The 461,373-nt window shown below is 68.9% G+C and carries 402 protein-coding genes, 9 tRNA genes, 1 other RNA gene and 17 pseudogenes (1 of these 429 cut by a window edge); 294 read left to right on the top strand and 135 right to left on the bottom strand.

What is annotated here, in order from left to right; translation table 11 throughout:
* The first annotated feature begins 331 nt into the window (after window positions 1-331).
* The 3 genes from AX769_RS14870 to AX769_RS14855 all read left to right on the top strand — a co-directional run bounded on the left by AX769_RS14870 (window position 332) and on the right by AX769_RS14855 (window position 3,060).
* Window positions 332-1,081: a hypothetical protein gene (locus AX769_RS14870; RefSeq protein WP_066280855.1), complete on the top strand. Its 750-nt coding sequence runs from the start codon at window positions 332-334 to the stop codon at window positions 1,079-1,081.
* Between the two features lie 774 nt (window positions 1,082-1,855).
* Window positions 1,856-2,560, top strand: a complete 705-nt coding sequence (locus AX769_RS14860; RefSeq protein ID WP_066280850.1) for a phosphotransferase — start codon at window positions 1,856-1,858, stop codon at window positions 2,558-2,560.
* 89 nt (window positions 2,561-2,649) lie between these two features.
* Window positions 2,650-3,060 (top strand): ester cyclase, encoded by a 411-nt coding sequence (locus AX769_RS14855; RefSeq protein ID WP_066280847.1) that lies wholly within the window; start codon window positions 2,650-2,652, stop codon window positions 3,058-3,060.
* 280 nt (window positions 3,061-3,340) lie between these two features.
* On the opposite strand, the gene AX769_RS14850 is transcribed toward AX769_RS14855, so the two are convergent.
* From AX769_RS14850 to AX769_RS14800, 11 genes and pseudogenes are all read right to left on the bottom strand, one after another.
* Window positions 3,341-3,805, bottom strand: a complete 465-nt coding sequence (locus tag AX769_RS14850; protein ID WP_066280844.1) for a hypothetical protein — start codon at window positions 3,803-3,805, stop codon at window positions 3,341-3,343.
* 81 nt (window positions 3,806-3,886) lie between these two features.
* Window positions 3,887-4,513 carry a molybdenum cofactor biosysynthesis protein gene (locus AX769_RS14845; RefSeq protein WP_239451807.1) on the bottom strand — a complete coding sequence of 209 codons (627 nt, stop codon included), beginning with the start codon at window positions 4,511-4,513 and terminating at the stop codon, window positions 3,887-3,889.
* Between the two features lie 46 nt (window positions 4,514-4,559).
* Window positions 4,560-5,345, bottom strand: coding sequence for an ABC transporter ATP-binding protein (locus AX769_RS14840; protein WP_066280840.1), 786 nt, complete (start codon window positions 5,343-5,345; stop codon window positions 4,560-4,562).
* Window positions 5,345-6,430, bottom strand: a complete 1,086-nt coding sequence (locus tag AX769_RS14835; protein ID WP_082763842.1) for an iron chelate uptake ABC transporter family permease subunit — start codon at window positions 6,428-6,430, stop codon at window positions 5,345-5,347. Before AX769_RS14835 ends, AX769_RS14840 begins: the two co-directional genes overlap by 1 nt.
* Entirely contained in the window at window positions 6,427-7,509 is a 1,083-nt protein-coding gene (locus tag AX769_RS14830) for an iron ABC transporter permease (protein ID WP_082763841.1), read from the bottom strand. Before AX769_RS14830 ends, AX769_RS14835 begins: the two co-directional genes overlap by 4 nt.
* Window positions 7,502-7,831 carry a hypothetical protein gene (locus tag AX769_RS14825; RefSeq protein ID WP_066280835.1) on the bottom strand — a complete coding sequence of 110 codons (330 nt, stop codon included), beginning with the start codon at window positions 7,829-7,831 and terminating at the stop codon, window positions 7,502-7,504. Before AX769_RS14825 ends, AX769_RS14830 begins: the two co-directional genes overlap by 8 nt.
* Window positions 7,828-8,553 carry an ABC transporter substrate-binding protein gene (locus AX769_RS14820; RefSeq protein ID WP_066280832.1) on the bottom strand — a complete coding sequence of 242 codons (726 nt, stop codon included), beginning with the start codon at window positions 8,551-8,553 and terminating at the stop codon, window positions 7,828-7,830. The genes AX769_RS14825 and AX769_RS14820 overlap by 4 nt, the downstream gene beginning before the upstream one ends.
* A gap of 72 nt (window positions 8,554-8,625) precedes the next feature.
* The gene (locus AX769_RS14815; RefSeq protein ID WP_066280829.1) at window positions 8,626-9,597 is read right to left on the bottom strand and encodes a siderophore-interacting protein; all 972 of its coding nucleotides are present in this window, start codon (window positions 9,595-9,597) and stop codon (window positions 8,626-8,628) included.
* 96 nt (window positions 9,598-9,693) lie between these two features.
* Complete coding sequence (locus AX769_RS14810) at window positions 9,694-10,521, bottom strand: SDR family NAD(P)-dependent oxidoreductase (RefSeq protein ID WP_066280826.1); 828 nt, start codon at window positions 10,519-10,521, stop codon at window positions 9,694-9,696.
* Window positions 10,518-10,874: a Fe-S oxidoreductase gene (locus AX769_RS14805; protein ID WP_066280823.1), complete on the bottom strand. Its 357-nt coding sequence runs from the start codon at window positions 10,872-10,874 to the stop codon at window positions 10,518-10,520. The genes AX769_RS14810 and AX769_RS14805 overlap by 4 nt, the downstream gene beginning before the upstream one ends.
* 10 nt (window positions 10,875-10,884) lie before the next feature.
* Window positions 10,885-12,287, bottom strand: a pseudogene (locus tag AX769_RS14800) (NAD(P)/FAD-dependent oxidoreductase).
* A gap of 151 nt (window positions 12,288-12,438) precedes the next feature.
* Between AX769_RS14800 and AX769_RS14795 the strand changes: the two are divergent.
* Window positions 12,439-12,612 (top strand): CsbD family protein, encoded by a 174-nt coding sequence (locus tag AX769_RS14795; protein ID WP_066280821.1) that lies wholly within the window; start codon window positions 12,439-12,441, stop codon window positions 12,610-12,612.
* 90 nt (window positions 12,613-12,702) lie between these two features.
* On the opposite strand, the gene AX769_RS14790 is transcribed toward AX769_RS14795, so the two are convergent.
* From AX769_RS14790 to AX769_RS24750, 4 genes are all read right to left on the bottom strand, one after another.
* A complete protein-coding gene (locus AX769_RS14790; RefSeq protein WP_066280819.1) occupies window positions 12,703-13,530 on the bottom strand; it encodes a crotonase/enoyl-CoA hydratase family protein in 828 nt (275 codons plus the stop codon).
* A 16-nt stretch (window positions 13,531-13,546) separates the two neighbouring features.
* On the bottom strand, window positions 13,547-14,320 hold the full coding sequence (locus AX769_RS14785; RefSeq protein WP_066280817.1) for an arginase family protein: 774 nt from the start codon (window positions 14,318-14,320) through the stop codon (window positions 13,547-13,549).
* A 72-nt stretch (window positions 14,321-14,392) separates the two neighbouring features.
* A complete protein-coding gene (locus tag AX769_RS14780) occupies window positions 14,393-15,148 on the bottom strand; it encodes a PspA/IM30 family protein (protein ID WP_066280816.1) in 756 nt (251 codons plus the stop codon).
* 109 nt (window positions 15,149-15,257) lie between these two features.
* Window positions 15,258-17,288 carry a TPM domain-containing protein gene (locus AX769_RS24750; RefSeq protein ID WP_066280811.1) on the bottom strand — a complete coding sequence of 677 codons (2,031 nt, stop codon included), beginning with the start codon at window positions 17,286-17,288 and terminating at the stop codon, window positions 15,258-15,260.
* Between the two features lie 118 nt (window positions 17,289-17,406).
* Here AX769_RS24750 and AX769_RS14770 point away from each other — a divergent pair, with 118 nt between their 5' ends.
* The 3 genes from AX769_RS14770 to AX769_RS24080 all read left to right on the top strand — a co-directional run bounded on the left by AX769_RS14770 (window position 17,407) and on the right by AX769_RS24080 (window position 18,635).
* Entirely contained in the window at window positions 17,407-18,012 is a 606-nt protein-coding gene (locus AX769_RS14770; protein WP_239451805.1) for a DMT family transporter, read from the top strand.
* The gene (locus AX769_RS25330; protein ID WP_239451804.1) at window positions 17,934-18,278 is read left to right on the top strand and encodes an EamA family transporter; all 345 of its coding nucleotides are present in this window, start codon (window positions 17,934-17,936) and stop codon (window positions 18,276-18,278) included. The genes AX769_RS14770 and AX769_RS25330 overlap by 79 nt, the downstream gene beginning before the upstream one ends.
* A 141-nt stretch (window positions 18,279-18,419) precedes the next feature.
* Complete coding sequence (locus AX769_RS24080) at window positions 18,420-18,635, top strand: hypothetical protein (RefSeq protein WP_157887648.1); 216 nt, start codon at window positions 18,420-18,422, stop codon at window positions 18,633-18,635.
* A gap of 197 nt (window positions 18,636-18,832) precedes the next feature.
* Here AX769_RS24080 and AX769_RS14765 read toward each other — a convergent pair.
* Window positions 18,833-18,904, bottom strand: a tRNA-Arg gene (locus AX769_RS14765).
* A 173-nt stretch (window positions 18,905-19,077) separates the two neighbouring features.
* Between AX769_RS14765 and AX769_RS14760 the strand changes: the two genes are divergently transcribed.
* Entirely contained in the window at window positions 19,078-19,746 is a 669-nt protein-coding gene (locus tag AX769_RS14760) for a pyridoxal 5'-phosphate synthase (protein WP_066283759.1), read from the top strand.
* A gap of 55 nt (window positions 19,747-19,801) precedes the next feature.
* Here the strand turns inward: AX769_RS14760 and AX769_RS14755 are convergent, their stop codons facing one another.
* The gene (locus AX769_RS14755; protein ID WP_157887647.1) at window positions 19,802-20,464 is read right to left on the bottom strand and encodes a hypothetical protein; all 663 of its coding nucleotides are present in this window, start codon (window positions 20,462-20,464) and stop codon (window positions 19,802-19,804) included.
* A 124-nt stretch (window positions 20,465-20,588) separates the two neighbouring features.
* Here AX769_RS14755 and argS point away from each other — a divergent pair, with 124 nt between their 5' ends.
* The 21 genes and pseudogenes from argS (at window position 20,589) to AX769_RS14650 (ending at window position 43,066) form a co-directional block, all read left to right on the top strand.
* Window positions 20,589-22,265 (top strand): arginine--tRNA ligase, encoded by a 1,677-nt coding sequence (gene argS, locus AX769_RS14750; protein WP_066280807.1) that lies wholly within the window; start codon window positions 20,589-20,591, stop codon window positions 22,263-22,265.
* Window positions 22,266-22,267: 2 nt separating this feature from the next.
* Entirely contained in the window at window positions 22,268-23,056 is a 789-nt protein-coding gene (locus tag AX769_RS14745) for a DUF2993 domain-containing protein (protein ID WP_066280802.1), read from the top strand.
* Window positions 23,056-24,470, top strand: a pseudogene (lysA, locus tag AX769_RS14740) (diaminopimelate decarboxylase). Before AX769_RS14745 ends, lysA begins: the two are co-directional and overlap by 1 nt.
* On the top strand, window positions 24,467-25,786 hold the full coding sequence (locus AX769_RS14735; RefSeq protein ID WP_066280800.1) for a homoserine dehydrogenase: 1,320 nt from the start codon (window positions 24,467-24,469) through the stop codon (window positions 25,784-25,786). Before lysA ends, AX769_RS14735 begins: the two are co-directional and overlap by 4 nt.
* Window positions 25,786-26,868: a threonine synthase gene (gene thrC, locus AX769_RS14730; protein ID WP_066280798.1), complete on the top strand. Its 1,083-nt coding sequence runs from the start codon at window positions 25,786-25,788 to the stop codon at window positions 26,866-26,868. The genes AX769_RS14735 and thrC overlap by 1 nt, the downstream gene beginning before the upstream one ends.
* 5 nt (window positions 26,869-26,873) lie before the next feature.
* Window positions 26,874-27,889, top strand: a pseudogene (gene thrB, locus AX769_RS14725) (homoserine kinase).
* Window positions 27,890-28,069: 180 nt separating this feature from the next.
* The gene (gene rho, locus AX769_RS14720; RefSeq protein WP_066280795.1) at window positions 28,070-30,481 is read left to right on the top strand and encodes a transcription termination factor Rho; all 2,412 of its coding nucleotides are present in this window, start codon (window positions 28,070-28,072) and stop codon (window positions 30,479-30,481) included.
* 2 nt (window positions 30,482-30,483) lie between these two features.
* Complete coding sequence (gene prfA, locus AX769_RS14715) at window positions 30,484-31,563, top strand: peptide chain release factor 1 (RefSeq protein ID WP_066280793.1); 1,080 nt, start codon at window positions 30,484-30,486, stop codon at window positions 31,561-31,563.
* A complete protein-coding gene (gene prmC / locus AX769_RS14710) occupies window positions 31,563-32,441 on the top strand; it encodes a peptide chain release factor N(5)-glutamine methyltransferase (RefSeq protein WP_066280790.1) in 879 nt (292 codons plus the stop codon). Before prfA ends, prmC begins: the two co-directional genes overlap by 1 nt.
* A gap of 59 nt (window positions 32,442-32,500) precedes the next feature.
* Window positions 32,501-33,178, top strand: a complete 678-nt coding sequence (locus tag AX769_RS14705) for an L-threonylcarbamoyladenylate synthase (RefSeq protein ID WP_066280787.1) — start codon at window positions 32,501-32,503, stop codon at window positions 33,176-33,178.
* Between the two features lie 25 nt (window positions 33,179-33,203).
* On the top strand, window positions 33,204-34,589 hold the full coding sequence (locus tag AX769_RS14700) for an MraY family glycosyltransferase (protein WP_082763838.1): 1,386 nt from the start codon (window positions 33,204-33,206) through the stop codon (window positions 34,587-34,589).
* Window positions 34,586-35,062, top strand: a complete 477-nt coding sequence (locus tag AX769_RS14695) for a hypothetical protein (protein WP_066280784.1) — start codon at window positions 34,586-34,588, stop codon at window positions 35,060-35,062. The genes AX769_RS14700 and AX769_RS14695 overlap by 4 nt, the downstream gene beginning before the upstream one ends.
* 269 nt (window positions 35,063-35,331) lie before the next feature.
* Window positions 35,332-36,132: a F0F1 ATP synthase subunit A gene (gene atpB / locus AX769_RS14690; protein WP_369824104.1), complete on the top strand. Its 801-nt coding sequence runs from the start codon at window positions 35,332-35,334 to the stop codon at window positions 36,130-36,132.
* A gap of 48 nt (window positions 36,133-36,180) precedes the next feature.
* Window positions 36,181-36,417, top strand: a complete 237-nt coding sequence (atpE, locus tag AX769_RS14685) for an ATP synthase F0 subunit C (RefSeq protein WP_066280781.1) — start codon at window positions 36,181-36,183, stop codon at window positions 36,415-36,417.
* 9 nt (window positions 36,418-36,426) lie between these two features.
* Window positions 36,427-36,981 carry a F0F1 ATP synthase subunit B gene (locus AX769_RS14680; protein ID WP_066280778.1) on the top strand — a complete coding sequence of 185 codons (555 nt, stop codon included), beginning with the start codon at window positions 36,427-36,429 and terminating at the stop codon, window positions 36,979-36,981.
* A 2-nt stretch (window positions 36,982-36,983) separates the two neighbouring features.
* Window positions 36,984-37,778: a F0F1 ATP synthase subunit delta gene (locus AX769_RS14675; protein WP_066280776.1), complete on the top strand. Its 795-nt coding sequence runs from the start codon at window positions 36,984-36,986 to the stop codon at window positions 37,776-37,778.
* Window positions 37,779-37,849: 71 nt separating this feature from the next.
* Entirely contained in the window at window positions 37,850-39,487 is a 1,638-nt protein-coding gene (atpA, locus tag AX769_RS14670) for a F0F1 ATP synthase subunit alpha (protein WP_066280774.1), read from the top strand.
* A 72-nt stretch (window positions 39,488-39,559) separates the two neighbouring features.
* Window positions 39,560-40,465: a F0F1 ATP synthase subunit gamma gene (locus AX769_RS14665; protein WP_066280769.1), complete on the top strand. Its 906-nt coding sequence runs from the start codon at window positions 39,560-39,562 to the stop codon at window positions 40,463-40,465.
* A 19-nt stretch (window positions 40,466-40,484) separates the two neighbouring features.
* On the top strand, window positions 40,485-41,945 hold the full coding sequence (atpD, locus tag AX769_RS14660; RefSeq protein ID WP_066280765.1) for a F0F1 ATP synthase subunit beta: 1,461 nt from the start codon (window positions 40,485-40,487) through the stop codon (window positions 41,943-41,945).
* A 2-nt stretch (window positions 41,946-41,947) separates the two neighbouring features.
* A complete protein-coding gene (locus AX769_RS14655; protein WP_066280759.1) occupies window positions 41,948-42,208 on the top strand; it encodes a F0F1 ATP synthase subunit epsilon in 261 nt (86 codons plus the stop codon).
* A 105-nt stretch (window positions 42,209-42,313) separates the two neighbouring features.
* The gene (locus AX769_RS14650; protein WP_066280751.1) at window positions 42,314-43,066 is read left to right on the top strand and encodes a YaaA family protein; all 753 of its coding nucleotides are present in this window, start codon (window positions 42,314-42,316) and stop codon (window positions 43,064-43,066) included.
* Here the strand turns inward: AX769_RS14650 and AX769_RS23155 are convergent.
* Window positions 42,947-43,729, bottom strand: coding sequence for a methylated-DNA--[protein]-cysteine S-methyltransferase (locus AX769_RS23155; protein ID WP_157887646.1), 783 nt, complete (start codon window positions 43,727-43,729; stop codon window positions 42,947-42,949). The two genes, AX769_RS14650 and AX769_RS23155, sit on opposite strands and share 120 nt — an antisense overlap.
* 125 nt (window positions 43,730-43,854) lie before the next feature.
* On the opposite strand from AX769_RS23155, the gene AX769_RS14645 reads away from it, so the two are divergent.
* The 11 genes from AX769_RS14645 to AX769_RS14605 all read left to right on the top strand — a co-directional run bounded on the left by AX769_RS14645 (window position 43,855) and on the right by AX769_RS14605 (window position 60,192).
* On the top strand, window positions 43,855-44,244 hold the full coding sequence (locus AX769_RS14645; protein ID WP_066280749.1) for an FHA domain-containing protein: 390 nt from the start codon (window positions 43,855-43,857) through the stop codon (window positions 44,242-44,244).
* Window positions 44,241-45,071, top strand: a complete 831-nt coding sequence (locus tag AX769_RS14640) for a PP2C family serine/threonine-protein phosphatase (RefSeq protein ID WP_066280747.1) — start codon at window positions 44,241-44,243, stop codon at window positions 45,069-45,071. Before AX769_RS14645 ends, AX769_RS14640 begins: the two co-directional genes overlap by 4 nt.
* 187 nt (window positions 45,072-45,258) lie before the next feature.
* Window positions 45,259-45,690, top strand: a complete 432-nt coding sequence (locus AX769_RS25725) for a protein kinase (protein ID WP_255359401.1) — start codon at window positions 45,259-45,261, stop codon at window positions 45,688-45,690.
* Window positions 45,588-45,899 carry a protein kinase gene (locus AX769_RS25720; protein WP_255359400.1) on the top strand — a complete coding sequence of 104 codons (312 nt, stop codon included), beginning with the start codon at window positions 45,588-45,590 and terminating at the stop codon, window positions 45,897-45,899. The genes AX769_RS25725 and AX769_RS25720 overlap by 103 nt, the downstream gene beginning before the upstream one ends.
* Window positions 45,896-46,741: a GPI anchored serine-threonine rich family protein gene (locus AX769_RS25320; protein ID WP_239451802.1), complete on the top strand. Its 846-nt coding sequence runs from the start codon at window positions 45,896-45,898 to the stop codon at window positions 46,739-46,741. The genes AX769_RS25720 and AX769_RS25320 overlap by 4 nt, the downstream gene beginning before the upstream one ends.
* Window positions 46,742-46,776: 35 nt before the next feature.
* Window positions 46,777-52,605, top strand: a complete 5,829-nt coding sequence (locus AX769_RS14630; protein ID WP_157887645.1) for an Ig-like domain-containing protein — start codon at window positions 46,777-46,779, stop codon at window positions 52,603-52,605.
* A 70-nt stretch (window positions 52,606-52,675) separates the two neighbouring features.
* The gene (locus AX769_RS14625; RefSeq protein ID WP_066280741.1) at window positions 52,676-53,647 is read left to right on the top strand and encodes a MoxR family ATPase; all 972 of its coding nucleotides are present in this window, start codon (window positions 52,676-52,678) and stop codon (window positions 53,645-53,647) included.
* 25 nt (window positions 53,648-53,672) lie between these two features.
* A complete protein-coding gene (locus AX769_RS14620) occupies window positions 53,673-55,064 on the top strand; it encodes a DUF58 domain-containing protein (RefSeq protein WP_066280739.1) in 1,392 nt (463 codons plus the stop codon).
* 89 nt (window positions 55,065-55,153) lie between these two features.
* Window positions 55,154-57,466, top strand: a complete 2,313-nt coding sequence (locus AX769_RS14615; RefSeq protein WP_157887644.1) for a transglutaminase domain-containing protein — start codon at window positions 55,154-55,156, stop codon at window positions 57,464-57,466.
* 16 nt (window positions 57,467-57,482) lie between these two features.
* Window positions 57,483-59,495: a zinc-ribbon domain-containing protein gene (locus AX769_RS14610; RefSeq protein WP_157887643.1), complete on the top strand. Its 2,013-nt coding sequence runs from the start codon at window positions 57,483-57,485 to the stop codon at window positions 59,493-59,495.
* Between the two features lie 109 nt (window positions 59,496-59,604).
* On the top strand, window positions 59,605-60,192 hold the full coding sequence (locus AX769_RS14605) for a hypothetical protein (protein WP_066280730.1): 588 nt from the start codon (window positions 59,605-59,607) through the stop codon (window positions 60,190-60,192).
* A gap of 126 nt (window positions 60,193-60,318) precedes the next feature.
* On the opposite strand, the gene AX769_RS14600 is transcribed toward AX769_RS14605, so the two are convergent.
* A complete protein-coding gene (locus AX769_RS14600; protein WP_082763837.1) occupies window positions 60,319-61,398 on the bottom strand; it encodes an asparaginase in 1,080 nt (359 codons plus the stop codon).
* Between the two features lie 43 nt (window positions 61,399-61,441).
* On the opposite strand from AX769_RS14600, the gene AX769_RS14595 reads away from it, so the two are divergent.
* The 6 genes from AX769_RS14595 to AX769_RS14570 all read left to right on the top strand — a co-directional run bounded on the left by AX769_RS14595 (window position 61,442) and on the right by AX769_RS14570 (window position 67,683).
* Window positions 61,442-61,933: an OsmC family protein gene (locus AX769_RS14595; RefSeq protein ID WP_066280728.1), complete on the top strand. Its 492-nt coding sequence runs from the start codon at window positions 61,442-61,444 to the stop codon at window positions 61,931-61,933.
* Window positions 61,934-61,983: 50 nt separating this feature from the next.
* Entirely contained in the window at window positions 61,984-62,967 is a 984-nt protein-coding gene (locus tag AX769_RS14590; RefSeq protein WP_066280726.1) for an FKBP-type peptidyl-prolyl cis-trans isomerase, read from the top strand.
* Between the two features lie 140 nt (window positions 62,968-63,107).
* Window positions 63,108-64,184, top strand: a complete 1,077-nt coding sequence (locus AX769_RS14585; protein ID WP_066280723.1) for a 1-deoxy-D-xylulose-5-phosphate reductoisomerase — start codon at window positions 63,108-63,110, stop codon at window positions 64,182-64,184.
* Between the two features lie 131 nt (window positions 64,185-64,315).
* Window positions 64,316-64,981 (top strand): nicotinamide riboside transporter PnuC, encoded by a 666-nt coding sequence (gene pnuC, locus AX769_RS14580; protein ID WP_082763836.1) that lies wholly within the window; start codon window positions 64,316-64,318, stop codon window positions 64,979-64,981.
* Complete coding sequence (locus AX769_RS14575) at window positions 64,974-66,098, top strand: AAA family ATPase (RefSeq protein WP_082763835.1); 1,125 nt, start codon at window positions 64,974-64,976, stop codon at window positions 66,096-66,098. Before pnuC ends, AX769_RS14575 begins: the two co-directional genes overlap by 8 nt.
* Window positions 66,099-66,108: 10 nt before the next feature.
* A complete protein-coding gene (locus AX769_RS14570) occupies window positions 66,109-67,683 on the top strand; it encodes a MoxR family ATPase (protein WP_066283748.1) in 1,575 nt (524 codons plus the stop codon).
* On the opposite strand, the gene AX769_RS14565 is transcribed toward AX769_RS14570, so the two are convergent.
* Window positions 67,650-68,288, bottom strand: coding sequence for a hypothetical protein (locus tag AX769_RS14565; protein WP_066280721.1), 639 nt, complete (start codon window positions 68,286-68,288; stop codon window positions 67,650-67,652). The two genes, AX769_RS14570 and AX769_RS14565, sit on opposite strands and share 34 nt — an antisense overlap.
* 52 nt (window positions 68,289-68,340) lie before the next feature.
* Here AX769_RS14565 and AX769_RS14560 point away from each other — a divergent pair, with 52 nt between their 5' ends.
* From AX769_RS14560 to rbfA, 17 genes and pseudogenes are all read left to right on the top strand, one after another.
* Window positions 68,341-70,194: a hypothetical protein gene (locus AX769_RS14560; RefSeq protein WP_066280716.1), complete on the top strand. Its 1,854-nt coding sequence runs from the start codon at window positions 68,341-68,343 to the stop codon at window positions 70,192-70,194.
* Entirely contained in the window at window positions 70,187-70,909 is a 723-nt protein-coding gene (locus tag AX769_RS14555; protein WP_066280714.1) for a hypothetical protein, read from the top strand. The genes AX769_RS14560 and AX769_RS14555 overlap by 8 nt, the downstream gene beginning before the upstream one ends.
* An 18-nt stretch (window positions 70,910-70,927) precedes the next feature.
* A complete protein-coding gene (locus AX769_RS25315) occupies window positions 70,928-71,365 on the top strand; it encodes a hypothetical protein (protein WP_239451801.1) in 438 nt (145 codons plus the stop codon).
* On the top strand, window positions 71,335-72,351 hold the full coding sequence (locus AX769_RS14550; protein ID WP_239451800.1) for an AMP-binding protein: 1,017 nt from the start codon (window positions 71,335-71,337) through the stop codon (window positions 72,349-72,351). The genes AX769_RS25315 and AX769_RS14550 overlap by 31 nt, the downstream gene beginning before the upstream one ends.
* Before the next feature lie 31 nt (window positions 72,352-72,382).
* Window positions 72,383-73,756, top strand: a complete 1,374-nt coding sequence (locus AX769_RS14545; protein WP_066280713.1) for an RIP metalloprotease — start codon at window positions 72,383-72,385, stop codon at window positions 73,754-73,756.
* 60 nt (window positions 73,757-73,816) lie between these two features.
* Window positions 73,817-74,965, top strand: coding sequence for a flavodoxin-dependent (E)-4-hydroxy-3-methylbut-2-enyl-diphosphate synthase (gene ispG, locus AX769_RS14540; protein WP_204249219.1), 1,149 nt, complete (start codon window positions 73,817-73,819; stop codon window positions 74,963-74,965).
* A 113-nt stretch (window positions 74,966-75,078) separates the two neighbouring features.
* A complete protein-coding gene (locus tag AX769_RS14535; RefSeq protein ID WP_204249218.1) occupies window positions 75,079-76,122 on the top strand; it encodes a MoxR family ATPase in 1,044 nt (347 codons plus the stop codon).
* A 5-nt stretch (window positions 76,123-76,127) separates the two neighbouring features.
* Window positions 76,128-77,015 carry a DUF58 domain-containing protein gene (locus AX769_RS14530; protein ID WP_066280708.1) on the top strand — a complete coding sequence of 296 codons (888 nt, stop codon included), beginning with the start codon at window positions 76,128-76,130 and terminating at the stop codon, window positions 77,013-77,015.
* Window positions 77,002-77,478, top strand: coding sequence for a hypothetical protein (locus AX769_RS14525; RefSeq protein WP_066280705.1), 477 nt, complete (start codon window positions 77,002-77,004; stop codon window positions 77,476-77,478). Before AX769_RS14530 ends, AX769_RS14525 begins: the two co-directional genes overlap by 14 nt.
* Window positions 77,469-78,470 (top strand): VWA domain-containing protein, encoded by a 1,002-nt coding sequence (locus AX769_RS14520; protein ID WP_066280702.1) that lies wholly within the window; start codon window positions 77,469-77,471, stop codon window positions 78,468-78,470. The genes AX769_RS14525 and AX769_RS14520 overlap by 10 nt, the downstream gene beginning before the upstream one ends.
* A gap of 49 nt (window positions 78,471-78,519) precedes the next feature.
* Window positions 78,520-79,560 (top strand): vWA domain-containing protein, encoded by a 1,041-nt coding sequence (locus tag AX769_RS14515; protein ID WP_066280699.1) that lies wholly within the window; start codon window positions 78,520-78,522, stop codon window positions 79,558-79,560.
* Window positions 79,557-80,510 (top strand): hypothetical protein, encoded by a 954-nt coding sequence (locus AX769_RS14510; protein ID WP_066280696.1) that lies wholly within the window; start codon window positions 79,557-79,559, stop codon window positions 80,508-80,510. The genes AX769_RS14515 and AX769_RS14510 overlap by 4 nt, the downstream gene beginning before the upstream one ends.
* Window positions 80,511-80,557: 47 nt before the next feature.
* Window positions 80,558-82,303, top strand: coding sequence for a proline--tRNA ligase (locus AX769_RS14505; protein ID WP_066280695.1), 1,746 nt, complete (start codon window positions 80,558-80,560; stop codon window positions 82,301-82,303).
* 74 nt (window positions 82,304-82,377) lie between these two features.
* A pseudogene (gene nusA, locus AX769_RS14500) lies at window positions 82,378-83,369 on the top strand (transcription termination factor NusA).
* Between the two features lie 61 nt (window positions 83,370-83,430).
* On the top strand, window positions 83,431-83,739 hold the full coding sequence (locus AX769_RS14495; protein WP_369824103.1) for a YlxR family protein: 309 nt from the start codon (window positions 83,431-83,433) through the stop codon (window positions 83,737-83,739).
* A 99-nt stretch (window positions 83,740-83,838) separates the two neighbouring features.
* A complete protein-coding gene (gene infB, locus AX769_RS14490; protein ID WP_066280691.1) occupies window positions 83,839-86,619 on the top strand; it encodes a translation initiation factor IF-2 in 2,781 nt (926 codons plus the stop codon).
* Between the two features lie 71 nt (window positions 86,620-86,690).
* Window positions 86,691-87,221 carry a 30S ribosome-binding factor RbfA gene (gene rbfA, locus AX769_RS14485; RefSeq protein WP_066280688.1) on the top strand — a complete coding sequence of 177 codons (531 nt, stop codon included), beginning with the start codon at window positions 86,691-86,693 and terminating at the stop codon, window positions 87,219-87,221.
* Between the two features lie 96 nt (window positions 87,222-87,317).
* On the opposite strand, the gene AX769_RS14480 is transcribed toward rbfA, so the two are convergent.
* Window positions 87,318-88,202, bottom strand: coding sequence for an A/G-specific adenine glycosylase (locus tag AX769_RS14480; RefSeq protein ID WP_239451799.1), 885 nt, complete (start codon window positions 88,200-88,202; stop codon window positions 87,318-87,320).
* 23 nt (window positions 88,203-88,225) lie between these two features.
* On the opposite strand from AX769_RS14480, the gene AX769_RS14475 reads away from it, so the two are divergent.
* From AX769_RS14475 to AX769_RS14435, 9 genes and pseudogenes are all read left to right on the top strand, one after another.
* On the top strand, window positions 88,226-88,732 hold the full coding sequence (locus tag AX769_RS14475) for a hypothetical protein (RefSeq protein ID WP_066280686.1): 507 nt from the start codon (window positions 88,226-88,228) through the stop codon (window positions 88,730-88,732).
* Window positions 88,733-88,740: 8 nt separating this feature from the next.
* A complete protein-coding gene (gene truB, locus AX769_RS14470) occupies window positions 88,741-89,670 on the top strand; it encodes a tRNA pseudouridine(55) synthase TruB (RefSeq protein ID WP_066280684.1) in 930 nt (309 codons plus the stop codon).
* Window positions 89,667-90,032 (top strand): hypothetical protein, encoded by a 366-nt coding sequence (locus AX769_RS14465; protein ID WP_066280681.1) that lies wholly within the window; start codon window positions 89,667-89,669, stop codon window positions 90,030-90,032. The genes truB and AX769_RS14465 overlap by 4 nt, the downstream gene beginning before the upstream one ends.
* Before the next feature lie 37 nt (window positions 90,033-90,069).
* Window positions 90,070-90,537 (top strand): hypothetical protein, encoded by a 468-nt coding sequence (locus AX769_RS14460; protein WP_369824030.1) that lies wholly within the window; start codon window positions 90,070-90,072, stop codon window positions 90,535-90,537.
* 3 nt (window positions 90,538-90,540) lie between these two features.
* Complete coding sequence (locus AX769_RS14455) at window positions 90,541-91,497, top strand: bifunctional riboflavin kinase/FAD synthetase (RefSeq protein ID WP_066280679.1); 957 nt, start codon at window positions 90,541-90,543, stop codon at window positions 91,495-91,497.
* Between the two features lie 49 nt (window positions 91,498-91,546).
* Window positions 91,547-93,102 (top strand): annotated as a pseudogene (locus tag AX769_RS14450) (SDR family oxidoreductase).
* Window positions 93,103-93,124: 22 nt separating this feature from the next.
* Entirely contained in the window at window positions 93,125-93,697 is a 573-nt protein-coding gene (locus tag AX769_RS14445) for a GDSL-type esterase/lipase family protein (RefSeq protein WP_066280678.1), read from the top strand.
* 64 nt (window positions 93,698-93,761) lie between these two features.
* Window positions 93,762-94,139 (top strand): DUF6804 family protein, encoded by a 378-nt coding sequence (locus AX769_RS14440; protein ID WP_066280676.1) that lies wholly within the window; start codon window positions 93,762-93,764, stop codon window positions 94,137-94,139.
* 186 nt (window positions 94,140-94,325) lie between these two features.
* Window positions 94,326-95,783, top strand: a complete 1,458-nt coding sequence (locus AX769_RS14435) for a stealth conserved region 3 domain-containing protein (RefSeq protein ID WP_082763834.1) — start codon at window positions 94,326-94,328, stop codon at window positions 95,781-95,783.
* Window positions 95,784-95,862: 79 nt separating this feature from the next.
* On the opposite strand, the gene AX769_RS14430 is transcribed toward AX769_RS14435, so the two are convergent.
* From AX769_RS14430 to rplU, 3 genes are all read right to left on the bottom strand, one after another.
* Window positions 95,863-96,825 carry a phosphodiesterase gene (locus AX769_RS14430; protein WP_157887642.1) on the bottom strand — a complete coding sequence of 321 codons (963 nt, stop codon included), beginning with the start codon at window positions 96,823-96,825 and terminating at the stop codon, window positions 95,863-95,865.
* 310 nt (window positions 96,826-97,135) lie between these two features.
* The gene (gene rpmA / locus AX769_RS14425; protein WP_066278845.1) at window positions 97,136-97,402 is read right to left on the bottom strand and encodes a 50S ribosomal protein L27; all 267 of its coding nucleotides are present in this window, start codon (window positions 97,400-97,402) and stop codon (window positions 97,136-97,138) included.
* Between the two features lie 13 nt (window positions 97,403-97,415).
* Window positions 97,416-97,727, bottom strand: coding sequence for a 50S ribosomal protein L21 (gene rplU, locus AX769_RS14420; protein WP_066278842.1), 312 nt, complete (start codon window positions 97,725-97,727; stop codon window positions 97,416-97,418).
* Between the two features lie 65 nt (window positions 97,728-97,792).
* Between rplU and AX769_RS14415 the strand changes: the two genes are divergently transcribed.
* Window positions 97,793-98,422: a hypothetical protein gene (locus AX769_RS14415; protein ID WP_066280674.1), complete on the top strand. Its 630-nt coding sequence runs from the start codon at window positions 97,793-97,795 to the stop codon at window positions 98,420-98,422.
* Here AX769_RS14415 and AX769_RS14410 read toward each other — a convergent pair.
* The 6 genes from AX769_RS14410 to AX769_RS14385 all read right to left on the bottom strand — a co-directional run bounded on the left by AX769_RS14410 (window position 98,419) and on the right by AX769_RS14385 (window position 107,040).
* Window positions 98,419-98,859, bottom strand: coding sequence for a DUF779 domain-containing protein (locus tag AX769_RS14410; protein ID WP_066280668.1), 441 nt, complete (start codon window positions 98,857-98,859; stop codon window positions 98,419-98,421). The two genes, AX769_RS14415 and AX769_RS14410, sit on opposite strands and share 4 nt — an antisense overlap.
* Window positions 98,859-100,400 (bottom strand): aldehyde dehydrogenase family protein, encoded by a 1,542-nt coding sequence (locus AX769_RS14405; protein ID WP_066280665.1) that lies wholly within the window; start codon window positions 100,398-100,400, stop codon window positions 98,859-98,861. The genes AX769_RS14410 and AX769_RS14405 overlap by 1 nt, the downstream gene beginning before the upstream one ends.
* A 138-nt stretch (window positions 100,401-100,538) precedes the next feature.
* Window positions 100,539-101,810, bottom strand: a complete 1,272-nt coding sequence (locus tag AX769_RS14400) for a GAF domain-containing protein (protein ID WP_066280662.1) — start codon at window positions 101,808-101,810, stop codon at window positions 100,539-100,541.
* Window positions 101,811-102,052: 242 nt separating this feature from the next.
* The gene (locus AX769_RS14395; protein ID WP_066280660.1) at window positions 102,053-102,418 is read right to left on the bottom strand and encodes a TraR/DksA C4-type zinc finger protein; all 366 of its coding nucleotides are present in this window, start codon (window positions 102,416-102,418) and stop codon (window positions 102,053-102,055) included.
* 5 nt (window positions 102,419-102,423) lie between these two features.
* The gene (locus AX769_RS14390; RefSeq protein ID WP_066280658.1) at window positions 102,424-103,467 is read right to left on the bottom strand and encodes a glutathione S-transferase family protein; all 1,044 of its coding nucleotides are present in this window, start codon (window positions 103,465-103,467) and stop codon (window positions 102,424-102,426) included.
* Window positions 103,468-103,587: 120 nt separating this feature from the next.
* The gene (locus AX769_RS14385) at window positions 103,588-107,040 is read right to left on the bottom strand and encodes a DNA polymerase III subunit alpha (RefSeq protein WP_066280655.1); all 3,453 of its coding nucleotides are present in this window, start codon (window positions 107,038-107,040) and stop codon (window positions 103,588-103,590) included.
* 218 nt (window positions 107,041-107,258) lie between these two features.
* On the opposite strand from AX769_RS14385, the gene AX769_RS14380 reads away from it, so the two are divergent.
* Entirely contained in the window at window positions 107,259-108,635 is a 1,377-nt protein-coding gene (locus tag AX769_RS14380) for a glucose-6-phosphate dehydrogenase (protein ID WP_066280652.1), read from the top strand.
* 344 nt (window positions 108,636-108,979) lie between these two features.
* On the opposite strand, the gene AX769_RS14375 is transcribed toward AX769_RS14380, so the two are convergent.
* Together AX769_RS14375 and AX769_RS14370 are read right to left on the bottom strand one after the other, a co-directional pair.
* Window positions 108,980-111,049, bottom strand: coding sequence for a glycoside hydrolase family 15 protein (locus AX769_RS14375; RefSeq protein ID WP_082764081.1), 2,070 nt, complete (start codon window positions 111,047-111,049; stop codon window positions 108,980-108,982).
* 70 nt (window positions 111,050-111,119) lie between these two features.
* Window positions 111,120-111,446: a DUF6504 family protein gene (locus AX769_RS14370; protein ID WP_066280650.1), complete on the bottom strand. Its 327-nt coding sequence runs from the start codon at window positions 111,444-111,446 to the stop codon at window positions 111,120-111,122.
* Window positions 111,447-111,606: 160 nt separating this feature from the next.
* Here AX769_RS14370 and AX769_RS14365 point away from each other — a divergent pair, with 160 nt between their 5' ends.
* Both AX769_RS14365 and AX769_RS14360 read left to right on the top strand, forming a co-directional pair.
* Complete coding sequence (locus AX769_RS14365; protein WP_066280648.1) at window positions 111,607-112,380, top strand: SDR family oxidoreductase; 774 nt, start codon at window positions 111,607-111,609, stop codon at window positions 112,378-112,380.
* 92 nt (window positions 112,381-112,472) lie between these two features.
* On the top strand, window positions 112,473-113,429 hold the full coding sequence (locus AX769_RS14360; RefSeq protein WP_066280646.1) for a hypothetical protein: 957 nt from the start codon (window positions 112,473-112,475) through the stop codon (window positions 113,427-113,429).
* A 59-nt stretch (window positions 113,430-113,488) separates the two neighbouring features.
* On the opposite strand, the gene AX769_RS14355 is transcribed toward AX769_RS14360, so the two are convergent.
* The 4 genes from AX769_RS14355 to AX769_RS14340 form a co-directional block, all read right to left on the bottom strand.
* A complete protein-coding gene (locus AX769_RS14355) occupies window positions 113,489-114,781 on the bottom strand; it encodes a type II toxin-antitoxin system HipA family toxin (RefSeq protein WP_066280644.1) in 1,293 nt (430 codons plus the stop codon).
* On the bottom strand, window positions 114,781-115,104 hold the full coding sequence (locus AX769_RS14350; protein ID WP_082763832.1) for a helix-turn-helix domain-containing protein: 324 nt from the start codon (window positions 115,102-115,104) through the stop codon (window positions 114,781-114,783). Before AX769_RS14350 ends, AX769_RS14355 begins: the two co-directional genes overlap by 1 nt.
* Window positions 115,105-115,166: 62 nt before the next feature.
* A complete protein-coding gene (locus AX769_RS14345; protein ID WP_066280638.1) occupies window positions 115,167-116,240 on the bottom strand; it encodes an App1 family protein in 1,074 nt (357 codons plus the stop codon).
* 4 nt (window positions 116,241-116,244) lie between these two features.
* Window positions 116,245-116,937 (bottom strand): SOS response-associated peptidase, encoded by a 693-nt coding sequence (locus AX769_RS14340; protein WP_157887641.1) that lies wholly within the window; start codon window positions 116,935-116,937, stop codon window positions 116,245-116,247.
* Window positions 116,938-117,016: 79 nt separating this feature from the next.
* Here AX769_RS14340 and AX769_RS14335 point away from each other — a divergent pair, with 79 nt between their 5' ends.
* The 10 genes from AX769_RS14335 (at window position 117,017) to AX769_RS14290 (ending at window position 127,800) form a co-directional block, all read left to right on the top strand.
* Window positions 117,017-117,667 (top strand): TetR/AcrR family transcriptional regulator, encoded by a 651-nt coding sequence (locus AX769_RS14335; RefSeq protein WP_066283734.1) that lies wholly within the window; start codon window positions 117,017-117,019, stop codon window positions 117,665-117,667.
* A 128-nt stretch (window positions 117,668-117,795) separates the two neighbouring features.
* Window positions 117,796-118,653, top strand: a complete 858-nt coding sequence (locus AX769_RS14330; protein ID WP_066280634.1) for an ABC transporter ATP-binding protein — start codon at window positions 117,796-117,798, stop codon at window positions 118,651-118,653.
* Entirely contained in the window at window positions 118,650-119,330 is a 681-nt protein-coding gene (locus tag AX769_RS14325; RefSeq protein WP_066280631.1) for an ABC transporter permease, read from the top strand. Before AX769_RS14330 ends, AX769_RS14325 begins: the two co-directional genes overlap by 4 nt.
* Window positions 119,267-120,076 carry an ABC transporter permease gene (locus AX769_RS14320; protein ID WP_239451798.1) on the top strand — a complete coding sequence of 270 codons (810 nt, stop codon included), beginning with the start codon at window positions 119,267-119,269 and terminating at the stop codon, window positions 120,074-120,076. Before AX769_RS14325 ends, AX769_RS14320 begins: the two co-directional genes overlap by 64 nt.
* The gene (locus AX769_RS14315; protein ID WP_066280628.1) at window positions 120,073-120,987 is read left to right on the top strand and encodes an ABC transporter substrate-binding protein; all 915 of its coding nucleotides are present in this window, start codon (window positions 120,073-120,075) and stop codon (window positions 120,985-120,987) included. The genes AX769_RS14320 and AX769_RS14315 overlap by 4 nt, the downstream gene beginning before the upstream one ends.
* A gap of 208 nt (window positions 120,988-121,195) precedes the next feature.
* Window positions 121,196-122,608, top strand: a complete 1,413-nt coding sequence (locus AX769_RS14310) for a cytochrome ubiquinol oxidase subunit I (RefSeq protein ID WP_066280626.1) — start codon at window positions 121,196-121,198, stop codon at window positions 122,606-122,608.
* A gap of 1 nt (window position 122,609) precedes the next feature.
* Window positions 122,610-123,614 carry a cytochrome d ubiquinol oxidase subunit II gene (cydB, locus tag AX769_RS14305; RefSeq protein ID WP_066280623.1) on the top strand — a complete coding sequence of 335 codons (1,005 nt, stop codon included), beginning with the start codon at window positions 122,610-122,612 and terminating at the stop codon, window positions 123,612-123,614.
* 1 nt (window position 123,615) lies between these two features.
* Window positions 123,616-125,301, top strand: a complete 1,686-nt coding sequence (cydD, locus tag AX769_RS14300) for a thiol reductant ABC exporter subunit CydD (protein WP_066280616.1) — start codon at window positions 123,616-123,618, stop codon at window positions 125,299-125,301.
* Window positions 125,298-127,049: a thiol reductant ABC exporter subunit CydC gene (cydC, locus tag AX769_RS14295; RefSeq protein WP_239451797.1), complete on the top strand. Its 1,752-nt coding sequence runs from the start codon at window positions 125,298-125,300 to the stop codon at window positions 127,047-127,049. The genes cydD and cydC overlap by 4 nt, the downstream gene beginning before the upstream one ends.
* A gap of 100 nt (window positions 127,050-127,149) precedes the next feature.
* On the top strand, window positions 127,150-127,800 hold the full coding sequence (locus tag AX769_RS14290) for a YdcF family protein (RefSeq protein ID WP_082763831.1): 651 nt from the start codon (window positions 127,150-127,152) through the stop codon (window positions 127,798-127,800).
* Here the strand turns inward: AX769_RS14290 and AX769_RS14285 are convergent.
* Genes AX769_RS14285 through AX769_RS24075 form a run of 3 tightly spaced genes read right to left on the bottom strand, consistent with a single transcriptional unit; the run spans window position 127,785 to window position 129,523 of the window.
* Complete coding sequence (locus AX769_RS14285) at window positions 127,785-128,678, bottom strand: GAF domain-containing protein (RefSeq protein ID WP_066280611.1); 894 nt, start codon at window positions 128,676-128,678, stop codon at window positions 127,785-127,787. The genes AX769_RS14290 and AX769_RS14285 overlap by 16 nt on opposite strands.
* 9 nt (window positions 128,679-128,687) lie before the next feature.
* On the bottom strand, window positions 128,688-129,155 hold the full coding sequence (locus tag AX769_RS14280; RefSeq protein ID WP_066280609.1) for an aminotransferase class IV: 468 nt from the start codon (window positions 129,153-129,155) through the stop codon (window positions 128,688-128,690).
* Window positions 129,152-129,523 (bottom strand): hypothetical protein, encoded by a 372-nt coding sequence (locus AX769_RS24075; RefSeq protein WP_066280600.1) that lies wholly within the window; start codon window positions 129,521-129,523, stop codon window positions 129,152-129,154. Before AX769_RS24075 ends, AX769_RS14280 begins: the two co-directional genes overlap by 4 nt.
* Before the next feature lie 12 nt (window positions 129,524-129,535).
* Here AX769_RS24075 and AX769_RS14270 point away from each other — a divergent pair, with 12 nt between their 5' ends.
* The 5 genes and pseudogenes from AX769_RS14270 (at window position 129,536) to holA (ending at window position 137,946) form a co-directional block, all read left to right on the top strand.
* Window positions 129,536-130,981: an anthranilate synthase component I family protein gene (locus tag AX769_RS14270; RefSeq protein WP_066280598.1), complete on the top strand. Its 1,446-nt coding sequence runs from the start codon at window positions 129,536-129,538 to the stop codon at window positions 130,979-130,981.
* A gap of 76 nt (window positions 130,982-131,057) precedes the next feature.
* Window positions 131,058-133,646, top strand: a complete 2,589-nt coding sequence (gene leuS, locus AX769_RS14265; RefSeq protein ID WP_066280596.1) for a leucine--tRNA ligase — start codon at window positions 131,058-131,060, stop codon at window positions 133,644-133,646.
* Between the two features lie 119 nt (window positions 133,647-133,765).
* Window positions 133,766-134,497, top strand: a complete 732-nt coding sequence (locus tag AX769_RS14260; RefSeq protein WP_066280594.1) for a helix-hairpin-helix domain-containing protein — start codon at window positions 133,766-133,768, stop codon at window positions 134,495-134,497.
* A 401-nt stretch (window positions 134,498-134,898) separates the two neighbouring features.
* Window positions 134,899-136,220: pseudogene (locus AX769_RS26060) on the top strand (ComEC/Rec2 family competence protein); the annotation flags it as partial.
* A 691-nt stretch (window positions 136,221-136,911) separates the two neighbouring features.
* Window positions 136,912-137,946: a DNA polymerase III subunit delta gene (holA, locus tag AX769_RS14240; RefSeq protein WP_066280581.1), complete on the top strand. Its 1,035-nt coding sequence runs from the start codon at window positions 136,912-136,914 to the stop codon at window positions 137,944-137,946.
* Window positions 137,947-138,152: 206 nt separating this feature from the next.
* Here the strand turns inward: holA and rpsT are convergent, their stop codons facing one another.
* Window positions 138,153-138,413 (bottom strand): 30S ribosomal protein S20, encoded by a 261-nt coding sequence (rpsT, locus tag AX769_RS14235; RefSeq protein ID WP_066280579.1) that lies wholly within the window; start codon window positions 138,411-138,413, stop codon window positions 138,153-138,155.
* Between the two features lie 238 nt (window positions 138,414-138,651).
* On the opposite strand from rpsT, the gene AX769_RS14230 reads away from it, so the two are divergent.
* The 5 genes from AX769_RS14230 to hemW all read left to right on the top strand — a co-directional run bounded on the left by AX769_RS14230 (window position 138,652) and on the right by hemW (window position 143,980).
* Window positions 138,652-139,809: a pyridoxal phosphate-dependent aminotransferase gene (locus AX769_RS14230; RefSeq protein ID WP_066280576.1), complete on the top strand. Its 1,158-nt coding sequence runs from the start codon at window positions 138,652-138,654 to the stop codon at window positions 139,807-139,809.
* 49 nt (window positions 139,810-139,858) lie between these two features.
* A complete protein-coding gene (lepA, locus tag AX769_RS14225; RefSeq protein ID WP_066280574.1) occupies window positions 139,859-141,712 on the top strand; it encodes a translation elongation factor 4 in 1,854 nt (617 codons plus the stop codon).
* A 67-nt stretch (window positions 141,713-141,779) separates the two neighbouring features.
* Window positions 141,780-141,938, top strand: a complete 159-nt coding sequence (locus AX769_RS24745) for a hypothetical protein (RefSeq protein WP_204249217.1) — start codon at window positions 141,780-141,782, stop codon at window positions 141,936-141,938.
* A gap of 161 nt (window positions 141,939-142,099) precedes the next feature.
* Window positions 142,100-142,750 (top strand): DUF1990 family protein, encoded by a 651-nt coding sequence (locus AX769_RS14220; protein ID WP_066280572.1) that lies wholly within the window; start codon window positions 142,100-142,102, stop codon window positions 142,748-142,750.
* Window positions 142,751-142,753: 3 nt separating this feature from the next.
* A complete protein-coding gene (gene hemW, locus AX769_RS14215) occupies window positions 142,754-143,980 on the top strand; it encodes a radical SAM family heme chaperone HemW (RefSeq protein ID WP_066280570.1) in 1,227 nt (408 codons plus the stop codon).
* 167 nt (window positions 143,981-144,147) lie between these two features.
* Here the strand turns inward: hemW and AX769_RS14210 are convergent, their stop codons facing one another.
* A complete protein-coding gene (locus tag AX769_RS14210) occupies window positions 144,148-144,504 on the bottom strand; it encodes a DUF4870 domain-containing protein (protein ID WP_066280567.1) in 357 nt (118 codons plus the stop codon).
* A gap of 98 nt (window positions 144,505-144,602) precedes the next feature.
* Here AX769_RS14210 and hrcA point away from each other — a divergent pair, with 98 nt between their 5' ends.
* The 13 genes from hrcA (at window position 144,603) to leuA (ending at window position 159,896) form a co-directional block, all read left to right on the top strand.
* Complete coding sequence (hrcA, locus tag AX769_RS14205; protein WP_066283728.1) at window positions 144,603-145,622, top strand: heat-inducible transcriptional repressor HrcA; 1,020 nt, start codon at window positions 144,603-144,605, stop codon at window positions 145,620-145,622.
* 91 nt (window positions 145,623-145,713) lie between these two features.
* Entirely contained in the window at window positions 145,714-146,829 is a 1,116-nt protein-coding gene (gene dnaJ, locus AX769_RS14200; RefSeq protein ID WP_066280564.1) for a molecular chaperone DnaJ, read from the top strand.
* A 2-nt stretch (window positions 146,830-146,831) separates the two neighbouring features.
* The gene (locus tag AX769_RS14195) at window positions 146,832-147,563 is read left to right on the top strand and encodes a 16S rRNA (uracil(1498)-N(3))-methyltransferase (protein WP_066280561.1); all 732 of its coding nucleotides are present in this window, start codon (window positions 146,832-146,834) and stop codon (window positions 147,561-147,563) included.
* 49 nt (window positions 147,564-147,612) lie between these two features.
* A complete protein-coding gene (locus tag AX769_RS14190; RefSeq protein WP_066280559.1) occupies window positions 147,613-147,993 on the top strand; it encodes an HIT domain-containing protein in 381 nt (126 codons plus the stop codon).
* A gap of 85 nt (window positions 147,994-148,078) precedes the next feature.
* Window positions 148,079-149,068, top strand: a complete 990-nt coding sequence (locus tag AX769_RS14185) for a PhoH family protein (RefSeq protein ID WP_239452047.1) — start codon at window positions 148,079-148,081, stop codon at window positions 149,066-149,068.
* Window positions 149,065-149,526: an rRNA maturation RNase YbeY gene (ybeY, locus tag AX769_RS14180; RefSeq protein ID WP_066280556.1), complete on the top strand. Its 462-nt coding sequence runs from the start codon at window positions 149,065-149,067 to the stop codon at window positions 149,524-149,526. Before AX769_RS14185 ends, ybeY begins: the two co-directional genes overlap by 4 nt.
* 9 nt (window positions 149,527-149,535) lie before the next feature.
* The gene (locus AX769_RS14175) at window positions 149,536-150,900 is read left to right on the top strand and encodes a hemolysin family protein (RefSeq protein ID WP_066280553.1); all 1,365 of its coding nucleotides are present in this window, start codon (window positions 149,536-149,538) and stop codon (window positions 150,898-150,900) included.
* The gene (era, locus tag AX769_RS14170; protein WP_066280550.1) at window positions 150,897-151,802 is read left to right on the top strand and encodes a GTPase Era; all 906 of its coding nucleotides are present in this window, start codon (window positions 150,897-150,899) and stop codon (window positions 151,800-151,802) included. The genes AX769_RS14175 and era overlap by 4 nt, the downstream gene beginning before the upstream one ends.
* Before the next feature lie 158 nt (window positions 151,803-151,960).
* Window positions 151,961-153,268: a sensor histidine kinase gene (locus AX769_RS14165; RefSeq protein WP_066280546.1), complete on the top strand. Its 1,308-nt coding sequence runs from the start codon at window positions 151,961-151,963 to the stop codon at window positions 153,266-153,268.
* On the top strand, window positions 153,265-153,972 hold the full coding sequence (locus AX769_RS14160) for a response regulator transcription factor (RefSeq protein WP_066280543.1): 708 nt from the start codon (window positions 153,265-153,267) through the stop codon (window positions 153,970-153,972). The genes AX769_RS14165 and AX769_RS14160 overlap by 4 nt, the downstream gene beginning before the upstream one ends.
* An 11-nt stretch (window positions 153,973-153,983) precedes the next feature.
* Complete coding sequence (locus tag AX769_RS14155) at window positions 153,984-155,324, top strand: esterase family protein (protein WP_157887638.1); 1,341 nt, start codon at window positions 153,984-153,986, stop codon at window positions 155,322-155,324.
* Entirely contained in the window at window positions 155,321-157,957 is a 2,637-nt protein-coding gene (locus tag AX769_RS14150; RefSeq protein ID WP_066280538.1) for a phosphatidylglycerol lysyltransferase domain-containing protein, read from the top strand. The genes AX769_RS14155 and AX769_RS14150 overlap by 4 nt, the downstream gene beginning before the upstream one ends.
* A gap of 178 nt (window positions 157,958-158,135) precedes the next feature.
* Complete coding sequence (gene leuA / locus AX769_RS14145; RefSeq protein ID WP_066280536.1) at window positions 158,136-159,896, top strand: 2-isopropylmalate synthase; 1,761 nt, start codon at window positions 158,136-158,138, stop codon at window positions 159,894-159,896.
* Window positions 159,897-160,070: 174 nt separating this feature from the next.
* On the opposite strand, the gene AX769_RS14140 is transcribed toward leuA, so the two are convergent.
* Entirely contained in the window at window positions 160,071-160,733 is a 663-nt protein-coding gene (locus tag AX769_RS14140) for a trimeric intracellular cation channel family protein (protein WP_066280535.1), read from the bottom strand.
* 34 nt (window positions 160,734-160,767) lie between these two features.
* On the opposite strand from AX769_RS14140, the gene recO reads away from it, so the two are divergent.
* Complete coding sequence (gene recO, locus AX769_RS14135; RefSeq protein WP_082763826.1) at window positions 160,768-161,565, top strand: DNA repair protein RecO; 798 nt, start codon at window positions 160,768-160,770, stop codon at window positions 161,563-161,565.
* Between the two features lie 71 nt (window positions 161,566-161,636).
* Window positions 161,637-162,428: an isoprenyl transferase gene (locus AX769_RS14130; RefSeq protein WP_066283724.1), complete on the top strand. Its 792-nt coding sequence runs from the start codon at window positions 161,637-161,639 to the stop codon at window positions 162,426-162,428.
* Between the two features lie 80 nt (window positions 162,429-162,508).
* Here AX769_RS14130 and AX769_RS14125 read toward each other — a convergent pair whose 3' ends face one another.
* The gene (locus AX769_RS14125) at window positions 162,509-163,186 is read right to left on the bottom strand and encodes a hypothetical protein (protein WP_066280533.1); all 678 of its coding nucleotides are present in this window, start codon (window positions 163,184-163,186) and stop codon (window positions 162,509-162,511) included.
* Window positions 163,187-163,195: 9 nt separating this feature from the next.
* The gene (locus AX769_RS14120; protein WP_082763825.1) at window positions 163,196-164,179 is read right to left on the bottom strand and encodes a LysR family transcriptional regulator; all 984 of its coding nucleotides are present in this window, start codon (window positions 164,177-164,179) and stop codon (window positions 163,196-163,198) included.
* Window positions 164,180-164,263: 84 nt separating this feature from the next.
* On the opposite strand from AX769_RS14120, the gene AX769_RS14115 reads away from it, so the two are divergent.
* The 5 genes from AX769_RS14115 to AX769_RS14095 all read left to right on the top strand — a co-directional run bounded on the left by AX769_RS14115 (window position 164,264) and on the right by AX769_RS14095 (window position 168,816).
* Complete coding sequence (locus tag AX769_RS14115; protein ID WP_066280530.1) at window positions 164,264-165,316, top strand: aminotransferase class V-fold PLP-dependent enzyme; 1,053 nt, start codon at window positions 164,264-164,266, stop codon at window positions 165,314-165,316.
* A gap of 59 nt (window positions 165,317-165,375) precedes the next feature.
* Window positions 165,376-166,761, top strand: coding sequence for a glycine--tRNA ligase (locus AX769_RS14110; RefSeq protein WP_066280523.1), 1,386 nt, complete (start codon window positions 165,376-165,378; stop codon window positions 166,759-166,761).
* Window positions 166,762-166,924: 163 nt separating this feature from the next.
* Complete coding sequence (locus AX769_RS14105) at window positions 166,925-167,833, top strand: hypothetical protein (protein ID WP_157887637.1); 909 nt, start codon at window positions 166,925-166,927, stop codon at window positions 167,831-167,833.
* Window positions 167,834-167,899: 66 nt separating this feature from the next.
* Window positions 167,900-168,607 (top strand): DsbA family protein, encoded by a 708-nt coding sequence (locus AX769_RS14100; protein ID WP_066280512.1) that lies wholly within the window; start codon window positions 167,900-167,902, stop codon window positions 168,605-168,607.
* Window positions 168,604-168,816, top strand: a complete 213-nt coding sequence (locus AX769_RS14095; RefSeq protein ID WP_066280509.1) for a hypothetical protein — start codon at window positions 168,604-168,606, stop codon at window positions 168,814-168,816. The genes AX769_RS14100 and AX769_RS14095 overlap by 4 nt, the downstream gene beginning before the upstream one ends.
* 15 nt (window positions 168,817-168,831) lie before the next feature.
* On the opposite strand, the gene AX769_RS14090 is transcribed toward AX769_RS14095, so the two are convergent.
* Window positions 168,832-169,317, bottom strand: coding sequence for an aminoacyl-tRNA deacylase (locus AX769_RS14090; RefSeq protein WP_082763824.1), 486 nt, complete (start codon window positions 169,315-169,317; stop codon window positions 168,832-168,834).
* A gap of 124 nt (window positions 169,318-169,441) precedes the next feature.
* On the opposite strand from AX769_RS14090, the gene dusB reads away from it, so the two are divergent.
* The 5 genes from dusB (at window position 169,442) to AX769_RS14065 (ending at window position 175,885) form a co-directional block, all read left to right on the top strand.
* A complete protein-coding gene (gene dusB, locus AX769_RS14085; RefSeq protein ID WP_066280507.1) occupies window positions 169,442-170,608 on the top strand; it encodes a tRNA dihydrouridine synthase DusB in 1,167 nt (388 codons plus the stop codon).
* Between the two features lie 88 nt (window positions 170,609-170,696).
* Window positions 170,697-171,977: a deoxyguanosinetriphosphate triphosphohydrolase gene (locus AX769_RS14080; RefSeq protein WP_066283723.1), complete on the top strand. Its 1,281-nt coding sequence runs from the start codon at window positions 170,697-170,699 to the stop codon at window positions 171,975-171,977.
* Between the two features lie 31 nt (window positions 171,978-172,008).
* Window positions 172,009-173,916 (top strand): DNA primase, encoded by a 1,908-nt coding sequence (gene dnaG / locus AX769_RS14075; protein ID WP_066283719.1) that lies wholly within the window; start codon window positions 172,009-172,011, stop codon window positions 173,914-173,916.
* 18 nt (window positions 173,917-173,934) lie between these two features.
* Window positions 173,935-174,852 carry an ATP-binding cassette domain-containing protein gene (locus tag AX769_RS14070; protein ID WP_066280505.1) on the top strand — a complete coding sequence of 306 codons (918 nt, stop codon included), beginning with the start codon at window positions 173,935-173,937 and terminating at the stop codon, window positions 174,850-174,852.
* Window positions 174,853-174,862: 10 nt separating this feature from the next.
* Entirely contained in the window at window positions 174,863-175,885 is a 1,023-nt protein-coding gene (locus AX769_RS14065) for a D-isomer specific 2-hydroxyacid dehydrogenase family protein (protein ID WP_157887636.1), read from the top strand.
* Here AX769_RS14065 and AX769_RS14060 read toward each other — a convergent pair.
* From AX769_RS14060 to def, 5 genes are all read right to left on the bottom strand, one after another.
* Window positions 175,882-176,283 (bottom strand): SHOCT domain-containing protein, encoded by a 402-nt coding sequence (locus AX769_RS14060; RefSeq protein WP_239451795.1) that lies wholly within the window; start codon window positions 176,281-176,283, stop codon window positions 175,882-175,884. The genes AX769_RS14065 and AX769_RS14060 overlap by 4 nt on opposite strands.
* 172 nt (window positions 176,284-176,455) lie before the next feature.
* Window positions 176,456-177,118 (bottom strand): response regulator transcription factor, encoded by a 663-nt coding sequence (locus AX769_RS14055; RefSeq protein ID WP_066280500.1) that lies wholly within the window; start codon window positions 177,116-177,118, stop codon window positions 176,456-176,458.
* Window positions 177,115-178,308, bottom strand: coding sequence for a sensor histidine kinase (locus tag AX769_RS14050; RefSeq protein ID WP_066280497.1), 1,194 nt, complete (start codon window positions 178,306-178,308; stop codon window positions 177,115-177,117). The genes AX769_RS14055 and AX769_RS14050 overlap by 4 nt, the downstream gene beginning before the upstream one ends.
* 229 nt (window positions 178,309-178,537) lie before the next feature.
* Window positions 178,538-178,610: transfer RNA gene (locus tag AX769_RS14045), tRNA-Asn, on the bottom strand.
* 75 nt (window positions 178,611-178,685) lie between these two features.
* A complete protein-coding gene (def, locus tag AX769_RS14040) occupies window positions 178,686-179,252 on the bottom strand; it encodes a peptide deformylase (protein WP_066280495.1) in 567 nt (188 codons plus the stop codon).
* 43 nt (window positions 179,253-179,295) lie between these two features.
* Between def and AX769_RS14035 the strand changes: the two genes are divergently transcribed.
* The 13 genes from AX769_RS14035 (at window position 179,296) to AX769_RS13975 (ending at window position 197,150) form a co-directional block, all read left to right on the top strand.
* Entirely contained in the window at window positions 179,296-180,210 is a 915-nt protein-coding gene (locus AX769_RS14035) for a DMT family transporter (RefSeq protein ID WP_066280493.1), read from the top strand.
* Window positions 180,211-180,263: 53 nt separating this feature from the next.
* Window positions 180,264-181,517: a glycosyltransferase gene (locus AX769_RS14030; protein ID WP_066280486.1), complete on the top strand. Its 1,254-nt coding sequence runs from the start codon at window positions 180,264-180,266 to the stop codon at window positions 181,515-181,517.
* A tRNA-Ile gene (locus AX769_RS14025) sits at window positions 181,508-181,581 on the top strand. The genes AX769_RS14030 and AX769_RS14025 overlap by 10 nt, the downstream gene beginning before the upstream one ends.
* 139 nt (window positions 181,582-181,720) lie before the next feature.
* Window positions 181,721-181,900, top strand: a complete 180-nt coding sequence (locus tag AX769_RS14020) for a hypothetical protein (protein WP_066280484.1) — start codon at window positions 181,721-181,723, stop codon at window positions 181,898-181,900.
* 253 nt (window positions 181,901-182,153) lie between these two features.
* Entirely contained in the window at window positions 182,154-183,542 is a 1,389-nt protein-coding gene (locus AX769_RS14015) for an MFS transporter (RefSeq protein ID WP_066280482.1), read from the top strand.
* 234 nt (window positions 183,543-183,776) lie between these two features.
* Window positions 183,777-184,769, top strand: coding sequence for an FHA domain-containing protein (locus AX769_RS14010; RefSeq protein WP_157887635.1), 993 nt, complete (start codon window positions 183,777-183,779; stop codon window positions 184,767-184,769).
* Window positions 184,759-186,270 (top strand): serine/threonine-protein kinase, encoded by a 1,512-nt coding sequence (locus AX769_RS14005; protein WP_082763823.1) that lies wholly within the window; start codon window positions 184,759-184,761, stop codon window positions 186,268-186,270. The genes AX769_RS14010 and AX769_RS14005 overlap by 11 nt, the downstream gene beginning before the upstream one ends.
* Window positions 186,271-186,272: 2 nt before the next feature.
* The gene (locus tag AX769_RS14000) at window positions 186,273-191,933 is read left to right on the top strand and encodes an Ig-like domain-containing protein (protein WP_157887634.1); all 5,661 of its coding nucleotides are present in this window, start codon (window positions 186,273-186,275) and stop codon (window positions 191,931-191,933) included.
* A gap of 67 nt (window positions 191,934-192,000) precedes the next feature.
* Window positions 192,001-193,008: a MoxR family ATPase gene (locus AX769_RS13995; RefSeq protein WP_066280469.1), complete on the top strand. Its 1,008-nt coding sequence runs from the start codon at window positions 192,001-192,003 to the stop codon at window positions 193,006-193,008.
* The gene (locus AX769_RS13990; protein WP_066280465.1) at window positions 193,005-194,432 is read left to right on the top strand and encodes a DUF58 domain-containing protein; all 1,428 of its coding nucleotides are present in this window, start codon (window positions 193,005-193,007) and stop codon (window positions 194,430-194,432) included. The genes AX769_RS13995 and AX769_RS13990 overlap by 4 nt, the downstream gene beginning before the upstream one ends.
* Window positions 194,429-195,340, top strand: coding sequence for a hypothetical protein (locus AX769_RS13985; RefSeq protein WP_066280461.1), 912 nt, complete (start codon window positions 194,429-194,431; stop codon window positions 195,338-195,340). The genes AX769_RS13990 and AX769_RS13985 overlap by 4 nt, the downstream gene beginning before the upstream one ends.
* Window positions 195,232-196,794: a transglutaminase-like domain-containing protein gene (locus AX769_RS13980; RefSeq protein WP_066280459.1), complete on the top strand. Its 1,563-nt coding sequence runs from the start codon at window positions 195,232-195,234 to the stop codon at window positions 196,792-196,794. The genes AX769_RS13985 and AX769_RS13980 overlap by 109 nt, the downstream gene beginning before the upstream one ends.
* Window positions 196,791-197,150 (top strand): FHA domain-containing protein, encoded by a 360-nt coding sequence (locus tag AX769_RS13975; protein WP_066280457.1) that lies wholly within the window; start codon window positions 196,791-196,793, stop codon window positions 197,148-197,150. The genes AX769_RS13980 and AX769_RS13975 overlap by 4 nt, the downstream gene beginning before the upstream one ends.
* A gap of 223 nt (window positions 197,151-197,373) precedes the next feature.
* On the opposite strand, the gene AX769_RS13970 is transcribed toward AX769_RS13975, so the two are convergent.
* From AX769_RS13970 to AX769_RS13960, 3 genes are all read right to left on the bottom strand, one after another.
* On the bottom strand, window positions 197,374-197,760 hold the full coding sequence (locus AX769_RS13970) for a hypothetical protein (RefSeq protein ID WP_157887632.1): 387 nt from the start codon (window positions 197,758-197,760) through the stop codon (window positions 197,374-197,376).
* Between the two features lie 486 nt (window positions 197,761-198,246).
* Complete coding sequence (locus tag AX769_RS13965; protein ID WP_066280452.1) at window positions 198,247-198,684, bottom strand: hypothetical protein; 438 nt, start codon at window positions 198,682-198,684, stop codon at window positions 198,247-198,249.
* 359 nt (window positions 198,685-199,043) lie between these two features.
* Entirely contained in the window at window positions 199,044-199,616 is a 573-nt protein-coding gene (locus tag AX769_RS13960; protein ID WP_066280449.1) for a recombinase family protein, read from the bottom strand.
* 107 nt (window positions 199,617-199,723) lie between these two features.
* Between AX769_RS13960 and AX769_RS24070 the strand changes: the two genes are divergently transcribed.
* Entirely contained in the window at window positions 199,724-200,149 is a 426-nt protein-coding gene (locus tag AX769_RS24070; protein WP_157887631.1) for a hypothetical protein, read from the top strand.
* A gap of 136 nt (window positions 200,150-200,285) precedes the next feature.
* Window positions 200,286-200,825 carry a GNAT family N-acetyltransferase gene (locus AX769_RS13955; RefSeq protein ID WP_066280446.1) on the top strand — a complete coding sequence of 180 codons (540 nt, stop codon included), beginning with the start codon at window positions 200,286-200,288 and terminating at the stop codon, window positions 200,823-200,825.
* A 499-nt stretch (window positions 200,826-201,324) separates the two neighbouring features.
* Here the strand turns inward: AX769_RS13955 and AX769_RS13945 are convergent, their stop codons facing one another.
* Window positions 201,325-201,567, bottom strand: coding sequence for a DUF4190 domain-containing protein (locus AX769_RS13945; protein ID WP_066280440.1), 243 nt, complete (start codon window positions 201,565-201,567; stop codon window positions 201,325-201,327).
* A gap of 250 nt (window positions 201,568-201,817) precedes the next feature.
* Between AX769_RS13945 and AX769_RS24065 the strand changes: the two genes are divergently transcribed.
* A complete protein-coding gene (locus AX769_RS24065) occupies window positions 201,818-202,252 on the top strand; it encodes a hypothetical protein (protein ID WP_157887630.1) in 435 nt (144 codons plus the stop codon).
* A 132-nt stretch (window positions 202,253-202,384) separates the two neighbouring features.
* Window positions 202,385-202,834, top strand: coding sequence for a hypothetical protein (locus AX769_RS13935; RefSeq protein ID WP_066280435.1), 450 nt, complete (start codon window positions 202,385-202,387; stop codon window positions 202,832-202,834).
* Window positions 202,835-203,398: 564 nt separating this feature from the next.
* Here the strand turns inward: AX769_RS13935 and AX769_RS13925 are convergent.
* The gene (locus tag AX769_RS13925; RefSeq protein WP_066280429.1) at window positions 203,399-203,821 is read right to left on the bottom strand and encodes a hypothetical protein; all 423 of its coding nucleotides are present in this window, start codon (window positions 203,819-203,821) and stop codon (window positions 203,399-203,401) included.
* A 265-nt stretch (window positions 203,822-204,086) separates the two neighbouring features.
* Between AX769_RS13925 and AX769_RS13920 the strand changes: the two genes are divergently transcribed.
* Window positions 204,087-204,575 carry an META domain-containing protein gene (locus tag AX769_RS13920; RefSeq protein ID WP_082763822.1) on the top strand — a complete coding sequence of 163 codons (489 nt, stop codon included), beginning with the start codon at window positions 204,087-204,089 and terminating at the stop codon, window positions 204,573-204,575.
* Window positions 204,576-204,734: 159 nt separating this feature from the next.
* Here the strand turns inward: AX769_RS13920 and AX769_RS24060 are convergent, their stop codons facing one another.
* Window positions 204,735-205,214: a hypothetical protein gene (locus AX769_RS24060; RefSeq protein ID WP_157887629.1), complete on the bottom strand. Its 480-nt coding sequence runs from the start codon at window positions 205,212-205,214 to the stop codon at window positions 204,735-204,737.
* Window positions 205,215-205,355: 141 nt separating this feature from the next.
* On the bottom strand, window positions 205,356-205,694 hold the full coding sequence (locus tag AX769_RS26055; RefSeq protein WP_369824102.1) for a GNAT family N-acetyltransferase: 339 nt from the start codon (window positions 205,692-205,694) through the stop codon (window positions 205,356-205,358).
* Between AX769_RS26055 and AX769_RS25300 the strand changes: the two genes are divergently transcribed.
* Together AX769_RS25300 and AX769_RS13905 are read left to right on the top strand one after the other, a co-directional pair.
* Window positions 205,587-205,838 (top strand): hypothetical protein, encoded by a 252-nt coding sequence (locus AX769_RS25300; protein WP_239451794.1) that lies wholly within the window; start codon window positions 205,587-205,589, stop codon window positions 205,836-205,838. The genes AX769_RS26055 and AX769_RS25300 overlap by 108 nt on opposite strands.
* Before the next feature lie 556 nt (window positions 205,839-206,394).
* The gene (locus tag AX769_RS13905; protein WP_066280419.1) at window positions 206,395-206,946 is read left to right on the top strand and encodes a hypothetical protein; all 552 of its coding nucleotides are present in this window, start codon (window positions 206,395-206,397) and stop codon (window positions 206,944-206,946) included.
* A 285-nt stretch (window positions 206,947-207,231) separates the two neighbouring features.
* Here the strand turns inward: AX769_RS13905 and AX769_RS13900 are convergent, their stop codons facing one another.
* Window positions 207,232-208,368 (bottom strand): hypothetical protein, encoded by a 1,137-nt coding sequence (locus tag AX769_RS13900; protein WP_066280417.1) that lies wholly within the window; start codon window positions 208,366-208,368, stop codon window positions 207,232-207,234.
* Window positions 208,369-208,753: 385 nt separating this feature from the next.
* Here AX769_RS13900 and AX769_RS24055 point away from each other — a divergent pair, with 385 nt between their 5' ends.
* Both AX769_RS24055 and AX769_RS24050 read left to right on the top strand, forming a co-directional pair.
* Window positions 208,754-208,927, top strand: a complete 174-nt coding sequence (locus tag AX769_RS24055; RefSeq protein WP_157887628.1) for a hypothetical protein — start codon at window positions 208,754-208,756, stop codon at window positions 208,925-208,927.
* 267 nt (window positions 208,928-209,194) lie between these two features.
* Window positions 209,195-209,575, top strand: a complete 381-nt coding sequence (locus tag AX769_RS24050) for a hypothetical protein (RefSeq protein ID WP_157887627.1) — start codon at window positions 209,195-209,197, stop codon at window positions 209,573-209,575.
* A 30-nt stretch (window positions 209,576-209,605) separates the two neighbouring features.
* Here AX769_RS24050 and AX769_RS13895 read toward each other — a convergent pair whose 3' ends face one another.
* Entirely contained in the window at window positions 209,606-210,145 is a 540-nt protein-coding gene (locus tag AX769_RS13895) for a GNAT family N-acetyltransferase (protein WP_066280415.1), read from the bottom strand.
* Between the two features lie 238 nt (window positions 210,146-210,383).
* On the opposite strand from AX769_RS13895, the gene AX769_RS13890 reads away from it, so the two are divergent.
* The gene (locus AX769_RS13890; protein ID WP_066280413.1) at window positions 210,384-211,355 is read left to right on the top strand and encodes a GlxA family transcriptional regulator; all 972 of its coding nucleotides are present in this window, start codon (window positions 210,384-210,386) and stop codon (window positions 211,353-211,355) included.
* 64 nt (window positions 211,356-211,419) lie between these two features.
* Window positions 211,420-211,968 carry a carbonic anhydrase gene (locus tag AX769_RS13885; RefSeq protein WP_066280407.1) on the top strand — a complete coding sequence of 183 codons (549 nt, stop codon included), beginning with the start codon at window positions 211,420-211,422 and terminating at the stop codon, window positions 211,966-211,968.
* 758 nt (window positions 211,969-212,726) lie between these two features.
* Here AX769_RS13885 and AX769_RS13880 read toward each other — a convergent pair.
* Complete coding sequence (locus AX769_RS13880) at window positions 212,727-214,112, bottom strand: IS1380 family transposase (RefSeq protein WP_066280405.1); 1,386 nt, start codon at window positions 214,110-214,112, stop codon at window positions 212,727-212,729.
* Between the two features lie 138 nt (window positions 214,113-214,250).
* On the opposite strand from AX769_RS13880, the gene AX769_RS24045 reads away from it, so the two are divergent.
* The 6 genes and pseudogenes from AX769_RS24045 (at window position 214,251) to AX769_RS24035 (ending at window position 220,383) form a co-directional block, all read left to right on the top strand.
* Complete coding sequence (locus tag AX769_RS24045; RefSeq protein ID WP_157887626.1) at window positions 214,251-214,793, top strand: hypothetical protein; 543 nt, start codon at window positions 214,251-214,253, stop codon at window positions 214,791-214,793.
* A gap of 1,649 nt (window positions 214,794-216,442) precedes the next feature.
* Window positions 216,443-216,622 (top strand): DUF4304 domain-containing protein, encoded by a 180-nt coding sequence (locus tag AX769_RS24040; protein ID WP_157887625.1) that lies wholly within the window; start codon window positions 216,443-216,445, stop codon window positions 216,620-216,622.
* Window positions 216,623-216,666: 44 nt separating this feature from the next.
* A pseudogene (locus AX769_RS13855) lies at window positions 216,667-217,858 on the top strand (IS3 family transposase).
* 301 nt (window positions 217,859-218,159) lie between these two features.
* Complete coding sequence (locus tag AX769_RS23135; protein ID WP_082763820.1) at window positions 218,160-218,789, top strand: DUF4232 domain-containing protein; 630 nt, start codon at window positions 218,160-218,162, stop codon at window positions 218,787-218,789.
* A gap of 287 nt (window positions 218,790-219,076) precedes the next feature.
* A complete protein-coding gene (locus AX769_RS13845) occupies window positions 219,077-219,673 on the top strand; it encodes an RNA polymerase sigma factor (RefSeq protein ID WP_239451793.1) in 597 nt (198 codons plus the stop codon).
* Between the two features lie 329 nt (window positions 219,674-220,002).
* Window positions 220,003-220,383, top strand: coding sequence for a DUF4232 domain-containing protein (locus tag AX769_RS24035; protein ID WP_157887624.1), 381 nt, complete (start codon window positions 220,003-220,005; stop codon window positions 220,381-220,383).
* 329 nt (window positions 220,384-220,712) lie between these two features.
* On the opposite strand, the gene AX769_RS13840 is transcribed toward AX769_RS24035, so the two are convergent.
* Genes AX769_RS13840 through AX769_RS13830 form a run of 3 tightly spaced genes read right to left on the bottom strand, consistent with a single transcriptional unit; the run spans window position 220,713 to window position 227,800 of the window.
* The gene (locus tag AX769_RS13840) at window positions 220,713-221,474 is read right to left on the bottom strand and encodes a carbohydrate ABC transporter permease (RefSeq protein ID WP_066280389.1); all 762 of its coding nucleotides are present in this window, start codon (window positions 221,472-221,474) and stop codon (window positions 220,713-220,715) included.
* Between the two features lie 13 nt (window positions 221,475-221,487).
* Window positions 221,488-226,686: a signal peptidase I gene (lepB, locus tag AX769_RS13835; protein WP_066280386.1), complete on the bottom strand. Its 5,199-nt coding sequence runs from the start codon at window positions 226,684-226,686 to the stop codon at window positions 221,488-221,490.
* Window positions 226,687-226,741: 55 nt separating this feature from the next.
* Complete coding sequence (locus tag AX769_RS13830) at window positions 226,742-227,800, bottom strand: Ig-like domain-containing protein (RefSeq protein WP_066280380.1); 1,059 nt, start codon at window positions 227,798-227,800, stop codon at window positions 226,742-226,744.
* A gap of 78 nt (window positions 227,801-227,878) precedes the next feature.
* Between AX769_RS13830 and AX769_RS13825 the strand changes: the two genes are divergently transcribed.
* A complete protein-coding gene (locus AX769_RS13825) occupies window positions 227,879-228,754 on the top strand; it encodes a hypothetical protein (protein ID WP_066280379.1) in 876 nt (291 codons plus the stop codon).
* Between the two features lie 4 nt (window positions 228,755-228,758).
* On the opposite strand, the gene AX769_RS13820 is transcribed toward AX769_RS13825, so the two are convergent.
* The 3 genes from AX769_RS13820 to AX769_RS13810 all read right to left on the bottom strand — a co-directional run bounded on the left by AX769_RS13820 (window position 228,759) and on the right by AX769_RS13810 (window position 232,019).
* Window positions 228,759-229,664 (bottom strand): alpha/beta fold hydrolase, encoded by a 906-nt coding sequence (locus tag AX769_RS13820; protein WP_066280378.1) that lies wholly within the window; start codon window positions 229,662-229,664, stop codon window positions 228,759-228,761.
* Between the two features lie 88 nt (window positions 229,665-229,752).
* Window positions 229,753-230,232, bottom strand: a complete 480-nt coding sequence (locus AX769_RS13815; protein WP_082763818.1) for a MarR family winged helix-turn-helix transcriptional regulator — start codon at window positions 230,230-230,232, stop codon at window positions 229,753-229,755.
* A complete protein-coding gene (locus AX769_RS13810; RefSeq protein WP_239451792.1) occupies window positions 230,232-232,019 on the bottom strand; it encodes an MFS transporter in 1,788 nt (595 codons plus the stop codon). The genes AX769_RS13815 and AX769_RS13810 overlap by 1 nt, the downstream gene beginning before the upstream one ends.
* Window positions 232,020-232,164: 145 nt before the next feature.
* On the opposite strand from AX769_RS13810, the gene AX769_RS13805 reads away from it, so the two are divergent.
* The 3 genes from AX769_RS13805 to AX769_RS13795 all read left to right on the top strand — a co-directional run bounded on the left by AX769_RS13805 (window position 232,165) and on the right by AX769_RS13795 (window position 236,099).
* On the top strand, window positions 232,165-235,299 hold the full coding sequence (locus AX769_RS13805; protein ID WP_066280375.1) for an Ig-like domain-containing protein: 3,135 nt from the start codon (window positions 232,165-232,167) through the stop codon (window positions 235,297-235,299).
* Between the two features lie 84 nt (window positions 235,300-235,383).
* Window positions 235,384-235,710 carry a hypothetical protein gene (locus AX769_RS13800; protein ID WP_066280372.1) on the top strand — a complete coding sequence of 109 codons (327 nt, stop codon included), beginning with the start codon at window positions 235,384-235,386 and terminating at the stop codon, window positions 235,708-235,710.
* Between the two features lie 74 nt (window positions 235,711-235,784).
* Window positions 235,785-236,099, top strand: a complete 315-nt coding sequence (locus AX769_RS13795; RefSeq protein ID WP_066280363.1) for an excalibur calcium-binding domain-containing protein — start codon at window positions 235,785-235,787, stop codon at window positions 236,097-236,099.
* Between the two features lie 12 nt (window positions 236,100-236,111).
* Here AX769_RS13795 and AX769_RS13790 read toward each other — a convergent pair whose 3' ends face one another.
* Complete coding sequence (locus tag AX769_RS13790) at window positions 236,112-236,954, bottom strand: substrate-binding domain-containing protein (protein ID WP_239451791.1); 843 nt, start codon at window positions 236,952-236,954, stop codon at window positions 236,112-236,114.
* Between the two features lie 96 nt (window positions 236,955-237,050).
* A pseudogene (locus AX769_RS26050) lies at window positions 237,051-237,143 on the bottom strand (hypothetical protein); the annotation flags it as partial.
* 167 nt (window positions 237,144-237,310) lie between these two features.
* Between AX769_RS26050 and AX769_RS13785 the strand changes: the two are divergent.
* From AX769_RS13785 to AX769_RS13750, 8 genes are all read left to right on the top strand, one after another.
* A complete protein-coding gene (locus AX769_RS13785) occupies window positions 237,311-238,618 on the top strand; it encodes an ABC transporter substrate-binding protein (protein ID WP_066280354.1) in 1,308 nt (435 codons plus the stop codon).
* Between the two features lie 107 nt (window positions 238,619-238,725).
* Entirely contained in the window at window positions 238,726-239,862 is a 1,137-nt protein-coding gene (locus AX769_RS13780; RefSeq protein WP_066280348.1) for an LLM class flavin-dependent oxidoreductase, read from the top strand.
* Entirely contained in the window at window positions 239,859-240,473 is a 615-nt protein-coding gene (locus AX769_RS13775; protein ID WP_066280345.1) for an FMN reductase, read from the top strand. The genes AX769_RS13780 and AX769_RS13775 overlap by 4 nt, the downstream gene beginning before the upstream one ends.
* 119 nt (window positions 240,474-240,592) lie before the next feature.
* Complete coding sequence (locus AX769_RS13770; protein ID WP_082763817.1) at window positions 240,593-241,474, top strand: DUF1684 domain-containing protein; 882 nt, start codon at window positions 240,593-240,595, stop codon at window positions 241,472-241,474.
* Window positions 241,475-241,497: 23 nt separating this feature from the next.
* Window positions 241,498-243,126: a bifunctional 3'-5' exonuclease/DNA polymerase gene (locus tag AX769_RS13765; RefSeq protein WP_066280343.1), complete on the top strand. Its 1,629-nt coding sequence runs from the start codon at window positions 241,498-241,500 to the stop codon at window positions 243,124-243,126.
* 77 nt (window positions 243,127-243,203) lie between these two features.
* A complete protein-coding gene (locus tag AX769_RS24740; protein ID WP_066274926.1) occupies window positions 243,204-243,674 on the top strand; it encodes a helix-turn-helix domain-containing protein in 471 nt (156 codons plus the stop codon).
* Entirely contained in the window at window positions 243,563-244,345 is a 783-nt protein-coding gene (locus tag AX769_RS24030; protein WP_204249216.1) for an IS630 family transposase, read from the top strand. The genes AX769_RS24740 and AX769_RS24030 overlap by 112 nt, the downstream gene beginning before the upstream one ends.
* Window positions 244,346-244,538: 193 nt before the next feature.
* Window positions 244,539-245,075 carry a DUF3145 domain-containing protein gene (locus tag AX769_RS13750; RefSeq protein ID WP_066283710.1) on the top strand — a complete coding sequence of 179 codons (537 nt, stop codon included), beginning with the start codon at window positions 244,539-244,541 and terminating at the stop codon, window positions 245,073-245,075.
* A 183-nt stretch (window positions 245,076-245,258) separates the two neighbouring features.
* Here AX769_RS13750 and AX769_RS13745 read toward each other — a convergent pair whose 3' ends face one another.
* The 6 genes from AX769_RS13745 to aceE all read right to left on the bottom strand — a co-directional run bounded on the left by AX769_RS13745 (window position 245,259) and on the right by aceE (window position 253,000).
* A complete protein-coding gene (locus AX769_RS13745) occupies window positions 245,259-246,494 on the bottom strand; it encodes a beta-ketoacyl synthase (RefSeq protein WP_066280336.1) in 1,236 nt (411 codons plus the stop codon).
* Between the two features lie 69 nt (window positions 246,495-246,563).
* Window positions 246,564-246,812, bottom strand: a complete 249-nt coding sequence (locus AX769_RS13740; RefSeq protein WP_066280333.1) for an acyl carrier protein — start codon at window positions 246,810-246,812, stop codon at window positions 246,564-246,566.
* Window positions 246,813-246,948: 136 nt separating this feature from the next.
* Entirely contained in the window at window positions 246,949-247,953 is a 1,005-nt protein-coding gene (locus tag AX769_RS13735; protein WP_066280328.1) for a beta-ketoacyl-ACP synthase III, read from the bottom strand.
* A complete protein-coding gene (locus tag AX769_RS13730) occupies window positions 247,950-248,900 on the bottom strand; it encodes an ACP S-malonyltransferase (protein ID WP_066280325.1) in 951 nt (316 codons plus the stop codon). Before AX769_RS13730 ends, AX769_RS13735 begins: the two co-directional genes overlap by 4 nt.
* A gap of 88 nt (window positions 248,901-248,988) precedes the next feature.
* Window positions 248,989-250,248 carry a CdaR family transcriptional regulator gene (locus tag AX769_RS13725; protein WP_066280323.1) on the bottom strand — a complete coding sequence of 420 codons (1,260 nt, stop codon included), beginning with the start codon at window positions 250,246-250,248 and terminating at the stop codon, window positions 248,989-248,991.
* A 7-nt stretch (window positions 250,249-250,255) separates the two neighbouring features.
* On the bottom strand, window positions 250,256-253,000 hold the full coding sequence (gene aceE, locus AX769_RS13720; protein ID WP_066280321.1) for a pyruvate dehydrogenase (acetyl-transferring), homodimeric type: 2,745 nt from the start codon (window positions 252,998-253,000) through the stop codon (window positions 250,256-250,258).
* 313 nt (window positions 253,001-253,313) lie between these two features.
* Here aceE and AX769_RS13715 point away from each other — a divergent pair, with 313 nt between their 5' ends.
* On the top strand, window positions 253,314-253,787 hold the full coding sequence (locus AX769_RS13715; RefSeq protein WP_066280319.1) for a peroxiredoxin: 474 nt from the start codon (window positions 253,314-253,316) through the stop codon (window positions 253,785-253,787).
* Window positions 253,788-253,863: 76 nt separating this feature from the next.
* Here the strand turns inward: AX769_RS13715 and AX769_RS13710 are convergent, their stop codons facing one another.
* Window positions 253,864-255,210 (bottom strand): acyltransferase, encoded by a 1,347-nt coding sequence (locus AX769_RS13710; protein WP_066280316.1) that lies wholly within the window; start codon window positions 255,208-255,210, stop codon window positions 253,864-253,866.
* Window positions 255,211-255,425: 215 nt separating this feature from the next.
* On the opposite strand from AX769_RS13710, the gene AX769_RS13705 reads away from it, so the two are divergent.
* Window positions 255,426-255,498, top strand: a tRNA-Val gene (locus AX769_RS13705).
* A 192-nt stretch (window positions 255,499-255,690) separates the two neighbouring features.
* Here AX769_RS13705 and AX769_RS13700 read toward each other — a convergent pair.
* The gene (locus AX769_RS13700) at window positions 255,691-257,928 is read right to left on the bottom strand and encodes an NADP-dependent isocitrate dehydrogenase (RefSeq protein ID WP_066280312.1); all 2,238 of its coding nucleotides are present in this window, start codon (window positions 257,926-257,928) and stop codon (window positions 255,691-255,693) included.
* A 466-nt stretch (window positions 257,929-258,394) separates the two neighbouring features.
* A complete protein-coding gene (locus AX769_RS13695) occupies window positions 258,395-258,844 on the bottom strand; it encodes a DUF1003 domain-containing protein (RefSeq protein ID WP_369824029.1) in 450 nt (149 codons plus the stop codon).
* 151 nt (window positions 258,845-258,995) lie between these two features.
* On the opposite strand from AX769_RS13695, the gene AX769_RS13690 reads away from it, so the two are divergent.
* Window positions 258,996-259,508 carry a universal stress protein gene (locus AX769_RS13690; RefSeq protein WP_066280309.1) on the top strand — a complete coding sequence of 171 codons (513 nt, stop codon included), beginning with the start codon at window positions 258,996-258,998 and terminating at the stop codon, window positions 259,506-259,508.
* Between the two features lie 171 nt (window positions 259,509-259,679).
* Here the strand turns inward: AX769_RS13690 and adhP are convergent, their stop codons facing one another.
* The gene (adhP, locus tag AX769_RS13685; protein ID WP_066280306.1) at window positions 259,680-260,714 is read right to left on the bottom strand and encodes an alcohol dehydrogenase AdhP; all 1,035 of its coding nucleotides are present in this window, start codon (window positions 260,712-260,714) and stop codon (window positions 259,680-259,682) included.
* A gap of 182 nt (window positions 260,715-260,896) precedes the next feature.
* Here adhP and AX769_RS13680 point away from each other — a divergent pair, with 182 nt between their 5' ends.
* From AX769_RS13680 to AX769_RS13650, 8 genes are all read left to right on the top strand, one after another.
* On the top strand, window positions 260,897-262,075 hold the full coding sequence (locus AX769_RS13680) for an NAD(P) transhydrogenase subunit alpha (protein WP_066280304.1): 1,179 nt from the start codon (window positions 260,897-260,899) through the stop codon (window positions 262,073-262,075).
* Complete coding sequence (locus AX769_RS13675) at window positions 262,072-262,401, top strand: NAD(P) transhydrogenase subunit alpha (RefSeq protein ID WP_066280302.1); 330 nt, start codon at window positions 262,072-262,074, stop codon at window positions 262,399-262,401. The genes AX769_RS13680 and AX769_RS13675 overlap by 4 nt, the downstream gene beginning before the upstream one ends.
* A complete protein-coding gene (locus AX769_RS13670; RefSeq protein WP_066280299.1) occupies window positions 262,398-263,822 on the top strand; it encodes an NAD(P)(+) transhydrogenase (Re/Si-specific) subunit beta in 1,425 nt (474 codons plus the stop codon). Before AX769_RS13675 ends, AX769_RS13670 begins: the two co-directional genes overlap by 4 nt.
* 116 nt (window positions 263,823-263,938) lie before the next feature.
* Window positions 263,939-266,398: a phosphoketolase gene (locus tag AX769_RS13665; protein ID WP_066280297.1), complete on the top strand. Its 2,460-nt coding sequence runs from the start codon at window positions 263,939-263,941 to the stop codon at window positions 266,396-266,398.
* A gap of 127 nt (window positions 266,399-266,525) precedes the next feature.
* Complete coding sequence (locus AX769_RS24025; RefSeq protein WP_157887621.1) at window positions 266,526-266,693, top strand: hypothetical protein; 168 nt, start codon at window positions 266,526-266,528, stop codon at window positions 266,691-266,693.
* Window positions 266,694-266,695: 2 nt separating this feature from the next.
* Complete coding sequence (locus tag AX769_RS13660; RefSeq protein WP_066280291.1) at window positions 266,696-267,109, top strand: pyridoxamine 5'-phosphate oxidase family protein; 414 nt, start codon at window positions 266,696-266,698, stop codon at window positions 267,107-267,109.
* Window positions 267,110-267,201: 92 nt separating this feature from the next.
* Window positions 267,202-267,729, top strand: coding sequence for a universal stress protein (locus AX769_RS13655; RefSeq protein ID WP_082763815.1), 528 nt, complete (start codon window positions 267,202-267,204; stop codon window positions 267,727-267,729).
* The gene (locus AX769_RS13650; RefSeq protein WP_066280287.1) at window positions 267,726-268,628 is read left to right on the top strand and encodes a slipin family protein; all 903 of its coding nucleotides are present in this window, start codon (window positions 267,726-267,728) and stop codon (window positions 268,626-268,628) included. The genes AX769_RS13655 and AX769_RS13650 overlap by 4 nt, the downstream gene beginning before the upstream one ends.
* An 88-nt stretch (window positions 268,629-268,716) precedes the next feature.
* Here the strand turns inward: AX769_RS13650 and AX769_RS24515 are convergent, their stop codons facing one another.
* Both AX769_RS24515 and mgtA read right to left on the bottom strand, forming a co-directional pair.
* Window positions 268,717-269,046, bottom strand: a complete 330-nt coding sequence (locus tag AX769_RS24515; protein WP_162269017.1) for a hypothetical protein — start codon at window positions 269,044-269,046, stop codon at window positions 268,717-268,719.
* 659 nt (window positions 269,047-269,705) lie between these two features.
* Window positions 269,706-272,198, bottom strand: coding sequence for a magnesium-translocating P-type ATPase (gene mgtA / locus AX769_RS13640; protein ID WP_157887619.1), 2,493 nt, complete (start codon window positions 272,196-272,198; stop codon window positions 269,706-269,708).
* A gap of 120 nt (window positions 272,199-272,318) precedes the next feature.
* Here mgtA and AX769_RS13635 point away from each other — a divergent pair, with 120 nt between their 5' ends.
* On the top strand, window positions 272,319-273,425 hold the full coding sequence (locus AX769_RS13635) for a lysylphosphatidylglycerol synthase transmembrane domain-containing protein (RefSeq protein ID WP_082763813.1): 1,107 nt from the start codon (window positions 272,319-272,321) through the stop codon (window positions 273,423-273,425).
* A 213-nt stretch (window positions 273,426-273,638) separates the two neighbouring features.
* Here AX769_RS13635 and AX769_RS25295 read toward each other — a convergent pair whose 3' ends face one another.
* The 12 genes from AX769_RS25295 to AX769_RS13595 all read right to left on the bottom strand — a co-directional run bounded on the left by AX769_RS25295 (window position 273,639) and on the right by AX769_RS13595 (window position 282,560).
* A complete protein-coding gene (locus AX769_RS25295) occupies window positions 273,639-273,920 on the bottom strand; it encodes a hypothetical protein (protein WP_369824101.1) in 282 nt (93 codons plus the stop codon).
* Window positions 273,917-274,336: a hypothetical protein gene (locus AX769_RS25290; RefSeq protein ID WP_239451790.1), complete on the bottom strand. Its 420-nt coding sequence runs from the start codon at window positions 274,334-274,336 to the stop codon at window positions 273,917-273,919. The genes AX769_RS25295 and AX769_RS25290 overlap by 4 nt, the downstream gene beginning before the upstream one ends.
* Window positions 274,337-274,378: 42 nt before the next feature.
* On the bottom strand, window positions 274,379-274,564 hold the full coding sequence (locus AX769_RS25285; protein WP_239451789.1) for a hypothetical protein: 186 nt from the start codon (window positions 274,562-274,564) through the stop codon (window positions 274,379-274,381).
* Entirely contained in the window at window positions 274,561-275,607 is a 1,047-nt protein-coding gene (gene argF / locus AX769_RS13625; protein WP_066280276.1) for an ornithine carbamoyltransferase, read from the bottom strand. The genes AX769_RS25285 and argF overlap by 4 nt, the downstream gene beginning before the upstream one ends.
* Window positions 275,604-276,878, bottom strand: coding sequence for an arginine deiminase (locus AX769_RS13620; RefSeq protein ID WP_066280273.1), 1,275 nt, complete (start codon window positions 276,876-276,878; stop codon window positions 275,604-275,606). The genes argF and AX769_RS13620 overlap by 4 nt, the downstream gene beginning before the upstream one ends.
* A complete protein-coding gene (locus AX769_RS13615) occupies window positions 276,875-278,272 on the bottom strand; it encodes an amino acid permease (RefSeq protein WP_082763812.1) in 1,398 nt (465 codons plus the stop codon). Before AX769_RS13615 ends, AX769_RS13620 begins: the two co-directional genes overlap by 4 nt.
* A 202-nt stretch (window positions 278,273-278,474) precedes the next feature.
* Window positions 278,475-278,684: a three-helix bundle dimerization domain-containing protein gene (locus tag AX769_RS13610; RefSeq protein WP_066280270.1), complete on the bottom strand. Its 210-nt coding sequence runs from the start codon at window positions 278,682-278,684 to the stop codon at window positions 278,475-278,477.
* Complete coding sequence (locus AX769_RS26045) at window positions 278,665-278,823, bottom strand: hypothetical protein (protein ID WP_369824028.1); 159 nt, start codon at window positions 278,821-278,823, stop codon at window positions 278,665-278,667. The genes AX769_RS13610 and AX769_RS26045 overlap by 20 nt, the downstream gene beginning before the upstream one ends.
* Before the next feature lie 19 nt (window positions 278,824-278,842).
* Entirely contained in the window at window positions 278,843-278,962 is a 120-nt protein-coding gene (locus AX769_RS26040; RefSeq protein WP_204249215.1) for an oleate hydratase, read from the bottom strand.
* 39 nt (window positions 278,963-279,001) lie between these two features.
* Window positions 279,002-280,630, bottom strand: a complete 1,629-nt coding sequence (locus tag AX769_RS13605; RefSeq protein ID WP_204249214.1) for an amino acid permease — start codon at window positions 280,628-280,630, stop codon at window positions 279,002-279,004.
* The gene (locus AX769_RS13600) at window positions 280,627-282,057 is read right to left on the bottom strand and encodes a glutamate decarboxylase (protein WP_066280267.1); all 1,431 of its coding nucleotides are present in this window, start codon (window positions 282,055-282,057) and stop codon (window positions 280,627-280,629) included. The genes AX769_RS13605 and AX769_RS13600 overlap by 4 nt, the downstream gene beginning before the upstream one ends.
* The gene (locus AX769_RS13595; protein WP_157887618.1) at window positions 282,054-282,560 is read right to left on the bottom strand and encodes a hypothetical protein; all 507 of its coding nucleotides are present in this window, start codon (window positions 282,558-282,560) and stop codon (window positions 282,054-282,056) included. Before AX769_RS13595 ends, AX769_RS13600 begins: the two co-directional genes overlap by 4 nt.
* 216 nt (window positions 282,561-282,776) lie before the next feature.
* On the opposite strand from AX769_RS13595, the gene AX769_RS13590 reads away from it, so the two are divergent.
* Entirely contained in the window at window positions 282,777-283,364 is a 588-nt protein-coding gene (locus tag AX769_RS13590; protein WP_066280261.1) for a DoxX family protein, read from the top strand.
* A gap of 25 nt (window positions 283,365-283,389) precedes the next feature.
* Here the strand turns inward: AX769_RS13590 and AX769_RS13585 are convergent, their stop codons facing one another.
* The 3 genes from AX769_RS13585 to AX769_RS13575 form a co-directional block, all read right to left on the bottom strand.
* Window positions 283,390-284,553 carry an SLC13 family permease gene (locus tag AX769_RS13585; RefSeq protein WP_066283705.1) on the bottom strand — a complete coding sequence of 388 codons (1,164 nt, stop codon included), beginning with the start codon at window positions 284,551-284,553 and terminating at the stop codon, window positions 283,390-283,392.
* A 340-nt stretch (window positions 284,554-284,893) separates the two neighbouring features.
* Entirely contained in the window at window positions 284,894-286,285 is a 1,392-nt protein-coding gene (locus AX769_RS13580; RefSeq protein WP_066280259.1) for an NAD-dependent succinate-semialdehyde dehydrogenase, read from the bottom strand.
* 314 nt (window positions 286,286-286,599) lie between these two features.
* Window positions 286,600-288,903 carry an alpha-L-rhamnosidase C-terminal domain-containing protein gene (locus tag AX769_RS13575; protein WP_066280255.1) on the bottom strand — a complete coding sequence of 768 codons (2,304 nt, stop codon included), beginning with the start codon at window positions 288,901-288,903 and terminating at the stop codon, window positions 286,600-286,602.
* 239 nt (window positions 288,904-289,142) lie between these two features.
* On the opposite strand from AX769_RS13575, the gene AX769_RS13570 reads away from it, so the two are divergent.
* A complete protein-coding gene (locus AX769_RS13570) occupies window positions 289,143-290,831 on the top strand; it encodes an ABC-F family ATP-binding cassette domain-containing protein (protein WP_066280253.1) in 1,689 nt (562 codons plus the stop codon).
* 21 nt (window positions 290,832-290,852) lie between these two features.
* Here AX769_RS13570 and proS read toward each other — a convergent pair whose 3' ends face one another.
* Window positions 290,853-292,277 (bottom strand): proline--tRNA ligase, encoded by a 1,425-nt coding sequence (gene proS / locus AX769_RS13565; protein ID WP_066280250.1) that lies wholly within the window; start codon window positions 292,275-292,277, stop codon window positions 290,853-290,855.
* Between the two features lie 113 nt (window positions 292,278-292,390).
* Window positions 292,391-292,972: a GNAT family N-acetyltransferase gene (locus AX769_RS13560; RefSeq protein ID WP_066280247.1), complete on the bottom strand. Its 582-nt coding sequence runs from the start codon at window positions 292,970-292,972 to the stop codon at window positions 292,391-292,393.
* Window positions 292,973-293,036: 64 nt separating this feature from the next.
* Here AX769_RS13560 and AX769_RS13555 point away from each other — a divergent pair, with 64 nt between their 5' ends.
* Entirely contained in the window at window positions 293,037-293,441 is a 405-nt protein-coding gene (locus AX769_RS13555) for a hypothetical protein (RefSeq protein WP_066280240.1), read from the top strand.
* A 21-nt stretch (window positions 293,442-293,462) separates the two neighbouring features.
* Window positions 293,463-294,005 (top strand): GrpB family protein, encoded by a 543-nt coding sequence (locus AX769_RS13550; RefSeq protein WP_066280238.1) that lies wholly within the window; start codon window positions 293,463-293,465, stop codon window positions 294,003-294,005.
* A gap of 4 nt (window positions 294,006-294,009) precedes the next feature.
* On the opposite strand, the gene AX769_RS13545 is transcribed toward AX769_RS13550, so the two are convergent.
* A complete protein-coding gene (locus AX769_RS13545; protein ID WP_066280235.1) occupies window positions 294,010-295,263 on the bottom strand; it encodes an MFS transporter in 1,254 nt (417 codons plus the stop codon).
* 91 nt (window positions 295,264-295,354) lie between these two features.
* Here AX769_RS13545 and AX769_RS13540 point away from each other — a divergent pair, with 91 nt between their 5' ends.
* Window positions 295,355-296,647: an FAD-binding protein gene (locus AX769_RS13540; RefSeq protein WP_066283702.1), complete on the top strand. Its 1,293-nt coding sequence runs from the start codon at window positions 295,355-295,357 to the stop codon at window positions 296,645-296,647.
* On the opposite strand, the gene AX769_RS13535 is transcribed toward AX769_RS13540, so the two are convergent.
* Window positions 296,644-297,180 carry a GNAT family N-acetyltransferase gene (locus AX769_RS13535; protein ID WP_066280232.1) on the bottom strand — a complete coding sequence of 179 codons (537 nt, stop codon included), beginning with the start codon at window positions 297,178-297,180 and terminating at the stop codon, window positions 296,644-296,646. The two genes, AX769_RS13540 and AX769_RS13535, sit on opposite strands and share 4 nt — an antisense overlap.
* Window positions 297,181-297,230: 50 nt before the next feature.
* Between AX769_RS13535 and AX769_RS13530 the strand changes: the two genes are divergently transcribed.
* The gene (locus tag AX769_RS13530) at window positions 297,231-299,078 is read left to right on the top strand and encodes a phospholipid carrier-dependent glycosyltransferase (RefSeq protein ID WP_157887616.1); all 1,848 of its coding nucleotides are present in this window, start codon (window positions 297,231-297,233) and stop codon (window positions 299,076-299,078) included.
* Window positions 299,079-299,081: 3 nt separating this feature from the next.
* Here the strand turns inward: AX769_RS13530 and AX769_RS13525 are convergent, their stop codons facing one another.
* Both AX769_RS13525 and AX769_RS13520 read right to left on the bottom strand, forming a co-directional pair.
* Window positions 299,082-299,336, bottom strand: coding sequence for a hypothetical protein (locus AX769_RS13525; RefSeq protein ID WP_066280225.1), 255 nt, complete (start codon window positions 299,334-299,336; stop codon window positions 299,082-299,084).
* 53 nt (window positions 299,337-299,389) lie between these two features.
* Window positions 299,390-300,991 (bottom strand): GH25 family lysozyme, encoded by a 1,602-nt coding sequence (locus AX769_RS13520; RefSeq protein ID WP_066280222.1) that lies wholly within the window; start codon window positions 300,989-300,991, stop codon window positions 299,390-299,392.
* Between the two features lie 130 nt (window positions 300,992-301,121).
* Between AX769_RS13520 and AX769_RS25275 the strand changes: the two genes are divergently transcribed.
* From AX769_RS25275 to rnpB, 4 genes are all read left to right on the top strand, one after another.
* A complete protein-coding gene (locus AX769_RS25275) occupies window positions 301,122-302,180 on the top strand; it encodes a hypothetical protein (protein WP_066280220.1) in 1,059 nt (352 codons plus the stop codon).
* Between the two features lie 31 nt (window positions 302,181-302,211).
* Window positions 302,212-303,036 carry a Nif3-like dinuclear metal center hexameric protein gene (locus tag AX769_RS13510; protein WP_066280217.1) on the top strand — a complete coding sequence of 275 codons (825 nt, stop codon included), beginning with the start codon at window positions 302,212-302,214 and terminating at the stop codon, window positions 303,034-303,036.
* Between the two features lie 41 nt (window positions 303,037-303,077).
* Window positions 303,078-303,818, top strand: coding sequence for a zinc ribbon domain-containing protein (locus tag AX769_RS13505; RefSeq protein ID WP_239451787.1), 741 nt, complete (start codon window positions 303,078-303,080; stop codon window positions 303,816-303,818).
* A 41-nt stretch (window positions 303,819-303,859) separates the two neighbouring features.
* An RNA gene (rnpB, locus tag AX769_RS13500) (RNase P RNA component class A) lies at window positions 303,860-304,235 on the top strand.
* A gap of 190 nt (window positions 304,236-304,425) precedes the next feature.
* Here rnpB and AX769_RS13495 read toward each other — a convergent pair.
* On the bottom strand, window positions 304,426-305,328 hold the full coding sequence (locus AX769_RS13495; RefSeq protein WP_082763809.1) for a L,D-transpeptidase: 903 nt from the start codon (window positions 305,326-305,328) through the stop codon (window positions 304,426-304,428).
* A gap of 114 nt (window positions 305,329-305,442) precedes the next feature.
* Between AX769_RS13495 and map the strand changes: the two genes are divergently transcribed.
* From map to AX769_RS13480, 3 genes are read left to right on the top strand one after another with little or no spacing between them, the layout of a single operon-like run.
* Window positions 305,443-306,306 (top strand): type I methionyl aminopeptidase, encoded by an 864-nt coding sequence (gene map / locus AX769_RS13490; RefSeq protein WP_066280212.1) that lies wholly within the window; start codon window positions 305,443-305,445, stop codon window positions 306,304-306,306.
* Between the two features lie 35 nt (window positions 306,307-306,341).
* Window positions 306,342-307,103: a polyphosphate--glucose phosphotransferase gene (gene ppgK, locus AX769_RS13485; RefSeq protein WP_066280209.1), complete on the top strand. Its 762-nt coding sequence runs from the start codon at window positions 306,342-306,344 to the stop codon at window positions 307,101-307,103.
* A gap of 51 nt (window positions 307,104-307,154) precedes the next feature.
* On the top strand, window positions 307,155-307,337 hold the full coding sequence (locus tag AX769_RS13480) for an SPOR domain-containing protein (protein WP_066280206.1): 183 nt from the start codon (window positions 307,155-307,157) through the stop codon (window positions 307,335-307,337).
* Window positions 307,338-307,427: 90 nt separating this feature from the next.
* Here AX769_RS13480 and AX769_RS13475 read toward each other — a convergent pair whose 3' ends face one another.
* Entirely contained in the window at window positions 307,428-309,164 is a 1,737-nt protein-coding gene (locus AX769_RS13475) for an NAD+ synthase (protein WP_066283700.1), read from the bottom strand.
* A 35-nt stretch (window positions 309,165-309,199) separates the two neighbouring features.
* Between AX769_RS13475 and AX769_RS13470 the strand changes: the two genes are divergently transcribed.
* The 5 genes and pseudogenes from AX769_RS13470 (at window position 309,200) to AX769_RS13450 (ending at window position 318,662) form a co-directional block, all read left to right on the top strand.
* Window positions 309,200-310,540: a glutamine synthetase family protein gene (locus tag AX769_RS13470; RefSeq protein WP_066280205.1), complete on the top strand. Its 1,341-nt coding sequence runs from the start codon at window positions 309,200-309,202 to the stop codon at window positions 310,538-310,540.
* Between the two features lie 41 nt (window positions 310,541-310,581).
* A pseudogene (locus tag AX769_RS13465) lies at window positions 310,582-313,565 on the top strand (bifunctional [glutamine synthetase] adenylyltransferase/[glutamine synthetase]-adenylyl-L-tyrosine phosphorylase).
* 489 nt (window positions 313,566-314,054) lie between these two features.
* Window positions 314,055-315,632, top strand: coding sequence for a glycosyltransferase (locus AX769_RS13460; RefSeq protein WP_066280203.1), 1,578 nt, complete (start codon window positions 314,055-314,057; stop codon window positions 315,630-315,632).
* Entirely contained in the window at window positions 315,625-317,166 is a 1,542-nt protein-coding gene (locus AX769_RS13455) for a glycosyl hydrolase (protein WP_082763808.1), read from the top strand. Before AX769_RS13460 ends, AX769_RS13455 begins: the two co-directional genes overlap by 8 nt.
* A gap of 53 nt (window positions 317,167-317,219) precedes the next feature.
* Window positions 317,220-318,662, top strand: a complete 1,443-nt coding sequence (locus AX769_RS13450; protein WP_066280200.1) for a UDP-glucose/GDP-mannose dehydrogenase family protein — start codon at window positions 317,220-317,222, stop codon at window positions 318,660-318,662.
* A 178-nt stretch (window positions 318,663-318,840) separates the two neighbouring features.
* Here the strand turns inward: AX769_RS13450 and AX769_RS13445 are convergent, their stop codons facing one another.
* The gene (locus tag AX769_RS13445; protein WP_066280198.1) at window positions 318,841-319,581 is read right to left on the bottom strand and encodes an SDR family oxidoreductase; all 741 of its coding nucleotides are present in this window, start codon (window positions 319,579-319,581) and stop codon (window positions 318,841-318,843) included.
* Window positions 319,582-319,673: 92 nt separating this feature from the next.
* Here AX769_RS13445 and AX769_RS13440 point away from each other — a divergent pair, with 92 nt between their 5' ends.
* Window positions 319,674-320,228, top strand: coding sequence for a TetR family transcriptional regulator (locus AX769_RS13440; RefSeq protein ID WP_066280195.1), 555 nt, complete (start codon window positions 319,674-319,676; stop codon window positions 320,226-320,228).
* 473 nt (window positions 320,229-320,701) lie between these two features.
* On the opposite strand, the pseudogene glnA reads toward AX769_RS13440, so the two are convergent.
* Window positions 320,702-322,125: pseudogene (glnA, locus tag AX769_RS13435) on the bottom strand (type I glutamate--ammonia ligase).
* A 161-nt stretch (window positions 322,126-322,286) separates the two neighbouring features.
* Between glnA and AX769_RS13430 the strand changes: the two are divergent.
* On the top strand, window positions 322,287-322,715 hold the full coding sequence (locus tag AX769_RS13430; protein ID WP_066280192.1) for an RDD family protein: 429 nt from the start codon (window positions 322,287-322,289) through the stop codon (window positions 322,713-322,715).
* An 85-nt stretch (window positions 322,716-322,800) separates the two neighbouring features.
* Here AX769_RS13430 and AX769_RS13425 read toward each other — a convergent pair whose 3' ends face one another.
* A complete protein-coding gene (locus tag AX769_RS13425) occupies window positions 322,801-323,529 on the bottom strand; it encodes a DUF4191 domain-containing protein (protein WP_066280190.1) in 729 nt (242 codons plus the stop codon).
* 124 nt (window positions 323,530-323,653) lie between these two features.
* Between AX769_RS13425 and AX769_RS13420 the strand changes: the two genes are divergently transcribed.
* Window positions 323,654-325,090, top strand: a complete 1,437-nt coding sequence (locus AX769_RS13420; protein ID WP_066280187.1) for a hypothetical protein — start codon at window positions 323,654-323,656, stop codon at window positions 325,088-325,090.
* Between the two features lie 5 nt (window positions 325,091-325,095).
* Here the strand turns inward: AX769_RS13420 and sucB are convergent, their stop codons facing one another.
* The 3 genes from sucB to AX769_RS13405 all read right to left on the bottom strand — a co-directional run bounded on the left by sucB (window position 325,096) and on the right by AX769_RS13405 (window position 329,657).
* Window positions 325,096-326,628 carry a 2-oxoglutarate dehydrogenase, E2 component, dihydrolipoamide succinyltransferase gene (gene sucB / locus AX769_RS13415; RefSeq protein WP_066280186.1) on the bottom strand — a complete coding sequence of 511 codons (1,533 nt, stop codon included), beginning with the start codon at window positions 326,626-326,628 and terminating at the stop codon, window positions 325,096-325,098.
* 53 nt (window positions 326,629-326,681) lie between these two features.
* Complete coding sequence (gene lpdA, locus AX769_RS13410; RefSeq protein ID WP_066280185.1) at window positions 326,682-328,055, bottom strand: dihydrolipoyl dehydrogenase; 1,374 nt, start codon at window positions 328,053-328,055, stop codon at window positions 326,682-326,684.
* A 105-nt stretch (window positions 328,056-328,160) separates the two neighbouring features.
* On the bottom strand, window positions 328,161-329,657 hold the full coding sequence (locus AX769_RS13405; RefSeq protein WP_066280183.1) for a leucyl aminopeptidase: 1,497 nt from the start codon (window positions 329,655-329,657) through the stop codon (window positions 328,161-328,163).
* A gap of 105 nt (window positions 329,658-329,762) precedes the next feature.
* Between AX769_RS13405 and AX769_RS13400 the strand changes: the two genes are divergently transcribed.
* The 4 genes from AX769_RS13400 (at window position 329,763) to AX769_RS13385 (ending at window position 334,389) form a co-directional block, all read left to right on the top strand.
* On the top strand, window positions 329,763-330,689 hold the full coding sequence (locus AX769_RS13400; protein ID WP_066280182.1) for a proteasome assembly chaperone family protein: 927 nt from the start codon (window positions 329,763-329,765) through the stop codon (window positions 330,687-330,689).
* A gap of 281 nt (window positions 330,690-330,970) precedes the next feature.
* On the top strand, window positions 330,971-332,281 hold the full coding sequence (locus tag AX769_RS13395; protein WP_066280180.1) for an RNA polymerase sigma factor: 1,311 nt from the start codon (window positions 330,971-330,973) through the stop codon (window positions 332,279-332,281).
* 45 nt (window positions 332,282-332,326) lie between these two features.
* The gene (locus AX769_RS13390; protein ID WP_066280178.1) at window positions 332,327-333,634 is read left to right on the top strand and encodes a Mur ligase family protein; all 1,308 of its coding nucleotides are present in this window, start codon (window positions 332,327-332,329) and stop codon (window positions 333,632-333,634) included.
* Window positions 333,634-334,389, top strand: coding sequence for a type 1 glutamine amidotransferase (locus AX769_RS13385; protein ID WP_066280177.1), 756 nt, complete (start codon window positions 333,634-333,636; stop codon window positions 334,387-334,389). Before AX769_RS13390 ends, AX769_RS13385 begins: the two co-directional genes overlap by 1 nt.
* 89 nt (window positions 334,390-334,478) lie before the next feature.
* Here the strand turns inward: AX769_RS13385 and AX769_RS13380 are convergent, their stop codons facing one another.
* Window positions 334,479-334,706, bottom strand: a complete 228-nt coding sequence (locus tag AX769_RS13380) for a hypothetical protein (protein ID WP_066280174.1) — start codon at window positions 334,704-334,706, stop codon at window positions 334,479-334,481.
* A 241-nt stretch (window positions 334,707-334,947) separates the two neighbouring features.
* On the opposite strand from AX769_RS13380, the gene AX769_RS13375 reads away from it, so the two are divergent.
* The gene (locus AX769_RS13375) at window positions 334,948-337,068 is read left to right on the top strand and encodes a type IIA DNA topoisomerase subunit B (protein WP_066280171.1); all 2,121 of its coding nucleotides are present in this window, start codon (window positions 334,948-334,950) and stop codon (window positions 337,066-337,068) included.
* Between the two features lie 120 nt (window positions 337,069-337,188).
* Window positions 337,189-338,325: an acyl-CoA dehydrogenase family protein gene (locus AX769_RS13370; protein ID WP_066280168.1), complete on the top strand. Its 1,137-nt coding sequence runs from the start codon at window positions 337,189-337,191 to the stop codon at window positions 338,323-338,325.
* A gap of 82 nt (window positions 338,326-338,407) precedes the next feature.
* Here AX769_RS13370 and AX769_RS13365 read toward each other — a convergent pair whose 3' ends face one another.
* The gene (locus AX769_RS13365) at window positions 338,408-340,870 is read right to left on the bottom strand and encodes a DNA topoisomerase (ATP-hydrolyzing) subunit A (RefSeq protein ID WP_066280158.1); all 2,463 of its coding nucleotides are present in this window, start codon (window positions 340,868-340,870) and stop codon (window positions 338,408-338,410) included.
* A gap of 113 nt (window positions 340,871-340,983) precedes the next feature.
* Between AX769_RS13365 and AX769_RS13360 the strand changes: the two genes are divergently transcribed.
* Window positions 340,984-342,132: an alkaline phosphatase family protein gene (locus AX769_RS13360; protein ID WP_239451786.1), complete on the top strand. Its 1,149-nt coding sequence runs from the start codon at window positions 340,984-340,986 to the stop codon at window positions 342,130-342,132.
* A gap of 97 nt (window positions 342,133-342,229) precedes the next feature.
* Here AX769_RS13360 and sepH read toward each other — a convergent pair whose 3' ends face one another.
* Window positions 342,230-343,495: a septation protein SepH gene (sepH, locus tag AX769_RS13355; protein WP_066280155.1), complete on the bottom strand. Its 1,266-nt coding sequence runs from the start codon at window positions 343,493-343,495 to the stop codon at window positions 342,230-342,232.
* Between the two features lie 236 nt (window positions 343,496-343,731).
* Between sepH and AX769_RS13350 the strand changes: the two genes are divergently transcribed.
* Window positions 343,732-344,025, top strand: a complete 294-nt coding sequence (locus AX769_RS13350; RefSeq protein ID WP_066283692.1) for a DUF4193 domain-containing protein — start codon at window positions 343,732-343,734, stop codon at window positions 344,023-344,025.
* On the opposite strand, the gene AX769_RS13345 is transcribed toward AX769_RS13350, so the two are convergent.
* Window positions 344,000-344,455, bottom strand: coding sequence for a DUF3093 domain-containing protein (locus tag AX769_RS13345; protein ID WP_066280154.1), 456 nt, complete (start codon window positions 344,453-344,455; stop codon window positions 344,000-344,002). The two genes, AX769_RS13350 and AX769_RS13345, sit on opposite strands and share 26 nt — an antisense overlap.
* A gap of 38 nt (window positions 344,456-344,493) precedes the next feature.
* Between AX769_RS13345 and dut the strand changes: the two genes are divergently transcribed.
* From dut to AX769_RS13330, 3 genes are all read left to right on the top strand, one after another.
* On the top strand, window positions 344,494-344,967 hold the full coding sequence (gene dut / locus AX769_RS13340; RefSeq protein WP_066280152.1) for a dUTP diphosphatase: 474 nt from the start codon (window positions 344,494-344,496) through the stop codon (window positions 344,965-344,967).
* A 116-nt stretch (window positions 344,968-345,083) separates the two neighbouring features.
* Complete coding sequence (locus AX769_RS13335; RefSeq protein WP_239452042.1) at window positions 345,084-345,722, top strand: DUF3710 domain-containing protein; 639 nt, start codon at window positions 345,084-345,086, stop codon at window positions 345,720-345,722.
* A gap of 7 nt (window positions 345,723-345,729) precedes the next feature.
* On the top strand, window positions 345,730-346,458 hold the full coding sequence (locus tag AX769_RS13330) for a DUF3159 domain-containing protein (RefSeq protein WP_066280150.1): 729 nt from the start codon (window positions 345,730-345,732) through the stop codon (window positions 346,456-346,458).
* A 147-nt stretch (window positions 346,459-346,605) separates the two neighbouring features.
* On the opposite strand, the pseudogene AX769_RS25845 reads toward AX769_RS13330, so the two are convergent.
* Window positions 346,606-346,722 (bottom strand): annotated as a pseudogene (locus AX769_RS25845) (hypothetical protein); the annotation flags it as partial.
* Window positions 346,723-346,965: 243 nt separating this feature from the next.
* Here AX769_RS25845 and acnA point away from each other — a divergent pair.
* The 3 genes and pseudogenes from acnA to AX769_RS26035 all read left to right on the top strand — a co-directional run bounded on the left by acnA (window position 346,966) and on the right by AX769_RS26035 (window position 351,845).
* Window positions 346,966-349,788: an aconitate hydratase AcnA gene (gene acnA, locus AX769_RS13325; protein WP_066280146.1), complete on the top strand. Its 2,823-nt coding sequence runs from the start codon at window positions 346,966-346,968 to the stop codon at window positions 349,786-349,788.
* Between the two features lie 117 nt (window positions 349,789-349,905).
* Window positions 349,906-351,284, top strand: a pseudogene (locus AX769_RS13320) (1-deoxy-D-xylulose-5-phosphate synthase N-terminal domain-containing protein); the annotation flags it as partial.
* Window positions 351,285-351,341: 57 nt separating this feature from the next.
* Entirely contained in the window at window positions 351,342-351,845 is a 504-nt protein-coding gene (locus AX769_RS26035; protein WP_369824100.1) for a transketolase C-terminal domain-containing protein, read from the top strand.
* Window positions 351,846-351,943: 98 nt separating this feature from the next.
* Here AX769_RS26035 and AX769_RS13315 read toward each other — a convergent pair.
* The 4 genes and pseudogenes from AX769_RS13315 to AX769_RS13300 form a co-directional block, all read right to left on the bottom strand.
* Window positions 351,944-354,066: pseudogene (locus tag AX769_RS13315) on the bottom strand (3-hydroxyacyl-CoA dehydrogenase NAD-binding domain-containing protein).
* A pseudogene (locus AX769_RS13310) lies at window positions 354,063-355,264 on the bottom strand (acetyl-CoA C-acyltransferase). Before AX769_RS13310 ends, AX769_RS13315 begins: the two co-directional pseudogenes overlap by 4 nt.
* Window positions 355,265-355,341: 77 nt before the next feature.
* Window positions 355,342-356,562, bottom strand: a complete 1,221-nt coding sequence (locus tag AX769_RS13305; protein WP_066283687.1) for an HRDC domain-containing protein — start codon at window positions 356,560-356,562, stop codon at window positions 355,342-355,344.
* A gap of 58 nt (window positions 356,563-356,620) precedes the next feature.
* A complete protein-coding gene (locus AX769_RS13300; RefSeq protein ID WP_066280144.1) occupies window positions 356,621-357,229 on the bottom strand; it encodes a DUF3000 domain-containing protein in 609 nt (202 codons plus the stop codon).
* A gap of 107 nt (window positions 357,230-357,336) precedes the next feature.
* Here AX769_RS13300 and AX769_RS13295 point away from each other — a divergent pair, with 107 nt between their 5' ends.
* Entirely contained in the window at window positions 357,337-358,596 is a 1,260-nt protein-coding gene (locus AX769_RS13295) for a S9 family peptidase (protein WP_082763806.1), read from the top strand.
* Here AX769_RS13295 and AX769_RS13290 read toward each other — a convergent pair.
* The 3 genes from AX769_RS13290 to AX769_RS13280 are packed head-to-tail and all read right to left on the bottom strand — an operon-like array spanning window position 358,520 to window position 360,728.
* Entirely contained in the window at window positions 358,520-359,296 is a 777-nt protein-coding gene (locus AX769_RS13290; protein WP_066280142.1) for a dihydrofolate reductase family protein, read from the bottom strand. The two genes, AX769_RS13295 and AX769_RS13290, sit on opposite strands and share 77 nt — an antisense overlap.
* Window positions 359,296-359,805 carry a SufE family protein gene (locus AX769_RS13285; protein WP_066280140.1) on the bottom strand — a complete coding sequence of 170 codons (510 nt, stop codon included), beginning with the start codon at window positions 359,803-359,805 and terminating at the stop codon, window positions 359,296-359,298. Before AX769_RS13285 ends, AX769_RS13290 begins: the two co-directional genes overlap by 1 nt.
* Window positions 359,802-360,728: a sulfurtransferase gene (locus AX769_RS13280; RefSeq protein ID WP_066283684.1), complete on the bottom strand. Its 927-nt coding sequence runs from the start codon at window positions 360,726-360,728 to the stop codon at window positions 359,802-359,804. Before AX769_RS13280 ends, AX769_RS13285 begins: the two co-directional genes overlap by 4 nt.
* A gap of 188 nt (window positions 360,729-360,916) precedes the next feature.
* Here AX769_RS13280 and zapE point away from each other — a divergent pair, with 188 nt between their 5' ends.
* Window positions 360,917-361,924, top strand: a complete 1,008-nt coding sequence (zapE, locus tag AX769_RS13275) for a cell division protein ZapE (RefSeq protein WP_066280138.1) — start codon at window positions 360,917-360,919, stop codon at window positions 361,922-361,924.
* Window positions 361,925-362,164: 240 nt separating this feature from the next.
* Window positions 362,165-363,457, top strand: a complete 1,293-nt coding sequence (locus AX769_RS13270; protein WP_066280135.1) for an ammonium transporter — start codon at window positions 362,165-362,167, stop codon at window positions 363,455-363,457.
* 880 nt (window positions 363,458-364,337) lie between these two features.
* Here the strand turns inward: AX769_RS13270 and AX769_RS13265 are convergent.
* The 3 genes from AX769_RS13265 to AX769_RS13255 all read right to left on the bottom strand — a co-directional run bounded on the left by AX769_RS13265 (window position 364,338) and on the right by AX769_RS13255 (window position 364,620).
* Window positions 364,338-364,412, bottom strand: a tRNA-Val gene (locus AX769_RS13265).
* A 38-nt stretch (window positions 364,413-364,450) separates the two neighbouring features.
* Window positions 364,451-364,524: transfer RNA gene (locus AX769_RS13260), tRNA-Cys, on the bottom strand.
* Between the two features lie 24 nt (window positions 364,525-364,548).
* Window positions 364,549-364,620: transfer RNA gene (locus tag AX769_RS13255), tRNA-Gly, on the bottom strand.
* A 151-nt stretch (window positions 364,621-364,771) separates the two neighbouring features.
* On the opposite strand from AX769_RS13255, the gene AX769_RS13250 reads away from it, so the two are divergent.
* Window positions 364,772-364,844: transfer RNA gene (locus AX769_RS13250), tRNA-Val, on the top strand.
* A gap of 583 nt (window positions 364,845-365,427) precedes the next feature.
* Window positions 365,428-365,934 (top strand): helix-turn-helix transcriptional regulator, encoded by a 507-nt coding sequence (locus tag AX769_RS26030; protein ID WP_082763805.1) that lies wholly within the window; start codon window positions 365,428-365,430, stop codon window positions 365,932-365,934.
* Here AX769_RS26030 and AX769_RS13240 read toward each other — a convergent pair.
* Together AX769_RS13240 and AX769_RS13235 are read right to left on the bottom strand one after the other, a co-directional pair.
* A complete protein-coding gene (locus tag AX769_RS13240) occupies window positions 365,916-366,578 on the bottom strand; it encodes a ClpP family protease (protein WP_239451785.1) in 663 nt (220 codons plus the stop codon). The two genes, AX769_RS26030 and AX769_RS13240, sit on opposite strands and share 19 nt — an antisense overlap.
* On the bottom strand, window positions 366,575-367,189 hold the full coding sequence (locus tag AX769_RS13235; protein WP_066283683.1) for a ClpP family protease: 615 nt from the start codon (window positions 367,187-367,189) through the stop codon (window positions 366,575-366,577). Before AX769_RS13235 ends, AX769_RS13240 begins: the two co-directional genes overlap by 4 nt.
* Before the next feature lie 176 nt (window positions 367,190-367,365).
* Between AX769_RS13235 and AX769_RS13230 the strand changes: the two genes are divergently transcribed.
* Window positions 367,366-368,376, top strand: coding sequence for an ATP-binding cassette domain-containing protein (locus AX769_RS13230; protein ID WP_066280128.1), 1,011 nt, complete (start codon window positions 367,366-367,368; stop codon window positions 368,374-368,376).
* Window positions 368,373-369,185: an ABC transporter permease gene (locus tag AX769_RS13225; protein WP_066280126.1), complete on the top strand. Its 813-nt coding sequence runs from the start codon at window positions 368,373-368,375 to the stop codon at window positions 369,183-369,185. Before AX769_RS13230 ends, AX769_RS13225 begins: the two co-directional genes overlap by 4 nt.
* 89 nt (window positions 369,186-369,274) lie before the next feature.
* Here the strand turns inward: AX769_RS13225 and AX769_RS13220 are convergent, their stop codons facing one another.
* From AX769_RS13220 to AX769_RS13210, 3 genes are read right to left on the bottom strand one after another with little or no spacing between them, the layout of a single operon-like run.
* Window positions 369,275-372,643: a BTAD domain-containing putative transcriptional regulator gene (locus AX769_RS13220; protein ID WP_082763804.1), complete on the bottom strand. Its 3,369-nt coding sequence runs from the start codon at window positions 372,641-372,643 to the stop codon at window positions 369,275-369,277.
* Between the two features lie 54 nt (window positions 372,644-372,697).
* Window positions 372,698-372,982: a hypothetical protein gene (locus tag AX769_RS13215; RefSeq protein WP_066280122.1), complete on the bottom strand. Its 285-nt coding sequence runs from the start codon at window positions 372,980-372,982 to the stop codon at window positions 372,698-372,700.
* Window positions 372,983-373,022: 40 nt separating this feature from the next.
* Complete coding sequence (locus tag AX769_RS13210) at window positions 373,023-373,682, bottom strand: NAD(P)H-binding protein (protein ID WP_066280118.1); 660 nt, start codon at window positions 373,680-373,682, stop codon at window positions 373,023-373,025.
* Between the two features lie 62 nt (window positions 373,683-373,744).
* On the opposite strand from AX769_RS13210, the gene AX769_RS13205 reads away from it, so the two are divergent.
* The 14 genes from AX769_RS13205 (at window position 373,745) to AX769_RS13140 (ending at window position 388,084) form a co-directional block, all read left to right on the top strand.
* On the top strand, window positions 373,745-374,698 hold the full coding sequence (locus AX769_RS13205; protein WP_066280116.1) for an NADP-dependent oxidoreductase: 954 nt from the start codon (window positions 373,745-373,747) through the stop codon (window positions 374,696-374,698).
* 57 nt (window positions 374,699-374,755) lie between these two features.
* Window positions 374,756-376,789 (top strand): threonine--tRNA ligase, encoded by a 2,034-nt coding sequence (thrS, locus tag AX769_RS13200; protein WP_066280115.1) that lies wholly within the window; start codon window positions 374,756-374,758, stop codon window positions 376,787-376,789.
* A 2-nt stretch (window positions 376,790-376,791) separates the two neighbouring features.
* Window positions 376,792-377,382, top strand: coding sequence for an HIT domain-containing protein (locus AX769_RS13195; RefSeq protein WP_066280114.1), 591 nt, complete (start codon window positions 376,792-376,794; stop codon window positions 377,380-377,382).
* Between the two features lie 11 nt (window positions 377,383-377,393).
* Window positions 377,394-378,317, top strand: a complete 924-nt coding sequence (gene pdxS / locus AX769_RS24735) for a pyridoxal 5'-phosphate synthase lyase subunit PdxS (RefSeq protein ID WP_066280110.1) — start codon at window positions 377,394-377,396, stop codon at window positions 378,315-378,317.
* 65 nt (window positions 378,318-378,382) lie between these two features.
* On the top strand, window positions 378,383-378,916 hold the full coding sequence (gene pdxT / locus AX769_RS25260) for a pyridoxal 5'-phosphate synthase glutaminase subunit PdxT (protein WP_239452040.1): 534 nt from the start codon (window positions 378,383-378,385) through the stop codon (window positions 378,914-378,916).
* A 55-nt stretch (window positions 378,917-378,971) separates the two neighbouring features.
* Window positions 378,972-379,736 carry a YebC/PmpR family DNA-binding transcriptional regulator gene (locus AX769_RS13180; RefSeq protein WP_066280108.1) on the top strand — a complete coding sequence of 255 codons (765 nt, stop codon included), beginning with the start codon at window positions 378,972-378,974 and terminating at the stop codon, window positions 379,734-379,736.
* Between the two features lie 26 nt (window positions 379,737-379,762).
* Window positions 379,763-380,341, top strand: a complete 579-nt coding sequence (ruvC, locus tag AX769_RS13175; RefSeq protein ID WP_066280106.1) for a crossover junction endodeoxyribonuclease RuvC — start codon at window positions 379,763-379,765, stop codon at window positions 380,339-380,341.
* Window positions 380,338-380,943 carry a Holliday junction branch migration protein RuvA gene (gene ruvA, locus AX769_RS13170; RefSeq protein ID WP_066280104.1) on the top strand — a complete coding sequence of 202 codons (606 nt, stop codon included), beginning with the start codon at window positions 380,338-380,340 and terminating at the stop codon, window positions 380,941-380,943. Before ruvC ends, ruvA begins: the two co-directional genes overlap by 4 nt.
* A gap of 16 nt (window positions 380,944-380,959) precedes the next feature.
* A complete protein-coding gene (ruvB, locus tag AX769_RS13165) occupies window positions 380,960-381,991 on the top strand; it encodes a Holliday junction branch migration DNA helicase RuvB (RefSeq protein ID WP_066280101.1) in 1,032 nt (343 codons plus the stop codon).
* Window positions 381,992-382,070: 79 nt separating this feature from the next.
* Complete coding sequence (yajC, locus tag AX769_RS13160) at window positions 382,071-382,502, top strand: preprotein translocase subunit YajC (RefSeq protein WP_066280096.1); 432 nt, start codon at window positions 382,071-382,073, stop codon at window positions 382,500-382,502.
* A gap of 91 nt (window positions 382,503-382,593) precedes the next feature.
* A complete protein-coding gene (secD, locus tag AX769_RS13155) occupies window positions 382,594-384,417 on the top strand; it encodes a protein translocase subunit SecD (RefSeq protein WP_082763803.1) in 1,824 nt (607 codons plus the stop codon).
* A complete protein-coding gene (gene secF / locus AX769_RS13150; protein WP_066280093.1) occupies window positions 384,417-385,397 on the top strand; it encodes a protein translocase subunit SecF in 981 nt (326 codons plus the stop codon). Before secD ends, secF begins: the two co-directional genes overlap by 1 nt.
* A complete protein-coding gene (locus tag AX769_RS13145; RefSeq protein ID WP_066280089.1) occupies window positions 385,394-385,735 on the top strand; it encodes a rhodanese-like domain-containing protein in 342 nt (113 codons plus the stop codon). The genes secF and AX769_RS13145 overlap by 4 nt, the downstream gene beginning before the upstream one ends.
* Before the next feature lie 48 nt (window positions 385,736-385,783).
* Complete coding sequence (locus AX769_RS13140) at window positions 385,784-388,084, top strand: bifunctional (p)ppGpp synthetase/guanosine-3',5'-bis(diphosphate) 3'-pyrophosphohydrolase (protein WP_082763802.1); 2,301 nt, start codon at window positions 385,784-385,786, stop codon at window positions 388,082-388,084.
* A gap of 217 nt (window positions 388,085-388,301) precedes the next feature.
* On the opposite strand, the gene AX769_RS13135 is transcribed toward AX769_RS13140, so the two are convergent.
* From AX769_RS13135 to AX769_RS13125, 3 genes are all read right to left on the bottom strand, one after another.
* On the bottom strand, window positions 388,302-388,880 hold the full coding sequence (locus AX769_RS13135; protein ID WP_066280083.1) for a type IV toxin-antitoxin system AbiEi family antitoxin: 579 nt from the start codon (window positions 388,878-388,880) through the stop codon (window positions 388,302-388,304).
* Window positions 388,881-389,000: 120 nt separating this feature from the next.
* The gene (locus AX769_RS13130; RefSeq protein ID WP_066280081.1) at window positions 389,001-390,233 is read right to left on the bottom strand and encodes a DUF349 domain-containing protein; all 1,233 of its coding nucleotides are present in this window, start codon (window positions 390,231-390,233) and stop codon (window positions 389,001-389,003) included.
* 100 nt (window positions 390,234-390,333) lie between these two features.
* On the bottom strand, window positions 390,334-391,182 hold the full coding sequence (locus AX769_RS13125; protein ID WP_066280079.1) for a peptidylprolyl isomerase: 849 nt from the start codon (window positions 391,180-391,182) through the stop codon (window positions 390,334-390,336).
* A 124-nt stretch (window positions 391,183-391,306) separates the two neighbouring features.
* On the opposite strand from AX769_RS13125, the gene AX769_RS13120 reads away from it, so the two are divergent.
* The 11 genes from AX769_RS13120 to AX769_RS13070 all read left to right on the top strand — a co-directional run bounded on the left by AX769_RS13120 (window position 391,307) and on the right by AX769_RS13070 (window position 402,087).
* On the top strand, window positions 391,307-392,749 hold the full coding sequence (locus AX769_RS13120; protein WP_082763801.1) for a replication-associated recombination protein A: 1,443 nt from the start codon (window positions 391,307-391,309) through the stop codon (window positions 392,747-392,749).
* A 147-nt stretch (window positions 392,750-392,896) separates the two neighbouring features.
* On the top strand, window positions 392,897-393,526 hold the full coding sequence (gene rpsD, locus AX769_RS13115) for a 30S ribosomal protein S4 (protein WP_066280076.1): 630 nt from the start codon (window positions 392,897-392,899) through the stop codon (window positions 393,524-393,526).
* Window positions 393,527-393,642: 116 nt separating this feature from the next.
* The gene (locus AX769_RS13110) at window positions 393,643-393,825 is read left to right on the top strand and encodes a hypothetical protein (protein ID WP_066280074.1); all 183 of its coding nucleotides are present in this window, start codon (window positions 393,643-393,645) and stop codon (window positions 393,823-393,825) included.
* Window positions 393,826-393,878: 53 nt separating this feature from the next.
* Complete coding sequence (gene alaS / locus AX769_RS13105) at window positions 393,879-396,539, top strand: alanine--tRNA ligase (RefSeq protein ID WP_066280072.1); 2,661 nt, start codon at window positions 393,879-393,881, stop codon at window positions 396,537-396,539.
* Between the two features lie 50 nt (window positions 396,540-396,589).
* Window positions 396,590-397,057 (top strand): Holliday junction resolvase RuvX, encoded by a 468-nt coding sequence (gene ruvX / locus AX769_RS13100; protein ID WP_239451784.1) that lies wholly within the window; start codon window positions 396,590-396,592, stop codon window positions 397,055-397,057.
* Window positions 397,058-397,060: 3 nt separating this feature from the next.
* Window positions 397,061-397,606: a hypothetical protein gene (locus AX769_RS13095; RefSeq protein WP_066280067.1), complete on the top strand. Its 546-nt coding sequence runs from the start codon at window positions 397,061-397,063 to the stop codon at window positions 397,604-397,606.
* An 11-nt stretch (window positions 397,607-397,617) separates the two neighbouring features.
* Window positions 397,618-398,649, top strand: a complete 1,032-nt coding sequence (gene mltG / locus AX769_RS13090; protein WP_157887615.1) for an endolytic transglycosylase MltG — start codon at window positions 397,618-397,620, stop codon at window positions 398,647-398,649.
* Between the two features lie 54 nt (window positions 398,650-398,703).
* Entirely contained in the window at window positions 398,704-399,939 is a 1,236-nt protein-coding gene (aroC, locus tag AX769_RS13085; protein ID WP_066280065.1) for a chorismate synthase, read from the top strand.
* Window positions 399,939-400,457: a shikimate kinase gene (locus AX769_RS13080; RefSeq protein WP_066280060.1), complete on the top strand. Its 519-nt coding sequence runs from the start codon at window positions 399,939-399,941 to the stop codon at window positions 400,455-400,457. The genes aroC and AX769_RS13080 overlap by 1 nt, the downstream gene beginning before the upstream one ends.
* Window positions 400,454-401,584, top strand: coding sequence for a 3-dehydroquinate synthase (gene aroB, locus AX769_RS13075; protein WP_082763800.1), 1,131 nt, complete (start codon window positions 400,454-400,456; stop codon window positions 401,582-401,584). Before AX769_RS13080 ends, aroB begins: the two co-directional genes overlap by 4 nt.
* Window positions 401,581-402,087 carry a type II 3-dehydroquinate dehydratase gene (locus tag AX769_RS13070; protein WP_066280056.1) on the top strand — a complete coding sequence of 169 codons (507 nt, stop codon included), beginning with the start codon at window positions 401,581-401,583 and terminating at the stop codon, window positions 402,085-402,087. Before aroB ends, AX769_RS13070 begins: the two co-directional genes overlap by 4 nt.
* 140 nt (window positions 402,088-402,227) lie before the next feature.
* Here AX769_RS13070 and AX769_RS13065 read toward each other — a convergent pair whose 3' ends face one another.
* Window positions 402,228-402,713, bottom strand: coding sequence for a hypothetical protein (locus AX769_RS13065; protein ID WP_157887614.1), 486 nt, complete (start codon window positions 402,711-402,713; stop codon window positions 402,228-402,230).
* Between AX769_RS13065 and AX769_RS13060 the strand changes: the two genes are divergently transcribed.
* The 41 genes and pseudogenes from AX769_RS13060 (at window position 402,712) to AX769_RS12860 (ending at window position 445,825) form a co-directional block, all read left to right on the top strand.
* The gene (locus tag AX769_RS13060) at window positions 402,712-402,972 is read left to right on the top strand and encodes a hypothetical protein (RefSeq protein WP_157887613.1); all 261 of its coding nucleotides are present in this window, start codon (window positions 402,712-402,714) and stop codon (window positions 402,970-402,972) included. The two genes, AX769_RS13065 and AX769_RS13060, sit on opposite strands and share 2 nt — an antisense overlap.
* A 40-nt stretch (window positions 402,973-403,012) precedes the next feature.
* The gene (locus AX769_RS13055; RefSeq protein ID WP_066280045.1) at window positions 403,013-403,825 is read left to right on the top strand and encodes a dienelactone hydrolase family protein; all 813 of its coding nucleotides are present in this window, start codon (window positions 403,013-403,015) and stop codon (window positions 403,823-403,825) included.
* On the top strand, window positions 403,822-404,556 hold the full coding sequence (locus AX769_RS13050) for an SDR family oxidoreductase (protein WP_066280044.1): 735 nt from the start codon (window positions 403,822-403,824) through the stop codon (window positions 404,554-404,556). The genes AX769_RS13055 and AX769_RS13050 overlap by 4 nt, the downstream gene beginning before the upstream one ends.
* 80 nt (window positions 404,557-404,636) lie before the next feature.
* Window positions 404,637-405,527 carry an SURF1 family protein gene (locus AX769_RS13045; RefSeq protein WP_066280042.1) on the top strand — a complete coding sequence of 297 codons (891 nt, stop codon included), beginning with the start codon at window positions 404,637-404,639 and terminating at the stop codon, window positions 405,525-405,527.
* Window positions 405,528-405,615: 88 nt separating this feature from the next.
* Complete coding sequence (locus AX769_RS13040; RefSeq protein ID WP_066280036.1) at window positions 405,616-406,002, top strand: PadR family transcriptional regulator; 387 nt, start codon at window positions 405,616-405,618, stop codon at window positions 406,000-406,002.
* Window positions 405,999-406,823: a hypothetical protein gene (locus AX769_RS13035; RefSeq protein ID WP_066280033.1), complete on the top strand. Its 825-nt coding sequence runs from the start codon at window positions 405,999-406,001 to the stop codon at window positions 406,821-406,823. Before AX769_RS13040 ends, AX769_RS13035 begins: the two co-directional genes overlap by 4 nt.
* A gap of 4 nt (window positions 406,824-406,827) precedes the next feature.
* Window positions 406,828-407,916 carry a hypothetical protein gene (locus AX769_RS13030; protein WP_157887612.1) on the top strand — a complete coding sequence of 363 codons (1,089 nt, stop codon included), beginning with the start codon at window positions 406,828-406,830 and terminating at the stop codon, window positions 407,914-407,916.
* 192 nt (window positions 407,917-408,108) lie between these two features.
* On the top strand, window positions 408,109-408,672 hold the full coding sequence (gene efp / locus AX769_RS13025) for an elongation factor P (RefSeq protein WP_066280030.1): 564 nt from the start codon (window positions 408,109-408,111) through the stop codon (window positions 408,670-408,672).
* 15 nt (window positions 408,673-408,687) lie between these two features.
* The gene (gene nusB, locus AX769_RS13020; protein WP_066280028.1) at window positions 408,688-409,107 is read left to right on the top strand and encodes a transcription antitermination factor NusB; all 420 of its coding nucleotides are present in this window, start codon (window positions 408,688-408,690) and stop codon (window positions 409,105-409,107) included.
* Between the two features lie 81 nt (window positions 409,108-409,188).
* Window positions 409,189-409,956 carry a glucose 1-dehydrogenase gene (locus AX769_RS13015; protein ID WP_066280021.1) on the top strand — a complete coding sequence of 256 codons (768 nt, stop codon included), beginning with the start codon at window positions 409,189-409,191 and terminating at the stop codon, window positions 409,954-409,956.
* Window positions 409,957-410,087: 131 nt separating this feature from the next.
* On the top strand, window positions 410,088-410,531 hold the full coding sequence (locus AX769_RS25840; protein WP_066283668.1) for a MarR family winged helix-turn-helix transcriptional regulator: 444 nt from the start codon (window positions 410,088-410,090) through the stop codon (window positions 410,529-410,531).
* A 44-nt stretch (window positions 410,532-410,575) separates the two neighbouring features.
* Window positions 410,576-411,019, top strand: coding sequence for an OsmC family peroxiredoxin (locus AX769_RS13005; protein WP_066280019.1), 444 nt, complete (start codon window positions 410,576-410,578; stop codon window positions 411,017-411,019).
* Window positions 411,020-411,176: 157 nt separating this feature from the next.
* Window positions 411,177-411,743 (top strand): bifunctional pyr operon transcriptional regulator/uracil phosphoribosyltransferase PyrR, encoded by a 567-nt coding sequence (pyrR, locus tag AX769_RS13000; protein WP_066280017.1) that lies wholly within the window; start codon window positions 411,177-411,179, stop codon window positions 411,741-411,743.
* The gene (locus tag AX769_RS12995; RefSeq protein ID WP_066280015.1) at window positions 411,740-412,732 is read left to right on the top strand and encodes an aspartate carbamoyltransferase catalytic subunit; all 993 of its coding nucleotides are present in this window, start codon (window positions 411,740-411,742) and stop codon (window positions 412,730-412,732) included. The genes pyrR and AX769_RS12995 overlap by 4 nt, the downstream gene beginning before the upstream one ends.
* Window positions 412,729-414,072, top strand: a complete 1,344-nt coding sequence (locus AX769_RS12990; protein ID WP_066280013.1) for a dihydroorotase — start codon at window positions 412,729-412,731, stop codon at window positions 414,070-414,072. The genes AX769_RS12995 and AX769_RS12990 overlap by 4 nt, the downstream gene beginning before the upstream one ends.
* A complete protein-coding gene (locus AX769_RS12985) occupies window positions 414,069-414,620 on the top strand; it encodes a hypothetical protein (protein WP_066280011.1) in 552 nt (183 codons plus the stop codon). Before AX769_RS12990 ends, AX769_RS12985 begins: the two co-directional genes overlap by 4 nt.
* Entirely contained in the window at window positions 414,617-415,768 is a 1,152-nt protein-coding gene (carA, locus tag AX769_RS12980; RefSeq protein WP_239451783.1) for a glutamine-hydrolyzing carbamoyl-phosphate synthase small subunit, read from the top strand. Before AX769_RS12985 ends, carA begins: the two co-directional genes overlap by 4 nt.
* Window positions 415,768-419,127 (top strand): carbamoyl-phosphate synthase large subunit, encoded by a 3,360-nt coding sequence (gene carB / locus AX769_RS12975; RefSeq protein ID WP_082763798.1) that lies wholly within the window; start codon window positions 415,768-415,770, stop codon window positions 419,125-419,127. The genes carA and carB overlap by 1 nt, the downstream gene beginning before the upstream one ends.
* A complete protein-coding gene (gene pyrF, locus AX769_RS12970; RefSeq protein ID WP_066280008.1) occupies window positions 419,124-420,026 on the top strand; it encodes an orotidine-5'-phosphate decarboxylase in 903 nt (300 codons plus the stop codon). Before carB ends, pyrF begins: the two co-directional genes overlap by 4 nt.
* On the top strand, window positions 420,023-420,943 hold the full coding sequence (gene gmk, locus AX769_RS12965; protein WP_066280006.1) for a guanylate kinase: 921 nt from the start codon (window positions 420,023-420,025) through the stop codon (window positions 420,941-420,943). Before pyrF ends, gmk begins: the two co-directional genes overlap by 4 nt.
* 8 nt (window positions 420,944-420,951) lie before the next feature.
* The gene (gene rpoZ, locus AX769_RS12960; protein ID WP_066280005.1) at window positions 420,952-421,218 is read left to right on the top strand and encodes a DNA-directed RNA polymerase subunit omega; all 267 of its coding nucleotides are present in this window, start codon (window positions 420,952-420,954) and stop codon (window positions 421,216-421,218) included.
* Window positions 421,219-421,700: 482 nt separating this feature from the next.
* Window positions 421,701-422,906 (top strand): methionine adenosyltransferase, encoded by a 1,206-nt coding sequence (metK, locus tag AX769_RS12955; protein WP_066280002.1) that lies wholly within the window; start codon window positions 421,701-421,703, stop codon window positions 422,904-422,906.
* Between the two features lie 13 nt (window positions 422,907-422,919).
* A complete protein-coding gene (locus AX769_RS12950; protein WP_239451782.1) occupies window positions 422,920-425,076 on the top strand; it encodes a primosomal protein N' in 2,157 nt (718 codons plus the stop codon).
* Window positions 425,077-425,099: 23 nt separating this feature from the next.
* Window positions 425,100-426,082, top strand: a pseudogene (fmt, locus tag AX769_RS12945) (methionyl-tRNA formyltransferase).
* Window positions 426,079-427,460, top strand: a pseudogene (locus AX769_RS12940) (RsmB/NOP family class I SAM-dependent RNA methyltransferase). The pseudogenes fmt and AX769_RS12940 overlap by 4 nt, the downstream one beginning before the upstream one ends.
* A 139-nt stretch (window positions 427,461-427,599) precedes the next feature.
* Complete coding sequence (gene rpe, locus AX769_RS12935; protein WP_066279997.1) at window positions 427,600-428,265, top strand: ribulose-phosphate 3-epimerase; 666 nt, start codon at window positions 427,600-427,602, stop codon at window positions 428,263-428,265.
* 5 nt (window positions 428,266-428,270) lie between these two features.
* Window positions 428,271-428,534: a phosphoribosyl-ATP diphosphatase gene (locus AX769_RS12930; protein ID WP_066279993.1), complete on the top strand. Its 264-nt coding sequence runs from the start codon at window positions 428,271-428,273 to the stop codon at window positions 428,532-428,534.
* A gap of 52 nt (window positions 428,535-428,586) precedes the next feature.
* Entirely contained in the window at window positions 428,587-429,465 is an 879-nt protein-coding gene (gene hisG / locus AX769_RS12925) for an ATP phosphoribosyltransferase (RefSeq protein ID WP_066279990.1), read from the top strand.
* Window positions 429,466-429,467: 2 nt separating this feature from the next.
* Window positions 429,468-430,274 carry an imidazole glycerol phosphate synthase subunit HisF gene (hisF, locus tag AX769_RS12920; RefSeq protein ID WP_239451781.1) on the top strand — a complete coding sequence of 269 codons (807 nt, stop codon included), beginning with the start codon at window positions 429,468-429,470 and terminating at the stop codon, window positions 430,272-430,274.
* 28 nt (window positions 430,275-430,302) lie between these two features.
* Window positions 430,303-430,713: a phosphoribosyl-AMP cyclohydrolase gene (gene hisI / locus AX769_RS12915; protein ID WP_066283659.1), complete on the top strand. Its 411-nt coding sequence runs from the start codon at window positions 430,303-430,305 to the stop codon at window positions 430,711-430,713.
* Window positions 430,706-432,274, top strand: coding sequence for an anthranilate synthase component I (locus AX769_RS12910; RefSeq protein WP_066279988.1), 1,569 nt, complete (start codon window positions 430,706-430,708; stop codon window positions 432,272-432,274). The genes hisI and AX769_RS12910 overlap by 8 nt, the downstream gene beginning before the upstream one ends.
* The gene (locus tag AX769_RS12905; RefSeq protein ID WP_066279985.1) at window positions 432,274-432,951 is read left to right on the top strand and encodes a Trp biosynthesis-associated membrane protein; all 678 of its coding nucleotides are present in this window, start codon (window positions 432,274-432,276) and stop codon (window positions 432,949-432,951) included. The genes AX769_RS12910 and AX769_RS12905 overlap by 1 nt, the downstream gene beginning before the upstream one ends.
* A gap of 125 nt (window positions 432,952-433,076) precedes the next feature.
* Entirely contained in the window at window positions 433,077-433,271 is a 195-nt protein-coding gene (locus tag AX769_RS12900) for a DUF6704 family protein (RefSeq protein ID WP_066283657.1), read from the top strand.
* The gene (gene trpC / locus AX769_RS12895) at window positions 433,272-434,045 is read left to right on the top strand and encodes an indole-3-glycerol phosphate synthase TrpC (protein WP_066279983.1); all 774 of its coding nucleotides are present in this window, start codon (window positions 433,272-433,274) and stop codon (window positions 434,043-434,045) included.
* Window positions 434,045-435,259, top strand: coding sequence for a tryptophan synthase subunit beta (trpB, locus tag AX769_RS12890; RefSeq protein ID WP_066279980.1), 1,215 nt, complete (start codon window positions 434,045-434,047; stop codon window positions 435,257-435,259). Before trpC ends, trpB begins: the two co-directional genes overlap by 1 nt.
* On the top strand, window positions 435,256-436,071 hold the full coding sequence (gene trpA / locus AX769_RS12885; protein WP_066279975.1) for a tryptophan synthase subunit alpha: 816 nt from the start codon (window positions 435,256-435,258) through the stop codon (window positions 436,069-436,071). The genes trpB and trpA overlap by 4 nt, the downstream gene beginning before the upstream one ends.
* Before the next feature lie 54 nt (window positions 436,072-436,125).
* The gene (gene lgt, locus AX769_RS12880; RefSeq protein ID WP_369824027.1) at window positions 436,126-437,139 is read left to right on the top strand and encodes a prolipoprotein diacylglyceryl transferase; all 1,014 of its coding nucleotides are present in this window, start codon (window positions 436,126-436,128) and stop codon (window positions 437,137-437,139) included.
* 224 nt (window positions 437,140-437,363) lie between these two features.
* Window positions 437,364-441,928, top strand: a pseudogene (gene gltB / locus AX769_RS12875) (glutamate synthase large subunit).
* The gene (locus tag AX769_RS12870; protein WP_066279969.1) at window positions 441,921-443,378 is read left to right on the top strand and encodes a glutamate synthase subunit beta; all 1,458 of its coding nucleotides are present in this window, start codon (window positions 441,921-441,923) and stop codon (window positions 443,376-443,378) included. Before gltB ends, AX769_RS12870 begins: the two are co-directional and overlap by 8 nt.
* 207 nt (window positions 443,379-443,585) lie before the next feature.
* Entirely contained in the window at window positions 443,586-445,031 is a 1,446-nt protein-coding gene (gene pyk, locus AX769_RS12865; RefSeq protein WP_066279967.1) for a pyruvate kinase, read from the top strand.
* Between the two features lie 167 nt (window positions 445,032-445,198).
* Window positions 445,199-445,825, top strand: coding sequence for a hypothetical protein (locus AX769_RS12860; protein WP_066279962.1), 627 nt, complete (start codon window positions 445,199-445,201; stop codon window positions 445,823-445,825).
* A gap of 69 nt (window positions 445,826-445,894) precedes the next feature.
* On the opposite strand, the gene AX769_RS12855 is transcribed toward AX769_RS12860, so the two are convergent.
* Window positions 445,895-446,098 (bottom strand): cold-shock protein, encoded by a 204-nt coding sequence (locus AX769_RS12855; protein WP_056054766.1) that lies wholly within the window; start codon window positions 446,096-446,098, stop codon window positions 445,895-445,897.
* A gap of 254 nt (window positions 446,099-446,352) precedes the next feature.
* Between AX769_RS12855 and AX769_RS12850 the strand changes: the two genes are divergently transcribed.
* Window positions 446,353-446,434: transfer RNA gene (locus AX769_RS12850), tRNA-Leu, on the top strand.
* 70 nt (window positions 446,435-446,504) lie between these two features.
* Entirely contained in the window at window positions 446,505-447,110 is a 606-nt protein-coding gene (locus AX769_RS12845; RefSeq protein ID WP_066279960.1) for an ANTAR domain-containing response regulator, read from the top strand.
* Between the two features lie 50 nt (window positions 447,111-447,160).
* On the opposite strand, the gene AX769_RS12840 is transcribed toward AX769_RS12845, so the two are convergent.
* Entirely contained in the window at window positions 447,161-447,508 is a 348-nt protein-coding gene (locus tag AX769_RS12840) for a PaaI family thioesterase (RefSeq protein WP_082764066.1), read from the bottom strand.
* Window positions 447,509-447,678: 170 nt separating this feature from the next.
* On the opposite strand from AX769_RS12840, the gene polA reads away from it, so the two are divergent.
* The 9 genes from polA to uvrC all read left to right on the top strand — a co-directional run.
* Window positions 447,679-450,348, top strand: a complete 2,670-nt coding sequence (gene polA, locus AX769_RS12835; protein ID WP_066279954.1) for a DNA polymerase I — start codon at window positions 447,679-447,681, stop codon at window positions 450,346-450,348.
* Window positions 450,349-450,441: 93 nt separating this feature from the next.
* Window positions 450,442-450,753, top strand: coding sequence for a PTS lactose transporter subunit IIB (locus AX769_RS12830; RefSeq protein WP_066279952.1), 312 nt, complete (start codon window positions 450,442-450,444; stop codon window positions 450,751-450,753).
* Between the two features lie 43 nt (window positions 450,754-450,796).
* The gene (locus AX769_RS12825; RefSeq protein ID WP_082763797.1) at window positions 450,797-452,506 is read left to right on the top strand and encodes a DUF885 domain-containing protein; all 1,710 of its coding nucleotides are present in this window, start codon (window positions 450,797-450,799) and stop codon (window positions 452,504-452,506) included.
* Between the two features lie 158 nt (window positions 452,507-452,664).
* Window positions 452,665-454,116 carry a 30S ribosomal protein S1 gene (gene rpsA / locus AX769_RS12820; protein ID WP_066283647.1) on the top strand — a complete coding sequence of 484 codons (1,452 nt, stop codon included), beginning with the start codon at window positions 452,665-452,667 and terminating at the stop codon, window positions 454,114-454,116.
* A 113-nt stretch (window positions 454,117-454,229) separates the two neighbouring features.
* Window positions 454,230-454,853: a dephospho-CoA kinase gene (coaE, locus tag AX769_RS12815; protein WP_066279950.1), complete on the top strand. Its 624-nt coding sequence runs from the start codon at window positions 454,230-454,232 to the stop codon at window positions 454,851-454,853.
* Window positions 454,854-454,920: 67 nt separating this feature from the next.
* The gene (gene uvrB / locus AX769_RS12810) at window positions 454,921-456,987 is read left to right on the top strand and encodes an excinuclease ABC subunit UvrB (protein WP_066279948.1); all 2,067 of its coding nucleotides are present in this window, start codon (window positions 454,921-454,923) and stop codon (window positions 456,985-456,987) included.
* A complete protein-coding gene (locus tag AX769_RS12805) occupies window positions 456,977-457,906 on the top strand; it encodes an SDR family NAD(P)-dependent oxidoreductase (RefSeq protein ID WP_066279946.1) in 930 nt (309 codons plus the stop codon). Before uvrB ends, AX769_RS12805 begins: the two co-directional genes overlap by 11 nt.
* A gap of 51 nt (window positions 457,907-457,957) precedes the next feature.
* Window positions 457,958-461,008: an excinuclease ABC subunit UvrA gene (uvrA, locus tag AX769_RS12800; RefSeq protein WP_082763796.1), complete on the top strand. Its 3,051-nt coding sequence runs from the start codon at window positions 457,958-457,960 to the stop codon at window positions 461,006-461,008.
* A gap of 11 nt (window positions 461,009-461,019) precedes the next feature.
* A protein-coding gene (gene uvrC / locus AX769_RS12795; protein WP_066279944.1) for an excinuclease ABC subunit UvrC crosses the window boundary here: on the top strand, window positions 461,020-461,373 show its 5' portion. 1,575 nt of this gene lie beyond the right edge of the window; 354 of the gene's 1,929 nt are visible here — the first part of the coding sequence; its start codon is at window positions 461,020-461,022; its stop codon lies beyond the right edge, outside the window.

Raw genomic sequence — 461,373 nt, 5'->3', positions numbered from 1 at the left:
GCCGTCGGGCTCCTCCTGCAGCAGCTGATCGATCGATGCGCCCGAGACCCGGCAGCGCACGATCACGAGGATGACCGCGACGAGAAGCGTCCGGGCGAACCGCCGCCAGCCGTTGGAGAGCGTCGGCACCGAGCAGGAGAGTGTTTGCGAAAAGCTTGATCGGCTCTGGACGCAATCGACGTTTTCGAGAACACACTTCCCCGCCGTCACCTCGCCGGACGCGGCAGGAGACCGGGCGGGGCACGCGGCACCCGCACTGGGGGAGGCGGTGTGGGCCGGGGATGGCCTACACCTGGAGGTGCGCTCGGGACAGCGCGAAAGGGGCAACAGCATGGGATCGTTCGTCAACCCGGTCGTGAGGCCGATGATGCAGGGCAAGGCGCGTGCGATCCTGCGATCCGGATTTCCTGTCAGCCCCCTCCATTCGACCGAGGGCTCCGCGACGGTCAGCACCCCCGGGCACAACCCCGACCGCGTGCTGCTCGTCGGCAACGGCGCGCTGAGCGGCTGGGGCGTTGCCAGCCAGGACGACGCCATCCCCGGCCACCTTGCGCGGGAGCTCTCGTATCGCACCGCGCGCGCCGTCGAAGTCGACCTCGTCGTCGATCTTGCAGCACGCCTCGCCACGGCCGAAAGCCTTCTCGAGGGCATCGACCTGCACGCCTACGACGCGGTCGTGGTGGTCGTCGGCGTGAGCGACGCACTGCAGCTGCTGCCGGCGCGCGAGTGGGCCGCGGCCTTCAGCGCTTTCACCCGCGCCCTCGTCGCCGGTGTGTCGTCGGTCGTCGACGTCGTCTTCATGGGGATCCAGCCGCCGAGCACTGTGCCGTTCTTGAACCTTCCGATCGGGGGTCGCGTCGATCACGTCGCGAAGGATCTGAACGCGGTGACGCGGTCGCTCTGCAGCGATCGGGTGCGCTACCTCGAGCCTCCGCGGCTGGAGCGCATCGGCCCGTCGGCTCCTGGGCCCGCCGACCCCGCCGAGATGGAGCGTGTCTCGGCCGGCTACATGAGTTGGGCCGTCGCCCAGGCCGACCTACTCGCGCGCCTCCGCGCCGAGAACGTGGCCTGGTCGCGCTGAGCCTGCGCCGTGGGGCTCGCGACAGAGGGCTGGTGCGGGCGGCAGAACGTGCGCTACCGTGGTGCTCCCGCTCGGCACTCCGCTCGAGCCTGGTGATGGCCTGCGTCCGCCGCGAAGGGCGCCACACATGAATCGCAGTCAGCGCTTCGGCGCCTCGTCCACATCCGACTTCGACAGCAAGGGCGGCTCGACGCCCGTTCGATGAATCGCGCCCGGGCCACCCGGCCTCGGCCCGCTATCTGGTCTCCGACGGGCTGCGATCCGCTTCCTGAACCGGACGCGTGCGAAAGACGTGGGTCGGGGCCTCAGCCGCATCTCGCCGCGCAGGCGATCCACGAGGCGTGCAGGCGTCCACTCGGCACGATCATCGTTCACACGGTCGCAGAACGGCTTGCGGCCTTCACCGGACCGCAGGATCTCGACGACTTGCTTGCCGAAGTCCGCATCGAGTCTCCCATCGGTCGGCTCAGGCTGCATGAACTCGGACAATGGCTGTTCCGTTACGGCACGTGCCTCAGCCAGGTGCAAGCCGGTCTGGCACTACTCGACGGCGACCCGATCAGTCTCCAGCCGGTCTTTCGGTAGGGTCGCGGGATGACTGACGATCCTCTCGCAGGCGGCGCCGTGCCTTCCGTCCGCCTTGCAGGCGGCGCCGTGCCTTCCGTCCGCCTTGCAGGCGGCGCTGTGCCTTCCGTCCGCCTTGCAGGCGGCGCTGTGCCTTCCGTCCGCCTTGCAGGCGGCGCTGTGCCTTCCGTCCGCCTTGCAGGCGGCAACATGAACGAAGTGCGGCGCGAGGGCGACACGGTCGTGCGCGTCGCCGGGCCGTGGACGCCGACGGTGCACCGCTACCTGCGCTATCTCGAGATGGCCGGCATCGACTGGGCGCCGAAGCCGCTGGCGGTGGAGGGCGAGCACGAACGCCTCACCTTCCTCGACGCCGACGTGCCCGTGTATCCCCTGCCCGAGTACGTGTGGGCCGAGGGTGTGCTCGACGACGGCGCCCGGATGCTACGGCAGCTGCACGACGCCAGCATCGGCTTCGGGCTCGACGACTCCGTGTGGCAGTCACGCACCAAGGTGCCCGCCGAGGTGATCTGTCACAACGACTTCTCGCCGCACAACCTCGGATTCCGCGACGGCCGGATCGTAGGGGCGATCGACTTCGACATGTGCTCACCCGGGCCCCGGCTGTGGGATCTCGCCTACTTCGCGACGCGAGTCGTGCCGCTCGGGGCCGACACACCCGCGGGCGCGCCGACTATGGCCGAGGCGAGAGGTCGCACCGAGAGGATCCTGCGGTCGTACGGCTCGGACGCGACCTGGGACGACGTGCTGCGTGTCGCGATCATCCGGCTGTGGGACCTCGCCGACCTCTCACGCGACAAGGCCGTCGAGCTCGGCAAACCCGAGCTGGTGGAGAACGCCCAGATGTACGAGCGCGACGCCGGGTACCTGGCGGAAGTCCGCCGCGCCGGCTGACGCGCTTGGCTGCGGCACAGGCGCTGCGGCGTAGACCGGTCGGAGGTCGCGCACCCGAGTGCGACCCACGACGAGAGGACGGACGCGACATGGCGACCGAGATCACCGAAGGCGGCCAGGCGACACTCGAGGCACGCGACCGGATGCGCGACACCGACCTGCCGCTGAATGAACGCTTCACCGACGACTTCACCGACCACGACCCGGCCGAGGGCCAACCGGCCGACGGATCGGGGATCGCCTGGTTCTGGGAGCAGTTCGGCAAGTCGTTCTCGGATCTCGACCGTGACGTCATCGAGACGATCGCCACCCCGACCAAGATCATCACCGTGATGAACCTCAGCGGCACGCACACCGGCGACTTCATGGGGCACGCGCCGACCGGCAAGCGCTTCACCGTGCGCAACGTGCAGGTCATCGGCTACCGCGACGGCAAGGCCAGCGACCGCTGGGGCTCCACCGACCAGGTCGGCATCCTGCAGCAGCTCGGCCTTATCTGACGTTCGCATTGTCGGCGAGACAAGATGCTCGTCGCTAGGCTCGGCGGATGAGCTTCACGTGCTAGCAATGCCGTCGGCAGCAGCCGGGCGAGCCGCATCGCACGGCGACACGGGGCCTGCGACGACTGCTTCCGCGCGTTCCAGAGTGCAGCTGCTGGGGTGATCGCCGGAGGGGGCGCGCCCGCGGGGCCTGAGCCTCCAACCGGACAATTTCGGGGTCGAAACGTGTCCGGTCGGAGGTTCAGGTCAGGGCCGGGGCCGGAGACAGGCCGACAGTGCGCTATGCGGCGAGGAGTGCGCGCCACTGCGCCTGCGCGTCGGCGATGTCGGTCTGGCGGTGGAGGGCCACCCCGTCGAACTCGAACAGCTCGAGGTCGAGGTCGAGCGGCTCGGTGCCCGGCTCGGAGATCGACAGGCGGAGCAGCGGCACGAACGGCTGCGCTTCGATGACCGGTTCGGTGGCGCTGCCGACGCCGACCACCTGCGCCGTCGGGATGGAGGCGGCCAGCCACACCGGGTCCTCGTCCGCGTAGAACAGGATCGATCCGCCGGCCACCACGACGGTCAGGTACGAGTCGCCGACGACCGGAAGCTTCTTCTCGCCCGTCTCCTGCTTCTCGACGGCGCGCAGCACTATGCGGGCGGGGAAGGTGGCGCGGACGTGGTGGCGGGCGACATCGGGGTGGAGGGCCGCGACCTCGGCGTCGCGGGCGGTGGCTTTCTCGTCATGGGTCGTCGTAGGCATTGGTCGACCGTACCCCCGGCTCTCTGCCCCGGCCCGCTCGCTCGTTCCCGCGCGTCTCCCCGGGCCTCGAGGCACCACCGATCAGACCGGATTCATGTCGCAGGGGGCTGATTCCCGTCGGATCGGTGGTGCCTCAGCGATGCTGCGCGGCGCGCGGAAAACGGAGGCCGACGAGCGCAGCACGGCGGGGCCGAGCGAGAGCCGCCCGGAGGTCATTGGCTCGCACCGCATCCCGCCGCGCCCGCGCATGGCCGTGAATGCCCCGGGTGCCAGCTCACGGTCCATCCACGCACACGGGTTCGCCGGTCGGTTGCCCTGCAGCACGACCGGCCCGTCGCCCGTGTCGAGGCTGAAGACCACGTCGCGCAGGGCGTCGGCGTCGAGGCCGCGCAGCACGATGTTGCGCCGAGTGGCCGCAGGATCCAGATGGCTCACTCCGACGAGACGGCCCACCTCGTCGAGTGCCTCGCCCGCCATCACGGTGACCGAGGCATGCCGATGCGCGGGCTTCGCGTAATAGCGGTCACCGACGATCCCGAGCCCGGCGCGCAGCTCGATGCTCGACGGGGTCTCGTCGCCGTCGGCGGGAGCCGCGCCGTCGGCGGGCCGGCCGTCGTAGCGATGCGTGGGGCTGGCCAGCAGCAGCTCGATGTGCACCGCCGCCTCGAACGGCAGCGCCGGCAGCAGCCCGCCCACGTCAGAGGTCACGCCGCCAACCCTACGCACGCCCCTCGCACCGACAAAGCCCCATCGCTCACGCGACGAGCCGCGCCAGCGGTACCACCATCGGCGTGTGCGCCTGCGGGTCGTCGACGATCTGGCAGGGGAGGCCGAAGACCTCTTCGACGAGCGACGCGGTGACGATGGCTGCGGGGCGACCCTCGGCGATGATCCTGCCGTCTTTCATCACCACGAGGTGGGTGGCGTAGCGCGCGGCCTGGTTGAGGTCGTGCAGCACCGCCACGAGGGTGCGGCCCTCGCGGTGGAGGCGGGCGCAGAGCTCGAGCACTTCGTACTGGTGGGCGATGTCGAGGTAGGTGGTGGGCTCGTCGAGCAGCAGCAGCTCGGTCTCCTGCGCCAGCGCCATCGCGATCCACGCGCGCTGTCGCTGACCGCCCGACAGCTCGGACACGTGGCGCGAGGCCAACGACGCGACGCCGGTCGCTTCGAGAGCCTCGGCCACGGCCGCCTCGTCGGCGGCCGACCACTGCCGCAGGAGGCCCTGGTGGGGGAAGCGCCCCCGCCCGACGAGGTCGCGCACGACGATGCCCTCGGGGGCGATCGGGCTCTGCGGCAGCATGCCGATGCGCTTGGCTACGTCTTTGCTGCGGTACGACGAGATCGGCCGGCCGTCGAGCAGCACCTGCCCGGCCTGCGGCTTGAGGGTGCGGGCCAGGGCTTTCAGCAGTGTCGACTTGCCGCAGGCGTTCGGGCCGATGACGACGGTGAGCTCGCCGTCGGGCACCTCGAACGAGAGGTCGTCGGCGACGACCCGATCGTCGTAGCCGAGACGCAGGGAGCGTGCACTGAGCGTGGCCATCAGACCGTGCCTTTCTTCCATTCCCGCACGAGCAGGTAGCCGAGGTAGACGCCGCCGACGCAGGCGGTGAGGAGGCCGACGGGCAGTTGCACGCCGAAGAGACCCAACTGCACGACGTAGTCGGAGAGCACCATCATGCAGGCGCCGACCACCGCCGACAGGATCAGGCCGGCGCCGGGCGCACGAGCGAGCCGCTTCGCCACCTGCGGCGCGGTGAGCGCGACGAACGAGATCGGCCCGGCCGCGGCGACGGCCGCGGTCGCGAGCCCGAGCGCGATGAGCACGACGAGCGTGCGGGTGAGCCCGGTGCGAGCACCGAGCGCGTCTGCGATCTCGTCGCCCATCTCGACGAGATCGAGGCGGCGGGCCAGCAGCACGGCACACGGCACCAAGATCACGACGGCGAGCCAGATCACCGAGGCGTCGCTCCACGATCGGTCGGCCAGAGTGCCGCTGATGTACGCGGCGAGCTGCACGGCATCCTGCGAGCCGACCCGCGTGAGGGCGAACTGCACGAAGGCGAGCGCCATCGCCGAGACCCCGATGCCGACGAGGATCATGCGGCTCGGCGAAGTGAACCCTCGACCCGTGCCGACCCAGACCAGCCCGATCGCGACGACCGAGCCGACGAGGGCGCCCAGAGGGACGGACAGGATTCCGGGGATCAGCAACCCGAACGTCGCCGCCCCCGCGCTGGCGCCCGACGAGAGCCCGATGACGTCGGGGCTGCCCAGCGGATTGCGCGTCACGGTCTGGAAGAGTGCGCCTGCGACGCCGAACGCCGCCCCGACGCCGATGGCGGTGACGAGTCGGGGCCCGCGGTAGATGTTCAGGATGAAAGCGGCGCGCGCATCCTGCTCTCCGAAGATCGACGCGAGAAGGCGGGGCACGGGGATGCCGAGCGACCCGGTGCTGAGGGTGGCCACGCTGAGGGCCAGCAGCACGAGAGCCGACACGGCACCGACGACGAGGGCCCGAGGAGAGTAGGGAAGGCTCAGCCAGGATCCGACGCGTATGACGGGGCGCGGAACAAGGGTCGCGGCGTCGCCCGAGGCCGCCGACGCAGCCGAGACGGTGCTGGTCATTCGCGCCCCCGCATCCGTCGCACGGCGAACAGGAGCACGGGAGCGCCGAGGAAGGCGGTGATGACGCCGACCTGCACCTCCTGAGGGCTGGCGATGACGCGCCCGAGCACGTCGGCGAGCAGCAGAAGGGTCGGGCCCACGAGGGCAGCGAACGGCAGGAGCCAGCGGTGGTCGGCGCCGGTGAAGGTGCGGACGATGTGGGGCACCGCGAGCCCGATGAACGAGATGGGCCCGACGGCGGCCGTCGAACCCGCGCAGAGCAGGGCGGCCGCGATGCCGCCGATGATGCGCGTGCGACCCACCTTCGCGCCGAGCGCCGTCGCGGTGTCGTCGCCGAGCGCCAGCGCGTTGAGTGACCCCGGCAGCAGGGCTGCGAGCACGAAGCCGAGCCCGAGGTAGGGCAGCACCTGGGCGACGAGCGACGAGTCGCGGCCCGCGAGCGAGCCGATCACCCAGAAGCGGTAGTCGCTGAAGACCGACGGGTTGCTGAGGGTGAGAGCCTGGATGTAGGCGCCGACGACCGCGGTGATGACCGCCCCGGCCAGCACCAGCCGGACGGGTGTCGCCCCGCGGCGGCCCGACCCGAGCAGGAAGACCGCGGCGGTGGCGGCGAGGGCACCGGGCAGGGCGAGCCAGACGCGCTCCTGACCCGTGCCCGAGCTGAAGAAGACCATCCCGGTGACGATGGTGGCGGCGGCGCCGACGTTGACGCCGAGGAGGCCCGGGTCGCCGAGCGGGTTGCGGGTGAGCCCCTGGACGATCACGCCCGCCACCGAGAGGGCGGCGCCGCAGAGGAGGCCGAGCAGGGTGCGCGGGATCCTGCTCTGCACGACCGTGTCGTCGTACGCGTGACCGGGGTGGACGAGAGCCTGCCAGACCGTGGCGAGCGGCACGGCCTGCGTGCCGACGGCGAGGCTCAGGAAGACCGCGAGCACCAGGATCCCGGCGGCGAGGGCGAGCGCCGGTGCCAGCGTGCGCGCCCGTGGTCGACGCGCCCCGCGGCCGCGACCAGGCGCGCCCGACGGGCCGGGCGACGTGCGCCCGGCCCGCGGGAGTGCTGGTGACGCGGTGTCAGCCAACCCTCGAGGCGGCCTTCTTGATCATCGCGGTGTAGCGCGGCAGGGCGTATGGCACGCTGAGCGGCGTGATGAAGGTCGACGCCATTGCGAGCTTCTGGTCGACGTTCGGCACGTACGAGCCGCGCTTCACGGCCGGGATCTGCGCGAACAGCGGCTGTGCCTCGATCTGCTTCTGGTTGGCCGTGTCGTTGAACCACGTGAACAGGATGTCGGTTTTGTCGAGCAGGTTGGCCTTCTCGAGGCCGATGTCCGACGTGAACGTGTCTTTCGAGGCGGGGAGGGCCGCGATGTTCTTCGTCTCGGTGAGGCCGAGCGCCTTCACGACCTCGACGCGGGGTCGCCCTGCTGGTAGATCGACAGCGAGCCGGGCTCGGCCGAGTAGACGTAGGCGAAGGTGAGGCCCTTGAACTCGGGGTTCTTCGTCGAGTAGTTCGCCAGAGTCGTCTTGAGGTCGCCGATCTGCTTGTCGACGAGAGTCGTCTTGCCGAGGGCCTTGCCGATGATGCGCATCTGGGTGTCCCAGGTGGTCTGCCACGGCTTGCCGGGGTAGGCGACGGTCGGGGCCAGCGCGCTCAGCGTCTTGTACTGCGCCGCCGTGATGCCCGACTGGGGCGCCAGGATCACGTCGGGGTCGAGCGAGGCGATCTTGGCCACGTCGATGTCGGGGTAGACGTCGAACGTCTGGGGGATGGCGCCGCCCATCTTCTTGATCGCCGCGGTGTCCCACGGGTAGTCGCCGGTGGAGTCGTTGCCGAAGCTCTGCTTCTCGATGCCGACGGGGTCGACGCCGAGCGAGACGACGGTGTCGGTCGTGCCCCAGCCGATCGTGACGACGCGCTTCGGCTGGGACTTGATGGTCGCCGTGCCGAGCGCCGACTTGATGCTGACGGGGAAGGCGCCCTTGTCGACGCCGGACGTCGACGAGGAGGCCTTCGTGTCGGACGACGACCCGGAGGACGACGGGGTGCTGCAGGCCGCGATGCCGATCACGAGACCGGCGGCGACGGCGACCGTCGCGATGCGGCGGAGGAGTGGTGTGGACACAGGAAGGGGGGTTCCTTTCGTGGGGTGAGCGCGCCGAAGGCAGGGGTGCCTCAGGAGGACAGCGCCAGGGAGCTAGTTCTCGGACTTGCCGTGCCGCCAGTAGCCCATGAAGGCGACCTGCGAGCGATCGATGCCGACCTCGCTGACGAGGAAGCGGCGGAGGGTCTTGATGGCGGATGCCTCGCCGGCGAGCCACGCATAGAGGTCGCCGCCGGCCGCGGAGCCCTCGGGAACCTCCCAGAGGATCTCGTGGTCGACGTCGATGTCGCCCGGGGTGACCTGGTCGCCCGGCCTGCCATGGTGCTGAGCCGTCACGAAGCGGCTCGTCCAGTCGCGGACGGCGGCGATGAGGGGTTCGCCGTACGGCGGGGCGCTGTCGTCGGATGCGTGGCGAGGGAGCCAGTGCACGTCGACGCCGTCGGGGTGGAGCAGAGGGAGGATGTCGGAAGCGTGCGGAACCTCGAGGAAGACGCACCCCGTCGCATCCTCTGCCAGCTGCTCGAGGATCGCCGTGATGGCCGGCACCGCGGTCTCGTCACCGACGAGCAGCAGCGTGCGCGCCGTGCCGGGGTGCCACTCGATGCCGCCCGGCGCCTGCCCGCCGCGGGCATCGGGCCCGACGATGATGATCTCGTCGCCGATCACGGCCGACTCGGCCCAGGCAGATGCCGGCCCGCCGTCGCCGTGGCTGACGAAGTCGACGTCGACTTCGGCCTCGTCACGGCGGATGGCCCGGGCGGTGTACGTGCGGAGCGGGTTGCGCCGGTGGTCGGGCAGTTCGCGCCAGAGCTGCCACCACGACCAGGCGTCGTCGCCGGTGGGACCGTGTTCGGTGGGACCGTGTTCGGTCGGGAAGTGGTCGAAGCCGGAGCCCGGCAGCGGGAGGACGAGCTTGATGCGCTGGTCGAGACCGGTGTCCAAGAAGTGCACGAGCTCGGAGCCACCGAACGTGATGCGCACGAAGCTCGGGCTGAGTCGGCTGACGCGGCGCACGGTGACCCGGTAGGGGCTCTGCGTCGGTCGGGTCGGCGTCGAAGTAAGCACAGCCTAACTATGGCATGCCTTACCTAACCATCCGGAGCGCGGTCTCTCGATGTCCAGCGAACTGTGACGTGAGGCGGTCGCGTCGAGGGGACGACGTCACAGTTCGATCGGCAGCCCCACCATGTCCGACGTCTTCTCCCAGACGACTTCAGCCAAGGCGGTGTTCTTCGCCTGAGGAGACTGCATCCCGTTCGGCTTCAGCTGGTCGAAGTAGGTGCCGCTCGGCACGCCCACCGTGGTCGGCCCGGCGAGCTGGATGAGGGGCACGGCGCCCGCGTCGGCGCTGATGCCGTAGTTGCCCTGCGTCACGAAGTTCAGCACCCGCATCGCACCCGAGTCGGTGCCGAAGCTGGTCGACACGAAGCCGGGGTGGAAGGCGTACGCCTGGATCGGCGCCCGGGAGGCGAGCTGGCTGATGAACATGTTGGTCAGCAGCTTGCTCGTGCCATAGGCGAGCCAACCGCCCGCCCACGGCCGCTTCGCCCAGTTGAGGTCGTCGAGCCTGACCCGCCCCATGACGTTGGCCGTGCTCGACGTCGAGACGACACGCCCTTCGCTCTCGATGATGCGCGGCAGCAGCAGGCGAGTGAGCAGGAAGGGGGCGAGGTGGTTCGACTGGAGGCTGCGCTCGAAGCCGTCGGCCGTGATGGCGCGGTGGCTGACGAGCCCGCCGGCGTTGTTCGCGAGCACGTCGATGCGCGGATGGTTCTCGAGCAGCGTGCCGGCCAGGGCTCGGACCTGCTCGAGGCGATCGAAGTCGCAGACGTGGAAGGCGCCGCCGATCTGCTCGGCGACGGCTCGCGTGCGGTCGGCGTTGCGGCCCACCACGACGACCTCCGCCCCGCCCTCTGCCAGGGCGATCGCCGCCTTCTTGCCGATGCCGCTCGAGGCGCCGGTCAGGATCACAGTGCGCTCACCGGTCATCGGTAGCCGCCCTTCTCGAGGCCCGCCTCGATTTCGAATCGGTTGGTCGAGGCGTCACGCCCCGCGATCGCATACAGGATCGGCATCAGCATGCCGTACTTCTGCCACTGCTCGACGTGCACCGACTCGTGGTCGAGCACGTCGTCGCCGTCGTTGTCGCGGGTGAGGTACACGCGCCCGATGCAGGTGCCGCCGCGACCGAAGGCCCACCGCGGCAGGCCGGAACACACGATGAGGTCGCCGCGCGTGCGGATCCTGCCCGTCGACAGCCGCACACCGAGCAGGAGGCCGACGCCGGTGGCGACGGCGCATCCCGCCCGGGAGACCGCGGAGTCGAGCAGGGGGTTCTTCACGGCACGCGGATCAGGAGGGGCGGCCGTAGGTGTCGAGGAGGCGTAGCCACACCTCGGTGACTGTGGGGTAGGAGGGGACGGCGTGCCAGAGGCGATCGATCGGCACCTCGGCGACGACGGCGACCGTCGCTGCGTGGAGCAGATCGGAGACCTCGGGGCCGACGAACGTCGCACCCACGATCACCTTGCGGCTCTCGTCGACGACGAGCCGGGCTTGTCCCTTGTAGGTGTCCGACTTGAGCGACGACCCGGCCACGGCCGCGAGGTCGTAGTCGACCACCTTGACGTCGATGCCCTGCTTCGTCGCTGCGTCGGCCGTCAACCCGACGCTCGCGATCTCGGGCGTGGTGAAGGTGACCTGGGGCACCGCGGCGTGATCGGCGGTCGCGACGTGCGCGCCCCACGGCTCGGCGTGGACGGGCGTGCCGAGGGCACGAGCCGCGATGACCTCGCCGGCCGCGCGCGCCTGGTACTTGCCCTGATGGGTGAGCAGTGCTCGGTGGTTGACGTCGCCGACGGCGTACAGCCAATCGGTGCCCTCGACGAGCAGCGTGTCGTCAGTCGTCAGCCAGTCGCCGGGGTGAGGCCGACGTTCTCGAGGCCGAGGTCGTTGGTGCGTGGCACGCGACCGGTAGCGACCAGGATCTCGTCGGTCACGACGCTGGTGCCGTCCGAGAGGGTGGTCGTCACGAGGCCGTGCTCATCGCGATCGACGCGGGTCGGCTCGGTGTGGAGGCGGATGTCGACGCCGAGCTCTTTCAGCGAGTCGCCGACGAACTCGCCGGCGAAGGGCTCGTTGGTGGTGAGGAGGCCGCCCCGCGCCACGAGCGTGACCTTCGCGCCGAGCTGCTGGTAGGCCGTGGCCATCTCGGCTGCGACGACGCCGCCGCCGATCACCATCAGGCTCGACGGGATGCTCTGCGCGCTGGTCGCCTCGCGGTTGGACCACGGCTTGGCGTCGAGGAGGCCGGGCACGTCGGGCATGAGGGCGTTCGAGCCCGTGACCGCGGCGACGGCGTACTTCGCGGTGTGGACCTCGCCGTCGACGGTGACCTCGCGGACACCCGTGATGGTCGCGTGGCCGCGGATCAGCTCGATGCCGGCGCCCGAGACCCAGCCGGCCTGGGACGAGTCGTCCCAGTTGCTCGTGAAGGAGTTTCGGCGATTCAGCACCGCCTGCACATCGAGATCGCCGGTCACGGCTTCGCGGGCACCGCCCACGGCCTTCGCGCCGTCCAGGACGGTGGAGCTCATCAACAGAGCCTTGGAGGGCATGCACGCCCAGTACGAGCATTCGCCGCCGACGAGCTCGGCTTCGACGAGAGCCACCTTCAGGCCGTTGCGGGTCGCATAGTCTGCGACGTTCTCTCCCACTGCTCCGGCGCCGATCACGATGAGGTCATAAGTCGTCATGGGTCGACCGTATCGCCCGCGCGCTGAGGAAGCCCATCTGGCCGCAGAACGAGTGGTTGAGCGTTCGCTGTGAGCGTCCCCCGCCCTGTCCGCGTAGCGTCCAGGACATCGACGCGACCGCGCCGACTTCTCTCGAGCAAGGAGGTCTCTCATGGGACTCAGCGACAAGATCCAGAACGCCGCCCAGGACGTCGCCGGTAAGGCGAAGGAGGCCGTCGGCAAGGCCACCGACAACGACAAGCTCGAAGCCGAGGGTCACAAAGACCAGGCCTCTGCGTCCGTGAAGAAGACCGGCGAAGACGTGAAAGACGTCTTCAAGTCGTAAGACCACCGGTCAGCCGCGTTCGAAGGCCCGCTTCCCCTCGCAGGGAAGCGGGCCTTCTGGCGTCTGTTCGTCCCCAAGCCGGTCCTGTGCTCATTTCCCTCTGAAGACCGCGTCGCCGCGCTGCTGGAACGACTGCATCCCGAGCCGCGAATCCTCGGTCTGCATCAGACGCACGAGCTCTGACTGAAGCGCCTTCTCGGCCTCGCCCTCGCCGTCCCGCACGGCGAGGCGCGCGTTGGCCAGGGTGGCCTGGACGGCCAGCGGGGCCTGCTCGGCGATCCTGTGGGCCAGGTCGTACGCGCGGTTGTAGACCTGGTCGTTGAAGACCACCTCCTGTACCAGGCCGATGCGCAGAGCCTCGCGGGCGTCGAACGTCTCGCCGGTCAGCATCCAACGCATCGCATTGCCCCAGCCGACTCGCGCGGGGAATCGGGTCGTGGCGCCTCCGAACGGCAGAATGCCACGGCGCACCTCCATCTGGCCGAACCGGGTCGTCTTCGCCGAGATCACGATGTCGCTCACCAGGGCGAGCTCCACCCCGAGGGTGAGGCAGGTGCCTTGGACAGCCATCACGACGGGCTTCGACAGCTGCTGCCCGTCGACCTGCCACGGGTTGATGCCGCCCTCGGGCACGATGTCGAGGCCCTCGGCGGTGACGGCCTTCGCCACGTCGCCGAGGTCGAGCCCGGCGGTGAAGTGCTCGCCCCGAGCGAAGAGCAGGCCGCACCACAGGTCGGGGTCGCTCTCGAGACGCCCATAGGCGAGAGCCAGCTCGTTCAGCATGCGGAGGTCGGCGGCGTTGCGCTTCTCTTCGCGGTCGAGGCCGATGATCAGCACGTGGCCGTCTTTCTCGACGGTGACGCGGGGCCGATCGGGGTCGAGGTCGAGGAGCTTCTTCGCCTTGGTGCTCGGAGTCATGCCCCGATGCTACGGCTTACCTCGCCAGCGAACCGACGATGCGCAGGATCGTGCCGAGGTCGTCGCCCGCGGCCTCGGCCGTGGCCGGTGCGAACGAGCAGATGCCGGCACCGACGAGAGGAAAGCGCTCGCGGAGAGCCGTGATCGTCTCGACGAGGTTCGCGGGCTCGAGCCCGAACGGCTGCGGGTCGAGTAAACCGTCGAACGAGGCCGGGTCGAGAACGTCCAGGTCGATGTGGATGTAGACACTGTCCGCGCCGGTTGCCGCCACGGCCTCGACGACCTCGTGGGCTTCGAGCTCGAACGCCGAGACGCTCGTCATGCCCGACGACTCGACGTAGGCATCTTCGGCGTCGTCGAACGACCGCGTGCCCGCCAAGACAACTCGGTCGGGGCTGAGGCGCGAGCCGATCGGCAGTCCGGCTGAACCGAGCTCATCGTCGGCGCGGCCGAGCAGGGCGCCCAGCACCATGCCGCTGAAGGCGCCGCTCTCGCTCGACTCGGGGGAGTGGATGTCGGGGTGGGCGTCGAACCAGACCACGCAGGTGTCTTCGCGGAGGGCGTGCCGCACGGCGGCGTACTCGACGCCGCAATCGCCGCCGACGACGAGGGCGACCTCGTCGGAAGCCTCGAGCGCATCGGTCAGCCCCTGCGTCACCGCAGCAACGGCCGACAATCGGTGGATGGTCGTGCCGAGGGCGTCACCCGCCCCCACCGGCACCTCGACCATGGTGCTGGACCGCGCCGGGAGATCGCCCAGGATCGCGTTGGCGCCCTCGGACAGTCTCATGGCGCGTGACGACGGCGAACCCTGCCACTGCGGAACTGCAACGAACCTCACCCGGTCAGTCTGGCACGACCGTCACGAACCGAGCGGCTTCGACTCCCACTCTTCGACGGGCTTCGACCCGCCGCCGAGCTTCAGCTGCGCGAGGCGCGCCTCCACCTCGGTCTGAGCGTCGAGGTCGTCGAGGCTCTCGAACTGCGCGTCGAGGCTCGACGACTGCAGCTCCTGCTGGCCCATCACCTTCGCCTCTTCGCGCCGGATCTTGTCTTCGAAGCGGCCGAGGTCGCTCGTCGGGTCCAGCACGTTGATGCTGCCGATGGCGTCGTTGACCTTGCCCTGAGCCTCGGCCATCTTCGAGCGCGCGACGAGTTCGTTGCGCTTGTTGCTGAGATCCTGGAGCTTCTGCTCCATCTGGGTGAGGCCCTTCTTCAGCTTGTCGACGACCTCGGTCTGCTGAGCGATGGTCGGCTCGGCGTCTTTGGCCTCCTTCTCGCTCGAGAGCTGGCGGCCGATGGCGACCTTGGCGAGGTTGTCGAACTTGTCGGCCTCGACCGGGTTGCCGGCGCGCAGCTCGTCGGCCTTCTTGCTCGCGGCGAGGGCCTTGGTGCCCCAGTCGGCGGCCGCGTCGACGTCTTCTTTGTGGTCCTGCTCGAGGAGGCGCAGGTTGCCGATGGTCTCGGCGACGGCACTCTTGGCGTCGGCGATCGAGTTGGTGTAGTCGCGGACCAGCTGATCGAGCATCAGCTTGGGGTCTTCGGCCTGGTCGATGAGGTTGTTGACATTGGCCTTCGTGAGCTGCGCGATGCGCCCGAAGATCGTCTGCTTTGCCATGCGCTTTTCCCTTCGTTGTGGATTGTGTGAGGTGTCACCGTGACGCTTCGTGCAGCGACCCAGGATGCGCTTTTTGCGCGGAGTGGGTTGCCGCACGAAGCAAATAAGCTCAGAACCTGCCGCCGCTGTCGTCGCGACCTCCGCCGCCGCCTCCGCCGCCTCCTCCGCCGAAGCCGCCTCCTCCGCCGAAGCCGCCGCCTCCGCCGAAGCCGCCGCCGAAGCCTCCGCCACCGCCGTTAAGCAGGCCGCCGATGATGACGCCCGTCAGGATCCCGCCGAGGCCTGCCCCTCCGGCGCCGCGGCCACCGAGGCCGCCGCCGCCGAAGCCGGGCTGCTGCTGGTACATGCCGACCTCGTCGTTGGCGTCGTTCGCGGCCGCGCTAGCCATGGCGGCGGCCTGCTGGGCCTCAGCCACGGCGTTCGCCGGGTCGGTCGTGGCGAGACTCACCGCGGTCGAGAGGTGACGTTCGGCCTCGGAGAGCCGCGTTCGCGGCCCGGCTGAGATCGCGCCGCGACGCGTCTCGATGAAGTCGCGGGCGGCGCTGATCTGGCTGCGCGCGTTGAGCAGCGCCTGGTCGAGCGTGGCCTGGACGCGCTGGCGAGCAACCTCGGCGTCGCGGACGGCTGCCATGGCGGTGTCGATGCGCGTGTTCGCGCTCGTGAGCCGGTCGAGCACGGCCAGCGGGTCGTCGCGGTTGCCGTCGGCGAACCCGAGCGCCTGCTGCACCTCACCGACGGCCTGCTGCAGTTCGGCCTCCGGCGCGGACCCTGCGGGCATCTTCTGGGCCGCCACGAGGTCGGAGCGGAGGTCTGCCGAGGCCGCGTCGATCGACGACTGCGCCGACCCGAGGGCATCCTGCGCCTTGTCGATCGCGTCGAGCAACTGCGTCACCTGAACCAGCGCCTGCTGGCCCTGCTGCACGCTGCCGACTGCCTCGCCCTTCTTCTCAGCGGCGATCTGCGCCTCGGCCTCGCTAGCCGTCTCGGTCACGAACTGCAGCAGGCGGTCGGCCTGGTCGGGGTTCTGCGCGATGCTCGACACGGCCTTCGCCGAATACGTCGCCGTCAGCGTGGTCAGGGTCCTGTCGGCGGCGTTGGCACGATCGGCGAGCGAGGCGGCCGATGTGCGCAGCCGCGCAGTGTCGTCGACGACGGTCGCCTCGGACGCTCGCAGCTTGTCGTAGGCCTCCGACTGCGCCTCGATGTCGGAGTGCGCGCCTTCGCAGAGCGCGATGATCTGCTCGGTCCACGCCCTTTTCTGCTCGGGCGTGTCGGGGATCTCGTCGTCGAGCTTCTGCCGCAGTTCGAACGCCTGCCGCGCCTTGTCCTTGGCGCTGCGCAAGGCTTCGGCGAACGGCTTCGCCGCCTGCTCGCCGAACTGTGCCATCGCGAAGCCGACCTCCTGCGAGGCCTGCGTGATCTGATCGTCGATCCCGACGAGCAGCCCTGCGGCTTTGCGGTCGAGCTCGGCCTGCGACGCCTGCGACTTCTGCAGGGCGACCGCTCTGCTCCGTCGGCGGCGAATCACCACGAAGACGATGATGGCCAGGATCACGACGACCACGATGATCAGCACGACCGGCACCCACGAGAGATCGGCCGGCCCTGCGGCCCTGTCGATGCCGGCGGCGGTCGCGGTCGCGGCTGCCGCCCACTTCGAGTCGCGCAGCTGGGGCACGAGATCCTTGGTCTCGATCGAGGCGAGCTGCGAGGTGGTGAGCTTCGAGCCGGAGTCCTTCGAGACGTCGTACTGGCGATCCTGCACCGCGATCGAGAGCAGGACGTCGTTCGTGCCGAGGTTGTTGAGGTCGGCGGTCTTCGCGCCCCACGAAGCACGGTCGGCAGGATTTGAGAAGTTCGGCACGTAGACGACGAGCAGGTTGATGCCGGTGTCCTTGTTGAGCTTGTTGAGCGATGCCGTGATCGAGGTCGTGTCGGACTTGCTCAGAACGTTGGCTTCGTCGAGGACGTACGCGCCCTTCAGGTCGACGGGCGACGTGGCATGCGATGCCTGAGCCGGCGCGAAGACGAGTGCTGCGACCGCGGCCACCAGCACCCCGAAGGTTGCGAGGCGCACCCGCGCCGCGGCCTCCCGGCGAGGGTTCCGGTGCGAAGCCTGCGCCTGATCGGTGCCGTTCACGTTGCTCCCCAGAATGATGAATGCCTGTCGTGCTGATCCCGTCGGCCCCCGTCGTGGGGGCACGCCGATGGCCGGAGTCTATCCACGTCGCGTGGCGAGGGTATGGGTTAATTGACAGGTGCCCCGCGTTCCCGCCCCCCTGCTCACCGTGGCGGCGATCTTCTCGGTGCAGTTCGGCAGCGCGATCGCGCGTCTCCACTTCGACGAGGTCGGGCCGACCGGGGCCGCGACGCTGCGCCTCGTCTTCGCCGCGGTGATCCTGGTGATCGCGGTGCGCCCCAAGGTGCGCCACTGGACGCGGCAGCAGTGGCTGGCGGCGGTGGTGCTCGGTTTCGCCCTCGCCGGGATGAACTCGCTCATCTACCTGGCAGTGAATCTGATCCCACTCGGCGGCGCCGTGACGCTCGAGTTCATGGGGCCGCTGGTCGTCGCCCTGGCCCAGACGCGACGCTGGCGAGACGCCCTGTGGGCCGTGGTCGCGTTGGCCGGGGTGCTGCTGCTCGGGTTCGGGTCGTCGGGCTCGATCGCCCTCGGGGGAGTCGTGCTGGCCTTCGGGGCGGCGGCGTTCTGGGCCGGGTACATTCTCGCCAGCTCGACCGCGGGCCGCCTGATCGAGGGATCGACGGGCTGGTGGTGGCGATCGTGGTGGCGGCCATCGTCGTCGCGCCGTTCGGGGCGGGCCGGGCGGCGACGGCCATCGCCCTCGATCCTGGGCTCGCCCTGATCTTCGTGCTGGTCGCGCTGTTGACCTCCGTGCTGCCCTATGCGTTCGAGATGATCGCGCTGCGCCGACTGCCGACGCGCGTCTTCGGAGTGCTGTCGAGCCTCGGCCCGGCGGTCGCCGCGCTGGCCGGTCTCGTGGTGATCCACCAGGGCCTCGCCCTGCGCGAGATCGTCGCGCTCGTGCTCGTGTCGGCGGCCAGCGTCGGCGTCACGCTGACGAGCCGGAAGCCGGCCGAGCCAAAGTCTCACGATGTCATCGCCACCTGAATCGTTGTAACCCGAAACAAGTCGATTCCACAGGCATTTCCCAAGAGTTCGGGGGTGCTTTGTCCCCCGCTCGGAGGGTACAGTTCTGTCTAACGGTTGCTGGTGCTCCAGCGACGGACAACGTTGTTGAGGGAGGACACCATGGGAGCTGTTCTAGAGCGCACGTCGCGGGCAGAGGTCGTCCCTCTGGGGGACGGCTGCAGTCGGGTTTCGACGCCGACGGCGGGCGTGATCGGTTTCGTTCGCGAGAACGAGGGCCGGTTCGAAGTGCTTCGTGGTCGCGTGCGCAGCGCGACTCGTGCCGAGGGGGCCTACGGCTCGCTCGACGTGGCGATCATCGCCCTCACGTACAGCTGATCGCGGCTGTCTCTTCACTTCTTGCGGCTCGGCGCTTCGGCGTCGGGCCGTTCTTCTTTGGGCGCGGTGTAACGCCAGCGGATGGCGGCGAGCGAAGCGAGCAAGCCGGCGCGCGTGGTGGAACGACACGCGGCAACAGGCACGGCACGAGATCGCGGGGAAGCGGCCATGCCGCGAACATGCAAGCCCGATCGAAGTGCCCCCAGACAGATTCGAACTGTCGCCCCTGCCTCCGGAGGGCAGTGCTCTATCCCCTGAGCTATGGGGGCTCAGGCGGTGTCTAGGTTAGCAGCCCTCCGCCCAGCGCTCCGACCAGCGGATCCCCACCCGCCGACGCACCTCCGATCAGACGAAGTGAACGGCGTGTCGGGCGCGCGGGCGTCCGATCGGTGGTGTCTCGACGCGGCGGGCACCACCGCGCAGGGTGGGCCAGGCTGGAGCGATGAGCCCCAGCGACAGCGACCGATCCGTGCGCCACCTCTTGCGGCAGGCGAAGGTCTTCCCCGTCGACATGCCGTTGTTCGACACGGATGCGGCGCCCGACGAGCCGATCGCGCTCTTCCTCGAGTGGCTGACGGCCGCCGTCGAGGGCGGGGTCGCGCAGCCGCACGCCATGACCCTCTCGACCGCCGACCGGGCGGGTGAGGTGACGGCCCGCACGCTTCTCTTGAAAGACGTCGACGACGCGTTCTGGTTCGCCAGCTCGTCGGCGAGCCCGAAGGGGCGTCAGTTGCGCATCAACCCGCGCGTGGCGCTGACGCTGTTCTGGCGCGAGCAGGGGCGGCAGGTCCGGATCCTGGGCGAGGCCGGCCATGGCCCACGTGACGTCAGCGTGCGCGATTTCACGGCCCGGCACCCCGACTCCCGCGCGGTCGCGATCGCCGTGCGGCAGAGCGACCCCGTCGACGACGCGCAGGATGCCAGGGCTCGCCTCGCCGCCGCGAAAGAGCTGGTCGAGCGTGACGACTCGTTCGCCCCCGACGACTGGACGGCCTACCGGGTCGCGCCCACCTCGGTGGAGTTCTGGCAGGCGACCACCGGCCGTGACCAGGTTCGGCTGCGATACGACCGCCAGGGCGCGGCCTGGGCGAAGAACCTGCTCTGGCCGTGACCGAACGGGCGACACAGCGGCCGTCAGCGGCCACCCTCCAGACGCCCGGTGTGTCCTAGCCGCGGGCCTTGAGAGCCGCGAGGGCCGCGTCGACGATGGGCTCGGCCCCGCCGGGCTCGAAGAAGACCGGCGAGTCGGAAATCGCGACGACCCAGTAGTCGCCGGTGAACGCCTCGGCCGTGCCGGTCTTGCCGCTGAGAGAGAAGTAGCCCTCACCCGAGAACGTCGGAACGGGCTGGCTCGCCGTCACGAGGGCGTTCTCGAGGCGCGTGACGCTGTTCGCCGAGTACTTGCCGACGGCGAGGGTCAGAGTGGCGCCGCTGGAGGAGTCCTTCCAGGTGCAGGCCGTGCCCTTGTCGGCGGCGATGACCGCCGCGTCGGTGTTCGCGGGCACGACGGGCGTGCTGTCGGCGACCATTCCCGAATACGTCGCCTGCATGACGGCGCTGGGCGCGAGCGTGGCGCACGAGACGTGCAGCGGGCTGGAGTCGAGGTTCGTCGCCCCGGCCTTCGAGGTCGAGGTGCCCGTGGGTGTCGCCGCAGCGGGAGCGGAGCCCGCGGTCGTCGGCGACGGCTTGGCCGAGGTCGACGTGCACGCCGTCAGGGCCGCCGCGGCGAGCAGGGCGAGAGCGGCCGCGGCGGTCGCTCGAGAGGCGAGGCGCCGTGCCTGCGGGATGTTGTGGGCACGGACGGGCAGGGTTCGGGAGGCCGTGGGCATGGAGACCATCATCGTGCCTCCGCCAGGGCAAGTCATCCGAGCGAGGCCGGCGACGGAGCAGCGAGGCCACGCCGGGCGTCGGCACCGGCGGACTGCCCGGCGCGCCCCGGTAGGATTGTCGACCGTGACTCCCGCCGAACTCGCAGCCTCACTGCTCGCCATCGTCCAGGGCATCGTGGAGCGCCGACGCGCCGCCGACTCCGCCCTCGCGCCGGTCGAGGTCACGACCGCCGACGTGGTGCTCGAGCGGCCGAAGAACCGCGATCACGGCGACTGGGCGTCCAACGTCGCGATGAAGTTCGCCAAGCGCCTCGGCACGAACCCGCGCGCCCTCGCCGACGACATCGCCGGCGACCTCGCCGAGATCGACGGCGTCGCCACGGTCGACGTCGCGGGCCCCGGATTCATCAACATCAGCCTCGATGCGGCTGCAGCCGGTGCCCTGGCCAAGACGATCGTCGAGAGCGGCGCCGACTACGGCACGGGCGACTACTACCAGGGCGTGAAGATCGACCTCGAGTTCGTCTCGGCGAACCCGACCGGCCCGATGCACATCGGGGGCGCCCGCTGGGCGGCCGTCGGCGACAGCCTCGCTCGTGTCTTCGAGGCCGAGGGCGGCCTCGTCACCCGCGAGTACTACTTCAACGACCACGGCGTGCAGATCGACCGCTTCGCGCGCAGCCTTCTCGCCAGCGCCCTCGGCGAGCCGACCCCGGAAGACGGCTACGGCGGCACCTACATCTCCGAGATCGCCGCGCGTGTGATCGAGACCTACGACGAGGACATCGCCGATCTGCCCCGCGACGAGGCCCAAGAGCTGTTCCGAGCCGTAGGCGTCGACTTCATGTTCGCCGACATCAAGAACTCGATGCACGAGTTCGGCGTGGACTTCGACGTCTTCTTCCACGAGAACGAGCTGTTCGAGACGAAGGCCGTCGACCGCGCCCTCGACCGCCTCCGCGACCTCGGCCACGTCTACGAGGCCGACGGTGCGACCTGGATCCGCACGACGGAGTTCGGCGACGACCGCGACCGGGTCGTCATCAAGAGCGACGGCGAGGCCGCCTACATCGCCGGCGACATGGCGTACTACCTCAACAAGAGAGAGCGCGGCTTCGAGCGCAACCTCATTCTGCTGGGGGCCGACCACCACGGCTACATCGGCCGACTGATGGCGCTGACGGCGGCATTCGGCGACGAGCCGGGCAAGAACCTCGAGATCCTGATCGGACAGCTCGTCAACCTGATCCGCGATGGTGAGCCCCTGCGCATGTCGAAGCGCGCCGGCACCGTCGTCACGATGGAGGATCTCGTCGAGGTCGTCGGCGTCGATGCGGCCCGCTACTCACTGGTGCGTTCGTCCATGGACTCGATGATCGACATCGACCTCGACCTGCTCACCAAGCGCAGCAACGAGAACCCCGTCTTCTACGTGCAGTACGCGCACGCTCGCACCTGCGCCGTCGACCGCAACGCGGCAGCATCAGGCGTCGACCGCAGCGCTTTCGATGCGTCGCTGCTGACCGACCCGACAGAGGCGTCTCTGCTCGGCGCGCTCTCCGAGTTGCCCCGCGTCGTCACGCAGGCCGCCGAGCTTCGCGAGCCCCACCGGGTCGCCCGCTACGTCGAAGAGGTCGCCGGCACCTACCACCGCTGGTACGACGCCTGCCGCGTGACCCCGCTCGGCGACGAGGAGGTCACCGACCTCCACCGCACCCGCCTCTGGCTGAACGACGCGGCGGGGCAGGTGATCCGCAACGGTCTCGGCCTCCTCGGCGTCTCGGCCCCCGAGCGGATGTAGGCATGGTCGACGCCTCGAACGGCACCACCCTGCCCGGCGCCGCACCGCGCCGCCGCCGCACGGGCACTCGCGTGTTCGTCGCGGTGGTCGTGGTGATCGTCGTGCTCGCGATCCTGGCGGTCATCGCCGAGCTCGTCGTGCGGAGAGTCGCCGACGCGGATGCCGAGAAGCGCATCGACTCGTCGCTGCCCGCGGGCACGACCGGGTCGGTCGACGTGTCGATCCACGGGTTCTCGGTGATCCTGCAGCTGCTCCACGGCAGCCTCGACGACGTGTCGCTGACGTCGCACGACCTCGTGGTGCAGAAGGTGCCGGTGACGTTCTCGGCCACCGCCGACGACGTTCCGTTGGCCGAGGGCAAGACGACGGGGCCGATCACGGCGAAGCTCACGGTCGACCAGAACGGCCTCAACGAGTCGAAACTGCTGCAGAAGGCCAGCGGCAGCATCGCGCTCGGAACCGGGTCGTTCTCGTACGACAGCTCGATCTCGATCCTGGGCCTGAAGCTCCAATACAAAGTCACCGCCACACCGACGATCGCCTCCGGTGGCAAGGCCATCACGCTCACCCCGACGAATGCCGCCATCCGGTCGTCGAACTCGTCGATCGACGTCAGCTCGCTGCTGTCGTTCTTGAAGACGCAGCCGCCGACGATCTGCATCGCATCGTCGCTGCCGACGAGCGCCCGCCTGACCGGGCTCGAGGTGGCGCCCGGCACGGCGACGTTCGATCTGCGCTCGACCGGGCTGCCGCTCGACGACAGCGCCCTCTCGAAGACGGGAACCTGCTGATGGCCGCCGCGAACCCGCTCGCCCCGTCGTGGCTGACCGTGCCCCACGACGCCAACGACCTCCCGCTCGAGGTCTGGCCCGCGACGACCCGGCGCGACGCCGAGGGGAGGCTCACCATCGGCGGCGTGTCCGCCGATGAGCTGGCGGCCACTTACGGCACCCCTCTCTACGTGGTCGACGAGGCAGATTTCCGCGCGCGCGCGACGGCCGCGGTCACCGCCTTCCGCGACGAGATCGGCCGCATCGGCTCGTCCGCGAACGTCTACTACGCCGGCAAGGCCTTCCTCTCGGCCGAGGTGGCCCGCTGGGTCACGGCTGCCGGGCTGGGCGTCGACGTCTGCACGGGCGGTGAGCTCGCCGTAGCCCTGGCCGCGGGCGTCGACCCGGCCCGCATCGGCTTCCACGGCAACAACAAGTCGCGCCGCGAAATCGATCGGGCGGTCGACGCCGGCGTCGGTGCCATCGTCATCGACTCCCTGGTCGAGATCGGCAGGATCGCCGAGGCGGCGTCCCGTCACGATCGCCGTCAGAGCGTCCGTCTGCGTGTCAATTCCGGCGTGCACGCCTCCACCCACGAGTACCTCGCCACCGCTCGCGAAGACCAGAAGTTCGGCATCGCCCTGGCCGACTCCGCCGCGGCCGTGGCCGAGATCCGGTCGCACCCCGAGTTGCGCTTCCTCGGCCTGCACTCGCACATCGGCTCGCAGATCTTCGGCACCGAGGGCTTCGGCGAGGCGGCCTCGCGTCTCCTGGGCCTCCACGCAGACCTGCTCGCCGGCGGCCCCGTGCCCGAGCTGAACCTCGGCGGCGGTTTCGGAGTCAACTACACCCGCGCCGACAGCGCGGCCCCGATCGCTGACCTGGCGCGCGGCATCGCCGACGTCGTCGCCGCCGAGTGCGGGCGCCTGGGCATCGACGTCCCCGTCATCGCCGTCGAGCCGGGCCGCGTCATCGCGGGCCCCGCCGGCGCGACGCTCTACACGGTCGGCACGATCAAAGACATGCAGGTGTCCGTCGACGACCTGACCACCGCCGTGCGCCGCTACGTGAGTGTGGACGGCGGGATGAGCGACAACGCGCGCACGGCGCTGTACCGGGCCGACTACTCGGTGCGCATCGCGAATCGGGTGAGCCATCAGGATCCTGCGCTCGTCAGGATCGCGGGCAAGCACTGCGAGTCGGGCGATCTCGTCGTGCTCGCCGACTACCTGCCCGGCGACGTCGAGCCCGACGACCTCGTCGCCGTGCCGGTCACCGGCGCGTACTGCTGGAGCCTCGCCAGCAATTACAACCACGTCGGCCGCCCCCGGTGGTCGCCGTCCTGGACGGGCGCTCGCGCGTCATCGTCCGCGGCGAGAGCGAAGACGACCTGCTGGCGCGCGACGCCGGCCTCGACACGGAAAGCACCACATGATCGAATACCGCAATGTCCGAGTGGCGCTGCTCGGCGCCGGCTCCGTCGGCAGCCAGGTGGCCCGCCTCCTGCTGGAGCACGGTGACGAGTTGGCCGGCCGCGCCGGAGCAGGCCTCGAGCTCACCGGCATCGCCGTCCGCGACCTCGAAGCCGAGCGCGACGTCGACCTTCCCCGCGAGCTGTTCACGACCGATGCCCGCTCGCTGATCCTGGGGGCCGACATCGTCGTCGAGCTCATCGGCGGCATCGAGCCTGCGCGCACGCTCGTGCTCGAAGCTCTGGGCTCGGGCGCCGACGTGATCACCGGCAACAAGGCCCTTCTGGCGAGCCACGGGCCCGAGCTCTTCGAGGCCGCCGAGCAGGTCGGCGCCCAGCTCTACTACGAGGCCGCCGTCGCCGGGGCGATCCCCATCATCAGGCCGCTGCGCGAGAGCCTCGCGGGCGACCGCATCGTGCGCGTGATGGGCATCGTCAACGGCACGACCAACTTCATCCTCGATCGAATGGACACCCTCGGCGAGTCGCTCGACGACGCCCTGGCCATCGCGACCGAGCTCGGCTACGCCGAGGCCGACCCGACGGCCGACGTCGAGGGGTACGACGCCGCTCAGAAGGCGACGATCCTCGCCAGCCTGGCATTCCACACGACGGTGCCCCTCATGGCGGTGCACCGCGAGGGCATCACCCAGGTCACTCATGAGCAGGTCGAGGCGGCGCGCAAGGCGGGCTACGTGCTGAAGCTGCTCGCGATCTGCGAGCGACTCGTCGACGACGACGGCACCGACGGTGTGAGCGCGCGCGTCCACCCGGCGCTCGTGCCGCTCGGCCACCCGCTGGCCGCGGTGCACGGCGCGAAGAACGCCGTCTTCGTCGAGGCCGAGGCCGCGGGCGACCTCATGTTCTACGGCGCCGGCGCCGGGGGAGTGGAGACCGCCTCGGCGGTGCTCGGCGACCTCGTCTCGGCAGCCCGACGCCACGTCATCGGCGGCCCGGGCCTCGCCGAGTCGAACCACGCGGGTCTCCGAGTCCTGCCCATGGGCAACGTCTCGACGAGCTACCAGATCACCCTCGACGTCGCCGACCAGCCCGGCGTGCTCGCCACCGTGGCCGGCATCCTGGCCGAGCACGACGTGAGCGTCCAGACAGTCGAGCAGACATCGGGCGTCACAGCGCAGGGCGCGAAATCCGCCACCGCTACGCTGATCATCGGGACGCACCGTGCCCGCGAGTCTTCGCTCGCCGCCACGGTCGCCTCTCTCACCACCGCAGCCGTCGTGAACTCCGTCACGAGCGTGCTCAGAGTCGAAGGAGCCTGATGGCCCACCAGTGGCAGGGTGTCCTGCGCGAATACGCCGACCGTCTCGACGTCACCGACCGGACCCCGATCGTCACGCTCGGCGAGGGCGGGACGCCCCTCATCCCGGCGCGCGCACTGAGCGAGCGCACCGGCGCCGAGGTCTGGGTGAAGTACGAGGGCATCAACCCGACCGGCTCGTTCAAAGACCGCGGCATGACGATGGCGATCTCGAAGGCCGTCGAGCACGGTGCGAAGGCCGTCATCTGCGCCTCGACCGGCAACACGTCCGCGTCGGCCGCCGCCTACGCCGCTCACGCCGGCATCACGGCCGCCGTGCTGGTGCCCGAGGGCAAGATCGCCATGGGCAAGCTCAGCCAGGCCGTGGCGCACAACGGCCAGCTGCTGCAGATCCAGGGCAATTTCGACGACTGCCTCGACATCGCTCGGGACCTCGCCGCGAACTACCCGGTGCACCTCGTCAACTCGGTCAACAACGACCGCATCGAGGGCCAGAAGACCGCTGCCTTCGAGATCGTCGACGTGCTGGGCGACGCGCCCGACTTCCACTACCTCCCGGTCGGCAACGCCGGCAACTACACCGCCTACACGCGGGGCTACCGCGAAGACCTCGAGGCCGGTCGCGCCTCGAAGCTGCCCCGCATGTTCGGGTTCCAGGCCTCAGGCAGCGCCCCGATCGTCGAGGGCTCGGTCGTCAAGCACCCCGAGACCATCGCCAGCGCCATCCGCATCGGCAACCCGGCCTCCTGGCAGTTGGCTCTCGAGGCGCGCGAGCTCACCGACGGCTACTTCGGCGCGATCACCGACGCGAAGATCCTCGAGGCGCACCGCATCCTCTCGCGCGAGGTCGGCGTCTTCGTCGAGCCGGCGTCGGCGATCAGCGTCGCGGGCCTTCTCGAGCGGGCCGAGGCCGGCCAGGTCCCGGCAGGATCGAGAGTGGTGCTGACGGTCACCGGCCACGGGCTCAAAGACCCGCAGTGGGCCCTCAAGACCGAAGACGGCGGCGAGGTCAGGCCGACCGTGGTCGGCGTCGACACGGCCGCGGTCGCCGATGTGCTCGGACTGGTACGAGCCACGACATGAGTGACATGCCCGAGGGGGCATCTCCTGCGCCGTCGACTGCCGGCGGCGCGACGGGAGCCTCCGTTCGCAGCCGCTTCGTCGACCTCACGGGCCGCAGTGTGCTCGTGCGGGTCCCCGCGACGTCGGCGAACCTGGGCCCGGGATTCGACACGCTCGGCCTGGCACTGGCGTTCTACGACGAGCTGACGGTGACCGCGCGCCGAGAGCCCGGCGTCGTCGTGAACGTCACCGGGTCGGTGCCGGCGAGGTGCCGATTGACGAGACCAACCTGGTCGCCGTCGCCATCGCGCACGCGTTCGCGAAGCTGGGCCAGCCCCTGCCGGGTCTCGTGCTCGAGGCGCACAATCAAATCCCGCATGGTCGCGGCCTGGGGTCGTCGGCCGCGGCGATCGTGTCGGGCATCATGGCGGCAAAGGGGCTGCTCGAGGGCGTCGTCGATGTCTCCGCCCGTCAACTGCTCGGCCTGGCGACCGACCTCGAGGGGCACCCCGACAACGTCGCACCGGCCCTCTTCGGCGGTCTCACCATCGCCTGGACCACCTCCGACGGCCCTTCCTACAAGCGCCTCCTGGTGCACCGCGGCGTGTCTCCCGTTCTGTTCGTGCCCGAGTCGACCCTCTCGACGAAACTGGCCCGTTCGCTCCAGCCCGCGTCCGTGCCGCACGAGGATGCCACGTTCAACGTCTCCCGATCGGCCCTGCTCGTCGCCGCGCTCATCCAGAGCCCCGAGCTGCTGCTCGCCGCGACCGAAGACCGCCTGCACCAGAGCTATCGGGCGAGTGCGATGCCCGAGACCGACGCGCTGATCCGCATGCTGCGCGACGCGGGTCTCGCCGCGGTCGTGTCGGGAGCCGGCCCCTCGATCCTGGTGCTCGGAAGCGACCCGGCGCAGCGTCTCTTCGCCGCCGATCTGATCGCCGAGCACTCCGTCGGCGACTGGCGCCCGCTGATGCTGGCCGTCGATCTCAAGGGTGCTACAGTGGTGCCGCACCCGGTAGAAACCGCGTCGTCTGCTCTCTGAGCATGTGCCGTGAAGCCCGGGTTGCACGTTTCTCCTGTACTCACCCCAGCGCGCACCTTCTCCCTTCGATGTGCAACCGCACAATCCCCAGAGAGATGTAAGCCTGCGCGTGGTCGTTGCCCAAGGCACGACCGGCTCACCCCCGCCGATCCGCGCGGGGGAGCGAAAGGAACCCATCTCTTGACCGACAACATCACCGAGTCCGTCGCCTCCCTCACGGCGAAGCGGCTTCCCGAACTCCAGGCCATCGCCTCGACTCTCGGCATCAGCGGCATCTCCAAGCTGCGCAAGGGCGACCTCGTCGCGGCCATCGCCGCAGCGCAGGGCGTGCCCGGCGTCGAGGTGCCCGCGATCGTCAAGGCCGTCGCCGATGGCGCTGCCTCCGACGAGGCCGCTGCCGCCGCGCAGCCCACGCTCGACGAGCCGGCCGCCGCGCCCCGCACCGTCGAGGCGCCTGCTGCCGAGGCCGCCGCTGCCGAGGCTCCGGCCGCCGCCGCGCCGACCCGCGCGAAGCGCGCCCCGCGCCGCGCGAGCAGCGCCGGTGCAACCGCACCGGTGTCCGCGTCCGGCCACGCCAACCAGGGTGACTCCGGCGTCGCCCCGCTGATCGAGCTTCCTGCCGAGACAGCAGTGCCCGCCTCGGCCGAGGCCATCGCGGCCGACAGTGACGCAGCCGTCGTGTCGACCAAGGCCACCGCGCCCACCGCCGAGACCGCTTCGGCTCCCGCCGAGGGTGGCCGCCGTCGCCGCGGCTCGCGCCGTGCGACCGACGCCACCGCAGCGAAGGCGACCGAGGCCGCGGCCGAAGACACGACCGCTGCCGAGGCAAAGCCCGAGATCACTCTCGATCTGCCGCCGCGGCAGTCGCGCGCCGACCGCACCCGCGCCGAGCAGTCTCGCCTCCGCGAGCAGCGCGAGGCCGAGGCCGCCGCCGAGGCTGCCACGCAGCGTGTCGAGTCGGGCGACGCCGAGGGCGCCACCAATGCCGCGACAGAGACCGAAGCCGCCGCGCAGAACTCCGACAAAGGCGCGGACCAGGGCCAGCAGCAGGGCGGCAGCCGTCGCAACCGCAACCGCAACCGGGGCGACCGCCAGAACGGCAACCAGCAGGGCGGCAACCAGCAGGGCGGCAACCAGCAGAACGGCAGCAACCAGCAGAACGGCAGCAACCAGCAGGGCGGCAACCAGCAGAACGGCGGTCAGCAAGGCAACCAGCAGGCCGCACAGCAGAACAACGCCCAGCAGAACAGCCAGCAGGACAGCGATGCCGGCGACGACCGCCGCCAGCAGGCTCAGCAGGGCAACCAGGCTCAGAAAGACCAGGCCGCCGCGCAGCAGAGCGGCGATAACGACAGCCGTTCGGGCCGAAACCGTCAGCGCGACCGCAAGCGCGGCCGCTCGAACCAGAACGACGACTTCGAGCCCGAGATCACCGAAGACGACGTGCTGATCCCGGTCGCCGGCATCCTCGACGTGCTCGACAACTACGCCTTCGTCCGCACCACCGGCTACCTGCCCGGCGCCAGCGACGTCTACGTCTCGCTCGGTCAGGTCAAGAAGTACCACCTCCGCAAGGGCGACGCGATCGTCGGCGCCATCCGCCAGCCGCGCGAGGGCGACAACCAGCAGGGTCGTCAGAAGTACAACGCGATCGTCAAGATCGACTCGATCAACGGCCAGACCATCGACGACGCCGCCAAGCGCGTCGAGTTCTCCAAGCTCACGCCGCTCTACCCGCAGGAGCGCCTGCGCCTCGAGACCGAGCAGTCGAAGCTCTCGACCCGCATCATCGACCTCGTGTCGCCGATCGGCAAGGGCCAGCGCGGCCTGATCGTGTCGCCGCCGAAGGCCGGCAAGACGCTGGTGCTGCAGGCCATCGCCAACGCAATCGCCCAGAACAACCCCGAGGTCCACCTCATGGTCGTCCTGGTCGACGAGCGCCCCGAAGAAGTCACCGACATGCAGCGCACGGTGAAGGGCGAGGTCATCGCCTCGACCTTCGACCGCCCTGCCGAAGACCACACCACGGTCGCCGAGCTCGCCATCGAGCGCGCCAAGCGCCTCGTCGAGCTGGGCCACGACGTCGTCGTGCTGCTCGACTCCATCACCCGTCTCGGCCGCGCCTACAACCTCTCGACCCCGGCGTCCGGCCGTGTGCTCTCGGGTGGTGTCGACTCGTCGGTGCTCTACCCGCCGAAGCGCTTCTTCGGCGCCGCTCGCAACATCGAGAACGGCGGCTCGCTCACGATCCTGGCCACAGCCCTCGTCGAGACCGGCTCGAAGATGGACGAAGTGATCTTCGAGGAGTTCAAGGGCACCGGCAACATGGAGTTGCGCCTCTCGCGCCACCTGGCCGACAAGCGCATCTTCCCCGCCGTCGACGTCAACGCCTCGGGCACGCGTCGCGAAGAGATGCTGCTCAGCCCTGACGAGGTCAAGATCACCTGGCGCCTCCGCCGTGCCCTCGCGGGTCTCGACCAGCAGCAGGCGCTCGAGATCGTGCTGCGCAACCTCAAAGAGACGCAGTCGAACGTCGAGTTCCTGGTGCAGGTGCAGAAGTCGGTTCCGGCCGCCAACGGCCACCAGGAGTAATCGTGTTCGAGTCAGTGGCAGTGCTGCTGGCCGAGCACGACGATCTGCAGGTTCAGCTCTCTGACCCTGCCGTTCACGCGGATGCGGCCCGAGCCAAGAAGATCAACCGCCGGTACGCCGAGCTCAGTCGAATCGTGGCTGCGCACTCGGCGTGGACGCAGGGCGCCTCCGATCTCGAGGCCGCCCGCGAGCTCGCGGGCGAGGACGAGGCGTTCGCCGCCGAGGTCCCGGCTCTCGAGGAGTCTCTGGCGGCGAGCGAAGAGAAGCTGCGTCGCCTCCTGATCCCTCGTGATCCTGACGACGGCCGTGATGTGATCATGGAGATCAAGGGCGGCGAGGGCGGCGCCGAGAGCGCGCTCTTCGCAGCCGACCTCCTGCGCATGTACACGCACTACGCCGAGTCGAAGGGCTGGAAGACCGAGCTGCTCGAACGCGACGAGTCCGATCTGGGCGGCTACAAGAACGTCCAGGTGGCGATCAAGTCGTCGTCGAACGATCCGGCTCAGGGCGTCTGGGCGCACCTCAAGTACGAGGGCGGCGTGCACCGCGTGCAGCGGGTGCCGGCGACCGAGTCGCAGGGGCGCATCCACACCTCGACGACCGGCGTGCTCGTCTTCCCCGAGGTCGACGAGCCCGAAGAGGTCGAGATCAACCAGAACGACCTCAAGATCGACGTCTACCGCTCGTCGGGCCCCGGCGGCCAGTCGGTCAACACGACCGACTCGGCGGTGCGCATCACGCACCTTCCGACCGGCATCGTCGTGGCCATGCAGAACGAGAAGTCGCAGCTGCAGAACCGCGAGGCCGGCATGCGCGTGCTTCGTGCCCGCATCCTCGCCCGCCAGGCCGAAGAGCAGGCTGCGGTCGCGTCGGACGCGCGCAAGAGCCAGATCCGGGGCATGGACCGGTCCGAGCGCATCCGCACGTACAACTTCCCCGAAAACCGGATCGCCGACCACCGCACGGGCTACAAGGCGTACAACCTCGACGCCGTGATGGACGGCGCTCTCGAGCCGGTCGTCCAGTCGTGCATCCTCGCCGACGAAGAGGCGCAGCTGGCCGACATCGGCGACCAGGGCTAGTGACTCCGCCCGCGACCGACGGCCCGGTCTCGGTCTCCTCCCTCCTCGCCGAGGGGCGCAGGATCCTGACGCAGGCCGGTATCCCTTCGCCCGCCGTCGACGCCGAGCTGCTGCTTGCGCACGTGCTCGGCCTCGGCCGCGGCGAGGTCGCGGTCCAGGCGCTCGTCGGCGGCACGGTCTCGGGCGACGACGCCGCGCACTTCGCCGCCCTGCTCGATCGACGCGCCCATCGCGAGCCCCTTCAGCACCTCACCGGCCTCGCGCCCTTCCGAGCGCTCGAGCTGCACGTCGGCCCCGGCGTGTTCGTGCCGCGGCCCGAGACCGAGGGTGTCGCGCAGATCGCCATCGACGCGGTGTCGACCCGCGCCGAAGAGAACCCGATCGCCATCGACCTCGGCACCGGCAGCGGCGCGCTCGCCCTCGCGATCGCCACCGAGGTGCCCCGTGCCACGGTCTACGCGGTCGAGCTGTCGCCCGAAGCCGCCGTCTGGACGCGCCGCAACATCCAGTCCACCGGCGCCCACGTCGAGCTCTTCGTCGGCGACCTGGCCGAGGCATTCCCCGAACTCGACGGGAGGGTCGCGGTCGTGGTGTCGAACCCGCCGTACATCCCCGACGGCATGGTGCCGCGCGACGCCGAGGTGCGCCTGTTCGATCCTGCCCTCGCGCTCTACGGGGGCGCAGACGGCTTCGACGTGATCCGCAGCCTCTCGCAGCGCGCCCTCCGGCTGCTCGTGCCCGGCGGCACCCTGGTCATCGAGCACGGCGAAGAGCAGGGCTCGCGTATCCGGGCGCTGCTGGACGCCGACGGCTGGCGCGCCACCGCCACGCACCCCGACCTCACCCGGCGGGATCGCACCACCACCGCCCTCCGGTGACAGCCCTGGGCGAGCCCTCAGAAGTGGCCACGCCCCCGCCCACTACAATTGCGCAGGTCATGCCTACCATCTACGACTGCACCGTCGACGCCGACCTCCTCACCGGGATGCGCCTCGCCCGCCAAGCGATCTCTCGCGGCGAACTCGTCGTGCTCCCGACCGACACCGTCTACGGCCTCGCGGCCGACGCGTTCGACTCCGCGGCCGTGCAGCGCCTCCTCGACGCCAAGGGGCGCACACGCCAGTCGCCGCCGCCAGTGCTCGTCAAGGGCCCCGAGACCCTCGCGGCCCTGACCGAGTCGGTTCCCGACCTGATCCAGCCGCTGCTCGACGAGTTCTGGCCGGGCGGCCTGACCGTGATCCTGCGAGCACAGGCGTCGCTCGCGTGGGATCTGGGTGAGACCCGCGGCACCGTCGCCCTTCGCCAGCCGAGCAACCGGCTCGTGCTCGAGCTGCTCGAAGAGACCGGGCCGCTCGCCGTCTCCAGCGCCAACCTCACGGGCAAGCCGGCGGCTCTGACGGCGGCCGAGGCCGCCCAGATGCTGGGGGAGTCGGTCGAGGTCTACCTCGACGGCGGCCAGGCGGGTCTCGGCTACGAGAGGCGCCCCGGCGCGAACTCCGGTTCGACCATCATCGACGCCACGGCAGCCGACGAGGGAGTGCTGCGGATCGTGCGCCACGGGGTCATCTCGGACGACGACATCCGACGGGTGGCCGGAAGCGACGTGGTCGTATGACAGCCGGCTCACTTGAGGTCTCTCCGTGAGGTACTACCTGCTGGCCGCCGCCATCTCGGCCGTCGTCAGCTTCGCGCTGTCCGTGCTCGCCTGGCGACTCGGCACGAAGTACCGGCTCGCCCCCAAGATCCGGGCGCGCGACGTCCACACCAACCCCACGCCCCGACTTGGTGGCATCGCCATGTTCGCGGGCGTCGTCGTCGCCCTGCTCTCCGCGTGGCTCGTCTTCCCGCTGATCGCCCACGTCGACTACTTCCGGCTGGTGTTCGAGCAGCCGGGCCACGTGATCGCGATCCTCGCGGCCGCCGGAATCATCGTCCTGATCGGGGTCATCGACGACCTCTGGGATCTCGACTGGATGACCAAGCTGGCCGGCCAGATCCTCGCCGCCGGCCTTCTCGCCTGGCAGGGCGTGCAGCTCGTGTCGCTGCCGATCGGCGGACTCACCATCGGCTCGAGCTACATGTCGCTGATCCTGACGGTGCTCGCAATCGTGCTCGTGATGAACGCCGTCAACTTCATCGACGGTCTCGACGGGCTGGTCGCCGGTGTCACGATCATCGCCAACGGCGTCTTCTTCATCTACAGCTTCGTGCTCTCGAACAGCAGCGAGTACGGCTACTTCAACCTCGCCGCCCTCATCACCGCGGTGTTGATCGGCGCGTGCCTCGGTTTCCTGCCGCTCAACTGGCACCCGGCTCGCCTGTTCATGGGCGACGCGGGCGCACTGCTCACCGGCATGCTCATGGCCACGAGTGCCATCTCGGTGACGGGCAACATCGACCCCGCCTCGACCGACCGCTCGACCCTGCTGCCCGCGTTCATCCCGATCCTGTTGCCCTTCGCGATCCTGATCGTGCCGCTTCTCGACTTCGGGCTCGCAGTGCTGCGCCGGGTCAGCGCGGGCAAGTCGCCGTTCAGCGCCGACCGGAAGCACCTGCACCACCGCCTGCTCGACATGGGCCACTCGCACTTCCACGCGGTCCTGATCTTCTACGGCTGGACAGCCGTCGTCTCGATCGGCTGCCTGCTGTTCGTCTTCATCCCTGCGCGCTGGGTGCTCGTCTTCCTCGCCGTGGGCCTCGTGGTCTGCGCCGCCCTCACTCTCGCGCCCCTCAGCCGCCGCAAACGCGTCGAGATCGCCGCGCAGAACGTCGCGACCACCTCCGTCGCCGACGACGTCATCGCGAGCGTCGAGCGCTTCGACCCGCTCGACCTGCGCGGCCGGCGCGCAGCCACCGCGCCCAAGCCGAGCGTCGACGACGAGCGGAGTGTGGTCACGGCCCGCCGCGGGCAGACCGGCCCCGCTCCGAGCCTGCCTGCTGCCCTCCCCGCCACTTCGCCGTCGAAATCGACCGGTGCGGCCTCCGCAAAGCCCTCGCCGGCCCACGACTCCGAGAGATCACTATGAGCACCCCCGCAACGATGAACCCGGCCAACAACCGCATCTACACCAGGATCCTGCGGCTCGGCAGCCTGCTCGCACTCGGCATCGCGGTGGTCGGCTGCATCGTCGGGGGTCTGACCGTCGGCACCACGGGTGTCGTCGGCGCCCTCATCGGCACGGCTCTCGCCCTCGTCTTCACCGGGCTCACCGCTGTGAGCATCCTGCTCGCCCTCCGTGTCTCGGGCGGAACGCTCATCAGCGGGGCGTTCTTCGGCATCGTGCTCGGTGGCTGGTTGCTCAAGTTCATCATCTTCCTGGTCATCGTGATCCTCTTGAAGGATGCGACGTGGGTGAATACCCTGGTGATGTTCGTGAGCATCGTGGTCGGTGTCGTGGGCAGCCTCGTGGTCGACGTCGTCGTCGTCACGCGTTCTCGCATGCCCTACGTCAGCGACATCGCCCTTCCGGGCGACGAAAGGGGCTCCCAAACCCATTGATTCGAACCAGAAATCGCGCGATCCGGCCCCCGTTTGGTTCGACTCAGGCGATTCTGTTGATAGGCTGTATTTGTTCGTGTCCCCGGCCTGTTTACTGCCGAAGGGTCGCTTCCCCATAGATCATCGCCGCGTCTCGCGGTGTCGTGCGCGGGGTGTTGAGCAACAGGTGTCGTTCCAAGATCGACATCGGTCGCGAAGCTGAACCGTGCCCGACATCGAGTGTCCGCGTCCCGAATCAGGAGATAGCGCTGTTAGCTAACGCCATCACCCTGTTGCATCCTCTCGCCGCCGCGAGCGATAGCAGCGGGGGCTTCCAAGGCCCATCGATCACTGAGTTCTTCCCTCAGGGTCTCCTGTTCGTCGGCACGCCCTTCGAGATCAACCGCATCATGCTCGCCCGATTCTTCGCGACGATCATCCTCGTGCTGATCTTCGTCCTCGGCACCCGCAAGATGAAGCTCGTGCCCGGCCGCTTCCAGAGCGTCGTCGAGCTCGGGCTCGGCTTCGTGCGGAGCAGCGTCGCCAACGACATCCTCGGCAAGAAGGACGGTCGCCGCTTCCTGCCGCTGCTCACCACCGTGTTCTTCATGGTGCTGTTCTTCAACCTCACGGGTGTGATCGGCGGAATCAACATCGCCGGCACCTCACTGATCGGTGTTCCCGCGATCCTCGCGATCGTGGCCTACGTGGCCTTCATCTACGCCGGCGTCAAGAAGCACCCGGGCAAGTTCTTCAGGAACGCCCTCGTGCCCCCGGGTGTGCCGTGGCCGCTCTACATCATCGTGACGCCGATCGAGTTCGTCTCGACCTTCGTGCTGCGACCGATCACGCTGACGCTGCGACTGCTGATGAACATGATCGTCGGCCACCTCCTGCTGGTGCTGTTCTTCGGCGCGACTTCGTTCTTCTTCTTCGAGTCGCACAACCTCTTCGCTCTCTTCGGCATCGGGACGCTCGCCTTCGGCTTCGTCTTCACCCTGTTCGAGATGTTCGTCGGCTTCCTGCAGGCGTACGTCTTCTCACTGCTCACCGCTGTTTACGTTCAGCTCGCGCTGAACGACGAACACTAACAACGGCCCGGGCATCCGCCCGATCCGCCATCACGGAAGGAAACACACGTGGACGCAACAACCGTTCTCGCTGCTATCAACGGAAACATCGCGACGGTCGGTTACGGCCTCGCGGCGATCGGCCCGGCCATCGGCGTGGGCATCGTTGTCGGCAAGACCATCGAGTCCGTCGCTCGCCAGCCCGAGCTGCAGGGCCGTCTCACGGTTCTGATGTACATCGGCATCGCCTTCACCGAGGCGCTGGCGTTCATCGGCATCGCGACGTACTTCATCTTCACGAAGTAAGGCTGACGCATGTCTAGCGCACACTCCCTGGTGGTGGCGGCGGGTGATCAGAACCCGCTCATTCCCGAGACCCCCGACCTCATCTGGGGTGGCCTCTGCTTCGTCGTCATCCTCGTCGTCGTCATCGTCGTCGCGATCCCGCGCATGCAGAAGATGCTCGACGAGCGCGCCGACGTCATCGAGGGCGGCATCAAGAAGGCCGAGAACGCTCAGGCTGAGGCCGCCGCAGCGCTCGACGAGTACAACAAGCAGCTCGCCGACGCCCGCGCTGAGGCCGCCAAGATCCGTGAGCAGGCCCGCACCGACGCCACCCGCATCGGCAAAGAGGTCACCGCTCAGGCTCAGGCCGACGCGGATCGCATCACGGCCAACGCGCAGTCGCAGATCGAGGCCGAGCGCCAGAGTGCTCTCGTCTCGCTGCGCAGCGAGGTCGGCTCGCTGGCGATCGACCTGGCCAGCGGCGTGATCGGCGAGAGCCTCACCGACGACAAGAAGGCCTCGGCCATCGTCGACCGCTTCCTGTCCGAGCTCGAGGCCGACGAACAGTCGAAGGCAGGCAACTAGCCATGGGTTCGATGACCAGAGAGGCCCTGGCCGGCGCACGCGATGTGCTGTCCGACCTCGGCGGCGCTGTCGACCTGGCCACGGGCGAGCAACTGCTCGACGCCGGCCGGATCATCGGCTCGTCGTCGAAGCTGCTGGCCTACCTGGCCGACCCGGCCGAAGACGTCACCGGCAAGAAGGCGTTCATCGATCGTGTGTTCCACGCGTTCAACGAGTCGACTCGCGCGCTGCTGACCACGATCGTCGGCACCCGCTGGTCGTCTCACACCGACCTTCTGGCCGGTGTCGAGGAGATCGGCATCCGCGCGATCGCGCTGTCGGCGGCACCCGGTGTCTCGATCGAGGGTGAGCTGTTCTCGTTCGGCGAGGTCGTGTCGTCCGACGCCAACCTCGAGCTGGCGGTGGGCACCAAGCTCAGCGACGGCCCGGCGAAGTCGGCGCTCGTGGGTCGTCTGCTCGACGGCAAGGCGTCGCAGGCGACGATCTCGATCATCTCGCAGCTGGTACAGCAGCCTCGCGGCCGTCGCATCGGCGAGCTGTTGCGCAATGCGGCCGCCATCGTGGCCGACCAGGCGAACGGGCTCGTGGCGATCGTCACGACCGCGGCGCCCATCGCACCCGCGCAGATCACTCGCCTCGAGCGATCGCTCGCCAAGCAGTTCGGCCGCAGCCTCACCGTCAACCAGGTCATCGACCCTGCGATCCTCGGAGGTCTCCGAGTGCAGGTCGGCGACGAGGTCATCGACGGTAGCGTGTCGACAAGACTCGCCGACCTCCGCCTTCAGCTCGCGGGCTGAGCAGGCCGACCACCAGCCACGGGGCCTGTAAGCCCTTCACGCAGCACTTCCAGTTACGACAAGGAATCACGATGTCAGACATCAAGATCAGTCCTGACGAGATTCGCGACGCCCTCAAAGACTTCGTGTCGGCGTACGAGCCCTCGCAGACCTCCACCACCGAGGTCGGCCACGTCATCGACGCCGCCGACGGTATCGCCCACGTCGAGGGTCTCCCCGGCGTCATGGCGAACGAGCTCATCCGCTTCTCGAACGGCGTCCTGGGCCTCGCCCAGAACCTCGACGAGGACGAGATCGGCGTCATCGTGCTGGGCGAGTTCTCCGGCATCGACGAGGGCCTCGAGGTCACTCGCACCGGTGAGGTCCTCTCCGTGCCCGTGGGCGACAACTATCTCGGCCGCGTCGTCGACCCGCTGGGCAACCCGATCGACGGCCTCGGCGAGATCGAGGCCGAGGGTCGTCGTGCCCTCGAGCTCCAGGCTCCGGGCGTCATGCAGCGCAAGTCGGTGCACGAGCCCATGCAGACCGGCATCAAGGCGATCGACGCCATGATCCCGATCGGCCGTGGCCAGCGTCAGCTGATCATCGGCGACCGCCAGACCGGCAAGACGGCCATCGCCATCGACACGATCATCAACCAGAAGGCCAACTGGGAGTCGGGCGACGAGAACAAACAGGTCCGCTGCATCTACGTCGCCATCGGCCAGAAGGGCTCGACGATCGCCTCCGTCCGGGGCGCGCTCGAAGACGCCGGCGCGATGGAGTACACCACCATCGTCGCTTCGCCCGCCTCCGACCCGGCCGGCTTCAAGTACCTCGCGCCCTACACCGGCTCGGCCATCGGCCAGCACTGGATGTACTCGGGCAAGCACGTGCTCATCGTCTTCGACGATCTGTCCAAGCAGGCCGAGGCGTACCGCGCCGTGTCGCTGCTGCTGCGTCGTCCGCCGGGACGCGAGGCGTACCCCGGCGACGTCTTCTACCTGCACTCGCGTCTGCTCGAGCGCTGCGCGAAGCTGTCCGACGAGCTGGGCGCCGGCTCGATGACAGGCCTGCCCATCATCGAGACCAAGGCCAACGACGTCTCGGCCTACATCCCGACCAACGTGATCTCGATCACGGACGGCCAGATCTTCCTGCAGTCCGACCTGTTCAACGCGAACCAGCGCCCTGCGGTCGACGTGGGCATCTCGGTCTCGCGAGTCGGCGGCGACGCCCAGGTCAAGTCGATCAAGAAGGTCTCCGGCACGCTCAAGCTCGAGCTGGCCCAGTACCGGTCGCTCGAGGCGTTCGCGATGTTCGCGTCCGACCTCGACCAGGCGTCGCGCCGTCAGCTCGCCCGAGGCGCTCGCCTCACCGAGCTGCTCAAGCAGCCGCAGTACTCGCCCTTCCCCGTCGAGAAGCAGGTCGTCTCGATCTGGGCGGGCACCAACGGCAAGCTCGACGAGGTGCCGGTGCCCGACATCCTGCGCTTCGAGGCCGAGTTCCATGATTACCTCGGCCGCACGGGCGACGTGCTGACCAAGCTGGCGTCGACGAATGTGCTCTCGGACGACATCGTCGCCGACCTCGAGAAGGGCGTCGACGACTTCAAGAAGGAGTTCCAGACCGGCGAGGGCAAGCCGCTCGCCTCGGTCGGCCGCGAAGAGTTCACAGCGACGAACACCGACGACGTCAACCAGGAGAAGATCGTCAAGTCGGCTCGCTAGCCGAACCGGGGCCGGCCTCCGCGTCGGCCCCCTTCTGACGATCACCACCTCACCGACACCAACAGGAGACACATGGGAGCGCAACTTCGGGTCTACCGACAGCGCATTCGCTCTGCCCAGACGACCAAGAAGGTCACGCGGGCGATGGAGCTCATCTCGGCCTCGCGCATTCAGAAGGCGCAGGCCCGGATGGCCGCCTCGGGCCCCTACTCGCGCGCCGTGACGCGTGCGGTCTCGGCGGTGGCGACGTTCTCGAACGTCGACCACGTGCTGACGACCGAGCCCGAGTCGATCGATCGCGCCGCGATCGTCCTCTTCACGTCCGACCGAGGCCTGAACGGGGCCTTCTCGTCGAATGTCCTGAAGGCCGGCGAAGAGCTCGCCACGCTGCTTCGCAACCAGGGCAAAGACGTCGTCTACTACCTCGTCGGTCGCAAGGCCGCAAGCTACTTCGCCTTCCGTCAGCGAGACTCCGAGCAGACCTGGACCGGCAACACCGACCAGCCTGAGTTCGACACGGCCAAGGAGATCGGCGACGCCGTCGTCTCCAAGTTCCTCACCGATTCGAGCGAGGGCGGCGTCGACGAGATCCACGTCGTCTACAACCGCTTCGTGAGCATGGTGACGCAGACGCCCGAGGTCGTGCGACTGTTGCCTCTCGAGGTCGTCGAGGGCATCGACGAGCCGGAGGACGACGCGATCCTGCCGCTCTACGAGTTCGAGCCCGAGGCTGAAGACGTGCTCGACGCACTCCTGCCCGTCTACATCGAGAGCCGCCTGTTCAACGCAATGCTCCAGTCGGCGGCCTCAGAGCACGCGGCCCGTCAGAAGGCGATGAAGTCGGCCAGCGACAACGCCGACACTCTGATCCGCGACTACACGCGCCTGGCCAACAACGCGCGTCAGAGCGAGATCACACAGCAGATTTCCGAGATCGTGGGCGGCGCAGACGCCCTGAGCTCGACCAAGAAGAAGTAACCGGAAGAGAGAGAATCCCATGACTGACACCGCCACCGCGCCAGTCGCGGCAGAGGCGACCCCCGGAGTCGGGCGTATCGCCCGGGTCACGGGCCCCGTCGTCGACATCGAGTTCCCGCACGACGCTATCCCGGGCGTGTACAACGCCCTGAAGACGACGATCGCCATCGGCGACCAGACCGTCGAGCTCGTGCTCGAGGTCGCCCAGCACCTGGGCGACGACCTCGTCCGCGCGATCGCCCTCAAGCCGACCGACGGTCTCGTGCGCGGCCAGGAGGTCACCGACACGGGCGCCCCCATCTCTGTGCCCGTCGGCGACGTCACGAAGGGCAAGGTCTTCAACGTCACGGGCGACATCCTCAACCTCGAGCCCGGTGAGACCGTCGAGATCACCGAGCGCTGGCCGATCCACCGCGACCCGCCGCCCTTCGACCAGCTCGAGTCGAAGACCGAGCTGTTCGAGACCGGCATCAAGGTCATCGACCTCCTCACCCCGTACGTGCAGGGCGGCAAGATCGGCCTGTTCGGCGGTGCAGGCGTCGGCAAGACCGTCCTCATCCAGGAGATGATCCAGCGCGTCGCGCAGGACCATGGCGGTGTGTCGGTGTTCGCCGGTGTCGGTGAGCGCACCCGAGAGGGCAACGACCTCATCATGGAGATGGAAGAGGCGGGCGTCTTCGACAAGACCGCCCTCGTCTTCGGCCAGATGGACGAGCCGCCGGGAACCCGTCTCCGCGTCGCCCTCTCGGCCCTCACCATGGCCGAGTACTTCCGCGACGTCCAGCGCCAGGACGTGCTGCTCTTCATCGACAATATCTTCCGCTTCACGCAGGCGGGCTCCGAGGTATCGACTCTGCTCGGCCGCATGCCGTCCGCGGTGGGCTACCAGCCGAACCTCGCCGACGAGATGGGCCAGCTGCAAGAGCGCATCACGTCGACGCGCGGTCACTCGATCACGTCGCTCCAGGCGATCTATGTTCCCGCCGACGACTACACCGACCCGGCGCCGGCCACGACGTTCGCGCACCTCGATGCGACGACCGAGCTGTCGCGCGAAATCGCGTCGCAGGGTCTTTATCCGGCAGTCGACCCGCTGACCTCGACCAGCCGCATACTCGACCCTCGCTACCTGGGCGAGGACCACTACAACACGGCGATCCGCGTCAAGGCGATCCTTCAGAAGAACAAAGAGCTGCAGGAGATCATCGCGATCCTCGGTGTCGACGAGCTCTCCGAAGAAGACAAGATCACCGTCGCCCGCGCTCGTCGCATCCAGCAGTTCCTCTCGCAGAACACCTACATGGCGAAGAAGTTCACCGGTGTCGAGGGCTCGACCGTGCCGCTGAAAGACACGATCGAGTCGTTCACCGCGATCGCCGACGGCGAGTTCGACCACGTCGCCACGCAGGCCTTCTTCAATGTCGGCTCCATCTCGGACGTCGAAGAGAAGTGGGCTCAGATCCAGAAAGAGAACGGCTGATCATGCCGCTCAATGTCAACGTCGTGTCGGCCGACCAGCAGGTCTGGTCGGGCGAGGCGGCGCAGGTGACTGCCCGCACCACCGAGGGCGAGATCGGCATCCTGCCCGGACACGAGCCGGTGCTGGCGATCCTCGCGACCGGCCAGGTTCGCGTTCGTCTGAGCGATGGCGCCACGGTCGAGGCGAACGCCGAAGACGGCTTCCTGTCGGTCGAGAACGACACGGTCACCATCGTGTCGCGGAATGCCTCGCTCGTTTCCTGACAGCAGTCGCTTCCTCAGCCTCACGACCGCCCGGCGCTTGCACTCGCAGGCACCGGGCGGTTTCGTGTGCCCGTCCGCCCGCCCCCGAACTGAGACCGTGAACCCATGCTCTTCCTGCTGCCGCCGTCCGAGACGAAGCGCGATGGCGGAGTCGAGGGCTCGTCGCTCGACTTCGACGTGCTGTCCTTCCCGGCCCTGAACCGGCCTCGCCGTTCGGTGGTGGCCGCCCTCGTCCGTCTCAGTCGTGACGTCGACGCGTCTCTGGTTGCGCTCAAGATCAGCGATCGCCTGCGCTTCGAGGTCGAGCGCAACCGCGCGCTGAGAGGATCCGAGACACTGCCTGCTCTCGAGCGATACACCGGTGTGGTCTACGACCCGATCGGGGCGGCGGCTCTGTCGCAGGAGGCGACGGCCTGGGCCGGCGAGCACGTCGCGATCCAGTCGGCGCTCTTCGGCCTCGTGGGCGCCCTCGACCCCATCCCCGCGTACCGCCTCTCGCACGATTCGCGCCTGCCGGGGGTGTCGCTGGCGAAGACGTGGGCCGCACCGGTCGCGCGCGCTCTCGTGTTGCGGGGCGCTCCCGTCGTCGACCTCCGCAGCGAGGCCTATGTCGACCTCGGCCCGGCTCCGCCCGGCAGCGCCTACGCCCGCATCGTGTCGGACGCCGACGGGCGTCGCCGCGCCCTCAACCACTTCAACAAGAAGACCAAGGGCACCCTGGTGTCGCGCCTCGTCGAGTCACGGCCGGAGCTGGCCTCCGTCGGCGACTTCGTCGACTGGGCGCGCGGCTGCGGGATGGTCGTCGAACGGGAAGAATCCGGGCTCGTCGTCGTCTCTGAAAGCGTTCTCGGGCTCTAGGGCCCAGGCGTCGAAGACCGGCGCCATCGCAGGCAGCGCGAGCATCGCGGACGGCTCGGACGCAGCGAGAGGGGAGACACGGTCGAACGTCTTGCGAGGCGCCGGCTGGGTGAACTCGATGCCCTCGTGCTCGAGCAGCCAGCGCTTCGTCTCGATGCCCCGCCCCGGGGTGTAGCCGGTCAGGCGGCGCCCGACGCCGAGCACCCGGTGGCACGGCACCAGCAGCGCGATGCGATTGGCGCGGATCGCCCCGCCGACGGCGCGTGCCCCGGTCGGCCGACCGGTGAGCTCTGCCAGCTCGCCGTACGACGTCGCCGACCCGAACGGCAGCTCGGTCAGAGCCGACCAGACCTCCGCTTGGAAGACCGTGCCGATCTGGCCGAGAGGCAGATCGAACGAGTGACGTCTCTCGGCGAAGTAGTCGTCGAGCTGCCGCCTCGCCTCGTCGTGCAGCGGGTTCGGCGCCTCGGGGAGGTTCGGGCGGACGGCGGCCGGGTCGTCGGCGTCGATGTCGAGGCGCACGATCGAGCCGTGCCGCGTGTGGATTCGGAGGAGGCCGACGGGTGAGTCGTGGGTCACGATCGCCGTGTCGACGACGGCGGAGAGGTCGGACGGGAAGGGGGACGGGAACGCGGGGGTGAGGTGCTGGCTGGGGATGGTCATGGCGGGCACACTAGGCACGGCGGTCGGGGCCGCGCGCGACCGATCCGGCATCCTGTGGATGAATGCAGCGACCTGCCCGCCTGTGGAGGACAGGACGGAGCCCCGATAGTTGGTAGCGTGTGCCGATGACCGTGTCGACCCCGCGCCGCTACCACCGAGTGGGCGTCGGCGCCGCCGCGATCGTGCTCGACACCCCGGTCATCGTCGGTCGCCGCCCGTCCGCCCCGCGGGTCGTCACCGGGCCCGAGCCCCGCCTCGTCGCGGTACCGTCCCGCAACAAAGAGGTGTCGGGCTCGCACGTCGAGATCCGTCAGGACGGCAGCGCGGTGGTCGTGACCGACCTGCGCTCGACCAACGGCACCCGCGTGACCATTCCGGGGCGTCTTCCTGTGGCTTTACGGCAGGGCGAGTCGATCGTGGTGCTCGCGGGCACGATAGTAGACATAGGTGACGGGAACCATCTCGAGATCCTGCCCCTTACGCGCATCATTCCCCAGGAAGAATCACCCCTGTGACAGAGATCGGCCGGTCGACGACCGCGCACACCATCCACCTCTCGGCCACCTCCGCCGTCGTGCTCGACTGGGCGGGGGCCACCGACGTGGGCCTTCGCCGAGCTCACAACGAGGACAGCTACATCGCCCGGGCGCCGCTGTTCGTCGTGGCCGACGGCATGGGCGGCCACAGCGCCGGGGACGTCGCGTCGGACGCCGTCGTGCGGCGGCTCGACGAGGCGGCCGAGGACGAATTCTTCGACACCGACGCGCTGGAGGAGGCACTGCGGCTCGCGACCGACGACATCGAGATCGCAGCGGTCGGCACCGAACTGGGCGTGGGCACCACGGTGACCGGTGCGATCCTGACCCGTGACGGCGACGCGCCCTACTTCACGATCTTCAACGTGGGCGACTCACGCGTCTACATGCTCGACTCGGGCAAGCTCAGCCAGGTCACCGTCGACCACTCGGTGGTGCAGGAGATGGTGCAGGCCGGCATGCTGCACCCCGACGACGCCGAGAACCACCCCGACAGCAACGTGATCACGAAGGCCATCGGCTTCGGCGCCGAGCCGAGCCCCGACTACTGGCGAGTGCCGGCCCGAGCGGGTCTTCGTCTGCTGGTCTGCTCGGACGGCCTCACGAAAGAGCTGCACGCGACGGCGATCGCCGCAGTGCTCGTCTCGAACCCCGAGGCGCAGGCCGCGGCGACGGCGCTGGTCACTGCGGCAGTGTCGGCCGGGGGCCGCGACAACGTGACGGCCGTCGTGGTCGACGTGCGCGAGTCGAGCGACCGGGACGACATCGAGGCGACCCTGCCGACCGACCAGCTGCCGCGCCGCTGACCCCTCCACGGCCCGACGGCGGCAGAGTGGCCGACGCGCCACGCCCCCGAAATGGGGGACCTCGAGTTGTCCACAGATAGGCCCCCGACCCCCTCGGGCTACAGGCGTGTCCGCTTACAATGACACGGATCGGCATTTCGACGGGGCGCTGTCACGGCGCTCTCATCCAAGCTTCTGAGGGGGCGACATGGCACGACGCCTGCCGTCGCAGCCCCCGGTGTTGCCCGGGTTCTCGCACATGCACGTGCTGGGGTCGGGCGGCTTCGCCGACGTCTTCCTCTACGAGCAGAACATGCCGCGGCGCCAGGTGGCAGTCAAGGTGATGCTGAGCGAGGTCGTGAACGACCAGGTGCGCCAGATGTTCCAGGCCGAGGCGAACCTGATGGCGCAGCTGAGCGGCCACCCGTCGATCCTGACGGTCTACCAGGCCAGCGTGTCGGCCGACGGCCGGCCCTACCTCGTCATGGAGCTGTGCTCGTCGTCGCTGAGCGAGCGGTACCGTCGCGAGCGCATCCCGTGGCCGATGTCCTGCGGATCGCCGTCAAGATCGGCAGCGCCATCGAGACGGCCCACCGCCAGGGCGTGCTGCACCGTGACATCAAGCCCTCCAACATCCTGACGACGGCCTACGGCCACCCTGTGCTGTCCGACTTCGGCATCGCCGCGTCGCTCGGCGAGAGCGAACCGGCCGAGGTCGTCGGGCTCTCGATTCCGTGGTCGGCGCCCGAGGTGCTCCGCGACGACACGCCCGGCACCGTCGCCTCCGAGGTCTGGTCGCTCGCCGCCACCGTCTACTCGCTGCTCGCGGGCGCAGCCCGTTCGAGGTGATGGGTGGCACCAACACCTCCAGCGACCTCATGCAGCGCATCGAGAAGGCCAAGATCCAGCCGATCGGCCGCACCGACGTTCCGCCGAGCCTCGAGGCGGCCCTCCGCCAGGCGATGTCGCACCGCCCCGACAACCGCCAGGGCAGCGTCCTCGAGTTCGTCCGCGAGCTCCAGCAGGTCGAATCCGAACTCGGCGTGGCCCAGACTCCGCTCGAGGTGGCCGTCGACGACTGGGCGCTCGCGACGGTCGCCGACCTCGAAGACCGAACGCGCGTGCGTGGCTCGGAGGGCGTGCCCGTGGCTCGCAGCGGCGGTCGTCAGCGCCGCCGCCGCCCGGTCGAGCGCTTCGGCGCCGCGGGCGGGCTCGACGTCGCCGTGCGCAACAGTGCGGCGCGCACGGGTGGCGGGGCAGCAGGGGCTGCGTCACTGAGCAACGCCATCCCGCGCAGCACCGGCACCCGCCCCGAGGCACACACTCCGCGGCGCGTGCAGTACCTCGCCTGGCTCCTCATCGCCGCCAGCGTCTGCGTGCTGGTGCTCGGCGGCATCGCCGCCCTCGTGCTCATCCGACAGGGTTCGTCCGACCTGCCCCGCGTCTCCGACATCTCGGCGACCACGAGAGGCTCGTCGATCGAGTTCAGCTGGGCGAATCCCGGGCTGCAGACCGATGACACGTACGTGGTGACGTCCGGCACCGACAACAAGAGCACCCAGCAGTCCAACACGTTCCTGGCCCCGGTCACTCCCGGGCAGCAGGTCTGCATCACGGTCACGGTCAACCGAGCGGGCAAGAACGGGCCCCAGAGCGCCGAGAAGTGCGCCTCGGCGAAGGGCAGCGAGTGAGCCGGTTCGTCCGTTGGCTCCTGTCGCACCGCTCCATGGCAGCCACGGGGCTGGTCGCGGTGGTGATCGCAGCCGTGGCGGCGACGATCGGTCTGACGAGCTCGGGCTATCAGGCGCAGCGCGTCAGCCTGTCCGATGGCACGGTCTGGGTCGTCAACGACTCGCAGACCGCGATCGGTCGCGCGAACCCCGCCGTCCTTCAGCTGAACTCAGCCGTCCGCAGCACCGGCACCGATCTCTCGGTGGTGCAGGATGCCGATCATGTCCTCCTCCTCGACGAGAGCGACGCGACCGTGGGCGCCGTCGACACCAGCAGCGCATCCGTGAGTCAGACCGTTCCCCTGCCTCCGAACGCGCCCGACGTCCTGCTCGCCGGCGACACCGCCGTGATCGTGTCCGGCAAGACGGGCGAGTTCTGGTCGACCCCGGTGTCGCAGCTGACGGCGTTCGACGCGACTGCGCAGGCCGAGCTCACCCTCGGCTCGAACGTCGTGACCGGCATCACGCCCTCCGGAACCCTCGTCGCCTATTCGCCCGACAGCGGCCAGCTCTCGCGGGTCGACCAGGTCTCGTCGTTCGGCGTCTCGTCGTCGACGCGAGTCTCGATGCGCAAGACGGACTCCTTTCAGGTCGCGTCGGTCGGGCGGCACTGGGCCGTGCTCGACACCACGCGCGACCTCCTCGTCGTCGACGGCCACCGCGTCGACCTGTCCGGGCGCGTCACCGGCCGCGTGGCGCTCCAGCAGTCGTCCGACACCGGCTCGGTCGTCCGGGTGGCGGCGACGTCGGGGCTTCTCGACGTCTCCTTCTCGGGCGCCGTGACGTCGCGCGTGTCGGGGCGCGCCGGTGATCCTGCCCGCCCCGTCGTCGTCGGCGGCTGTACCTACGCGGCGTGGACCGACGGTGCCGGCTGGAACGACTGCACGTCGTCGGGCCAGTTGCAGAAGCTGCCGTCAATGCCGGCGTCCGCGTCTCTCGCCTTCCAGGTCAACGGCCCGAAGGTGGTGCTCAACGACACCGCCGGCGGCTCCAGCTGGGCGGTGCAGCGCCACGGTCAGCTGATCGACAACTGGAGCGACCTGATCACCGACGACAAGACGCAACAGCAGCAGCAGACCCAGAACGACCGCGAGCAGCAGAAGCTCGAGGTGCAGGAGAAACCGCCGGTCGCCGTCGCCGACGCCATGGGGGCGCGCCCCGGCCGGGCCACGGTGCTGCCCGTGCTGCTCAACGACTACGACCCCAACGGCGATCCGCTCGTGATCACCAGCGTCACGGGCGTCCCCGCAGGCGAGGGGCATGTGAACATCATCTCGAGCGCACAGCAGATCCTGATCACGCTGACCGCCGGAGCGTCCGGCACGATCGGCTTCGACTACACGATCACCGACGGCCGAGGCGGCAGCTCGACGGCCCACGTCGTCGTCACCGTGAAGCCGCCGGGTGTCAACGGCGCGCCCGCGCAGGTGCGCTCGACCCACGCGGTCGTGGCCTCGTCCGGTCGCGTCACCGTCGACACACTGGGCGACTGGGTCGACCCCGACGGCGACCCGTTCTATCTCACGAGCGCAACGGGCGCCGACGGCGGCACGGTCACCTTCAAGCCGACCGGCGAAGTGGTCTACCAGGACGCGGGCAAGGGGCCCTCCACCCAGGAGATCCTGCTGACGGTCTCCGACGGGAAGGCCGTCGGCCGCGGATCCCTCACGATCACGGTGTCAGCTGCGGGCCAGGTGCCGCTGACGGCCGAGTCGTTCTCGGTCGAGGCTTACTCGGGCGAGGTCACCACGGTGAGCCCGCTGCAGTACGCCCAGGGCGGCACGGGCACGATCAAGCTCAACAGCGTGCCTGCCAAGGCCGGTGCGACGATCACGCCCAGCTACGCGGCCGGAACGTTCACCTTCGTGAGCCTTGCGGTGGGCACGCACAACCTCGAGTACACCGTGACCGATGGCAACAAGACCGCCACCGGCACGGTGCGCGTCGACGTCCAGGCCCCGCCCCAGCCGAACACACCGCCGATCACGACGCCCAAGTCGGTGTTCGTGCAGAGCCTCAGCACGCAGGAGGTCGACATCACGGCCTCGGACTTCGACCCGGCGGGCAATGTGCTCATGATCACCTCGACCACCGCCCTGCCCGTCTCGTCGGGTGTGCAGGTGCAGGTGCTCGAGCAGCGCTACCTGCGGATCACGCTGACCGCCCCGCTCGACAAGGGGCCGGTCTCCTTCACCTACACCGTGACCAACGGCCTCGCCTCCTCGCAGGGCTCGGTCACCGTCATCCAGATCCCTCGCCCGGCCGTGCTGCAGCCTCCGATCGCGACCAACGACCAGGCGACGGCGCGCGTCGGCGAAGCGATCGACATCGACGTGCTCGCCAACGACGAGCAGCCCGACGGCGAGGCCATCACCCTCCAGCCGAAACTCGTCAAGAACGTCTCGTCCGGCGGCGGCCTGCTGTTCGTCTCGGGCACCGTGCTGCGCTACCTCGCCCCGAAGACGCCGGGAAACTTCACCGCCGAGTATGCAATCGAGGGCACCGACGGCCAGCGGGCGACGGCTCAGGTGAGCATCTCCGTGCGCGAGGCCGATGCCGCGACGAACAACCCGCCGGTGCCCCAGGCGCTGACCGCGCGGGTCGTGTCGGGCCAGACCGTCCGCATCCAGGTGCCCCTCAACAACATCGACCCGGACGGCGACTCGGTGCAGCTGCTCGGCGTCGACTCGAACCCGCAGAAGGGCAATGTCACGAGTGTCGGGGCCGACTACATCGACTACGAGGCCGGCACCTACTCGGTCGGCACCGACTCGTTCACCTACTCGGTCATCGACAGCCTGGGAGCCCGCGCGACGGGAACCATCCGCGTCGGCATCTCGCCACGAGCCGAGGGCGCGCGCAACCCGATCGCGGTCGCCGACGCTGTAACGATGCGGCCGGGCGGCAGCATCCTGGTGCGCGCCCTCGCCAACGACTCCGATCCCGACGGCGGCGCTCTGCACCTCACCGGTGTGAAGCCCAACAACAAAGACGTGACAGCCGAGATCCAGACAGGCGGCATCGTCAGGATCACGCCGCCCAAGACCCCGGGCACCTACGGCCTCGTCTACACGGTAGCCAACGACGTCGGAGGCAGCTCGTCGAACTTCATCACGGTCAAGGTCGAGCCGGGCGCCGCCCTGAACTACCCCGAGGCGCAGGACAGCGTGCTCACGCTGGCCGACGTGCTGCACCGCAAGACCGTCGACGTGAACGTGCTCGCGAACGTCTTCTTCGCCGACGGCAACGTGTCGAGCCTGGGGCTCGGCCTCCTGCCGGGCTACGGCGACACCGCCCAGGTCACCTCGAACCACCGCATCCGCGTCACCGTCACGAACACCAGCCAGATCATCCCGTTCTACGTGTCCCACCCGGAGGATCCGTCGATCCGCGCCTACGCCTTCATCCGGGTGCCCGGCTTCGACGACGCCCTCCCGCAGATCAACGAGGCCGCGGCGCCTCTCTCGGTGGTCAGCGAGAAGACCTTGACCATCGACATCAACAAGTACGTCATCTCGACGAACCCCAACGGCGTCCGCCTCACCGACAGCAGCACTGTCCGTGCGACTCACGCTGACGGCTCGAATCTCGTGACGAACTCGACGACGCTGACCTACACGTCGGCGCCCGCGTTCTTCGGGCAGGCGTCGATCTCGTTCCAGGTGACCGACGGAACGTCGACGAGCGACCCGTCCGGGCATACGGCGACGCTGGTGCTGCCGATCCAGGTCACCCCGCGCGCCAACCAGCCACCCGTCTTCAACGGGGCGACGCTCGACCTCGAGCCGGGCGACACGCGCACACTCGACCTCACCAAGCTGACGACCTACAACTACCCGAAAGACATCGGCGAGTTGCGCTACCAGGCGACCTCGTCGGGCATCCCCGGGTTCTCGTACTCGATCTCGGGCCAGTCCCTGACCGTCAAGGCCGACTCCGACGCGACCAAGGGCTCGTCGACGAGCCTCGGAATCACCGTGCGCGACTCCGCCTCGACAGGCCAGTCGGGCAGCATCGACCTGACCGTCGTCGGCTCGACGCGGCCCCTCGCCATCGCCGCATCCGACTCCGCGGTGACGAAGCGCGGCTCGACGACCGTCATCAACGTGCTCGCGAACGACGAGGCGACGAACCCCTTCCCGGGGCAGCCGCTTCGCGTCCTCGCGATCCGGGGCGTCGACGGCTCATCCGTCCCCCCTGGGGTGACGATCACACCCAGCGCCGACAACAGCCGGCTCAGCGTGGCCGTCTCGTCATCGGCGAAACCGCTCGACACGCACCTGCAGTATGAGATCGCCGACGTCACCAATGACCCGTCGCGCTATGTCTGGGGCGATGTCACGATCTCGGTCGAGGACGTCCCGGCGGCGCCCGCGGCGCCCATCCGCTCGGGCACGTTCGTCGGCGGGCAGCTGACGCTGTCGTACGCTGCGCCCCTCGCCAACAACTCGGCGATCACGTCGTACCGCCTCACCGGCTCGTCCGCCAGCGGCAGCTACACGAAAGACTGCGGCACCTCGACCCTCTGCACCCTGACCAACCTCGACCCGGCGACGCCCTACACGTTCAGGGTCGCGGCCGTGAATGGCATCGGCACCTCGCCGCAGAGCCCGTCGAGCCCGTCCTACAGCGCCGACTACGTGCCGTCGGCGCCGACGGGTGTCACCGTGACGCCCTCGTCGTCGAGCCCGGGGGCCCTCAACGTCAACTGGAGCACCGTCCCGACGCCTGCGAAGGGCAGCCCTGTCATGGGCTACGTCGTCGAGATCGCCGGGCAGGGCGCCCCCGGCACGCAGAGCGTCCCCGCATCGGCCACGTCGACGTCGATCGGCGGTCTCACGCCGGGCGCGCAGTACAGCGTGCAGGTCTACGCGACGAACTCGGCGCAGGTGTCCAGCACCGCCGATTGGGCCCGCAGCGCCGTAGCCACCGGCACGGCCGTCGGTGTGCCGTCGACGGTGAACGTGACGGCCACTCTCGCCGACAACGCGAGCGGCAACGTCCGGATCACCCACACCGCGAGCGATCCTGCCGGTGGCGGCAGCGTCGCCTACACGGTCGCCCGCGCGAACGGAGCCGATCAGCCGGCCCCCGCGTGCTCGCCGACCTCGAAGCCGGGCGCGATCTCGGCTCCGGGCGGCGTCGACTCGTCGGCGCAGGACGGACAGTCGTACACCTACTTCGTCTACAGCGACAACGGGCTGTTCTGCTCGGCCTCGAAGTCGAACAGCATCCAGAGTCTGGCCGCGCCGGGTCAAGCGTCTGCGACGGTCACGGTCGCGAACAACAACAACACCGGTTACTTCGACGTGCAGGTCGACAGCGACCCGAGTGCCCTCTCCGTGGCGTCGGGCACGGCAGTGCTCTATCAGGTCTCCACTGACAACGGCTCCACCTGGAACACCGTCAACCGCGGCGACTTCCTGACGAGCCTGAACACGTCGGGTGCTGTTGTCTACGGCAACTCGCAGAGCTTCTTGTTCCGCGGGTGCCGCGACAGTGCCGGGACTATCTGCGGCCCGAAGTCCACGATCGTGATGGCGACACCGATCAGCACGAGAACGACCGTGAACGTCTGCGTCCCCGGGCAGACCCTCAGCACCAACCCGCCGCAGAACGGCTCGGGCATCAACCCTGACAGCTACTCGGTGCAGTTCAACGAGCCGCTCGTCCCGGGCACTGACAACTGGGTCAGCGGCGATCCCGACGGCACTCCGTTCACCACAACTAGTACCGTTCCTGACAACGCGACGCAGGTGAAGGTGCAGGCGACGGTGCAGGGCTTCCAGGATCCCGCGCCTCCGGCCATCGACTGCGGCGGCTAGCCGCGGTCGAAAGCCGCCCGACGACCGCAGCCCGACGACAGCGCCCTCCACAGACAAGGACCCCGACAGCATGAGCATGACGCCCGAACAGGCCACCTGGTTTGCCGACATCTTCGCGCGCCTCGTGGCCAACGTCGACAAGGTGCTGCTCGGCAAGTCGTTCGTGATCAAGCTGTCGTTCTCGGCGCTGCTCAGCGAGGGCCACCTGCTGCTCGAAGACTTCCCGGGCACCGGCAAGACGAGCCTCGCGCGGGCCATCGCGCAGACGGTTCAGGCGCGCAGCAGCCGGATCCAGTTCACACCCGACCTCCTGCCGGGCGACATCACCGGCGTGAGCATCTACGACCAGAAGACCGGCGAGTTCGACTTCCACGCGGGCCCGGTCTTCGCGAACATCGTCCTCGCCGACGAGATCAACCGTGCGAGCCCCAAGACGCAGGCAGCCCTGCTCGAGGTGATGGAGGAGTCGCGCGTCACCGTCGACGGCGTCACGCACCCGGTCGAAGCGCCGTTCATGGTGATCGCCACGCAGAACCCCATCGAGCAGGCCGGCACCTACCGCCTGCCCGAGGCTCAACTCGACCGCTTCGTCATGAAGGCGTCGATCGGCTATCCCGACCATGCGGCGACCCTCCGCATCCTCGAGGGCTCGGCCACGCGCGTCCACGAGGGTTCGCTGGCGCCGGTCGTCGAGGCGGCCGTCATCACCGAGATGGCGCGTCTCGCTCGCACAGTGCACGTCGACCCGGTCGTCGCCGACTACGTCGCGCGTCTCGTGGAGGCGACCCGCAACGCGCCCGAGGTGCGCCTCGGGGTCAGCGTGCGAGGAGCCCTCGCCCTGGTCCGCGTCGCCAAGACGTACGCCGCATCGAACTCGCGCCACTACGTCACCCCCGACGACATCAAACTGCTCGCCGAACCCGTGCTCGCGCACCGCCTGGTGCTCGACCCCGAGGCCGAGTTCGACGGCGTCACCCCGTCGAGCATCATCGGCCAGCTGCTCATCGAGGTGCCGCCGCCCGCCGAGCGGGTGAGCGCGTGACCCTCCCGCGCCGGGCGGCGACCGGATGAGTCTGACGCGCCCGGAATCCCCCGAAGGGCGAAGCGCCCGCGAGGGGCGCGTCGACACGCTCTCGAGCACGCAGGGGCTGACCAACGCCCGCACGCGCATCGTCGGCAACCGCACGGGCTTCAGCGCCGACCTCCTCGTCTTCCTGGTGCGGCTCTGGCGGTCGTTCGCGGCGGTTGTCGCCCGATGGGGTAGAGCGGCCTCGAACGTCGTCACGCCGGTCGGCTGGGCCATGCTCGGCGTCGCACCGGCAGCTCTGATCGCGGGCTACGCCCTCGGCTGGATCGAGCTCATCGCCATCGGCTTCGCGTCGGTCGTCGTCCTCCTGCTGGCGACGCTCTCGGCGGTGGGCCGCAACGCCTTCACGATCTCGCTCGACCTGCCGCACGAGCGCGTCGCCGTCGGCGACGACGCCGACGGCCGGGTCACGGTGACGAACCCGACGCGGCGCCGTGTGCTCGGCGTCACGGTCGAAATCCCGATCGGGACAGGGCTCGCCGAGATCACGCTGCCTGGCCTTCGCGGAGGCGACTCCGTCGAGGAGTCGTTCGCCGTGCCGACCTCACGCCGCGGGGTCATTCCCGTGGGGCCCGTCCGCACGGTGCGCGGCGATCCGATCGGGCTCGTGCGCCGCGAGGTGGAGTGGACGGGCGTGACCGACCTCTTCGTGCACCCCCGCACCATCGGCATCCCCTCGACCAGCACGGGGCTCATCCGCGACCTCGAGGGCAACGCGACGCGCGACCTCACCCCGAGCGACATCTCGTTCCACGCCCTCCGCGAGTACGTGGCCGGTGACGAGCGCCGCCACATCCACTGGAAGTCCACGGCCAAGGCCGGCGCCTACATGGTGCGGCAGTTCGAAGAGACGCGGCGCAGCCACCTCGTCATCGCTCTGAGCCTCGCCAACGCCGACTTCGCCACCGAAGACGAGTTCGAGCTCGCCGTGAGCGTCGCCGCCTCCCTCGGCATCCGCGCGATCCGCGACGCCCGCGAGGTGTCGGTCGTCGTGAGCGAGCGCACGCCCGAATTCGCCAAGCGCAAGACACTCGCGGTCAAGAGCCTCAGCACGCTGACGCGCACGCGTCTGCTCGACGAGCTCTCGCTCGTCACGTTCTCGGAGTCCGCTCTCGCCATCACCGACGTGGCCCGGGTCACGGGCGAGCAGGTCACGGGCGTCTCGGTCGCCTTCCTCGTCGTCGGGTCGACCACTCGCATCACCGACCTGCGGGCCGCCGCCGCCGCGTTCCCTCCCGGCGTCGAGGCGGTCGCGATCGTGTGCGACCCCGACACCGTGCCCGGCATGCGGCGCGTCGCCGACCTCACCGTGTTGACGGTGGGGTACCTCGACGACCTCAAGCAGTCCCTCGCCAAGGTGGTGTCGGTGTGAGCGCGCCTGCGGTAGATCGGCCGAGGGCCTCGCAACAGGCCGCAGGATCAGGAGGCGCCGGTCTCCGACCCCGTGCCACTCGCGTGCGCGTGTCCCTCGGCTTCGCTCTCCTCCAGTGCCTCGGCTTCGCCGTGATCATGGCGGTCGCCGCCATCACGCTGTGGCCCGTGTATCGCAGCACGGACTTCGTCGTCCTCGTGACGGTGAGCCTGGTGGTCGGGTCGGCCATCGCCCTGGTCGGCACGTTCTTGCGTCTCTCGAGCTTCTGGATCCTGCTGGTCACGATCGTGGCCTTCGGCGTGTTCGGCGTGGCCGTGGCAGTGCCGAGCCAGACGCAATTCGGCGTGCTGCCCACTCTCGACGGGCTGCGCGAGCTCGCCTCAGGCGTCGCGCTCGGCTGGAAGCAGCTCATCACGATCACGCTGCCGGTGGGCGGCTATCAGGCCCTGCTGGTGCCGGCGTTCGTGCTGCTGCTGCCGGGCACCGTGATCGGCGTCACGACGGCGCTGCGGTCTCGCCGCCCCGAGCTCGCTCTCGTGCCGCCGATTGTCGTCTTCCTCGGCGGGATCGTGCTGGGCTCGGCCGAAGCCCTGCTGCCGCTGGCGACCGGGCTCGGTCTGCTGGTGGTATCGGTGCTCTGGGTGGTGTGGTGGCGGCTGAGGCGACGGCGCCTGGCGATCGCCCGACTGACACGAGCCACGCGCCGACAGATCACGGCGCGGGGCGGGACGCCTCCCGTGCGATCCGGCAACGGCGCCGTGGCTCGCCGGGCCATCGGCGGCACGGTCGTCACTCTCGTCGTCGCGGGGGCCGTGGCGGCCGGCGCGACCACAGTGCTGAGCCCCAGCCATGCGCGGTGGGTCGCCCGCGACGCCATCGCCAAGCCCTTCGACCCGCGTGCCTACGTCAGCCCCCTCAGCGGGTTCCGCGCCTACGAGCAGACCCCCGCGGTCGACGCCGACCAGCTGTCGGTGACGGGCCTCTCGGCGGGCGACTTCGTGCGGATCGCCACCCTCGACACCTACGACGGCGTGGACTTCTCGGTCGGCGGCAGCCGCACGTCGGGCGACTCGGGCACCTTCACGCGGGTGCCGACGTCGTTCGACCAGTCGAAGGTCGTCGGCCGTCAGACGTCGATCGGCGTCACCGTCGACTCGTACTCGGGCGTCTGGCTGCCGACGGTCGGCAAGCTCGAGTCGATCGACTTCAGCGGCCGCGACTCGGCGAACCTTCGCGACGCGTTCTTCTACAACGACACGACCGGCACGGCGGCCGTCGTGGGCGGCATCCCTGGGGGCGTCTCGTACTCGCTCGACGCCGTCGTGCCCGCCCAGCCGTCGACGTCCGAGCTCGATTCGCTCACGCCGGGCCCGGCCTCGGTGCCCACGCCGACCAACGTGCCCGTCGCGCTCAAGACGACGCTGGGCGATTACGTCAACGGTGTCAGCGGCCAGGGCGCGCGTCTGCTCGCAGCGATCAACGGTCTCAAGAAGAACGGCTACGTCAGCCACGGAGTGGGTGAGAACGAGCCGGTGAGTCGATCCGGGCACGGGGCCGATCGCCTCACACAGCTTTTCACCGACCCCCTGATGATCGGCGACGCCGAGCAGTACAGCGCAGCGGCCGCCCTGATGGCCGACCAGCTGGGCTTCCCGGCTCGCGTGGTCCTGGGCTTTTCGGCAGGAACGGAAGCGACGGGCGCAGCCCAGAAGTTCACCGGATCCGACATCACCGCCGTCATCGAGGTCGACACGGCCCAGTTCGGCTGGGTCACGCTCGACCCCAACCCCACGCCGCGAAAGATCCCCGACGTCAAAAAGACCGATCCGAATCAGATCTCGCGGCCGCAATCGGTAGTGCAGCCGCCCCCGCAGGAGGCCGACCCGCCGAACAACCAGACCCAGCCGCAGAGCAAGCAGGACAGCCCCGCCCTCCCGCCCGCCTGGATCGCCGTGGTGCTCGCCATCGTGCGGATCGGTGCCTGGGTGCTGCTCGTCGCCGGCCTCATCATGGCCCCGTTCATCGCGATCGTGGGGGTCAAGGCCCGGCGAAGGCTGCGTCGGCGCCGTTCGCGCGACGCCGGCCGACGGATCACGGGCGGGTGGCAGGAATTCCACGATGCCGTCGTCGACCACGGCATCTCGCCCGGGCCGTCGGCGACCCGAGCCGAGGTCGCGGCGGCCGTCGGCGGGTCGCGCCCGGCCGTGCTCGCGCGTGTCGTCGATCGGTCCGTCTTCGCGCCCGAGAGCGTCGACCCGGCCGACGCCGACCGGGTCTGGAACGCCGTCGGCGAGATGCGCGCTCACCTCGACGCGGGCCTCACCCGGTGGCAGCGATTCCGGGCGCGCGTCTCGACGAAGTCGCTGCGCGGATACCATGGCCCGAAAGCTTCCAAGCGTTAGAGAGCCATCACCGCCTATGCGTTGTCCCACCTGTTCGAGCCCGCTGCCCGACGGAGCCATGTTCTGCGGCCAGTGCGGCCGCGCGATCACAAGTGCCGATGTCGCGGCGTTCCGCGCCGAGCAGGATGCCGAGAACGAGGCTGCCGCCGCGACCTCCGCGACCGAGATCCCGGCCTGGAGCCTGCAGGAGCCGCCCGCGGCTCAGGTCCCATCCGGCACCCCGTGGTGGGTGGCCGAGCGAGAGGGCGGCGGTGGTGACGGCCGCGACGGCAAGGCTGCCGAAGCGATCCCGGATGCGCCGAGACCCTCTCCGCTCGACGAGGACGACGACGGCGCGCCCGTCAGTGCACCTTCCGCGGCAGCCCTTCCCGAGGCCGACGATGCGTTGTCGACGGACGTCGGCGACGAGCCCGTGGGCGCTGACAGTCCGCCGCAGGCAGTCCGCCATGAAGATGACGCGATCTCCGCTCCGCACGACGATCCGCTGCCACCCGTCGAGCCGGCAATCGAAGAGCCGCCCGTCGACCCCGGCCGGGACGGGCCGCCGGCACCGCTCCGGCCTCCGGGCAGCGTGTCGTCCGGTGGCGGCCGGCCGACGTCGGCTCCGCTGTGGACGGCATCGCTGACGCCCGTCACCGAGACTCCGGCCGAAGGGGCTGAGGCCGACGCGCCCGACTCGCATCCTGCCGCCTCCGAGCCCGATGCCGGCCTGGCCGACGGCGGCTCCTCCGAGGCGTCCCAGCCGGGCGCGCCCCTCGAGCTCGCCGCGCCTGCCGAGCGCGAGTCGACGCCCGACTCGCAGCCCGCGTCGAGTCTTCGAGCACCCGAGCAGCATTCCGAGCCCGACCCGGCCTCCGCGTCGAGTCTTCGCGCACCCGAGCAGCATTCCGAGCCCGAGCCCGGCGACACGAACGTCATCGCCCCGCTGGTCGCCCCGACCGCCGCCCGCGAAGACGGCCGGCTGCGCTGCACCGTCTGCGGCGCCGACCTGAGCGCCGACGACATCTTCTGCGGCGAGTGCGGCACCGTCGTGCAGTCGGTCGCCCAGTCGTTCACGGGCCCCATCACGCCGATCCTCACCGGCCCGGTCACAGTCCCCACGACGTCGGAGCCCCGCGAGCCGGCCCCGGATGACGCCCCCACCCGCTCGCTTGCCGACAGGCCTCAGGATGCCTCGCCTGACACCTCGCCTGCCGAGCCCCCACACGCCCCGCGCCCGGCTCCGCTCGCCCCCACGCCCGTCGCCCCGGCCGAGCAGTCCCCGCCCCCGTTCGTGCCGGACCCCGAGCCAGCGCCCAAGAAGCGTCGCCTCTTCGGCCGCCGCCCGCAGCAGGAGGCGCCGAAGCTCTGGTCCGAGTCCGCACCACCGACGCCTTCGGCGGGCCCGGTCCCGCCGATGCCTTCGAGCGACGACGCCTCGCCTGCCGTCGCCGACGAATCGATCCGCGACCCGGAGGCGGGCGTCGCCGCCCGGCCTCTCGGCGTGGACGACGTGCCGGTGGTGCCCGAAGCCGAGCGTGCTGCCGATCCTGCGCTCGCCCCTCTGCACGCGACCCCGCTCGACGCACCGCCGCAGACGGCCGAACCCGTCGTGGCACCGCTGCCTCCGGCCCCTGAGACACCCCGCTCGGCCGCACCGTGGGCCGTGGGATCTCTGACCGACGACGTCGAGAAGACGCGCATCGTCGCCCGCAAACCGCTCGGAGACGCGTACGTGCTGCAGTTCAGCACCGGCGAGAGCTTCACGGTGCAGGGGTCGGGCCTCGTCGGCCGCGCCCCGACGCCTCAGCCCGGCGAGAGCATCGACCTGCTCGTGCGGATCGTCGACCCCGGCAAGTCCGTGTCGAAGACGCACCTCGAGTTCGGCCAGGACGACGGCTCGCTCTGGGTCGCCGACCGCTGGTCGGGCAACGGCACCGTCGTGCGGCTGCCGTCGGAGGCCGCGAAGCGGGCCGAGCCGGGCAAACGCGTGCGGGTGCCCCGTGGGGCGCGGGTCGAGATCGGCGAGCAGTTCTTCATCGTCAGCTGAGAGCCCAGCCGGATCCTTCCACCGGCCTGGGATTGTCCACAGGGACAGGGTTCTCCACAGAGTGGGCGAAGGGCCCCTGTGGCCGCGCCGAGTCGGCTTCACTGGAGGCATGACCACTTTCGCGACTCGGAGTCGCCGCCGCTCTCGTGACGATCGCGCCACTCTGCAGACCGCTCTCCGCGAGGTGGCCGAGCGCCGCGTGCTCCGCTTTCGGGCGGCGCTGGAGGCCGCCGTGGCGGCCCCGCAGGCCAGGCTGCCGACGGCCTCCGGCCCGGCAGTACTGGTGCTGGGTCGCGGTGCCGTCGATGTGCTCGTGCGTGCCGGGCCTGAGGCCTCGCCTTCGACGGGGGAGTTGCTCCGCCTCGATGGGGCACCGCTCGTCGTCCGCGCCGACCGCGGTGTGCGCGTCCTCGGGCCGCCCGTCCTCGCCAGGCTCGTAGCGGAGTCGTACGCGGCGGCGCTGCTGGGCCCGGGCCTCGAGCCGAACCGCGCGGCGACGCCGGGCCGCGACCGGGTTTCGAAATGGCACGAGCCCTTGGTCGACGGCGGCTCCTGCCTCATCGAGCTGGGGGAGACCTCGCGGGCCGACGAAGGCTACCTGGGCGCCGAGGTGTGGCTGGCCCCCGACGGCACCGCCTGCGCGCGCACCCCCTCGGAGGCGCGCGGGCGCTGGGTTCCCGTCGACCTCGAGTGGTGAGCCTCATGGCTTCGCGAGATCCATCGACACGGCCTGCGGAGGAAGAGCTCGGCATCCTACCCCAACCGGACTCCTCCCGGGCGATCGCACCCGCCGCCACCGGGGCACGATTCACACCGGCGAAAGTCAGCCCGCAGTGAGGCCCGCCCCGGCACGAATCGCCCCGACGACGACACCGCCGCCGAGCACCCGCTCGAGCGTCCGATCGAGCACCCGCGCGGCAGCGGACGCGTCCACGGCTCCTGCCTCGACGAGCAGCTGCAGCGCCGCCAGCGTGCCCGCCCGCAGGTTGCCGTCGAGCACCTTGACCGCGACGGCGACTCCTGACGTGGTGCCCATCACCATCACCCCTTCGGCGCCGAGCTTGGCGAGCAGCCCGAGCTCGTCGATGGTGACCGTATTGGCTCGGCCGGGGCCGTCGAGCGCCCACGCGTCGGCTAGGACGGCCCTGACCAGGTGACCGGCCTCGGCATCCTGGTCGGTCGTGGCGGAGTGGGTCAGGCGCGCGATGCCGGTCGCGAGACCGCGCAGGGTGACGGCGAAGACGGGGGCTCCGCAGCCGTCGACACCCGCGTGGTCGACCTCTTCGCCGGTGTACTCGGCGATGGTGGCGCGGATGGCCCGCTGCAAGGGGTGGTCGAGGTCGTCGTAGCTGCCGGCGGGCCAACCGTTGTGCCGGCACGCGAGGAGGAACCCGGCGTGCTTGCCGCTGCAGTTCATGAAGAGCCGGGTCGGCGCGTCGGCCGCGCGGGCGGTGGCCCGGTCGTAGGGCCAATCGGGCGGGCACAGCAGGTCGTCGACGGTGGCGTCGGCGCGCGTCAGCATGTCGAGGACGATGGCCTGGTGCGCCGGTGTGCCCGCATGGCTGGCCATGGCCAGCACCGCTTGCGGCCCCTCGAGGTCCACGCCCGAGCGCAGCACGGCCAGCGCCTGGAAGGGCTTGAGGGAGGATCTCGGGTAGACCGACGCGGTCACATCGCCCACGGCGCGCAGCAGGGTGCCGTCCGATGCCACGACAGCTGCCGCGCCGATGTGGCGACTCTCGATCATGCCGGAGCGCTCGAGCACGGCGAGCTCGACCGAGCCCTCGACGCCCAGCGGGTGACCGCCCAGCAGATCGCGGCCCAGCGGGTGACTGCCCAGCGGATCGCGGCCCGAAAGAGACGATGGAGGGGCGGTCGGGCGGTCGTGGTGCTGGCTGTCCATGAGGGGGAGTGTAACGATGGTGGTTCGAGAAAGAGGCGCGCCCATGTTCGACCACCACTACACGCTGCACACCCACTGGACGGGCGACCGCGGCGTCGGCACTGCCGACTACAACTCGTACGGGCGCGACCACACGCTCACCGTGGCGGGCAAGCCCGACGTGCTGGGTTCGGCCGACAAGCCCTTCCGCGGCGACGTCGACCGCTGGAACCCGGAGGACATGCTCGTCGGTGCCCTCTCGCAGTGCCACCTGCTGAGCTACCTGTGGCTGTGCTCGATCAATGGTGTCGTCGTCACGGGCTACGACGACGAGGCGACCGGCACGATGGTTCAGACGCGTGACGGCGGCGGCCACTTCACCGAGGTGACCCTGCACCCGCACGTGACGGTAACCGACGAGTCGATGGTGGCGCGGGCCCTCGAGCTGCATCACGAGGCGTCCGAGAAGTGCTACATCGCCTCGAGCGTCAACTTTCCCGTGACTCACGAGCCGACGGTGGTGGCAGCGCAGACGAGCACTCAGCTTCCGGCCTGACTCGTCCGCAAGACTGCTGCGGCCTCCGCTCCGCACCCTGAAAGGCCCCGATGCGCCGCTCTCGCCTTCTCGCCACCCTCGCCGTGATCCCTGTCGCCGCGCTGGCTCTCGCCGGCTGCACGTCATCGTCGACGCCCAGCCCGTCAACGTCTTCGACGGCCAAGGCCGACACGAGCTGTACCGCTCCGGCATCAGGATCCGCAGCCAAGGCCGTCAAGGTCGCAGGCACCCTCGGCACGCAGCCCACCGTCTCGTTCGAGAAGGGCTTGACGGTCTCGAAGACGCAGCGCACCACCGTCATCCACGGGACGGGTGCGAAGGCGACGACCGGCAGCCTGCTGGACGTCGCCTTCTCGATCTACGACGCGACGACCGGCAAGAAGGTGTCGACGGCGGGCTACAAGGGCATGGCCGCCACGCAGTTCACGGTGAGCGACAAGCTCTACCTGCCGGGTCTCGTCGACGCGATGCAGTGCGCCCCGATCGGCTCGCGCACCGTGACGGTGGCCGACTCGGCGGACATGTTCGGGTCGAACGGCTCCGAGTCGTTCGGAGTCGCAGCCGGCGACGACATCGTGATCGTGATGGATCTGCTGTCACCCGTCTCGACGAAGGCCACCGGCACGCCCGTGGCACCGAAGGCCGGCTTCCCCCGCGTCACCCTCGCGAAGGGCGGCCAGCCGAAGGTCACGCTGCCGGCGACGAAGCCGCCGTCGACCTTCCAGCTCGAGACGCTCAAGCAGGGCACCGGCAAGACGGTCGGCGCCACGGATTCGGTCACTGTGCAATACCAGGGAACCCTCTGGCGCACCGACAAGGTGTTCGACCAGAGCTGGGGCAGCGGGCCCACCACGTTCTCGCTCACGCAGGTGGTGCCGGGCTTCAAGAAGGCCATCGCGGGGCAGAAAGTCGGATCGCAGGTGCTCGCGATCCTGCCGCCCGCCGACGGCTACGGCACGGCCGGCAACGACACCGCGGGCATCAAGGGCACCGACACGCTCGTCTTCGTGATCGACATCCTCGCTGTGTCCTGAAAGCGCGAGCACACGGGTCACGACCGGTCCGACTCCGGCGGGACGACGCGTCGTGTGCGATCGCACGAAAATCCCTGAAGGAGCCGCCTTCGGCGTCTCGCGCAGAAGCCGCAGTCGCGAAGCGGCCGTAGGCTGGGGCTATGCGCCGCATCACCGTCCTCGGCTCCACCGGCTCGATCGGCGTCCAGGCGCTCGACGTGATCGAAGCCAACCCGCACCTGTTCACGCTCGTGGGCCTCTCCGCAGGGTCCAACCGCGAGCTGCTCGCCGAGCAGGCGGCGAAGTTCGGCGTCGAGCACACCGCCCTCGGCACCGACGAGTCGGTGCAGCTCGTGCAGGACATCGAGACCGACGTGGTGCTGAACGGCATCACCGGCTCGGTGGGCCTCGGCCCCACCCTCGCAGCGCTCCGCTCGGGCGCGACTCTGGCCCTCGCCAACAAAGAGAGCCTCATCGTCGGTGGCGACCTCGTGAAGGCGGCGGCTCGGCCCGGCCAGATCGTGCCGGTCGACTCCGAGCACTCCGCCATCGCCCAGGCCCTTCGCGCCGGCTCTGCCGACGAGGTGCGCCGCCTCGTGCTGACCGCGTCGGGCGGCCCCTTCCGCGGCCGTTCTCGCGAGTCGCTGCGCGACGTCACCCCGCGAGAGGCCCTCGCGCACCCCACCTGGGACATGGGTCTCGTCGTCACCACCAACTCCTCGACCCTCGTCAACAAGGGCCTCGAGATCATCGAGGCGCACCTGCTCTTCGACGTCGGCTACGACCGCATCGACGTCGCCGTGCACCCGCAGTCGATCGTGCACTCGATGGTCGAGTACGTCGACGGCTCGACGATCGCCCAGGCGTCGCCGCCCGACATGCGTCTGCCGATCTCGCTCGGCCTGGCCTGGCCCGACCGGGTGCCGGGAGTCGGCGCGCCCCTCGATTGGTCGACCGCGTCGACCTGGACCTTCGAGCCCCTCGACGACGAGGCGTTCCCCGCGGTCGAGCTCGCCAAGCAGGTCGGTCGGGCAGCGTCGACGTACCCGGCCGTGTTCAACGCCGCGAACGAGCAGGCCGTGCACGCCTTCCACGAGGGGCGCATCGGCTACCTCGACATCGTCGACACGATCCGCAGCGTCGTCGACGCGCACACCCCGGAGGCGAGCGACCTCGCCGGCGTGCTCGATGCCGAGCGCTGGGCCCGCACCGAGGCCGATCGCGTCCTGAGCCGCTGAGCCGCTGAGCCCGTCACCCGCTGAGCCCCTGACCCGCTGAGCCCCTGACCCGCTGAGCGCCGGAGCCCCGGAGCGACGCACCCGGCGAGCCGACGCCCCGCCCTAGACGAAGCGTTCCCTAAGCTGGCCTCATGTCTTGGCTCGCCGCGAACTGGACCGAGATGCTCGGGTTCGTCACCGGCGCCGCGTGCGTGCTCCTGGCCGCCCGGCGCAACATCTGGAACTTCCCCATCGGCCTCGCGAACAACATCGTGTTCCTCTGGCTCTTCGTGCAGAGTGCGCTCTACGCCGATGCCGGCCTCCAGGTCGTGTATCTCGTGCTCGGAGTCGCCGGCTGGGTGGGCTGGGTGCAAAACCGGGCCAGCGACGACAAGGCCCTGATCGTGTCGACGCCGCGCCGTGCGATCCTGCCGCTCGTCGTGGTGACCGTGGCGATGGGGGTCGCGCTCGTCTGGATCCTGAGCACCTTCACGAACTCGACCACGCAGCTCGCGGATGGCTCGACCACGGCGGTCAGCCTGACGGCCCAGTACATGCTCAACCGCCGCTGGATCGAGAACTGGTTCGTGTGGCTGGCCGTCGACATCGTCTACGTCGGCCTCTACCTCGTCAAGGGCCTGTGGATCACGGGCCTGCTCTACCTGCTCTTCATCGGCATCGCCGTGGTCGGCTACCGCGCCTGGGTCGTGGCTCGTCGCCACGGCGGAGGAATGGCAGCAGGCGTGGCGGCAGGAGCCGACGTGCCGCCCGCCGAGGCGGCTCTCGTCATCGGCGACCCGGATCGCACCCGTGGCTGAGCCCGCGCCGGGCAAGCGCTTCAGGCGCGGCCTCGTTCTCGGCAAGTTCTATCCGCTGCACGCCGGGCACTCGGCTCTCATCCGCACGGGCCTCCGCGCCTGCGACGAACTCGTCGTGGAGGTGCTGGGCGCGAGCGTCGAGTCGATCGCGCTCGAGACCCGCGTGGCCTGGCTGCGCGAAGACCATCCGACGGCCACGGTCGTCGCAGGACTCGACGACGCCCCGATCGACTATGCGTCGGCGGCGATCTGGGAGGAGCACATGCGCGCGATCGAGAGCCTCCTGCCAGGCCCGATCGACGCGGTGTTCTCGAGTGACGCCTACGGCGGCGAACTGGCGGCCCGTCTCGGCGCGGCCTGGGTGCGAGTCGATCCCGACCGCGTCGAGACGCCCATGTCGGGCACCGCCGTCCGTGCCGATCTCGCCGGCAGCTGGTGGGCGCTCTCGTCGGCCGTCCGCCGCGACCTCACGCCGCGCATCGTGGTGCTCGGGGCGGAGTCGACGGGCACGACGACGCTGGCGGAGGCGCTCGCCGAGCGGTACGACACCCTGTGGGTGCCCGAGTACGGGCGCGAGCACACGATCACCCGCGAGGGCGGCCTCGAGACCGAATGGCGGAGCGACGAGTTCGACCTCATCGTCGACCGTCAGATCGCTCTGGAAGACGACGCGCTGCGGCGCGTGCCGAAGCCTCTGATCATCTGCGACACGGACGTCCTCGCCACGGCGCTCTGGCACGAGCGCTACGTCGGCACGCCCGCGCCGCGTCTGCTCTCGGCCGCCGACGCCCACCGGCCCGCTCTGTACGTGCTGACCGGAGACGACATCCCGTTCGTGCAGGACGGCCTGCGCGACGGCGAGCACATCCGGCACGCCATGCAGCAGCGCTTCCGAGACGAACTCGGCACCCGGACGACACCATGGCTCGAAGTCCGCGGCTCGGTCGTCGAGCGAGTCGCCAAGGCCAGTCGGGCCATCGATGAGGCAGTGCGCCGAGCGTTGACGTTTGCGAGCCCGCTCAGCGACGGCGTGGCCGATGCGCCCGAGCCCGCAGACGGGCCTGCCCGCCATTCGACTCCTGCAGAGGCCCTCCATCAGGGCCGGCGAGATCGCTAGAGTGGCGAACATGGGGGATCGCTGGAGCCGACTGTCGCAGTCACCGACGAGGGCCGGGCAGTATCCGCCGCCCGAGGGTCTCCGCGCCGAAGACCTGTTCGCGCCGCCCGCACCCGCACCCGAGGCCGCTCTCGACGAGAAGCTGCGCCGCGCGTACTTCTGGCTCGTCAACCAGGCCGTCATCTCGCCCTACTACGACGTCGAGTTCTCGAAGGGCGAGCCCGTCCACTTCGAACTCGGCGACGCGGGCGCCGAGCTCCACCTGCCGACCGACCAGTCGTACTCGTCCAACGTCCTCCTGCCCCTCCTCACGATGGCCGTCGGCGGCAAGTGCCTGCTCGTCGGCGGGCCGGGGCGCGGCAAGACGACCCTGGCGATTCTGATGGGCGTGCTCACCGGCTCATCGCCCGCCGACGTGCGCCGCAGCGTGCAGCAGGGCCAGCCGCAGCTGACCGTGAGCGACCTCGTCGGCTTGCCGCTGCCGCGCGATCTCGTGCAGGCCGGAAGCCTCGCCGAGATCTCCATCGCGTGGCGCGGCTGGCTGACGCGACCCGTCAAGATCGTCGACGAATACAACAGGATCCCGACCAAGACGCAGTCCGCGCTTCTCACCATGGTCGCCGAGGGCTACGTCGAGAGCCACGACCAGATGCTCTCGACGAGCCCCGAGTCGGGTGTCGAGAGCTGGTTCTTCACCGCCAACGACGACGCGGGCGGCGGCACCTTCCCCGTCATCCAAGCCCTCCGCGACCGGATGGACGTCACTGTCGCGGCCATGGGCTTCAACAGCCGATTCTTCGACGAGCTCGTCACGCGCATCGAGGCGGGGGAGAAGCCCGAAGACCACGTGCCGGCCGAGCTGATTCTGAACCCGCCCGAGCAGCGCGCGCTCGAAGCGGCCGTCCGGGCCGTTCCCGTCCCGGCGGCGGTGCGCCGCCAGGTGGAGTTCTTCGCGTCGCACTTCGAGTTCGTGCAGCACGGCGGGCGGCGGTTCGAATACCGCACCAAGGACACCGTCGCGACCGGTGGCGGCGAGGTCGCCCAGGTCATCGACAGCAACTCGGGCGCCGACCTGCAGGTCGATCTCGGTGCGCAGACGATCAACAGCCTGTCGGTGCGCGCCCTCCAGACGCTCATCACGTTCGCGAAGGCCATGGCCTACTTCCGGGGCCAGCCCGAGGTGTCGATCGACGACGTGGCCGCGATCCTGCCGTTCGCCCTTCGCGGGAAGCTGCTGCCCAACCGGGCGCACCCGCGGTTCGAGCAGGTCGACGACGCCGAGCTGGCCACCGACCAGGTGAGTTGGCTGGCCGACCTCTTCGCGCAGTCGAGGCGCCAGTTCGCGTCGCTGAACCTGGACCGCGCCGATGCGGTCGGCACCCTGCTCGCCGAGCTCGCCCGAGGCCTCGACGGTCTCCGCGCCGTCGACGCGTCGCGGCGCATCACCGCCATCGAGTCGCAGATCGCCCAGGTGGCCGGGCAGGGCAAGCTCTACGGGCGGCACTACGACGATCTGCTCGCCCTGAAGTACCTCCACCAGCGGTACACGAACTACCTGCTGTGGCTGGATGGCGGCCCGGCGTGAGTCGTCGAGCGGGCCACGCGGTCAACACCGACCTCGATGTCGACGACCTGCGCCACGTCAGGCTGCCGCAGGTCGACGGCTTCGATGTCGAGCAGTCCGCCGACAACGTCGCGAACTGGGGCGGCGAACCCCGCCTCTACGCACACTTTCTGTCGGCCGCAGCCGCGATCGCGGGCGACCGAGGCTTCCTCACCCTGTCGGCGCTGGCCGCCTGGCGCGCGGGAGTCGTCGAGCTGAGAGCCGATGCCCTCCGTCGCCTCCTGGCGCCCCACAGTGAGGTCGACGCAGCGACTGCGGCGGCTGCGCTCGGCCTCCACCCCGACGCGGTCGCCCGCTTCGCCGCCGCGCAGCAGAGCGACCCCCTCGCCTGGCCCGGCGCCGAGCCCGGCTCCGTCGTCGCGCGCGTCGGCGGCTTCCGCGGCCTGGGCGGGCCATGGTCGAAGCCGCCGGTCGAGGCGCAGACCGTCGGGCCGGGGCACTTCGTCGTGCGCACCGGTGACGAGCGCTGGTCGATCTCGACCGATGTGTTCGGCACGCGGCTTGCGAGGGTCGACCCGCAGGATCCGGGGCCCTCGGTCGTTGCCGGAGGCTCCGCTTCTGCGCACCTCGAGACCGCACCCACGTCATACCTCGCGTTCGTCGTGCGGGGGCCGCCGCGTGAGCCCCGTGCTGTCGACGGGCCGCCGCGGACTCTCTCAGAAGCCACTGCCGCTCACGGCCGATCAGCGCGAAGCCTGGGTCGCCGGCCAGGCTCTCTGGGGCGTCTCCCTTCACGACGCCCTCGCGCATCCTCGTGCCCACCAGGGCACATTCGCCTGGTTCTCCTTCCCGCCGCAGGTCTGGTTCGACCTCGACGACCCGTCGGCCCGCGACGTCGGCGGTTGTCTCGAGTCGATCTTCGCCCACGAGATCGGCCACCACGTGCTGTCGCCGAGCACTCGGCAGGACGACCTCAAGATCCGCCACCAGATGGCCCGAGCCCTGACCGCCACCGGGGTGAGCCCGACCGCAGTGCCCGGGCGTGCGAGCTGGTGCGCCAACGTGTGGTCGGACATGCTGATCAACGTGCGGGTCGCCGAGCTGCAGCGCCTCCGCGACCAGCGCGCGGAATCGCTGCCGCACGAGCCCGAGATGATCGAAATGTGGCGGATCCTGTCGCGCGAGAGCACTCGCGACCGCCTGTGGTGGTGCGTGATGCGCGCGTACGAGATCGTCTGGTCGAAGCCGCCGGGCACGCTCTGCACGGTCGCCCCGCCGCCTGCGCCCGCGCCCGCGCCACCCGGAAGCCCCTCCGCGCTGCCCCCGATGACCGACGATGCCCGAACCGCCTTCGAGAAGCTGTCGCTGACCGACCCCGCGTTCGATGCGAGCCTTCTGGCCGACACGGTGCGAACCTTCGGGGCCGACCCGGTGAGCGGCGCCCTCCGGTTCGGGATGATCGCCGCGCCGTACTTCGTCGAGCTCGAGCGCGCCGGGGGAGGGGGTGTGACCGTCGCCGTCTGCGGCGGTCAGCTCGATGCGCGCCCCGCGACGCCGGGCGAGCTCGTGGCCGTCCTCGCCGACGCCCGCATGCGTGAAAAGCCGACGCATCCTGCAGCCGACGGCCTTCCCGAACCCTCCGACGACGGCTCGCCGACGTCCGACACCGACGCGCAGGGCTACGGCGCTGCGGCGACGCTCGAGCTCTACGCGTCGAGCGACCAGAGCGCCGTGCTGTCGGCCTGGTACCAGTCGGAGGCGAAACCGTGGGTGAAACCGCTCGAGCAGCGGGTTCAGGAGGCGACGCAGAGCGACCAGTCCGTGCCCGGGCCCCTCGACGAGTGGAGCATCGGCGACGACTTCGCCGACATCGACTGGCCGGCGACCCTCTCCCAGGGCGCCATCATCGTGCCGGGCGTGACGACCCGGCGCCGCACCGAGCTGCCCGACACGCCCCCGCCGACTCTCGAGAGCGTGCAGCTCGACCTCTACATCGACTCGTCCGGGTCGATGCCGTCGCCGATCAGCGGCTCGCCGGCCGTCCTCGCCGGCACGGTCCTCTTGCTGTCCACCTTCCAGGGCGGAGGACGCGCGCGGGTGTCGTCGTTCTCGGGCCCCGGGCAGGTGAGCGGCACGACAGGTTTCACGCGCGACCGCACGGAGGCCCTGGGCGCCCTGACGACGTTCTTCGGCGGCGGCACGACCTTCCCGCTCGACCTGTACGCCTCGCGGTACCGGGCGGCACGGCGGTCGAGCGAGGTGCGCCGCCACGTCGTGATCCTGTCGGACGACGGTCTGTCATCGCTCTTCGGCGCCGGGCAGCCTGGGGCGGAGACCGTCGCGGCCACGGTGCGTGGGCGCCTGGACACGGCCACGCTCATCGTGCAGGACTACGGCCACTCGATCGAGCAGGCCGCGCGAGCCGCCGGCTACGACACGCTGTACATCGACAGCATGTCCGAGGCCCCGGCGGCCTGCGCAGCTCTCGCCGACCGTCTTGCGGCCTACACACCGGGAGAGGCCCGTGGCTGACTTCTTCTCGCGCTTCCGTCGACAGCAGGCCGGGCCCGACTCGGGGCCGGCCGGCGAGCCGAGCGCGCTCGACCGCTGGCTCGCCCGCGGCGACGACGAGACGCAGGCCTGGGCGACCGCCAGGCCGGGGCCCACGGCCGACGAGATCGCGTCGCGCATCTCGTCGGTGCCCAAGTCGTTCGTCGAGGAGGGCGTCGATCTCGTCGCGCTCGGCGGTGACGTGCTCGATCAGATCTTCCTCGGCGAGACCGCGGGGCCGCCCGCGCACGGTCTGCCGAGCGACGTCGTCGACGTGCTGACCGCTATCTCGACCGGCTCGTCCGACGCCGCCCGGAGCGCCGCGGCGATCACCCTGTGGGTCTATGCCAGCGACGACGAATTCGGCCCGACCACCCCGCCGATCACGCAGTTCTGGGCGCCGCGTGTGATCGCAGCCTTGGCGTGGCGGCTCTCCAGTGCCGTCGATCCGAGCGAGTGGGTGAGCGATGCCGAGCGCCGCGACGAGGCCGCCCGTACGCTGCTGCTCTGGTCGGGTTTCCTGCCCGGCGGCGAAGACATCGACACGGCGCGCAGCCTCTTCGCGATGCGCGACTCGCTGCAGCGGAACCAGGCGATGGCCGCCGCGCTCGCCCAGCAGCAGCACCGTCTCGACGTCACCCGCCAGCTCACCGAGGCGCGGGCGCGTGAGGCTGCCGCCCGGTACTCGTCCGAATGAGCCCCGAATGAGCCCCGCATGAGCCCCGCGGGCAGCGGCGGTCACGCCGGTCACGCCACCCTCGCGCAACCTCAGGATCCCGACGCGACCGACCCCCTGGGCCTCGCCGAATACCGCCCCGGCGCGTCCGCCGTGCTCACCGACGCCGAGCGCTGGCCGACGATGACCCCCGAGGCCGCCGCGCGCCTCGAGGCCCTCCGTCGCCACCCGCTGGCCCCGGCCTGGACGCACGCCACAGGCGACCGCCTGACCGCCGACGGCATCCTCCGCGCCCAGACACCGCTGCCCTCGACGGCTGGCTCGACGCCCACCTGGCCGTCGCCCGTCTCCTCCTCGCTTACCGCGACCACCCGGGCCCTCTCGAACGCCTCGACGACTTCCCGCTGGTCGCGCGCGACGACCTCGTCGACGACGTCTCGGCGTTCGTGCCCCAGGGCGCCGACTTCGACCAGATGATCCACGGGTCGAGCTCGGGGACGACCGGCCGCGCGCTCCTCATCCCCGACCACATCGAAGAGGTCGCCCGCACCCTCCACCTCCTCGTCTCGCTCGTCCGCGATCAGGGCGTCGACTGGCATCCCGACGCCTCGCGCATGGCCGTCGCACAGCTGGTCCACCAGCGCCAGGCCTTCACCTACGCCTCGCTCGCCTCGAGCTTCGGCTTCGCGACCCTGGCCCGCGTGAACCTCCACCCCGACCAGTGGAGCGAGCCGGGCCGGCGTGCGACCTTCCTGGCGAGTCAGCAGCCGCAGGTGCTCTCGGGCAACCCGACGAGCCTGGGTGAGTTGCTGGATCCTGCGTTCCGGGCGGCCCTGCACCCGCTCGCCATCGTGTCGGGCGCCATGCACCTCGAAGAGCCGCTGCGCCTCGCCCTGAACGAGGCCTACCGCTGCCCGATCATCGACCTGTACGGGCTGCACGAGACGCGCCCGATCGCGGTCAGCGTCGACGGCGGCCCGCGCTTCGTGCTCGACCGCCGGGTCGTCGTCGAGATCGCGGCGCCCGACGGCGAGATCCTGCCCGACGGGGAGTTCGGCGAGATCGTCGTGACGGCGGGAGAGAACCCGCTGCTGCCGCTGGTGCGCTATCGCACGTCCGACTACGGCCGCCTCGTGCGGGTCGACGGCCGTCTGGCCCTCGCCGACCTCGAGGGGCGTGAGGCCACCACTTTCCTCGGGGTCGACGGGTCGATCGTCCCCTCCGTCGACTTCACCCAGCACCTGCAGACCTGGGGCGCCCTCGGCTGGGCCGTCGAGCAGGCGGCATCAGGATCCGTGACGGCCGTCATCGCGCAGGGCGACGCCTCGCGCATCCAGGCCTCCCTCTCGCTCCTCCTCGGCCGCGACGTCCAGGTCACCCGGGTGACCGCCGTGGCCGATCTCGGCGAGGGCAAACCGCGACGCTACCGATCGCTGGCGACGCGCACGGCCGACGTCCGGTGAGTTCATTGACAACCTCCCGTACTGTTGCGAGGTGGAAACTGTCCTGCTCTATGTGATCGGCATCCTGGTGGTCGCCGTCGGCCTCGTCGTGTCGATCGGGCTGCACGAGATCGGTCACCTGCTGCCGGCCAAGGCCTTCGGCGTGAAGGTCGGGCAGTACATGATCGGGTTCGGCCCGACACTCTGGTCGCGAGTGCGCGGCGAGACCGAGTACGGCATCAAGGCCATTCCGCTCGGCGGCTACATCTCCATGGCCGGCATGTTCCCGCCCCAGAAGACCCTGCTCGTCGCCGAGGACGCCCTCGAGTCGTCGGGTGCCCCCGCCCGTGCCTCGGGTGGCCGCACCTCGACCACGAGCCTCTTCGGCACCCTGACGCAGGATGCCCGCGAGGCCAGCGCCGAGACCGTCGATCCGGGCGAAGAGGGCCGAACCTTCTACCGCCTCGCCGTGCCGAAGCGGATCGCGATCATGCTCGGCGGCCCGGTGATGAACCTGCTCATCGCGATCGTCCTCTATTCGGTGGTGCTCTGCGGGTTCGGCACGCAGCAGGAGACCACCACGGTCGACACCGTCAGCCAGTGCGTCCTGCCCGCCTCGTCGACGTCGACGACCTGCCCGACGGGCGCCACGCCCTCACCGGGCGCTGCCGCAGGCCTCCGCTCGGGCGACAGGATCGTCTCGATCGACGGCACGAAGGTCACCAGCTGGGATCAGTCCACCTCGATCATCCAGAAGGCGCCGGGCAAGACCCTCGACATGGTCGTCGAACGGAAGGGCGTCACGACGACCCTGAAGGTCACGCCGCTGCTGACGAAGCGCTACAAGGTCGACGCGTCCGGCAACTACGTCACGAACGCCGCCGGCAAGAAGGAGACTGACGAGGTCGGATTCGTCGGCATCGGCGCCGCCTACGGCCGAGTGCAGCAGCCCGCCACCGACGTGCTGCCCACGGTCTGGACGAACGTCACCACCGTCGGCAACCTCATCATCCACCTGCCCGAGCGCCTCGTCGGCGTCGCCCAGGCGGCCTTCGGCGGCGGCACCCGTGATCCCAACGGCCCGGTCAGCGTCGTCGGCGTCGGCAAGCTCGCCGGGCAGGTCGCCAGCACGACGTCCGCCTCGATCGGCGACCGCCTCAGCGTCCTGATCGGCCTGCTCGCGAGCCTGAACGTCGCCCTGTTCGTGTTCAACCTGGTGCCGTTGATGCCGCTCGACGGGGGCCACGTCGCCGGCGCCATCATCGAGGGCGTCCGCCGCTTCTTCGCGAAGCTCTTCAAGCGCCGCGACCCGGGGCCCATCGACATCGCGAAGGCCCTGCCGCTGACGTTCGCGGTGTCGGCCGTGCTCATGGTGATGAGCGCCCTGCTGATCTACGCCGACTTTGTGAACCCCATCGCTTCGTAAGCCCTGAGTGCCCGTCATCTCTCGGGCACGGCTGTCAGCACCGAGGCTTACGATGAGGGCGTGCCTGCAGTCAACCTCGGAATGCCCAAGATCCCCGAAACCCTTGCCCCGCGCCGCAAGTCGCGCCAGATCAGAGTCGGCAAGGTGCTCGTCGGCGGTGGCGCTCAGGTGAGCGTCCAGTCGATGACCACCACTCCCACCACCAACATCAACGCCACTCTCCAGCAGATCGCCGAGTTGACGGCTTCAGGATGCGACATCGTTCGAGTCGCGGTCCCCAGCCGAGACGACGCCGAGGCGCTGCCGATCATCGCCAAGAAGAGCAACATCCCGGTGATCGCCGACATCCACTTCCAGCCGAACTACGTCTACGCGGCCATCGACGCCGGCTGCGCGGGCGTCCGCGTCAACCCGGGCAACATCCGCAAGTTCGACGACCAGGTCGGCAAGATCGCCGCGGCGGCGAAGGCCGCCGACGTGTCGATCCGCATCGGCGTCAATGCCGGCTCGCTCGAGCCGAGCATCATGCAGAAATACGGCAAGGCCACCCCGGAGGCTCTCGTCGAGAGCGCCGTGTGGGAGGCCAGCCTCTTCGAAGAGCACGACTTCCACGACTTCAAGATCTCGGTCAAGCACAACGACCCCGTCGTCATGGTCAAGGCGTACCGCCTCCTGGCCGAGCGCGGCGACTGGCCGCTGCACCTCGGCGTGACCGAGGCCGGCCCGTCCTTCCAGGGCACCATCAAGAGCGCGACCGCGTTCGGCATCCTCCTCGGCGAGGGCATCGGTGACACGATCCGTGTGTCGCTGTCGGCGCCGCCGGCCGAAGAGGTCAAGGTGGGCCTCCAGATCCTGCAGTCTCTCAACCTGCGTGAGCGCAAGCTCGAGATCGTCAGCTGCCCCAGCTGCGGTCGGGCCCAGGTCGACGTCTACAAGCTCGCCAACGACGTCACCGACGGCCTCGAGGGTATGACCGTGCCGCTGCGCGTCGCCGTCATGGGCTGTGTCGTCAACGGCCCCGGTGAGGCGCGCGACGCCGACCTCGGTGTCGCCTCCGGCAACGGCAAGGGCCAGATCTTCGTCAAGGGCGAGGTCATCGCAACGGTTCCCGAAGACCAGATCGTCGAGACGCTCATCCGCGAGGCGAACCGCCTGGCCGACGAGATGGGCCCCGGCGCCGTCGGCTCGCCCGAGGTCGTGACCGCCTGACCCCCTCCCGTTCTACCTATAGGTGCGGCCCTCCCTCACCGAAATTTCTGTGCGGTGGGGCCGCACCTATAGGTAAAACCGTTCCTCTCGGGCCGCTGGTTTAGAGTGTCCTGGTGACCGACACCACGACGTCCGCCCGCTCCGAGCCCGCGGCCCCCGCGCCGATCACCGCCGACGAGCTCTCTCGCTCGCGCGAGATCGTCGGGCGTGTCACGAAGGCCTTCGAGGCGAAGGTCGTCGGCCAGGTGGGCCTCCGCGACAGCCTGCTGGTGGCGCTGATCACCGGTGGCCACGTGCTGCTCGAGAGCGTTCCCGGGCTCGCCAAGACGACCGCGGCTCAGACGTTGGCGCAGGCGGTGGACGCGAGCTTCCGGCGCATCCAGTGCACGCCCGACCTCCTGCCGAGCGACATCACCGGCACGCAGATCTACGACGCGCAGTCATCGACCTTCGTGACGCAGCTCGGCCCCGTGCATTCCAACTTCGTGCTGCTCGACGAGATCAACCGCTCGAGCGCAAAGACGCAGAGCGCCATGCTCGAGGCGATGCAAGAGCGCCAGACGTCGATCGGCGGCACCGTCTACAAGCTGCCGCAGCCGTTCCTCGTGCTCGCCACGCAGAACCCGATCGAGCAGGAGGGCACGTACCAGCTGCCGGAGGCGCAGCTCGACCGGTTCCTGCTGAAAGAAATCCTCGATTACCCCTCGCCCGCCGAAGAGGCCGAGATCATCCGCCGCATCGAGAGCGGGGTCTACGATGACGCGACCGGCGCCGGTTCCGACGCGACGACCGGCGTGCACCTCGACGACATCCGCCTGCTGCAGAGCCTGGTCAAGCGCGTCTACATCGACGCCTCGATCGTCAATTACATCGTCCAGCTGATCTACGTGACGCGCCACCCCCAGCAGTACATCCCGGGCACCCTCGCCGACTACATCCAGTTCGGCGCCAGCCCTCGGGCCAGCATCGCCTTCACGCAGGCGGCTCGGGCGCTCGCCCTCCTCAACGGCCGCGACTACGTCATCCCCGACGACGTCAAGCACCTCCGCCACGGCGTACTGCGCCACCGACTCATCCTCGGCTACGAGGCGGCGGCCGACGAGGTCAAGCCCGAGACGATCATCGACGCCGTCTTCGGCGCGGTGCAGACCCCATAGCGCCTGTGGCCGGCCTGTTGCTGCGCGTCCGGACGAAGATGTCGATCTACGCCCACCGCAAGACCCTCGACCTCCTCGAGGGCGGCTACGCCTCCGTGCACCGTGGCCGCAGCCACGACTTCGACGACCTGCGCGCCTACGTGCCGGGCGACGAGGTCAAGGACATCGACTGGAAGGCGACGGCGCGCCACAACGAGCCTCTCGTCAAGCGCTACATCGCGTCGCGCCGCCACCAGTTGGTGCTGCTCGTCGACACCGGCCGCAACATGGCGGCCACGGCCGAGAGCGGCGAGAGCAAGAAGGACATCGCCGTCATGGCATCCGGCGCCCTGGCGTGGATCGCGGCACAGCACGGCGACGTGGTGTCGCTCGTCGTCGGCGACGAGAAGGGCACCCGCAGCTACCCGGCCGGCCAGCGCGACGAGCACCTCGAGCGCCTCCTGAGGGCCATCGACGAGCGGGTGACTCTGACAGCGCCCCGGAGCGACGTGCGGGGGCTCCTCGACTCCGTCGCGCGCGGTCTCAAGACGCGCTCGATGCTCCTGATCGTGACCGACGACGTGCGGATCGGGCCCGAGCACGAGGCGACGCTGCGTCGACTGCGCGCGAAGCACGAGATCCTGTGGCTGACCATCGGCGACGCCGACCTGATGCGCCGCGACGAGACCTCAGGGGAGGTCTACGACGTGCAGGAGGTCGCGGCCCTCCCGGCTTACGTGCGCGGAAACAAGCGACTCCGCGCGCTGTTCGAAGAGACGGCCGTGCAGACCCTCGTCGACACCGAGCAGCAGCTGCGCCAGCTGGGGGTCACGAGCCACAGGATCGCCAGCCAGACCGACGTCGTCCCCGGCCTGTTCGCCCTGCTCGAGAAGCATCGCCGTGCTGAACGATAGGGGCTTCTTCGGCCCGTCGCAGTACCAGCACTTCGTGCTCTACCTGGTGATCGGCGCCCTGCTCGTCGCCCTCGTCGTCGCCTGGTACGTCTTCGTCGTGCGGTTCTCGCGCACCCGACTCCCGCGCCCCGTCGTCGCCGGTGCGGCGAAGCCCGCCGACCTGCGGCAGCTCGTGGTGAAGTACTCGTCGATGATCGACGAGGTCGACGCCGAGTTCCGCGCCGGGCACCTCACCGAGCGGGCCGTCGCCGGGCGGCTCAGCCTCCTCCTGCGGTTCTTCGCCTTCGAGACGTCGGGCGTCGACGCTCAGGTGATGACCCTGAGCGACCTGCGGGTCGCGCGGCTGCCCACGGTCACCGGGGCCGTCGAGCAGTACTACCCGCCAGCCTTCCGGCAACAGACCGCGAGCGACGCCGGCCGCGCCGTCGAGACCGCCCGCGAGGTGGTGCGCTCATGGAGCTGATCTTCTGGTGGATGCCACTCGTGGCCCTCGCGCTGGCCGTGGCCGGCGCCCTCGTCTACCGCGAGTGGCGACGGCGCACTCGCGACGGCGGCGGTCGCTCGGGCACACCCGTCGCGCACAGCGAGCGGCTCACTGAGCTGCCCGAGTACCGGCGCATCCTCCGCCGCTACCGCGCCCTGCTCGCGGGCCTTCTGGTCGTGGTCGTGGTCGCCGCCGGCTCCGGCGTCCTGCTCGCGTCTCGCGTCTCGAGCGTCGACGTCGTCGAGCCGCAGTCGTACAAGCGCGACATCATGCTCTGCCTCGACGTCTCCGGCTCGATGACCGACGTCGACGCCAAGATCGCCGACACGTTCGCCACCCTGGCCGGAGACCTGCACGGCGAGCGGATCGGCCTCACGATCTTCGACAGCTCGGCCGTCACCGTCTTCCCGCTCACCGACGACTACGGCTACGTGAAGACCGAGCTGACGAAGTATCGCGACTCGTTCCGGTCGCAGGGCAATGACGGCCTGCGCTACTGGACGGGCACCGACCTCGGGTCAGGGGCCTCGCTGATCGGCGACGGCCTCGGGTCGTGCGTGCTCGGATTCGACGGCGACAAGTCGTCGACCAGGCCGAAGTCGATCGTGCTGGCCACCGACAACTACGTGAACGGCAGCCCGCTGCTCACCCTCAAGCAGGCGGCCGCACTCGCGACGAAGCGCAACGTGCGCGTCTACGCGATCGACCCTGTCGACTACTCGTCCGACACGGCGACGAACTCCGTCGCCCTCGACCTGAAGAACGAAGCCCTGTCGACCGGCGGCGGCTTCTACGCCCTGTCGAGCCACGACGCCGTGCCGAGCATCGTGCAGAAGATCGACGCTCAAGAGGCCGGCCTCTTCACCGGGTCGAAGACGCTCGTGATCTCCGACCACCCCGTCCCGCTCGCGATCACCCTGATGCTGCTCGTGATGGCCGTGCTGGCTCTGCTCTGGCGGGTGCGACTGTGACCGCGGGTGCGACTGTGACCGCGGGCACGACAGCGACGGAGGTGCGACGGTGACGGGCCTCGCGTGGCGCCCGATACTGCCGGTCGGCCTGCTGGTCGCCTTCACCGTGGTGGTGCTCGGCTTCGCCCTGTGGCGCGTGTTCGCCGAGCGCGCCGATCGCCGCATGATGCGCGCGTGGATCCGCCGCGCCGTGATCGTCGCTCTGCTCGTCGTGATCGTCGCGAGGCCCGGCGTGGGTGGCGGCTCGGCCGCGTCGTCGGTCTCGCAACTCAACGTCTTCTTCGTCGTCGACACCACCTCCAGCTCGGCTGCTCAAGACTGGAACGGCGATCAACCCCGCCTCGTCGGCATGCGCCAGGACATCGAGCAGATCACGAACGACCTCGCCGGCGCCCGCTTCTCGCTGCTGACGTTCGACAGCACCGCCATCCAGCGGGTGCCGCTCACCACCGACACCTCCGCGCTCACGACCGCGGTCAAGACGATGCGCCAAGAGGTCACCTTCTACTCGCACGGCAGCTCGATCTCCGAGGCGAACACGCTGCTCGCGTCGACGCTCGCGGCGGCCCACAATAGCAACCCGCAGCGAGCCAATGTCGTCTATTACCTCGGCGACGGCGAGCAGACCTCTGGCCAGACACCGGGGTCGTTCGCATCTTCGAAGGCGAACACCGACGGCGGGGGAGTCCTCGGCTTCGGCACGTCGACCGGCGGCCGCATGAAGGTCTTCGACGGCTACGGCGACGAATACTCCACCAAGGGCTACATCAAAGACAAGACAAAGCCCGGGTCGCCGGATGCTGTCTCCCGCATCGACCCGACGAACCTCCAGGCGATCGCGTCGCAGCTCGGTGTGCCTTACCTCCACTCGGTCGCGGGTGCCTCTCTCACGCCCGTGGTCGACCAGGCCCAGCGTGGCAAGATCGTCAGCGCGGCCGGACGCACGGCGACGCTGTTCGATCTCTACTGGGTCCCGGCGATTCCCCTCTTCGCACTGCTCTTCATCGAGATCGCCGTCGTCGTCCGGGCCCTCGGCGACGTCCGGCCGCCGAAGCGCCCCCGCCGAACCAGCCAGGGAGGCACCACATGAGCACGACCCTCCTGCCGCCGGTGGCACCGCCGTCGCCTCCCGAGCACTTCGATGCGGAGGCCGCGGCCGGTGTCGTCCCCGCCGAGGTCGCGGAGTACCGCCGGCGACTTCGACGGCGCCTGATGATCTTCTCGGCGCCCGTCGTGGTCGTCGTGATCCTGGTGGCCCTCAAGCTCTTGAGCATGCCGATCCTCGCCGGCACCGCGCAGGCGACCTACGACGACCACGCCTACGACAGAAGCATCGCGACCTCCGACGGCCTGTCGATCGCCAACGTGTTCGAGCCGTGGGTGCAGCATTTCGACCGCGGCACCGCCCTCGCGCAGATCGGGGTGCTGACCGACGCGCGGCCCGAACTCGAACGCGCGCTCACGCTGGTGCCGAATGACGACGTGCAGGCGAGTTGCCGCGTGCGCACCGACCTCGTGCTCGTCGTCGAGCAGCAGGGTGACGGCGCGGTGCTCGACCAGGCCTACACGAAGGCCGAGACGTTCTACGCCCACGCCCTCGCCCTCGAGAAGGCGGCGCCGACGGGCTGCTTCACCGACCCGGTCACGAACGACGCGCCGAGCACCAAGAAGCCGCTCGACGACGCGCGCAACCGCCTCGAACAGAAGCAGAAGCAGGCGCAGCAGGATGCCGGCGGAGACCAGCAGGGCAACACCGGCTCGGGCGGCCAGCAGCAGGGTGGTCAGAGCGGGCAGTCCGGCCCGGGCGGGCAGGGCTCGTCGGGCTCCGGCAGCGGTTCGGGCCAGGGCTCGTCGGGCCAGGGCTCGTCGGGTTCCGGCAGCGGCTCTGGCCAGAGCCAGGGGTCGTCCGGCTCGGGCAGCGACCCCCTGCAGCAGCTGCAGCAGCAGGATCAGCAGGCCCAGACCGAGCAGCAGCAGAACGACGACCGCCAGCGGTACTTCAAGCAGAACCCCGAGGATTACGGCGGCAAGCCCTGGTGAGCCCCCGGCCGTCCTGATTGCCTGAACCGCCCCGATAAGCTGGGGCTGTGTCAACTCGCCTCTCGCAGCTGTTCGTCCGCACCCTCCGTGAAGACCCCTCCGACGCCGAGGTGACCAGCCACCGGCTGCTCGTCCGTGCCGGCTACATCCGCCGCCAGGCTCCCGGCATCTTCGCCTGGTTGCCTCTGGGTCTGCGGGTGAAGGCCAGGATCGAGGCGATCATCCGCGACGAGATGACGACCGCGGGTGCGCAAGAGGTGCACTTCCCCGCGCTCCTGCCGCGCGAGCCGTACGAGGCGACCGGGCGCTGGACGGAGTACGGCGAGGGCATGTTCCGTCTGAAAGACCGCAAAGACGCCGACTTCCTGCTCGCGCCGACGCACGAAGAGGCGTTCACGCTGCTGGTCAAAGACCTCTATTCGTCGTACAAAGACCTGCCGCTCACGCTCTTCCAGATCCAGGACAAGTATCGCGACGAGGCCCGGCCGCGTGCCGGTCTTCTGCGCGGCCGCGAGTTCACGATGAAAGACGCGTACTCGTTCGACTACACCGACGCCGGGCTCGACCTCAGCTACCAGGCCCAGCGCGATGCCTACGAGCGCATCTTCACGCGCCTCGGCCTCGAGTACGTCATCGTCAAGGCAGACGCTGGTGCGATGGGCGGGTCGCGCAGCGAGGAGTTCCTGCACCCGATGGAGGCCGGCGAAGACACCTTCGTCCGCTCGGTCGGCGGCTACGCGGCCAACGTCGAGGCGTTCACCACCATCGTGCCCGAGTCGATCCCGCTCGACGGCCTTCCCGCAGCGACCCTGCTCGAGCCCCACGACACCCCGACGATCGACACGCTCGTGCGACAGCTGAACGCGTCGTCGCCCAGGGATGCGGGGGAGTGGACGGCCTCCGACACCCTCAAGAACGTCATCGTCGCGCTCACGCACCTCGACGGCACCCGCGAGATCGTGGGCGTCGGGCTGCCCGGCGACCGCGATGTCGACATGAAGCGCCTCGAAGTGGCCTTCCAGCCGGCAGAGGTCGAGGCGGCCGGCGAGGCCGACTTCGCGAAGAACCCCCTCCTCATCAAGGGCTACATCGGCCCGCAGGTGCTCGGCGAAGAGTCTGAGACGGGCATTCGCTACTACGTCGACCCGCGCGTGGTCGAGGGCTCGAGCTGGGTCACCGGCGCGAACGTCGACGGCGTGCACGTCGCCGGCCTTGTGATGGGCCGAGACTTCGCAGCCGACGGTGTCATCGAGGCGGCCCAGGTGCGCGAGGGCGACGCCGCTCCTGACGGCTCCGGCCCGATCGAGACCGCGCGCGGCATGGAGATCGGCCACGTCTTCCAGCTCGGCCGCAAGTACGCCGAGGCCTTGGGGCTCAAGGTGCTCGACGAGAACGGCAAGCAGGTGACGGTCACCATGGGGTCGTACGGGATCGGCGTCACCCGCATCCTGGCCGTCATCGCCGAGTCGAACAACGACGACAAGGGCCTCGTCTGGCCCGAGAACGTCGCTCCCTTCGACGTGCACGTCGTCGCGACCGGCAAAGACCAGGTGGTCTACGAGGTCGCCGAGAAGCTCGTCGCCGACCTCGAGGCGAAGCGCCTCGACGTGCTCTACGACGATCGCCCGAAGGTCTCGCCCGGCGTCAAGTTCGGCGACGCCGAGCTGCTCGGCGTGCCGAAGATCGTCGTCGTCGGCCGCAGTGCCGGCGAGGGCATCGTCGAGCTGTGGGATCGCCGCACGGGCGAGCGCACGCCCGTTCCCGTCGCCGAGGCGGTCGCCGCGCTCTCGTGAACGGGTAGACTCCTCGTTGCCGATCGCCACCGAGGGATGGGCGTCATTCGTGAATAGGGAGGCTTGATTAGGCCATGGACATCGACCTGACAGTGCTGCGGCTCATGGAGCGCGAACGCGAGATCCCCTTCGACGAACTCGTGCAGATCATCGAGCAGGCCATTCTCACCGCCTACGTCAAGCACGAAGACCTGCCGGAGGCGCACGGCTCAGCGGCTCCTGCCCGCGTCGAGCTCGACCGCAAGTCGGGCCATGTCTCGATCTTCTCGATCGAGCACGACGACGAGGGCAACGTCGTCGGCGAGGCCGTCGAGTCGCCCGAAGACTTCGGCCGCATCGCCGCCTTCGCCGCGAAGCAGGTCATCAACCAGCGTCTCCGCGACATCGGCGACGACAAGGTGCTCGGCCAGTTCAAGGGCCGCGAGGGCGAGATCGTCGCCGGCGTCATCCAGCAGGGCCCCAACCCGCGCATGGTGCACGTCGACCTCGGCTCGTTCGAGGCGATCCTGCCCCCGAAGAGCAGGTGCCCGGCGAGAACTACGCCCACGGCACCCGCATCCGCGTCTACGTGACGAGCGTCTCGAGGGGCCTCAAGGGCCCGTCGGTGACGGTGTCGCGCACGCATCCGTCGCTCGTGCGCAAGCTCTTTGCACTCGAGGTGCCCGAGATCGCGTCCGGGGTCGTCGAGATCGTGTCGCTCGCCCGCGAGGCCGGGCACCGCACCAAGATCGCCGTTCGCGCCACCGAGCCCGGCGTCAACGCCAAGGGCGCCTGCATCGGCGAGCTGGGCCAGCGAGTCCGCGCGGTCACGGCCGAGCTGGGCAACGAGAAGATCGACATCGTCGACTACTCGCCCGACCTGCCCACCTTCGTCGCCAGCGCGCTGTCGCCGGCCAAGGTGTCGAGCGCCTTCGTGATCGATGCCTCGACCAAGGCCGTCCGGGCGCTCGTGCCCGACTACCAGCTGTCGCTCGCCATCGGCAAAGAGGGCCAGAACGCCCGTCTCGCCGCCAAGCTCACGGGCGCGCGCATCGACATCCAGCCCGACTCGATCCTCGAAGACTGAACCTCGTCGCGGCGATCAGGCGACAGGATCGCCGGGTTCGCCCGTGGCGTCACCCGACCGAATGCACCCAGGGGGTAAGATGATTCCTGTCCGAACGTGCATCGGCTCTCGAGCACGCGCTCCCCGGCCCTCTCTTCTGAGGGTCGTCGCCCGAGATGGTCGTGTGGTGGTCGACACCACAGCGTCCATGACCGGCCGGGGCGCATGGTTGAGCCCCACGATGCAGGCCTACGAATCGGCTGTCCGGCGCAAGGCTTTCCGCCGTGCGTTGCGACTCGATTCCGAGCCCGACACTAGCGAGGTCTTGCACTACATCGAGACTCTCGAACAACCCCCTCCATTGAGCACCACTACTGAAGAAACCGGCTGAACAGCTTATGGACAACTAATGAGCGGCTCGAAATGAGTTCCGTCCACAACTGAAGGCCTTCCCCTGTTCCGGGTGGAGGCCCGAGACAGGAGACACAACGTGGCTAAACCACGCGTACACGAGATCGCAAGCGAGCTCGGTATCGAAAGCAAGATCGCCCTCGAAAAACTCAAAGAGATGGGTGAGTTCGTCAAGGGCCCGTCGTCCAGCATCGAACCCCCGGTCGCCCGCAAGCTCCGTGCTGCGTTCGCCGACCAGGGCACGAAGACTGCGGCACCCGCCGCGAAGGCTCCCGCCGCCAAGGCGCAGGCTCCGTCGGCGTCGAGTGCACCCCGCCCTGGTGCCCCGCGTCCGGCCGCACCCGCCCCCGCGGCTCCGACCCCCGGCCCGCGCACCCCGGCTCCGGCCGAGGATCCCGCTGCCGAGGCGGCTCCCACTGAGGCCTCCGCCGACCAGGTTCCGGTCACTCCGGCGCCGTTGACGGTCGCCGAGCGTCAGGCTCAGGCCGAGGCCGCTCGCAACGCGCTGAAGACCGACGCCGAAGCGCCGGCCGCTGCCCAGGGTGCCCCGCGCCCCGGCGGCCCCCGCCCGGGCGCGCCGCGCCCCGGCAACAACCCCTACTCGTCCAACCAGGGCATGGGTCGCCCGTCGGCTCCTCGCCCGGGCGGATCCGGCGCTGCCGGCCCGCGCCCCGGTGGTGCCGCCGGCCCGCGCCCGATGGCGCCGCGCCCCGGTTCGCCGCGCCCTGGCGCCCCTCGTCCCGCGGGCGGCCCCGGTCGCCCCGGCGGCTTCGGCCAGCGACCCGCGGGTGCCGGCGGTCGTCCCGGTGCGGGCGGCTTCCAGCGCCCTGGTGCTCCCGGCGCCGGTGCTCCGGGCGGCTTCCGCCCCGGCTTCACCAGCCCCCGCCCCGCGGGTGGCGGCGGTCGTGGCCGTGGCCCCGGCGGCGGTACCGCCGGCGCGTTCGGTCGCGGTGGCGGCAAGAGCAAGGCACGCAAGTCGAAGCGGACGAAGAGGGCCGAATTCGAGATGCGGCAGGCGCCGTCGCTCGGTGGCGTCAGCGTCCCTCGAGGCGACGGCACGACGATCGTCCGTCTGCGTCGCGGCGCGTCCATCTCCGACTTCGCCGACAAGATCGACGCCAGCCCCGGCAACCTCGTGACCGTGCTGTTCCACCTCGGCGAGATGGCCACGGCGACCGAGTCGCTCGACGAGGCCACCTTCGAGGTGCTCGGTGAAGAGCTCGGCTACCGCATCATGGTCGTCAGCCCCGAAGACGAAGACAAAGAGCTGCTCGAAGGCTTCGACATCGACCTCGAGCAAGAGCTCGAAGACGAAGACGAGTCGGTTCTCGAGATCCGTCCCCCCGTCGTCACCGTCATGGGTCACGTCGATCACGGTAAGACCCGACTCCTCGACGCGATCCGCAACGCGCACGTCGTCGAGGGCGAGGCCGGCGGCATCACGCAGCACATCGGTGCCTACCAGGTCTGGGCCCCCCACGAGGGCGTCGAGCGCGCCATCACCTTCATCGACACCCCGGGCCACGAGGCGTTCACCGCAATGCGTGCCCGTGGTGCGCAGGTGACCGACATCGCGATCCTGGTGGTCGCGGCCGACGACGGCATCATGCCGCAGACGGTCGAGGCGCTGAACCACGCCCAGGCGGCCGGCGTGCCGATCGTGGTCGCGGTCAACAAGATCGACAAGGAGGGTGCGAACCCGGCCAAGGTGCGTCAGCAGCTGACCGAGTACGGCCTCGTCGCGGAAGAGTACGGCGGAGACGTGATGTTCGTCGACGTGTCGGCTCGGAACAACACGAACATTGACGGCCTCCTCGAGGCAGTGCTGCTCACGGCCGACGCCGGTCTCGACCTGCGGGCGAACCCCGCCAAGGACGCACGTGGTGTCGCCATCGAGGCTCGCCTCGACAAGGGCCGCGGTGCGGTCGCCACGGTGCTCATCCAGTCGGGAACACTGCGCGTCGGAGACGCCATCGTCGCCGGCACGGCCTACGGCCGCGTCCGCGCCATGATGGACGAGAACGGCGATGCGGTCGACGAGGCCTACCCCTCGCGCCCCGTCCTGGTGCAGGGCCTCTCGAGCGTTCCGCGAGCCGGCGACACCTTCCTCGTCACCGAGGAGGACCGCACGGCCCGTCAGATCGCCGAGAAGCGCGAAGCCGTCGAGCGCAATGCCCAGCTGGCGAAGGCCCGCAAGCGCATCTCGCTCGAAGACTTCACCCGTGCACTCGAAGAGGGCAAGGTCGAAGCGCTCAACATCATCATCAAGGGTGACGTCTCGGGTGCCGTCGAGGCGCTCGAAGAGTCGCTGCTCAAGATCGAGGTGGACGACAGCGTGCAGCTGCGCATCATCCACCGCGGTGTGGGTGCCGTCACCGAGAGCGACGTCAACCTCGCAACCGTCGACAGCGCGGTCATCATCGGGTTCAACGTACGACCCGACACCAAGGCTCGCGAGCGTGCTGCTCGCGAGGGTGTCGACGTGCGCTTCTACTCGGTCATCTACGCGGCCATCGAAGACATCGAGAACTCGCTCAAGGGCATGCTCAAGCCCGAGTTCGAAGAGGTCCAGTCGGGTGTCGCCGAGATCCGCGAGATCTTCCGCTCGTCGAAGGTCGGCAACATCGCCGGTGTCATCGTGCGATCCGGCACGATCACGCGCAACGCCAAGGCGCGCGTCATCCGCGACGGTGTGGTGGTCGGCGACAACCTCGCCATCGACTCGCTGCGCCGCTTCAAAGACGACGTCACCGAGGTGCGGACGGACTTCGAGGCCGGTATCGGTCTCGGCAAGTTCAACGACATCCAGATCGGCGACGAGATCGAGACCATCGAGATGGTCGAGAAGGTGCGCGCGTAGTCACGCGACACGATGAGGCCCGCAGGATCCCCCGGATCCTGCGGGCCTTCTCCCCCTGAAAGGAACACGACATGGTCGACGCACAGCGCGCCAGCAAGATGGCCGACCGCATTCAGCAGATCGTCGCGCGACGTCTCGAGAAGGGCATCAAAGACCCGCGGATCGGCTTCGTCACCATCACCGACGTGAAGGTCACGGGCGACCTCCAGCATGCCTCGATCTTCTACACGGTGTACGGCTCCGACGAAGAGCGAGCCGACTCGGCCGCGGCCTTGAAGTCGGCGACGGGCATGTTCCGCACCGAAGTGGGCAAGAACATCACGGCGCGGCTCACGCCGTCGCTCGAGTTCATCCCCGACGGGATCCCCGAGAACGCCGCTTCGATCGAAAAGCTGTTGAACGAGGCGCGCCAGCGTGACGCCGACAGCCAGAGCATGGCCGAGACGGCGCAGTACGCCGGCGACGCCGACCCGTACGTCAAGCCGCGCGAGCCCCGCGACGACGACGCCGACCTCGATGAGGTCGACGAACCAGGCGAGGTGGACCCGCCGCGCGACGGCATCGCCGGGGGTTCCGACGAGCCCGACGGCGGCACCCGCTAGACGCTCGACCCCACCCGGCCTTACCTTTCCGGCTCGTCCTCCCCGTCCGTCGGGTCGGATCGTGCCGAAAAGGTAAGGCTGTCGGTGTCTCCGTGTTCAGTCGGGGAGGGTGTAGCCCTGCCTAGCCGTGCCCGTGGCGAGGCCGTCGCGCAGCAGGCCGGCCAGTGCCCGCGCGCGCTGCACGGGCTCGGGCCAGACTGCCTCGATCTCGGCCGCGGTCACAGGGATGTCGCTCGCCCGCAACTCGGCCATGATGAGGCCGCGCACCTGACGGTCGGACCCCTCGAACTTCGCCTGCTTCCGCAGCGGCGGCCCGGCATGCTCGGGCCGCCCGGCCAGCACCCACGCGCATTCGTCGATGAGGGGGCAGACGTCGCAACGGGGGTTTCGTGCGACGCACACGAGCGCTCCGAGCTCCATCACCCCGGCGTTGGTGTCGTGGGCGTCCTGCGGATCCTGCGGCAGCTGCGACTCCATCAGGGGCAGGTCGTGTTTGGCGTTCGCCGCCGCGGGTTCGGCCAGGCCTTCGACGGATCGGGCCAGGATGCGACGCACGTTCGTGTCGACCACCGGCACCCGCTTGCCGAAGGCGAAGGCAGCCACGGCCCGGGCCGTGTAGTCGCCGACACCCGGCAGCGCGAGCAGGTCGTCGACGTCGCTCGGCACGAGGCCGCCGTGCCGGTCGGTGATGGCGGTGGCGCAGGCGTGCAGGTTCAGCGCCCGCCGCGGGTAGCCGAGCCGATCCCAGGCGCGCACGGCTTCGGACGCGGGGGAGGAGGCGAGAGCAGACGGCGTCGGCCACCGGTCGAGCCATTCGGCGAGCCGCGGAACGACGCGCACGACGGGCGTCTGCTGCAGCATGAACTCGCTCACGAGCGTGCCCCAGGCCGAGAAGCCCGCCTGCCGCCACGGCAGGTCCCGCTTGTTCTCGCGGTACCAGGCGACGACTCCGGCCGAGATCGGATGCGGCTGAATTGTCACCGGTCGAGCCTAAGCTCTGCAGCATGACCACTTGGGCACCTGAGAAAGGTGACACGCTTCAGGCGCTCGGCACCGAGATCCTGCACAACTACTCGGTCGGCCGTGCGCCCGTCGCCCTCGACGGGCCCGACCGCGCCGCCGTCGCGGCTTTCGCCGATGATCTCGGCGCCTCGATCGTCGCGCTGGGCCACGCCGCCGCGCGTGCCTCGCTGCCCGCTGCGGCCGAGCCCTACGACGAGAAGTCGTTCCGGGCCGAGGTGATCGACCCGCTTCGCGAGCCCGGCGAGGTCGGCGACGTCCTGCTGCTCGTCGACGGCGCCCTCACCGACCACCCCGAGCTCGCCGGCCTCTGGAACTACTCGATCTGGGTCACCGGCTCTGACGCGGCCGACCGCAGCCTCGCCGGCCGTGCCCGGGCGACCGCCGTGATCGACAACACCGACCCCAGCACCCGCGGCGGCTCTTCGACGACGCTTGCTGACGAGAGACCGCGGGCCCGTCGGCACCTGCCGCAACCGGTGACCCGGTAGCCTGGTCCATCGTGAACAGCGGCATCCTTCTCGTCGACAAGCCGCAGGGCATCACGAGCTACGACGTCGTCTCGCGCGTCCGCAAAGCGGCCGGCACCCGCAAAGTCGGGCACGCCGGCACCCTCGACCCGATGGCGACCGGCCTCCTGGTCGTGGGCATCAACTCGTCGACGCGCCTGCTGACCTTCCTCGTCGGGCTCGACAAGACCTACGAGGCGACGATCCGTCTCGGGGTCGTGACGTCCAGCGACGACGCCGACGGCGAGATCCTGAGCACGACGCCGGTCGACACCGACATCGTGACGCACGGTGCCATCGCCACGGGCGTCACGCGTCTCACCGGCGACATCGCGCAGGTTCCGACCACGGTCAGCGCCATCAAGGTCGGCGGCCGCCGCGCCTACGCCCTCGCTCGCGAGGGTGTCGAGGTCGAGCTGAAGGCCCGACCCGTGACCGTGTCGCGCTTCGATGTGCTGGAGCGGCGCGACGAGATCGTCGACGCCAGCCCCGTCATCGACCTCGACGTCGTCGTCGACTGCACCTCCGGCACCTACATCCGCGCTCTGGCGCGAGACCTGGGCGCAGATCTCGGCGTCGGGGGCCACCTGACCGCGCTGCGACGCACGCGCATCGGGCCGTTCGACCTGGCCGACGCGAGCGAGCTGGAGGCCCTGCAGACCGAGCCCGACGCGGTCGGCCGCGCCCTCCTCGATCCTGCCGCCGTCGCGCAGCGGCTCTTCCCGGTGTGGTCGATGACGGCCGACCAGACCGTCGACCTGAGCCACGGCAAGAGGGTCACGGTCGCACCCGGCGTCGTCGACTCCGAGAGCCCGACTGCGGCGCTCACCCCCGATGGGCGCCTCGCCGGCCTCGTCACCGTCCGGGGCGGCGCCGCTCGCCCCATCGTCAACTTCCCCACGAACGAGGTGCTGTCGTGATCGAGTGGTTCACCTGGGTGCAGTTCGGCGTCGGCATGGCCGCGACTCTCTTCTGCGTCGTGACGGGGCTCGCCAAGCGCCAGCCGAACGACTACACGGTCGGCTCGGTCGCCCTGGTCTGGCTGCTGCTGATCGCCCAGCTGGTGGTCGCGATCGTCGCCCCGGCCACGGGCAACCACGCCACCGGCAGCGTCGTCGAGTTCTACATCTACATCGTCGTCGCCCTCCTGCTGCCGCCCCTGGCGGTGGTCTGGGCGCTCGTCGACCGCAGCCGCTGGAGCAACGTCGTGCTGGGGGCGGGCACGTTCGCCGTCGCCGTCATGGTCGTCAGGATGCTGCAGATCTGGACCGCGCACCGATGACGGTCTCCACGGGCCACGCGGGGGCCATATCCTTGTGATGATGGTTCAGAAGAAGTCGACACGCGCCATTGGCTTCGGCCGCGTGCTCATCGCGATCTACGCGATCCTCGCTCTCGCAGCGACCGCCCGATCGGTGTTCCAGATCTTGACGCAGTTCAACGAGGCGCCCCTGGCCTACTCGCTGAGTGGCCTGTCCGGTCTGGTCTACATCGTCGCGACGATCGCCCTGATCGTGCCCGGCCGCAAGTCGTACGCCGTCGCCTGGGCCACCATCACCTTCGAGCTCGTCGGCGTGCTGTTCGTCGGTCTGATGTCGATCATCGACCCGTCGGTCTTCGTGCCGTCGTCGAAATACGCGCACTCCGACCACTCCACGGTCTGGACGTACTTCGGAATCGGCTACGGCTTCGTGCCGCTCGCCCTGCCGATCGTCGGTATGTTCTGGCTCCGTCACACCCGGCCCGCTCGCACCGACGCCCTCGCATCGGCCCCGGCCGAGGTCTGAGCCGTGGATTTCTTCACGTCTCCCGCCGACGTCTCCGAGGGCTTCGGGCCGTCCGCCGTCACCATCGGCAAGTTCGACGGCGTGCACCTCGGCCACCGGGCGGTCATCGCCGACCTCGAGCGCACCGCGCGCGACCGCGATCTCGTGTCGGCCGTCGTGACCTTCGATCGCCACCCGCTCAGCATCCTGCGCCCCGATGCGGTGCCGGTGGCGTTGACGAGCAACCAGCAGAAGCGCGAGCTGCTCGAGCAGACGGGTGTCGAGGCGACGTTGATGCTCACCTTCGACCACCATCTGCAGTCGCTCAGCCCCGAAGAGTTCGTCGACACGATCCTCGTCGACACACTCCAGGCCGAGGTCGTGCTGGTCGGCACCGACTTCCGCTTCGGTGTGCGCGGCTCGGGCACCATCGAGACCCTCCGCGAGCTCGGCGCCCACCGCGGCTTCGAGGTGCGCATCGTTCCTGACGTCGTGCTCGACAGCCCGCCCGGCGACGGCACCCGGCGTGTCTCGTCGAGCTGGGTGCGCGAGCTGCTGGATGAGGGCAGGATCGCCGACGCGACGGTTCTGCTCGGCCGCCGCCCCGCCGTCCGCGGTGTCGTGGTGCACGGCGAGCGTCGCGGCCGCGAACTCGGCTTCCCCACGGCCAACCTCGAGCCCCGCAGCGAGGGCTTCGTGCCCGCCGACGGCATCTACGCCGCACGCGTCACGGTCGGCGGCGAGGTGTACGACTCCGCCGTCTCGGTCGGCAACAACCCCACCTTCGACGGCGTGCCCGAAAAGCAGGTCGAGGCGCACCTGCTCGACGTGAAGCCCGACCTCTACGGCAAAGAGGTCACGGTCTACTTCCACGACTGGATCCGCGGCAACGTCAAGTTCGAGGGCCTGGACGCCCTCGTCGTGCAGATCGCGAACGACGTCGAGGCCGTGCGCCAGCTGCTCGCGAGCGAACGGGTCTGACGCCTCTCTGCTGAGAAGGTGTCGCTCCGCCCGCGTGTAGTTTGGGCCGATGTCACCCGAAGAAGCTCCGACCGCCGACGAGAACACGACGGCTGACGTCCGACGCGACGAGGCCGACGGTGCTGGCCGCGCTCGTCGCGTGCTGGTGACCGGCGCCACCGGCTACATCGGCGGTCGTCTCGCCCCACGTCTCGTCGCAGCGGGCTTCGACGTCCGCGTGCTCGTGCGCACCCCCGACAAGCTGCGTGACGTGCCGTGGGCGTCTCAGGTCGACATCGTGCAGGGCGACCTCACCGACCGCGAGTCGGTCGCGAAGGCCGTGGATGGCCAAGAGGTCGTCTACTACCTCGCACACGCGATGGCCGGCCGCGGCGACTTCGAGAAGGCCGAGTTGCTGGCAGCCGAGACGATGGCCGCGGCGGCGGCCGACGCAGGCGTGAAGCGCATCGTGTACCTCGGCGGCCTCCACCCGGAGGGCCCCCTGTCGCACCATCTCGAGTCGCGCAAGCGCGTCGGCGACACGCTGCTCGCCAGCGGCGTCCCGACCGTGGCGCTCCAGGCGGGGTCGTGATCGGATCCGGGTCGGCGTCGTTCGAGATGATCCGTCACCTGACGGATGTCATCCCCTACATGCCCGCACCCAAATGGGTGCGCAACTTCATCCAGCCCATCGCCGTCCGCGACGTCCTGCACTACCTGATCGGCTCGGCCGACGCGCCCGCCGAGGTCAACCGCACCTTCGACATCGGCGGCCCCGACGTGTTGCGCTACGGCCAGATGATGAACGGCTACGCGGTCGAAGCGGGTCTCACGCAGCGCCCGATCGCGCCTCTGCCGGTGCTGACGCCGTGGCTCGCCTCGCAGTGGGTGAACCTCGTGACGCCGATCCCTCGATCCTTGGCCGTGCCCATCATCGAGTCGCTGCAGTACGACTGCGTGTTGCGTGAGAACGACATCGTCGACGTCGTGCCGCCGCCGCCCGAGGGCCTCACGAGCTACCGCCGCGCCGTGCGCCTCGCCCTGGGCAGGATGCGCGACGGCGAGGTCGAGACGAGCTGGCAGGATTCGTCGGTCTACGGCGCCCCCAGCGACCCCCTGCCGAGCGACCCCGAATGGTCGGGCCACACGGTCTACACCGACGACCGCGAGACCGACACCGAGGCCTCGCCCGAGCAGCTCTGGCGTGTCGTCGAGGGGATCGGCGGCGAGAACGGCTGGTACTCCTTCCCGCTGGCGTGGGCGGCCCGAGGCTGGATGGATCGCCTCGCGGGGGGAGTCGGCCTCAACCGCGGGCGCCGGAGCGCGACCACCCTGCGCCCGGGCGACGCCCTCGACTGGTGGCGCGTCGAGAAGATCGACCGAGGCCGCTTCCTTCGCCTGCGAGCCGAGTTCAAAGCGCCCGGTCGCGGTTGGCTCGAAATGTGGGTCGAGCCGCACGGAGACGGCGCCCATTACCGCCAGCGGGCCGTCTTCTTCCCCACCGGGTTGAGCGGGCGGATCTATTGGTACTCGATCCTGCCCTTCCACGGGATAATCTTCTCGGGAATGCTGAACAGGATCGCGGCCACGGCTGTGAACGAACCCGTCGCCGCGGTCACCGCGTGACGGCGAACGAGGGAGGCCACCGATGACCGCAGAGAAGCTGCTCTTCCTGGGCGACAGCCTGACCGAGGGCGGAGACTGGGCCGCCTGGTTCCCCGACGACGAGGTGATCAACCAGGGCGTCGGCGGCGACACGACGGCCGACGTCATCGCCCGCCTCGATGACGTCGTCGCGGCCGACCCCGACTCCGTCGTGCTGCTGATCGGCACCAACGACTTCGCGCAACGCCGCAGCGTCGAGCAGGTCGTGCGCACGATCGAGACGATCATGGTCGACCTGCGCCGCCTTCTGCCGGGGGTGCGACTGCTGCTGCAGTCGATCCCGCCGCGCGGCTCCGACTACAGCGACCGCATTCAGGATGCCAACCGTCACCTCCGCCAGTTCGCCGCGACCGTCCGCGCGCAGTACCTCGATCTCTGGCCCGCGTTGGCGACGGGCGACGTCTTGAACCCCGACTTCACAGAGGACGGCCTGCACTTCACCGAGGAGGGATACCAGGCGTGGCTCTCCGAGCTGCGGCCGGGCCTCGAGCGCCTCCGCGACGAGCCGCCGATGAGTCGGCCGATCAGCATCATCCGCCCGTCGGAATCCGCGTAGCCGGCCTCTCGCCACCTGCCTCGGCCGTCTGGGACAGGCGCCCCGCGGCGGTAGGCTGGAGGCCATGCCCACTCCGCAGAAGGCCGCGTTCCTCCGGCCGGCGCTCGCCCCCGGCATCCTCGGCGCGATCGTCCTCGTCGCTGGGGCCGCTCTGCTCGACAGCAGCGCGTTCACGATCATCCGGTACGTCGTCGCGATCCTGGCCCTGATCGTCCTGGTCTTCGGCTATCGCGGCCGTGCCTGGGGCTATCTGCCCTTCCTCGCCGCCATCGCCGTGCTCTGGAACCCCGTCTACGTGATCCCGCTGAAGGGCCAGGTGTGGCAGGGCCTGCAGTTCATCGCGGCCGTCGTCTTCATCGTCGCCGCCATTCGGATCCGTGTGCCGTCGCCCGAGGCGCAGGCGCCCGCTCGCGCCGGCAGCTCGGCGCAGCGCCGCCGCTGACGGCACTCGGACGGCCGTGCGCCGTGTTGTGCCCGGCTTCGGAGTAAAATCGTCGGATTGCAGCATTCGGCCACCGGGGCCGGGCTAGAGCGGAGTCTGAATGGCCACGGAGATCGTCGGCGCAGCAGAGAGTCCTCTTCTGACCCTCGCGCGTCATCCGGCGGTTTCGACCGTGACGACATCGTCATGCGCAAGGGCCAGTTCACCCTGCTCAACGGGCACCTCACCCCGCAGCAGTCCATGCTCGAAGACCTCGCCTTCATCAAGCGCGTGCTCGACGACTCCCAGATCCCTCACCTCCTCGTGCGCGGCAACGAAGAGCGCCCGGTCATTGCGATCGACCAGGGCGACCGCGCAGCGTTCGAGGCGGCGCTCGGGGCCGCCGTCCACGGTGAGCCGTTCTACTCCAAGCCAGGCAGGCAGCGGGCCGTGCTCGTGGCCGAGGACGGTCTCGGCGACGTGAGCGAACGCATCCTGCGCCTCTTCCGCCCCCGCGTCGAGCCGATCGGGCGCCTGCGATACGGTGCCGCGATGGCCGTGCAGATCGAGTTCTGGATCACGACCGACACCGAGGTGCTCGCCCCCAGCGAGAACGCCCTGATGCGCCGCGAGCTGCCGCGCGACGAGGCCGTGCAGGTCTCGATCGAGCGCTACGGCATGCAGTGGGTCACCCTCGAGCACATGTTCGAAGACCATGCGACCGACATCACCTTCGACATCGACATGGTCTTCTCGTGGGTCGACGGCAACTCCGTCGAGTACCAGCGGGCCCGCGCCCGGCAAGCCAAGCACCACGTGGTGGGGGACGGCGACGACTCGGTCGCCCGCTTCCGCCAGATCGACGAGCTCAAGTACGCGCTTCGCAGTGTCTACATGTTCGCGCCGTGGGTTCGCAACATCTACATCGCCACCGACTCGCCGGCCCCCACCTGGCTGGCCGACCACCCGCGGGTGCGCATCGTTCGGAGCGAGGAGTTCTTCGCCGACCCGTCGGTGCTGCCGACGCACAACTCGCAGGCGGTCGAGTCGCAGTTGCACCACATCAAGGGTCTCAGCGAGCACTTCCTCTACTCGAACGACGATATGTTCTTCGGCCGGCCCGTCGGCCCCGGCATGTTCTTTTCGCCGGGCTCGCTCACGAAGTTCATCGAAGCGGAGACCCGCATCGGCCTCGGCCTCAACAACTCCGAGCGGAGCGGCTTCGAGAACTCCGCGCGGGTCAACCGCGCTCTTCTGCAGCAGCGCTTCGGCCGGGTCACGACTCGGCACCTCGAGCACACCGCCGCGCCGCTGCGCAAGAGCGTGCTCACCGAGATGGAGCACGAGTTCGCCGACGAGTTCAGCGAGACGGCGGCGTCGCCCTTCAGAGCCAAGACGAACATTTCGGTGACGAACTCGCTCTATCACTACTACGCGCTGATGACCGGTCGGGCGATCGTGCAGGAGCGCGCCAAAGTCAGCTACGTCGACACGACGATGGTGTCGGGCTTGGCGTTCTTGAACGAGCTGCTCAAGAAGCGCTCCTACGACTTCTTCTGCCTGAACGACGGCTCGTTCCCGGAGGTCAGCGATGAAGAGCGCACGGCGGTCGTCACCGACTTCCTCGAGCGCTACTTCCCCTTCAAAGCCCCCTGGGAGCACTAACGCCCCTACCCCTTACCTTTTCGGCACGTTCCGACCGTTTGGACGATCAGATCCTGCCGAAAAGGTAAGGATCGGCGGGTTACAGGGTGCCGATGGGGCCCGTGAGCGACAGGTCGCGGTCGTGCGTGGGCACGACCAGCTCGTCGGCGGGGACGGCGCGGTGGCGCGGGCGAGCAGCGGGGATGACGATGCCGGCGTCGGCCAGGCGGGCGGCCACGACTGCCGGGGGCACGTACTCGCCCACGGTGGCGAACGTTCCGATCGGCACGACCGAGTTGACGATGGTGTCGGGGTAGACGTGCACGAGGTTGTAGGCCTGAGCGCCGTCCTGGCCCCGCGTGGCATTCGTCGGCAGGTTGAGGTCGGCGGTGTAGCAGGTGGCCGAGGCGACGGAGACGGGGATCCCGGCGAACATCGCGTTGGTCGAGAAGTGCAGGTGGCCGGCGATGATCGATCGCACGTCGCTGCCCTCGAGCACCTCGGCGAGGGCCGGCTGGTCGCGCAGCTCGACGAGCACCGTGAGGTCTTTGATGCTGGGCACCGGCGGGTGGTGCATGGCGAGGATCGTGCCGTCGGGGGCGTTCGTGCTCAACTCTTCGGCCAGCCAGTCGAGCTGTGCGCCCGTGATTTCGCCGTAGTGCTGGCCCGGCACCGTCGTGTCGATCGTGATGACGCGCAGGCCGTTGACGTCGTAGACGAAGTCGACGGGGCGGTCGCTCGGGATCTGCCCGAAGAGCTCTTGGCGGAAGGCGCCGCGGTCGTCGTGGTTGCCCATCGCCCAGATGATCTGCGCGCCGAGGCGACGAGCGACAGGCTCGAGGAGGCCGCGCAGCTTGCGATAGGCCCCCGGCTCGCCCTTGTCGGCGAGGTCACCGGTCACGACGATCGCCTCGGGGCGGGCCCCGGAGTCTTCGAGCTCGGCCATGATCTGGCGGAGACGGCCTTCGCTGTCCACATCACCGTAGAGGTCGCCGTCACCCGCGATCAGATGCGTATCGCTCAGGTGCAGGATGAAGTGGTCAGGCCGAGGGTGTTCGGCCATGCGCTGTTGTCGAGGGCGCTCGCCCATGATTCTCGCATTCAGTGTGCTGTGACGTGGGCGAACTTGACGCCCACGCTCTTGCAAGGTGTTCGTGACCAAGTCCACCACCGGATTGCCCGCTCACGGTGAACTGCAACCCGCGAGTCGGTGAATCATGTGCGAACAAGGAGACCAACCCGCTCGACACTAGTCGGGCGTGTCGCGCGAGGGGAGGCCCCCGTTAGAGTCCTGTGCGAGTTATTACGTTTCGTAATGGTTGGACGCGCAAAAAACGGGCGACCGGTCGGTCGCCCGTTTTCATGAAGCCTCGTTAGGCCGAAACGGTCTCGGTGCTCACGATGTTGACGACCTTGCGGCCGCCCTTCGCACCGAACTCGACCGCGCCCGGGGCGAGGGCGAACAGGGTGTCGTCGCCGCCACGGCCCACGTTCACACCGGGGTGGAAGTGGGTGCCGCGCTGACGCACGATGATCTCGCCCGCGAGGACGACCTGGCCGCCGAAGCGCTTCACGCCGAGGCGCTGCGCGTTCGAGTCGCGGCCGTTACGAGTGGAGCTTGCGCCCTTTTTGTGTGCCATTGTCCAGCCGCCTCTACTTGGTCTTGATCGACGTGATCTTGACGCGGGTCAGGTCGGCACGGAACCCCATGCGACGCTTGTACCCGGTCTTGTTCTTGTAGTTCTGGATCACGATCTTCGGGCCGCGGAGGTCGTTCAGAACCTCGCCCTCGACCGTGACCTTCGACAGCGCGTCACCCGACAGGATCGTGTCGCCGTCGACGTGCAGGACGGGAACGAACGAGACGGTGTCGCTGGCATTCGCCTTGAGACGGTCGACGGTCACGATCGTGCCCACCTCGACCTTCTCTTGACGACCACCGGCACGCACAATAGCGAAAGCCATGGGAACTCCAAAAGGGAAGAATGAGTGTGCCCGGGTCGCCGGGCAACTTCGCTATCCTTTCACAAATGTCACGATCGATCAAACTTCGCACGCCGCCCCGGTTCACCGCCGAGATCGTGGCCGACGCCCGCGAGAGCATCCAGGGGCTCCTCGACGATCTGGGGCGACTGACCGCCGAGCACGCTGACGACATCGAGGTCTGGGGGTCGGCCGTCACCACGGCGGGGTGGGAGATCGCACGCCTCGGGCAGTGGCTGGGGCTCGAAGGCGAGGCGGTGCTGCTGCTGGGCGGAGCCTCGTATCCTGAGATCGCCGCGCACGAGGGCACGAGTGCGTCCAACGTGTACAACCGGGTCGGCAAGTCGTTGACCCTGGCGCCGTACGCGAAGGCTGTGGGCGCCGTGGCGCACGTCTCGGCCGAGAGCCTGGACGAGGCGCGTCGCGAGTACGCGGCCGAATCATCGGGGGCCGAGGCCCAGGTGGGCGACGCGGGCCCGGCTGACGACTCTCTGGCGAGCAGGATCCCGGGCATCCTGCGGCCGGGCCCTGCAACCACCGCCGAGATCGTGGCAGCGCTGCCCGACTACCGCCGCTCGAGTGTGCTCTCGACTCTCTCGGTGCTCGCGCGCAAAGGCGCCGTGGCCCGGGTGGGCCACGGCGTCTACGCGCTGCCGTCGGACCAGGTCACGGACTAGCTGCCGGCCGGCGCGGCCAGTGCCTCCGTCAGGCCGAAGGCCTTCAGCTCTTCGTCGTCGAGCATTCGCGAGCGGATCAGGAACCGCTTGCCCTCGGGGCTCTCGACGCTGAAGCCGGCGCCACGGCCGGCGACGACGTCGATCGTCAGGTGCGTGTACTTCCAGTACTCGAACTGGCTGCGCGACATGAAGACCTCGATGGGATCGAGGCCGTCGACGTGCAGGTCGCCCAGGTGGACGTCGACGGCGCCCACCTTGAAGAACCCGACCGGGTAGCACATCGGCGAGCTGCCGTCGCAGCAGCCGCCCGACTGATGGAACATCAGCGGGCCGTGCTTCGCCGTCAGCTCCACGAGGAAGGCCGCTGCCGCGGGTGTCACGTCAACCCGCGACAGCGCCTCCCCGGCCTCCTGAACCGCTGCCGACTCGGTGTCCATCAAAAGAATCCCATCGGGCCGTCGGCGTACGAGACCAGGAGGTTCTTCGTCTGCTGGTAGTGGTCGAGCATCATCTTGTGGTTCTCGCGGCCGATCCCCGACTGCTTGTAGCCACCGAATGCGGCTCCCGCCGGATACTGGTGGTACGTGTTGGACCAGACGCGACCGGCCTGGATGTCGCGGCCCGCCCGGTAGAGCTGGGCGCCGTTGCGGCTCCACACGCCGGCGCCGAGGCCGTAGAGGGTGTCGTTGGCGATCTTGATGGCGTCGTCGTAGTCGCTGAAGCTCGTGAGCGACAGCACCGGGCCGAAGATCTCCTCCTGGAAGATGCGCATCGAGTTGCGCCCCTCGAAAATCGTCGGGTTGACGTAGTAGCCGTCGGTCAGGTCGCCACCGAGGTCGGCCCGGTCGCCGCCGAGCAGCAGCTTCGCGCCCTCCTGCTTGCCGATGTCCATGTAGCTCAGGATCTTCTCGAGCTGGTCGTTCGACGCCTGCGCCCCGATCATCGTGTCGAGGGCCAGCGGGTTGCCTTGCTTGACCTGCTTGACGCGCTCGATGCCGTCCGCGACGAAGCCGTCGTAGATCGACTGCTGCACGAGAGCGCGCGACGGGCAGGTGCAGACCTCGCCCGAGTTCAGGTTGAAGAACGAGAAGCCCTCGAGGGCCTTCGAGTAGAAGTCGTCCTTCTCGTCGGCGACGTCGGCGAAGAAGACGTTGGGGCTCTTGCCGCCGAGCTCCAGCGTCACCGGGATCAGGTTCTCGGACGCCATCTGCATGATGAGGCGCCCGGTCGTGGTCTCGCCGGTGAAGGCGATCTTGCGGATGTTGGGGTGCGCCGCCAGGGGAGCACCGGCCTCCACGCCGAAGCCGTTGACGATGTTGAGGACGCCGGCCGGCAGGAGATCCTGAATCAGCTTTATGAACACGTGGATCGAGGCGGGGGTCTGCTCGGCGGGCTTCAGCACGACGCAGTTGCCGGCGGCGAGAGCAGGCGCCAGCTTCCAGACGGCCATGAGCAGCGGGAAGTTCCAGGGGATGATCTGGCCCACGACGCCGAGCGGTTCGTGGAAGTGGTAGGCGACGGTGTCGTTGTCGATCTCGCCCGTCGAGCCCTCCTGAGCGCGGATGGCGCCGGCGAAGTAGCGAAAGTGGTCGATCGCCAGCGGCACGTCGGCGGCGAGGGCTTCGCGGATCGGCTTGCCGTTGTCCCAGGTCTCGGCGACCGCCAGCATCTCGAGGTTCGCCTCCATGCGGTCGGCGATCTTGTTCAGGATGATCGCGCGCTGGGTGATCGTGGTCTTCTTCCACGAGTCGAAGGCGCGCCACGCGGCTTCGACGGCCTTGTCGATGTCGGCGGCGTTGCCGCGGGCGACCTCGGTGAACACCTTTCCGTTGACGGGCGACGGGTTCTCGAAATACTGCCCCGACGACGGGGCGAAGTATTCACCGCCGATGTAATGGTCGTATCGGGGTTTGAACTGCACCTTCGCATCGGGCGAACCCGGGGTGGCGTAGGTGTTCGGAGGAGTGGTGACGGTCATGGCCGCATCCCTTTCGACGTCGTTGTCTGGGCGCCCGAGGGTCACTCGGGCTCACCCGAAAGGTAGGCGCGTCGAGGTTGCGGAGGGTTGCGGGCGACGGGTGTCGCGGGGAGCAGGCGTGTTGCTCGAAATCGCCGGTCAGGCGCGGTCGAGCAGCTCGATGCGAGCCACGACTCCGGCACGTCTCGGCGACTTCGGCGGCAGCATCGCGAGGGCCGCCATCAGGATGTCGCGGTCGCAGTCTCCTGACGTCGCCGCGTAGTCGAGCAGCACGTCGACCGACGCGTCGGCGAGCAGCGACTCGCGCACCCGGGTCGACAGACTGTCGCGGATCTCCTCGATCCCCGGCGCCGTCGAATTCGGCAGCACGGGCCCGGTGAACGCCTCGACGGCCCGCCGGTGCGCGCCCCGGTCGAGCAGGGCGACGACGCGCGAGATGTCGGTGTCGAGCGGGTTCAGCAACCGGTACGGGCGAGAGAGCGGGGCCAGACGAGGATCCAGCGACTCGAGCGCGTGGCGCAGGCGCACCATCTCCGCGCGAAGGGTCAGCACCACACCCGAGTCGCCGTAGGTGAGCTGCGCCAGCTCTTCGGCCGACAGGCCGCGCGGGTGCCAGCTGAGCAGGGTCATCAGCTCGCTGTGCCGGGCGCTGAGCGAGACGATCCTGCGGCCGTCCGAGATCAGGGCGACGTCGCGGCCGAGGGTCGCGAGGCTCGCCGCTGTCGCTTTGTGCGGCGTGGCGCTGGCGATGCGGCCTCTCGCCGCGGTCGACCGCGGGGGTGTGGCCCGAAGCTTCGCCACCATGAGCTCGGCCTCCATCGCTGCGGCGGTCGCCTCGAGCAGCGGAAGGGTGTGCGGGCCGACGGCGCGTTCGTCGCCGGTGATGTCGAGGAAGCCCAGGACGGTGCGGCTGACCGGGTCGTGGATCGGCACCGCCGTGCAGCTCCACTGCTGCACCATCCGGTTGAAGTGCTCTTCGCCGCGAATCTGCACGCCGTGGTCGAGCACCAGGGCGGTGCCGGGAGCCGAGGTGCCCACTCGGCTCTCGGCCCAGCCGGCCCCCTCGACGAAGCGCATGTCCTCAGCAGAGCGCTTCGCCTCGTGATCGCCCTCGACCCAGAGCAGTCGCCCGTACTCGTCGCCGACAGCGACGATCAGGCCGGACCCCTCGATGTCCTTCAACAGCAGCTTGCGCACGACGGGCAGCAGCAGCGACAGCGGGTGGTCACGGCGGTACGAATCGACGTCGTCCTCGGGCAGTTCGAGCTCGGCCAGCAGCCGCTCGGGATCGAGCTTGCGCTTGAGGGCGCGCTCCCACGACTCCGCCACGAGCCGCCGAGCGACAGGGGAGACGGACCCTCCTTCGGCCGAGGAGAGCCACGGACTGATCGATGTCTCGCTCACTGCCATGAATGCCAATCGTCGTCGATTGCACTCCGCGCGTCGGGCGCCGCGGATTCTGCCAAAATCCTACGTCGCGACCCCGCGCTGCGAAAGAGCGCAGGCTGGTGCGATGAGCGAACTCACTGCCGTGGCGCCGCGGCGCCGCGGCCCCGTGGCGCCGCGGCGACGCCCGGGCTTTCGGCTGTGCTCCCCGCGCCGCGGCGCTGAGACGTCGGCCGAAACGCGGGTGCCGCCGACGGCGAGAAACCTCAGCTCGCGCAGTCGAGGCAGAGCGCGGCCATCGGGCGAGCCTCCAGACGCGCGGCGGCGATGGGGCGGCCGCAGTTGAGGCAGAAGCCGTACTGGCCGCCGAACAGCCGGTCGAGCGCATTCGCCGCCTCTGCGGCACGATCCAGCGTCGACCGCCGGATCGCCTCGAGCTGCGACCGCTCGAACGCGATCGTCGAGCCCTCGGGGTCGTGCTCGTCGTCGACGTTCGACGCGTCGCGGGCCTCCGAGACCGCCACCATGTCGCGCTGCAGTTGGGCCGCCAAGGCGAGCGCCTCGTCGCGCACGGTCTCGAGGCGGGCGCGGGTCGTCGGATCCTGCGGTGTCGGTTCGGTTGGAGTGGTCACACCTCTCAGGCCGCCAAGATGGGCGGCACCTCTTCGCCCGCACGCGGGGGCGCCGGGGGAGTGCCGTCGCCGAACGGGCGCCCGCCCAGGTCTTCGCGGCCGTGCGGCGTGAGCCAGCCGCGCGGGTCGGGGCCGAGAGGCACGATCCCGGTCGGGTTGATGTCGCTCTGCACGATGTAGTAGTGCCGCTTGATCTGCTCGAAGTCGATGGTGTCGCCGAAGCCGGAGGTCTGGAAGAGGTCGCGGGCATAGGCCCAGAGCGCCGGCATCTCGTCGAGCTTGTTGCGATTGCACTTGAAGTGGCCGTGATAGACGGCATCGAAGCGGGCGAGCGTCGTGAACAGGCGGATGTCGGCCTCGGTGATGGTGTCGCCGACCAGGTAGCGCTGCGTCTCGAGTCGATGCTCGAGCCAGTCGAGCCGGTCGAAGAGGCGCGTGTAGGCGCGTTCGTAGCTGCCCTGCGACCCGGCGAAGCCTGCCCGGTAGACGCCGTTGTTGACGTCGCGGAAGATCACCTCGGCGACGTCGTCGATCTCGTCGCGGAGGTGCACGGGGTAGAGGTCGGGCGCGCCATCGCGGTAGAACCCCTCCCACTCGGTGGCGAAGTCGAGGGTGATCTGCGGGAAGTTGTTCGTGACGACCTTGCCGGTCGGGATGTCGACGATCGCCGGCACCGTGATGCCGCGCGGGTAGTCGGGCGTGCGCTTGAAGAACGCCTCCTGCAGCCAGTGGATTCCGAGCACAGGATCGAGGCCGCCCGGGTCGAGATCGAAGGTCCAGCTGCGCGCGTCGTGCGTCGGGCCCGGCAGCCCGAGCGAGATGGCATCCTCGAGGCCGAGCAGCCGACGCGAGATGACAGAGCGGTTCGCCCAGGGGCAGGCGCGGGCGGCGACGAGCCGGTAGCGGCCGGCTTCGACGGGCCACCCGTCGACCGCGTCGCGGGTGATGCGGTCTTCGATGTAGTTGGTGTCGCGGGTGTACTCCTGGCCGGGGGTGACGTAGCTGCCCGGGGTGCTCTCACTCGTGTCGCTGGTCGCCTGATCGCTCATGCCGCTCACCCTACTTCGCGCGCCTCGTGGTGGCCGGGCGACGGCCGGCCGTAGGCCCGCGATTCGGACATCGCGACGCGACGCAGTGGCTTGTCCGAACGCCGGGCGAGCGGCATGGCCTCACCCTACGAGGTCGGCGTCGGCGTCGGCGCCCGCGTCGCCCAGGGCGCCGGTTTCGAGGCGGCCCGCCTTCCAGTCGCGCCAGAGCGTCTTGAGATCCCACGCGTTCTCGGCCTCGAGCGAGATGCCCCGCTCGCCGGTGCGACGGGTTCGGCCCTGGATCAGCATCAGCTTGGTGCCGAAGAGCAGCGACCCGGCTCGCTGTTGCGCCTCTTCGAAGAAGGTGGAGTCGGAGCACCCCGAGCCGTCGTCGAGACTGATGAACACGACGCGCTTGCCGCTCTTCATCGGCGGGGTCTGCGTGGCGATGCGGATGCCGGCGACGAGCACCCGTGTGCCGTTCCAGTGGTCGCGAAGGTCAGCGGCCCGCGTCACCCCGAGGGCGTCGAGCATCGGGCGGTAGCTCTCGACGACATGCTCGGACACCTCCATCGAGAGGATGTCGAGCTCGTCGCTGACCCGCTCGCGCGTCGACACGTCGGGCGTGCCGACCGGCACCGATGCGGACTCGTCGACGTCGAAGTCGAGCTGGTTGTCAGCATCCTCGGTCTTCGGCCTGGTGGTGCGGCCGATCAGCTGGCGCACCCGCGCCACCACGTCGCCGCGGGTGCGGCCGGGCCCCGCCACCGAATCGAGAGCACCCACCTGCGCCAGCCGCAGCAGCAGCCGCCTGGACGGAGTCGCCCGCTGGTAGAAGTCGGCGATCGACGTGTAGGGGCGGTTCTCGATGACGCGGGTGAGCTCGTTCTCGCTGATGCCCTGCACATCGATCAGCGACAGCCGGATGCCGAGGTCGCCGGGATACGAGCGCGCGATCGGCGTGCGCGGGGGCCTGACCCGCTCGACGTGGAAGACCTCGTCGGAGGCGTTGACGTCGAGCGGCAGCACCGGGATGCCCATGCGGCGCGCCTCGGTGAGCAGCAGCCGCTTCGGATACATGCCGGGGTCGTGGGTCAGGATGCCGGCGAGGAACTCGGCCGGGTAGTGCGTCTTGAGCCACGCGCTCTGATACGTCGGCAGGGCGAACGCCGCCCCGTGCGCCTTGCAGAACCCGAACGACCCGAAGCCCTTCAGCACCGCCCAGATGCGATCGATCTCTTTGTCGGTGTACCGCCTGCGACCTTTCTCGTCGACGTTGGCCTTGGTCTTCTGTCTGAACTCGTCTTCGAGGTCGTCGCGCTTGGTCATCTGCCGACGCATCTCGTCTGCCTCGGCCAGCGAGATGCGCATCGTGGCATGCAGGATGCGAAGGACGTGCTCGTGGTAGATCACCACCCCGTAGCTGTCCTGGAGGAACGGTGCGAACGACGGGTGCACGTAGTCGGCCTGCTGGAAGCCGTGCTTGGTGTCGAGGTAGGGCGCGATCATGTTGCCCTTCATCGGCCCGGGGCGGAACAGCGAGATGTCGGCGATGAGGTCTTCGTAGAGGTCGGGCTGCATCTTGCCGATCAGCTCGCGCTGGCCGGGGCTCTCGATCTGGAACATGCCGAGCGTGTGCGTGGTGCGGATCGCCTCGAAGGTCGGCTCGTCGTCGTGGGGGATCGCGTCGAGCTCGATGCGGCCCTCTCGATTGATGTAGGGCACGTCGATCGGCAGGGCGCCGGCGACCGCGGTGCGGGGCCCGTTGACCCGCTCGATCTCGTCGAGCGCGAACGCCAGCGACGACTGCATGCGAACGCCCAGCACGTCGAGCTTCAAGAGCCCCGCGTCGTTCATGTCGTGCTTGTCGAACTGGCTCATCGGCAGGCCCATGCCGCTCGGCTGCACCGGGGTCATGCTGAGCAGGTCGGAGTCGCCCAGGATCACCCCGCACGGGTGCATCGAGATGTGCCGCGGCAGGCGGTCGAGACGCTCGGTGAGGTCGACGAGCAGGTTGATCTGGTCGTTCGTCTTGACGAGCTGGGCGATCTCGCGAAGCTCGGGCTTCTCGTCGAGGGCCTGCCGCATGTCGCGGGCGTTGGAGCGCCAGACGTTGTTCGCGACCAGGTCGATCTGGTGCTCGTCGAGCCCGAGGGCGAGCCCCGCGTCGCGCACGGCACCGCGCCCGCGGTAGGTCGACTGCATCGACATCAGCGTGACCCGGTTGCTGCCGTAGCGGTCGAAGATCGCCCGGTAGACCTCGTGCCGCCTCGCCGACTCGACGTCGATGTCGATGTCGGGGAGGGTCTCGCGCTTGTTGCCGAGGAAGCGCTCGAACAGCAGGTCGTGCTCGAGCGGGTCGACGTTCGAGATGCGCAGCAGGTAGGTGACGAGGCTGCCGGCACCCGAGCCCCGGGCGGCGTTGCGGACCCTCATCTCGCGCATCATCTTCGACACGTCGGCCACGGTCAAGAAGTAGCCCGCGAAGCCGAAGCCCGTGATCGTCTGCAGCTCGTCTCGCATCCTGCGCTCGATCTGCTCGCGCTTCGACATCGACACGTCGCCGAAGCGCTCGGTGATGCCCGCCTCGGCGCGCCGCTGCAGCACCACGTTGGGGTCGCCCTCGACGCCGATCGCGCTGAGCTCGGGCACTTTCGCACGGCGCCAGCCGAGATCGCCGTCGGGGTCGAGGCGGCAGCGGTCGGCCAGCTCTTCGGTCGCGCGCAGCATCGCCTCGGCGGCACTGCGGTCGAGCGACGACGAGCCGGCGATCTGAAGGGCGAGCTCGCGCATCTCGCCCGGGCCCTTGAGCCAGGCCTGCGCATTGGGCTGGGGGAGGAACGTGCCGAGGGCCTGGAGGTGACCTGCCGCATCGAGCACGTCGGCAGTGACGGCGCCGTCGGGGTCTCGGTAACGCACGGCATTGGTCAGGATCGCGGGCACCCCGGTCTGGTCGGCCAGCTCGAGCATGCGGCTCGCATGGCGGAGGCTCCGGCTCTCGCCCGGCTCGGTGAAGTGGCAGACCACCTCGATGACGATGCCGCCCGGCACCATGGCGCACCAGTCGGCCAGCAGAGCCAGGGCGACGGAGTGCTCGCCCCGGGCCACCGCGCGGCCCACGTCGGAGTCCGGGCCGAGAAGGACGGTGCCGGTCGCCCCGTCTTCGCCGACGAGGAAGGCCCGGATGCGCGAGTGGGCGATCGTGGCGACACTGTTGGCACTGCCCGAGACCTTTCGGGTGGCCCGGCCGTGGGCAGCGCTGATGAGGCGGCACATCGACGCCCAGCCGGCCCCGTCGATGCGGCCGTGGGCGAGCACCACGACCCGATCGGTCTCGGCGGCGGTGCGCTGACGGGTGGTGCTCGACGACGCGGTCGCCTCGGGGGAGACCCCGAGCTCGACCCCGACGATCGGGTCGATGCCCGCCACCTTGCAGGCGTTGATGTGGCGGATCGCGCCGTACAGGCCGTCGCGGTCGGTGATCGCGGCTGCATCGGCCCCGTGGGACGCAACGTGGCCGGCCAGTTCGAGCGGCGACGCGGTGCCGAAGTGGGCACTGAACGAGGAGGCGACGTGCAAGTGGGTGAACGACACCGCGTCTCCGATCCGTTCGAACGTGTGTTCGAACAGTGTAGGTCACCACGCGGGAGTACGCTCGACGAGGCAACGTGGCCTTCTTCGCGCCCGTGCCTTCTGCGACACGCATTGTCGACATCCGGGGAATGCTTCCTGTGCCGGCGCGTTGACCCTCGTGGCCTCCACTCCTGAAAGGACCCCATGAACATCCGCACGCGTCTCGAGCTGTCCATCCGATGACCGAGACGAGCACACTCATCATCCTCGGCGCCTCCGGTGACCTCACCGAGCGCCTCCTCCTCCCCGGCCTCGCGAGCCTGCTGAAGAGCGACCGCGGCGTCGACGTCAAGCTGATCGGCACCGGCCGCAGCGCACGCAGCCCGAAAGAGTGGGACGACGTCGTCAAGACGGCGTTCAACGGCGACGCCGGCAGCGACCTCGCCAAGCGCACCCTCGCCTCCAGCGAGTACATCCAGGGCGACCCGACCGACTCCGCGCACCTCGAGAAGCTGTTCGAGGCCTCCGAGGGCGAGCCGGTCATGTACTTCGCCCTCCCGCCCGCGATCTCGGTGAAGGTCATCAAGGCCCTCGAGAAGATCACCGTGCCCGACGGCCTCCGCCTCGCGCTCGAGAAGCCCTTCGGCAACGACGAGGAGGGCGCGCGCGACCTCAACGCCGAGCTCCTCAAGGTCGTCCCCGAAGAGCGCATCCACCGCACCGACCACTTCCTCGGTCGCTCGACGGTGCTCGACATCATCGGCCTCCGCTTCGCCAACCGCCTCTTCGAGCCGGTCTGGAACAGCGACAACATCGAGAAGGTCGAGATCTTCTACGACGAGATCCTAGGGCTCGAGGGTCGCGCGCAGTACTACGACAAGGCCGGCGCCCTGATCGACATGATCCAGAGCCACCTCCTGCAGATCCTGGCGGTCATCGCGATGGACGCCCCGGCGTCGATCGACGCCGTCGAGCTCCGCAGCGAGATCGCCCGCGTCCTCCGCGCCACCTGGGTGAAGGACGGCGACCCCGTCACCTCCAGCCGCCGCGGCCAGTACACCGCCGGCACCATCGACGGCAAAGACGTGCCGTCGTACTCCGACGAGGACGGCGTCGACAACGCGCTGCAGACCGAGACGCTGGCCGAGGTCGAGTTCGAGATCAAGACGCGCCGCTGGGCCGGCGTCCCCTTCATCCTGCGCTCCGGCAAGGGCATGGAGAAGATCCGCAAGGAGGTGCTGATCACCTTCAAACCGGTGCCGGTGCTCCCCGCGGGTCTCAAGGGCGCGTCGACCCCCGACACCCTGCGCATCGAGATCAGCCCCGAGACCCTCGAGCTCGGCGTCACGACCAACGGCAAGGGCAATCCGTTCTCGCTCGAGAAGTCGATCCTCAAGACCGACCTCGGCAAGCCCGAGCTGACCCCCTACGGCGAAGTGCTCTCGGGCATCTTCCACGACGACCCCACGCTCTCGATTCGCGGCGACGTCGCGGAGCGCTGCTGGGCCATCGTGGCGCCGGTCATCACCGCATGGAAGTCCGACATGGTGCCGCTCGAGAAGTACGCCGCCGGCTCCTCGGGACCTGCCGAGTGGACCACCTCGAAAGAAGCGTAAGCCACTGGCTCCGGCCAGGCTCCGCTAGCCCGAACGCCCTCCACGCTGCTGCGCGGGGGGCGTTCTGCGTTGCGGGAGGGAATTGCGGCGTCAGAACCACGTGAGGGAGGAAGCCGTTCGGAAGGAGGGCACCGTTCGGGAGGGAATGCGCGATTCCGTTCCTCCTGAGCGGGTTGGATGCGAGTGTTTTCCTCCCTACGCGCGACGAAACCGGATCCATTCCTCCTCGCGCGTCAAGACTCCCTTCGGAAAATCACGATCCTCTCTGAACTGTGCGCGAGGATCCTCCCCAACGGCATCGACGACGCCCTGACAGGCGCGGCCTTCGCGACAGTGGGGCGAGGTCAGCTGCTCTTCGTGCGATCAGCCCCGAGGTCGTCACCGTACCGATCGGGCGGGCCGCCGGCGGCGGCGACGTCGGTCACGGTGCCGCCGCCGTCGGTCATGTTCGAGCGCGACCCCGTCGCAGGATCATCGCTGCGCGGGTCGTGCTGGCTGGCGGGCTTCGAGTCGTCGTGCGGGTGCGTCTGGCTGGCGAGGCGTCGCCCGCGGTTGCCGCGCGAATGGTCGAGGGCTGCCTCGATGGCATCCGCCGCGCGCACGAGCGCGAGGTGCGACAGAGCCTGGGGCGTGTTGCCCGCGTGATGGCCGGTCGCGACCTCGATCTCTTCGGAGAGCATGCCGACGTCGTTGCGGTAGCCGACCAGGCGGTCCATGAGCTCGGTCGCGTCGTCGATCCTGCCCGAGCGCGCGTACTGCTCGGCCAGCCAGAACGAGCAGGTGAGGAAGGGGTTCTCGGTGCCGGTGAGGCCGTCGACTCCCGACTCGGTGCGGTAGCGCACGAGCAGGCCGTCTTTCAGCAGGCCGCCTTGGGAGACATCAGCCTCGATGGCCGCCACTGTGCCGAGCATGCGCGGATCGTGCGCGTCGACGTAGCCGACCTGCGAGAGCTGCAGCAGCGAGGCGTCGACCTCGTGCGACCCGTACGCCTGCGTGTAGGTGTTGCGCTCTTTGTCGAAGCCGTTGGTCTCGATCTCGTCGCGGACCTTCTCGCGCAGCGCCATCCAGCGGTCGACGGGGCCCTCGAGGTGGAACTGCTGCACGCCACGCACCGCCCGGTCGAGGGCGGCCCAGATCATGACGCGCGAGTGCGTGAAGTGCTGGGCCGGCCCGCGGATCTCCCAGATGCCGTTGTCGGGGCGGTCCCAGTTGTCTTCGACGTACTGCATGAGAGCGCGCTGCAGCGCCCACGAGTCGGCGCCCTCTTCGACACCGAGCTCGCGCGCGTCGTGGAGGGCGACCATCACCTCGCCGAAGACGTCGCCCTGGTATTGCGTGTAGGCGCCGTTGCCGGTGCGCACCGGCTTCGAGTCGCGGTAGCCGGGCAACTCGTCGATGGTGTTCTCGAGCAGATAGCGTTCGCCACTCAGGCCGTACATGATCTGCACGTCGGCCGGGTCGCCGGCGATCGCCCGCAGCAGCCAGCCGCGCCAGCCGGCGGCCTCGTCGGCGAAGCCGTGCAGGATCAGCGCCTGGAGGGTCATCGAGGCGTCGCGCAGCCAGACGTAGCGGTAGTCCCAGTTGCGGCTGCCGCCGAACTGCTCGGGGAGGCTCGTCGTGGCCGCGGCGACGATGCCGCTGGTGTCTTCGTGGGTGAGTGCGCGAAGCAGCAGCAGAGACCGGTGCACCTCTTCGTCGTAGGTGGCGGGCGCGTCCGAGTGGGAGGCCCACTCCTGCCACCACGCCACCGTCTCGTCGATGCGCTTGCCCGCGTCGATCGGGGCCGGCGGCTCGCGATGCGAGGGGTACCAGGTGAGGGAGAGGTCGACCGTCTCCCCCTCCTGCACCTCGAACGTCGCCTGGTGCGTGTGGTCGGAGGCGGTGAGCCGCGGCCCGCGCACGATCACGGCGTCGGGGCCGGCGATGGCGATGAGCGAGCCGTAGCGGTGCGCGTTGGCGGGGTCTTCAGTCGAGACGGAGGCGTTCGCGCTCCAGTCGTCGAGGGCGTCCTCGTCGGTCTGACGGATCCAGGGGATCGCCGTCGTGTACGCGAAGCGGATGCGCAGGTCTTCGACCATCGTGACGGTGCCCGAGATGCCCTTGACGCGCCGCACCACGTCCGCCCGGCGGTCGCCGTAGGGCATCGTGTCGATCACCTCGACCTCGCCGGTGGGCGTCGTCCACGTCGTGACCAGCACGAAGGTGTCGTCGATGTAGTGGCGGGTGGAGGTGGCGTTCGCGTCTTTGGGCGCCACGAGCCACCGCCCGGAGTCGTCGGTGCCGAGAAGCTTCGCGAACATCGACGCGGAGTCGAACCGGGGCAGGCAGAGCCAGTCGATGCTGCCGTCTTTTCCGACGAGAGCGGCCGTGTGGCAGTCGCCGATCAGTGCATAGTCTTCGATCGCGAGGGGCATGGCGCTCATCCAACCAGGCGAGTCGGTGGAACGGATGAAGGCGCGGCCAGGAACACCGGGCACCGCGACGTCACGCGAACAACTGCTGGTCGACCTGGTCGTCGAACACCCCGAGCAGCAGCCACTCGCCGGAGGCAGGATCGCGCGCGAGGTCGAACGTGCCGTCGACCCGGTGCGCGCCGTCGGTCAGCGGCAGCGCGTCGACCCGCCACACCGGCATCTCGACCAGATACCGCCCCTCGCCGCGGGGCGCCCTCGTGGCCGACCGCCACCAGTCGCGCCGGGTGACCCACACCTCGGGTGACGACACCACGCCGTAGACCACCCGCCGCCAGGTGAACCGCAGGGGAGCCCCGCCCTCGGTCGTCTCGACCGGAACCCGCTCGTCGATCTTCATGCTGACTCCGCCTTCATGTGCTCTGCCTCCAGGGTATTCGAAAGTATGTTCGAACACTATGGGCGGCCGCCGACATTCGGCGCGGCCTCAGCCACGGACTCCCGGTCCCGGTCTGAGCGCTCCCTTCTGGCCCCGTTCCGAACGGCGCAGGATCGAAGACATGAAGACGACAGCGCACACCATTCTCATCACCGGCGGCACCTCGGGCCTGGGCCTCGGCCTCGCCCAGCGCTTCCAGAAAGCGGGCAACAAGGTCATCGTCGCGGGGCGGCGCAGCGAGCTGCTCGACGAGATCGAGCGCGACAACGCAGGCACCGAGGCCTACCCGGCCATCGAAGGGCTTCAGCTCGACGTCGCCGACCCCGCGTCGATCGTGGCGGCGTTCACGGCGGTCACCACGTCGCATCCTGAGCTCGACGTCGTCGTCACGATGGCCGGCATCATGGAGCCCGAAGACCTCCACACGGCCGACTTCCTGGCCACCTCCGAGCGCATCGTCGCCACCAACCTGCTCGGCACGCTCCGCACCGTGGCCGCGTTCACCGAGTTCTTACAGCAGAAGCCCGACGCCGCCATCATGACCGTCTCGTCGGGGCTCGCGTTCGTGCCGCTCGCCGTGACGCCCACGTACAACGCGACGAAGGCCGCCGTGCACTCGTTCACCGAGTCGCTGCGCCTGCAGCTCGACGGCACCTCGGTCGAGGTGCTCGAGCTGATCCCGCCGGCTGTCGCCACCTCGCTGATGGGCCAGGATCAGGACACCTCCGGCGGCCCGATGCCGGTCGACGAGTACCTCGACGAGGTCATGTCGATCCTCACCGACCGCCCCGACGAGAAGCACGTGATGGTCGAGCGCGTGAAGTTCCTCCGCAACGCCGAGGTCGAGGGCCGCTACGACGACGTGCTGCAGATGCTCGCCGGTCGAGGTCACTGACCTCTCCTCCCCAGGCGCCGGTCCCGGGGCGGTTCTCCACAGGAGGCCGCCCCGGGCCGGCGCTTCGTCGTGCCGTCGGGCATGGTCGCAGGATGCCACCCGGTCGCCTCGAACCCCACCCCGCCCTTCTCGTCACGCCGACGTTCGACGACACGGCCGTGCGCCGCGCTGCGGCCCGCGGCGAGCTCGTCCGTGTCGTCGCCGGCCGCTACGTGCGGCGCGAGCACTGGGGCGCCTTCGACGCGCGCGAGCGGCACGCGATGCTCTGCCTCGCCGCCATCTCGCGCCTCTCGGCCCCCGTCGTGCTCTCGCACGCCTCCGCGGCGGCGCTCTGGGGCCTGCCGCGACTCGGCCCCTGGCCCGCGCGGGCGCACGTCACCGACCCCGCCCTGTCTCACGCGACCACCACGCGGTACGCCTCGTGGCACGTGGGTGCGCTGCCGCCTGGCGACGTGACCACGTCTCACGGCGTTCGCGTGACGACTCCCGAGCGCACGGCCCTGGACCTCGCGTCGACGACGACCTTCCGCCAAGCTGTCGTCTCACTCGACCACTGCCTCAGGACATCACTGGTGACGAACGACGAACTGCTGCTGCGGCTTGCTTCGAAGGGCACGATTCACGGTCGAGCGAAGGCGCTTCGAGCCATCGAGTTCGCCAACGCCAAGGCGAATCGGCCTGGCGAGTCACTCAGCCGGGTGGTCATCCACGAGTCCGGCCTCGTGGTGCCCGACCTGCAGCATCCCTTCACCGGCCTGTTCGGGCAGAGCGCCGACGTCGACTTCTTCTGGGAGCGAGAGGGGATCGTGGGGGAGTTCGACGGCGAGACGAAGTACCGCGACTCCGGCCGGTGGTCCGGGCTGCCGCCGGAGGAAGTCGTCATCCGCGAGAAGGATCGCGAGAACTGGATTCGGGCTCAGCCGGAAGTCCGCGGCTTCATCCGCTGGACATGGCGCGACGCCTTCGCCCGCGGCCGCCTCGCTCGGCTTCTGCTGGACAGGGGTGTCCCGCTCGAGTCCGGTCGATTTCGGTCAAAACGGTCGGTTTAAACCGACCGTTTTGACCGAAATCGACCGGAGTCGGGGCCCGCCCCGTGGGGCGGGGCGGGCTAGAGGTGCGGCATGGCGGCAGCCATGGCCGCCGCGGAGGAACGCGTCACGCCCGCGGCATCGGCGTGCGAACGCCAGCCGGCGACCGCGGCCCGCACCTCGTCGACGACCATCGAGGCCCCGGGCACGAGATGCCGGTCGGCCACCGCCATGAGGTCGGCGCGGTCGATGTCGCGGAAGCGGCCGTTGACGCTCATCAGGTGCTGGTACGTCCACTGCCCGTTCGGGTTGAAGGCGAAGGTGACGTCGTAGGCGGGCGCGAGCCCCCAGGATCCTGACGCAGAAGGCCCTGGCAGAAGGAACGAGAAGTTCTTCGTGTGGTCGTCGCAGTTCGCAGCCAGCACGTTGAACACCATGCGCCGGAAAGCCTGCTCGCGGGCATCGGGCCCGAGGCTGAGGGCCTCGATGGCCTGGAAGTACTGGGAGTAGTCGTGCGTCTGCCGCTGCCGGAAGTCGAGGTGGGCGAGGCCGCACAGCGTCAGCGCGTGCACCTTCGCCCCGTCGGATGCGCGGTCGTACCGCTTCGTCATGAAGTGCGCGCGGCCGTTCTCTTCGAGCAGGCGGCACTCGGTCATGTCGAGCCCGGCCTCGCGGGCCATCAGCGAGTAGGCGTACTCGACGCGCCCGTACTCACCGCCCGAACCGAGCTCGGCATCGCGCCCGACGCCGTCGAGCTTGATCAGCCAGAACTCGAAGCCCTGGTCGGCCGGCAGCTGGCCCGAGCGGATCTCGCCGGTGGCCGGGTTCCAGGCGATGACGGCCTTCGCGCGCGCCCCGCCGGCCGAGGTGCCGACCTGGATGAGGCTCTGGATCGCCGCCTCGGTCTCGCGGTCGCCCGCGAACCGCTCGTCGAGCACGCTGCGGGCCCCCTCGACGAGTGCGCTCATCTCGACGGCGGAGGCCACTCGCTGCCGCGGGCCCCGTGACGGGCGGAACTCGAGGGCGCCCATGGCGCGGCTTGCCATGTAGGCGAGGCGGTCGAGCGGGGTGACGTCGTTCTGCCGGATGCCCTGCCGGGCGAGCCACGCGTCGATGATGGCGTTGCCGAAGTCGTCGGGGAGGGCGTCGGCGAGCAGGGCGGGCAGCCGATGGTAGGTCGCCTCGGGGAGGGCCGGGTAGACGTGCCGCCGCCGGCTGATCGGCATCTCGAGGGGCGCCAGCTCGATGCCGCGGGCGACCCAATCGGGGTAGTACTCGAACACGTAGGCGCCGAGCCGCGGGTCGGGTGCGACGGCTCCGACACGGAGGCCCCAGGCAGTGACTTCGGCGGCGGCGACCGGCGTGTAGGCCATCAGACGCTCTTTCGCGGGCGGTAGACGCGACGGCGGGGCGTCTCGGCCTGCCCGCGCAGCACGTCGAGGGGGCTGACCGTGGGCTCGGGCGCCAGGGTGTCGAGCCAGGAGGCCGCGTCGAGGGCGCGCAGGATGCGAACGAGGGTGCGCAGAGTGCTGCCCCGCCCGTTCTCGAGGTTCTTGAGCGAGGAGAGGCTGACGTCGGCGAGCCGGGCGAGCGACTGCTGGTCGGAGCCGTGCTCGAGACGGAGCGACCGCACCTGGGCGCCCAACCGCGACTCCCACTGGTCTGTGGCGACATCGATGTTCTCTACAAAGGGCATGAAAACAACTTTAGCAGGCCATGGTGCCTTCAGTAGTGTCAAATCCAACTATTATAGATGAACTACTTCGTCGACTCGGAGACGAGCCCCTTCGCCACGAGTTGATCCCAGAGCCCGGCACCGTCGGGTGCGTACAGCCAGGGCACATTCGTGGTCCGCTCGTGCTCTTCGCCGCGCGATCGGCCACCGGCGAAGACCGCCTCGCTCGACGAGAGCTGGCGGATCGCGACGGCCTCGACGTTGTCGGGGTGTTCGCGGAGGAACTCGCCGTAGAGCTCTTCGTCGTGCTGCCCGTCGTCTCCGACGAGGAGCCACTTGAGATCGGGGAACTCGGCGGCCAGGCGGCGCAGCGACTGCTCTTTGTGCAGTCGGCCGCTGCGGAACCAGCGGTCGTGCGTGGGGCCCCAGTCGGTCAAGAGCAGTGGGCCCTGGGGGTAGAAGTTGCGGGTCAGGAATCGCGAGAGGGTCGGGGCGACGTTCCAGGCGCCGGTCGAGAGGTAGACCACCGGGCAGCCCGAGTGGGTCGTGCGCAGGCGCTCGTAGAGCACGGCCATGCCGGGCACGGGGCGCCTGGCGTGCTCGTCGAGCACGAAGGTGTTCCAGGCCGCGAGCAGCGGGCGGGGGAGAGCCGTCACCATCACGGTGTCGTCGATGTCCGAGATGATGCCGAAGCGCACGGTCGGGTCGATCACGAAGATGGGCGCCTCGACCTCGAGCGAGCCCTCGGTGCGAAGCGTGATGGTGTGCCAGCCAGGCGACAGGTCGACCTCGACCCGGGCGTCGACGACACCGCCGCGGTCAGCCGTGACGGGGTGCGTGACCCCGTCGATGACGGCCTCGACGACCACGGCGTCGATCGGCACGCTGGTGAAGCTGCGCCAACCGCGCACGTGCGTGTGCTCGTTCGACCGGCGCTCGCCCTCCTTCGTGAGCAGGACGCGGCAGAGGATGCGGATCCACCCCGGCCCGCCGTAACCCGAGTACGGCACGATGGTCGGGATCTGACCCCGCCGCCGGGCGTTGCGCTCTCGGAAGGCGTGCAGCGCGTCTTCTATGCGAGCGGCGCGGTGGAGCATCGGCTCCACGCCGCTGCCGACGACGCCGGAGGGCGCGTAGGTCTTACGGGAACCCAGCATCCGATCATTGTGGCACGCCCACCTCGGCCACCCGCCGAAATGAGCACCGCTCGGCGTGCTGCAGCGATTCGCCCGACACGCCCTCGAGCAGGTCGGCGTCGCCTTCCGTCTCGGGGTCGAGCCAGTCCTCCATCAGTTCGGCCCCGACGAGCACCGGCATCCGCGGGTGGATCTCGGCGAGGGGCCCGGACGAGTCGCGCGTGAGCACCGTGGTCGACAGAACCCAGCGCGCAGGATCCGACGCCGGCCTGGCCGGGTCACGCCACCACTCGTACAGCGCCGCGAAGAGCATGAGCTCACCCTCGGGCAGGGTCACGTACATCGGCGCCTTGGAGCCGTCCGGCTCGTCGGCCCATTCGTAGTACCCGGACGCGGGGATCACCGCCCGCCGACTGACGACCGCATCGCGGAACGTGGGCTTCTCGGCCGCCGTCTCGATGCGCGCATTGAACGCCTTCGCCCCCACGCGCGGGTCGTCCGCCCACGACGGAACGAGACCCCAGCGGGCCGCCGCCAGCCGCCGCACCGGAGGGCCGCCGGCGTCGTCGCCGCGCGGTGCGGCGTCGACGAGGAGACTCACCGGGGCAGTCGGAGCGATATTCCAGGAAGGCTCTGGAAGAGTGTCTCCCGTCACGTCCACGTCGAAGAGGGCCACCAGGTCGCTCGAGGCGCGCGACATCACGAATCTTCCGCACATGACCGTCAGTCTTCCAGCGGTCGCCGACACTCGCGTCGGTGAAACGGAGCGTGTCGTCGCAATCGCAAAAGGAGAACCCTTGCTCGTCACCGAGGTCAATGAAGCACTGCCCGGGGGATCATCACTACTGCGCAACGAGCCCGTCCAGGCCCGTAGCTCTGCGCGGCTCACCGGACTGCTCGATGCCGCGGCGTCGATCATCGACGAGATCGGGTTCGAGCGCCTCACCACGGCGATGGTCGCCGAGCGCGCCGGCGCGTCGATCGGCACCGTCTACCGGTACTTCCCCGACCGCATCGCCGTGGTCGAGGCCCTGGCCGTGCGGGGCGCGCAACGCTTCGTCGACCGCGTGTCGGTCGACGTCTCGGAGCGCGACATCACACGCTGGGCCGACTCGATCGACATCGTGATCGACGCCCTCGTCGAGATGTACCGCACCGAGCCGGGCTTCCGGGCCATCCGCTTCGGCGACTCCGAGACGGCCGACAAAGCCCTGACGGCCGACACTCGGCGACCGCTCGCCGAGCAGCTGACCACGTGCCTCGTCGACCGGTTCGGCATCGAGCGGACCGCCGACGTCGAGTTCGCGATCGAGGTGGCGACAGAGACGGGGAGTGCTCTCGTGGCGCGCGCGTTCTTCTCGGATCCTGCCGGCGACGCGCGCTTCATCGACCAGAGCCGCGCCCTGGTCTCGGGCTACCTCGACACGGCTCTGAACCACGCCCGCTGAATCCTTACGAGATCCTTCGGACTTCGTTACGTCGGATGGCCTCCGACTAACACCGCCGCTCGAACTGTGGTTCGCTTGACGCCCTGGCAAGTGTCGATTCGTGGATGTCACGAGGAATGAGCCACTCAATGATCGAATTCTCTTCCGTGACGAAGCAGTATCCTGACGGCACCCGAGCCGTCGAAGACTTCAGTCTCGTCATCCCCTCTCGCAAGACCACCGTCTTCGTCGGGTCGAGCGGCTGCGGCAAGACCACCATCCTCCGCATGATCAACCGCATGGTCGACCCGACCTCCGGCAGCATCCAGATCGACGGCAACGACATCGGCGGCCTCGAGGCGGTGGGCCTGCGACGCAGCATCGGCTACGTCATGCAGAACTCCGGCCTGCTGCCGCACCGCAAGGTCGTCGACAACATCGCGACCGTGCCGATGCTCAAGGGCGTCAAGAAGAAAGAGGCCCGGATCAAGGCGCTCGAGCTGATGGACACCGTGGGCCTCGACCGCGCCTTCGCCGAGCGCTACCCGAGCCAGCTCTCGGGCGGTCAGCAGCAGCGCGTCGGGGTCGCGCGCGGCCTCGCCGTCGACCCCAACATCCTGCTCATGGACGAGCCGTTCGGCGCCGTCGACCCGCTCGTGCGCTCCGACCTTCAGGAGGAGCTGATCCGCCTGCAGCGCGACCTCGACAAGACGGTCGTGTTCGTCACCCATGACATCGACGAGGCCTTCTATCTCGGCCACCAGGTCGTGATCCTGAAGAAGGGCGGCCACATCGCCCAGGTCGGCACACCCGCCGAGATCCTCTCGAACCCCGCCGACGACTTCGTCGCCACCTTCATCGGGGCGAACCGCGGCAAGCGCGCCCTGCACATCGAAGAGACCCCGACGGGCTCGATCCTCGTCGACGACGACGGGCGCCCCGCCGGCACCCTGACGGGCTCGGTGCCCACCGTCCGCGCGGGCGGGGCAGCGGGCGGCGACCGGTGAGCTGGGTCCTGTCGAACGTCGGCTACGTCGGCTCGGCCTTCCTGGCCCACCTCGAGCTCAGCATTCCGCCGATCGTGCTCGCCTTCGTCATCAGCGTGCCGCTCGGATGGGTTGCCAACCGCTATCGCATCTTCCGCGGCACGATGCTCACCGTGGCCGGCCTGCTCTACGCGATCCCCTCGCTGCCTCTGCTCGTGGTGCTGCCCCTCATCATCGGCACGCCCATCCAGAGCCCAGTCAACGTCATTGTGGTACTGACGCTCTACGGCATCGCGCTCATGGTGCGGAGCGTGGCCGACGCGCTCGAGTCCGTCGGCCCCGACATCGCGCAGTCCGCCACCGCCGTGGGCTTCAGCCCGTGGGGGCGCTTCTGGGCCGTCGACTTCCCCCTGGCGGGCCCGGTGCTTCTCGCGGGAATGCGGGTGGTGGTCGTGAGCACGGTCAGCCTCGTCACGGTGGGCGGCGTGCTCGGGATCCCCGGTCTCGGCGCCCTGTTCACCGACGGCCTGCAGCGGGCGATCATCGCGGAGATCGTGACCGGCATCGTCCTCACCGTCGCACTGGCACTCGTGCTCGACTACCTCCTGGTGCTGCTCGGTCGCCTCCTCATGCCGTGGACCCGCGCGACACGGACTCCGACGGCACGCGCCGCACGCCGGATCCTGGTGGCCTCGTGAACTTCGTCGGCAGCGCTCTGCAGTACATCTTCACGCCCGGCAACTGGGCGTCGACGGTCGCCAATCCCATCGGCGCCCGACTCGGCGAACACCTCTGGTACACGCTTCTCTCCCTCGCCATCGCGACGGTGATCGCCATGCCGATCGGCCTTCTCATCGGCCACACCGGTCGAGGCCGACAGGTCGCCGTGCTCGTCTCGGGAGGCGCTCGGGCGCTGCCGACGCTCGGTGTCATCACACTTCTCGCCGTCATCATCGGTGTGGGTCTCCGCGCACCGCTCATCTCTTTCGTGATCCTCGCCATCCCGTCGATCCTTGCCGGCGCCTACTCCGGGCTCGAGGCCGTCGACCGGCAGACGGTCGACGCCGCGCGAGCGATGGGCATGACCGAGTGGCAGATCCTCACACAGGTCGAGGTGCCCCTCGGGCTCCCTCTCATCATCGGCGGGCTCCGGTCGGCGACGCTTCAGATCGTCGCCACGGCGACTCTCGCCAACTACGTGGGCGCCCTGGGTCTCGGGAGCTTCATCTTCCTCGGCCTCGGCAACAACGACTACACGACGATGCTCGTCGGCGCGATCCTCGTCGTAGCTCTGGCCATCGCATTCGAGATCGTGTACTCGGTCGTGCAACGCCTCGTCATTCCGGCCGGCGTCCGCGCCGGCCGCACACAGAACGTCCGCTCGCGATCAGCCCGGTCGCGAACGGTGGTGGGTTCCCCACTCCAGGAAGGAAACGAATCATGATCACAGCGAAGAAAGGCCGGCTGGCGCTCATCGGCGCCGTCGCGATCGGGGCCGTGGTGGCCTTGGCAGGGTGCTCGTCCAGCAGTCCGCTCAGTTCGGGCAGCGGTGGGGGAGGCAAGATCGTCGTCGGCTACCAGGCCTACTACTCCGACCAGATCGTCGCCGAGGCCTACGCCCAGGCCCTGACGAATGCCGGGTTCAGCGCGTCCACCAAGTCGAGCGGCCAGCGGTCCGCCTACCTGCCCGCCCTCAAGGCCGGCGGCATCAACGTCATCCCCGACTACTCGGGCGGTGCTCTGCAGTTCTACGAGCCCAGCGCCACCGCGCTCTCGGAGTCGCAGATCGAGACCGAGCTCAAGTCGAAGCTGCCGTCGAACCTCCGGATCCTGACCGCGGCGGCCGCGACCGACCAGGACACGTACAGCGTCACGAAGGCCTTCTCCGAGAAGTACGGCATCACGAGCATCGGCGACCTCAGCAAGTATCCCGGCACCGTCACAGTCGGGGCGAACGCCGAGTTCGCCACGCGCCCGTACGGCATCCCCGGGCTGAAGAGCGTCTACGGCGTGACCGGCACGGTCAAGGCGATCGCCGACTCGGGTGGCGCGAACACCGTCGCAGCGCTCAAGAGCGGCCAGGTGCAGGTGGCCGACATCTACACGTCGAGCCCCGCCATCAAGGCGAACGACTTCGTCGTGCTGAAGGATCCGAAGAACATGATCCTGCCGCAGAACATCATCCCCATCGTCGATAAGAACGTGAACTCCAAGGCAGCGGCCGTCATCAACAAGGTGCAGGCCAAGCTCACGCAGGACGAGCTCGTCAAGCTCAACGACGAGAGCGTGACCACCAAGGAGCAGCCTGCGACGACGGCCAAGAAGTTCTTGAAGAGTTCGGGCATCGTCAAGTAGCGTCGTCGAGAATTAGACAACACCTGTTTTTTTAGCACGGTTCGAAGGGCGGTCACGCGGGTAGAGGCACCCGCGAGGCCGCCCTTCGTCACGATTGACGCAGTATCTCGACGTCGAGACTCTCGGTGTCGAGAAATCCCTGCGTTCATCAGGGTTTTGGCAGGTTGTGCGCTCCGTTTGATCGTTTGTGCAGACCTACGCTCGACGAGTGAACGAAATCCTGAGCCCGCTGATCCTGTCGCGCTGGCAGTTCGGCCTCACGACGATCTATCACTTCCTGTTCGTCCCTCTGACGATCGGGATGGGATTCACCGTCGCCGTCTTCCAGACCGCCTGGTACCGCAGCGGCCGCGCCCACTATCTCCAGCTGACCAAGTTCTTCGGCAAGATCTTCCTGATCAACTTCGCCATGGGCACGGTCACCGGCATCGTGCAGGAGTTCCAGTTCGGCATGAACTGGTCGAACTACTCCCGCTTCGTCGGCGACGTCTTCGGCGCCCCGCTCGCCCTCGAGGGCCTCCTGGCCTTCTTCCTGGAGGCGACGTTCATCGGAGTGTGGATCTTCGGCTGGGATCGGGTGCCGAAAGGCATCCACTTGACGGCCATCTGGGGGGCCACCGTCGGCAGCGTCCTCTCGGCCTACTTCATCATCGCGGCGAACTCGTTCATGCAGAACCCGGTCGGCTATGAGATCGACAAGGCCACCGGCCGAGCGCAGCTGACCGACATCTGGGCCGTCCTCACCAACAAGGTCGCTCTCACGGCCACTCCGCACGCGCTGTTCGCCTGCTTCATGGTGACCGCCGCCGTGATCGTGGCGACCGCCGCCTGGCACCTGGCGCGTGGCCAGCACCTCGACACGATGCGCCCGGCCATGCGGTTCGGCCTCTGGATGATGGTGGCGAGCGGTGTGCTCACCCTCCTCTCGGGCGACCAGCTCGGCCTCGCGATGGTCGAGACGCAGCCGATGAAGATGGCTTCGGCCGAGGCGTTGTATCACACGGCCACCGGCTTCAACGCGTCGTTCTCGGTCTTCAGTCTCGGCACGCCGAACGGCTCGAGCGAGATCTTCAGCATCCGAGTGCCCTACCTCCTCTCCTTCCTGTCGACCCACACCTTTACCGGCACCGTCGAGGGCATCGACAACCTGCAGAAGCAGTACGTCGCCGCCTACGGGCCCGGCGACTACCACCCGATCGTCTGGATCACCTACTGGTCGTTCCGCTGGATGATGGGGCTCGGCATGATCGCGATCCTGATCTCGCTGCTCGGCCTCTTCGTCATGCGGAAGGGCCGCATGCCGAAGAGCAAGTGGATCTGGCGCGTCGGCACCTGGAGCTTCCCGCTGCCGATGATGGCCATGACCATCGGCTGGATCTTCACCGAGATGGGGCGGCAACCCTGGCTGGTCTTCGGCCTCTTGAAGACGAGCGCCGGTGTCTCGCCGGGCACGACCGGCATCGAGGTCTTGATCTCGCTGATCTTGTTCACGGCGATCTACGGCACCCTCGGCGTCGTCGAGTACCGGCTCATCATCAAGGCCGCCCAGAAGGGCCCGGACGAGCCGACGAAGGTCGACGAGATCACGGGCAAGCTCCTCCACGAAGCGACGGTGTACTGAGATGACGCTCCCCGATGTGTGGTTCCTGCTCATCGCCCTGTTCTTCACGGGCTACTTCGTCCTCGACGGGTTCGACTTCGGCGTCGGCATGTCGCTGCCCTTCCTGGGCCGCGACGACACCGACCGGCGGGTGCTGATCAACACGATCGGCCCGGTCTGGGATCTCAACGAAACCTGGGTCATCGTCGCGGGCGGCGCGCTCTTCGCGGCCTTCCCCGAGTGGTACGCGACGATCTTCTCCGGGTTCTACCTGCCGATGGTGTTCATCCTGCTGGCGTTGATTTTGCGCGGAGTCTCGTTCGAGTACCGCCATCAGCGGCCGGATCACCAGTGGAAGCGCAACTTCGACATCATGATCTTCGTCGGCAGCGTCGTGCCGGCCTTCCTCTGGGGCGTCGTCTTCGCGAACATCGTGCGAGGCCTCGCGCTCGACCACAACTTCGACTACATCGGCACTTTCTCGGGGTTGTTCAACGCCTACTCGATCGTCGGCGGGCTCGCGACGCTGATGCTGTTCTTCACGCACGGCGTCATCTTCGTGACGCTCAAGACCGACGGCGAGATCCGGGTGCGGGCACGCAGGCTGGCCGTCCGCTCGGGCCTCGTGACGGTCATCGTGGCGGGCGCCTTCCTGATCGCCACGTTCGTCGCCCACGGCAACAGCCTGTCGCTGTTCCTCTCGATCGGCGCCGTGGCGGCCCTGGTCATCTCCTCCGTCGCCAACCTCCGAGGCCGCGAGGGTGTCGCCTTCGCCTTCATGGCTGTCACGATCGCGTTCACGGTGGCCACGTTGTTCGGCACGCTCTTCCCCAACACCCTCGTGGCCACCAACGACCCGGCCAACACGATGACGATCGCCAACTCGTCGAGCGGGCACTACACGCTTGCGGTGATGAGCTGGATCGCGCTGATCTTCGTGCCGTTGATCCTCGCCTACCAGGGGTTCACGTACTACATGTTCCGGCGGCGCGTGACGCGCGCCCTGGTGAGTGCGGCGGCGCACTGACATGAGACCGCTCGATCCGCGGCTCGTCCGCTACGCCCGAACGGTGAAGTCGTTCCTCGCCGCCGGGGCGCTGCTGGGCCTCGTCCAGACCGCCCTGACGGTGGCGTTTGCCTTCTTCGTCGCGCAGGCGGTGGTCGTGGTCGTCGACCGGCACTCCGACCGGCTCGCACCGTACCTCGTCGGCCTCGCCGTCACGATCCTGCTGCGCAGCGCCGTCGGCTGGGCCCTCGAGGCGGTGGCCTCGCGCACGGCCGTGCGGGTCAAGAGCCAGTTGCGCTCGCGCGTGATCGAGAGCATCGTCTCGCGGGGCCACGCCTGGGTCGCGAAGCGCAACTCGGCCGCTCTGGCCACGCTGGTGGGGCCGGGTCTCGACGCGCTCGACGACTACTTCGCGAAATACCTGCCGCAGCTGATCCTGACAGCCCTGGCGACTCCGATCCTGGTCATCGTGATGTTCTCGCAGGATCTGCTGTCGGGCATCATCGTGGTGTGCTGCATCCCCGTGATCCCCGTCTTCATGGTCCTCATCGGCTGGACGACGCGCTCGGCGCAGGCACGGCAGTGGGATCGCCTGGCCCACCTCGCGTCGTCCTTCCTCGACGCCGTCAACGGCCTCTCGACCCTCAAGGTGTACGGGCGCGAGCGCCGTCAGGTGCGCAGGATCGGCGAGCTCACCGACGACTACCGAGTGCAGACCATGAAGGTGCTGCAGGTGTCCTTCCTCTCCGGCTTCGCGCTCGAGATGGCGGCGTCGCTCTCGGTGGCCATCGTCGCGGTGTTCATCGGCGTGCGACTGGTCTCGGGCAGCCTCGGCCTCGAGACCGGCCTGTTCCTCCTGCTCATGGCCCCGGAGGTCTTCCTGCCCCTCCGCCAGGTCGGGGCGCACTTCCACGCGGCCACCGACGGGGTGGCAGCAGCCGAAGAGGTCTTCGCCGTGCTCGACGAGAGCGCCCCCGCCGACGGGTCGCAGGATTCCACGGGGCCGGCACGCCTCGCCGCTGAGACTCCCAGCCCGGTCACCGGGCACGACGTGCTGCAGCTTCGCGCCGTGGCGATCGACTACGACGGCCTCCCCACCGTCGGCCCTCTCGATTTCGATCTGCCGGTCGGCCAGGTGACGGCCATCACGGGCCCCTCCGGCGTCGGCAAGACCTCGCTGCTCGGCGCCATCCTCGGCACGGTGGCCCTGCGCGGCGACATCGTCTGGCGCGACGCCGGCCGCCCGGTCGACGCCTCGGACGTCGCCTGGTCGGGCCAGCAGCCCGGCCTCCTGTCGGGCAGCATCGCCTCGAACGTCGCCCTCGGCGACGAGGTCGACGTGCCGGCGGTGCTCGACGCGCTGGCCACGGCCGGTGCGTCGAGCATCGACCCGGGCAGCGAGCTCGGGCCCGGGGGGACCGGCCTCTCGGGCGGGCAGGCCCAGCGGGTCGCACTCGCGCGGGCCCTCTATCGTCTGCGCCGCCCCGGCGTGCGGCTCCTCCTCGTCGACGAGCCCACCTCGGCCCTCGACCTCGAGTCGGAGCAGGTTCTCGTCGACGGGCTGCTGCGCGTGGCCGCGGGCGGGGTAGCCGTCGCCGTCGTGACGCACCGGCCGGGAGTGCAGTCGCGGGCCGACCGCACGGTCGTGATCGAGGCGGCGCCGCAGGGTGCTGCCGCAATCGAGGAGGCGGCGGTGATGAGCTCGTGAGCACTGGCATCCTGCAGCCGTCGGCCACGCCCTCGGCCGAAGCCACAGGCACAGGCACAGGCACAGGCACAGCCGCACCCGCCTCGCTGCTGCGAACCGCGCAGCCGCCGCTGAACCGCTCGTACCGCGGCAAGGCCACGGGGGCGCTCAGCGCCCTGAGCGGCATCGCCCTCATGGCAGTCTCGGCCTACCTCATCACTCGCGCCGCCGAGCAGCCCCCCATCCTCTTCCTCTCGATCGCCATCGTCTCGGTGCGCCTCTTCGCGCTCGCCCGGGCTTCCTTCCGCTATCTCGAGCGGCTGACCAGCCACGACGCCGCCTTCCGGCAGCTGGCAGTGGTGCGCACCGAGCTGTACCGGCGCCTCGTCCGCGTCGCGCCGGCCGGCCTCGGTCGCACCTCGCGCGGCGAGCTGCTGACGCGCGTCGTCTCGGACGTCGATGCGCTGCAGGATCTGCCGCTGCGGGTCGTCCAGCCGCTGGTGATCTCAGGACTGTCGGCGCTCTGCGCGTGCATCGGCGTGCTGATCATCTCGGCCGTCGCCGCCCTCGTGCTCGCTATCGCCCTGGCGATCGCCTTCGCGGTGAGCTGCCTCGTCGCGAACTCGCTGGCGCGCACCACCGAGGTGCGCCTGGCCGACCGGCGCGGGGCGCTCGGCGCGGCCGTGCTCGACCTCGTACAGAATCTCGACGTGCTGGTCGCCTTCGACGCCGTCGCCGGCCAGCTCGACCGTGTACGCACTCTGGACGCCGACCTGCGGCGCGCGTCCCTGCGGCAGGCCTCGACCACCGGCCTTGTGGCAGCCGTCATCTCGCTGCTCAGCGGGGCGAGCGTGCTGGGGGTCGTCTGGGCGGTGGCGCCGGCCCTCGGGCCGCTGTCCGGCCCGGCGTTCGCCCTCGTCGCGCTCATCCCGCTGGCCGTCTTCGAGGTCGTCGGCGCCGTGCCGGTTGCGGTCATCGCCTGGCGGCGGGTTCGCGCCAGCGCCGATCGCGTCGACACCGCCGTGCCCGCGACCGTCCCCGCCGAAGTTGTCGTCGACGAGCGCGCCGACGACGCGCCCGCTGCGACGCCCGTCGATCTGCCGGCCGTGGGCGGGCCGGCCCTGCAGCTGCGCGACGTGACGGCGACCTGGCCGGGAGCCTCGCATCCTGGCCTCGGCGGTGTCTCGTTCGACGTGCATGTGGGCGACCGCGTGCTGATCGAGGGGCCGAGCGGTGCCGGCAAATCGACCCTGGCGGCGGTGCTCGTGCGCTTCCTCGAGCACGGCGGCTCGTACGCCGTCGGCGGTGTCTCGACGCGCTCGCTCGACCCCGAGCGGGTGCGGGCGACGGTCGGCCTCGTCGAGCAGAGCCCCTACCTCTTCGACGAGAATGTGCGCCAGAACCTGCTGTTCGCCCGGCCCGAAGCCACCGACGACGAGCTCGTCGAAGTGCTCGACCGGGTCGGGCTCGCGTCGTGGCTGTCGGCACGGGGCGGGCTCGACGCGCGCCTCGGTGAGCGCGGGGCGCTTGTCTCGGGCGGGCAGGCCCAGCGGATCTCGCTCGCCCGGGCCCTGTTGCGCGGCTTCCCGGTGCTGGTGCTCGACGAGCCGGCCGCCGGAGTCGACGCGGCCATTGCCGACAGGCTGCTGCACGACCTCGTCGAGCGGGCGTCCGTCGCCGGCACGACGGTCGTCCTGATCTCGCACGTGCCCGTCGCCCCCGAGCTCATCACTCGTCGCCTGCGTCTCTCCGCCGGTCGGCTCGTGTAGGGGTCGCTGGTGAGTGGCGCATTCCCGCGGGATTCGGTGCCTTCCGCCGCAGAGACGTGCCACTCAGCTGCGGGGCGACGGACAGTAGGGTGAGGGCGTGATGGGTCGGCGGAGGGTGTGGGTCGGCGTCGGGGGAGTCGCCGCCGGCATCCTGGTGGTGAGCGAAGTGCTGACGTGGCGGGCGTCGCGCGACGGCGTGGCGCGGGACGGCGCGAGCGCCGCGCGGGTGGAGGGGCCGACGACAGTGCTGGTGCCGGGCTACCCGTCGCGCGCCGACGGCCGCCCGGGGCTGGTGCAGAAATGGCGCTGCAGGATCGCCGTGCGCTCGGTCGACCGGCGCCCCGCCCGCTTCGTCTTCAGCGGCGCGGCCACGCACGGTGCGGCCCGCTCGGAGGCGGCGGTCATGGCCGACTTCGCCGTCCGGCACCTGGGCGTGTCGGCGCAGAACGTCGTCCTCGACGAGCGCGCCACGAACACCTGGCAGAACGTGCTCTTCTCACGGCCCCTCTTCGCCGCGGCCGGGCCGATCATCGTCGCCTCGAACACCTTCCACGCGCGGCGCACGCGCCGGTACCTGGCGAAGCAGGACCCGTCGCTCGCGCCGCGGCTCACTCGCGGACGCGACTGGCTGCCCGGCGAGTTCATTCTGCTCAAACCCCTGCTCGTCGCCTACGAGTGGGGTCGCACGCTCGAGTCCGCGCGCTCGACGAGCGACGCGAGCGCGAGGCGGTGGCCTCAGCCGACGGCGTGACGCCCGCGTCGCACCGTCGTGTCGAGCTGATCCGTCAGGATGCCCGCGAGATCGCCGAGCAGCTCGGTCTCGTCGTCCGTCCAGTGGCGTGGCACCCCGTCGGTGACGCACAGGGCACCGACGGCCTGGGTGCCGCCGATGATGAGGGGCACGCCGAGATAGGCGCGGATGTCGTCCTCCTGGATGGCCGGGCTCGCGCTGACGAGCGGGTGGCCCAGCGAGTCGTCGATGCGCAGCGGCTCGCGCGACGTGACGGCGAACTGGCAGAAGGAGTGCGTCAGCGGCACTTTCTTCGGAGGCGTGCCCAGGGAGTCGCGACCGGTCTGGCTCGCGACCGTCTGGCCGTCGGCCTCGACGAGGGTGACGACCGAGACCGGCGCCTTCAGCAGCTTCGAGGCGAGCGCGGTGAATCGGTCGAGCGACGGCGCACCCGAGGCGTCCGGGCGGAGGGCCTCGACGACGGCCAGGCGCTCGGGGTCGCCGAGCACGGCCGCGGGTGCCTGCGGCAGCGCGCCGGGGAAGTCGATGTGCTCGAGCACGGCCTTCTGGAGGGCAGCGGCGTCGACCGGCCCCGGGATGACGTCGCGGGCCCCGGCACGATCGGCTGCATCCGCGGCCGGCAGCGTGTCGGCGATGACGATGACGGGCACGTCGGCCGTCGCCGGGCTCGAGAACAGGCGGCCGATCACGGCGAGGCCCGTCGCATCGGTCATCGACGCCCCGAGGACCACGAGATCGGGCACGACGCGTTGGGCGACGCTCAGCGCTTCGAACGACGTCTCGGCGACCGAGAGCTCGTATCCCGCGGGAATGAGGGCGACCATCGCCGCACGGCGCGCGGCCATGTCGCTGTCGACGACGAGAACCTTACCTGGCATGCGACAATCCTATTTCGGGCGACGGCTGGCACCCGGCAGCGGCCTCCGCAGCGCGTCGAGGCGCGACCGCCACGCTCGCAACCGCCCCGGCTGCTCAGCGAGGTCGGGGCCGCCCTCCCAGCGCGTGGCGATGCGGATTCCGTGCAGCGAGTTGAGCGCCCACACCTCGAGGCCCTCCAACTCGCCCGGCATCACCTCGTCGGGCAGGATCTCGACGCCCAGCGCGATCGCGAGGGTCACGAGGGCCTTCTCGGTCACCCCGGGCAGTCGCGGCAGCTCGTCGGCGACGACGCAGAGCGCGTCGCCCCGCCACCACACCAGCGAGGTGTAGTTGCCCTCGACGACGGTGCCGTCGGCCGACAGGATCACGGCCTCGTCGCATCCTGCGCCCCTCGCCTCGGTGCGCAGCTCGTCGAGCCGGGCCAGATCGGGGCCCTTGACGAGAGGAGCCCGTCTCGGGTCGTGGGAGGCCGTCACGAGCTCGATCGAGGTGTGGCGCGGGGAGCGGGCCGAACGGTGAGGCGGAAGACGGCGGCGGCGCCCGCACTCTCGTCGCCTGGCTCGTCGCCCGAATCGTCGAGCAGGGCGAGCTCGAGGCGGGGGAACCACGCGCCGTCGTGAGGCAGTTCGGGGATCGCCGCCGCCCAGAAGGCGGACGCCTCGCCGACGCGGTCGGGTGCGACCTCGGACACGGACGAGACGAACCGTTCGCGATGCAGCTCAAGCGCCAGGACGCGGCCCTCGTCGAGCAGCCACGAGTCGCTCACGCGCACGTCTGCTGCCGTCTGCCCACCGGTCGGGACGAGAACTCCGCTCGCCCATAGAAATCCGGGGTCGACGCTCATACCCTCAACAGTATGCGGACCGCGACCCGAACGACGATGACCCGCTGGATCCCGGCGGAGACCGTCATCGCCCGCCTCGACCAGGGAGGCGACGAGAACGTGGTCTGGCTCGACGCCGGCGCCCAGGCCGACCCCTCTGGCTCCGCGCCGCTCGAAGGACACCCCCGTCGCTCCCTGATCGGCTGGGGGAGTCGTGTCGTGCGCGCCTCCGTCCACGAACCCGGCAGCGTCGACGACGCCTGGCGCACCGTCTCGGCTTCGCTCTCACAGAAGCGACAGGATGCCGACCCGCTCGGCTGGTGGGGCTGGATCGGCTACGGCGTCGCAGCGTACCTGCTCGCGCCCGGCGATGCGGGCTGGGCCGACGCGCTCGGCGACCCGTCGCATCCTGACCTGGCCCTCCTGGAGGTCGACCGGGCCCTCGTCTTCGACCACGACGCGGGCACCGTCGAACTCGTTCTGATGGGAGAGGAGAACGCAGGCTGGGCCGACGGGCTCACCGGCTGGTGGGCGACGGCTGACGACCGCCCGCTGCCCGAACCGGGCCCCGCGCCTCGCTCCCGAGCGGAGTGGGCAGACACCGGGCACGGCTATCTCGATCTGATCGCGCGCTGCCAGTCGGCGATCCGCGACGGCGACGCCTTCGTGATGTGCCTCACCACCTCGGCGCGCGTGCACGGGGTGGCGGAGGACGACCTCACGATCTATCGACGCCTGCGCCGCTCGTCGCCGGCGCCCCGCGCGAGCTTCCTGCGCCTCGAGGGCGTGTCCTTCCTGAGCTCGACGCCCGAGACGTTCTTGACCGTCGACACCTCCGGGCTCGCCACGAGCATGCCGATCAAGGGCACGCGCCCGCGCGGCGCCGACCGCGTCGACGACGAGGCCCTCATCGACGACCTCGCCGCGAGCCCCAAGGAGCACGCCGAGAACCTGATGATCGTCGACCTCATGCGGAACGACCTCAGCCGGGTGGCGGTGCCGGGCAGCGTGGAGGTGACCGAGCTGTTCGGCGTGCACACCTACGAGCACGTGCACCAGCTCGTCTCGACCGTGCGCGCGCAGCTGCCGCCAGAGGTGACGGCGGTCGACGTGGTGCGATCGACGTTCCCGCCCGGGTCGATGACGGGTGCGCCCAAGCACAGCGTCGTCTCGATGCTCGCCCGGTGGGAGGCCACGCCCCGCGGCATCTACTCGGGGGCCGTCGGCCGCTTCGGTCTCGACGGCAGTCTCGACCTGTCCGTCGTGATCCGGTCGATCGTGCTCGACCCGGCGACTCGCATCGCGTCCATCGGCGTGGGCGGCGGCATCACCGCGTCGTCGGTGCCGCTCGAAGAGCTCGACGAGATCCGCACCAAGGCCGCCGCTCTGCTCGCGGTGCTCGGCGCGGGTCCCGTCGCAGGCGACCATTCGACTCGACAGAGGTCCGTCTGTAGCTCTCTGGATGTGTCGCTAACCTAGATGTTCGGGTCTGCCCCGTCGACGGTCGACGTCGACGGGCACCGCTCCATCATCCAGACGTGAATTGAGCACAACTGTGGCACCTGACAACTCCTCCGCCGCGCGCGAGACCGGCCTGGTCGACGAGCGCGCCTACGACTTCGCCCGCCTTCAGCAGAAGTGGCAGCAGATCTGGGAGGAGCGCCAGCCTTTCACTGTGTCGGACGCTTCCGACAAGCGCCCGCGCAAGTACGTGATGGACATGTTCTCGTACCCCTCCGGCGACCTGCACATGGGCCACGCTGAGGCGTTCGCCTTCGGCGACATCGTGGCGCGCTACTGGCGCCAGCAGGGCTTCCAGGTGCTGCACCCGGTCGGCTGGGATTCGTTCGGCCTGCCCGCCGAGAACGCCGCCATCAAGCGCGGCACCGACCCGCGCGAGTGGACCTACGCCAACATCGATCAGCAACGCGCCGCCATGAAGGCCTACGGCGTCGCGGTCGACTGGACTCGCGAGATCCACACCTCCGACCCCGAATACTACAAATGGAACCAGTGGCTGTTCCTCAAGATGTACGAGAAAGGCCTGGCCTACCGCAAGGACAGCTGGGTCAACTGGGACCCGGTCGACCAGACCGTCCTCGCCAACGAGCAGGTGTTGGCCGACGGCACCTCCGACCGCTCGGGCGCCGTCGTGGTCAAGAAGAAGCTCACGCAGTGGTACTTCAAGATCACCGACTACGCCGACCGCCTGCTCGACGACCTCAACCAGCTCGAAGGCTCGTGGCCGCCCAAGGTGCTCGCCATGCAGCGCAACTGGATCGGCCGCTCGGTCGGCGCCGACGTCGAGTTCACGGTGGAGGGCCGCTCTGAGCGTGTCACCGTCTTCACCACGCGCCCCGACACGCTCTACGGCGTGACCTTCATGGTCGTCGCGCCCGAATCCGACCTGGCCGCAGAGCTGGTCGCGGGTCAGGACGACCCTCAGATCCGCGCCGTCTTCCAGGACTTCCTCACCGAGGTGCAGAAGTCGAGCGAGATCGAGCGCCAGGTCGCCGACCGCCCCAAGAACGGCGTGTTCCTCGGCCGCTACGCGAAGAACCCGCTGACAGGCGACCGGATCCCGATCTGGGCCGCCGACTACGTGCTCGCCGACTACGGCACCGGCGCTGTCATGGCCGTGCCCGCGCACGACCAGCGCGACCTCGACTTCGCCCGCAAGTACGACCTGCCCGTGCGAGTGGTCGTCGACGTCAACGCCCCCGTCACCGGCGTGATCCCGGCGCTCGAGCTGGACGAGAACGGCGTGGCCATCCTGCCCGACGACCTCGAACCCGTCGATCCTGCCGTCACCGGCGTCGCTCTGAACGGCGAAGGCCGCCTGCTCAACTCGGGCCCGTTCACCGGGCTCAGCAAGTCGAACGCGATCAAGCGCATCACCGAGGCCCTCGACGCCTCGGGCGACGGTCGCGCCGCCAAGACCTATCGCCTGCGAGACTGGCTGATCTCGCGGCAGCGCTTCTGGGGCACGCCCATCCCGATCATCCACGGCGCCGACGGCGTCGAGATCCCGGTGCCCGAAGACCAGCTGCCCGTGCGGCTGCCGTCGACCGAGGGGCTCGACCTCAAGCCGAAGGGGCAGTCGCCGCTCGGCGCCGCCACCTCGTGGGTAGAGGTGCCCGATCCTCGTGACGGCTCGCCGGCTCGCCGCGACCCAGACACGATGGACACTTTCGTCGACTCGTCGTGGTACTACTTGCGCTACCTCAACCCGACCGACGACACGCGCGCCTTCGACCCGGCCGAAGCCGACAAGTGGGCGCCCGTCGACCAGTACGTCGGCGGCGTCGAGCACGCCATCCTGCACCTCCTCTACGCGCGCTTCATCACGAAGGTGCTGTTCGACCTCGGTTATGTGGGCTTCACCGAGCCCTTCAGCGCGCTGCTGAACCAGGGCATGGTGCTGTCGGGCGGCTCGAAGATGTCGAAGTCGAAGGGCGGCGTCAACCTCAGCGACGAGCTCCGCGCGCACGGCGTCGACGCGATCCGCCTGACGATGGCGTTCGCCGGCCCCCCGGAGGACGACATCAACTGGGAGGACGTGTCTCCCGCGGGCGCCGCGAAGTTCCTGGCCCGCGCCTACCGCCTCGCGCTCGACGTCACCTCATCGCCGGATGCCGTGTGGGCCGACGGCGACCAGGCGCTGCGCCGCGTCACGCACCACTTCCTCGCCGAAGCTCCCGGCCTCACCGAGGCGTTCAAGTTCAACGTGGTCGTCGCACGCCTGATGGAGCTCGTCAACGCCGTCCGCAAGGCGATCGACTCGGGCGCCGGCCCCGCCGACCCCGCCGTGCGCGAGGCCACCGAGACCGTGGCGCTGGCGCTGTCGCTCTTCTCGCCGTACACGGCCTCCGAGATGTGGGAGCTGCTCGGCTACGACTCCGACGTGTCGTCGTTCGGCTGGCGGAAGGCCGACCCGACGCTGCTTGTCGAGACCAGTGTGACCGCCGTGATCCAGGTCAACGGCAAGGTGCGCGATCGCCTCGAGGTGTCGCCGAAGATCTCGTCGGACGAGCTCGAGACACTGGCACGGGCGTCGGCCGCGGTCGCGCGCGCAGTCGGCGACAAGGAGATCGTCAACGTGATCGTGCGGGCTCCGCGAGTGGTGAACATCGCCGTGAAGTAGGCGGGATCGGTCGGTTCTCGGGATCGTCCTCTCCTCCACAATCGGCTCGGGTCGCCCTGTCTCCACAGGGGGGCCTTCTCCGTCCGACGCCGGGCCTCACCGATCGCTACGGTCTCGGCATGCAGCAGCTCAGCCCTCGCCCTCCCGCCTCGTCCCACGACCTCGAGCCGACCCTCGTGCAACCGCCGCGCGATTTCCGTGAGCCGGGCTCGGCGCCCCGATGGCGCCTCGGCGTGGGGGCCGTGGTCGTCGCCGTCATCGTCCTGCTCGGGGTCGGCGTGGTCTTCTCGGCCGTGTCGAGCGCCGGCGCCGAGGCTGCCGATCCGGTGGGCGCCCGGGCGAACGCTCCGGGCGCGTCCTCCTCGGTCGGCGCGGAGCCTTCCCGGTCGTCGACGGCGCCGTCCCCAGCCGGAACGGTCTTCGTGCACATCCTGGGGCAGATCGCTCGCCCCGGGCTCTACGAGGTGGCGCCGGACGCTCGTGCCATCGACGTCGTCACGGCGGCGGGCGGCTTCACCGCGGCCGCCGACCAGGCCGCGCTCAATCTCGCGCGCCCAGTGGTCGACGGCGAGCAGATCGTCGTGCCGAAGCCGGGGGAGGCCCCGGCGCCGACAGCTGCACCGATCGCGGGCGCAGGCGACCCTGCCGGGGCCGATGCTCCCGTCGACCTCAACACGGCCGACGCGACGGCTCTCCAAGCGCTCCCCGGCGTCGGGCCGGCGACAGCGCAGGCCATCCTCGACTGGCGCGCCGAGCACTCCCGCTTCGAGTCGGTCGACGACCTGCTCGACGTCACCGGCATCGGCGACAAGAAGCTCGAGCGGCTCCGCGACTCCGTCACCGTCCGCTGACAGGGCCGAGCGTGATCGACCTCCGGCTCGCCATCCCGGCGGCGGCGGCCTGGGTGACCCTCGTCCTGTCGCTCCCGGTGCCCGAGGCCGTCCCGGTCATCGCAACGGCCTCCGGATCGGGAGGGCTCGCTCTCGTGGGCACAGCCCTCCTCGGTCAGCGGCGACGGTGGCGCCGCCGGCTCGTCTCCGCTCTCTCCGTCGCTGCCCTCGCACTGGTGGCCGCGTCGGCGGTCACCGTCGTGGCCACCCTCACGGCCCCGCACCGCACCCCGGGGCTGCTCGAGCACCGCGCCACGGCGAGTGTCGTGGGGACGGTGACGGCGGCGCCCGATCGAGGCGCGGGGCTGCTTCGCATCCTGGTGACCCAGGTGACTGCTCGGGGCGGGACCACTGAGGTGCGGATGCCCGTGCTCGTGACCGGGCTCGACGCGCAGCCCGTCGGGCAGGCCTCCGAGCTGCCCCGCATTCACGATCGGGTTCGGGTCGACGGGGCGCTCTCGGCGGCCGATGCCGGCGGTGACCTCGCAGCGTTCATGACAGCCTCGGGGCCCGTGGCGATCGAGTCGCGAGCCGGAGGGCTCGACGGCGCGGCGGCGACCCTTCGGGCAGCGTTCGTGCGCGTCGCGAGCACGCTGCCCGGAGACGGTGCCGCACTCCTGCCGGGATTGAGCGTGGGCGACACCTCGGCCGTCGGCGGCACCCTGGACGGCGAGATGACGTCGGCCGGCCTCAGCCACCTCACCGCCGTCTCGGGCGCCAACTGCGCCGTCGTCGTCGCTGCCGTGCTGGTCGTCGGCGCGCTCCTCCGTATTCCGCGCCTACCTCGCCTGGGTGCCGCCGGCGCTTTGCTCATCGGGTTCGTCGTGCTGGTCACACCCGAGCCCAGCGTGCTTCGTGCATCCGTCATGGCCTTCGTCGCCCTGGTGCTCGCGGCTCTCGGCCGGCCCGTTCGCGCCCTGCCGCTCGTCTCGCTCGCCGTCGTCGCGATGTTGCTGTTCGACCCCTGGCTCGCCCGCTCGTTCGCCTTCGCGCTCTCGTGCTCGCAACGACCGGCCTCGTCGTCCTCGCTGGTCCGCTCGCAACGCTCCTCACCCGCGTGATGCCCGAGGGGCTTGCGCTGGCGTTGGCGGTGCCGCTGTCGGCGCAGCTCGCCTGTCAGCCGCTGCTGCTCCTCCTCGACCCGGGCGTGCCCGTCGTCGGCGTCGTCGCCAACCTGCTGGCCGAGCCGGCCGCGCCCGTGGCCACCGTGCTCGGGCTCGTCGCGTGCCTCCTTTCGGTGGTGTGTCCACCCGCCGCCACCGCCGTCGCCGCGTTGGCCTGGCTCCCCGCCACCTGGATCGCCGCCGTCGCCCGCTTCACGTCACGCCTGCCGTCGGGCCGGATCGACTGGGGTGCCAACGCTCCGGCGATTCTCCTGGCGGCCCTGTTGACGGTACTCGTCGGCGCAGTCGTGCTGACCATCCCGTACCGCCGCAGCCGACGGGTAGCCGTTGCGGGTCTTCTCGTCGTCGCCCTGCCGTTGACGTCGGTCATCGCCGGGCGCGAGGTGGGCAGCCGACTCTCCTTCCCGGCCGAGTGGCGGATGGCCCAGTGCGACGTGGGGCAGGGCGACGCCGTCCTGCTGCGGTCCGAGGGCCAGACGGCCCTGGTCGACACCGGCGACGACGAGAGCCTCCTCGACCGATGCCTGCAGCTCACCGGCGTCGATCGTCTCGACGTGGTCGTGCTCACTCACTTCGACAAGGATCACGTGGGCGCGGCTCCGCTGCTCCGCGGCCGGGTCGACAGACTGGTGGTGGGCCCGACCGACGGGGCAGCCGACGAGAGACTCGTCCGCGAGCTGGGGGCCCGGCACGTGGTGCGCGCCGAGCCGGGGCTGAGGGTGCCGCTCGGCGAGCTCGCTCTGGACGCGCTGTGGCCACCCGAGGGGGCGCGGCCCGGCAACGAGGCGAGCGTGGTGCTGAGGGTCGGCCCCGCGGCATCCTGCGCCCGGTGCTTGACGGCGCTCATGCTCGGCGATCTCGGCGAGACCGAGCAGCGGCGGCTGCAGGGTCGCACCGACCTCGGGCCGGTCGACGTCGTCAAGGTCTCGCACCACGGGTCGCGCGACCAGAGCCCGGCGCTCTACGAGGCCGTGCGCGCTCGAGTGGCGCTGATCGGTGTGGGGGCGGGCAACCCCTACGGGCACCCGACAGAGCAGACGATCCGTCTGCTCGAGCGAACGGGGTCTCGCGTGTTGCGGTCGGACCGCGACGGGACAGTGGCGCTCTCGACCGAACCGGGCGAGGGGGAGTCGCGGATCGACGTGTGGCAGTCGGGGGCGCGCGCGAGCGCTGCGGGGCGGGCATCGGTGTCGGCAGCTGCCTCTAGGCTTGCTCCGGGGCGGCCGTGTGCGCGGTCGCCGGAGGAGGATCATGGCTGCCAGGGCATCCAGTCGCGGCCCCGCGACCAAGGCACGGGTGGCCATCGACCAGGTCTCGTGGGATCGCATCCGGCCGGCGCAGGTCATCCTCGTCTCGGGCCCCGAGCAGTTCCTGGCCGACCGCGCCGTCCGTCAGCTGCGCGACCAGCTCACCGCCGAAGACCCCAGCCTCGAGGTCAACGATCTCGAGGCCGACCACTACGCCCCGGGCGAGCTGATCACGCTCGCAAGCCCGTCGCTCTTCGCCGAGCCGCGTCTGATCCGGGTGACGAACGTCGAGAAGTGTACCGACGCCTTCCTCACCGAGACGCTCGACTACCTCGCGGCCCCCGCCGAGGACACTTACCTCGTGCTGCGGCACGGCGGCGGCGTGCGCGGCAAGAAGCTACTCGACGCGCTGCGTGCCGGCCTCGGCTCGGGCATCGAGGTGGTCTGCGCCGAGCTCAAGAAGGACACCGAGAAGCTCGAGTTCGCCGCCGCCGAATTCGCAGCCGAGGGGCGACGCGTCAGCGCCGGCGCACTCCGGGCCCTCGTGCAGGCGTTCCAAGACGACCTCGCCGAGCTCGCGAGCGCCTGCCAGCAGCTGCTCGCCGACGCCGCCACCGAGATCACCGAGGCGACCGTCGAGAAGTACTACTCGGGGCGCGTCGAGACGAATGCCTTCAAGGTCGCCGACGCCGCCATCGCCGGGCGCCAGGGCGAGGCCCTCATCCTGCTGCGCCACGCCCTCGCCTCCGGGGCCGACCCCGTGCCGATCGTGGCGGCGTTCGCCAGCAAGGTGCGCACCATGGCCAAGGTCAGCGGCGCGCGCGGCTCGGCCGGCCAGCTCGCGTCGCAGCTGGGGCTCGCCCCGTGGCAGATCGACCGCGCCAAGCGCGACCTGCAGGGCTGGACGGACGAGGGGCTCGGCAACACGATCGATCTGCTCGCCACGACCGATGCGGCGGTGAAGGGTGCCGAGCGCGACCCCGTCTACGCGCTCGAGCGCGTCGTCACGCTCATCAGCCAGCGGGGCCGCCCGCTCTGACGCCGCGCTGGCCCCGTCCGGCCCCGCGCTTTCCGCGCCAGCCTTACCTTTTCGGCGCGTCCTGATCGTCTCGGGGGTCAGTACAGGCCGAAAAGGTAAGGGCGGGCGCGGCCGAGAACGGCGAAGGCCCCGCCTCCCTGGGGGAGCGGGGCCTTCGAGCGAAACGAAGCGAAACGCCCAGAGGGCGCCGGCCTACGGGTACTGACCTAGAGAGCGCTGACCTGCTTGGCGATCGACGACTTGCGGTTGGCGGCCTGGTTCTGGTGGATGACACCCTTGCTGACGGCCTTGTCGAGCTTCTTCGACGCGACGAGCAGAGCGCTGGTCGCGGCAGCCTTGTCACCGGCCGTGATGGCGGTGTGCGTGCGACGGATGGCCGTCTTGAGCTCGCTCTTGACAGCCTTGTTGCGCTCGGTCGCCTTCTTGTTGGTGCCGATGCGCTTGATCTGCGACTTGATGTTTGCCACTGTGGTGAGCCCTTTTCGTGAGTAGTTGTGATGATCGCAGCCGAACAGGTCTTTAGAGGGAAGACCCGGTCGCTAGAGCGAACGATGGCTGCGATTCGCTGCGCAGCGGGGAAGCGGCAGCGGAAGCCAAGGGTCCACACTACCAGGAGCCCCGCAGAGACTCAATCGACGGGCGCGGGCGAGTCGCGGCCCCTCTGTCAAGCGCCGGCGAGTCGCGGCCTCTAGTTAAGATCGTCACATGCCTCAGCTCGCCCCGCACATCCCTTCCGTGCCGGGCAGCGGCATCCGCCGCGTGTTCGAGATCGCGATGAAGCTCGACGATGTCGCGATGCTCGTGGTGGGGGAGCCTGACGTGCCCGTCGCTCACCACGTCATCGACGCCGCCCGCCGCGCGTGGGCCGACGACAAGACGAATTACACACCGAACGGCGGCATCACGCCGCTGCGCGAGGCGCTGGTCGCCAAGCTCGCCCGCGAGAACGACGTGCTCGTCGACCTCGAGCAGGTCTGGGTCACGATCGGCGCGACACAGGCCCTGCACCAGTGCATGGGGTTGCTCCTGGCCGCAGGAGACGACGTGCTGGTGCCCGATCCCGGCTACACGACCTTCACGATGAACGCCCGCATGCTCGACGCGAACCCGGTGCCGTACTCGCTGAAGCCCAGCCACGACTTCTTGCCCGACTTCGACGAGCTCGCCGGCCTCGTCACGGACAAGACCCGCGCCATCATCGTCAACTCGCCGTCGAACCCGCTCGGCCGGGTCTTCGACGAGACGGTGCTGCGACGCCTGCTCTCGTTCGCGAAACAGCACGACCTCTGGGTGATCAGCGACGAGGTCTACGAGTACTTCACCTACGACGAGAAGCACGTGAGCCTCGCCTCCCTGGACGACGACGACCGCGTCTTCAGCGTCTTCTCACTGAGCAAGACCTACGCGATGACGGGCGTCCGCGTCGGCTACCTCGTGACGCCGAAGGGCATGGCCGAGACGATGCGCACGGTGCAGGAGGCGCAGATCAGCTGCGTCGCCGAGCCCGACCAGTTCGCGGCCCTCGCGGCGGTCACGGGCGACAACCAGCCGGTGGCGGATGCGCGCGAGCACTACGCGTCGAACCTCCGGCTGGCACGCGAGCTGCTCGAGGCACGGGGGATCGACTACCTCGACCCGCGGGGTGCCTTCTATCTCTGGATCGACGTGAGTCACGCGGCGAACGGCGACGTCGCCTCCTGGGCCGAGGATTTCCTCCTCGAGAAGCGGGTGGCCGTCGCGCCGGGCAGCGCCTTCGGCCGCACCGGCGAGGGCTGGATCAGGATCTGCCTCGCGGCGTCTCCCGAGACGCTGACCCGCGGAATCTCCGCCCTGCCTTCTCCACAGGCGGTTCCTGCCGCGTAGTGGGCATGGGAGAATTGCCAGAACCGCCCGCCGACCCCCGAAAGACTTCGTGAGCCCCAAAGCCGCCACCGCCCTCGAGCCGGCCTCGACCGCGCCCGAGCGCATCCGCAACTTCTGCATCATCGCGCACATCGACCACGGCAAGTCGACGCTCGCCGACAGGATGCTCGGCATCACCGGCATCGTCGAAGACCGCGCCATGCGCGCGCAGTACCTCGACCGGATGGACATCGAGCGCGAGCGCGGCATCACGATCAAGAGCCAGGCCGTGCGCATGCCGTGGGAGGTCGATGGGCAGACGTACGCGCTCAACATGATCGACACCCCCGGCCACGTCGACTTCAGCTACGAGGTCTCCCGCTCGCTGGCCGCCTGCGAGGGGGCAATCCTGCTCGTCGACGCCGCGCAGGGCATCGAGGCCCAGACCCTCGCCAACCTCTATCTAGCCCTCGAGAACGACCTCGAGATCATTCCGGTGCTGAACAAGATCGACCTGCCCGCGGCCGACCCCGACAAATACGCGGCCGAGCTGGCCCAGCTGATCGGCGGCAGGCCCGAGGACGTCCTGCGCGTCAGCGGCAAGACCGGCGTCGGTGTTCAAGAGCTGCTCGACGTCGTCGTCAACCGCATCCCCGCGCCGAAGGGGGTCAAAGACGCTCCGGCTCGCGCCATGATCTTCGACTCGGTCTATGACAGCTATCGCGGCGTGATCACCTACGTGCGCATGATCGACGGCACCCTCGCGCCGCGCGAGAAGATCCAGATGATGTCGACGAAGGCCATCCACGACATCCTCGAGATCGGCGTCTCGTCTCCTGAGCCGACCGTGTCGAAGGGGCTCGGCGTCGGCGAGGTCGGCTACCTCATCACGGGCGTGAAAGACGTGCGACAGTCGAAGGTCGGCGACACCGTCACGAGCGCGGCGAAGCCCGCGACCGACGCCCTGCCGGGCTACACCGAGCCGCTGCCCATGGTCTTCTCGGGTCTCTACCCGATCGACGGCAGCGACTACCCGATCCTCCGCGAGGCCCTCGACAAGCTCAAGCTGTCCGACGCCGCGCTGGTCTACGAACCCGAGACATCGGTCGCGCTCGGCTTCGGCTTCCGCTGCGGGTTCCTCGGCCTCCTGCACCTCGAGATCATCACCGAGCGCCTCGAACGCGAGTTCAACCTCGACCTCATCACGACGGCGCCCAGCGTCATCTACGAGGTCACCACCGAAGACAAGAAGACCGTCACGGTCACCAACCCGTCCGAGTTCCCCGACGGCAAGATCACCTCGGTGGCCGAGCCCATGGTCAAGGCCGCGATCCTGGCGCCGAAAGACTACGTCGGCGTCATCATGGAGCTGTGCCAGGGCCGCCGCGGCACCCTCCTCGGCATGGAGTACCTCGGCGAGGACCGCGTCGAGTTGCGTTACAACATGCCGCTCGGCGAGATCGTGTTCGACTTCTTCGACCAGCTGAAGAGCAAGACGCAGGGCTACGCCTCGCTCGATTACGAACCGAGCGGCGAGCAGGATGCCGACCTGGTCAAGGTCGACATTCTCCTGCAGGGCGAGCAGGTCGACGCGTTCTCGACGATCGTGCACCGCGACAAGGCCTACGCGTACGGCGTGCTGATGACCGGTCGCCTCCGCGAGCTCATTCCGCGCCAGCAGTTCGAGGTGCCGATCCAGGCCGCCATCGGGGCCAGGATCATCGCCCGCGAGTCGATCCGTGCGATGCGCAAAGACGTGCTCGCCAAATGCTACGGCGGCGACATCACGCGCAAGCGCAAGCTGCTCGAAAAGCAGAAGGAAGGCAAGAAGCGCATGAAGACCATCGGTCGCGTCGACGTGCCCCAGGAGGCGTTCATCGCCGCGCTCTCAGGCGACACCGAGGCGGCGAAGAAGGCCAAGTAGCTCGGCTAGGTTTACAGGCCGGGGTACAAAACGAGCGGCGAGCCGTGCCTGGGAGCAAGCTGAGCACATGGTTCCTCTTCTCATCATCGTCCTCATCGTCGGCATCATCCTGTTCGGCATCAGCTTCATCGGCGCCGCACTGCACTTCCTGCTGTGGATCGGCTTAATCATCGTGGTCATCGCCATCATCGGCTGGATCGTCCGCGCCGTCCGAAGCCGCGTCTAGCACTCCAACCACCTCCGTCCTCCATCGAGTGGGCGAGAATGCATGTCCATCTCTCCGAGATGGTGCGTTCTCGCCCACTCGGCGTTTAAGCATCCGGGGCTCGTCCAGTCTCGCGGCACCGCGCCGCCGACCTGCGCACGAGGCGCGGCTAGAATCGACGGATGCGCCGACAGACCCACACTGATACCCAGACCACCTACGGGCAGGTCGGAGCGACGCAGGCCCCCGACCTCCTGCAGTACCCGCCGCAGGGCTTCCGCCCCGTCGAGTACCGCACCCGCATCGGCCACGGCGACGCCCGTTTCGAGGCGGCCTGGTCGGCCATCATGACCTGGAAGGTGCAAGAGCGCAGCGGCATCGACGTGCGCGTCGACGAGGTGCCGACGCTCGACGAGGGCGCCTACACGCCCGTCACCTTCGACGACGAGGGCAACCCGCTGGATCCTGCCGACTACGCCGCCCCCGACGGCGAATCGCATTTCTCGCCCGAGGGCGAGCCGTTCCTCACGGCCGGCACGACGGCGACGCTGCAGATGAAGGCCTACGGCCGCCACGTCGAGGCGCCCGTGCGCGTGGTCTACGTGATCGACGAGCCGACGCGCAAGGGCTTCGCCTACGGCACCCTCGAGGGGCACCCCGAGAGCGGCGAAGAGAGTTGGGTGATCGACCAGACCGACGACGGCTCGGTGTGGCTGACGGTCCGCGCGTTCTCGAAGCCGGCCTCGTTCAAGTGGAAGCTCGTCGCCCCCCTGCTGCGCGTGCAGCAGAACAAGTACACGCAGCGCTACCTCCGCGTGCTGGTGGGCGACTAAGGCGTGCCCAGCACCCTGCCCCTCGCCGACCCGGCGCCTGCGGACGGCCTCCTGCCCGACAGCGTCCGCGACGGCGTGGACCAGCGCAATTTCGGCGTGTACCTGCACGTGCCGTTCTGCCGCGTCCGCTGCGGCTACTGCGACTTCAACACCTACACGAGCGACGAGCTGCGCGGGGCGAAGCGCAGCGACTACGCCTCGCAGGCGATCGCCGAGGTCGGTCAGGCGGGCAGTATCCTTGCCGCCGCCGCCCTCCCCGAGCGCGAAGTCTCCACCGTGTTCTTCGGCGGAGGCACGCCCACCATGCTCCCGTCGAGCGACCTCGCGAGCATGTTCCACGCTATCCGCGACACGTGGGGCCTGACGGCGGGCGCCGAGGTCACGACCGAGGCCAACCCCGACTCCGTGGACGAGACGTACCTCCGCGAGTTGAAGGCGGCAGGATTCACGCGGGTCAGCTTCGGCATGCAGTCGGCCGTCCCTCACGTTCTCGCCACGCTCGAGCGCACCCACGACCCGGCGCGGATCCCGCTCGTCGTCGCCTGGGCCCGTGACGCCGGGCTCGACGTCAGCCTCGACCTGATCTACGGCACGCCCGGGGAGTCTCTCGACGACTGGGAGCGCTCGCTCGACCAAGCCCTCGAGCAGCAGCCCGACCACCTGTCGGCGTACTCGCTGATCGTCGAAGACGGCACGAAGCTCGCCCGACAGATTCGCCGCGGCGAGGTGGCCCAGCCCGACGACGACACCGCGGCCGACATGTACGAGTTGGCAGATGCACGCCTCACCGCCGCCGGCTACGAGTGGTACGAGGTCAGCAACTGGGCCCGGGGTTCCGCCCATGCGAGCCGACACAACCTCGCTTACTGGCAGGGGCACGACTGGTGGGGCGTGGGCCCGGGCGCACACAGTCACGTCGGCGGAGTGCGCTGGTGGAACGTGAAGCACCCCGCGGCGTATGCCGCGCGAATCGCGGAGGGCGTATCGCCTGCTGCCGGGCGCGAGACGCTCGACTCCGAGACCCGCGAGACCGAGCGGATCCTGCTGGCCGTTCGTGTCCGTGACGAGCTCGCGGTCGCGTCGCTCGACGCGACCGGCCGGGCAGCTGTGGCCGGCCTCATCGCCGACGATCTGATCGACGGGCGCCAGGCGCTGGCCGGGGCGCTGCGCCTCACCCTGCGCGGGCGCCTCCTGGCCGACGCCGTGGTGCGTCGCCTCCTCGGCGACTGACCCCGTCCCGTTTCACCTATAGGTGCGGCCCTGCCGCACAAAAACTTCTATGCGCCAATCGCTCACCCATAGGTAAAACGGGGGGCCGTTCTACCTATAGGTGCGGCCCTGCCACGCAGAAGTTTCTGTGCGGCAAACGCTCAGCCATAGGTAAAACGGAACGGGGATCAGTTCTTGACGAACTCGATCGAGAGCGGGTAGCGGTAGTACTGGCCACGGCGGGCGGCAAGGGCGGCGACGATCGAGAAGATGATCGTGATGACGAAGACGGCGAACGTGACGAAGTTACCGAGGAAGGGCACCGCCAGCAGCACCACACCGAGGAAGTGCCCGATCAGCATGGTGAGCTGGAAGTTCAGGGCGACGCGCGTGTGCTCTTTGATGAACGGGCCGCGGTCGCGCAGCACGAAGTAGCCGACGAGAGGCGCGAGGAAGCCGAAGAAGATACCGCCGACGTGGGTCAGCGTGGCCCAGAGGCGCTCTTGATCAGGGCGGAGTGGCTGCGGGTTGTAGTCACCGGTCATGCGATGAGCCTAGGTGCGCCGAGGTCGCGACACGGTCGAACAGCGGGCGTGGAGTACCATTGGCAGTCTTGCTAATGGAGTGCCAGCAGGAGGTGCAGGTGGTCAGCGAACGGGGTCTCGAAGTTCTCCGCGTCATCGTGCACGACTACGTCGAGTCGCGCGAACCGGTCGGCTCGAAGTCGATCGTCGACCGCCACCAGTTCGGTGTCTCCGCCGCCACGATCCGCAACGACATGGCCCTCCTCGAAGAAGAAGAGCTGATCGCCGCCCCGCACACGTCGTCGGGCCGGGTGCCGACCGACAAGGGCTACCGTCTCTTCGTCAACCAGCTCGCCGACCTCCGCCCGCTGACGGCAGCGCAGCGCACGGCCATCGAGACCTTCCTCGGCAACTCCTCCGACCTCGACGAAGTGCTCTCGCGCACGGTGCGGCTGCTCTCGCAGTTGACCAACCAGGTCGCCCTGGTGCAATACCCAACGTTCTCGCACGCGTCCGTCCGTCACGTCGAGTTCGTCCGCCTCAGCGAGACGCGCGTGATGACAGTGCTGATCACCGACGCCGGCCACGTCGAGCAGCGCACGCTCGATGTCCGCCCCGGCATCGACGAGGCCTTCCTCGGCGAGCTGCGGGCCAAGGTCAACGCCCTCGTCGGCGGCAAGCGATTAGCCGAAGCGGCGACCCTGCTGACGACGCTGCCCGATCTGTTCCATCCCGACCGCGCGGCTCTCGTCCGCCAGGTGACCCGCGCTCTGGTCGAGGAGGTCGCGGCGGGCCGCCCCGAGAAGCTGGTCATGGCCGGCGCCGCCAACCTGGTGCTCACCGAAGACGACTTCAGCGGCAACCTCTTCCCCGTGCTCGAGGCCATCGAAGAGCAGGTCACCCTGCTGCGCCTCTTCAGCGAGATGCGCTCCGACGCGGTCGACGTCGTCGCCAGCATCGGCCGCGAGAACGCCTCGTTCGGCCTCGCCCAGACCTCGGTGCTCGCGAGCGGCTACACGGCAGGCGCCGAAATGGCCCGCCTCGGCGTGCTGGGGCCGACACGCATGGACTACTCGACCAACATGGCGGCCGTCCGCGCGGTGGCCCGCTACCTGAGCGGGCTTCTCGGCGACCACTGATTCCCTGGGCGCACAGCCCGCCCACAGACCTGGATCCTTCGACACGACAGGATCCGAGACGACACGAAATCAAGCAGCAAAACGGAGACAAGTGGCAGATCACTACGACGTCCTCGGAGTCGACCGCAACGCGACACCGGAGGAGATCAAGAAGGCGTACCGGAAGCTCGCGCGCGAGCTCCACCCAGACGTGAACCCGAGCCCGAGCGCTTCCGAGCGCTTCAAAGAGGTCACTCACGCGTACGACGTACTCAGCGACCCGCAGCAGCGCCAGCAGTACGACCGCGGCCCGATGCCAGGATTCGGCGGAGGGGGCGGGGGCGGCGGCGCAGCCGGCTTCGGCGACATCTTCGACGCGTTCTTCGGCGGCGGCCAACAGCAGCGTCAGGGGCCCCGGTCGCGACGCGAACGTGGCCAGGACGCCCTTTTGCGCCTCGAGGTCGAGCTCGACGACATCGTCTTCGGCGTGCAGCGCGACATCGAGGTCGACACGGCCGTCCTCTGCGACACCTGCAACGGCTCGTGCTGCGCCCCGGGCACCAGCCCGCAGACCTGCGACATCTGCCACGGCTCGGGCCAGATCCAGCGCACGGTGCGCTCGCTGCTCGGCAACGTGATGACCTCGAGCCCCTGTGGCACCTGCCGCGGCTACGGCACCGTCATCCCACACCCGTGCCCCACCTGCCAAGGCCAGGGCCGCGTCCGCGCGCGCCGCGCGATCCCCGTCGACATCCCCGCGGGCGTCGACACCGGCATCCGCCTGCAGATGCCCGGCCAGGGCGAGGTCGGCCCCGCCGGCGGCCCCAACGGCGACCTCTACCTCGAGGTCAAGGTCAAGCACCACGACGTCTACAGCCGCAACGGCGACGACCTGCTCGCGACCCTCGAGGTGCAGATGGCCGACGCGATCCTCGGCACCTCGACCCGCATCGAGGCGCTCGACGGCGACATCGAGGTCGAGGTGAAGCCGGGCACCCAGTCGGCCGACGTCATCACGATCAAAGACCGCGGTGTCACGCGCCTCCGCGGCTCGGGTCGCGGCGACCTCAAGATCGGCGTGCAGGTCGTGACGCCGGTCAAGCTGAGCCACAAAGAGCGCGAGCTGATCGAGAAGTTCGCGTCGGGCCGCAAGAACGACAAGCCCCAGCTCTCGCAGTTCCAGCAGGGGCTCTTCGGCAAGCTGCGCGACCGGTTCCTCAACTTCTGATCGTGGCGCACTTCTACCTCGTCGAAGAGTTGCACACGACGTCGGTCGGCGCCGATGTCGTCGTGACCGGGCCAGAGGCCCGGCACGCGGTGACCGTCAGCCGGGTCCGCCCCGGCGAGAGTCTGCGGGTGGGCAACGGGCAGGGGCTCGTCGTCGAGGGCACGGTGACGGAGGCGAGCGGCGACCGGCTGGTGATCCGCGCCGAAGCGGTCACGTGGCATCCTGCGCCTTCGCGCCGACTCGTGCTGGCGCAGGCGCTGGCCAAGGGCGACCGCGACGAGCTCGCGGTCCAGGCCGCGACCGAGCTCGGTGTCGACGAGGTCGTGCCGTGGGCGGCCGGGCGCAGCATCTCGCGGTGGGAGGGCCCGAAGGTCGCCAAGGGCCTCGCTCGGTGGCGCGCCGTCGTGCGCGAGGCCACAAAACAGTCGATCCGACCGTGGCAGCCCGTCGTGAGCGACGTCTCCTCGACCGACGGTCTGGTGAGGCGCGCAGGATCCGACGTGGTGCTGGTGCTCGAGCCCACGGCCTCTGAGTCGCTGGCCGAGGTCGCGATCGGCGACGACTTCGACGTGGTGATCGTGGTCGGCCCCGAGGGCGGCCTCACTCCGCACGAGCTCGAGCAGTTCGCCGGCGCGGGTGCGCACGCGGTGCGCCTCGGCGACTCGGTGCTGCGCACCTCCACTGCCGGGCCCGCGGCGATCGCCGTGCTGAGTGTCAGGCTGGGCCGCTGGTGATCGTGCGAGAGGCGGGCCGAGCGTCGGCGGCCCCGGTTACGATGAACGCATGAGCACCGAGCCCTCCGGCACTGAGCCGTCGATCTTCACGCGGATCATCGATCGTGAGATTCCCGCGACGATCGTCCACGAGACCGACACTGTCATCGCCTTCCGCGACATCGCGCCCAAAGCGCCGGTACACCTGCTCGTCGTGCCGAAAGACCCGCAGTATGCGAACGTCGTCGAGTTGGCTGCCGGCAACCCCGCGCTTCTCGCAGACATCGTGGCCACGGCGAATGCCCTCAGCCACGACCCGGAGCTCTTCGGGGACTACCCGCGGGGCGAATTCCGTGTGATCTTCAACACCGGTGAAGCCGTCGGTCAGACCGTCTTCCACGTCCATGCCCATGTCATGGCGGGGAACCTCAAGGAAGGCTCTTTTGCCTAGTACCTCCAGCAACAACCCGAGCGCCGGAGTCCCGGCCGACCCGAGCGATTTCGCGCGAGCCGAGATCGTCGTCGACGGGGTCGCGATGGTGCAGCTCCTCGGCCCGCAGGACCGTCTGCTGCGGGCGGTCGAAAAGCAGCACCCGTCCGTGCAGGTGCTCGTCCGCGGCAACGAAGTCGGTCTCGAGGGGCCTCGCGCCGATGTCGAGAGCGCGCGTGAACTCGTCGAAGAGCTCATCACCATGGTTCGCCAGGGCCACGAGGTCGGCCCGGCCGAGGTCGCGACCACGGGGCGCATCCTCTCGGGCGGTCAGGGGCACCCGGCCGACCTGTTCGGCACGTCGATCCTCACCGGCAGCAAGGGCAAGAGCATCCGGGCCAAGACGCTCGGCCAGAAAGAGTACGTCGAGGCCATCGACGACAACACCATCGTCTTCGGCATCGGCCCCGCCGGCACCGGCAAGACGTATCTCGCCATGGCCAAGGCCGTGCAGGCCCTGCAGCGTCGCGAGGTGACGCGCATCATCTTGACGCGCCCGGCCGTGGAGGCGGGCGAGAAGCTCGGCTTCCTGCCCGGCACGCTGACCGACAAGATCGATCCCTACCTGCGGCCGCTCTACGACGCGCTCAACGAGATGATGGACCCGGAGATCGTGCCCAAGCTGCTCGCCGCCGGCACTGTCGAAGTCGCACCGCTGGCGTACATGCGCGGCCGGACGCTCAACGACGCGTTCGTCGTTCTCGACGAGGCGCAGAACACCACGCCGGAGCAGATGAAGATGTTCCTCACCCGCCTGGGCTTCGGCTCGAAGATGGTCGTCACCGGCGACGTCACCCAGGTCGACCTCCCCACCGGCGCGAGCGGTCTCCAGCTCGTCACCCGCGTGCTCGACGGGATCGACGACATCCACTTCGCCCGGCTCACCAGCGACGACGTCGTACGTCACACGCTCGTGGCGAAGATCGTCGACGCCTACACGAAGTTCGACGCCGAGAAGCTGGCGCGCCAGGCCGCTCGCCGCAGCGACGACGAGCGAGCAGTGGCCGAGCGGCGCACGGGGGAGGGGACGAAGTGAGCATCGAGATCAACAACGAGTCGAGCATCGAGGTCGACGAGCCCATGATCCTGCGTCTCGCGACCTTCGCCCTCGACCAGATGCACGTCCACCCCGAGGCCGAGCTCGCGATCGTGCTGGTCGACGAGGGCGCGATGGAGCAGCTGCACGTCCAGTGGATGGACGAGCCCGGGCCGACCGACGTGCTGAGCTTCCCCATGGACGAGCTGCGCCCCGGCACCGAGGAAGACCCGACGCCGCCTGGCCTCCTCGGCGACATCGTGCTGTGCCCCCAGGTCGCGACGGCCCAGGCGATCACAGCAGGCCACTCGGCCCTCGACGAGATGCTGTTGCTGACGACTCACGGCATCCTGCACCTGCTGGGCTTCGACCACGCCGAGCCCGACGAGAAGGCCGAGATGTTCGGCATCCAGGATCGAATTCTGGCCGCGTTCGCGACCACCGACTCGCCGCGGTAGACGACCGTGATGATCGCGATCTTCGTCACCGCGGCCGTCGTCCTCGTCGTCTTCGGCGGCTTCCTGGCCGCCACCGACTCCGCTCTCTCGGTGCTCAGCCGACACGACCTGCTCGAGCTGGCCGACTCGCACCCGCGCGGGCAGCGCTCCATTCGCGCCATCGCCGAAGATGTCGGTGCGCACGTCAACGCCGTCAATTTCATGCGCGTGCTCGCCGAGGTCGTGGCCGCCGTGCTCGTGTCTCTGGCGTTCGCCTACTCGATCGACGAGTGGTGGTGGGCCCTCCTCGCCTCGGCGCTGATCATGACGGCCGCCTCGTTCGTGCTCGTCGGCTCGAGCCCGCGCAGCGTCGGCCGAGCGCACCCGCGGGGCCTCGTCACGGCCGCGTCCGGGCTGGTCCGCGGCATCCGCATCGTCCTCGGCCCGCTGGCCGACGCACTGGTCGCCATCGGCAACTGGGTGACGCCGGGTCGACCGCGGACGGCTTCGTTCTCCTCGGAGGAGCAGCTGCTCAGCATGGTCGACGAGGCCGCCGAGTTCGACGTGCTCGACGAGGACGACCGCACCCTCATCCACTCGATCTTCGAGTTCAGCGAGACGGTCGTGCGCGAGGTGATGATCCCGCGCACCGACATGGTCACGGTCGACGCCGACCAGACGATCGAGGCGACGATGTCGGTCTTCCTCGGCAAGGGCGTCTCGCGCGTGCCGGTCGTCGGGCGCGACAGCGACGACGTGCTCGGCGTGATGTACCTGCGCGACGCCGCCCGCTTCGTGCACGAGCGCCGCGGCGGGTCGGTTCGCTACGCCGCAGATCTGGCGAAGCCCGCGGTCTTCATCCCCGAGTCCAAACGCGCCGACGAGACCCTCCGCCAGATGCAGCTGCAGAAGAACCACCTCGCGATGGTGGTCGACGAGTATGGCGGCATCGCCGGGCTGGTCACTCTCGAAGACCTGATCGAAGAGCTCGTCGGCGACATCAGCGATGAGTACGACCAGACCGTCGTCGAGCACCGCGAGGTCGAAGAGGGCGTGCAGCTCGTCAGCGCTCGCATGCCCGTCGACGAGCTCGGCGACCTCTTCGGCATCGAGCTCGACGACGACGACGTCGACTCGGTGGGCGGCCTGCTCACGAAGGCTCTCGGCCGGCTGCCCGAGCGGGGCGACGAAGCCCGGGTCTCGGGCCTCGTGCTCACGGCCAACCACACCGAGGGGCGGCGGCGCGACCTGCAGAGCGTGCTGGTGCGTCGTGATCCTGCTCTCGCCGAAGCCGAGGCGGCGTTCGACTCGCCGACCACCGCGGGCAGGTCCGCCACCGGCGCCACCGCCGACTCCACCAGCGCCACCACTCCGAACGAACGGGCCTCCCGATGACGACCACCACTCCCTCCGACTACCGCGCCGGGTTCGCCTCGTTCGTCGGCCGGCCGAACGTCGGTAAGTCCACGCTGACGAACGCCCTCGTCGGCGAGAAGGTCGCCATCACCTCGTCGAAGCCGCAGACGACCCGCCGGGCGATCCGCGGTGTCGTGCACCGCCGCTCGGGCCAGCTCGTGATCGTCGACACCCCGGGCATGCACCGCCCGCGCACCCTGCTGGGCGAACGCCTCAACAGCGTCGTGCAGGACACGCTCGGCGACGTCGACGTGATCGGCTTCTGCGTGCCTGCCAACGAGAAGCTCGGCCCGGGCGACCGCTTCATCAACGAGCAGCTCGACGCGTTCCCACGCGCGAAGAAGGTCGCCATCGTCACCAAGGTCGACGCGGCCTCGAAGACGACCGTCGCCGAGCAGCTGCTCGCCGTCAGCGCCCTGCGCGACTGGGAGGCGATCGTGCCGCTGTCGGCCGTCTCGAAGATCCAGCTCGACACGGTCGTGACCGAGTTGATCCGACTGCTCCCGGTGTCGCCTCAGCTGTATCCGGCCGACGTCGTGACCGAAGAGCTGGTGCAGGATCGCGTGTCCGAACTCATCCGCGAAGCCGCCCTCGAGGGGGTCCAAGACGAGTTGCCGCACTCGCTCGCAGTCACCATCGACGACATCGTCGAGCGCGACGACCGTGAGCTCGTCGAGATCTACGCCAACCTCTTCGTCGAGCGCGACAGTCAGAAGGGCATCGTGATCGGCCACAGGGGCGCGCGTCTTCGCGAGGTCGGCGAGCGGGCCCGGGCTCAGATCGAGCCGCTGGTCGGCAAGCAGGTCTTCCTGTCGATCCGGGTGAAGGTCGCCAAAGACTGGCAGCGCGACCCCAAGCAGCTCGGCCGTCTCGGGTTCTAGAGGAGAAAGCCGACATGTCCACCGGGGCGCGCATCCCGCGCACGCACGATCTCCATCGTGCGGATGATCTACATCGTGCGGATGATTCCGCGCCATCGCAGGTCGCGCCTGTTGCGTCCGGCACCGTGTCGACGCCGCCCGACCCGTACCGTGGTCGCGTGATCTTCCGCCGGCTGACGACCCAGCAGCTCGTGCTCGACATCGTCATCGCCGTCGTCGTCGGGCTCGTGACTCTCGTCTTCGACCTCCACGCCAATCCGATGTCGCTCGTCATCACGGTCGGAATGGTCGCGGCCCTCGTCTTCCGTCGCTGGTCGCCGGGCCTCGCCCTGGGCGTCGTCTGGGCGACCGCCGCCTTCGAGATGCTGACGCTGTCGACGCCTCAGGTGTCGAACCTCGCCATCTGCGCGGTGCTCTACACCGTCGCCGCCTACGGCAGCCCGCGGTTGCGCTGGCTCGGCCTGGCGTCGGTCGGAGTGGGCGCCGCCGTCGGCATGTTCTACGTGACGTTCGCGCAGCTCGCCATCTTCGGCGTGCCGCACAGCGTCGAGAACGTGACCGACCTGATCCGGCTCTTCCTGCAGATCGGCATCACCTTCCTCGGCTTCCTCGCCCTCCTGGGTCTGCCATGGGTCGGCGGGCAGTTGGTGCGCACCCGCTACGCCGCCCGCGAGAGCCGCGACGCCCAGCTCGTCGCCGAACGCGAGGCCGCCCGCGCCGAACGCGAGGCGGCGCGAGCCGAGGGCGAGGCCGCGAGAGCCGAACGGGAAGCCGCGAGGGCCGAACGCGACATCGCCGTCGAGCAGGAGCGCAGCCGCATCGCCCGCGACATGCACGACGTCGTCGCGCACTCGCTGGCGGTCGTGATCGCCCAGGCCGACGGCGCGCGCTACGCCTACCGCGCCGACCCGTCGACCGTCGAGGACAGCCTCGGCACCATCGCGTCGACCGCCCGCGAGGCGCTCGGCGAAGTGCGCGAGCTGCTCGGCCAGCTGCGCCACAGCCAGGGCGCGGCGCCGCAGCCGGTGCTTGTCGACCTCGAGCGGCTCGTCGAGCAGATGACCGCCGCCGGTCTCTCGATCGACCTGCGCTCCAGCGGCGTGCCGGCGCAGTTGAGCAGCAACCGCCAGCTCGCCATCTATCGCATCGTGCAGGAGTCGCTCACGAACGTCCTCCGGCACGGCGACACGTCATCGACCGTCGACGTGCTCTTCGACTGGCGCCCCGACGACCTCACGATCGTCGTGGCATCGACACTGCGGCCGTCCGACCCGATCGACCCCGACGCGCTCACGGCCAGCGGCCAGTACCGGCCCGACGAACGACGTGGCCACGGCGTCGTCGGCATGAGCGAACGCGCTACCTTGGCCGGAGGCACCCTGACCACTCACCAGGCAGGCGGACGGTTCATCGTGCGCGCCAACATCCCGTCCACCGCGCTCACCCAGGAGGTCCGACTGCGATGAGCATCGCACCCGACACCAGACCCGCACCGTCGCCGACCGGCACGATCAAGATCGTCCTCGTCGACGACCAGGCGCTGTTCCGCGCCGGCATCCGCATGGTGGTCTCGTCGCAGAAAGACCTCGAGTTCGTCGGCGAGGCCGGCGACGGCGAGGAGGGCGTCGAGGTCGTCGCCCGCACCCGACCCGACGTCGTGCTGATGGACATCAGGATGCCGGTGATGGACGGCATCGCGGCCACCCAGGCGATCCTCGCCCAGGCCGATGCCGAGAGGCGACCCGCACCTCGCATCCTGGTGCTCACCACGTTCGATCTCGACGAGGCGGCCACGCGGGCGATCCGTTCGGGCGCCAGCGGCTTCGTGCTGAAGGACAGCGATCCCGAGTTCCTTCTCGCCGCCATCCGCACCGTGCACGCGGGCACCTCGGTGATCGCCGCCTCGGCCACGCGCGAGCTGTTCGAGCACTTCGACAACCGTCAGACCGCGCCCAAGCCCGTGCCGGTCGCCTTCGAGTCTCTGACGACTCGCGAGAGGGACATCTTCCAGTCGGCCGCCCGCGGCCTCAGCAACAGCGAGATCGCTCGACTCGAATACCTGAGCGAGGCGACGGTCAAGACGCACATCTCGCGCGTGCTCGCGAAGCTCTCGCTGCGTGACCGCGTCCAGCTCGTGGTCTACGCCTACGAGCATGGGCTGACCACATAGACTTGTCTTCCGTGGCATTTGCATCCGACATTTCAAGCGTCTCGCTCGTGGCGACGTCGCTGTTGGTGTTCGTCGACGTGTTGGCGGCCGTCCTCGTCGTCCTGCTCGTGCGTCGCCCCCGTCGTCGACCCGCAGGGCGCGCCTGGAGCCGGCACGTCGTCATCGGCATCCCGCTCGGGCTCGCTATCGGCTGGGCCGCGATCTGGCTGATCGGCGACGTGCTCGACGTGTTCGAGGTGTCGCCGACCACAGTGCAGCGCATCTGGACGAGCCTCATGGTCGCAGGCGTCGTCCTCGCCGTGATCAATCTGCTGTTCGCCCCGGCCCGGCGTAAAGTCCTCGCCCTCGGCGGCGCCGCGGTCTTCGTGCTGGCCGGTGGCCTTGCAATCAACCGCGACGTGGGGGAGTACCGCACTCTCGGGCAGCTCATGGGCGTCGAAGACACTCAGAGCCTTGCTCTGCCGGCCCTCGTGCAAGGCGCCGCCGAGTCGGCCACGACCACCGACCTCGCCTCGCGCTGGCACGCCCCGAGCGACCTGCCCGCCCGCGGGCGCGTCGGCAGCGTGCGCATCGCGGGCACGCACTCGAGCTTCGTCGCGCGCGACGCCATCGTGTACCTCCCGCCGGCGGCACTCGTGAAAGACCCGCCCCGCCTGCCCGTCGTGATCCTGATGACCGGGCAGCCCGGCAGCCCGTCGTCGGTGCTGATCTCGGGCGAGGTGCAGACGACCCTCGACGCCGACGCCGCGGCGCACCGCGGGCTGGCGCCAATCGTCGTCGTGCCCGACCAGCTCAGCTCGGCCGACGCCAACCCGCTCTGCGTCGACGGACCCCTCGGCAACAGCGCCACCTACCTCACGAAAGACGTGCCCGACTGGATCCGCGCGCACCTGAACGTCCAGGCCGGCCGGTCGGCGTGGAGCGTCGGCGGGTTCTCTCAGGGCGGCACGTGCGCGGTGCAGTTCGCCACCTCGCATCCTGATCTCTTCGGGTCGTTCATCGACGTCTCGGCGCAGCTCGGCCCCCGACTGTCGTCGACCGCCGCGACGATCGCCGACGGTTTCGGCGGCGACGAGAGCCGCTACCGGGCGGCCCAGCCCGAGGCAATCATGGCCGCGCACGGCCCCTACCCCGACACGGTCGCGTTCTTCGCAGTCGGCCGACGTGATGCCCGTTACACCACTGTCATGAACCAGGTCTCGGCGGCGGCCGGGCGCGCCCAGATGCACGTCACCCGATACGTCTCACCCGGCAGCGGCCACGACTGGGTGACGGCATCAAACGGGTTCGCCCACGGATTCGCCGTCGTCTGGTCGACCCTCGGGCTCGGCACCTTCCGAGGCGCAGCGTGAGCGCCGAGATCGACGCGGTCGTCACGGCCGCCGGCGGCGGAAGCAGCCGCGGCACGGGTGGGCCCGACGTCTCGCCGGGGCGCTTCTGGCAGGCCACCGGCCGCCGGGTGGTCGTCGAGCTCGGCGCTCAGCCCGTCAGCGTCGTCATAGCGGCCGTGCTGGTCGCTCTCGCCATCGTCTCCGGCAGTTGGCAGAACGGGCCGGCAGACGCGCTCCGCGACGTCGTCGGCGCAGGGGTCGGCGGTCAGACGACCCCGGGCGCCTGGGCGCTGACGCTCGCCTCGATCCTCTTCTGCGGCAGCCTGCCCGAGCTCATCGCGACCGTCCTCGCCGTGCTGGTGCTGGTCGGCGGTGCCGAGCGGCTGATGGGGCATCGTCGGGCGCTTGCCGCCTACCTCGTCACCGGCGTCATCGCCACGGTCGTCGGGGTGGCCGCGCAGGCGATCGGCATCGCCGTGGGGGAGTCGTGGGCGCTCCAAGTCGCCTACGACACCACGTTGCATCCGTTCACGCCCGCTCTCGGGGCCGTCCTCGCCGCCAGCGCGTTCGCCGGGCCGCTCTGGCGACGCAGGATCCGGGTCTTCGGCTTTGCCGGCATCGTCACCTTTCTGCTCTACGACGGGCATCCGGCCGGGCTCTACGCTCTCGTGGGCGCCCTGGCGGGGCTGGCCCTCGGCCGCGTGCTCAGGCCCGAGCCGCGCCCCGTCGACCGCGGCTGGACCCGCAGCTCGCATCACGAGGCGCGGGTGCTGCTCTCGGTCGTCGTCACCGTGACCGCCCTCGGCCCGGTCGTGACCCTGCTGACGCGGGCGCCGATCGGCATCCTCGCGCCCGTCGGCGAACTCTTCCGCGATGTGCTGCCGAGCCACCGCCTGCCGGCGCTCTGCCGGGCCGCCCTGCATCAGGCCGAGCTCCACGGGGCGGCGCTGCAGCGCGCGGGCGGCGATCTCGGGCCGGCGGCCCCGAACGGCACCTGCATGCGCGACGTCGCGCTCGGCGGTCTTCACGGGCCGAGCACCGTGTTGCTCAGCATCCTGCCGCTCGTGATCCTCGTGGTCGCAGGGGCCTTCATCCGTCGGGGCCGACGTGTGGCCGGGTGGGCCGCCATCTGCGTCAACCTCCTGCTGGCCGGGCTGGCTGCGCTCTTCGAGGGCGTCCTGCCGTTCACCAGCGACACCTTCCAGGACATGCCCGGACACCGGGTCGAGCGCCTCTTCCTCAGCGGGCTGTCGGTGGCCGTGCCGCTGGCCGTTGCCGTGGTGGTCTATGTCAACCTGCGGCATCTCACGGTGCGCGCCTCCGAGGCGATCGTGCGGCGCTACATCGCCGGCCTCGTCACGGCATTCGTGTCGCTGTCGGCGTTCTACTTCGTGGTGGCGATGCTCCAACGCGGCCGCTTCTCGGCGCGCGTCTCGGTGCCCGACGTGCTGCTCAGCGTGCCCGAGCGGTTCGTGCCCGTCGGTTTCATCGGTGTCGAGCGCCTGGGAGCCGTCCCTGCTGACGTGCCGCTGCGCGTCGCCTATCTCGGTGTCGGCCCCGTCTTCTGGCTCGTCGCCGTGATCGGGCTCGCCCTGGCGGCCTCCGACACCTCGCGAGCCCGCGCCGCCGCGCGTCGAGGCGCTCTCGATCGCATCCTGCGCCGCGGGGTCGACGGCCACCTGTCGCACATGGCGACGTGGGAGGGCAATTCTTACTGGTTCACGGCGGACGGCCTCGCGGCCGTGGCGTACCGGGTGGTCGGGAGCCGCGCCATCACCACGGCCGACCCGCTCTGCCGTCGTGAGCGCGCCGCCGAGGTGATCTCCGACTTCGCCGAGTGGTGCGACGACCGGGGGCTGTCGCCGGTGTTCTACAGCATCGACGCCGACCTCGAGCCGGTGTTCGCCGGGCTCGGCTGGTCGACGCTGCCCGTGGCCGAAGAGACGGTGATCCGGCCCGCGACCTTCGCCATGACCGGCAAGAAGTGGCAGGACGTCCGATCGAGCATCAATCGCGCTGCCAAGGCCGGGGTGCGGGCGCAGTGGACCCACTACGCCGACCTTCGGCCCGGGATCGCCCGCCAGATCGACGAGATCTCCGAGCAGTGGGTCGCCGAGAAAAACCTCCCCGAGCTCGGTTTCACCCTGGGTGGCGTCGACGAGATCCGCAGCCGTGACGTGCGGCTGATGCTCGCCCTCGACGAACGCGACCGGGTGCAGGCCGTGACGAGCTGGCTGCCGACCTACCGCGACGGCGTCGTCATCGGCGGCACGCTCGACTTCATGCGTCGCCGCCCCGACAGCATGACCGGGGTGATGGAGTTCGTCATCGCCGAGGCCGCCCTACAGGCGCAGGAGGACGGTCTCGAGTTCCTGAGTCTCTCCGCCGCACCGCTCGCCACTGCGAAGCCCCTCGACGACGAGTCGAGCCAGACCGAGCGGCTGCTCGGCTTCATCGCCCGCACCCTCGAGCCGGCCTATGGGTTCGCCACCCTGCTGGCCTTCAAGAAGAAGTTCCAGCCCGAGTTCGTGCCCCTTCTGATGGCCTACCCCGACCCGCTCGAGCTGCCGGCGATCGGCACCGCGCTCGCCCGCGCGTACCTGCCCGAGCTCTCCATCAGGCAGGTGCCTCGCCTCCTGCGATCCGTCGTCTGATGCTCTGCTGCCCGTGAGCGCCTGGGCAGCGTAGTGCTATGGTCGATTCGTGCTGTTCGGCCTGCTCCTTCTTAGCTGCCGCGACGAGACCTCGTTCTAAGGCCTCCCTCGTCGCGGTGTTCACAGTGCCGGTTTCACATCCGGCTGGCTGACAAACTTTGACGAAGAGGTAGAGACCATGAAGAACTCGCAACAGCCGTCCGGGATGCCGATCCACAAATACGTCCCTTTCCACGACCTGATCCAGGTCGACCTGCCCGACCGCACCTGGCCTGCCAAGCGCATCACGAGGGCGCCGCGCTGGTGCGCCGTCGACCTGCGCGACGGCAACCAGGCCCTGATCGACCCCATGAGCCCTGAGCGCAAGCGCATCATGTTCGATCTGCTCGTCAAGATGGGCTACAAGGAGATCGAGGTCGGATTCCCATCGGCGTCGCAGACCGACTTCGACTTCGTGCGCAGCCTGATCGACGAGAATGCCATCCCCGACGACGTCACGATCCAGGTTCTGACGCAGGCCCGCGAGTCGCTGATCAACCGCACCTACGAGTCGATCAAGGGCGCGAATCAGGCCATCGTGCACCTGTACAACTCGACCAGCATCCTGCAGCGCGACGTCGTCTTCCGCACCGGCAAGCAGGGCATCATCGACCTGGCCCTCGAGGGCGCTCGTCTCTGCAAGGTCGCCGAGGCGACCATCCCCGAGACGACCGTCTACTACGAGTACAGCCCCGAGAGCTTCACCGGCACCGAGCTCGAGTTCGCCCGCGACATCTGCAACGCCGTCATCGAGGTCTTCGAGCCGACCCCCGAGCGCCAGGTGATCGTCAACCTGCCGGCCACGGTCGAGATGGCCTCGCCCAACGTCTACGCCGACTCCATCGAGTGGATGAACCGCAACCTCGCCCACCGCGAGAACGTCATCCTCTCTCTGCACCCGCACAACGACCGCGGCACCGCCGTCGCGGCAGCCGAGCTCGGCTACATGGCCGGCGCCGACCGCATCGAGGGGTGCCTGTTCGGCAACGGAGAGCGCACCGGCAACGTCGACATCGTAGCTCTCGGCATCAATCTGTTCACGCAGGGTATCGACCCCGAGATCGACTTCTCCGACCTCGACGAAGTCAAGCGAACCGCTGAGTACTGCAACCAGCTGCCGGTGCCCGAGCGCAGCCCGTGGGCAGGCGACCTGGTCTACACGGCTTTCTCGGGCTCGCACCAGGATGCGATCAAGAAGGGCTTCGAGGCCATGGCCGTCGATGCCGCGGCGCAGGGCAAGTCGGTCGACGACCTGGTCTGGGCCGTGCCCTACCTGCCGGTCGACCCGAAAGACCTGGGCCGCTCGTACGAGGCGGTCATCCGCGTCAACTCGCAGTCGGGCAAGGGCGGCGTCGCCTACCTGCTGAAGACCGACCACGCGCTCGACCTGCCGCGCAAGCTGCAGATCGACTTCTCGGGTGTCGTGCAGACGCACACCGACGCCGACGGCGGCGAGGTCACGAGCGAGCAGATCTGGGAGATCTTCCAGGACGAATACCTACCGGCTCGCGACGAGTCGGCCAAGTGGGGTCACTTCGAGTTGACCCGCACCGGCACCCGCAGCGACATGTCGGGCGAGACGCACCTGTCGGCGTCGCTCCGTGCGGGCTCCGACATGGTCGAGACCGAGGGCGCCGGATCCGGCCCCATCGACGCCTTCATCGACGTGCTCGCCACACAGGGTGTCGCCGTCAAGCTCTACGACTACAGCGAACACACCCTCAGTGCGTCCGGCGACGCGCAGGCGGCCGCCTACGTCGAGCTCGACGTCGACGGGACGCGCCTGTGGGGTGTCGGCATCGACGCCGACATCTCGACGGCTTCGCTCAAGGCCATCGTCTCGGCGGTCAACCGGGCGCTGCGCTCGAAGGTGGCCGAGCCGGAGTTCGCCACCGCCTAGCCACGCTTCCCTCCCGTTTTACCTATAGGTGCGGCCCTCGCTCATAGATGTTTCTGTGCGGCAATCGCTCACCTATAGGTAAACCCCCTCCCGTTTTACCTATAGGTGCGGCCCTCGCACACCGACGTTTCTGTGCGGCGGCGGCTTGCCTATAGGTAAAACGGAGGGGCGGGGTCAGCGCGGGCGGCGCCAGCGCGGCAGGCGCGAGAGTGCGCGCTGCTCGGGCAGGCTCCAGCCGAACCGGACGGCGGCCAGCCGGATCACGAAAGTGACCAGAGTTCCGGTCAGCGCGGCGATGTAGGTGGGCACGTCGAAAGCCACCATCGCTACGAGGACGGCCGTGCCGGCCCCGGCCGCGACGGCGTAGAGCGATCCGACGTGCATCATCGCGATGGTCAGGTTCATCAGGAGGTCGCGCAGCACCGACCCGCCGACGGCCGAGATCACCCCGACGAAGACGGCGGGGATGTCGGGCAGCCCCATTGCCAGAGCCGTCGTCGCGCCGATCGCGCCGAAGAGCCCGATCGTCAGGGCGTCGAGCACCGTGATGAGGCCGACCAGGCGGTTGAACACTCGTTGCAGCAGCATGCCGAGCAGCGACGCGAGCACCGCGACCGTGAGGTACCAGTTGGTCTGGAGCGCCCGCGGCAGCTGGCCGAGCAGGACGTCCCGCAGGATGCCACCGCCCAGCCCCGTCGCCGTGCCGATGATCGCAACGCCGAGGAGGTCGACGCGCCGCTCGCGGAACTGGCTGGCGAAGAGCGCCCCCTGCAGGCTGCCGACGGCCACGGCCAGAAGGTTCGCCCAGAGGGGAATGGCGAGGACTGTGGCGGACACCAGAAGAGTCTGCCATGGGAGGGATACTGGGGGAGTGCCGGTGTATCGAGACGAATGCGTGATCCTGCGCACCCACAAGCTGGGTGAGGCGGATCGCATCCTGACGATGCTCAGCCGGTCGCACGGCAAGATCCGGGCCGTGGCGAAGGGTGTTCGGCGCACGGCGTCGAAGTTCGGGGCGCGACTCGAGCCGTTCATGGTCGCCGACCTGCAGCTCTACGAAGGCCGCAGCCTCGACATCGTCACGCAGGCCGAGTCGCTCGGATCGTACGGGGCCGACATCGTCTCCGACTACGCCAGCTACACCGCCGCCAACGTGATGGTCGAGACCGCCGACAAGCTGACCGACGCCGAGGCGGGCCTCCAGCAGTACCTCCTGCTCGTGGGCGCGCTGCGGTCGCTGGCGCGTCGCGAGCACGATCCGCAGCTGATCCTCGACTCGTACCTGCTGAGAGCACTCAGCATCGCGGGCTGGGCTCCGAGCTTCGGCGACTGCGCCGTGACCGGGGTGCCCGGGCCGCACTCCGCCTTCGTGGTGCAGCTGGGCGGGGTCGTGGCCGACGCCGCCGCGCCTCCCGGTGCTCCGCGCCTCGATCCTGCGACCCTGCAGCTTCTGGGCGCCTTGCTCAGCGGCGACTGGGGTCTAGCCGAGGCGACGGGAGAGTCGACGCGCAACCAGGCCAGCGGTGTCGTCGCCGCGTACACCCAGTGGCACCTCGAGCGCGGGCTGAGGTCGCTGCAGCACCTCGACCGCACGGCCGCCACCGCCCTGACCCGAGGCCACGCTGCGCCGCTGCCGATCCACAGCCCCACCTCAGGAGAGCTTCTGTGAGCACTACCCCCCGCACCGACCGCACTTCCGAGCCGGCCGTCGCCGAGCGCCGCCGCCTCTTCGGCCGCCGCATGGTGCCCGAGCAGATGGACTTCAAGCCGCTCGACTGGCGGGGCGAGGCGCCGCCCGAGTACGACGCGGGCACCGTGCCGCAGCACGTCGCCGTCGTCATGGATGGCAACGGCCGCTGGGCGAACGCCCGGGGGCTGCCGCGCATCGAGGGGCACAAGGCCGGCGAGGCGGCGCTGCTCGAGGTCGTCGCCGGGGCGATCCAGGTGGGCGTGAAGCACCTCAGCGTCTACGTCTTCTCGACCGAGAACTGGAAGCGCAGCCCCGAAGAGGTGCGCTTTCTGATGGGCTTCAATCGTGAGGTGCTGCACCGTCGGCGCGAGCAGCTCGATGCGTGGGGCGTCAGGATCCGATGGTCGGGGCGTCGGCCGAAGCTCTGGGCGTCCGTCATCAAAGAGCTGCAGGTGGCCGAGGCGGCGACCCAGCACAACACCACGATGACCCTCAACATGTGCGTGAACTACGGCGGGCGCAACGAGCTGACCGACGCGATCCAGTCGATCGCCGGCGAGGTGGCGGCCGGGCGGCTGAAGCCGTCGGGCATCACCGAGAAGGTGATCCAGCGGCACCTGTACCAGCCGCAGCTGCCCGACGTCGACCTCTTCGTGCGCTCGTCGGGCGAGCAGCGCACCTCGAACTTTCAGCTGTGGGAGTCGGCCTACGCCGAGATGGTCTTCTTGGATCAGCTCTGGCCCGACTTCACGCGCGAAGACCTCTGGGGCGCTATCGACCTCTACACGAAGCGGGGCCGGCGCTTCGGCGGCGCCGTCGACAAGCCCGCCTCGGCGCAGTAGCCCGCCTGCCCTTACCTTTTCGGCTCGTTCTGACGGCCCGGGCGGTAAGGACGTGCCGAAAAGGTAAGGGGGGCGGCAGCCTAGAACGAGACGTTGGCGCCGAGGAAGATCCGCTCGCTCGGCCAGAGGAACTGCAGCGTCAGCGGCCCGTCGGTGTCGCGATAGAACCACGCGTTGGCGAAGACGACAGCCTTGCCCGGCAGGAGGTACCAGGTCGACGCCCCCTTCGGGAATTGCGTCGACAGGTCGGTGCTGTACCCCTTCTGCGTCAGTAGATCCTGCCCGGCGAAGGTGTCCTGCGTCGCGATCTTGTTGCCGTACGACGAGTAGTCGGCGCTGAGGTCGGTGAGGTCGAGCCGCTGGTCGGAGTCGTTGGTCAGCACGTAGGCGGTCACCTCGACGTGGGTGCCCGCGGGGTAGGGGTCGTCGCCGTTCGGGTGCAGGTAGATCGACGGCTTGGTCGTGGTCAGCTGCCCGACCCGATAGATGTAGATGGTGAGATCTTTGTAGTTGACCTGGTTGAGCAGGGTGCCGCCCGGCGCCAACTTCGACGGGTCGACGCTCGACCCCGACGAACCCGAGTTCGGCCCGCCCGTCACCTGGGGCTGAGGCGCCGACGTGGCGGCCCCGCCCGCACCCGACTGCGCACCCGGAGTCGCCCCGGCCACCGGCGTCAGGCTCTTCACCACGGGGAAGCACCCGGTGAGGCCGATCAGGGCCGCGGTGACGACAGCGGCCGCCAGGAGTCTTCTGCGCACGCCACCAGCCTAACCGGCGGCCCCGACGGGTTCGGTCGACGCGGCCGTGGCGACCGGCGCGCCGGGCGGCGTACCGGCAGGGCGAAGCCCGAAGGGCCGAGGATCGAGGGCTGCCAGCACCCGCAGGCACGCCGCCACCGCAGGCACCCGCTCGGCGCCCACGACCGTGGCCGCATGGACGATGCGGTCCTGCGACCCCGGCATGGCCCGCACGTCGACGCCGACGGGCAGCGCGGCCGAAACCAGCGACAGGGCCGGCAGCAGCGCCACCCCGAGCCCGGCCGCCACGAGCCCGGTCACGGCCAGGGCGTTGTCGGTCTCGAGCACGATGTCCGGTTCGAAGCCTGCCGCGCGGCACGACGCGAGCAGATGTCCGCGGCAGCGCGGGCACCCGCCGATGAAGCGCTGGTCGCGGAGGTCTGCCAGCTCGCCTGACGTGCCCGTCGGCGCAACGAGCAGCATCGTGTCGCGGAAGAGAGCGCGCTCGACGACGCCGTCGTCGTCGACCCGGCCGCTGCTGCGCGCGTCACCCGGGTAGGTGAACGTCAGCGCGAGATCGACCGCCCCCTCGCGGAGCAACTGCATAGCCTCCGGCGGCTCCGCCTCGACATAGGAGACGACGAGGTTCGGGTGCGTGATGCGAAGCGACGACAGGATCGCGGGCACCAGGGTCGACGAGGCGCTGGGGAACCCCGCAAGGCGCACCGTGCCGCCGGAGCCGCCGAGCAGGTCGTCGAGATCCTGCTCGGCCGCGTCGAGAGCCGCCTGCACGTGCACGGCGTGCCGCGCCAGCCGCCGACCCGCCTCAGTCAGCGTCACACCACGGCCCGACCGCAGCACGAGCGGTTGCCCGAGCAGCCGCTCAGCGCGCCGCAGCCGCTGCGTGACGGCGGGCTGGCTGTAGCCGAGGAGACCCGCCGCCCCCGTGATAGTGCCCGCGTCGGCGACGGCGCGGATGCAGCGGAGATCGAGGAGGTCGAGCGGCGTGGTCATCGCGCAATCATAAGCACCGGTTATCGAACGTATGCCGAAGGTGTTCTGGTGTAATGGCATCCTGCGCCCGACTCTTGAGGGGTGATGACTCTCGACACCGCCCGCGACCACTTTGCCCGGGGCACCGGCTATCTCGCGGCGTGCACCGGCGGGCTGCCGTGCCGCGGCACGGTCGACGCTCTGCGCAAAGACCTCGACTCATGGGCCAGCGGCAGGGTCGACCCGGCGGCCTACGCTGAGATCGTCGAGGAGACACGTCACGACTTCGCTCGCGTCGTCGGAGTGCCGGCGTCGTGGGTGGCGATCGGGTCGCAGACGTCGGCGCAGATCGCCGTCATCGCGGCCTCCGTGCCGGACGGAGCCGAGGTGCTCTGCATCGAGGGCGACTTCAGCTCGGTCATGATGCCCTTCGCGGCGCAGGCCTACCGGGGTGTGCGCCTTCGAGCAGTACCGCCGTCGTCGCTGGCGTCGAGCATCACGGCCGACACCTGGCTCGTGGCCTACTCGCTCGTGCAGTCGGCGACCGGGGCTGTCGCCGACGACGCCGCCGTCGTGGCCGAAGCCGGCCGCGTCGGGGCCCGCACGCTCGTCGACCTGACGCAGGCCGCGGGCGTCCTGCCGGTCGACGCCTCCCGCTATGACGCCACCGTCACGCACGCGTACAAGTGGCTGTGCTCGCCCCGCGGCGTCGCGTTCGCGACGTTCTCGCCGGCGTTCGCCGCCGAGGTGCGGCCGATCCAGGCGGGCTGGTACGCAGGATCCGACGTGTGGGCCTCCTGCTACGGCACGGAGTTCGCGCTGGCCGACGACGCCCGGCGATTCGACGTGTCGCCCGCCTGGCAGGCCTTCGCCGGTGCACGCCCGGCCCTCGCTCTGTTCGCCTCCGTCTCTCTGGCCGACGTCTGGAGGCACGCCGCCGGGCTCGGCGATCGGCTCTGCGACGCGCTGGAGGTGCCGCGGCAGGGCCAGGCGATCGTGACCTGGGAGGACCCCTCCGGCGCCGACGCGCGTCGGCTGACCTCCGCTGGCCTCACCGTGTCGGGCCGCGCCGGGCGAGTGCGCGTCGCCTTCCACCTCTGGAACGACGACACCGACGTCGACCGGTGCGCGGCGGCGCTCGGTCGGACCTCCCAGTAGAGTTTGTACCCAACCCCGCGCATCCAGCACGGGTCGATCGTCTCCTGGGAGCAACACACGTGGCAGCACCGAACCGTCTCGATTCCGTCATCGCCCTGGCCAAGCGCCGCGGCTTCGTCTTCCAGGCGGGCGAGATCTACGGAGGGTCGCGCTCGGCGTGGGACTACGGCCCCCTCGGCACCGCGCTGAAAGAGAACATCAAGCAGCAGTGGTGGAAGTTCATGGTGCAGGGCCGCGACGACATCGTGGGTCTCGACTCGTCGGTGATCCTGCCCCGCCAGGTGTGGGAGGCCTCCGGCCACGTCGAGGTGTTCTCCGATCCCCTCGTCGAATCGCTGCACACGCACAAGCGCTTCCGTGCCGACCACCTGCTCGAGGCGTACGAGGCCAAGCACGGCCACCCGCCCGTCAACGGCCTCGCCGACATCAACGACCCCGACACCGGCCAGCCAGGCGCCTGGACGGAGCCGCAGAACTTCTCGGGCCTCTTGAAGACCTTCCTCGGCCCGGTGGACAACGAGCAGGGCATGGCGTACCTCCGCCCCGAGACCGCCCAGGGCATCTTCACCAACTTCGCCAACGTGATGAACGCCGCGCGGATGAAGCCGCCGTTCGGCATCGCGCAGGTCGGCAAGTCGTTCCGGAACGAGATCACGCCCGGCAACTTCATCTTCAGAACCCGCGAGTTCGAGCAGATGGAGATGGAGTTCTTCGTCGAGCCCGGCACCGACGAAGACTGGTTCGACTACTGGATCGCCGCGTGCGAGGAGTGGTACCTCTCGCTGGGCATCGACCCCGAGAACATCCGCCGCTACGAGCACCCGACCGAGAAGCTCTCGCACTACTCGAAGCGCACCGTCGACCTCGAGTACAGGTTCCGATTCACCGGCTCGGAGTGGGGCGAGCTCATGGGCGTCGCCAACCGCACCGACTTCGACCTCTCGACCCACTCGAAGGCGTCCGGTGTCGACCTGTCGTACTTCGACCAGACCAAGAACGAGCGCTGGACGCCCTTCGTCATCGAGCCGGCTTTCGGCCTCACCCGCGCCCTGATGGCCTTCCTGGTCGACGCCTACCACGAGGACGAGGCGCCCAACGCGAAGGGCGGCGTCGACAAGCGCACCGTGCTTCGCCTCGACCGCAGGCTCGCCCCGATCAAGGTCGCCGTGCTGCCGCTGTCGCGCAACGAGAACCTCTCTCCCCTCGCGCGCGGCGTTGCCGCGTCGCTGCGGAAGCTCTGGAACATCGACTTCGACGACGCCGGCGCCATCGGCCGGCGCTACCGCCGCCAGGACGAGATCGGCACGCCGTTCTGCGTCACAGTCGACTTCGACTCGCTCGACGACAACGCCGTGACCGTGCGCGAGCGCGACTCGATGGAGCAGGAGCGCGTGCCGCTCGACGAGCTCGAGGCGTACCTCGGGGCGCGGCTCGTCGGGGCCTAGCCTCCGCGGGAATTCAGGTCTGGCGCCCGTTTCGGCGCCAGACCGAGTTCTCATCGGGCGCTCAACCTGAATTCCCGACCCGGTCTCACAGGGCCGCGTGAAACTTCTCCACAGATGCGCGGCAGGCGCCCCAGATGGCGCCCACAAATGTCACATTATGGGCATGGATCTAGTGCAGACCTTGACGGACTTGGGCGGCTTGGCACATCGCGGCTCGATCGCTGCGTCGGACCGCGAACTGACAGCCGGGGTGCGATCGGGCGAGATACGACGCGTGCGTCGGGGCTGGTACACAATCCTGCCGCCATCCGATCCTCGCGCGAGATGCAGGGAGATCGGCGGACGCCTGACCGGTGCCCTCGCCCTGCGCCTTCAGGGTGCCTGGATGTGGCGAGACCCACCCCTGGAGGTCAGTGTCAGCCGCAATGCTGCACGCCTCGGTCGGCATCCGCCCTCCGTCACCGTCCACTACGACCTGCCTGAGGTCCATGCGCGAGGCGAGATCGCCGTGGTCGACTGTCGGGACGCTCTCGTCCACGCCATTCGCAGGCTGCCGTTCGAGGAGGCCGTATCGACCCTCGACTGGGCCCTCCACACGGAGCGCATCGATGACGGTGACCTCGCGTGGCTTCGAGGACGCCTGCCGCGTCATCTGGCGCGGATCACGGAGTGGTGCGACCGACACTGCGAGAGCTTCATCGAGAGCGTCGTGCGAACGCGACTTCGTCTCGCCCGGCTCGAAATCACTTCGCAGAGGCCGCTGCCAGGTTCACTCCGGATCGACCTCGTCGTGAACGGCGTCGTCGCCATCGAGGTGGACGGGCGCGAGTTCCACGAGAGCTCGTTCGAGCAGGACCGCCGCAAGGACCTCGCCATCACTCTCGACGGTAAGCACGCGCTCCGCCTGACCTACGCCTTGATCCGCGACGAATGGCCCCGGGTTCTCGCGGCCATCGAGGCGGCGCTGGAGTTTCGCCGAATGGCGACGCGCCTGCCCTCGGCTGCCAGGTTCTCCCGACCGCACAGTCACGGCAGGCACGGCCCGTGGGCGCTGGAACCGCCAGAGCGGTGAGGTGCGCGGGAGGCCGCTGCGGCGCCCACGGGGAATGCAGGCGGCCGATGCCAGGTTGCCTCCATCGTGAGCGACACCAAGAGCAACAGCAGCCAGAGCCCCATCAAAGTCGACGTCTGGTCGGACATCGCGTGCCCGTGGTGCTTCATCGGCAAGCGCAAGTTCGAGATGGCAGCCGGCCAGTTCGCGGGCGACGTCGAGGTCGAATACCACTCGTTCGAGCTCTCGCCCGACACTCCGGTCGACTTCGAGGGCAACGAGGCGGAGTTCCTCGCCCGCCACAAGGGCCTCCCCGTTGATCGGGCGCAGGCCATGCTCGACAACCTCGCCGGCATCGCGGGCAGCGTCGGGCTCGACTACGACTTCGACGCCATGCACCACACCAACACGGTGAAGGCCCATCAGCTCATCCACTACGCCAAGTCGAAGGGCGCGCAGCTCGACATGAAGGAGCGCCTCCTGAGCGCGTACTTCGAGAAGGGTCGCCACCTCGGGCAGACCGAGGTGCTCGCCGACATCGCCGAGGAGGCCGGGTTCGACCGCGCCGACGTCGTGCGGTCGCTCGAGAGCGACGAGTTCCTGGCGGACGTGCGCGCCGACCAGGCGCAGGCACAGGCCTACGGCATCAACGGGGTGCCGTTCTTCGTGTTCGAGAGCAAGTACGGGGTGTCGGGGGCGCAGGATCCCGCGGCCTTCCTCGAGGTCCTCCAGACGGTCGCCGCCGAGGCGGTAGCGGCCGACGGAGCAGGCGAGAACGCCGAGGTCGTTCGATGACCACCGAGCCCACCGGCACGCCGCAGGCGCCGGTCTTCACCATGCTGGGCGCGGCCGATGCCGTCGTCTGCGAGGGCGACTCATGCGTGGTGCCCGGCGCCGGCGCCGGCGGCGACGCCGAGATCGACATCGAGCCGTCGCCCGACGAGGCTGCGGCTGCGTCGGCTCGAGCCGTCACCGCCGCTCTCGACGAGGGCGCCTCTCTCTAGATCCCGTAGGCGAGATCAGCCCCGCGGCACCGTTTCGTCGGTGATGTCCGCGACGGTCGCGTGGTAGGCCCCGATCAACGCGTCCGCGTCGACGAAAGCGCTGCTGCCGTGCGAACCGGCGCCGAGGGCGATCCTGGTGCCCGTGACACGCTCGTCGGCGAAGACGGGCCACGCGGTCGAGCTGCCGACCGGCGTGATCGTGCCGCGCTCGAACCCCGTCGCCTCGAGGGCGATGTCGGGCGACGGCATGGACAGCTTGTTGACACCGACGACGGCCCGAAGCTTCGACCACGAGATCTGGCGCCCTCCGGGCACGAGGGCGAAGAGGAAGGTGCCGTCGTGCTTCTTGACGACCAGGCTCTTGACGATCGTCGAGGGCTCGATGCCCAGCAACTCGGCCGCCCGCTCGAGGCTCTCGGCCTCGGGGCGGTGCGCGATCTCGATCCTGAGCCCTCGGGCCTCGGCGTCGGCGAGGACTCTGTCTGTTCCGGTGCTGGTCACGAGCCCGACAACGATGGGGGGCCCTCGCGCATTCCCTCCACATCGATGAGGCAGGTCGCCGAGTTGTCCACAGGATCACGAGACGGGCTGGCCACGACCCACCGAGATGGGATAATCGACACCGATGACGATCACCCTTCCTCAGCGCTCCCAGCGCCCAGACACCTTGGCGATCGGCCGGCTCACGGTCGACTCGCCCGTCGTGCTCGCGCCCATGGCCGGCATCACGAACACCGCGTTCCGTCGGCTCTGCCGCGAGTACGGCGCAGGCCTCTACGTCAGCGAGATGATCACCAGTCGCGCGCTCGTCGAGCGCACGCCCGAGTCGATGCGGCTCATCACGCACCACGAGAGCGAGACGACTCGAAGCATCCAGCTGTACGGCGTCGAGCCCAACACGGTGGCCGAGGCCGTCACGATGCTCGTGGCCGAAGACCGCGCCGACCACATCGACCTCAACTTCGGTTGTCCGGTGCCTAAGGTCACTCGCAAGGGCGGCGGCGCGGCCCTCCCCTGGAAGCTCGGTCTCTTCCGCGAGATCGTCGAGCGCGCCGTCAAGGCCGCCGGCGACATCCCGCTGACCGTCAAGATGCGCAAGGGCATCGACTCCGACCACCTCACCTACCTCGAGGCGGGCAAGGCGGCCGAGGGCGCTGGCGTCGCCTCGATCGCGCTGCACGCCCGCACGGCGTCCGAGTTCTACTCCGGCCACGCCGACTGGTCGGCCATCAGGAAGCTCAAAGAGACCATCACCGGCACGCCGGTGCTCGGCAACGGCGACATCTGGTCGGCGGCCGATGCCCTCCGCATGGTCGACCAGACCGGCTGCGACGGCGTCGTCGTCGGTCGCGGCTGCCTCGGGCGCCCGTGGCTGTTCGGCGACCTCGCGGCCGCCTTCCGCGGCGAAGAGGCGAAGGCCGAGCCGACACTGGGCGAGGTCGCCAGGGCGTTCCGTCGCCACGCCGAGTTGCTCGTCGAGTTCTTCGGCGACGAGGATCGCGGGTGCCGCGACATCCGCAAGCACGTCGCGTGGTACTTCAAGGGCTACCCCGTCGGCGGCGACCTGCGTGCCGCGATGGCCACGGTGCCGACCCTCGCCGCCCTCGACGACCTTTTGGGCCAGCTCGACGGCGACCAGCCCTACCCGGGCGAAGGTGCCGAGGGCCCGCGCGGCCGCGCCGGAACCCCGAAGAAGCCCGCCCTGCCCGATCGCTGGCTCGAGAGCCGCGAGCTCGACGACGCCTTCCGCGGCGAGCTCGCCGCGGCCGAGCTGCACCACAGCGGCGGCTGAGGCCCGCCGGATGACGACCTACGACACCTCCGGCTCACCGAGCCCGAGCCCGGCGACGGCGGCTGCGATCAGCGGCTCCGGCTCGCACATGATCTCCGCTGCCACGCAAGCGCTCGGCTACGTCGAGCGCGACACCGAGCGCTGGCTGCCCGAGCAGCACTCGAGCCGCCGCAGCGACTTCGCGCGCGATCGCGCGCGCCTGCTGCACTCCAGTGCGCTCCGCCGACTGGCCGCCAAGACGCAGGTGCTCAGCCCGACGGCCGGCCTCGACTTCGCCCGCAACCGGCTGACGCATTCGCTCGAGGTGGCGCAGGTCGGGCGCGAGCTGGCGACGAGCCTCGGGCTCGACCCCGACGTCGTCGACACGGCGTGCCTCGCGCACGACCTCGGCCACCCGCCGTTCGGCCACAACGGCGAAAAGGCCCTCAACGACTGGGCCGCCGACTTCGGCGGCTTCGAGGGCAACGCTCAGACCCTGCGCCTCCTCACCCGCATCGAGCCGAAGGTGATCGGCCCGGGCGACAGCGAGGGCCCACCGTTCCGCAGCTACGGTTTGAACCTCACCCGCGCCAGCCTCGACGCCAGCTGCAAGTACCCCTGGCCGACAGCGCAAGGCGTCGCCGACCCGTCGGGCCGGGTGAAGTTCGGCTTCTACGACGACGACACCCCCGCCTTCGAATGGCTGCGCCTCGGTGCGCCTCGCCGACAGCGCTGCATCGAAGCCCAGGTGATGGATCTGAGCGACGACATCGCCTACTCGGTGCACGACTTCGAAGACGCCGTCGTCAACGGCTACATCCAGGTCGCCTCGCTTAATGCGCCCGGCGGCCACGAGGGTCTCATCGACTCGATGCACGCCTGGGTCGGCGGCGAGCTGAGCCGCGACGAGCTCGTCGAGGCCTTCAACCGGCTGCGCTCGCTCGACGTCTGGCTCGACTCCTACGACGGCGGCCGCCTCGACCAGGCCCGCCTGAAAAACCTGACCAGTCAGCTGATCGGCCGGTTCGCCGGCTCGGCCGACGAGGCCACTCACGAGCACTACCCGCAGAAGAGCCTCATCCGCTTCTCGGCCAGTGTCGTGATCCCGGCCGACATCATCGGCGAGATCGCGGCTCTCAAAGGCATCGTCGCGGCGTTCGTGATGACCCAGGGCACCCGCCAGCCGATCTACGTCCAGCAGCGCGAGGTGCTCACCGCCCTTGCCGACGCTCTGTGGGAGGGCGGCCCGACCAGCCTCGATCCTGGCTTCGCCCTCGACTGGAGCGAAGCCGGCGACGACGACGCCCGTCGCCGCGTGATCGTCGACCAGGTCGCGTCGCTCACCGACCAGAGCGCGATGGCCTGGCACGACCGCCTGGTACACGCGTGAGCGTGTCGGTGGCCGGCCCTAGGGTGTGCTCATGCCCGGCTTGATCCAGCGAAACGACATCGACGAGGTGCGGTCGCGGGTCAACATCGCCGATGTGGTGGGCGACTACGTCACGCTCAAGGGTGCCGGCATCGGCTCGATGAAGGGCCTGTGCCCCTTCCACGACGAGCGCAGCCCGAGCTTTCACGTGCGACCGCAGGTCGGCCGCTACCACTGCTTCGGCTGCGGCGAAGACGGCGACGTCTTCAGCTTCATCCAGAAGACCGACCACACGACGTTCCAAGAGGCCGTCGAGCGGATGGCCGCGCGCATCAACTTCACGCTGCACTACGAAGACGGCGGGCAGGCCAGCGACCACGGCAACCGCGCACGGTTGCTGGCGGCCAACGAGGCGGCGCGCGAGTTCTTCGTCGAGCACCTCACGGCGGCCGACGCCGACCCCGGTCGTCGCTTCCTGGGCGAACGCGGATTCGACCCCGCTGCGGCGGCGCACTTCGGCGTCGGCTTCGCGCCGAAGTCGTTCGACGCCCTCCGGTCTCATCTGAAGGGCCGCGGCTTCACCGAGGAGGAACTCGTCACCGCCGGCCTCCTCAGCCACGGCGACCGCAACGCGTACGACCGATTCCGCGGGCGGCTGATCTGGCCCATTCGCGACGTCACCGGTGCGACGATCGGCTTCGGTGCTCGCAAGCTGCTCGAAGACGACAACGGGCCGAAATACCTCAACACGCCCGAGACGCCGATCTATCACAAGTCGCAGGTGCTCTACGGGCTCGACCTCGCCCGGCGAGCCATCTCCAAAGACAAGCGCGTCGTGATCGTCGAGGGCTACACCGACGTGATGGCCTGTCACCTCGCGGGGGTCACGACAGCCGTCGCCACCTGCGGAACGAGCTTCGGCGTCGACCACATCAAAGTGCTACGGCCGATGCTCGGCGACAGCCGCGGCTCCGACGTGAGCGCGGCCGGCGAGGTCGTCTTCACCTTCGACCCCGACGAGGCCGGCCAGCGAGCAGCGAGCCGAGCGTTCGCCGAAGAGCAGCGGTTCGCCGCGCAGACCTTCGTCGCGGTCGCGCCCGACGGCCTCGACCCGTGCGACCTCCGACTGAACCGCGGCGACGACGCCGTGCGGCGTCTCGTCGAGGGCAAGCGGCCGATGTTCGAGTTCATGATCAAGCGGGTGCTCGCCGGGCACGACCTCGAGACCGTCGAGGGCCGCGTGGCCGCGCTTCGCGCGTCGGCTCCTGTCGTCGCCGGCATCCGCGACGTGTCGATGACACAGGGCTACGTGCGGTCGCTCGCCGGCTGGCTGGGGCTCGACCCGCCCGAGGTCCAGACCGCGGTCGACTCCGCGCGGCGTGCGGCTGCGCACGCCCCGAAGGCGGTCGAGCGGCTCGCGCCGTCGAGCGGCCCGAACCGTCAGTCGATCACCAGCCTGCCCGAGGTGGTGGTGGTCGACGAGCGGGCGAGCATCCTGCGCCTGCCCGACGACCCCTCGACGAGACTCGAACGAGACGCTCTGATGGCGATCCTGCAGCACCCGCAGAGCGCGCCCCGCGAGCTGACGGTGCAGGCGGCGTTCGCGCAGATGTCGGACGGCTCGCTTTCGACGGTGCGCGACGCGATCGCCGCCACGCTCGACTCCCTCGACGTGCAGGATTTCGTCAGCGCCGTGCTCGAGCAGACCCCTGCCCCGTTCGCGCCGCTGGTGAAAGAGCTGGCCGTCGGGCCGCTGCCCGAGCGCGAGGGCAGCGACATGGTGCTCTACTGCACCGGGGTGCTCTCGTCGCTGGTCGAGCGCGATTTGCTGCACCAGAAGGCCGAGCTGCTCGGCCGCATGCACCGCACCGACGCCAAGGACGACCCCGAGGCGCGGCGCGAGCTGGAGCTGAAGCTGGTGCAGGTGGAGTCGGCGCGTCGGCTCCTCCGCAATGAGTAGGCGCGGCCTAGGCTTGAAATGGTCGGCCCGACGAATGGGCGACTCGACGAGAGAGAGCTCCACCGCGTGACCGCCCCCACCGACCAACCCGACGCCCCGGTGATCACCGCCGACGACCTCTCGCTGGTGTACCCGGCGCGAGGCGGCCGACCCGAGGTGCGCGCGGTCGACGGTGTGACGTTCACTCTCGAGCCCGGCGAGATCCTCGCGGTCCTCGGCGAGAGCGGCTCGGGCAAGTCGACGCTCGCGTTAGGCCTCGCCGGCCTCGCCTACGGCTCGCGACCGCCCGAAGGCCGCCCCCTCGTCGCCGGCGGCGAGCTGACCGTGCTCGGCCAGCGCATCAAGACCATGTCCAAGCGCCGCCGCGACCGACTCACCGGGGCCGTCGGCTACCTGTCGCAGAACGACGGCGACGTGCTCAACCCCGACCTCACCGTCGGCGAGGCCGTCGCCGAGCCGCTCTACGAGCGCGACCGACGCTTCGATCGCAAAGAGGCCGGTCGCCTCGTCGCCAACCTCGTCGACTCGGTGCACCTGCCGCTCAGCACGATGCTCAAGCAGACGTGGGAGCTCAGCGCCGGCCAGCGCCAGCGCATCGCTCTGGCACGCAGCCTCGTGCTCGAGCCGCAGCTGCTCATCGCCGACGAGCCGGCCCGGGGGGTCGACGTGCTCGTGCGGCGATCGGTTCTCGAGCTGCTGCGCACCCTGCACGGCAACCGGCAGTTCTCGGCGGTCGTCGTGACCTCGTCGGTGACCGAGGCCCGCGCCGTCGCCGACCGCATGGCAGTGCTGCGCGAAGGGCGTGTCGTCGGCTACGGCGACATCGACGACGTCCTCGACGATGCCGTCGACCCGTACGTGAAGGCCCTGTCGCAGGCGTCGCCGCTCGACATCGTGCCCGACTCCGACCGCACCCCGAAAAAGCACAAGCCCTAGGAGCACCACCGTGTCGAACACCCCCACCGCACCGAGCGACTCGCCGCGGGGCCACCGCGCCGTCCTCACCGAGTCGGCCGCCCTCGATCCTGCGCACCGCCCCACCCCGGGCCCGATCGCGATCGGCCCCGAGTCGGCCGACCACATCGAGAAGGCGATCCAGGATGCTGGGGGCATGCTCGGCCCCGTCGACGACTCGACCCGCGGGCTCATGTGGCTCAGCCACAAGGCCATCGACGAGCTCGACCACGTGCTCACCGACCACCCGAACATCGAGTGGGTGCAGCTGCCGATGGCCGGCGTGGACATGTTCGCCTCGGTCATGAAGAAGTACGCCGACCGGCCGAAGCCCCTGTGGACGAGTGCCAAGGGCGCGTACTCCGAGCCCGTCGCCGAGCACGCCGTGGCACTGACGCTCGCGCTCTTGCGCGTCTTCCCCGAGCGCGTGCGAGCCGAGGGCTGGTCGAGCGTGCCGAAGGGCATCTCGCTCTACGGGCTGAACGTCGTGATCATCGGCGCCGGCGGTATCGCGCTCGAGATCATGCGCCTGCTCGAGCCGTTCGCCCCGTCGATCACGATCGTGCGGCGCAGCACCACCCCGGTGCCCGGTGCGGCGAAGACCGTGGCGACCGCCTCACTCGGCGACGTGCTGCCCGACGCCGACGTCGTGATCGTCGCTGCGGCCATGACCGCGGACACGTCGAAGCTGTTCGGCGAGGCCGAGTTCGACGCGATGAAAGAGACGGCCGTGCTGGTCAACATCGCCCGCGGCGGCCTCGTCGACACCGACGCCCTGGTCGCGGCGCTCGACGCCGAGAAGATCTGGGGCGCCGGCCTCGATGTGACCGACCCCGAACCGCTGCCCGACGGCCACCCGCTGTGGACGAACGCCCGCGCGCTGATCACGCCGCACCAGGCCGACACGCCCGACATGGTGGCGCCGCTGCTCGCCGAGCGCATCCGCCACAACGTGCGGGCGCTCGGCGGCGACGGCGACTTCATCGGGGTGGTCGACCCCGCCCAGGGCTACTAGGCGACGGGGCCGGGGCCCTGCTGCGAGGCGCGCAGCACTTCGAGCCGGGCGCGATACTCGACCTCGTCGATGTCGCCTCGCGCGAAGCGGTCGGAGAGCACCTGCTCGGCCGATCCGGTCCCAACGGCAGCACCCCATCCGCCGTGGCCCCAGGGGCCGAAGCCGGCCCCGGGGCCGAAGCCGTGCGGCCCGAACTGCGCCCGAGACGCGGCAGCGCGCCTGAACCTCCGCCCGAACACGAGCCCGACGACGACGATCACCGCCAGCCAGAACACGGGGATGAAGACCAGCGGCCACGGAAAACCGACGTGCCCGAAGCCCGGCCCGTAGCCTCCTCCGTCCCCCCAGGGCCCGATAGCGTGCTGCACGAGAGGCAGTGAGGCGAGTGCGGCGGTCATGATGCTGTCCATTCGGTCGGGGCTCGCTGTCTGCGAGCCATGACTAGAGCCTCGCCGTCACGGGCCGCGAGCGAATCCGCTGCCGAGAGCGACCTGCGTACTCCCGGGGGAGCAGGCGCGGCGCTGCGAGCAGTGCCCCGGTGCCAGTGGAATGAGCGCCGGTGGACTTCAGTCAGTACCACCCCGGCTGCACGAGCCCCGTCTCGTAGGCGACGACGACGAGGTGCACGCGGTCTCGGGCCCCGAGCTTCGACATGATGCGCGAGACGTGCGTCTTCGCCGTCAGCGGGCTCAAGAAGAGCCGCTCGCCGATCTCGGTGTTCGTGAGGCCGGCGCCGACCAGCGTCAGCACGTCGCGCTCGCGCTCGGTGAGCGGGTCGAGCACGCTGAGGTCGGCGGGCGCCTTCAGCCCGCTCGCGACTCGCACGAGCAGCCGCTTCGTGACACCGGGGGAGAGCAGCGCCTCCCCGCCCGCGGCGACGCGAACCGAGCGGATCAGCTCGACCGGCTCGGTGTCCTTGACGAGGAATCCGCTGGCTCCGGCCCGGATTGCCTGCGCGACGTAGTCGTCGAGCTCGAACGTCGTCACGATCACCACGTGCGTGCCGGCCAGAGCCGGGTCGCCGACGATCTCTCCGGTGGCCCAGAGCCCGTCGCCGTCGGGCATGCGGATGTCCATCAGGATCACGTCGGGTCGCTCGACCCGCGCCACCCGCACGGCCTCGGCGCCGGTCGAGGCCTCGCCGACCACCTCGATGTCGGGCTCCGAGTCGAGCAGGGCGTGGAAGCCGGCGCGGATCAGCTGTTGGTCGTCGGCGACGACCACCCGGATCATCGCCGCACCTCGTCACCCGACGGGGCGCGGCGGGGCGCAGGATGCGACGGAAGCTCGGCCTCGACGACGAAGCCGCCGCCTGCCCGAAGCGACGTGGCGAGCGTGCCGCCGAGCAGCTCGGCACGCTCGCGCATGCCCGTGATGCCGCGCCCGGGCTGCACCGTGGCGTCCTGCGCCCGCCCGTCGTCGACGATCACCAGCCGGCAGCCCGCGCCGTCGACCGTGATGCTGACCGTGGCGGTGGAGGCCGTCGCGTGCCGTCTGACGTTGGTGAGGGCCTCCTGCACGATGCGGTAGACCGCGAGCTGGACGGGGCGCGACGGGTCGACGTCGATGCGGGTATCGAGCGTCACGTCGAGGCCGGATGCCGTGTACGTGCCGACGAGATCCGGCAGCCGCGAGAGGTCGGGGGCGGGGGAGCGGGCCGCCTCGTCGCCGGGCACGGCGCCTTCCTGGCGGAGGAAGCCGAGGACGCCGCGCACCTCTTCGAGGGCTTGGCCGCTCGTGAGCCGGATCGCCTCGAGGCTGTGACGAGCCTGCTCGGGCTGCGCGTCGAAGAGATGCAGCCCGACTCCCGCCTGCACGCTGATCTGCGACAGCGAATGCGCGAGCACATCGTGCAGCTCGCGCGCGATGCGTAGCCGCTCGGCCTCGGCCTCGGAGCGCCGCCTGGCGGCGATGCTGCGAGAGACCTCGCGAAAGCGCTCGCGCCGGTTGCGGAAGACCTCGCCGAACCCGACGAAGAAGCACAGCACCAGGGCGACGGCCAGTGGGCGGATGCTCGCGAGCTGCGTCTGCGTGGCGGCGTAGGCGACGGTCGGCACCACCAGCGCCACGCCGGCGAGCGTCGACCAGACCCAGATGCGAGCCGCGTGCAGGATGCCACTCACCACCGCGATCGCCAACGGAACGGCTGCAAGGGGAGGCCCGGCCCCGAATGCGATGGCCGACGCCGAAAGCAGACCCGCCGCCACGACAGTCGGGCCGGGGTACCGGCGGCGTGCGAGCAGCGCGAACGACGAGCCGATTCCGAGCAGCACCGCAATCGCGGGCAGTGCGGAGGCACCGAGGGCGACGTGAAAGGTGACGGCGGCCACCGGCACCTGCAGCACGAGCGAGACGATGGTGGGCAACCAGATGCTGCCGCGGGGGCGGCGACGGCCGAACGGGAGATCGTCGTTCTGCCACATCTGCTCAGGGTAGCCCGCGGGCCCATCCGGGCCGTACTCCCGCGGGAGTAACGCTTCGGGCGCAAAGAAGGCCCAGCGGGTGGAGCCGCTGGGCCCGACCGCGGAGCAGCCGAGACAAGCCCCGACCGCGGAGCAGCCCAGACAAGCCCCGGCCGCGGAGCAGCCCAGACAAGCACTGGACCGAGCGGGAGAAAGTATGGCCCCCACGGGTGGAGCCGTGAGGGCCAAGCTCCCCGACTTGGACTCGAACCAAGAACCTGCCGGTTAACAGCCGGCTGCTCTGCCAATTGAGCTATCGAGGAAGGGTGCCGCTCGAAGCGGCGCACACAACTGTAGCAAAGGTTCGGGCGTGTGAAGTACCACCCGCCCCACGCGCCTCACCCCTCGGGGTGGTCGACCCCCGGCACCCACGACTGGCCGGGAGCGCCCCAGCTGTTCTTCCGAATGGCCTTGGTGGCCGCCTTCGAGAACGGGTGCTCGAGGCGATCGGCGTAGAGGATGCCGTCGAGGTGGTCGTACTCGTGCTGGAAGATGCGGGCGAGCCAGCCGCGGGCCTCGATCTCGAACTGCTCCTGGTTGACGTCGACGGCTCGCAGGATCACGCCCTCGGCACGCCGCAGCGGGAACCTCTCGCCGGGGATGGAGAGGCAGCCCTCCGACTCCTCTTCGTCGTCGAGGGGCTCGATCGAGAGCGGAGTCTGCCAGAGCTGCGGGTTGATCGCCTCGCCGCGCCACGAGACCCCGTCGTCGTCGACGTACGAGTAGACGAACAGGCGCAGCGGCAGGCCCACCTGCGGGCCGGCGAGGCCGACACCGGGAGCGGCGTCCATCGTCTCGAGCATGTCGGCGACGAGGGTGCGCAGCGTCTCGTCGAAATCGGTGACGTCGTGCGCGGGCTCGTGGAGCACGGGCTCCCCGGTGATGGTGATGGGTCGGACTGCCATTGGGCAAGCCTATCGGCGCACCGAAGCGCGGTAGCGTGAGGGAGTGTCTTCGAACCTCAGCGACCTGGCCGACCAGGTCTCCCTGACCCCGTATCAGGCCCTGGGGATCCCGATAGCGCTCGTCGGCGCCATGTTCCTGTCGATCGGCGCGCAGCTGCAGCATCGAGGCGTGGCGAAGATCGAGCGGAAGTTCGGCCGGGCCTCGTCCGGCTTCAGCATCAAGCAGCTGACGAGGCTGATCGGCCGGCCGTCGTGGGTGATCGGCACGGCTCTCTGCGCCCTCGCGATCGTCTTCCAGCTGACCAGCCTCAGCTTCGCACCCCTCATCGTCGTGCAGCCTCTCGGGGCGGTCGCCCTCGTGGTCACGGCGATCCTGAATTCGCGCACCAGCCATCAGAAGCTCTCCCGGCCGGCCAAGCGCTCGATCCTGTTCTGCGTCGGCGGCGTGGCCCTGTTCGTGGGCGTCGCTGCGCTCACCGCCGTGGAGCACCGGATCACGACGGGACAAATCGTCGTCGTCCTCGTGATCCTGGCGGTGATCTTCGCGATCTTCCTCGTCGCGTTCTCGCTCTTCCGCCGGCGAATCCGGGCGCTCTTCTACATCATCGGGGCCGGGTTCATGTACGGCTTCGTCGCCACGATGGCGAAGATCATCATCAACCGCGTCGAAGGGCACCACATCGACGTGCTGACGGTGATCTGCTTCCTCGCCCTCTGCGTCGTGGGCCTGCTGGGCGGCTACTTCGTCACCAACGCGTACTCGTCGGGGCCGCCCGATCTCGTCATCGCGGGGCTCACCGTCATCGACCCCATGGTCGCCGTGGGCATCGGCGTGATCGTCCTGGGCGAGGCGTCGCACGCTCCGTGGTGGGCGTCGATCTTCTTCGTCATCGCGGGGGCGCTGGCCGTGTTCGGCGTGTTCCAGTTGGCGAAATACCATCCGCAGACACGAGCCTGAGCTAGCCTGGGCCTGCCAGAACGCTCGACGCCCCGGTAAGGACTCAATCAGCTGTGACAGACGACCATCCTGACGCCACCTCCCGTCGACCGCTCCGGATCCTGATCGCGGGCGACACGTTCCCTCCCGACGTCAACGGGGCGGCGAACTTCACCGAGCGTCTCGCCGTCGGCCTCGCGGGCCGCGGCCACGACGTGCACATCATCGCCCCCGCCGCCACGCGCCGCCACGGCACCTTCGAGGAGGAGCACGCGGGCGCCACGCTGACCGTGCACCGCCTCAACTCGACACGCTGGCCCCTGCACGACTGGCTCCGCTTCGCGACGCCGTGGGCGGTGCAGCACAACACCCGCCCGATCGTCGACGCCTTCCAGCCCGACGTCGTGCACATCCAGGCGCACATCGTCATCGGCCGCGGCCTGACGAAGGTCGCCCGTGCCCGCGGCATCCGGGTCATCGCCACCAATCACTTCATGCCCGACAACCTGATCGAACATGCGCCGCCCATGCCCCGCAAGCTGCTGAACTGGATCGCGAAGCTCGCCTGGCAGGACGCCGCCAACACCTACAAGCTCGTGCAGGACATCACGACGCCGACGCGCAAGGCGGCCGACTACCTCGAGGCGGCCACCGGCATCCGCGGGGTCTACGCCATCTCGTGCGGCATCGCCGCCGACGACTACACGGCCCGCCGCGACCGCCCGAAGACGAACCGCATCGTGTTCGTCGGGCGCGTCACCGCCGAGAAGAACATCGACGTGCTGCTGGGGGCGATGACCAAGCTGGCGCCCGACCTGAACGCCACCCTGACCATCGTCGGCGGCGGCGACCTGCTCGGCCGGCTGAAGCAGACGACGGTCGACCTCGGGATCGCGGACCGGGTCACCTTCGCGGGCTACCTCTCGGACGACGAACTGCGGCTCACCCTGACGGGCAGCACCGTCTTCGCCATGCCGTCCACCGCCGAGCTGCAGAGCATCGCCAGCCTCGAGGCCATGGCGTCCGGCCTGCCCATCGTCGTGGCCGACGCCATGGCCCTGCCGCACCTCGTCGACCAGGGCTCGAACGGTTACCTCTTCAAGCCGGGCGACTCCGACGACCTGGCCGCAAAGCTCACCGAGGTGCTCACCAAGAGCGACGACGACTACGTCGCCATGCGCCGCGCAAGCCTCAAGATGATCGAGCCGCACGACATCAAGCGCACCCTCGACACCTTCGAGAAGCTGTATCGTGGTGAGCCGGTGGTCGCCCAGGCCGCCGACGCCGAGGGTGCCCGCACGGGCGCCGACGAAGGCGCGGGGCGGTAGCTCAGCTGGTTAGAGCATCGGACTCATAATCCGTCGGTCACGGGTTCAAGTCCCGTCCGCCCTACTCGAGCAGCACGGGGCGGCATCGGGCAGGATGCAGTCTCGAGGCTTAGGCTTGGCTGTGTAGCAACGGCCGAGACCCCGCCTCCGATGGACGCTCACCGATCCGACGGCGAACGGCCGGTCCTGAGAGGCGAGGCGTCATGCGTGGAATCCTGCTGTTCCGAACCGCCGCCGGCGAGATCGCACGGCTCGACGGCGAACGCAGCGCTCGTCGCGCCCTGATCCGGATGCTCGAAGAGGAGGCGCCCGAGGGGGCTGAAGTGCTCGGCCTCGTCATCGACGTCGACGCGACGCCGCACCTCGCGCTCGTCGGAGCCTGACCCCGCGCGCCCGGCGGGTCGGGTGGCACGCAGGGGATTCTGCGGAGGCCCCCAGGTCGGGTGGGTTGCGCCGTGCACGAGTCGGCCTCAGACTGGATTCACAGCACTCGTCGTCGAGTGACCGCCCATCCCACCAGCAGAGTCCGCGACGACCGCAACTCCCGTCTTCTCGGCGTCTCCCGACGCCCGAGACGGATCTCCGTGACGTTCACCGTCAGGATCGTCGTCGTGCGCCCATCGACGAGGTCTCCCCATGCTCGACACCGCCCCGCGCACCCAGTCGCACCCGACGCACCCCTCGAGCGCTTCGACGAGCTCGAAAGCGCGAGCCCCGAAAGTGCAGACGCCTCAGCCCCACACCCTCGCGGCCAAGGCAGTCATCGGCATCGCCGTGCTCTGCCTCTCGACGTTCTTCGCGATCACCACCGAACTGATGCCGGTCGGCCTCCTCGGCCAGATGAGCGCGTCGCTGCACGTGAGCCAGTCGACCATGGGGATCGTGGTGACGGTCTACGCCCTCGCCGTCGCGATCCTGGCGCTGCCTCTCACCGTCGTCACCTCGCGCTTCCCCCGCCGCACCGTGCTCGTCATGACTCTGGCGGGCTACGCCGTCTCGAACCTGATGGTGGCTCTCGCACCGAGCTTCGCCATCGTCTGCGCGGGCCGCGTGATCGGCGGAATCTCGCACGCGCTGTTCTTCTCGGTGGCCTCGGCCTACGCGACCAGGATCGTGCCGCCGCGCCTGGCCGGGCGCGCCATCGCGTTCGTCTACTCGGGTTCGTCCCTCGGCTTCGTGATCGGCGTGCCTGTCGGGACGACTGTCGGCGAGCACCTCGGCTGGCGGGTCGCCGTCGGCGGGGTGGCCGTGGTCTGCGCCGTGCTGGCCGTCATCGCTGCCACTCTGCTGCCACAGGTGCGGGGCGAGTCGAAGCCGCACGTCGGTTCGCCGCGAGCCTGGCGACGGTCGGGGCTGATGTCCGTCGGCATCGCCGATCTGCTGCTCTTCGCCGGGCACTACGTCGTCTACACCTACATCGGGCCGTACCTCGAAGAAGCCGGGCTGGGGCAGGATGCCATCGGCGGTGCACTTCTGGTGCTCGGCGCCACCGGCATCGTGGGTCTTCTGCTCGCCGGGGCGTTCGTCGACCGCGCACCGCGCCAGACACTCGTTGCGGCGGTCGCCGTCATGGGCGCCGCCCTCGCGTGCCTGCCGCTCGTGCACGGGTCGCTGCTCGGCACCTTCGTCGTCGCCGGTGTCTGGATGGCGGCGAACGGCACGACCGGCACGCTGTTCATGGCCGCGGCGATCCGCACCGGCGGGGTGAGCCCCGACATCGCCGGCGCCCTGATCAACGGCGCGTCGAACATCGGCATCGCCGGCGGGGCGTTCGTCGGAGCGCGCGTCTACGGGGCGGCCGGCCTCGGCGTGCTGCCGTTCTCGGCGGCGGCCGTGATCGCGACGAGCCTCGTCGTCATCGTCATCGCACGCCGGGGCTTCCCTGTGCACGGGCATGCGCAGGCCACGCTGTCGACGTCGTCGCTTCGCACCATCACGACGTCGATCCAGGTCGTCACGTCGTCGATGCCCGCGATCCGCACGACGACATCGCCCACCGGGTCGATCCGCGTCGCCCGCCCGTAGCAGCCGTCACCCGCCGCTGAGCGGGCACAGAGTGCGGAGAACGGGCTTGAAATCCGCAGTTTCTGCCCGCTCGCGCCTGCCCTGGGGAGATTCTGAGGGCAAGTCGCAGGACAGCGGGTGTACCCCGGTCGAGCCAACAGGCGTGCGCGGGTTGTCCACAGGCCCCAGCTCGGGGGAGCATGCTCGGCGGCCGCATTCGGTAGGCTTCGGGGGAGCAAAACGCACGGGGGTGTGATGACGACGACGGGATGGCGGGTGGCCTGGCAGACGCCGGCCAGCGTTTCCGTCTCCCCCGATCGTTCTTCATACGAAAGCATCGGCTTCACGGATGCAGGGCCCTCCGCCGGCGGCACCGGCGTCGTCCAGTTCACGATCGGGCTCGACGTGCGACTCGTGCTCGTGACCGAGGGCGGCCCCGTCGAGATCCGGGGGCAGGATGCCACGGGGCACGTCGTCCACGGAGTCATCGCGGTCGTGCGCGCACCCTCCGCCGCCCCGCGCGTCGGTGCCGAGGGCGACGACACCGAGCGCCCCGCCGCGCCGCCCGAGCCTGCGGCCTCCGAGCCGCCGCCGGCCCCCGCCGAGCCCGACCTCACGAATGAGCCGCTGCCGAGCCGCGAGCTCGTCGCCGAGGTGCAGCCCGACCTCGACGAGACCGTCCTGACGCCGGTCGGGCTCGCCCCCGACGAAGCCGCCGCCGCGATCCGGGCCGTCGCCGACTTCGACGCGACGATCGTCGGCGGTGGTGAACTCCAGGGAGCGCCCGCGGTCGGCGACAGCCCCGGGGCGGCGAGCCGAGCGCCTCGCATCCTGCGCGTCGTCGTCACCGACACGAACGGGCCTCGCACCGTCGAGATCGACGGCGACGTGTTCGTCGGCCGAGCGCCTCGGCTGCCGGCCGAACGCGCCGTCGACGACGGTGCCCTCGTCGTCGTCGCGTCGCGCACGGCGCACGTCTCGGCCACCCATCTGCAACTGACGCGCGCGGACGGTCGCGTGCTCGGCCGCGACCTGTGGTCGACGAACGGCACGATGCTCGCGCCGCCCACGGGCGCGCCCTATCGGCTCGAGCCGGGCGAGATCCTGCCGCTCATCGCCGGCACCAGACTGGTGCTCGCCGACGACGTCACGGTCGACCTACCGACCGATCCGCTGGACGCGTCGAAACCCGCGGACGCAGCCAACCCCTCCCGAGACGGCGACGGGGAGGGCCAGCGTGCCCAGTAGGCTGCCCGAGGCTCCGCCCGTTCTTCCCGGCTACACGGCCGTGCGCCCGCTCGGGTCGGGCGGCTTCGCCGACGTCTTCCTCTACGAGCAGAGCATGCCCCGTCGACGCGTCGCCATCAAAGTGCTGCTGCCCGGGGTCGCCGACAGCGATGCGCGCGCAATGTTCGTCTCCGAGACGACCCTCATGGCGCAGCTCGCCGACCACCCCGACGTCCTCACGGTCTACGAGGCCGCGATCGCGAGCGACGGCCGACCCTACATCGTCATGGAATACTGCCCCGACTCGTACGGTCGGCGCTTCCGCGACGAGCAGCTGCCGGTGTCGGAGGTGCTGCAGGTCGCCATCGCGATCGGCAGCGTTCTCGAGACGGCGCATCGCGACGGCGTGCTGCACCGCGATGTGAAGCCCGCCAACATCCTGCGCACCACCTACGGCCGCCCGGTGCTCGCCGACTTCGGCATCGCCGCCACGCTCGTGCGCTCGGAGGGGCAGGAGGCGCTCGGCCTCTCGATCCCGTGGTCGGCGCCCGAGGTGATCCGCGGCACGACGCAGGGCACTGTGCGCACCGAGATCTGGGCGTTCGGCGCCACCGTCTACGGCCTGCTCGCCGGCCGATCGCCGTTCGAAGCCGACGGCCGCGACAACTCGCGCGACGCCGTGCAAGAGCGGATCGTCGGCCGCGCCCGGGTGGCCCCCATCGGCCGCGCAGACGTGCCCGCCTCGCTCGAGCAGGCCCTCGCGGCGTGCCTCGCCAAAGACCCCGCGCAGCGGCCGGCCTCGATACTCGACGTGCTGAGGTCGCTGCAGGCAGTCGAAGCCGAGCTCGGCATGCGGCCGTCGACGCTGTTCATCCCGGCCGGCAGCGTGATCGACGCGGCCCACCTCGACACCGTGCCGACGGGCGACGACCCCGGCGACAGCGACGCGGGTCGGGGTGCGGACCGCTCGAGCGGGGCATCCCGAGCCGGCAGCACCACAGGCACGGCGACTACCACGCGGCGGCCTCGCACGCGTCGCTCGGGCGACACGACACGCGGCACACGGCACAGCGCCGCCGGCTCGGTCGACGACGCGCTGAGCCGAGCCGCCCTGGGCCGAGCCGACGCCACCGAGATCCGCACCGCACCCGGAGCCCGGTCGGCCTCCCGCCCGGCCCTGACACGGCGCCGAGCCGTCATCGGGGCTGCCGTCGTCGTGCTCATCGCCGCGATCGTCCTTGTCGTGACGGTGGCCGGGCGCGGAGGCGGGGCCATCCCGACGGTCGGCACGGTCAGTGCCAACACGACGTCCGACACCGTGCAGTTCTCGTGGAGCGACCCGGGCCTCACCTCCGGCGACACCTACCTCGTGCGCGTCGACGGCGGCCAGAGCACCACGCAGCGGGGCACCACGTTCACCCTGTCGAAGGGCGACCTCCAGGGCCAGGCCTGCGTCACCGTGACGGTCGTCCGCGACGGCACCGACGGCGCCCCGAGCAGCTCGACCTGCGCGGGCGGGTGAGCGTGCGGCACTCGTTCTCCCGGCTCGTCGCCCGCCTCCGCGCGCGGCTCCGAGCCCGTCTTCCCCTCACCGTCACGGCCCTGTCGGCCGTCGTCGTCGCGGCTCTCGTTGCCGTCGCCGTCATCGTCGCCCCCGGCTACACGCGTCAAGACCTGCACCTCGACGACGGCTCGGTCTGGGTGGCGAACGGCGCGCAGCGGCTCGTCGGCGACGCCAATGCCGAGATCGGCAAGCTGACCTCCACCGTGGGGGCGACCGGCACGTCCCTCTCGATCCTGCAGTCTCCGTCGCACCTCGTCGTGCACGACGAGGCCTCGAACACGCTCGACGTGATCGACCCGGCCGAGTCCAAGCTCACCGACACGGTGCCGCTGCCCGACGGCGTTCCCGAGGTCGTCTCTGCAGGATCATGGGTGGCCATCTACCTGCCCGCCACCGGCGACGCGTGGGTCACCCGCGTCACCGACCTGCCGAAGTTCACGGCGAAGAGCTCGCCCACGATGAGCCTCGGGGTGGATGCGACCCTGGCCATCGACGCCGACGGGCGGTACGTCGGCTACGGGGCGAAGAGCGGCCGACTCGTGACCGGCACCTTCGGGGCCGACGGGGCGCAGGCGGCGACCTCGCAGAGAGTGAGTTTCACCGGCACGCCGACGACCGTGCAGGCCACGCTGGTCTCCGGGCGCCCGGCCCTCTACGACGCCAGTTCGAACGATCTCTGGGTCGCCGGCCGGGTCGTCTCGCTGCGCTCGGCCGTCCGCGACCCGAAGACGGCGCAGCTCGAAGAGCCGACCGTCACCGGCGATCGCGTGCTCGTCGGGCACGGTGCCGGTCTCGTCGCGGTCTCCCTCGACGACCAGCGCGTGTCGACGCTCGAGCGCGGCACGGGCGGGCACGCCGCAGCGCCGGTGCGCGTCGACGACTGCGAGTACGGGGCCTGGTCGAGCGGCACGGCAGTGCGCCTCTGCGGCGACGCGAGCGCCGACGCGACTCGCATCCGTCTGGCCGGCAGCGACTCCGGCGCGGCCATGACGCTGGCTGTCAACGGCCACCACGTCGTCGCCAACGACACCGCCGACGGCCATGCCTGGGCTGTGCAGCACGACGGCCAGCTCATCGACAACTGGTCGGACTTCGTCACGAAGTCCGAGACGAAGACCACCAAGCAGCAGCAGAAGGACATCCCGCCGAAGCTCGCCGCGGCCGAAGAGCCACCCGTCGCCGTCGCCGACTCGTTCGGCGTGCGGCCGGGCCGCGCGAACACCCTGCCGGTGCTGCTCAACGACAGCGACCCGAACGGCGATCCGCTCGTGATCACCGCGGTCACGCCGGTCTCGCCGCAGTTCGGCGCGCTCGACATCGTGAACGACGCCCAACAGCTGCAGCTGACGACGCGCGGCACGGCGTCGGGCGTCGTCCGGTTCAAGTACACGATCACCGACGGGCGCGGCGGGTCGGCGCAGGCGACCGTGACCATCACCGTCCGGTCGCCCGGCGAGAACTCCGCGCCACGGCAGATGCGACCGACCCGGACGTCCGTGGCATCCGGCGGCACGGTCTCTCTCAATGTGCTCGCCGACTGGGTCGACCCGGACAGCGACCCGATCTATCTCGCCTCCGCCTCGACCGCGGGCCCCTCGACCGTCGCCTTCACGCAGAACGGCGAGGTCACCTTCCACGACGGCGGCGAGTCCGGCGACCTCAAGACGATCTCGCTCACGGTCTCCGACGGGTCGGCATCGGGCAACGGCACCGTCTCGGTCACGGTGGGGCCGCCGGGCACCGTCAGGATCATCGCGGAGTCGTTCGCCGTGACCGGCTACACGGGCCAGCAGATCGCCGTGGCACCGCTGCCCAACGTGCGCGGCGGCACCGGCCTGGTCAGCCTCGACGGCGTGAGCCCGGCCGCCGGCGACTCGAGCCTGCGCATCCAGCCTGACTACCCCGACGGGTCGTTCACCGTCACCGCCTCGCGCGCCGGCAGTCACCGCCTGCAGTACTCCGTCACCGACGGACGGCAGACCGCGACCGGTACCATCCGCCTCGACGTCGCGAACCCGCCCAGCGAGAACCTCCCGCCGATCACGGTTCCCACCACGGCCTTCCTGTACCTGCAGGACAGCCAGATCGTCGACGTGCTCGCCGGCGACACCGACCCCGGCGGGGGAGTCCTCAGCGTGACCGCCCTCAGCGGCCTGCCCGCGTCAGGAAGCATCGCCACGGGCATCGTCGACCAGGACACCGTCAAGGTGAGGCTCGTCCGCACCCTGACCGGCCCGGTCGCCTTCCACTACACGGTGAGCAACGGCAAGGCCACGGCGACCGGGACTGTGACGATCGTGCAGATCCCCGAGCCGTCGCGCCTGCAGGCACCGGTGGCGAAGCCCGATCACGTGACCGTGCGAGTGGGCACGGTCGCCGACATCCCCGTGCTCGACAACGACGTCCAGCCGAACGACAAGCCCCTCGTGCTCGCGGGCAGCCTCGTCAAGAACGTCCCCTCGGGCGGCGGGCTGCTCTTCACGGCCCAGAGCGAGCTGCGCTACCTGGCCCCCGAGAAGGCCGGCACCTACACCGCCGTCTACAAGGTGACGCAGTCCGACGGGCAGTTCGCGACGGCGCCCGTCACGATCGTCGTCAAGGGCAACGACCCGGCCGACGACCGACCACCGGTGCCCGAGACGGTCACCGCGCGGGTCACCGCCGGGGGCACCGTGACGATCCCGATCCCGCTCGCGGGCATCGACCCCGACGGCGACTCCGTCAGCCTGGTCGGGCAGGCGACCGCTCCCCGCCTCGGGGCGATCTCCGACGTCGGCACCGACTCGATGACCTACCGGGCGAGCTCGTACTCGTCGGGCACCGACACCTTCCAGTACGCCGTCGTCGACAGCCTCGGCCAGGTCGGCACCGGAACGATCCGCGTGGGCGTCGTCCCCTCCAGCGGCACGGCGCTCGCGCCCACGGCCGACGACGACCTGGTGCGCACGCGCCCCGGCACGAAGCTGACAGTGAACGTGCTCGACAACGACTCCGACCCGGCGCAGAGCCCGCTGACGGTCGTCTCGGCCGACGCGTCGAGCAACGCCCTGAAGCCGGTCGCGACCGCCGACGCGGTCAAGGTGACCGCGCCCTCGACCCCCGGCAGCTACGGCGTCCTGTACACGATCAAGAACGCCCGCGGGGCGACCGCGAGCGCGTGGCTCTACATCTCGGTCGACCGCAAGGCGCCGCTGGCGAGCCCCGTCGCGCAAGACGTGGTGCTGACGACCCAGGCCGTCGCTGGCAAGAGCACCGTCTCGGTCGACGCGATGAAGGCGGTCACGTTCTCGGAAGGGTCGACCGACGACCTCTCGCTGCACGTCGTGCCCGGCTACGGCAAGGCGTCGGTGCAGCCCGACGGCAGCGTGCTCGTCACCGTCACGGCCGGCAGCCAGATCATCCCCTTCACCGTCGCGCGGAGAGACGATCCGAGCGCGTCGTCGACCGCGTTCATCTGGGTGCCCGGGTCGAAAGACGGCAAGCCCGAGATCCGGCAGGACGCCCCCGCGCTCTCGGTGGTCAGCGGCTCGCGCCTGGTCGTGCACCTCGCCGACCAGCTGATCGGCGTCGGCGGTCGGCCCGTGCGCATCGCCGGGTCGTCGAGCGTCTCGGCCACCTATTCGAACGGCGCGAGCCTCGTCGTCGACGACAAGACGCTGCAGTACACCTCGGCGGCCAACTACTTCGGCCCGGCCTCCATCACGCTCACGGTCACCGACGGGGCGGCCGGCGACCCGAGCAGCCAGGCGACGGTCACCCTGCCGATCACCGTCACCCCGAAGGGCAACGAGCCGCCCGTCGTGAACGGCGCCGACATCACCCTCGAGGCCGGCGCGCAGACCACGGTCGACCTGCTCGCTCTGACCGACTACCCGTACCCCGATCGGCTTTCGGCGCTGTCGTTTTCGGCCGTCTCAGGATCACCGTCGATCGCCACGGCGAGCGTGTCCGGTTCGACCCTCACCGTCCGCGGCGTCGACGGCGTGTCCGTCGGCCGGACGGCCCGCATCGTCGTCTCAGTGCGCGACGAGCACGGCCCCGGGCGCTCGGGTGTCATAGCGGTCACGATCGTGCGGTCGACGAAGCCGATCGTCGCCCCGATCCCCGACAGCGTGACGATCACCCGCGGCTCGAGCGCGACCGTCGACGTGCTGGCGAACGACGCGGCGACGAACCCCTTCCCCGGCCGGCCCCTGCACGTCGTCAGCGTCGGCGGAGGGTCCACGCCCCGCGGCGTCACCGTGAGCACGAGCGCCGACCGCAGCCGCGTGAGTGTCGCCGTGTCGAAGGCAGCGGCGACTGGCACGGTGACGATTCCCTACGAGGTGGGCGACGTCACGAACGACCCCACCCGTGACGCGTCGTCGACAGTCAGCGTCCTGATCCGCGACGTGCCCGACGCTCCGCCGTCGGCCCCGGTCGTCGTGTCGTCCGACACCGCGAAGGCCCAGGTCACGCTGGCGATCCCGCACGCCTTCCCGAACTACTCGGCCATCACGGGCTACACGGTCGAGTCGACCGCGGGCGGCCTCGTGGCATCCTGCACCAACCCCGACGCCTGCGTCGTGTCGGGACTCGCTTACGGCACCGCGTACTCGTTCGCGGCGAAGGCGACCAACGGCATCGGCGACGGTGTTGCGAGCCCGGCCAGCGCCCCGGTCGTCGTCGACGGCTCGCCCAGCGCCCCGACGAGCGTGACCGTGACGGCCACCGCCGCCGACCCGGGCGGGCACTCGCTGGTCGTGAACTGGCAGCCCGGCGCCTCCGTGCCCGGGAGCCCCGTCTCGTCCTACTCGGTGACGGTGACGGGGCCCGACTTCTCGTACTCGACGACCGTGAAGGCGCCGGGTACCAGCACCCCCGTGCAGGGCCCCGCCATCCATCCGGGCAGCAGTTACACGGCGAGCGTCGTGGCGCACAACAAGACCAACCAGAGCCCCGCCGGCACCGGCAGCACCACGGCGGTCGGGCCACCCGATGGCGTGATCGTGACGCCGATCTTCACCGTCGACAACGGCCACGCGGCGGTCAAGGTCACGTGGACGGCGGGCTCGGCGAACGGCGCACCCGGCCTGACCTACTCGGTGCAACGCGTCGACCAGGGCGCTCCCGGGTCGTGCTCGGGTAACACCCTGCCGGGCACGAACGTCTCGGGCAACACGAGCTGGATCGACGACAACCCGGGCTTCAACGGCGCCCAGTATCGCGTCTACGCCACTAACGGCCTGTTCTGCTCGACGTTCACGAGCGGAATCGCCGACAACCGCCTGCCCGCGCAGCCGAACGCGCAGGCGCAGCTGGCGACGAACCCGGACGGCTTGGCGATGGACATCCAGATCGGCCCGCTCAGCCCCGGCGACTCGCAGAACGTCGACCACTACGAATACGGCCTCGTCGCCCACGGCCAGGCCGCGCCCAACAGCTGGGCCACGATCGACAGGAACGGCGGATTCGTGACCGGGCCGAACCACGACACCTCGCGCTACGGCACCGACACCGACGTCTACGTGCGCGCCTGCGGCCTGAGCACGGACGACAGCTGCAGTACGCCGAAGTCGCTGGGCGATTTCACGCCGACCCTCGCCCCCGCGACACCGCCGGCGACGCCACCCACGCCCTGAAGGCGGGCGAGCCCGCCGCGCGGCACTCGTCACAGCACGAACCACGGAACCACTCGAAGGAGACACCATGAGCACGACCGCACGCGGCGACGCCCAGGATTTCGCGCCCCTGACGCTCGAAGAGGCCGCCTGGTTCCGACAGGTCTTCACTCGGCTCTCCGACAACATCGAGACCATCGTGCTCGGCAAGCCCCACGTCGTCCGGCTCGCGCTGACCGCCCTCGTCAGCGAGGGGCACCTGCTGCTCGAGGACTTCCCCGGCACGGGCAAGACGAGCCTGGCGCGCTCGATCGCGCAGACATTCGAGGGCACGAGCAACAGGATCCAGTTCACCCCCGATCTCCTCCCCGGCGACGTCACCGGCATGAGCATGTACGACCAGAAGAACGGCATCTTCGAATTCCACACGGGGCCGGTCTTCGCGAACGTCCTGCTCGCCGACGAGATCAACCGCGCCTCGCCCAAGACCCAGTCGGCCCTCCTCGAGGTGATGGAGGAGTCGCGGGTGACCGTCGACGGTGTGACGCACAGCGTGCCGCAGCCGTTCATGGTGATCGCGACGCAGAACCCCATCGAGCAGGCGGGCACGTACCGTCTTCCCGAGGCGCAGCTCGACCGCTTCATGCTGAAGACGTCGCTGGGCTACCCCGACTCAGTGTCGACGCGCAAGATCTTAGAGGGGGCGCGCGTCAGCTCGCACCACCGCACCCTTCCCGCCGTGCTGAGCTCGGCAGACACGCTGTCGATGATCGAGACGGCCAAGCGCGTCGAGACCGACCCGGCGATCCTCGACTACGTGTCGCGCATCGTCGACGCCACGCGCGACGCCAGCGAGGTCCGCCTCGGCTCGAGCGTGCGCGGGGCCCTCGCGCTGGTTCGCGCGTCGATGACGTGGGCCGCCTCCGAGGGGCGCACCTTCGTGCTGCCCGACGACGTCAAGGCCCTGGCCGAGCCCGTGCTGGCGCATCGGCTCGTGCTCGACCCCGAGGCGGAATTCGACGGGGTGACGGCGACGAGCGTCGTCGGCCGCATCCTCCTCGACGTCGTGCCGCCGAGTGAGAGGCTGGCCGTGTGAGCCCGCGCCCCCGCACTCGGCGCGACGGCCGCACGGTCGACGGCGGCACCGTCGGCGGCCGCACCGTCGGCGGCCGCACCGAGACCGGCCTGACCGGGCGCACGGGCCTGACCGGGTTCACGGGTCGGACGGGCTACTCCACCGTGGCGCGCACCCCGAGGGCTCGTCGCCGACGCGCTCTCCGGCGTGCCCGCAGCCGCTTCGAGCGCCGTACGCGCAGGGTGTTCCGCGCCGTCACCGGCGTCGTGACACCGCTCGGCTGGGCCGTCGTCGCCGCAGCAGTCGTGGCCGGCATCGTGGGTCTCGTGGTCGGCTGGCTCGAGTTCGAGGCCATCGGGGCCAGCCTCGGCATCCTGGTGCTCGTCGCCCTTCTCTTCTTGATCGGTCGGGCGCGCTACGAGGTGTCGCTCGTCGTGGACTCCGACCGCACGGTCGTCGGCCACCCGGTCGCGGCCCGTGTCGCGCTCGGCGCGTCGTCGCGGCGACCACACTGGGGTGCCCGCCTCGAAGTGCAGGTGGGGGAGCAGCTTGTGCCCCTGCGTCTGCCGAGCTCGATCGGAGGCGAGGCGTCGTCGAACGAGTTCGAGGTGCCGGCCGACCGGCGGGGCGTCGTACAGGTCGGCCCGGTGCGGACGGTGCGGGGCGACCCCGTCGGCCTCTTCCGCCGCGACGTCGAGTGGACCACCGTCCACGACGTACACGTGCACCCCGAGACCATCACGGTGCCGTCGTCGAGCACCGGCTTCGTGCGCGACCTCGAGGGCAGCCCGACCCGCGACCTGACGGCCAGCGACATCTCCTTCCACGCTCTGCGCGACTTCCGCCCCGGCGACGACCGGCGTCACATCCACTGGAAGAGCACGGCCCGCACCGGAACACTGACCGTGCGGCAGTTCGAGGAGACCCGCCGCAGCCACGTCGTCGTGGCGTTCAGCCTCGCGCCCTCCGACTACCTCGATGGGCCGGAGTTCGAGCTCGCCGTCGGCGCCGCCTCCTCGCTGGCCCTGCGCGCCATCCGCGACGGGCGCGACATCACGGCGCTGACGAGCCCGCCGCGCGCGGCCCCCGGCGACGAGCCGAGCCGATCGCCCCGCATCCTGTCGACCCGCAGCCGCAGCAGCCTGCTCGACGACGTCAGCACGCTCGTCGCCGACACGGCCGACATCGACGTCGGCGGCCTCGCGGCTCTGGCGAACGACCTCGTGGTCGGCGTGTCGCTGGTCTTCCTCGTCTGCGGGTCGGCGCCGAGCCTCCGTGATCTCCGCTCGTGGTCGCTGCGCTTCCCTCCCGGTGTCGAGATCGTCGCGGTCGTCTGCCGCCCCGGCGCGGTTCCTGGCCTCCGTCGGCTCGGCGAGCTGAGCGTGCTCGAGATCGGCTATCTCGACGACCTGCGTCGCGCCCTCGCGAAGGCTGCCGCAGCATGAGTCAGACCAGGGCCGGCCGCCGCACGAGGCCGAACGCGGCCGGCACCGGCATGACACGGCGCAGGATCCGAGACGCCGCCTTCGTCGCCCTGCTCACCGCTCTGGCCGCGACGCCGCTCTGGCCGGTCTACGAGAGCTCGGCCTTCGTGGTCGTCGGGGTCGCCTCGCTCGTGCTCGGCGGAGCCATCGCGGTCGCCGCTGCGGCCCGGCGACTCCCGGCCTACGCGGTGGCGGCGCTCACCGCCGTCACCTTCCTGCTGTTCGGGGTCGCCCTGGCCGTGCCCACCCAGGCGACCTTCCGCATCCTGCCGACGGCCGAGGGCCTCCGCAGTCTGGTCTTCGGGGTCGCGACGAGCTGGAAGCAGATGCTCTCGGTCGACCTGCCGCTCGGCGACTACGAGGCGCTGCTCGAGCCCGCTCTCATCGTGTTGCTCGCCGGCACCGTCGTCGGGGTGTCCCTCGCGTTGCGTGCGCGCCGACCCGGCTGGGCGATCCTCGCGCCCGGGGAGTGCTGGCGTTCTCGATCGCTTTCGGGGCGCGTGCCGGGCAGAACCCCATCGCCACGGGCGTCGCGATCACCGTCGTCGCGCTGGTCTGGGCGGCTTCAGCCGGCATCCGCGCCACCCCGGCCGACGCGAACCGCGACGCGGCCGACACGCGCCGTGGCACGCCCCGCAGGCGCCAAGCCCCGGGCGGCGCTGGCCGCCTGGTCGCAGCCCTCGTGCTCGTCGGCCTATGCAGCGCAGCGGGCGCGGGCATCGTCTCCGCGTCGGCCGGCGCACCCGACAGTCGGCGCGAAGTGCTGCGCGAAGCCGTGCAGCCCCCGTTCGATCCGCACCACTACGTCAGCCCACTGGCCGCGTACCGCAACAGCGTCACGCCACCCGGCAAGACGACCGACATGCTGACCGTGACGGGCCTTCCCGCCGGCGCCCGGGTCAGCGTCGCCACGCTCGACGACTACGACGGCCAGGTCTTCGCGGCCGGCTCGAGCCCGTCGTCGGGCACGTTCGCCCGGGTCGCCTCGACCGTCGACCAATCGGGTCGCACTGGCACGCGCGCGACCGTGCACGTGACGGTCGACGGCTACTCCGACGTCTGGCTGCCGACAGTCGGCGCTCTGACGTCCATCTCGTTCGAGGGCGGCGACGCATCGGCCCTCCGCGACGCGTTCTTCTACGATCGCGATACCGATGCCGGTGCCGTGCTCGGCGGTGTCGGCCGGGGCGACCGCTACTCGATGACGACTATGGTCTCGAAGGCCGCCAGTGACGCCCGGGTGGCCGGCCTCACGCCGGGTCACGCAGTGCAGCCGAAAGCGACCACCCTGCCGAAGACCCTGATCTCGGCGGCACGCAAGCACTTCGACGGCGCCACCACCCCGGGTGAGAAGCTCGCCGCGGTCACCGCCTGGCTGCGCACCGGCTACGTCAGCCACTCCGATGCCGGCCTGCCGTTCAGCGCCGCAGGGCACTCCGCCGGTCGGCTCGACGCTCTGGCCACCTCGACCCCCATGCTCGGCGACGCCGAGCAGTACGCCCCGGCGCTCGCGTTGATCGCCCGCAGCCTCGGCTTCCCGTCGCGCGTCGTCGTCGGCTACGCCCCTACCAAGGCGCAGGAGGCGACGGGCCGCGTCACCCTCACCGGGGCCGACCTCACCGCCTGGGTCGAGGTCGAGGCGGCGAACGGCCAGTGGGTCACTGTCGACCCGAACCCGGCCGTGCGCCCCATCCCCTCGCAGTCGACGAAGCAGAGCGAGTCCGTGGCGCAGCCCCAGACCGTGCTGCCGCCCCCGCCGCCCGCCCGTAACGACACGGCGGTCACCCAGAACCGCGAGAGCCAGAAGACCAAGCACGACCCCGGGCAGCCGGCCTGGCTGCGCGTGCTGCTCGCCGGCCTACGCGTCGCGGGCGTCGTGATCCTGATCGCCGCCATCGTGCTCGCGCCGCTCTGGGGCATCGCCTTGGCGCGCTGGCTGCGACGCCGACGGCGACTGCGGGAGGATCGCGAGGCGCGGGTCGTGACCGGCGCCTGGAGCGAGATCCTCGACGACGTCGTCGACCGTGGCCACCCGGTGCCCCGTGCTGCGACCCGCTCGGAGGTCGCCGCTCTCATCGGGTCGCCCGAGGTCGCGCGGCTCGCCGAGCAGGCCGAGCGCAGCGTGTTCTCGTCGCAGCGGCTCGCCGAGGCCGACGTCGACGCGTTCTGGCGCGACACCCGCGAGGCATCCCGTCGGCTGGCCACTGACGAGGCCCGCTGGCCGCGATTCCGGTACCATCTCACCGCCCGGTCTCTGCTGACCCGGCTGCAACCGACCCGCCTTCGTGGCCGCCGCCCGCACCTCCCCGAAAGGCACCCGTGAGCCCCACGCCGCCCGCCGCGCACACCTGGACCTTCAGCGACGGCCAGGTCGTCGAGACCGCCGGCTACGGTGTCGTCGGCCGCAACCCGTCCGCCGAGAGGCTGGCCGAGCAGCTCGACGGGTCGCAGGAGGCGAGGCTCGTCACCGTCGTCGACGACGCGAAGTCCATCTCGCGCACCCACTTCGCCTTCGGCCCCTTCGACGGCCTGCTCTGGGTCGCCGACGCCGGCTCGGGCAACGGCACGCGCCTCATCTACCCTGACGGCTCGGCGTTCACTCTCGAGCCGGGAGTGCGCTACGAGGTCGACTCCGGGTCGCGGGTGACCTTCGGATCATTCTGGGTGCGGGTGTCCTGACCCCCTTGTGCGATGCCGAGACGTCTGGCCGCGACCAGGGTGTGGACGCGCGGCTGCTTCTGCCCGCATCCACCTTGCAGTTCCGGCAAGATCGTGTGCGCGAAAGGACGTTTCAGATGACGTACCTGACCGTTCGAATGCTTCGTGCGGGGTAAACGCTCGCCTCGCAAGACAGACGGCACGGTGGAGGTTCGGATTCCGGGCGGTCGCGCGCTCATCGTCCTCATTGCGGTGTGTCAGCCCAAGGTCGAGCGGACTGTATCGACCCCACCATGTAGAGCTGAGCGACTGTCGGCCACGCCGCGTATCGGTGGAAGTATTCGGCGTACTCGAGGCGCTGGATCTTGCCTCCAGTCACCCAAATCAGAATCTCGCCGAGGGACTCGTGGGCCGCATCCTCGACGTATCCGACAGTGGGCAGTGGATTCGACGAGCCGGGGGCCATGGGGGCAGACGGCGACAGGTGCAAATCGAGAAAATCGATCTTGCCTGACACGCCCTCAATGAAGTCCACCTGCCCGAGAAATTGCGCGGCTCCCGGAAACTCGGCCCGCTCAAGCAAATGCCGGAGGACCAGCTTTACGTCCCGAACCGTTGGCAGATCACTCACGCTGAGCACTTTACTTCCCGGCCGGAGTGAGCCCGGGCCGGAGTGGGCGCCTAGATTTCTGGCACCAAGCAATGACTCCGCCCCCGGGACGCGCAGCGTGCTCATAAACCAGACAGTTTGGATTCGCGGCGCCCAACGCACGTAAGCCGTTCCGACCCGGGCATTTGCTTGGTCGGGTAACCCTTCCCCGGCGCATACTCGTTGCATGACGCGTGGGTCTTGGATGCTCCTGGCGGTTATAGGCCTAGTCGTCGTCGGAGTCGGCGGTGCGCTGGTCGGTAGCGGGCACGGAATCATCGGGGCGGTCCTCATCGTGATTGGAGCACCAACGACGGGTCTCGCGATCGGTCGCTACGTTTCGAACAGACCGCCGCTCCAGTGACTCAACCGTCCCATAAGAGGTTCCCGTGCGGTCGGCGATCCCGGCGACCGATGGAGGTTTCCTGGCATGCCGATCGATACCTTCGCTGCTCGAATGCGCCGGACCTATCCATCCAGGAGTCTGGCGAGGTGCTCCAGGCGTTTGCCCGTCACTCCGTCAGCCATAGCGAATCCCTGGACCATCCCGGGTTCGAAGTCGTTTCGCTCCCTGAGCCGTTGCAATGACTTTTCGACGGCGTCTCGGCCCATCCCGGCAGATTGGCTCCCGAGACCCCTGACAAGGTCTCGCAACAACTCGATCTGGGAGGCCGCGAACGAGTCCATGGAATTCCTCCCCGTGGACATGTCAAGCGCCTCCGTCGCGCGGGCCCACCCTTCAAGGCCAAGAAGGTCGTGGGATACGAGTGCCAAAGACCCGAACTTGGCGGACATATACGAGCACTGTGCAGCGTTCTGTGCGATGGAGAAGTCGGTGTAGTTGTCAACGATGGCGAGGACTGCCCGCCCCTCGTCGTGACTTTGGTAGCGGTCGAATGTGTTCATTCGTTGGGATGCGTCATCGGCCAGAGAGGCAACGGCCCTGGTCGGCGGTTCCCAGTCGTCGCGGGACGGATGAAAGAACATGAGCTCCAAGCCGCTGTCAGCGGCAGCGCGAACCCAACTGACTGCGTCATCGACTAGTCGCAGATGAGCTTTTGCCGACACCGTCGAAGGAACCCAAGCAGCCAGAAGGCCTCGAAGAGACATGAACCGCAAGGTATCAGTCGACCTCCGTGAATCAAGGGCTGGCTCAGGGGGTCGCATAGGAAGCTGCAACGAAAGGGAACTTGCACGAAGGCTGTGCCTCCGTGGGCAGTCAGGGGCGGGGCGGCGCCACTTTCATGACGTCACCCGAGTCGGGATCAGTGAGTGGACGTGGACGCGAGCTTGGCGTGTTCGATGGTCCGGTAGACCGTTGTTCTTGAGACGCTGAACAGGTCGGCGAGTTCCGTCTGGTTGTAGGTCCCCTCGTTGTAGAGCAGCAACAGGTGCTTGATTTGGTTCGGCTTCAGCTTCGGCTGCTTGCCCCGCAGGCGTCTTTTCGCCTTAGCGACCTTCATGCCCTCGCGGGTCCGCATCCGGATCAGGTCAGCTTCGAACTCGGCCACCATCGCGAGCACGTTGAACAGCAGCCTGCCGACGGCGTCGTTCGGGTCGTGAACGGAACCGTTCATGCTCAGCTCTTCCAGGATGTCGCGAGCATCTGGAAGCGACCGTGCGAGGCGGTCGAGTTTGGTGACGACGAACGTATCGCCGGCGCGGCAGGCAGCCATCGCTTCGCGGAGATCGGGTCGGTCGCGGTTGGTGCCGGTCAGGCCTTGGTCGGCGTAGATCCGGTCAGCGCCGACGCCGAAAGCGGCGAGGGCATTTCGTTGGGCGGTGAGGTCTTGCTCTTCTGTGGACACGCGTGCGTATCCCACAAGTAACTCATTCATGCCACCGGGATACGACTGACGCCTGTCACCCACAAGACCTGTCTTTGCGAACGGTTAGGGTCCGGCTTGCGGGCACCACGCGCCGACGTAGAACATACGATGAGCGCATGCCAGACAGCTACTCCGATTTTGTCGCGCAGATGCAAGTTGCGGTTCGCGAAGAGACCGCGCTGTGGGAGCTCCCTTCGGGAAGCACCGTCCTGCTTCCATCAGGGAATGTCGTTCACGGACCTTGGCCGGCACGTGAGTGCAGTGACGTCATGACGAGTTGGCTGCGCCGCAACTGGATTGAGTTATATCTTCCGAGTCTTCCGAATAAATGGAATTTGCCCGGCGCGGAATGGCGTGTGCGCGCTTCCTTCACGGAACGGTTTCTCCTCCTCGCGAACGTCGACGCAGAGAAACTCCTGAGGGATCCATCTCGATGGACCCTGGACTCAGAAGACGGTCATGTCGCCCTATCGCTGACGTCATCCGGCGCCGACGTCGACGATAGGGAGTGGCTCGCAGCAGCTGTTCAAGAACGCCACTAGCCGACGAGAGCACGACTTTCCGGCGGACGGCCACAGGCTGGTGCCTGCACGCCAGCCCTTCCCCTGCGAACGTCGCCGGCACGCAAGAGGAGGGATCGCCAGCCGCGCGCGCTGGCGTTGTGTCAGGCTGCCGGCAATGACAATTACAACCTTCCCGTGGGATCACCCCCGGCCTCAGCAGTCGCAAATTCACTTGGACGTTGTGCCTGAAGGTGTCCTACACAGGCTGGCTGCGGGCGACTCGGCGTCGCTCGCATTGCAGTACGTGTCGCCGTATCTCGCAGGACCAGATTGCGCGGGGTTGTGGCGCATGAGAAGCAAGCAGATCAAAGAGCACCCCTCTGATGCCGCCTGGGTCACTCGACTGATCGTCGATCCCAGCATCACCGTTCCTGTCGGCTTGGCTGGCTTCCACGGTGCCCCAGACGCGGTTGGCATGGTGGAGCTTGGCTACCGTGTGGACCCTGAGTTCCGCCGCCGAGGCTATGCGCGACACGCTCTTGAAATTCTTCTCGCAGTCGCCCAGCGCCACCCGGACGTACGGACCGTCCGCGCCACCATCAGCCCAGACAACGCAGCCTCACTCGCGCTCATCAACAGCTACGGGTTCGTCGAGAACGGCGAGCAGTGGGACGAGGAAGACGGCCGAGAAATCATCTTTGAAACGCCAGCATAGGTAGCGATCTTCTTCCAGTCGGTCTCCGGTAGACGATCGGAAGCCGTTCGCCTCACGGGCGGGCGTTGACAGCAAACTCGTCACAGCGCCTCCGATCCCGTCTCGCTAGACGCCCGGCAAATTCGACCGGCCTCCGCGGCCTCGAAGGTCGTTGCTTAGTGAGTTGGTTCCGCCTCCGGACCAAAATGCGTGATTGCCCCTAGAAATCCGACCGGGTGCTCCTCATCGGCAAAGCCCACCTCAGCGGAGTCTGACACCGGAATGGAGCCCACAACACCCTCGTCGGTCCTAAACCAGACGGTTGGTACCTCACGCACCCCCTGGCTGACCGCCTCGAGTGATGCGGCCGCAAGCTCCGGCCAACGGCTCTCTTGCTCCGAGGAAACCGCCACAGACGTATTGGCAACTTTCAAGACCCGCATTACTGAATTCTCCTCCTGGACCCTCTCCATGCGTCCGATAGCCGTCGGGCTTGCGGGCCCTCGTTATCGCCACACGTTCACTTGTGCGGTCCGGCATCAACCGTGGCGAAGAGGACGACGCCGAGGAGGAACAGTCCGATCTCAACGAATCCGATGATGATGGCGGCTCTCGCCCACCCAGCACCCCTCTCACTCGTTTGACGTACTTGCGCACGCGCCACGAAACCAAGAATGACGCCTAGCCATCCGACAAAAATGGAAACAAAGAACGCGGCGATTGCCAAGCCGTTGAGGCGTCTACGGCCCTGGGTACGGTCCACTTGCTTCCATCCGTCCGGTGTCGTGTCTCGCTAAGTTCCGACAAGAGTGGAACAGCGATCGATTGTTAGAGGCAAGTCTCGCCGCCGTCCTGTTGGTACCCGATCTTCGTGACGAGCGGCGGGTCCAAGCAGTCACCCATCTGGCGGCATCTGAGAGCGACGCTTCCCTCGCCACTAGGTTAAGGGCCGGCCCCGAAACGTGATTTAGTTGCCTGCAACAGCCGGTGAAGGCCCTGTCTTGAGGAGTGTCATGTCGGAATGGTCGTCGCGGCAACAGCCGCGGTCCATCACGGTGGCGTTCTGGCTCTTCTTGCTCGCGGCGCTTGTGCAGCTCGTTGTCCTTGTCGTCTCTCTCTCAACAGCAGGAGGATCGATAACAGCGGGTCGAGAACAAGTAGCCAAAGTGGCGGATGGAGTTGGCACGTCCCAAGCGCAGCTGTTCGTGGGGCCGGCCATCGTCGTGGGGATCGTCATTGGTGGTCTTGTCATGATTGCCTTCATCGTCTTCGACATGCTCATGCGCCGGGGGAAGCCTTGGGCCAGGGTCGTACTCACAGTCGTCACCGTCTTCTCGCTCAGCACCGCGGGGAGCCTTCACGGTCTAGGCATTATCGGACTGCTCGCAGCTGTCGCCGCGACAGTCTTGATATTCCTCAAACCCTCCAACGCTTTCTTCGCCTCGTAGCCTCCAGCTCGGTGGAGATCACTCGCCCCGACCGACAAGCGCATCCAACGTCTCGCAAGGGGGGTCGGCTTAGGGGCAAGGTCGAACTGCGATGGGTCGCAGCGGGATGTCAGGTGTGGATAGTCTTTCGCCGTGATCCACAGCAACCGAGCGGCGCTGATGATTTTCAGCGAGACTCACCCGGCAGGCGTCCTATCCGACCTGATCGAACTTGAACCCGATGAGGTGTTCGAGAGACGGGGCCTCTTCCTACCCGGCGACGAACACTCTGGAAGACGAACGACGTCGGTATGGGGTGTCACGACTCCAGTCGAAGCAAGAGATGATCCCATCGGGTACGGAGCCCTCGAGTGGATCGTCAACCGCTTTGAAGGGAAAGGGCCGATTCTGGCCCAACTCGCTGCCGACTACGACGTCGACCTGTCGTGGTGGGGGCAAACCGATCACTGGGAGAAGCGAGTCCGAATTCCGGCGAGCCTGATGGCGAAGGTGGCATCCCTTCGTTGCCCCTTCACTTTGACGTTCGCACCAGTCGACGCGAAAACCGGCCGCTACATCAACGACGTTGATGACATCCTGTAGCGCTGGCCACGCCGGATAGACCGCTCCTCTGCTTCCCTTCGCTGGTTGTCCGTAAGACCTTCCCGGCGAACGTCGGCCGAGACGACGGAGGCCGAACCCTGAACGTACGAGGGCACGGCAACTCATCACCGGATCAGACTCACGGCCTTAGGATCCGGCCCTTCTTGGTTATGAGCCGCATTTCTTCGGTAGCAAAGGAAAGGCTGATTCCCTCGGCGTGGTGGCTGACTTCGAGGGGAGGCTGAGTGTCTGGAACTTCGACGTCGAGCCAATCGTCTCCGTCAAGCGAGTACTGGGTTCCCCAGGGCTCAAGGAAGATGCTGAGGGGCTCCCGATCGAGACTGTCTACTCGAATGCGCATGCTCATCAAATTAGCGGTCTTTTCTCCTGCCGCCATGCCCCGAGCAGACGGAGTGCTACAGGACGCTTCCGCCCCCTCCCGGGAACCTGCACCGTGCACCGCAACGAGCGTCTTAAGTCTGGGCGGGAGGATTAGACAGCGGACAAGACCTGATCATTTCTAAGTGACCCAAGTTGTCGACGCAGCCCCCATGGCGGTCGCGCTTAACTTTCGAGGAGCTCAACCGGCACGGGCAGACCGAGTAAGACGATAAGCCGCTGCAGAGTTTCCTCCACAAAATCGTCAGCTGGTTCTTCTTCTAACGCCTCGGCCAGCAGAGGTCGGATGTCGGCGGCTGATACCGGGGTGCCCGTGACGGCTTTAGCCCAGGTCGCCAATCCCTCGGCCTGCGCGTCGAGATCGACATCTTCACTGGCGGTCGTGTCCTCGAAGTAGTCGCGCGGTTGAAACCCCAGATAGGTCAGACCTCCCGCAGCGGGGCCTGGCTCATAGGTGATGGACGCAAAGTCGCTGTCGTGGACCGAGGCGGAGAGGAACGTCAGAGCTGATGGGTGTCCCGACTCGTCCGGTTCATCCTGAACCGACCAATGACCTTCGGCGAATATGAACGTGGCGAACATGCCCATCGCGGCGCCCTCCTTCTAGTGATCTAGGGGATGTTGCGAGGTCATTCGAGGCATGAATGACGAACCCATCGTAGGTGGCAAGGGGCGGTGACAGCTCGTCTCAGTTGCGGACGTTCATCGTTCCTTCATCGGCGCTTCGTGATCCTCGAACTGGGGCCTGCTACTTCGCACCGGGGCTCCTACGATCGCTTTGACGTGATCCCATGGATCGACCCGGACAGGATGCCCCCTTCCTGGCAAGACGCTGTACCGAAATGAGCGAAACATGACGCCCAGACCCTCACGCACAGTTCGCCGCGCCGTGGTCATCCTCACCCTGACGGCAGGCACGTTGACACTGCTTGCGACCGGATGCGCCAGCGCCAAATCGCCCGAATCGAGTGCAACGGCCTCGCTAAGCGCCCACGATCTCTCGGGTGCGTCCTACAAGTCCACCGGCGGGACCGACAAAAGCGACAACGTCTCGTGGCTGCAATCAAAGCCCCTCAAGCTCGCCTTCACTGAACAGAACGGCGTACTGACGGCAGTCCTGAACACCCCGTGCAACACGGTGAACGTGCCCGTCGACGTACAAGGCCGCAGCCTGGTTCCGGACACCACCAGGATGGCGTCCACGGCTATGAGTTGCGCGGGCGAAGCCGGCTCCCAGGAGCAATGGGCCACCGCGTTCATCAGTAAGGACATGACGGTGTCACGCGGCGCCGGGACCCTTACCCTCTTAACCGATGACGCCGAAATCGACTTCGAAAGCTAGCTCAAGGGTGGACTGACGCGTTGTACTGCGCCGCGGCTCACCCGGGACGCTCTCTGCCGAATGAGGGATTCTTCGAATTTGCGACGGTGGCTCGAAAGTCTGACCGTAGAAGGTTCCCCAACGCCCGCGCATTCTCGTTACTAGTACCCCCTCGAGAAGCTAATCGCGCGCGATGTCGGTGGCGGCGTCACGCTGCTCGGCATGCCATTTTCGGAGGACCGTGCGGTACTTGCCGAGCGGCTTTACGTGCTCCACGGCACGGCGTTCGGCGTCCCAGCCCACGATGCCGGCCGTATGCAGCGCCGACCACATGTCGATCACGTCGCTGACGGTGGAGACGCTAAGTGGAGGCACCGGATCGGTGCGCAGGTACTCCGCAGCCGAGTCAATTGTGAATTCCTCGCCGCCAAAGAAAACCACGGGAAATCTCACCTCGATCAGGTCATCAATGCTTACGTCTGAGTGATCGTCTGCGTAGCGCTGATAATTCCAAATCGCGACGTTCGGTCGATTAGCCGTGGCTCGTCCGGCGAGAGTTCCAGCTGCGAGCGAGGACGAGCCGGGACGTTCGGCATCAAGTCGCGCCAAAACCGCCAAGCGCTCTTCCTCCGGCATGCCCTCGATGTCCACAATGACCATGATTCGCCGTCTCGCCGCGCATCACAAGACTCGCAATGCATCCTAAGGGGGAGCTGCCGCGCACGATTGAGGTTCCCGGTCGTGCGGGGTTCAGCCCGGATGGTGAAGGTCCGACTTGCGGGCCGATCGTTGACTGAGACGTCAGTCCGTCTTCGGGACCGCGTAGCGCCTCACCCTCACGCCTCCGCGGAGCTCCGTGGAAAGAAGGGTCGCTCCATGGTGCTCCAGCGTCCCGATGGACGCCTCATTGTCGTCACGACAGATAGCAATTAACGGGTCGATGGTAAGGCGAGCAGCATGCGTAAGCACTTGCCCGAGCGCCCACGTAGCGATGCCTCGCCCTCGGGCTGAGGGGCGGATGCCGTAGCCGACGTGACCCAATTGCGTCACGCGTTCATCATCGAAAGCTCGGAGCGCGATGCCGCCCACCACACGCCTGTCCTCGATGATCCACCAATGCAACCCACGATCGCGCTTCAGAGCACCGACCCACACACGGAAACCGTCCTCGGTCTCGACGTCGTCGTGCGCGCTGATACCGAAGCCGTCTTCGTGCAGACCAGGCCCCCACTCACGATGCGCTTCCGCCCACGCCGCGAATATCATCACCTGTGGTTGCAGTAGCTCAAGCACACTCCAGTATCCCAGTGGCTGTCTCGATAACCGTCCGGCTTGCGGACGTAGTTGCTCGCCAGGAGACGACCTGTGGTTGGCTCAGGTCAAGTCGAGGAATATCCCAATTCGTGTCGTTGCTCTGTCCGGAGTCCACACTTGTGGCCGTTGTCGGCTCGCAGGTGCTGACATCGGTGGCCGGCTGTAGCGAGCACCTCGGTACGGATCCTGGGCAAGTCGGGCGGGAGCCGCCGGACCCGGTTTGAGCCCTGCCAGTTGGGCATGGTCGTTCCTCCCCGCGCGTGCAGCACCATGCGCGAGCGCGTCGGGGGTGAGCGCCTGCACGCGCGAGGCGGGCACGCGCTCGCGCGGGCGGCCGTGCGCGGAAGAACGAGTGCTAGGAGCACGAGTGCCATGAGCACGGGTGCCAGGTCAGCAGGGATGCCGGGTAGCCGCCCCGAGTACGAGCAGGCAAACGCTCGGGACGGCCCGGGGGTCCAGTGGACGCGAGGTCCTCCTCGTTTTGGGGTGTCGTGAAGGTTCCTCGGGACCGATAGTTTCCTTTCCTATGAACAGGATCGGAACCCGAACCGGATCGCTGATCGCCCTCACAGTGGTGGCGGCCGGGCTACTCGCTGGATGCTCGTCGACGTCAGACGACGCCACGAGCGTCAGCGCCCCGAAGGCGAAGCCGGAGAACAATGCTTGCGCAGAGGCCAAGGCTAACCTCGTCGCCGGTGCGGGAGCCTCGGCATCGTCGAGCGACGCCGCGCACAAGGCCCTCGCACGCGCTGCACAGAGCCCGGACTATTTCCCCCAGGCGGCAACCGCCTTAAGCGAGGCCTCAAATGACTCCCGCACGGTGGCCGGCAATTACACGGCACTCGCATCGCTCACGAAACCTGACTATGCGGCCGCCGCTACGACTGCGGCCGCCAAGCTAACGGCGATGGCTAACGCGAATGACGACCTTGAGACTGCGATGGACAACTACCAGTCGACATACGACCTCCAAGCCGTGACCGATGCCGCAGACGCGGCTCAGCAGGTTCCTCTCGACGCAGCGTCCGCAGTGAGTGCGGCTACTGACATCAACGACAGTGAGAACATCTGCCAATAGGGGAGTCGGCCTTGCAGTTGGCGGTCTAGTAGTCGGACTTATTGGCCATCTTGCGACGTGGCAGACGAGGGCGATGCCACCGAGCAGCAGGCAGAGTCGGCGTGGTCCTCCTGTGACGAGCCTCGGCGTCCGCAGGGCGTCCCGCTTCCGGGCGGCCTGTTGAGATCGGATCGGTTCACGACCGCCTGTGATCCGGTTCGATGACCGATCAGCCTGGGGGAACGAACTTTCGCCGGGGGAGCTGGTCCTCGGGCCGCCGATTTGTGGGGTGTAACGACCTGAGGCTCAGTGGTGGAAGAGCCTCAGCCCCGTCTGCACGTGAGTTATCCCGAGGATGCGCGCGGCGTCGACGACCTCGGCGGTGCGTGTCGAACCGCCGGGCTCGACGATCGTTGTGACACCGAACTCGCCAGCGTGCTCGACGTTATCGCGGAACGGCAGGTAACCGTCTGAGGTCATCGTCACCCCGTCAAGCGTCGCCGTGTGGGCATCGCGCCACGTCGGGTCGTCGTACTGCGCGCGTGCCTCTGTGCCGAAAAGCTGTGTGAACTCCTCGAGCTGCCCCCTGGTCATCTCGTGGCCGGCGAATCGGATCTGCCAGTTGAGGCGATCCTGCCGCCCCATGCCGACGACGGAGGCGAGGCCGTCGACGAACGGGTGCCGGCGCAGCCACCAGGTGCGGGCCTTCGACCCGGCCAGACGAACGCAGTCGACACGGTTCTGCTGGCCTGCCCCGATGCCGATCGCGGCTCCGGCGCGGGTGAAGACGACCGAGTTCGACTGCGTGTACCGAGCCGTCAGCAGGCCTAGGATCGCGTCGGTGCGCGTGGCGAGATCGAGCGACCCGTCATCGGGCAGCGCGAGTGCAATGTCAGCGGTGTCGCGATCCTGCTCGATGGTCACACCGTGGACGTCTCGCCGCTCTCGCCCACGAACGCCAGGCAGGATGTCATCCGCTTCGAGCACGAGGAAGCTCCCGGACCGTTTCGCACTCAGTTCGGCTGCAACACCGTCCTCGTAGCCGGGCGCGATCACCGCGTCGCAGATGACCGTCCGGAGAAACTGGGCAGTCTCCCGATCGACCGGGCGCGACAGCGCGACGACGTCGCCGAACGACGACTTGGGGTCGGCGTCTCGCGCACGGACGTACGCCGAGAACATGCTCGTAGGCGCGACCCCTTGGACTCGCCAGAGGTCGGCGGCCACGGTGTCGACGTCACCGGCGATCGCGGCTCCGGCGGGAGAGACGTGTTTGAAGGATGTAGCGGAGGGGCGGCCGGTCGCTGTGTCGGCCTCGCGTACGAGGGCGAACGCGTTAAGGGCGTCGAGGTAGTTGATCACCGACGGTTCGCCGTTGATCACCCGCGGGCCGACCCCGTCGAGAATTCGTGCCTGCTGGTGGGGGTTCATGCCGTAGCGCATTGGGGCTCCTGTCCGTGCGGAAAGAAGACACCCAGGCGGTCGATGTCAGTCGCATGCTCCACGCCGGTGACCCCGGCCGCGCCAGTCGCACCCTCAATCTAATCGGTGCTCACCGGCGACGCGTAATTGGCCGGTAGCCCGCCAACACAGGTCGCACTCCGTCCAAATGATCAAGGTATTGAGCCACCGCGGGCCCATGCCCTATGCCGACGCTGTGATCGCGATCCGCATGACCTATGGACCGGCTCTGGGTAGAGCCGGCGTCATCTAGCGCCCGATCACTTCTAGCCAGAGCCCCGAGCCAACGACAGTCGTCGTTAGCTTTCGTGTTTTCCGGGAGGCTTCTGGTGCGGTCTTGCTCTCTCGGCCACCGTGAGGAGAGACCATGACCGACCCGCTCGAGATCCTGCACCCCATCCGCCGCACCCCCGACGAGGTCATCGGCGAAGAACTCCACTTCGCGCCGTCTCGACAGCCGATCGATTATCGTGCACGCCGCCGGTCGAGCAACTTCTGCAACCAGTTCCGCTCACCCTTCTGGCGCGTGATGCCGATGTAGTCGAGGACCCCGCGCAAAGTCATAGACGGAGCCTACGATCGCGTCTCGAACACTGCACGGTGCACGCGGGCCAGGTCCGGTACCTTTGCAGCCGAACAGGTCCGAAATTCTCACGCTGGGTGGGAGGGCACATCATTCCTAAATCCATACCCTCGTGAGGAAGCCGCGATGTCACGACCCAGCAAGGACGCTCGGGAACCTCGCTTCACGCCGTGGATCGTCCCACTCCGCCGGATCTTTCCGTGGTGGTACCTCGTCGCCTGTGTCGTGACCTTCGCAGTGACTCTTATCGTGGACCCGGCCGTTTCCGCCGCGGGAGCATTCTGGGGTCCTGCCATTGGTGTGGCCATACGAGATCGCCAATTCACCGCGTACCGCCGACAAGGCAAGGGACTATCCCTCTCAAGACGGGACCTGATCGGCCCATGGTGGCTAGAGCCACTGGCCGCTCTCTTGTTGACGATCTTCTTCGTCGGCATCAGCTTTGCGCTGGGATTCGTGTTCGGCGGTACCCCTGTCTCGTTGCGCTGGACGGGCGTGTATCTGATGGCAACAAGCCTGGTCACTTTCGGCATTCTGCTTCTCATCATTCGAGGGCGCAGGCGAAACCGACCTAACGCTGACCGGACGGCCACGCCATCTCAATAGGCGTTCGACCATGGGTCGCCGAGGCGACAGTCAAAGAATCATCCTCAGCAGGAGCAAATCGCCGTGTGCGTCGGCGATCTCCCTTTCGCGGGTGGCCTCAAATCCAAGTTTCTCGAGTACTCGCAGTGAAGCGGTGTTCCATTCTCGAACCGTGGAAGTGAGCTGCCGATAGCCGATAGCCCGCGCCTGTTCGATTACCTCCTGTGAGGCCTCGGTAGCAAATCCCAGGTTCCAGAACGTACGGAGAAATTCGAACGCTAGTTCCGGCTCGTCTGGGAGACCGACACTGTTCGGGATGAGCCCGCAGTACCCGACAGGCGACATCGCGCCCTTAGGTTGCACAACCAGGAGGCCAGGCGCTGGCACGGGCTCATAACTGCTGAGCCAGCTAGTCAACTCGGCAACGGTAGGACGACCATCAGGCGTGATCCGACGGTGGGCCGGGACGCGTTTGTCGCGTTCCTCCCACAGCTTCCGATGAAACCGTGCATCGGTCATCCGCCACGGCCGTAAGTCGAGGCGCTCCGTCTCGAAGACAACCCCCGGCGAAGATGCCTCGTTGCGATCCATGAAGCAAGTATGACCAGGCAACCCGAACTCCGTTGCGCACAAACTTTGACTTCGTGACGTAGCCCTTTTAGCGCTGGACTAAAACGCGCGGATCAGGTTCCCGGTCAGGTCAACTGAGGCCAGGACAGGGAGCACGTGCGACGTACGCCAAAGAGTTACCGAAGCAGGCAAGACCGAAAAGGGTCCGCAACCCGTTCTGTTGCGGACGGGTGATCAGTCGAGCTCCTACGATAAGCGCGTGGATCGTCAGAGACTTCCAGCACGGCACCGGGTGGTCGCGGTCGCTCTGCCGTACACGGTCGCATTCGACCTCGCGATTCCGGCGCAAATATTCGGCCACCCAGCGGTCCAGGACCGCTACCAGTTCGACGTCTGTACGCCTCAGCCGGGGCTCGTGCCCACGTCGACGGGCTTTGGCATCGAGGTCCTGAACGACCTCGGGCTCCTTGATGTGGCGGACACGGTCATCGTGCCGGGATTCCACCGCAGCGAGCCGCTGGATGATGCAACCGTGGCTGCATTGCAGTCCGCCGTCAGCCGGGGAGCGAGAGTGGCATCCATCTGCATCGGCGCCTTCGCCCTCGCAGCCGCGGGGATTCTTGACGGACGTCCCGCCACGACCCACTGGCAGGAAGCCGACCGCCTGCAACACGACTACCCCCGGGTGCAGGTCCGTCCCGACGTTCTATACGTCGACACCGGGCAGATCCTGACAAGCGCCGGCCTCTCCGCCGGCATCGACCTGTGCATTCACATGGTCCGCAAAGACCACGGCGAGGCTGCGGCTCTCGCGGTCGCCCAACGCATGGTCGTCGCTGTCCACCGCTCTGGCGGCCAAGCGCAATACGCCCACCGCGCCCTCCCCGAGGACGGGGGCCTCGGGCCAACCCGCGAATGGGCCATCACGAACATGCAACAACCCCTGACACTCGACCGTCTTGCCCGCCACGCCGGAATGCCCGCCCGGTCCTTCTCGCGCCAGTTCGTCGACGAGGTCGGCGACAGCCCCATGCGGTGGCTTCTTGCCCAACGCATCCGCGAAGTCTGCCGCCTGCTCGAAACCACGGACTTATCCGTCGACGACATCGCGGCCCACTGCGGGCTCGGCAGCGCTTCAACGCTGCGTACCCACTTTCATCGCTCCATGGCCACGACGCCCAGCAACTACCGCGCCCAGTTCCACGGCCAAGATTCCCTCGGGCGTGGCTGAAAGCCAGCGGCTACTGGCCAGAACCACGATCGTCCGCCGTCGGGCCGGCGCTCAGGATGGTGTCATGAACAACTCTGAAGCACTTCGAACGGCTAACACCCAATTCGCACAAACGGACCTTAAAAAGGGTGTTCCCCAGATCCCCTTCGTCCCGAACAAGCAGGTCTATGTGATCACCTGCATCGACCCGCGAGTGGATCCCAGCGATGTCTTCGAACTGACCCTGGGTGACGCGATCGTCGCCCGAAGCGTGGGAGGGCGAGTGACTCAAGCCGTACTCGACGACATGGCCTGGATCAGCTACCTCCACGAAACCAAAACACCGGACGCCGACTGGTTCGAGGTCATGGTCATGCACCACACCGATTGCGGTTCCGGCCTCATGGCCGACGCCGAGCTCCGCGCTGGCTTCGTCAAGCGCGGATTCGACGGCTCCACCCTCGTCGCGACCGCCGTCACCAACCCGGCCGACACCGTTCCCGGCGACGTGAACCGCATCCTCCAGGACACCCATCTCTCTGGCGACATTCGTGTTTCCGGCTGGAGCTACGACATCCACACCGGGATCGCGACGCAACTCGTCGCGCCCCACTGCAGGAACGGCCAGGGCTAGTCCGTGGCCGTCCACTGTAAGGCCCGGACCCAACCGGCTTCCCGTTGCTGTGTAACTCTGCCGCAACTGACGCGCAGTGACCGTTCCACTCCGAACGTTGATCGGCGTGCACGAAGAGCGTCCGGCCTGCAATCAAGCCCTGTCGCGTAGGCATCGCGTCCGTCGTCATTGCCTAGTGGCATCAGATAACCTGCCGACGTGATTCACCTCAAGCCAGCCGGCATCGTTTCGACGGTCGCCGTTGGCTCCTACGCCAATACGTCTCACCCCGTTGCCTTCGTTGTCCCCTTGATTGTCATCCTGATAGCGACTGCGGTCGCGGTAACTGTCGGCATGCGATGCCGACGGAAATGACGATGGGGAGCAGCAAGAGCATGCTTGGTCGCGGTCATCTCGGTCGCGCGTGGCCGTAGGGCGTTACCGAGCGCGAAAGGGACTGCACTCGGCCTCACTGTAAGCCGAATTCTTGGCCCGACCTCTCAAGACGGGTCAAATACATCGAGCACATAGATCCCGAAGCCACGGAGCGTCTGTATCCATGACCTCGGTTAGTGACTCCAAAATGCTGACAGTCTCGGGAAGTACGCTCCCATCGGCGTCCCTTAGCCTGAATCCACCGATGTTTCTGGGGTGGGTGGGGTCGCGGGGTGGGTGAGCGTCGGGGTGCGGGTGGGCGCGGTGAAGCCTGGGGCCTTGCTGCCCTGATCGTTCCACTGTTGGTTCCTAGTCGCGCCGTGATGGCTGGTCGGAGGGGTTGATCAGCGTCGGGGTGGCCCTGTCGTGTGAGCGAACAGCGCGGTCCAGGCGGCCTCCCAGGGCCAGGCATGGGGCAGGTGCAGGCGGATGCGGCGTCCGGAGGACGCGACCCTGCCCGGGACGGTGATCAGTTTCCGGCGGATCGTGGCGGTGGTCGCTTTCGCCAGGGCCTGCCCGGTGATGGTGGCGGCGGCGCGGGTGAGGTTGAAGGCGATGACGGCGAGGACCAGCCAGGCGGCGTTCGCGGTGAAGATCCCCGACGGCAGGTGCGCCAGGGCGGAATGCTTCAAATCGGCGTTGACCTGCTCGATGATCGCGTGCCGGCGGTGCACCTGGTCCGCGGTCACCGTGTCCAGGGCGCTGGTGGTGAAGAACGCGTGGAACCGGTGCGTGTCAAAGAGCGTCGGATGCTCGAGATCTTTCTTGTTCAGCTCCGGGATGCGCCGCACCACGAGCCGACCTGGGGTGTGGTCTTTCTTCGCCCTCGAGGTGAATGCGGTGAAGGGGACCTCGGCGACTTCCGCGTGGGAGATCAACGCGCCGGTGTCCTCATCGATGATCGCGTTGGGGTATTCGATCGGGGTCCACGCGTTCTCCGGGATGGTGGCGATCGCGCGTTTCACGGCCGGATCTTGCCGGGCCGTGACCGACACCGCCGCTCCCGCTTTCCGGGCCGCGTTGATGGTCGCGAAGCCGTAATAGGCGGAGTCCGCCCGCAGCAGCACCGGGGCCGTCGATGTCCCGGGGAGTCTTGTGACGGTTTTCAGGGCGTCGGCGACGATCCGGGCAGCACCGCGCGGCGATCCGGACGCGCCCTTCCGCAACCGTTGGGTGATGATCACCGGGGCGCTGGTGTCGGTGGACACGGTCGCCAGGAGTGCGTTGAGGCCGCGGACCTTGGAGTATCCGAACCCGGCGCCCTGCTTCTGATGCCCGTGCACCTCGATGATCGTGTCGTCCACATCCACGAAGACCATGCCTGCGCCGGAGGGTTTCGGGACAAGGGGTGTTTCCCGGGCGAGGCCCACGAGGAGCCGGGAGGCGACGGCGTCGAGTTGGCGGACATGCCCGAACGTGAACTCCCGCAGGAACGATCCCAACGTCGACGGCGCATAACAGGCGGTGAAGAGCTTGCCCGTGCCACCGTGACGCAGCAGCGCCATGTCATCGATCGAGTCCGCACCGGCAACCATCCCCGCCACCAGGGAGGAGACTTTCAACCCGGCGTTGGCACCCTTGTCCGACGGAACCGTCAACCACTGATCGGCCAGGCTGCGAAGACCGGCGGTCTCGGCCAAGCGCATGACCGGGAGCAGCCCGGCGGTCGACACGAGATTCGGGTCATCAAATGACGCAGCAGCAGTCCTGGCGGCGTGAGAAACTTGCACCTGCGAGATGCCTTCCTTATCGGGCGAATAGGACTCTGAACAAGCTCTATTTTCCCTGATCAGAAAGGCATTCTCCGTTTAACGCGCCGACCCCAACTAAACGTCCATCGGTGGATTCAGGCTTAGCTCTTCCCCGAGTTGCTCGATCAGGAGACCGAACTCGTCGTGCTTGAGAAAGTGCGCCAGCTGCTCTATCGACGAAGGTGCCAACGGCGATTGCGCGAGTGCGAGACGCCGCTTGGCCTGCGCTCCGACAAGACGAAAGTAGAGATCCCGGAAGTCATCCATACGGCAGAACAAGATGCGGCTCAGGCGAGCCGATATCCTGACTTAGTGTGGATCGATCGCGACAACAACGAAATCAGCACTATGGCTGTTGAAATGCCGTCACGGCATGTCGACCCGAGTCTGCTGAAGCGCCTTGCGGGCGCTCCCACTTCTTGGGTTGAGAATAGCGGCGACCTGTTCGCGGATCTCATGGATGAATGCCACGATCAGATACTGATCGATGCGTCGACGCTTCACGATGACGAATTCGTCATGCAGCCCCTCCCAGCCTCCGTGATTCTGCACGACGAGCCGGGTGCCGACCTGGACGACCTGATCAGGACGGCCGTCATGTCGGTCCCAATCAGGTGGAGGCTCGACGTCGCCAACCTGCTTTTCAACCTCGTGGGCTAGCAGGTACTTCCGATCCAGGCGCACGGACCAGTAGCCGTTGCGCCGCGGGCAGGCGCTGGGCTGTCCCGCACGACGATGTTCTGCGGACGCTGGCCTTGAGGGCTCTGGCTTCCGAAAAACTTCCCCGACGTGACACCCTGCTGTATGCGACAGTCCATCCTCCGGTTCCTCGGCGTCTCAAAGCCAACCCGGGGGCGCGCTAACAAGCCGCCTGTCTACTACTTTGCGGTAGCAGTCATGAGCGTCATCTTCGCGATTCTTTGCCCGATCTGGGGCGCGCCCCTATGGACGACCATCGTCTTTATCGTCCTGGCTGTTGCTCTCCTGGCTGTATGGACCTGGCTGAAAATTCCTAAGCGATAACAACTTCGATCGTCGCGGAGTGGGATCGGCAGTCTCGAGTGTCCGCAGGCCGTGCCTGGGCGAATACCATCGTGGGCGAACGCTCGGGGCCCGGCTTGCGCGCGGGGTCAGCAGGTTGTGCCGCTCACCGCCGACGGCAAAACATCGGCCCAAAGGTTCACTCGAGTGCACGTCCACGCGGCTGAATGGAAGATGACAGTCTGGCCTCATGGATGAGAAGCCGAGTCGTGCGCGACGTGCTCTGGACTACATAGGCATCACAGAATCGCCAGTCGACAAAGCGGCGCGCACGACAAAGTCCCGCTCCTGGTGGATTTGGACCCTAGCGACCGCAGTCGCAGTTGCTATTGTCATCGTCGTTCTCGCCGCTCTGCACATCCTCTAGTCAACTTGGGTTTCCGACCCGATTCGTCCGGAACTGGTTCCGCACCGAGACGTTGACATACGCGTCGACGCGCGAGTTACCTAGCAGTCGTGAACTCGGAAAGCCAAGACCCAAACTCAGACATCGTCATCCAGCAGCTACGACTCACCAGACGGCTTGGGGTCGGAGCCGGTGTCCTCGTAGCTCTCGCTGGAGGGTTCATCATGTGGCAGGGGACCTGGAACTCCCCGGGCTGGCCCTGGTTCGGCATCGGAGTCCTAGCCGCACTCTTCGGAATCGTGTCGGCGATTCGCATTCCTCGCTCACGCGTCATACTTCGTCAGGACGAGATGGTTGTTTACGGCCAGTTGTGGTCACGGACTGTTCCTCGCGAGTCGATCACGTCGATTACGCCCTGGCCGCTTGTGAAGTGGACCGACTCTCGCGGCCGAGAACATTCCACGCCGGTCACCGCATTAAACGCCGGCGGAAGAACTCTCTCCGCATTTGCCGAGCACGCACTTGAGGTCCGGAACAGCCTGCACGAGTGGGCAGGAGTCGGCGGCGCCTCATCAGACGATGCACGCTAACCGTTCCTCCGTGGCCAATCAGGGGCGGGGCGCCGCCACTTTCATGACGTCGCCCGAGTCGGGATCAGTGAGTGGACGTGGACGCGAACCTGGCGTGCTCGATGGTTCGGTAGACCGTCGTCCATGGACACTCGCGAGAAACGCTGGGGACCTCGAAGTCGCATGTCGCGATTCGTAATCGCCGCGCGGGCATGCAAAATCCGATGCCAGCAGAGGTCGCCATAGACTTGGAGAGTCGTCGCGTAAATGTCAGGCCCGCCGACCAGGCCGATCCTTCGATAGTCAAGAGGCAGGAGAATTGGACATTGGATGCTCGGGATCGTTTTCGCGACATGCTCCGCCTCGATGTGGCCCCAGCACTGCGTGAATTGGGCTTCACCGGATCGGGTCTCGACTGGCGCAAACGAAATGCGCACGCTGATTGGGCGATCATCAACGTCCAAAAATCCGCCTGGGGCGACGGCGGATCGGTTGATGCCTACGTCAACTGGGTCTGCCCAGGGTTTGGTTGACACCTGACCTGTGAGGATTCGTTCTCGCTGGAAGGACGTCAATCATGGCAAAGGCATACCCGAGAGAGTTCCGCGACGATGTCGTGGCCGTGGCCCGGAAGGGCCAGTCACCGTTAAAGCAGATCGCGAAGGACTTCGGGATCTCCGAAGGATGTCTGCATGGCTGGATGAAGAAGGCCGACATCGAGGACGGCAATCGTCCTGGCGTCACCGAAGCCGATCAGTCGGAGCTGCGAGAGGCGCGGAAGCGGATCCGGCTGCTCGAGCAGGAGAACGAGGTGCTGCGGCGCGCGGCAGCGTATCTGTCGCAGGCGAACCTGCCGGGAAAATAGTCTTCCCGCTCGTCCGTGAGATGGCCGCGGCCGGCGCCCCGATCAGGGTGCCGGTCAAGGTGGCGTGCAGGGTCCTGGGCCGATCAACCCAGGGTTATTACAAGTGGTTGCGGGATCCCGTGTCCCGGAGGGACTGGGACGATGTTCATCTGATCGACGTGCTGCCGGACATTCATGCCGACGATCCGACGCTGGGGTATCGGTTCCTCGCCGACGAACTCTCCGACCAGGGCGCGACTGCGAGCGAGAACCGGCTGTGGCGCCTGGCGGCCATCGCCGGATTGCAGGCCTCCCGCCACCGAAGGCGCGGTAAGGGCAACAAACCCGGTCCCGCAGTCCACGACGACCTCCTCGGCGTCGTCCACGACAGGGGCCGAGTGACCCACGACTTCAGCATCGTCGCAACGGGACCGGACCAGGTGTGGTTGACCGACATCACCGAGCACTGGACCACGAGCGAGGGCAAGCTCTACCTCTGCGCGGTCAAAGACTGCTGGTCGAACAAGATCGTCGGCTACTCCATCGACACCCGCATGAAATCGGCACTCGCCGCCGCGGCCCTTCGGAACGCGATCACCCTCCGCGCCCCGACCGGCACCATCGTCCATTCCGACAGGGGCAGCCAATTTCGTTGGAAGAAGGTCGTCCGGCTTTTGAAGAACAACGGCCTGCGTGGCTCGATGGGCCGTGTCGGGTCCTCGAGCGACAACGCCGCGATGGAGTCGTTCTTTCCCTGCTTCAGAAGAACGTGTTGAACACGCGCCGGTGGAACACCCGGGAGGAACTGCGCCTCGCGATGGTCGTCCGGATCGAGACGAAGTACAACCGCCGCCGGCAAAGGCCTCTCGGGAAGCTCACCCCGGGCGAGTTTGAGACAATCTACTCAGCCGCACACGCGGCGTAGGAAACACCCACCCCCACTATCAACCAAAGTCTGGGCAGACCCTGCTGAGTACTGCCCGGACAGTGTTCCCTCCCGCGTCGCCAGGCTCTCAGTCCTCGTGAACTTGTTCCTTACGCCACCTGTCGAACTGTTATCGCCATCGTGAGGCCGGGAGGATGGAACCTTTCCCGGGTTCGTGACACTACCTGGCAAAGGGACCCTTTGCAGTTGTGCTGTGGCCGCAAGCGAGAGGGGGGACGTCACCGTCGGACCATTCGACACGCACGCACGCAAAGCACCCCACGACCATGAAAGACACTTCATGAAAAGAACCGGCATGTTCCTCGCCTGCGCCGTCATCGCCCTGACGATGGCCGGCTGCTCGACGACGCACACCTCCACCCCTCCCACGTCAACCGACTCGAAACAGGCCCTGGCGACCACGACGCCTTCACCTACGGTGTCGAAAACAACGACGACCGCAGCACCAACCCCGTCCACGGCAAGCACCGTGCAGCCATGCCCGACCTCGAGTCTGACCGCGACCGTCATCAAGCACCCCCTTCCGGGCTCGACTCCAGGAAAGAACAACCAAGCGTTGGCCGTCGTCCTGACGAACAAGGGTCCGGCAACGTGCACCATCCAGGGCTACCCGGGGGTGTCCTTCGTCGGCCAATCAGACGGTACCCAAATCGGAGCGGCGGCAGAGTTCAACAAAGCCCCCAAAGGCGCGACCCTCACCCTTGCCACAGGACAGAAGGCCCTCGCTCCCATGTCCTACTTCGGAGCGGCTAACGTCGTCCCCAGCGCCTGCCAGATAACGACCGCAGACGGTTTCCGCATCTACCCGCCAGGCCAGAAAGCGTCACTCTTCGCCGCATACCCGGGCCTGGACGCATGCGCCAAAACCACCGACGACCTCCTCCAAGTCTCCCCCTTCCAAGCCGACTGACAAGGCTGACACGGGCAGCGTCATCGAGACGCACCTAGGTGTCACAGACATCGAAACCCACGTCTGCTGTCTTGGGGTGTCTGATTCATCTAAGCCGAGCCCTCCCACGCCCCAGCACCCAAGGGTTCCCTTGGGTGAGGCGTCTCAAGAGTCACCTGCAACTGTTCGCGGATTGCCTGAGATCCGGGGCGACGACGGGGAGTCACCCGTGTTGACTCGATGGAACCTCCGGGGGTCTTGCGACACTATCCGGTAGAAGAAGGTTTTGGACGAGGGGGCCGGGTGCTGTGAACGAAGCCACTGACGAAAAGGCGGTGTGGGAACGCGTTCGGCGAGGTGATGCGGATGCGTTCGGGGTCGTCTTCGACGAGCACTACGGCCGCGTCTACGGTCACGCCCTGAGGATGTCGGAGTCCACTCACGACGCGGAAGACACCACGGCGATCGTGTTTCTCGAAGCCTGGCGACGCCGGGAGGCGGTGCGTGTGGTCAATGGTTCGGTGCTGGCGTGGCTTCTTGTAACGGCGACCAATGTCGCCCGGAACGGCAGGCGCAGCGCACAGCGAAAACGCGTTCTGCTTTCCAAACTCGTCCCGTCGGAGTCATCTCCCGACCCTGCGACGGAGATCCTAGAACGGCTCGATCGCACCGCGCAGGACGCCTCGCTTCGAGCTGCCTTCCGTCGGCTTTCCGTGGCAGACCAGAGAGTGCTGGGGCTCTGTGTGATCAATGATTTCTCGCTGACAGCCGCCGCCGAAGTCTTGGGCGTCCCTGTGGGCACGGTCAAATCGAGGCTGTCCCGCGCCAAAGCGCGACTTGCGAAGGCCGCGGCCGAGATCAACCCGCACATCTCAACCCCCACGTCGTTGGGAGAGGTGAAATGAACGAGATCCCAGAACATGACCCGGTTCGCCGCGCAGCAATCCGCAGCTTCGTCCTCCAGACGGCTCGAGACACACCGCAGCCCCGGCCCCGGAGGGTCACGCTGATCGTGGCCTTAGCTGCCTCCGTTCTCGTCATCGGCGGGGTGGGCACGGCGGTCGCTGCCACGAACGCGAACCACACCGGCCGCGGTGACGTCCAGGTTGCGCCCACGATCGATTCCACGGCACCCGCCGAACCCGTCCCCACTGCGACACCGGGCGCGCCCGCCCCCGCTGGCACCCCCACTCCGATTCCTCCGCCCGCCCCGACCATGTGCTCCACATCCCAGTTGTCAGGAGCCGTCGGCCCGATCGGCGGTGCTGCCGGAACCGAAACGACCAAGCTCATCCTCACCAACACTGGACAAGTCGCCTGCACCCTCCAGGGCTGGCCCGGCGTGTCCTATGTGGGAGACGGCAACGGAACGCAGATCGGACCGGCGGCCACCTTCGACCGCACTCAGGCCGCACCCACCGTCACCCTGCAACCAGCAGGCCAAGCCTCCGCCCCGTTGAGAATTTTCGGAACCAATGGCCCCGATTGCGGAATCACCCACGCCGACGGATTCCGCATCTACCCTCCCGGACAAAAGGCATCCCTGTTCGTGAAGTCCCCAACGATCGCTGCATGCTCGACATCACCCGATCTGGAGGTCGGCCCGCTGAACTGATCAAGCCTCAACAGCACAAGCAAGCACCGGACGCTCGCTCACCGCGGCCAGGACAGGCGGCAAATACGAGCAACACTGTGACGATGGAGAGGACTCGACCCGGACCGTGCAGAGAAACAGTCCACTACAGATTCCCCCAGGGTCGCTCGTCGTCAATGATGAGGGTTCCCTCGTCGCGCAATCTTTCGGAGCCCCGGACGGCGCGAGCCAACGAAAATGAGGCCGATCCGTATCGCCTCCAGGCGCTCTTCTGCAACTAAAGAGAAGGTCCCGTGAAAACTCACACCGCCCCAGAGAAGACCTCGGTCAAGGCGCCAGCTGCCAGCGGCTCACACCCCGCCGAACGCCCCCGCCACCCCGCCGAACCGGAAGTGACGGTGGAAGACCGCGAACAGCACCACCGGCGGCAGCATGATGAGCAGCGCCAGCACGGGCGAATGACCCGACGTCTCGAGACCGATGGCGAGAGAGTAGTTCTGCTCGGACCTCAAGAACACGAACGCCACGAGGTAGTCGTTCCACGCGAACAAGAACGACACCAGAGCCGTCGTCAGCACGGCGGGCAGCGAGTTTCGCAGCACGATGCGCAGGTAGGCGGACGCCACCGAGCAGCCGTCGATCCAGGCGGCCTCCTCGAGGCTGACGGGCACCCCGTCGACACCCGACGACATCAGCCAGACGGCCACCGGCACGCCCGCGCCGATGTAGACGAGGGCGACGCCGGGCAGCGAGTCGACGAGACCGACCCGAGCGAAGAGGATGAACAGCGGCACGATCGCGAGCACGAGCGGGAAGGCCTGCAGCACGAAGACGACGAGCGCGTAGCCCGACACGAGGCGCGATCGCCCGCGCGACAGCACGTAGCCGGCCGGGGCGCCCACGAGCACGCAGACGGCCGCCGTGCCGAGCGAGACCGCGAGACTGTTGCCGAACCACGTAAGGCCCTCGCCCGAGACGAACGGCACGAACTCTCGAAGGCTCGGGGCGTGCCCACCCGGCAGGATCACCGCGCCGACCGTCACCGCGATCGGCACGAGCACCAGGGCGGTCACCACGACGAGCACGCCGAAACGCGCCCAGGCGCCTCGCATCCTGCCCCCGGTTCTACTTGCCGGAGGCGGCTGCGGGCACGGACTTGAAGACGTCGGGGTAGTTGCTGAGCGTCGTCCACCGGCTGGCCGGCCACGTGATCACGGACGCCTTGCCCACGATGTCCTTGATCGGCACGAAGGCCGTGGCGTTCTTGTTGATGTAGTGGTACGACGAGTCGGCCGACTGGTAGCGGTTGTCGCCGAGGACCCAGACGTCGCCCTTCGGCACCGTGATGTCGTAGCGGTCCTTGTCCGGCTCGGCTGCCCCGCCGGGAGGCACGTCGATGTAGGGCTCTTTGATCGCAACCCCGTTGACCTCGATCTCTCCCGAGGCGCTGCAGCACGACACGTGGTCGCCGGGCAGCCCGATCACGCGCTTGACCAGGTGGTTGTCGCTGTCCGCGGTGCCGAGGCCGACCACCGTGAGGGCCGACTGGATGCCGTGGACCACGGGGTTCGTGGAGGGCGTGGTGACCGGCGTCGGCGTCTCGCCGTCGAGCCAGCCGCCGGGGTCGGTGAAGACGATCACGTCGCCGCGCTTGAGCGGCGAGAGGCGCGGCACGAGCTCGTTGACGACTATCCGGTCGTTGATCTGCAGCGTGTTCTGCATCGACACCGACGGGATGTAGAAGGTGCGGAAGAGGAAGGTCTTGATGCCGAACGAGATCAGGAGGGCCGCGATCAGGATGATGACGAGGTCGCGCACGAAGCGCAGCGGGCCATTCCTCTTCGACCGCCCGCGCCTGCCTCTGGCGTCCGCTCGCGTGCGCCCGTCGACTGTGTCCGTCACATCCTGCCCCTGTCTTCTCGTCGATCGTACGGGACCGCGGGGCTCGTGCCCGTCACCGACCCGGAAGGGGGTTTGCACCTCGACGAACGTGCCGTCCCAGAACAGCGCGGCCCGCCCGGCCGGGGCCTTGCCCTGCAGCGACCGAGGCAGCGGTGCCCCGAACGTCTGCGTGCCGTTCATGGCGTTGGAGGCCGAGAGCAGGAGGCCCTGGCGCGCTTTCTTCGCCTCGGGGAAGAGCCCGCGGAAGAGGCCGCCCGCCTCGTCGACATGGGTCGACAGGACGAAGAAGAACGAGTCGCGATCCGCCAGCACGGCCGTCTCGATGGCCGTCTCTTTCAGGGCCTCCACGTCGTCCACGATCAGCGCGATCGGCCCACGGCCCACGGTGAGGGCGGTCTCGACGAAGGCTGCCAGCTCGGCCGACCCGTCGGACGCCTCGGTCACCGTCGGCACGCCGAGTCGGCGCGCGGTCTCACGGAGCGGCGAGTCGCGCAGGGCGATCGCCACGACCGGGTGCTGGTCGGTGACCAGCTGAGTGAGGATCGACGCGAGGGCGGTCGAGCGGCCTGAGCGCCGTTCGCCGATGACGACGAAGCCCCGCGAGCCGACCACGTCGACGCGGTAGCGCGACAGGGTGTCGCCGCCGACGCCGATGTCGAGGCCCTCGGTCGTCGATCCCGCAGCCAACGGCAGGTCGGTGATCTCGCCGAGCTCGATCTCGCCCGGCATCACGTCGACGCGGAAGGCGCGGCTCGCACCGCTAGCCGTCGTCTCGAGCGGAGACGTCGAGCGCACCTCGTCGACGACGGCGCGGAAGGTGGCCGCCTGCGCCTCGCCGCTCGGCTCGCCGGGCAGCAGGGCGAGCTGCACCTCGCGAAGCGGGGTGCCGAAGAAGACACGCCCCGGCCCGATCTCGGCAGGCAGCCCGCGCGTCGGCAGCCCGGCCGTGCGGTAGTCCTCGCGGTCGGTCAGGGGCAGCACGTAGCGCGTGTCGATGAAGCCGGACACCTTGTCGTTGATCAGCGAGCGGTCGCCGCCGAGCAGCACGCGGACGCCGACCGCCGGCCCCTCGCGGAGGATCCGCACCATCTGCTCGCGAAAGGCCACCATGTCGTCGGGGCCGAGGTCGGCGGCGAGGCGCTCCCAGCCGTCGATCACCACGGCGACGTAGGCGAGACGCTCGCGCTCGGGCGACCCGGTGGCGGCCCGGTGCTCGCGGATGTCGCCGTACGAGTCGCGCGCGAGGATCGTCTGCCGCCGGCCGACCTCCTGCTGCAGCCGCACCACGAAGCGAGCCAGGCGCCCCTGCTCGAGCGGCGTGATCACGGCGCCGGTGTGCGGCAGCGCCGCCATCGGGCCGAGGCCGCCGTTGCCGTAGTCGATGCCGTACAGGTGCAGGTCGGCGGGGGAGTGCGCCATCGCCAGCTGCGCCACGAGCGTGCGCAGGGTCGACGTGCGGCCCGAGCGGGCACCGCCGACGAACGCGAGGTGCGAGTCGGTGGCGATGTTCCAGGCGAGGGGGCGCTGCGCCTGCTCGGACGGCACATCCTCGAGGCCCAGGATCACGGCGCCCGGCTGCACCGAGCCCGTCACGTCGTCGAGGCTCAGGAGGGTCGGCAGCGGTGCGAGCCACGGCGAGGGGTTCTTGGCCACGCCGAGCTGCGCAGCGGCCTCGGTGACGACGGCGACCAGCGCGCGGAGGTCGGTGTCGTCGTGGTCGACCGGGCCCGTGGCGACGCTGCGCCTCGGGAAGACGACGGGGGCGCCGACGTCGCGCCACGGTCGCGACAGCACGCTCGGCGCGGTCGACGTCGCGTGCACGACCCCGGGGCGACGGCCGGCGACGCGCGCCGTCTGGAAGGCGGCCGGGGCGGCCCCCACGCCGCGGCGCGCATAACCGCGACCCGGCGTCGAGCTGCTGATGAGAGCGGCCTCGCCGCTGCCCAGGATGTCGGTCGAGTCCGCCTTGTCGGTGACGCGCAGGGCGACGCGCAGGTTCGTGTTCGACTGCATCTCGGGCGTGATCGCACCCGAGGGGCGCTGCGTGGCGAGGATGAGGTGGACGCCGAGAGACCGGCCGACCCGCGCGATCCTGACCAGGCCGGTCACGAAGTCGGGCAGCTCGGTCTTGAGCTCGGCGAACTCGTCGATCACGAGCACGAGCCGCGCCATCCCTCGCGCGGCGGCGGTGACCGGGTCGCGCTCCCAGGCGGCGTCGGCGTCCTTCGCCCCCATGTCGCGCAGCACGTGCTCGCGGCGCTTCAGCTCGGCGTCGAGCGACTCGAGGGCGCGCTCCGTCTCGCGGCCGTCGAGGTTGGTGACGAGGCCGACGGTGTGCGGCAGACGCTCGCAGTCGGCGAAGGCCGAGCCGCCCTTGTAGTCAACGAGCACGAAGGTGAGCGCGTCCGGGCGGTTTGCGAGAGCCAGTGAGACGACGAAGGTCTGGAGGAACTCCGACTTGCCGGCGCCGGTGGTGCCGGCGACGAGCCCGTGCGGGCCGTCCTGGGCGAGGTCGAGGGCGAACTCTCCGTCGGCTCCTGCGCCCACCACCGCCCGTGTCTCGCGCGGCGAGTACGACCAGCGCGACACGATCGGCTGGGGGTCGTCGAGGTCGACGCCGACGAGGTCGACGAAGCGCACGGCCTGCGGCAGCAGGTTGTCGTCGCCGACACCGCCGACGTGAACCAGCGGGGCGAGGGCGCGGGCGATCGTGTCGGCCAGTTCGGGCGACACGGCGTCGACGAGCACGCGCGGGCTCGAGCCTGCGGACGCCTCGAGCCGGGCCAGAGCAGGCTCCGCCGGGTCGACCAGGATCTCGACGCGCGACTCTTCGGGCAGCCTCGCGCGCTCCTCCTCGAGCGCCACCACGCTGATGCCGAGGCTCGGGCCGTGCTCGAGCAGCGCCACCATGCCCGGCAGCGTGCGGTAGGCGCGGGCCTGGTCGATGAAGACGACCACTTGCTGGTCGAACCGGGCACCGGCCTTCGCCTGCCGGGCTGTCTGCCGCGCCTCGAGCAGAGCCGTGAGCTCTCGCAGGCGGGCGAGACGGGTGTCGGAGGTGTTGCCGATGGCGGCCAGCGCCTGGGCTGCGCCGTCGGCGTGCGGCAGCCACCGGACGAAGCCCCAGTCGGACTCCGCATCCTGATCGCAGAGCAGCACCAGGGCGAGGTCGCGCGGCGAACGGCTCGTCGCCAGCGTCACGACCATCGAGCGCGCGAGCCCGGTGGTCACGGGCCGCGGCCCGGCGATTCCGACGACCCCGTCGGCCAGGTCGACGGTGATCGGCGACGGCGACACGCCGGCCGCGTGGTCGTCCCCGCCGGCGGGCCTCGACCGATAGCCGTCGAAACTCGCGTCGAGAGGCACCTCGCCGACCCCGATGCGCACCCGCAGCGCGTCCGCCTCGGTCACGCGGCGCTCCCAGAGGCGCGACGTCGGCGTCGTGGCGACGTCCGTCACGGCGACGGGGCCCGGGTCGGCCGACCACGCGGCGACCCGTTGCTCCTGGGTCAGCGCGGCGATGCGCGCCTTCGCGTCGACGATCTCGCCCTGCCACTTCTCGACCGTGCGCTTGCCGCTGCGCTTGGCCGTGCGGCGACCCGTCACGTTGTTGCCGATCACCATCAGCGGCGACGCGGCGGCCATCAGCAGCATGATCGGCTGCTTGAAGGCGAACGCCATGGCGACGCCGATGACCACGGGCAGCAGGGCCGAGAGCCACGGCAGCGGCGTGCGATCCGAGGCGCTCGGCTTCTCGCCGGGCATCCGCACCGTCGGCCGGTCGGGCGCCGTTCGGATGCGCGAGGCTCGGTTGTAGGCGATGCGGCCGAGGCCCTCGGGCGAGACGTCGGCGTCGCGGCGGGGCTGCACGCCGATGCGGATCAGGCTCGCACCGAGCTGGACGACGTCGTCGGGGGTGACGGTGACGGGCCCCGTGATCCTGTCGCCGTCGACGACCACGGGGGCGTCGCCGGTCGGGGTGACCGTCATGGTGGGGGCTTCGGCGGCCGTCAGCGAGGCGTTGCCGCGGCCGACCTCGAGGGTGGCGTGCAGGCGCTCGAGCGCGGGGTCGACGATCTGCAGCAGAGCCTCCGGGCCCGAGCCGACGGTGATGTCGGCGCCGGCCGGCAGTGCGAGCGTCTCACCGGCGAACGGGCCGCCGACGACTTCGAGCCGCACGGTGCCGGGCGCGAACGGGGCGGGCAGGCCCGGCGAGGCCTGGCCCCGCGGCAGGCGCACGCCGCCGAGCACTCCGGCCCGCGACACCTCGAGGGCAGGATCCACACCGGGCGCCACCGCGTCGGCCGGCAGCTGGAGCGCCGTCGCGAGCTCGCCGACAGTCATCGTCGGTTCGCCGTCGAGCACGAGGTCGTGGTGATCTCCGGTGGAGTCGGGGCGAGGTGCTGAGAGGCTCAGGCGCACGAGCGGACTCCTTCGGTGGGGCGGATGGTCGGTTTCGGTGTCGGTGTCATCGGTCTCATCCGGCTTCGACCTGCAGGGGAGCGATGACCGGCACGCGGTGCGAGGCCGGCCCGGCCTCGACGGCGGCGGAGGCCCGGGAGGCGGCGTTCGCGCCCACGGCGACGAGTACCGTGCCGACGGCCTGGTCGCCGCTCGACCGGGTGAAGACGTGATACCCGAACTCGTCGACCCCGCTGAAGCCCTTCGCCGGCGTGTAGACGAACGAGCCGTCCATCGTGCACGTCACGGTGCCGTGGAAGGGCGTGCCGCACGACGTGAGGATCGCCGGGTGCGTCTTCTCGACGATGTCCTGCTTCATCGCGTTGCCGGTCGCGCGCACGACAGTCGCGCTGCTGTCGTGCACGGCCTTTGCCGCCACCGACGTCGCGACCATCGTCGGGGCGTGGCTGCGGCCCGGCACCACCGTCACCTTCACGTTCGCCTTGGAGGTCTGCTGGCCGAACCGGTCACGCAGGCGGTAGTGCAGCGTCGCGCGCCCCGAGAAGTCGGGCGCGGGCGAGAAGACGACCCCGGTGCCCGAGAAGCGCACCGTGCCGGCTCTCGACGGGCTGACCGACCCGCTGCGGAACTGCGGGGAGGCGCTGGCGCACGACTGGCAGGTGTAGCGGAGCGCCGTCCACGGCACGGTCGTCGGCGTGCCCTGCGGCAGGGGATAGCGGTATGTCGTCGAGGCGGGGATCTGCAGCTCGGGGGCCTCGAGCGACACCGTGTAGACAGTGGTCTTCGCCTGGCCAGCGACGGTGAAGGCCACCGTCACCTTCTGCTTGCCCTGGCCGCGGTCGAAGTCGGTGGCCGTGAACGTGATCTCACCGTTGTCGCAGGTGAGCGTCACCAGGTCGGGCTCGGCGCCCCGCGGGCACGCCGTCACAGTCCAGCCGGCAGGGATCTCGCGGGTGTCGCTGCCGAGAAAAGACAGCGTGATCGCCCGGTCGGAGGGTGTCGCAGCGAGGGCCGGCCGATTCGCAGCCAGGCCCCACGAGGCCAGCAGGATCACGACGACGAAGGCGATGAGGGCGCGACGGCGACCCGAGGCGGAGACCGTCGCACGACGCACCGGAAACCCCCATTCCCCCTGATCAACGAACCCCCGTAGGTTAGCATCGAGGGCGTCCCCGACCGCGTGAGGAGTGCCGTGACCGCCGACAGCCACGACGCCCGCAAGCGGCCCATTCGCCCGCCGGGCGCGCCGCCCCGACCCGGCCTGGTGCCCGACGACGAGACGGTGGTGCGGCCCAGGCCGGTTCCACTGCCGAAGCGCGTGCGTCATGACGATGGGGCATCCGGCGAGACTGCTGCACCCGCGCCCCTGGTGGCCGAGAGATTCGCCCCCACCGCGCTCAGTGCCCTGCCCGCCGTCCCGGCCCTCGCCAGTTCACTGCCGGTGGCCGCTCCGGTGCGCGCCGAGGCCCCCGCGCCTCTCCCCACCGTGGCCCCGGCCGGCGTCCTCACCCACCACACCATCGGTGCCGCCCCGGGCCGACTCGACCTGGCCGACCCGCGCTGGTCGACGACCCTCGCGTCACGGTCGGGAGGCCTGCTGCTCGAGACCCGGCCTCCGGCTCTGCCCGAGCTCGACGAAGAGGGTCCCGCTCGGCGCCTCACCCACCAGCCGGCCTTCATCGCATCGATGGCCGCCGCTCTCGTGGTCGTCGTCGTGGTGGTCGTGCTCGTGTTGATGCAGACCGTCTTCCGCGGCCCCGACCGGGTCGAGAACCTCCAGCTGCTCGACGGCGGCGACAACTACGTGCTGCAGTGGTCGGGCCCCGACGTGCCCTACGACGTCCTGATGACCGGTGGCTCGACCGGCAAGAACGAAGACGTGTCGGCCCTCGTCAAGGGCGGCAGGTCGGCCTGGATCCCGAAGACCGGGGCCGACGTCACCGACAAATCGTGCTTCATCGTTCGCGGCCAGCGCGCCACCTCGCAGAAGCTGCCCACCACCAAGGCCGCCCTCGCGGCCCAGGGCGCCGCTCGCATCTGCGTCAGCGCCGCGAGCAGCGGCAGCTGACCCGCTACTCGCGCACCTCGGGCGGCAGCCCGCCGTGCTTCGGGGCGACGTGCGCGAGAATCTGCTCCCAGGCCGTGGCGATGACGAGGTGACCGGCGTCGGGGACGGTGACGACCTCGGATCCTGCGATCTTCTTCGCGAACCACGACGCGTCGCGGCCGTCGGTGTACGTGTCGAGGGAGCCGGTGAAGATCTGCGTGGCCGCGGTGATCTTCGAGAGCTCGTCCGCCCACGAGTCGTCGTCGAGGGCGATCAGGTCGGCGGCGACGCCGAAGGTGCCCTGTGTCGCGGCCTCGGCGAGCGAACGCTCGAGGCGGCTGGCCAGGCCCGAGATCGAAGCGAGCGCAGGATCGTCGTCGGTCACGCCGAGAGCGCTCAGACGGTTCCAGGGGTGCTCGGCCACAGTGTCGGCCATCGTGTCGACGGTGGCCCCGACGGTCAGCGCGATCGTGTCGACCTCGGCGTCGGTGCGGCTGCGCAGTCGCGACTTCTTCGGGGCCGGCGCGGCGGCGAGGGCCACCCGGTCGACGAGGTCGGGGTAGCGGGCCGCGAACGCCAGGGCGAACGCCGAACCCGAGCCCCAGCCGACCACGCCGACGCTGCCGAGGTCGGCCTTGCTGACTTTCTCAGCGCTGGCCTCCGAGTTGCGGACGTACTCGGCGATGTTGTCGGCGACGCCGTCGACGCTCGGCACGATTCCAGGTTCGAGGAGGGCGGAGGCTGCGTAACCCGGGCGGTCGACCTCGATGAGGCGCACACCCCAGCGGTCGGTCACGAGCGGATCGGGGTCGAAGAGGCCTGCGGCGCCGACCGGGAGGAAGACGAACACGAGTCGTCGGGCGATCGAGTCGCCTGTCGTCGAGAAGCTGACGCTTCGTCCGGATTCGAGCTGGAAGTTTCTGTCGGCCACGAAGGCGTCCTTTCGTCGGGTGCACCCTCCACTTCAGCACCCGCCCGCGGGGCATTCTCAGCCAGCGACGGCTGGGGCCCCGAGCAGATCAGGTACGGACGACCCCGGCGACCTTCTCGAGGGAGGGCAGCGCCGCGACGAGCAGCCTGCGCTCGTCGGCGTCGAGCTCGCCCAGCAGCGCCTCGGCGTGCTCGGACCGCTCGCGGCGGGCATCGAGCACGGCCTCGCGGCCGACCTCGGTGGCGGTCACGAAGAACGCGCGCCCGTCGTCCGGATCGGCTGCCCGTGTCACGAGCCCGCGCTTCTCGAGGTCGTCGACGAGCCGGGTGGCCGACGGCGCCGAGACTCCTTCGATCTGGCCGAGCTTCGACGGGCGAATCGGGCCGCACCTCACCACGGTCGAGAGGGCCAGCAGCAAGCCGTGGCTCAGTTCGGGGCGCGCCGGGCGGAGCAGCCGGTTCAGCCGCCCCACCGCCAGCGCGAACCGGGCGGGCACGCCGTCGGGGTCGACGCGCGTTGCATCCTGAGCCGCCTCTACCTGCAGCGAGACCTCGGGTGCGGCAGTCATCAGCGGTCTCGGACTGCGTTCGACGCGGTGACGGGGGAGGCCGACGACGGCTCGACGACGGTCGCGGAGTCGTCGGGGCCGCCTTCGACGATGTCGACCGAGCCGGTCGGCAGGTCGAGGTGGACGAACTTCTTGCCGCGCACCAGCGAGGCCACGGCGGCGATGACCGTCATGATCGTCGCGGCGGTGAAGACCACCACGAGGCCGTGGTGGAAGGGCGACGAGATCAGCTGGGGGAAGAACTCCTTACCGATGAGCGTCGCGCGGTTGGCGGGGGAGAGGCCGGCCAGCACCTTCGAGCCCAGCAGCTCCTGGATCGGGTTGAACCCGAGGAACGCCGAGAACAGCGTCGACACCGGCGGCAGCTGCGAGATCTGCGTGGAGACCGCAGCCGAGACGCCGTGCGACGACAGACCCGCCTTCAGGGTCGAGGGCAGAGTGGTCGAGAGGCCTGCGATCATCAGCGAGAAGAACACGCCGATCGAGAGCGACGTGCCGGCGTTCTGCACCGTGCCCGCCATGCCCGAGGCCGAGCCGCGCTGGTTGGCCGGCACCGAGTTCATGATCGACGCGCGGTTCGGCGCGCCGAACATGCCCGACCCGATGCCCGAGAGGAAGGTGATCACGGCGAACGGGAAGTAACCGAAGTCGACGGGCAGGATCAGGAGACCGACGAATGTCAGCGCGACGAGCACGAGGCCGCCCGTGGCGAAGACCTTCGCGCCGTACTTGTCCGACAGGGTGCCCGAGATGGGGCCCGCGATGAGGAAGCCGACGGTCAGCGGGATCAGGTAGATGCCCGCCCACAGCGGGGTGTCTTGGTACGAGTAGCCGTGCAGCGGCAGCCAGATGCCCTGCAGCCAGATGATCAGCATGAACTGGAGGCCGCCGCGGCCGATCGACGCGAGCAGACCCGCGAGGATCGCCATCGAGAACGACCGGATCTTGAACAGCCGCATCTCGAACATGGGCGACTTCGTGTGGAGCTCCATGAAGACGAAGACCACCAGCAGCACGATGCCCCCGATGATACCGGCGAGCACCCACGGGTTGGTCCAGCCGGTGGCCGACGAGCCGTAGGGCTGGATGCCGTAGGTGATGGCGGCGAGAAGCGCGGTGAGGCCGACCGCGAAGACGACGTTGCCGGGCCAGTCGAGCTTGCCCTTGTTCGTGACGCCCACTTCGTGGAGCGACTTGTACGACCAGATGGTGCCGATGATGCCGATCGGCACGGACACGAAGAAGACGGCGCGCCAGTCGATGGTCGAGAGCAGACCGCCGACGATGAGGCCGATGAACGAACCGGCGATGGCCGCTACCTGGTTGATGCCGAGCGCCATGCCGCGCTTGTTGGCGGGGAAGGCGTCGGTCAGGATCGCCGTCGAGTTGGCGAACAGCATCGCGCCTCCGATGCCCTGCACCAGACGCCAGATGATCAGCCACATCGCGCCCGTGCCGCCCTGGTAGGGGTCGAAGGCCAGGGCGATGGAGCCGATGGTGAAGACGACGAATCCGGCGTTGTAGATCCTGACCCGCCCGTACATGTCGCCGAGTCGGCCGAACGTGACCACGAGCACGGCCGTGATGAGCATGTAGCCCATCAGCATCCAGAGCAGGTAGCTGACGTTGCCGGCGGCCAGCGGGTTGAGGTTGATGCCCTTGAAGATGGCAGGCAGCGAGATGATGACGATCGACGAGTTGATCACGGCCATGAGCACACCGAGCGTGGTGTTGCTCAGCGCGATCCATTTGTAGCGTGGGTGGTCTTTGGTGATGAAGGGGGGCACGAAGCAGTCTCCGAAAGAAGCGATGGGGTGGGGATCGACGCAAACTAGTTGCTTGATGTGAACTAACTATACGCCTGCGAAGACACAGCGCCGCGTTCACCTTCTCGACGAAAGCCGTTCACCGGCGCTCCCTACTTTCAGGGCCATGCACAGAGCTCTCGGGCTGACCCTCGCCGTCGCCCTCACCGCCACGGGAGGGGTGGGACTCTCGGCCGCAGCCGCCTCCGCCGCACCCACCGCCTCCACCGCACCCACCGCCTCGACGACTTCGGCGCCTCCGACAACGCTGACGCCCGGCGACCTGGTCGTCTACCGCGTCGGCGACGGCACGAGCGCCCTCTCGAGCGCCGCGACCGCCGTCTTCCTCGACGAGTACACGCCGCAGGGCACGCTCGTCGAGAGCATCCCGATGCCGACGGCGACATCGGGCCAGACGCACGCCCTCACGGCCAGCGGGTCGTCAGGATCCGAGGGCCTCCTGTCGCTGTCGGCCGACGGCCGCTACCTGGTCGCGCCGGGCTACTCCGCCGCTGTCGGCACGAAGAAGGTCTCCTCCACGGCGGCGGCCTCGACCGCACGCACGATCGGGCGCGTCGCTGCGGACGGCACCGTCGACACGACCACGGCGCTGACGGATGCCGCCGACGGCAACAACGTCCGCTCGGCGGCGAGCGCGAACGGCACCGATCTCTACATCGGCGGCGCGGCCGGCGGCGCCCGCTACACGACGCTCGGCTCGTCGACCTCGACCGAGCTCGACTCGGGCACCTACAAGAACGTGCGTCAAGTAGAGGTCGTCGACGGGCAGCTCTACGCCTCGGCCGACCCGACGAAGGCGGGGCTCACGATCGGCAGGATCGGCCAGGGTCTGCCGACCACCACCGGCCAGACCGTGACGGACCTTCCCTTCGACACGGCGCCGTCGGATCCTTATGCCTATTCGCTCCTCACTCTGGGCAACGGGTCGACGCCCGACACTCTCTATGAGGCGGACTCCACCGCGGGCAGCGTCGTCAAGTACGGGCTCGTGAACGGCACGTGGACGCAGGAGGGCTCGGTGCTCGTACCGCTCGTCACCGGCCTCACCGCCAACGACGTCGAGGGCGACGTGACGCTCTACGCGACCACCTCGGGTGCCGACTCGACGACCGGCTCGGTCTCGTCGATCACCGACGACTCGGGTGTCGGCGGGCAGCTCTCGGGTGTCGCCACGCCCATCGTCACGGCGGCCTCGAATGAGACCTTCCGCGGCGTCGCCTTCGCGCCCGGCACCGTGATCGGCACCGGCGGTGGGATCACACCGCCCAGTGTGAAGCCGACCATCACGACCTCCGACACTGCTCTGTCGGCCGCCCTCGGCGACTCGTCGAACGAGACGCTCGGCGTGACCGTCGGCGACACCGATGCCGACGCGTCCGACCTCACGGCGACCGCGACCTCGTCGAACCAGGCGGTGGCCGCGGACTCCGGCATCACCGTCACCGGGTCGGGCGCTTCGCGCACCCTGTCGGTCACTCCGGTCGGCACGGGGACCGCGACGATCACCCTGACCGTTACCGACCCCGACGGCCAGACTGGCGCCACCCAGATCAGCTACGGTGTCTCGGCAGACCTCACCGCGAGCGCCAGGAAGGTCTCGTACCTCTCCGGCGCCGCGAACGCCTCGGCCGCGGTCGATGCTGGTGACGGCTACGACTTCGTGGGCGACGACGAGTCCGACACGATCCGCCTGTACGACATGTCGAAGTCGGGCGCCCCGGCGGCCACCTTCGACTTCGACTCGCTGCTGCCCGACGGCAACACCGAGATCGACATCGAGGGCGCCGCGAAGCACGGCGACGTCATCTACTGGGAGGGCTCAATGAGCAACTCGTCGAGCGGCAAGCTCGCCCCGGCGCGCAGCACCGTCTTCGCGACGAAGGTGACCGGCACCGGCGCCTCGGCGACCCTGAGCTATCTCGGCAGCTACACGGGCCTTCTCTCCGACCTCGTCTCGTGGGACGAAGCCGACGGCTCGGGCCTCGGTGCGAACTACCTCGGTCTCGCCGCCTCGTCGGCCGACGGCGTCGACGGGCACGACGACTCCGCTCTGAACGTCGAGGGCCTCGAGTTCGCGTCGCCCACCAGCGGCACGGCCTACCTCGCCTTCCGCGCGCCGCTCGAGCCGACGACCGACCGCCACCTCGCGATGCTCATCCCGGTGACGAACTACACCGCGCTCTCGACTGCCGGCAACCAGACCGCGACACACGCCACCTTCGGCGCCCCGATCTTCATGGATCTCGGCGGCCTCGGCATCCGCGACATCAAAGAGAATGCCGCCGGCCAGTTCTTGATCATCGCGGGCACCGCCGACGGCTCCAACACCGGCTTCGCGCTCTACTCGTGGGACGGCAACCCCGCTCACGCGCCGCGCAAGACCGGCACGAGTCTGCCGCAGGTGCCCACCGCCGACAACGCCGGCTCGTGGGAGACCATCGTGAGCGTGCCCGAGCCACTGACTGCAGGAGCCAGCGTGCAACTCGCGCAGGACGACGGCACGGTCGACTGGTACGGCGACGGTCTCACCTCGAAGACCGGCGAAGTGCAGGGTCTGCAGAAAGACCTCCTGTCGACCTTCACGTACACGCCGCCGACGCCTCTCGCCACTTCGGTGACCGTGACCTCGAGTGCCGCGACGGCTGCCCCGGGCACGGCCGTCACCTTCACCGCGACGGTGTCGGGGCCGAGCAACGACGCGACCCCCTCGGGGGCCGTCACGTTCGCGATCACCGGAGCCGACGGATCCTCGGTCACCTGCTCGGGCTCAGCCACCGCGCCCCTGTCGAACGGTGTCGCGACCTGCACACTCCCGGCCGGCGCCCTGCGCGCCTCCGGATCGGCCTACACAGTGACGGCGAACTACGCAGGATCAGCAGACTTCGCAGCTTCCACAGGAACGCTGAGCGAGAAGGTGGCCGGCATCGCCACTCGCACGAGTGCCGCCGTGATCGCACTGCTGCCGACCACCCGCTCGACACTCGGCGTCCTGGGCGCCGTCGTCCCGTCGAAGTTCGCGTCGCAGTCACTCGCCGGACCTGTGTTCATCACCGAGACGGGGCCGACCGGCGCCGTGCTCGGCACGCAGAGGACGTCGGTGAACGGGCTGCTGCCGATCATCGTCGGCGCGGTGCCCGGGGGAGTGCTGCCGGTCGGCACCTCGAAGGTCACCGTGACGTATGCGGGCAACGAGTACTACGCGCCGTCGTCGTCGACGCTCACGGTCACGCTGAAGCGCTGACAGGCTGAAAGGCCGAGGCGACTCTTCTGACGCTCAGAGGATTCGGGGCTCCCGCTGGCGCCCGCCGAATGGAAGAATGACTGCATGTTCGGCAAGCGCCTGCGGGGGACCGACTCTCCCATCACCCGAGACACCGGCTTCGGCATCGGTGCCCAGGTGTACGTGGTCGACTCGCTCGAAGACCCCACGTCGCCCTTCCCCGACGGGCCCACCGGCTTCGTCATCCGCGCCGGCGGCTCGGCGTGGCAGGGCGTTTCGGTGATCGGCGGCTCGGCCCGCGTCTGGATGATCGAGTTCGACACCCCGCAGTACACGGTCGACCTCGAGGGCCCGCTCTCGCGGGTGCAGCTGCCCGAGCGCTACCTCCGGCTCGCGCCGCCCGTGCACGAGAACGACTACCTCAGCTACTGACGCCCCCACCCCCGTGCGAGGGGCGCTCGCACTGGGGCTCCCGGGCGGCGAGGCGTCGCCCCTAGCGTCGGAGCATGATCTCCCCACGTCTCGCGATCGCCGCCACCGTGCTCACGGCGGCCATCGCCGTGCCCTCCGTGATCACCGCCACCGAATCGGCCTCTGCCACGACCGCGTCCGCTGCGAAGTACGCGAACTGCACGGCACTCCACAAGACGTACAAGTACGGCGTCATGAAGCCCGGCACGAAGTACAACGTGATCCACCACACGGGCAAAGCGAACACCGACAAGAAGATCACCGGCACCCCGAAGTCCGACCTCACCCTCTACAACGCGAACTCGAAGCTCGACGCCGACAAAGACGGCATCGCCTGCGAGCTCGACTGACTCCTCCCGCGCTCAGGCTTCCGGCGGCGCGGTCGAGCCGCGCACCACGAAATGGGTGGCGAGCTCGATCCGCGTGACACCACGCGGTCGACCACGCGGAGCCCGCCGGTCTCGGATCAGATCCAGCAGGATCCGTAGTGCCACCGATCCCATCTCGGCCGTCGGCTGCTGCACGGTCGTCATCGGCGGCGTCGCCCACTGCGCCTCGGGCAGGTCGTCGAAGCCGACCACGCTGAGATCCTGCGGGATCCGTAAGCCGAGCGACGCGGCCGCGTCGTAGATGCCGAACGCCATGCTCTCCGAACATGCGAAGAGAGCCGTCGGGCGGTCGGCACCGGCCAACACCGGGAGGACGGCCTCGCCGGCCGCGTCGCGCGACCAGTCTCCGTGCACGATCCTCGACGTCGGCAGGTCGAGCCCCGCATTCGTGAGTGCCGAGCGGAAGCCGTCGACGCGGGCGGCGTTGTACAGGGTGCCAGGCCCCGCGTCGACGATCCCGATGCGGCGATGCCCGAGGCCGACGAGGTGCTCGCCGGCCGAGCGCCCCCCTTCCCAGTTCGTCGAGCCCACGCTCGAGACGTCGTCGGGCGGCTTGATCACAGGGTCGACGAGCACCACGGGAATGCCGGCGGCCGCCAGAGCGCCGAGCTGCACCCCGGTCGGCCCGAGGCCGACGATGACGGCCCCCTCCGAGCGACGGCGCATCAGCCGCGTCATCCATTCGTCCGTGTCGCGCGCGATCGTCATGACCACGCCGATTCCGGCGTCGGTCGCCTCGGCCTCGATGCCGCTCAGCGCGCGAGTCGCCCAAGCGTTGTCGACGGCGGTCAGGACGAGGTCTACCAGGGCCGGCATCGAAGTCGTCTCCGAGCGCTGCCGGGCTGAAACACGCGGCTGGTACCCCGTGCGGGCCACGGCGTCGAGCACATGTTGGCGAGTCGCGGCGGAGACATCCGTACCGCCCCGAAGCACCTTCGACACGGTCGGGACGCTTATGCCCGCGAGCCGCGCAACGACCTCCAGAGTCGGTCGGGGGACGGGCATGAGGCCACCATATCGAGATCCTGCAATTTGCGCAAAGTAATTTGTCTTGCTTCGCAACAAAGTCTTCTGCATACTTCTGCCAGCGCAGTTCACCGCTCTGAACTTGCGCAAACTCCATCGTTCAACGAAGAACAAGCCTCGAGTCGCTCGAGGCGGAAGGACCGTCAATGTCGACTCCACGAGCAGCCGTGTCCCGTCGAGGATTCCTCGGCCTCATCGGCGGGAGCGCCGCCGTCACGGCGCTGGCCGCCTGCAGCACCGGGGGAGGAGGAGGCAGCGCATCCCGACCCCTCAAATTCTGGAACATGCCCTGGGGCGGCCCCCAGTTCAACCCCACCGACAAGCAGATCACCCTCGGGTACAAGCCGGCGTCCGGCCTGTCGACTCCGACCTATCAAGCCGTCCAGTGGGCCAACTTCACCCAGACGTTCGCCACGGCGATGGCCTCGAAGACCGGCCCTGCGGTCTCGTCGGGCGGAGGCACCCAGGCCTTCCAGTTCGCGAAGCAGGGGTTCATCGCCGAGGCCGACGACCTCGTCGACAGCTGGAAGAAGAACGGCATCTACGACGACTTCCTCCCCGGCCTCCTCGACACCATGAAGACCCCGAGCGGCTACGTGGCCGTGCCCTACAACCTCGACATGCGAGTGCTCTGGTACAACAAGAGTCTGCTCGAGAAGGCCGGCGCCGAGCCCCCGACCGACTGGCAGTCCTACCTCGACACGGCAGCCGCCCTGAAGAAGATCGGCGTCTACGGGTTCGCGGCCAACGGCAATGCGTCCGGCGGCAACGCCTTCCAGATGATCGTCGGGTTCATGATCAACAACGGCGGCGGCATCTTCGACGCCGAGGGCAAGCCGAACCTCGTCACGACGGCGAACATCCAGGCGCTCGAGTTCATCGAGGAGAACATCCGCAAGGGCTACGTCGACCCCGGCGCCATCAGCTACACGGCGACCAACTCGAACTCGCAGTGGAAGGCCGAGAAGTTCGGCATGGGGATCGACGTGCCGGGGCTTGCCGCGAACGTCGGCGGCACGACGGCGGCCGACCTCGTGGTCGGCGATCCCATCGCCAGCGATTCGGGCAAGAAGGGTGCGCTCTACTTCCCGAACAACATCATGATGTACAAGAACACCCCGAGTCAGAAAGACAGCGAGGCCTTCCTCACGTATTACTACAAGCACATGGCCGAGCTGTGGACGAAGAAGACGGGCATCGGTCTGCCGGTACTCAAGTCGATCGCCTCCACCCCGGAATTCCAGTCGGACCCCAACCAGGTGAAGATCGTGAAGGTCTGGCAGCCGGTCGCGAAGACCTGGGCGGCACCCGGCGGCACGGCCCTCTTCTCGAACGTCAGTTACGTCGACAGCACGACCCCGATGAACACGTTCATGCAGAACGTCCTGTCGGGCAAGACGCCGAAGGAGTCGCTCACGGCCCTGCAGACGACCCTGAAGGGCGAGATCAAGTAAGCCACCCCCGGGCGCGGAAGGCCGCATTCCGCGCCCGGGAATATCCACCGCCGACACGCGTTTCACCAACTGCATGCAAACGCATACACATCAGCTAAGGTGAGGTCATGGCAAACGCAACGGCACAGGGTCCGGTCCAGTTCGGCATCTTCTCGGTCGGAGACATCACGACCGACCCGACCACGGGCATCACGCCAACCGAGCACGAACGCCTGAAGGCGATGATCACCATCGCCAAGCACGCCGAAGAGGTCGGCCTCGACGTCTACGCCGCGGGCGAGCACCACAACCCGCCGTTCGCGAACTCGAGCCCCACGACTCTGCTCGCGACGATCGCGGCTCAGACCGAGCGCATCATCCTCTCCACCGCCACGACGCTGATCACCACCAACGACCCGGTGAAGATCGCCGAAGACTTCGCGCTGCTGCAGCACATCAGCGACGGCCGCGTCGACCTCACGCTCGGCCGCGGCAACACCGGCCCCGTCTACCCGTGGTTCGGCAAAGACATCCGCCAGGGCATCAACCTGGCCATCGAGAACTACGCGCTGCTCCACCGCCTCTGGACGGAGGAGGTCGTCGACTGGAAGGGCCACTTCCGCACCCCGCTGCAGGGCTTCACCGCCACGCCCCGCCCGCTCGACGACGTCGCGCCGTTCGTCTGGCACGGCTCCATCCGCTCGACCGAGATCGCCGAGCAGGCCGCGTACTACGGCGACGGCTTCTTCGCCAACCACATCTTCTGGCCCGCGTCGCACACCGCGCAGATGGTGCGCCTCTACCGCGAGCGCTTCGAGCACTACGGCCACGGCCGCGCCGACCAGGCGATCGTCGGCCTCGGCGGTCAGGCGTTCATCGCCAAGAATTCGCAGGATGCCAAGAACCAGTTCCGCCCCTACTTCGACAACGCGCCTGTCTACGGTCACGGCCCGTCGATGGAGGATTTCACCTCGCAGACCCCGCTCACCGTGGGCAGCCCGCAGGAGGTCATCGACCGCACCCTCGGCTTCCGCGACTACGTCGGCGACTACCAGCGTCAGCTCTTCCTGATGGACCACGCGGGCCTCCCGCTGAAGACCGTCCTCGAGCAGCTCGATCTGCTGGGTTCGGAGGTCGTGCCGGTGCTTCGCGCCGAGATGGCGAAGAACCGCCCGGTCGACATCCCCGACGGCCCCACCCACGCCGGCCTCGTCGCGGCTCGTGCCGCCGCGACCGCCGTCACCCCGGAGGAGGTCTCGGCGTGACCAAGAAGATCGCCGTCATCGCCGCAGGGCTCAGCCAGCCGTCGTCCACGCGCCTGCTGGCCGACCGCCTCGCCGAAGCGACCACCCGAGCACTCGCCGCCCACGGCGAGACAGTGGAGGTCGACATCATCGACCTGCGCGACCTCGCGCACGACATCACCGACAACCTGCTCACCGGGTTCGCCCCGCCCGCTCTCCAGGAGGCCATCGATGCGGTGGTCGCCGCCGACGGCGTGATCGCCGTCACGCCCGTGTTCACCGCGTCGTACAGCGGCCTCTTCAAGTCGTTCATCGACGTGATCGACAAGGACTCGCTCGAGGGCACTCCGGTGCTCGTCGCCGCGACCGCCGGCACCGCTCGTCACTCGATGGTGCTCGACTTCGCGCTGCGGCCGCTGTTCGCCTATCTCCGCGCGGTCGTCGTGCCCCTCGGGGTCTTCGCGGCATCGGAGGACTGGGGCAGCGGCGACGAGACCACCACGACCCTGCCCGACCGCGTCGCCCGCGCCGCCGGCCAGCTCGCCGACCTCGTCGCCGGCCACACCACTCAGCGCGACGACCCGCTCGCCGTCGTCGACTTCGAGACCCAGCTGCGCCGCCTCGGCCAGTAGCCCGCCCCCTCCCGTTTTACCTATAGGCAAGCCGTTGCCGCACAGAAGTTTCGCTGTGGCAGGGCCGCACCTATAGGTAGAACGGGCATGACTGCGGGGTGTCGCGCGTTGCACAAGGCATGACCGACACCACCAGCAGTACCAGCACCACCAGCAGTACCAGCACCAGCAGCAGCTCCGCGGCGGCCCAGCTCGAGCGGTTCCACGAGCGCCGCCGTGTACGCGCGACGAGCGCACAGGGGCCGCTGGCGCTCGTCAACACGCAGTGGGTCGACGGCCCGCAGACGATCTGGGGCGTCGCAGGATCCTGGGCTCCCGCACCGGCAGGGCTCGGCGGCCTCGCCCTCACGGCGACTCCGGCCGACGAGATCACCGTCGACGGCGAGCTCGTCGACGGCACGGTCTACGTCGCGGGCACCGACGCTATGGCCCCGTCGAGCATCCGCTTCGGCTCCGAGGGGACCGTGACGGGCACCGTCATCCCCAACGACGATCGCTCGTCGTACGCGCTCCGCGTCTGGGATGCCAAGTCGGAGGGCAACCAGGCGTTCGGCTCGATCGACGCCTTCCCCTACGACGAATCGTGGGTCGTCACGGCCGACTTCGTGCCGACCGAGGAGGGCACCCAGGTCGACATCCGCCACCAGAAAGACCTCGATCTGAGCCGCCCGCAGCCGCTGCCCGGCCTCATCCGCTTCTCACGCGACGGCGCGGACTACGAGTTGGCCGCCTTCCCCTCAGGCGACGGCGACCGGCTCCAGCTCGTCTTCGGCGACGCGACCAACGGCGACACCACGTACTCGGTCGGGCGCTTCCTCTTCCCGGCCCCGAACGGCGACGGCACGATCACGCTCGACTTCAACCAGGCCGTCCTGCCGCCCTGCGCTTTCTCGTACAACTTCAACTGCCCGATCCCGCCGAAGCAGAACCGCTTCGGCGCAGCCGTCGAGGCCGGCGAGAAGAACGTGCTCGCCGCCGACGGGTCGCTCCTGCACGAGTAGCCAGCCGCCGTAGACTCGAACATGTGTTCACCCTGCTCGTCCGCCGCGCCGACGAGTCCGTCGCCGTCATCCGGCTCACGAGAGACGACGGTCGACTGACCGCCGGTCCGCAGCGAGTCGTCCCGTCGGCCGCCTTGCCCGACGAGATCCGCGCGGGTGAGAAGGATTCGACGCGCTGGGTGTGGGACGACACCTTCCGCTGGTATCCGCGACTCTTGGCCGCCGGCCTGCGGGTCGAGAGGTGCGTCGACCTGCGTCTGGTCCACGGGATCCTGCGTCGATCCGAATTCACCGCGGGCAACGCTTTGCACGGCGCACCCGTCGGGCCGTGGGACGCCCCGCAGGCGGCTCCCACCGAGGCCGATGCTCTTTTCGTGGTCGAGCCGGAGTCGCTGCCCGACGCTCTCGGCGAGTTCCTCCGTCAGCGCGACGCCGTCGAGACGTCCGCGCAGCGCTCCCGTCTCGAACTGCTGACCGCGGCCGAATCGACCGGAGCCCTCGTCGCCGTCGAGATGCGACACCGGGGCATCCCGTGGTCGGCAGCTCGCCATGACGAGCTGTTGACCGATGTTCTGGGCCCTCGCCCGTCTCGAGCCGGCGACCGCCCCGCGCGCATGCTCGACGACCTCGCGGCCGTTCGCGCAGCCCTCCGCGCCCCCGATCTCAACCCCGACTCGCCCGCCGAGCTCATCCGCGCCCTGCGCACCGCCGGCCTCACCGTCACCAGCACCCGCCAGTGGGAGCTCCAGCACCTCGAGCACCCCGTCATCGAGCCGCTGCTTCGCTACAAGAAGAAGCAGCGCCTGCTGGTCGCCAACGGCTGGTCGTGGCTCGAGGCCTGGGTGCGCGACGGGCGGTTCCGGCCCGAGTACGTGCCCGCCGCCGCCGCAACAGGGCGGTGGGGCACCTCCGGCGGGGGAGCCCTGCAGCTGCCTCGCGCCGTGCGAGGCGCCGTCGTCGCCGACCCCGGCTGGGCGCTGGTGGTGGCCGACGCGTCCCAGCTGGAGCCCCGCGTCCTGACGGCCCTGTCGCAGGACGGCGCCATGGCCCGCGCGGGCGAGGGCGATCTCTACGAGGGCATCGTCGCGTCGGGGGCTGTCGCCACGCGCGCCGAGGCCAAGGTCGCGATGCTGGGCGCGATGTACGGCGCGACCCAGGGTGACGGCGGCCGACTCATGCCGCGGCTGACGCGGGCCTTCCCTCGGGCAATCGCCCTGGTCGAAGCGGCCGCGCGCGTCGGCGAGCACGGCGGCGTCGTCTCGACTTTGCTCGGGCGCTCGTCACCACGGCCCGGCTCCGACGCCGGCTTCGACGAGCGCCCGCCCGAAGACGGCCCGGGCCAGGTCGACGGGGGCATGCGCGCTTGGGGCCGCTTCACGCGCAACTTCGTCGTGCAGGGAACGGCGGCCGAGTGGGCGCTCTGCTGGATGGGAGCGCTGCGGCGGTCTCTCACCGCCGAATTCGGCGCAGGATCCGACGCGCCGCACCTCGTCTTCTTCCTTCACGACGAGGTCGTGGTGCACACCCCGGCCTCCGTCGCGCCCCGCGTGGCCGCCCTCATGGAGTCTGCGGCGACGGAGGCCGGGCGGCTGCTCTTCGGCGACGCCCCCGTGCGGTTCCCAGTCACGGTCGCCACCGTCACCTCCTACTAGCGTGTCGCTTCTAACTGTTTGGGTATTGAAGGGGTTGGCTGTTTCCGATTAATACTTGATCGGGAGGAGTCGTTGCCATGCCGAGACCGAAGGGTCATGTCGTCGTGTTGATGGCCGCTGATCGTGTGAAGCTGACGAGGGTGGTGTCGCGGGGAACGCATCCGGCACGGATGATCGCCCGGGCACGGATTCTGCTGGCTTTGGACGAGGCACCCGGCCCGGTGCCGGATCGTCGGGTGGTGGCCGAGCGGGCAGGGGTCAGTGAGGGCACGGTGTATCTGGTCGCGAAGCGGTTCACGGAGTCCGCCGGCCGTATCGAGGAGGTGATCGGCCGCCGCAAACGCGCAAGCCCGCCGGTGCCCGCGAAGGTGACTGGGGATGTTGAGGCGCGGGTGATCGCGCTGGCGTGCACGAAGCCCCCGGCAGGTTTCGACCGGTGGTCGCTGCGGCTGCTGGAGAAACACGTGCTGCTCACCGAGGGCCTGCCGCCGCTGGATCATTCCACGATCGGCCGGACCCTCAAAAAAGGGGGCTTCGTCCTCATCTGAAGAAGTGCTGGACGATCCCCCCGCACGCCAACGGCGAGTTCGTGGCCCGGATGGAGGACGTGCTAGAGGTCTACCATCGCCCGTTCGATCCGGCGGTACCGGTGGTGTGTATGGATGAGAAGCCCTACCAGCTGCTCGCCCACGCCCGCGACCCGATCCCCGCCGCGCCGGGCCGCGACCTGCGAGAGGACTCGGAGTATGTCCGTCACGGCACCTGCTCGATCTTCGTCTGGGTTGAACCACTCGCCGGGCGCCGCCGTGTCGACGCGAGGCCGAGGCGGACCCGAGTGGACTGGGCCGCTGAGATCGACCAGCTCCTGAGCGTCGACTATCCGCACGCCGAACGGGTCGTACTGGTCATGGACAACCTCAACACCCATACCCTCGGGTCGCTCTACGAGGCATTCGAACCCGGCAAGGCCCGCGCGCTCGCCCGCCGCCTGGAGATCCACTACACGCCCAAACACGGCTCCTGGCTCAATATCGCCGAGATCGAGCTCTCCGCGCTGACACGGCAATGCCTCACCCGGCGCATCGACGACCTCGACCTGCTCAACACCGAACTCGCCGCCTGGCAAAACGCCACCAACGCCGACCAGCGACAAGTCGACTGGCAATTCACCACAACCGACGCCCGCACCAAACTTCGACGACTATACCCACAACATTAGACACGACGCTCTACTACGCCGACGCGAAGTAGCGCTCGTCAGGCCCGGCCAGCGGTCTCTGCCGGCTCGATGCTCTCGGGAATCACACAGTTGTGATTTCGTCGCCTGATCCGCCATAATTCAAGGAAGTACCACCGTTCATTCCATTCACCAGGTCGATGGGGAAGTCGCACCTAATCGAATGGAGGAACACGTGGCTGAATACACGCAGGTTTCTGCGAAAAAAACCGGCGCGTCGAGCGCGCGTGGCGTCCTTTTCGTCCACTCGTCTCCTCGCGCTCTGAGCCCGCACGTCGAGTGGGCTGCTGGGCGTGCCCTCGGGCGCGCCGTCAATTTCACCTGGAGCGAGCAGCCGGTGCTGAAGGGCAGCCTTCGCGCCGAGTTCTACTGGGAGGGCCCCGCCGGCACCGGCGCGGCCATCGCGTCGGCTCTACGTGGGTGGGAGCACCTGCGCTACGAGGTGACCGAAGACCCGAGCGCGGGCTGCGACGGCGGCCGTTGGATGCACACGCCCGACCTCGGCGTCTTCTTCGCGCAGACCGACTCGGTCGGCAACACGGTGATCCCCGAAGACCGCATCCGCTACGCCATGGAGATCGCCGGATCGAACACGCTCGAGCTGCACCGTGAGCTCCGCCTCGCCCTCGGCCAGGCCTGGGACGACGAGCTCGAGGCTTTCCGCCACGCGGGCGAGGGCAACCCCGTCGCCTGGCTGCACGCCGTCGGCTAGAGCACCTCCCTCGAGAGTGCACAACTCGCGGCTCACTTTCGCCAGATGCCGCACATTGCGCACTCTCGACGCCACAAGCTGCACCACGGCACCACGTGCACGCCCGGATGCAAACGGGCGGGCGTAAGACGAAGGCCCGACCACCTAAGCGGTGGTCGGGCCTTCGTGCGCCCGGGGGGCGGGTCAGACGGAGCGGAACGCGACGACGGCGTTGTGGCCGCCGAAGCCGAACGACGTCGAGATCGCGACGATCGGGTCGTCGCCGACAGCGCGGGGGGCCGTCACGAGGTCGATGTGAATGCTGTCGTCCATCTGAGTCGTGTTGATCGTGGGCGGCAGCGTCCTCGTCGCCAGCGCCTTCACCGTGAACGCCGCTTCGATCGCCCCGGCGCCGCCGAGCAGGTGCCCGGTCGACGCCTTGGTGGCCGAGATCGCGATCGAGCCGAGGTGATCGCCGAACACGCGCTCGAGGGCACGAATCTCCGCGACGTCGCCGACCGGGGTCGATGTGGCGTGCGCGTTGATGTGCGCTACGTCTTCGCGCGAGACGCCGGAGTGCTCGAGCGCGAGCACGACGGCCCGAGCGCCACCGGTACCCTCAGGATCCGGGGCGGTGATGTGGAAGGCATCGCTCGTCACAGCCCCGCCCAGCAGCTCAGCGTAGACATGCGCCCCGCGGGCGAGCGCGTGCTCCTCCGTCTCGAGCACGAGGGCCGCGCCGCCCTCGCCGAGCACGAAACCGTCGCGGGTGACGTCATAAGGGCGCGAGGCCCCAGCCGGGTCGTCGGTGCGGGAGGAGAGCGCGTGCATCGACGCGAAGGCGGCGAGCGGCAACGGGTGCACGGATGCCTCGGAGCCACCGGCGATGACGATGTCGGCGTCGCCCGCCTGCAGGTGGTCGTAGGCGTTGGCGATCGACTCGGTGCTCGAGGCGCAGGCCGACACGACGGTGCGGGCCCCGGCGCGGGCGCCGAGCGACATCGAGATGGCAGCGGCCGGCCCGTTCGGCATGAGCATGGGGATGGTCATCGGAAGGACGCGACGGGGGCCCTTCTCGCGGAGGGTGTCCATGCCGTCGGTGAGGGTCCAGATGCCGCCGATCCCTGTCGCCCAGTCGACCAGGAAGCGCTCGGGCACGACCTCGGGGCTGCCCGCGTCGGACCAGGCCTCGCGCGCTGCGATCAGCGCGTACTGGCTGGAGGGGTCCAGACGTTTGGTCTCTTGACGCGTCAGGATCTCGGCAGGGTCACCCGCCACGGATCCTGCGAACCGGATCGGCAGGTCGTAGGTCTCGGCCCACTCGGCCTCAATGGTGCGGATGCCGCTCGCGCCCGCGAGCAGGGCGTCCCACGATTCGGTGAAGGTGGTGCCCAGCGGGCTGATCGCACCGATGCCGGTGACGACGATCTTCTTGGTCACAGCGATTTCTCCTTGCGCACAAACGAATCGGCCCGCGTCACCGTGGACGCGGGCCGAGTGACGGGGTCGTTAGCCCTGAGCCTTGGTGATGAAGGTGACGGCGTCGCCGACGGTCTTGAGGTTCTTGACCTCGTCGTCGGGGATCTTCACGTCGAACTTCTCTTCGGCGTTGACGACGATGGTCATCATCGAGATCGAGTCGATGTCGAGGTCGTCGGTGAACGACTTGTCGAGTTCGACGGTGTCGGTCGCAATGCCCGTCTCGTCGTTGATCAGCTCGGCCAGGCCGGCCAGGACTTCTTCGGTGGACTGTGCCATTGTGTTCTCTCCTTGAGGGTGTGTTGTGACCGGGGTAAATCCTATTGCACACCAGGCGTGGACCGGGTCAGGGCTCACGTCCGCATTGCACAGGCGCGCAGAGCGCAGCAGACGCACCTGTAAGGGGTGTTTCTGCCTAGGGCAGAACGACCACCTGGGCGCCGAAGACGAGCCCGGCGCCGAATCCGATCTGGAGGGCGAGGCCGCCCGAGAGCTCAGGGTTCTCCTGAAGCAGGCGATGGGTTGCGAGCGGGATGCTCGCGGCCGACGTGTTGCCGGTGGTCTCGATGTCGCGCCCGATCTTGACGGTGTCGGGCAGCTTCAATTGCTTGGCGAACTCGTCGATGATGCGCATGTTGGCCTGGTGCGGCACGAAGGCTGCGAGGTCGGCCGAGGTGATGCCGGCCTTCTCGAGCGCGCGACCCGCGACCTTCACCATCTCCCAGACGGCCCAGCGGAAGACCGTCGGTCCCTCTTGGCGGATGGTGGGCCAGGCGACGTCGCCACCCCCTTCGCGGTAGTCGCGAAAGGACGACGTCATGCCGATCGTCGACCACTGGCCGTCCGAGCCCCACACCGTGGGGGAGATGCCAGGGGTGTCGCTCGGGCCGACGACAGCCGCGCCGGCCCCGTCGCCGAGGAGGAACGAGATCGAGCGATCGGTGGGGTCGATGATGTCGGTGAGCTTTTCGGCTCCCACGACGAGCACGTAGTCGGCCATGCCCGACTTGATCAGGGCATCGGCCTGGGCGATGCCGTAGGTGTAGCCGGCGCACGCGGCGCTGATGTCGTACGCGGCGGCGGGCTTCGCCCCGATGCGCTCGGCGAGTAGCGTCGCCATCGACGGCGTCAACGTCGTGTTGCTGACGGTCGAGACGAGCACGATACCGATCTGCTCGGGCGTGAGCCCGGCCCGGTCGATCGCCTCGCGGGCAGCGGTCTCGGCGAGGTCGACGGCGCCGACGTCTCGGCTGGCGCGCTTCCGCGTGACGACTCCGGTGCGCTGACGGATCCACTCGTCGGACGAGTTGATCGGCCCGGCGATGTCGTCGTTGGTCACAGTCAGGTCGCCGCGGGCGGCGCCGAGCGCCAGGATGCGGGTGAACGCGTGGCCGCTGTTCTGGAGGAGGGTGGGGCTCATGCGGTGGCTTCCTGCAGAAGGGCGACGGCGGCCGCGAGGTCGTCGGGGGTCTTGATGGCGACGGAGGCCACATTGTGATCGGTCAGTCCGCGAAGGCCGCGCTTGGCGAGGCCCGTGAGAGCGCCCGCAGGGGCGAGTTCGATCTGGCCGGTGATGCCGGCGGCCGCGAACGACTCCATGGTCTTGTCCCAGCGCACGGGCGATGCCACCTGGTTCACCAGCAGATCGAGGTATTCGCGCCCGTCGGTGATGCGCGAGCCGTCGTGGTTGCTATAGATCGGGGTCGCAGGATCGGAGACCTGCACGGCGGCAGCCGCCTCACGCAGGGGCTCGACGGCCGACACCATGTAGCGCGTGTGGAACGCACCGGCGACCTGGAGTGCGAGCACCCGGGACTTAGCGGGTGGCTCTTCGGCCAGCGAGGTGAGGGCGTCGAGCGCGCCGGCGACGACGATCTGGCCGCCGCCGTTGAAGTTGGCGGGCTCGAGGCCGAGCTCGTCGAGCTTCGCGAGCAGTTCGGCCTCGTCGCCGCCGAGCACGGCGCTCATCCCGGTCGGGGTGGCGGCGGCCGCAGCAGCCATGCCGCGCGCGCGAACGGTGACGAGCGAGACCGCTTCGGCCTCGGAGATCACACCGGCGAGAGCGGCTGCCGTCAGCTCGCCGACCGAGTGGCCGGCGACGGCCCCGACGAGCGAGCGGTCGACGCGGGCGAAGAGCGCCCGGGCGGTGAGAAGCCCCGCCGCCACGATGAGCGGCTGGGCGATGGCCGTGTCGCGGATGGTCTCGGCGTCCGACACGGTGCCGTGCTCGACGAGGTCGACACCCGACGCCTCGGAGAGTTCGGCGAGCAGAGCCCGCGCCTCGTCTCCCGACTCGGGGTCGTCGATCCAGGGGGTGAGGAAGCCGGGCGTCTGAGAGCCTTGCCCGGGAGCTGCGAGAACGATCACCGGTCCATCCTGCCAACCATCGAGCCACAAGCCGTGTGGCGACTCAACCAAGAATCGGCGCAATCGTTGGAGGAGACCATCACGTGCGTCACTTGTGCGCGGCCTTCGCCTTGTTCCGCCCGGTCGGCGCATCCGGGTCGGCGATCGAGCCCAGGATCAGCGCGGACTGCAGGATCAACGCCTCTCGCGCCCCGGTCGCGTCCCACCCGATCACGTCGGTGACGCGCTTCAGGCGATACCGCACCGTGTTGGGGTGCACGAAGAGCTCGCGAGCCGTCGCCTCGAGCGAGCGCCCGTTGTCGAGGTAGCACCACAGGGTGGTGAGCAGCTCGGTCGAGTGGCTCTTGAGGGGGCGGTAGATGCGGTTGACGAGCGTCGCCCGGGCGACGGGATCGCCGGCGAGGGCCCGTTCGGGCAGGAGGTCGTCGGCCTGCGCCGGTCGCGGGGCGTTGCGCCAGGCGCGAGCCACGGCGAACCCCGCGAGGGCCGCCTTGGCGCTGCCCGACGCGTCGACCAGCCCCGGCACCTCGTGGCCGAGCACGAGCGGGCCGTCGCCGAAGCCGGGCTCGAGGGCGACCGCGATGTCGGTGAAGCTCGGGCGGGGATGCGATGACGAGGCTGCGGATCCTGAGCCCGCCGTCGACTCCGCTTCGTCGGCCTCGGTCTCGGCGCGGCCGATCACGAGCACCAGCCGAGAGCCCTGCACGCCGATCAGCACGTCGGCGTCGAGGTGCCGCGCGGTGCGCCGGAGGACGTCGACGTCGAGCATGCGCGGCGCCGTGCCGACGAGCACCGACACCTCGCCGTGGCCGTGCCAGCCGAGGGCCGCGATGCGGCTCGGCAGTTCGTCGTCGTATTCGCCCGACAGGATCGAGTCGACCACGAGCGCCTCGAGACGGGCGTCCCAGAGGCCCCTGGCCTCGGCCGCTCGGGCATACACGTCTGCCGCGGCGAAGGCGATCTCGCGGCTGTAGAGCAGGATCGCCTCGCGGAGGTAGGGGTCGCGATCCTGCACCCGGTCTTCGACGACCTCGCAGGTGACGCGGATCAGCTGCAGGGTCTGCTGCAGGCTGACGCTGCGGAGCAGCTCGCGAGGGGCTGCGCCGAAGACGTCTGCCGCGATCCAGGGCGTCGCCTTGGGGTCGTCGAACCAGCTGATGAACGACGTGATGCCGGCCTGAGCGACGAGGCCCACGGCCGAGCGCCGCCCTGGCGGCATGGAGCCGTACCAGGGCAGCGTCTCGTCGAGCTTCTTGATGGTGGCCGTCGCGAACTCGCCGGACACCGTTCGAAGCCACGCCAGGGTCTTCTGCTTCGCCGCCGGATCTTGCGTGCGAGCGGGGCTCACCGCCGGATCAGCTCTCTCCGCCGGCCGCGCCCGAGGTGCCGGCCGTCACGTCGTGCAGCTGGTAGCGGTCGATCGCCTGCTGGACGACGCCGGGGTCGACCTCGCCGCGCTTCGCCAGTGCCTGCAGCGTCCGCACCACCATCGACGGGCCGTCGATCTTGAAGAAGCGACGAGCCGCAGCGCGGGTGTCCGAGAAGCCGAAGCCGTCGGCGCCGAGTGTGTAGTAGTCGCCGGGCACGAACTGGCGGATCTGGTCTTGAACGGCGTGCATGAAGTCGGAGACCGCGACGAACGGGCCCTCGGCGTCTTTCAGCTTGTCGGTCAGGTAGGGAGTCTTTGGCTCGGAGTTCGGGTAGAGGAAATTGTGCTCTTCGGCCGCGAGGCCGTCACGACGAAGCTCCGTCCAGCTGGTGACGCTCCAGACGTCGGCCGCGACGTTCCAGTCTTCGGCCAGCAGCTGCTGGGCCTCGAGAGCCCACGGCACACCGACGCCGGATGCGAGCAGCTGAGCGCGCGGCCCGAGGTTCTCGGCGGCCTTCAGCTTGTAGATGCCCTTCTGGATGCCGTCGACGTCGAGGTTCTCCGGCTCGGCCGGCTGCGACATCGGCTCGTTGTAGACGGTGATGTAGTACATGACGTTGGGGTCTTTGGAGAGCGGGTTGCCCAGGTCGTCGGTGCCGTACATCCGCTCGATGCCGGCCTTGACGATGTGGCCGATCTCGTAGCCGTAGGCCGGGTCGTAGCTGACGACGGCCGTGTTGGTCGACGCGAGCAGGTGCGAGTGGCCATCGGCGTGCTGCAGGCCCTCACCGGTCAGTGTGGTGCGACCGGCGGTGGCGCCGATGATGAAGCCTCGGGCCATCTGGTCGCCGGCGGCCCACATGGCGTCGCCGGTGCGCTGGAAGCCGAACATCGAGTAGAAGACGTACACCGGGATCAGCGGCTCGCCCTGCGTCGAGTAGGCGGTGCCCGTCGCGGTGAAAGCGGCGAACGCGCCCGCCTCGTTGATGCCGACGTGGATGATCTGGCCCTGCGGGCTCTCCTTGTAGGCCAGGAGCTGCTCGCGGTCGACCGACGTGTAGTGCTGACCGTTCGGGTTGTAGATCTTCGAGGTGGGGAAGTAGGCGTCCATGCCGAACGTGCGCGCCTCGTCGGGGATGATCGGCACGATGCGGTGGCCGAACTCCGGGGCGCGGAGCAGGTCTTTCAGCAGGCGGGCGAACGCCATGGTCGTCGCGACCTGCTGCTTGCCCGAGCCCTTCTTGACCACGCCGTAGGCGCTGTCCTCGGGCACCGAGATGAGCGTGTGCTTCGTCTTGCGCTCGGGGATGTAGCCGCCGAGGTCACGGCGGCGGGCCTGCAGGTACTCGATCGCCTCGTCGTCCTGGCCGGGGTGGTAGTACGGCGGCAGGTAGGGGTTCTCTTCGAGGGTGGCGTCGCTGATCGGGATGCTCATCTCGTCGCGGAACGACTTGAGGTCTTTCAGCGTCAGCTTCTTCATCTGGTGGGTCGCGTTGCGGCCCTCGAAGGTCGGGCCGAGGCCGTAGCCCTTGACGGTCTTCGCCAGGATCACGGTGGGCTGGCCCTTGTGCTCAGCCGCCGCCTTGTACGCCGCGTAGACCTTCTTGTAGTCGTGACCGCCGCGCTTCAGGTGCCAGATCTCTTCGTCGGAGTAGTTCTCGACGAGCTCGAGCGCCTTGGGGTCGCGGCCGAAGAAGTTCTCGCGCACGTAGGCGCCCGACTCGGCCTTGTAGGTCTGGTAGTCGCCGTCAGGCGTGCGGTTCATGAGGTTGAGCAGCGCGCCCTCGGTGTCTCGCGAGAGCAGCTCGTCCCACTCGCGACCCCAGACGACCTTGATGACGTTCCAGCCGGCGCCGCGGAAGAAGCTCTCGAGCTCTTGTATGATCTTGCCGTTTCCGCGCACCGGGCCGTCGAGGCGCTGGAGGTTGCAGTTGATCACGAAGTTGAGGTTGTCGAGGCCCTCGTTGGCTGCCACCTGCAACTGACCACGCGACTCGACCTCGTCCATCTCGCCGTCGCCGAGGAAGGCCCAGACCTGCTGGTCGGAGGCGTCTTTGATTCCGCGGTTGGTGAGGTATTTGGCGACTTGGGCCTGGTAGATCGCGTTGATCGGGCCGAGACCCATCGACACGGTCGGGAACTGCCAGTAGTCCGGCATCAGGCGGGGGTGCGGGTACGACGACAGGGCGTCGGGGCCGTGCGACTTCTCCTGGCGGAAGCCGTCGAGAGCGTGCTCGTCGAGACGGCCCTCCAGGAACGAGCGGGCGTACATGCCGGGGGAGGCGTGGCCCTGGAAGAAGATCTGGTCGCCGCCGCCCGGGGCGCCCTGGCCGCGGAAGAAGTGGTTGTAGCCGACCTCGTACAGTGCTGCCGAGGAGGCGTACGTGGAGATGTGACCGCCGACGGAGATGCCCGGGCGCTGCGCGCGGTGCACCATGATCGCGGCGTTCCAGCGGAGCCACTTGCGGTAGCGACGCTCGACGTCCTCGTCGCCGGGGAACTGCGGTTCGTTCTCGGGGGCGATCGTGTTGATGTAGTCCGTCGTCGGGACGGCGGGGATGTTGACGTGAAGCTCGTGCGAGCGCTGCAAGAGACTCAGCATGATCTCGCGAGCCCGTTCGTGGCCGTGAGCGGCGACCAGGGAGTCGAGCGACTCTTTCCACTCGGCGGTTTCTTCGGGATCCCGATCGAAATCGTCGACCGAATACGGATCCTGTTCGTTGACCGACACCCTTATGACCTCGTTCTTTTGTAGGGAACAATGCGTTCTAGACGCACGCGCCGCCGTTCAGGGGGCACAGTGCGCGCGGGTACGTCGTCGTCCGATGGGTGGGAGACGGGGCTGAACCCGCGCAGACCACTCTAGTTGCCGAAACCGACAAAGGCGTTGTGCGCCGGGGTCCGAGCACGCTCGGCGCGGGCCCGGATGAACGAGGGGTTGCGGCGGTATGACGCGCGCGTACCATTGAGTATCGTGCCGTCGCGATCTGCGGTGGTTCGATGCTGAGTCGCCTCATCCCGGCGGCAGGAACGGAACGCTTGCTATGGCTCTGGAGAACGACATCCAGGCTCCAGACTTCGACCTCCCCAACCAGTTCGGCGAACACATTCGCCTCGCTGACTTCCGCGGAGTGAAGCCTGTCGCCCTCGTCTTCTTCCCGCTGGCGTTCTCCAGCACCTGCACGACCGAGCTCTGCGACCTCCGAGACAACATCGCGATGTTCGAGGATCACCGCGTCGAGCTGATAGGCATCTCCGTCGACTCGAAGGCGACCCTCCGGTCGTTCGCCGAGGCCGAGGGCTACGACTTCCAGCTGCTGGCCGACTTCTGGCCCCACGGCGAGGTCGCCAAAGAGTACGACGTCTTCCTCGACCACAAGGGCTTCGCGAACCGCGCCACCTACCTGATCGACATCAACGGCGTCATCCGCGAGCACTTCATCACCGCCCCCGGCCAAGCCCGGTCGATCGCCGACTACCGCGTCGCCCTCGACGCCCTGGTGCCGCTTCCCGTCTGACCGCCCGGCCTCGACGACACCCGGTGTCTCGGGCGACGTCCCAGCGGCGCGGTGACGTCGCCCGAAACCAGGGGTGTCACCGAACGTCGGCTGCCCGGGTGCGGCCGAGCAGCCAGATCGACAGGGGCAGGGCGACAGCGCCGATGCACGCCCAGAGCAGGTCGAGCCCGTCGAGCATCACCACGAACGGCGGGGCGACAGCCAGCACTGCCGCGACCCCCACGAGCAGGATCGGCGGGCGGCGCCGCCCGGTTGGGATGGGCCGGGGTGCGCGTTCCAACCGGACGACCACCAGCGAGACGGCGACTGCCAGAGCGAGAACGGCGAGGTAGGTCGGGATCCTGGTCAGCCACCAGAGCTGCGACCCCGGCACCGGGAAGGGTGCGCCGACGGCGAGGAGAGCCCCGAGCAGGATCACGAGCAGCGGCACGTGCCAGAGGTAGACGGTCATGCCGCGGCTGCCGATGCCGAAGACGACCGCCTGCGCCGCCTTCGTCCGCATCACCCGGGCGAGCGCCGGCCGGAACAGCCGCAGCAGGCAGAGCTGCGCGATGCCGAGCAGCATGAGAGTCGACATGGGCGGGTTGAGGTCGGTGAGCATGTCGGGCGACCAGATGCCCGAGCGGGTCATCGGCATCAGAAGACCCCAGGATGCCAGTGGCACAGCGACGAGGACCACCTTCGGCGCCCGCTCGAGCCACCCCGATGCGTAGACGAAGCCGAGCTGCTGCACGAACAGCCACACGAACACCAAGTTGAGCAGGCCGATGTCCGTGACGTCCGTCGCATGACGGGCGAGGTCGACCAGGAAACCGGCGGTCGCGAGCACGACCAGCGTCGCGATCGGGTTGACGACGTGCAGCCTCGCCATGAGCGGGACGAACAGCTGGGTGATGCCATAGGCGGCAAGGAACCAGAGCGGTGAGCCGATGCCCACGGCGACGGTCTTCAGCAGGTCGGGCGAGACGCCCGCGGCCGCCGCGATGAGCAGACCGATCGCCAGGAACACGAAGATGCCCGCGGCGGGACGGCCCAACCGCAGGAGACGGCCCCGGATGTAGTCGCCGGCATCCTGCCCCTTTCTCTGCGCGGAGGCCCAAGCCGTCGCGCTGGCGAAGCCGCCGACCACGAAGAACAGCGGCATGATCTGCCCGAACCAGGTCGCAGTGGCGAACCACGGCTGCTTTACGAGAGGTGCCGTGACGGAGAGAGCGCCTGTCGCGTCCGTGCCGACGCCCACCATCATGACGTGGATGGCGACGACCAGCAGCACGCAGAACACACGGGCGAGGTCGACGGTGAGGTCGCGGCCGGCGAGCAAGGCTGCTCGATCGACAGGCGTCGTGGGGGCGGTGGCCGTGGCGGCCGTGGCGTGCTGTGAATGGGTGGCCGGAGCCGCCGCGGTGTGAGCGTCGTCGTTCATGGCTCGACGGTATTGGCGAGGCCCGTGCCGTCGCGTCGGCCATCCGGCCGGTTCTCCGGTGGCACCGCGGTGCCACCGGCAGGCGTCGGGGTGATACCCCGGACTTCGGACGACCTTCCGGCGCCGCGGCTCGGGAAGGCCGCCCGGAACCCGAGGTGTCACGGCCGCGCGCCGCTTTCGATACCATTGCAGAACGCTCCGGCCGCGCCGGAAGCGGGCCTTTAGCTCAGTTGGTAGAGCGCCACGTTTACACCGTGGATGTCATCGGTTCGAGCCCGGTAGGGCCCACCGCAAAAAGCCCCGTTCAACCGGCGAAATCCGGCCGAACGGGGCTTTTCTGGCGTTCTCAGGCCTGGCGCTTCGCACTCAGGCTCGGCGCTTCGTACCCCGGGCATGCCCCTGCTCGACCACTGCCCCGAGCACTTCCAATTGTCGCCGCACACCAAGGGCCGTCGGCTCGCCTCTTCCCGCGCTGCTGACTCATCTCACATCCTGGCTGCGCGTCAGACGGAGAGCGTCCAGAACACTGTTGAAGAGGGAGGAGGGCCGCATGACGGGGTCGATGACGCCTGCGTCGAGCAGGTAGCGGCCACCGATGTCCTGCTGCCCGCCTTGAGTGTCGAGGAGGTCGCGGCCGATGTCGGGCGTCGCTGCGGAGAGCTGCTCCGCGAATCCTGCGAAGGCGTCGCGGAGGCGGGAGCTCTCCGTCTGAGAGCTGAGCTCCTGCGCCCAGTACAGGGCCAGGTAGAGGTGGCTGCCCCGATTGTCGATGGTGCCGACGTCGTCGGCCGGCGACTTGTTGGCCTCGAGGAACCGCGCGGTGGCTCGATCGAGGGTGTCGGCGAGCACGCGCACGTGGACATCGCCGGTGGACCCGGCGAGGTGGTCGAAGCTGGCGGCGACGGCGAGGTACTCGCCGAGGCTGTCCCAGCGGAAGTGGTTCTCGTCGAGCAACTGATCGACGAGGCGGGGCGCGGTGCCCCCGGCTCCGGTCTCGAAGAGGCCGCCGCCCGCGAGCAGGGGCACGATCGAGAGCATCTTGGCGCTCGTTCCGAGCTCCATGATCGGGAACAGGTCGGTCAGGTAGTCGCGGAGCACGTTGCCGGTGACCGAGACGGTCTCGTCGCCCCGGCGGAAGCGGGCGAGCGTGAACGTCATCGCATCGACCGGAGCCATGATGTCTATCTCGAGCCCGTCGGTCTCGTGGCGTGCGAGGTAGTCGCGCACCAGCCCGGCGAGAAGGGTGTCGTGCGCGCGAGCGGGGTCCAGCCAGAAGATCGTCGGAGCGCCGGTCGCCCGGGCGCGGTCGACGGCGAGGCCGACCCAGTCGCGGACGGCGTCGTCATGCGTGCGGCACAGCCGCCAGATGTCGCCGGTGTCGACGCGGTGCTCGAGAAGGGTCTCGCCCTGCGCGTTCGAGACGCGGACGAGACCAGGCTGCGGGATGGCGAAGGTGGTGTCTTGCGACCCGTATTCTTCGGCGGCTCCCGCCATGAGCCCGACGTTCGGAACGGTGCCGAGAGTCGCCGGGTCGAAGGCCCCGTTGCGACGGCAGTCGTCGAGCACCGTCTGGTAGAAGTGCGCGTAGCTGGAGTCGGGGATCACGGCGACGGTGTCGTGGCTGGAGCCGTCCGGGCCGGTCATCCGACCCGACCAGCGGATCATCGCGGGCATGGACGCATCCACGATGACGTCGCTCGGCACGTGGAAGTTCGTGATGCCCCGTTCGACGTCGACCATCGCCACGGCAGGCCCTGCCCGCAGGGCGTCGTCGAACGCCGCTCGAATCTCGGCCCCCTCGGGCAGGCTCTTCAGCCGGGCGAAGAGAGCGGCGAGACCCTCGTCGGCGTTGATGCCGGCAGCGTCGAGTGTCGTCCCGTACCGGTCGAACACCGGGTGGAAGTAGGTGCGGATCGCGTGCCCGAAGATGATGGGGTCGGAGACCTTCATCATGGTGGCCTTGAGATGGACCGAGAACAGCACGTCATCTCGCGAGGCGCGGGCGACCTGCTCGGCGAGGAACCCCTCGAGCGGACCGACGCGAAGGACGGCTGCATCGACGACGTCGCCCGCCTCGAGCGCTACGGGCTCCCGAAGGGGTCGCCGGGTGCCGTCGTCACCGATCAGCTCGATCGTGACAGGGCCCGAGGCGCGGGTGATGACAGACGCTTCGGTGGCCCGGAAGTCGTCGCCCGACATCGTGGCGACGTTCGTGCGAGACAGGGGATCCCAGGCGCCCATCGCATGAGGATGCCGATGCGCGTACGCCTTGACCGATGCCGGCGCGCGCCGGTCGGAATTGCCCTGGCGCAGCACAGGGTTGACGGCCGACCCCGTGAGAGCGTCGTAGCGGCCGCGGATCACCTGGGCGGTCGCGTCGGCGGGGGCCTCCGGGTAGTCGGGCACGGCGAAGCCGGCGCGCTGCAGCTCGCCGATCGCGGCCTGGAGCTGGGGCAGAGAGGCCGAGATGTTCGGGAGCTTGACGATGTTCGCTGCAGGATCGCCGATCAGCGCCTTCAGATCGGCGAGGGCATCAGGGCGCCGCTGCGCGGGGTCGAGGTGCTCAGGGAACGTGGACAGGATTCGCGCCGCCAGAGAGATATCGGCCGTGTCGATCTGCACGCCCGCTTCGGCGGCGAAGGCCGTCATGATGGGCAGGAGAGCGGCGGTGGCGAGTCGCGGTGACTCGTCGGTCAGCGTGTAGATGATCCTGTGCATTTCGGGCAGATCTTTCAGTCGGTGGAGGCGAGTTACTCCGCGCCTTCCATCGAAAGCATGGACCGGCGCAACCGGCGGATCGTGGTGTCGACGCGCCAGGGGCTGTTCGGCGATGAACACGAAGTGACTAGAGCCTACGGCGGCCGCAGAGCGTCGGCCGGAGGAGCTAGGCAGGGACAGCAGTCGGGCACCGCGCGTCGGGCGGCCCAAGGACGACTGCGATGACGTCTTGGGCCTGAGGGACGGACTCCTCCAAAAGCCGACGAAGGAGCGCTCGACTGGAACGCTCGACGTTGTAGCGGTGAATGGTGCCCCCAGCGTCACGACTGAGGATATAGCCGTTCATGTTGCGGATGGTTTTGCGTTGATGGTCATAACTCAGAGGGAAGTCGTTGAAAATGCTCGCGGGCGCTTGTACGCATTTCAGCGTTTGACAGGAAGCGGCCTACCCGCTCGGTCCGACAGATCACTCGGCCTTCAGAGAGGCGGTCGTGAGGCCCAGGACTTTCTGCAGCTCGTCGAGCATCGTCAGCTGCCGGTTGTTGATCTCCAGGAGAGCCTCGATGTCGATCTTCGCGGCGGCGTTCGTGTCGAAGTCGTGCTGGGCGAGCGCGGCGGAGATGCCGTCCTGCCTTTTCGCGGCGATGAGGAGGATGGCGCCCTGGAGCCCGGCGAGCATGCTGAGGAACAGATTCAGGAGAATGAACGGGTAGGGGTCCCAGCTGTGGCCGAGCGAGTTGAGCAGCGCCCACACGATCATGAATGCGATGAACCCGGCCACGAACCGCCAGCTACCCATGATGTTTCGCATGGTGTCCGCGGCTCGTTCTCCGCGGGTCAGCGTCGAATGCTCTTTTTGATGCCACGTGAGCGTGGGGAGGCGGCGGGCGCTGAGCCCTGTCTTGCTGGTCTTCACTGTGTCTCCTGGGTTCTTGTGCGTTGCTCTGACCGATCAGCGTGATCAGAATGAACGGATCCCATCGGGTTGGGAAGTGTCCAACGTCCTGCGGGTCGGCTTGTGACCTTGTGCCCTAGGCCGCAGTCCGGAGGGATGTGAGCATCGGGTTATGACTTACCACACCGCACCCTCTCGTCCCGACGCCACGGCCACCCCGGTCGGCGCCATCGTCGTCGGCTACGACACGTCCGCGTCTTCCCTAGCGGCTGTCCGCCGAGGAATTTCACTCGCCACCGACCTGCACCGCGACCTCCGAGTCGTCCTGGCCTGGACCATGCCAGTCTCCTTCTCCGGTTTTCCCTTCACCAGTTGGTCACCTCAGGAGGACGCGCAGCAGATGTTGGCTCACCTCGCCGGCATGCTCTTCCCGCAAGGCGCCCCGGCGTTCTTCTCGGCCGTCAGTGTCGAGGGTGAGGCGGCGCGGGTGCTCATCAACGAGAGCAAGGGCGCCGAGATGCTCCTGGTCGGAAGTCGGGGCCATGGCGGGTTCGCGGGCTTGCTTCTCGGATCGGTCAGTTCGGCATGCGCCGAGCATGCGATGTGCCCGGTGCTGATCATGCGCGCTTCCGTCGATGAGCCGCAGGGCGTCGCGCATCCCCTCCTCGTCGAAGCCGCGCGGTGACCCGGTCAGCGGACCCGAGGGCCGGATCCTGGTCGATCGAGACGTTCGCCGTCACTTCGATGCCCATGACGGTGTCGAAATGAGTGCCGAACTCGACGAACCACGCCCGGATCCACGATTCGGGGCCCGCCCGCGTGTGCCGGCGGGCCTCATTCGCGTTGCTGCGCTGTATCAGTTCACGGTCGCGGGGGTTCGGCTGTACTCGAAGACGAGACGCGCGGGGATGCTGCCCGAGAGAACCTCGGAGATGGCCTCGTTGACGTCGTCGAGGGCCCGGGTCTCGGCGATGACTCGGGTCTTGCCTGCGGCGTGGAGGGCGAAGACCTCGGCCAGATCCTGACGCGTGCCGACGATCGACCCGATGATCGAGATCCCTTTGATGACGGTGTCGAAGATGGGGATGCTCATGGTCCCGTCGGCGGGCAGGGCCACGCACACGAGGCGGCCGCCGCGGCGAAGCGAGGCGAAGGCCTGCTCGAACACTTTCGGTGACGCGGCCAGAACCACTGCGACGTCGAGACCGCCCAGCTTCTGAATGGCTTCCACCGGGTCGCTGGTCGCCGCGTTCACGAGATGCTCGGCCCCGAGCTCCGCGGCGAGATCCAGCTTCGGCTTCTCGATGTCGATCGCGACGACGTTGCCACCCATGATCCGGGCGTACTGAACCGCGAGGTGTCCCAGCCCGCCGATCCCGAAGATGCCGACGTGCTCGGTCGGCTGGACGCGGGCGACCTTCAACGCCTTGTAGGTGGTGAGGCCGGCGCAGCTCAGCGGGGCCGCGTCGAGGGACGTGATGCCGTCGGGGACCGCGACGACGTATTTGGCGCTGGCGACGGCATACTCGGCGAAGGCGCCGTCGATCGAGTAGCCGCTGTTCTCCTGCTTCTCGCAGAGGGTCTCGCGGCCGTCGATGCAGTAGCGGCATTCACCGCACGCCTCGCCGAGCCACGGAATGGCCACACGATCGCCGACGGCCCGGTCGGTGACTCCATCGCCGAGTTTCTCGACGATGCCGATTCCCTCGTGTCCGGGCACGATCGGCAGCGGCGGCTTCACGGGCCAGTCGCCGCCGGCGGCGTGGATGTCGGTGTGACAGAGCCCGCACGTCTCGAGCCGGACGAGCACCTGGCCGGCCGCCGGCTCGGGAATCTCTCGATCGACGATCTGGAGCGGTGCGGAGAACGCGGTGACGACTGCAGCCTTCATGACGGAACCCTTTCGAGGTCGTAAGGGGCGACCCGGCGTCCTCCTCGATCGAGGAGGTCGTGCCGGGAATCACCTGATGTCACGGTGCCAGCCGTGCCGTGCACGCGGCAGTGCCGAAGGTCCCGCAGCGGGAGGGACCTTCGGCACTGTGGGGTGTCGCCCGGCGGATCGAGACTCGACCCATGACCTCACCCACTGAATCCGCACCGACACCGACGCTCACCGTCGGTGCCGTCCGCGAGACCGCGGACCGAGAACGACGAGTCGCCCTCGATCCCGAGGCCGCAAAGGCTTTCATCGCCAAAGGCTTCGCCGTCACCGTCGAGAAGGGCGCAGGATCCGAGGCCAGCTTTCCCGACGCCGAATACGTCGCGGCCGGCGTCACCGTGTCTTCCCGCGACGACGTCATCACGAAGAGCGACATCCTCGCCGTGGTCCGCCCGCCTGATGCGCCACTCGCCGCCGCGCTCCGCTCCGGACAGATGCTCGTCGGGCTCGTGGAGCCGCTCACGAACACCGACCTCACCGCGAACCTCGCCGCGCGCGGGGTGACGGTCGTGGCCTTCGAACTGCTCCCTCGCACCATCAGCCGAGCGCAGGCCATGGACGCGGTCAGCTCGCAGGCCAGCACCGCCGGCTACCGTGCCGGCGTCCTCGCGGCGGCCTCGTTCGACCGGTACTTCCCGATGATGATCACCGCCTCGGGCACGGCCCGCCCGGCCAAGGTCATCGTCATCGGAGCCGGCGTGGCCGGTCTCCAGGCCATCGGCACCGCGAAGCGCCTCGGCGCCGTCGTCACGGGCTACGACGTCCGTGCCGCTTCGCAGGGCGAGGTCGAATCCCTCGGCGCCGAGTTCCTCACCTCGTCGATCGCCGAGGGTGCGGCGGCCGGGGGCTATGCCCGCGCTATGACGGCCGACGAGGCCGTTCAGCAGCAGGACGAGCTCTCGAAGCACCTCGAGTCGTTCGACGTGATCATCACCACTGCCAAGGTGCCAGGACGCACGCCGCCCCTTCTGGTGACCGCCGCGACACTCGCGGCGCTCGCTCCGGGGTCCGTGTGCATCGACCTGGCCTCGACCGATCAGCGCGGAAACGTCGCCGGCTCCGTCGACGGGAAGCGAATCGTCACCGACGGGGGAGTGATCGTCGTCGGCGCCGGAAACCTGGCTTCCGACCTCGCGACCTCCTCATCGCACATGTACGCCCGCAACGTCCTCGCGATGGTCGTATCGCTCACGAAGGACGGCGTCGTCACCATCGACCCGACCGACGAGGTCCACGCGGCCGTGGTCGTCAGCCACGACGGACATCTCTCTACCGCGTCTTCTGCAGCGCCGACGAAAGCCCCTGTCTCATGACCGAAACCCTGTACTCCAACCTGGCCATCTTCATCCTGAGCCTGCTCGTCGGGTTCGAGGTCATCTCGAAGATCCCCTCGACCCTGCACACCCCGATGATGTCGGGGGCGAATGCCATCCACGGCGCCGTCGTCGCCGGGGCGATCGTCGTCGCCGCTCTGGCCGACAGCCCCGTCGGCTACATCCTCACGGCGATCGCGGCCGCCCTCGCGGCAGCGAACGTCGTCGGCGGGTACGTCGTCACCGACCGCATGCTCCAGATGTTCCGTCGCCCGGATGCCCCTGCGGCTCCCGCCCCTGCCACCACTTCGGAGAAGACCTCATGACCGCGTTCGCATTCATCGTCGGCGTCGCCTACCTGCTTGCCGCCATGCTCTTCGTCATCGGGCTGCACCGGATGCGCACCCCGTCGACGGCCCGTTCGGGCAACCTCGTCTCCGCCGGCGGCATGGTCGTCACCATCGTCGTCACCTTCGTCTACGCCGTCACGACCAGCGGCGGAACCGTGTGGGGATGGACGGCCCTCGCGGTCGGTCTCGCCGGCGGCGCCGTCTTCGGTGTCATCCGTGCGCGAACCACCAAGATGACCGACGTCCCGCAACTGGTCAGCCTCTTCAACGCCGTGGGCGGTGGCGCTGCCGCCACAGTGGCTCTGGCGGACTTCGTGCGCAGCAACCCTGGTGCCCTGGTGTCGCTCGACTCCTCGATCCCCATCGTGCTCGACGTCCTGATCGGTGGGGTCACCCTCTCCGGGTCTCTCGTCGCTGCGGGGAAGCTGCAGGGGATCATCTCCGGCAAGCCGCTGCAGTTCCCCGGTGGCCGAATCGTCAACGTGATCGTCGTCCTGATCGCGCTGCTGGCAGCCGTGCTGGTGGTCGTCGAACCGCGCAACGTCACCCTCCTGATCGTGCTGCTCGTCGCGGCCCTCGCCGTCGGCGTCCTGATGGTGCTGCCCATCGGCGGGGCGGACGCACCGGTCGTCGTGTCGTTGCTGAACGCGTTCACGGGTCTCGCCGTCGCCTTCGCCGGGTTCGCGATCGACAACCAGGCCATGATCATCGCGGGCGCTCTCGTCGGCGCGGCAGGCACGATCCTGACCCTGCAGATGGCGCAGGCGATGAACCGCTCGGTCGTCAGCATCATCCTCGGCGGGTTCGGCACCGCCGACGCCGCTGCCCCGGCGGTCGACGGCCTCGGTGCGTCGGCGGCGAACGTCCGCCAGGTCACCGCGGACGACGTCGGGCTGCAGCTCGCCTACGCGCAGCACGTCATGATCGTGCCCGGCTACGGTCTCGCCGCAGCCCAGGCGCAGCACGAGGTCGCCGACCTGGCGAAGATCCTGACCGACCACGGCATCGACGTGAAGTACGCCATCCACCCGGTCGCCGGCCGGATGCCGGGGCACATGAACGTCCTCCTCGCCGAGGCGAACGTGCCCTATACGCAGATGCTGCAGCTCGACGAGGCGAACGCCGCCTTCGACACCTGTGACGTCGCTCTCGTGATCGGCGCCAACGACGTGACGAACCCGGCGGCTCGCCGCCCCGGGAACGCGGTGTCGGGCATGCCGATCCTCGACGTCGACCACGCCAAGTCGGTCGTCGTCATCAAGCGGTCGATGAGCCCCGGCTACGCCGGCATCCCGAACGAGCTGTTCTCCGACCCCAAGACGGGGATGCTCTTCGCCGACGCGAAGAAGGGCATCACCGACATCGAGGTCGCCGTGAAGCAGTACGTCACCGCCTGATCATGACCGCGACCAGCTCAAGTCCTCCAGGCTTCGCGGCCTGCCATTCGCTACTCCTTCGTGCAGTGTGACCTTCGGCACTGTCGACGGCGCCGGATCACGACGACGCTCGGTTCATGACGCTTCTCACGAACCGCGCACCCACCGCCTCCGCACCCAGCTGGCCGTCGCGCGCCACCCGGGTTCCCTCGACCGAGACGCTCGATCGGCTGAACACCTGGTGGCGGGCGGCGAACTACCTCTCGCTCGGCCAGATCTACCTCCTCGACAACCCGCTGCTGCGCGAGCCCCTCCGGGCGGAACACGTCAAGCCGCGCCTTCTCGGGCACTGGGGCACGACCCCGGGCCTCAACTTCATCTACGCACATCTGAACCGAGTCATCCAAGAGCGCGACCTGAACACGATCTACGTCACGGGGCCCGGCCACGGCGGCCCCGGCATGGTCGCGAACACCTACCTCGACGGCACTTACAGCGAGGTCTACGACGACATCGACCAGACCACTGAAGGCATCCGGAAGCTCTTCCGGCAGTTCTCGTTCCCCGGTGGTATCCCCAGCCACGTCGCTCCCGAGACTCCTGGATCCATGCACGAGGGCGGCGAGCTCGGTTACTCCCTGTCGCACGCCTATGGCGCCGTCTTCGACAACCCCGACCTCCTGGTCGCAGCCGTCGTGGGAGACGGCGAGGCCGAGACCGGCCCGCTGGCGACGAGCTGGCACGCCAACAAGTTCGTCGATCCGCTGCGTGACGGGGTCGTCCTGCCGATCCTGCACCTGAACGGCTTCAAGATCGCGAACCCGACCGTCCTCGCCCGAATCCCCGAGTCCGAACTGCTCGAGCTGATGCGCGGCTACGGCTACACGCCCTACCTCGTCTCGGGCGGCTTCGACGACGAAGACCCGATCGACGTGCACCGGCGTTTCGCCGAGACCCTCGACGTCGCGCTGAATCACATTGCACAGATCAAGGCGGACGCAGCGTCGGGGCAGCCGATCGGGTCGCGGCCGGCCTGGCCAATGATCATCCTGCGCACCCCCAAGGGCTGGACCTGCCCGAAGACCATCGACGGGCATCCCGCCGAGGGCAACTGGCGGGCGCATCAGGTGCCCCTGACCAACGCGCGCGACACCCCCGAGCACCTCGCCCTGCTCGAGCACTGGATGCGGTCGTACCGCCCCGACGAGCTGTTCGATGCGAACGGCGCCCCGGTGGAGCTCGCGACGGCGCTGGCGCCGGTGGGAGATCGCAGGATGAGCGCCAACCCGGTCGCGAACGGCGGCCTGCTGCGCCGCGACCTGCGCCTGCCCGACTTCCGCGACTACGCCGTCGACGTGCCGAGCCCTGGCGCGACATCGAGCTCGGCCACGCAAATCCTCGGGACGTGGCTCCGCGACGTCATCGTCGCCAATCCCGAGAACTTCCGGATCTTCGGACCCGACGAGACCGCCTCCAACCGCCTCCAGGACGTCTTCGACGCCAGCGACAAGCAGTGGGACGCCGGCCACGCCGACATCGACGACCTCGACAACCACCTCGCCCGCAGCGGCCGCATCGTCGAGATGCTCAGCGAGCACCAGTGCCAGGGCTGGCTCGAGGGCTACCTCCTCACCGGGCGGCACGGCCTCATCAACTCCTACGAGGCGTTCATCCACATCGTCGACTCGATGTTCAACCAGCACGCGAAGTGGCTCGAGTCGTCGAAGCGCATCCCGTGGCGACGCCCTGTCTCATCGCTCAACTACCTGCTCAGCTCGCACGTGTGGCGGCAGGATCACAACGGCGCCTCGCACCAGGACCCCGGCTTCATCGACCACGTCGTCAACAAGAAGGCCGACATCGTCCGCGTCTACCTGCCGTTCGACGCCAACACCCTGCTGTCGACGTTCGACCACTGCCTGCGGAGCGTCGACTATGTGAACGTCGTCGTCGCCGGCAAGCAGGTCGAGCAGAATTACCTGACCATGGCCGAGGCCGTCGACCACTGCACCCGCGGCATCGGCCTTCTCGACTGGGCCGGGACGGAGGTCGAGGGGATCGAGCCCGACGTGGTGCTCGGCTGCGCCGGCGACGTGCCGACTCTGGAGACGCTCGCAGCCGTGTGGATCCTGCGCCATCGTGTTCCGTGGCTGCGCGTTCGCGTCGTCAACGTGGTCGACCTCATGCGGCTGCAGAGCGAGCAGCAGCACCCGCACGGCCTCTCCGACCTCGAATACGACGCCCTGTTCACGACCGACAAGCCGGTGGTCTTCGCGTTCCACGGCTACCCCTGGCTCATCCACCGCCTGACGTACAGCCGGCACGGCCACGACAATCTGCACGTCCGTGGCTACATCGAAGAGGGCACGACTACGACACCGTTCGACATGGTCATGCTCAACGACCTCGATCGCTTCCGGCTCGTCATGGACGTCCTCGACCGGGTGCCCGGCCTGGCAGCCAAAGAGGGGCGTCTGCGTCAGGACATGCAGGATGCCCGGATTCGGGCCCGCGCCCACACGCGCGAGCACGGCGAGGACTCGCCCGAGGTCGCCGACTGGACATGGAGTACAGCTGGTACCGCCCTGCTCACCTAGCCCGGGGGAAGAGTGCCGAAGGACGCGGGACCTTCGGCACTCGTCCACGAGGCCCGCTCACGGTTGACTCCTCCTGGGTCGTTCACCAGCGCCCCACTCTCGCCCTCCCGACGACTGGACCCCGACCATGAGCACCATCGCTTCCCCCGCCTTCGCCCGCCTCGACACCACGGGCTCGGTCGCTCCGTCCGATTCCGGGCTTTCACGAACCGACCCCGCCAACGTCGAGCTGCCGGTCACGGAGCCGATCGACATCACCTCGATGATGCAGCTGCTCCTCGACCGGGGAATCTGAGCATGCGGGACATCGACGGTGCGATCTCGACACTCACTGATCGCGAGTGTTGGCAGATGCTCCGCGAGGCGCCCGTGGGGCGCTTGGCGCTGTCGGCCGGCTCCGACATCGACATCTTCCCGGTGACTTTTCGCGTCGACGGGCAGTCGCTCTACTTCCGCACCTCACCCGGCCTGAAACTGGCCGAGGTCGGCATCCGCTCACGGGTCACTCTCGAAGTCGACGGCTATGACGACGCGACGGCCTGGAGCGTCGTCGCGAAAGGCAGCGGGCGCCACCTCAACTCCGTCGCCGAGCTCGACATCGCCGCCGAGCTGCGACTGACCACCTGGCTCCCGACGCCGACGCCCGACGTCGTGCGCATCGACGTCGAGTCGCTGAGCGGTCGGCGCTTCTCGCGCGCCACCTGGCGCTGAGAAAATGGCCACACCGCAGGCGTTTCCTCAGATGCGGTCCCGCGGGACTTTGTGCTCTGTTGTGCCCCTTCCGGACCTGTGATCGTCAAGGCATGACTTCCACACTTATTTCCCCTCCCGCCCCCGAGGCAGACGACCGACGTTCGACCATCGTCGTCGGCTACGACGGCTCGGCGCCGAGCTTCTCCGCTCTCGAACGCGGCATCCGCCTCGCGACCGTCCTCGACACCGATCTGCTCCTGGTCACCACCTGGACATACCCGCAGGTCGAGTCCGTGACAGGATTCGGGGGCTGGTCACCAGAGCAGGACGCCCAGGACATCGTCAAGAACGTCGTCGGGAAGGCCTTTCCGACCGGTGCCCCGCCGTGGTTCCGAGCCGTCGCCCTCGAAGGCCAGTCGGCCAGGATCCTGCTCGAACAGAGCAAGGGCGCCGAAATGCTCATCGTCGGCAGCCGCGGCCACGGCGGCTTCTCGGGGCTGCTGCTCGGGTCCGTCAGCTCCGCCTGCGCCGAGCACGCCGACTGCCCGGTGCTCGTCATGCACGGTGAATCGACCCGGCCGCTGGCAGGACCTTCGGCACTGCCGCTTCTCACGTCGCAGCCCGGAGCACGAGCATGACCACCCTCATCACGATCGTGGTCGTGATCGTCGTGCTGATCCTCATCGCACTCGCAATGTCTCTGCACGTCGTCACCCAGTACGAGAAGGGTGTCGTCTTTCGGTTCGGCCGCGTGACCGGCACCAAGGATCCCGGCCTGGCCGTCATCGTGCCCATCGCCGACCGGCTCACCAAAGTGAGCCTGCGGATCGTCACCATGCCGATCCAATCGCAGGGCATCATCACGAAAGACAACGTCAGTGTCGACATCTCGGCAGTCGCGTACTTCCGCGTCGTCGACGCGGTCAAGGCCGTCGTCGCCATCGAGAACGTGACAGCCGCAATCGACCAGATCGCGCAGACCACGCTCCGCAAAGTCGTCGGCCAGCACAGCCTCGACGAGATCCTCGCCGAAACCGATGTCATCAACGCCGGCATTCGGCAGATCCTCGACGTCACCACTCTCGACTGGGGTGTCGAAGTGACGCTCGTGGAGCTGAAGGACATCCAGTTGCCGGACACGATGAAGCGAGCCATGGCCAAGCAGGCCGAAGCGGAACGGGAAAAGCGCGCCAAAATCATCGCCGCCGAAGGCGAGTCCCTCGCCGCCGCAGCCCTCGGAGACGCTTCCGACACGATGATGGCCCACCCTCTCGCGCTCCAACTGCGAAACTTGCAGACCCTGATCGAACTCGGTGTCGACAAGAACACCACCGTCGTCTTCCCCGCACCTCTCATGAGCACGATCAGCGAACTCGGCTCGTTCCTCGCCCGCGAGACGAAAACATCCGAATCCGTCGTCGCCACGGCGGCTGCGTACGCTGCAGCGGCGGCGGGATCAGGGTCACTGCCTGATAGCGGTCCCACAGCCCTCCGCCCCGAAGCGACCGCACCTCCTGCACCGACGAGTCCGCTGTAGCCGATCGCGGGCCCGCGAGAACGCCGGCATCCTGGCCAACGCGAGAAAACGTCCACCCGCGAACCTGTGACCCGCACCAGCGCGGATGCTAGCCGTACGTCGACACGAGGCTGAGGCGCGAGTCCAGACGTGACAGGGACGGGTCGAAGACCACCGGCTCCCGACCCTCGAAGTAGACAGCACCAGGAGTCAGGATGGCGAGGGCGCTACCGGAGGGAACACGGGCCCACGACTCTTGACCGTTTTTCGTGATGGCGACGAACGAATCGGGGACGGTGTCTTCCAGGATGAGCAGCATGCGAGAGAGCGCGGGTGTAGGCGATTGCAGGAGCGAAACCGAGACGATGTTGTGTGCGACCAACGCTGCCGCGATGTGTCGAGCGAGGAAGGCCGTCCCGCATTCGGGTTCGGCGATCACAGTCAGACCGGACCGACGACCGGTGCGGCCCACGGCAAGCGGGCGCGAGGCTACCGGGGTGTTGAACACAATGCCGGCGTCGGTTGAGAAGTCGCCGAACGCAGCCGTCACATCCCGATCGGACTCCGATGTTTCGACTGCCGAGAACCGTTCTGCCAGAAGGGCCATTGTTGCTCGTCCGGCATCCTGTTCCGGGGTGGTCTTATCAGTCGGGGCTCGCAGATGAGTTGGCGTTTCGGGTGGGGCGGGGATGGGCTCGGAACCGATGGGATCGAACATGGATGCTCATTTCGGGTCTTCGGCCGTCCGCGGGCGCACCGAGTGAAGCCACGGCGGGCGAGTGGACGGACGGTCATCGCCGGTGCGTCGTGGCAGCGGCGGCCGCAGATGAGAAAGTCACCGGAACATCGCCCTACGACGACCACTCCTCCAGCGGTCGCAATCGGCAGATCCTGATGTGCGCGTCTAAACAAAGCGGACATTCGCGCGCACGGATACAGAAAAAGGGCGATCTGATGTGGCGACCTGGGGCTGGGGCAACCGAGTGAGACGTTACTCCTGAGTCCGTTGCCGACCTAGGGGTGTCGACCGATTCTCACGAAGACGAGACTCCGCCGCAGCTCGCAGTGGCCCCGTCAACGCAGTGGAAGCGACCGTGATCAGAAGTGGAAGAACCTCTTGACGATCTCGTTCGCGGCCGCGTAGAGAACGGCGACGCCGAAAAGCAGTCCGATGAACCCGAGGGGAAGGGCCTCGAAGCCGAGGAGGCCTGCCAGCGGCGAGAACGGCAGGATCAGGGTCACGGCGGCTATCGCTGCGCTGACGACCAAGAAGATCTTGTCGGGTCGGCTGCGCCACACGTGTCGGCTGGTGCGGAGGGTCATCATGGCGACGAACTGGGTGAGCCCGGATTCGACGAACCAGCCCGAGTGGAACAGCGTCGCGTCGGCCCGGAACCCCCATTCGAGCAGGGCGAAGGTGGCCAGGTCGAAGACGGTGCTGACGGCGCCGAAGAGGATCATGAAGCGCGTGACAGCCTTCATGTTCCATTTTCCGGCCGTCCGGAGCCGTTCGTCGTCGACCCGGTCGCGGGAGACGAGCGTATTGGGGATGTCCGACATGAAGTTGAGCAAGAGGATCTGTGCGGGCAACATCGGCAGGAACGGGAGGATGGCCGCGGCGATGACCATGCTGAGGATGTTGCCGAAGTTCGCACTCGCAGCCACCCGCACGTATTTCAGGGTGTTGGCGAAGGTTCGCCGCCCGAGGCGCACTCCCGTGGCGACCACGGACAGTTCTCGGGTGAGCAGGATGACGGCGGCGGCCTCCTTGGCGACATCGACGGCGGTGTTCACGGAGAGGCCGACGTCGGCGGTGTGGAGGGCGCCGGCGTCGTTGATGCCGTCGCCGAGGTAACCGACGGTGGCGCCGCTTCGGCGGAGGGCCGCGACGATGGCGATCTTGTGCGCGGGCTCGACTTCGGCGAAGAGCGAATTCCGGGTGACGAGGTTCTGCAGGTCGGCCGGGTGGGCGGCGCCGATCGCACTGCCGAGGACGACGTCGCTCTGCAGCCCGAGATCCTTGGCGACCGACGCGGTCACGAACCGGTTGTCGCCCGTGATGACTTTCAGGGTGATGCCGAGCGTCTCGAGGTCGAGCATTGACGCTCGGGCGTCTTTCTTCACCGGGTCAAGGAACACCAGGAGACCTCGGAAGGTGAGTCCTGTTTCGTCGTGGATGTCGACGGGATGATCGTCGGCCAAGGTGCGTGTGGCCAATCCGATGACGCGTGCGCCCTGACCGCCAAGGGACTTCGCGAGCTCGTTGACGGAGTCGATCACCGTGTTGAGGGCGGCCGCGCCGGAAATCGGATCTTCCACCGTGGTACAGCAGCTCAGGATGGAGTCCAGGGCGCCTTTCGTGATCAGGGTTCTCACGCCGTCGACGTCACTGACGACGCTGAGGCGTTTGCGTTGGAAGTCGTAGGGCACCTCGTCGAGGGCGGTGGCGCCGGCGGGGAGGGGTTGCCGCTGCAGGATCGCCAGGTCCATCGGGTTGGGGTACCCCTTCTGGAGGCCGGCGTTGAGGCTGGCGAGGTCGAGCACGGTGCTGCTGACGGCGCCGTGAGGGTCGAGGGCTCGGTCGATTTCGATGGAGCCGTCGGTGAGCGTGCCGGTTTTGTCGGTGCAGAGGACGCTCATCGCGCCGAGGTCTTCGATGACATCGAGGCGTTTGACGATCACCTGGCTTCTCGCGAGGCGGCGCGCTCCGGCGGCGAGGCTGATGGCGACGACGACCGGGAGCATCTGCGGGGTGATGCCGACCGCGAGGGCGAGGGCGAACAGCAGCGAGTCGATCAGCGGCCGTTGCAGGAGCAGGTTGATGATCAGGGTGGCTGCGACGAGGACGAGCATCACGCGCAAGAGCAGGAGGCCGAACCGCTTGATACCGGTCTCGAAGCTGGTCACCGGCGGCCGAGTCGCCACCGACGCCGACAGCTGGCCGAAGGTCGTGGATGCGCCCACGCTGACGATGAGCAGCGATCCGGTGCCACTGACCACGTGTGTGCCGGCGAATGCCGAGTTCGTGCGACTGCTCAGGGCAGTGTCCGCCGGAAGGGCGGACCCCGAGATCTTGTCCACCGGGAATGATTCGCCGGTGAGAGCTGATTCGTCGATCATCAGATCGACGGCGGAAAGGAGCAGACCGTCTCCCGGGATGATGCCTCCTGCGGTCAGGGTGACCACGTCGAGAGGCTCCACGTCTTTCGACTCGACCTCGATCGTGGCGCCGTGGCGCTGCACGTGGACTCGGACGGTGACCTGGTCGAGCAGGGCGGCGACCTCGTCGGCCGCGTGGCCTTCCTGCCAGGCGCCGAGAAGTGCGCTGGCGACGACGATGACGACGATGATCGTGCCGTCCACGGTGTCGCCGGTGGCGGCGGCGATCAAAGCGGCGACGATGAGGATCAACGTGATGGGGCTCGTGAACTGCCGCCCGAGAATTCTCAGCCGGTTCCTTGTCCTGGCAGACAGCATGCTCCGGTGCACGCGAGCACTGTTCTCGTTGCTCCCGGTCGCGTCTCGGCTCTTCACGTCGGCCGTCAACGGACCGGGCTGAAGGCTCCAAAAGGGGATCGCGGGGGTACTCATCCGCCCACTCTCGGCGGTTCCCGCTCCCCAGCCCAGTGCCATAGGTCCCGCCGTAGCTCTCCGACGAGGTCAGGACCTTGTGCTCTGTGAGCCGGCCCGGGCTGATGACAGTCTTCGTGAATGACCCCAGGATCAGCAGGTGCGCGCTCAGTCGCCGCTGCGACAGGAAGCGTTCCCAGCGCGCGATCGGCCAAGCTGGCGCAGCTGCTGCATCCGCCCCGATGGCTGGTCGTCGTCGTGGCGTTGGCTGTCCTCGCCGTCATCGTGTGGCTGGTGGTCATCCCGCAGTACTCCTCTGCGGTGCGTTCTCTTGCGACCCTCGAGTCGCTGTCGGTCCCACTGGTCGCGCTTGCGGTCGTCCTCGAGCTGGCGTCCCTGGTCGCGTTCAGTGGCATGACGGCCACCGTCCTCGGTCAGGGCCGACCCCACTACTCGACATTGCTGCGGATCGATCTGACCGATCTGGGGCTCAACCATGTCGTACCCGGAGGGGGCACCACTTCCGCCGCTGTCAGATTCGGGTTGCTGAAGCGCGTGGGCGTGGCCAGTGCCGACGCCTTGACGGGCGCGGCGATAGAAGTCTCGGCATCGAACCTGATGCTCGGAGTCGTCTTCGGCGCGGGCCTGGTTCTGTCGATCACGAGCTTCGGCGCCAACGCCGCCATCGCAGTGGCGACCGTGATGGTCGCCGCCTTCTTCGTCCTCGCCATCCTGGTGTGCTGGATCCTGACACGACACTCGCGGCGAGCCGTCACGGTCGCCCGCGAACTGGCCGGACGCCTTCCACTCATCGAGCCCGACGCCGTCGAGCGAGTCATCCTCATCATGGCGGCCCGGATCACCGAGTTGCTCTCGGACAGTCGACGTCTTCTTCGTCTCGCCGTCCTCGGAGCTCTGAACTGGCTTCTGGATGCAGGCGCCCTCTGGGTGGTCCTGGCCGCATTCGGGTCACCGATCAGCCCAGGTGTGCTGCTGATCGTGTACGGCCTCGGCAGCATTCTCGCGATGCTGCCAATCACACCCGGCGGTATCGGAATTGTCGAGGGCGTCATGGTGCCCGCCCTGGTCGCCTTCGGGTTCCCCGCGCCCGTCGCCCTGCTGGGCGTGGTCGGCTGGCGGCTCATGGAGTACTGGCTACCCATTCCACTGGCAGCCGCCGCGTACCTGTCCCTCCGTGTCACGGTTCTCCGCCGTAAGGCACCTACTCGTCCGCCCGTCTCCATCTGAAAGGTCGGTCATCCCATGCGACTCTCATCCGCTGTCATGTTCGTCTCAGAACTCGACCGATCCGTCCGGTTCTAAAACGATGTCCGCAGAGGTGACAAGGCGGCAGGTGGAGTTTTTCTCACTGATCGAAGGTGTGGGTCCTGATCAGGTTCCGATCCTGGTCGCGTTCCCCGGCCCGGACGGAGTGACCCGGACGGAGATCATTCCGCGGATCTACGGTTCGTGAACCAGCGGCCGATCGGCCGTCACCTGGGTACCTGCTGTCCCGCCCACGATCGACTCGACATCGTCGAGAGGACCGATCGCGGCACGGTGGCCGGTGGCTCGGACGAACGCCGAGACCGCCTCGACCTTGGGGCCCATGGATCCCGCCGGAAACGGCATCGGGGCGAGGGAGTCGGGTGTGGCGGCGGTGACGAGGGCCGCTGCAGGCGTTCCGAAATCGGTCAGGACGCCGGTGACATCGGTCAGGATCAGGAGAAGGTCAGCTCTCAGCGTCTCGGCGATGAGGGCGGCGGTGCGGTCCTTGTCGACGACCGCCTCGACGAAGTAGTCGGCACCGTTTCGGCGGGCAACGGGAATGCCACCTCCCCGGCGAGGACGACCGTGTGTCCGGCGTCCAGGAGATGCGACGCGAGCACGGTCGCGGGAACCGAGACGGGTCGGGGGGAGGCGACGACGCGCCGCCAGGCGTTCCCGTCCTGTGCAACGGACCAGCCGAACGAAGCGACATTCCGTTTGGCGGTGGACTCGTCAAAAGAGGCTCCGATGAACTTCGTCGGGGTGTGGAAGGCGGGATCGTCCGGGTCGACCATGGTCGAGCTGACGAGCACTGCGACCTCCTTGGTGAGGCCGCCGGTTCGGAGGGCGGACTGAAGCCACGAGCCGATGAGCCCCTGAGTCTCGGCCACCAGATCGCTGAGCGGGTAGGGGCGAACGAGACCTTTGTCGTTCTAGCTCTCGACCGCCAGGAGTCCCACTTGCGGACCGTTTCCATGCACGATGACCATGTCGTGTCCTTGCGCCAGGCGAGCCAGCGCCGGCGCGGCGGCATCCAGCCGCGCCACCTGGGGGAGGGCGTCCGGATGGCCGCCGCGGGGCAGGAGAGCGTTGCCGCCGAGCGCGACCACGATCCTCACGCCTGCGACCCGGTGACGCTTCGGGGCGAGAGGGATTCGATCATCAGCGCCTTGATGGTGTGCAGCCGGTTCTCCGCCTGTTCGAAGACGATCGAGTGATCCGATCGGAAGACGTGGTCGGAGACCTCGATCCCGTCGAGCCCGTACTTCTCGAATGCCGCTCGCCCGATGGTGGTCGCCCGGTCGTGGAAGCTCGGCAGGCAGTGCATGAATTTCACGTGCGGATTCCGGGTGGCATCGATCACGGATTCGTCGATGCGGTAGGGCCGGAGGGCGGTGATGCGTTCCTCCCAGAGGCTCTCCTTCTCGCCCATGCTCAGCCAGACGTCGGTGTAGAGGAAGTCGACTCCGTCGATGGCCGTGTCGATGTCGGCCGTGACGGTGACCGATCCGCCCGAAGCCTTCGCTGCCTCCTCTGACATGGCGATCGTTCGATCGTCTGGTTGGTAGCCCGCCGGCGACGCGATCCGAACGTCGACGCCGAGCGACGCCGCCGACACCATGAGGCTGCGCGCCACGTTGTCGCTGGAGTCGCCGATGAAGCAGACGGACATGTCGCCGAACCCCCGGGCTGCGCTTTCCCGCATGGTCATGAGGTCTGCCAGGGCCTGGGTGGGGTGCCACTGATCGGTGAGGGCGTTCCAGACGGGGATGCCAGAGAACTCGGCGAGCTGCTCGACGTCGGTCTGGTCGAAGCCGCGGTAGGCGATGCCGTCGAACATGCGCCCGAGGACCTTTGCGGTGTCTTCGACGGATTCGCCCGAACCCATGTGGCTGCTGGTCGAGTCGAAGTAGACGCCGGCTCCGCCCTGGTCACGGAGGGCGACCTCGAACGCACTCCGGGTGCGTGTCGAGGCTTTCTCGAAGACCAGGGCGACGTTCTTGCCCATCAGGCCAGGCGTTTCGGTGCCGGCCCGACGCTGGGCTTTGAGTCGATCGGCGAGGTCGAGGGTGGCCAGTACCTGCGCCGGGCTGTGGTCGCCGTCCTTCAGGAGGCTCTTGGCGGGCGTGAATGCAGGAGGTGCGTCGACGATGCCGGTCATGACTGGACCGCGTCGCGCTCGATGGGGCAGGTCATGCAGCGGGATCCGCCGCGACCGCGGCCGAGTTCGCTGCCGGCGACGGTGATCACCTCAATGCCATTCCGACGCAGGTAGGTGTTCGTGACGACGTTGCGGTCGTAGCCGATGACGACGCCGGGGGCGATGGTGAGGAAGTTGGTGGCGTCGTCCCACTGCTCGCGGGCGGCTGCGCGAGCATCCTCGTCCGGCCGCAGGACCCGGACCGTCGGCACCCCACTCGCGTCGGCGAGCAGGTCGAAGAGCTTCTGCGGCTGACCCACTGTCACGCTCGGGTCGGCTGCGCCCGCGGGAGTGAGCAGCCACGCGGTCATGAGGTCCGGGTCGAGCGACGGCGTCATGATGAACGTGTTGCGATCGATGTTCGTCATCACCGTGTCCAGATGCATCATGGCGTGAGATTTCGGCAACCGGACGGCGACCACTCGCGTGGCCTGCGCGGTGGCGAACAGGCGTGCCGCCAGGTTCTCGACGGCGGGGGCGCTGGTGCGCTCGCCCATTCCGATCAGGACGAGTCCGTCGCCGAGCACGTGGATGTCGCCTCCTTCGATGCTTGCTCGAGGGGTGGGCGAATCGGCGTCGTCGTAGCGCTCGAAGTCCTGGTCGGTGAACAGGGGATGGTGCTCGTAAACGGCTCGAACGTGGCTGATCTCCCGGATGCGCGCTGGTTTGGCCATCGAGTTGACCGAGACGCCGCCGTAGATCCAGGCGGAGCTGTCGCGCGGGAACAGGGTGTTCGGCAGAGGGGGGAGGAGGAACTCGTCGTCGGCGGTGTTGTCGAGGGCGAGGCTCGCGCCTCGGCCGAGCGACAGATCCGACTTGACGATGCCGCCGATGAGGAGCTCGGCGAGCCGGTCGCCTTCCAGGTCGTCGAGGGCCTTCCCCAGTTCGCGGGCGAGGACAGAGCCCAGGAGGGGCGCCGAGCAGACTTCGTCGAGGATCTGCGCCCGGGCGGCAGGAATGTCGAGCGTCTCGGCGAGGAGATCGCTGAAGAGGTGGACTCTCACACCTCGGCTGTCGAGGGCGTCGGTGAATCCATCGTGTTCGGAGCGAGCTCGGGAGGGCCAGAGGACATCGTCGAAGAGGAGCTCTTCGCGGTTGGCCGGGGTCAGTCGATCGAGTTCCAGCCCCGGTCGGTGCAGGATGACCGTCCGGAGGGTTCCGATCTCGGAGTGGACCCCGAGTGTTCCGGTCGCGGGTGTCGCTGTCGCGGTCGCTGTAGCGGTGTCGGTCATGGGATGAGCTCCTTGGTAGGCACGGGAGTGCCGGTGGATTGTGGTGCGGAGGCGACGACAGCCTGTGGCGCGCCGGTCTTGTTCTTGCTGGTCCGGAGCCAGACGTAGAGGGGGACCCCGAGGAGGAAGCAGAAGACGCCGTAGTAGCAGGCCTGCTGTCCGCTGCCGGCCAACGCCCAGAAGGTGAAGGCGAGAGCGAGGCCGGAGATCGTGATGTCTTTGGCGAAGGGCTTCCACGCGGTCTGGCGGCGGCGGCTGAGCAGCCAGAAGATCTGGGCGGCCGCCGAGAACAGGTAGGGCACCACGGAGGTGAAGACCGTCAGGAGGACGACGGTCGTGAAGACCTCCTGGAAGCTCGTGTAGGCGACGACCGTGAGGAGGGTGGCCAGGATTGTCGAGACGAGGATTCCGAGGACGGGGACTCCGCGTCGTTCCTTGGCGAAGACGGCCGGGAACATGCCGTCTTTTGCGGCGGCATTCGGCATCTCGCCGACGATGAACGTCCACGCGATCAGGCATCCGATCCCCGAGACGATCGCGGCGAGGGCGACGATGTCGCCGGCCCAGGTGCCGCCGAAGATGACTGTCGCGGCGTCGCTGAACGGCGCGGTCGAGGTGCGCAGGTGCGCGTTGCTGACGGTGCCGAACACGGCCAGGGTGCCGAGGAGGTAGACGATCGCGCAGATGATCGTTCCCCAGATGGTGGCGCGGGGGACGTTCTTCGTGGGGTTCTTGACGCGTCCCGCCGCGACCGACGCGGTCTCGATGCCGAGGTAGGCGAAGAGGGCGACGGCACCGGCTCCGGCGAGGGCACCGAACACGGTGGTGCCGGACGAGTCGAAGGGGCCGAAGTTGGCGGGGTTCACGAAGAAGAGGCCGACCAGTGCGACGAGAGCGAGGGGGACGATCTTCAGGATGGTCAGGACCATCTGCGCCGCGCCCATGCTGCGGACGCCCGAGAGATTGACGACGACGGGGATCCAGAGGGCGATGACCGCGATGACGATGGATCCGACGATGCTGTGGTCCCGGTTGACGAACACCTCGACGTAGCCGGTGAGGGCGACGACGATCGGGGCGTTGCCCGCCCACGCGGTCACCCAGTAGCTCCAGGCGTTCAAGAATCCGGCGAAGTCACCGAATGCTGCGCGGGCGTAGAGGTAGGGGCCGCCGGATCCGGGGATCCTGATCGACAGACGCCCGAAGACGAGAGCGAGGGCGAGAGCACCGACGGTGACGAGAGCGAAGGCGATGAGGCTGATGGGACCGAACGACGCAAGCGCCGAAGGCAGGGCGAAGACTCCAGTTCCGATAACCGAGCCGACTACCAGGGCGGAGGCGGTCGGGAGACCCAGCAGTGGCTTCTTGTCCGGGGTCGGTGTGCGTGAAGTCATGCGTGAACTCTCGCCGCAGACGACCTGATCCGGGAGGGCCTTTGGTCCCGTCCTGTGCACTGTGGCTCAGGACTCGGGGGGCCCAGGCCTGCCGGAGAGCTCTTCTCCCGCCGACACACGGGTCGGCTTCGAGGAGTCACGCCCGGATCAGACATAGTGCCTGCCAATCGGGTTCCATGAAGATGAGGCCGGGGGTGAGCGATCAGGTCGTGAAGGCCGGTTCGCGGCTGAGCCGGTGCCGGGCAGCATGCTCGACGAGATTCGGCACGTAGATGCGAATCGGGTTGCCGGCGAGGGCGTCGTATTCCTCGGCGACGGTTTCGGTGACGTGACTGATGTTCTTCAGGGGGAAGCGTCGCGTCAAGAGGGCGGTGACCTGCGCGACGGTGAGCTCACGAACGGTGGCGGCCATGGGCCTGACTGCTCATGTGAGGGCCGATTCGACGGCGTGGATCGACACCGGGGTCGGAGTACCCGGCCGGCAGGTGGGGGAAGTGCGGCTGGTGGGAGACGACGATGGACATCAGCCAGCCCGAGTCGACCCACGTCATGAGGGCACCGGTGCCCGGTTCATTGGACGAATCGGAGGAAATACCGTCGCAGTTCGATGGCGGAGTGCCAATTCTGGAAGGCGAAGGTCGTGGGCCACATCTGCCAGAAGTTGGTCGTGAAGAAGTGCTTGCCGAACATCTGGTCGATGCGCTCGTCGGCGCTTGTTGGCGTGCGCGGTCATGACTTCGTCTCCGAGAGGTGATGAGTGTCGATGGTGTCGGTGTTGTCGGGCACGGAAGGTGCGTGAGCGGCTTCGAAGCTGGCGTCGTGCCGGTCGTGTCCGAGCGAGGCTTCTTTCCAGCTGGGTTTGCGGAAGCGGAAGATCAGCAGGGCGGCGCTGACGAAGACGATCAGGCCGGCGGCGACGAGGCCGACGTACATGACGGGGTTGCCGACCGGGAGCTGCGTCGGTGGGAAGAACGACACCAGCAGCGAGAAGCCGACAGCGAGGAAGCCGATGCCGGCGACGACCCACATGCCGGCGTTGCCGAAGGGGATCTTGAACGCGCGGGAGAGGTTCGGCTGGGTGTAGCGGAGCCGGATCGCGGCGGCGTACATAAACAGGTACATCACGATGTAGAGGCTGATCGTGACGGTGGAGATGAGGAAAAACGCGGCGCTCACGTTGCTGGTGACGAGGTAGATCGACGACACGGCCGTGACGATCAGCGCCTGGATGAGCAGGATGTTCCGGGGCACTCCTTGCTTGTTGGTCTTCTGCATCATGGGAGGGAGCAACCCGTCGTGTGCCGTGGCGAGGAGGGCTCGGCTGGGTGCGGAGATCCACGCCAGTGCTCCGCTGAGGGCGCCGTAGCAGATGAGCACCGAGAGGATCTGGACGATCCAGTTGGCGTGCCAGAGACCGACGAGCACGACTCCAAGGGCATCGAAGACCCCGGTCTGCAAGACGATGTTCTTGTAGGGGACGAGACCGGCGACGGCGATCGACCCCAGCAGGAACACGGCGACGGAGACGACGGAGGCGAGCAGCATGGCGGCGGGGAAGCCGCGCTTGGGGTTCTTCATCTCGCCGACGTGCACGGCTTGGGCTTCGACGCCGGCGAAGAGCAGCATGATGTTGCCGAGGAACGCGAGTGAGCCGAGACCCGCGAGGGCCGGCAGGATCCGGGGAACGCTCGATCCGTTGACGACGTGGGTGACGGCCGAGTTGGTGGTGGTGTTCCAGCCGAGGGTGTGCCCGGTGGTGATCCAGTAGACAAACAGGACGACGAGGACGGCGCCGGGCACGATGGTGCCGATGACGAACCCGTACTTGGCGACTTTGGCCAGCAGGGCGTTGCCTTTCAACGCGAGGAGGGTCGCGAGCCAGTAGCTGACGATGCAGAAGATTCCGACGTAGATGTGGGCTTCGGCGAGTCCCGCCGCATTCAGTGCATAGGCCGCGGCTGCTGCGGCGAACGCGAGGCCGGTCGGGTACCAGACGACGTTCTGGACCCATTGCAGCCAGACCCCGAGGAACCCCCACCGCTGCCCGAAGGCTTCGCCGATCCAGGTGTAGACGCCGCCCTTGCGGTCGGAGAAGGCGCTGCCGAGTTCGGCGGAGACGAGGGCTGCGGGGATGAGGAAGAGGATGACGGCGAAGCCGATGTAGACGAACATCGTCCACTCCTCGGCTGCCATCACCGGGAGGCCACGGAGGCTGGTGACGACGGCGGCCGCGGTGAGGAATCCGACCGTTGGGACGGTCATCGTGGCGATCTTCTTCGCCGACGGCGCCTGCCGGTCACCGGGGCCATCGGCTGCCGGGCCGGAGGCGGTCGGTCGGCTGTCGAGTCGCTGGCTCATGAGGAGACCTTCTCGTTCGAGACGACGGCTGTGGCGTCGTGGTTGAAGGACTGGCCCTCTTCCTCGTTCAGGGGTGCCGACGGCGGCCGGATGTCGAGCTTGCGCATGCCCTTCTCGATGTCGTCGAGCACGAGGTCGGCCATGTCGATGCTGAGGCCGTGGCGCACGATGATGCGCTGCAGGATGGTCTCCTCGAGGTCGGCGGGGAGGGTGTAGGCGGGCACGAGCCAACCGCGGGTGCGGAGCTCTTCGGCGAGGTCGAAGAGGTTCCAGGCGCTCTGGTCGTCGTCGTGGAGTGTCCACGCGACGGCGGGAATACCGTTCTGCGGGTCGCCGCCGAAGACGATGTCGAAGCGGCCCGTGGCGGCCAGGCCGTCGGCGAGATGCTGGGCGACGGCGTAGGTGGCGGACTGCACCTTCTTGTAGCCCTCTCGTCCGAGGCGGAGGAAGTTGTAATAGGAGGCGACGACTTGGCCGCCCGGCCGGGAGAAGTTGAGGTTGAAGGTGGGCATCTGGCCGCCCAGGTAGTTGACGTTGAAGATGAGCTCCTCGGGGAGGTCTTTCGTTTCGCGCCAGATCACCCAGCCGCTGCCAATTGGGGCGAGTCCTGTCTTGTGCCCGGAGACATTGATGGATTTCACGCGGGGGAGCCGGAAGTCCCAGAGGATGTCGGGCGCGCAGAACGGGGCCACGAATCCGCCCGAGGCCGCGTCGACGTGGATGTCGACGCTCTGCCCGGTGCGCTTCTCGAGGTCGTCGAGGGCGCCGCTGATCGCTTCGACGTCTTCGAACAGGCCCGTGAACGTCTGCCCGAAGGTGACGATGACGGCGATGGTGTTCTCATCGACCCGGGCGAGGACCTGCTCCGGGGTCAGGACGTGATTCGCGGTCATCGGTGCCTGCCGGATCTCGACGTCGAAGTAGCGGGCGAACTTCTCCCAGCAGACCTGGACCGGGCCACAGACGATGTTGGGTGATGTGGTCGACTTGCCGGCCTGGATCCTGCGGGCCTTCCACCGCCACTTGGCGGCGAGGCCTCCGAGCATGGCAGCCTCGCTCGAGCCCGTGGTCGACGTGCCCATCGTGGTCGCGGCCTCGGGGGAGTGAAAGAGGTCGGCGAGCATGTGGATGCAGCGCGTCTCGAGTTCTGCGGTCTGCGGGTACTCGTCTTTGTCGACGATGTTCTTGTCGATCGAGTCCGCCATCAGTTGGCGCACCTCGGGCTCGACCCACGTGGTGCAGAAGGTGGCGAGGTTCATCCGGGCGACCCCGTCGAGGAGCAGTTCGTCGCGGACGAGCTGGTAGATCTCGCGGGGTTCGCGCTCTTGCTGCGGGAACCGTGTCTTCGGGGCTGGCGTGGTCATGGGTTCGGTGGCGAAGAGGTCGTCCATCGGGTCGTCGATAGCGGGGGTGGTGAAGTCGGTCATGAGGTGGCTTCTTTCGTGAGGATGCGCGTGGTCGTGTAGAGACTGAGAAGGTCAGCGGTGGAGCCCTGCCCGGGTGAGGTGGCTCCGTGCCGGTAGCTGTCGTCGGCAACGACGATGTGCAGGGCGGTGAGGACGGCGACGACATAGATGTCCGGCAAGAGCAGGTTCCACGGACCGGCCGTGGTCGTCAGGCACTCGAATGTCTTCGTCGGCAACGCCTGAGCGAGGGCTTCGAGAAAAAATGACAGTGATGACGAGGGCTCTTCCACGAACCCGACGACGACGCTGTTGCCGCTGGCAAGAGCCGCGCCGAGGTGGTCTGCGACGAGGGCGGTGCTGCAGCCCGGTCCGCAGAAGAGCAGGATCCTGCCCAGAGGGGCATCGGATCCGCGGGTGCCAGCGTCGAGGTGGAACTGCTGGAACCGTTCCGCGAGGCGAGACATGAGCCGGTTGGTCGTCGGCAGGTGAAGAACACCCGGTGCCCGTGTCGATGAAATGGTCATGAGGACAGCGTCGACGATGTCCGGCATCACCCCCAGGGGCGAAGGTCCTACCGCGTCGAACAATTCGTCGGGGCGGCGGGACCTCCGCCTCTGGTCTGGTGGGGCCGGTGGGGAGAGGCTCGTGGGGCGTTCGCGGGTTTACGGCGTCGTGACGCCTGCACCGCCTACACCGCCTACACCACCTCCCTCGCAGCCTCACCCTCACAAGGAGTCACCATGACCAGCACCACACGCACCACGTCCGCACCCCTCGCAGCGACCTCCTCGCCCTCAGCAACTCGCCCGGAGACCGTCCTCGTCACCTCGGCGCGAGCGCGAGGGTGGCTTGCCGCGCTCCGCATTGCGACAGGCTGGGTATTCCTCTGGGCGTTTCTCGACAAAGCCTTCGGCCTCGGCTTCTCGACCCCGGCCGCAGGCGCGTGGATCCGCGGCGGGTCACCGACGAAAGGGTTCCTGACCGGGGCCGGCGTCACAGGCCCACTGAAGCCCTTCTTCGCGGACATCGCAGGGCCTGCCACTGACATCCTCTTCATGGTCGGAATGCTCGCCATCGGCATCGCCGTCATTCTCGGCGTCGGGCTGCGGATCAGCGCAGTCGTCGGGAGCGTCGTCATGGTGCTGATGTACCTGGCGGAGTGGCCGTTCACAATCAACGTCGCATCGACCAATCCGCTCGTCGACTACCACATCGTCTACGCGCTGGCACTCATCGTCGCGGCCTGCCTGGCGACGGGCGACACCTTCGGATTCGGACGGTTCTGGAAGCAGCTTGGGCTCGTTCGAAAGAACGGCTGGTTGGTATGAGGGCCCCGCGCCGGAGGGAACGCCGTCAGTGGACTGCGAGCAACAGCAGAACGGCGGGCACGACCGTTATCGGCACGACGATGCAGCCCAGACCGATGTAGTGCTTCCACTGGATGTGCACGTCGAGTGCCCTCAGTCGCTCGTGCCAGAGGAGGGTCGCAAGCGAGGCCCACGGCGTGATCAGGGGCCCCGCATTGACGCCGATCAGGAGTGCGGCAAGTCGTAGCGGGCTGCCGGCCACGGGCTCCAGGGCGAGGTACGCCGGTAGATTGTTCACGACGTTGGCGCCGCCCACGGCCACCCCGGAGAGACGGAGCAGGTCGAGACCCGAATCCCCGGTCCCCACGAGTGAGCTCAGGACCGTCGTCAGGCCCAGGCCGCCGGCCGCTTGTACGACCAGAAAGAGTCCGGACGCGAAGACCACGATCTGCCACGGCAGGATCGAGAACTTCAGGACGGTCGTGCGACGGGCAGCGAAGAAGGCAGCGAGCACGATCGCCCCGCCGGCAGCGGGAATCCAGACGGCGATTCCCGACACCAGAGCCGGCACCAGCAGGATCACCACCACTGCGCTGACTCCGAGCAGAACGCGATCCTCGGGCGACGTGCCCGCTTTCGGCTCGTAGCGCGCGAGAAGGGCCCTCCGGTACACCACGAAGAGGACGACGCTCGGCACGACGATGCAGACGAGTGCCGGGACTGCCATCAGAGCCGCGAAACCGATGGGCCCGGCGAACGGACCTGTCGCGAGCTCGTGCTCAGCGAGGAGGTTGGTCAAGTTCGACACCGGGAGCAACAGCGAAGCCGTATTCGCCAACCAGATCGTCGTCATGGCGAAAGGCAACGGCGGAAGGCCCACATGGCGCGCCAGTAGGACGACGACAGGCGTCAGCAGCACCGCGGTCGTGTCGAGAGACAGGAACACGGTGCAGGCCGTGGCGAGCACGACGACCAGAAGCCAGAGGAGCCAGGCGCGGTCGAGCCCCCACTTCGCCAGGCGCTCGGCGACGACGGTGAAGAGTCCGGCCTCGGCCGCCAGTTCGGTGACGACCGTGATGGCGACGACGAACAGCAGGATCGGCCAGACCCGGTTCGCGACGTCGAGGGCGTCGGGCACCGGCAGGATGCCGGTGGCTATCGCAACGGCACCCAGGACGAGCAGGATCACACCGAGCAGGGCTGTTCTCACGGGCACCATCCTCACCGGCAGATCGCTGGACGACACGCGCAAATCGAATGGCGGCGGGCCGAGTCGACTCGTCGAGGCAACAGCGACCATCATCGCATCTCGCGACACATCGACCTGCCCGAACCCGCTCGGCGGGACGTTGGACACTGGCCGGCGCTCAGAACGGCGGAGGTTCGATCATCACCATGTCATCGGTCCGGTGAGCGTGTCGCGGGTGGATAGACGTAGCGGGCGATGGTGGTGCTCGCCCACCCGAGACAGAAGCCGACGATGCCGAGCGCCACCGTGGGACCGGCCTGGGGTTTGGCGACGAGGATGATGCCGAGCAGTCGCTGATCGATCAGAAGGCGGCGTTGATGTCGACGACGTCGATGACCTTCTTGTTGATGAATTCCTGGATGCCGAGGTTGGTCAGTTCGTGCCCGTAGCCGGAGTGCTTGACCCCGCCGAAGGGAATGTCCGCCTTGACCATGGTCGGGTGGTTGACATAGACCATGCCCGTCTCGATCTGACGCGCGACCTTCTCGCCGTTCACGGTGTCCTTCGTGAAGACAGAGCCTCCGAGGCCGAATGGCGAGTCGTTTGCGATCCTGATGGCGTCGGCTTCGCTCTCGGCACGGATGATGATCGAGACGGGGCCGAAGAACTCTTCGTAATAGGACGGGTTGGTGCTGTCCATCCCGGTCAGGATCGTCGGTTGGAAGAACGCGCCCTTCGTCGGGGCCTTGGCGCCGAGCTTCTCGGACGTGGCTCCGCTCGCGACGGCCTTCTCGACCTGAATCTCGAGCTTGTCGGCGGCTCCCTGTGATGACAGCGGGGCCAGGGTGGTCGCGGCGTCCATGGGGTCGCCCATGATCAGGGCGGCGACACCGGAGCGGTATTTTGCGATGAACTCGTCGAAGATGTCGTCGACGACGATGAGGCGCTTCGCCGAGACGCACACCTGGCCGGCGTTCCAGTGGCGGCCGAACACGGCCCACTCGACGGTCTTGTCGATGTCGGCGTCTTTGAGGACGACGAAGGCATCCGAACCGCCGAGTTCGAGCGTGCTCTTCTTGACAGCCCTGGCGGCGTAGGCGGCGATGACGGATCCGGCTTCTTCGCTGCCGGTCAGGGCGACGCCGCGAACTCGCGGGTCGTCGATCACGTGCTCGGTGAGATCGTGCGGCAGATAGAGGTTCTTGAAGGATCCGGCAGGGAGACCGGCTCGCTCGAAGAGGTCGTCGAACATTGCGGCGGCCTGGGGAACGTTGCTCGCGTGCTTCAGCAGGATCGTGTTGCCGGCGAGCAGCTGGGGTGCGGCGACGCGCACCACCTGGTAGTACGGGAAGTTCCACGGTTCGACCGAGAGGATCACGCCGAGCGGTTCGCTGACGATCTCGACTTCACCCTCCGAGGTCAACGCCACGGGCACCTTGATCGTCTCGAGGAGCGTCTCGCCGCGGTCGGCGTAGTACTGCAGGATGTCTGCCGACAGATCGACTTCCGCTTCGGCCTCACCGATCACCTTTCCCATTTCGAGGGTGAGGAGCTCGGCGTATCGCCGCCTGTCGGCGCGGAGAAGCGTGGCGGCCTTCGCCAGAACGGCTGTGCGCTCGGAGAACGGCGTCTCCCTCCAGGAGAGGAACGCATCGTGAGCGGCCCCGATGGCGGCATCCACTTCTTCCGTCGTCGCGTCGTCGAAGGACGCCACGATCTCGTTCGTGTACGGGTTGATCGTCTGATACGTCATCTGTCGAAACCTTCTTCTGCAGCGGTGCTGCCTCGACTCCTACGGTGACAGGGTGCCGTTGGTGCGGGTAGGGACCTTCGACCCCTCCTCGTCGACATGGAGACAATCGCCAGGGATGGCCGAGACGGGACCTTGGCCCCTTCTCCGGCGAGCGGTTGTGATCTTCCGTGACCTTCACTTCGCGACGAATGAAGAGGACTGGATGGACCATCACCCAGATCAACCTCAGCGCTCCGACGTCCGAATCGTGGCCGTACCTGGATGGCTGTCAGTAGTGAGCCGCCGTCCGCTGAGCAGACGGCGGCTCCGCTGCCCTATCTGCGCGTGGCAGACACGAGCCGATGCGTGCCGGCGCCCACGCCGGCGACGCTGACGGATCCGCTGGCGAAGGCAGCACCGCTGTGCCCGACCGAGCGTCCGTGTGCCCACACGACGTGCCCGTCGAGCGTCACCGTCGCGGAGGCCGACGACGGCACGGCGAGCGTGGCCGACGTCGACCGCGGCACGCTCACCGTGAGCGCGAACTGCGACGCCGACTTCCTCCATGACGCGGCGATCGAGCCGTGCGGCGTCGGCACCGAGCCCTCGGACCACGAGACCGTGCCGGGGCGAGGCGCGACCGAGAAGGTCGCGTAACCGCCCGAGGTCGGCGTCACGCCCAGCACCTGCTGTGTCAGCGCGACGGTCGGGGTGGATGCCCAGCCGTGCGCGAGGCTCGTGAAGTCACCGAGGCCCGGGGTGCCGTCGGTGGCGGCCTTCTCCCAGAACGTGCTGCCTGGGTCCTGCGCCAGCTGACCGCCCCAGTAGGTCTTGATCAGCTGCTCACCGAGGTCCTGGCTCGCGGTCGTCGCCGAGTCGAGCCGAGCCGTCGCCTCGAAGCCGCTCGGCAGCGGTTCGTAGTTCGGCGCTTGCGGTCCGCCCGGTGTCGACGGCGACACGCTCAGCGAGCCGTCGGTCGACCAGTTCTTCGCCTTGAGGTAGGCGAGCGCGCGAGTCGCCTGCGCTCCCGACGCGACGCCCGTCAGCACGGCCGTCGCGTTGGCATCCTGCGGGTACACCGTCGGGGTCTCGGTCGAGAGCCGGTAGGCACCCGTCGAGGGGTCCCACAACTGGGCGTTGATCGCCGACGACACGGCGGTCGCCTGCGAACCGTAGGCGGCAGCCATGGCCGACGACGAGTGCATCGCACCGGCCAGTGTCGCCATCTGGTGCAGGTTCTGCACGTACAGCGAGTTGACGTAGGTCTCGTGGCCGCAGTCGGTGTACCCATAATGGCCACAGGATCCCGAGGCGGCGAACGAGATCAGGCCCGTCGAGTCGCGCTGCTGACCCAGCCAGGTCATGGCCTCCTGCAGCCCCGTCCAGTTCGCCGACAGGTACGAGCGGTCGCCGGTGTAGAGCCAGTGGTCGTACATGTTGTTGACGAACCAGGTGACGTACTCGCCGTAGGTGCGCTCTTCGCCGGTGTTGTGCGGGCCGACGAGGCTCTCGGCGGGCACGTAGCCGTCGGGCAGCTGCTGCTTGGCGAGCGATGTGAGCGAGTTGTCGACCGCTGCCGTGTCTCCGGTCGACAGGTAGGTGACGGGGGCCTCGACGGCGAGGTCTCCCTGCCACACCACGCGGTCGCGCTTGGCGCCGTCGAGGATGACCTCCTGCGACGGGTCGGCGTAGGGGATCTGCGCGTCGGCCGAGTCGGGCTCGCCGTCGGCGTAGGGCCAGCTCTTCGCGGTGTCGGAGAGCCAGGTGTCCATCTGCACCGTGTAGGCGCCCGCGTACCAGATCTTGTTCAGCTCGTTGTCGCTCGAGAGGAACCAGCCCTTGTAGTCGGCGGGGTTCTTCTCGTTGGGGCTGGCCAGATAGTCGAGCGAGACCTTGTCGAAGGTGACCGCGCCGGGCCCGGTGACGAAGAAGGTGACGTAGCGGAACCCGCCGCGGATCTGGGCGTCCTGCACCGTCGCCGGCAGCTTGCCGGTGTCGAACGCGAGCGTGTGACTGTCGGAGTCGTACGTGTAGGGCGCCGAGCCGAACCCGTTGAAGATGTTGGCCGTGTCACAGCCGGGGGCGTAGGCGGCCTCGCCGTTGTTCTGCGTCGGCGTCAGCGCCATCTCGGCCTTCGACTCGCTGAAGCAGACGTGCAGGGTCGGCGCCGTGGCCGTCGACGAGGTGACGTGCACCTTCACTTCGCCGCCGACCTCCTTGCCGAAGTCGAGGGCGAGCAAGGGAGACGTGGCCGCGGTGCCGGCTGAGCCGCTCGTCAGAGTGACCGAACCGCGGCCGGCGATCGCAGCCTGCGGTGTGCCGGTGATCGAGCCGCCGCGGCTCTGCGCGAACAGGACGGACGTCGGGTCGACCGTGTGGCCGCTCGGCGCCAGGACATAGGGCGACCAGTCACCGGGGGTCGGGCGGTAGTCGGCGGTCGACCAGGGCGACGACGCAGCAGGATGCGACGGGCCGGCTGACGAGGTCGGTGCGGGGCCGGCCATCGCCGGGGTGGCCAGGCCGACCGACAGGCCGACGGCGACGACGGTGGCGATCGCGGCGGTGCGCCCCCTCCGTCGGCCTCGAGTGGTGACTCTTCTTCTGCCGACAGGCGTCGAGGCAGTGGGGAATACGCGCATGCAACCCTCCATTGGGTTCATCTCGTCGAACGGTGGGACAGGGCCGAGTGGTGCGGCCAGGGTGAATCGTTTCATCACGACGACATCGTCTCAGTGATCCGAAACACCCAGGCCAGTCAAAACCCATTCATCGAATGATGCAAGGTCGACGCCTCTGCTAGCCTGATCAGCTGCCCGCCCGGGCGGCGTCCGCACGGACACACCCCGCAGCGGGCACACCGCAGGAGGGCGCCGCGCCCATGGGCTACATCGACGTCAACAAGATCACCTACACGCTCGCCGACGGCCGCACCCTCCTCGACGAGGTGTCCTTCCACGTCGGCGACGGCACGAACGCCGTCCTGATCGGCGGAAACGGCGTCGGCAAGACGACGCTGCTGCGCCTGATCCGCGGCGAACTGAAGGCCGACGACGGCGCGATCACCATCGACGGCGGCCTCGGCGTGATGGATCAGTTCGTCGGGCACGTCCACGGCGACACCACGGTGCACGACCTGCTGGTGTCAGTCGCGCCCGACGCCGTGCGCCGGGCGAGCCGCGCGCTCACCGCGACCGAGGACGCCCTCATCGAGCGCGACGAGCACGACACGCAGATGGCCTACGCGAACGCGATCTCCGACTACGCCGAGGCCGGCGGCTACGAGGTCGAGACGCTCTGGGACACCTGCACGATCGCGGCCCTCGGTGTGCCGTACGAGCGCGCCCGGTGGCGCGAGGTCAGCACCCTCTCGGGCGGCGAGCAGAAGCGGCTCGTGCTCGAGGCGCTGCTGCGCGGGCCCGAGCAGGTGCTACTGCTCGACGAGCCCGACAACTACCTCGACGTGCCCGGCAAGACCTGGTTGGAGGAGTCCCTTCGCACCACTCCGAAGACCGTGCTGCTCGTCAGCCACGACCGCGAGCTGCTCGGGCAGGTCGCCGACCGCGTCATCACGATCGAGCCCGGGGCGGCCGGCAACACGAGCTGGACGCACGGCGGATCCTTCCACAGCTATCACCAGGCGCGCATCGACCGGATGGACCGCCTCGACGAGCTGCGACGGCGCTGGGACGAACAGCACGAGAAGCTCAAGACCCTCGTGCGCACCCTCAAGGTCAAGGCGACCGCGATGGACAGCATGGCGTCGCGCTACCAGGCGGCGGTCACCCGCCTCGACAAGTTCGAGCTCGCCGGCCCGCCGCAAGAGCGACCGCCCGAGCAGGATCTGCGGATGCGGCTCCCCGGGGCCCGCACCGGCAAGCGCGCGGTCGTGTGCGAGCACCTCGAGCTGACGGGGCTCATGAAGCCGTTCGACGCCGAGCTCTGGTTCGGCGAGCGCATCGCCGTGCTCGGGTCGAACGGGTCGGGCAAGTCGCACTTCCTTCGGCTGCTGGCCCGCGGCGGCTCCGATCCCGAACCCCGCGAAGGGCACGTGGCCGCGGTGGGCGCCGAGCTCGAGCCGGTGCCGCACACCGGTCGCGCAACGCTCGGGGCACGGGTGGTGCCGGGCTGGTTCGCGCAGGCGCACGAGCACCCCGACATGGTGGGCCGCACCCTCCTCGAGATCCTGCACCGGGGGGACGACGAGCGGCGAGGCTTGGCGCGCGAGGCCGCGAGCCGGGCGCTCGACCGCTACGGGCTGGTCTCGTCGGCCGAGCAGACCTTCGAGTCGCTGAGCGGCGGGCAGCAGGCGCGGCTGCAGATCCTGCTGCTCGAGCTCAGCGGAGCGACGCTGCTGCTGCTCGACGAGCCGACCGACAACCTCGACATCGTCTCGGCCGAGGCTCTCGAGGAGGCGCTCGACCGCTTCGAGGGCACGGTGATGGCCGTGACGCACGACCGCTGGTTCGCGCGCTCGTTCGACCGGTTCATCGTCTTCGGCAGCGACGGCACCGTGTACGAGGCGCCCGAGCCGGTGTGGAGCGAGAAGCGGGTGCAGCGAGCGCGCTGAGGCTGCCGAGGGCCGGGCGCGCTAGTAGCTGCGGGCGACGATCGCGACGAGGTCGGCCTCGGCATCCTGCGGGCCGGGTACCGTGCCGTCCGCCGTCTGAAGGCACCGCACGGTGACGGCACTCCGGTTGAGGGTCGCCTCGCCCTCTTCGCCCAGGTCTCGCCACGGGATCCGCGCGAACCCGGTCTGCGCCGCCTCGAGGGCCTCCTCGACCGTGGCCGCGTCGATGGTGCGCTCGTCGAGCCGACGCCTCGCGGTGGCGATCAGCTCGGCGTGCATCTCTTCGAGCAGGATCGGCACGCGGGCAGCGATCTCACCGAGCGGCAGAGGCGACTTGTCGCCCGAGTCACGGCGGGCGATCGTGGCCTGCCCGACCTCGAGGTCGCGCGGGCCGACCTCGATGCGCAGCGGCACGCCCTTCAGCTCCCACTCGGTCGCGCGCCTCCCGAAGCCCTGCGTCGTGCGGGCATCGAGACGAGCCCTCACGCCGGCCGCCTCGAGATCCTGCACCAGCTGCGTCGCCGCCGAGATGGTGCGCTCATCGTCTTTGACCGCGATGACGACGGCCTGCACAGGTGCGACCCGCGGCGGCACGAGGATGCCCTGGTCGTCGCCGTGCGCCATGATCAGGCCGCCGACCATGCGCGTGCTCGACCCCCACGAGGTGGTCCAGCACGTCTCGACCTGGCCGGAGGCGCCCGTGTAGGTGATGTCGAACGCCTTCGCGAAGTTCTGGCCGAGCTCGTGACTGGTCGCCATCTGCAGGGCTTTGCCGTCGCCCATCATCGCCTCGCACGTCATCGTGTTGATCGCGCCTGCGAAGCGCTCGCGCTTCGACTTGACGCCGACGAGAACGGGGATCGCGAGCACCTCCTGCAAGAAGTCGCGGTAGACGTCGAGATGGATGCGGAGGGCGTACGCGGTCGCATCCTCCTGGCTCGCGTGCGCCGTGTGGCCCTCCTGCCAGAGGAACTCCGACGTGCGGAGGAAGAGACGGGGCCGCATCTCCCAGCGCACCACGTTCGCCCACTGGTTGAGCAGCATCGGCAGGTCGCGGTGCGACTGGATCCACTTCGACATCACCTCGCCGAAGAGCGTCTCGCTGGTGGGGCGGACGACGACCGGCTCGGAGAGCTCTTTGCCGCCGGCGTGCGTGACCACGGCCAGCTCGGGGCTGAAGCCCTCGACGTGCTCGACCTCGCGCTCGAGATACGACTGGGGGATGAAGAGAGGCAGGTAGACGTTCTCGGCACCCGCGCGCTTGATGCGGGTGTCGACCTCGTGCTGCATACGCTCCCAGAGCCCGTAGGCGTACGGTCGGATCACCATGGTGCCGCGCACCGGCCCGTTGTCGGCCAGCTCGGCCTTCTCGAGGACGTCCTGGTACCAGCGGGGAAAGTCGTCCTGCTGCGGGGTGATCACGGTCGCGTGCCTGCTGCCTGCCATCCGGCCACGCTACCGGGTCGCGCCGGGGCTGCGGCGCCCGAGCCTCGTCGCCGGTTCGCCGGCTCGCGCGGCGCGCGCGGCAAGCGCCGCTGAGATCGCAGTTCGACCGTGAGTCAGCGCCGGGGTCGGCCGAGCCAGGCGTCGCGCGTGATCGTGTAATCGACCTCGCCGTGCTCCGACCCCGGGATCACCTCGTCGTCAGGATCGACGGGGCGCGTGCGCAGATACGTCATGCCCAGATGCTTCATCACGGCCTGCGACCCGAGATTGACGCTCATCGTCTCGGCGAACACCTTCTCGAGCCCCAGCTCTCCGAAGCCGTGATCGAGCAGCGCGGCCGCGCCCTCCGACGCGAGCCCCTGCCGCCAGTAGCGAGGCAGCAGGCGGTACCCCAGCTCGGCCTGCCCGCGCTCGTCGCCGTGCTGCGCGGGCTTGAGCAGCCACCAGCCGACGGCCGGGCCGGCATCGCCGTCGGCGTCGGCGTCGGCGAACCCCATCCAGAACCCGAGCCCGTCGCGCGCCGACCCCAACCGCCGGGCGTGCTGCTGCAGCACCACGTCGCGCGTGCGGGGCAGCCCGGTGCCGAGGTAGCGCATGACGGCAGGATCCGAGTCGAGCGTCACCTCGTCCTCCAGGTGCTCGTCGCCCAGGGGCACGAGTGTCAGCCGGGCCGTCGTGATCACGCGCTGTTCCATCCTCCGATGATGGCAGGCCCCGGCACGCTGGCGCTGTCGTTGACGCCCGTGCGAGGATCGGGACGTGGCCAAGAAGCCGAGAGCCCAGTCGCTCGCCGAGATCGCCGCCGAGCTCCGGGCGGACCTGACGGCGAGCCGGAAACCGCCACCGCGGCCCGGTGTGCTCGACGACGACGGCAATCTCGTCGACCTGAACGGCACCGTTCTGAGTCTCGTTCGCGAAGAGCTGAGTTCGTCCGCCGCTGCCACGGCGGTGGAGAACGCGCGCGCCGTGGCCGTCGACAGTTGCGGCTGCGGCGGCAGCGCACAGGGGTGCCGAACGGAATGGCTCTCGCCTCGAGCGCTCGAGGCGCTGCGGAGCGCAGGCGAACCGGTCCTCGGCCGCACGAAGCGCTCGCTGGCCTGGATCGACGAGTGGCACGGTCCCACCGGCGCCGTTCTCTTCCTCCACGGTGACGTCGAGTGGTGAGCCGAGAGGTGCGGCGAGTCGATGGCCGTTGATGTGGTGCCCTACCGGGCCGAATGGGTCGTGCAGCTCGAGGGTGTGGCAGCAGACCTGCTCGAAGCTCTGTCGGCGGTGAAGGAAGCGCGGATCGAACACGTCGGGTCGACCTCGGTGCCGGGGCTCGCGGCGAAGCCGATCCTCGACGTCGACGTGATCGTGCCGCCCGAGCAGGTCGCTGCGGCCGTCAGCGCCCTGGAGGCCGTCGGCTACGCGCACGTCGGCGACTACGGGCTCGCCGGCCGCGAAGCCCTGGGCGCACCGGACGAGGAGCCGGCCCGCCACGTGTACGTGTGCGCCTCCGGCACGCTTCACGTGCGGAACCACCTGGCCGTCCGTGACATCCTGCGACGCCGTGCCGACCTTCGCGACGCCTACGCGGCCGTCAAGGATGCGCTGGCCGCCGACCCCGACATGGACATCGATACGTACACGGTGGGCAAGTCGGACGTGCTGCAGCGCGTCCTGGCCCTCGCCGACCTCACGCCCGACGAGCGCCGCCTGATCCTCGAGCTCAACGCCGCCGGTTGAGGGTTCAGGCCGACGGTGACGGCGACTGCGACGGCGAAGGCCTTTCGTCGACCTCGCGGCCCGCGATCAACCCGTGCACGCTCGGCGTGGCCAACAACCCCATCAGCGTCGCCGCGGTCGCCCCGGCAGCGACCACCAGGATCACGCCGGGCCCGAAGACGGCCGCGACCGGCGCGACGACAGCCAGGCCGATGGGCCGCAGCACCGTCGACCCCATCCAGTCGAACGACGACACCCGTGCCATCAGGTGGGACGGCACCTTGTCCTGCAGCACGGTGAACCAGAGCGTGTCGGGCAGGCTCAGCGCGATGCCGAAGACGAGGGCACACCCGACGAGCACCGCCACCGGAGCCCCGAAGGCCAGTGCGACGAGTAGCGGCACGCACCCCAGGCTGATGAGATTCGCCGCCACCAGCGGCCGCTTCGGTCGCAGACGCAGCGACAGCGCGTCGCCGACGAGCGCCCCGATGCCGCTCACCGAAGCGACGAGCGCCCACGTCGACGCGCCGGCGTAGTGCCGCTCGGCGACCAGAGGCCCGAGCACGCCGTATGAGGCGAGAATGAAGAGTTGGAACTGCGCGAAGCCGGCGATCTCGAGCCCGAGCCACCTCCGTTCGACGACGGCGCGGAACCCCTCGGCGATCTCGCGAGCCATCCCGATCCTGGCTTTCACGGCCCGCGGCGGCACGATCACCCGCGACAGGAAGAGCGCGCTGACACCGAACGATGCGGCGTCCACGCCGACCGCCCACGCGTTGCCGGCGAAGGCGATCAGCAGAGCCGCGATGGCGGGCCCGGCGATCGACGAGATGTTGCCCGTCGCCGAGAGCAGCGCGTTGGCGCTCTGCCGGTCGTTGACGGGCACCGCCTCCTGCACGAGCCCCGACGACGCCGGCTGGAAGAATGCGGTCGCCGCTCCGTTGCCGGCCTGCAGGGCGACCATCGCCCCGAGCGCGGGGGAGTGGCCGACCAGCACGAAGGCGAACGCCCCCTGCGTGCCGAGGCGCACGAGGTCGCTCGCGACCATGAGGCTCTTGCGCGGCAGCCGGTCGGCCCAGGCCCCGCCGATCACCGAGAGCAGGGCGAGCGGCAGCGTCCGGGCCGCGAGCACCAGGCCGAGGTCGATCGCCGAGTGCCGCGTGGCGAGCACGGCGAAGGCCACTGCGATCGGTGCGATGCTGTCGCCGAAAGTGCTCACCGATGTCGCCAGGAAGATCCGCCGGAACTGCGCGTGGCGGAGCAACGAGACGGTCGACATCGCCTCGACCCTATCGAGAGACGGCAGGATGCGAGGATCCCTCGCGCGGCCGATCCGCCGAACGTTACGGGGTCGTGACACAGTGGTCGGCATGACGTCCACCGCAGAGCGCGACCCCGTCGACCACGACGGCCACGAGCAGAACTGGGCCGGCACCTACACGTACGGTGCCGCGCGCATCCTGTCTCCGCACACGATCGACGAGCTGCAGGAGGCCGTGGCTCGCGAGCCCGTCATCCGCGCGCTGGGCACCCGCCACTCGTTCAATGCCGTGGCCGACAGCCCCGGGGCGCTCGTCACGACCACCGCCATCCCCGCCAACATAGCGATCGCCGCCGACCGGCAATCGGTGACCGTCGGCGCCGGCACGCGCTACGCCGAGCTCGCGACCGTGCTCGAGGCCGAAGGGCTCGCCCTTCACAACATGGGTTCACTGCCGCACATCTCCGTCGGCGGGGCCATCGCCACCGGTACGCACGGCTCGGGCACCACGCTCGGCTCGCTGTCGACTGCCGTCCGCTCTCTCGAGATCGTCGGGCCGGACGGCACGCTCCGAACGATCCGCCGCGGCGACGAGGGCTTCGACGGCAGCGTCATCGCCCTCGGTGCCCTCGGTGTCACCGCGCGCGTGACGCTCGACGTCGAGCCCAGCTTCAGGATGCGACAGGACGCCTACCTCGGCGTGCCCTGGTCGGCTCTCGAGGGCGACGGGTTCCGCGACGTCATGGGTCTCGGCTACAGCGTCAGCCTCTTCACCGACTACGGCGACACGCGGCGCGAGCTGCTCGTCAAGACCCGCGTCCCCGACGGGGCCGCCGACGTGCCCATGCCCGACGAGCTGGTCGGTGCGCATCGCGACCCCCGCGAGCGCAACCCGATCGACCCGACGAGCAACTCGAACCCCTCCGACGGCACCGTCGGCCCGTGGTCGGAGCGCCTGCCGCACTTCCGCATCGACCGCACCCCCTCGGTGGGCAGCGAGATCCAGTCGGAGTGGGTGGTCGATCTCGACGATGCCGGCCGCGCACTCGGCATCCTGACGGCTCTCGGCGACCGGATCCGGCCGCACCTGCACGTCACCGAGATCCGCACGATCGCCGCCGACGACCTGTGGCTCTCGACCACCGCGGGGCGCGACTCGATCGCCTTCAGCTTCACCTGGAAGAAGCACCCGGCCGAGGTGGGCGCCCTCCTGCCCGTGATCGAGGAGGCTCTGCGGCCGCTGTCGCCACGGCCGCACTGGGGCAAGATGACCGCCCTCGGCCCCGCAGACGTGGCCCGCCTCTACCCGCGCCTCGACGACTTCAGGGCACTGGTGGCCGACGCCGACCCGGCCCGCAAGTTCGCCGGCGGCTACGTCGACCACCTCGTGCTGGGCCGCTAGGCGTCAGCCAGGCGCGCGTAGACGACGACGTCGTGCCGCGCGTCGCCCACCTTCATGGCCGACTTCAGTTCGCCCTCGAGCCGGAACCCGAGCCGCTCGGCCAGGCGCCGGCTGCGCGCGTTCGCCGTCGCCGTGCGGATCTCGAGACGCGGCACGACCTCGTCGGCGAACACCCACTCGACGATCGCCTCGACCGCGCGCGCCATCGCCCCGCGCCCTTCGTGCTCACCGTCGAGCCAGTAGCCGATCTCTCCCGAGTGCGAGTACGAGTCGATGCGCAGACCCACGGCCCCGATGATCCGGCCGTCGTGACGGAGGGCGAGCGGCAGCTGCGTGCCGTCGGCGAAGGCGTGCAGCGTCGCCTTCGAGAAGGCCTCGTTCGCCTCGCGGCTCTGCTCGCCCTGAGCCCAGTCCTCCCACTCGCGGAGACGCTCGATGTTGCGGAGTGTCAGCTCGAACATCTCGTCGACCGTCGACGCGTCGCGCAGCACCAGGTCGTAGCCGTCGCCGAGATCGCGCGAGAAGAACGTCATGACCCCATCCTGCCCACATCCGCGCCACGCTCACCCGTTACAGTGCGACCGTGACCCTCCTCGACAGCGGCCCCGCGGCTGATCCGGTGCGTCCGGTCCGCCTCGCTGCCGGTCGGCGTCTGCGTTCGATCCTCCGGTCCGGGCGAACCGAGGTCGTCGTCGCGCTCGTCGCGGCCACCGTGACCACGGGGCTCGTCGTGATTCTCGCGGACCAGCGCCTGTCACCGGTCTTCTTCGGCGACGAGATCGGCTATCTCGCCAACGCGATCGCGATGGCCGGCGGGCCGGCCCTGCACATCTCAGCCGACTCCTACTACCCGGGCTGGTCGCTCGTGCTCGTGCCGGTCTGGTGGCTGGTGCCGGATCCGTTGCCGTTCTACCGGATCGCCGTGCTGCTCTCGGCTCTCAGCTGCGTCGCGACGATCCCTGTCCTGTCTGCACTCGCGCGCCGGCTCGGTCTGCGCCGAGCGCACGCCGTGACGGCTGCCTCCGTGGTCGTCGCGCTTCCGGCGCACTCGCTCATGGCGGGTTTCGCGCTCTCCGAGAGCTTTCTGGGCCTCGTCGTCTGCGCGGCCGCGCTGCTCGGGCTCATTGCGGCTCAACGAGCCCACGCCCACGGCGGTCTCGCCACCGCCGCGTGGTTCGCCGCGGCAGGCGCTGCCTCCGGCTTCGCGTTCACCGTCCACGGCCGCCTCGTCGGGCTCGTCGCAGCAACCGTCCTGTGGGCCGTGCTGCTGCTCGCGCGAAAACGGTGGGGCGCAGGATCCGCGCTACTCGTCTCGGCCCTCGCCGTCGCCGGCGCCGGATACGCACTCAACCGGCACCTCGAGCTCGTTCTGTACCACTCGACCGGGCGCGAGACGACGGGGGTGGCCGAACTGCTCGCCAGCCAGCCCGGAGCCACGGCTCTGACTGCGTCAGGGCAGATCTGGTACGCGGTCGTGGCGACGGCCGGCCTCGCGCTTCCGGGTGTCGCACTCGTCGCACGCGGGGTCCGGCGAGAGATCGACGACCGACAGCCCGGGTGGGCGTGCTGGACGGCCGTCTGGATCCTGGGACTCCTCGTCGTGTCCGTCGGCTACATGAGCGGGTCGGTCGCCACGCACGAGCGCCTCGACATCTACGTGTACGGGCGCTACCTCGAACCGGCGACCGACGTCCTGGCGTTCCTGGGGCTCGTTCGGCTGACGACGAGCGTCGGCCGACTGCGGCGGCGCCTCCGGGGCCCCGTCGTGCTGGTCGCCGTCTTCGCCGTCGTCGCGATCGGCTACGGGTTCGCCGCAGCCGCGCTCGTGCCGACAGCCGAGCACACGAGATCCGGCTGGAACCCCATGAACGTCTTCGGCCTCGCTCTCGACGACTGGCTCGTCGGGCACGGCGACCACGCCCTCCCTCTCGTGCAGGCCGGGCTCGTCGGCGGGGGAGTGCTCGTCGGTCTCCTGCTCGTGAGACGTACCACACCTCGACCGACCTGGCTCCTCGCCGGGGCACTCGTCTTCGCCCTCACGGGAGCCGTCATCGGTCAGGCTCGAACCGTCGGGCCCGTCTACGGGCAGTACCAGACGGCGTTCCGACTCGCGCCGCTCGTCACGCGCGCCGGCGATCCGACCGTGTCGTTCGACACCGCGGCCGACTGGAGGCACCCGCAGACGTCGACGGTCATCAGCCAGAACGCCTACCAGTTCTTCCTCGCGCCGAACGACGTGCGCCTCGTCGACAGCGATCGCGCGATGCCGCGCACCGACCTCGTCATCGCGCGCCGCTCGTGGGCCCTCGGCACGATCGGCGGGTGGAAACGCGCCGCAGTCGACAGCCGCTTCGACAACGCCCTGTGGGTTCGCCCGGGCACTGGTCAGGCGGCTCTCGTCACCCGACTGCGAAGCGTCCCGGGGCAATGAGCGTCAGTCGTCGTCGCCGGCCCGACGTCGCTCGGCGCGACCGCGAAGCGCCAGGATCCCCGCCACGATCGCGGCGATCACCCCACCGAAGCTCGAGATGACGTTCGAGTAGTCGGGGCCGACCACGCCACCGGCGAGCTGAACGATGGCATTGACGCCGTAGATCAGGAACACCACGCCGATCAGAACCCAGAGGAGCTCGGTGTGGCGGTGCACCCAGCCGAGCACGCGGGGATCCTGGTCGTCGTCTTCTGCCATGGGCCCAGACTATTGCTCCGGGCCGAGACCGACGCTGAGCGCGATCCGCCTGCTCAGCCGACGAACGAGTTCGTCGCGACGCCGGCAGGGGCCTTCACCACGACGCCCGACGAGAGCTTGCCGTCGCCGGAGCCCTTGAACACCTTGAGGACACCGCCCAGGCGCGCCAGGATGTCGTCGCGACCGTCGCCCGAGAAGTCGCCGACCGAGAAGATCGCGGTGGCCGGCCCGAAGCCCGTCGGGCCGTTGATGTGCGTTGCGAACCCGGTCGAGGTGCGCGGGTAGATCCAGAGTTGGCCGGTGCTGGTGCGAACGAGCATGTCGGGCTTGCCGTCGCCGGTCAGGTCGCCGGCACCGACGATGGCGGTCATGGACTGGAACCCGGAACCGAGCAACTGGTGCGACGAGAACCCGCCGCGGCCGTTGCCCGGGAACAGCCAGAGCTGACCGGCGGAGGTGCGCGCGAGGACGTCGTTGTTGCCGTCGCCGGTGAAGTCTCCCACCCCCACGACGGTGCGGAGCACGTTCCACCCGGTCGCCTCCACGACGGGCGAGGCGAAGCCGCCGCCCTGTAGGCCCTTCCAGTACTCGACGCTGCCCGACGGGAGGATCGCATACAGATCCGCGAAGCCGTCGCCGTTCATGTCGCCGGGCACGACGACGCGAGCGCCCGAGGGAATCGTGATGCCGAGCGACCTGACCGAGCCGGTGAGTGTGCCCGAGCCGGTGCCGACGTTGGCGCTGAGAGTGCCGCCGGCCGGGGCCGAGAGAACGTCGGGAAGGCCGTCGACCGTGTAGTCGTGCCGCGCCGACGCGTCGGCCAGGGCCTGGTGCTGGAGGCTTGCCAGAGTGCCGTTGAAGACGTCCTGGTCGCCGGGGAACGGTGTGTTGGGCGTCTCGGAGGTCTGCCGGAACGCGTACGTCGGCCACCCCGTCGGCATGGCGAGCGTCTTGGCGTAGGAGGCGACCCAGAGCGGGTTCGCTGCGAAGGCGCTGGAGCCGCCCAGGCAGGTGTTCCAGAAGTCCTGGTTGGTGTAGATCAGCGGCTTGCGAGTCGTGGCCGATTGCACGGCGGTCGAGAACTGCTGGATCCAGGTGCGGAGTTCACCGGAGGTCATGTCGTAGCAGCGGTCGCTCGCATAGGTCTTCGAAGACGAGACGGCTGCGGGGTTGATCTCCATGTCGAGAGCCGGAGGCAGCGTCTTCCCGTCGGGCGCCCATTGGCCGTCGTGACCGAGGAACCAGGCGGCGCTCTGCTGGGCGTCGGACTGTCCGTCGATTATCGGCACGGTGAGGTCGGGTGCGGCTACGTAGTAGGTGCCCGTAAACAGGCCGGCGCTCCGAGCGTCAGACCACTGCTCGTCGAAATTGCTGTTCGTCACGCGAAGGCCTCCGCTGGCCTTGATGTACACGAAGCAAGCCCCATTTGTGCGCGCGCCGGCGAAGTCGATGTTCGCGCCCGCCGTGGGGCTCCCGCCGGTGTCCTCGAAGATGTCGAAGCCCTTGACCGACGTCGACGTCGACGTCGGGTTCGTCTGGTAGCAGGTCGAGGCATCGGCCGAGGCCGACTCGGCAGCACCGCCGGCCAGCAGCCCGCCGGCCAGCAGAGCGGACGCGGCCAGGATCGCGGACACCCGCGTTTTGAGGTTGATCATCGTTCCCCCGTTGTTCGACCGCCCCGAGAGTGGTCGGACGGGGTCGGCGAGACGATCATAACCACGAGGTCGCCACGGCACGCCGCGCGCCCTGACCCGATCCCAACATGTGAGCCAGTATCATTCCGCCATGACCGACACGCTGGACACGCGAGCGACGGGGATGGTGAAGGCCCTGATGGACGCACCCGAGCACCCCATCCGCCGCCCCAGCGAAGATCCGCCCGAGACGCCCTCGACCGCTTCGCCCGAGGCTCCCACCCCCACCGACGTCACGCTTCCCGAGCCGCCCGAGCGCGGCTCGCTGGACGACGAGGATCTTGTGCCGCTGGTCGGTCGGCACACCACCGACACGGCGACGATCGACCTGATCGGCATCCTGCAGGCGCAGATGCAGTTGCGCCAGACCGAAGCGACCCGCTTCGCGGCGTGGGAGCAGCAGATGCGGCGCATCGGCACCGACGAGGCTCTCGACGCCCTCGAGCGCACGCGGCTCCACTTCACCGGAGTCATCCCGGTGCAGACCGGGTCGACGTTCGTCTCTGCCGCGTCGATCCCAGCGAATACACTGATCGTCCCCGAGCGCATCACGAGCCCGGCCGCACCGATCGTGACCCTCCAGTCGGTGCCGGAGCCCGCCGCCAACGTGCACGACGAGCGCGCGCGACGAGCCGACGCCGAGCTGCTCGAGATCGACGAGCCCGCACCGGCGACGGGGTCTCGGCGAGCCGTCGATGGCGAACTGCAGGCCGGCCGGGCCTCTCGCATCCTGCTGATCGCCTCCACCGCGGCCTCTGCCGCCCTCGTCGTCGTCGCGCTCGTCCTCTCCGGTGTCCACGCCGCACTCGTGCCCTCCGCCGTGATCGGCGCCGTGGCCGTCGTCGGGGCTGCCTGGATCGGCATCGTCCTCGGTCGGCTCGCCCTTCGCGGTCGCGGTCAGCATGGTTCGGCGCCTGTCACGACTCGCACGGCCTGGGCGATCGTCGCGGGCCTCGTGCTCGGCACGGCGCTCGGCGAAGGCCTCGTGCGCACCTCCGCCGCCGGGTTCGGCTGGCAGGGCTACCTCATGCGGCTCGTCGACGGGCAAGGGGTCTACCCCGAACTGTCGCTGGTGGCCGGCATCGTTGCCTCGATCGTGCTCTCGTTCGTGGTCGTGGTGCTCGTCGACCGAGGTCGTCAGGCCCGCTGACCCCGACCGACGGGCCGGTAGGCTGGTCGTCGTGCCAACCCTCGACGCGGTCCGCGATGCCGTCCACACCCTCTGGCCTCTGCAGGGGGCCGAGTCGTGGGACTCGCCCGGTCTGGTCGTCGGTGATCCTGCCGCCTCGATCGAGCACATCCACCTCGCCGTCGACGCCGTGCTCGACACGGTCGACGAGGCCATCGAGATGAACGCCGATCTGCTGCTCGTGCACCACCCGCTTCTCTTCCGCGGCGTGATGACCGTCGCCGCCGACACGACCAAGGGCGCTGTCATTCAGCGCCTCATCGCGGGCGACGTCGCACTGCTCGCCGCCCACACGAACGCCGACGTCGTCGCGACCGGCACTTCCCGGGTGCTGGCCCACCAGCTCGGTCTCGTCGATCAGACGCCGATCGCCCCGAGTGCGACCGACCCGTCAGGCGCGACCGGGATCGGCATCGTCGGCCGGCTCGAGCAGCCGACCACGCTGATGGCACTTGCGCGACAGCTGACCGATATCCTGCCTCCGACGGCCGGGGGAGTGCGCATCGCAGGCGACCATGAACGAGTCGTCACGACCGTGGCGCTCTGCGCGGGCGCGGGCGACTCCCTCCTCGGCGATCCTGCTGTCCTCGCGGCCGACGTCTACATCACGAGTGACCTGCGGCACCACCCCGCCTCTGACGCGCGCGAGCTGATGCTGCTCGGGCGAGGCCCCGCACTGATCGACACCTCGCACTGGGCCAGCGAGTGGCTATGGCTCGACACCGCCGCCGCCCAGCTGCGCCAGGCTCTGCCCGACCTCGAGGTCACGCTGAGCGACCTCCGCACCGACCCCTGGGACTTCGCGGTCGTCCGCTGACGACCAGGCCCTTTTTCGCACCACGACCGAGTGAGACGCTTATGCCCCTGAAAGCCAGCCCCTCCGATCAGGCCCTCCTGCTCGACCTCCAGAAGCTCGACACCGGCGTGCAGCAGCTCGCCCACCGCGGCAAGCAGCTGCCCGAGCTGACGGCTCTCGGCGAGATCGAGACCCAGACCGCCGCGCTGCGGGTCCGCCTCACCGCCGAGGAGGGCACCCTCGAAGACGCCCAGCGCGAGCTCGCCCGCATCGAATCCGACGTGGCCGTCGTCGACGCTCGCGAGAAGCGCGACCGGGACCGACTGCAGACGAGCTCGTCGCAGAAAGACATTACGGCCCTCGAGCAAGAACTCGCCGCTCTCGCCAACCGCCGCAGCGATCTCGAAGACCTCGAGCTCGAGGTCATGGAGAGAGTTGAGCTGCACGGCTCGGTCGTGTCGGCGACACACGCCGAGCTCCAGGCCCTCGCCGCCCGGCGCGACACGACGGCTGCAGCACGCGACATCTCGCTGGCCGCCATCGAGACGGAGCGCGAGCACGGCGTCGCCGACCGCGCCACCATCGCGGGCAAGGTGCCGCCCGAGCTCCTCGCCCTCTACGAGCGCCAGCGCGAGCGCTACGGCGTCGGCGCCTCGCACCTCCGGGCGCGGGTGTCGAGCGCCAGCGGCGTCGAGCTGACCGGCAGCGACCTCGCCGCCGTTCGCTCGGCCGCGCCCGACGACGTGCTGCTGTGCCCTGACAGCCAGGCGATCCTGGTGCGCACCGACGAGTCAGGCATCTGACCGGCGCGGGCCCTGGCACCCCTTAGACTTGGGCCCGCGAATGGGTCGGCAAGACGGTCGCGTCGACAGCCTTCGGGCCGTCGCCGAGGAACGTCCGGGCTCCACAGAGCAGGGCGGTGGGCAACACCCACCCGGGGCAACCCGCGAGAAAGTGCAACAGAAAGCAGACCGCCACGTGGCTCCAGGGCCGCGCGGTAAGGGTGAAACGGCGGTGTAAGAGACCACCAGCGGCTCGGGTGACCGGCCGGCTATGTAAACCTCGCCCGGAGCAAGGTCAGACAGGGAACGCTCGAGGCTGCTCGCCGAGTTCCCGGGTAGACCGCTAGAGCGCTGCGGCAACGTATCGCCGAGATAGATGGCCGTCCGCACCGTGCTTGCACGGCGCGACAGAACCCGGCGTACCAGCCGGCCCATTCGCCCCGCTCTCTTCGGCCCGAGCAGCCCCGCACGGCGGCCGCCCGGCCCGGCAGCCCCGGGAGGAATCTCCGCTCGGGAGGATCAACGACCGCGTCTTCCTCCCGTCGCCACGCTTCCTCTCGAGGCACAACAGCCAGGGGAGGAAGTTCGACCACGCTGCTCGCGGCTCGCCCTCTATCGTTTCAGCGCCTCAGCTGAAGACGATGGGCGTGCCGACGGGCAGCTTCGCGAGCGCCCGGGTCATGGCGGCCGACACCCGGACGCAGCCGTGCGAGCTGCCGGTGGGGTCGGGGTAGTAGTGCAGCGCCGTCAGCGCCGAGTTGCCGCCGAAGCCGGGCAGGAGCGACGAGTGCGCGCCGGTGAGAGAGATGGGGTTTCCGTCGGTGTACGTCACGCGCGGGTCGACGTAGTTGGCCTCCATGTACGTCGACGTGGCCGCCGGCGTCGGGTCGGTCGGGGTTCCGAGCCGCGCCTTCTCCGACGCGACGAGAGCCCCCTCGCGCGTCACGATCGAGACCGTCGACGTCGCGTTGTCGACTTCGACGATGCGGTCGATCGGCGTCAGGATGAAGTCGGCGGCACGCGCCCAAGCGAAGGTCGCGCTCGGCGCCGACGGGGCCCCGGATCCTGGCACCGTGCGCCGTGACGGCGTCGAGATCAGGATCATGCCGCCCTCGGTCCCGTAGACGGCCACGGCGGTCGGGCGGTTGATCGTCGGCACCGTCGAGCCGAGTGCGGCGATCACGGGGGAGGCGGCGCCCGGGGAGGCGTAGAGGCCGACGAGGGGCGCCCGCGGCGTGGCGACCTGCCAGGCGGTCGCAGGATGCAGAGTGGCCGGGTCGGGCAGCGCCGCGATGGCCGCGTCGAAGAATGCCAGCGGCACCGCCGCCAGGGCGGCCTGCGACGACTGCGGCGGCGTCGGCTGCTCGGTCGGAGTCGGCGTCGGTGCGGGCGCCGAGGTGGCGTGGGTCGCCGCAGGAGGAGGGGCCGCAATCGGCTCAGAACGCCACGGCGCGGCGACGAACAGGATCACGACGGCGAGGGCCAGCACGGCACACGATGCTGCGACCAGCACCCACCGCCGTCTCGACATCGCGCCCTCCCTGCCGACGCCCGAGTGCCGACCGTTCCGAGTGTGGCACACGAGAGCCGGCGCGTCCGAAGAGGTCGGCCCGTCGACGCTGCCACCCCGTCTAAGCTGGATGGCATGCCCCGGGATTCACACGGTCACCTGACCCCCGGTCGGATCTCGCCGCTGCGTCCGGTCCCTCCGACCATCGATCGCCCGGAGTACGTGGGCAAGGTCGGGCCCGCGCCGTACACCGAGGGCGACGTCTTCGACGAGGCGACGATCGAGCTGATCGCCGAATCGAGCCGCATCGCCTCCGACGCCATCACGGCGGTCGGCGAGGCGATCCGGCCCGGCATCACCACCGACGAGCTCGACCGTGTAGCCCACGACTACGTCGTCTCGCACGGCGCCTACCCGTCGACCCTCGGCTACCGCGGATTCCCGAAGTCGGTCTGCACCTCGATCAACGAGGTCATCTGCCACGGCATCCCCGACGACACAGTGCTCGTCGACGGCGACATCGTCAACATCGACATCACCGCCTTCACGAACGGCGTGCACGGCGACACCAACCGCACGTTCGTCGTGGGCACCGGGTCGCAGGATGCCGTCGACCTGGTCGAGCGCACCCGACTCGCGCTCGATCGCGGCATCAAGGCCGTCGCACCAGGCCGACAGGTCAACGTCATCGGCCGTGCGATCGAGATGTACGCGAAGCGCTTCGGCTACGGCGTGGTGAAGGACTACACAGGGCACGGCGTCGGCCGCGCCTTCCACTCGGGTCTCATCATCCCGCACTACGACGCCCCGCAGTTCGACGACGTGATGGAGGTCGGCATGGTGTTCACCATCGAGCCGATGCTCACGCTCGGCGAGACGTCGGCCGACATCTGGGCCGACGACTGGACGGTGACGACGCGCGACAAGTCGCTGACCGCCCAGTTCGAGCACACCCTGGTCGTGACCGAACGCGGCGCCAGGATCCTGACCGACTACTGACCACCGTCACTGAACCCTTGACAGAAAGCAGCATCATGGCCACCCACGCACTGGGCATCGACATCGGCGGCACCGGCATCAAGGGCGCGATCGTCGACGTCGACTCCGGCGAGCTCGTCACCGATCGCGTCAAGATGGACACGCCTGCCGGCGGCGAGCCCGAGGCGATCGCCGACGTGACCAAGCAGGTGGTCGAGAAGCTCGGCGACCAGGCGAAGGGCCTCCACGTCGGCATCGACTTCCCCGCCGCGATCATGGACGGCAAGACCCTCTCGGCCGCCAACGTGTCGAAGAAGTGGATCGACTTCGAGGCCGAGAAGCTCTTCGAGAAGACCCTCGGCCAGCCCATCCACTTCGTCAACGACGCCGATGCCGCCGGCTACGCCGAATCGCGCTACGGCGCCGCCAAGGGCGTCGACGGCCTCGTAATCATGACCACTCTCGGCACCGGCATCGGCACCGCCCTGATCAACGACGGCGTGCTGATCGTCAACGCCGAGCTCGGCCACATCCAGATCGACGGCAAAGACTACGAGACGAAGGCCTCGTTCGCCGCGAAAGAGCGCGACGACCTCTCGTGGAAGCACTGGGCGAAGCGCCTGCAGAAGTACTACTCGACCCTCGAGGCGCTGCTCTACCCGCGGCTGATCATCGTCGGTGGCGGCGTCTCGAAGCAGTACGAGGAATTCCTGCCGCTGCTCGACCTGCGCGCCGAGATCGTGCCCGCCAAGCTGCGCAACAACGCCGGCATCCTGGGCGCCGCCGCCCTCGCCGCCGAGTCGAAGCCCGCCTTCTAGCCCTTCGCCCTCGGCGGCTCCGACCACCCCCGCTCGCGCTAGGGTCTAGGCATGGCCGAACCGACGCAGTACTGGTACAACACGAAGACGCACGAGGTCGAGGAGGGCATGGTCTCGCCCGCGATCGACCGCGCCGGCCCCTACGCCACTCGTGACGAGGCCGAGCACGCGCTCGCTCAGATCAAGGCGAACAGCGAGAAGTGGGCCGCCGAAGAGGCTGCCGAAGACAACTAGCCGCGCCGCGGCCGCCGGCCCAGACCCTCGCTAGCGGCAGGCACGCAGTGCCTAGGCATTGCGCGGTTGCCGCCCGCGAGGGTTTGCTGGCTACAGGCCGGTAGGGCGGTAGGTGATCGGCAGCCGCCGGTCTCGACCGAACGCCATGCCCGAGATCTTCGGCCCGATCGCGCCCTGGCGCCGCTTCCACTCCGAACGGTCGACGAGCTTCGTCACCTCGGCCACCGTGGCGGCGTCGTAGCCGAGCGCGACGACATCCGCCGCGCCCAGGGCCTTCGTGATGTAGGCGTCGAGGATTCCGTCGAGGATCTCGTAGGGCGGCAGCGTGTCCTGGTCGACCTGCCCCGGCCGAAGCTCGGCCGACGGCGGTTTCGTGATCGAGTTGGAGGGGATCGGCTCGGGGCGCCCGTTCGCCGAGGCGAAACGATTGCGCCACTTCGCGAGCTCCCACACCATCGTCTTCGGCACGTCCTTGATCGGGGCGAACCCGCCGACCGAGTCGCCGTAGATCGTCGAATACCCGACGCTGAGCTCGGTCTTGTTTCCGGTCGTCAGCACCAGGTGCCCGTCGAGGTTCGAGAGCCCCATCAGGATCAGCGCGCGCGCCCTGGCCTGGACGTTCTCGGCAGCCAGCCCGGTCAGCTTCAGCTGCCGCTCGAACGGCTCGACGAGGTCTTTGATGGGCTCGACGGTGTAGTTGACGCCGATGCGCTCGGCGACGTCGTCGGCGTCCGACCGCGAATGGTCGGACGACCACTGCGACGGCATGGAGACGCCGAAGACGCACGAACCGCCGAGGGCGTCGGCCGCGAGCGCCGCGCAGACGGCCGAATCGATTCCACCCGAGAGGCCGAGGATGACCGACGTGAAGCCGTTCTTCGCCACGTAGTCGCGGAGGCCGGTGACGAGCCCGTTCCAGAGCTGCTCGAGGTCGTCAGGCAGCTCGGCGATGTCGGGCGCCAAGGCGTTGTACTGACCGAACTCCCGCGCCTTCACGTCGACTCGGCGGATCCCGGCCGGCAGCGCGCGATTCTCACTCGGCTGGGGGTCGAGGTCGACGACGAGCAGGTGCTCCGTCCACTGCGGGGCGCGGGCCAGGACCTCGCCCGATCCGTCGACCACCACGCTGTCGCCGTCGAAGAGCAGGTCGTCCTGGCCGCCGACGATGTTGACGTAGGCGACGAGCGTGTCGTTCTCGGTGGCGCGGCGGTTGACGAGGGGCAGGCGCACCTCGTCTTTGTCGGCGACCCAGGGGCTCGCGTTGATGACGAGCAGAAGGCCGGCACCCGCGTCCATCACGCGGCCGACGGGCCCGCCGTCGCGCCACAGGTCCTCGCAGATGATCAGTGCGACGTCGATGCCCTTGATGCGCACGACCAGCAGCTCGTCGCCCGGGATGAACACGCGGTACTCGTCGAAGACCGAGTAGTTGGGCAGGTGGTACTTCGCCGTGGTGGTCACGACACGCCCGCCCTGCAGGACGCTCGCGCAGTTCTTCGCGATCGCCGTGGGCGCGTTCGACGTGTCGAGCAGCCTCGGCTCGAAGGGGCCGTCCGGGTGCCCGACGACGACGGCCAGGCCGCCGAGCCCCTCGGCCTCGAGGCGCTGCGCCAGGACCTCGACGGCGCCGCGGGCGGCCACCAAAAAGCTGGGGCGCGACGCGAGGTCTTCGATCGGGTAGCCGGTGATGCTCATCTCACCCGTGGCGACGAGATCCGCCCCCGCGTCTCGAGCCGCTCGAGCGGCTCTGACGATCTGGTCGGAATTGCCCGCGAGGTCGCCCACGACGGGGTTGGTCTGAGCGAGCGCCAAGCGGAGTCGGGGCATGTCCACTAGCCTATCGGGGAGCAGAAAGGGCCTGAATGGACAAGCAAACCGACTTCGTTCTTCGCACCATCGAAGAGCGGGGCATCAAGTTCATCCGACTCTGGTTCACCGACGTGATCGGCACCCTCAAATCGGTGGCCATCGCGCCCGCCGAGGTCGAGGGCGCCTTCGCCGAGGGCGTCGGCATCGACGGGTCGGCCATCGAGGGCCTGACGCGTTCGTTCGAGGCCGACGTCCTGGTGCATCCCGACCCGACCACCTTTCAGATCCTGCCGTGGCGGGGCACAGAAGACCCCACGGCCCGCATGTTTTGCGACATCGCGACGCCCGACGGCGCGCCCGGCGTCTCCGACCCGCGCAACGTGCTGAAGCGCACCCTGGCACGGGCCGGCGACCGCGGCTTCACGTTCTACACGCACCCCGAGGTCGAGTTCTACCTGCTCAAGTCGTCGAAGATCGGCAAGGACGGCCAGCCAGAGCCCGTCGACCAGGCCGGCTACTTCGACAACGTCCCCGGTGGCACCGCGCACGACTTCCGTCGGCGCTCGGTGCGCATGCTCGAAGACCTCGGCATCTCGGTCGAGTTCAGCCACCACGAGGCTGGCCCCGGCCAGAACGAGATCGACCTGCGCTACGCCGACGCGCTCACGATGGCCGACAACATCATGACCTTCCGCACCGTGGTCAAAGAGGTCGCGATCGAGCAGGGCGTCTATGCGACGTTCATGCCGAAACCGCTGCAGGGCCACCCCGGCTCGGGAATGCACACGCACCTCTCGCTCTTCGAGGGCGACGCGAACGCCTTCTTCGAGGCAGGAGCCGAATACCAGCTCTCGAAGATCGGCCGCCAGTTCATCGCGGGCCTCCTGCGTCACGCCCCGGAGATCACCGCCGTCACCAACCAGTTCGTCAACAGCTACAAGCGCCTCTGGGGCGGCGACGAGGCTCCGAGCTTCGTCACCTGGGGCCACAACAACCGCTCTGCTCTCGTCCGTGTGCCGCTCTACAAGCCCAACAAGGGCCAGTCGAGCCGCGTCGAGTACCGCGCGATCGACTCGGCGGCGAACCCCTACCTGGCGTTCTCGCTGCTCCTGGCCGCGGGCCTCAAGGGCATCGAAGAGGGCTACGAGCTGCCGGCCGAGGCCGAGGACAACGTCTGGAGCCTCTCCGACGCCGAGCGCCGCGCCCTGGGCTACAACCAGTTGCCGGCCAGCCTCGACCACGCTCTGTCTCTCATGGAGGACAGCGAGCTGGTCGCCGAGACGCTGGGTGAGAACGTCTTCAACTACGTGCTGAAAAACAAGCGTCAGGAGTGGAAGGAGTACCGCGCGCAGGTCACTCCGTTCGAGCTCCGCTCGAACCTCGAGATGCTCTAGCCCACCCGCGCCGACAGAACCGTTTCGACAGGACCAGCGCGATGCCACGTTCCGCAACGGCGCTGACCGACCTGGCCCGCTTCGGCTTCGCCGACCTGCGGGCGAGCCGTGATCTGCTCGACGAGCTCGCCGAGCAGCAGCCCCTGGTGCCGGCCTTCCTCGACGCCCTGTCGAAGAGCGCCGACCCCGACCGGGCCCTGGTGCGCCTCGGCCGCCTGATCGAGCGCGTGCCGGAGCGGGTGGCCGAGTTGCTGGCCGCGGCGTCCGATCCCAGCCCCACGGCCTCCGACGAGCGCCCCGGCGACCGCCTGATGCTCGTGCTCGGTGCCTCCGAGGGCCTGGCCGACTTCCTCCTCCGGCGCCCGGAGTCGCTCGACGTGCTGCGGCGCAAGGTCTGGACGGTGCCGCACCAGGACGACTACGAGCGCGACCTTCAACAGGCCACCGGCGATCTCGTCGGCGACGACGCGCGAACGGCCGTCCGCGTCGCCTACCGCGAGTGCCTCGTCTGCCTCGCCGCGTTCGACCTGTCGCTCTACGACGCCGTCGCCGGCCTCGACGTGGTCGCCGCGGCCCTCGCCGATCTCGCCGGCGCCGCCCTCCAGGTGGCGCTCGAGGTGGCTCGTCGCGAGGTCGCCTTCCCCGCCGACGAGGTCGAGCGCACCCGTCTCGCGATCATCGCCATGGGCAAGGCCGGGGCGCGCGAGCTCAACTACATCAGTGACGTCGACGTGATCTTCGTCGCCGAGGCGGCAGACGGCCTCAGCACCGACCGTGCCGTGGAGGTCGCCACCCGGCTGGCCGTGCACGCCACCCGCACGCTCTCCGACCTCGCCCCCGAAGAGCCGCTGTGGGAGGTCGACGCGAACCTGCGCCCCGAAGGCAAGAACGGCGCGCTCGTCCGCACGCTCGCCTCCCACGTCGCCTACTACGAGCGCTGGGCGAAGCCGTGGGAGTTCCAGGCCCTCCTCAAGGCTCGCTCGATCGCCGGCGACGCCGACCTCGGCCGGGCCTACCTCGACGCGCTGGCGCCCCTCGTCTGGTCGGTCGCATCGACCGAGAACTTCGTCGAGTCGGTGCAGAAGATGCGCGAGCGCGTCACCGCGCACATCCCGGCCGACCAGGTCGATCGCCAGCTGAAGCTGGGGCCCGGCGGGCTCCGTGACATCGAGTTCACCATCCAGCTCCTGCAGCTCGTGCACGGCCAGGGCGACCCGTCCATCCGGCAGCGCTCGACCCTCGGCGCTCTCGGGGCTCTCGTCGCCGAGGGCTACGTCGGGCGGGCCGAGGCGGCCGAGTTCGACCGCGACTACCGCGAGCTGCGCCTGTTGGAGCACCGGATCCAGCTGTCCCGCATGCGGCGTACGCATCTGATGCCGACCGACCGTGACGAGCTCCGCATCCTCGCCCGCGCCTCCGGGCTCGCGACGTCGGCCGACGGTCTGCTCGAGCACTGGCACGCCATCCGCCGTCGAGTGCGACGCCTGCACGAGCGCCTCTTCTACCGGCCGCTGCTGACGGCCGTGGCGCGCCGCCCCGAAGAAGAGCTCGCGCTCACCACGAACTCGGCCGTCGCCCGCCTCGCCGCGATCGGATTCCGCGATCCGGCTGGCGCGCTCGGCCACATCCGCGCCATGACGACGGGAGTGTCGCGCCGAGCCAACATCCAGCGGCACCTCCTGCCGGCCATGCTGCAGTGGTTCGCCGACGGTACCGACCCCGACCTCGGGCTCCTGGCGTTCCGGCGCCTGAGCGACGGGCTGGGGAGTCGTACTGGTTCCTGCGGATGCTGCGCGACTCGTCGGGCGCCGCGCAGCGCCTCACGACCGTGCTGTCGAGCTCGCGGTTCGTCGCCGACCTGCTCGAGCGCATCCCCGAGGCGGCATCGTGGCTCGAAGACGACGACGACCTCCGGCCGCGCACCGAGGAGGCGCTGGTCGCCGAGGCCCGAGCCACGGTGGCTCGACACGACGACGCGGTGCAGGCCTCCCAGACCCTGCGGACGGCCCGGCGCCGCGAGATCCTGCGCATCGCCCTCGGTGCGATCGTCGGCGTCATCAGCATCGAAGAGCTCGGGCTCGGCCTGTCAGCGGTGATGACCGCCACACTGAGCGGCGCCCTCCGGCTCGCGCGGCGCGGGCGCGACGCCCCCGGCTTCGAATTCGGCGTCATCGCCCTCGGTCGGTACGGCGGTGAAGAGCTCGGCTTCGGCTCGGACGCCGACATCCTCTACGTGTACCGGGCCGCAGCCGACGACGCGACGGCCCAGCAGCGCGCGACCCAGATCGTGGCCGACCTCCACCGGTTCACCGACGACCCGCTGGTGCCCCTCGACCTCGACGCCGATCTGCGCCCCGAAGGCAAGAACGGGCCCGTCGTCCGCTCGCTCGACGCGTACACCGCCTACTACTCGCGCTGGGCGCTCACCTGGGAGGCCCAGGCGCTCCTGCGCGCGCGTGGGGCTGTCGGCGACGACGCCCTGCTCGCCGACTTCACCACCCTGGCCGACACCGTCCGCTACCCGACGAGTCTCTCCGAGCAGGACGCCCGCGAGGTCAAGCGCATCAAGGCCCGCGTCGAGGCCGAGCGTCTGCCCAAGGGCGCCGACCCGTCGCGCCACCTCAAGCTCGGCCGCGGCTCGCTGAGCGACGTCGAGTGGTACGTGCAGCTGCTGCAGCTGCAGCACGCGGCGTCCGTGCCGGGTCTCCGCACACCCTCCACTCTCAAGGCCCTCCAGGCGGCGCAGGATGCAGGGCTCGTCACCCCGCCCGACGCCCAGCGCCTGCGCGACGCCTGGATCATCGCCTCCCGTGCCCGCTCGGCCGTCATGCTCTGGACGTCGCGCACGAGCGATGTCCTGCCCACCGACCGACGTCAGCTCGAAGCCGTGGCACGGTTGCTCGAATACCCGCCGAGCTCGGCCAGTGATCTCGAAGAGGACTACCTGGCGACGACGAGGCGAGCCCGTCACGTCTTCGAGGTGGGGTTCTACGGGGTCGAGGAGACTCCCGAGCCCCGCGCCTGACCTGTGCGACACGCCCAAGAACGCGCTCGTTCGGTCGCCCGGCCGAGAAATGTTGAACGTACCCCGTTCTGAGTGACCGTACCCCGGTCAGTGTGACGCCCCGGTTACGAGGGCATGTCGCCAGAAACATGAGGCCTTTGTGACTCCTGTGGCGAGTCACTCCCGCGGCCACCGGCACCCGCACCCACCCAGGTGGTCCAGAAGGACCCCCTGAACAGGGATTATGCAAATCGCCACCGAGCGACATCCGATGCCCATTCGCGACGCCCTCAAGCGACACCTGACACCCTTGGTACGACCCGAACTCCGGTCGGCATTTCGCACGACACCAATCGGAGGACATTTCTGTACCCCAGGGTCGTGAACGCCCCCAGTGCGAGTGGCCCTCGTTGTGAGGTCGAAATGAATCGACTACAAATTCAACTACCCGAACGCCCGATTCCCCAATGATGCGGAAGCCGTCCTCTACTCCCTCCGCGAGGCGACATCGTGTTAACGTTCATTCTCCAAATCCGCCATTTCGTCAACGGTCACCCCCAGGTGTACCTCTTCAGCGTCTACTCGATCATGATCTGGGTCCTCTGGGTCATCAAGGTCGTGATCAGCCGCAACTACCGTCCCTTCACGGGGACGTTCACCGGCACCACCAGCGTGGTGGTCCCCGTGGTCGACGAGCCCGAAGACCTCTTCCGCGACGTGATCGGCCGCATGGTCGAACAGGGCCCCGGCGAGATCATCGTCGTCATCAACGGCAAACCGAACCCCGTTCTGCAGGCCATCTGCGAGGAGTTCGCGCCGCTCGTCACCTGGACGCACACGCCGATCCCGGGCAAGCGCAACGCCGTCATGATCGGCACCGAGCTCTCGACGGGCGACATCACCGTGCTGGTCGACTCCGACACGGTCTGGACGCCCGGCACGCTCTCCGAGCTCGTCAAGCCGTTCGCCGAGGCGAACGTCGGCGGCGTCACCACCCGCCAGCGCATCCTCGAGCCCGAGCGCTCGTGGATCACCCGCTGGGCCGACTGGCTCGAGAACAGCCGCGCGCTCTACTCGATGCCGGCGCAGAGCGTCATCGGCCAGATCGGCTGCCTCCCGGGCCGCACCATCGCCTTCCGCCGCGACATCCTCGTGCGCGTGATGGACAAGTTCATGACCGAGAAGTTCATGGGCGTCTTCCTCGAGGTCTCCGACGACCGCACGCTGACGAACCTCACGCTCAAAGAGGGCTACCGCACCGTCTACCAGTACACGTCGCTCGTCTACACGGACGCCCCGCTGCAGATCAAGAAACTCTTCAAGCAGCAGCTGCGCTGGGCTCGCGGCAGCCAGTACAACACCCTTCGCATGATGCCGTGGATGCTGGCGCACGCCCCGATGCTCGCGTTCTTCTTCGCGATGGACATCGTCCTGCCGTTCGTCCTCCTCGGCGTCGTCGGCGGCTGGATCTTCGACGGCCTCACCCACCGCGGCACGAACCTCTACATCGGCATCCTGCACGACTACGGCTTCAAGTCGGGCGTGATAGCGATCGTCTGCCTGATGATCGCCTCGTCGGTGCTCAGCATGGCCATCCGCCAGATGCGGCACCTGTCCGAGAAGCCGGGCGACTTCTTCCGCCTTCCGGTCTTCATCATCGTGTCGACGTTCTTCCTGATGCCGATCCGCATCCTCGGCTTCTTCCGCATGGGCCACTCGGCCGGCTGGGGCACCCGGGCGGGCGCCTACACCGGCGGCGTCGTCACCGAAGAGGTGCACGACGTGGTCGAGCAGCGCGAGCTGGAGTCGGCAATCACCGGCATCGACGACCTCGAGGCCCAGTTCGACGAGGGGCGAGCCGCATTCGACGGCAGCCAGGGCGAACCCTCGATCGACACGCTCTTCGACTTCGGCACAGCCACCGACCCCGAGCAGGGCACCGTGCTCGTCAAGAGCCGCCGCAGCGCCCGCGCTGTGAACGCCCCTGCACCTCAGGCGCCACCGCGCCGAAGGCTCAACCCCAAAGCCGGATGGCCGTACCTCATCGGTGCTGCGATCCTCGTCCTGGAGGCTCTCTTCATTGTCTGACCACACGTCTAGCCGCTACGGCGAGACCCTGATCACCCCGTTGAAGACAGGGGCGTTCTGGTCCACCGGAAAGCGCAACACCCGCCGCACCGCCATGGGCGCCACTGCGATCGTCGTCCTGCTCGCCCTCATCTCGATGATCGTCTGGCTGTCACCGAGTGACAGCCCGGTGCGGAAGCTCGTCGGCGACGCCGTCAAGCCGATCTCGACCAATCAGCAGCTCAAGACCGAGAAGTCCAACCTGCTGAGCCAACTGGTCTCGATGAAGTCGACGATGTCGACCCAGACGGCCAAGCTCACCTCGCAGCAGACCCAGCTCAACGCCGCCCTCGGCAAGGCCAAGGCCCTCCAGGCGTCGCTCTCCAAGGCGAAGGCCGCCGAGTCGAAGGCCGAGGGCCAGGTCGCGTCCTACAAGTCGCAGCTGGCCGCAGGATCCCACGGGTCGGGTGTGTCGTCATCGATCGCCTCCTCCGGTGACGCGACCACCACCACGCCGGCATCGGGTGTCACTACCGCGCCCCCGCCGGCCACGACCAAGCCCAACGGTCCGGTGGCCGTCCAGACGCCTTCGCTCGCATCGATCATCAACCCGACGTCGCGCTACTTCGGCCTCTACACCGATCAGTCGCCCTTCAGCTTCTCCGACTCCAACGAGGTGGCGAGCGACGTCGGTGCAGAGCCGAACGTCAGCGGCTACTTCCAGGGGTTCGACGCTCCCTTCCGCGCCGACGCCGTGCAGTCGTCGTGGGCGAAGGGCGAGCTGCCGATGATGACCTGGGAGACGCAGCCTTCGGTCAACACGCCCGGCCAGGACCTCACGGCATACTCCCTGGCGAACATCACCAAGGGCAACTTCGACGCCTACATCACTGCCTACGCCAAGGCGATCGTCGCGAACGGCCAGCCCATGGCCATCCGCCTCGACCAGGAGATGAACGCGAACTGGTACCCCTGGGGCAACGGCACGAACGGCAACACCGGCGGGCCGGAGTTCGTGGCCATGTGGCAGCACGTACACGACATCTTCCAGGCCCAGGGAGCCAACAACCTGGTCGCGTGGGTCTGGGCGCCGAACCGCGTCAACAACCTCAGCGCGACGTCGGGCTTCCAGGAGGAGTCCTACACGAAGAGCTTCTACCCGGGCACGAACTACGTCGACTGGGTCGGAATGTCGGCCTACCTCCGCCCGCCCTACTCGAGCGGTGAGACCTACTCGTTCGACCACACCTTCACGCTCACCCTCAAGCAGCTGCGAGACATCGCACCGGGCAAGAAGATCATCCTCGCCGAGATCGGAGCCAGCGAGATAGGCGGGCAGAAGTCGAAGTGGATCACCGACCTGTTCCAGAACCTGTCCCTCCCGGCCAACAGCGACATCATCGGGTTCGACTGGTTCAACCACACCGTCACCTCCAGCACCAGCGGCATCCAATACACGAACGACTGGCGGATCAACTCGTCGTCGTCGTCGATCGCCGCCTTCAAAGCCGGCATCGCCCGCAAAGACATCGGCTACGACCTAGGCACCCCGTAGCCGGCCTTCGCACCACCGTTCCCACTTCATCTTTCATCTTTCAGGAGCACACCATGAGCACTCCCAAGAAGCCCACGAAGGACGCCACACCCGCCGTCGAGACCGCGAGCAGCCCTCCTGCCCCGGGCCTCAAGCCCGTGATCAGCGTCATCGGCACCGGCTACCTCGGGGCCACCCACGCTGCAGCCATGGCTGAGATGGGCTTCGACGTGATCGGCGTCGACACCGATCCGTCGAAGGTCGAGGCGCTGAGCGCCGGTCGCGTGCCGTTCTTCGAGCCCGGCCTGCCCGAGCTGATCCTCGAGCATGTCGGTACCGGCCGCCTGCGATTCACCAGCGACCTGGCCGACGCCGTTTCGGTGGCCGACGTGCACTTCATCTGCGTCGGCACGCCGCAGCGCCGAGGGAGCCACGCCGCCAATCTCAGCTACGTCGAGGCCGCCACCAAGGCCGTCGCAGAGTCGCTCAGCCACGACGGCATCATCGTGGGCAAGTCGACCGTGCCCGTCGGCACCGCCGCGCGCCTCCGCAAGCTGGTGGCCGACTCGAAGCCCGACGGCATCGAGACGCAGGTCGTCTGGAACCCTGAGTTCCTTCGTGAGGCTCACGCGGTGGAAGACACGCTCACCCCCGACCGCATCGTCTTCGGCGGCACCGACGCCAAGAGCGAGGCGATCCTGCGCGAGATCTACGCGGCTCCGATCTCGACCGGCACGCCCGTCATCTCGTGCGACCTGGCTACCGCCGAGCTCGTCAAGGTGTCGGCCAACGCCTTCCTCGCCACGAAGATCTCGTTCATCAATGCGATCTCCGAGCTCTGCGAGGTCGCCGGCGCCGATGTGCGCGTCTTGGCCGACGCGCTCGGCCATGACGACAGGATCGGGCGGAAGTTCTTGAACGCCGGCCTCGGCTTCGGTGGCGGCTGTCTCCCCAAAGACATCCGCGCCCTCATGTCGCGGGCGAACGAGCTCGGCGCCTCGCGCGTCGTCGGCCTCATGCAGGAGGTCGACGAGATCAACATGCTGCAGCGCCAGCGGGTCATCGACCAGGCGATCGACGCGTGCGGGGGCTCCGTGCTCAACCGCAAGCTCGCGATCCTGGGCGCCGCGTTCAAGCCCGACACGGACGACGTGCGCGACTCGCCCGCCCTGAACGTGGCCGCCGCCTTGCACCTTCGTGGGGCCCAGGTACTCGTCGTCGACCCCGAGGCGTCGACCACCGCGCAGCGCAGCTTCCCGACTCTCTCGTTCGCCGACAGCATCGACGAGGCCGTCACGGACGCCGATGTGGTCCTGTTGCTCACGGAGTGGCCCGTCTTCGTGAACGCAGACCCCATGCACCTCGCCGAGCTCGCTGCGAACCCCGTCGTCCTCGACGCCCGCAACGCGCTCGACAGCGAGGTGTGGTCGGCTGCCGGCTGGGAGGTGCGACCGCTCGGCGGCCGCACCGTCGCCCGCCAGCGCCGCGTGCTGGAAGGCTCTGCTCTGCCCGCCTGAGTGTCGCTGCCCGCCTGAGTGTCGCTGCCCGCCTGATCCCGCGTCAGGCTCCACCAGCCGGAGTGCCGTACCCGCGGAGGGGTGCGGCGCTCCTTTGGTCTGCCGGCGCTTACCTTTTCGGCACGTCCTGACCGCCCAGGGGATCAGATTGCGCCGAAAAGGTGAGGGTCGGGAGGGGTCAGCCCTGGGCGGTCGAGCGGATCACGATGTCGCCGACGTCGACGTTGGCCGGCTGTTCGATCGCGTAGAGCGCGGCGCGGGCGATCGCCTCGGGTGGGATGGCCATGGCCATCTGGTCGGCCAGAGCGGCCCGCGTCTCGGGGTTCGAGATGGTGTCGGTGAACCCCGTGTCGATCATGCCCGGCGAGATCCCCGTGACCCGCAGATCGGCGCCGGACTCTTGGCGCAGGCCCTCGGTGATGGTGCGACCGGCGTTCTTGGTTGCCGCGTAGACCGCCATCGTCGGGACGATCTTGATGCCCGCCGTCGACAGGATGTTGACGAAGTGCCCGGCCTTCTGGGCCCGGAAGACGGGCAGCGCAGCGCTTATACCCCAGAGCAGACCCTTCACGTTGATGTCGACCATGTCCTCCCACTCGTCGACCGCAAGGGCGTCGAGCGGGCTGATCGGGCCGATGCCCGCGTTCGACACCAGCACGTCGAGCCGGCCGAACCGCTCTTGCGCGAGGTCGACGAGCGCCTGGACGTCCGTGCGGCGCCGTACGTCGGTGACGATCGATGCGGCATCGCCGCCTGCGTCTCGGATCCTGCCCTCGAGGTCGTCGAGCTTCTCTTCGCGGCGCGCGCCTAGCACGACCTTCGCGCCCTTCGAGGCCAGCAGGATCGCGATCGACTCGCCGATCCCGCTGCTCGCGCCGGTGATCGCCACGACCTTGCCGTCGATTCCGTCCGTGCTCATGAGTCTCCTTTTCGCGGCCGGTTTGTGACAGCCGCTGTCGCAATTCTACGCACATTGCGACAGCGGCTGTCACAAATCGATAGGCTGACGTCATGGGACGCCGACCGACCGACGCCGCCGACCGCCTGCGAGCCGCCGCGGTCGAGTTGTACACGCGCGACGGCTTCGCCTCGACCACCGTCGAAGCCATCGCCGTGCGCGCGGGGCTGACCGAGCGGACGTTCTTCCGCTACTACGCCGACAAGCGCGAAGTGCTGTTCGGCGGGTCGGACGAGTTGGGCGACGTGCTCGCTCGTGCCACTGCCGAGAGGGCCGCCGACGAGCCCGTCCGGGAAGCCGTCCTCGCCGGTCTCGCCTGCGTCGTCGCCGACCTGGCGCCGCGGCGCGACGCACTCGTGGTGCGCGAAGCAATCGTCTCGGGCCGCCCCGAGCTGCGCGAACGAGAGCTGGCGAAGCTCGCTTCTTGGGCGGCGAAGCTCGAGGCCGCCCTGCTCTCGCGCCGGTCTTCGCCGATCGAGGCCGCGGTCGTCGCGGCCTCCGCCGTCGCCGCTCTCAACGTCGCCGCGCAGCGCTGGCTCGCCGACGGCGCCGTCGACCTCGCCGACGCCCTGGACGAGGCCGTCGCTGCCCTCCGTCTTCTCGCCTGACCCTGGTGATCCTGCCGCCCCTGGTCCTTCCGCCCCGGGTCCCTCCGCAGGCTGGGCCCAGCAACCCCTTACCTTTTCGGCACGCCCTCACCGCCCGGGCGTTCCGGCTGAGCCGAAAAGGTCAGGCTCAGATGCTCGTGGAGAGAACGAGGGCGCCGCTGCGGAGGAAGTGCGTTGGGGGGGAGGGACTTTCGTGGTCGGCCGACTCTCGGGAGGAAGTCTCTCGGGAGGATCGGCCATTTCGGGAGGAAGCGGCGATAAGACTTCCTCCCGCCGCGCTCCGCAGCGGCTTAGGTCCTCCCCGTTCGTAGATGGGCCAGCAGATCTCCTCCCGCAAAGGCCGCAGTTCCTCCCCAAGAGCAACATCCTCCCGGGGGCAGCGCGGCTCTAGGGTCACCGTGGCCCGGGCCCGGAGACGACGACGGCCCCGCCCTCCGGGGAGGGCGGGGCCGATGATCCGGCGGCAGCGGGGCTTAGACGCTGAAGTACATCTCGAACTCGAACGGATGGGGACGCTGCGCCATGGGCAGAATCTCCTTCTCGCGCTTGTACGAGATCCACGTCTCGATGAGGTCTTCGGTGAACACGTTGCCCTTGGTCAGGAACTCGTGGTCGTCTTCGAGGGCCAGCAGCGCGGCATCGAGCGAAGCCGGGACCTGGGGATGTTCTTGGCCTCTTCGGGCGGGAGCTCGTAGAGGTCCTTGTCGACGGGCTCGTGCGGCTCGATGCGGTTCTGGATGCCGTCGAGCCCGGCCATCAGTTGAGCGGCGAACGCCAGATACGGGTTCGACGCCGCGTCGGGCACGCGGAACTCGATGCGCTTGGCCTTCGGGTTCGTGCCGGTGATCGGGATGCGGATGGCAGCCGAGCGGTTGCCGGCCGAGTAGACCAGGTTGACGGGAGCCTCGAAGCCCGGGATCAGGCGGTGGTACGAGTTGATCGCCGGGTTCGTGAAGGCGAGCACCGACGGAGCGTGCTTGAGCAGGCCGCCGATGTACCAGCGGGCGATGTCGGAGAGACCGCCGTAGCCGTTCTCGTCGTAGAACAGCGGCGTGCCGCCGTTCCACAGCGACTGGTGGGTGTGCATGCCCGAGCCGTTGTCGCCGAAGAGGGGCTTCGGCATGAAGGTGGCGACCTTACCCCAGAGCTCGGCGGTGTTCTTGACGATGTACTTGAACTTGAGGATGTCGTCGGCCGCGTGCACCATCGTGTCGAAGCGGTAGTTGATCTCCTGTTGACCGCCGGTGCCGACCTCGTGGTGGGCGCGCTCGAGGATGAGGCCCGATTCGATCAGCTTGAGGCTGATGTCGTCGCGGAGATCGGCCGTCTTGTCAACGGGTGAGACGGGGAAGTAGCCGCCCTTGTAGGGCGTCTTGTTGGCGAGGTTTCCGCCCTCTTCGGCACGGCCGGTGTTCCAGGCGCCCTCTTCGGAGTCGACCGAGTAGAAGGAGCCGTTCTGCTTGACCTCGTAGCGAACGTCGTCGAAGACGTAGAACTCGGCCTCGGGGGCGAAGAACGCGGTGTCGGCGATGCCGGTCGAGGCGAGGTAGCGCTCGGCCTTCTTGGCGACCTGACGCGGGTCGCGCGAGTAGAGCTCGCCGTTTCGGGGGTTGAAGATGTCGAAGACCAGGATCAGCGTGCGCTCGGCCCGGAAGGGGTCGACGTAGCCCGTGGTGACGTCGGGGATGAGCTGCATGTCGGACTCGTGGATCGAGGCGAAGCCGCGGATCGAAGAGCCGTCGAAGAGCTGACCGACGGAGAAGAACTCCTCGTCGACGGTCGAGGCGGGGATGTTGAAGTGCTGCTGGACACCGGGAAGGTCGGTGAAGCGGATGTCAAGGAACTTGACGTCAGTGTCCTTGATGAACTTCAGCACCTCGGAAGAGTCTGTGAACATACGCGAGGATCTCCAATGGGCGTGGAACGTGGGCGAAAGCGGGACGCCTCCAGTCATGAGGCTATTGAGGGGCCGTTTCGGCCCCGTGACACCAATGTTTCGAGGATGTTACGGGTCGCCCTCGACCGGGCGTCTCATACAGCGTCGATAGGCTCGTCATCATGTCCAGCTCCGCCCCGCCACCCTTCCCCGACGCCCCCCGAGAGCGCCCGCCGTGGCCGGGTCACGATCTCGGCCTGCCTCAGACCGGCCCGCGCTCCATCGCGAGGTTCGGGCGTCGGCTCATCGCCATCTTCATCGACTGGGCGATCGCCGTCGTCATCTCGATCGCCTTCTTCCACTACAACTCGTTCGCGACGCTGGGAGTGTTCTTCGTCGAGCAGGCGCTGTTCCTCATTCTGATCGGCGGCAGCCCCGGGCACCTGATCGTGCGGCTGCGCCTCGTGCCGGCGCGCGGTGGTCGCCTCGTCTGGTGGAAGCCCCTGATCCGCACGTTCCTGCTCTGTCTCGTCGTACCGGCGGTCATCTACGACCGCGACCAGCGCGGGCTGCACGATCGCGCCGTCGACACCTTTCTCGTCAGAATCTGACCCCATCAGGATCCGACCTGGTTGCTGAAACGCAGAACGCCGCTGCTCCCGAGAGAGCAGCGGCGTTCGTCGTGTGACGGGTCGATCAGCGCGGTCGGCCGGAGCGCACGCGCATCGGGTCGACGCCCTTGGGGATCGGCAGCTTGTTCTGACCGAGCGAGTCGAGGCGGTTCGACACGGCGAGCACTTCGTTGCGCCCGATCATGTTCTTGTTCTTGACGCGGTTCATCCGCGAAGCCAGCTTGTGCAGGGGGATCGAGTCGGCATCCGGGCCGACGCTCAGCACGGTGATCGCCACGCCGGGGGTGATGCGCGCGACCTTGCGCTTCTCCTCCTCGACGATCTTCGAGGTCGCCCCGCGGGTGCCCTCGGTGACGAGCACGACGCCGGGTCGTCCGACAGCGCGATAGACGGCGGCCTGGCTGCGACCGTTGACGGCGACCGGCATCTCGCTGGCGCGCCACTGGCGGCGGAGGCCACTCTTGAACACCGCGCCCACGGCACCGGGCTGCCCCTCGATCTGCGAGTAGGCTGCGCGCTCGGCCAGGCGGCCCAGCACGACCATGAAGAGCAGCACGCCGGCCATGACGCCGACGATGATGTAGAGCACCATGTTGATGATGGTCGAGCGGCCGATCGTGAACGCCAACGCGAGACCGATGATGACCGGAACGGCGAACGCCGCGATCATCCACCAGATCGCCGTCGAGTCGGATCGGCGGGTCATATTGAAGACCTGCCACATCTGCTTCAAGCGGCCGGGCTCTTTTGCAGGGGTCGACGACGAGCTCTCTGCGGGTGTGTTGCGTGCCATGGTCTCTAGGATACGGGCATACCGGCCCAGTCGACTCCTCCCCAGGTTCGCCATGAGCGCAGTACTCCACAGATCGCGCCTCAGGCCCGCGCCAGCGAGTGCCTGATCCGGCATCATTCGGCGCATGCCTGCCCGTTCGACCGTCGGCCGCCCCGGCCTCCTCCTCGCCCAGAGCCCGCGCCTCCGCGTGCTCGAGTGGCTCCCTGCCGCGCTGTCCGCCGTCGATGCGGCGCAGGATCCGACCTGCGTCGCGCTCCATCCGGGCGACGGAGGCCGGCAGCGGGCTCTCGCCGTGGCGGCGGCGCTCGCCTCGCTCGACCACCCGCACGTCGTGTCGCTTCGGGGCGTGGTCGAGACGGGCGAGGGTCTCGGCATCCTTCTGCCCCAACTGTCGGTCGGCACCGCCGAGTCATGGCTCGCGACCCGCGGGAGGGTCTCGGCTGGCGAGGCGGTGACGCTGCTGGTGCCGCTGCTGCGCGCGCTGCGGCACATGGCCCACCGGCGGCTCGACGGGGTGACTGAGATCGACCTGACCGCTCGGCTCGGGCTCGATCAGGTGCTGTTCGACGTTCGGGGTGCTCCGGTGCTCGTCGGGCTGCGCGCTGCGCCCGCTCGCGGGCCCGAGCGACTCGTTCGGCCTCCCGGCGGTGCCCGAGGGGCTGCCGCACGACTCGTGCGGCCTGTGCTCGACGCCACCGGGGGTGGTGACGCGGCGACCATCGAGGCGCTGCGTGAGCTGTGTACGCGAGCCGCCGGGGGAGACCTGCCCGGGGTCGACGAGTGGATCGAGGCCGTGTTCGAGCTGGCGCCGCCCTCGCCGCTGAGCGGTCTCCCGCGGCGCCCGGCGGCGGTGCCTGCCGGGCCGCCCAGTGAGGTGCAGCTGGGCGCCTCCCTCGACTCGGGCGGAGCATCGTCGAGCGCGTCGCCCGGGCTGTCGTCTCTAGGCTCGTCTCGGCTCGTCTCGGCACTGCTGGGGCCGGGCGGTCTGCTCGCTCGGCTTCGACGATCCGCTCGCGAGGTGCGCCCTCGAGCGTGGGTGACGGCAGGCGCCCTCATGGCCTCGGCGATCGGGGCGGTGGTGCTGCTGTCGGGGCCCACGGGCTCGACCGGGGCGAGCACGCCGGCCGCCGCCATCCCTTCCGCCTCACCCGACCCGCCGACCGTGGCCGGTCAGAGCCGGCCGACGAGCACCCCGAGCCCGGCATCCACCCGATCGCCGAGCGGCGATGGCGCCGTCCTCTCCGGCGACGACACCGACCGCGCCGTGAAACTGCTCGTGACGCTCCGCGCCGCGTGCCTCAAAGCCCTCGACGCCGACTGCCTAGCCGGCGTCGACCAGCCCGACTCGCCGCTTCTGGCGCAGGATGCCGAGGCGGTCGCGTCGCCCGACCATTTCGACGACCTGCCGCGCGAACTGTCCGTCGGGGCTGTCGTCAACCGGCTCGGCGACTCCTCGCTCTACGCGGCGACCGGGCCGGACGACCGACCGGCCTCCGTTCTCGTGACGAGAACGGAGGCCGGTTGGCGGCTGCGGAGCATCGCTCCCAGCGGCGATCAATGACTGATCTAGATGCCGAGCTTGCCCTGGAAGTCGCCGCCCTCGAGGCGGTTCTTCACCGCGACAAGGAAGCGAGCGGCGTCAGCGCCGTCGACGATGCGGTGGTCGTACGACAGGGCGAGGTACACCATCGAGCGGATCGCGATCGACTCCGAACCGTCGGCCGTGATGACCACCGGCTTCTTGACGACGATGCCCGTGCCCAGGATGGCGACTTGGGGTAGGAACACGACGGGGGTGTCGAAGAGCGCCCCGCGCGAGCCCGTGTTGGTCACCGTGAAGGTGCCGCCCGAGAGCTCGTCGGGGGTCAGCTTGTTGTCGCGCGTGCGGCCGGCCAGGTCGGCGATCGAGGCGGCGAGCCCGGCGAGGTCGAGCGTCGCGGCGTTCTTGATCACCGGGGTGAGGAGGCCGCGCTCTGTGTCGACCGCCATCGAGACGTTCTCGGTGTCCGGGTAGACGATCGAGTCACCGTCGACGGTCGCGTTGAGCTTCGGGTAGGCCTGGAGGGCCTCGGCCGCGGCAAGCGTGAAGAACGGCAGGAACGACAGCTTGTTTCCGGTCTTCGCGAGGAAGTCGCCCTTCACGGCGTCGCGGAACTTCGCGACCTTCGTGACGTCGACCTCGACCACGCTGGTGAGCTGGGCCGTCTGCTGCATCGACTCGACGGCGCGCTGCGCGACGACCTTGCGGAGGCGCGTCATCGGCACCGTCGTGCCACGCAGGTCGGAGACGGGCAGCGGCTCGTACTTCGACGCGACGGCAGGAGCCGACGCGGCCGGTGCGGCAGCGGGCGTCGCCTTGGCGGCGGCCTCAGCGGCTTCGAGGACGTCCTCCTTGCGGATGCGACCGCCGACGCCGCTGCCCGAGACGGTCGACAGGTCGACGCCCTTCTCGTTGGCGAGCTTGCGCACCAGCGGCGTGACGTAACCGACGGGGCCGCCAGCAGCTGCCGGGGCGGGAGCGGCGGGCGAAGCGGGGGCGGGAGCAGCAGGAGCGGCCGGGGCGGGCGCGGCCGGGGCAGCAGCGGCAGGAGCCGGCGCAGCGGCGACAGGAGCCGGCGCGGCGGGGGCCGCGGGCGCGGGGTCGACGCCCGGAGCCGGAGCCGGGGGAGCAGCCTGGGCGGCCTCCTCGGGTGCGGGGGCAGCGGACGACGGCACCTCGGCGGGAGCCTCGTCGGCCGGTGACGGCGTCTCGTAGCCCTCGGAGTCTTCGCTCGACTCGGCGGCGGGCTGGTCGTCCGTGGAGGCGGGGCCGGTGGCAGGCGCCTCGGCATCGGGGGCGGAGTCGCTCGAGCCGGCGCCGGTGCCGTCGCCGATCTTCACCAGCGGAGTGCCGACCTCGACGGTCTCGTCTTCGGGCACCAGGATCTCTTCGATCACACCGGCGACGGGCGACGGGATCTCCGTGTCGACCTTGTCGGTGGAGACTTCGAGCAGGGGCTCGTCGACCTCCACACGATCGCCGACGTTCTTCAACCAGCGGGTGACCGTGCCCTCGGTGACACTCTCGCCGAGTGCCGGGAGGTTGACGGATTCGCTCATCAGGGGGACTCCTTTAGAAAACTGTTCTTGTGTGGGGAAGTGAGAAGACTGTGTTACATCGCGTGCAGGGGCTTGCCGGCCAGGGCCAGCATCGCCTCGCCGATCGCCTCGTTCTGGGTCGGGTGCGCGTGGATCAGCGGCGCGATGTCCTCCGGGTAGGCCTCCCAGTTGACGGTGAGCTGTGCTTCGCCGACGAGCTCGCCGACGCGGGCGCCGATCATGTGGACGCCGACGACCGGGCCGTCGACGACGCGGACGACCTTGACCGAGCCGGCCGTGCCGAGGATCGAGCTCTTGCCGTTGCCGGCGAGGTTGTAGTCGTACGACGAGATCTTGTCGGCACCGTACTTCTCGGTGGCCTTCGCCGTGGTGAGGCCGACGGACGCGACCTCGGGGTCGGAGTAGGTGACCTTGGGGATGTTCGCGTCTTCGATGACGACGGGCGAGAGCCCGGCGATCTCTTCGGCGACGAAGATGCCCTGCTGGAAGGAGCGGTGGGCGAGCTGGAGGCCGGGCACGATGTCGCCGATGGCGTAGACGCCTTCGACGTTGGTGTGGAGGCGCTCGTCCGTGAGGACGAAGCCGCGGTCCATCGTGATGCCGACCTCGTCGTATCCGAGGCCCTGGGTGACCGGGCCGCGCCCGACCGCCACGAGCAGGATGTCGGCGTCGAAGGTCTTGCCGTCTTCGAGCGTGACGTGCACGCCGCTGTCGTCCTGCGTGACGCTCTGGAAGCGGATGCCGAGCGAGTAGTTGATGCCGCGCTTGCGGAAGGCGCGCTCGAACTGCTTCGACACCGACTCCTCCTCGTTGGGCACGAGGTGCGGGAGCGCTTCGATGATCTGGACGTCGGAGCCGAAGGACTTCCAGACGCTGGCGAACTCGACGCCGATGACGCCGCCGCCCAGGATCGCGACGCGCTGGGGGATGTAGTCGAGCTCGAGAGCGTGCTCGCTCGTGATGACGCGGCCGCCGATCTCGAGGCCGGGCAGGCTGCGCGAGTACGAGCCGGTCGCCAGGATGATGTTCTTGCCGGTGATGGTGTCGTCACCGACCTGGATCGTCGAGGGGGACGTCAACTTGCCTTCGCCGGCGATCGTCGTGATGCCGCGCGCCTTGACGAGGCTCTGCAGGCCCTTGTACTTGTGCTCGACGATGTCGCGGCGGTACGTCGTGACGTTCGCGATGTCGATGCCGTGGAAGTCGGTGTTGACGCCGTACTTCGCCGACTCGCGCGACACGTCGGCCACCTCGGCGGTGTGCAGCAGGGCCTTCGTGGGGATGCAGCCGCGGTGGAGACAGGTGCCGCCGACCTTGTCCTTCTCGATCAGGGCCACCGAGTAGCCCAATTCACTGGAACGCAGTGCCGCGGCATATCCGCCGCTGCCTCCACCGAGAATGACGACGTCATAGTTCTGCTCTGACACCCAGCAACTCCTTCGTGCGATCGGTCAGGACGGCGGCCGGTTGTCGGGCCGCGCACCCCTGCCAAGAAGACGGATTTTCCCGCCTCCATTACCCTAGTACGCCGCTCAGAACGCGGAGGCCAGGTCGATCAGGGTGCGCACAGTGATGCCGGTCGCGCCCTTGGTCGTGAAGCCGTAGCCTCCGGCCTTGTTCTCGCTCGGCCCCGCGATGTCGAGGTGGGCCCAGGGGATCAGCTCGTCGGTGCCCACCTTCTTGCCCACGAACTCTTTCAAGAAGACGCCGGCGAGCAGCATGCCCGCGGCGCTGTTGCCAGGCGTGGCGTTGACGAGGTCGGCGACGTCCGACTTGAGGCGTTGGCGCAGCTCGGGCGCGAGCGGCACCCGCCAGAACGGCTCGGACGCGGCGTCGGCCACTTCGACCACGCGCGGCGCGAAGTCGTCGGTGCCCATCACACCGACGTAGCGCATGCCGAGCGCGACGACCTGCGCGCCGGTGAGGGTCGCGACGTCGATGATCGCATCCGGTTGCTCTTCGGACGCGGCCGAGAGGCCGTCGGCGAGCACGAGACGCCCTTCGGCGTCGGTGTTCGTCACCTCGACCGTGGTGCCGTTCTTGATGGTCAGGACGTCGTCGGGTCGGATCGGATCGGCCCCGAGCATGTTCTCGGAGATGCACAGCCACGCGGTCAGCCGCACCGGCAGGCGCAGCTCGGCGGCGGCGAGGGTGACGGCCATGACGGTGGCGGCGCCGGTCATGTCGTACTTCATGCCGACCATGCTGCCCGCGGGCTTCAGCGACAGCCCGCCGGTGTCGTAGGTGATGCCCTTGCCGACGAGAGCGAGGTGCTTGGTGGCGCCCTCGGGCGAGTAGGCGACCTTGACGAGGCGGGGCGGGCGTGCCGAGCCCTGCCCGACGCCGACGATGCCGCCGAACCCCTGCTCGCGGAGCTCGTCGCCCTCGAGGACGGTCACCGTGACGTCCTTGCCCTCGGCGAGACGCACGGTCGCATCGGCCAGCGCTGCCGGCGGCAGGTCGATCGGAGGGGTCGTCACGAGGTCGCGGACCGTGTGCACGGCCGTCGCGACCGCTGCAGCCCGGGCGACCACGGAGTCGGCAACCGCCGTCTCGGTGAGAAGGACGACGTCGCTGACGGCGGCCTTCGAGTCGGCAGCCGACGCGTGACGGTACGAGTCGAAGGCGTACGCGCCGATGGCGGCGCCCTCCAGCACGGCCAGGGCCTCGTCGTCGCCCGACACCGGAAGGGCGAGCGCGACGCGAGCCTGCCCGGCCAGCTGGCGGGCGGCGGATCCTGCAGCGTAGCGAAGCGTCTCGACCGAGGGTGCGCCCCCCAGACCGATGAGAGCGACGGAGGTGCTCGCCGGCAGGTCGGCACTCCCGAGCGCCCCGGCCGGCAGCCGCGTCAGCTCGTCGCGGCCCCCGGAGACGCCGATGGCCGCGAGCTGCGCCTGCAGATCGGGCGCGTCGGCCAGAAGAGTCGGGGCGTCGGCCCCGCCCGTGGCGGGCACGACGCCGAGGACGAGCACGTCGGCGGGGGAGGAGAGATCGACGGGGGCGAGCACGGATAGCTGGGGCACTGTCATGGCATCGATGCTATCCACCGAGCGGACGGTCCCCTCCCGCGATGTTCGCTGTCAGCATCCGACACGGTGGCGTGGCTTCGAGCCGCCGTGCCTAGCATTGAAGGCATGTCCGATCCTGCTGACCTGTACGAGCTAGAGCCGTCGGCCGACGGCATCCCGGCGGGGCTCCCGCTCGTCGCGGGCCTCACCGGCTTCGCCGACGCCGGCAGCACCGTCGCGCAGCTCACGCAGTACATGCTCGACACGCTCGACGGCGACGTCGTCGCGACGTTCGACGTCGACACCCTGCTCGACTACCGCGCCCGCCGCCCGATCATCACCTTCGACCAAGATCACATCGCCGAGTACGAGGCCTCGAGCCTCACCCTCTCGCTGATGAAAGACGAGATCGGCCAGCAGTTCCTCCTGCTGTCGGGCTTCGAGCCCGACTTCCGCTGGCAGCAGTTCACCGCGGCGGTGCTGCAGCTGATCGAGCGCTACGCCGTGAAGTCGACCACCTGGGTGCAGGCCATCCCCATGCCCGTGCCCCACACTCGCCCGCTGGGCGTCACAGTGAGCGGCAACCGCGTCGACCTGATCGAGTCGCTCTCGGTCTGGAAGCCGACCACTCAGGCTCCGGCGAACGCGCTCCACCTCGTCGAGCACAAGCTCGCCGCGACCGGCCATCCCACGGCCGGCTTCGTCCTGCTCGTGCCGCACTACCTCGCCGACACCGAGTTCCCCGACGCCGCCGTCGCCGCCCTGTCGAGCATCAGCGCCGCGACCAGCCTCATCTTCCCCACCGACCGTCTCCGCGACGAGGGCCGCGACTTCCTTTCGAAGGTCGATGAGCAGGTGCAGACCAACCACGAGCTCTCGCGTCTCGTGCAGACCCTGGAAGAGCGTCACGACACCTACATGGAGGGCAACCCGCTGCCGTCGCCGCTCATCGGCCTCGACGGCCAGGTGCCGAGCGCCGACGCGCTGGCGGCCGAGCTCGAGAAGTTCCTCTCGCGCCGCGGCGACGACGAGCCCGGCCCGTCGATCAGCTGACGACCGAGCGGAGTAGCGACCGAGCGGAATAGACAGGGGGCCGTCTCGGTTCTGCTTCCTGAGTGTTGTGCCCCGATCCGACCGTCAATACCAGGATTCGACAGGTCTTGTAAACAGGTCGGCCCGGCTCGTGCAATAATTACGTACGGACCCGTTCCTGTCCCTGGTGAAACGCCGGGGGCTTGACATGGGTCCTAGTTATGCCCTTGGACAGGTTGGCCGAGGGCAGACAGGCGCCTCCTCACCCGAGGCGCGACAGCCCCGAGTGAAAGGTGCACCCCATGGCTACTCGCACCAAGACCGCAGACCTCACGACGAACGACGACACCGTCGACGAGACCGCCGCCACGGCGACGGCCGTCAAGAAGGCGCCCGCTAAGAAGGCTCCTGCCAAGGCAGCGCCGGCCAAAAAGGCCGCCGCCGGCACGGCCAAGGCGTCGCCCGCCAAGGCCAAGAAGTCGGCGAAGGCCTCCGCTGACGACGAAGACGACGACGCCGTGGCCGACACCGCCGAAGTCGAGACCGACGACGCCGTCGAGACCCCCGACGCCGAGGCGACCGACACCGACGACTCCGAGGGCGAGGCCGTCAAGGCGGCAGACGAGGTGCTGCCCACGGGCGCCCTCGTCATCTCGCAGGACGACGACGACGAGGTGCCGGTCTACTCCTCCACCATCACCGGCGCCACCGCCGACCCGGTCAAGGACTACCTCAAGCAGATCGGAAAGGTCGCGCTGCTCAACGCGGCCGAAGAGGTCGAGCTCGCCATGCGCATCGAGGCGGGCCTGTTCGCCGAAGACAAGCTGCAGAACTCGACCGGGCTCTCCAAAGAGCTCGAGCGCGAACTGCGGTGGGTCTCGCGCGACGGACAGCGTGCCAAGAGCCACCTGCTGGGCGCGAACCTCCGCCTCGTCGTCAGCCTCGCCAAGCGCTACACGGGCCGCGGCATGCAGTTCCTCGACCTCATCCAAGAGGGCAACCTGGGTCTGATCCGTGCAGTCGAGAAGTTCGACTACACCAAGGGCTTCAAGTTCTCGACCTACGCCACGTGGTGGATCCGTCAGGCGATCACCCGTGCCATGGCCGATCAGGCACGCACCATCCGCATCCCGGTGCACATGGTCGAGGTCATCAACAAGCTGGCCCGCGTGCAGCGCCAGATGCTGCAAGACCTCGGTCGCGAGCCCACCCCCGAAGAGCTCTCGCGCGAGCTCGACATGACGCCCGAGAAGGTCGTCGAGGTGCAGAAGTACGGCCGCGAGCCCATCTCTCTTCACACCCCGCTGGGTGAAGACGGCGACAGCGAGTTCGGCGACCTGATCGAAGACACCGAGGCGGTCGTCCCGGCCGACGCGGTCGGCTTCACGATGCTGCAGAAGCAGCTCGAATCGCTGCTCGACAGCCTCTCCGAGCGCGAGGCAGGCGTGATCCGCATGCGCTTCGGTCTCGGCGACGGCATGCCGAAGACGCTCGACCAGATCGGCGACACCTTCGGTGTGACGCGTGAGCGCATCCGCCAGATCGAGTCGAAGACGATGGCCAAGCTGCGCCACCCGTCGCGGTCGCAGTCGCTTCGCGACTATCTGGAGTAAGCCTCCAGCAGCCCAGCCGCCGACGTCGACGACACAAGGACCGACTTGAAGTACTTCTTCCCCATCCTCCTCGGGCGTCTCGCCCGCGTTCTCGCAAGAGCCCGAGGGGGTGGGTCGGCGTACCCCGGCTACCTCGTCCTGAAGCTTCTGCCGACGTTCCTCACCGACGTCACGCAGCAGTTCGACCGCGGCGTGCTCTTCGTGCTCGGCTCGAACGGCAAGTCGACGACGACGCACATGCTGTCCGACATCATGCGGTCACACGGCCTCCGGGTCTTCACGAACCCGACGGGTGCGAACCTCCCACAGGGCATCGCCTCGGCACTGCTCTCCGAAGTCAGCCTGTTCGGCAAGCTCAAGGCCGACGTGGGCGTGCTCGAGGTCGACGAGGCGTTCGCCGTCGAGCTCTCCGGGCACCTGCACCCGTCGACCGTCCTCATGCTCAACGTGCAGGTCGACCAGCTCTACCGCTTCTACGAGACCTCGCGCGTCGCCGACATGATGACCGACACGGCTGCGACTGCCACGACCAATGTCGTCACCAACCGCGACGACGACTACCTGGGTCGCTACGAATCGCAGACTGCGCTGTCCACCCCGGTGACGCAGGTGACCACCCGCTTCGGAGCCTCCGCCGCGCTCGTCACGGCGGCCCCGCACGGCCTGCAGAACGCCAGCGACTTCGGCCGTACCGAAGACGGCGTCGCCGCCGCCGACTTCTCGGCCGACTCCGAGGTGACTGCCCTCACCGCCGACGGTGCCACGATCGCTCTCGGCGGCACTGCCGGATCGTCGGGCGAGAGCCTCGACGTGCGCCTTCCCGCCCGCGGTCTGCATTACGCGGTCGACGCCGCCGCCGCGATCCAGACGGCTCGCGTCTCGCTCGGCTCCGAGTTCCGCCTCGACCGAGCCGTGGGGGCGTTCGCCGCGATGAAGCCCGCCTACGGGCGCGGCGAGCGACTCAAGATCGGCTCTGACGAGGCCGAGTTCGTCATGTTCAAGAACGCCGCGAGCCTTCAGCTGAACCTCGACGCACTGCAGAGCGTGCCTGAGCAGGTGCTGCTTGCGATCGATGAGGGCACGCCCGACATCTCGTGGATCTACGACGTCGACTTCTCGTCACTCGACCACGTCGACGTGGTCTCGGGGGCGAAGGCCTGGCAGATCGCCCTGCGACTCGAACACGCCGGCATCCCGATCACGACTGTCGAGCCCGACATCGAGAAGGCCATCGAGCTGATGAAGGCGCTGCCTGCCCCCTCCACCAAGACGAAGAACTTCATCGTCAACTACGAGCAGATGATGATCGCGCGCAAGATGCTCGGTTATCCCGACCTGGAGAAGCGCGCCTGATGGCCTCCACCGCACCATCCCTGTCGATCCTGCAGCTGTACCCCGCCGAGCTCGGCGTCTCGGGTGACGGCGGCAACGTCGTCACGCTGGCCGAGCGTGCGCGTCGAGCCAATGTCACCGTGACCGTGGCCGAGCACCGCGTCGGTGACGCGCTGCCCGCCTCGGCCGATGTCGTCGTGGTCGGATCCGGGCCGCTGTCGACGCTGCGGGCGCTGCACCCTGACATCCTGCGGTTCGCCCCGCTGTTGTCCGACTGGGCCGACGCCGGCGTGCCCGTCGTCGCGATCGGCGGCGGCATGGAGATCCTCTCGAACGGCATCTCGGGCGAAGGCGCCGACCTCGTGGGGCTCGGCTTCTTCGATGCTGCTGCGCACCGCGGAGCCAAGCGCCGCGCTAACTACTTCCAGGTCGAGACCACCTACGGCGAGGCGGACCTCACGCTATTGGGGTTCGAAGACCACGCCACCCGGTTCGAGCTCGCGGCGGGCGCTCGGCCGTTCGGCCGCGTCACGAGCGGCGGGGGCAACGGAGACGGCACGGAGGGCATCGTGCGCGGCGCGTCGTTCGGCACGCAGCTCAAGGGCCCGGCTCTGCCGCTCAACCCCGCGCTGACCGATCGTGTCCTGGCCGCGGCTCTCGCACGCAACGGCGCCGAGTTCACGACCAACGACACACACGCGAAGCTCGACGAGTTCGCCGCGAAGGCGCGCAAGGTCATCGCCGCCAACCTGGAGCACGTCTTCAAGGCCATGTAGCCCAGGCGTGCCCGCCTCGAGAGCCGGACAGGCAGAAGGCCCGCACCCCGGGTGAGGGGAGCGGGCCTTCTTCGTAGGTCTCTAGGCGCTTAGTGGGCGCTGAGCTTGGCAGTCTCGTCCAGCCATTCGATGGCGTTGGGCTGCAGCTTCTCCTTGAACTTCGCGCCGTGGTGGGCGCAGAAGAGGAGTTCACCCGAGGCCATGGTGGCTCGGATGTATGCCTGGGCTCCGCAGGAGTCGCAGCGGTCTGCTGCAGACAACTGGTACCGGGAGCCGAGCTCGTCGACGGCGTTGTGGTCGGTGGCCATCTGAGTCATTGGATGCTCCTCCAAACGGTGGTGCGCGGGTACGTGACACTCATCAAAACACAGCGCTGTTTCGATCGTGCGACATTTCGCTGGATTTCGCTGTTCGCGAAGAGATTCGTTCACCCCCAGAGCAGGGGCGAGTCACGCAGGGGTGTCGGGCGCCGAAGGTTGCGGTGGCGCCCGTATTCTTGAACGCACGCGTGCGCTCGTGCATTCCCGGGGCAGCAGGCGGCAGCACCGAAGGAGACCCGTGACCACGACCTCGACCGACACGTACAGCGCGCGGCACCTCTCCGTGCTCGAAGGTCTCGAGGCGGTTCGGAAGCGCCCCGGCATGTACATCGGCTCGACCGACTCGCGCGGTCTGATGCACTGCCTCTGGGAGATCATCGACAACGCCGTCGACGAGGCCCTGGGCGGGTTCGGAGCCAGCATCGACGTGATCCTGCACCCCGACGACAGCGTCGAGGTGCGCGACACCGCCCGCGGCATCCCGGTCGACATCGAGCCGAAGACCGGCCTCACCGGTGTCGAGGTCGTCTTCACGAAGCTGCACGCCGGCGGCAAGTTCGGCGGCGGCTCGTACGCGGCGTCGGGAGGCCTCCACGGTGTCGGCGCGAGCGTCGTCAACGCTCTCTCCGAGCGCCTCGACGTGTCGGTCGACCGAGGCGGGAAGACTCATTCGATGTCGTTCCACCGCGGCGAGCCCGGCACCTTCGCCGATGTCGATGCGAGCGACCCGCATCCTGACGCGCCCTTCTCTCCGTTCGAGAACGGCAGCGTCCTGAAGGTCACGGGCAAGGTCGCCAAAGGCAAGACCGGCACGCGCGTGCGCTACTGGGCCGACCGGCAGATCTTCACCAAGGGTGCCGCCTTCTCGACCGACGACCTGATCTCGCGCGCGCAGCAGACCGCCTTTCTCGTGCCGGGTCTGACCATCAGGATCCGCGACGAGCGGCCCGTCACACTGGCGGGCACCCCGGACGGCCGGCCGGTCGAAAGCGTCTTCGAATACGAGGGCGGCATCTCGGAGTTCGTCGACCACCTCGCACCCGACCGCCCCGTCACCGACACCTGGCGTCTGCAGGGCACCGGGCACTACACCGAGACCGTGCCCGTGCTCGACGACAAGGGCCACATGGTGTCGACCGATGTGAAGCGCGAGTGCGAGGTCGACATCGCGCTGCGCTGGGGCGAGGGCTACGAGACGGTCACCCGCAGCTTCGTCAACATCATCGCCACACCCAAGGGCGGGTCGCATCAGGCCGGATTCGACGCGGGCCTGCTCAAGTTCTTGAAGGCGCAGGTCGACGCGAACGCCCGTCGCCTCAAGGTCGGTAACGACAAGCTCGAGAAAGACGACATCATGGCCGGTCTCACCGCCGTGTTGACCGTGCGTCTGCCCGAGCCGCAGTTCGAGGGCCAGACGAAGGAGGTGCTCGGCACCCCGGCCGTGCGCGCCATCGTCTCGAACGCCGTCGCCGATGCGATGAAGGCGATCTACGCCTCGCCCAAGCGCGACGACAAGACGCAGTCGGCCGCCGTGCTCGACAAGATCGTCGCCGAGATGAAGTCGCGTATCGCCGCTCGCGCCCACAAAGAGACCCAGCGGCGCAAGAACGCTCTCGAGTCGTCGTCGCTGCCGGCGAAGCTGGTCGACTGCCGCTCGAACGACGTCGACTCCACCGAGCTCTTCATCGTCGAGGGCGACTCGGCGCTCGGAACGGCGCGCGCGGCTCGCTCGAGCGAGTACCAGGCGCTGCTGCCGATCCGCGGCAAGATCCTCAACGTGCAGAAGGCGTCGGTGAGCGACATGCTCTCGAACCTCGAGTGCGCCGCGATCATCCAGGTGATCGGCGCGGGCTCGGGGCGGTCGTTCGACCTGTCGCAGGCGCGGTACGGCAAGGTCATCGTCATGAGCGACGCCGACGTCGACGGTGCACACATCCGCACGCTGCTGCTGACGCTGTTCTTCCGCTACATGCGGCCCATGATCGAGGCCGGTCGAGTGTTCGCCGCCGTGCCGCCGCTGCACCGCGTCGTCGTGATGAACCCGGGGTCGAAGCCGAACGAGACGATCTACACGTACTCCGAGCAGGAGCTCCAATCGGTGCTCGCCGGTCTTCGCAAATCGAACAAGCGCTACCAGGATCCGATCCAGCGCTACAAGGGCCTCGGCGAGATGGATGCCGAGCAGTTGGCCACCACGACGATGGACCGCTCGGGTCGCCTCCTGCGCCGCGTCAAGGTCGAGGACGCCGAAAACGCGGGCCGAGTGTTCGAGCTGTTGATGGGCAATGACGTCGCGCCCCGTAAGGACTTCATCATCGACGGCGCCGAGGGCCTCACGCGCGAGCGCATCGACACCTGACCCCCCCTCCCGTTTCACCTATAGGTGGGGCCTTCGCGCAGTGATGTTTCTGTGCGCGAATGGCTTGCCTATAGGTAGAAAGGCAGGGGACCGAGACCATCCGGAACGACGGGAGCGACGATGCGGCTGACCACCAGCCAGACCGAGTACCGCGACGCAGTGCGCGCGCTGTGCGCCGAGCTCGTGCCCGACGAGGCCACCCGACGCCGACTCACGGCCGACGACACGCTGCTGCACTCGCCCGAGGCCGCAGCCGCGTTCGCCGAGCGCGACCTGCTCGGCGTGTCGCTGCCGGCCGCCGACGGCGGGCGCGGCCGCACCTTCGTCGAAGAGTGCCTCCTGCTCGAAGAGACCGCCCGCACCGGCGTGCCGCTCATGGCCTACTCGACCGCTCTCACCGCGGCACAGTCCTACCTCAAGTGGGGCGACGAAGCTCAGCGCCAGACGATCGTGGCCTCCCTTCGCGGCGGCCACGCCGAGTCCATCTCGTTCACCGAGCCCGAGGCAGGATCCGACCTGGCCAGCGCCACGACCTCGGCGCGCCTCGACGCCGACGACTACGTGATCACCGGCCGGAAGACCTGGATCTCGTTCGCCCATCTGGCCTCGCACCTGCTGGTCCTCACGCGCACCGATGCCTCGGGCGTGCGACACGACGGGCTGACGCTGCTCATGGTGTCGGCCGACGCCCCGGGCGTCGAGATCCTGCCGATCCGCACTATGGGTGCGCCGATGGTCAACGACATCGTATTCACCGACGTGCGGGTTCCGGCGTCGGCCGTGGTCGGCGAGGTGGGCGAGGCGTGGCGGCACATCAGCCGCGGCCTCGCCATCGAGCGGGTCATCATCGCGGCGATGTGCGTGGGGGCGTCGCAGCGGGCCCTCGACCAGTTGATTGCGCACGTGATCACGCGCGTGCAGTTCGGCAAGCCACTATCGAAAAAGCAGGCCGTCGCGCACCGCATCGCCGACGTCGCCACCGAGATCGCCGTGCTGCGCTCGTTCGTCTACGACGTGGCCGAGCGCATCGACGAGGGCGACGAAGACGCGCTCAACACCGAGGCGTCGATGGCCAAGCTCAAGGGCTCCGAGACGTTCAAGAAGACGACGCTCGAGGCGGTCCAGCTGATGGGCGGCTACGGCTTCGGGTCGGAGTGGGGTATGGAACAGCAGCTGCGCACGGCGATAGCGCCGACGATCTACGGCGGCGCTAACGAGGTGCAACGCGAGATCGTGGCGCGCGGGCTCGGCCTCTAGCCCGGCCCTGAACTCCTGCGACCGGCGCGCGATCCAGCCCGCGGGCTAGATCACGTGCCGGTCGACGGAGTTCAGCGGACAGCTAGGAGACAGCGCCACCGATCGAACCGACCACGGTGTCGAGCGGCGTGCCCGACGCGTCACGGCGGGCGAGCGTCGCGGGCAGCTGGCGCACTCCGCCGTCGGCTGCGACGGCGAGGGGCGGCGCGACGCCGACCCACGCGATCGAGAGCGCGTCTTCGCCCTTGAGCAGCGCGTGTGCCCGGACACCGCCGGTGGCACGCCCCTTGCCCGGGTAGTCGGCGAACGCCGACACCTTCACGCGACCAGGATCAGCACCGGCGATGGTCGCAGACGACGTCGAGATGGTCGCGACGACGGCGTCCGACCCCGTCGCCACGGCCCCGAAGAAGATCGCCGTCGCCCCGGCCGCGAGCGAGACGCCCGCGACACCGCCGCCGGCCGGCCCCTGCGGCCGCACGAGCGACGCCGAGTAGTGCAGCAGCTGCGTGGTCGACGTGACGAACACCAGCTCGTCCTCGTCGCCACCCTGGGCGACGCCGATCACCGCGTCGCCGGGTTTAAGCGAGATCACCGGGAAGTCGGGCTTCGACGGCCACGCGCCGGGCGTGACGCGCTTGACGATGCCCTGCGCCGTGCCGAGGGCGAGTGGCAGGTCGGAGTCGAGCGACACCAGTGCCAGCACCTGCTCGTTCTTCTCGAGAACGCCCAGATAGTCGCCGATCTTCACGCCCGCGCCGAGCTGCACCGACGTCGGGGGAGAAGCCGGTATGTCGACGGGTGTGAACCGGATGAGGCGGCCCGTGCTCGTGACGGCGCCGATCTCGGCTCGCGACGTGGTGGTCAGCGACGACCGGATCGCATCGTGCTTCGTCCGTCGCGACGGCGGCACCGGCCCGTCGCCGGCCCCGTCGACCAGGTCGACCCGCAGGATCCGACCGGTCGTCGACAGGTACACCCGCGTCGGCACATCGGCGACCTCGAGCAGGGGGGCCGAGCGCTTCGACGCGGAGGCCACCGACGGCGCCGCCTCGGTCAGCAGGGTACGGCGGGGCGTGCCGTAGGTCTCGGCGATGTCTTCGAGCTCGGTCGACACGAGGGCGCGCAGCTTGCTCTGGTCGGCGAGCAGCTCGCGCAGCTCGGCGATCTGCGCGTTCAACTCGTCGCGCTCGGTCTCGAGCTCGATGCGGCTGAAGCGGGTGAGGCGGCGCAGTCGCAGCTCGAGGATGTACTCGGCCTGGAGGTCGGAGAGGTCGAAGATCTGGCGCAGGCGACCCTTGGCTGCATCGGAGTCGTCGCTGGTGCGGATCACCTGGATGACCTCGTCGATGTCGACGATGGCGATCAGGAGACCCTCCACGAGGTGCAGGCGATCTTCGCGCTTCTGCAGGCGGTAACGGCTGCGGCGCGTGACGACCTCGAGGCGGTGCGCGACGTAGACCTCGAGCAACTCTTTCAAGCCGAGGGTGCGCGGCTGACCGTCGACGAGCGCGACGTTGTTGATACTGAAGCCGTCTTCGAGCGGGGTGTGCCGGTAGAGCTGCTCGAGCACGGCCTCGGGGCTGAACCCGGTCTTGATCTCGACGACGAGACGCAGGCCGTGGTGCCGGTCACTGTAGTCGTTGATGTCGGAGATGCCGGTGAGCTTCTTGTTGCCCACACCGTCTTTGACCCGCTCGATGACTTTCTCGGGGCCGATCATGTATGGCAGTTCGGTGAAGACCAGGCCCTTCTTGCGGGCCGTCAGATTTTCGATCGAGACGCGGGCGCGCACCTTGAAGCTGCCGCGGCCGGTCGCGTACGCGTCGCGCACGCCGGCGAGGCCCGCGATGGTGCCTCCGGTCGGCAAATCGGGCCCGGGCACGAAGGCCATCAGGTCGTCGAGCGATGCGTGGGGGTGGTCGATGAGGTGACGGGCCGCGCCGATGACCTCGACGAGGTTGTGCGGCGCCATGTTGGTCGCCATCCCGACCGCGATGCCCGAACCGCCGTTGACCAGCAGGTTGGGGAAGGCGCTCGGCAGCACCTCCGGCTGCATCAGCTGGTTGTCGTAGTTCGGCACGAAGTCGACGACGTCTTCGCCGATTCCCTCGACCATCGCCAGGGCCGACGGGGCGAGGCGCACCTCGGTGTAGCGGGCGGCAGCCGGCGGGTCGTCGAGAGACCCGAAGTTGCCGTGCCCGTCGATCGTGGGCAGCCGCATCGTGAAGTCCTGCGCCAGGCGCACCAGGGCGTCGTAGATGGCACTGTCGCCGTGCGGATGGAGCTTGCCCATCACCTCGCCGGTGACACGGGCACTCTTCACGTGCCCACGGTCAGGGCGGAGGCCCATCTCCGACATCTGGTACAGGATGCGACGCTGGACCGGCTTCAGCCCGTCACGAGCGTCGGGAAGGGCGCGCGAATAGATGACCGAATAGGCGTACTCGAGAAAGGACCCCTGCATCTCGGCCGAGACATCGATCTCTTCGATGCGTTCGCCGTCGAACCCGCCGGAGGCGCCTGTGGTGTCGGTCGTGGTCATGCACTCTCGCTTGTCGATCTGGCTTGCTGGGTCGCTCGGGCCTGCTGTGTCACTCGGGCCTGACGAACGCCGTCCCGGACCTCGGCGCCCGACCCTGTGCCAGACTGGGGCCGATGACGACCATGGTACCGGCGCGCGACCCCGACGCCCGGAGCCTGGCCGACGTGGTGCCGAGTTGCATCGCCGCAGTGACGGGGCCGGGAAACGAGGCCGGCTTCGTCGACACGCTGAGGCTGGGACGGGCGTCGCACGTGGTGATCCTGGTCGTCGACGGGCTCGGTGCAGCCAACCTCAACGCGCGCTCGGCGTATGCCCGCACGCTGTCGGCCGCCGGAACGTCGATCTTCTCGGGCTTCCCGACGACGACGGCGGCGGCCCTCGCCACCCTCACGACCGGCGCGCTGCCGGGCCAGCACGGCCTGGTTGGCTACAAGGTGCTCGACGCGGCGAACGACCGTGTCGTCAAGCAGCTCTCGGGCTGGGACGCCCTGCTCGACCCCGCGACTTGGCAGCGACTGCCCACGACCTTCGAGAAGGCGGCAGGATCAGGGGTGGCCGTCTGGGCGGTCGGCCCGACCCGCTACTCAGACTCGGGTCTCACGCGGGCGATCCTGCGCGGCGCCCGCTACCGCTCGGCCGAGTCGGTGACCCAGCGATTCGACGCCGCCATCGACATCCTGCACGACCCCGCCCCCAGCGTGACGTACCTCTATGTGCCCGAACTCGACATGGCGGCCCACCGGTACGGCTGGGAGTCGGACCAGTGGGCCGCAGCTCTCGAGTCGCTCGACGCCGAGGTGAGGCGACTCGTCGCCTCGCTCGGGCGCGAGCAGGCGCTGCTGGTGACGGCCGACCACGGCATCATCGACGTGCCCGAGCACAAGCACGTGATCTTCGGCGACAAGCTCGGGCTGCTCGATGGCGTGCGGCACCTCGCGGGGGAGCCGCGGTGCCTGCAGCTGCACTTCGATGCGTCGGCCGATAACGCGCAACGGGTTGCCGTGGTCGACGCATGGCGCGCCGCCGAGGGGCAGCGCGCCTGGGTCGTCACCCGCGACGAGGCGATCGAAGCGGGGTGGTTCGGCGAGGTCGCTCCGGAAGTGACGCCCCGGATCGGCGACGTGCTGATCGCCGCGCGAAAGGGCATCGCGTACTACGCGACTGTCGACGAGCGTTCTCGCGGCATGATCGGGCAGCATGGCTCGTGGTCGCCCGACGAGACGCAGGTGCCGCTGCTGCGCTTTGGAGCCTTCGCCCGCTAGTCCAACCACGTTCTACCTAGAGGCGGCACGTTGCCACGCAGAAACGCCTATGCGCGAACGACGCACCCATAGGTAAAACGGGAGGGGAGGGGAGGGGTCAGGCGGGGTCGTCGTCCGAACGGGCGCCGAACACGATCTCGTCCCAGCTCGGCATGGCGGCACGGCCCTTGCGGGCGCGACCGCCCTGCTTGGCGCGCTGCTGCTCGGGAGCCTCCTCGGCGGGAGGCGGTGTCGGCGCCTGGCGCCGCGGGGCGACTCGGCGCGACGCCGTCGGGTGCGTGGCGAGGGGCTTGGTCGTGCGCGGGGGCTCGGGCGTCTCGGGAGTCGGCTCATCGACGGTGCCCACCGTCTCGAAGTCGTCGAGCGGAACGTCGATGACGCGCATCGACCCCGTCGACGGGTGCGCCGCACGCGAGTCCACAGACGACTCGGGCGTCGACGCGTGGTCGTCGTCGAAGCGCGCGGCCTCCCGCTCGCCGCGGCGGCGGCGCAGCGCCTCGAGGAGGTCGGCCGTCTGGTTGTGCTCGGGGGCATTCTCGGGCGCGCGGTTCATCGCGGCGAACGACGCCGCCGTGCGGCCGTCACGAGTTCGGTCGAAGGGCAGGGGGGGCTCGGGCACGAGCGTTTCGGGTGCCACGGGCGCCGGCTCGAACGCACCACTGTCGAATCGACCCGCCTCGTTCGGCGCCGACGATCCCGCCGGTGCCGGCTCGTCAGCCGATTCGAGGGGCTCGACGCCGCCGGTGGTCGAGTCGACAGCGCGAAGTCGGGGCACCAGCGTGGTGCGCGAGCCGTCCTGGCGCGAGAGAGTGTGGGCGTCACCGTCGAGCGGGGCGAGGCCCTGCTTTTTCGGCTCGAAGCGCCAGGTCGCCTCGCGCTCGACTTCGGCGGCGGTATAGGTGACGTGCACGACCCAGCCGGTGGCCGGGTCCTTGTAGCTCGTCCAGTCGCGGTCGCTCGCCTCGGCCTCGTCGAGACGCGAGTCGATCACGTCGCCGAACTTCGAGAGCTCGCCGATTGCGCCGTCGGCGGACACGACGCTGACCGGCACGGCCCGGGCGCGCTCGAGCACGAAGCCGCGCTCGTCGAGCACGGGCCCCTCGAAACGACGCACGTAGTCGATCTCGGCCCCGGTGTCGGTGGCGACCTGCTCGGCCGTGCGGCCGGCGCGGATGCTCGCCTGGATGTCGCGCGGGCTGATCTTCTGCACTGCCGCCGACGCGCTCGTGGAGCGCAGATCGGGGTTCGCCTGCCGCAGCTGCGTCTGCAGCGACAGGGTCACGGGCAGACGGTATTCGCTGCCGGCGTCCGTGGCGACGAGCAGTGCGCCGCTCTCGACTCCGATGACCTTGAGATCCTGCATGGTGTCACGCCTTTCGCCATCGCGATTCGCCAGTCAGGATGCCACGGAACACGTGCCATTCCGGGGAATAACACGGGCGCGCCGTGAGTTCCACTCCTGCGGCCCGAAACACGCGAAAATCCGGGTGTCTTTGGGCCGTGCGGATGGGTTTGCTATTGCACTGTGTTTGGTGCAAACTGTGCCCGCCGTTTGGCAAGACATGGGATTTTCAGCACGAACAACAGAACTGGATGGGCATGGCCACCGACTACGACGCACCTCGCAAGAACGACGACGATTCCGAGTCGATCGAGGCGCTGAAAGAGCGGGTTCCCGACAAGATGTCCGGAGTGGTCGACGTCGATGACGCCGACAACCCCGGCAGCTTCGAGCTCGCGGGGCAGGATCTCTCCGATCTGGATCTCGACGTCGTCGTCCTGCCCCCGCAGGCCGACGAGTTCACCTGTGTCGAGTGCTTCCTCGTGAAGCACCGTTCACAGCTCGACCACGAGACCAAGCTCGGGCCTATCTGCCTGGAATGCGCGGCCTGATCGAATCGATCGCACGGGACAGCTTTTGGGGATGCCTCGTCGACACGAGCCAGTAGGGCGCGGGGTCGGTGAGGTCGGTCAGCTCGATCTTCAGCACCGGGTGCACCCAGCCCCTGAACAGTGTCCAGGCCCGCGCGTCCAGACGGACGCCTCTCTCGGCCGTCGCATCCTCAGCGAGGAATGCGGCGGCCGTTCCGATTTCGGCGGGGTAGAGCACGGCTCGGCCCGCGTGGAAGCCTTCGTCGTCGATCCGCAGGACAGGAGAGCCGAACCACAGCGCGATCCCGAAGCCGAAGAACAGCACGATGCCGACGAGCCAGCCCACGGGGATGTTGATCGGCAGGAACACCAGCACGCTCGCAGGCACGACCATGAGGAGCGCGAGGTAGACGAGCGGGGGAGGGCTGAGGCGTTCGCGGTACGAGGTCATAGGACTATTCGACCAGACTTCTGCACTACCCTCGACACGTGACTCAGACCCTCGACGTTCTTCTCGCCCCGGTGGCGGGCCACGACGCCAGCGTCGTTCCCACATACTCGCACCCCGGCGACGCCGGCGCCGACCTCAAATCGGCCGAGGCGTTGACCCTCGAGGCCGGCGCTCGGGCCCTCGTGTCGACCGGCGTTTCGATCGCGCTGCCCGAGGGCTACGCCGCCTTCGTGGTGCCGCGCTCGGGCCTCGCTGCAAAGCACGGCATCACGGTACTCAACTCGCCGGGCACCGTCGACGCGGGCTACCGCGGCGAGATCAAGGTCACGCTTCTCAACACCGACTCGGCCGACTACGAGATCTCGGCGGGTGACAGAATCGCCCAGTTGATCGTCATGCCCGTCGTCCAGGCCCGGTTCGCCGTGGTCGAGACCCTGCCCGAGAGCGTCCGCGGTGAGGGCGGATTCGGCTCCACGGGCTACGCACACGCATCGGAAGGCACCAACAAGTGAGCAGGAAGAGCCGCCGCGAGGCTGCAGAGCAGGCCGAGCTCGTCGAGAACGAGGGCGTTGAGAACGCCGCGTCGACCGAGGTCGAGGCGACTTCGGCAGACTCCGACGAGATCGAGCTGGTCGAGGCCGAAGAGGCCCAGGTCGAACTGATCATCGACGACAAGTCGGCCCCCGAGAACCGCGCCGAGGAGGGGCCGCTGGATGAGGCCGAGGCCAACCCCGTCCGGCCATACGTCGACCTGGGCGGCGTGAAGATCGTCCCGCGCGAAGGTCTGCACCTCCGCCTGGAGGTCGAGGAGGGCTCGAAGCGCGTCGTCGCCGTCGGGCTCGATTTCGCCAAGTCGACGCTCCAGGTGCAGCCCTTCGCCGCGCCCCGCTCGACCGGCCTCTGGCACGAGATCCGCGAGCAGATCGCCGACCAGATCCGCAAGCAGGGTGGCACGACCACTGAGGTCGACGGGCCGTTCGGCCCCGAGATCACCGCCGAGATCCCCGTGGCGGTCGGCTCGGAGGGTGCGGTCGCCGGGCAGACCACCCGCCTCGCGCGCTTCGTCGGGGTCGACGGGCCGCGCTGGTTCCTTCGCGGCGTGATCGCCGGCGACGCGACCATCGATCCTGAGACCGCCGAGAAGATCGAAGAGCTCTTCCGCAGCGTCGTCGTCGTGCGCGGCAACGACCCCATGCCGCCCCGCGACCTCATTCCGCTGCACATGCCGAAGCAGAACCCGGGCGACCCGGGCACGACCACCGTCTGACCCGCTCATGAGCGAGAGCACTCCGGACGAGCAGCGCCCTGCCGTGTCGATGGGCGACCAACTGCGCCAGGCGGCGCTGCGTGCCGGCATCGGCAAGGTGGCGCCGGGCGACGCCCCGAGCGGCCACGCGCTGCTGACGGCGATCGGCGGGGTGCGAGGCCTGGTCGAGTCGATCCTGCCGGGGTTCGCGTTCTTGATCATCTACACGGCGACGCAGTCTCTGCTGCCGTCGGTGCTGATCCCGGTGGCCCTGGGCGTCGTCTTCGTGATCGTGCGCGCCGTGCAGCGCGGGCCCGTGCCTCAGGCGATCGCCGGCCTGCTCGGCATCGCCATCTCGGCGATCCTGGCCCTGATCTCGGGTCGTGCCGTCGACAATTTCCTGCCGGGCATCGTCATCAACATCGTGTCGATCGTCGTGCTGCTGGCCACTCTGGTGGCGCGCTGGCCGCTGATCGGCGTGGTCGTGGGCCTCATCACCGGTGAGGGCTCTGCCTGGCGCGGTGACCGTGCCAAGCGACGCGTGCTGACGATCACGACGTGGCTCTGGGTGCTGCTCTTCGCCATCCGGCTGGCGATCGAGATCCCGCTCTACCTCGCGAACCAGGCCACCCTGCTGGGCGGCATCAAGCTGATCACCGGCGTGCCGCTCTACGCCGCCATGCTCTGGGTGACCTGGCTGCTGGTCCGGACCGTGTACGCGGCACGCGCCGCCGACGCGGCGGACGAGCAGGCCTGACCCCAGCAGGTCGGTCTGAGGGCTACTTGCTCGTGAACCCGCCCGCGACCGCACGATGTCGGTGCCGAACGCGCCCTGCGTGATCGCAGTGGCGCCGCCGTCGACCGGGATCCTGGCGCCCGTCACGCACTCGGAGAGATCGCCGGCCAAGAAGGTCGCGACCTTGGCGATGTCGTCGGGATGACCGACCCGGCCGACGGGCTGAGGGTGGCCGAGCTTCTCGGCGAGGAACGCCACGAACTCGTCCGACTGCTCGAGCGGCATCCCGAAACGATCGCGCCACGATCGGCGACATGACGATGCCCGGGGCGATCGCGTTCGAAAAGAGCCATCGAGTTCGACGCGTCGCTGTCGCCAGATCGGCCGGTCGGTGCTAGATTTATCTCGACATCAAGATAAATCGCCAAAGCCGGCCCGCGGGTCGGCGGCGGACTTAGGCTGGCCTTGCTGGTGGCGCGCTGCGCTCCACCTTCATGATGAGGCGAGTCAGCGCAAGGGAGACGGCACGTGTCAGACGTAAACAGTTTCGAGTCGAAGAGCACTCTCACCGTGGGTGAGAAGTCGTACGAGATCTACCGCATCGACGCGGTACCGGGTCACGACAAGCTTCCATTCAGCCTCAAGGTCCTGCTCGAGAATCTGCTTCGCACCGAAGACGGTGCGAACGTGACCGAGTCGCAGATCAAGGCGCTCGGCTCGTGGGTTCCCACGGCCGAGCCCGACACCGAGATCCAGTTCACCCCGGCCCGCGTGGTCATGCAGGACTTCACCGGTGTGCCCTGCATCGTCGACCTCGCCACCATGCGCGAGGCGATGGCCGATCTCGGTGGCGACCCCACCAAGATCAACCCCCTCTCGCCCGCCGAGCTCGTCATCGACCACTCGGTCATCGCCGACCTCTTCGGCACCGAGAACGCCCTCGAGCGCAACGTCGAGCTCGAATACGAGCGCAACGGCGAGCGGTACCAGTTCCTTCGCTGGGGCCAGACCGCTTTTGAAGACTTCAAGGTCGTGCCCCCGGGGACCGGCATCGTGCACCAGGTCAACATCGAGTACCTGGCGCAGGTCACCTACACCCGCACCGTCGGCGGACAGCTGCGCGCCTACCCCGACACCCTCGTCGGCACCGACTCGCACACGACAATGGTCAACGGCCTCGGCGTGCTCGGGTGGGGCGTCGGAGGCATCGAAGCCGAGGCGGCGATGCTCGGTCAGCCCGTCTCGATGCTCATCCCGAAGGTCGTCGGCTTCAAGCTGTCCGGCTCGATCCCGACCGGCGTCACCGCGACCGACGTGGTGCTGACCATCACGCAGATGCTGCGCAAGCACGGCGTCGTCGGCAAGTTCGTCGAATTCTATGGCGAGGGCGTCGCCGAGGTGCCACTGGCCAACCGCGCCACCATCGGCAACATGAGCCCGGAGTTCGGTTCGACGGCCGCCATCTTCCCGATCGACGACGTCACGCTCGACTACCTGCGCCTCACCGGCCGCAGCGACGAGCAGGTCGCCCTGGTCGAGGCCTACTCGAAAGAGCAGAAGCTCTGGCACGACCCCGCGGTTGAGCCCACCTTCAGCGAGTACCTCGAGCTCGACCTCGCCACCGTCGTGCCGTCGATCGCCGGCCCGAAGCGTCCCCAGGATCGCATCGAGCTCTCGTCGGCAAAGAGTCAATTCGAGATCGACCTGGGCAACTACACCGACGCCTCCGACCAGTCGGGTGTCGACGAGGCCGTCGAGGCCACGTTCCCGGCCTCCGATCCTGTGGGCTTCACCGCGCAAGACGAGAACACTGCACACCAGCACGCGCACTCGTACGCCGCCGTCGCCGCCCCGGCGCACGCGTCGAAGCCGACCGACGTCACTCTCGAAGACGGCTCCGAGTTCATCCTGAACCACGGCGCCGTCGCCATCGCGGCGATCACCTCCTGCACCAACACGTCGAACCCCTCGGTGATGCTCGCGGCCGGCCTGCTGGCCCGCAACGCGTCGAAGAAGGGCCTGAAGGCCAAGCCGTGGGTCAAGACCACGCTGGCACCAGGATCGAAAGTGGTCACCGACTACTACGAGAAGGCCGGTCTCACCAGCTACCTCGAAGACCTCGGCTTCTATACCGTCGGCTACGGCTGCACCACCTGCATCGGCAACTCGGGGCCTCTGCTCGACGAGATCTCGACCGCGGTGCAGGACAACGACCTCGCCGTCACCGCCGTCCTCTCGGGCAACCGCAACTTCGAGGGCCGCATCAACCCCGACGTGAAGATGAACTACCTCGCGTCGCCGCCGCTGGTCATCGCCTACGCCCTCGCCGGGTCGATGAACTTCGACTTCGAGAACGACGCGCTCGGCACCGGCTCGGACGGCTCCGACGTCTTCCTGCGCGACATCTGGCCCGAGGCCAGCGAGGTGCAGAAGACGATCGACGAGTCGATCGACACCGGCATGTTCACGCACGAGTACGCCGGCGTCTTCGACGGTGACGAGCGCTGGCAGACGCTGCCCACCCCGGAGGGCAACACCTTCGAGTGGAGCGCCGAGTCGACCTACGTGCGGAAGCCCCCGTACTTCGACGGCATGACGATTGAGACGACCCCGGTCGTCGACATCACCGGCGCTCGCGTCCTCGCCAAGCTCGGCGACTCGGTCACCACGGACCACATCAGCCCGGCATCGACCATCAAGGTCGACAGCCCCGCCGGTCGCTACCTGACCGAGCACGGCATCGAGCGGAAAGACTTCAACAGCTACGGCTCGCGCCGCGGCAACCACGAGGTCATGATCCGCGGCACGTTCGCGAACATCCGGCTGCGCAACCAGCTGCTGGACGACGTCGAGGGCGGCTACACCCGCGACTTCACCAAGCCCGACGCCCCGCAGTCGTTCATCTACGACGCCAGCGAGAACTACCAGGCCGAGGGCACCCCGCTCGTCGTCCTGGCCGGCAAGGAGTACGGCTCCGGCTCGTCGCGTGACTGGGCGGCCAAGGGCACGTCACTGCTCGGCGTCAAAGCCGTCATCACCGAGAGCTTCGAGCGCATCCACCGCTCCAACCTCATCGGCATGGGCGTCGTCCCGCTGCAGTTCCCGCAGGGCGAGACCTGGGATTCGCTCGGGCTCGACGGCACCGAGTCGATCAGCATCACGGGCCTCACCGAACTGAATGAGGGCACCACGCCCAAAACGGTCCACGTCGTCGCCGAGCCGACCGAGCACTCGGCCCCGGGCAAGGCCACCGTCGAGTTCGACGCGGTCGTCCGCATCGACACTCCCGGTGAGGCCGACTACTACCGCAACGGCGGCATCCTGCAATACGTGCTGCGGTCGCTCGTCTGATCTCCTCCTCTCGGAAGCCCCATACCCTCCCCACGGGGTATGGGGCTTCCGGTCGTCCGTGACCTTCGACGCCTAAGCTGAGAACGCGGTCGAACCCAGCCGCTGAAAGGGAGTGACATGAGCCTCCTCGAGACCATCCACAACCCCCGCGACCTCGATGCACTCAGCGACGACCAGATGCTGGCCCTCGCCGCCGAGATCCGTCGATTCCTCGTCACCGAGGTCTCGAAGACCGGCGGCCACCTCGGCCCTAACCTCGGCGTCGTCGAGCTCACCCTGGCCCTGCACCGCGTCTTCGACTCGCCGAAAGACGCCATCGTCTTCGACACGGGCCACCAGTCATACGTGCACAAGCTCGTCACGGGGCGGCAGGATTTCAGTCACCTGAGACTGAGAGACGGCCTCGCCGGTTATCCGCAGCGCTCCGAGTCCGAGCACGACATCGTCGAGTCGTCGCACGCGTCGTCGTCGCTGTCGTGGGCCGACGGCATCTCTCGCGCGTTCACCCTCACCGGCCACGGTGACCGGCACGTCGTCGCAGTCGTCGGCGACGGTGCGCTCACCGGCGGCATGACGTGGGAGGCTCTCAACAACATCAGCGACGACAACGACCGCCGGCTGATCATCGTCGTCAACGACAACGGCCGCTCGTACGCCCCGACCATCGGTGGCATGGCCCGCTTCCTCAACGGGGTCCGCACCAACCAGAAGTACCGCGACATGCATCTGCAGAGCCGCGCGGCCTTCGACCACATGGGCTCGCCCGCTCGCGCGTTCTACCGCGGCGTGCGCGGCGGCCTCCACGGCTTCCTGAGCCGCTTCACCAACAACGAGGCGCTCTACTCGAACCTCGACATCAAATACATCGGGCCGATCGACGGCCACGACCAGAAGGCGATGGAGGAGGCGCTGACGCAGGCGAAGAACTACGGCGCGCCCGTCATCGTCCACGCCATCACCGAGAAGGGCCGCGGCTACGAGCCGGCGAGGGCGGACGTCTCCGACCAGTTCCACGCGGTCGGCCACATCGATCCCGAAACCGGTGAGGCGCTGGAAACGGCCAAGGGCCCCGACTGGACGAGCGTGTTCGCCGACGAGATCGTCGCCATCGCCGATCACGACCGCCGCGTCGTCGGCATCACGGCGGCCATGCTGCGCCCGGTCGGGCTGCACCGGTTCGCCGAGAAGTATCCGAAGCGCGTGCTCGACGTCGGCATTGCCGAGCAGCACGCGGTGGCCTCGGCCGCCGGCCTGGCCTTCGGCGGCCTGCACCCGGTCGTCGCCCTCTACGCGACCTTCATCAACCGGGCCTTCGACCAGGTGCTGATGGACGTCGGCCTGCACAAGGCCGGGGTCACCTTCGTCCTCGACCGGTCCGGCGTCACCGGGCCCGACGGCCCAGCCACCACGGCATCTGGGATCTCGCGATCCTCCAGGTCGTGCCCGGCATCCGCTTGGCGGCTCCCCGGGATGCGACGCGCCTTCGCGAAGAGCTGCGGGAGGCCGTGGCGGTCGACGACGGCCCCACCGTGGTGCGATTTCCGAAGGGTGACGTGGGCCCCGACATCGACGCGATCGAGCGTCTCGACGACGGCGTCGAGATCCTGACCCGCGGCGACCGCCCCGACGTGCTGATCATGGCCGTCGGTGCGATGGCCCGTCTCGGTCTCGACGTGGCCGCCCGCCTCGCCGACCAGGGCATCGGCGCGACCGTCGTCGACCCGCGCTGGGTCGTGCCCGTGCCGCGCAGCATCATCGGCCTCGCCGCCGAGCACCGCCTCGTCGTCACCATCGAAGACGGCATCCGCGTCGGCGGCATCGGGACGCGCGTGCGTCAGGATCTCCGGGCGTCCGACATCGACACGCCCGTCACCGAGCTCGGCCTGCCCGACGATTTCATCGGGCACGCGAGCCGGTCGGAGATCTTCGAGGCAGCGGGGCTCACCGCGCCCACCATCGCCCGCGACGTGACGGCAATGGTGCTCGGCAGCAAGATCCCGGTGGCCCGTCGCGAGTCGCAGCCGGCTCCTGCACCCGTGCGCGGGCAGCAGCAGTAGCCCCCTCCGTTCTACCTATAGGTGCGGCCCTCCCCAACAGAAATTTTCTGTCGGGAGGGCCTTACCTATAGGTAAAACGGAGGGGGCGGGAGTTGGGATCAGGCGACGCCGACGATGGCCGGGTCGTGGAACTTGCGGCCGCGCACGCGGTCGGAGGCGCCGACGCGGTCGAGGTAGGGCGTCGCTCCACCCATCTGGAAGGGGTAGCCCGCGCCGAGGATGAGGCAGAGATCGATGTCTTCCGGTGCCGCGACGACTGCCGCGTCGAGCATGCGGCCGATCTCGTCGGCCAGCCCGTCTTCGATCCTGGTCTGCAGCTCTTTCTCGGTCATCGCCTTGCCGGGCCCGGACGCCAGCGCGACGGCCTTCTTGTCGAATCCCTTGCGCTTGCCTTTGGCGTCGCGTTCGAAGATGTGGCCGTAGTCGGCCAGGCGGTGAAGGCCTTCGCTCTCGAAGAAGCGGTCGGGGAACGCGGCGTGGTGCGTGTCGAGCACGTGCGCGCCCACCTTCAGCCCGACGAGCTCGAGCAGCTCGAACGGCGTCATCGGCAGGCCGAACGGGGCGGTGGCGCGGTCGACGACCTCGAAGGGCGTACCGGTCTCGACGGCATGCATCGCCTCGCCCAGCAGCTTCGCAAGGATCCGGTTGACGACGAACCCAGGGGCGTCCTTCGTGATGACGGCGTTCTTGCCGAGCGTCTTCGCCACGACCATCGCGGTCGACAGCGTCTCGTCGTCGGTCGCGTCGGTGTTGACCACCTCGACCAGCGGCATCACGGCCACGGGGTTGAAGAAGTGGAAGCCGACGAGCCGCGAGGGGTTCGCGAGCCCCGACCCGATCGCCGTCACCGAGAGCGACGACGTGTTGGTCGCCAGGATGCAGGTGTCGGAGACCACCTTCTCGACGTTCGCGAACACCTCCTGCTTGACCTTCAGCTCTTCGAAGACGGCCTCGATGACCCAGTCGGCGTCGGCGAAGTCGGCAATGTCTGTCGTTCCCGAGATGAGCGCCTTGAGGCGGTTCGACTCGTCCTGCGAGATCCGGCCCTTGACCTGCAGCTCGTCGATCGATGCGCGAATGCCCGTGACACCTTTGTCGACGCGACCCTGGTCGATGTCGGTGATGACCACGGGCACGCGCAGCTTGCGCACGAACAGGAGAGCGAACTGCGACGCCATGAGCCCCGCGCCGACGATGCCGACCTTGGTGATCTTGCGCGCGAGGTCGGGGAGGGAGCGCCGGCGGGGTGCTTGGCGCGCTTCTGCACGAGATCGAAGGCGTAGATGGAGGCACGGAACTGGTCACCCGAGATGAGGTCGGCGAGGGCCTCGTCCTCGGCCGCGAAACCCTCTTCGCGGGAGGCCTTCTTCGCGCCGGCCAGCAGCTCGAGGGCGCGGTACGGCGACTTCGCGACCGTGCCGATGCGCGACTCCAGCGACTTGCGCGCGATGCCGATGGCGGCGTCCCACTTCACGGCTCGTTCGATCTTGCCGGGCACATGCGGCCGGTCGACCTCGATCGACCCGCCGAGCACGCCGTCGGCCCACTTCAGGCTGTCTTCGAGGAAGGCCGCCGACGAGAACATCACGTCGACGATGCCGAGCTCGAGGGCGTCCTTCGCTTTCAGGGTGCGGTTGTTCTTGAGCGGGTTCTCGATGATCACCTTGAGGGCGTTCTCGATACCGATCAGGTTCGGCAGCAGCCAGGCGCCACCCCAGCCGGGGATGATGCCGAGGAAGACCTCGGGGAAGCCCAGAGCCGGGGCGGTGGCGTCGACGGTGCGGTAATCGGCGTTGAGCGCGATCTCCATGCCGCCACCGAGCGCGAGCCCGTTGACGAACACGAACGTCGGCACACCGGCGTCGTGCAGTTTGCCGAGCGCCTCGTGGCCGAGCTGCGCCATCTTCTTGCCGACCTCGCGCGAGGAGATCGTCGCGGCCTGCGAGAGGTCGGCACCCGCGGCGAGAAAGTACGGCTTGCCGGTCACGCCGATCGCCTGGATCGCACCGGCGGCGGCGCGAGCCCGCAGCACGTCGAGCGTGTCGCGGAACTCCACGAGGGTGACCGGGCCGAGAGTCGACGGTCGACGGTGGTCGCGACCGTTGTCGAGGGTGACGAGGGCCAGGATGCGACCCGACGGAAGGGTGACATCGCGGACATACGAGTGCGTGACCACTTCGTCTTGAGACTGTGCCACGAGTTCTGCTGCCTCCACGCTCATTTGCGCTTCCTTCCGTCGAAGTGCGGGTTCTCCCAGATGACGCTGCCGCCCTGGCCGAGGCCGATGCACATGGCCGTCATGCCGTAGCGCACCTCGGGGTGCTGCTCGAACTGGCGCGCGAGCTGAATCATCAGGCGGACGCCCGACGAGGCGAGCGGGTGGCCGACAGCGATCGCGCCACCCCACAGGTTGACGCGCTCGTCGTCGTCGTCGATGCCGAAGTGGTCGAGCAGCGAGAGCACCTGCACGGCGAACGCCTCGTTGAGTTCGAACAACCCGATGTCGGAGATGGTGAGCCCCGCCTTGCGGAGTGCCTTCTCGGACGCGGGCACCGGGCCGATCCCCATGATCTCGGGCTCGACTCCGGCGAAGGCGAAGCTCGTGAGGCGCATCTTCGGCGTCATGCCGGCGGCACGAGCGGCGCTCTCCGACGCGATCAGGCTGACAGTGGCGCCGTCGTTCAGGCCGGACGAGTTGCCGGCGGTGACACGGCCGTGCGGCCGGAACGGGGTGCGCAGCGCGGCGAGCCCCTCCATGGTGGTCTCCGGCCGGGGCGCTTCGTCGCGGTCGGCGAGCCCCAGCCGGCGTCGCTCTTGACGGCGACCGAGACGAGGTCGGGCTGGATCTGCCCCGATTCGTAGGCGGCGGCGACCTTCTGCTGCGATCGCAGGGCGAAGTGGTCCGAGCGCTCCTTCGTCAGCGACGGGAAGCGATCGTGGATTCGCTCTGCGGTGTTGCCCATGTTGAGCGCCTCGGCGCTGACGAGCCGCTCGCTGAGGAAGCGCGGGTTGGGGTCGGCCCCGAAGCCCATCGGGTGGCGCCCCATGTGCTCGACGCCGCCGGCGAGGGCGAAGTCGTAGGCGCCGAAGGCGACGGCCCCCGCCACGGTGGTGACGCTCGTCATGGCGCCGGCGCACATGCGGTCGATGGCATAGCCGGGCACCGACTCGGGCAGGCCCGCCAGCAGCGCCGTGGTGCGCCCGAGGGTGAGCCCCTGGTCGCCCTGCTGCGTGGTGGCGGCGATCGCGACGTCGTCGACGGCCGCACGGTCGAGCTCGGGGTTGCGTTCGAGCAGCCCCTTCATCGCCTTGACCACCAGATCGTCTGCCCGGGTCTGCCAGTACATGCCTTTTTCGCCGGCTCGCCCGAACGGGGTACGGACCCCGTCGACGAACACGACTTCTGCTCTTTCGGCCACGTTGCCTCCTGTATTCACGGTTCTGACGTGAATCCTACGAGCGACACCTGTGGGCCGACGAGTCGGTGTGACGAAACCTACGAGGGGTCGTCGGCGCCGTCGCGAAGCGATTGGCCGGCCTCGACAAAGGCCTGTGTGATGGCCGGCGCCGTGACACGGATCTGCCATTCGCGCGCCCCCGCATCGCGGAGGGCCGCGCCGATGTGCTCGACGTCGAGCACCGCGGGCATGTCCCACGCGACGCGGCGCAGGTGATCCGGTGTCAGGAGGTTCTCGACCGGGATCGACATCGCCTCCGACATGTGCTGCATCTTGGGGCGTGCGGCCTTGTAGCGGGCGTCGGCCTCAGGGGCGCGGTCGATCCACGAGCGCGGCGGCGGCAGGGTGTCGGTCGAAGGTCCGCGCAGCGACGGCAGATCGGACGAAGCGCGACCGCGTTCGAGGGCGGCCCACCAACGTGCCAGCTCGGTGCGGCTGGCGCGGCCGACGAAGTCCTTCTGGGCGCCGAGGTCGCGCTTGGTCTGCGCGTTGCCTCGCACCGCGGCGATGATCGACGAGTCGGGCAGGAGGCGCCCGGGCGACGTGTCGACCTCGATGGCGTACGCGTCGCGCGCCTCCCACAGCTCGCGTACGAGCCCGAGGGCGCGCTGCCCGCGGAGGGTCGACAGACCCGAGGTGCGGCGCCAGGGCTCCTGTCGCGGCGGCTTGGCGTCGCGGTGCAGGGTCGCCTCGAACTCCTCCTCGGCGATCTCGATCTTCTCCTGCCCGTCGAGCAGCTCGTACATCGCGTCGCGGAGGTCGACCAGCAGCTCGACATCAAGGGCGGCGTAGACCAGCCAGCTCTGCGGCAGGGGCCTCGTCGACCAGTCGGCCGCCGAGTGCTCTTTGGCGAGGTGGATGCCGAGCAGCTCTTCGACCACGGCACCGAGGCCGACCCGCGGCATTCCGGCCAGGCGTGCGCCCAGCTCGGTGTCGAAGATCCGGGTCGGGTCGAGGCCAACCTCACGGAGGCACGCCAGGTCTTGCGACGCGGCATGCAGGATCCATTCGTCGTCGCGGATCACGTCGTTGAGCTCGCTCATCGAGCCGATCGCCGGCGGGTCGAAGAGGAAGACGCCCGAGCCGCGACGAAAAATCTGGATCAGGTAGGCACGCTGTGAGTAGCGATAGCCGCTGGCCCGCTCGGCGTCGATCGAGATGGGCCCGTGGCCTTTCGCGATGGCGTCGACTGCCTCGAGGTACGCCTCGCGGGTGTCGATGACGTCGACGAAGCCGTGATCGTCGTCGGCGGTCGCCACGCGGGCGACGGGAGGAACGGAAACGGGCGCGACGGCCTCAGGATCCTCACGGGCGCCGTCAGTCACGCCCGACCCTTCTCGATGCCAGCAGGGTGACGCCCTCGGCGGTGGGCGGCAGCCCGGCGAGAGTGCAGATCAGTTCGGTCCACGCCTCCACGTGCGGGGCGAGATCATCGTCGGTCGGCGACCACGACGACCGCAGCTCGAGCTGGGCGCCGTCGCCCTGGCCTGCGAGCTCGCCGTAGCCGCTCGACAGGATCTTCGTGGCCGTGCCGGAAGCCAGCTGGTAGGAAGCGCCGTTGGCCCCGAGCGAGTCGACGAGCCACGACCAGGCGACGTCGGCGACGAACGGGTCGAGGCCGATCTCGACCTCGAGCGGAGCCTGCGCGAAGCTGACGACCCGCCAGGGGCCACCCCACTGCTCGGGTTCGTCGGTGTCGTAGAGCACGATGAAGCGCCCGGTGCCGAGCTCGGGGTCGGGCAGGTCTCGCGCGCCGACGATGTCGGCCGCCAGGGCGAAGGCGTGCGGCGCGAGACCCTTCGGGGCCGGGATCTCGGTGACCGCCAGATCATCGCGCGCCTCGAGGGCCCGGATCGCCTCGACCGCGTGGGCGAAAGGCGCCGGCACATCGGGGGCCCCGAGGGGACCTGAGGGAGTTTCGGACACGTCAGAAGACTAGGCTCGATGACGAACCGGTGGCCAGAGGCACGCCGGGGAGAGCTCGGCGACAGAGGCAGCAGCTGACGGCCCGTTCGCCCAGAGAAGGCAGTTCGATGACACGTGTCGTGCCGGGGGGCACCCCGAGGTCGACGTCGCGAAAGCTCGGCACCATTGCTGCGATCACGCTGGGCGGGGCCGCGACCCTCGCTGCCGTGGGTTTCGCCGGGCTCACCTACGCCGTGGCCCGCTTCATCGTGACGCCCGCGAAGACCCATCACGAGCGGATCCGGATCATCTCGGTCGACCGCAGGGCGCGCACCGTCGCCCTCACTTCGACCCCCGACACTCGCCTGCCGGGCCGCTATGGGTTCCACTTCGACGACGGCCGCGGTTATGCGCGCCTCGGCGAGATCGTGCACGACAACGGCGACGTCGTCGTGCGCCGGGTCGACGCCGTCGACGACGGGGTCCTCTCGTCGGCCAAGCGCGGCGGCCTGCTCGGCTGGTACTACCGCCGCCCCGCCGACCTCGGGCTGCCTTTCACCGAGGTGCGCGTCGACACGCCGATCGGCCCGGCGCCCGCGTGGCTCGTGCCGCCCGTCGACGCAGTGCCGGGCGACGACACCCTCGGCGGCCGCTGGGCGATCATCGTGCACGGTCGCGGCGTCGTCCGGGCCGAGACGCTGCGGGCCGTCCCATCCTTCCGCGAGGCGGGCTGGGCCTCGCTCGTCGTCTCGTACCGCAACGACGGCGAGGCGCCGGCCTCCGACGACCACCGTTACGGGCTCGGCCTGACCGAGTGGGCCGACGTCGAGGCCGCGATCGACTACGCCACCGGCCACGGCGCCACCGACATCGTGCTCATGGGCTGGTCGATGGGCGGCGCCCTCGTCCTGCAGACCCTGCTGCACAGCCGACACGGCGACGTCATCCGCGGCGTCGTCCTCGAGTCCGCGGTCGTCGACTGGCGCACCACGCTCCGCTACCAGGGCGACCACCTGCATCTGCCGATGCCCATGCAGGACATCGTGCTGTCGATCCTCGGCGGCCCGCACCTGTCGGCGATCACCGGGCAGGCCGAGCCGATCAACTTCGATGCGCTCGATCTGGTGAGCGGGGCCGACCAGATCACCGTGCCGACTCTGATCCTGCACAGCGACGACGATGGCTTCGTGCCGTCGACGTCGGCTCACGCCCTGGCGAAAGCACTGCCCGACCTCGTCCACTTCGAGGTCTTCACGGTCGCGCGCCACACGAAGCTCTGGAACATCGACCCGGAGCGCTTCGACCGCGTCATCAGAGAGTGGCTCGGTCGCCTTCGACCCGCCAGCGGGCGTACAGAGCGCTCTGGTCGTCGATCAGCAGCTGAGTGAGCGACAGGCTCGACGCGTCGAATCGCTCGCTGCCGAAAGCCGGCAGGCCGCTGCCGATCACGACCGGCGACGTCGTGAGGCACAGCTCGTCGACCAACCCCGCACGCACGAACTGACCGGCCAGAGACGGGCCGCCCTCGCAGATGAGCGAGGTGAGGCCCTGCTCGTGCAGGGCGCGGACGATGTCGGCGGGCTGCAGGCGGCCGTCGGCGTCGTCGACCACGAAGATCGTGGCGCAGGCCGCGACGGTGCCGCCGAGCGACGACTGCACGCGATCGACGGCAGAGGCGGGGCAGACGACGATGACCCGTTCGGCCAGGTCGTCGGCGATCCGGTGGCCTGAGAGATCGCCCGACGACGTGACGACCGCAAGACGCGCCTTCGACGGCACACGGTAGCCCTCGGCTCGGACGCTCGCGGCGCCGACGACGACCGCGTCGGCGACGTCTCGGATAGCCTTCAGGATCGCCCGGTCGGCCGGGTTCGAGAGTGTGTCGCTCGTGCCGTCGGCGCCGGCCGCGTCGCCCGAGACCGCCGTGATGAGGTTGATGCGCAGCCACGGGTCGGACGGCGGCCGGTACCAGTCTTCGAGGACCGATTGGGTCGACGCTCGGGCGACCGAGTCGGCAGAGCCGACCTCCAGACGCGTCGACACGTCGTGGCCGGCCTCGGCGGCCCGGTGCAGGAGACGGATCTCCACTACGAGGCCTTGGCCGCCGCCTCGTACGGGACGACCCTCTCGCGGATCTGCCGCTTGGCGCGCCCCAGCAGGGCCGTCATGCCGCGGATGCGCAGCGGGCTGACCGCCTCGACCAGGCCGATGGTCTGCGGGTAGTCGTCGGGCACGCCGAGCGCCTCGGCGACCGTCAGGCCGTCGAGACCCTGCGACACGATCGACGCGAAACCGCGCGTGGTCGGAGCCTCGCGGGGCGCCGTCGCGTAGAGGTGCACGTGGCTGTCGGCGGGGGAGGCGCCGGCTGAGGGCTCCTCCACCTCGGCGAAGATGTAGACCGGCGACTGGCACTCGACGACCTGCTCGAGCAGGTCGGGGTGGTCGGCGTAGCGCGCCGGCAGCTCGGGCAGCTCGTTCGAGAACTCGAGCAGCAGCTGCAGCCGGTCTTTCACGCCGAGGTCGAGGAAGTCCTGCCGGATCTCGGCGAGAACCTCCGGCAGAGCCGCGGCGGCCGTGCCCGGTGTGTCGTTGCTCATCGCGCGGCGAGAGCCACGGGCGCGTCGCCGGGCTCCGAGCCGATGACGATCGGCACACGCACGGCCGAGCCCCACTCCGTCCAGGATCCGTCGTAATTGCGCACGTTCTCGAACCCGAGCAGGTGATGCAGGACGAACCAGGTGTGACTCGAGCGCTCACCGATGCGGCAGTAGGCGATCACGTCGTCGCCCTCGCTGAGCCCTGCGCCGTCGCGGTAGATCGCGTCGAGCTCGGCGACCGACCGGAAGGTGCCGTCCTCGGCCGCGGCCTTGCCCCACGGCACGTTCTGCGCGCTCGGGATGTGGCCGGCGCGAAGGGCGCCTTCCTCGGGGTAGGCAGGGGCAGTCGTGCGGGAGCCGTCGAACTCCTCGGGCGAGCGCACGTCGATCAGCGGGCTGCCGAAGTGGGCGAGCACGTCCTCTTTGAAGGCGCGGATCGTCGAGTCGTCGCGGACCGGGACGGGGTAGGTCAAGGCGGTGACCGCCGGCTGATCGAGCGTGTATTCGCGCCCCTCGGCCTCCCACTTCGCGCGGCCGCCGTCCAGCAGGCGCACGTCGCTCTGGCCGAAGAGGGTGAGCACCCAGAGGGCGTAGGCCGCCCACCAGTTGTTCTTGTCGCCGTAGACCACCACCGTGGTGTCGGGCGAGATGCCGCGCTCGCTCATCAGCGCGGCGAACTTCTCGGCCGAGACGTAGTCGCGCAGCACCGGGTCGTTGAGATCGGTGTGCCAGTCGAGCTTCACGGAGCCGGGAATGTGGCCGGTCTCGTAGAGCAGGACGTCTTCGTCCGACTCGACGACGACGAGGCCCGATCCCGGGGCCCCGACCTGATCGAGGCGCTCAGAGAGCCACTCGGTCGAGACGAGGCGCTCGGGGTGCGCGTAGTCGCTGAACTTCGGGGACGGATCGCTTGCGATCGACATGGTTCTCCTCCTGTCGTCGCCCTCGTCGGGCGACTCGTGCGTGATGCCCACGGCAGTAAACTCGATTCTGCCGGACACTCGCACAACGCTAGGCGCTCACCGTCTATGCCGGGAGCGATCGTAAGAGTCCGTCACACATTCGCGTTCCGGCCGCTCGAGAGGCACTGCTGCATGACCGACGAGACAGCATGACCGACGAGACGACCCGGGCGACGGTGTCTCTCGTCGATCGCGCACCCACCATCTCCGCCGCCGAGATCGTCGCGCACCTCGTGCCGCCTCGCCAGTTCGACGGCGCCTCCCTCGACAACTACCGGCCCGACCCGGCGTACCCGTCCCAGGCCGAGGCCGTCGAGGCCGTCCGCACCTTCGGCGAGTCGGCTGCCCCCGCCAAGGGGCTCTTCCGGCGCCGCGCAGCCTCCACCACTCCGCCCGGCCTCTACCTCGACGGCGGCTTCGGCGTCGGCAAGACCCACCTGCTGGCGGCGCTCTGGCACCGCACCGACGGGCCGAAGTACTTCGGCACGTTCATCGAGTACACCGCCCTCGTCGGCGCCGTCGGCTACGCCGGCGCCGTCTCGCAGCTCTCCGGCGCCAAGCTCATCTGCATCGACGAGTTCGAGCTCGACGACCCGGGCGACACCATGATCATGACGCGCCTGCTCGGCACGCTCGCCGACAGCGGCACGCGCATGGCGGCCACCTCGAACACCCCTCCCAACGCGCTGGGGGAGGGTCGGTTCGCAGCGAGCGACTTCCTGCGCGAGATCCAGGCCCTGTCGGGGCGTTTCCGCACCCTGCGCATCGACGGCACCGACTACCGCCGCCGCGAGATCGAGGCGCACGCGACCGTGACCGAGCCGCTGGATCCTGCCATCGACGACGCGAAAGGAATCGTCTCGGTCGACGACTTCGCCGCGGTCATCGAGCATCTCGCGACGGTGCACCCGTCGAAGTACGTCAAGCTCATCGAAGGCCTCGACGTGGTGGCCCTGCGTGACGTAACGCCGCTTCGCGACCAGACACAGGCCCTGCGCTTCGTCGCCTTCGTCGACCGCCTCTACGACGCCCAGGTGAAGGTGATCGCGTCAGGCGCACCCCTCGACGAGGTGTTCAGCCCCGAGATGCTCGCCGGCGGCTACCGCAAGAAATACCTCCGGGCGATGTCGCGCCTGGTCGCGCTGACCCTGCTCTGACCCGCTTGGGCCGAATCGGGGCGAGCAGACAGCCCGTTCTCGTCACATGGCCAGTCTCACGAAACGTGTTGTTTACATAAGCCCGATTCGTGTTACATCGGTGAAACATTGGCGCACATCGACCGAAACCTCTTGCCGACAGGATGAGCGGTACCCGAGGCGAGAAATCGACAGCACCGCGCGCGAACGCGGTCGAGCGCTCTGGGTATCAAGCTCTGCACAACTGAGAGGTGACACCACATGGAGCAGTTCAGCCAGGGCCAAACCGGCTACGTCCTCATCACCGCCGCCATGGTGCTGCTGATGACGCCCGGTCTCGCCTTCTTCTACGGCGGCCTCGTGAAGGCCAAAAGCGTCATCAGCATGATGATGCTGAGCTTCGGAGCGATCGGCCTCATCGCCGTGCTCTGGGTGCTCTACGGCTACTCGATCGCATTCAACAACGCCGGCGCCGGCAACTACGTCGGCATCCCCGGCTTCTGGGGCATCGACTCGTCGATGTTCAGCCTCAATTCGCTCGTCGACCAGGCTCACTCGCTTACGAGCACGGGCTACCCCCTCCTCTCGTTCGCGGCGTTCCAGGCGACGTTCGCCATCATCACGGTCGCCCTGATATCGGGCGCGATCGCCGATCGCGCCAAGTTCGGCGCGTGGATGGTCTTCGCCGGCATCTGGGCCACTGTCGTCTACTTCCCCGTCGCGCAGTGGGTGTTCAACCTGCCCACCAAGACCACGAGCGGCGGCTGGCTCGCACACCTCGGCCTGATCGACTTCGCGGGCGGTACAGCCGTCCACATCGATGCAGGATCGGCAGGCCTCGCCCTGGCGCTCGTCCTCGGTCGCCGTGTCGGCTTCGCCAAGGGCGCCTACAAGCCGCACAACCCTCCCTTCGTGATGCTGGGCGCCGGCCTCCTCTGGTTCGGCTGGTTCGGATTCAACGCAGGATCCGAGCTGGGCGCTGACGGAACGGCATCCGTGGCCTTCATCAACACTCTCGCCGCCCCCGCCGCAGCCATCCTCGGCTGGTTGATCGTCGAGAAGATCAAAGACGGCAAGGCCACCTCGGTCGGCGCCGCCTCGGGTGCCGTCACGGGCCTCGTCGCTATCACCCCGGCCTGTGCTGCTCTGACGCCCTTCTGGGGCATCGTGCTCGGCCTCGTCGCCGGTGCGATCTGCTGCGTCGCCATCGACCTGAAGTTCAAGCTCGGCTTCGACGACTCGCTCGACGTCGTCGGCGTGCACCTCGTCGGCGGCATCGTCGGCACGCTGTTCATCGGCTTCTTCGCCTACCAGACCTCGCCCGCCCACCCCGGTGGCGTCGGCCTCATCTACGGCGGTGGCTTCGGCCAGCTGGGCATCCAGGCCCTCGCCGCGGCGGTGGTCATGGTCTACTCGTTCGTCCTGGCGTTCATCATCGGCTGGATCATCCAGAAGACGATGGGCTTCCGCATCACGACCGAAGACGAGATCGCCGGCATCGACTCCGCCGTCCACGGCGAAGAGGGCTACGTCCTCCTCGACGAGCGCGCCTAGTCACCCGCACCCCGCCAGAATGGCCCCGCAGCGACAGCTGCGGGGCCATTCTGGTGTTCGCGACAACGTCGCGTTCGATCGGGTGGGGGCGCGCTTCCCACGTCGCGCCGCCCACCCTGGGAACGTATCGAGGCGGCACCCGAATGCCGCCGGCCCGTTCCGACTGGAAACTCTGACTTCGTCTCCAGGTGCCCCAAGCAAACACCCTCCGAGTGCATGGTGATAGCCCTCGGCTAAAAGAGAGCTGAAGTCTGGGCACCCTTGCAGGAAACAGGCACTACGAAGCAGGCGCCGCCCGATCAGGGCGGGCGACGCCTGGGACGACAAGCGTCCGAGGGTAGTTTCGGACCGACCGCCGATTCGGATTGGGCGAGCACGCGTGGTCTCTCGAGAGATCACTGGCGTCGCGCCGGTCACAATCCGCCGCGCGCTCGTCGCTGATCACGTCGCCATCCGCGCCCTGATGGGCTCAGCCCGCGGCACTGGGCTGACTGACGTCGAGCGGGCCGATCAGGGGTTCGGACAAGGGACGATGGGGCTGGGCACCCTCGCCGCGCTTCAGGCCGTCGCCGCGGCCGCGGCTCCGCTCGGGGACTCCGATGCGGCTGCTGCTCTAGGGGCCGACCGTCGTCAATCCGGCTTTCCAGGGGTGAGGCGTGCTTTCGAGCCTCCTGATCGGGCTCAGCGCACAACTGGCAAGCCGATACGACCCACACCCACCATGGGATGGAGCGGACCGCTCCGTACGTCGTCGACGGGCGGAAGTATGTCGCCTTCAGCTTCTCGCTGGCCGACATCGCTGGGCGAGGCGAGAAACGACAGCCCCGAGCTCGTTCGGCACACGAAAAGCCCCCGATTTCTCGGGGGCTCGCTGCCTTGCTGGTGAGCGATACTGGGATCGAACCAGTGACCTCTTCCGTGTCAGGGAAGCGCGCTACCGCTGCGCCAATCGCTCATGAGTATGAAATTGTCAGTGCCGGTCGAAACCAGTGCTGGAGGTGGGGACGGGATTTGAACCCGCGTGAACGGCTTTGCAGGCCGGTGCCTCGCCTCTCGGCCACCCCACCCTGATCGGGGTGAGCTTTCACTCGAGCGGATGACGAGATTCGAACTCGCGACCCTCACCTTGGCAAGGTGATGCGCTACCACTGCGCCACATCCGCATTTGTTGCTGTTGTTTCTTCCGCATCTCTGCGACCTCAGGAACTCTATCCGATGTTCTCCCTGAGGCACAAACTGAGATTGCTTCGTGTCTTGCCGGGGTGGCTGAGTAGGAGTCGAGCCGCATCATCCATTAGTATCGACGAGTCCCCAGGGCGATTGGCGCAGTTGGTAGCGCGCTTCCTTCACACGGAAGAGGTCATCGGTTCGAGTCCGGTATCGCCCACAGGAGAGTGGCTCCTCCCACCGGGAGGAGCCGTTCGTGCGTTATGCCGATGGCTCCGGCGCCGGCTCCGGCCGATGCGTCGGTGCCGGCCGAATGGTTTCCGAGCAAGTGAGCGCGGGCGATCCTCACGGGGGTGCGCGCATCGGGCAGAAATGCTCTTCAGGGTGCGCGAGAGTATGGCGCTTCCTGCGGAGAAGACCTCCTCGCCAAGACGCTTGGGCCGCGGGAGGCGCTGCGGTCGGGAGGAAAACGCTGCGAGCTGACCTCCCCGGGGGCTGCACTGCCCGGGTTTCTCCTCCCTGGCAAGAGTCTCGGGCCCAAGTTCCTCCCCGCGCGCCGAGACTTCCTCCCGAAAATGGGCTTCCTCCTGGGACAACGGTCGGGCGGCCGGGCTTCCTCCCGGAGACGCGACACCTTCCGCGGCGACGGCCAGGCTTCATTCCGGAGACGACTTGCCTCCCGGGCAGTGGCGAAGCTTTCGCCCGCGGGGCGGCGGCCCCACTTCTGGCCGAGGGGCGGCGGGCGGCGTCTGCTCTGAGCGGAACGAGTGGCGACGACCGCCCGGCGCTGGTTGGCTGTCGCCATGGGACACGACGCTCGCACGCTGACCACCCGCCCAGCCATCGAGCCGCTGCTGCGCGAGCTCGTCGGGCACCGCCTGCGCGAGCTGCGGCTTGCCCGCGGCGAAAGGCTCGTCGAGACGGCCGCCCGCGCCGGAGTGTCGCCCCAGTACCTCTCCGAGGTCGAGCGCGGCCTCAAAGAGCCGTCGAGCGAGATGATCGCGGCCATCGCCGGGGCGCTCGGCACCGGCTTGCTCGACCTCACCGAGGGCATCGCGCGCGACCTGCGCTCTCACGAGGCCGCGACGGGCCGACGGGCAGCATTCGCGGAGAGCGCTGCGGTGCCGGCTTCCCCGCGCCATGACGACGCCGCGGCCACCGAAGCCGAGCCGAACCAGACGGCCCCCGTCCTCGTCGACCTGACCCTCCTCGATCCTGCTGTCGCCGTCGCGAACGGCTCGAGCGACGTCGAGGTCGCCCCCGCAGCCGCTCGGCCGATCGGCTTCACGCTCTACGCCGTCGCCGCCTGAGCCCCGAGGGCAGCGGTCGCCACACCACCCCGCCCCAGCACCACGTCGACCAGGCCGTAGTCACGCGCGGCCGCGGCGGTGAAGATCCGGTCGCGGTCGGTGTCGCGTCGGAGGTCGGCGATCGTCTGGCCGGTGTGCTCTGACAGCAGCTCTTCGATGTCCGAGCGCACGCGCACGAGCTCGTCGGCTTGCAGTATCAGGTCGGGAATCGTGCCGCGCCCCTGCCCCGCGGGCTGGTGCAGCACGATGCGCGCGTGGGGGAGTGCTGCGCGCCGGCCCGGCGCTCCCGCGGCGAGCAGCGCCGCACCGGCGGCGATCGCCTCGCCGACACACGTCGTGGCGACGGGTGAGCGGATGAAGCGCATCGTGTCGTAGACGGCGAGCATGGCCGAGAGGTCGCCGCCCTCGCAGTTGATGTAGAGGTTGATTTCTTGCGGGCTGTAGCCGGCCGAGGCGTCGAGGTGCAGCAACTGCGCGATCAGCGCGTTGGCCACCCCCGCATCGATCGCGGTGCCGAGGTAGACGATGCGCTGGGTCAGGAGGTGCGAGTAGACGTCCATCACGCGGTCGCCGCGGGGGCTCTCGGCGATGACGTTGGGGATCGTGTACGAGCCGCCGGCAGCCATGCGAGCATCCGCGCTCATGCGAACGCTCCGATCCCGATCGGGTGCGAGCGTCTCGGCATCACGGCATCGAACGACGACACGATCTCGTCGACGAAGCCGTACTCGAGGGCCTCCGCGGCCGTGTACCAGTGGTCGTGCAGCGAGTCTTCGAAGACGCGCTCGACGGGCTGCCCGGTGTCGGCGGCGATCAGCCCGAGGGTCGTGTCGCGCATGTGTCGCAGGTCGGCCGCCTGCACCTCGACCTCGACGGCCGAGCCGCCGATCCCGGCGGAGCCCTGGTGCATCAGGATGCGAGCGTGCGGCAGAGCTCGCCGCTTGCCGCGTGCCCCGGCCGAGAGCAGGAACTGCCCGGCGCTGGCGGCCAGCCCGAGGGCGAGGGTCGCCACGTCGCACGGTACGAGCGTCATCACGTCGCGGATCGCCAGCATCGACGGCACGGAGCCGCCAGGCGAATGGATCCAGAGGGCGATGTCGGTCTGCGCGTCGTCGGCGGCGAGCGTGAGCAGTTGCGCGGCGATCATGGTGCCGTTGTCGTCGTTCAGCACGCCGTCGAGCACGACGACGCGCTGGTGCAGCAGCTGGTTGCGGAGGGGTTCGGTGAAGAACGGTGGTCGGGTGTCGTCGGTCATGCGGCCAGTGTGGGCGGGGGTGAGGGCGGCTGTCTCGTGATCCTGCTCAGGGCCGATCCGCTGCAGGCGGCGCGGCGCCGAGCCAGCGCGTGTCAGCACCGTGTAAGCGGCGTGTGAGCGCCCCCGTGCACCATCGATTCATCCGGCGAAGCGCCGGGTCACCGAAAGGACCGCCAATGAGCACCCCCACCGACTGGGCCGTCGAAGCCCACGGCCTCGTCAAGACGTTCGGCGAGAACCGAGCGGTCGACGGCGTCGACCTCAGCGTCCGCGCCGGAACCGTCTACGGAGTCCTTGGCCCGAACGGCGCCGGCAAGTCGACCGTCATCAGCATGCTGGCGACTCTCCTCAAGCCCGACGCCGGCACGGCCACGATCTTCGGTCACGACGTGCGCCACGAGGCGCAGGTCGTGCGCCAGCTGATCGGCGTCACTGCCCAGTTCGCGAGCGTCGACGAGAAGCTGTCGGCCACCGAGAACCTCATCATCTTCTCGCGTCTCCTCGGCCTGTCGCGGGGCGACGCCCGCCGCAAGAGCACCGAGCTGCTGGAGGAGTTCGGCCTCACCGAGGCCGCCAAGCGCCCGCTCGCGAAGTTCTCGGGCGGCATGCGCCGTCGCCTCGACCTCGCCGCCAGCCTCATCGCCCAGCCGCCGCTGATCTTCCTGGACGAGCCGACCACGGGCCTCGACCCGCGCACCCGCTCGCAGATGTGGGACACCATCCGCCGCCTCGTCACCGAGGGCTCGACCGTGCTGCTCACCACGCAATACCTCGAGGAGGCCGACCAGCTCGCCGACCGCGTCGCCGTGATCGACACCGGCCGCGTCGTCGCCGAGGGCACCGCCGACGAGCTGAAGGCGTCGATCGGCGAGTCGTCGCTGCAGCTGCGCATCGCCGACCCGGGCGAGATCGAGGACGCCCGCCGGGCCATCCGCTCAGTGCTCGGGGTCGAGGCGACGCTGTCCCCGGAAGCCGGCCGGATCACTGCCCCCATGGCCGACCCCGACCGCGTCACCGACCTGCTCATCACCTTCCGCGAGGCGGGCATCCGTCTCACCGAGATGAGCGTGCAGAAGCCCACCCTCGACGAGGTCTTCCTCACCCTCACCGGCCACGGCGTCGACTCCGACACCGAGGCCTCCTCCGACCAGACCACCACCGCTCAGAAGGGCAAGGTCAGCGCATGACCGCCGTCACCAATCAGCTGCTCGCCCAGAAGCTGAAGAACCACGTCAGCCTCGGGCAGACGGTTCGAAACTCGTTCACGATGGCCTACCGGGGGCTGCTCAAGGTGCGTCGCACCCCCGAGCAGCTGATCGACGTGACGATCCAGCCGATCATCTTCACGCTGATGTTCACGTTCCTGTTCGGCGGGGCCATCGCCGGCAGCGTCCACGCGTACCTGCCTCTGATCATCCCCGGCATCCTCGTGCAGACGGTCATCACGGGCTCGGTCACGACCGGGGTCCAGTTGCGCGAAGACATGGACAAGGGCGTGTTCGACCGGTTCCGGTCTCTGCCGATCGCGCGAATCGCGCCGCTCGCAGGGGCCCTGCTGGCCGACACCGTGCGCTACGCCATCGCTACGACGATCACGCTCATCATGGGTGTCATCCTCGGCTGGCGCCCTGACGGAGGCTTCGGCTTCATCGTGCTGGCCGGCCTGCTGGTGATCGCCTGCGCCTGGGCGATCAGCTGGATCTTCGCGTTCTTCGGCGTCACGGCCCGCAGCGCGTCGAGCGTGCAAGGCATCTCGTTCCTGGTGCTGTTCCCGTTGACGTTCCTGTCCAACGCATTCGTGCCCACGACGTCCCTTCCGTCCTGGCTGAAGGCCTTCGTCAACATCAATCCGGTGTCGCACCTGGTCACGGCCATCCGCGACTTGACCAACAGCGGCACTGTCACGGGCGACCTGTGGATCGCACTCGTCGGCGCCGCCGTGATCGTCGCGATCTTCGCGCCGCTCACCGTGCGGGCGTACATGCGCAAGGCGTAGCAGCCCGCGGCGCTCGCCGCACTGGCGAGAAGTCGCCTTCCGGTCGGGAATGTGGTCCGCGGACCACCTCGACGACCGGGAGGCGACTTTCAGTGTGCGGTCGGCGCGAGCGGGGCCGACGGGACGAGCGCCGGGCGCAGGGTGCGATCGGCCAGCAGGTCGATCGCCAGGCTCAGGGCGTCGGCGGGGGAGAGCCCCGCCGCCTCGGCGCGGAACCGGTCGAGCGCGGGCAGCTCGTCGGCGGGGACGGCCGCGAAGTGCGGCGCCTGGACGAGCACGCCGAGATCCTGCCGGGCGCCCAACCGCTCGCCGAGCGCCAGGAGGCGCAGGCCGAGCTCGGGGCGATCGACCGGCCCGCCCGGCGCGCGCAGCCAGAGCCCCAGGGCGAAGGCGCAGGACCCGAGGATGGGGACGTCGTGAAACATGCCACGCACGCGCCGCCCGGCCACGAGGCGCACGCGGAGCCGCGTGGCCAGCCGGCCAGTGGCATCCTGCGCCCCCATGCCGCTGGTGACCCGAGCCGCGAGGGCTGCGGCGCCGACCAGCTCGCGCCACGGCGAGAACAGGTCGCCGTGGCGGAGCGCCTCGGCGGAGGCGTCGTAGGTGGCGACCCCGTCGGCGACGCGCCCCTCGGCCAGAGCGATCTCGGCGAGGCCGGCGCGGCTGACCATCGTGAGGTCTTCGCCATCGGCGATGGCGTCCGGCTCGTCGGCCTCGGAGAAGCGCTCGAAGATCGCGCGGGCCTCGTCGAGCCGGCCGAGCTGCACGAGGGCGAGGCCGGACAGCCATTCGGCGCGATGCACGTCGGCGATCGCCCCGACCGCGTCGAGGCCGTCGCGGCTCCGGGCCGACCACGAGAGCGCCTCGGCGGGGCAGCCGCGCTGCATGTGCAGCTCGGCGACCTGGCCGGCCGCGGTGGCCTCGCTCCACACGTGCCGACCCTCGACGGCGATCGCATGGCTGCGCAGCGACAGCGCCATCGCCTCGTCGACGTCGCCGTCGTTCTCGTGCACCTGCGCGCTCACCAACGAGGTGAGCTCGACGACACTGGTGTGCGACGACCGCACGCCCTCGTCGAGGAGGGCCTTGAGCGAGGCGAGATCGGTAGTGGCTGCCACGAACAGCCGCGATGTCATCTCGACGAACGGGTCGTCGGCAGGTCCGCCCTCCCGCAGACGCCGCAGCGCGCCGAGCGCGACGAGCCCCGTGCGACGGTCGCCGAAGAAGGTGAGGCTGCCGGCGAGCGCGAGGCCGAGCAGGGCGGCGTCGCGGTGCTCGCGAGCGGGCCTCGACCGGAGGAGCGCGCGGACGGCGACCTTGCCGAATTCCGCGACCTCCTCGTGGATGCCGCGGAGGGTCCAGTGGTAGCCGAGCGCCGCGAAGACGACCACGACCACATCGTCGCGGCCCTCGTCGGCGGCGTGCCGCAGCACCGAGATGAGGTTGTCCTGCTCGGCGGCGACGGCTGAGATCACCCGGACCTGATCCGTGCCGTCCAGCCGTTCGAGAGCGAAGTGCGAGAACGCGAGCGCCCAGCCGTACAGTGCGTCGCGCACGAGCGCGCTCTCGCCGGCTTCGTGCAGCCGCGCCAGCCCGAACTCGCGCACCGTCTCGAGCATCCGGTAGCGGACGGCGCCGGTGCGGCGATCGTCGACCACCGAGACCAGCGACTGGGCCACCAGCCCGTCGAGGTCGTCGTCGACGAGCGTCTCGGCGCTCCTCTTGCCGCCCTTCACGTCGCAAAGATCGCAGGAGGCGACGTGAGCGGCCGCATCGGCACTGAACCCGGCCGGCAGCGGCGACAGCCGGCGCAGGAGGCGCTGTTCGCTCGGCCCCAGCAGGTTCCAGCTCCAGTCGATCACCGCGGTCAGCGTGCGGTGGCGCTCGGGCGCCGACCGGTCACCGGAGGTCAGCAACGCGAAGCGGTTGCCGAGCCGCCGTTCGATCTCGTCGACCGGCATCGATCGCACGCGAGCGGCGGCCAGCTCGATGGCCAGCGGCAGCCCGTCGAGGCGAGCGCACAGGCGCTCGACCACGTCGCGCGGCAGCACGGCGCCCGGCCGGGCCTGCCGCGCTCGCTCTTCGAAGAGCTGGGCGCCGGCGCCCTCGACCGGCAGCGGCTCGAGCGGGTGCAGGCGCTCGGCCGCGATCGCGAGGGGCGAACGGCTCGTCGCCACGATCGTCACATCGGCGCTCGAGGCCAGAATGTCTGCCACCCACTCCGCTGCGGCATCGACGAGGTGCTCGCAGTTGTCGATCACGAGCAGCATCGGGCCCTCGTCGATCGCGCCGATGATGCGTTCGCGCACATCCGCGCGCGGCATCACTTCGCCGCGCGGCAGACGGGTCACCGCGGCGTCGCGGATGCCCAGCGGATCGGCGATCGCCGCGGGCACGTCGGCGGCGCTCCGCACAGCGCCGAGCTCGACCACCACGACCGACAGCTCGGGCCTCGTCTCGTGCATCCGCCAGCCGACCTCGTGGGCGAGCCGGGTCTTGCCGAGGCCGCCGGCCCCCAGGATCGTGACGGCGCGACCCGGTTGGAGGCTCGCGACGACCTCGTCGACATCGCGATCCCGGCCGAGCAGCTCATTGGGAGCGCGGCGCAACCCGCTCACGCGCCCGGTGCGCCGCGGCTTCGCAGCGGACGCGTCGCGCGCGGGAGGAGTGGCTTGCGTCTCGGCGTCGTCTCGCAGCAGCTCGGTGTGCAGCGCGACGAGGCGAGGTGAGGGGTCGATGCCCAGCTCGTCGGCCAGGGCTTCACGATGGGCGGCGAAGAGGCGCAGCGCCTCGGGACGCCGGCCGAGGCCGCCGAGAGCGCGCAGCCGGAGCTCGAGTGTGTGCTCGTCGCCTCCTGCGGCCGCGAACGACGGCGCTGGCCCCGCCGCAAGCGAATCGAGATCGTCGAGCGCTGCCGCGTGGTCTCCGACGGCCTCTCGAGCTTCGGCCCGCACGGTCAGCAGGTCTGCCCTCAGACGGTGGGCGGCTCTGGCGAGCTCGCCGGCGAGCCCTTCGGTCTGGAGGTCGGCGCCGGGCTCTCCGCGCCACAGGCCGAGCGCCTCGCTCGACGTGAGTTGAGCGATCGCCGGGTCGGCCGAAACCTCGCTGCGGGAGGCACGAAGGAGGCGCTCGGCTTCGTTGAGATCGGTGAGCACCGCCGCTGAGAGGCGGTAGCCGGTGGTCGTCGACTCGATCAGGCCGCGCGGGCCCGTCTGCCGCACCCGGGAGACCAGTGTCTGCAGTGCGGGCTTGGGCGAGCCGGGGGGAGTCTCGCCCCAGACGTCGTCGACGAGGCGAGCAGAGCTCGCCCCGTCGGACCCGGCCAGGGTCAGGGCGACGAGCAAGGCCTTCGCGAGCGCACCCGGGGGCTCGATAAGGGAGGCGTCGTCGTCGTGGCCGGTGACGAGCACTCGGCCGAGGACGGCGACCGCCACGCGCGTAGCGACCTCGGAGGACACCCGACGAGTGTATCGCGACCCGTTGCCTCAGCGATACATCGGCGACCTATCGGTTCAGGCAGCCGAGTCGGTGGCGAACCAGATCTCGCCGAAGTCGCGTGCCGAGGCCGCGCTGGCGAAGGTGCCGCGCAGATCGGGGTGAGCGCCGTCGACGACGAGCACCTCGAGCCCGCGGGCGAGCAGCTCGTCCAGCAGCTCGTCGACGAAGCCGTGGTCGGCGAGAGCGTTGAGACTCGCGTCGATCTCGACGTGGGCGGCGCCCTCGTCAGGCAGGGCCTCGGCGAGGACACGCCCTTCGGACGGGCTCTGGAGCAGCGGGGGCAGGGTGATCGTGAACATCTGGTGAATGAACCTACTCCGAGCGGCCCGCCGACGACAGCTATCGGGCGACGGCCGCCTTCACCGCATCGACCACGGGGGTGTCGCCGCCGACGAGCTCCCAGGTGAAGCCGATGCTGGCAGGCTCGTCGAGCACGGCGACGACGGTGGCGGCTACATCGGCGCGGCTGATCGGCACGCTCGAGACGCGGGTGCCGAGCTCGATGCCGTCGGCGGCCAGATCTTCGGTGAGGGCTCCCGGCTCGAGGATCGTCCAGTCGAGACCCGAATCGCGCAGGTGCGCGTCACCCGCGCGCTTGGCCGCGTAGTAGGCCTCCCAGAACGGCCCCGACAGGCTCGACGGGGTGCCACCGGATGCCCCCACGGCCGAGATCTGCACGAAGCGACGCAGGCCGGCCGCGGCCGCCGCGTCGATGCTCTTGATGGAGCCGTCGCGGTCGACGGCATTCACATCGCCGCCGTTGCCGCCTACTCCGGCGGCGAAGACGACGGCGTCAGCGCCGCGGAGCGCGTCGGCGTAGTCGTCGACGCTGCTCGAGACGAGGTCGAGCACGACCGGGGTGCCGCCGAGGGCCTCGATGGTCGGGCCCTGGTCACCCGACCTGACCAACGCGAGGGCTTCGTCGCCCCGGGCGCTGAGCCGACTGATGAGGTGCCGGGCCGTGAGACCGTTGCCCCCGACGATTGCGATGCGTGCCATGAGTGCCTCCTGGGTGCTTACCGGCGAGCGTACGCTTCGAGGTGCCCGACGAAAGGACCGCCATGAGCGACTCACCCGCCCCCGAAATCCCCACGCACGGCCGCGCCGTCCGCTTCGACCACTACGGCGACCGCGAGGTTCTGCAAGTCGTCGACGTCGAGGTGTCGCCTCCTGCTGCCGGTGACGTGCTCGTGGAGGTGAAGGCTGCGGGCACGAACCCCGGCGAGGCAGCGATCCGCCAGGGCTTCCTCGACTCGATGTTCCCGGCCACCTTCCCCTCCGGCGAGGGCACCGACTTCGCCGGCGTCGTCGTGAGCGCAGGAGGCGACGTGACGGCCTGGCATCCTGCCGACGAGGTCATCGGCTGGTCGGAGCAGCGCTCCAGCCATGCCGACTTCGTCACCGTGCCGGCGCACCAGCTCGTCGCCAAGCCGAGGGGCGTGTCATGGGAGGTCGCCGGCTCCCTCTTCGTGGTCGCGGCCACCGCGACGGCCGCCATTGCGGCCATCGGCCCGAAGCCCGGCCAGACGGTCGTCGTCTCGTCGGCCGCCGGGGGAGTGGGCTCGCTCGTCACCCAGCTGCTCGTCGTCGACGGCGTCGACGTGATCAGCATCGCCTCCGCGGGCAACCACGAGTGGCTCCGCAGCGTCGACGCGCGCCCCGTCGCCTACGGCGAGGGCCTCGCGGACCGCATCCGCGAGCTCGCGCCGAACGGCGTCGACGCGCTGATCGACACTTTCGGCGACGAGTACGTGCACCTCGGGGTCGAGCTCGGCCTCCAGCCCGACCGCATCGAGACGATCATCGCGTTCGGGGCCGCCGCCGAGATCGGCGCCTTGTCGAAGGGGTCGTCCGACGCGTCGACGCCCGAGGTGCTGGCGCACGTGGCGAAGCTGCTCGACCAGGGCAAGGTCACGCTGCCCATCGCGCAGACCTTCCCGCTGACCGAGGTGCGGGCGGCGTTCGAGTTGCTCGAGCAGCACCACGCCCACGGCAAGGTCGTGTTGGTCCCCTAAACTGGACGGAACCCTTTTCGACAGTGAGGAAGACGATTGTCTGACGCAGTAGAACCCGTGGCCGCCTCGATCCAGCCGATCGAGGTCACGGAGACTACGACCGGATTCGACCTCTTCCCCGACCGCAGCATCGTCGCCGTCCGCGTCGACGGCGCCCTCTACGACATGGCCGCCACCTTCGAGCCCGCCAGCCCCGATGAGAGGCCCTGCCTGGCCGAGCCCGTGCCGATCGACTCGCCGCAGGGTCTCGAGATCCTGCGCCACTCGACCGCCCACGTCATGGCGCAGGCCGTTCAGAGCATCAACCCCGAGGCCAAGCTCGGCATCGGCCCGCCCATCGACGACGGCTTCTACTTCGACTTCGACGTCGCCGAGGCATTCACCCCCGATGACCTCAAGGCGATCGAGAAGGTCATGGAGCGCATCGTCAAGGCGAACCAGCGCTTCGTGCGCCGCGTCGTCAGCGAAGTCGAGGCGCGCGAGCTGATGGCGAACGAGCCGTACAAGCTCGAGTTGATCGGCCTCAAGGGGCCGGCCGGGCTCGACGAGGCGGCAGGCGATGCCGGCACTGTTCTGGTCGATGAATCCAGCGTCGAGGTCGGCGGCGCCGAGCTCACCGTCTACGACAACGTCGACGCGAAGACCGGCGACGTCGTGTGGCGCGACCTCTGCCGCGGCCCGCACCTTCCCTCGACCCGCCTGATCCAGAACGGCTGGAAGCTCATGCGGTCGGCCGGCGCGTACTGGCGCGGCTCCGAGAAGAACAAGCAGCTGCAGCGCATCTACGGCACCGCCTGGGCCACCAAAGACGAACTGCGCGAGCACCTCGGCCGCCTCGAGGAGGCCGCAAAGCGCGACCACCGCAAGCTCGGCGCCGAACTCGACCTCTTCTCGTTCCCCGACGAGCTGGGCTCGGGCCTGGCGGTCTTCCACCCCAAGGGGGGCATCATCCGCCGCGAGATGGAGAACTACTCGCGCGAGCGCCACGAGGCCGAGGGCTACGACTTCGTCTACACGCCCCACATCACCAAGTCCAACCTGTATGAGACCAGCGGCCACCTCGGCTGGTACAAGGACGGCATGTTCCCCGCGATGCACCTCGACGAGGCGCGCAACGAGGAGGGCGAGATCGTCCGCCAGGGCGCCGACTACTACCTCAAGCCCATGAACTGCCCGATGCACATCCTCGTGTACCGGTCGCAGGGCCGCTCGTACCGCGACCTGCCGCTGCGCCTCTTCGAGTTCGGCACCGTCTACCGCAACGAGAAGTCGGGCGTGATCCACGGCCTGACCCGCGTCCGCGGCATGACACAGGACGACGCGCACATCTTCACCACCCGCGAAGAGATGGCGAACGAGCTCAAGACGACGCTGGGCTTCGTGCTGTCGCTGCTCAAGGACTACGGGCTCAACGACTTCTACCTCGAACTCTCGACCAAGGATCCCGAGAAGTACGTCGGCGACGACGCCACCTGGGAAGAGGCGACGGAGACGCTCGCACAGGTCGCTCGCGAGACCGGTCTCGAGTTGGTCCCGGATCCTGCCGGCGCCGCCTTCTACGGCCCGAAGATCTCGGTGCAGGCGCGCGACGCCATCGGCCGCACCTGGCAGATGTCGACCGTGCAGCTCGACTTCAACCTGCCCGAGCGCTTCGGCCTCGAGTACACCTCGGCCGACGGCACGCACCAGCGCCCGGTGATGATCCACCGTGCGCTCTTCGGATCGATCGAGCGCTTCTTCGGCGTGCTGACCGAGCACTATGCGGGCGCTTTCCCGGTGTGGCTCGCGCCCGTGCAGGTCGTCGGCATCCCTGTGGCCGAGGAGTACGGCGACTACCTCGACGGGATCTCCGCCCAGCTCAAGGCGCGAGGCGTGCGCGTGCAGGTCGATCACAGCAACGACCGCATGCCGAAGAAGATCCGCACCCACACCAAGCAGAAGGTGCCGTTCCAGCTCATCGCCGGCGAGGAGGATCGCGCTGCAGGCTCGGTCAGCTTCCGCTACCGCGACGGGTCGCAGGAGAACGGGATCCCCGTCGACGAGGCCATCGAGAAGATCGTCGCGGCGATCGAGACCAAGGCGCAGGTCTGAGAGTGACCGACCCTCGGGAGGAGGCGGACGTCGTCGAGTCGTCCGCCTCCTTCGCGGCGGCACCCGACGCCTTCCAGCGGCTCTGGACGCCGCACCGCGCCGTCTACGTGCAGAAGGGGCAGGGCGCTCACGACGACAAGTGCCCGTTCTGCGCGGCGCCCGGCAAGAGCGACGACGAGGCTCTGATCGTCGCGCGCGGCGAGCACGCCTACGTGCTCCTCAACCTCTTCCCGTACAACCCGGGGCACCTGCTCGTCTGCCCGTATCGCCACGTGTCGACCTACGACCGGGCCACCGCCGAGGAGGTCGCCGAGATCGGCTCGCTGACTCAGACCGCGATGCGGGTGCTCACCGAGGTGTCGCACGCGCAGGGCTTCAATATGGGCATCAACCAGGGCGATGTCGGCGGCGCCGGCATCGCCTCCCACCTGCACCAGCACGTCGTGCCGCGCTATGGCGGCGACTCGAACTTCTTCCCGATCATCGCCGAGACGAAGGCGATCACGCAGCTACTCGGCGACGTGCGCCAAGCCGTCGCCGACGCCTGGCCGAACGACTCGGCTCCGAGCGATCCGGGCGCTTCGACACCGTAAGCTACAGCATCATGAGCGACAGCACCCCCACCACCGATTCCTCCCTCACTGCGCCCGCCACGGGGTCCTCCCTGGTCAAGCGCGGTCTCGCCGACATGCTCAAGGGCGGCGTCATCATGGACGTCGTCAACGTCGAGCAGGCTCGCATCGCCGAAGACGCGGGCGCCACTGCGGTCATGGCCCTCGAGCGCGTCCCCGCCGACATCCGTGCGCAGGGCGGCGTGGCCCGCATGTCCGACCCCGACATGATCGACGAGATCATCAAGGCCGTGAACATTCCGGTCATGGCGAAGGCGCGCATCGGCCACTTCGTCGAGGCGCAGATCCTCGAGACCCTCGGCGTCGACTACATCGACGAGTCCGAGGTGCTGAGCCCGGCCGACTACGTCAACCACATCGACAAGTGGAAGTTCACGGTGCCGTTCGTCTGCGGCGCCACCAACCTCGGCGAGGCTCTCCGCCGCATCACCGAAGGCGCGGCCATGATCCGCTCGAAGGGCGAGGCCGGCACCGGCGACGTCTCCGAGGCCACCAAGCACATCCGCACGATCACGAGAGAGATCGCGGCCCTCCGCCACCTTCGCGAAGACGAGCTCTACGTCGCCGCGAAAGAGCTGCAGGCCCCGATCGAGACCGTCCGCGAGGTCGCAGCCACCGGCAAGTTGCCCGTCGTGCTCTTCACCGCCGGTGGCGTCGCCACCCCGGCCGACGCAGCCCTCATGATGCAGCTCGGCGCCGACGGCGTCTTTGTCGGCTCCGGCATCTTCAAGTCGGGAGACCCGGCGCTTCGCGCAGCCGCGATCGTCAAGGCGACCACGTTCTACGACGACGCGAAGATCGTCGCCGAAGCCTCGCGCGGTCTCGGCGAGGCCATGGTCGGCATCAACGTCGCCGACATTCCGGCCCCGCACCGCCTCGCGGACCGCGGCTGGTGAGCCGGCCCCCCCTTCGCATCGGAGTGCTCGCCCTCCAGGGCGACTTCCGTGAGCACCTGCACGTCATGGGCATGCTCGGTGCGGAGGGCGTGCCCGTGCGCCGCTCGTCCGAGCTCGACGGTGTCGAGGGCCTGATCATCCCCGGCGGCGAGTCGAGCGTCATGGACAAGCTGTCCCGAACGTTCGACCTGGCCGCGCCGTTGAAGGCTGCGATCTCGAGTGGGCTGCCGGTCTACGGCACGTGCGCCGGTCTGATCATGCTGGCCGATCGCATCCTGGACGGCATGGCGGGTCAGCAGAGTCTGGGCGGCCTCGACGTGTCGGTGCGACGCAACGCGTTCGGCTCGCAACGCGACTCGTTCGAAGAAGACCTCGAAGTGCCGGTGCTCGAGGGCGGGCCCGTGCACGCGGTGTTCATCCGGGCGCCCGTCGTCGAAGAAGTCGGCCCCGCGGCCCGCGTGCTCGGGCAGTTGAGCGACGATCGCGTCGTCGCCGTCGAGCAGGGCGACCTCCTCGGAACGTCCTTCCACCCCGAGATGACGCACGACTACCGATTCCACGAGTACTTCTTGACGAAGGTGCGCGCCCGCCGCGACTGACACCGGTCGTGGGTAGACTTGTGGCGACTTATTGCAAGGCAACGACAGGAGCACCGTGTCCGGGCATTCCAAGTGGGCGACGACCAAGCACCAGAAGGCGGTCGTCGACGGCCGTCGCGCGAAATCGTTCGCGAAGCTGATCAAGAACATCGAGGTGGCCGCCAAGATGGGCGGCGCCGACTTCGAGGGCAACCCGACGCTCGTCGATGCCGTTCAGAAGGCGAAGAAGACCTCCGTCCCCAAGGACAACATCGATCGCGCGGTCAAACGCGGCGCCGGCCTGAGCGGCGACGCCGTCGACTACCAGACCATCATCTACGAGGGGTACGCCGCCAATGGCATCGCGCTGATGATCGAGTGCCTCACCGACAACAAGAACCGCGCGGCCGCCAACGTTCGCACGGTCATGTCTCGCAACGGTGGCACGATGGCCGACCCCGGCAGCGTCGCCTACAACTTCAGCCGCAAGGGCGTCATCACGGTCATGAAGACCGACAACCTCTCTGAAGACGACGTCATGGCCGCCGTGCTCGACGCCGGTGCCGAAGACGTCGTCGACCAGGGCGCCGGATTCGAGGTGCAGACCGATCCGAGCGATCTCGTGCCGGCGCGCACCGCGCTTCAGGCGGCCGGCATCGACTACGACGCCGCCGACATCGAGTTCGTGCCCGGCCTCAAGGTCGAGGCCGACGCCGAGACGGCCCGTAAGGTGTTCCGCCTCATCGACGCGCTCGACGACGACGACGACGTGCAGAACGTCTACTCGAACATCGACGTGACGGCCGACGTGCAGGCCGAGCTCGACGAAGACGACGAGTAGAGGCGCTTGTTCACGGTGGTCGGGGCATGACCCTGAGGGTGCTCGGCGTCGACCCCGGCCTTACCCGCTGCGGTGTCGGCATCATCGAGGTCGACACGACCAGGCGCCCGTCGCTCGTCTCCGTCCATACGATCCGCTCGGCATCCGACGCGCCGCTCGAGCAGCGCCTCCTCATCATCGCGCGGGGCATCGAGGCGCTCGTCGACGAGTTCCGGCCCGACGCGATGGCGATCGAGCGAGTCTTCGCACAGAACAACGTACGCACGGTGATGGGCACCGCCCAGGTCAGCGGTCTGGCCCTCCGGGCAGCCGCCGAGCGCTCGATCCCGGTCGCCCTGCACACGCCGTCCGAGGTCAAGGCGGCAGTGACCGGCTACGGCTCGGCCGACAAGAAGCAGGTCGGCGCGATGGTCGCGCGCCTCCTCGGCCTCGACGAGGTGCCGAAGCCGGCCGACGCCGCCGACGCGCTCGCGCTGGCCATCTGCCATGCCTGGCGCCGCGGCACCGACCGCACCCCGAACGCCCCGGCCCACGGCCTGACACCCGCCCAACGAGCGTGGCGCGACGCCGAGAAGTCGGTGCGCACTCCTAGGCTGGGCGGATGATCTCCAGTCTCCGCGGCTCCGTCGCCGCCGCATCGGGCGGGACGGTCGTCGTCGAGGTCGGGGGAGTCGGCTACCGCGTCGCGGTCACACCGCAGTTGGCCCTGTCCTCTCCCATCGGATCTCCGGCCTTCCTGCACACGGCGCTCATCGTCCGCGAAGACGACATGTCGCTCTTCGGCTTCTCGACGACCGACGAGCTCGAGGTGTTCGACCTGCTGCGGGGCGTCACCGGAGTCGGCCCGAAGTCGGCCCTCGGCGTGCTCGCCCACCTCACGCCGTCGCAGGTGGCCACGGCGGTCGCCTCCGAAGACGACGCCGCCTTCCGCCGCGTCTCGGGCATCGGCCCGAAGACCGCGAAGCTGATCATCGTGCAGCTCGCCGGCAAGCTCGACATCCGCGTCCAGGCGCCGACCGTCACCGCCCGCTCGACGACGTCCGCCGACGTGCTGGTGGCCCTGATCGGCCTCGGGTGGTCCGAGCGCGACGCGCAGAGCGCGATCGACGCGGTGCTCGACGACGCCGACCCGTCGGTCTCCTCCGCGGTCCCCGCCCTCCTCCGGGCGGCGCTCACGCGTCTCGGCCCGCAGCGGGCCTCCGTCTGATGCGGCGGTCCCGCTGATGGGCGCCGACGACCTCGACCTCACCAAGCCCGAGCTCGAGAACGACGCCGAGCTCGCCTTCGAGGGCGCTCTCCGCCCCAAGTCCCTGAGCGAGTTCGTCGGGCAGACGAAGGTGCGCGGCCAGCTCGAGCTGCTGCTGCGCGCCGCGGCGATGCAGTCGCGCACGCCCGACCACATCCTGCTGGCCGGCCCTCCCGGCCTCGGCAAGACGACCCTCGCGATGATCGTCGCGCACGAGGGCAACCGACCGCTTCGCATGTCGTCGGGCCCCGCCATCCAGCACGCCGGCGACCTGGCCGCGGTCCTGTCGTCGCTGGTGCCCGGCGAGGTGCTCTTCATCGACGAGATCCACCGTATGGCCCGCTCGGCCGAAGAGATGCTCTACCTGGCCATGGAAGACTTCAGGATCGACATCATGGTCGGCAAAGGGGCGGGCGCCACCAGCATCCCGCTCGAGCTGTCGCCGTTCACCCTCGTCGGCGCCACCACCCGGTCGGGCCTCCTCCCCAACCCGCTCCGCGACCGCTTCGGCTTCACCGCGCACCTCGAGTTCTACGACGAGACCGAGCTCGAAGAAGTTCTGCGGCGCGCCGCCGCCCTGCTCGACATCGACATCGACAAGCGCGCCCTCGTCGAGATCGCCGGCCGCTGCCGCGGCACCCCGCGCATTGCGAACCGCCTGCTGCGCCGCGTCCGCGACTACGCCCTCGTGCACGGTCAGCGCGCCGACCTCGCCACCGTGCAGGCCGCCCTCGAGCTCTACGACGTCGACTCGCTGGGGCTCGATCGGCTCGACCGGGCCGTCCTCGAGGCGATCCTGAAGCGGTTCGACGGCGGCCCCGTGGGTCTCAACACCCTGGCGGTCTCGGTCGGCGAAGAGGCCGACACGATCGAATCAGTCGTCGAGCCCTTCCTCGTGCGCGTGGGCCTCGTGACCCGGACGCCCCGGGGCAGGATCGCGACACCCGAGGCCTGGCGCCACTTCGGCATCGAGAGGCACCCAGGGGGCCTCTTCGGCGATGGCCTATAATCCTCGGAGGCTTCTCAGCCGCCGCGACTGATCTCCTCGCGGCACAACCACCTCCCCTCTTTCGAAAGAAGACGACACCATGGGCAGTTACGGCGAATACATCATCCTTCTGATCCTTGTTGTGCTCATCGTGGTGATGTTCCGCAACAGCCGCAAGAAGAAGCGCGACCAGGCCGAGCTGCAGCTCAAGATGCAGCCCGGCAGCGAGATCATGCTGACCTTCGGCCTCTACGGCACCCTCGTGAGCCTCGACGAAGAGAACAACGTGGCCGACGTCGAGATCGCCCCCGGCACCGTCATCAAGGTGCACCGTCAGACCCTCGGCCGTGTCGTCGAGCCCGTCGCCGACACCACCGATGTGACCACCGCCACAGCCTCGACCACCGGCACCGAGTCGGCCTCGTCCTATTCGCTGAACGAAGACCACGCCATCCCGTCGGCCGAGCCCGACTTCGGTGAGCGCATCCAGACCAACACGACCGCCCGCGACAGCGACACGCACACCAACTGACACTGTCACGCGATCCGGCCGACCGGCCGGATCCCCACCCGGTGAGGCAGCGCTCCGGCGCGCTCACCGCCTGAGAAAGCTGAGTTCCTCCGTGGCACGATCGACGCCCGCGAAGAAGGCCCTTCGTTCCCTGACCTGGCTCCTGATCATCATCGCCGCCATCGCGGCTCTCAATGGCGCCGCGACGATCCTGCACAAGGCGACCAACAGCACGACAGGCTGGTGGAGCGACGCCAGCTTCGTACCCCAGCTGGCCCTCGACCTCCAGGGCGGAACGCAGATCACTCTGCAGGCCCAGCTCCAGAGCGGGAAGACGGTGTCGTCCGACCAGCTCAACCAGGCCGTGACGATCATCCGCCAGCGCATCGACGCCGGCGGCGTGTCCGAGGCGGAGATCAACACACAGGGCAAGAACAACATCGTCGTGTCGATTCCGGGCAAGCCCGACGCCGCCACTCTGAAGCGCATCGAGTCGGCCGCCCGCCTGACCTTCCGCCCGGTGCTCTACACCGGCGCCTCGACCAACACCGCCGTCGGCAAAGACAAGGCAGGCAAGGTCACGTCGAGCCCGACGCCGTACTCGCCGCCCGCCACGGTGCCGAACACCTACACGGCCAAGCCGACGAACGGCAGCGACCTCAGCTACATCTCGCAGGCCCTCGCCGACACCTACACGAAGTACAACTGCGACGCCCCGAACGACGTCTCGAACTCCTCCGACTCGAAGCCCCTGGTCACCTGCTCGACCGACGGCACGGCGAAGTACATCCTCGGCCCCGTCGAGGTGCAGGGCTCGACCATCAGCGACGCGACGAGCGGCATCGCCACCAACTCGCAGGGCAACAGCACCGGCCAGTACGCCGTCAACATCACCTTCAACGGCACCGGCTCGAAAGACTTCGAGGCCGTCACGAGCCGCCTGGTCTCGCTGACCGCCCCCCGCAACGAGTTCGCCATCGTCCTCGACGGCGATGTCATCACGGCACCGACCACCAACTCGGCGATCACCGACGGCAAGGCGCAGATCACCGGCTCGTTCGACGCCGTCAGCTCGAAGACGCTCGCCGATCAGCTCAAGTTCGGCGCCCTGCCGATCAGCTTCACCGTGCAGAGCAACGAGGTCATCTCGGCGACGCTCGGCTCGACGTCGCTCCTGGCGGGACTGATCGCCGGCCTCATCGGCCTGATCCTGGTCGTGATCTACTCGATCATCCAGTACCGCGCCCTCGCCTTCGTCACGATCCTGTCGCTGGCGATCTCGGGCGCGATCACCTACCTCACGATCGACTTCCTCTCCTGGCACGACGGCTACCGGCTGTCCCTGGCGGGCGTGGCCGGTCTGATCGTGGCGATCGGCATCACGGCCGACTCGTTCATCGTCTACTTCGAGCGCATCCGCGACGAGTTGCGCGACGGTCGCATCCTCGAATCGGCGGTCGAGGCCGGGTGGACGAGGGCGATCCGCACGATCCTGGCGTCCGACTCGGTCAACTTCCTCGCGGCCGCGACGCTCTACATCCTCGCGATCGGCAGCGTGAAGGGCTTCGCGCTGACCCTGCTGCTGACGACTCTCATCGACGTCGTGGTGGTGGCGCTGTTCACGCACCCCATGCTTCGCCTCCTCGCACGCACCCGCTTCTTCGGCGGCGGCCACAAGTTCTCTGGCCTCGACCCGGACGCCCTCGGCGCCGTCTACCGTGGTCGCGCCCAGTTCCGCGAGCCCGTCGTGGCCGGTCGCAAGAGGGCCGGCGGCAAAGAGGCCGTCAAGCGTCAGACCATCGCCGAGCGTCGCGCGGCCGAGGCCGCTGCGGCCAAGAACGGCGGCCTGCCCCCGGCCGACTCGACCACCTCCACCGACACCACCGCAGGCACGGGCGAATCGCGCACCGACTCGAAGCCCGGAAAGGACGCCTGATGGCCAGCTTCTCCACGTTCGGCAACGATCTCTATACGGGCAAGCGCTCGTACAACATCATCGGCCGACGCAAGACCTGGTACCTCATCGCGGCGGTGATGATCCTGATCGCGATCATCGTGCCGATCGTGCGCGGTGGGTTCCAGTTCAGCATCGACTTCACCGGCGGCTCCGAGTACCAGATCTCGGGGCTCAAGAACCCCGACCAGAGCATCGCGACGAACACCGTCAAGTCGTTCGACGCCAATTCGGTGCCGCTCGTCTCGGTGGTCGGCAACAACACCGTCCGCGTGCAGGCCAACAACCTCTCGACCACGCAGACCGATGCCCTCGGCACCAAGCTGGCCCATGCCTACCACGTCTCCGACAACAAGGTCGCGACGTCGTTCATCGGTGCGACCTGGGGCGGTGACATCACCGGGCAGGCCGTCCGAGGCCTCGTCGTCTTCCTGATCCTCGCGGCGATCTTCATGACCATCTATTTCCGCACCTGGAAGATGGCGGCCGCGGCGATGGTCTCGCTACTGCACGACCTCGTGATCACGGCGGGCGTGTACGGCGTGCTCGGCGTGCAGGTCTCGCCGGCAGCCGTGATCGGGTTCCTCACGATCCTGGGGTACTCGCTCTACGACACAGTGGTGGTCTTCGACAAGATCCGCGAGAACAACAACGAAGACAAGAACGGCTCGTCGCGCACCTTCGGTGAGTCCGTCAACCTGGCGGTCAACCAGACTCTCGTCCGCTCGATCAACACGTCGGTGGTCGCCCTGCTGCCGGTGGCGTCGATCCTCTTCATCGGCTCGCTGCTCCTCGGCGCGGGCACCCTCCGCGACATCGCCCTGTCGCTGTTCATCGGCATCCTGGTCGGCACGTACTCGACGATCTTCATCGCGGCGCCCGTCTACTCGCAGATCCGCGGCCACGAGGCGTCGATCAAACAGAGCGACGCCAAGAAGGCCAAGGCGGTGGTGGCCCCGTGAGCGTCGAACGCCAGCAGGTCACGGCCGACGAAGCCGTCGGCGAGGTCGCATCCGGTGCGTACCTCCTCGACGTCCGCGAGCAGCACGAGTGGGATGCAGGTCACGCACCCGACGCGCACCTCCTGCCGATGTCCGAGCTCAGCGCTCGCGTCGAAGAGATCCCGCATGATCACGAGATCCTGGTCGTCTGCCACCTCGGCGGGCGGTCGGCGCAGGTGACGGCCGCGCTCCGCAATGCGGGCTACGACGCCGTCGACGTGCTCGGCGGCATGGTCGCCTGGCAGAACGCTTCTGGCGAACTCACGAGCGAGAACGGCTCCGCGCCGCAGGTCGGCTGACCCGGACGGGTATTCTGGAGTTTCGACTCGACACGAGAGTGGGCGTTGATGACGACTGAGATCACCACCTCCGACACGTCTGCGCCCGCTGGCGGCCCGACCCCGCCCCAGTCCACTGCGTCGCTACGAACACTGCTGCCGCGGCTCTTCTCGCGCAGCCAGCCCGCCGGTGCTGTCGACCGGCTGATCAAGACGGTGCGCATGCACCACCCGAAGGTCGATCTCTCGATCATCGAGCGTGCCTACGCCACCGCAGACAAGGCGCACACCGGCCAGCTGCGGAAGAGCGGCGAGCCATACATCACCCACCCCGTCGCCGTGGCGCAGATCCTCGCCGACCTGGGTATCGGCGCCAAGACGATCGCGGCTGCCCTGCTCCACGACACCGTCGAGGACACCGACTACACGCTCGAGATGCTGCGCGCCGACTTCGGCGACGAGATCGCGATGCTGGTCGACGGCGTCACCAAGCTCGACAAGCTGAAGTACGGCGACAGTGCCCAGGCCGAGACCGTCCGCAAGATGGTCGTCGCCATGTCGAAAGACATCCGCGTGCTCGTCATCAAACTCGCCGACCGCCTGCACAACGCCCGCACCTGGGGTTTCGTCGAGTCGGCCTCGGCGACGCGCAAGGCGACCGAGACCCTCGAGATCTATGCGCCCCTCGCGCACCGCCTGGGCATCCAGACCATCAAATGGGAGCTCGAAGACTTGAGCTTCGCCGTGCTGCATCCCAAGCTCTACGTCGAGATCGACAGCCTCGTCAAGCAGCGCACCCCGCAGCGCGAGCAGTTCGTGCAGAACGTGATCAACGCGGTCAAGTCCGACCTCAAGTCGTCGAAGATCCGTGGCGACGTCGTCGGCCGACCCAAGCAGTACTACTCCATCTATCAGAAGATGATCGTGCGCGGTCGCGAGTTCGACGAGATCTACGACCTCGTCGGCATCCGGGTGCTCGTCAACAGTCTGCGCGACTGCTACGCCGTGCTGGGCTCGATCCATGCGCGCTGGAACCCGATCCCGGGCCGCTTCAAGGACTACATCGCGACACCCAAGTTCAACCTCTACCAGTCGCTGCACACCACGGTCATCGGGCCGAAGGGGCGCCCGGTCGAGATCCAGATACGCACGCACGAGATGCACCAGCGCGCCGAGTTCGGCGTCGCCGCGCACTGGAAGTACAAGCAGCGGATGAACGGCGGCCGTGACACGACCACCGACCCCAAGACCGAGACCGACATGGCGTGGCTCGCGCACATCTCCGACTGGCAGGCCGAGACGGCCGACCCGGGGGAGTTCCTCGACAGCCTGCGCTTCGAGATCGGCGCGAAAGAGGTCTACGTCTTCACGCCGCAGGGCAAGGTCATCGGCCTGCCGAGCGGTGCGACGCCGGTCGACTTCGCCTACGCCGTGCACACCGAGGTCGGACACCGCACCATGGGTGCGAAGGTCAACGGGCGCCTCGTGCCGCTCGAGTCGGCGCTGACCTCCGGCGACGTCGTCGAGGTCTTCACCTCGAAGAACCCCGACTCCGGCCCGAGCCAGGACTGGCTCACCTTCGTCAAGAGCCCTCGCGCGCGCAACAAGATCAAGCAGTGGTTCACCAAGGAGCGCCGCGACGAGGCCGTCGAACAGGGCAAGGACGCGATCGCACGCGCCATGCGCAAGCAGAACCTGCCGCTGCAGAAGCTGATGAGCCAGGACAGCATCGCCGAGGTGGCGACGGCGATGCGCTACGACGACCTCACGGCGCTGTACGCCGCGGTCGGCGAGGGCCACATCTCGACGCAGTCCGTCATCGAGAAGATCCTCGCCGCGGTCCAAGAGCAGGCCGACGACGACACCGATCTCGACCTCGAGTTCCCGTCGAAGGGTCGGCCACGGCCACTGCGCAACAGCGACTCCGGCGTCCTCGTCCGCGGCGCGCCCGACATCCTGGTCAAGCTCGCCAAGTGCTGCACGCCGGTGCCGGGCGACCAGATCGTCGGCTTCATCACCCGCGGTCAGGGCGTCAGCGTGCACCAGGCGTCGTGCCACAACGTGCAGGGCCTGATGGCCGAGCCCGAGCGCATGATCGAGGTCTCGTGGGCTCCTTCGTCGAAGAGCGTCTTCCTGGTGCAGATCCAGATCGAGGCGCTCGATCGGTCGGGCCTTTTGTCGGACGTCACGCGCGTGCTCTCCGAGCACCACGTCAACATCCTCTCGGCGACGGTCTCGACCTCGTCCGAACGCCTGGCTCTCAGCCGGTTCGTCTTCGAGATGGGCGACACCACCCACCTCGACCGGGTGCTCAATGCCGTGCGACGCATCGATGCCGTCTACGACGTCTACCGCGTCTCGGGCGGCTGAGCCGCGCTCTCGCACCACGCGATCCCCGTCGCACTAACGTAGACCGCGGTGCAAACGAGATCGCATGGTGCCACCTGGAGCCGCCTCCCACGTCGCACCACGGCATCCCCGTCGCACCACCGCTTCCCGTGGTGCAAACGAGATCGCGTGGTGCGACCCTGAGGGGCTTGAGCCGTTGCACCACGCGGCGCCCGTTGCACCACGGTAAGCCATCGCGTCAGCCGAGCCGCGTGGCGCCGTCCGCGGCGACATCCGCGAGGCCTGCGGCGTCGAGGCGCTGACGCGCGCGGCGCTTGTGCGGCAGGTGCGGGCTCCGCGTGAGCAGAGCCTCGCAGGAGCCGCGGTCGATGCCGTGCTCGGAGACGAGGAAACGCACCACCTCAGCCGCCTCGTCGCCGAACGCCTCCCGCCGCACGAGGTCGACGACAGTGCGCACCGGCGACGTGACCCGCACGGGGCCGAAGTCGACCAGGTCGACCGGCTCGGTGCGGGCCGCTCGCACGCGAGTCCCTGCGGGGATGTCCCGGTGCGTGCGCCGGGTGTCACCGAACGCCTCGTGCGTGATCGGTGCCTCCGCCAGCGCACCCCACACCCACGCGGCCGACAGCCCGGCGACGACGAACTCCGTCCCGAAGAGGGGCGCCAGCGCCGTAGCGCGGCGCCACGGCACGTCGATCTCGGCGACCGAGCAGAAGGCCCGGTCGACACGGAAGACGTCGCCGTCGAGAGCGGCCGCCTGAAGCTCGACGTAGGGGAGATCGGCGGAGGTCAGCAGAGCGGAAGGGCGTGAGGTCATGCCGACAGCGTGACGCACCCCGCCGGATCCTGCCGCCCGTCAGTGGCCGCCTGTGGACAACCCGGCGCCCTGCCCGCCCTGGGGAGGGCAGGATGCCACGGTCCGAGACGTCGAAGACGACTACGAACCCAGCGCGTCCAGCCAGATCCGGCGAGCGTCGAGCGCCTCCTGGGCGTCTTTGATCGCGCGGGTGTCGCCGGCCGACTGCGCTTCGGCGAGCTCGATCTCGAGCTTGGCGATGGCGCTCTCCAGCTGGCCGGCGAGCCCCTCTGACCGGGCTTTCCGCTCGGGGTTGTTCTTCTGCCAGAAGTCGTCGTCGAGCTTCCGGACGTGGTTCTCGATGGCGCGCAGCCGGTCTTCGACGGGGCGGACCTGATCGCGAGGCACGCGCCCGATCGCGTCGAAGCGCTGCTGCACCGAGATGAGCGCGTCGCGCGCCGCCGTCCGATCGGTGATCTGCAGGATCGGCGCAGCCTCGTCGAGCAGGGCGTTCTTGGCGACGAGATTGTCGGTGTACTCGACCTCGTCTTGAGCGACGATGGCGCCCTTGGCCGAGTAGAGCACGTCGCCCGCGGCCTTGAAGCGTGCCCAGAGGGCGTCGTCGTACTTCTTGCCGGCGCGACCGGCACGCTTCCAGTCGTCCAGGAGCGCGCGGTAGGTCGGGATGCCGTCGGCGCCCCGGGGTGCCAGCGCCTCGGCCTGCTCGACGAGCGACTGCTTGCGCGAGCGCGCGTCGCGGTGCACGGCGTCGAGCTCGGCGTAGAAGGCCTTGCGGTGCGTGTCGATCGTCGACCGGGCGGCGCGGAAGCGCTTCCAGAGCTCGTTGCCCTCGCCCTTGGGGATGCGCGGCCCCTCCTGCTGGTGCTTCTGCCAGCGGGCGAAGATGTCGTCGATCTGAGCCGTGACCTGCTTCCACTGCACGCGAGCGGGATCCTGTGCGGCGAGCGTCTCGGCCTCGACCACGAGAGTGGTGCGGTACTCGACGGCCTCGGCCTGTGCGGCCTGCGCCTCGGCGCTCTGCTGCTGCGTTAGCTCGACCACGGTGGTGTCGAGAGCCCCGACCCGGGTGCGCAGCGACTCGAGGTCGCCCACGGCACTCGGTTCGGTGAGGGCCTCGCGCAGGTGCGCCACGGCCTTCGAGACGTCGGACGCCGAGGCACCGCGCTTGACACGCTGCTCGAGGAGGGTCACCTGCCCGGCGAGTTCGGTGTACTTGCGCTGGTAGTAGGCCAGCGCCTCTTCGGGAGTCGCGTCGGGGTACTGGCCGACGGCGCGTTCGCCCTCGGCTTCGCGAACGTAGACGGTTCCGTCGTCGTCGACTCGGCCCCAGGGCGCACTGTCGTTGTCAGCCACAATTCCACCTTGCATGATGTTCTCGTCGTAAGAGGGCACAGCCGTCCCTCGCGATGGGTGTTCAGCCTATTGCACAAGCTCGGAGCCTGCGCCGCGCAAGCTATTTGATCGTCGCGCCGGTGATCGTGGTCGCGACCTTGGGGGAGCCGGTCGACTTGTCGAGAGGGGCGGTCGCCGTCGCGGGGAACGGCGTGAGGCCCTTGCCGGTGATGTCCTTCTCGAGGGTCGGCAGGCCGCTCGTGACGCTGCCGACGACGGTGTAGCCGCCGGTCGAGCCGTCGAGGAAGGTGTCGCCGTAGACGATGAAGAACTGGGTGGCCTGCGAGTACGGCGACGTCGAGCGGGCCATGGCGATCACGCCGGTCTTGTACTCGTTGCTGGCCGGAACGTTCTCGAGCGGGCCGTACTGGAAGCCGTCGTCGCCGGTGCCGTCGGCCTTCGTCGCACCGCACTGGAAGAACTTCGCGCCGGTCGCATTGCTCATGCGCCAGCAGTGCGTGCCGTCGTAGAAGCCCTTCTTGATCAGATCGATCATGACGCTTGCCGACTGCGGGGCCTTCTTGCCGTCGAGCGAGATGCCGAGGGTCACGTCTTTGTTGAGCGTGATCGAGCCCGTCCAGGTGCGGTTCGCCGCGATCGTCTTCGCCGGCACGTCGCCCGTGTTGCTGCCAGCGGCCGCCGTCGAGGTGGACGTCGCGGTCGGCGAGGCGGAGGCGGAGGCGCTGGCGCTCGCACTCGCACTCGACGAGGAGGGAGCGGCGGGCGTCGTGTCGCTCGTGTGCACGATCTGCGCAGCGGTCCCGAGCGCGCCGAGCACGACGACGGCGATGATGGCGCCGAGGTTGTCGCGGAAGCGGCGCTTCACCTGCGAGGTGTGCACCTTCTGTCGAGCGGTGTACCTGCGGAGCCGGTCTCGCGCCTCGCGGTCCTGGTTCTTGCTCGGTGTCACTGATCCTCCATGGGGCGATGGTCCAGCCTCGACTGTAACGGAGGAGAGCGCCCGGCGGCTCGTAGGCAGGCGGGACCTTCCCTCGGGGTCTGGCTGTCGGTGGTCCGGTCTAGCATGACTTCCCATGAGCACCGAGGCGGTCAGTGAGTGGCGCGGGCGCCTGCGCGGCGTGCGGGCGAGCTCGACTCCGCTCGCGGTGCGCATGCGTCCGACCTCGCTCGACGAGGTGGCCGGGCAGAAGCACCTGCTGCGCCCTGGCTCGCCGCTGGTGCAGCTCGCGTCCGACCGGACAGGCGAGACAGGCGCGGTGTCCGTCATTCTGTGGGGCCCTCCCGGCACAGGCAAGACGACCCTCGCCCAGGCTGTGGCACACAGCTCGGGTCGGCAGTTCGTCGAGCTGTCGGCCGTGACCGCCGGCGTCAAAGACGTGCGCAGCGTGATGGAGAAGGCGTTGTCGAACCGCGATCTCTACGGCACCACGACCGTGCTCTTCCTCGACGAGATCCACCGCTTCACCAAGGCCCAGCAGGATGCCCTGCTGCCCGGTGTCGAGAACGGCTGGATCATCCTCATCGCGGCCACCACCGAGAACCCCTCGTTCTCGGTGATCACTCCTCTTCTCTCGCGGTCGCTGCTGCTCACGCTCGAGCAGCTCAGCGACGACGACCTCGCCGAGCTGGTGCAGCGCGCCGTGCACGACCCACGGGGTCTCGCCGACACGGTCGTGCTCGACGACGAGGCGCTGGCCATGATCGTCCGGCTCGCGTCGGGCGACGCCCGCCGCGCGCTCACCGCGCTCGAGGCCTCGGCGCAGTCGGCGTGGGCTCTCGGCGATGCCGACTCCGGGGGCGCCGACAGCGAGGCTGATGACGACCTCGACGACGAGGACGAGCTCGACGGCGAGGAGGGCGGTGGCAGCGGCGACAAGCCGCCCGTCGTCACCGCCGAGCTGGTGGCCCAGTCGGTCGACCGCGCTCTGCTCCGCTACGACCGCAACGGCGACGAGCACTACGACGTGATCAGCGCGTTCATCAAGTCCGTGCGGGGCAGCGACGTCGACGCGGCGCTCCACTACCTGGCGCGCATGATCGAGGCCGGCGAAGACCCGCGCTTCATCGCGCGTCGCGTGATCATCTCGGCCAGCGAAGACATCGGTATGGCCGACCCTCAGGCCCTCGTCATCGCGATGGCGGCCGCCGACGCGGTGCAGCTGATCGGCATGCCCGAGGGCAGGATCCCGTTGGCCGAAGCGGTCGTGTACCTGGCGACAGCCCCCAAGTCGAACCGTTCGTACATGGCGCTCGACCAGGCCATCGCCGACGTCCGGGCGGGCAAAGCCGGCCGCGTGCCGAAGCACCTGCGCGATGCGCACTACCCCGGGGCCAAGCGGCTGGGTCACGGCAAGGGCTACAAGTACGCGCACGACTCCGAGTTCGGCGTCGTCGAGCAGCAGTACCTGCCCGACACGCTGCTCGGCACGAGCTACTACGACCCCACGGCGAACGGCAACGAGCGCGACGTGGCGGCGCGCCTCGAGAAGTTGCGTCGCATCACCCGAGGCGAGTGACCCGCATCCTGCCGTCGCGACGACGCCCCCCGTCGTGTAAGCTTGCCGGGTTGCCTTTAGCCGGCGACCAACCCCTCTTGTTATGCCTGTCGGCGCTCGCGCGCCTGGCAGACGTTCCATACTCCGACAAGATCGATAGGAATCAGCATGTCCACCAAGTCCCGCACCCGGAGCAAGACGCGTCTCTCGCGTGCTCTCGGTATCGCCCTCACCCCGAAGGCGGCCCGCTACCTCGAGAAGCGTCCGTACGCTCCCGGTGAGCACGGCCGCACCAAGCGACGCACCGACAGCGACTACGCCGTCCGTCTCCGCGAGAAGCAGCGCTTGCGCGCCCAGTACGGCATCCGCGAGGCCCAGCTCAAGATCGTCTTCGAAGAGGCCCGCAAGAGCCGTGGCCTGACCGGTGAGAACCTGGTCGAGCTGCTCGAAGAGCGTCTCGACGCTCTCGTGCTGCGTTCGGGCTTCGCCCGCACCACGGCCCAGGCCCGCCAGATGGTCGTGCACCGTCACATCCTGGTCGACGGCAAGCTCGTCGACCGCCCCTCCTTCCGGGTGAAGCCGGGCCAGATGATCCACGTCAAGCCCAAGTCGGAGTCGATGGAGCCCTTCCAGGTCGCCGCCGCCGGTGGTCACCTCGACGTGCTCCCCAAGGTCCCCGGCTACCTCGAGGTCGAGATCGACAAGCTCCAGGCGAAGCTCGTGCGTCGCCCGAAGCGCGCCGAGGTCCCCGTGACCTGCGAGGTCCAGCTGGTCGTCGAGTACTACGCGGCCCGCTAGCCCCAGCGCCTCTCGAAGGGAGCAGCCCACTGACGTGGGTCTGCTCCCTTCGTCGTCCCGGCGGCCAGGCGGGCCCCGGTAGGCTTTAGGGCAGTTCGTCCGAAGGAGACCTTTTCGTGAAATCCCTGTTCGTCTTGGCCGTCGGCACCGCACTGGGCTTCTACGTCGCCCACCGGGTCAACCAGACACCGGCCGGGCGTGAGTTCTTCACGGGGCTCGACAGTCGCCTCAGCCTCTTCCGCGACTCCGTCGTCGGTGGCTACCGCGCCCGCGAGGCCGAGCTGCGCGATCGCGACTAGGCAAAGCGCACGCCGTCCCCCCTTCGTTCTTCCTTTCCTGACGAGAGATCACCATGCAGACCGCTGAAATCCGCAACCGCTGGCTGAAGTTCTTCGGCGACCGGGGCCACACCGTCGTGCCCTCCGCGTCGCTGGTGAGCGACGACCCGAGCCTGCTCTTCGTCGTGGCCGGCATGGTGCCGTTCATCCCGTACATGACGGGCCTCGTGCCGTCGCCCTTCAAGCGCGCGACGAGCGTGCAGAAGTGCATCCGCACGAACGACATCGAAGAGGTCGGCAAGACCCCGCGCCACGGCACCTTCTTTCAGATGAACGGCAACTTCTCGTTCGGCGACTACTTCAAAGAGCAGGCGATCACCTACGCCTGGCAGTTGCTGACGACGAGCGAAGACGACGGTGGCCTCGGCTTCGACCCGACAGACCTCTGGGTCACCGTCTACAAAGACGACGACGAGGCGATCGAGATCTGGAAGCGGGTCGCACAGCTTCCTGACGACAAGATCCAGCGACTCGACAAAGACACGAACTACTGGTCGACCGGTCAGGCGGGCCCCGCGGGGCCCTGCTCGGAGATCTTCTTCGACCGCGGGCCGGCCTACGGGATCGACGGCGGCCCGGCGACGGACGACGACCGCTATGTCGAGATCTGGAACCTCGTGTTCATGCAGTACCAGATCGACAATGTCACCTCGAAGGTCGACTTCGACATCGTCCGAGAGCTGCCCAACAAGAACATCGACACCGGCATGGGTCTCGAGCGCGTCGCCTTCCTCAAGCAGGGCGTCGACAACATGTACGAGATCGACCAGGTGCGCCCGGTGCTCGACAAGGCCGCCGAGCTGTCGGGTCGCAGCTACGGCGCGAACCACGACGACGATGTGCGCATGCGCATCATCGCCGACCACGTGCGCTCGTCGCTGATGCTGATGAGCGACGGCGTCACCCCGTCCAACGAGGGCCGAGGCTACATCCTCCGCCGCCTCCTGCGCCGTAGCATCCGCTCGATGCGCCTGCTGGGCGTCGACGGCGCGAGCTTCGCCGAGCTCTTTGCGGCGTCGCGCGACGCGATGAAGGCGGCCTACCCCGAGGTCGAGACCGACTACGACCGGATCTCGCGCCTCGCGTTCGCCGAGGAGGAGACGTTCCTCCGCACCCTGGCTGCGGGAACGACAATCCTCGACACGGCGGTCGACGAGACGAAGAGCGACAATCGCAAAGAGCTGAAGGGCGACACCGCCTTCCTGCTGCACGACACCTTCGGGTTCCCGATCGACCTCACGCTCGAGATCGCCGAAGAGGCGGGCCTCACGGTCGACCGTACGGCGTTCGACACCCTCATGAGCGAGCAGCGCTCCCGGGCGAAGGCCGACGCGAAGTCGCGCAAGACCGCTCTGGCCGACCTCAGCGTCTACTCGGCCTTCCGCGCGCAGGGCGAGACCGTCTTCACCGGCTACGAGTTCCTCAACACCGAGTCGACCATCCTCGGCATCATCAGAGACGGCGCCTCGGTCGACCGCGCGGTGGCCGGCGACATCGCCGAGATCATCCTCGCCGAGACCTCGCTCTACGCCGAGTCGGGCGGGCAGGACGCCGACGAGGGCTCGATCGTCGGCAACGGTTTCGACCTCGAGGTGCTCGACGTGCAGAAACCCGTCAAGGGCCTCGTCAGCCACCGCGTGCAGGTCCGCTCGGGTGAGGTCGGCGTGGGTGCCGGCGCGACCAGCGTCGTCGACCCCACCTACCGTCGCGGCGCGACGCAGGCGCACTCGGCGACGCACCTCATCCACGCGGCTCTCCGCCAGGTGCTCGGGCCGGAGGCGCACCAGGCCGGCTCGTACAACAAGGCGGGCTACATGCGGCTCGACTTCAACTGGTCGAACCCCCTGTCGACCGACACTCGCACCGAGATCGAAGACATCGCCAACTCGAAGGTCCGCGACGATCTCGAGGTGACCACTCGCATCCTGCCCCTCGACGAGGCGCGGGCGGCGGGCGCCATGGCGCTCTTCGGCGAGAAGTACGGCGACGAGGTGCGCATGGTCGACATCGGCGGCCCCTGGTCACGCGAGCTGTGCGCGGGCACGCACGTGAGCCACTCGTCGCAGATCGGACTGATCAATCTGGTGGGGGAGTCCTCGATCGGGTCGACCAACCGCCGCGTCGAGTCGCTCGTCGGCATCGACGCCTTCCGCGACTTCGCAACCGAGCGCGCCCTGATCAACCAGCTGACGTCGTCGCTCAAGACGCCGCGCGCCGAGCTTCCCGACCGCATCGCCGACCTGTCGGCGCAGCTCAAGGCGGCCGAGAAGCGCATCGCCGAGTTCGAGTCGGCGGCTCTTTCGACCCGAGTCCCGGCCATCGCCCTGAAGGCCTCGCCCGTCGGCACCGTCACCCTCGTCGCCGAGCACGTGGGCCAGCTCAAGTCGACCGACGACCTCCGCAGCCTCGCCACGAGCGTCCGCGAGCGGCTCGGGCAGGGCTCGACCTCGGTCGTGGCCCTCGCGGCCGACGTGCAGGGCAAGCCCGCGGTCATCGTCGCGACGACCCAGGGTGCCCGCGACGCAGGATCGAAGGCGGGCGCCCTGGCGCGCACCGCGGCATCCATCCTCGGCGGCGGGGGCGGCGGCAAAGACGACCTGGCGCAGGGCGGCGGCTCCGACGTCTCGGCCATCCCGACCGCGCTGTCGGCGATCGTCGACGCCGTCCGCGGCTGAGCCCGGCAGTGTCGGAGACAGGCGGCGGAGCCTTTCGACGCGGCGCCCGCGTGGGAGTCGACGTCGGCAAGGTGCGCATCGGTGTGGCCCGGACCGACCCGGACGGCCTGATCGCGACGCCCATCGAGACCGTGCAGCGTTCAGGTGAGACCGGTGACGACATGCGTCGCATCCTGTCGCACGTGGCCGAGCTCGACGCCGTCGAGATCGTCGTCGGGCTGCCGCTCTCGCTCTCGGGCGGCGACACTCCGTCGACAGGAGACGCCCGTGGATTCGCGGATCGCCTGGCTGCCGCCGCGGCACCGATCCCCGTGCGGCTCGTCGACGAGCGGTTGTCGACGGTGACGGCTCAGAGCGCCCTCCGCGCGGCGGGGCGATCGTCGAGGAAGCAGCGGTCCGTTGTGGACCAGGTGGCCGCTGTTATCATCGTGCAGCACGCCATCGACCTCGAACGATCGAGCGGACGTCCACCGGGCCTCCTCGTCGATGCACCGGCGCCCCCCGACGAAAGACGATGAGACGTGGCTGACGAACCCTTCTGGGACGACATCTTCAGCGGTTCAGCCGATCGCGCAGCAGCGGATCGAGCCCGGCCCGGGCGACCCGGCAACGGCCGTGCGATGACCGACGAGACCGCAGGCGACCGCGATGACGCAGCCCGGGTGACGGGCGACGACCTGCCCGCGCCCATGTCGCGTCGCGAGCTTCGAGAGCGCGAGCGCCTGACCGCAGCCTCCGCCGCCGCGGAGACCACTGCGCCGATGGGCCCGACGTCGGCCCCCGCCGATGGGCTTGCCGTCGCACCCGCCACCCGGCCCGCACCGGCAGCCCCGCCGACTCCCGCCGCCCAGCCGGCACCGGCAGCCCCGCCGACTGTCGACGGAGATCCTGCGCCCACGCCGGGGCCGGACGCCGTCCAGGGAGACACCGCACCGACAACGACGGTCTCGCCGACCGGCGCGCCGTCGCGCCGCAGCCCGAAGACGCCCAGGTCCGGAAAGCCCCGCGCGAGCCGAAGCCGCCCCGCGAGCGGCGCGCGCGTCACGGACATCGTCGCGGCGCCCTGATCCTGGTGATCGTGCTCGTCGTCGTGCTCGGCGGCGGCACCGCCGGCGGCTACACCCTCTGGCACCAGTACGGCCCGAGCGTGAGCGCCCTCTTCGGCAAGAAGCCGACCGACGACTACACCGGCTCGGGCAACGGCAAGAAGGTCGACTTCACGATCGTGTCGGGCGACATCGGCGAGACGATCGCCGCGAAGCTGGCGAAGGCCGACATCACCAAGTCGTCGGAGGCGCCCTACAAGCTGCTGCTGGCCGATCAGAACATCCAGTTCCAGCCGGGCACCTACTCGATGTTCGAGCACATGAGCGCGCAGTCGGCGATCAGCCGGCTGCAAGAGCCGTCGACCCTCATCACGACCAAGCTCGTGATCCCCGAGGGCACGACCCTGAAGGGCATCGTCAGCCTCATGGCGTCGGTGACGAAGATCCCGACGGCCACCGTCCAGGCCGCGGCGAACGACTACAAGTCGTACGGTCTGCCGTCGAATGCCACGAGCCTCGAGGGCTACCTCTTCCCCGCGACCTACGACCTCCAACCGCACAAGACGGCGCACGACTATTTCGCCGACATGGTCGCTGTGATGAAACAGCATCTCGCGGCCGACGGCGTCGCCCCGGCCAACTACGAGCACACGATCATCTTCGCGTCGCTCATCCAGAAGGAGGCCGGCCTCGCCGCCGACTACCCGAAGGTGGCGCGCGTCTTCCAGAACCGCCTCGACCAGGGCATGCTGCTGCAGTCCGACGCCACCGTCGCCTACGGCGCCGGCACGACGAACAGCGTGACGACGACCGACGCGCAACGCGCGGACGCGAGCAACCCCTACAACACGTACGTGCACAAGGGGCTGCCCGTCGGGCCGATCTCGAATCCTGGTGACATCGCCTTGAACGCCGCCCTCCACCCGGCCGCTGGCGACTGGCTCTACTTCGTGACCGTCAACCTCGAGACCGGCCAGACCGTGTTCTCGGCCACCTACGCCGAGCACCAGCAGGCCGTGGCGCAGTTCCAAACCTGGCTTCGGGCGCACCCTTCGTACCAGTAGCGGGTTGTCCACAGGCGGGAGGCTGGGGTCTCCCCGTGTGGAAGAATCGACTCCATGCTTCGTTGGTTGACCGCGGGTGAGTCTCATGGCCCCGAACTCATTGCCGTTCTCGAGGGCCTGCCCGCCGGCGTGCCCGTGCTCCTCGACGACATCCAGGCCGACCTGGCCCGGCGCAAGCTCGGCTACGGCCGCGGCTCGCGCATGAAGTTCGAGCAAGACGAACTGCACATCTCGGGTGGTGTCATCCACGGCCGCTCGATCGGCAGCCCCATCGCCCTCCGCGTCGGCAACACCGAATGGCCGAAGTGGGAAGAGGTCATGAACTCGCAGCCCGTCGAGGTGAGCGAGGCCTCCCGGGGTCGCAGCGCACCGCTCACGCGCCCGCGCCCCGGCCACGCCGACCTCGTCGGCATGCAGAAGTACGGCTTCGACTCGGCCCGCCCCATCCTCGAGCGCGCCAGCGCCCGCGAGACCGCCGCGCGCGTCGCCCTCGGCGCCATCGCGAAGTCGTTCCTGGCCGAGCTCGGCATCGAACTCGTCAGCCACACCCTCTCGATCGGGCCCGTCCGCGTGCCCGAGGGGCGTCCCCTGCCGACCCTCGACGACGTCGAAGCACTCGACGCCGACCCGTTGCGCTGCTTCGACGGCGAGACGAGCGCCCTCATGGTCGCCGAAGTCGACGAGGCGAAGAAAGACGGCGACACCCTCGGCGGCATCGTCGAGGTGCTCGCCTACAACGTCCCCCCGGGGCTCGGCTCGCACGTGCAGTGGGATCGCAAGCTCGACGCCAAGCTCGCCGAGGCGCTGATGAGCATCCAGGCGATCAAAGGCGTCGAGATCGGCGACGGATTCCTCACCACGACACGCCGCGGCTCGAAGGCGCACGACGCGCTGCTCCAGACCGGGCAGGGCATCGCCCGCGAGACCGATCGCGCCGGCGGCACCGAGGGTGGCATGTCGACGGGTACCGTGCTGCGCGTCCGCGCCGGCATGAAGCCGATCGCGACCGTGCCGCACGCCCTGCCGACCGTCGACGTCGCCACGGGCGAGACCGCCAGCGCCCACCACCAGCGCTCCGACGTCTGCGCCGTGCCGGCTGCCGGCGTCGTGGCCGAGGCGATGGTCGCACTCGTGCTCGCCAACGCCGTCGTCGAGAAGTTCGGCGGCGATTCGATCGACGAGACCAGCCGCAACCTCACCTCCTACCTCGACGCGATCCCCGACCTGCTCACCACGACCGCCGAGTCCACCGTCGCCGCCGGCACCGGAGTCGCTGCGGCCTCGCTCTGATGGCCGAGCGCACCACCCGGCCCGTCGTCGTGATCGGCCCCATGGGCGCGGGCAAGTCGAGCGTCGGCAAAAAGCTGGCAAAGGCTCTCGGGCGCAGCTTCGTCGACACCGACCGCGTCTTCGTGCGCGAGCACGGCGTCATCGCCGACTTCTTCGAGGCCCACGGCGAAGAGCGCTTCCGCGAGGTCGAGCACGAGGTGGTGTCGAAGGCGTTGCAGGATGCCGAGACGGTCGTCTCGGTCGGCGGCGGCGCCGTCCTGCATCCTGACACCCGCTCTCGGCTGCAGACTGCTCACGTAGTGCTCCTCACCGTCACCCCCGAGGCCGTCACGAGCAGGATCACCGGCAGAGACCGCCCGCTCCTGCACCACGACGGTCTCACCGCCTGGAAGGAGATCGCCGACCGGCGAGCTCCGATCTACGCCTCCCTCGCCGACTTCACGGTCGACACCTCGAACAGGCCCATCGCCCATGTCGTCGACGACATCGTGCGCTGGGTCGGAACGGACCAGCCATGACCGACGCCCCCGCCGCAGCGCCACTCGATGCCGGCGCCCCCACGGTGGGCGTGCCCACCACCGTCATCTCCGTCTCGGGTGCGGCCCCGTACGACGTGCTCGTCGGCCGCGGCCTCGTCGCCGAGCTTCCCGACGTGCTCGGGCCGAAGGTCAAGAAGGTGCTGATCGTACACGCGCCGCCCCTCGGCGCGAAAGCCGAACAGCTGCGCACCAGCCTCGTCGCCGCCGGCTACGAGGCGCTCATGGCCGAGGTGCCCGACGCCGAGGCCGGCAAGCGGGTCGAGGTGGCTGCCTTCTGCTGGCAGATCCTGGGCCAGGCCGACTTCACCCGCACCGACGCAGTCGTCGGGCTCGGCGGGGGAGCGACCACCGACCTCGCGGGCTTCGTCGCTGCGACCTGGCTGCGCGGCGTGAAGCTCGTGCAGATCCCCACCACGGTGCTCGGCATGGTCGACGCGAGTGTCGGCGGCAAAACCGGCATCAACACGAACGAGGGCAAGAACCTCGTCGGCTCGTTCTACGCACCGGCCGGTGTGCTGGCCGACCTCGACCTGCTCGACGGGCTCGCGCGCAACGAGATCCTGGCCGGGTTCGCTGAGATCGTGAAGGCCGGTTTCATCGCCGAGCCCGAGATCCTCGACATCATCGAGGCCTCCGTCGATCGGGTAGTCGACCCCACCACGCCTGAGTTCCGTCGCGTCGTCGAGCTCTCGATCGCGCTCAAGGCGCGGGTGGTCGGCGAGGACTTCACCGAGGCCGGGCTCCGCGAGATCCTGAATTACGGCCACACCCTCGGGCACGCGATCGAGCACGCCGAGAGATACCAGTGGCGCCACGGGACCGCCGTGTCGATCGGCATGGTCTTCGTCGCCGAGCTGTCGCGGCTCGCAGGGCGGCTCTCCGACGAGGTCGTCGACCGGCACCGCAGCATCCTGACCTCGCTCGGCTTGCCGATCAGCTACCCGACCGGCCGCTGGTCGACGCTTCTCGCCACGATGCAGCGCGACAAGAAGGCGCGCGCCGGGCACCTCCGGTTCATCGTGCTCGACGACATCGCCCGGCCGACCGTGCTCGAGGCGCCCGACAACAGCCTGCTCTTCGCGGCCTACCAAGAGATCGGCTCGTGACGACCGTCCTCGTGGTCGTCGGCCCCGACATCGGGCGGCGGGGCCTACGTCTGCCCGGCGGCGCGGCCGCCGGGCAGGGCTCCGGTGCGAACGAGTCGGTGGCCGAGCTCCGCCGCGGCCTCGAAGGGCTCGACGGCCTCGTCGACGTCGCCGTCGACTTCCGGCAGACCGACGACGAGGCCGAACTCATCACGTGGCTGCACCAGGCGGCCGACGACGGCTGGGGCGTCGTGCTCGACCCGGGCGGGTTCACGCACTACTCGTACGCGCTGCGCGACGCGGCAGCCCTGGTGGTCGACACCGGCCTGCCGCTGATCGAAGTCCACCTCGCCAACCCGGCGTCGCGCGACGACTTCCGCGCCGCCGGCGTCATCTCGGCCGTGTCGACTGGCATCATCGCGGGTCTCGGCGTCGACTCCTACCGCCTCGCCGTGCGTGCCGCCGCCGAGCGTGTGCAGTTGCGCGCCGCGGCCGCCGCTCCCGCCGCGCCTTCGGCCGGCTGACGCCCGGCGCCCGGCGCCCGGCGCCCAGCGCCCAGCGCCCGGCGCCGCCGAGGCACCTCCGATCCGACCGATTCCGCCCTCCGCGGGGCCGTTTCTCGTCTGATCGGTGGTGCCTCGACGCACGGCACCGGCCGAGACGGTCAGCGCCAGCGCCAGCCGGCGCCGCCAGCGCGGTACAGCGAGACCGCCCAGCCGAGACCGACGACCAGGCCGACCGCAGCCAGCGGGATCGCAACCCCGGGGCCGCGCCCATGCCAGAGCGAGCCGTTCAGGATCGTCACGGTGATCCACGCGGCCAGCACGATCGAGCTCACCACGACAAGACCTTTCGTCCGCCGCGTGGACGGCCCCCGCCGTCTCGACCACCCTCGCAAGAAGCCGTTGCTGACGAGGAAGCCGGCGTAACCCGGGTAGTAGACCCAGAAGAAGTCGACCTTCGTCGTGGTATCGAGCACGAACGACGTGACCAGGGCTGCCACGGCTGCAGTCTGGAGCACCCAGATGCCCGCGAAGAGCACCCGCCGCGGGGGCGGAACCGGCGAACCGGGATCCTGCAGCCGACCTTCGCGGTAGGCGCGAGACGTGCCCTGCTCCCAGACCGGTGGCCGCGGCTTCCTCGCCCTCATGGGGCCGACCGTACTCCGGGGCGGCGGGCGGCACCCGAACTGGGACTGCGCCGAGCGGCTGCGGGAGGCGCAGGCTGGCGGCATGGAGCAGATCAGGATGGCAGCGTTCGGCCTGGCCCTCGGGCTCGCCGACACCGCGTGGTTCGTGTCGCGCAATCTCGTCGCGCGACTGATCCTGGAGCCCGTCAAGAACCGCCGTCGCCATGAGGCGACCGTGCCGGCGACCGCGGCCACAACCGTCCCCGCAGCCGTACGCTGACCCTGGCGCCGCCGAGCGGCCGCGCCCGAGAGGACGCACGATGCCGACGAGAGCACCCGAATCCGACCTCACCGGCTGGGTGCGCTCGCCCTTCACCGGAGGCGGGCTGACGTACGACTGCTTCGAGAAGGGGGCCGGCCCCGGCGTCGTGCTGATCCCCGAGGTTCCGGGCATCACGACCGAGGTGTTGGGCCTCGCCGACCACCTCGTCGACGAGGGCTTCACCGTGGTCATCCCGTCGCCGTTCGGCGAGCCCGGGCGGCCCGTCTCTGCCGGCTACGCCCTGCGCGTCGTGGCCCGCCTTTGTGTCGCCGCCGAGTTCCGCGCCTTCGCCACGAACGCCCACCGCCCGATCACCGACTACCTGCGCGCGGTCGCCTCCGACCTCGCATCCCGCACCGGCGGGTCCGTCGGCGTGATCGGCATGTGCTTCACCGGCGGCTTCGCCCTGGCCGCGGCGGTCGACGACTCGGTGGCGGCCTCGGTGCTGAGCCAGCCCGGCGTGCCCTTCCCGATCTCCAAGGCCGCGAGGCAGGATCCGAGCGTCTCGGTCGCCGAATTCGATCGCATCGCCCAGCGCGCGAACGAGGGCGCCGTCTGTGCGATCGGGCTGCGGTTCAGCAACGACTCCGTGGTGCCGCCCGCCCGCTTCGACGCCATCAAGCGGAAGCTCGGCGACGCCTTCGAGGTGATCCAGCTCGACTCGTCGCCGGGCAACGAGTGGGGCTTCGCCGGGTCTGCGCACTCGGTGCTGACACACGAGGTGCGCGAGGTGAAGGGGCACCCGGCTCTGGCCGCGCGCGAGCGGGTGGTCGCCTTCCTCCGCGAGCGGCTGGCACCGGTGGCGCCGTGAAGGTAGCCGACTCGGTCGCCTTCGTCACGGGCGCGAACCGTGGGCTCGGCTCCGCCTTCGTCGAGGCGCTGCTCGAACGGGGCGCGGCCCGGGTCTACGCCGGCACTCGGCCGGGGCACCCGGTGAGCGACGACCCACGCGTGGTGACGATCCCGCTCGACGTCACGGACGCAGCGCTCGTCACGGCTGCGGCCGAACGCTGCGGTGACGTCGAGATCCTGATCAACAACGCTGGCATCATGCGACTCGACCCGCTCATCGCCGCCGAGACCGACGAGGCCGCGCGCGACGAGATGGAGGTGAACTTCTTCGGCACGCTGCGCCTGTGCCGGGCCTTCGCACCGGTGCTGGCCCGGAACGGCGGGGGAGCGATCGTCAACGTGCTCTCGGTCGCGAGCTGGATCGCCCCCGTGGCCAGCGGCGGCTACGGTGCCTCGAAGGCGGCCGCATGGTCGTTGACCAACGCGGTCCGACTCGAGCTGCACGAGCAGGGCACCCTCGTGACGGCCGTGCACGCGGGCTTCATCGACACCGAGATGGTGACTCGGGTCAGGGCCCCGAAGGTCAGCCCGCAGGATGTCGTCGCGCAGACTCTCGACGGGATCGAGCGCGGCGAGGTCGAGATCCTCGCCGACGACGAGAGCCGGCGGGTGAAGGAGGCCCTGCCGCGCGACCACGCCGAGCTGTACCCGCCGCTGCAGGCGATCTGGGACGGCCGGCGGCGGCGCTGAACCTCGAGCACCGCAACCGCACGGCCAGGTGGCTCTTGGCCGGATCCACTACGGTTCGGACGAGGCCAGGAGGAGACACGGTGCAGCAGTGGAGATTCGTTCTCGAACGCAAGTGGCTGCAGTTCGGGGCAGGCGCCCTCGTGTTCACGATCATCTGCGTGATCGGGTCGGCTTGGCAGTGGCACACCTTCGGCCAGGTCGTCTCCGCCCTCCACCTGCAGAACCAGAACTACGACCAGAGGCCGGTCGCGATCGGCGCGTTGCTTCCCGACCGCGAGGCGTACTCCGCCGACGACCAGTTCAGAAAGGTCAGTGTCTCGGGGCACTACCTCTCCTCGAAGACCTTCCTCGCACGTGATCGGTCGTACAACGACAACCCCGGGTTCGAGGTGCTCGTGCCTCTGCAGACGGCATCCGGGTCGGTGTTCATCGTCGACCGCGGCTGGCTCGCCACCGGCACGACGCACGACTACCCCGACTCGATCCCGGCCCCTCCATCCGGGCGCGTGACAGTCACGGCGCGTCTCGCCGCGTCCGAGCCGCAGATCTCCGGTCGCACCGACATCCCCGGGTCCGACGAGGTCGCCGTCATCGGCCTGCCCGACCTCCAGAGCAAGCTGCACCTGCCGACCTACACCGGCGCCTACGGCCAGATGGTCTCCGAGAGCCCGGCCGTGGCCACCCGGCCGGCCGCCATTCTGAAGCCCGTCATCGACTACGGCCCGACCCTCTTCACGGCGATCGCGATCGCGCTGGCCGGCCTCGTCGCAGTGGTGCTGTACTTCACGCTGATCAACCGCGAGTTCGACAATCGCTACAGCGACGAGGAGGACCGACGGTGGCTCGACGAGCGCCGGGAGTATCGCAGGGCGCGCCGCGGCCCCGCCGACGACGAGCTCGAAGACGAGATCCTCGACGAGGCCGACTACACGAGCTCGAAACCGGGCACCAGGATCAGCCGCGGCATCTGACCCCCTCACGGCCCCTGTGCTTGGGGGCATGGTGCTCGTGGGACGTTCGCTCTTGACAGCGCCTAATCGACATAGCTAGGTTAGCGCCATGGAACCGATCCAACGCGTCACCGCCCCGACGCTCGACGTGCTCGAGGCGCTGCTCGACAGCGACGACGGGCCGCTTTGGGGCCTTGTCGTCATCAAGGCGACCGGGCGGCCGTCCGGCACGATCTACCCGATCCTCGAGCGCCTCGAGCGCCAGGGCTGGATCGTCGGCTCATGGGAGGCCGAGGGCGAGCGCAGCGGGCCGCGCCGGCGCCTCTACGAGTTCACGCCCGAGGGCCGGGTCGCCGCACAGGAGCTGCACGAGACCGCGGATGCCCGGCGGGCCGTGGCCGCGGCCCGCCCGTCGCGCAGCGCCTCGGCGAGCGGCTCGGCGAGCGACTCGGCGAGCGGCTCGGCCGGCGGCTCGGGTCGGGCGGTGACCTCGTGACCGCCGCTCGCCCCCTCAGCCGCCGCCTCGTCGAGGCCGCTGTCGCCCTCTCGCCCGAAGCGCACCGCGAGACCCGCCGCGAGCAGTGGCTCGCCGACCTCGACGGCGCAGCCGACCTCGACCTGAGCGCCTTCCGGCTCGCGATGGGCGCGTTCACGACGGCGCTCTTCCACCGTCGCTCGGGTCGTCGCTCGACCTGGGGCGAGGCCGTGGCTGCAGGATCCCGCGGCCCGCGCGCCGTCCGCCTGGCGCCGCTTCTCATCGCGCTCGCGTTCGCGTCGATGGTGTTCGGCGTCGTGCTGCTCGATCTGCTCGACCGGTACGAGCAGAGTCCATGGTTCCACGCCCTCGTCCACGTCAGCGCGGCATTCGTCTCCCTCGTCCCCGGCCTCGCGTTCATCGCGGCCCTCGCCCTGATCGACGGAGCAGGACGCGCGCGCCGCGGCCTGTCGAGCGCGGCCGTCCTGCCCGTCATCGCGATCTTCGGGGGCGAGCTGCTCGGGGTGTTCCGACTCTTCACGTCGCTGGACTGGATGTGGTTCGCAATCACGTACGCCGCTGTGACGGCGATCTGGTTCGCCGCACACAGGGTCCGAGGCGTTCGGTGGCTGCTCGTCGCCCTGCCGGTGGCGATCTTCGCCGTGACGTGGTCGATCGCCGTCTTCGACCGGGGCGCCGACGGCCTGCCCGTGACGCTGCAGTTCGGGCTGCGCTGGCTATTGATCCTCGTGCCGTTCGTCGGCTGCCTCGCCGCCGGCATCCTGGGCACGCGCGCCACCCGATCGTGGGGTGGCACGGCACGGCGCCTCCAGCCACACTGACGACATGACGACGCAGGGGGCCTCGGCGACGAGGGACGACGACGATGTGACCATTGCACAGCTGTGCCTCGACCTCGGCCGGCCGAAAGAGGCGCATCGCATTCTGACGAAACTGACGGGGCAAGGCGACGTCAGTCACGCCACCGTCCTTCTGATGGCCGAGGCCAGCCTGCAAGTGCGCGCCACTCGCGCATCCCTCGAGTGGGCCCGAAAGGCCGTCCAGGCCGATCCGTCGAACGAATGGGCGTGGCGTCTCGTCGCGGCATCGGCCTCGCGCAATCGGGACCATCATGAGGCGCTGAAGGCGGCTCTGACGGCGATCGATCTCGCCCCCGGAAACTGGGTCACCCATGCTCAACGAGTGGAGGTCGACATCGAGAACAATCGCGTGACGGAGGACACCTGGGATGCAGCCCAAGAGGCCGTTGCGCTGGCTCCGAACGAGCCCGGCGCCTTACTGGTCAGTGCTCGGCTCGCCCACTCGAAGGGCTTCATCGACGGCGCGGAGACCTTCTATCGCGAGGTCCTCCGACTCGACCCCGCTCACGCTTATGCGAAGCGACAGCTGGCGCAGGTCAAGCTCGACAGCAATAAGTTGGGGGATGCCACGGCCGCGTTCGCGGAGATGCTCGCCGAGAACCCGGGGTCGCGCATCATCGCACGGCGACTCCGGCGCGCCGTGCTGCGCTCGCTCGACTGGGTCAACGGCATCCTGCTCTCCGGCCTGATGCTGGTCGGACTCATCGCGGCGATGAGCATCGGGTCGTCGCACCTGTCCGGGGGAGTCCGGGGGGCGATCGCCGGTGTGGGCGTATTGATGATCGTGGGCCTCGCCCTGGCGTGGCGCCGCTACCGGCGAGGTCTCGGCCAGGGCGGCTCCGACTTCCTGCGACGCCTGCCGAGGCTCAGCCCCGGCCTCGTGGTGCTCGCGGCGTTCCAGGCGGTGGTGCTCCTCTCGACCGTGGTGCTGATCGTACTTCTCGTGGCTTCCGTCCCGGGGCTCGGCGCCGTTCTGGCAGGTGCCGCCATCATCGCAAGTGCCCTGGTCTTCGTGTGTCTCGTCTACGCGGGCGTGATGCGCGCAGTCATGTGAGACCCCGCGTTTCGGCCGAGGTGCCAGCGCCGCGGCGCGGGGAGGTCGGCCGAAACGCGGGGTGTTGCGCGAGCCGGAGCACACCTCAGGGGCGCGCGTAGACTCTCGGGTAGACTTGTCGATGGCCCGAGCGGCCGCACGCACGGGGGCCCGGGCCCCCTCTCACTTCATCTTCACAAAGGACTTCCGCGCATGGCCACCACTAACGACATCAAGAACGGCGCCGTTCTCAACCTCGACGGCCAGCTCTGGAACATCGTCGAGTTCCAGCACGTGAAGCCGGGCAAGGGCGGCGCATTCGTCCGTACCAAGATGAAGAACGTCATGACTGGCAAGGTCGTCGACAAGACGTTCAACGCCGGCACGAAGGTCGACTTCGCCAACGTCGACCGCCGCGAGTACACCTACCTCTACGCCGAGGCCGACGGCTACGTGTTCATGGACACGACCGACTACGACCAGATCAACATCCCCGCCACCGTCGTGGGCGACGCCAAGAACTTCATGCTCGAGAACCAGAACGTGCAGGTCGCCCTGCACGATGGCGACCCGCTCTACATCGAGCTCCCCGCCTCGGTCATCCTCGAGGTCACGTACACCGAGCCGGGCCTCCAGGGCGATCGCTCGACCGGGGGCACCAAGCCCGCCACCGTCGAGACCGGCTACGAGATCCAGGTGCCCCTCTTCCTCGAGAACGGCACCAAGGTCAAGGTCGACACGCGCGACGGCAGCTACCTCGGCCGCGTCAACGACTAAGGCCGCCGCACACCTGTGAGCGCACGAACCAAGGCGCGGAAGCGCGCCCTCGACGTCCTCTACGTCGCCGACATCCGCCAGATCTCCATCGACGACGCGCTCGTCGCCGAGACCCAGCGCGCGATGGCCGAGCCCGAGCGCAACTCCTCCTGGGGCTACGCCCGCGACATCGTGCAGGGCGTCATCGAGAACCGTCCTGAGATCGACGAGCTCATCGAGACCTACTCGCAGGGCTGGACGCTGGCCCGCATGCCCACGATCGACCGCGCGATCCTGCGCATCGGCATCTGGGAGTTGACGCACAACGACGAGATCCCGAGCGCCGTCGCCATCAGCGAAGCCGTCGAGCTGGCGCAGAGCCTCTCGACCGACGACTCCGCGAGCTTCGTCAACGGCCTCCTCGGGCGCATCGCCTCCACCGCCGCCGCCGGGTAGCCGCACGCCTGAGAAGGCACATCGAGAGCGGCGGTATGTTCCGTGGGGCGCGACAGGGTGTCGCACAGAACAGGATGCAGCATGCTTCTCGACGGCAAGACCATCATCGTCACCGGCGGCAACTCGGGCATCGGCGAGGCTATCGTCATCGCGGCCGCCCGCGAGGGCGCCAACATCGTCATCGACTACGTGGCTCACGGCGAAGTCACCGATCAGATCATCGCCAAGATCGAGGCCGCGGGCGGCAAGGCCGTCGGTGTCGACGCCGATGTCTCGACCGCCGACGGCATCCACTCGATGGTCAAGACGGCGGTCGACACCTACGGGCGCCTCGACGTGATCGTCAACAACGCCGGCATCGAGAACCGCACCGGCATCCTCGACACCACAGAGGAGGAGTTCGAGAAGATCATGGCGGTCAACCTCAAGAGCGCATTCTTCGGCACCCAGTTCGCCGCGAAGCAGTTCATCACGCAGAAGACACCCGGCCTTGTCATCAACATGTCGAGCGTGCACGAAGACTGGCCGATGCCAGGCAACATCGCCTACTGCGTCTCGAAGGGTGGCACCCGCATGCTCACCCGCACCGCCGGTGTCGAACTCGGCCCGCACGGCATCCGTGTCGTGAACGTGGCTCCCGGCGCCGTCGACACCCCGATCAACGCCGAGACCGTGGCCGACCCCGCCAAGCTGAAGATGCTCGACGACTCGATCCCCGTCGGCAAGCTCGCGCAACCGGAGGACATCGCCGAGATGGTGGTCTTCCTCGCGTCGGGCAAGGCGTCGTACATGACTGCGACGACGGTCTTCATTGACGGCGGCATCATGCAGGGGAGTGTCGGCCTCTAACCGCGCCCGACCCTTACCTTTTCGGCTCGCCCTGACCGTCCGGACGGTCAGAGTGAGCCGAAAAGGTTAGGGATCGTGGGGTGGACATGTTGCGTGCAACTTGGTTGTGCACAATGTGGTACTGTGAGCGCATGGCCACCGCACCGGCAACGCCGCTGCTCGACGAGCAGATCTGCTTCGCGCTCTACAGCGCGTCGCGGGCGCTGACATCGCACTATCGCGAGCTGCTCGCCCCCCTCGGCATCACCTACCCGCAGTATCTGGTGATGCTCGTGCTGTGGGAGGAAGGCTCCGTCTCGGTCTCGCACCTCGGCGACCGCCTGCACCTCGATTCCGGAACGCTCTCGCCGCTGTTGCGCCGCCTCGAGACCGCCGGCCTCCTGACGCGCGCCCGCAGTACCGCCGACGAGCGGGTCGTCGAGGTCGTACCGACGGCCGAGGGCGGCAGGATCCGAGAGCTGGCCACCTCGATCCCGGCCGGTGTCTGCGCCGCGACCGGCCTCGCTCCTGAAGCCATCCGCCTTCTTCAGCAGCAGATCACCGCCATCGCCGACAGCGTGCGCTCGGCCCCCTGACCCGCCCGACCTCTCCCGCCTCACTCACACGAAAGAAGAGACACATGCCCACTCGCACCGCACGCACCGCCTGGAACGGAACCCTCGAGGAGGGCTCGGGCCAGGTCGAGCTCACCTCGTCGAAGCTCGCCACGTTCGACGTCTCCTTCCCGAAGCGCGCCGCCGACGAGGCCGGCGGCTACACCAGCCCCGAAGAGCTGATCGCCGCGGCGCACTCCGCCTGCTATGCGATGCAGTTCTCGGCCATCCTGGGCGCTGCCGGCGGCACCATCGAGGCGCTCGACGTCAAGGCCGACGTCTCGCTCGGCCCGGACTCGTCCGACGGCGGCTTCAAGCTGACCGGCATCAAGCTCACCGTCCGTGGCGAGGTCACCGGCGTCACTGCTGAGCAGTTCGCCGACGCCGCAGCCACCGCAAAGGCCGGCTGCCCGGTCTCGAAGGCGCTGACGGGTGTCGAGATCACGCTCGACGCGCAGCTCGAGGCCTGACCTCACCCCCTCGACTCCCGCGACCGGCACACGATCTAGTCCGCGGACTAGATCCTGTGCCGGTCGCGGGAGTTTTGTCATGGGCGGGAAGCGCTAGGCTGGTCGAACGACACGACCACCTTCAAATCCGCCCAGAGAGACGGGAAAGGAGGTCCGATTGAGCACCAGAACAGTGCTGAGTCAGGCTGACATCACACGCGCGCTCACGCGCATCGCCCACGAGATCCTCGAGGGCAACCGTGGGGCCGACGATCTCGTGGTGATGGGAATCCCCACCCGAGGCGTCCTTCTCGCCGACAGGATCGCGACGGCCCTCGCCACGATCAGCGGCCAGACGGTGCCCGTCGGCGCCGTCGACGCCACGCTGTACCGCGACGACCTGCGCCGCCAGCCCACCCGGGCTCCCATGCCGACGAGCGTGCCCGAGGGCGGCATCGACGGCAAGACCGTCGTGCTGGTCGACGACGTGCTCTACTCGGGCCGCACGATCCGAGCCGCGCTGGATGCGCTGAGCTCGCTCGGCCGCCCCCGCATCGTGCGTCTCGCCGTGCTGGTCGACCGCGGCCACCGCGAGCTGCCGATCCGCGCCGACTACGTCGGGAAGAACCTGCCGACCTCGGCGCAGGAGCGCATCTTCGTGCGTCTCGACGGGGTCGACCACCTCGAAGACGGCGAAGAGGTCGCCATCGAGGGGCCGCCCGACCGTGAGGAGGTCACCCGGTGAAGCATCTCCTCAGCACCGCGGACCTGTCGCGCGACGACGCACTCCGTATCCTCGACATCGCCGAGGACATGGCCGCCGTCTCGACGCGCGAGGTGCGCAAGCTGCCGACTCTCCGGGGCATCACGGTCGTCAACCTCTTCTTCGAGGACTCCACCCGCACGCGCATCTCGTTCGAGGCCGCCGCCAAGCGCCTCAGCGCCGACGTGATCAACTTCGCCGCGAAAGGCTCGAGCGTCTCGAAAGGCGAGTCGCTGAAGGACACCGCGCAGACACTCGCCGCGATGGGGGCCGACGGCATCGTGATCCGGCACCCCGCCTCGGGCGCCCCGCGAGTGCTGGCCGAGAGCGGGTGGGTCGACGCGGGCGTCGTCAACGCCGGCGACGGCACCCACGAGCACCCGACGCAGGCTCTCCTTGACGCGTTCACGATGCGGCGCAGGATCCACGGCACGGCCAGTCGTGGCCGCGATCTCAGTGGCGTGAAGGTGCTGATCGTCGGCGACATCCTGCACTCCCGCGTCGCCCGCTCGAACGCCTGGCTGCTGAAGACTCTCGGCGCCGAGGTGACGTTCGTCGCCCCGCCGACGCTGCTGCCGAACGGTGTCGCCGCCTTCGGCGTCGACGTGCACTACGACTTCGACGAGGCTCTGGCGACCGTCGACCCCGACGTGGTGATGATGCTGCGCATCCAGCAGGAGCGCATGAACGAGGCGTTCTTCCCCAACGGGCGCGAGTACTCGCGATCCTGGGGTCTCACGGCCGACCGGTTCCACCGGCTGCGGCCGACCACGCTCGTGATGCACCCCGGGCCGATGAACCGCGGGCTGGAGATCAGCGACGAGGCCGCCGACTCACCGCAGTCGACCGTGCTCGAGCAGGTCACGAACGGTGTCGCCGTGCGGATGGCCGTGCTCTACCTGACCCTCGCCGGCGGCGAGAGCACACCCGCCGCGACAAGCGCACCCACCGTGACAGAAGGAGCGAAATGACCGACCACCTGATCGTGGGGGCGACCCTCTCGGACGGCCGAACCACCGACATCCTGATCGGTGCAGGCCGTGACGGCGGGGGAGTCGTCAAGGCTCTCGGCACGAACCTCAGCGAAGCGGGCGCGACTCGAATCGATGCCGACGGGCTCCTTGCACTGCCGGGTCTCGTCGACCTGCACACGCACCTCCGCGAGCCCGGCTTCGAGGGCAGCGAGACTGTGCTCACCGGCTCTCGCGCCGCAGCGGCCGGCGGCTTCACGGCCGTCAACGCCATGGCGAACTCGTCGCCCGTCGCCGACACGGCCGGCGTCGTCGAGCAGGTGCAGGCGCTCGGCGACCGCGCAGGCTACGTGACCGTGCGCCCGATCGGCGCCGTGTCGCAGGGTCTCGGCGGCACCCACCTGTCGGAGATCGGCGCCATGGCGCGGTCGAAGGCCCGGGTGCGCGTCTTCTCGGACGACGGCCAGTGCGTCGCCGACCCGCTGCTGATGCGGCGAGCGCTCGAATACATCAAGGGCTTCGGGGGAGTGCTCGCACAGCACGCGCAGGACCCGCGCCTCACGATCGGCGCGCAGATGAACGAGGGAGAGCTCAGCGCGACGCTCGGGCTCGCCGGCTGGCCCGCGGTCGCCGAGGAGTCGATCATCGCCCGCGACGTGCTGCTCGCCCACCACGTCGGCGCCCGCCTGCACGTCTGCCACGTCTCGACCGCGGGCAGCGTCGAGGTGATCAGGTGGGCGAAGTCGCGCGGGTTCGACGTGACCGCCGAGGTCACCCCGCACCACCTGCTGCTCACCGAGGACCTCGTGTCGACCTACGACGCCCGCTACAAAGTGAACCCGCCGCTGCGCCGCGCCGAAGACGTCGAGGCCCTCCGCGCCGCCCTCGCAGACGGCACGATCGACATCGTCGCCACCGACCATGCGCCCCACACCAAGGAGGCGAAGGCCTGCGAGTGGGACAACGCCGCCAACGGAATGGTCGGGCTCGAGTCCGCTCTGAGCGTCGTGCACAAGACGATGGTCGAGACCGACCTGATCGACTGGGCCGACGTCGAGCGCGTGCTCTCGGCCGCCCCGGCGCGCATCGGGCAGGTCGACGGGCACGGGGCGCCGATCGGAGTGGGGTCACCTGCCGAGATCACGCTCTACGATCGAAGTGTGACCAGGACATTCTCGGTCGACGACCTCGCCGGCAAGAGCACGAACTCGCCCTACCTCGAGCGCGAGCTGCCCGGCCGCGTCGTCGCCACCTTCCACTCGGGCTACGCCACGGTGCTCGACGGGCGCGTGCTCGACCCCGAGCTGATCGAGCAGCGCGCGACGGCGGCCGCCCTGTGATCGACTGGGTGATCGGCGCGGGCTTCCTGCTCGCGTGCGTCGGTGTCTACTTCGTCATGCGGTGGGGCTGGAAGCGCCGCGGACGCCGCCAGGCAGACGTCGCCCGCCCGACGCCCGCCCCCGCCGAGGGCGATCTCGGCACAGCGGCCCTCTCGCGCGACCTGTTCTACGTCGCCACGACGCGATCCGGCGACCAGCTCGACCGGATCGTCACGCATGGCCTCGGCTTCCGCGGTCGTGCCGTCGCCACCGTGCACCCCGAGGGCCTCGTGCTCGACATCGCGGGGGTGCGCCCCTTCCTGATCCCGATCGCCGACATCACGAGCGTCGCCACCGCCACCTGGACGATCGACCGCGTCGTCGAGAACGGCGGCCTCGTCCGCATCGGTTGGCGCCTCGGCGAGGCGCCCGTCGACACCTACCTGCGCGACAACGAAGGCTCCACGCCGCTCGTCGACGCTCTCACGGCACTCGTTCCCGCGACCGGCCCTGCAGGTTCTGCAGACGCCGCGGGCACCGCCCCCACCAGAGGAGACACCACCCCGTGACAACGGTCACCCCCACCACCCCCGCCGTGCTCGTGCTCGAAGACGGCAGCCGATTCGTCGGCCGCGCGTACGGTGCGACCGGACGCACCCTGGGCGAGGCCGTCTTCGCCACGGGCATGACCGGCTACCAGGAGACCCTGACCGACCCGTCGTACGCCGGCCAGGTCGTCGTCATGACGGCGCCGCACATCGGCAACACCGGCGTCAACGACGAGGACCCGGAGTCGAGCCGCATCTGGGTCGCCGGCTTCGTCGTCCGCGACGCCAGCCGCGTCGTCTCGAACTACCGGGCCCGGGGCTCGCTCGACGACCAGCTCGTGGACGACGGCATCGTCGGCATCCGCGGGGTCGACACCCGCGCGATCACGAGGCGCCTCCGCGACACCGGCTCGATGAAGGCCGGCATCTTCTCCGGCTCGGAAGCCGAGCTGCCCGAGGCCGACATGCTCGAGATCGTGAAGGCCGGGCGTGACATGCGCGGCCTCAACCTCTCGAGCGAGGTCTCCACCAAAGAGCGCTACGACGTGCCCGCCGTGGGGCAGCGCGTCGGATCCGTCGCCGTGCTCGACCTCGGCGTCAAGGCCTCGACGGTGCGCTACCTCGCCGAGCGCGGCTTCGACGTGATCGTCCTGCCGCAGTCGGTCACGGCCGACGAGCTGCGCGAGATCGCACCGGATGCGCTCTTCTACTCGAACGGCCCCGGCGACCCTGCCGCCTCCGACTCGCAGGTCGAGCTGCTGCAGGGCGCCCTCCGCGACGGGCTGCCCTTCTTCGGCATCTGCTTCGGCAACCAGCTGCTCGGCCGTGCCCTCGGGTTCGGCACCTACAAGCTGCCCTTCGGCCACCGCGGCATCAATCAGCCGGTGTGGGACAAGACCACCGGCACGGTCGAGATCACGAGCCAGAACCACGGCTTCGCGGTCGACGCCCCCATCGACGGCGTGCTCGACTCGCCGGCCGGCTTCGGCCGCGTCGAGGTCAGCCACTTCTCGCTCAACGACAACGTGGTGGAGGGCCTCCGCGCCCTCGATATCCCTGCCTTCTCAGTCCAGTACCACCCCGAGGCGGCCGCGGGCCCCCACGACAGCAACCACCTCTTCGACCGGTTCCGCGCCCTCGTCATCAGCCGTAACGGAGCTTCCGCGTAATGCCAAAACGTCCTGACATCAATTCCGTCCTCGTCATCGGCTCCGGGCCGATCGTCATCGGCCAGGCGGCCGAGTTCGACTACTCGGGCACGCAGGCCTGCCGCGTGCTGCGCGAAGAGGGGGTACGCGTCATCCTGGTGAACCCGAACCCCGCCACGATCATGACCGACCCCGACTTCGCCGACGCGACGTACATCGAGCCGATCACCTCCGAGATCCTGGAGTCGATCATCATCAAAGAGCGCCCCGACGCGGTGCTTCCGACCCTCGGTGGTCAGACCGCTCTCAACGCGGCGATCGCTCTCGACAAGGCGGGCATCCTCGCCAAGCACGGCGTCGAGCTGATAGGCGCGAAGGTCGACGCGATCAACCGCGGCGAGGACCGCCAGATCTTCAAAGAGCTCGTCATCGAGTCCGGTGCCGAGGTGGCCCGCTCGCACATCGCGCACCACCTCGACGAGGCGCTCGCCTTCGCCGACGACCTCGGCTACCCGCTCGTCGTCCGCCCCTCGTTCACGATGGGCGGTCTCGGCTCAGGCTTCGCGCACACGCCCGACGAGCTGCTGCGCATGGTCGGCGACGGCCTGCACTCCAGCCCCACCAGCGAGGTCCTGCTCGAAGAGAGCATCACCGGCTGGAAAGAATACGAGCTCGAGCTCATGCGCGACATGGCCGACAACACGGTCGTCATCTGCTCGATCGAGAACGTCGACCCGGTCGGCGTGCACACCGGCGACTCGATCACCGTCGCCCCGGCACTCACTCTCACCGACCGCGAGTTCCAGCGGATGCGCGACATCGGCATCGACATCATCCGACGCGTCGGCGTCGACACCGGTGGCTGCAACATCCAGTTCGCGATCGACCCGGCCGACGGCAGGATCATCGTCATCGAGATGAACCCGCGCGTCTCGCGCTCGAGTGCCCTCGCCTCGAAGGCCACCGGCTTCCCGATCGCCAAGATCGCGGCCAAGCTGGCCATCGGCTACCGCCTCGACGAGATCCCCAACGACATCACCAAGGTGACTCCAGCGTCGTTCGAGCCGAGCCTCGACTACGTCGTCGTCAAGGTGCCCCGCTTCGCGTTCGAGAAGTTCCCGGCCGCCGACACCACGCTCACAACCACCATGAAGAGCGTCGGCGAAGCGATGGCCATCGGCCGCAACTTCACCACGGCTCTGCAGAAGGCCCTGCGCTCGCTCGAGAAGCGCGGCTCGAGCTTCCACTGGAAGGGCGAGCCCGGCGACGTCGACGCTCTGCTCGAGCTCTCGTCCGTGCCGACGGACGGCAGGATCGTGACGGTGCAGCAGGCGCTCCGCGCCGGCGCCACGCCTTCGCAGGTGTTCGACGCCACCAAGATCGACCCGTGGTTCATCGACCAGATCGTGCTGATCAACGAGGTCGCCGATCGCATCCGAACCGCCTCCGACCTTGACTACGACATCATGGCCGAGGCGAAGGACCACGGCTTCAGCGACGCCCAGATCGCCGAGATCCGCGGCCGCTTCGAGCACGACATCCGCGACCACCGGCACTACCTCGGCCTCCGCCCTGTGTACAAGACGGTCGACACCTGCGCGGGCGAGTTCCCGGCCCTTACGCCCTACCACTACTCGTCGTACGACTTCGAGACCGAGGTCGTCGCGTCCGACCGCCGCAAGGTCATCATCCTGGGCTCCGGCCCGAACCGCATCGGGCAGGGCGTCGAGTTCGACTACTCGTGCGTCCACGCCTCGTTCGCCCTGTCGGACGCCGGCTTCGAGACGATCATGATCAACTGCAACCCCGAGACGGTCTCGACCGACTACGACACCAGCGACCGGCTCTACTTCGAGCCGCTCACGCTCGAAGACGTGCTCGAGGTCGTCCACGCCGAGAGCGCCTCGGGCGAGCTCGTCGGGGTCGTCGTGCAGCTCGGCGGCCAGACCGCACTCGGCCTCGCGCAGGGGCTCGCCGCCGCAGGCATCCCGATCCTGGGCACCACGCCCGATGCGATCGACTCGGCCGAAGAGCGCGGGCTGTTCTCGCAGATCCTCGAGCAGGGCGGCCTCCTCGCCCCGCGCAACGGCACCGGCACCGACTACGACTCCGCCGTCGCGGTGGCGGAAGAGATCGGCTACCCCGTGCTCGTCCGCCCGTCGTACGTGCTCGGCGGCCGCGGCATGGAGATCGTCTACTCGTCCGAGCTGATGGCCGACTACTTCTCGCGGGTGCGCGACGAGGTCGTCATCGGCCCCGGCCAGCCCCTGCTCGTCGACCGCTTCCTGGACGACGCGGTCGAGATCGACGTCGACGCCCTCTACGACGGCGACGAGCTCTACATCGGCGGCATCATGGAGCACATCGAAGAGGCCGGCATCCACTCCGGCGACTCGAGCTGCACTCTGCCCCCGGTCACACTCGGCAGGGGCGAGATCGACCGCGTCCGCGAGGCGACGCTCAAGATCGCCGAGGGCATCGGAGTCTCCGGCCTGCTGAACGTGCAGTTCGCGATCGCCGCCGGCGTCCTCTACGTGCTCGAAGCGAACCCGCGCGCCAGCCGCACGGTGCCCTTCGTCTCGAAGGCGCTCGGCATCCCGCTCGCCAAGGCCGCCTCGCTGATCATGGTCGGCAAGTCGATCCGCGACCTCGTCGACTCCGGCCTCCTGCCCGTGCAGGACGGCTCGGACGTGCCCCTCGACTCGCCGATCTCGGTGAAGGAGGCCGTGCTGCCCTTCAAGCGCTTCCGCACCAAGGAGGGCCAGGTCGTCGACAGCGTGCTCAGCCCCGAGATGCGCTCCACCGGCGAGGTCATGGGCATCGACCGCGACTTCCCGCGCGCGTTCGCCAAGAGCCAGGATGCCGCGTACGGAGGGATCCCGACGTCCGGCGTCGTCTTCGTGAGCGTCGCCGACCACGACAAGCGCTCGATCGTGCTGCCGGTGCTGCGCCTCCAGCAGCTCGGCTTCGAGATCATCGCCACCGAGGGCACGGCGACCGTGCTGATCCGCAACGGGATCCACGCGAAGGTCGTCGGCAAGTACTCGGAGGGCGGCGAGAGCGTCGTCGACCTGATCAACCGCGACGAGGTCGACATCGTCGTCAACACGCCGACCGGTTCGTCCGGTCGCGCCGACGGCTACGAGATCCGCGCCGCGACGGTCGCCGCCGACAAGGCGTTGTTCACCACGATCGCCCAGCTCGGCGTCGCGGTGGCGTCGATCGACCAGGCCCACAAACGCTACGAGGTGACGAGCCTGCAGGACTATGCGATCGAGCGGCAGGCAGACCTCGACCGTGCCGCCGCCGCGTCCGGCGCGGCCTCCGGTTCCGCTCCCGGTTCCGCCTCCGCCGGTCTCGCCGCCGAGTCGGTCCGATGACGGCAGCCTTCGGCTCGCGACTCGCCGAGTCGTTCGGCCGCTTCGGGCAGCTCTGCGTCGGCATCGACCCGCACCCCCACCTGCTCGAGCAGTGGGGGCTGCCGGTCTCGGCGGCCGGAGCACAGGAGTTCGGCCTGCGCGTCGTCGAGGCGGCCTCAGGCCTCGCCCCGGTGATCAAGCCGCAGGTGGCGTTCTACGAGCGCTACGGGGCGGCAGGATTCGAGGCGCTCGAGCAGGTGCTGGCCGCGGCTCGCGACACCGACCTCCTCGTCATCGGAGACGCGAAGCGCGGCGACATCGGCACCACGATGGACTCCTACGGCGACGCCTGGCTCGACGACGCGTCGCCTCTGCGTGTCGACGCCGTGACGGTGGCCGCCTTCCAGGGGCTCGGCGCCAACGCCGGATTCATCGCGAAGGCGCGCGCCTCGGGGCGCGGGGTGTTCGTGCTCGCCGCCACGTCGAATCCTGAGGCGCGTCTCACCCAGACGGCGATTCTGTCGGACGGCCGCACCGTCGCCGCAGGTATCGTCGACGACGTGCTCCACGACAACGCCGCGTCCGACCCGTCCGCTTCGCTGGGCTCGTCGTCGCTGGGCTCGTCTTCACTGGGCTCGGTGGGGCTCGTGATCGGCGCCACCGTCGAGCTCGCCGACTACGGCATCTCGCGCGACGCCCTGGTCGGCACGCCGATCCTCGCCCCCGGGTTCGGCGCGCAGGGAGCTCGCTACGGCGACGTGCAGCAGCTCTTCGGCGCGGCGACGGGCAGCGTGCTCGTGTCCGCGTCGAGGTCGTTGCTGCAGGCCGGCGCCTCCCAGCCCACGGCCGCAGCGTCCGTCTCCGCAGTCGCCGCTGCGATCCGCTCGGCCCACGACGAGGTGGCCTCGTGCCTCGCATGACCCCGCCGCCTGTAGACCGGGCTGCTGCCGCCAAGGCCGCCGTCGCTGCTCGCCGGGCCCGCGCTGCCGTCAAGCGGGACGTCGCCGAGCGTGCTCGCACCGCCCTCGAAGTCGCCGAGTCGGGCTGGGCTGCCGAACCGACAGCCCCCGAGGCGACACTCCGCGTGCGCGAGCTGCTGACGAGCATCCCCGGCATCGGGCCCACCCGCGTCGCCCGCATCATGGAGCAGCTCGGCATCGCCGACTCCAAGCGCGTCGGCGGCCTCGGCGTCCGGCAGCGAACGACCCTCAGCGACTGGCTGCAGCACCGTGAGTCGAAGGGGCGCCTCAAATCGCGTCTCGTCGTGCTCGCGGGGCCCACCGCAGTCGGCAAGGGCACCGTGTCGAGCTACATCCGCGACAACTACCCCGATGTGCACCTCTCCATCTCGGCGACGACGCGGGCGCCGCGGCCCGGAGAGATCGACGGCGTGCACTACTACTTCGTCGACGACGCCGAGTTCGACCGCATGATCGCCGAGCACGAGCTGCTCGAGTACGCGACGGTGCACAACTCCTTCCGCTACGGCACGCCGCGGCCGCCGATCGACGCCGCGCTCGACAAGGGCCGCAGCGTGCTGCTCGAGATCGACCTGCAGGGGGCTCGGCAGGTGCGCGCGGTCATGCCGGAGGCCGTCCTCGTGTTCCTGCTGCCGCCCACGTGGGAGGAGTTGGTGCGCCGCCTCATCGGCCGCGGCACCGAAGACACAGCCGATCAACAGCGCCGACTCGAGACCGCGAAGGTCGAGCTGGCTGCGCAGGACGAGTTCGACGCGAAAGTCGTCAACAACGAGGTCAGCGAAGCGGCCCAGGAGGTCGTAGACTTGATGGCATTGCCTGCGGCGCATTCTCGAGCCGCCCGGCAGCCGAAACTTTAGGAGGCACCATGGCCGACAGGAACAAGGGCATCATCGACCCGCCCATCGACGACCTGCTCTCGAAGGTCGAGTCGAAGTACGCGCTCGTCATCTTCGCATCGAAGCGCGCTCGCCAGATCAACGACTACTACGCCGACCTGCACGAGGGCTCGCTCTTCGACAACGTCGGCCCGCTCGTCGACTCCACCATCGACGACAAGCCGCTCTCCGTCGCGATGCACGAGATCAACGAGGACAAGCTCACGTCGAAGCCGCTCGAGGTCGTCCCCGAGTAGTTCGCGCTGCCGCGTCACGCAGGCGGGTCGCCCTTCGGGGCGGCCCGCCTTCGTCGTGCCCCCGGGAGGAAGTCGATCTCGGGAGGACTCGGCGACCTCCGGGGAGGAAACGCACGAATGATCGGCCGCCCGGGAGGATAAACGCCCGGCCGCCGTCGCCGCGGGAGGATCCCGTCGCGCGTGTTCCTCCCGAAAATCTCCGCGCCGCGTCCCTGGGGGAGGAACCTCGCCGAAGTGTCACGTCCAGGGAGGATCGGCCGCGACGCTGGTGCGCGATCGGCGCCCGAGGTTCGTCGAACCACGCGATCCGGGTCGAGCCACCGGATCCCGTGGTTCGACCCGGCCGGCGTGGCGCGAACCAGCCGGCCGGGCCCGCAAGCGGATGACGGGGAGTGACGACGGCCCCGGGGAGTGTCGGAGGGGCGACGGTAGAGTGGGGGAGCCAGTTCAGCAGCCACCCCGCACCACGTTTGAGGATTTCCGTGACGCCTTCCCGCGACCTTCGCCTGTTCACGTCCGAGTCGGTCACCGAGGGCCACCCCGACAAGATCTGCGACCAGATCTCCGACGGCATCCTCGACGCCCTGCTGGCCGTCGATCCACACAGCCGCGTCGCCGTCGAGACCCTCGTCACCACCGGGCTCGTGCACGTCGCCGGCGAGGTCACGACGACCGGCTACGTCGACATCCCCACGATCGTGCGCGACCTCATCACCGGCATCGGCTACAACGACTCGTCGGTCAGCTTCGACGGCCGCACCTGCGGCGTCGAGGTGTCGATCGGGGCGCAGTCGCCCGACATCGCGCAAGGCGTGGACATCGCCCTCGAGGCCCGCACGGGCAGCGACGACGCGCTCAGCCTCCAGGGCGCCGGCGACCAGGGCATCATGTTCGGCTACGCGACCACCGAAACGCCTCAGCTGATGCCGGTGCCGATCTGGCTGGCCCACCGCCTCGCCGAGCGCCTCAGCGCCGTCCGCAAAGACGGCCTGCTCACCTACCTCCGCCCCGACGGCAAGACCCAGGTCACGGTCGGCTACGACGGCACCGAGCCCAAGACGGTCGACACGGTCGTGCTCTCGACGCAGCACTCGCCGTCGATCTCGATGGCCGACCTCGAACGAGACGTGATCGAGCACGTCATCCGCCCGGTGCTTGCTGCCGAGGCCCCCCAGCTCGACACATCGAGTACGAAGTTCATCATCAACCCGACCGGGCGCTTCGAGATCGGCGGGCCGCAGGGCGACGCCGGCCTCACCGGTCGCAAGGTGATCGTCGACACGTACGGCGGGGCCTCGCGGCACGGCGGTGGCGCCTTCTCGGGCAAAGACCCGTCGAAGGTCGACCGCTCGGCGGCCTACGCGATGCGCTGGGTGGCGAAGAACGCCGTCGCCGCCGGCTTCGCCGAGCGCCTCGAGCTGCAGATCGCCTACGCGATCGGCCGAGCGGCCCCCGTCGGTCTCTATGTCGAGACCTTCGGCACCGGCCACGTCGACGACGAGACGATCACCCGCGCCATCACCGAGACCTTCGACCTCCGCCCGGCGGCGATCATCCGCGACCTCGACCTGTTGCGCCCGATCTACGGCACGACGGCGACGTACGGCCACTTCGGCCGCGACCTTCCCGACTTCACCTGGGAGCACCTCGATCGCGTCGACGCCCTCCGGGCCGCCGCCGGGCTCTGATCGGGCGCTGCCCGTGACCGAGGTGCCAGCGACGACTCCGGTGCCAGCCGCTGCGACCCGTGCTGGGCCGAGCGCTGTACCCGCGGCGTCCGTCGGCGCGCCGCGCGCCGCCGTCGCCCGCGTGCTCGTCGACACCCCCCTGCCGCAGCTCGACCGCCTGTTCGACTACGCCGTGCCCGCCCGGCTCGCCGACACGATCGGGCCCGGCATGCGCGTCAAGGTGCCCCTCCGGAGTGCCGGCCGAATGGCCGACGGCTTCGTCGTCGAGGTCGCCGCGACCTCCGAGCACGCCGGTTCGCTCTCCGAGGTCGAAGACCTCATCTCCACGGTGCCCGTCCTCGCGCCGGAGGTCTGGCGCCTCGCGCGGGCTCTTGCCGATCGAGCGGGGGGCTCGGCGAGCGACCTGCTGCGGGTGGCGGTTCCGACGCGACAGGTGCGGGTCGAGAAGCAGTGGCTCGCGGCCGGCGCCGCCGAGACCGAAGCCGAGAGGGCGCAGGATCCTGACGCCCCGCATCCTGCGCCCGTCACCCCGGTCGCCCCACCCGACGCCGTGGCGGGCTACCGGTCGACCGACCTCCCGGGCGCGGTGCGCGCGCGTGCCCGCCTGGCGCTCGACGCGGTGCCGCTGCTCGTCGAGCTGCCGCCCCGCCCGGGCCCGGCGCGGAAGAACGCGGACGGGGACGACGAGGGCCCGCTCTGGGTCGGCCACTGGGCCGTGGCGCTCGCCCAGCTCGCCGCGGTGGCCCTGGCCGACGGCGACAACGCGATCCTGGCGGTGCCGGACTATCGCGACCAGGAGCAGCTCGTGCTCGCCCTCGAGGCGGTGCTGCCGCCCGAGCGCATCGTGCGGCTCGACTCGAAGCAGTCGAACCCCGACCGCTACCGAGCTCTGCTGCGAGCGCGCGGCGGCGAGGCCCTGGTGCTGGTGGGCAACCGCTCGGTGCTGCTCGCGCCAAGCGAGCGCCTCGGGCTGGTCGCGGTGTGGGACGACGGCGACCCGCTGTTCTCCGAGCCGCTCGCCCCCTACGTTCATGCGCGCGACACGGCTCTCCTCCGCACCGAGCAGCAGGGCCCGGCGCTCGTCTTCGCCGGGCACGCCCGCTCGACGGATGTGCAGCGGCTGGTCGAGATCGGCTGGCTCACCGAGGTATCGCCCGATCCGCGCTATCAGCCCCGGGTGATCCCGACGACACAGCAGGGCTCGCGTGAGGGGTTCGCTGCGAACGCCCGGATCCCGTCGACGGCGTGGAACGAGGCGAAGGCGGCGGTGGAGTTCGGGCCGGTGCTCGTGCAGGTCGCCCACCCGGGCTACGCGCCGCGCCTGGCCTGCGCCGAGTGCGGAGACACAGCTCGGTGCCTGCGCTGCAGCGGCCCGCTGCAGAAGCATGAGCAGAACGCCGTGCCGGCCTGCGCCTGGTGCGGGGGTCTGGCGGTGGGATGGCACTGCCAGACGTGCGAGAACACCACGATGCGAACCGTCGGTACCGGCGCGGGCCGCACAGCCGACGAGTTGGGCCGCGCCTTCCCCGGGGTGAGGGTGATCGTCTCGGACGGCGCCCGCCAGGTGACACGCGTCGACGCCGAGCCCGCGATCGTCGTCGCCACCCGCGGCGCCGAACCGATCGCGCCCGGCGGCTATCGCGCGGTGCTGCTGCTCGACGGCGAGCGCATGCTCGCCCGTGAGAGCCTGCGCGTGGCCGAAGACTGCCTGCGCTGGTGGGCCGACGCGACGGCTCTCGCGGCGAGGCGCGCGCCGATCTTCCTCGTGGGCGTCGGGGGTGCCCTCGCCTCGGCGCTGTCGACCTGGAACCTCGCCCGCTTCGCTTCCGCCGAGCTCGCCGAACGCCGGCACCTCCGCTTCCCGCCCGCGATCCGCGTGGCGACTCTGACCGGGCAGACGAATCAGGTCGAGACCGCCCTCGGCGATCTCCCCGAGTCGATTCAGCGCGAGACCCTGGGGCCGGTCGATGTCGAGGGCGGCACCGTGCGCGCCATCGTCCGCTTCGACTACGCGAACGGAGGCGAGGTCGCCGGCATCCTGCGCGGACGCGTGATCCGGGCGGCCACCGACCGGCGCCGCATCCCGGGCGACCCTCGCGGGGCGAATCGCCGCCTCGCCGCTCCTACACTCAGAGTGCGGTTCGACGACGTCGAGCCGTTCGCCGAATAAGCCCCCACCAGAAAGTCTCTCGTTTGCGTCTCGTCTTCGCCGGCAGCCCCGCTGCCGCTGTCCCGTCCCTCCGCGCCCTCGCCGCGAGCGAGCACGAGGTGGTGGCCGTGCTCACCCGAGACGACACGCCGCAGGGCCGCAAGCGTGTGCTCACCCCGACGCCGGTCGCCGAGGCCGCCGACGAGCTCGGCATCCCGTCATCAAGGCGCGACGCATCACCGACGACGTGACGTCTGCAATCGACGGCGCGCAGGCCGATCTCGGGGTGATCGTCGCCTACGGAGCGCTCCTCCGCGAGCCTCTGCTCTCGACCCCGCGTCTCGGCTGGATCAACCTGCACTTCTCGCTGCTGCCGCGTTGGCGCGGCGCCGCCCCGGTGCAGCGCGCGCTGATCGCCGGCGACGACGAGACCGGGGCAGCAGTGTTCCAGCTGGTGCCTGAGCTCGACGCCGGTGTGGTGCACCGCGCCATCACGAAGCCTCTCCACGGCGACGAGACCGCCGGCGAGCTGCTCGGCGAGCTCGCCATCTCGGGCGCACTGCTGCTCTCGCGCGTGGTCGACGACCTGGCCGCAGGATCGAGTCGCGCCACCGAGCAGGAGGGCCCCGTCACCCTCGCCCCCAAACTCTCCCTCGACGACGGCCTCCTCGACTTCACGCAGCCGGCCGACTCGGTCTACAACCGATTCCGCGGAGTGACGCCCGAGCCGGGCGCCAGCGCGCTGCTCGGCGGCGCTCGGTTCAAGGTGCTCGCCGCGCGACGGGCGTCGGTCCCTTCAGACGCGCTGACGCCCGGCGCGATCGTGCTCGACGGCAAGCGGGTGCTCGTCGGCACGGGCACGACACCGCTCGAGCTCCTCCAGGTGCAGCCCGCCGGCAAGAAGGCGATGGCGGCAGCCGACTGGCTGCGGGGCGTGACGGATCGCGGGGGGCTGCAGTTCGACCCGGCGACTCACGACGACGACGGTCGCGCCTCGGCCGGCACCGGCATCGGAGTCGCCCAGTGAGCGGCATCCAGCCCGCGCGCCAGGTCGCGTTCGACGTCATCCGCGCGGTGGAGCACGACGACGCCTACGCCAATCTCCTCCTGCCGCAGCGCATCCAGCGCGCCCGCCTGTCGCCGCAGGATGCCGGGCTCGCCACCGAACTGACCTACGGCACCCTGCGCATGATGGGCTACTACGACCGGGTGCTCGAGATCGCCGCCCGGCGGCCCACCTCCAAGATCGACCCCGCGCTGCTCGACGTGCTGCGCCTGGGCTCGCACCAGCTGCTCGCAACCCGGGTCGCCGTGCACGCTGCCGTCGACGAGTCCGTCTCGCTGGCCCGCGAGGTCGGCAGCCGGTCGGGCACCGGGTTCGTCAACGGCGTCCTCCGCACGATCACGCGGTCGACGCCGGAGGAGTGGCACGAGCGCGTCCTCGAGGCCACGACGAGCGCCGACGAGCGCCTCGCCGCCGACTACTCCCACCCGGAGTGGATCATCCGTGCGTTCCGCGGCGCCCTCGCCGCCGAGGGGCGCGCCGACGAGCTGGACGAGCTGCTCGCCTCCGACAACGTTCCGCCGCGAGTGAGTCTCGTGGCGCTGCCCGGGCTGGCCGACCCCCGAGACGTTGCGGGGGCGGACGCCGGGCGGTTCTCGCCGATCGCTGTCACCGCACCGCCCGGTGATCCTGCCGCCCTGCACCTGGTCCGCGACGGAAAGGTTCGAGTGCAGGATGAAGGTTCGCAGCTGGCCGCGCTGGCTCTGTCGCGTGTCGTGCCGATCGTCACCGGCGAGAAGTGGCTCGACATGTGCGCCGGCCCCGGCGGCAAGGCGGCACTGCTCGCGGCCGAAGCCCGCCTCGGCGGCGCCTCGCTCGTCGCGAACGAGCTCGTGTCGGCCCGAGTGGGGCTCGTGCGGCAGGCCCTGGCGGCGTCAGGGGCGGACGACGTCGAAGTGCGGCAGGGCGATGCGACGCTGATCGGCGCGGCCGACCCTGAGACGTACGACCGCATCCTGCTCGACGCCCCCTGCACCGGGCTCGGCGCCCTGCGTCGGCGCCCCGAGGCACGCTGGCGCAAGCAGCCGCGCGACGTCGCCGAGCTCACCGGGTTGCAGGCACGACTGTTCGCTTCCGCACTTGCGGCGCTGAAGCCGGGCGGAACCCTCGCCTACGTCACCTGCTCGCCGCACACGGCCGAAAGCCGCGCCATCGTCGACTCGGGCCTCAAGAGGTGGGCTCGCGATGGTGGTCGCGCTGTCGAGCTGCTCGACGCGACGGAAGTGCTCGCGGCGATCGCCACGGCCCCCTCGATCTCGGCCCGGGCCCCTTCGCCCAGCTCTGGCCGCACCGCCACGGCACCGACGCCATGTTCGTCGCCCTCCTGCGCAAGCGCCCCTAGCCCCCACCCCGCCCGTTTTACCTATAGGTAAGCCGCTGCCGCACAGTTATTTCTGTGCGGCAACGGCTCGCCTATAGGTAAAACGGAAGGGGCAGCGGAGGGACGACGGGCGGACGAACGGGGCCGATAGGCTGGTCGCGTGCCGATCCGCATCAGCCCCAGCATCCTGTCCGCCGACTTCGCCAACCTCGAGCGAGACCTGAACCGCATCAGCACGGCCGACCTCGTGCACGTCGACGTGATGGACAACCACTTCGTGCCGAACCTCACCCTCGGCCTGCCGATAGTCGAGCGCATCCAAGAGGTCAGCCCCCTGCCCCTCGACGTTCACCTCATGATCGACGACGCCGACCGCTGGGCCCCGCGCTACGCCGAGACCGGCGCGTTCTCGGTCACCTTCTCGGCCGAGGCCGCCGCGAACCCCCGCCAACTCATCAAAGACATCAAGAGCGCAGGATCGAGGGCTTCCGTGGCGATCAAGCCCGGCACGCCCATCGAGCCGGTGCTCGACTACCTCGACGAGCTCGACATGATCCTGGTGATGACGGTCGAGCCCGGTTTCGGCGGCCAGTCGTTCATCGACGAGACCATGCCCAAGCTCCGCGCGGCACGCGCGGCAATCGACGACTCGGGCCGCGACGTGTGGCTCGAGGTCGACGGCGGCATCAACGACGCCACGATCGTCACGGCGATCGAGAACGGCGCCGACACGATCGTCGCCGGCAGTGCGGTCTACGCCAGCGACGGCACCGACCCGAACGAACGCATCGCGGCACTTCGCCGGGTCGCAGCGACGGTAGCGTAGTCGACGTGAAATCCTTCGACGACCTGTTCACCGAGCTCTCCGCCAAGGCGATCGAGCGCCCCGAGGGCTCCGGCACGGTCGCAGAGCTCGACGCGGGCGTGCACCAGATCGGCAAGAAGATCGTCGAAGAGGCCGCCGAGGTGTGGATGGCCGCCGAGTACGAGGGCGACGTCGCCACCGCCGAAGAGATCTCGCAGCTGATCTACCACGTGCAGGTGCTCATGGTCGCGAAGGGCCTGACGCCGGCCGACATCTACCGACATCTGTGAGCTGACACTCTCGACACCCCCGCAGCTCACCTCATAACAGAATCGGTACCCCATGCTCCGCGTCGCAGTCCCCAACAAGGGCTCGCTCTCCGAGACCGCCAGTCAGATGCTCGCCGAGGCCGGCTACTCCGGCCGCCGCGACCCCAAGTCGCTCTACCTCGCCGACGAGCGCAACGGCGTCGAGTTCTTCTACCTCCGCCCGCGCGACATCGCGACGTACGTCGGCTCCGGCGCGCTCGACGTCGGCATCACGGGCCGCGACCTCCTGCTCGACTCCGGCTCCAGCGCCACCGAGGTGTCGGCGCTCGACTTCGGCTCGTCGACCTTCCGCTTCGCCGGGCCCGCGGGCGAATACCACGAGCTGACCGACCTCGAGGGCGTCAGGATCGCGACGAGCTACGCCGGCCTCGTCGGCGCATTCCTCGAGAGCCACGGCGTCCACGCCCAGCTGATCGGCCTCGACGGCGCGGTCGAGAGCGCCGTGCAGCTCGGTGTGGCCGACGCGATCGCCGACGTGGTCGAGACGGGCACGACGCTGCGCGCCGCCGGTCTCGAGATCTTCGGCCCCGTCATCCTGCGCTCCACCGCCGTTCTCATCTCGCGAGCGGGCGCCGCCACCGGCCCCGAGGCGGACGAGACCGCAGGATCCGACGTGCCCGGCCTCGATGTCCTGCGCCGCCGCCTGCACGGGGTCCTCGTCGCGCGCCAGTACGTGATGATGGACTACGACCTGCCGGTCAAGCTGCTCGACGAGGCCACCCGCATCGCGCCCGGTATCGAGTCGCCGACCGTCGCCCCGCTGCACGACCCGGAGTGGGCCGCCGTGCGGGTCATGGTCAGCCGAAACGACATGAACCAGATCATGGACGCCCTCTACGACCTGGGTGCCCGCGCGATCCTGGTCACGCCGATCCACGCCGCGAGGCTCTGACCGTGGCCGGGCCCGGCGAGACGATCGCCGGCACTGCGCACGGCGATTCCACTCTCGCCGTCCGCGTCATCCCGTGCCTCGACGTCGCCGCCGGCCGCGTCGTCAAGGGCGTCAACTTCCTGAACCTCCGCGACGCCGGCGACCCGGTCGAGTTGGCGAAGACCTACTACGAGCAGGGCGCCGACGAGGTGACCTTCCTCGACGTCACGGCGACGGTCGAAGAGCGCGCGACGATGTACGAGGTGGTGGCCGCGACGGCCGAGCAGGTCTTCATCCCGCTGACCGTCGGCGGCGGGGTGCGCTCGACCGACGACGTGGCGCGCCTGCAGGCGTCGGGGGCCGACAAGGTCGGTGTCAACAGCGCCGCGATCGCCCGCCCCGAGCTGCTCGGCGAGATCGCCGACCGCTTCGGCGCGCAGGCGCTGGTGCTGTCGCTCGACGTCAAGCGATCGTCGCGCACCCCGTCGGGCTTCGTCGTGACCACTCACGGCGGCCGGCACGAGACAGCGCTCGACGCCGTCGCCTGGGCCCGCGAGGCCGTCGAGCGCGGGGCCGGAGAGCTGCTCGTCAACTCGATCGACGCCGACGGCACCAAGCGCGGCTACGACCTCGAGCTGGTGCGGCTGATGCGCGAGAACAGCTCGGTGCCGGTCATCGCATCCGGGGGCGCAGGCTCTCTCGACGACTTCGCGCCGGCGATCCGGGCGGGAGCGGATGCTGTGCTTGCGGCCAGTGTGTTCCACAATGGAGAACTGACGATCGGCGAGATCAAGAAGAGCCTCGCCGCGTCGGGTGCCGTCGTCCGCTGACGCGGCACCCCGAGACGAAGAAGACATCATGACCGAGCAGCTCACCCGCGCCACCGTCGAGCCCGTCATCGAGCGAGCCGCGTTCGACGGGAAGGGCCTGCTGCCCGCCATCATCCAAGAGGCGTCGACCAAAGACGTCCTGATGATGGGCTGGATGGATGCCGAGGCGCTCCGCCGCACCCTGACCGAGGGCCGGGTCACGTTCTGGTCGCGGTCCCGCCAGGAGTACTGGCGCAAGGGCGACACCTCCGGGCACGTGCAATACGTCCGCGGTGCCGCCCTCGACTGCGACGGTGACACCCTCCTGGTGACCGTCGACCAGATCGGAGCCGCCTGCCACACTGGTGAGCACGCCTGCTTCGATGTCGACCCCCTGGCGCCCTTCACGGGCGCCGACGCAACGATCGGCTCTTCCCATGACCACCTCGTCAATGACTGACACCGCGACTCCCACTGCCCCCACCAGCCGCTCCGGCGAGCCGCGCTCGACGACCCGGCCCGAATTCGACGCCCTCCTCGACGGCCATCGCGTCATCCCGGTCGTCCGCAGCCTCTACGCCGACGGCGAGACGCCGGTCGGCATCTACCGCAAGCTGGCCGCGTCGCGCCCGGGCACGTTCCTCCTCGAGTCGGCCGAGCAGGGCGGCATCTGGTCGCGCTACTCGTTCGTCGGCGTCTCGTCGTTCGGGGTGCTGACGACCGCAGGAGGCGACGGGTCGAGTGCCTGGATCGACTACGGCATGAGCGCCGACCGCGCGTTCGGCGACGTCACCGGTGCCCCGCTCGAGGTGCTCGCCGCCCTTCACGCCCGGTGGAAGACTCCCACGATCCCCGGCTACCCGCCCCTCACCGGCGGCCTCGTCGGCTTCATCGGCTGGGAGGCGATCCGCCAGCTGGAGAACCTGCCGGACGCCCCTCCGGTGGAGATCGACGTGCCGGGCCAGGCGCTCAGCTTCGTGTCCGAGCTGGTCGTCATCGACCACCGCACCGGCTCGGCCCTCCTGATCGCCACGGCGCTCAATGACGGCGTCGACGACGCGGACACCCTGTGGGACACCGCGCAGACGCAGCTCGACGAGCTGCAGCGACGCCTCGCCCGGCCCTCCGAGGCGTATCTGGCCGAGGTCGACATGGCCACCGAGCCGACGCCGATCCGTCGGTCGACCGACGAGGAGTACGCCGAGGCGATCCGCCGCTCGAAAGAGCACATCCACGACGGCGACGTCTTCCAGGTGGTCATCTCGCAGCGGTTCGACCACGAGCTCACGGCCTCGCCGATCGACGTGTACCGAGTGCTGCGGACGCTCAACCCGAGCCCGTACATGTACCTCGTCGCCCTCGAGGACACCGAGGGTGCGCCCTACTCGATCGTCGGTTCGTCGCCGGAGGCCCTCGTCAAGGTCGACGGCACCCGGGTGTACTCGCACCCGATCGCAGGCTCGAAGCCGCGAGGCGCCACGCCCGAAGAAGACCTGGCCCTGGCGACGGCGCTCGAGAACGACGCCAAGGAGCGAGCCGAGCACCTGATGCTGGTCGACCTGGCGCGCAACGACCTGCTCAAGGTCTGCACGCCCGGCACGGTCGAGGTCACCGAGTTCATGCACGTCGAGCGCTTCAGCCACATCATGCACCTCGTGTCCAGCGTCGAGGGCGACCTCGCCCCGGGCAAGAACGCGATCGACGCCTTCCGGGCGACGTTCCCGGCCGGCACGCTCTCGGGCGCGCCGAAGCCGAGAGCGCTCGAGATCATCGACGCCCTCGAGCCGGCCCAGCGCGGCGTGTACGGGGGAGTGGTCGGCTACTTCGACTTCGCGGGCTCGGCCGACGTCGCCATCGCGATCCGCACCGTCCTTCTGCAGCCGGGCATCGCGCGGGTGCAGGCGGGGGCCGGCCTCGTCGCCGACTCCGACCCCGCCACCGAGAACCAGGAGGCCCGCAACAAGGCCGCCGCCCCGCTGCGCGCCGTCGCAGTCGCCAATGCCATGAAGGGCCTGCACTGATGTCCGACCCGGACGCCCCCACCGTCGTCGACGAGACCGAGTCGATCGGCGAGACCGCCGATGCGCCTCGCCCGGGCCGGCGACTCAAGCTCTACACGATCCTGATCGGGCTGGCGCTCTCGGGCCTCGTCTTCCTCGCCTACTCGCAGACCTGGATCAGCGTTCACGCGACGACTCCCCGCGGCGGCACGGTGACGGTCACCGTCGGCGGCAGTGCTGCGGCATCCGCCCTGTCGGCCCTCGCATTGGCCGGGCTCGCGCTGTTCGGCGCCGTCACGATCGCCGGGCACGTCTTCCGCGTGATCCTGGGCGTGCTCGAGGCGATCCTCGGGGCGTGCGTCGTCCTTGCCTCGGCCCTCGCCATCGGCAACCCCATCGGGGTGTCGGAGACCTCCATCACCACGGTCACGGGCGTGGCAGGCAGGAAGTCTGTCGCCGAGCTCGTGCTGTCGCACTCCGTGACCGCGTGGCCGTTCGTCGCCCTCATGCTGGGCGTCGCGATGGCGGTCGTGGGCGTCTCGCTGGTCGTCACCTCCCGCCGCTGGCCGAAGGGCAACACGCGGCGATACCAGGCCGTCCGGATCGTCGACCCGTCCGAGCCGACCGACCCGGTGGTGGCCTGGGACACGCTGACCACCGGCTCCGACCCGACGGCCGAGCCGTCCGACAACCGATAGACTCGACCCATCCCCGTCTTTCAAGGAGCACTGTGAGCACGAACACCTCGACCGACTCGAAGAGCACGGTTCCGGCGAACGCCAACCAGGCCAACGCCGAAGAGCACGACGCCGAGGGCAACTCGATTGCGGCGTGGACGGCCGTCGTCATCATGCTCGTGGCCTTCGCCGTCGGCACCGTCGGCTTCTGCGCCGCGCTTCCGATCGTCGTGTGGATCGCCGCCGGCGTCCTCGTGATCGGCGTCATCATCGGCGGCATCCTGAAGAAGATGGGCTACGGTGTCGGCGGTCACCGCTACGTGCCCAAAGCCCACAACTAGATGCTCGACGATCTCTACGCGGGTGCTCTGGCCGACGCCGAGGCCCGCCGCTCCCTGCATCCCCTGGCTGACGTCGAGGCTGCCGCCCTCGCTCGCCCAGCCGCTCTCGACTCTCGCGCCGCTCTTCAGCCGGCCGACCAGGTCAAGATCATCGCCGAGGTCAAGCGGGCCAGCCCGTCGCGAGGACCCCTGTCGGACATCCCCGACCCGGCTTCGCTCGCCCTCTCGTACCAGACCGGTGGCGCCTCGGCGATCAGCGTGCTGACCGAGGGGCGCAAGTTCAAAGGGTCGCTCGCCGACCTCGAGGCCGTCCGCGACGTCGTCGACGTGCCCGTGCTGCGCAAAGACTTCATCGCCGAGCCCTACCAGGTCTTCGAGGCCCGGGCGGTCGGAGCCGACCTGGTGCTGCTCATCGTCGCCGGCCTCGAGCAGGCCCGCCTGGTCGAGCTCCACGAGCTCGTGCAGCAGCTCGGCATGACGGCGCTCATCGAGACGCACTCGGCCGACGAGGTCGAACGCGGCCTCGACGCCGGCGCCGCCGTCCTCGGCGTCAACGCCCGCGACCTCGTCGACTTCTCGCTCGACCAAGACCTGTTCGGCTCACTCGCCGACCGGATCCCCTCGGGGGTCGTCCGCGTCGCGGAGTCGGCCGTCAAGGCTCCGGCCGACGTCGCCCACTACCGGCGCGCCGGTGCCGATGTCGTCCTCGTGGGCGAGGCCCTCGTCGTCCACGGCGACCCGGTCGACGCCCTCACCGCCTTCCTGGAGGTCTGATGACCAACCTGCGCGACGCCGTCGGCCCCTACTTCGGCGACTTCGGCGGTCGTTTCGTGCCCGAGTCGCTCGTGGCAGCCCTCGACGAGCTCGACGACGCCTACCGCGCCGCCGCCGTCGACCCGGAGTTCCAGGCCGAGCTGGCCGGGCTCCACGCCACCTACACCGGCCGCCCGTCGATCATCACCGAGGTGCCGCGGTTCGCCGAGCACGCCGGAGGCGCTCGCATCCTGCTGAAACGCGAAGACCTCAACCACACGGGCTCGCACAAGATCAACAACGTGCTGGGGCAGGCGCTGCTCGCTCGTAAGCTCGGCAAGACGCGGCTCATCGCCGAGACCGGCGCCGGCCAGCACGGCGTCGCGACCGCGACCGCGGCCGCCCTGTTCGGCATGGAGTGCGTCGTCTACATGGGCCAGGTCGACACCGAGCGCCAGGCGCTCAACGTCGCCCGCATGCGCCTGCTCGGTGCCGACGTCGTCTCGGTCACGACCGGCTCGCGCACCCTCAAAGACGCCATCAACGACGCCCTGCGCGACTGGGTCTCGAGCGTCGAGACCACGCACTACGTACTCGGCACGGTCGCCGGCCCTCACCCGTTCCCGACGATGGTGCGCGACTTCCACAAGATCATCGGCGAAGAGGCGAGGCAGCAGGTACTCGACCTCACCGGTGCCCTGCCCGATGTCGTGACGGCCTGCATCGGCGGCGGCTCGAACGCCATGGGCATCTTCGACGCCTTCCTCGACGACGAGAGCGTCGAGCTGTACGGCTTCGAGGCCGGCGGCGACGGCATCGAGACCGGCCGCCACGCCTCCTCCATCACGCTCGGCCGCACCGGGGTGCTCCAGGGCGCGCGCTCGTACCTCATGCAGGACGAAGACGGCCAGACCGTCGAGAGCCACTCCATCTCGGCCGGACTCGACTACCCCGCCGTCGGCCCCGAGCACGCCTGGCTCGCCTCGATCGGGCGCGCAAAGTACGAGCCGGTCACCGACGTCGAGGCTATGGAGGCCTTCCGCCTCCTCACCCGCACCGAGGGCATCATCCCCGCCATCGAGTCGGCCCACGCTCTGGCCGGCACCATCCGCCTCGGGCTCGACCGCGGCCCGGGCACCACGATCCTCGTCTCGCTCTCCGGGCGCGGCGACAAAGACGTGGCCACCGCGAGCCGCTACTTCGGAATCCTCGACGAAGGGGCCGAGCAGCTATGACCAGCGCCTTCACCCCCGACACCCGGCCGAGCAAAGTGTCCGCTGCGATCCGTGCCCGGAAAGACGCAGGATCAGGGGCCGTCATCGGCTACCTCCCCGCCGGATTCCCCGATCTGCGCACGAGCATCGACGCGGCGGTGGCCCTGGCCGCCAACGGTATCGACGTCATCGAACTCGGTCTGCCTTACTCCGACCCCGTCATGGACGGCCCCGTCATCCAGGCCGCCACGCAGCGGGCCCTGGCCGAGGGCTTCCGCGTGCGCCAGATCTTCGAGGCCGTGAAAGAGATCACCGCGCAGACCAGCGTGCCGGTCGTCGTCATGACGTACTGGAACCCGGTCACCCAGTTCGGCTCGCAGCGCTTCGCCGACTCGCTCGCCGAGGCCGGGGGAGCAGGCCTGATCACCCCCGACCTCATCCCCGACGAGGCGTCCGAGTGGATCACCGCCGCCACGAACGCCGACCTCGACCGCGTCTTCCTCGCGGCGCCGTCGTCGAGCGAGGCCCGCCTCCAGCAGGCCGTCGACGCCAGCCGCGGCTTCGTGTACACCGTCTCCACCATGGGCATCACCGGCGCCCGCCATGACGTCGACAAGGCCGCGGCCACGCTGGTCGAGCGCCTCCGTCACGTCGGCGTCGAGAACGCCTGCGTCGGGCTCGGCATCTCGACCGCCCAGCAGGTCGAAGAGGTGCTCGAGTACGCCGACGGCGCCATCATCGGCTCCGCGTTCGTCCGCGCCCTCGCCGAGGGCGGCACCGGGCGCCTCGCCGAGGTCGCGGCCGATTTGGCGTCGGGCGCTAGAGTCTCCTAGCGTCGGTACGCCGTCCTCCTCTGATCTCCCCGCACCACCGAAAGGCGCCTGTCCGTGTCGTTGCCCTTGAGCATTCCGAGCCCGTCGTACGCGTGGCAGTACCTCGATCTGACCAAGATCTACAACGACGTCTTCCACGCTCACGCCTCGTTCGACATCCGCATCCACATGTATGCGATCTGCATCCTGGTGGGCATCGTCGCAGCCGTCCTGTTCACGAACGCTCGCCTCAACCGCCGCGGCGCCGAGCGCTGGGTCATCATCGACCTCGCGATCTGGTGCGTGCCGTTCGGCATCGTCGGCGGGCGTCTCTTCCACGTCGTGACCCACGTCGACGACTACTTCGGTGTCGGCAAGAACGTCTGGAGCATTTTCTACGTGTGGGAGGGCGGGCTCGCGATCTTCGGCGCCCTCATCTTCGGGGCGATCGGGGCGTGGCTCGGCTGCCGTCAGACCGGCATCCGATTCGGCGTCTTCGTCGACGCCCTGGTGCCCGGCCTCATGCTCGCCCAGGCTTTCGGGCGCCTCGGCAACTACTTCAACCACGAGCTCTTCGGCACGCCCACCACGCTGCCGTGGGGCCTCCAGATCGAATCGAGCAACGCCGCCTACCCGGTGGGCCTGCCCGCCGGCACGCTCTTCCACCCGACGTTCGCGTACGAGATCCTCTGGAACCTGTTCGGCCTCGCCGTCATCCTTCTGATCAACCGAAACGTCAAGCTGGAGTGGGGCAAGACCTTCGCGCTCTACCTGCTCTGGTACGGCTCGGGCCGCATGTGGTTCGAGACGATCCGCACCGACTACAGCGAACTCTTCCTCGGCGTCCGCACCAACGTGTGGGTCGCTTTCATCGCCTTCGTCCTGGGCATCGTGATCTTCTTCGTGCAGTCGCGACGTCACACCGGCCTCGTCCCGAGCGCCTACGTGCCGGGCAAGGGCCCGAACGAAGCCGGGTTCCACCCCGTCATCACCGGTGAGGTCGACCACCCTGAGGTAGACTCTGACGTTGATCGAGCCGACAACGACGACGCCGACACCGAGACGTCAGAGCTCACACCCCAGCGCTGACTTCCCGCGCCGACACAGCGCCCCCGCAGCACCGCACGACGAGCACCGCGCGACACAGCAGCGCACCAGACAGCACCGCACTTTCTTCGCACGGCCCCACCCCGAGCCCGCGGCGACTGCCACACGCACTCGATTTCCTGTCGAGTGAAAGCGAATCGGGCCAGCGAAGCCCCGCCCTGCACTAGTTTTCGTTTACTAGTCGACAATCGTGAGGACGGATCGACATGGCTCTCACGCCAGCGCACCAGACCTTCAGCAGCATCCCCGCCCAGCAGGGTCTCTACGACCCGGCCGACGAGAAGGACGCCTGCGGCCTCGCCATGGTCGCGACCCTCCGCGGTACCCCGGGTCACGACATCATCGATGCCGCGCTCGGCGCCCTGCGCAACCTCGAGCACCGCGGGGCAATCGGGTCCGATGCGGGAACGGGTGACGGCGCCGGAATCCTGATGCAGGTTCCCGACGCCTTCTTCCGCGAGGTCGTCGAGTTCGAGCTGCCCGAACCCGGCCACTACGCCGTCGGCATGGGCTTCCTGCCGACCGACGACGAAGAGCGCGCCGAGATGCGGGCCGCCATCGAGGCCATCGCCGTCTCCGAGTCGCTGCGCCTGGTCGGCTGGCGCGACGTGCCCGTCCGCCCCGACGAGCTCGGCAACCTGGCCCGCAACGCCATGCCCGCCTTCGAGCAGCTGTTCGTCGCGGCCGCTCACGGCGACACGAACGGCATCGAACTCGACCGCCTCGCCTTCCGGCTGCGCAAGCGCGCCGAGCGCGAGCTGGGCTCATATTTCACGTCGCTGTCGAGCCGCACCATGGTCTACAAGGGCATGGTCACAACGCTCCAACTCGAGCCGTTCTACCCCGACCTCTCCGACGAGCGCGTCGCCTCCAAACTCGCGATCGTGCACTCGCGCTACTCGACCAACACGTTCCCGTCGTGGCCTCTCGCACAGCCGTTCCGCATGATCGCCCACAACGGCGAGATCAACACGGTGCGCGGCAACCGCAACTGGATGCGCGCACGTCAGTCGCAGCTCGAGAGCGAGCTGATCGGCGACATCCGGCCGCTCCTGCCCATCGTCAGCCCCGGGGCGAGCGACTCGGCGTCGTTCGACGAGGTCGTCGAGCTGCTCAGCCTCACCGGCCGGTCTCTGCCGCACGCCATCATGATGATGGTGCCCGAGGCGTGGGAGAACCAGGTCGGCATCGACCCCGAGCTCCGCGACTTCTACGAGTTCCACTCGATGCTCATGGAGCCCTGGGACGGCCCGGCCGCCATCACCTTCACCGACGGCGCGCTCGTCGGTGCGACCCTCGACCGCAATGGCCTGCGCCCCGGCCGCTATCTCGTCACCGACGACGGTCTCGTCGTGCTGGCCAGCGAGATCGGCGTGCTGCCGGACATCCCGCAGTCGAAGATCGTCCGCAAGGGGCGTCTCCGCCCGGGCAAGATGTTCCTCGTCGACACGGAGGCGGGTCGCCTCATCGAAGACGACGAGATCAAGGGCGAGCTCGCGTCGTCGGAGGCGTACGGCGAGTGGCTCGAGGCGAGCCGCATCCACCTCAAAGACCTTCCCGAGCGTGAGCACATCGTTCACACGCCCGCGTCGGTGACCCGTCGTCAGCGCACGTTCGGCTACACCGAGGAGGAGGTGCGCATCCTGCTGACCCCGATGGCGAAGACGGGCGCCGAGCCCCTCGGCGCCATGGGCAGCGACACGCCCATCGCGGTGCTCTCGGAGCGCCCGCGCCTCCTGTTCGACTACTTCACCCAGCAGTTCGCCCAGGTGACGAACCCGCCGCTCGACTCGATCCGCGAGGCCGTCGTCACCAGCCTCGGCATGGGGCTGGGGCCCGAGCGCAACCTGCTGGACGCGACTCCGGAGCACGCGCGGCAGGTGATCCTGTCGTTCCCGGTGATCGACAACGACGAGCTCGCAAAGATCCAGCACATCGACCCAGCCCCCGGATCCCGCCTCACCGCGACGATCAAGGGCCTCTACCGGATCGAGAAGGGCCCCCGGGCCATGGAGAAGCGCATCAGCGCCATCTGCCGCGAGGTCGACGAGGCCATCGAGAACGGCACCGAGCTGATCGTGCTGTCCGACCGCGACTCGACGGCCGATCTCGCGCCGATCCCGTCGCTGCTGCTCGTCGCCGCCGTGCACCACCACCTGATCCGCGCTGAGAAGCGCATGAAGACCGGCCTGATCGTCGAGGCCGGCGACGTGCGCGAGGTGCACCACGTGGCGACCCTCATCGGCTACGGCGCCTCGGCGATCAACCCCTACCTGGCGATGGAGACCTGCGAGAACCTCGTCCGCAGCGGCATGATCACCGGCATCTCGCCCGAGCAGGCCGTCAAGAACGTGATCAAGGCGCTCGGCAAGGGCGTACTCAAGATCATGTCGAAGATGGGGATCTCGACGGTGTCGAGCTACGCCGCGGCCCAGGCCTTCGAAGCGGTCGGCCTCAGCCACGAGTTCGTCGACACCTACTTCACGGGCACCTCGACGCGCCTCGGCGGCGTCGGCATCGACGTCATCGCGGCCGAGAACGCCGAGCGTCACCTCAGCGCCTACCCGGCCGACGGTGCGACCAGCGTGCACGAGCGCCTGCAGACCGGCGGCGAGTACCAGTGGCGACGCGAGGGGCCGCCGCACCTCTTCAACCCCGACACCGTTTTCCGGCTGCAGCACGCGACACGCACTGGCCGGTACGACGTCTTCCGCGAATACACGAGGATGGTCGACGACCAGGCCGAGCAGCTGATGACGCTGCGCGGGCTTTTCAGCCTGCGCACCTCGACGCGCACCCCGGTTCCCCTCGACGAGGTCGAGCCGGTGTCGTCCATCGTCAAGCGCTTCTCGACGGGGGCGATGAGCTACGGCTCGATCTCGAAAGAGGCCCACGAGACGCTCGCCATCGCCATGAACCGCCTCGGCGGCAAGTCCAACACCGGCGAGGGCGGCGAGGACGTCGACCGTCTGCTCGACCCCGAGCGGCGCAGCGCCGTGAAGCAGGTCGCCTCCGGGCGGTTCGGCGTCACGAGCATGTATCTCACGCACGCCACCGACATCCAGCTGAAGATGGCGCAGGGTGCGAAGCCCGGCGAGGGCGGCCAGCTGCCCCCGTCGAAGGTCTACCCGTGGGTGGCTCGGACGCGCCACGCGACCCCGGGCGTCGGCCTCATCTCGCCGCCGCCGCACCACGACATCTACTCGATCGAAGACCTCAAGCAGCTGATCTTCGATGTGAAGCGCGCCAACCCCACGGCTCGTGTGCACGTGAAGCTCGTGTCGCAGTCGGGCATCGGCGCGGTCGCGGCCGGCGTGACGAAGGCCCTCGCCGATGTCGTCCTGGTCTCCGGCCACGACGGCGGCACCGGCGCGAGCCCGCTCAACTCGCTCAAGCACGCCGGCACGCCCTGGGAGATCGGCCTCGCCGAGACCCAGCAGACCCTCATGCTCAACGGCATGCGCGACCGCGTGGTCGTGCAGGTCGACGGCCAGATGAAAACGGGGCGCGACGTGATCGTCGCGGCGCTGCTGGGAGGCGAGGAGTTCGGGTTCGCGACGGCCCCGCTCGTGGTGAGCGGTTGCATCCTGATGCGCGTCTGCCACCTCGACACCTGCCCCGTCGGCGTCGCCACCCAGAACCCGGAGCTTCGCGCGCGCTTCTCGGGCAAGGCCGAGTACGTCGTCAACTTCTTCGAGTTCCTGGCGCAGGAGGTGCGCGAGTACCTCTCCGAGCTCGGCTTCCGCTCGCTCGACGAGGCGATCGGCCACAGCGAGCTGCTGGGCGTCGACCGCGCCGTCGAGCACTGGAAGGCCTCCGGCCTCGACCTCGAGCCGGTGCTGGTCGGCCCGTCGTTCACCGACGACGAGCCGCGCCGCAACCGCCGCGCACAAGACCACGAGCTCGAGAAGCACTTCGACAACCAGCTGATCGCCCGGACGTCCGATGTGCTCGAGCACGGCGGCTCGATCGCCCTCGACCTGCCGATCCGCAACACCGAGCGCGCTGTGGGCACCATGCTCGGCCACGAGGTGACCGTCCGCCACGGCGAGCACGGCCTGCCCGAGGGTTCGATCGACATCTCGCTCACCGGTTCGGCCGGCCAGTCGCTCGGCGCCTTCCTGCCGTCCGGCATCACGCTGCGCCTCACCGGCGACAGCAACGACTACGTCGGCAAGGGCCTTTCGGGGGCACCGTCGTCGTGCGACCGCCGCTCGACGCCGGGTTCGTCGCAGAAGAGAACGTCATCGCCGGCAACGTGATCGGCTACGGCGCGACCCAGGGCAGCATGTTCATCCGCGGCATCGTGGGCGAGCGCTTCCTGGTGCGCAACTCGGGTGCCACCGCCGTCGTGGAGGGCGTGGGCGACCATGCGCTCGAGTACATGACGGGCGGCCTCGCACTGATCCTCGGCCCGACCGGGCGCAACCTCGGCGCCGGGATGTCGGGCGGCACGGCCTACGTGCTGGGCCTCGAGCGTGAAAACGTGAACGACGACTCCCTGGCGACCGGCGAGCTCCTCTTGCAGGAGCTCGGCAGCGCCGACCTCGAGATCGTCACCGACCTCCTGCAGAGGCACCGGGCCGAGACAGGATCCGAGGTGGCCGAGCGTCTGCTCGAGTCGCCGTCCGCACTCGCCGCCAAGTTCGTCAAGGTGCTGCCGCGCGACTACGCGGCGGTCATGGAGACCCGCAAGACAGCGGCTGCAGAGGGCTTGGACCTCGACGGCGATGAGGTCTGGAACAGGATCATGGAGGTAACCGGTGGCTGACCCCAAAGGCTTTTTGAAGGTACAGACGAGAGAGCTGCCGAAGCGCCGCCCCGTCTCCGTGCGGCTCATGGACTGGAAGGAGGTCTACGAGCAGCAGGAGTCGGGCGAGCTCCGGCGACAGGCCGGTCGCTGCATGGACTGCGGCTTGCCGTTCTGCCACCAGGGCTGTCCTCTCGGCAACCTCATCCCCGAGTGGAACGACCTGATGTGGCGCGGCGAGGGCCGCCAGGCGATCGAGCGCCTCCATGCGACCAACAACTTCCCCGAGTTCACGGGCCGGCTGTGCCCGGCGCCCTGCGAGGCATCCTGCGTCCTGGGCATCAACCAGCCGCCGGTGACCATCAAGCAGGTCGAGGTGTCGATCATCGACCAGGCCTTCGCCAATGGCTGGGTCACCCCTCACCCGCCCGAGCGTCTGACGGGCAAGACCGTCGCGGTCGTCGGATCGGGGCCGGCCGGCCTCGCCGCCGCGCAGCAGCTGACCCGCGCCGGGCACACCGTCGCCGTCTACGAGCGCGACGACCGGATCGGTGGGCTCCTCCGCTACGGCATCCCCGATTTCAAGATGGAGAAGAAGCAGATCGAGCAGCGCCTCGCTCAGATGCAGGCCGAGGGCACCCGCTTCCGCGCCGGCGTCGAGATCGGCCGCGACATCACCTGGGACGACCTTCGCGCGCGCTACGACGCCGTGGTGGTCGCGACCGGCGCCACCGTGCCCCGCGACCTGCCCGTCCCTGGCCGCGACCTCTCGGGCGTGCACTTCGCCATGGAGTACCTCGTCCAGCAGAACAAGATCGGTGCCGGCGACGCGGTCGCCGACCAGATCACGGCCGAAGGCAAGCACGTCGTCGTCCTCGGCGGCGGCGACACCGGTGCCGACTGCATCGGCACCGCGCACCGCCAGGGCGCCCTCAGCGTCACGAACCTCGCCATCGGCAAGCAGCCGCCGGCCGAGCGCCCCGACAACCAGCCGTGGCCGACGCAGCCCACTCTCTTCGAGGTCTCCAGCGCTCACGAGGAGGGCGGTGAGCGCGTGTTCCTCGCCTCCACCGTCGAGTTCCTGAGCAACGAGGTCGGCGAGGTCCGCGCCATCCGCGTGGCCGAGACCGAATTCGTGAACGGTCGCCGCGTGCCGAAGTCGGGCACCGAGCGCGAGATCCCGACCGACCTGGTGTTGCTCGCCCTCGGCTTCACCGGACCCGAGAGCGAGGCTCTCGAGAGCCAGTTGGGCGTTCCGTTCGACGACCGGGGCACCGCCTCGCGCGACGGCCAGTACGAGACCGCCGAGCCGGGCGTCTTCGTGACAGGCGACGCCGGCCGCGGCCAGTCGCTGATCGTCTGGGCCATCGCCGAGGGTCGCGCCACCGCGGCCGCCGTCGACAAGTACCTCGAGGGCACGACGTCGCTGCCGTTCCCGGTCAAGCCGACCGACCGCGCCCTCTCCATCTGACCCACCCCCGCCCCCACCCGTTCTACCTATAGGCAGCGCGTTCCCGACAGGAAACAACACTGCGGCAAAGCCGCACCTATAGGTAAAACGGGGAGACACGTTCACGACCGCGTCGGGTGCCGGTTACGGCCACCCGCGCGGTCGGGAATAGGGTGGGGTGACGCACTACGGGCGTCATGACGAAATCACCCCCGACGAAGGAATATTTTGAGACGTGCAAAGATCGTCGCGACCCTCGGGCCTGCGACATCGAGCTATGACGACATCCGGGCGATCATCGATGCCGGCGTCGATGTGGCACGGATGAACCTCAGCCACGGCACCTACGACGTGCACCAGGGGGTCTACGAGAACGTCCGCAAGGCCGCAGCCGACTCCGGTCGAGCCGTCGCCGTGCTCGTCGACCTGCAGGGCCCGAAGATCCGTCTCGGCAAATTCTCCGACGGCCCCCACGACCTCGAGGTCGGTGACATCTTCAAGATCACGACCGAAGACATCCTGGGCACCAAAGACATCTGTGGCACCACCTTCAAGGGCCTCCCTCAGGACGTCGCGGCCGGCGACCCCCTGCTGATCGACGACGGCCGCGTCAAGCTCCGCGTTCTCGAAACCGACGGCACCGTCGTCACGACCGAGGTCGTCGTCGCGGGCACCGTCTCGAACAACAAGGGCATCAACCTGCCCGGCGTCGCGGTGAACGTGCCCGCTCTCTCCGACAAAGACGAGGCCGACCTGCGCTGGGGCCTGAACCTCGGCGCCGACTTCATCGCCCTCTCGTTCGTGCGCAACTCCGACGACATCGACCGCGTCAACGAGATCATGGCCGAGGTCGGCCGCCGGGTGCCCGTCTACGCCAAGATCGAGAAGCCTCAGGCGGTCGAGAACCTCGAAGCCATCATCGACGCGTTCGACGGCATCATGGTCGCCCGCGGCGACCTCGGCGTGGAACTGCCCCTCGAGGCCGTGCCGATCGTCCAGAAGCACGCCATCGAGCTGTCGCGTCGCATGGCCAAGCCCGTCATCGTCGCCACGCAGATGCTCGAGTCGATGATCTCGTCGCCGATCCCGACCCGCGCCGAGACGTCCGACGTCGCCAACGCGGTCCTCGACGGCACCGACGCGGTCATGCTGAGCGGCGAGACCAGTGTCGGCGAGTTCCCGACGGTCACCGTGCAGACCATGGCCCGCATCGTGCAGTCGACCGAAGAGCACGGCCTCGAGCGCATCCCCGCGCTCGGCACCAAGCCTCGCACTCTCCCCGGCGCCATCACGCTCGCCGCGGCCGAGGTCGCCGAGTTCGTCCAGGCGAGCTACGTCTGCGTGTTCACCGAGGGCGGGGACACCGTGCGTCGCATGGCCCGCCTCCGCCACGCCATCCCGATCATCGCCTTCACGACCGACGACGCCATCCGCCGCCGAATTGCGATGAGCTGGGGCGCCCAGGCCTACGTGGTCGACCCCGTCACCCACACGGACGCGATGTTCAGCCAGGTCGACGACGTCCTCCTCGGCAACGGCCTCGCGCAGGCCGGTGACAAGGTCATCGTCATCTCGGGTTCCCCTCCCGGAATCGCAGGCTCGACGAACGACCTCCGCGTGCACCGCGTCGGCGACGCGCACAACGAGGCCGCCCCCGCCTACGCCCGCGGCTAGCGGGCCGCAGAGCACGACGGCCGGCATCACCCTCGGGTGATGTCGGTTGTCTCTGTTTCTGCGACGGCGGGCGAGGAGCCTGCGATCCGGGGCGATTCGCGGCCGTCCAGCCGTGACGATGCTGGGAAGCCGAGCCCCGGCCTCCTGCCGAATCCTAAGATCGAGACATGGCTGTCGACGCGTCGCACGAGGGGTGCTTCGCGCACGCCTCCCGCCTCTACGCGGTGCCTTCCGACTCGGGTCACACCGTCGCCGAGACGGCCGCCAGTTATGTCGACGCGTCGTTCGTGCGCAGTCGCGTGCGCAGTCGCCTCGCCCTTCACTGGAGCACTCTGCTGGGTGCCGTCCTGGGCGGCCTGTTCCTCGACGCGTCGGCCTGGCACTCGTCAGGGCTCACTGATCCGATCGACCTGCTCATGCTGTTCGGCCTCGGCGCGATCGTCGGCGTCTCCACGGCCGTCGGCATGCGGCGTGCCTTGCAGTCGCACCCGGCCGAGATCACCGTGCGTCTGCCCGCCATCGAGATCCCCGTCGATGTGGCTCGACGGTCGCCCGGCGATGCGACGGCCGACGAGCTCGTGCTCTGGAGCATCTTGACCCGCCGGTTCCGTGCGGCTCGGGTCGCCCTCGAGAACCTCCCCTTCGAGCAGGATGCAACGGAGGCCCAGGCTCGCTCCGGCGGCAGCACCATCACGCCGGCTGCGACCAGCGCTCTGGCCGAACTGGCGTACGTCACCGCTCGTCACGACTTCGAGCCGGTCGCCGAGTTGCTCGGCCTGCCGCTGCCCGACTAGGCTCTCGCCACCAATGCGAAGGGCCCCGGCAACCAAGTTGCCGGGGCCCTTCGGGTGGTGTCCTGAAGACTAGATGACGCGGATGTTCTCGGCCTGGAGACCCTTGTTGCCCTGAGCGGTCTCGAATTCGACCTTCTGGTTCTCTTCGAGGTTGCGGTAGCCGTCGCCGGCGATCGCGGAGAAGTGCGCGAACACGTCAGTGGATCCGTCGTCGGGGGTGATGAAGCCGAAGCCCTTTTCGGAGTTGAACCACTTCACGGTGCCTGTTGCCATTTTTCTTTTCCTTCAATCAGAGGTGTTCGATCTCGTTGCGAGATCTCTCGTCGCGGTGCTTTTTGGTCCGCTCCCTCTAAGAACGAGGAGCCAAAGACCCACGTGCCGCCCGAAGGGCGGACCATGAGCACAGTGCCTCATCGCGAAGTACAAATGCGTAACACAACAACCAGTGCGCATCACCCTATCCCAGGGAACGCGCGAGTGGGGAGAATCGCCGCATTATGACGAGACCCTCTAAGATTGTCGCCGACGCGAATGTGGTGGAATTGGCATACACGGGGCACTCAAAATGCTCTGCCTCACGGCTTGCGGGTTCGAGTCCCGCCATTCGCACCGGGCCCCTCTGGGGCCTCGAGTCGCGACGGAGCGGCCGTGTTCCGCATCGACCGGTAGGATTCCCCACGTGAGTGATCAAGAAGCAACACCTGCAGCGCCCCGACGTGTCGTCGTCGCCGAAGACGAGAGCCTCATCCGGCTCGACATCGTCGAGATCCTCCGCGACAACGGCTTCGAGGTCGTCGGCGAGGCGGGCGACGGCGAGGCCGCTGTCGCTCTGGCCACCGAGCTACGCCCCGACCTCGTCATCATGGACGTCAAGATGCCCAAGCTCGACGGTATCTCTGCGGCAGAGCAGCTGAGCAAGAACCACATCGCACCGGTCGTCCTCCTGACCGCGTTCAGCCAGAAAGAGCTCGTCGAGCGCGCGAGCGAGGCCGGCGCCCTGGCGTACGTCGTCAAGCCGTTCACGCCGAACGACCTGCTGCCCGCGATCGAGATCGCCCTCTCGCGCTACACCCAGATCATCACGCTCGAAGCCGAGGTCGCCGACCTCGTCGAGCGCTTCGAGACCCGCAAACTCGTCGACCGGGCCAAGGGCCTGCTCAACGAGAAGATGGGGCTCACCGAGCCCGAGGCCTTCCGCTGGATCCAGAAGGCGTCGATGGACCGCCGCCTCACCATGCACGATGTGGCGCAGGCCATCATCGAACAGTTGAGCGTCAAGAAGTAGAAGACGCGTGACGACTGGCCAGGATCTTCGGATCCTGGCCGTTCGTCTTTCTACAGGGCGTCTCGAAGGAAGTTGGTGATGCGCACGGTCGAGAGCCGCCGCCCGGCGTCGTCGGTCAGCACGACCTCGTGCGTCGCGAGCGTCCGGCCGATGTGGATCGCCGTGCAGGTGCCTGTCACGTAGCCGGTCGTGACGGCGCGGCTGTGGCTGGCGTTCAGCTCGATGCCCATGGCCATTCGGCCGGGGCCGGCCGCCATGCTCGCCGCCATGGAGCCGAGCGACTCGGCGAGGACCACGTGGGCACCGCCGTGCAGGATGCCGAACGGCTGGGTGTTGCCCTCGACCGGCATCCGGCCCACGGCGCGTTCGGCGCTCAGCTCGAGGATCTCGATGCCCATCTTCTCGGCCAGGTCTCCCACGCCGCGGCGCCCCGAGAAGTCGATGTCGTCGGCGCCGAGGGGAGCGGCGGGGGCGGCGGAGGTCGGATCGGTCACGGTGTCTCCTTGCGGTGCGGCCGCCAGGCTCGAAGCACGAAACGAGTGTCGGGGGCTGTCGCTAGGCTGACGGGGTGTCGGACGCAGCAAAGCCTACCCTTCTCGTGATCGACGGCCATTCTCTGGCCTTCCGGGCGTTCTACGCGCTCCCGATCGACAGCTTCGTGAACCGTGAGGGGCAGCACACCAATGCCATCCACGGCTTCATCTCGATGCTGCTCAACCTCCTCAAGAACGAGAAGCCGACCCACCTCGCGGTGGCGTTCGACATCTCGCGCTACTCCTTCCGCACGCGCGAGTACCCCGAATACAAGGGCACACGCAGTGAGACGCCGCCCGAGTTCGTGGGGCAGATCCCCCTGCTCGAAGAGGCGCTGCATGCCATGGGCATCACGACGATCACCAAAGAAGACTTCGAGGCCGACGACATCCTGGCGACGCTCGCCAGCCGCGGCTCTGCCGAAGGCTTCAAGGTCTTCGTCGTCTCGGGCGACCGCGACGCGATCCAAATGGTCAACGACGACGTCACCCTGCTCTACCCGTCGGCCCGCGGCGTCACCGACCTCACCCGCTACGACCGCGACAAGGTGTTCGAGCGCTATGGCATCGAGCCGCCGCAGTACCCCGAGATCGCCGCGCTCGTCGGCGAGACCAGCGACAACCTGATCGGCATCGACAAGGTCGGCGAGAAGACCGCCGTCAAGTGGATCACCCAGTTCGGCTCGCTCGACGCGATCATCGAGCACCGCGACGAGATCAAGGGCGTCGTGGGCGACAAGTTGCGCGAGCAGTACGACCGCGCTGTCCGCAACCGCAAGCTCAACCGCCTCGTCACCGACGTCGAGCTGCCAGTCGGCCCGACCGACCTCGAGCGCCGGCCCATCGACGTGCCGGCCGTCCGCGAAGTGTTCGACCGGCTGCAGTTCCGCACCCTGCTCGAGCGCGTCACCGCGCTGGCCGAGGGCGGCGGGGCATCAGCAGCCCCGGCAGCACCCGCCGAGCCGACGGGCCCCACGGCCCCGGTCGTGCGCACCCTCATCGACGAAGAGCTGGCGCACTGGCTCCGCACCTACGCGGCCGCCGACAAGGCGCCGGTCGGCGTCGCCGTCGAATACGGCGCCGACGGGAGAGTGACCGGTCTCGGCATCGCGGCCCCGGGCGACTCCGTCTACGTGCCTTGGGCAGCCGGGCGAGGCGACTACGTGGCCCTCGAAGAGTGGCTCGACGCCGATTCGCCGAAGGTCGTCCACGACGCCAAGCGGGCCTACAAGGCGCTCAAGACGGTCGGTCTCACGCTGACCGGTCTCGTCGGCGATCCCCGCATCGCCGCGTGGCTGCTGCGCCCTGGCCGCACCTCGTTCGCCCTCGGCGACCTCGTCTACGAGCACCTGGGCGAGCGCATGCCCGAGGCCGACCCCAATCAGCTCGTGCCGAGCGACGATGCGGGCGGCCCCGCGCTCGAGGCGTGGTACTCGCTGCGGGTCTCTGACGCCCTCGCGGAGGCGCTCGACGAGGGGTCTCGAAAGGTGCTGCTCGACATCGAGCTACCGCTCGTCCGCGTCCTCGGCGACATGGAGCTCACCGGCGTGGCCACTGACCAGCCGGCCCTCCGCGGCCTGTCCGCGCGCCTCGGCGACACGGCTGCTGCCATCGCAGCGCAGGCGTTCGAGGTCATCGGCCGCGAGGTCAACCTCGGGTCGCCCAAGCAGCTCCAAGAGGTTCTCTTCGAGCAGCTCGACATGCCGAAGACCCGTGCGATGAAGACCGGTTACTCCACGGACGCGGGTTCGCTGGCCGACCTTCAAGACAAGCATCCGCACCCCTTCCTCGACCTGCTGCTCACACACCGCGACGCGACGAAGCTCCGGCAGATCATCGAGACGCTCGACAGGGCGGTCGACCCTGAGGGCCGCATCCACACCACCTACGATCAGACGGGCACGACCACCGGCCGCATCTCGTCGATCGACCCCAACCTCCAGAACATCCCGGTCAAGACCGAGGTCGGCCACGAGATCCGGGCCGCCTTCCAGCACGGCCGCGACTACGAGACGCTGCTGACGGCCGACTACTCGCAGATCGAGATGCGCATCATGGCGCACCTGTCGGGCGACCCCGGGCTGATCGAGGCTTTCAACGTCGGCGAAGACCTCCATCGCTTCGTCGGCGCGCGCATCTTCGGCGTCGAGCCGGCCGACGTCTCGCCGATCATGCGCACCAAGGTCAAGGCGATGTCGTATGGCCTCGCGTACGGCCTCAGCCCCTTCGGGCTGTCGAAGCAGCTGCGGATCGAGACCGCCGAGGCCCGCCAGCTGATGACCGACTACTTCTCGCGGTTCGGCGCGGTGCGCGACTACCTGCGCGCCGTCGTCGAGCAGGCGCGCGAGGACGGCTACACCGAGACGATCTTCGGCCGCCGTCGCCCGTTCGCCGACCTCACCTCGTCGAACCGTGTGCTGCGCGAGAACGCCGAACGGGCGGCTCTCAACGCGCCGATCCAGGGGTCGGCCGCCGACATCATGAAGATCGCGATGCTGGGGGTGAGGCAGGATGTGGACGCAGCCGAGATGCAGTCCCGCGTGCTCCTCCAGGTGCACGACGAGCTCATCGTCGAGGTCGCCGGCGGCGAGGCCGACGCGGTCGAAGAGATCGTGCGGCGACGAATGGGGTCGGCCGCAGAACTTCGCGTGCCGCTCGACGTGTCCGTCGGCCGCGGCGAGAGCTGGGACGCCGCCGCCCACTGAGGCCGACTCGGGCGCCGAGCCCGAGTTCGGGCCGACCCCTCTCGCACGGAGCACTATGGGAGGGTCTTCACCCGCCCCGACGAAGGAGCACGAATGACCACCCTCAATGGAGCCGACATCAAGAAGCTGATCGTCGCCTGCGACGCGGGCATGGGCTCGAGCATCATGCTCGCGGCAACCCTCAAGAAGCAGCTCAAGAAAAGCGGCGTGACGGTCGACCACTCGGCGGTCGCCGACATCCCGCAGGATGCCGATGTGGTCGTGACCCAGAACAACCTCGCGGCCCGGGCGCGCGAAGTGGTGGCGCCGGGCACACCGGTCGTGCCCTTCCAGCTCTTCATGGGCGACCCCGCCGTCGCAGCCGTGGTCGAGGCGATCCAGAACGGCACGACGGTCGAGGTCTGAACCCCGTCGGCATCCTGTCGGCGGTCGTCACTAGGCTCATCGCATGAGCACCGACGCCACCATCACCCCCGCTGTCCGGCACCCGACCGCCATCGACGCGATCGCCGAGCGCTGGGTCGACACGCTCGTCGACCTCGACCCGCAGTGGGCCACCTGGCTCGGCAGGCCCGGTCGCACCGGCGAGTACGGCGACACGTCGCCCGCCGGCCACGACGCCTACATCGCGGCCGCGCGCTCTGTGCTCGACGAGCTACGCTCCGCCGCCCCGGTCGACGCCGTCGACCAGGTCACCAAGGACGACCTGGAGTCGTCGCTCGCCCTCGATCTCGAGTACGACGCGCAACGCCCGCACCTCCGCGACCTCAACGTGATCGCCTCGCCGGCCCAGGGCCTCCGCGACGTCTTCGACCTCATGCCGACCGCGACCGAGAGCGACTGGGCCGACATCGCATCGCGCCTCGAGCGCCTGGGCGCCGCCCTCGACGGCTACATCGAGACCCTGCGGCTCGGCATCGCCGAGGGCATCGTGCCGGCCAAGCGGCAGGTGCGCGCCGTGGCCGAGCAGTGCGTCCGCCACACGGCTCCCGACGGCTTCTTCGCCGAGCTGACCTCCGACGCGAAGTTCGCCGACGGCACGCCCGTGCCCGACGATCTCGACGACCGCCTCAGCGAGGGCTCCGCGGCCGCCTCGGAGGCGTACCGCCGCCTCGAGACGTTCCTCCGCGACGAGCTCCTGCCGGTCGCGGGCGAGGCCGACGGGGTCGGTCGCGAGGCGTACGCCCTGCACTCGCGCCGCTTCCTGGGCGCCACCGTCGACCTCGACGAGACGTACGAGTGGGGGCTGGCCGAGGTCGCCCGCATGGCCGCCGAGCAGGAGGCCACAGCCGACCTCATCGAGAAGGGCGCGACCGTCGCCCGCGCGATCGAGGTGCTCGATCAGGATCCTGCCCGGCAGTTGGACGGCGCCGACGCGTTGCAGAAGTGGATGCAGACGCTCAGCGACCGCGCTGTCGCCGAGCTCGGCGAGAACGAGTTCGACATTCCTTCCGAGATTCGCACCCTCGAGTGCCGGATCGCGCCGACCCACGACGGCGGCATCTACTACACCTCTCCCAGCGACGACTTCGTGCGCCCCGGGCGCATGTGGTGGTCGGTCCCGGTCGGCACGACGAAGTTCACCACGTGGCGCGAGACGACGACGGTCTACCACGAAGGTGTGCCCGGTCATCACCTGCAGCTCGGCCAGGCCGTCGTCAACCGTGCGACGCTCAATACCTACCGCCGGTCGATCGCCGGCACGTCCGGGCACGCCGAAGGCTGGGCGCTGTACGCCGAGCGCCTCATGGCCGAGCTCGGCCACCTCGACGACCCGGGCGACCGCCTCGGCATGCTCGACGGCCAGCGGATGCGCGCGGCCCGAGTCGTGATCGACATCGGCGTGCACCTCGGCAAGGAGTTCCCCGGGTCGGCGTCCATGCCGGCCGGGGGAGTGTGGGATTACGACAAGGCCTTCGCCTACATGACCGACAACGTCAACATGGACGAGGGGTTCATCCGCTTCGAGGTCGACCGGTACCTCGGCTGGCCCGGCCAGGCGCCGTCGTACAAGGTCGGGCAGCGGGTGTGGGAAGAGCTGCGGGCCGAGCGGGCACGCCGCGAGGGCGACGCCTTCGACGTGAAGCGCTTCCACTCCGAGGCGTTGGCCATCGGCGGCGTCGGCCTCGACACGCTGCGCCGTGCGCTTCTCGACTGAGGTGTTGTCGGCCACCCCGCGTTGCCGTTAGAATTGCTTGGCGCAAACTGCGTCGATTCATCCGCTTTGCCGCACACCCACACAATCCCGAGCCGTGATGTCAATCACGGCTTCGGCGGGATGCGGCCCGAGAAATGCCCAGCTGGAGCAACCACTACATGACAATCGTAACGACCAAGGCACCCAAGCAGGTCGCCGTCAACGACATCGGATCTGCTGAAGACTTCCTTGCCGCGGTCGAAAAGACTCTCAAGTTCTTCAACGACGGCGACCTCATCGAGGGCACCGTCGTCAAGATCGACCGCGACGAGGTCCTCCTCGACGTCGGATACAAGACCGAGGGTGTCATCCCCTCGCGCGAACTGTCGATCAAGCACGACGTCGACCCGACCGAGGTCGTCAACGTCGGCGACACGGTCGAGGCCCTCGTTCTCCAGAAGGAGGACAAAGAAGGTCGTCTGATCCTGTCCAAGAAGCGCGCCCAGTACGAGCGCGCCTGGGGCGACGTCGAGAAGATCAAAGACGCCGACGGCGTCGTCACCGGTACCGTCATCGAGGTCGTCAAGGGTGGCCTCATCGTCGACATCGGCCTCCGCGGCTTCCTGCCCGCGTCGCTCATCGAGTTGCGCCGCGTCCGCGACCTCACGCCCTACCTGGGCCAGGAGATCGAGGCGAAGATCCTCGAGCTCGACAAGAACCGCAACAACGTCGTCCTCTCGCGTCGCGCGCTGCTCGAGCAGACGCAGTCCGAGAGCCGCACCTCGTTCCTCAACAACCTCCACAAGGGCCAGGTCCGCAAGGGCATCGTGTCGTCGATCGTCAACTTCGGTGCGTTCGTCGACCTGGGCGGCGTCGACGGTCTCGTCCACGTCTCCGAGCTCTCCTGGAAGCACATCGAGCACGCCTCCGAGGTCGTCGAGGTGGGCCAGGAGGTCACCGTCGAGATCCTCGAGGTCGACCTCGAGCGCGAGCGCGTGTCGCTGTCGCTCAAGGCCACCCAGGAAGACCCGTGGCAGGTGTTCGCCCGGACTCACGCCATCGGTCAGGTCGCTCCCGGCAAGGTCACGAAGCTGGTTCCGTTCGGTGCGTTCGTTCGCGTCGCCGACGGCATCGAGGGCCTCGTGCACATCTCCGAGCTGTCCGCCAAGCACGTCGAGCTCGCCGAGCAGGTTGTCTCGGTCGGCGACGAGGTGTTCGTCAAGGTCATCGACATCGACCTCGAGCGTCGCCGCATCTCGCTGAGCCTCAAGCAGGCCAACGAGGGTGTCGATCCCGAGGGCACCGAGTTCGACCCGGCGCTCTACGGCATGCTCACCGAGTACGACGACCAGGGCAACTACAAGTACCCCGAGGGCTTCGACCCCGAGACGAACGAGTGGCGCGAGGGCTTCGAGTCGCAGCGCGAGAAGTGGGAGCAGGACTACGCTGCCGCCCAGGCTCGCTGGGAGGCTCACAAGAAGCAGGTCGCCGCTTCGCTCATCGAAGAGGCCACCGCGTTCGACGTTCCCTCCGGTTCGTCCTTCTCGGCCGAGTCCGCTTCGGGTGCCGGCACGCTGGCCGACGACGAGTCGCTGGCTGCTCTGCGCGAGCGTCTCTCGAGCAACAACTAGTAACAAGCACGTACCGACGTTCGGCGGTCTCCTTCGGGAGGCCGCCGTTCGGCGTTTCGACGACCACCATGAACGACGCCTGTCGCGCAGGGGTCACGCGGTAGGGTGGGCGAGTGTTCGTTGTGGGATTGACCGGTGGCATCGCGGCCGGCAAATCGATCGTGTCCGCCCGCCTGGCCGAGAAGGGCGCCGCCGTCGTCGACGCCGACAAGCTCGCGCGCGAAGTCGTCGAGCCGGGCACCCCCGGCCTCGCAGCCATCGCCGAACGCTTCGGCCCGGGCGTCCTCCAGGCCGACGGGAGCCTCGACCGCCCCGCTCTCGGCGCGATCGTCTTCTCCGACGCCCAGGCGCGACGCGATCTCGAGGAGATCACGCACCCCGCCGTCCGCGCTCTCAGCCAGCGTCGTATGCAGGAGGCGACGGCTCAAGATCCTGCGCGCGTCGTCGTGTACGACGTACCCCTGCTCGTCGAAGCCCGGGGCTCGGCGGAGTTCGACCGCGTCGTCGTCGTGCACGCCCCGGCTGCCATGCGCATCCGTCGCCTCGTCACCCTCCGCGGCATGAGCGAGGAAGAGGCATTGAAGCGCGTCGACTCGCAGGCCACCGATGACGAGCGCGCGGACGCCGCCGACGACATCATCGATTCGTCGACGAGCCTCGCCTCGACGACCAAGCAGACGGATGCGCTCTACTCGACTCTCGTCCGTCTCGCCGCCGAGAAGGCCACCCTCTCTTAAGCTGTCAGCGACAAGCAGTCGCCCTCCGGCGCGACCGAGTGTCAGTGGCCGCTCGTAGACTTGTTCTATGGAACCGACTCGCAGCGTCCGCCCCTTCGAAGTGGTCAGCGAGTACCAGCCGAGCGGCGATCAGCCTGCCGCCATCGCTGAGCTCGCCGGCCGTATCAACGCCGGTGAGACCGATGTCGTGCTGCTGGGCGCGACCGGTACCGGCAAGTCTGCGACCACCGCCTGGCTCGTGGAGGCCGTCAACCGCCCCACCCTCGTCCTGGCCCACAACAAGACGCTGGCGGCACAGCTGGCCAACGAGTTCCGCGAGCTCTTCCCTCACAACGCCGTCGAGTACTTCGTCTCGTACTACGACTACTACCAGCCCGAGGCGTATGTGCCCCAGACCGACACCTTCATCGAGAAAGACTCGTCGATCAACGCCGAGGTCGAGCGGCTGCGCCACTCGACGACCAATTCGCTGCTGAGTCGGCGCGACGTGATCGTGGTGTCGACCGTGTCGTGCATCTACGGTCTGGGCACGCCGGAGGGCTACATGGAGGCGATGATCGCCCTCCAGGTCGGCGAGCAGATCCCGCGCGATCAGCTGATCCGCCGGTTCGTCTCGATGCAGTACCAGCGCAACGACATCGACTTCTCGCGCGGCAACTTCCGTGTGCGCGGCGACACCATCGAGATCATTCCGATGTACGAAGAGCTCGCCGTGCGCATCGAGATGTTCGGCGACGAGATCGAGGCGCTCTACTACCTCCACCCGCTGACGGGCGACGTCGTCCGCTCGATGGACGCCGTCTCGATCTTCCCCGGTTCGCACTACGTCGCGGGCACCGACGTGATGCACCGGGCCATCGGCACCATCAAAGAAGAGCTCGCCGAGCGCCTCGACGAGCTCGACCAGCAGGGCAAGCTGCTCGAGTCGCAGCGCCTTCGCATGCGCACCACGTTCGACCTCGAGATGATGGAGCAGATCGGGTTCTGCAACGGCATCGAGAACTACTCGGCGCACATCGACGGCCGCGCGCCGGGCGAGGCGCCGCACTGCCTGCTCGACTACTTCCCCGACGACTTCCTCGTCGTGATCGACGAGTCGCACGTCACCGTGCCGCAGATCGGCGCGATGTACGAGGGCGACGCGTCACGCAAGCGCACGCTCGTCGACCACGGGTTCCGCCTCCCCAGCGCACTCGACAACCGCCCGCTGAAGTGGGAGGAGTTCTTGAACCGGGTCGGCCAGAAAGTCTATCTCTCGGCGACCCCGGGCCGCTACGAGCTCGGCGTCACCGACAGCGTGGTCGAGCAGGTCATCCGCCCGACCGGCCTCATCGACCCCGAGATCGTCGTCAAGCCCTCGGCGGGCCAGATCGACGACCTGCTCGAAGAGATCACGCTGCGCACTGAGCGCGACGAGCGGGTGCTCGTCACCACGCTCACCAAGAAGATGGCTGAAGAGCTCACCGACTTCCTCACCGAGGCCGGCGTGCGCGTGCGCTATCTCCACTCCGACGTCGACACCCTCCGCCGCGTCGAGCTGCTGACCGAGCTGAGGCAGGGTGTCTACGACGTCCTGGTCGGCATCAACCTGCTCCGCGAGGGTCTCGACCTGCCCGAGGTGTCGCTCGTCGCGATCCTGGACGCCGACAAGGAGGGCTTCCTGCGCTCGTCCACCTCCCTCATCCAGACGATCGGTCGCGCGGCTCGCAATGTGTCGGGGCAGGTCATCATGTACGCCGACAAGATGACCGACTCCATGAAGCAGGCTCTCGACGAGACCGATCGTCGCCGTGAGAAGCAGGTCGCCTACAACCTCGAACGCGGCATCGACCCGCAGCCGCTGCGCAAGAAGATCGCCGACATCACCGAGATCCTGGCCCGCGAGGGCGCCGACACCGCTGAGCTACTGGCCGGGCGCCAGGGCTCCAAGCGCGCACCGACGCCCAACCTCCGCCGTGAGGGCAAGGCCGCGGCCGCGGCTGGCGGGATCGAGTCGATCATCGCCGACCTGAACGAGCAGATGCTGCAGGCCGCGGCCGAGCTCAAGTTCGAGCTGGCCGGGCGCTTGCGCGACGAGGTCGCCGAGTTGAAGAAAGACCTTCGCGGCATGGAGGCCGCCGGGCATGTCCGCTGACGTGAAGGCGCTCCGTGACCGTGCTTCTCGGCGCCGCGTGGTCGTGACCGGTGCCAACGCCGGGCTCGGCTACTTCGTCGCCGAGCAGTTGGCGGCGACGGGCGTTCGAGTCGTGCTCGCGTGCCGGGACGAGTCTCGGGCGAAACGGGCCGTCGACAGCATCCTGACGATCGTGCCCGACGCCGACCTCCAGGTGGTCGTGACGGACCTCGCCGATCTCGCCTCCGTGCGCGTGGCCGCCGACCAGATCATGGCCGACGGGCCGGTCGACGCCCTCGTCGCGAACGCGGGTGTCGTCGGCTCGCGCCGGCGGCAGACCACGGCTGACGGTTTCGAACTGCAGTTCGGCACGAACCACCTCGGGCACTTCGCCCTGGTCTCGCACCTCCTGCCGGCCCTCGCGGCGGCCGAGGCGGGGCGCATCGTGCACCTCGGCAGCATCGCCCACACCCTCAGCCGTCTCGACCTCGACGACCCGATGATGGTGCAGCGCTACAGCGGCCATCGGGCCTACAGCCGGTCGAAGCTCGCTGTGATGACTTTCGGATTCGAGCTCGACCGGCGCCTCCGCGACGCGGGGTCGTCCGTGTCGAGCGTGGTCGCGCACCCCGGCTTCGCCCTAGAGAACCTCACCGAGCGCCGGCCCGGCATCGTCCGGCGCCGATGGCTGCCCGCTCCGCTCGTCGGTCTGATGCGCACGGTGTCGCAGGGCAAAGACCAGGGCGCTCGGCCTCTCGTCTACGCTGCGGTGGGCGCCGACGTCGCCGGCGGGGAATACTGGGGGCCCGACGGCTGGTTCCAGTTGACCGGTGCACCCGCCCTCGTCAGGGCCCGGAGGCACGCCCGCAACCGCAAGACGGCAGCCCGCCTCTGGAACCTTTCGGCCCGCCTGACACGCGTGCAGCCCGTCATCGAGTGAGCCCGCCCGGCTCGCCGCCGCCCCTCATCCGCGAACGCCGTCTCCTTTAGAATGGACAGAGTGTCGATTTCATCCGCCAACCCGATCGTCTCGGCCGAGCTCACTCCCGCTGAGCTCACAGCTCACATCGCCGATCCCGGTGACGTCTCGAAGCTCAGCGTCCGTGGGGCCCGCGTTCACAACCTGCAGAACGTCGACCTCGAGATCCCTCGCGACTCGCTGGTGGTGTTCACCGGCCTGAGCGGCTCGGGCAAGTCGTCACTCGCGTTCGACACGATCTTCGCCGAGGGCCAGCGCCGCTACGTCGAGTCACTGTCGGCGTACGCGCGGCAATTCCTCGGCCAGGTCGACCGCCCCGACGTCGACTTCATCGAGGGCCTCAGCCCCGCGGTTTCGATCGACCAGAAGTCGACCAACCGCAACCCGAGGTCGACGGTCGGCACGATCACCGAGATCTACGACTACATGCGCCTGCTCTGGGCGCGCATCGGCGTCGCGCACTGCCCCGTCTGCGGCGAGCCCATCCAGAAGCAGAGCGTGCAGCAGGTCGCCGACCAGCTGATGGAGCTCGAGACCGGTCGCCGTTACCAGGTCCTGAGTCCGATCGTCTCGCAGAAGAAGGGCGAATTCGTCGACCTCTTCAAAGAGCTCGCCTCGTCGGGCTACTCGCGCGCGATCGTCGACGGCGAGCAGATCCAGCTGTCGAGCCCGCCCCTCCTCAAGAAGCAGGTCAAGCACGACATCTCGGTGGTCGTCGACCGCCTCGTGGCCTCCGACGACATCCTGCAGCGCCTCACCGACTCGCTCGAGACGGCGCTGCGCCTGACCGACGGCCTGGTGACGATCAACTTCGTCGACGACAAGGGCGACGGCGCATTCCGCACGTTCTCCGAAAAGCTGTCGTGCCCCAACAACCACCCGCTGCAGCTCACCGAGATCGAGCCCCGCACCTTCTCGTTCAACGCGCCATTCGGCGCCTGCCCCGAATGCTCCGGCCTCGGCACGAAGATGTCGGTCGACTCCGACCTGCTGCTGGGCGACGACCAACTCGGGCTCGCCGAGGGTGTCATCCTGCCGTGGACGAACTCGGGCAAGGGCCTCTACAACTACTTCCAGAAGCTGCTCGAGGGCCTTGCCGGCGACCTCGGCTTCAGCTTGAAGACGCCGTGGCGCGACCTGTCGCCCGAGGTGCAGAAGGCAGTGCTCGAGGGCAACGACTTCGAGGTGACCGTGCGCTACCGCAACCGGTTCGGCCGCGAGATGAAATACACGACCGGCTTCGAGGGCGTGATGCCCTACATCGAGCGCAAGTTCGCCGAGGCCGAGAGCGACTCGCAGCGCCAGCGCTACTCCGCCTACCTCCGCGAGATCCCCTGCGTCGTCTGCAAGGGCAAGCGCCTCAAGCCCGAGGTGCTGGCGGTGCTCGTCGACGGCCACAACATCGCCGACGTCTCCGAGCTCAGCCTCAGCGACGCCTTCTCGTTCATGGAGTCGCTTCAGTTGAGCAACCGCGAGGCCAGGATCGCCGCGCAGGTGCTGCGCGAGATCCGCGTGCGTCTCGAGTTCCTGCTCGAGGTCGGCCTCACCTACCTGTCGCTCGCCCGATCGGCAGGGTCGCTCTCGGGCGGCGAAGCACAGCGGATCCGCCTGGCGACGCAGATCGGTTCCGGCCTGACCGGCGTGCTGTACGTCCTCGACGAGCCGTCGATCGGCCTTCACCAGCGCGACAACCGCCGCCTCATCGACACGCTCGTCAAACTCAAGAACCTCGGCAACACGCTGATCGTGGTCGAGCACGACGAAGACACGATCCGCACCGCCGACTGGATCGTCGACATCGGGCCCGGCGCCGGCGTGAACGGCGGCCAGGTCGTCCACTCGGGCGGCTACGAGGCGCTGTTGGCCAACACGTCGTCGTACACAGGCGACTATCTGGCCGGTCGCCGCTCGATAGCGACGCCGACGAAGCGCCGGAAGATCGACAAGAACCGCATGCTCTCGGTCGTCGGAGCCCGCGCGAACAACCTCAAGAACGTGACCGTCGACTTCCCCCTCGGGGCGTTCGTCGCCGTCACGGGCGTGAGCGGGTCGGGCAAGTCGTCGCTCGTCAACGACATCCTCTACAAGGTGCTCGCCAACCAGCTGAACGGCGCCCGCCAGATCCCGGGCAAGCACACCCGGATCACGGGCCTCGACAACCTCGACAAGGTCGTGCACGTCGATCAAGCGCCCATCGGCCGCACCCCGCGGTCGAACCCGGCAACCTACACCGGTGTCTTCGACAAGATCCGCAACCTGTTCGCCGAGACAGTCGAGGCGAAGGCCCGCGGCTACCTGCCGGGCCGGTTCAGCTTCAACGTCAAGGGCGGTCGTTGCGAGAATTGCGCGGGCGACGGCACCATCAAGATCGAGATGAACTTCCTTCCCGACGTCTACGTCGCGTGCGAGGTGTGCGGTGGCGCTCGCTACAACCGCGACACGCTGCAGGTGCACTACAAGGGTAAGAACATCTCCGAGGTGCTCGACATGCCGATCAGCGAGGCGGCCGAGTTCTTCGCACCGATCTCGTCGATCTCGCGGTTCATGGCGACACTGGTCGACGTGGGCCTCGGTTACGTCCGCCTCGGCCAGAGCGCCACGACGCTCTCGGGCGGTGAAGCGCAGCGCGTCAAGCTGGCCACCGAGCTGCAGAAACGCTCGAACGGCCGCAGCATCTACGTTCTCGACGAGCCGACCACGGGGCTCCACTTCGAAGACGTCCGCAAGCTCCTCCTGGTGCTGAACGGTCTCGTCGAGAAGGGCAACACCGTCATCACGATCGAGCACAACCTCGACGTGATCAAGTCGGCCGACTGGTTGATCGACATGGGCCCCGAAGGCGGTGCAGGCGGCGGCGAGGTCATCGCGGTTGGCACGCCCGAGCACCTGGCGACCGTACCCGAGAGCCACACCGGCCACTTCCTCGCCGAAATCCTGACCATGGCGCGCGGCGACATACCGGCACCGGCGAGGGGTGCCGCCGCGAAGACGGCGGGCGCGAAGGCCGCAGGCTCGACCCCGGCGAAGGGTCGCAAGCCCCGCGCGGCCGCGCTCACCAAGTAGAAGCGGGAGTCATGAGCAACACCGTCTCCTGGCGCCCGAAAGCGGGCGACATCCCCACCCAGCCGGGCGTGTACCGCTGGCGCGACGAGCGCGGTCGCGTGCTCTACGTCGGCAAGGCCAAAAACCTCCGGCAGCGCCTGAGCAACTACTTCGCCCCGCTGCCGTCGCTGCACGAGCGCACCCGCCGCATGGTGCTGACGGCCCGCAGCCTCGACTGGACGGTCGTCGGCACCGACATCGAGGCGCTGCAGCTCGAATACACCTGGATCAAAGAGTTCGATCCGCCCTTCAACGTCAAGTTCCGCGACGACAAGACCTACCCGTTCATGGCGATCACCCTCGCCGACGAGGCCCCCCGGGTGATG

It is taken from the genome of Frondihabitans sp. PAMC 28766, assembly GCF_001577365.1.
In the GTDB taxonomy this organism is placed as follows: domain Bacteria; phylum Actinomycetota; class Actinomycetes; order Actinomycetales; family Microbacteriaceae; genus Frondihabitans.
The sequence above is the reverse complement of the archived record's forward strand: the minus strand, read 5'-3'. Positions and strand labels throughout refer to the sequence as shown.

Coding starts and splice junctions, on each gene's coding strand:
- sucB (WP_066280186.1), bottom strand. CDS start 326,628: ATGAGCGAATCCGTCAACCTCCCGGCACTCGGCGAGAGTGTCACCGAG.
- AX769_RS13055 (WP_066280045.1), top strand. CDS start 403,013: ATGCCGACGAGAGCACCCGAATCCGACCTCACCGGCTGGGTGCGCTCG.
- AX769_RS13370 (WP_066280168.1), top strand. CDS start 337,189: ATGCGGCTGACCACCAGCCAGACCGAGTACCGCGACGCAGTGCGCGCG.
- AX769_RS13920 (WP_082763822.1), top strand. CDS start 204,087: ATGACGCCCAGACCCTCACGCACAGTTCGCCGCGCCGTGGTCATCCTC.
- AX769_RS13610 (WP_066280270.1), bottom strand. CDS start 278,684: ATGGCCGCCACCGTTCGTGAGCTCACCGTCGCGCAGGTCACCGCCCTC.
- rpsA (WP_066283647.1), top strand. CDS start 452,665: ATGACAATCGTAACGACCAAGGCACCCAAGCAGGTCGCCGTCAACGAC.
- trpB (WP_066279980.1), top strand. CDS start 434,045: ATGACCAACCTGCGCGACGCCGTCGGCCCCTACTTCGGCGACTTCGGC.
- AX769_RS14760 (WP_066283759.1), top strand. CDS start 19,078: ATGAGCCCCAGCGACAGCGACCGATCCGTGCGCCACCTCTTGCGGCAG.
- AX769_RS13575 (WP_066280255.1), bottom strand. CDS start 288,903: ATGCGCGTATTCCCCACTGCCTCGACGCCTGTCGGCAGAAGAAGAGTC.
- ppgK (WP_066280209.1), top strand. CDS start 306,342: ATGGCCACCCACGCACTGGGCATCGACATCGGCGGCACCGGCATCAAG.
- rbfA (WP_066280688.1), top strand. CDS start 86,691: ATGGTCGACGCACAGCGCGCCAGCAAGATGGCCGACCGCATTCAGCAG.
- pdxT (WP_239452040.1), top strand. CDS start 378,383: ATGGGCATGCTCGGTGCGGAGGGCGTGCCCGTGCGCCGCTCGTCCGAG.
- AX769_RS13770 (WP_082763817.1), top strand. CDS start 240,593: ATGACCGACACCACCAGCAGTACCAGCACCACCAGCAGTACCAGCACC.
- AX769_RS13430 (WP_066280192.1), top strand. CDS start 322,287: ATGTCCAGCTCCGCCCCGCCACCCTTCCCCGACGCCCCCCGAGAGCGC.
- sepH (WP_066280155.1), bottom strand. CDS start 343,495: ATGCAGGATCTCAAGGTCATCGGAGTCGAGAGCGGCGCACTGCTCGTC.
- AX769_RS13525 (WP_066280225.1), bottom strand. CDS start 299,336: ATGGCAGAAGACGACGACCAGGATCCCCGCGTGCTCGGCTGGGTGCAC.
- AX769_RS14260 (WP_066280594.1), top strand. CDS start 133,766: ATGCAGCAGCTCAGCCCTCGCCCTCCCGCCTCGTCCCACGACCTCGAG.
- mgtA (WP_157887619.1), bottom strand. CDS start 272,198: ATGAGTACCCCCGCGATCCCCTTTTGGAGCCTTCAGCCCGGTCCGTTG.
- hisG (WP_066279990.1), top strand. CDS start 428,587: ATGCTCCGCGTCGCAGTCCCCAACAAGGGCTCGCTCTCCGAGACCGCC.
- trpA (WP_066279975.1), top strand. CDS start 435,256: ATGACCAGCGCCTTCACCCCCGACACCCGGCCGAGCAAAGTGTCCGCT.
- AX769_RS25725 (WP_255359401.1), top strand. CDS start 45,259: ATGGCACGACGCCTGCCGTCGCAGCCCCCGGTGTTGCCCGGGTTCTCG.
- AX769_RS14780 (WP_066280816.1), bottom strand. CDS start 15,148: ATGGCAAAGCAGACGATCTTCGGGCGCATCGCGCAGCTCACGAAGGCC.
- AX769_RS13805 (WP_066280375.1), top strand. CDS start 232,165: ATGCACAGAGCTCTCGGGCTGACCCTCGCCGTCGCCCTCACCGCCACG.
- AX769_RS14285 (WP_066280611.1), bottom strand. CDS start 128,678: ATGCCAGGTAAGGTTCTCGTCGTCGACAGCGACATGGCCGCGCGCCGT.
- AX769_RS14105 (WP_157887637.1), top strand. CDS start 166,925: ATGGATCTAGTGCAGACCTTGACGGACTTGGGCGGCTTGGCACATCGC.
- argF (WP_066280276.1), bottom strand. CDS start 275,607: ATGACCGGCATCGTCGACGCACCTCCTGCATTCACGCCCGCCAAGAGC.
- AX769_RS14785 (WP_066280817.1), bottom strand. CDS start 14,320: ATGAGACTGTCCGAGGGCGCCAACGCGATCCTGGGCGATCTCCCGGCG.
- AX769_RS14080 (WP_066283723.1), top strand. CDS start 170,697: ATGATCTCCGCTGCCACGCAAGCGCTCGGCTACGTCGAGCGCGACACC.
- AX769_RS12830 (WP_066279952.1), top strand. CDS start 450,442: ATGACCACCCTCAATGGAGCCGACATCAAGAAGCTGATCGTCGCCTGC.
- uvrA (WP_082763796.1), top strand. CDS start 457,958: ATGGACAGAGTGTCGATTTCATCCGCCAACCCGATCGTCTCGGCCGAG.
- AX769_RS13060 (WP_157887613.1), top strand. CDS start 402,712: ATGGGGCCGACCGTACTCCGGGGCGGCGGGCGGCACCCGAACTGGGAC.
- AX769_RS12825 (WP_082763797.1), top strand. CDS start 450,797: ATGAGCACCGACGCCACCATCACCCCCGCTGTCCGGCACCCGACCGCC.
- AX769_RS14495 (WP_369824103.1), top strand. CDS start 83,431: ATGCACCCAGGGGGTAAGATGATTCCTGTCCGAACGTGCATCGGCTCT.
- AX769_RS14675 (WP_066280776.1), top strand. CDS start 36,984: ATGGGTTCGATGACCAGAGAGGCCCTGGCCGGCGCACGCGATGTGCTG.
- AX769_RS14445 (WP_066280678.1), top strand. CDS start 93,125: ATGACCGCAGAGAAGCTGCTCTTCCTGGGCGACAGCCTGACCGAGGGC.
- AX769_RS14745 (WP_066280802.1), top strand. CDS start 22,268: ATGGTCGACGCCTCGAACGGCACCACCCTGCCCGGCGCCGCACCGCGC.
- AX769_RS13900 (WP_066280417.1), bottom strand. CDS start 208,368: ATGCGCTACGGCATGAACCCCCACCAGCAGGCACGAATTCTCGACGGG.
- AX769_RS14400 (WP_066280662.1), bottom strand. CDS start 101,810: ATGGCAGTGAGCGAGACATCGATCAGTCCGTGGCTCTCCTCGGCCGAA.
- AX769_RS14585 (WP_066280723.1), top strand. CDS start 63,108: ATGCGCCGCATCACCGTCCTCGGCTCCACCGGCTCGATCGGCGTCCAG.
- AX769_RS12805 (WP_066279946.1), top strand. CDS start 456,977: ATGTCCGCTGACGTGAAGGCGCTCCGTGACCGTGCTTCTCGGCGCCGC.
- AX769_RS14840 (WP_066280840.1), bottom strand. CDS start 5,345: ATGGCCACGCTCAGTGCACGCTCCCTGCGTCTCGGCTACGACGATCGG.
- AX769_RS14060 (WP_239451795.1), bottom strand. CDS start 176,283: ATGACCGCCGCACTCGCCTCACTGCCTCTCGTGCAGCACGCTATCGGG.
- AX769_RS13690 (WP_066280309.1), top strand. CDS start 258,996: ATGACTTACCACACCGCACCCTCTCGTCCCGACGCCACGGCCACCCCG.
- AX769_RS13215 (WP_066280122.1), bottom strand. CDS start 372,982: ATGTTCACGATCACCCTGCCCCCGCTGCTCCAGAGCCCGTCCGAAGGG.
- adhP (WP_066280306.1), bottom strand. CDS start 260,714: ATGAAGGCTGCAGTCGTCACCGCGTTCTCCGCACCGCTCCAGATCGTC.
- zapE (WP_066280138.1), top strand. CDS start 360,917: ATGACCGACGAGACGACCCGGGCGACGGTGTCTCTCGTCGATCGCGCA.
- AX769_RS14625 (WP_066280741.1), top strand. CDS start 52,676: ATGAGCATGACGCCCGAACAGGCCACCTGGTTTGCCGACATCTTCGCG.
- rplU (WP_066278842.1), bottom strand. CDS start 97,727: ATGGCTTTCGCTATTGTGCGTGCCGGTGGTCGTCAAGAGAAGGTCGAG.
- AX769_RS26030 (WP_082763805.1), top strand. CDS start 365,428: ATGGGACACGACGCTCGCACGCTGACCACCCGCCCAGCCATCGAGCCG.
- AX769_RS14405 (WP_066280665.1), bottom strand. CDS start 100,400: ATGACCGTCACCACTCCTCCGAACACCTACGCCACCCCGGGTTCGCCC.
- AX769_RS13345 (WP_066280154.1), bottom strand. CDS start 344,455: ATGACCTCGTACCGCGAACGCCTCAGCCCTCCCCCGCTCGTCTACCTC.
- AX769_RS14695 (WP_066280784.1), top strand. CDS start 34,586: ATGAGCACCCCCGCAACGATGAACCCGGCCAACAACCGCATCTACACC.
- ruvB (WP_066280101.1), top strand. CDS start 380,960: ATGGGCGCCGACGACCTCGACCTCACCAAGCCCGAGCTCGAGAACGAC.
- AX769_RS13535 (WP_066280232.1), bottom strand. CDS start 297,180: ATGACGTTCTTCTCGCGCGATCTCGGCGACGGCTACGACCTGGTGCTG.
- AX769_RS24055 (WP_157887628.1), top strand. CDS start 208,754: ATGACCGACCCGCTCGAGATCCTGCACCCCATCCGCCGCACCCCCGAC.
- rpsD (WP_066280076.1), top strand. CDS start 392,897: ATGTCCACCAAGTCCCGCACCCGGAGCAAGACGCGTCTCTCGCGTGCT.
- AX769_RS24065 (WP_157887630.1), top strand. CDS start 201,818: ATGTCGGAATGGTCGTCGCGGCAACAGCCGCGGTCCATCACGGTGGCG.
- AX769_RS13790 (WP_239451791.1), bottom strand. CDS start 236,954: ATGCCGGCCCTGGTAGACCTCGTCCTGACCGCCGTCGACAACGCTTGG.
- AX769_RS14185 (WP_239452047.1), top strand. CDS start 148,079: ATGGTGCAGCTCCTCGGCCCGCAGGACCGTCTGCTGCGGGCGGTCGAA.
- AX769_RS13295 (WP_082763806.1), top strand. CDS start 357,337: ATGACACGTGTCGTGCCGGGGGGCACCCCGAGGTCGACGTCGCGAAAG.
- AX769_RS13605 (WP_204249214.1), bottom strand. CDS start 280,630: ATGAGCCAGCGACTCGACAGCCGACCGACCGCCTCCGGCCCGGCAGCC.
- AX769_RS13520 (WP_066280222.1), bottom strand. CDS start 300,991: ATGATCAACCTCAAAACGCGGGTGTCCGCGATCCTGGCCGCGTCCGCT.
- AX769_RS13925 (WP_066280429.1), bottom strand. CDS start 203,821: ATGGGCATGTTCGCCACGTTCATATTCGCCGAAGGTCATTGGTCGGTT.
- AX769_RS13380 (WP_066280174.1), bottom strand. CDS start 334,706: ATGACTCAGATGGCCACCGACCACAACGCCGTCGACGAGCTCGGCTCC.
- AX769_RS13740 (WP_066280333.1), bottom strand. CDS start 246,812: ATGGCACAGTCCACCGAAGAAGTCCTGGCCGGCCTGGCCGAGCTGATC.
- AX769_RS14210 (WP_066280567.1), bottom strand. CDS start 144,504: ATGACCGGTGACTACAACCCGCAGCCACTCCGCCCTGATCAAGAGCGC.
- AX769_RS13470 (WP_066280205.1), top strand. CDS start 309,200: ATGGACAAGCAAACCGACTTCGTTCTTCGCACCATCGAAGAGCGGGGC.
- AX769_RS13735 (WP_066280328.1), bottom strand. CDS start 247,953: ATGAGCCCCACCCTCCTCCAGAACAGCGGCCACGCGTTCACCCGCATC.
- AX769_RS12910 (WP_066279988.1), top strand. CDS start 430,706: ATGACTGACACCGCGACTCCCACTGCCCCCACCAGCCGCTCCGGCGAG.
- AX769_RS13650 (WP_066280287.1), top strand. CDS start 267,726: ATGACCACCCTCATCACGATCGTGGTCGTGATCGTCGTGCTGATCCTC.
- AX769_RS14510 (WP_066280696.1), top strand. CDS start 79,557: ATGAGCACGACCCTCCTGCCGCCGGTGGCACCGCCGTCGCCTCCCGAG.
- AX769_RS14390 (WP_066280658.1), bottom strand. CDS start 103,467: ATGAGCGATCAGGCGACCAGCGACACGAGTGAGAGCACCCCGGGCAGC.
- AX769_RS13330 (WP_066280150.1), top strand. CDS start 345,730: ATGAGCGAGAGCACTCCGGACGAGCAGCGCCCTGCCGTGTCGATGGGC.
- AX769_RS24025 (WP_157887621.1), top strand. CDS start 266,526: ATGAGCACCATCGCTTCCCCCGCCTTCGCCCGCCTCGACACCACGGGC.
- AX769_RS13425 (WP_066280190.1), bottom strand. CDS start 323,529: ATGGCACGCAACACACCCGCAGAGAGCTCGTCGTCGACCCCTGCAAAA.
- AX769_RS13955 (WP_066280446.1), top strand. CDS start 200,286: ATGACAATTACAACCTTCCCGTGGGATCACCCCCGGCCTCAGCAGTCG.
- AX769_RS13700 (WP_066280312.1), bottom strand. CDS start 257,928: ATGCACAGGATCATCTACACGCTGACCGACGAGTCACCGCGACTCGCC.
- AX769_RS13495 (WP_082763809.1), bottom strand. CDS start 305,328: ATGTCGAGACGGCGGTGGGTGCTGGTCGCAGCATCGTGTGCCGTGCTG.
- trpC (WP_066279983.1), top strand. CDS start 433,272: ATGCTCGACGATCTCTACGCGGGTGCTCTGGCCGACGCCGAGGCCCGC.
- AX769_RS14795 (WP_066280821.1), top strand. CDS start 12,439: ATGGGACTCAGCGACAAGATCCAGAACGCCGCCCAGGACGTCGCCGGT.
- AX769_RS14810 (WP_066280826.1), bottom strand. CDS start 10,521: ATGACCGGTGAGCGCACTGTGATCCTGACCGGCGCCTCGAGCGGCATC.
- AX769_RS14160 (WP_066280543.1), top strand. CDS start 153,265: ATGAGCATCGCACCCGACACCAGACCCGCACCGTCGCCGACCGGCACG.
- AX769_RS14020 (WP_066280484.1), top strand. CDS start 181,721: ATGCGTGGAATCCTGCTGTTCCGAACCGCCGCCGGCGAGATCGCACGG.
- AX769_RS13635 (WP_082763813.1), top strand. CDS start 272,319: ATGACCCCAGGATCAGCAGGTGCGCGCTCAGTCGCCGCTGCGACAGGA.
- AX769_RS24740 (WP_066274926.1), top strand. CDS start 243,204: ATGCCGAGACCGAAGGGTCATGTCGTCGTGTTGATGGCCGCTGATCGT.
- AX769_RS13350 (WP_066283692.1), top strand. CDS start 343,732: ATGGCCACCGACTACGACGCACCTCGCAAGAACGACGACGATTCCGAG.
- AX769_RS13140 (WP_082763802.1), top strand. CDS start 385,784: ATGACGACTGAGATCACCACCTCCGACACGTCTGCGCCCGCTGGCGGC.
- AX769_RS14015 (WP_066280482.1), top strand. CDS start 182,154: ATGCTCGACACCGCCCCGCGCACCCAGTCGCACCCGACGCACCCCTCG.
- AX769_RS13365 (WP_066280158.1), bottom strand. CDS start 340,870: ATGACCACGACCGACACCACAGGCGCCTCCGGCGGGTTCGACGGCGAA.
- AX769_RS14055 (WP_066280500.1), bottom strand. CDS start 177,118: ATGATCCGGGTGGTCGTCGCCGACGACCAACAGCTGATCCGCGCCGGC.
- AX769_RS26040 (WP_204249215.1), bottom strand. CDS start 278,962: ATGTTCGGCAAGCACTTCTTCACGACCAACTTCTGGCAGATGTGGCCC.
- AX769_RS14630 (WP_157887645.1), top strand. CDS start 46,777: ATGGCAGCCACGGGGCTGGTCGCGGTGGTGATCGCAGCCGTGGCGGCG.
- AX769_RS13040 (WP_066280036.1), top strand. CDS start 405,616: ATGGAACCGATCCAACGCGTCACCGCCCCGACGCTCGACGTGCTCGAG.
- AX769_RS14835 (WP_082763842.1), bottom strand. CDS start 6,430: ATGACCAGCACCGTCTCGGCTGCGTCGGCGGCCTCGGGCGACGCCGCG.
- AX769_RS14375 (WP_082764081.1), bottom strand. CDS start 111,049: ATGCCCCTCGCGATCGAAGACTATGCACTGATCGGCGACTGCCACACG.
- holA (WP_066280581.1), top strand. CDS start 136,912: ATGGCTGCCAGGGCATCCAGTCGCGGCCCCGCGACCAAGGCACGGGTG.
- efp (WP_066280030.1), top strand. CDS start 408,109: ATGGCCACCACTAACGACATCAAGAACGGCGCCGTTCTCAACCTCGAC.
- AX769_RS13620 (WP_066280273.1), bottom strand. CDS start 276,878: ATGACCGACACCGCTACAGCGACCGCGACAGCGACACCCGCGACCGGA.
- AX769_RS14645 (WP_066280749.1), top strand. CDS start 43,855: ATGACCGTGTCGACCCCGCGCCGCTACCACCGAGTGGGCGTCGGCGCC.
- AX769_RS14655 (WP_066280759.1), top strand. CDS start 41,948: ATGCCGCTCAATGTCAACGTCGTGTCGGCCGACCAGCAGGTCTGGTCG.
- AX769_RS14370 (WP_066280650.1), bottom strand. CDS start 111,446: ATGAAGATCGACGAGCGGGTTCCGGTCGAGACGACCGAGGGCGGGGCT.
- era (WP_066280550.1), top strand. CDS start 150,897: ATGACGACCACCACTCCCTCCGACTACCGCGCCGGGTTCGCCTCGTTC.
- AX769_RS13670 (WP_066280299.1), top strand. CDS start 262,398: ATGACCGCGTTCGCATTCATCGTCGGCGTCGCCTACCTGCTTGCCGCC.
- carB (WP_082763798.1), top strand. CDS start 415,768: ATGCCAAAACGTCCTGACATCAATTCCGTCCTCGTCATCGGCTCCGGG.
- AX769_RS13015 (WP_066280021.1), top strand. CDS start 409,189: ATGCTTCTCGACGGCAAGACCATCATCGTCACCGGCGGCAACTCGGGC.
- AX769_RS13240 (WP_239451785.1), bottom strand. CDS start 366,578: ATGAGCGCGGATGCTCGCATGGCTGCCGGCGGCTCGTACACGATCCCC.
- AX769_RS25275 (WP_066280220.1), top strand. CDS start 301,122: ATGACCGACACGCTGGACACGCGAGCGACGGGGATGGTGAAGGCCCTG.
- AX769_RS13785 (WP_066280354.1), top strand. CDS start 237,311: ATGTCGACTCCACGAGCAGCCGTGTCCCGTCGAGGATTCCTCGGCCTC.
- secF (WP_066280093.1), top strand. CDS start 384,417: ATGGCCAGCTTCTCCACGTTCGGCAACGATCTCTATACGGGCAAGCGC.
- AX769_RS14520 (WP_066280702.1), top strand. CDS start 77,469: ATGGAGCTGATCTTCTGGTGGATGCCACTCGTGGCCCTCGCGCTGGCC.
- AX769_RS14735 (WP_066280800.1), top strand. CDS start 24,467: ATGATCGAATACCGCAATGTCCGAGTGGCGCTGCTCGGCGCCGGCTCC.
- AX769_RS13385 (WP_066280177.1), top strand. CDS start 333,634: ATGGCCTCCACCGCACCATCCCTGTCGATCCTGCAGCTGTACCCCGCC.
- AX769_RS14440 (WP_066280676.1), top strand. CDS start 93,762: ATGCCCACTCCGCAGAAGGCCGCGTTCCTCCGGCCGGCGCTCGCCCCC.
- AX769_RS14850 (WP_066280844.1), bottom strand. CDS start 3,805: ATGCCTACGACGACCCATGACGAGAAAGCCACCGCCCGCGACGCCGAG.
- AX769_RS14360 (WP_066280646.1), top strand. CDS start 112,473: ATGCCACCCGGTCGCCTCGAACCCCACCCCGCCCTTCTCGTCACGCCG.
- AX769_RS14355 (WP_066280644.1), bottom strand. CDS start 114,781: ATGGCCTACACGCCGGTCGCCGCCGCCGAAGTCACTGCCTGGGGCCTC.
- AX769_RS13580 (WP_066280259.1), bottom strand. CDS start 286,285: ATGACGTATCAGACGATCAACCCGTACACGAACGAGATCGTGGCGTCC.
- AX769_RS14870 (WP_066280855.1), top strand. CDS start 332: ATGGGATCGTTCGTCAACCCGGTCGTGAGGCCGATGATGCAGGGCAAG.
- AX769_RS14130 (WP_066283724.1), top strand. CDS start 161,637: ATGGTGCCCGAGCAGATGGACTTCAAGCCGCTCGACTGGCGGGGCGAG.
- AX769_RS13475 (WP_066283700.1), bottom strand. CDS start 309,164: ATGCCCCGACTCCGCTTGGCGCTCGCTCAGACCAACCCCGTCGTGGGC.
- AX769_RS13660 (WP_066280291.1), top strand. CDS start 266,696: ATGCGGGACATCGACGGTGCGATCTCGACACTCACTGATCGCGAGTGT.
- AX769_RS25840 (WP_066283668.1), top strand. CDS start 410,088: ATGGCCACCGCACCGGCAACGCCGCTGCTCGACGAGCAGATCTGCTTC.
- AX769_RS14435 (WP_082763834.1), top strand. CDS start 94,326: ATGCGCAAGGGCCAGTTCACCCTGCTCAACGGGCACCTCACCCCGCAG.
- AX769_RS12990 (WP_066280013.1), top strand. CDS start 412,729: ATGACCGACCACCTGATCGTGGGGGCGACCCTCTCGGACGGCCGAACC.
- AX769_RS13480 (WP_066280206.1), top strand. CDS start 307,155: ATGGCCGAACCGACGCAGTACTGGTACAACACGAAGACGCACGAGGTC.
- AX769_RS13360 (WP_239451786.1), top strand. CDS start 340,984: ATGACGACCATGGTACCGGCGCGCGACCCCGACGCCCGGAGCCTGGCC.
- AX769_RS13600 (WP_066280267.1), bottom strand. CDS start 282,057: ATGACCGACTTCACCACCCCCGCTATCGACGACCCGATGGACGACCTC.
- aroB (WP_082763800.1), top strand. CDS start 400,454: ATGACCGACGCCCCCGCCGCAGCGCCACTCGATGCCGGCGCCCCCACG.
- AX769_RS13270 (WP_066280135.1), top strand. CDS start 362,165: ATGGAGCAGTTCAGCCAGGGCCAAACCGGCTACGTCCTCATCACCGCC.
- AX769_RS12860 (WP_066279962.1), top strand. CDS start 445,199: ATGGCTGTCGACGCGTCGCACGAGGGGTGCTTCGCGCACGCCTCCCGC.
- AX769_RS13985 (WP_066280461.1), top strand. CDS start 194,429: ATGAGTCAGACCAGGGCCGGCCGCCGCACGAGGCCGAACGCGGCCGGC.
- hisI (WP_066283659.1), top strand. CDS start 430,303: ATGACCGAGCAGCTCACCCGCGCCACCGTCGAGCCCGTCATCGAGCGA.
- AX769_RS13120 (WP_082763801.1), top strand. CDS start 391,307: ATGAGCACCGAGGCGGTCAGTGAGTGGCGCGGGCGCCTGCGCGGCGTG.
- AX769_RS14790 (WP_066280819.1), bottom strand. CDS start 13,530: ATGACTCCGAGCACCAAGGCGAAGAAGCTCCTCGACCTCGACCCCGAT.
- AX769_RS13405 (WP_066280183.1), bottom strand. CDS start 329,657: ATGACAGTGCCCCAGCTATCCGTGCTCGCCCCCGTCGATCTCTCCTCC.
- AX769_RS13450 (WP_066280200.1), top strand. CDS start 317,220: ATGAGCACTCCCAAGAAGCCCACGAAGGACGCCACACCCGCCGTCGAG.
- AX769_RS13440 (WP_066280195.1), top strand. CDS start 319,674: ATGGGACGCCGACCGACCGACGCCGCCGACCGCCTGCGAGCCGCCGCG.
- AX769_RS14350 (WP_082763832.1), bottom strand. CDS start 115,104: ATGCCCTTTGTAGAGAACATCGATGTCGCCACAGACCAGTGGGAGTCG.
- AX769_RS13505 (WP_239451787.1), top strand. CDS start 303,078: ATGCCCCTGAAAGCCAGCCCCTCCGATCAGGCCCTCCTGCTCGACCTC.
- AX769_RS13420 (WP_066280187.1), top strand. CDS start 323,654: ATGCCTGCCCGTTCGACCGTCGGCCGCCCCGGCCTCCTCCTCGCCCAG.
- ruvA (WP_066280104.1), top strand. CDS start 380,338: ATGATCTCCAGTCTCCGCGGCTCCGTCGCCGCCGCATCGGGCGGGACG.
- AX769_RS14705 (WP_066280787.1), top strand. CDS start 32,501: ATGCCTACCATCTACGACTGCACCGTCGACGCCGACCTCCTCACCGGG.
- AX769_RS14220 (WP_066280572.1), top strand. CDS start 142,100: ATGCGCCGACAGACCCACACTGATACCCAGACCACCTACGGGCAGGTC.
- AX769_RS13675 (WP_066280302.1), top strand. CDS start 262,072: ATGACCGAAACCCTGTACTCCAACCTGGCCATCTTCATCCTGAGCCTG.
- dusB (WP_066280507.1), top strand. CDS start 169,442: ATGACGATCACCCTTCCTCAGCGCTCCCAGCGCCCAGACACCTTGGCG.
- AX769_RS13885 (WP_066280407.1), top strand. CDS start 211,420: ATGAACAACTCTGAAGCACTTCGAACGGCTAACACCCAATTCGCACAA.
- AX769_RS13595 (WP_157887618.1), bottom strand. CDS start 282,560: ATGACCATTTCATCGACACGGGCACCGGGTGTTCTTCACCTGCCGACG.
- AX769_RS14315 (WP_066280628.1), top strand. CDS start 120,073: ATGATCACAGCGAAGAAAGGCCGGCTGGCGCTCATCGGCGCCGTCGCG.
- AX769_RS14050 (WP_066280497.1), bottom strand. CDS start 178,308: ATGTGGCAGAACGACGATCTCCCGTTCGGCCGTCGCCGCCCCCGCGGC.
- AX769_RS24075 (WP_066280600.1), bottom strand. CDS start 129,523: ATGAGCGTCGACCCCGGATTTCTATGGGCGAGCGGAGTTCTCGTCCCG.
- AX769_RS14070 (WP_066280505.1), top strand. CDS start 173,935: ATGGTCGGCCCGACGAATGGGCGACTCGACGAGAGAGAGCTCCACCGC.
- alaS (WP_066280072.1), top strand. CDS start 393,879: ATGCAGACCGCTGAAATCCGCAACCGCTGGCTGAAGTTCTTCGGCGAC.
- AX769_RS14855 (WP_066280847.1), top strand. CDS start 2,650: ATGGCGACCGAGATCACCGAAGGCGGCCAGGCGACACTCGAGGCACGC.
- cydB (WP_066280623.1), top strand. CDS start 122,610: ATGACGCTCCCCGATGTGTGGTTCCTGCTCATCGCCCTGTTCTTCACG.
- aroC (WP_066280065.1), top strand. CDS start 398,704: ATGCTTCGTTGGTTGACCGCGGGTGAGTCTCATGGCCCCGAACTCATT.
- AX769_RS12905 (WP_066279985.1), top strand. CDS start 432,274: ATGTCCGACCCGGACGCCCCCACCGTCGTCGACGAGACCGAGTCGATC.
- AX769_RS13395 (WP_066280180.1), top strand. CDS start 330,971: ATGGCTACTCGCACCAAGACCGCAGACCTCACGACGAACGACGACACC.
- AX769_RS13030 (WP_157887612.1), top strand. CDS start 406,828: ATGACGACGCAGGGGGCCTCGGCGACGAGGGACGACGACGATGTGACC.
- AX769_RS13065 (WP_157887614.1), bottom strand. CDS start 402,713: ATGAGGGCGAGGAAGCCGCGGCCACCGGTCTGGGAGCAGGGCACGTCT.
- cydD (WP_066280616.1), top strand. CDS start 123,616: ATGAGACCGCTCGATCCGCGGCTCGTCCGCTACGCCCGAACGGTGAAG.
- AX769_RS13840 (WP_066280389.1), bottom strand. CDS start 221,474: ATGCGAGGCGCCTGGGCGCGTTTCGGCGTGCTCGTCGTGGTGACCGCC.
- AX769_RS13965 (WP_066280452.1), bottom strand. CDS start 198,684: ATGAACACATTCGACCGCTACCAAAGTCACGACGAGGGGCGGGCAGTC.
- AX769_RS13080 (WP_066280060.1), top strand. CDS start 399,939: ATGGCCGAGCGCACCACCCGGCCCGTCGTCGTGATCGGCCCCATGGGC.
- AX769_RS26045 (WP_369824028.1), bottom strand. CDS start 278,823: ATGACGTGGGTCGACTCGGGCTGGCTGATGTCCATCGTCGTCTCCCAC.
- AX769_RS25315 (WP_239451801.1), top strand. CDS start 70,928: ATGAGCCCCGCGGGCAGCGGCGGTCACGCCGGTCACGCCACCCTCGCG.
- AX769_RS14665 (WP_066280769.1), top strand. CDS start 39,560: ATGGGAGCGCAACTTCGGGTCTACCGACAGCGCATTCGCTCTGCCCAG.
- dnaG (WP_066283719.1), top strand. CDS start 172,009: ATGCCCGGCTTGATCCAGCGAAACGACATCGACGAGGTGCGGTCGCGG.
- AX769_RS14475 (WP_066280686.1), top strand. CDS start 88,226: ATGACCACTTGGGCACCTGAGAAAGGTGACACGCTTCAGGCGCTCGGC.
- AX769_RS12855 (WP_056054766.1), bottom strand. CDS start 446,098: ATGGCAACAGGCACCGTGAAGTGGTTCAACTCCGAAAAGGGCTTCGGC.
- AX769_RS13960 (WP_066280449.1), bottom strand. CDS start 199,616: ATGAATGAGTTACTTGTGGGATACGCACGCGTGTCCACAGAAGAGCAA.
- AX769_RS13590 (WP_066280261.1), top strand. CDS start 282,777: ATGACCAGCACCACACGCACCACGTCCGCACCCCTCGCAGCGACCTCC.
- AX769_RS14860 (WP_066280850.1), top strand. CDS start 1,856: ATGAACGAAGTGCGGCGCGAGGGCGACACGGTCGTGCGCGTCGCCGGG.
- AX769_RS13780 (WP_066280348.1), top strand. CDS start 238,726: ATGGCAAACGCAACGGCACAGGGTCCGGTCCAGTTCGGCATCTTCTCG.
- AX769_RS24040 (WP_157887625.1), top strand. CDS start 216,443: ATGCTCCGCCTCGATGTGGCCCCAGCACTGCGTGAATTGGGCTTCACC.
- AX769_RS24745 (WP_204249217.1), top strand. CDS start 141,780: ATGGTTCCTCTTCTCATCATCGTCCTCATCGTCGGCATCATCCTGTTC.
- AX769_RS13710 (WP_066280316.1), bottom strand. CDS start 255,210: ATGAACGACGACGCTCACACCGCGGCGGCTCCGGCCACCCATTCACAG.
- ruvC (WP_066280106.1), top strand. CDS start 379,763: ATGACCCTGAGGGTGCTCGGCGTCGACCCCGGCCTTACCCGCTGCGGT.
- AX769_RS13545 (WP_066280235.1), bottom strand. CDS start 295,263: ATGTCGACCGTCTCGTTGCTCCGCCACGCGCAGTTCCGGCGGATCTTC.
- AX769_RS14270 (WP_066280598.1), top strand. CDS start 129,536: ATGCGGACCGCGACCCGAACGACGATGACCCGCTGGATCCCGGCGGAG.
- AX769_RS23155 (WP_157887646.1), bottom strand. CDS start 43,729: ATGACCATCCCCAGCCAGCACCTCACCCCCGCGTTCCCGTCCCCCTTC.
- AX769_RS13655 (WP_082763815.1), top strand. CDS start 267,202: ATGACTTCCACACTTATTTCCCCTCCCGCCCCCGAGGCAGACGACCGA.
- AX769_RS13235 (WP_066283683.1), bottom strand. CDS start 367,189: ATGACCGACGACACCCGACCACCGTTCTTCACCGAACCCCTCCGCAAC.
- gmk (WP_066280006.1), top strand. CDS start 420,023: ATGACCCCGCCGCCTGTAGACCGGGCTGCTGCCGCCAAGGCCGCCGTC.
- AX769_RS13680 (WP_066280304.1), top strand. CDS start 260,897: ATGACCTCACCCACTGAATCCGCACCGACACCGACGCTCACCGTCGGT.
- AX769_RS13905 (WP_066280419.1), top strand. CDS start 206,395: ATGAACAGGATCGGAACCCGAACCGGATCGCTGATCGCCCTCACAGTG.
- AX769_RS13400 (WP_066280182.1), top strand. CDS start 329,763: ATGTCCGATCCTGCTGACCTGTACGAGCTAGAGCCGTCGGCCGACGGC.
- proS (WP_066280250.1), bottom strand. CDS start 292,277: ATGGCAGGCAGCAGGCACGCGACCGTGATCACCCCGCAGCAGGACGAC.
- AX769_RS13205 (WP_066280116.1), top strand. CDS start 373,745: ATGAGCGACTCACCCGCCCCCGAAATCCCCACGCACGGCCGCGCCGTC.
- thrC (WP_066280798.1), top strand. CDS start 25,786: ATGGCCCACCAGTGGCAGGGTGTCCTGCGCGAATACGCCGACCGTCTC.
- AX769_RS13005 (WP_066280019.1), top strand. CDS start 410,576: ATGCCCACTCGCACCGCACGCACCGCCTGGAACGGAACCCTCGAGGAG.
- AX769_RS12840 (WP_082764066.1), bottom strand. CDS start 447,508: ATGGGCATCGAGATCCTCGAGCTGAGCGCCGAACGCGCCGTGGGCCGG.
- AX769_RS13225 (WP_066280126.1), top strand. CDS start 368,373: ATGACCGCCGTCACCAATCAGCTGCTCGCCCAGAAGCTGAAGAACCAC.
- AX769_RS14755 (WP_157887647.1), bottom strand. CDS start 20,464: ATGCCCACGGCCTCCCGAACCCTGCCCGTCCGTGCCCACAACATCCCG.
- AX769_RS13895 (WP_066280415.1), bottom strand. CDS start 210,145: ATGGATCGCAACGAGGCATCTTCGCCGGGGGTTGTCTTCGAGACGGAG.
- AX769_RS14380 (WP_066280652.1), top strand. CDS start 107,259: ATGACCGAGACGAGCACACTCATCATCCTCGGCGCCTCCGGTGACCTC.
- AX769_RS13665 (WP_066280297.1), top strand. CDS start 263,939: ATGACGCTTCTCACGAACCGCGCACCCACCGCCTCCGCACCCAGCTGG.
- AX769_RS23135 (WP_082763820.1), top strand. CDS start 218,160: ATGAAAAGAACCGGCATGTTCCTCGCCTGCGCCGTCATCGCCCTGACG.
- AX769_RS13560 (WP_066280247.1), bottom strand. CDS start 292,972: ATGGAACAGCGCGTGATCACGACGGCCCGGCTGACACTCGTGCCCCTG.
- AX769_RS13280 (WP_066283684.1), bottom strand. CDS start 360,728: ATGTCGATCGCAAGCGATCCGTCCCCGAAGTTCAGCGACTACGCGCAC.
- map (WP_066280212.1), top strand. CDS start 305,443: ATGCCCCGGGATTCACACGGTCACCTGACCCCCGGTCGGATCTCGCCG.
- AX769_RS13210 (WP_066280118.1), bottom strand. CDS start 373,682: ATGGCACGCATCGCAATCGTCGGGGGCAACGGTCTCACGGCCCGGCAC.
- AX769_RS13285 (WP_066280140.1), bottom strand. CDS start 359,805: ATGAGCAACGACACACCGGGCACGGCCGCCGCGGCTCTGCCGGAGGTT.
- AX769_RS14290 (WP_082763831.1), top strand. CDS start 127,150: ATGGGTCGGCGGAGGGTGTGGGTCGGCGTCGGGGGAGTCGCCGCCGGC.
- AX769_RS13800 (WP_066280372.1), top strand. CDS start 235,384: ATGTTCGGCAAGCGCCTGCGGGGGACCGACTCTCCCATCACCCGAGAC.
- AX769_RS24080 (WP_157887648.1), top strand. CDS start 18,420: ATGGGAGCTGTTCTAGAGCGCACGTCGCGGGCAGAGGTCGTCCCTCTG.
- atpD (WP_066280765.1), top strand. CDS start 40,485: ATGACTGACACCGCCACCGCGCCAGTCGCGGCAGAGGCGACCCCCGGA.
- AX769_RS14650 (WP_066280751.1), top strand. CDS start 42,314: ATGCTCTTCCTGCTGCCGCCGTCCGAGACGAAGCGCGATGGCGGAGTC.
- AX769_RS14415 (WP_066280674.1), top strand. CDS start 97,793: ATGTCACGATCGATCAAACTTCGCACGCCGCCCCGGTTCACCGCCGAG.
- AX769_RS13230 (WP_066280128.1), top strand. CDS start 367,366: ATGAGCACCCCCACCGACTGGGCCGTCGAAGCCCACGGCCTCGTCAAG.
- uvrB (WP_066279948.1), top strand. CDS start 454,921: ATGGAACCGACTCGCAGCGTCCGCCCCTTCGAAGTGGTCAGCGAGTAC.
- AX769_RS14115 (WP_066280530.1), top strand. CDS start 164,264: ATGACTCTCGACACCGCCCGCGACCACTTTGCCCGGGGCACCGGCTAT.
- AX769_RS13540 (WP_066283702.1), top strand. CDS start 295,355: ATGACGTCCACCGCAGAGCGCGACCCCGTCGACCACGACGGCCACGAG.
- yajC (WP_066280096.1), top strand. CDS start 382,071: ATGGGCAGTTACGGCGAATACATCATCCTTCTGATCCTTGTTGTGCTC.
- AX769_RS14230 (WP_066280576.1), top strand. CDS start 138,652: ATGCCTCAGCTCGCCCCGCACATCCCTTCCGTGCCGGGCAGCGGCATC.
- AX769_RS14620 (WP_066280739.1), top strand. CDS start 53,673: ATGAGTCTGACGCGCCCGGAATCCCCCGAAGGGCGAAGCGCCCGCGAG.
- AX769_RS14365 (WP_066280648.1), top strand. CDS start 111,607: ATGAAGACGACAGCGCACACCATTCTCATCACCGGCGGCACCTCGGGC.
- AX769_RS14590 (WP_066280726.1), top strand. CDS start 61,984: ATGCGCCGCTCTCGCCTTCTCGCCACCCTCGCCGTGATCCCTGTCGCC.
- AX769_RS14190 (WP_066280559.1), top strand. CDS start 147,613: ATGAGCACCGAGCCCTCCGGCACTGAGCCGTCGATCTTCACGCGGATC.
- AX769_RS14410 (WP_066280668.1), bottom strand. CDS start 98,859: ATGGACACCGAGTCGGCAGCGGTTCAGGAGGCCGGGGAGGCGCTGTCG.
- AX769_RS13445 (WP_066280198.1), bottom strand. CDS start 319,581: ATGAGCACGGACGGAATCGACGGCAAGGTCGTGGCGATCACCGGCGCG.
- AX769_RS13795 (WP_066280363.1), top strand. CDS start 235,785: ATGATCTCCCCACGTCTCGCGATCGCCGCCACCGTGCTCACGGCGGCC.
- AX769_RS14605 (WP_066280730.1), top strand. CDS start 59,605: ATGACCACTTTCGCGACTCGGAGTCGCCGCCGCTCTCGTGACGATCGC.
- AX769_RS14330 (WP_066280634.1), top strand. CDS start 117,796: ATGATCGAATTCTCTTCCGTGACGAAGCAGTATCCTGACGGCACCCGA.
- AX769_RS14460 (WP_369824030.1), top strand. CDS start 90,070: ATGATGGTTCAGAAGAAGTCGACACGCGCCATTGGCTTCGGCCGCGTG.
- AX769_RS14610 (WP_157887643.1), top strand. CDS start 57,483: ATGCGTTGTCCCACCTGTTCGAGCCCGCTGCCCGACGGAGCCATGTTC.
- leuA (WP_066280536.1), top strand. CDS start 158,136: ATGAAGAACTCGCAACAGCCGTCCGGGATGCCGATCCACAAATACGTC.
- AX769_RS14175 (WP_066280553.1), top strand. CDS start 149,536: ATGATCGCGATCTTCGTCACCGCGGCCGTCGTCCTCGTCGTCTTCGGC.
- AX769_RS13995 (WP_066280469.1), top strand. CDS start 192,001: ATGAGCACGACCGCACGCGGCGACGCCCAGGATTTCGCGCCCCTGACG.
- AX769_RS14010 (WP_157887635.1), top strand. CDS start 183,777: ATGACGACGACGGGATGGCGGGTGGCCTGGCAGACGCCGGCCAGCGTT.
- AX769_RS24070 (WP_157887631.1), top strand. CDS start 199,724: ATGCCAGACAGCTACTCCGATTTTGTCGCGCAGATGCAAGTTGCGGTT.
- AX769_RS14345 (WP_066280638.1), bottom strand. CDS start 116,240: ATGCTGGGTTCCCGTAAGACCTACGCGCCCTCCGGCGTCGTCGGCAGC.
- AX769_RS13715 (WP_066280319.1), top strand. CDS start 253,314: ATGGCTCTGGAGAACGACATCCAGGCTCCAGACTTCGACCTCCCCAAC.
- AX769_RS14120 (WP_082763825.1), bottom strand. CDS start 164,179: ATGACCACGCCGCTCGACCTCCTCGATCTCCGCTGCATCCGCGCCGTC.
- AX769_RS14340 (WP_157887641.1), bottom strand. CDS start 116,937: ATGTGCGGAAGATTCGTGATGTCGCGCGCCTCGAGCGACCTGGTGGCC.
- AX769_RS14095 (WP_066280509.1), top strand. CDS start 168,604: ATGACCACCGAGCCCACCGGCACGCCGCAGGCGCCGGTCTTCACCATG.
- AX769_RS14570 (WP_066283748.1), top strand. CDS start 66,109: ATGGGGGATCGCTGGAGCCGACTGTCGCAGTCACCGACGAGGGCCGGG.
- rpoZ (WP_066280005.1), top strand. CDS start 420,952: ATGGCCGACAGGAACAAGGGCATCATCGACCCGCCCATCGACGACCTG.
- AX769_RS14595 (WP_066280728.1), top strand. CDS start 61,442: ATGTTCGACCACCACTACACGCTGCACACCCACTGGACGGGCGACCGC.
- rpmA (WP_066278845.1), bottom strand. CDS start 97,402: ATGGCACACAAAAAGGGCGCAAGCTCCACTCGTAACGGCCGCGACTCG.
- AX769_RS13815 (WP_082763818.1), bottom strand. CDS start 230,232: ATGACTGCCGCACCCGAGGTCTCGCTGCAGGTAGAGGCGGCTCAGGAT.
- pdxS (WP_066280110.1), top strand. CDS start 377,394: ATGAGCGACAGCACCCCCACCACCGATTCCTCCCTCACTGCGCCCGCC.
- AX769_RS13570 (WP_066280253.1), top strand. CDS start 289,143: ATGGGCTACATCGACGTCAACAAGATCACCTACACGCTCGCCGACGGC.
- AX769_RS13550 (WP_066280238.1), top strand. CDS start 293,463: ATGGCCGTTGATGTGGTGCCCTACCGGGCCGAATGGGTCGTGCAGCTC.
- pyrF (WP_066280008.1), top strand. CDS start 419,124: ATGACGGCAGCCTTCGGCTCGCGACTCGCCGAGTCGTTCGGCCGCTTC.
- AX769_RS14600 (WP_082763837.1), bottom strand. CDS start 61,398: ATGGACAGCCAGCACCACGACCGCCCGACCGCCCCTCCATCGTCTCTT.
- AX769_RS14680 (WP_066280778.1), top strand. CDS start 36,427: ATGTCTAGCGCACACTCCCTGGTGGTGGCGGCGGGTGATCAGAACCCG.
- atpA (WP_066280774.1), top strand. CDS start 37,850: ATGTCAGACATCAAGATCAGTCCTGACGAGATTCGCGACGCCCTCAAA.
- AX769_RS24060 (WP_157887629.1), bottom strand. CDS start 205,214: ATGGTCATTGTGGACATCGAGGGCATGCCGGAGGAAGAGCGCTTGGCG.
- AX769_RS14430 (WP_157887642.1), bottom strand. CDS start 96,825: ATGGCCGAACACCCTCGGCCTGACCACTTCATCCTGCACCTGAGCGAT.
- AX769_RS13135 (WP_066280083.1), bottom strand. CDS start 388,880: ATGACCTCACGCCCTTCCGCTCTGCTGACCTCCGCCGATCTCCCCTAC.
- AX769_RS13615 (WP_082763812.1), bottom strand. CDS start 278,272: ATGACTTCACGCACACCGACCCCGGACAAGAAGCCACTGCTGGGTCTC.
- def (WP_066280495.1), bottom strand. CDS start 179,252: ATGGCAGTCCGACCCATCACCATCACCGGGGAGCCCGTGCTCCACGAG.
- pnuC (WP_082763836.1), top strand. CDS start 64,316: ATGTCTTGGCTCGCCGCGAACTGGACCGAGATGCTCGGGTTCGTCACC.